General features: G+C 59.9%; 439 protein-coding genes, 2 tRNA genes and 6 pseudogenes (2 of these 447 only partly in view). 202 read left to right on the top strand and 245 right to left on the bottom strand.

Annotation, left to right across the window (positions count from 1 at the left end; genetic code table 11):
* Positions 1-656 carry the final stretch of a glycosyl hydrolase family 17 protein gene (locus GH769_RS05350; RefSeq protein ID WP_032902981.1) on the top strand. It extends 898 nt beyond the left edge of the window, so 656 of the gene's 1,554 nt are visible here — the last part of the coding sequence; its start codon lies beyond the left edge, outside the window; its stop codon occupies positions 654-656.
* 106 nt (positions 657-762) lie between these two features.
* On the opposite strand, the gene GH769_RS05345 is transcribed toward GH769_RS05350, so the two are convergent.
* Positions 763-1,131, bottom strand: a complete 369-nt coding sequence (locus tag GH769_RS05345) for a hypothetical protein (RefSeq protein WP_014717724.1) — start codon at positions 1,129-1,131, stop codon at positions 763-765.
* A gap of 233 nt (positions 1,132-1,364) precedes the next feature.
* Here GH769_RS05345 and GH769_RS05340 point away from each other — a divergent pair, with 233 nt between their 5' ends.
* The 3 genes from GH769_RS05340 (at position 1,365) to GH769_RS05330 (ending at position 4,190) form a co-directional block, all read left to right on the top strand.
* A complete protein-coding gene (locus GH769_RS05340; protein ID WP_003189995.1) occupies positions 1,365-2,663 on the top strand; it encodes a serine protein kinase PrkA in 1,299 nt (432 codons plus the stop codon).
* On the top strand, positions 2,656-3,444 hold the full coding sequence (locus tag GH769_RS05335) for a VacJ family lipoprotein (protein WP_014717723.1): 789 nt from the start codon (positions 2,656-2,658) through the stop codon (positions 3,442-3,444). Before GH769_RS05340 ends, GH769_RS05335 begins: the two co-directional genes overlap by 8 nt.
* A 209-nt stretch (positions 3,445-3,653) precedes the next feature.
* Complete coding sequence (locus tag GH769_RS05330; RefSeq protein ID WP_019820397.1) at positions 3,654-4,190, top strand: hypothetical protein; 537 nt, start codon at positions 3,654-3,656, stop codon at positions 4,188-4,190.
* Positions 4,191-4,260: 70 nt separating this feature from the next.
* Here the strand turns inward: GH769_RS05330 and GH769_RS05325 are convergent, their stop codons facing one another.
* A complete protein-coding gene (locus GH769_RS05325) occupies positions 4,261-5,181 on the bottom strand; it encodes a DUF808 domain-containing protein (protein WP_014717722.1) in 921 nt (306 codons plus the stop codon).
* A 134-nt stretch (positions 5,182-5,315) separates the two neighbouring features.
* Here GH769_RS05325 and GH769_RS05320 point away from each other — a divergent pair, with 134 nt between their 5' ends.
* Together GH769_RS05320 and GH769_RS05315 are read left to right on the top strand one after the other, a co-directional pair.
* The gene (locus GH769_RS05320; protein WP_014717721.1) at positions 5,316-5,921 is read left to right on the top strand and encodes a TetR/AcrR family transcriptional regulator; all 606 of its coding nucleotides are present in this window, start codon (positions 5,316-5,318) and stop codon (positions 5,919-5,921) included.
* A gap of 203 nt (positions 5,922-6,124) precedes the next feature.
* Positions 6,125-6,583, top strand: a complete 459-nt coding sequence (locus tag GH769_RS05315) for a transposase (RefSeq protein WP_019820395.1) — start codon at positions 6,125-6,127, stop codon at positions 6,581-6,583.
* A 131-nt stretch (positions 6,584-6,714) separates the two neighbouring features.
* Here GH769_RS05315 and GH769_RS05310 read toward each other — a convergent pair whose 3' ends face one another.
* Entirely contained in the window at positions 6,715-7,155 is a 441-nt protein-coding gene (locus tag GH769_RS05310; protein WP_020302584.1) for a heme-binding protein, read from the bottom strand.
* Between the two features lie 256 nt (positions 7,156-7,411).
* On the opposite strand from GH769_RS05310, the gene gcl reads away from it, so the two are divergent.
* From gcl to GH769_RS05265, 9 genes are all read left to right on the top strand, one after another.
* Complete coding sequence (gene gcl / locus GH769_RS05305; protein ID WP_003189987.1) at positions 7,412-9,187, top strand: glyoxylate carboligase; 1,776 nt, start codon at positions 7,412-7,414, stop codon at positions 9,185-9,187.
* A 10-nt stretch (positions 9,188-9,197) separates the two neighbouring features.
* On the top strand, positions 9,198-9,980 hold the full coding sequence (hyi, locus tag GH769_RS05300; RefSeq protein ID WP_014717718.1) for a hydroxypyruvate isomerase: 783 nt from the start codon (positions 9,198-9,200) through the stop codon (positions 9,978-9,980).
* Between the two features lie 128 nt (positions 9,981-10,108).
* Positions 10,109-10,999: a 2-hydroxy-3-oxopropionate reductase gene (locus GH769_RS05295; protein WP_019820390.1), complete on the top strand. Its 891-nt coding sequence runs from the start codon at positions 10,109-10,111 to the stop codon at positions 10,997-10,999.
* A gap of 160 nt (positions 11,000-11,159) precedes the next feature.
* Positions 11,160-12,440 (top strand): glycerate kinase, encoded by a 1,281-nt coding sequence (locus tag GH769_RS05290; RefSeq protein WP_032902980.1) that lies wholly within the window; start codon positions 11,160-11,162, stop codon positions 12,438-12,440.
* A complete protein-coding gene (gene pyk / locus GH769_RS05285) occupies positions 12,430-13,845 on the top strand; it encodes a pyruvate kinase (protein WP_014717715.1) in 1,416 nt (471 codons plus the stop codon). Before GH769_RS05290 ends, pyk begins: the two co-directional genes overlap by 11 nt.
* Positions 13,846-13,976: 131 nt before the next feature.
* Entirely contained in the window at positions 13,977-14,852 is an 876-nt protein-coding gene (locus tag GH769_RS05280; RefSeq protein WP_032902979.1) for an urea transporter, read from the top strand.
* Between the two features lie 31 nt (positions 14,853-14,883).
* Complete coding sequence (locus GH769_RS05275) at positions 14,884-15,708, top strand: ion transporter (RefSeq protein WP_014717713.1); 825 nt, start codon at positions 14,884-14,886, stop codon at positions 15,706-15,708.
* A gap of 93 nt (positions 15,709-15,801) precedes the next feature.
* A complete protein-coding gene (locus GH769_RS05270; RefSeq protein ID WP_032902978.1) occupies positions 15,802-16,803 on the top strand; it encodes a sulfate ABC transporter substrate-binding protein in 1,002 nt (333 codons plus the stop codon).
* 251 nt (positions 16,804-17,054) lie between these two features.
* Positions 17,055-18,260, top strand: coding sequence for an MFS transporter (locus tag GH769_RS05265; protein ID WP_014717711.1), 1,206 nt, complete (start codon positions 17,055-17,057; stop codon positions 18,258-18,260).
* Between the two features lie 118 nt (positions 18,261-18,378).
* Here GH769_RS05265 and GH769_RS05260 read toward each other — a convergent pair whose 3' ends face one another.
* The 4 genes from GH769_RS05260 to phnN all read right to left on the bottom strand — a co-directional run bounded on the left by GH769_RS05260 (position 18,379) and on the right by phnN (position 26,290).
* The gene (locus GH769_RS05260) at positions 18,379-20,091 is read right to left on the bottom strand and encodes a M10 family metallopeptidase C-terminal domain-containing protein (RefSeq protein WP_256670299.1); all 1,713 of its coding nucleotides are present in this window, start codon (positions 20,089-20,091) and stop codon (positions 18,379-18,381) included.
* Positions 20,092-20,472: 381 nt separating this feature from the next.
* Positions 20,473-22,182, bottom strand: a complete 1,710-nt coding sequence (locus GH769_RS05255) for a M10 family metallopeptidase C-terminal domain-containing protein (RefSeq protein WP_256670323.1) — start codon at positions 22,180-22,182, stop codon at positions 20,473-20,475.
* Between the two features lie 1,570 nt (positions 22,183-23,752).
* Positions 23,753-25,318, bottom strand: coding sequence for a M57 family metalloprotease (locus GH769_RS05250; RefSeq protein WP_014717709.1), 1,566 nt, complete (start codon positions 25,316-25,318; stop codon positions 23,753-23,755).
* Between the two features lie 405 nt (positions 25,319-25,723).
* Entirely contained in the window at positions 25,724-26,290 is a 567-nt protein-coding gene (gene phnN, locus GH769_RS05245) for a phosphonate metabolism protein/1,5-bisphosphokinase (PRPP-forming) PhnN (protein WP_014717708.1), read from the bottom strand.
* Positions 26,291-26,683: 393 nt separating this feature from the next.
* Between phnN and GH769_RS05240 the strand changes: the two genes are divergently transcribed.
* A complete protein-coding gene (locus tag GH769_RS05240; RefSeq protein ID WP_032902972.1) occupies positions 26,684-28,135 on the top strand; it encodes an MFS transporter in 1,452 nt (483 codons plus the stop codon).
* Between the two features lie 546 nt (positions 28,136-28,681).
* Here the strand turns inward: GH769_RS05240 and GH769_RS05235 are convergent.
* From GH769_RS05235 to ccmA, 10 genes are all read right to left on the bottom strand, one after another.
* A complete protein-coding gene (locus GH769_RS05235; RefSeq protein ID WP_005786516.1) occupies positions 28,682-29,077 on the bottom strand; it encodes a hypothetical protein in 396 nt (131 codons plus the stop codon).
* Positions 29,078-29,093: 16 nt separating this feature from the next.
* Positions 29,094-30,284: a c-type cytochrome biogenesis protein CcmI gene (gene ccmI, locus GH769_RS05230; protein ID WP_019820372.1), complete on the bottom strand. Its 1,191-nt coding sequence runs from the start codon at positions 30,282-30,284 to the stop codon at positions 29,094-29,096.
* Positions 30,277-30,750, bottom strand: coding sequence for a cytochrome c-type biogenesis protein (locus tag GH769_RS05225; RefSeq protein ID WP_014717706.1), 474 nt, complete (start codon positions 30,748-30,750; stop codon positions 30,277-30,279). Before GH769_RS05225 ends, ccmI begins: the two co-directional genes overlap by 8 nt.
* Positions 30,747-31,283 carry a DsbE family thiol:disulfide interchange protein gene (locus GH769_RS05220; protein ID WP_014717705.1) on the bottom strand — a complete coding sequence of 179 codons (537 nt, stop codon included), beginning with the start codon at positions 31,281-31,283 and terminating at the stop codon, positions 30,747-30,749. Before GH769_RS05220 ends, GH769_RS05225 begins: the two co-directional genes overlap by 4 nt.
* The gene (locus GH769_RS05215) at positions 31,280-33,268 is read right to left on the bottom strand and encodes a heme lyase CcmF/NrfE family subunit (RefSeq protein ID WP_014717704.1); all 1,989 of its coding nucleotides are present in this window, start codon (positions 33,266-33,268) and stop codon (positions 31,280-31,282) included. The genes GH769_RS05220 and GH769_RS05215 overlap by 4 nt, the downstream gene beginning before the upstream one ends.
* A 3-nt stretch (positions 33,269-33,271) precedes the next feature.
* Positions 33,272-33,730 (bottom strand): cytochrome c maturation protein CcmE, encoded by a 459-nt coding sequence (gene ccmE, locus GH769_RS05210; RefSeq protein WP_014717703.1) that lies wholly within the window; start codon positions 33,728-33,730, stop codon positions 33,272-33,274.
* Positions 33,727-33,903 (bottom strand): heme exporter protein CcmD, encoded by a 177-nt coding sequence (gene ccmD, locus GH769_RS05205; protein WP_003172771.1) that lies wholly within the window; start codon positions 33,901-33,903, stop codon positions 33,727-33,729. Before ccmD ends, ccmE begins: the two co-directional genes overlap by 4 nt.
* Complete coding sequence (locus tag GH769_RS05200) at positions 33,900-34,655, bottom strand: heme ABC transporter permease (RefSeq protein ID WP_014717702.1); 756 nt, start codon at positions 34,653-34,655, stop codon at positions 33,900-33,902. Before GH769_RS05200 ends, ccmD begins: the two co-directional genes overlap by 4 nt.
* Before the next feature lie 87 nt (positions 34,656-34,742).
* Positions 34,743-35,411, bottom strand: a complete 669-nt coding sequence (gene ccmB, locus GH769_RS05195) for a heme exporter protein CcmB (protein ID WP_014717701.1) — start codon at positions 35,409-35,411, stop codon at positions 34,743-34,745.
* On the bottom strand, positions 35,408-36,043 hold the full coding sequence (gene ccmA / locus GH769_RS05190) for a cytochrome c biogenesis heme-transporting ATPase CcmA (protein WP_014717700.1): 636 nt from the start codon (positions 36,041-36,043) through the stop codon (positions 35,408-35,410). Before ccmA ends, ccmB begins: the two co-directional genes overlap by 4 nt.
* A gap of 200 nt (positions 36,044-36,243) precedes the next feature.
* On the opposite strand from ccmA, the gene GH769_RS05185 reads away from it, so the two are divergent.
* Together GH769_RS05185 and GH769_RS05180 are read left to right on the top strand one after the other, a co-directional pair.
* Positions 36,244-37,821: a flagellar hook-length control protein FliK gene (locus tag GH769_RS05185; RefSeq protein ID WP_014717699.1), complete on the top strand. Its 1,578-nt coding sequence runs from the start codon at positions 36,244-36,246 to the stop codon at positions 37,819-37,821.
* Entirely contained in the window at positions 37,818-38,147 is a 330-nt protein-coding gene (locus tag GH769_RS05180; protein ID WP_014717698.1) for an EscU/YscU/HrcU family type III secretion system export apparatus switch protein, read from the top strand. Before GH769_RS05185 ends, GH769_RS05180 begins: the two co-directional genes overlap by 4 nt.
* A 70-nt stretch (positions 38,148-38,217) precedes the next feature.
* Here the strand turns inward: GH769_RS05180 and glp are convergent, their stop codons facing one another.
* Together glp and moaB are read right to left on the bottom strand one after the other, a co-directional pair.
* Positions 38,218-39,444, bottom strand: a complete 1,227-nt coding sequence (glp, locus tag GH769_RS05175; protein WP_032874106.1) for a gephyrin-like molybdotransferase Glp — start codon at positions 39,442-39,444, stop codon at positions 38,218-38,220.
* Complete coding sequence (gene moaB, locus GH769_RS05170) at positions 39,428-39,967, bottom strand: molybdenum cofactor biosynthesis protein B (RefSeq protein WP_014717696.1); 540 nt, start codon at positions 39,965-39,967, stop codon at positions 39,428-39,430. Before moaB ends, glp begins: the two co-directional genes overlap by 17 nt.
* A 76-nt stretch (positions 39,968-40,043) precedes the next feature.
* On the opposite strand from moaB, the gene mobA reads away from it, so the two are divergent.
* Both mobA and GH769_RS05160 read left to right on the top strand, forming a co-directional pair.
* Positions 40,044-40,646: a molybdenum cofactor guanylyltransferase MobA gene (gene mobA, locus GH769_RS05165; protein WP_019820360.1), complete on the top strand. Its 603-nt coding sequence runs from the start codon at positions 40,044-40,046 to the stop codon at positions 40,644-40,646.
* Between the two features lie 79 nt (positions 40,647-40,725).
* A complete protein-coding gene (locus tag GH769_RS05160; RefSeq protein WP_003189935.1) occupies positions 40,726-40,947 on the top strand; it encodes a YgdI/YgdR family lipoprotein in 222 nt (73 codons plus the stop codon).
* 55 nt (positions 40,948-41,002) lie between these two features.
* On the opposite strand, the gene GH769_RS05155 is transcribed toward GH769_RS05160, so the two are convergent.
* The 3 genes from GH769_RS05155 to GH769_RS05145 form a co-directional block, all read right to left on the bottom strand.
* On the bottom strand, positions 41,003-41,893 hold the full coding sequence (locus GH769_RS05155) for a pseudouridine synthase (protein ID WP_014717693.1): 891 nt from the start codon (positions 41,891-41,893) through the stop codon (positions 41,003-41,005).
* Between the two features lie 69 nt (positions 41,894-41,962).
* Positions 41,963-42,298: a hypothetical protein gene (locus tag GH769_RS05150; protein ID WP_003189932.1), complete on the bottom strand. Its 336-nt coding sequence runs from the start codon at positions 42,296-42,298 to the stop codon at positions 41,963-41,965.
* A gap of 74 nt (positions 42,299-42,372) precedes the next feature.
* Positions 42,373-42,609, bottom strand: a complete 237-nt coding sequence (locus GH769_RS05145; RefSeq protein ID WP_014717692.1) for a glutaredoxin family protein — start codon at positions 42,607-42,609, stop codon at positions 42,373-42,375.
* Positions 42,610-42,782: 173 nt separating this feature from the next.
* Here GH769_RS05145 and GH769_RS05140 point away from each other — a divergent pair, with 173 nt between their 5' ends.
* Positions 42,783-44,513 (top strand): monovalent cation:proton antiporter-2 (CPA2) family protein, encoded by a 1,731-nt coding sequence (locus tag GH769_RS05140; RefSeq protein ID WP_032903008.1) that lies wholly within the window; start codon positions 42,783-42,785, stop codon positions 44,511-44,513.
* Here GH769_RS05140 and GH769_RS05135 read toward each other — a convergent pair.
* Positions 44,500-45,708 (bottom strand): ammonium transporter, encoded by a 1,209-nt coding sequence (locus GH769_RS05135; RefSeq protein WP_020301392.1) that lies wholly within the window; start codon positions 45,706-45,708, stop codon positions 44,500-44,502. The two genes, GH769_RS05140 and GH769_RS05135, sit on opposite strands and share 14 nt — an antisense overlap.
* Positions 45,709-46,053: 345 nt before the next feature.
* On the opposite strand from GH769_RS05135, the gene GH769_RS05130 reads away from it, so the two are divergent.
* The 7 genes from GH769_RS05130 to GH769_RS05100 all read left to right on the top strand — a co-directional run bounded on the left by GH769_RS05130 (position 46,054) and on the right by GH769_RS05100 (position 53,700).
* Entirely contained in the window at positions 46,054-46,368 is a 315-nt protein-coding gene (locus tag GH769_RS05130) for a YqjD family protein (protein ID WP_019820355.1), read from the top strand.
* Positions 46,369-46,370: 2 nt separating this feature from the next.
* Positions 46,371-46,775, top strand: coding sequence for a phage holin family protein (locus GH769_RS05125; protein ID WP_005786473.1), 405 nt, complete (start codon positions 46,371-46,373; stop codon positions 46,773-46,775).
* A complete protein-coding gene (locus GH769_RS05120) occupies positions 46,772-47,113 on the top strand; it encodes a hypothetical protein (RefSeq protein ID WP_153649490.1) in 342 nt (113 codons plus the stop codon). The genes GH769_RS05125 and GH769_RS05120 overlap by 4 nt, the downstream gene beginning before the upstream one ends.
* 165 nt (positions 47,114-47,278) lie before the next feature.
* Entirely contained in the window at positions 47,279-48,610 is a 1,332-nt protein-coding gene (locus tag GH769_RS05115) for a deoxyguanosinetriphosphate triphosphohydrolase (RefSeq protein WP_014717688.1), read from the top strand.
* A gap of 168 nt (positions 48,611-48,778) precedes the next feature.
* Positions 48,779-49,180: a response regulator gene (locus tag GH769_RS05110; protein WP_014717687.1), complete on the top strand. Its 402-nt coding sequence runs from the start codon at positions 48,779-48,781 to the stop codon at positions 49,178-49,180.
* Between the two features lie 249 nt (positions 49,181-49,429).
* Complete coding sequence (locus GH769_RS05105; protein WP_014717686.1) at positions 49,430-50,056, top strand: response regulator transcription factor; 627 nt, start codon at positions 49,430-49,432, stop codon at positions 50,054-50,056.
* An 8-nt stretch (positions 50,057-50,064) separates the two neighbouring features.
* Positions 50,065-53,700, top strand: a complete 3,636-nt coding sequence (locus tag GH769_RS05100) for a transporter substrate-binding domain-containing protein (RefSeq protein WP_032902970.1) — start codon at positions 50,065-50,067, stop codon at positions 53,698-53,700.
* 70 nt (positions 53,701-53,770) lie between these two features.
* On the opposite strand, the gene GH769_RS05095 is transcribed toward GH769_RS05100, so the two are convergent.
* Positions 53,771-54,253 carry a GAF domain-containing protein gene (locus tag GH769_RS05095; RefSeq protein WP_014717684.1) on the bottom strand — a complete coding sequence of 161 codons (483 nt, stop codon included), beginning with the start codon at positions 54,251-54,253 and terminating at the stop codon, positions 53,771-53,773.
* Entirely contained in the window at positions 54,250-55,140 is an 891-nt protein-coding gene (locus GH769_RS05090) for an ATP-binding protein (protein WP_019820351.1), read from the bottom strand. The genes GH769_RS05095 and GH769_RS05090 overlap by 4 nt, the downstream gene beginning before the upstream one ends.
* Positions 55,141-55,304: 164 nt before the next feature.
* On the opposite strand from GH769_RS05090, the pseudogene GH769_RS05085 reads away from it, so the two are divergent.
* From GH769_RS05085 to GH769_RS29315, 3 genes and pseudogenes are all read left to right on the top strand, one after another.
* Positions 55,305-56,813 (top strand): annotated as a pseudogene (locus GH769_RS05085) (ATP-binding protein); the annotation flags it as partial.
* The gene (locus GH769_RS29320; RefSeq protein WP_371921769.1) at positions 56,744-56,968 is read left to right on the top strand and encodes a DUF2486 family protein; all 225 of its coding nucleotides are present in this window, start codon (positions 56,744-56,746) and stop codon (positions 56,966-56,968) included. The pseudogene GH769_RS05085 and the gene GH769_RS29320, both read left to right, overlap by 70 nt.
* Positions 56,868-57,614 (top strand): response regulator, encoded by a 747-nt coding sequence (locus GH769_RS29315; RefSeq protein ID WP_370712655.1) that lies wholly within the window; start codon positions 56,868-56,870, stop codon positions 57,612-57,614. Before GH769_RS29320 ends, GH769_RS29315 begins: the two co-directional genes overlap by 101 nt.
* Positions 57,615-57,635: 21 nt before the next feature.
* Here GH769_RS29315 and GH769_RS05080 read toward each other — a convergent pair whose 3' ends face one another.
* Both GH769_RS05080 and msrB read right to left on the bottom strand, forming a co-directional pair.
* Positions 57,636-58,121: a glutathione peroxidase gene (locus GH769_RS05080; protein WP_014717681.1), complete on the bottom strand. Its 486-nt coding sequence runs from the start codon at positions 58,119-58,121 to the stop codon at positions 57,636-57,638.
* A 147-nt stretch (positions 58,122-58,268) separates the two neighbouring features.
* The gene (gene msrB / locus GH769_RS05075) at positions 58,269-58,661 is read right to left on the bottom strand and encodes a peptide-methionine (R)-S-oxide reductase MsrB (RefSeq protein WP_014717680.1); all 393 of its coding nucleotides are present in this window, start codon (positions 58,659-58,661) and stop codon (positions 58,269-58,271) included.
* A gap of 202 nt (positions 58,662-58,863) precedes the next feature.
* Between msrB and GH769_RS05070 the strand changes: the two genes are divergently transcribed.
* Positions 58,864-60,075 (top strand): pyridoxal phosphate-dependent aminotransferase, encoded by a 1,212-nt coding sequence (locus GH769_RS05070; RefSeq protein WP_003209058.1) that lies wholly within the window; start codon positions 58,864-58,866, stop codon positions 60,073-60,075.
* Positions 60,076-60,379: 304 nt separating this feature from the next.
* On the top strand, positions 60,380-61,267 hold the full coding sequence (gene htpX / locus GH769_RS05065; protein WP_003189904.1) for a protease HtpX: 888 nt from the start codon (positions 60,380-60,382) through the stop codon (positions 61,265-61,267).
* A 90-nt stretch (positions 61,268-61,357) separates the two neighbouring features.
* Here the strand turns inward: htpX and GH769_RS05060 are convergent.
* A pseudogene (locus GH769_RS05060) lies at positions 61,358-62,012 on the bottom strand (thiopurine S-methyltransferase).
* 102 nt (positions 62,013-62,114) lie between these two features.
* Between GH769_RS05060 and GH769_RS05055 the strand changes: the two are divergent.
* Positions 62,115-62,882, top strand: a complete 768-nt coding sequence (locus GH769_RS05055; protein WP_032902968.1) for a class III extradiol ring-cleavage dioxygenase — start codon at positions 62,115-62,117, stop codon at positions 62,880-62,882.
* 192 nt (positions 62,883-63,074) lie between these two features.
* Here GH769_RS05055 and GH769_RS05050 read toward each other — a convergent pair whose 3' ends face one another.
* Positions 63,075-64,748, bottom strand: coding sequence for a DEAD/DEAH box helicase (locus GH769_RS05050; RefSeq protein ID WP_014717677.1), 1,674 nt, complete (start codon positions 64,746-64,748; stop codon positions 63,075-63,077).
* Positions 64,749-65,171: 423 nt separating this feature from the next.
* Between GH769_RS05050 and GH769_RS05045 the strand changes: the two genes are divergently transcribed.
* Positions 65,172-65,963 carry a crotonase/enoyl-CoA hydratase family protein gene (locus GH769_RS05045; RefSeq protein ID WP_014717676.1) on the top strand — a complete coding sequence of 264 codons (792 nt, stop codon included), beginning with the start codon at positions 65,172-65,174 and terminating at the stop codon, positions 65,961-65,963.
* A 133-nt stretch (positions 65,964-66,096) separates the two neighbouring features.
* Here GH769_RS05045 and GH769_RS05040 read toward each other — a convergent pair whose 3' ends face one another.
* Positions 66,097-66,852, bottom strand: a complete 756-nt coding sequence (locus GH769_RS05040) for a spermidine synthase (protein ID WP_014717675.1) — start codon at positions 66,850-66,852, stop codon at positions 66,097-66,099.
* A 124-nt stretch (positions 66,853-66,976) separates the two neighbouring features.
* On the opposite strand from GH769_RS05040, the gene GH769_RS05035 reads away from it, so the two are divergent.
* Complete coding sequence (locus GH769_RS05035; protein ID WP_019820346.1) at positions 66,977-68,323, top strand: class II 3-deoxy-7-phosphoheptulonate synthase; 1,347 nt, start codon at positions 66,977-66,979, stop codon at positions 68,321-68,323.
* 96 nt (positions 68,324-68,419) lie between these two features.
* Here GH769_RS05035 and GH769_RS05030 read toward each other — a convergent pair whose 3' ends face one another.
* The gene (locus tag GH769_RS05030; RefSeq protein WP_019820345.1) at positions 68,420-69,649 is read right to left on the bottom strand and encodes a winged helix-turn-helix domain-containing protein; all 1,230 of its coding nucleotides are present in this window, start codon (positions 69,647-69,649) and stop codon (positions 68,420-68,422) included.
* Positions 69,650-69,694: 45 nt separating this feature from the next.
* Positions 69,695-69,901 (bottom strand): DUF1127 domain-containing protein, encoded by a 207-nt coding sequence (locus GH769_RS05025; protein ID WP_014717673.1) that lies wholly within the window; start codon positions 69,899-69,901, stop codon positions 69,695-69,697.
* A 70-nt stretch (positions 69,902-69,971) separates the two neighbouring features.
* Between GH769_RS05025 and GH769_RS05020 the strand changes: the two genes are divergently transcribed.
* Positions 69,972-70,853, top strand: a complete 882-nt coding sequence (locus GH769_RS05020; protein ID WP_014717672.1) for a LysR family transcriptional regulator — start codon at positions 69,972-69,974, stop codon at positions 70,851-70,853.
* Here the strand turns inward: GH769_RS05020 and GH769_RS05015 are convergent.
* Complete coding sequence (locus tag GH769_RS05015; protein WP_032902966.1) at positions 70,843-71,592, bottom strand: sulfite exporter TauE/SafE family protein; 750 nt, start codon at positions 71,590-71,592, stop codon at positions 70,843-70,845. The genes GH769_RS05020 and GH769_RS05015 overlap by 11 nt on opposite strands.
* A 108-nt stretch (positions 71,593-71,700) precedes the next feature.
* Between GH769_RS05015 and GH769_RS05010 the strand changes: the two genes are divergently transcribed.
* The 3 genes from GH769_RS05010 (at position 71,701) to GH769_RS05000 (ending at position 73,860) form a co-directional block, all read left to right on the top strand.
* Positions 71,701-72,651: a LysR family transcriptional regulator gene (locus tag GH769_RS05010; RefSeq protein ID WP_032902964.1), complete on the top strand. Its 951-nt coding sequence runs from the start codon at positions 71,701-71,703 to the stop codon at positions 72,649-72,651.
* Between the two features lie 81 nt (positions 72,652-72,732).
* Entirely contained in the window at positions 72,733-73,185 is a 453-nt protein-coding gene (locus GH769_RS05005) for a MarR family winged helix-turn-helix transcriptional regulator (protein WP_032902963.1), read from the top strand.
* 255 nt (positions 73,186-73,440) lie between these two features.
* Positions 73,441-73,860, top strand: coding sequence for an organic hydroperoxide resistance protein (locus tag GH769_RS05000; protein WP_014717668.1), 420 nt, complete (start codon positions 73,441-73,443; stop codon positions 73,858-73,860).
* Between the two features lie 65 nt (positions 73,861-73,925).
* Here the strand turns inward: GH769_RS05000 and GH769_RS04995 are convergent, their stop codons facing one another.
* Together GH769_RS04995 and earP are read right to left on the bottom strand one after the other, a co-directional pair.
* Complete coding sequence (locus GH769_RS04995; RefSeq protein WP_003172723.1) at positions 73,926-74,498, bottom strand: elongation factor P; 573 nt, start codon at positions 74,496-74,498, stop codon at positions 73,926-73,928.
* 49 nt (positions 74,499-74,547) lie between these two features.
* Positions 74,548-75,681, bottom strand: coding sequence for an elongation factor P maturation arginine rhamnosyltransferase EarP (gene earP / locus GH769_RS04990; protein ID WP_032902962.1), 1,134 nt, complete (start codon positions 75,679-75,681; stop codon positions 74,548-74,550).
* Between the two features lie 132 nt (positions 75,682-75,813).
* On the opposite strand from earP, the gene GH769_RS04985 reads away from it, so the two are divergent.
* Both GH769_RS04985 and GH769_RS04980 read left to right on the top strand, forming a co-directional pair.
* Positions 75,814-76,182 carry a hypothetical protein gene (locus GH769_RS04985; RefSeq protein WP_032902961.1) on the top strand — a complete coding sequence of 123 codons (369 nt, stop codon included), beginning with the start codon at positions 75,814-75,816 and terminating at the stop codon, positions 76,180-76,182.
* Between the two features lie 14 nt (positions 76,183-76,196).
* Complete coding sequence (locus GH769_RS04980; RefSeq protein ID WP_014717665.1) at positions 76,197-76,679, top strand: GreA/GreB family elongation factor; 483 nt, start codon at positions 76,197-76,199, stop codon at positions 76,677-76,679.
* A 42-nt stretch (positions 76,680-76,721) separates the two neighbouring features.
* On the opposite strand, the gene cysB is transcribed toward GH769_RS04980, so the two are convergent.
* The 5 genes from cysB to GH769_RS04955 all read right to left on the bottom strand — a co-directional run bounded on the left by cysB (position 76,722) and on the right by GH769_RS04955 (position 80,627).
* Positions 76,722-77,696: an HTH-type transcriptional regulator CysB gene (gene cysB, locus GH769_RS04975; protein WP_003189876.1), complete on the bottom strand. Its 975-nt coding sequence runs from the start codon at positions 77,694-77,696 to the stop codon at positions 76,722-76,724.
* A gap of 103 nt (positions 77,697-77,799) precedes the next feature.
* Positions 77,800-78,300, bottom strand: a complete 501-nt coding sequence (locus GH769_RS04970; protein ID WP_014717664.1) for a universal stress protein — start codon at positions 78,298-78,300, stop codon at positions 77,800-77,802.
* 48 nt (positions 78,301-78,348) lie between these two features.
* Positions 78,349-79,266: a 5'-nucleotidase gene (locus tag GH769_RS04965; RefSeq protein ID WP_032902960.1), complete on the bottom strand. Its 918-nt coding sequence runs from the start codon at positions 79,264-79,266 to the stop codon at positions 78,349-78,351.
* 15 nt (positions 79,267-79,281) lie between these two features.
* Complete coding sequence (locus GH769_RS04960; RefSeq protein ID WP_014717662.1) at positions 79,282-80,244, bottom strand: putative 2-dehydropantoate 2-reductase; 963 nt, start codon at positions 80,242-80,244, stop codon at positions 79,282-79,284.
* Entirely contained in the window at positions 80,241-80,627 is a 387-nt protein-coding gene (locus tag GH769_RS04955; protein WP_014717661.1) for a hypothetical protein, read from the bottom strand. Before GH769_RS04955 ends, GH769_RS04960 begins: the two co-directional genes overlap by 4 nt.
* Between GH769_RS04955 and GH769_RS04950 the strand changes: the two genes are divergently transcribed.
* A complete protein-coding gene (locus GH769_RS04950; protein ID WP_014717660.1) occupies positions 80,626-81,060 on the top strand; it encodes a pilus assembly protein PilZ in 435 nt (144 codons plus the stop codon). The genes GH769_RS04955 and GH769_RS04950 overlap by 2 nt on opposite strands.
* Positions 81,061-81,190: 130 nt before the next feature.
* On the top strand, positions 81,191-82,267 hold the full coding sequence (locus GH769_RS04945) for a 3-deoxy-7-phosphoheptulonate synthase (protein WP_003189871.1): 1,077 nt from the start codon (positions 81,191-81,193) through the stop codon (positions 82,265-82,267).
* Positions 82,268-82,336: 69 nt separating this feature from the next.
* Here the strand turns inward: GH769_RS04945 and GH769_RS04940 are convergent, their stop codons facing one another.
* A complete protein-coding gene (locus GH769_RS04940; protein WP_003189869.1) occupies positions 82,337-82,618 on the bottom strand; it encodes a GNAT family N-acetyltransferase in 282 nt (93 codons plus the stop codon).
* Between the two features lie 612 nt (positions 82,619-83,230).
* Here GH769_RS04940 and oprI point away from each other — a divergent pair.
* Positions 83,231-83,482: an outer membrane lipoprotei OprI gene (gene oprI, locus GH769_RS04935; RefSeq protein WP_003172710.1), complete on the top strand. Its 252-nt coding sequence runs from the start codon at positions 83,231-83,233 to the stop codon at positions 83,480-83,482.
* A 178-nt stretch (positions 83,483-83,660) separates the two neighbouring features.
* Here the strand turns inward: oprI and GH769_RS04930 are convergent, their stop codons facing one another.
* The 3 genes from GH769_RS04930 to GH769_RS04920 all read right to left on the bottom strand — a co-directional run bounded on the left by GH769_RS04930 (position 83,661) and on the right by GH769_RS04920 (position 85,662).
* Positions 83,661-84,626: a L,D-transpeptidase family protein gene (locus tag GH769_RS04930; protein ID WP_014717659.1), complete on the bottom strand. Its 966-nt coding sequence runs from the start codon at positions 84,624-84,626 to the stop codon at positions 83,661-83,663.
* Between the two features lie 78 nt (positions 84,627-84,704).
* On the bottom strand, positions 84,705-84,998 hold the full coding sequence (locus tag GH769_RS04925; RefSeq protein WP_003189866.1) for a hypothetical protein: 294 nt from the start codon (positions 84,996-84,998) through the stop codon (positions 84,705-84,707).
* Between the two features lie 58 nt (positions 84,999-85,056).
* On the bottom strand, positions 85,057-85,662 hold the full coding sequence (locus GH769_RS04920) for an arylesterase (RefSeq protein ID WP_014717658.1): 606 nt from the start codon (positions 85,660-85,662) through the stop codon (positions 85,057-85,059).
* Between the two features lie 10 nt (positions 85,663-85,672).
* Here GH769_RS04920 and GH769_RS04915 point away from each other — a divergent pair, with 10 nt between their 5' ends.
* Together GH769_RS04915 and GH769_RS04910 are read left to right on the top strand one after the other, a co-directional pair.
* Positions 85,673-86,356 (top strand): ABC transporter ATP-binding protein, encoded by a 684-nt coding sequence (locus tag GH769_RS04915; RefSeq protein WP_003189864.1) that lies wholly within the window; start codon positions 85,673-85,675, stop codon positions 86,354-86,356.
* A complete protein-coding gene (locus GH769_RS04910; RefSeq protein WP_108538543.1) occupies positions 86,356-88,866 on the top strand; it encodes an ABC transporter permease in 2,511 nt (836 codons plus the stop codon). Before GH769_RS04915 ends, GH769_RS04910 begins: the two co-directional genes overlap by 1 nt.
* Before the next feature lie 38 nt (positions 88,867-88,904).
* Here the strand turns inward: GH769_RS04910 and greB are convergent, their stop codons facing one another.
* Positions 88,905-89,384 carry a transcription elongation factor GreB gene (gene greB / locus GH769_RS04905; RefSeq protein ID WP_014717656.1) on the bottom strand — a complete coding sequence of 160 codons (480 nt, stop codon included), beginning with the start codon at positions 89,382-89,384 and terminating at the stop codon, positions 88,905-88,907.
* 124 nt (positions 89,385-89,508) lie between these two features.
* Positions 89,509-90,567: a hypothetical protein gene (locus GH769_RS04900; protein ID WP_032874087.1), complete on the bottom strand. Its 1,059-nt coding sequence runs from the start codon at positions 90,565-90,567 to the stop codon at positions 89,509-89,511.
* Between the two features lie 240 nt (positions 90,568-90,807).
* Between GH769_RS04900 and GH769_RS04895 the strand changes: the two genes are divergently transcribed.
* The 3 genes from GH769_RS04895 to GH769_RS04885 are packed head-to-tail and all read left to right on the top strand — an operon-like array spanning position 90,808 to position 94,213.
* Positions 90,808-91,734 carry an ABC transporter ATP-binding protein gene (locus tag GH769_RS04895; RefSeq protein WP_032874084.1) on the top strand — a complete coding sequence of 309 codons (927 nt, stop codon included), beginning with the start codon at positions 90,808-90,810 and terminating at the stop codon, positions 91,732-91,734.
* Entirely contained in the window at positions 91,731-92,456 is a 726-nt protein-coding gene (locus tag GH769_RS04890; protein ID WP_014717653.1) for an ABC transporter permease, read from the top strand. Before GH769_RS04895 ends, GH769_RS04890 begins: the two co-directional genes overlap by 4 nt.
* 17 nt (positions 92,457-92,473) lie before the next feature.
* Entirely contained in the window at positions 92,474-94,213 is a 1,740-nt protein-coding gene (locus GH769_RS04885) for a Gldg family protein (protein ID WP_032903915.1), read from the top strand.
* Positions 94,214-94,217: 4 nt separating this feature from the next.
* Here GH769_RS04885 and GH769_RS04880 read toward each other — a convergent pair whose 3' ends face one another.
* The 3 genes from GH769_RS04880 to GH769_RS04870 form a co-directional block, all read right to left on the bottom strand.
* Positions 94,218-94,526 (bottom strand): hypothetical protein, encoded by a 309-nt coding sequence (locus GH769_RS04880; RefSeq protein ID WP_003189853.1) that lies wholly within the window; start codon positions 94,524-94,526, stop codon positions 94,218-94,220.
* 260 nt (positions 94,527-94,786) lie between these two features.
* Positions 94,787-95,221, bottom strand: coding sequence for a DoxX family protein (locus tag GH769_RS04875; protein WP_003189852.1), 435 nt, complete (start codon positions 95,219-95,221; stop codon positions 94,787-94,789).
* A 104-nt stretch (positions 95,222-95,325) separates the two neighbouring features.
* The gene (locus GH769_RS04870) at positions 95,326-96,747 is read right to left on the bottom strand and encodes a transglycosylase SLT domain-containing protein (RefSeq protein WP_014717651.1); all 1,422 of its coding nucleotides are present in this window, start codon (positions 96,745-96,747) and stop codon (positions 95,326-95,328) included.
* 236 nt (positions 96,748-96,983) lie between these two features.
* Here GH769_RS04870 and GH769_RS04865 point away from each other — a divergent pair, with 236 nt between their 5' ends.
* The 5 genes from GH769_RS04865 (at position 96,984) to GH769_RS04845 (ending at position 105,182) form a co-directional block, all read left to right on the top strand.
* Positions 96,984-97,790, top strand: a complete 807-nt coding sequence (locus tag GH769_RS04865; RefSeq protein WP_032903916.1) for a TatD family hydrolase — start codon at positions 96,984-96,986, stop codon at positions 97,788-97,790.
* Positions 97,791-97,886: 96 nt separating this feature from the next.
* Complete coding sequence (locus tag GH769_RS04860; RefSeq protein WP_032903917.1) at positions 97,887-99,356, top strand: methyl-accepting chemotaxis protein; 1,470 nt, start codon at positions 97,887-97,889, stop codon at positions 99,354-99,356.
* Positions 99,357-99,578: 222 nt separating this feature from the next.
* Positions 99,579-104,270: an RHS repeat-associated core domain-containing protein gene (locus tag GH769_RS04855; RefSeq protein ID WP_372242394.1), complete on the top strand. Its 4,692-nt coding sequence runs from the start codon at positions 99,579-99,581 to the stop codon at positions 104,268-104,270.
* Positions 104,267-104,692 (top strand): Imm50 family immunity protein, encoded by a 426-nt coding sequence (locus tag GH769_RS04850; RefSeq protein WP_020302489.1) that lies wholly within the window; start codon positions 104,267-104,269, stop codon positions 104,690-104,692. The genes GH769_RS04855 and GH769_RS04850 overlap by 4 nt, the downstream gene beginning before the upstream one ends.
* 127 nt (positions 104,693-104,819) lie before the next feature.
* On the top strand, positions 104,820-105,182 hold the full coding sequence (locus tag GH769_RS04845; RefSeq protein ID WP_003189844.1) for an Mpo1-like protein: 363 nt from the start codon (positions 104,820-104,822) through the stop codon (positions 105,180-105,182).
* Positions 105,183-105,191: 9 nt separating this feature from the next.
* On the opposite strand, the gene GH769_RS04840 is transcribed toward GH769_RS04845, so the two are convergent.
* From GH769_RS04840 to GH769_RS04830, 3 genes are all read right to left on the bottom strand, one after another.
* Positions 105,192-105,989 carry an acyl-CoA thioesterase II gene (locus GH769_RS04840; protein ID WP_020302490.1) on the bottom strand — a complete coding sequence of 266 codons (798 nt, stop codon included), beginning with the start codon at positions 105,987-105,989 and terminating at the stop codon, positions 105,192-105,194.
* An 89-nt stretch (positions 105,990-106,078) separates the two neighbouring features.
* Positions 106,079-106,840 (bottom strand): CHAD domain-containing protein, encoded by a 762-nt coding sequence (locus GH769_RS04835; protein WP_153649488.1) that lies wholly within the window; start codon positions 106,838-106,840, stop codon positions 106,079-106,081.
* A 42-nt stretch (positions 106,841-106,882) separates the two neighbouring features.
* Positions 106,883-107,161: a hypothetical protein gene (locus GH769_RS04830; RefSeq protein WP_003189839.1), complete on the bottom strand. Its 279-nt coding sequence runs from the start codon at positions 107,159-107,161 to the stop codon at positions 106,883-106,885.
* Positions 107,162-107,377: 216 nt separating this feature from the next.
* On the opposite strand from GH769_RS04830, the gene GH769_RS04825 reads away from it, so the two are divergent.
* Entirely contained in the window at positions 107,378-108,415 is a 1,038-nt protein-coding gene (locus tag GH769_RS04825) for a patatin-like phospholipase family protein (RefSeq protein WP_003189836.1), read from the top strand.
* Positions 108,416-108,530: 115 nt separating this feature from the next.
* On the opposite strand, the gene GH769_RS04820 is transcribed toward GH769_RS04825, so the two are convergent.
* From GH769_RS04820 to kdpF, 6 genes are all read right to left on the bottom strand, one after another.
* Positions 108,531-109,220 (bottom strand): response regulator, encoded by a 690-nt coding sequence (locus GH769_RS04820; protein WP_019821397.1) that lies wholly within the window; start codon positions 109,218-109,220, stop codon positions 108,531-108,533.
* Between the two features lie 131 nt (positions 109,221-109,351).
* Positions 109,352-112,003 (bottom strand): sensor histidine kinase KdpD, encoded by a 2,652-nt coding sequence (locus GH769_RS04815; RefSeq protein ID WP_032902642.1) that lies wholly within the window; start codon positions 112,001-112,003, stop codon positions 109,352-109,354.
* 127 nt (positions 112,004-112,130) lie between these two features.
* Positions 112,131-112,676, bottom strand: a complete 546-nt coding sequence (kdpC, locus tag GH769_RS04810; RefSeq protein WP_014717642.1) for a potassium-transporting ATPase subunit KdpC — start codon at positions 112,674-112,676, stop codon at positions 112,131-112,133.
* Positions 112,677-112,768: 92 nt separating this feature from the next.
* On the bottom strand, positions 112,769-114,826 hold the full coding sequence (kdpB, locus tag GH769_RS04805; RefSeq protein ID WP_020302492.1) for a potassium-transporting ATPase subunit KdpB: 2,058 nt from the start codon (positions 114,824-114,826) through the stop codon (positions 112,769-112,771).
* A gap of 15 nt (positions 114,827-114,841) precedes the next feature.
* Complete coding sequence (gene kdpA, locus GH769_RS04800) at positions 114,842-116,536, bottom strand: potassium-transporting ATPase subunit KdpA (protein ID WP_032902644.1); 1,695 nt, start codon at positions 116,534-116,536, stop codon at positions 114,842-114,844.
* Between the two features lie 8 nt (positions 116,537-116,544).
* On the bottom strand, positions 116,545-116,634 hold the full coding sequence (kdpF, locus tag GH769_RS04795) for a K(+)-transporting ATPase subunit F (RefSeq protein WP_003218754.1): 90 nt from the start codon (positions 116,632-116,634) through the stop codon (positions 116,545-116,547).
* A gap of 413 nt (positions 116,635-117,047) precedes the next feature.
* Here kdpF and eat point away from each other — a divergent pair, with 413 nt between their 5' ends.
* Both eat and GH769_RS04785 read left to right on the top strand, forming a co-directional pair.
* The gene (gene eat / locus GH769_RS04790) at positions 117,048-118,412 is read left to right on the top strand and encodes an ethanolamine permease (RefSeq protein ID WP_014717639.1); all 1,365 of its coding nucleotides are present in this window, start codon (positions 117,048-117,050) and stop codon (positions 118,410-118,412) included.
* Between the two features lie 111 nt (positions 118,413-118,523).
* The gene (locus GH769_RS04785; RefSeq protein ID WP_003172675.1) at positions 118,524-118,691 is read left to right on the top strand and encodes a DUF2897 family protein; all 168 of its coding nucleotides are present in this window, start codon (positions 118,524-118,526) and stop codon (positions 118,689-118,691) included.
* 8 nt (positions 118,692-118,699) lie between these two features.
* Here GH769_RS04785 and GH769_RS04780 read toward each other — a convergent pair whose 3' ends face one another.
* The 3 genes from GH769_RS04780 to GH769_RS04770 all read right to left on the bottom strand — a co-directional run bounded on the left by GH769_RS04780 (position 118,700) and on the right by GH769_RS04770 (position 120,679).
* Entirely contained in the window at positions 118,700-119,548 is an 849-nt protein-coding gene (locus GH769_RS04780) for a DUF1989 domain-containing protein (RefSeq protein ID WP_014717638.1), read from the bottom strand.
* 14 nt (positions 119,549-119,562) lie between these two features.
* Positions 119,563-120,207 carry a GntR family transcriptional regulator gene (locus tag GH769_RS04775; RefSeq protein WP_020302494.1) on the bottom strand — a complete coding sequence of 215 codons (645 nt, stop codon included), beginning with the start codon at positions 120,205-120,207 and terminating at the stop codon, positions 119,563-119,565.
* A gap of 139 nt (positions 120,208-120,346) precedes the next feature.
* Positions 120,347-120,679, bottom strand: coding sequence for a ComEA family DNA-binding protein (locus GH769_RS04770; protein WP_014717636.1), 333 nt, complete (start codon positions 120,677-120,679; stop codon positions 120,347-120,349).
* Positions 120,680-121,200: 521 nt separating this feature from the next.
* Between GH769_RS04770 and GH769_RS04765 the strand changes: the two genes are divergently transcribed.
* Complete coding sequence (locus tag GH769_RS04765) at positions 121,201-121,761, top strand: DapH/DapD/GlmU-related protein (protein WP_014717635.1); 561 nt, start codon at positions 121,201-121,203, stop codon at positions 121,759-121,761.
* 238 nt (positions 121,762-121,999) lie between these two features.
* On the opposite strand, the gene GH769_RS04760 is transcribed toward GH769_RS04765, so the two are convergent.
* The 23 genes from GH769_RS04760 to mtnA all read right to left on the bottom strand — a co-directional run bounded on the left by GH769_RS04760 (position 122,000) and on the right by mtnA (position 150,393).
* Positions 122,000-123,994, bottom strand: a complete 1,995-nt coding sequence (locus GH769_RS04760) for a nucleoside-diphosphate sugar epimerase/dehydratase (RefSeq protein ID WP_014717634.1) — start codon at positions 123,992-123,994, stop codon at positions 122,000-122,002.
* A gap of 127 nt (positions 123,995-124,121) precedes the next feature.
* Positions 124,122-125,300 carry a DegT/DnrJ/EryC1/StrS aminotransferase family protein gene (locus GH769_RS04755; protein WP_014717633.1) on the bottom strand — a complete coding sequence of 393 codons (1,179 nt, stop codon included), beginning with the start codon at positions 125,298-125,300 and terminating at the stop codon, positions 124,122-124,124.
* 106 nt (positions 125,301-125,406) lie between these two features.
* Positions 125,407-126,030, bottom strand: a complete 624-nt coding sequence (locus GH769_RS04750; RefSeq protein ID WP_014717632.1) for an acetyltransferase — start codon at positions 126,028-126,030, stop codon at positions 125,407-125,409.
* On the bottom strand, positions 126,027-126,623 hold the full coding sequence (locus GH769_RS04745; RefSeq protein ID WP_014717631.1) for a sugar transferase: 597 nt from the start codon (positions 126,621-126,623) through the stop codon (positions 126,027-126,029). Before GH769_RS04745 ends, GH769_RS04750 begins: the two co-directional genes overlap by 4 nt.
* Positions 126,624-126,707: 84 nt before the next feature.
* On the bottom strand, positions 126,708-127,859 hold the full coding sequence (locus GH769_RS04740; RefSeq protein WP_014717630.1) for a glycosyltransferase family 4 protein: 1,152 nt from the start codon (positions 127,857-127,859) through the stop codon (positions 126,708-126,710).
* A gap of 17 nt (positions 127,860-127,876) precedes the next feature.
* Positions 127,877-128,851 carry an NAD(P)-dependent oxidoreductase gene (locus tag GH769_RS04735; protein WP_014717629.1) on the bottom strand — a complete coding sequence of 325 codons (975 nt, stop codon included), beginning with the start codon at positions 128,849-128,851 and terminating at the stop codon, positions 127,877-127,879.
* Positions 128,852-128,901: 50 nt separating this feature from the next.
* Complete coding sequence (locus tag GH769_RS04730; protein WP_231125704.1) at positions 128,902-129,948, bottom strand: hypothetical protein; 1,047 nt, start codon at positions 129,946-129,948, stop codon at positions 128,902-128,904.
* A 58-nt stretch (positions 129,949-130,006) separates the two neighbouring features.
* Positions 130,007-131,266, bottom strand: a complete 1,260-nt coding sequence (locus GH769_RS04725) for a glycosyltransferase family 4 protein (RefSeq protein WP_020302495.1) — start codon at positions 131,264-131,266, stop codon at positions 130,007-130,009.
* A 21-nt stretch (positions 131,267-131,287) separates the two neighbouring features.
* On the bottom strand, positions 131,288-132,553 hold the full coding sequence (locus GH769_RS04720; RefSeq protein ID WP_108538534.1) for an O-antigen translocase: 1,266 nt from the start codon (positions 132,551-132,553) through the stop codon (positions 131,288-131,290).
* 45 nt (positions 132,554-132,598) lie between these two features.
* Positions 132,599-133,735 (bottom strand): dTDP-4-amino-4,6-dideoxygalactose transaminase, encoded by a 1,137-nt coding sequence (gene rffA, locus GH769_RS04715; RefSeq protein ID WP_014717625.1) that lies wholly within the window; start codon positions 133,733-133,735, stop codon positions 132,599-132,601.
* A gap of 193 nt (positions 133,736-133,928) precedes the next feature.
* Complete coding sequence (rfbA, locus tag GH769_RS04710) at positions 133,929-134,801, bottom strand: glucose-1-phosphate thymidylyltransferase RfbA (RefSeq protein WP_014717624.1); 873 nt, start codon at positions 134,799-134,801, stop codon at positions 133,929-133,931.
* A 410-nt stretch (positions 134,802-135,211) separates the two neighbouring features.
* A complete protein-coding gene (locus tag GH769_RS04705; RefSeq protein ID WP_014717623.1) occupies positions 135,212-136,516 on the bottom strand; it encodes a Wzz/FepE/Etk N-terminal domain-containing protein in 1,305 nt (434 codons plus the stop codon).
* A 325-nt stretch (positions 136,517-136,841) separates the two neighbouring features.
* A complete protein-coding gene (locus GH769_RS04700; RefSeq protein ID WP_014717622.1) occupies positions 136,842-137,072 on the bottom strand; it encodes a LapA family protein in 231 nt (76 codons plus the stop codon).
* A 24-nt stretch (positions 137,073-137,096) separates the two neighbouring features.
* A complete protein-coding gene (ihfB, locus tag GH769_RS04695; protein WP_003189779.1) occupies positions 137,097-137,393 on the bottom strand; it encodes an integration host factor subunit beta in 297 nt (98 codons plus the stop codon).
* A gap of 130 nt (positions 137,394-137,523) precedes the next feature.
* A complete protein-coding gene (locus GH769_RS04690) occupies positions 137,524-137,808 on the bottom strand; it encodes a hypothetical protein (protein WP_014717621.1) in 285 nt (94 codons plus the stop codon).
* 160 nt (positions 137,809-137,968) lie between these two features.
* Positions 137,969-139,654, bottom strand: a complete 1,686-nt coding sequence (gene rpsA / locus GH769_RS04685; RefSeq protein WP_003189774.1) for a 30S ribosomal protein S1 — start codon at positions 139,652-139,654, stop codon at positions 137,969-137,971.
* 120 nt (positions 139,655-139,774) lie between these two features.
* The gene (gene cmk / locus GH769_RS04680; protein WP_153649487.1) at positions 139,775-140,464 is read right to left on the bottom strand and encodes a (d)CMP kinase; all 690 of its coding nucleotides are present in this window, start codon (positions 140,462-140,464) and stop codon (positions 139,775-139,777) included.
* Positions 140,461-142,671: a bifunctional prephenate dehydrogenase/3-phosphoshikimate 1-carboxyvinyltransferase gene (locus tag GH769_RS04675; protein WP_032902672.1), complete on the bottom strand. Its 2,211-nt coding sequence runs from the start codon at positions 142,669-142,671 to the stop codon at positions 140,461-140,463. Before GH769_RS04675 ends, cmk begins: the two co-directional genes overlap by 4 nt.
* Before the next feature lie 28 nt (positions 142,672-142,699).
* On the bottom strand, positions 142,700-143,812 hold the full coding sequence (hisC, locus tag GH769_RS04670) for a histidinol-phosphate transaminase (RefSeq protein ID WP_032902670.1): 1,113 nt from the start codon (positions 143,810-143,812) through the stop codon (positions 142,700-142,702).
* Between the two features lie 9 nt (positions 143,813-143,821).
* Positions 143,822-144,916, bottom strand: coding sequence for a prephenate dehydratase (pheA, locus tag GH769_RS04665; RefSeq protein ID WP_032902668.1), 1,095 nt, complete (start codon positions 144,914-144,916; stop codon positions 143,822-143,824).
* Entirely contained in the window at positions 144,916-146,001 is a 1,086-nt protein-coding gene (serC, locus tag GH769_RS04660; protein ID WP_019820637.1) for a 3-phosphoserine/phosphohydroxythreonine transaminase, read from the bottom strand. Before serC ends, pheA begins: the two co-directional genes overlap by 1 nt.
* Positions 146,002-146,243: 242 nt before the next feature.
* Entirely contained in the window at positions 146,244-148,898 is a 2,655-nt protein-coding gene (gene gyrA, locus GH769_RS04655; protein WP_014717617.1) for a DNA gyrase subunit A, read from the bottom strand.
* A gap of 424 nt (positions 148,899-149,322) precedes the next feature.
* The gene (gene mtnA / locus GH769_RS04650; protein ID WP_032902667.1) at positions 149,323-150,393 is read right to left on the bottom strand and encodes an S-methyl-5-thioribose-1-phosphate isomerase; all 1,071 of its coding nucleotides are present in this window, start codon (positions 150,391-150,393) and stop codon (positions 149,323-149,325) included.
* Between the two features lie 109 nt (positions 150,394-150,502).
* Here mtnA and GH769_RS04645 point away from each other — a divergent pair, with 109 nt between their 5' ends.
* The 4 genes from GH769_RS04645 (at position 150,503) to GH769_RS04630 (ending at position 154,172) form a co-directional block, all read left to right on the top strand.
* The gene (locus tag GH769_RS04645; RefSeq protein ID WP_032902666.1) at positions 150,503-151,834 is read left to right on the top strand and encodes a TRZ/ATZ family hydrolase; all 1,332 of its coding nucleotides are present in this window, start codon (positions 150,503-150,505) and stop codon (positions 151,832-151,834) included.
* Between the two features lie 64 nt (positions 151,835-151,898).
* Entirely contained in the window at positions 151,899-152,597 is a 699-nt protein-coding gene (ubiG, locus tag GH769_RS04640; RefSeq protein WP_003189760.1) for a bifunctional 2-polyprenyl-6-hydroxyphenol methylase/3-demethylubiquinol 3-O-methyltransferase UbiG, read from the top strand.
* Between the two features lie 4 nt (positions 152,598-152,601).
* Positions 152,602-153,273, top strand: a complete 672-nt coding sequence (mupP, locus tag GH769_RS04635) for an N-acetylmuramic acid 6-phosphate phosphatase MupP (protein ID WP_003189759.1) — start codon at positions 152,602-152,604, stop codon at positions 153,271-153,273.
* Positions 153,274-153,431: 158 nt separating this feature from the next.
* The gene (locus GH769_RS04630) at positions 153,432-154,172 is read left to right on the top strand and encodes a YciK family oxidoreductase (protein ID WP_014717613.1); all 741 of its coding nucleotides are present in this window, start codon (positions 153,432-153,434) and stop codon (positions 154,170-154,172) included.
* A gap of 134 nt (positions 154,173-154,306) precedes the next feature.
* Here the strand turns inward: GH769_RS04630 and GH769_RS04625 are convergent, their stop codons facing one another.
* The 6 genes from GH769_RS04625 to GH769_RS04600 are packed head-to-tail and all read right to left on the bottom strand — an operon-like array spanning position 154,307 to position 160,467.
* Complete coding sequence (locus GH769_RS04625; RefSeq protein ID WP_014717612.1) at positions 154,307-155,821, bottom strand: ABC transporter substrate-binding protein; 1,515 nt, start codon at positions 155,819-155,821, stop codon at positions 154,307-154,309.
* 32 nt (positions 155,822-155,853) lie between these two features.
* The gene (locus GH769_RS04620; RefSeq protein WP_020302500.1) at positions 155,854-156,825 is read right to left on the bottom strand and encodes an ABC transporter ATP-binding protein; all 972 of its coding nucleotides are present in this window, start codon (positions 156,823-156,825) and stop codon (positions 155,854-155,856) included.
* Positions 156,822-157,778 (bottom strand): ABC transporter ATP-binding protein, encoded by a 957-nt coding sequence (locus GH769_RS04615; RefSeq protein WP_020302501.1) that lies wholly within the window; start codon positions 157,776-157,778, stop codon positions 156,822-156,824. The genes GH769_RS04620 and GH769_RS04615 overlap by 4 nt, the downstream gene beginning before the upstream one ends.
* Positions 157,775-158,632, bottom strand: a complete 858-nt coding sequence (locus tag GH769_RS04610) for an ABC transporter permease (protein WP_032902665.1) — start codon at positions 158,630-158,632, stop codon at positions 157,775-157,777. The genes GH769_RS04615 and GH769_RS04610 overlap by 4 nt, the downstream gene beginning before the upstream one ends.
* Positions 158,629-159,576, bottom strand: coding sequence for an ABC transporter permease (locus GH769_RS04605; protein ID WP_020302503.1), 948 nt, complete (start codon positions 159,574-159,576; stop codon positions 158,629-158,631). Before GH769_RS04605 ends, GH769_RS04610 begins: the two co-directional genes overlap by 4 nt.
* 3 nt (positions 159,577-159,579) lie before the next feature.
* The gene (locus GH769_RS04600) at positions 159,580-160,467 is read right to left on the bottom strand and encodes a proline iminopeptidase-family hydrolase (protein WP_032902663.1); all 888 of its coding nucleotides are present in this window, start codon (positions 160,465-160,467) and stop codon (positions 159,580-159,582) included.
* 183 nt (positions 160,468-160,650) lie between these two features.
* Between GH769_RS04600 and GH769_RS04595 the strand changes: the two genes are divergently transcribed.
* Positions 160,651-161,415: a LuxR family transcriptional regulator gene (locus tag GH769_RS04595; protein WP_019820650.1), complete on the top strand. Its 765-nt coding sequence runs from the start codon at positions 160,651-160,653 to the stop codon at positions 161,413-161,415.
* Positions 161,416-161,509: 94 nt separating this feature from the next.
* Positions 161,510-162,442 (top strand): proline iminopeptidase-family hydrolase, encoded by a 933-nt coding sequence (locus tag GH769_RS04590; protein WP_019820652.1) that lies wholly within the window; start codon positions 161,510-161,512, stop codon positions 162,440-162,442.
* A gap of 95 nt (positions 162,443-162,537) precedes the next feature.
* Here the strand turns inward: GH769_RS04590 and GH769_RS04585 are convergent, their stop codons facing one another.
* Positions 162,538-164,040, bottom strand: a complete 1,503-nt coding sequence (locus GH769_RS04585) for a nucleobase:cation symporter-2 family protein (protein WP_014717605.1) — start codon at positions 164,038-164,040, stop codon at positions 162,538-162,540.
* A 157-nt stretch (positions 164,041-164,197) separates the two neighbouring features.
* Between GH769_RS04585 and GH769_RS04580 the strand changes: the two genes are divergently transcribed.
* Positions 164,198-165,031, top strand: coding sequence for a hypothetical protein (locus GH769_RS04580; RefSeq protein ID WP_019820654.1), 834 nt, complete (start codon positions 164,198-164,200; stop codon positions 165,029-165,031).
* Between the two features lie 127 nt (positions 165,032-165,158).
* Here GH769_RS04580 and punC read toward each other — a convergent pair whose 3' ends face one another.
* Entirely contained in the window at positions 165,159-166,343 is a 1,185-nt protein-coding gene (punC, locus tag GH769_RS04575; protein ID WP_014717603.1) for a purine nucleoside transporter PunC, read from the bottom strand.
* Between the two features lie 122 nt (positions 166,344-166,465).
* Here punC and punR point away from each other — a divergent pair, with 122 nt between their 5' ends.
* On the top strand, positions 166,466-167,380 hold the full coding sequence (punR, locus tag GH769_RS04570) for a DNA-binding transcriptional activator PunR (RefSeq protein WP_014717602.1): 915 nt from the start codon (positions 166,466-166,468) through the stop codon (positions 167,378-167,380).
* A 131-nt stretch (positions 167,381-167,511) separates the two neighbouring features.
* Here punR and GH769_RS04565 read toward each other — a convergent pair whose 3' ends face one another.
* On the bottom strand, positions 167,512-168,681 hold the full coding sequence (locus GH769_RS04565; protein WP_032902661.1) for an aspartate aminotransferase family protein: 1,170 nt from the start codon (positions 168,679-168,681) through the stop codon (positions 167,512-167,514).
* A 102-nt stretch (positions 168,682-168,783) separates the two neighbouring features.
* On the opposite strand from GH769_RS04565, the gene GH769_RS04560 reads away from it, so the two are divergent.
* Complete coding sequence (locus GH769_RS04560) at positions 168,784-169,689, top strand: LysR family transcriptional regulator (RefSeq protein WP_014717600.1); 906 nt, start codon at positions 168,784-168,786, stop codon at positions 169,687-169,689.
* On the opposite strand, the gene GH769_RS04555 is transcribed toward GH769_RS04560, so the two are convergent.
* Positions 169,686-170,309: an HAD family phosphatase gene (locus GH769_RS04555; RefSeq protein WP_032902659.1), complete on the bottom strand. Its 624-nt coding sequence runs from the start codon at positions 170,307-170,309 to the stop codon at positions 169,686-169,688. The two genes, GH769_RS04560 and GH769_RS04555, sit on opposite strands and share 4 nt — an antisense overlap.
* A 292-nt stretch (positions 170,310-170,601) precedes the next feature.
* Complete coding sequence (gene fabV / locus GH769_RS04550; RefSeq protein WP_032902674.1) at positions 170,602-171,795, bottom strand: enoyl-ACP reductase FabV; 1,194 nt, start codon at positions 171,793-171,795, stop codon at positions 170,602-170,604.
* Positions 171,796-172,071: 276 nt separating this feature from the next.
* Here fabV and GH769_RS04545 point away from each other — a divergent pair, with 276 nt between their 5' ends.
* The 4 genes from GH769_RS04545 to GH769_RS04530 all read left to right on the top strand — a co-directional run bounded on the left by GH769_RS04545 (position 172,072) and on the right by GH769_RS04530 (position 175,240).
* Complete coding sequence (locus tag GH769_RS04545) at positions 172,072-172,896, top strand: aspartyl/asparaginyl beta-hydroxylase domain-containing protein (RefSeq protein ID WP_019820661.1); 825 nt, start codon at positions 172,072-172,074, stop codon at positions 172,894-172,896.
* A 148-nt stretch (positions 172,897-173,044) separates the two neighbouring features.
* Positions 173,045-174,418: a nucleotide 5'-monophosphate nucleosidase PpnN gene (gene ppnN, locus GH769_RS04540; protein WP_014717596.1), complete on the top strand. Its 1,374-nt coding sequence runs from the start codon at positions 173,045-173,047 to the stop codon at positions 174,416-174,418.
* Between the two features lie 172 nt (positions 174,419-174,590).
* Complete coding sequence (locus GH769_RS04535) at positions 174,591-174,848, top strand: AbrB/MazE/SpoVT family DNA-binding domain-containing protein (protein WP_014717595.1); 258 nt, start codon at positions 174,591-174,593, stop codon at positions 174,846-174,848.
* Positions 174,845-175,240 (top strand): PIN domain-containing protein, encoded by a 396-nt coding sequence (locus tag GH769_RS04530; RefSeq protein ID WP_014717594.1) that lies wholly within the window; start codon positions 174,845-174,847, stop codon positions 175,238-175,240. The genes GH769_RS04535 and GH769_RS04530 overlap by 4 nt, the downstream gene beginning before the upstream one ends.
* Before the next feature lie 57 nt (positions 175,241-175,297).
* Here GH769_RS04530 and GH769_RS04525 read toward each other — a convergent pair whose 3' ends face one another.
* Both GH769_RS04525 and GH769_RS04520 read right to left on the bottom strand, forming a co-directional pair.
* On the bottom strand, positions 175,298-175,627 hold the full coding sequence (locus GH769_RS04525) for a YXWGXW repeat-containing protein (protein ID WP_108538540.1): 330 nt from the start codon (positions 175,625-175,627) through the stop codon (positions 175,298-175,300).
* A gap of 170 nt (positions 175,628-175,797) precedes the next feature.
* Positions 175,798-176,694, bottom strand: coding sequence for a LysR family transcriptional regulator (locus GH769_RS04520; RefSeq protein WP_032902655.1), 897 nt, complete (start codon positions 176,692-176,694; stop codon positions 175,798-175,800).
* A gap of 99 nt (positions 176,695-176,793) precedes the next feature.
* Between GH769_RS04520 and GH769_RS04515 the strand changes: the two genes are divergently transcribed.
* Positions 176,794-177,465 (top strand): NADPH-dependent F420 reductase, encoded by a 672-nt coding sequence (locus GH769_RS04515; protein ID WP_032902654.1) that lies wholly within the window; start codon positions 176,794-176,796, stop codon positions 177,463-177,465.
* 64 nt (positions 177,466-177,529) lie between these two features.
* On the opposite strand, the gene mqo is transcribed toward GH769_RS04515, so the two are convergent.
* A complete protein-coding gene (gene mqo / locus GH769_RS04510) occupies positions 177,530-179,176 on the bottom strand; it encodes a malate dehydrogenase (quinone) (RefSeq protein WP_032902653.1) in 1,647 nt (548 codons plus the stop codon).
* Between the two features lie 481 nt (positions 179,177-179,657).
* On the opposite strand from mqo, the gene GH769_RS04505 reads away from it, so the two are divergent.
* On the top strand, positions 179,658-180,845 hold the full coding sequence (locus GH769_RS04505; protein ID WP_014717589.1) for an MFS transporter: 1,188 nt from the start codon (positions 179,658-179,660) through the stop codon (positions 180,843-180,845).
* A gap of 670 nt (positions 180,846-181,515) precedes the next feature.
* On the opposite strand, the gene GH769_RS04500 is transcribed toward GH769_RS04505, so the two are convergent.
* From GH769_RS04500 to GH769_RS28980, 4 genes and pseudogenes are all read right to left on the bottom strand, one after another.
* Positions 181,516-181,734, bottom strand: a complete 219-nt coding sequence (locus GH769_RS04500; protein ID WP_072434392.1) for a hypothetical protein — start codon at positions 181,732-181,734, stop codon at positions 181,516-181,518.
* Positions 181,735-181,880: 146 nt separating this feature from the next.
* The gene (locus GH769_RS04495) at positions 181,881-182,246 is read right to left on the bottom strand and encodes a DUF6124 family protein (protein WP_032902652.1); all 366 of its coding nucleotides are present in this window, start codon (positions 182,244-182,246) and stop codon (positions 181,881-181,883) included.
* A 25-nt stretch (positions 182,247-182,271) separates the two neighbouring features.
* Positions 182,272-182,523, bottom strand: coding sequence for a hypothetical protein (locus GH769_RS04490; RefSeq protein ID WP_032902651.1), 252 nt, complete (start codon positions 182,521-182,523; stop codon positions 182,272-182,274).
* A gap of 103 nt (positions 182,524-182,626) precedes the next feature.
* A pseudogene (locus tag GH769_RS28980) lies at positions 182,627-182,740 on the bottom strand (hypothetical protein); the annotation flags it as partial.
* 400 nt (positions 182,741-183,140) lie between these two features.
* Between GH769_RS28980 and GH769_RS04480 the strand changes: the two are divergent.
* The 4 genes and pseudogenes from GH769_RS04480 (at position 183,141) to tal (ending at position 186,198) form a co-directional block, all read left to right on the top strand.
* A complete protein-coding gene (locus GH769_RS04480) occupies positions 183,141-183,383 on the top strand; it encodes a CopG family ribbon-helix-helix protein (protein ID WP_032902648.1) in 243 nt (80 codons plus the stop codon).
* Positions 183,373-183,658: pseudogene (locus tag GH769_RS04475) on the top strand (type II toxin-antitoxin system RelE/ParE family toxin). Before GH769_RS04480 ends, GH769_RS04475 begins: the two are co-directional and overlap by 11 nt.
* Positions 183,659-183,741: 83 nt before the next feature.
* The gene (gene dusA / locus GH769_RS04470) at positions 183,742-184,728 is read left to right on the top strand and encodes a tRNA dihydrouridine(20/20a) synthase DusA (RefSeq protein WP_032902647.1); all 987 of its coding nucleotides are present in this window, start codon (positions 183,742-183,744) and stop codon (positions 184,726-184,728) included.
* Between the two features lie 543 nt (positions 184,729-185,271).
* A complete protein-coding gene (tal, locus tag GH769_RS04465; RefSeq protein ID WP_019818234.1) occupies positions 185,272-186,198 on the top strand; it encodes a transaldolase in 927 nt (308 codons plus the stop codon).
* Between the two features lie 196 nt (positions 186,199-186,394).
* On the opposite strand, the gene rssC is transcribed toward tal, so the two are convergent.
* Positions 186,395-186,877, bottom strand: a complete 483-nt coding sequence (rssC, locus tag GH769_RS04460) for an anti-sigma factor antagonist RssC (RefSeq protein WP_010212025.1) — start codon at positions 186,875-186,877, stop codon at positions 186,395-186,397.
* Entirely contained in the window at positions 186,877-188,058 is a 1,182-nt protein-coding gene (gene rssB / locus GH769_RS04455; RefSeq protein WP_153649486.1) for a two-component system response regulator RssB, read from the bottom strand. Before rssB ends, rssC begins: the two co-directional genes overlap by 1 nt.
* Positions 188,059-188,334: 276 nt before the next feature.
* Between rssB and GH769_RS04450 the strand changes: the two genes are divergently transcribed.
* Positions 188,335-188,631, top strand: a complete 297-nt coding sequence (locus tag GH769_RS04450) for a PilZ domain-containing protein (RefSeq protein WP_032903141.1) — start codon at positions 188,335-188,337, stop codon at positions 188,629-188,631.
* Between the two features lie 137 nt (positions 188,632-188,768).
* On the opposite strand, the gene GH769_RS04445 is transcribed toward GH769_RS04450, so the two are convergent.
* A complete protein-coding gene (locus tag GH769_RS04445; protein WP_003189688.1) occupies positions 188,769-189,458 on the bottom strand; it encodes a VacJ family lipoprotein in 690 nt (229 codons plus the stop codon).
* Positions 189,459-189,653: 195 nt separating this feature from the next.
* Here GH769_RS04445 and GH769_RS04440 point away from each other — a divergent pair, with 195 nt between their 5' ends.
* Both GH769_RS04440 and GH769_RS04435 read left to right on the top strand, forming a co-directional pair.
* Positions 189,654-190,262: a hypothetical protein gene (locus GH769_RS04440; protein ID WP_003189687.1), complete on the top strand. Its 609-nt coding sequence runs from the start codon at positions 189,654-189,656 to the stop codon at positions 190,260-190,262.
* A gap of 111 nt (positions 190,263-190,373) precedes the next feature.
* Positions 190,374-190,640, top strand: a complete 267-nt coding sequence (locus tag GH769_RS04435) for a DUF4404 family protein (protein WP_014717525.1) — start codon at positions 190,374-190,376, stop codon at positions 190,638-190,640.
* Between the two features lie 135 nt (positions 190,641-190,775).
* On the opposite strand, the gene queF is transcribed toward GH769_RS04435, so the two are convergent.
* Both queF and GH769_RS04425 read right to left on the bottom strand, forming a co-directional pair.
* Positions 190,776-191,606 (bottom strand): NADPH-dependent 7-cyano-7-deazaguanine reductase QueF, encoded by an 831-nt coding sequence (gene queF / locus GH769_RS04430; RefSeq protein WP_032903143.1) that lies wholly within the window; start codon positions 191,604-191,606, stop codon positions 190,776-190,778.
* A 66-nt stretch (positions 191,607-191,672) separates the two neighbouring features.
* A complete protein-coding gene (locus GH769_RS04425; RefSeq protein WP_003189683.1) occupies positions 191,673-192,194 on the bottom strand; it encodes a plastocyanin/azurin family copper-binding protein in 522 nt (173 codons plus the stop codon).
* 156 nt (positions 192,195-192,350) lie between these two features.
* Here GH769_RS04425 and GH769_RS04420 point away from each other — a divergent pair, with 156 nt between their 5' ends.
* Together GH769_RS04420 and GH769_RS04415 are read left to right on the top strand one after the other, a co-directional pair.
* Positions 192,351-193,031 carry a heavy metal response regulator transcription factor gene (locus GH769_RS04420; RefSeq protein WP_020302902.1) on the top strand — a complete coding sequence of 227 codons (681 nt, stop codon included), beginning with the start codon at positions 192,351-192,353 and terminating at the stop codon, positions 193,029-193,031.
* Complete coding sequence (locus GH769_RS04415) at positions 193,028-194,374, top strand: heavy metal sensor histidine kinase (protein ID WP_020302901.1); 1,347 nt, start codon at positions 193,028-193,030, stop codon at positions 194,372-194,374. Before GH769_RS04420 ends, GH769_RS04415 begins: the two co-directional genes overlap by 4 nt.
* Before the next feature lie 106 nt (positions 194,375-194,480).
* Here the strand turns inward: GH769_RS04415 and GH769_RS04410 are convergent, their stop codons facing one another.
* The 3 genes from GH769_RS04410 to GH769_RS04400 are packed head-to-tail and all read right to left on the bottom strand — an operon-like array spanning position 194,481 to position 197,727.
* Positions 194,481-195,725, bottom strand: a complete 1,245-nt coding sequence (locus tag GH769_RS04410) for a lipoprotein-releasing ABC transporter permease subunit (RefSeq protein ID WP_032903144.1) — start codon at positions 195,723-195,725, stop codon at positions 194,481-194,483.
* Between the two features lie 60 nt (positions 195,726-195,785).
* Entirely contained in the window at positions 195,786-196,469 is a 684-nt protein-coding gene (gene lolD / locus GH769_RS04405) for a lipoprotein-releasing ABC transporter ATP-binding protein LolD (protein WP_019818240.1), read from the bottom strand.
* Positions 196,470-196,476: 7 nt separating this feature from the next.
* Complete coding sequence (locus GH769_RS04400) at positions 196,477-197,727, bottom strand: lipoprotein-releasing ABC transporter permease subunit (RefSeq protein WP_014717520.1); 1,251 nt, start codon at positions 197,725-197,727, stop codon at positions 196,477-196,479.
* Positions 197,728-197,821: 94 nt separating this feature from the next.
* On the opposite strand from GH769_RS04400, the gene GH769_RS04395 reads away from it, so the two are divergent.
* Entirely contained in the window at positions 197,822-198,400 is a 579-nt protein-coding gene (locus GH769_RS04395) for a PilZ domain-containing protein (protein ID WP_014717519.1), read from the top strand.
* A gap of 44 nt (positions 198,401-198,444) precedes the next feature.
* Positions 198,445-199,167: a glycerophosphodiester phosphodiesterase family protein gene (locus GH769_RS04390; protein ID WP_014717518.1), complete on the top strand. Its 723-nt coding sequence runs from the start codon at positions 198,445-198,447 to the stop codon at positions 199,165-199,167.
* 42 nt (positions 199,168-199,209) lie between these two features.
* Here the strand turns inward: GH769_RS04390 and sthA are convergent, their stop codons facing one another.
* On the bottom strand, positions 199,210-200,604 hold the full coding sequence (gene sthA, locus GH769_RS04385; protein WP_003189670.1) for a Si-specific NAD(P)(+) transhydrogenase: 1,395 nt from the start codon (positions 200,602-200,604) through the stop codon (positions 199,210-199,212).
* 214 nt (positions 200,605-200,818) lie between these two features.
* Between sthA and GH769_RS04380 the strand changes: the two genes are divergently transcribed.
* Positions 200,819-201,352: a chalcone isomerase family protein gene (locus GH769_RS04380; protein WP_032903146.1), complete on the top strand. Its 534-nt coding sequence runs from the start codon at positions 200,819-200,821 to the stop codon at positions 201,350-201,352.
* Between the two features lie 171 nt (positions 201,353-201,523).
* On the opposite strand, the gene GH769_RS04375 is transcribed toward GH769_RS04380, so the two are convergent.
* A complete protein-coding gene (locus GH769_RS04375; RefSeq protein ID WP_032873405.1) occupies positions 201,524-202,987 on the bottom strand; it encodes a glyceraldehyde-3-phosphate dehydrogenase in 1,464 nt (487 codons plus the stop codon).
* 340 nt (positions 202,988-203,327) lie between these two features.
* Between GH769_RS04375 and mfd the strand changes: the two genes are divergently transcribed.
* Genes mfd through GH769_RS04360 form a run of 3 tightly spaced genes read left to right on the top strand, consistent with a single transcriptional unit; the run spans position 203,328 to position 210,054 of the window.
* Positions 203,328-206,777 carry a transcription-repair coupling factor gene (gene mfd, locus GH769_RS04370; RefSeq protein ID WP_032903148.1) on the top strand — a complete coding sequence of 1,150 codons (3,450 nt, stop codon included), beginning with the start codon at positions 203,328-203,330 and terminating at the stop codon, positions 206,775-206,777.
* A gap of 10 nt (positions 206,778-206,787) precedes the next feature.
* Positions 206,788-207,354: a CsiV family protein gene (locus GH769_RS04365; RefSeq protein WP_014717515.1), complete on the top strand. Its 567-nt coding sequence runs from the start codon at positions 206,788-206,790 to the stop codon at positions 207,352-207,354.
* Positions 207,355-207,363: 9 nt separating this feature from the next.
* Positions 207,364-210,054: a DEAD/DEAH box helicase gene (locus GH769_RS04360; protein ID WP_032903150.1), complete on the top strand. Its 2,691-nt coding sequence runs from the start codon at positions 207,364-207,366 to the stop codon at positions 210,052-210,054.
* A 101-nt stretch (positions 210,055-210,155) separates the two neighbouring features.
* On the opposite strand, the gene nagZ is transcribed toward GH769_RS04360, so the two are convergent.
* Together nagZ and GH769_RS04350 are read right to left on the bottom strand one after the other, a co-directional pair.
* Positions 210,156-211,166, bottom strand: a complete 1,011-nt coding sequence (gene nagZ, locus GH769_RS04355; RefSeq protein ID WP_019818244.1) for a beta-N-acetylhexosaminidase — start codon at positions 211,164-211,166, stop codon at positions 210,156-210,158.
* 135 nt (positions 211,167-211,301) lie between these two features.
* Entirely contained in the window at positions 211,302-212,009 is a 708-nt protein-coding gene (locus tag GH769_RS04350; protein WP_014717512.1) for a TetR/AcrR family transcriptional regulator, read from the bottom strand.
* A 263-nt stretch (positions 212,010-212,272) separates the two neighbouring features.
* On the opposite strand from GH769_RS04350, the gene lexA reads away from it, so the two are divergent.
* The gene (lexA, locus tag GH769_RS04340; RefSeq protein WP_003172575.1) at positions 212,273-212,881 is read left to right on the top strand and encodes a transcriptional repressor LexA; all 609 of its coding nucleotides are present in this window, start codon (positions 212,273-212,275) and stop codon (positions 212,879-212,881) included.
* Between the two features lie 10 nt (positions 212,882-212,891).
* The gene (gene sulA / locus GH769_RS04335; protein WP_005786162.1) at positions 212,892-213,365 is read left to right on the top strand and encodes an SOS-induced cell division inhibitor SulA; all 474 of its coding nucleotides are present in this window, start codon (positions 212,892-212,894) and stop codon (positions 213,363-213,365) included.
* 36 nt (positions 213,366-213,401) lie between these two features.
* On the opposite strand, the gene GH769_RS04330 is transcribed toward sulA, so the two are convergent.
* From GH769_RS04330 to GH769_RS04300, 7 genes are all read right to left on the bottom strand, one after another.
* Positions 213,402-213,635 (bottom strand): hypothetical protein, encoded by a 234-nt coding sequence (locus tag GH769_RS04330; protein WP_014717511.1) that lies wholly within the window; start codon positions 213,633-213,635, stop codon positions 213,402-213,404.
* Positions 213,636-214,164: 529 nt separating this feature from the next.
* Positions 214,165-214,686: a DUF6586 family protein gene (locus GH769_RS04325; protein WP_003189653.1), complete on the bottom strand. Its 522-nt coding sequence runs from the start codon at positions 214,684-214,686 to the stop codon at positions 214,165-214,167.
* A gap of 219 nt (positions 214,687-214,905) precedes the next feature.
* Positions 214,906-217,527 carry a type I DNA topoisomerase gene (topA, locus tag GH769_RS04320; RefSeq protein ID WP_153649484.1) on the bottom strand — a complete coding sequence of 874 codons (2,622 nt, stop codon included), beginning with the start codon at positions 217,525-217,527 and terminating at the stop codon, positions 214,906-214,908.
* A gap of 114 nt (positions 217,528-217,641) precedes the next feature.
* Positions 217,642-217,878, bottom strand: coding sequence for a DUF1653 domain-containing protein (locus GH769_RS04315; RefSeq protein WP_003189651.1), 237 nt, complete (start codon positions 217,876-217,878; stop codon positions 217,642-217,644).
* Between the two features lie 98 nt (positions 217,879-217,976).
* On the bottom strand, positions 217,977-219,152 hold the full coding sequence (fadA, locus tag GH769_RS04310) for an acetyl-CoA C-acyltransferase FadA (RefSeq protein ID WP_003189650.1): 1,176 nt from the start codon (positions 219,150-219,152) through the stop codon (positions 217,977-217,979).
* Positions 219,153-219,181: 29 nt separating this feature from the next.
* Positions 219,182-221,329 (bottom strand): fatty acid oxidation complex subunit alpha FadB, encoded by a 2,148-nt coding sequence (fadB, locus tag GH769_RS04305; protein WP_032903152.1) that lies wholly within the window; start codon positions 221,327-221,329, stop codon positions 219,182-219,184.
* Between the two features lie 486 nt (positions 221,330-221,815).
* The gene (locus GH769_RS04300; RefSeq protein ID WP_019818247.1) at positions 221,816-222,253 is read right to left on the bottom strand and encodes a hypothetical protein; all 438 of its coding nucleotides are present in this window, start codon (positions 222,251-222,253) and stop codon (positions 221,816-221,818) included.
* Positions 222,254-222,358: 105 nt separating this feature from the next.
* Here GH769_RS04300 and GH769_RS04295 point away from each other — a divergent pair, with 105 nt between their 5' ends.
* Positions 222,359-222,799 carry a universal stress protein gene (locus GH769_RS04295; protein ID WP_014717508.1) on the top strand — a complete coding sequence of 147 codons (441 nt, stop codon included), beginning with the start codon at positions 222,359-222,361 and terminating at the stop codon, positions 222,797-222,799.
* A gap of 182 nt (positions 222,800-222,981) precedes the next feature.
* On the opposite strand, the gene GH769_RS04290 is transcribed toward GH769_RS04295, so the two are convergent.
* Entirely contained in the window at positions 222,982-224,904 is a 1,923-nt protein-coding gene (locus GH769_RS04290; protein WP_020302894.1) for an ATP-binding cassette domain-containing protein, read from the bottom strand.
* A 213-nt stretch (positions 224,905-225,117) separates the two neighbouring features.
* Between GH769_RS04290 and GH769_RS04285 the strand changes: the two genes are divergently transcribed.
* The gene (locus GH769_RS04285) at positions 225,118-227,046 is read left to right on the top strand and encodes a transglycosylase SLT domain-containing protein (protein WP_014717506.1); all 1,929 of its coding nucleotides are present in this window, start codon (positions 225,118-225,120) and stop codon (positions 227,044-227,046) included.
* Between the two features lie 65 nt (positions 227,047-227,111).
* Here GH769_RS04285 and GH769_RS04280 read toward each other — a convergent pair whose 3' ends face one another.
* Positions 227,112-228,917 carry an ABC transporter ATP-binding protein/permease gene (locus tag GH769_RS04280; protein WP_162236636.1) on the bottom strand — a complete coding sequence of 602 codons (1,806 nt, stop codon included), beginning with the start codon at positions 228,915-228,917 and terminating at the stop codon, positions 227,112-227,114.
* A 237-nt stretch (positions 228,918-229,154) separates the two neighbouring features.
* On the opposite strand from GH769_RS04280, the gene GH769_RS28790 reads away from it, so the two are divergent.
* On the top strand, positions 229,155-229,328 hold the full coding sequence (locus GH769_RS28790; protein WP_014717504.1) for a PA1571 family protein: 174 nt from the start codon (positions 229,155-229,157) through the stop codon (positions 229,326-229,328).
* 102 nt (positions 229,329-229,430) lie between these two features.
* Here the strand turns inward: GH769_RS28790 and pdxB are convergent, their stop codons facing one another.
* Positions 229,431-230,573: a 4-phosphoerythronate dehydrogenase PdxB gene (gene pdxB, locus GH769_RS04275; RefSeq protein ID WP_014717503.1), complete on the bottom strand. Its 1,143-nt coding sequence runs from the start codon at positions 230,571-230,573 to the stop codon at positions 229,431-229,433.
* Between the two features lie 251 nt (positions 230,574-230,824).
* On the opposite strand from pdxB, the gene GH769_RS04270 reads away from it, so the two are divergent.
* The gene (locus GH769_RS04270) at positions 230,825-232,219 is read left to right on the top strand and encodes an MATE family efflux transporter (protein ID WP_014717502.1); all 1,395 of its coding nucleotides are present in this window, start codon (positions 230,825-230,827) and stop codon (positions 232,217-232,219) included.
* Here the strand turns inward: GH769_RS04270 and tusA are convergent.
* Both tusA and rlmM read right to left on the bottom strand, forming a co-directional pair.
* On the bottom strand, positions 232,216-232,461 hold the full coding sequence (gene tusA / locus GH769_RS04265) for a sulfurtransferase TusA (RefSeq protein ID WP_014717501.1): 246 nt from the start codon (positions 232,459-232,461) through the stop codon (positions 232,216-232,218). The genes GH769_RS04270 and tusA overlap by 4 nt on opposite strands.
* 129 nt (positions 232,462-232,590) lie before the next feature.
* Complete coding sequence (gene rlmM / locus GH769_RS04260) at positions 232,591-233,667, bottom strand: 23S rRNA (cytidine(2498)-2'-O)-methyltransferase RlmM (protein WP_014717500.1); 1,077 nt, start codon at positions 233,665-233,667, stop codon at positions 232,591-232,593.
* 196 nt (positions 233,668-233,863) lie between these two features.
* Between rlmM and acnA the strand changes: the two genes are divergently transcribed.
* Positions 233,864-236,605, top strand: a complete 2,742-nt coding sequence (gene acnA, locus GH769_RS04255) for an aconitate hydratase AcnA (RefSeq protein ID WP_032903155.1) — start codon at positions 233,864-233,866, stop codon at positions 236,603-236,605.
* 177 nt (positions 236,606-236,782) lie between these two features.
* Here acnA and GH769_RS04250 read toward each other — a convergent pair whose 3' ends face one another.
* Entirely contained in the window at positions 236,783-237,721 is a 939-nt protein-coding gene (locus GH769_RS04250; RefSeq protein WP_005786126.1) for an aspartyl/asparaginyl beta-hydroxylase domain-containing protein, read from the bottom strand.
* A gap of 243 nt (positions 237,722-237,964) precedes the next feature.
* Positions 237,965-238,939: a cysteine synthase A gene (gene cysK / locus GH769_RS04245; protein WP_014717498.1), complete on the bottom strand. Its 975-nt coding sequence runs from the start codon at positions 238,937-238,939 to the stop codon at positions 237,965-237,967.
* A 125-nt stretch (positions 238,940-239,064) separates the two neighbouring features.
* Between cysK and GH769_RS04240 the strand changes: the two genes are divergently transcribed.
* The 3 genes from GH769_RS04240 (at position 239,065) to GH769_RS04230 (ending at position 242,357) form a co-directional block, all read left to right on the top strand.
* A complete protein-coding gene (locus tag GH769_RS04240) occupies positions 239,065-240,141 on the top strand; it encodes a DUF748 domain-containing protein (protein ID WP_014717497.1) in 1,077 nt (358 codons plus the stop codon).
* 192 nt (positions 240,142-240,333) lie between these two features.
* The gene (locus GH769_RS04235; RefSeq protein WP_003189627.1) at positions 240,334-241,179 is read left to right on the top strand and encodes a MoxR family ATPase; all 846 of its coding nucleotides are present in this window, start codon (positions 240,334-240,336) and stop codon (positions 241,177-241,179) included.
* Positions 241,179-242,357, top strand: coding sequence for a VWA domain-containing protein (locus tag GH769_RS04230; RefSeq protein WP_003189625.1), 1,179 nt, complete (start codon positions 241,179-241,181; stop codon positions 242,355-242,357). The genes GH769_RS04235 and GH769_RS04230 overlap by 1 nt, the downstream gene beginning before the upstream one ends.
* Before the next feature lie 108 nt (positions 242,358-242,465).
* Here GH769_RS04230 and GH769_RS04225 read toward each other — a convergent pair whose 3' ends face one another.
* The 3 genes from GH769_RS04225 to GH769_RS04215 are packed head-to-tail and all read right to left on the bottom strand — an operon-like array spanning position 242,466 to position 244,818.
* Positions 242,466-243,380: a biotin-dependent carboxyltransferase family protein gene (locus GH769_RS04225; protein ID WP_032903156.1), complete on the bottom strand. Its 915-nt coding sequence runs from the start codon at positions 243,378-243,380 to the stop codon at positions 242,466-242,468.
* Entirely contained in the window at positions 243,377-244,081 is a 705-nt protein-coding gene (locus tag GH769_RS04220) for an allophanate hydrolase subunit 1 (protein WP_032903157.1), read from the bottom strand. Before GH769_RS04220 ends, GH769_RS04225 begins: the two co-directional genes overlap by 4 nt.
* Entirely contained in the window at positions 244,078-244,818 is a 741-nt protein-coding gene (locus GH769_RS04215; RefSeq protein ID WP_014717493.1) for a 5-oxoprolinase subunit PxpA, read from the bottom strand. Before GH769_RS04215 ends, GH769_RS04220 begins: the two co-directional genes overlap by 4 nt.
* A gap of 175 nt (positions 244,819-244,993) precedes the next feature.
* Between GH769_RS04215 and GH769_RS04210 the strand changes: the two genes are divergently transcribed.
* The gene (locus GH769_RS04210; protein ID WP_003189619.1) at positions 244,994-245,914 is read left to right on the top strand and encodes a LysR family transcriptional regulator; all 921 of its coding nucleotides are present in this window, start codon (positions 244,994-244,996) and stop codon (positions 245,912-245,914) included.
* Positions 245,915-246,028: 114 nt separating this feature from the next.
* Here GH769_RS04210 and GH769_RS04205 read toward each other — a convergent pair whose 3' ends face one another.
* Genes GH769_RS04205 through GH769_RS04195 form a run of 3 tightly spaced genes read right to left on the bottom strand, consistent with a single transcriptional unit; the run spans position 246,029 to position 247,916 of the window.
* The gene (locus GH769_RS04205; RefSeq protein ID WP_014717492.1) at positions 246,029-246,571 is read right to left on the bottom strand and encodes a DUF2937 family protein; all 543 of its coding nucleotides are present in this window, start codon (positions 246,569-246,571) and stop codon (positions 246,029-246,031) included.
* A 10-nt stretch (positions 246,572-246,581) separates the two neighbouring features.
* Complete coding sequence (locus tag GH769_RS04200; protein ID WP_014717491.1) at positions 246,582-247,358, bottom strand: class II glutamine amidotransferase; 777 nt, start codon at positions 247,356-247,358, stop codon at positions 246,582-246,584.
* Between the two features lie 30 nt (positions 247,359-247,388).
* Positions 247,389-247,916 carry a hypothetical protein gene (locus GH769_RS04195; RefSeq protein WP_019818257.1) on the bottom strand — a complete coding sequence of 176 codons (528 nt, stop codon included), beginning with the start codon at positions 247,914-247,916 and terminating at the stop codon, positions 247,389-247,391.
* Positions 247,917-247,940: 24 nt separating this feature from the next.
* Between GH769_RS04195 and GH769_RS04190 the strand changes: the two genes are divergently transcribed.
* Positions 247,941-249,983, top strand: a complete 2,043-nt coding sequence (locus GH769_RS04190; protein WP_032903158.1) for a S9 family peptidase — start codon at positions 247,941-247,943, stop codon at positions 249,981-249,983.
* Here GH769_RS04190 and GH769_RS04185 read toward each other — a convergent pair.
* Positions 249,980-250,261, bottom strand: coding sequence for a hypothetical protein (locus GH769_RS04185; protein WP_014717488.1), 282 nt, complete (start codon positions 250,259-250,261; stop codon positions 249,980-249,982). The two genes, GH769_RS04190 and GH769_RS04185, sit on opposite strands and share 4 nt — an antisense overlap.
* Positions 250,262-250,339: 78 nt before the next feature.
* Here GH769_RS04185 and GH769_RS04180 point away from each other — a divergent pair, with 78 nt between their 5' ends.
* The 4 genes from GH769_RS04180 (at position 250,340) to GH769_RS04165 (ending at position 252,536) form a co-directional block, all read left to right on the top strand.
* Positions 250,340-251,026, top strand: a complete 687-nt coding sequence (locus GH769_RS04180) for a spermidine synthase (RefSeq protein WP_003189610.1) — start codon at positions 250,340-250,342, stop codon at positions 251,024-251,026.
* 89 nt (positions 251,027-251,115) lie between these two features.
* The gene (locus GH769_RS04175; protein ID WP_014717487.1) at positions 251,116-251,490 is read left to right on the top strand and encodes a YajD family HNH nuclease; all 375 of its coding nucleotides are present in this window, start codon (positions 251,116-251,118) and stop codon (positions 251,488-251,490) included.
* Positions 251,491-251,650: 160 nt separating this feature from the next.
* Positions 251,651-252,118, top strand: a complete 468-nt coding sequence (locus GH769_RS04170) for an RNA methyltransferase (protein WP_014717486.1) — start codon at positions 251,651-251,653, stop codon at positions 252,116-252,118.
* A 67-nt stretch (positions 252,119-252,185) separates the two neighbouring features.
* Positions 252,186-252,536: a DUF2892 domain-containing protein gene (locus GH769_RS04165; RefSeq protein ID WP_019818260.1), complete on the top strand. Its 351-nt coding sequence runs from the start codon at positions 252,186-252,188 to the stop codon at positions 252,534-252,536.
* A gap of 65 nt (positions 252,537-252,601) precedes the next feature.
* Here the strand turns inward: GH769_RS04165 and GH769_RS04160 are convergent, their stop codons facing one another.
* Both GH769_RS04160 and GH769_RS04155 read right to left on the bottom strand, forming a co-directional pair.
* Positions 252,602-253,822: a hypothetical protein gene (locus tag GH769_RS04160; protein WP_020302885.1), complete on the bottom strand. Its 1,221-nt coding sequence runs from the start codon at positions 253,820-253,822 to the stop codon at positions 252,602-252,604.
* A gap of 13 nt (positions 253,823-253,835) precedes the next feature.
* Complete coding sequence (locus GH769_RS04155; protein ID WP_003172524.1) at positions 253,836-254,285, bottom strand: YcgN family cysteine cluster protein; 450 nt, start codon at positions 254,283-254,285, stop codon at positions 253,836-253,838.
* A gap of 153 nt (positions 254,286-254,438) precedes the next feature.
* Between GH769_RS04155 and GH769_RS04150 the strand changes: the two genes are divergently transcribed.
* Positions 254,439-255,032: a nitroreductase family protein gene (locus GH769_RS04150; RefSeq protein WP_003189601.1), complete on the top strand. Its 594-nt coding sequence runs from the start codon at positions 254,439-254,441 to the stop codon at positions 255,030-255,032.
* 124 nt (positions 255,033-255,156) lie between these two features.
* Here the strand turns inward: GH769_RS04150 and GH769_RS04145 are convergent, their stop codons facing one another.
* From GH769_RS04145 to GH769_RS04125, 5 genes are all read right to left on the bottom strand, one after another.
* Positions 255,157-256,089, bottom strand: a complete 933-nt coding sequence (locus GH769_RS04145) for a D-2-hydroxyacid dehydrogenase (RefSeq protein WP_019818262.1) — start codon at positions 256,087-256,089, stop codon at positions 255,157-255,159.
* A gap of 107 nt (positions 256,090-256,196) precedes the next feature.
* Positions 256,197-256,490, bottom strand: coding sequence for a YcgL domain-containing protein (locus GH769_RS04140; protein ID WP_014717482.1), 294 nt, complete (start codon positions 256,488-256,490; stop codon positions 256,197-256,199).
* Positions 256,487-257,620, bottom strand: coding sequence for a ribonuclease D (rnd, locus tag GH769_RS04135; protein ID WP_014717481.1), 1,134 nt, complete (start codon positions 257,618-257,620; stop codon positions 256,487-256,489). Before rnd ends, GH769_RS04140 begins: the two co-directional genes overlap by 4 nt.
* Positions 257,621-257,742: 122 nt before the next feature.
* Entirely contained in the window at positions 257,743-258,342 is a 600-nt protein-coding gene (locus GH769_RS04130; protein WP_014717480.1) for a class I SAM-dependent methyltransferase, read from the bottom strand.
* Positions 258,343-258,440: 98 nt separating this feature from the next.
* On the bottom strand, positions 258,441-259,811 hold the full coding sequence (locus tag GH769_RS04125; RefSeq protein WP_014717479.1) for a glutamine synthetase family protein: 1,371 nt from the start codon (positions 259,809-259,811) through the stop codon (positions 258,441-258,443).
* 364 nt (positions 259,812-260,175) lie between these two features.
* Between GH769_RS04125 and GH769_RS04120 the strand changes: the two genes are divergently transcribed.
* Complete coding sequence (locus GH769_RS04120) at positions 260,176-260,949, top strand: transporter substrate-binding domain-containing protein (protein WP_032903159.1); 774 nt, start codon at positions 260,176-260,178, stop codon at positions 260,947-260,949.
* 93 nt (positions 260,950-261,042) lie between these two features.
* Here the strand turns inward: GH769_RS04120 and cynR are convergent, their stop codons facing one another.
* Positions 261,043-261,894: a transcriptional regulator CynR gene (cynR, locus tag GH769_RS04115; RefSeq protein WP_019818264.1), complete on the bottom strand. Its 852-nt coding sequence runs from the start codon at positions 261,892-261,894 to the stop codon at positions 261,043-261,045.
* 113 nt (positions 261,895-262,007) lie between these two features.
* On the opposite strand from cynR, the gene GH769_RS04110 reads away from it, so the two are divergent.
* From GH769_RS04110 to GH769_RS04100, 3 genes are read left to right on the top strand one after another with little or no spacing between them, the layout of a single operon-like run.
* Complete coding sequence (locus tag GH769_RS04110) at positions 262,008-262,649, top strand: carbonic anhydrase (protein WP_019818265.1); 642 nt, start codon at positions 262,008-262,010, stop codon at positions 262,647-262,649.
* 28 nt (positions 262,650-262,677) lie between these two features.
* Positions 262,678-263,148 carry a cyanase gene (cynS, locus tag GH769_RS04105; RefSeq protein WP_014717475.1) on the top strand — a complete coding sequence of 157 codons (471 nt, stop codon included), beginning with the start codon at positions 262,678-262,680 and terminating at the stop codon, positions 263,146-263,148.
* A 55-nt stretch (positions 263,149-263,203) separates the two neighbouring features.
* On the top strand, positions 263,204-264,043 hold the full coding sequence (locus GH769_RS04100; RefSeq protein ID WP_014717474.1) for a cache domain-containing protein: 840 nt from the start codon (positions 263,204-263,206) through the stop codon (positions 264,041-264,043).
* Between the two features lie 56 nt (positions 264,044-264,099).
* Here GH769_RS04100 and GH769_RS04095 read toward each other — a convergent pair whose 3' ends face one another.
* Both GH769_RS04095 and pobA read right to left on the bottom strand, forming a co-directional pair.
* Positions 264,100-265,617, bottom strand: a complete 1,518-nt coding sequence (locus GH769_RS04095) for an MDR family MFS transporter (protein ID WP_032873421.1) — start codon at positions 265,615-265,617, stop codon at positions 264,100-264,102.
* Between the two features lie 66 nt (positions 265,618-265,683).
* Positions 265,684-266,868: a 4-hydroxybenzoate 3-monooxygenase gene (gene pobA, locus GH769_RS04090; RefSeq protein ID WP_172832688.1), complete on the bottom strand. Its 1,185-nt coding sequence runs from the start codon at positions 266,866-266,868 to the stop codon at positions 265,684-265,686.
* 189 nt (positions 266,869-267,057) lie between these two features.
* Here pobA and GH769_RS04085 point away from each other — a divergent pair, with 189 nt between their 5' ends.
* The gene (locus GH769_RS04085; RefSeq protein WP_014717471.1) at positions 267,058-267,933 is read left to right on the top strand and encodes a helix-turn-helix domain-containing protein; all 876 of its coding nucleotides are present in this window, start codon (positions 267,058-267,060) and stop codon (positions 267,931-267,933) included.
* Here GH769_RS04085 and GH769_RS04080 read toward each other — a convergent pair.
* Both GH769_RS04080 and GH769_RS04075 read right to left on the bottom strand, forming a co-directional pair.
* Positions 267,926-268,105 (bottom strand): hypothetical protein, encoded by a 180-nt coding sequence (locus tag GH769_RS04080; RefSeq protein ID WP_003189580.1) that lies wholly within the window; start codon positions 268,103-268,105, stop codon positions 267,926-267,928. The genes GH769_RS04085 and GH769_RS04080 overlap by 8 nt on opposite strands.
* A 100-nt stretch (positions 268,106-268,205) precedes the next feature.
* Positions 268,206-269,111, bottom strand: coding sequence for a LysR family transcriptional regulator (locus GH769_RS04075; protein ID WP_014717470.1), 906 nt, complete (start codon positions 269,109-269,111; stop codon positions 268,206-268,208).
* A 105-nt stretch (positions 269,112-269,216) separates the two neighbouring features.
* On the opposite strand from GH769_RS04075, the gene GH769_RS04070 reads away from it, so the two are divergent.
* Complete coding sequence (locus tag GH769_RS04070) at positions 269,217-270,083, top strand: MBL fold metallo-hydrolase (RefSeq protein ID WP_032903162.1); 867 nt, start codon at positions 269,217-269,219, stop codon at positions 270,081-270,083.
* A 34-nt stretch (positions 270,084-270,117) separates the two neighbouring features.
* Entirely contained in the window at positions 270,118-270,732 is a 615-nt protein-coding gene (locus GH769_RS04065; RefSeq protein ID WP_014717468.1) for an NAD(P)-dependent oxidoreductase, read from the top strand.
* Between the two features lie 595 nt (positions 270,733-271,327).
* On the opposite strand, the gene GH769_RS04060 is transcribed toward GH769_RS04065, so the two are convergent.
* Positions 271,328-272,200, bottom strand: coding sequence for a LysR substrate-binding domain-containing protein (locus GH769_RS04060; RefSeq protein WP_020301049.1), 873 nt, complete (start codon positions 272,198-272,200; stop codon positions 271,328-271,330).
* A gap of 111 nt (positions 272,201-272,311) precedes the next feature.
* On the opposite strand from GH769_RS04060, the gene GH769_RS04055 reads away from it, so the two are divergent.
* The 3 genes from GH769_RS04055 (at position 272,312) to GH769_RS04045 (ending at position 276,377) form a co-directional block, all read left to right on the top strand.
* Complete coding sequence (locus GH769_RS04055; RefSeq protein ID WP_032903163.1) at positions 272,312-273,934, top strand: 5-guanidino-2-oxopentanoate decarboxylase; 1,623 nt, start codon at positions 272,312-272,314, stop codon at positions 273,932-273,934.
* Between the two features lie 182 nt (positions 273,935-274,116).
* Positions 274,117-275,304, top strand: a complete 1,188-nt coding sequence (locus tag GH769_RS04050) for a cyanate transporter (RefSeq protein WP_032903165.1) — start codon at positions 274,117-274,119, stop codon at positions 275,302-275,304.
* Positions 275,305-275,441: 137 nt separating this feature from the next.
* Positions 275,442-276,377 carry a LysR family transcriptional regulator gene (locus tag GH769_RS04045; RefSeq protein ID WP_014717464.1) on the top strand — a complete coding sequence of 312 codons (936 nt, stop codon included), beginning with the start codon at positions 275,442-275,444 and terminating at the stop codon, positions 276,375-276,377.
* 20 nt (positions 276,378-276,397) lie between these two features.
* On the opposite strand, the gene GH769_RS04040 is transcribed toward GH769_RS04045, so the two are convergent.
* The 7 genes from GH769_RS04040 to GH769_RS28785 all read right to left on the bottom strand — a co-directional run bounded on the left by GH769_RS04040 (position 276,398) and on the right by GH769_RS28785 (position 282,292).
* Complete coding sequence (locus GH769_RS04040) at positions 276,398-276,760, bottom strand: 5-carboxymethyl-2-hydroxymuconate Delta-isomerase (protein ID WP_014717463.1); 363 nt, start codon at positions 276,758-276,760, stop codon at positions 276,398-276,400.
* 57 nt (positions 276,761-276,817) lie between these two features.
* Positions 276,818-277,741 (bottom strand): LysR substrate-binding domain-containing protein, encoded by a 924-nt coding sequence (locus GH769_RS04035; protein ID WP_014717462.1) that lies wholly within the window; start codon positions 277,739-277,741, stop codon positions 276,818-276,820.
* Positions 277,742-278,001: 260 nt separating this feature from the next.
* The gene (locus GH769_RS04030) at positions 278,002-279,348 is read right to left on the bottom strand and encodes an MFS transporter (protein ID WP_032903166.1); all 1,347 of its coding nucleotides are present in this window, start codon (positions 279,346-279,348) and stop codon (positions 278,002-278,004) included.
* Between the two features lie 79 nt (positions 279,349-279,427).
* Complete coding sequence (locus tag GH769_RS04025) at positions 279,428-280,360, bottom strand: 3-keto-5-aminohexanoate cleavage protein (protein WP_019818448.1); 933 nt, start codon at positions 280,358-280,360, stop codon at positions 279,428-279,430.
* A gap of 67 nt (positions 280,361-280,427) precedes the next feature.
* The gene (locus GH769_RS04020) at positions 280,428-281,216 is read right to left on the bottom strand and encodes an SDR family oxidoreductase (protein WP_014717459.1); all 789 of its coding nucleotides are present in this window, start codon (positions 281,214-281,216) and stop codon (positions 280,428-280,430) included.
* Positions 281,213-281,935: a GntR family transcriptional regulator gene (locus GH769_RS04015; protein WP_032903167.1), complete on the bottom strand. Its 723-nt coding sequence runs from the start codon at positions 281,933-281,935 to the stop codon at positions 281,213-281,215. Before GH769_RS04015 ends, GH769_RS04020 begins: the two co-directional genes overlap by 4 nt.
* Positions 281,936-282,145: 210 nt before the next feature.
* On the bottom strand, positions 282,146-282,292 hold the full coding sequence (locus GH769_RS28785) for a hypothetical protein (RefSeq protein WP_014717457.1): 147 nt from the start codon (positions 282,290-282,292) through the stop codon (positions 282,146-282,148).
* Positions 282,293-282,489: 197 nt separating this feature from the next.
* Between GH769_RS28785 and GH769_RS04010 the strand changes: the two genes are divergently transcribed.
* Positions 282,490-283,797 carry an MFS transporter gene (locus GH769_RS04010; protein WP_014717456.1) on the top strand — a complete coding sequence of 436 codons (1,308 nt, stop codon included), beginning with the start codon at positions 282,490-282,492 and terminating at the stop codon, positions 283,795-283,797.
* Positions 283,794-284,552, top strand: coding sequence for a substrate-binding domain-containing protein (locus GH769_RS04005; protein WP_032903168.1), 759 nt, complete (start codon positions 283,794-283,796; stop codon positions 284,550-284,552). The genes GH769_RS04010 and GH769_RS04005 overlap by 4 nt, the downstream gene beginning before the upstream one ends.
* On the opposite strand, the gene GH769_RS04000 is transcribed toward GH769_RS04005, so the two are convergent.
* Positions 284,544-285,446 (bottom strand): LysR family transcriptional regulator, encoded by a 903-nt coding sequence (locus GH769_RS04000; protein ID WP_020301045.1) that lies wholly within the window; start codon positions 285,444-285,446, stop codon positions 284,544-284,546. The two genes, GH769_RS04005 and GH769_RS04000, sit on opposite strands and share 9 nt — an antisense overlap.
* A 210-nt stretch (positions 285,447-285,656) precedes the next feature.
* Here GH769_RS04000 and GH769_RS03995 point away from each other — a divergent pair, with 210 nt between their 5' ends.
* Both GH769_RS03995 and GH769_RS03990 read left to right on the top strand, forming a co-directional pair.
* On the top strand, positions 285,657-286,061 hold the full coding sequence (locus GH769_RS03995; protein ID WP_014717453.1) for a type II toxin-antitoxin system ParD family antitoxin: 405 nt from the start codon (positions 285,657-285,659) through the stop codon (positions 286,059-286,061).
* A complete protein-coding gene (locus GH769_RS03990) occupies positions 286,058-286,411 on the top strand; it encodes a type II toxin-antitoxin system RelE/ParE family toxin (protein WP_032903169.1) in 354 nt (117 codons plus the stop codon). Before GH769_RS03995 ends, GH769_RS03990 begins: the two co-directional genes overlap by 4 nt.
* An 18-nt stretch (positions 286,412-286,429) precedes the next feature.
* Here GH769_RS03990 and GH769_RS03985 read toward each other — a convergent pair whose 3' ends face one another.
* The 3 genes from GH769_RS03985 to GH769_RS03975 all read right to left on the bottom strand — a co-directional run bounded on the left by GH769_RS03985 (position 286,430) and on the right by GH769_RS03975 (position 290,177).
* Positions 286,430-287,482 (bottom strand): histone deacetylase family protein, encoded by a 1,053-nt coding sequence (locus tag GH769_RS03985; RefSeq protein ID WP_019818455.1) that lies wholly within the window; start codon positions 287,480-287,482, stop codon positions 286,430-286,432.
* 134 nt (positions 287,483-287,616) lie between these two features.
* Positions 287,617-288,849 (bottom strand): Zn-dependent hydrolase, encoded by a 1,233-nt coding sequence (locus GH769_RS03980; protein WP_019818457.1) that lies wholly within the window; start codon positions 288,847-288,849, stop codon positions 287,617-287,619.
* Between the two features lie 11 nt (positions 288,850-288,860).
* Positions 288,861-290,177: an MFS transporter gene (locus tag GH769_RS03975; RefSeq protein WP_032903170.1), complete on the bottom strand. Its 1,317-nt coding sequence runs from the start codon at positions 290,175-290,177 to the stop codon at positions 288,861-288,863.
* Positions 290,178-290,334: 157 nt separating this feature from the next.
* On the opposite strand from GH769_RS03975, the gene GH769_RS03970 reads away from it, so the two are divergent.
* From GH769_RS03970 to GH769_RS03955, 4 genes are all read left to right on the top strand, one after another.
* On the top strand, positions 290,335-291,276 hold the full coding sequence (locus GH769_RS03970; protein ID WP_014717448.1) for a LysR family transcriptional regulator: 942 nt from the start codon (positions 290,335-290,337) through the stop codon (positions 291,274-291,276).
* A gap of 106 nt (positions 291,277-291,382) precedes the next feature.
* Positions 291,383-291,697: a type II toxin-antitoxin system RelE/ParE family toxin gene (locus GH769_RS03965; protein ID WP_032903171.1), complete on the top strand. Its 315-nt coding sequence runs from the start codon at positions 291,383-291,385 to the stop codon at positions 291,695-291,697.
* 2 nt (positions 291,698-291,699) lie between these two features.
* A complete protein-coding gene (gene nadS, locus GH769_RS03960) occupies positions 291,700-291,987 on the top strand; it encodes a NadS family protein (RefSeq protein WP_014717446.1) in 288 nt (95 codons plus the stop codon).
* Between the two features lie 245 nt (positions 291,988-292,232).
* A complete protein-coding gene (locus GH769_RS03955; RefSeq protein WP_014717445.1) occupies positions 292,233-293,459 on the top strand; it encodes an MFS transporter in 1,227 nt (408 codons plus the stop codon).
* 72 nt (positions 293,460-293,531) lie between these two features.
* Here GH769_RS03955 and GH769_RS03950 read toward each other — a convergent pair whose 3' ends face one another.
* A complete protein-coding gene (locus GH769_RS03950; protein WP_032903173.1) occupies positions 293,532-293,786 on the bottom strand; it encodes a DUF6124 family protein in 255 nt (84 codons plus the stop codon).
* 406 nt (positions 293,787-294,192) lie between these two features.
* On the opposite strand from GH769_RS03950, the gene GH769_RS03945 reads away from it, so the two are divergent.
* The gene (locus tag GH769_RS03945) at positions 294,193-294,432 is read left to right on the top strand and encodes a type II toxin-antitoxin system RelB/DinJ family antitoxin (RefSeq protein WP_014717442.1); all 240 of its coding nucleotides are present in this window, start codon (positions 294,193-294,195) and stop codon (positions 294,430-294,432) included.
* Positions 294,422-294,715 (top strand): annotated as a pseudogene (locus GH769_RS03940) (type II toxin-antitoxin system RelE/ParE family toxin). Before GH769_RS03945 ends, GH769_RS03940 begins: the two are co-directional and overlap by 11 nt.
* A gap of 95 nt (positions 294,716-294,810) precedes the next feature.
* Here the strand turns inward: GH769_RS03940 and GH769_RS03935 are convergent.
* From GH769_RS03935 to dapA, 5 genes are all read right to left on the bottom strand, one after another.
* Positions 294,811-294,900 (bottom strand) — tRNA-Ser (locus GH769_RS03935).
* Positions 294,901-294,983: 83 nt separating this feature from the next.
* Positions 294,984-295,697, bottom strand: a complete 714-nt coding sequence (gene purC, locus GH769_RS03930) for a phosphoribosylaminoimidazolesuccinocarboxamide synthase (RefSeq protein ID WP_005786030.1) — start codon at positions 295,695-295,697, stop codon at positions 294,984-294,986.
* A gap of 27 nt (positions 295,698-295,724) precedes the next feature.
* Entirely contained in the window at positions 295,725-296,483 is a 759-nt protein-coding gene (locus tag GH769_RS03925; protein WP_014717370.1) for an MBL fold metallo-hydrolase, read from the bottom strand.
* A 4-nt stretch (positions 296,484-296,487) separates the two neighbouring features.
* A complete protein-coding gene (gene bamC, locus GH769_RS03920; RefSeq protein ID WP_014717369.1) occupies positions 296,488-297,603 on the bottom strand; it encodes an outer membrane protein assembly factor BamC in 1,116 nt (371 codons plus the stop codon).
* 17 nt (positions 297,604-297,620) lie between these two features.
* Positions 297,621-298,499 (bottom strand): 4-hydroxy-tetrahydrodipicolinate synthase, encoded by an 879-nt coding sequence (gene dapA / locus GH769_RS03915; protein ID WP_014717368.1) that lies wholly within the window; start codon positions 298,497-298,499, stop codon positions 297,621-297,623.
* 262 nt (positions 298,500-298,761) lie between these two features.
* On the opposite strand from dapA, the gene GH769_RS03910 reads away from it, so the two are divergent.
* Together GH769_RS03910 and GH769_RS03905 are read left to right on the top strand one after the other, a co-directional pair.
* Positions 298,762-299,322, top strand: a complete 561-nt coding sequence (locus tag GH769_RS03910) for a glycine cleavage system protein R (protein ID WP_003189463.1) — start codon at positions 298,762-298,764, stop codon at positions 299,320-299,322.
* 14 nt (positions 299,323-299,336) lie between these two features.
* Positions 299,337-299,810 (top strand): peroxiredoxin, encoded by a 474-nt coding sequence (locus GH769_RS03905; RefSeq protein WP_014717367.1) that lies wholly within the window; start codon positions 299,337-299,339, stop codon positions 299,808-299,810.
* A gap of 19 nt (positions 299,811-299,829) precedes the next feature.
* Here GH769_RS03905 and GH769_RS03900 read toward each other — a convergent pair whose 3' ends face one another.
* The gene (locus tag GH769_RS03900) at positions 299,830-300,069 is read right to left on the bottom strand and encodes a sulfurtransferase TusA family protein (RefSeq protein WP_014717366.1); all 240 of its coding nucleotides are present in this window, start codon (positions 300,067-300,069) and stop codon (positions 299,830-299,832) included.
* Positions 300,070-300,164: 95 nt separating this feature from the next.
* Here GH769_RS03900 and GH769_RS03895 point away from each other — a divergent pair, with 95 nt between their 5' ends.
* Complete coding sequence (locus tag GH769_RS03895) at positions 300,165-301,598, top strand: M48 family metalloprotease (protein ID WP_003189458.1); 1,434 nt, start codon at positions 300,165-300,167, stop codon at positions 301,596-301,598.
* A gap of 68 nt (positions 301,599-301,666) precedes the next feature.
* Here GH769_RS03895 and GH769_RS03890 read toward each other — a convergent pair whose 3' ends face one another.
* The 4 genes from GH769_RS03890 to rpoE form a co-directional block, all read right to left on the bottom strand.
* Positions 301,667-303,103, bottom strand: a complete 1,437-nt coding sequence (locus GH769_RS03890; protein ID WP_014717365.1) for a DegQ family serine endoprotease — start codon at positions 303,101-303,103, stop codon at positions 301,667-301,669.
* A 233-nt stretch (positions 303,104-303,336) separates the two neighbouring features.
* Positions 303,337-304,296, bottom strand: coding sequence for a MucB/RseB C-terminal domain-containing protein (locus GH769_RS03885; protein WP_032903174.1), 960 nt, complete (start codon positions 304,294-304,296; stop codon positions 303,337-303,339).
* A 16-nt stretch (positions 304,297-304,312) separates the two neighbouring features.
* Entirely contained in the window at positions 304,313-304,900 is a 588-nt protein-coding gene (locus tag GH769_RS03880; RefSeq protein ID WP_003189451.1) for a sigma-E factor negative regulatory protein, read from the bottom strand.
* A gap of 32 nt (positions 304,901-304,932) precedes the next feature.
* Positions 304,933-305,514 (bottom strand): RNA polymerase sigma factor RpoE, encoded by a 582-nt coding sequence (gene rpoE / locus GH769_RS03875; protein WP_003172477.1) that lies wholly within the window; start codon positions 305,512-305,514, stop codon positions 304,933-304,935.
* 460 nt (positions 305,515-305,974) lie between these two features.
* Here rpoE and nadB point away from each other — a divergent pair, with 460 nt between their 5' ends.
* Positions 305,975-307,591, top strand: a complete 1,617-nt coding sequence (nadB, locus tag GH769_RS03870; protein WP_003189449.1) for an L-aspartate oxidase — start codon at positions 305,975-305,977, stop codon at positions 307,589-307,591.
* On the opposite strand, the gene GH769_RS03865 is transcribed toward nadB, so the two are convergent.
* Positions 307,560-308,006, bottom strand: coding sequence for a protein YgfX (locus GH769_RS03865; RefSeq protein ID WP_003189446.1), 447 nt, complete (start codon positions 308,004-308,006; stop codon positions 307,560-307,562). The two genes, nadB and GH769_RS03865, sit on opposite strands and share 32 nt — an antisense overlap.
* On the bottom strand, positions 307,990-308,244 hold the full coding sequence (locus GH769_RS03860; RefSeq protein WP_014717362.1) for a succinate dehydrogenase assembly factor 2: 255 nt from the start codon (positions 308,242-308,244) through the stop codon (positions 307,990-307,992). Before GH769_RS03860 ends, GH769_RS03865 begins: the two co-directional genes overlap by 17 nt.
* 139 nt (positions 308,245-308,383) lie before the next feature.
* Here GH769_RS03860 and GH769_RS03855 point away from each other — a divergent pair, with 139 nt between their 5' ends.
* Together GH769_RS03855 and GH769_RS03850 are read left to right on the top strand one after the other, a co-directional pair.
* Positions 308,384-309,325: a folate-binding protein YgfZ gene (locus tag GH769_RS03855; protein ID WP_014717361.1), complete on the top strand. Its 942-nt coding sequence runs from the start codon at positions 308,384-308,386 to the stop codon at positions 309,323-309,325.
* 36 nt (positions 309,326-309,361) lie between these two features.
* Positions 309,362-310,183: an HDOD domain-containing protein gene (locus tag GH769_RS03850; protein WP_014717360.1), complete on the top strand. Its 822-nt coding sequence runs from the start codon at positions 309,362-309,364 to the stop codon at positions 310,181-310,183.
* On the opposite strand, the gene GH769_RS03845 is transcribed toward GH769_RS03850, so the two are convergent.
* Together GH769_RS03845 and GH769_RS03840 are read right to left on the bottom strand one after the other, a co-directional pair.
* Positions 310,184-311,569, bottom strand: a complete 1,386-nt coding sequence (locus tag GH769_RS03845) for a sensor histidine kinase (protein WP_014717359.1) — start codon at positions 311,567-311,569, stop codon at positions 310,184-310,186. It lies immediately after the preceding gene.
* A complete protein-coding gene (locus tag GH769_RS03840; protein WP_014717358.1) occupies positions 311,562-312,233 on the bottom strand; it encodes a response regulator in 672 nt (223 codons plus the stop codon). Before GH769_RS03840 ends, GH769_RS03845 begins: the two co-directional genes overlap by 8 nt.
* Before the next feature lie 235 nt (positions 312,234-312,468).
* On the opposite strand from GH769_RS03840, the gene GH769_RS03835 reads away from it, so the two are divergent.
* From GH769_RS03835 to GH769_RS03815, 5 genes are all read left to right on the top strand, one after another.
* Positions 312,469-313,761 carry an OprD family porin gene (locus tag GH769_RS03835; protein WP_014717357.1) on the top strand — a complete coding sequence of 431 codons (1,293 nt, stop codon included), beginning with the start codon at positions 312,469-312,471 and terminating at the stop codon, positions 313,759-313,761.
* Between the two features lie 32 nt (positions 313,762-313,793).
* Complete coding sequence (locus tag GH769_RS03830) at positions 313,794-314,777, top strand: tripartite tricarboxylate transporter substrate binding protein (RefSeq protein WP_014717356.1); 984 nt, start codon at positions 313,794-313,796, stop codon at positions 314,775-314,777.
* Between the two features lie 147 nt (positions 314,778-314,924).
* Positions 314,925-315,383 carry a tripartite tricarboxylate transporter TctB family protein gene (locus tag GH769_RS03825; RefSeq protein WP_003189430.1) on the top strand — a complete coding sequence of 153 codons (459 nt, stop codon included), beginning with the start codon at positions 314,925-314,927 and terminating at the stop codon, positions 315,381-315,383.
* A gap of 1 nt (position 315,384) precedes the next feature.
* Positions 315,385-316,899 carry a tripartite tricarboxylate transporter permease gene (locus tag GH769_RS03820; RefSeq protein ID WP_153649483.1) on the top strand — a complete coding sequence of 505 codons (1,515 nt, stop codon included), beginning with the start codon at positions 315,385-315,387 and terminating at the stop codon, positions 316,897-316,899.
* A complete protein-coding gene (locus GH769_RS03815; protein ID WP_014717354.1) occupies positions 316,892-317,929 on the top strand; it encodes an AbrB family transcriptional regulator in 1,038 nt (345 codons plus the stop codon). Before GH769_RS03820 ends, GH769_RS03815 begins: the two co-directional genes overlap by 8 nt.
* A gap of 29 nt (positions 317,930-317,958) precedes the next feature.
* On the opposite strand, the gene ung is transcribed toward GH769_RS03815, so the two are convergent.
* Positions 317,959-318,651, bottom strand: a complete 693-nt coding sequence (gene ung / locus GH769_RS03810) for a uracil-DNA glycosylase (protein ID WP_032903198.1) — start codon at positions 318,649-318,651, stop codon at positions 317,959-317,961.
* Between the two features lie 136 nt (positions 318,652-318,787).
* Here ung and GH769_RS03805 point away from each other — a divergent pair, with 136 nt between their 5' ends.
* On the top strand, positions 318,788-319,900 hold the full coding sequence (locus GH769_RS03805; RefSeq protein WP_032903199.1) for an enoyl-CoA hydratase/isomerase family protein: 1,113 nt from the start codon (positions 318,788-318,790) through the stop codon (positions 319,898-319,900).
* Here GH769_RS03805 and GH769_RS03800 read toward each other — a convergent pair.
* Positions 319,886-320,341: a DUF3757 domain-containing protein gene (locus GH769_RS03800; protein WP_019818495.1), complete on the bottom strand. Its 456-nt coding sequence runs from the start codon at positions 320,339-320,341 to the stop codon at positions 319,886-319,888. The genes GH769_RS03805 and GH769_RS03800 overlap by 15 nt on opposite strands.
* Before the next feature lie 157 nt (positions 320,342-320,498).
* Positions 320,499-320,858, bottom strand: a complete 360-nt coding sequence (locus tag GH769_RS03795) for a hypothetical protein (RefSeq protein WP_019818497.1) — start codon at positions 320,856-320,858, stop codon at positions 320,499-320,501.
* A 244-nt stretch (positions 320,859-321,102) separates the two neighbouring features.
* Here GH769_RS03795 and GH769_RS03790 point away from each other — a divergent pair, with 244 nt between their 5' ends.
* The 6 genes from GH769_RS03790 (at position 321,103) to GH769_RS03765 (ending at position 324,628) form a co-directional block, all read left to right on the top strand.
* On the top strand, positions 321,103-321,315 hold the full coding sequence (locus GH769_RS03790) for a cysteine-rich CWC family protein (RefSeq protein ID WP_019818502.1): 213 nt from the start codon (positions 321,103-321,105) through the stop codon (positions 321,313-321,315).
* A complete protein-coding gene (locus GH769_RS03785; protein ID WP_014717350.1) occupies positions 321,305-321,997 on the top strand; it encodes a pseudouridine synthase in 693 nt (230 codons plus the stop codon). Before GH769_RS03790 ends, GH769_RS03785 begins: the two co-directional genes overlap by 11 nt.
* Positions 321,998-322,301: 304 nt before the next feature.
* A complete protein-coding gene (locus GH769_RS03780) occupies positions 322,302-323,186 on the top strand; it encodes an alpha/beta fold hydrolase (RefSeq protein WP_032903200.1) in 885 nt (294 codons plus the stop codon).
* Between the two features lie 113 nt (positions 323,187-323,299).
* A tRNA-Gly gene (locus GH769_RS03775) sits at positions 323,300-323,373 on the top strand.
* A 316-nt stretch (positions 323,374-323,689) separates the two neighbouring features.
* Complete coding sequence (locus GH769_RS03770) at positions 323,690-324,028, top strand: hypothetical protein (RefSeq protein ID WP_014717348.1); 339 nt, start codon at positions 323,690-323,692, stop codon at positions 324,026-324,028.
* 99 nt (positions 324,029-324,127) lie between these two features.
* Positions 324,128-324,628, top strand: a complete 501-nt coding sequence (locus GH769_RS03765) for a methylated-DNA--[protein]-cysteine S-methyltransferase (protein WP_032903201.1) — start codon at positions 324,128-324,130, stop codon at positions 324,626-324,628.
* Here GH769_RS03765 and GH769_RS03760 read toward each other — a convergent pair.
* The 5 genes from GH769_RS03760 to GH769_RS03740 all read right to left on the bottom strand — a co-directional run bounded on the left by GH769_RS03760 (position 324,584) and on the right by GH769_RS03740 (position 328,263).
* The gene (locus GH769_RS03760) at positions 324,584-325,411 is read right to left on the bottom strand and encodes a GNAT family N-acetyltransferase (RefSeq protein WP_050587241.1); all 828 of its coding nucleotides are present in this window, start codon (positions 325,409-325,411) and stop codon (positions 324,584-324,586) included. The two genes, GH769_RS03765 and GH769_RS03760, sit on opposite strands and share 45 nt — an antisense overlap.
* 157 nt (positions 325,412-325,568) lie before the next feature.
* Positions 325,569-326,096: a DUF4142 domain-containing protein gene (locus GH769_RS03755; protein WP_014717345.1), complete on the bottom strand. Its 528-nt coding sequence runs from the start codon at positions 326,094-326,096 to the stop codon at positions 325,569-325,571.
* A 119-nt stretch (positions 326,097-326,215) separates the two neighbouring features.
* Complete coding sequence (locus tag GH769_RS03750) at positions 326,216-326,857, bottom strand: LysE family translocator (protein ID WP_014717344.1); 642 nt, start codon at positions 326,855-326,857, stop codon at positions 326,216-326,218.
* Between the two features lie 47 nt (positions 326,858-326,904).
* Positions 326,905-327,321: a fosfomycin resistance glutathione transferase gene (gene fos, locus GH769_RS03745; RefSeq protein WP_019818507.1), complete on the bottom strand. Its 417-nt coding sequence runs from the start codon at positions 327,319-327,321 to the stop codon at positions 326,905-326,907.
* Positions 327,322-327,336: 15 nt separating this feature from the next.
* Positions 327,337-328,263 carry a LysR family transcriptional regulator gene (locus GH769_RS03740; RefSeq protein WP_014717342.1) on the bottom strand — a complete coding sequence of 309 codons (927 nt, stop codon included), beginning with the start codon at positions 328,261-328,263 and terminating at the stop codon, positions 327,337-327,339.
* Between the two features lie 68 nt (positions 328,264-328,331).
* On the opposite strand from GH769_RS03740, the gene GH769_RS03735 reads away from it, so the two are divergent.
* Positions 328,332-328,808 carry a DMT family transporter gene (locus GH769_RS03735; RefSeq protein ID WP_014717341.1) on the top strand — a complete coding sequence of 159 codons (477 nt, stop codon included), beginning with the start codon at positions 328,332-328,334 and terminating at the stop codon, positions 328,806-328,808.
* Here the strand turns inward: GH769_RS03735 and GH769_RS03730 are convergent.
* Positions 328,780-329,454: an NAD(P)H-binding protein gene (locus tag GH769_RS03730; protein ID WP_019818511.1), complete on the bottom strand. Its 675-nt coding sequence runs from the start codon at positions 329,452-329,454 to the stop codon at positions 328,780-328,782. The two genes, GH769_RS03735 and GH769_RS03730, sit on opposite strands and share 29 nt — an antisense overlap.
* A 327-nt stretch (positions 329,455-329,781) precedes the next feature.
* Here GH769_RS03730 and GH769_RS03725 point away from each other — a divergent pair.
* Positions 329,782-330,694 (top strand): annotated as a pseudogene (locus GH769_RS03725) (aminotransferase class I/II-fold pyridoxal phosphate-dependent enzyme).
* 105 nt (positions 330,695-330,799) lie between these two features.
* On the top strand, positions 330,800-331,984 hold the full coding sequence (locus GH769_RS03720; protein WP_153649482.1) for an MFS transporter: 1,185 nt from the start codon (positions 330,800-330,802) through the stop codon (positions 331,982-331,984).
* Here the strand turns inward: GH769_RS03720 and yiaY are convergent.
* Positions 331,951-333,099, bottom strand: a complete 1,149-nt coding sequence (gene yiaY, locus GH769_RS03715; RefSeq protein ID WP_032903202.1) for an L-threonine dehydrogenase — start codon at positions 333,097-333,099, stop codon at positions 331,951-331,953. The genes GH769_RS03720 and yiaY overlap by 34 nt on opposite strands.
* Positions 333,100-333,222: 123 nt before the next feature.
* On the opposite strand from yiaY, the gene GH769_RS03710 reads away from it, so the two are divergent.
* Complete coding sequence (locus tag GH769_RS03710) at positions 333,223-334,239, top strand: DUF4917 family protein (RefSeq protein ID WP_014717337.1); 1,017 nt, start codon at positions 333,223-333,225, stop codon at positions 334,237-334,239.
* Positions 334,240-334,361: 122 nt separating this feature from the next.
* On the opposite strand, the gene GH769_RS03705 is transcribed toward GH769_RS03710, so the two are convergent.
* Positions 334,362-334,889, bottom strand: a complete 528-nt coding sequence (locus GH769_RS03705) for a helix-turn-helix domain-containing protein (protein WP_014717336.1) — start codon at positions 334,887-334,889, stop codon at positions 334,362-334,364.
* Between the two features lie 160 nt (positions 334,890-335,049).
* Here GH769_RS03705 and GH769_RS03700 point away from each other — a divergent pair, with 160 nt between their 5' ends.
* Together GH769_RS03700 and GH769_RS03695 are read left to right on the top strand one after the other, a co-directional pair.
* Positions 335,050-335,832 carry an aldolase gene (locus tag GH769_RS03700; RefSeq protein WP_153649481.1) on the top strand — a complete coding sequence of 261 codons (783 nt, stop codon included), beginning with the start codon at positions 335,050-335,052 and terminating at the stop codon, positions 335,830-335,832.
* A 30-nt stretch (positions 335,833-335,862) separates the two neighbouring features.
* Positions 335,863-336,741 carry a dihydrodipicolinate synthase family protein gene (locus tag GH769_RS03695; protein ID WP_032903203.1) on the top strand — a complete coding sequence of 293 codons (879 nt, stop codon included), beginning with the start codon at positions 335,863-335,865 and terminating at the stop codon, positions 336,739-336,741.
* Positions 336,742-336,789: 48 nt separating this feature from the next.
* Here the strand turns inward: GH769_RS03695 and GH769_RS03690 are convergent, their stop codons facing one another.
* Positions 336,790-337,122 carry a YegP family protein gene (locus GH769_RS03690; protein WP_014717333.1) on the bottom strand — a complete coding sequence of 111 codons (333 nt, stop codon included), beginning with the start codon at positions 337,120-337,122 and terminating at the stop codon, positions 336,790-336,792.
* 168 nt (positions 337,123-337,290) lie between these two features.
* Here GH769_RS03690 and GH769_RS03685 point away from each other — a divergent pair, with 168 nt between their 5' ends.
* From GH769_RS03685 to GH769_RS03675, 3 genes are all read left to right on the top strand, one after another.
* Positions 337,291-337,830 carry an RNA polymerase sigma factor gene (locus tag GH769_RS03685; RefSeq protein WP_019817813.1) on the top strand — a complete coding sequence of 180 codons (540 nt, stop codon included), beginning with the start codon at positions 337,291-337,293 and terminating at the stop codon, positions 337,828-337,830.
* On the top strand, positions 337,827-338,795 hold the full coding sequence (locus GH769_RS03680) for a FecR domain-containing protein (RefSeq protein ID WP_032903204.1): 969 nt from the start codon (positions 337,827-337,829) through the stop codon (positions 338,793-338,795). The genes GH769_RS03685 and GH769_RS03680 overlap by 4 nt, the downstream gene beginning before the upstream one ends.
* Positions 338,796-338,921: 126 nt before the next feature.
* A complete protein-coding gene (locus GH769_RS03675) occupies positions 338,922-341,483 on the top strand; it encodes a TonB-dependent receptor (protein WP_032903205.1) in 2,562 nt (853 codons plus the stop codon).
* 621 nt (positions 341,484-342,104) lie between these two features.
* Here the strand turns inward: GH769_RS03675 and GH769_RS03670 are convergent.
* The 4 genes from GH769_RS03670 to GH769_RS03655 form a co-directional block, all read right to left on the bottom strand.
* Positions 342,105-343,322 (bottom strand): SAM-dependent methyltransferase, encoded by a 1,218-nt coding sequence (locus tag GH769_RS03670; protein WP_032903206.1) that lies wholly within the window; start codon positions 343,320-343,322, stop codon positions 342,105-342,107.
* Positions 343,323-343,529: 207 nt separating this feature from the next.
* Entirely contained in the window at positions 343,530-344,147 is a 618-nt protein-coding gene (locus GH769_RS03665) for a TPM domain-containing protein (protein WP_032903207.1), read from the bottom strand.
* 31 nt (positions 344,148-344,178) lie between these two features.
* Positions 344,179-344,907: a YgcG family protein gene (locus GH769_RS29270; RefSeq protein WP_032903209.1), complete on the bottom strand. Its 729-nt coding sequence runs from the start codon at positions 344,905-344,907 to the stop codon at positions 344,179-344,181.
* A gap of 18 nt (positions 344,908-344,925) precedes the next feature.
* Positions 344,926-345,537 (bottom strand): LemA family protein, encoded by a 612-nt coding sequence (locus GH769_RS03655; RefSeq protein ID WP_014717327.1) that lies wholly within the window; start codon positions 345,535-345,537, stop codon positions 344,926-344,928.
* A gap of 241 nt (positions 345,538-345,778) precedes the next feature.
* Here GH769_RS03655 and bglX point away from each other — a divergent pair, with 241 nt between their 5' ends.
* Positions 345,779-348,070, top strand: a complete 2,292-nt coding sequence (bglX, locus tag GH769_RS03650; RefSeq protein ID WP_032903211.1) for a beta-glucosidase BglX — start codon at positions 345,779-345,781, stop codon at positions 348,068-348,070.
* A gap of 145 nt (positions 348,071-348,215) precedes the next feature.
* Here bglX and GH769_RS03645 read toward each other — a convergent pair whose 3' ends face one another.
* From GH769_RS03645 to GH769_RS03610, 8 genes are all read right to left on the bottom strand, one after another.
* Complete coding sequence (locus GH769_RS03645; RefSeq protein ID WP_003189367.1) at positions 348,216-349,373, bottom strand: phosphatidylserine/phosphatidylglycerophosphate/cardiolipin synthase family protein; 1,158 nt, start codon at positions 349,371-349,373, stop codon at positions 348,216-348,218.
* 1 nt (position 349,374) lies between these two features.
* Complete coding sequence (locus GH769_RS03640) at positions 349,375-349,956, bottom strand: YceI family protein (RefSeq protein WP_003189365.1); 582 nt, start codon at positions 349,954-349,956, stop codon at positions 349,375-349,377.
* A gap of 210 nt (positions 349,957-350,166) precedes the next feature.
* Entirely contained in the window at positions 350,167-350,925 is a 759-nt protein-coding gene (locus GH769_RS03635) for a helix-turn-helix domain-containing protein (RefSeq protein ID WP_014717323.1), read from the bottom strand.
* Between the two features lie 64 nt (positions 350,926-350,989).
* The gene (locus tag GH769_RS03630) at positions 350,990-352,432 is read right to left on the bottom strand and encodes an amidase (RefSeq protein WP_032903213.1); all 1,443 of its coding nucleotides are present in this window, start codon (positions 352,430-352,432) and stop codon (positions 350,990-350,992) included.
* The gene (locus GH769_RS03625; protein ID WP_014717321.1) at positions 352,429-353,739 is read right to left on the bottom strand and encodes a citrate-proton symporter; all 1,311 of its coding nucleotides are present in this window, start codon (positions 353,737-353,739) and stop codon (positions 352,429-352,431) included. Before GH769_RS03625 ends, GH769_RS03630 begins: the two co-directional genes overlap by 4 nt.
* A gap of 58 nt (positions 353,740-353,797) precedes the next feature.
* Positions 353,798-354,973, bottom strand: coding sequence for a M20 aminoacylase family protein (locus GH769_RS03620; RefSeq protein WP_032903215.1), 1,176 nt, complete (start codon positions 354,971-354,973; stop codon positions 353,798-353,800).
* Between the two features lie 258 nt (positions 354,974-355,231).
* On the bottom strand, positions 355,232-355,546 hold the full coding sequence (locus GH769_RS03615) for a hypothetical protein (protein WP_032903216.1): 315 nt from the start codon (positions 355,544-355,546) through the stop codon (positions 355,232-355,234).
* Entirely contained in the window at positions 355,543-356,616 is a 1,074-nt protein-coding gene (locus tag GH769_RS03610; RefSeq protein ID WP_032903217.1) for a serine hydrolase, read from the bottom strand. Before GH769_RS03610 ends, GH769_RS03615 begins: the two co-directional genes overlap by 4 nt.
* A 184-nt stretch (positions 356,617-356,800) precedes the next feature.
* Here GH769_RS03610 and olsB point away from each other — a divergent pair, with 184 nt between their 5' ends.
* Together olsB and GH769_RS03600 are read left to right on the top strand one after the other, a co-directional pair.
* Entirely contained in the window at positions 356,801-357,556 is a 756-nt protein-coding gene (olsB, locus tag GH769_RS03605) for an L-ornithine N(alpha)-acyltransferase (RefSeq protein ID WP_003189352.1), read from the top strand.
* Positions 357,556-358,347 (top strand): 1-acyl-sn-glycerol-3-phosphate acyltransferase, encoded by a 792-nt coding sequence (locus tag GH769_RS03600; protein ID WP_014717317.1) that lies wholly within the window; start codon positions 357,556-357,558, stop codon positions 358,345-358,347. The genes olsB and GH769_RS03600 overlap by 1 nt, the downstream gene beginning before the upstream one ends.
* Positions 358,348-358,405: 58 nt before the next feature.
* On the opposite strand, the gene GH769_RS03595 is transcribed toward GH769_RS03600, so the two are convergent.
* The gene (locus tag GH769_RS03595) at positions 358,406-358,984 is read right to left on the bottom strand and encodes an ACP phosphodiesterase (protein ID WP_014717316.1); all 579 of its coding nucleotides are present in this window, start codon (positions 358,982-358,984) and stop codon (positions 358,406-358,408) included.
* Between the two features lie 155 nt (positions 358,985-359,139).
* Here GH769_RS03595 and GH769_RS03590 point away from each other — a divergent pair, with 155 nt between their 5' ends.
* The 3 genes from GH769_RS03590 to GH769_RS03580 are packed head-to-tail and all read left to right on the top strand — an operon-like array spanning position 359,140 to position 361,719.
* The gene (locus GH769_RS03590; protein ID WP_003189349.1) at positions 359,140-359,451 is read left to right on the top strand and encodes a helix-turn-helix transcriptional regulator; all 312 of its coding nucleotides are present in this window, start codon (positions 359,140-359,142) and stop codon (positions 359,449-359,451) included.
* 17 nt (positions 359,452-359,468) lie between these two features.
* Entirely contained in the window at positions 359,469-360,635 is a 1,167-nt protein-coding gene (locus GH769_RS03585; protein WP_014717315.1) for an MFS transporter, read from the top strand.
* A 28-nt stretch (positions 360,636-360,663) separates the two neighbouring features.
* A complete protein-coding gene (locus tag GH769_RS03580; RefSeq protein ID WP_014717314.1) occupies positions 360,664-361,719 on the top strand; it encodes an alkene reductase in 1,056 nt (351 codons plus the stop codon).
* Positions 361,720-361,824: 105 nt separating this feature from the next.
* Here GH769_RS03580 and GH769_RS03575 read toward each other — a convergent pair whose 3' ends face one another.
* The 10 genes from GH769_RS03575 to GH769_RS03530 all read right to left on the bottom strand — a co-directional run bounded on the left by GH769_RS03575 (position 361,825) and on the right by GH769_RS03530 (position 371,362).
* Positions 361,825-362,592, bottom strand: a complete 768-nt coding sequence (locus GH769_RS03575) for an autoinducer binding domain-containing protein (protein WP_019817822.1) — start codon at positions 362,590-362,592, stop codon at positions 361,825-361,827.
* 87 nt (positions 362,593-362,679) lie between these two features.
* A complete protein-coding gene (locus tag GH769_RS03570; protein WP_014717312.1) occupies positions 362,680-363,273 on the bottom strand; it encodes an aminodeoxychorismate/anthranilate synthase component II in 594 nt (197 codons plus the stop codon).
* A complete protein-coding gene (locus GH769_RS03565; protein WP_032903219.1) occupies positions 363,270-364,745 on the bottom strand; it encodes an anthranilate synthase component I family protein in 1,476 nt (491 codons plus the stop codon). Before GH769_RS03565 ends, GH769_RS03570 begins: the two co-directional genes overlap by 4 nt.
* 520 nt (positions 364,746-365,265) lie before the next feature.
* Positions 365,266-366,132: an alpha/beta fold hydrolase gene (locus tag GH769_RS03560; RefSeq protein WP_175570648.1), complete on the bottom strand. Its 867-nt coding sequence runs from the start codon at positions 366,130-366,132 to the stop codon at positions 365,266-365,268.
* A gap of 62 nt (positions 366,133-366,194) precedes the next feature.
* Entirely contained in the window at positions 366,195-367,079 is an 885-nt protein-coding gene (locus GH769_RS03555; protein ID WP_014717309.1) for a DMT family transporter, read from the bottom strand.
* A gap of 7 nt (positions 367,080-367,086) precedes the next feature.
* Entirely contained in the window at positions 367,087-367,698 is a 612-nt protein-coding gene (locus GH769_RS03550; RefSeq protein WP_014717308.1) for a flavodoxin family protein, read from the bottom strand.
* 4 nt (positions 367,699-367,702) lie between these two features.
* Positions 367,703-368,389 (bottom strand): iron-containing redox enzyme family protein, encoded by a 687-nt coding sequence (locus GH769_RS03545; protein ID WP_014717307.1) that lies wholly within the window; start codon positions 368,387-368,389, stop codon positions 367,703-367,705.
* Complete coding sequence (locus tag GH769_RS03540) at positions 368,382-368,936, bottom strand: hypothetical protein (protein WP_019817825.1); 555 nt, start codon at positions 368,934-368,936, stop codon at positions 368,382-368,384. Before GH769_RS03540 ends, GH769_RS03545 begins: the two co-directional genes overlap by 8 nt.
* Before the next feature lie 13 nt (positions 368,937-368,949).
* A complete protein-coding gene (locus GH769_RS03535) occupies positions 368,950-370,305 on the bottom strand; it encodes a phenylacetate--CoA ligase family protein (protein WP_014717305.1) in 1,356 nt (451 codons plus the stop codon).
* Positions 370,306-370,729: 424 nt separating this feature from the next.
* Entirely contained in the window at positions 370,730-371,362 is a 633-nt protein-coding gene (locus tag GH769_RS03530; protein ID WP_020300997.1) for a TetR family transcriptional regulator, read from the bottom strand.
* A gap of 265 nt (positions 371,363-371,627) precedes the next feature.
* Between GH769_RS03530 and GH769_RS03525 the strand changes: the two genes are divergently transcribed.
* The 5 genes from GH769_RS03525 (at position 371,628) to GH769_RS03505 (ending at position 379,808) form a co-directional block, all read left to right on the top strand.
* A complete protein-coding gene (locus GH769_RS03525) occupies positions 371,628-372,776 on the top strand; it encodes an efflux RND transporter periplasmic adaptor subunit (protein ID WP_014717303.1) in 1,149 nt (382 codons plus the stop codon).
* Between the two features lie 3 nt (positions 372,777-372,779).
* On the top strand, positions 372,780-375,941 hold the full coding sequence (locus GH769_RS03520) for an efflux RND transporter permease subunit (protein WP_014717302.1): 3,162 nt from the start codon (positions 372,780-372,782) through the stop codon (positions 375,939-375,941).
* Positions 375,938-377,395 (top strand): AdeC/AdeK/OprM family multidrug efflux complex outer membrane factor, encoded by a 1,458-nt coding sequence (adeC, locus tag GH769_RS03515; protein ID WP_003189337.1) that lies wholly within the window; start codon positions 375,938-375,940, stop codon positions 377,393-377,395. Before GH769_RS03520 ends, adeC begins: the two co-directional genes overlap by 4 nt.
* Positions 377,396-377,575: 180 nt before the next feature.
* Positions 377,576-378,826, top strand: coding sequence for an OprD family porin (locus GH769_RS03510; protein WP_019817827.1), 1,251 nt, complete (start codon positions 377,576-377,578; stop codon positions 378,824-378,826).
* An 82-nt stretch (positions 378,827-378,908) separates the two neighbouring features.
* Positions 378,909-379,808, top strand: a complete 900-nt coding sequence (locus GH769_RS03505) for a polysaccharide deacetylase family protein (protein ID WP_032903221.1) — start codon at positions 378,909-378,911, stop codon at positions 379,806-379,808.
* Positions 379,809-379,936: 128 nt separating this feature from the next.
* Here GH769_RS03505 and pcaC read toward each other — a convergent pair whose 3' ends face one another.
* From pcaC to pcaR, 11 genes are all read right to left on the bottom strand, one after another.
* Complete coding sequence (gene pcaC, locus GH769_RS03500; RefSeq protein ID WP_003189316.1) at positions 379,937-380,335, bottom strand: 4-carboxymuconolactone decarboxylase; 399 nt, start codon at positions 380,333-380,335, stop codon at positions 379,937-379,939.
* Positions 380,336-380,345: 10 nt separating this feature from the next.
* Positions 380,346-381,137: a 3-oxoadipate enol-lactonase gene (pcaD, locus tag GH769_RS03495; protein WP_032903222.1), complete on the bottom strand. Its 792-nt coding sequence runs from the start codon at positions 381,135-381,137 to the stop codon at positions 380,346-380,348.
* Positions 381,138-381,147: 10 nt separating this feature from the next.
* Positions 381,148-382,512, bottom strand: a complete 1,365-nt coding sequence (locus GH769_RS03490) for a 3-carboxy-cis,cis-muconate cycloisomerase (RefSeq protein WP_032903223.1) — start codon at positions 382,510-382,512, stop codon at positions 381,148-381,150.
* A gap of 10 nt (positions 382,513-382,522) precedes the next feature.
* Complete coding sequence (locus GH769_RS03485; RefSeq protein ID WP_014717296.1) at positions 382,523-383,818, bottom strand: MFS family transporter; 1,296 nt, start codon at positions 383,816-383,818, stop codon at positions 382,523-382,525.
* Between the two features lie 189 nt (positions 383,819-384,007).
* On the bottom strand, positions 384,008-384,574 hold the full coding sequence (pcaG, locus tag GH769_RS03480; RefSeq protein ID WP_014717295.1) for a protocatechuate 3,4-dioxygenase subunit alpha: 567 nt from the start codon (positions 384,572-384,574) through the stop codon (positions 384,008-384,010).
* A 1-nt stretch (position 384,575) separates the two neighbouring features.
* Positions 384,576-385,280: a protocatechuate 3,4-dioxygenase subunit beta gene (pcaH, locus tag GH769_RS03475; RefSeq protein WP_019817832.1), complete on the bottom strand. Its 705-nt coding sequence runs from the start codon at positions 385,278-385,280 to the stop codon at positions 384,576-384,578.
* Positions 385,281-385,301: 21 nt separating this feature from the next.
* Positions 385,302-386,504, bottom strand: a complete 1,203-nt coding sequence (pcaF, locus tag GH769_RS03470) for a 3-oxoadipyl-CoA thiolase (RefSeq protein WP_173877531.1) — start codon at positions 386,502-386,504, stop codon at positions 385,302-385,304.
* Positions 386,501-387,280, bottom strand: coding sequence for a CoA-transferase subunit beta (locus GH769_RS03465; RefSeq protein ID WP_032903226.1), 780 nt, complete (start codon positions 387,278-387,280; stop codon positions 386,501-386,503). Before GH769_RS03465 ends, pcaF begins: the two co-directional genes overlap by 4 nt.
* Positions 387,280-388,137 carry a CoA transferase subunit A gene (locus GH769_RS03460; protein WP_032903227.1) on the bottom strand — a complete coding sequence of 286 codons (858 nt, stop codon included), beginning with the start codon at positions 388,135-388,137 and terminating at the stop codon, positions 387,280-387,282. Before GH769_RS03460 ends, GH769_RS03465 begins: the two co-directional genes overlap by 1 nt.
* A 248-nt stretch (positions 388,138-388,385) precedes the next feature.
* Positions 388,386-389,726 (bottom strand): MFS transporter, encoded by a 1,341-nt coding sequence (locus GH769_RS03455; RefSeq protein WP_032903228.1) that lies wholly within the window; start codon positions 389,724-389,726, stop codon positions 388,386-388,388.
* Between the two features lie 145 nt (positions 389,727-389,871).
* Entirely contained in the window at positions 389,872-390,714 is an 843-nt protein-coding gene (pcaR, locus tag GH769_RS03450; RefSeq protein WP_014717290.1) for a pca regulon transcriptional regulator PcaR, read from the bottom strand.
* 541 nt (positions 390,715-391,255) lie between these two features.
* Here pcaR and GH769_RS03445 point away from each other — a divergent pair.
* Entirely contained in the window at positions 391,256-391,456 is a 201-nt protein-coding gene (locus tag GH769_RS03445) for a hypothetical protein (protein WP_003189295.1), read from the top strand.
* A 332-nt stretch (positions 391,457-391,788) separates the two neighbouring features.
* A complete protein-coding gene (locus GH769_RS03440; protein WP_003189291.1) occupies positions 391,789-393,264 on the top strand; it encodes an inorganic phosphate transporter in 1,476 nt (491 codons plus the stop codon).
* 251 nt (positions 393,265-393,515) lie between these two features.
* Here GH769_RS03440 and ccoM read toward each other — a convergent pair whose 3' ends face one another.
* Positions 393,516-393,632, bottom strand: a complete 117-nt coding sequence (ccoM, locus tag GH769_RS29265) for a cytochrome c oxidase subunit CcoM (RefSeq protein ID WP_019817835.1) — start codon at positions 393,630-393,632, stop codon at positions 393,516-393,518.
* A gap of 143 nt (positions 393,633-393,775) precedes the next feature.
* Positions 393,776-393,937, bottom strand: a complete 162-nt coding sequence (locus tag GH769_RS28780; protein ID WP_005785860.1) for a hypothetical protein — start codon at positions 393,935-393,937, stop codon at positions 393,776-393,778.
* 133 nt (positions 393,938-394,070) lie between these two features.
* Between GH769_RS28780 and GH769_RS03435 the strand changes: the two genes are divergently transcribed.
* The 3 genes from GH769_RS03435 to GH769_RS03425 all read left to right on the top strand — a co-directional run bounded on the left by GH769_RS03435 (position 394,071) and on the right by GH769_RS03425 (position 396,683).
* Entirely contained in the window at positions 394,071-394,943 is an 873-nt protein-coding gene (locus GH769_RS03435; RefSeq protein WP_032903229.1) for a LysR substrate-binding domain-containing protein, read from the top strand.
* 91 nt (positions 394,944-395,034) lie between these two features.
* Positions 395,035-395,505 carry a RidA family protein gene (locus tag GH769_RS03430; protein ID WP_020300989.1) on the top strand — a complete coding sequence of 157 codons (471 nt, stop codon included), beginning with the start codon at positions 395,035-395,037 and terminating at the stop codon, positions 395,503-395,505.
* Positions 395,502-396,683, top strand: a complete 1,182-nt coding sequence (locus GH769_RS03425; protein ID WP_020300988.1) for an aminotransferase class V-fold PLP-dependent enzyme — start codon at positions 395,502-395,504, stop codon at positions 396,681-396,683. Before GH769_RS03430 ends, GH769_RS03425 begins: the two co-directional genes overlap by 4 nt.
* Here GH769_RS03425 and GH769_RS03420 read toward each other — a convergent pair.
* Positions 396,680-397,009, bottom strand: coding sequence for an aspartate-semialdehyde dehydrogenase (locus tag GH769_RS03420; RefSeq protein ID WP_153649480.1), 330 nt, complete (start codon positions 397,007-397,009; stop codon positions 396,680-396,682). The two genes, GH769_RS03425 and GH769_RS03420, sit on opposite strands and share 4 nt — an antisense overlap.
* A 219-nt stretch (positions 397,010-397,228) precedes the next feature.
* Between GH769_RS03420 and rapA the strand changes: the two genes are divergently transcribed.
* A complete protein-coding gene (gene rapA / locus GH769_RS03415) occupies positions 397,229-400,075 on the top strand; it encodes an RNA polymerase-associated protein RapA (protein WP_020300987.1) in 2,847 nt (948 codons plus the stop codon).
* A 176-nt stretch (positions 400,076-400,251) separates the two neighbouring features.
* Here rapA and GH769_RS03410 read toward each other — a convergent pair whose 3' ends face one another.
* Positions 400,252-401,598, bottom strand: a complete 1,347-nt coding sequence (locus tag GH769_RS03410) for an MFS transporter (RefSeq protein WP_014717284.1) — start codon at positions 401,596-401,598, stop codon at positions 400,252-400,254.
* Positions 401,599-401,850: 252 nt separating this feature from the next.
* Here GH769_RS03410 and GH769_RS03405 point away from each other — a divergent pair, with 252 nt between their 5' ends.
* Positions 401,851-402,219: a YkgJ family cysteine cluster protein gene (locus GH769_RS03405; RefSeq protein WP_014717283.1), complete on the top strand. Its 369-nt coding sequence runs from the start codon at positions 401,851-401,853 to the stop codon at positions 402,217-402,219.
* Between the two features lie 139 nt (positions 402,220-402,358).
* Positions 402,359-404,620, top strand: coding sequence for a bifunctional diguanylate cyclase/phosphodiesterase (locus tag GH769_RS03400; RefSeq protein ID WP_014717282.1), 2,262 nt, complete (start codon positions 402,359-402,361; stop codon positions 404,618-404,620).
* Positions 404,621-404,848: 228 nt separating this feature from the next.
* On the opposite strand, the gene GH769_RS03395 is transcribed toward GH769_RS03400, so the two are convergent.
* On the bottom strand, positions 404,849-405,151 hold the full coding sequence (locus tag GH769_RS03395) for a DUF2288 domain-containing protein (RefSeq protein WP_014717281.1): 303 nt from the start codon (positions 405,149-405,151) through the stop codon (positions 404,849-404,851).
* 341 nt (positions 405,152-405,492) lie between these two features.
* On the opposite strand from GH769_RS03395, the gene GH769_RS03390 reads away from it, so the two are divergent.
* The 9 genes from GH769_RS03390 to GH769_RS03350 all read left to right on the top strand — a co-directional run bounded on the left by GH769_RS03390 (position 405,493) and on the right by GH769_RS03350 (position 413,199).
* On the top strand, positions 405,493-406,620 hold the full coding sequence (locus tag GH769_RS03390) for a branched-chain amino acid ABC transporter substrate-binding protein (RefSeq protein WP_032903230.1): 1,128 nt from the start codon (positions 405,493-405,495) through the stop codon (positions 406,618-406,620).
* 227 nt (positions 406,621-406,847) lie between these two features.
* Positions 406,848-407,771, top strand: a complete 924-nt coding sequence (livH, locus tag GH769_RS03385; RefSeq protein ID WP_003193535.1) for a high-affinity branched-chain amino acid ABC transporter permease LivH — start codon at positions 406,848-406,850, stop codon at positions 407,769-407,771.
* A complete protein-coding gene (locus GH769_RS03380) occupies positions 407,768-409,021 on the top strand; it encodes a high-affinity branched-chain amino acid ABC transporter permease LivM (protein WP_014717278.1) in 1,254 nt (417 codons plus the stop codon). The genes livH and GH769_RS03380 overlap by 4 nt, the downstream gene beginning before the upstream one ends.
* Positions 409,018-409,785 (top strand): high-affinity branched-chain amino acid ABC transporter ATP-binding protein LivG, encoded by a 768-nt coding sequence (gene livG, locus GH769_RS03375; RefSeq protein WP_003193538.1) that lies wholly within the window; start codon positions 409,018-409,020, stop codon positions 409,783-409,785. Before GH769_RS03380 ends, livG begins: the two co-directional genes overlap by 4 nt.
* 1 nt (position 409,786) lies before the next feature.
* Entirely contained in the window at positions 409,787-410,488 is a 702-nt protein-coding gene (locus GH769_RS03370) for an ABC transporter ATP-binding protein (RefSeq protein ID WP_003193540.1), read from the top strand.
* A 258-nt stretch (positions 410,489-410,746) separates the two neighbouring features.
* The gene (locus GH769_RS03365) at positions 410,747-411,043 is read left to right on the top strand and encodes a DUF2282 domain-containing protein (RefSeq protein ID WP_014717277.1); all 297 of its coding nucleotides are present in this window, start codon (positions 410,747-410,749) and stop codon (positions 411,041-411,043) included.
* Between the two features lie 22 nt (positions 411,044-411,065).
* Positions 411,066-411,944 carry a DUF692 domain-containing protein gene (locus tag GH769_RS03360; RefSeq protein ID WP_032903231.1) on the top strand — a complete coding sequence of 293 codons (879 nt, stop codon included), beginning with the start codon at positions 411,066-411,068 and terminating at the stop codon, positions 411,942-411,944.
* Positions 411,941-412,717 (top strand): DNA-binding domain-containing protein, encoded by a 777-nt coding sequence (locus GH769_RS03355; RefSeq protein ID WP_032903232.1) that lies wholly within the window; start codon positions 411,941-411,943, stop codon positions 412,715-412,717. The genes GH769_RS03360 and GH769_RS03355 overlap by 4 nt, the downstream gene beginning before the upstream one ends.
* Positions 412,714-413,199, top strand: a complete 486-nt coding sequence (locus GH769_RS03350; protein ID WP_032903233.1) for a DoxX family protein — start codon at positions 412,714-412,716, stop codon at positions 413,197-413,199. Before GH769_RS03355 ends, GH769_RS03350 begins: the two co-directional genes overlap by 4 nt.
* Here the strand turns inward: GH769_RS03350 and GH769_RS03345 are convergent.
* The gene (locus GH769_RS03345; protein ID WP_032903234.1) at positions 413,190-414,104 is read right to left on the bottom strand and encodes a LysR family transcriptional regulator; all 915 of its coding nucleotides are present in this window, start codon (positions 414,102-414,104) and stop codon (positions 413,190-413,192) included. The genes GH769_RS03350 and GH769_RS03345 overlap by 10 nt on opposite strands.
* Positions 414,105-414,249: 145 nt before the next feature.
* Here GH769_RS03345 and GH769_RS03340 point away from each other — a divergent pair, with 145 nt between their 5' ends.
* The 3 genes from GH769_RS03340 (at position 414,250) to GH769_RS03330 (ending at position 417,337) form a co-directional block, all read left to right on the top strand.
* Positions 414,250-414,849: a short chain dehydrogenase gene (locus GH769_RS03340; protein WP_014717272.1), complete on the top strand. Its 600-nt coding sequence runs from the start codon at positions 414,250-414,252 to the stop codon at positions 414,847-414,849.
* Between the two features lie 96 nt (positions 414,850-414,945).
* Positions 414,946-415,617, top strand: coding sequence for a COG3650 family protein (locus tag GH769_RS03335; RefSeq protein ID WP_014717271.1), 672 nt, complete (start codon positions 414,946-414,948; stop codon positions 415,615-415,617).
* Positions 415,618-415,723: 106 nt separating this feature from the next.
* Complete coding sequence (locus tag GH769_RS03330) at positions 415,724-417,337, top strand: NAD(P)/FAD-dependent oxidoreductase (RefSeq protein ID WP_014717270.1); 1,614 nt, start codon at positions 415,724-415,726, stop codon at positions 417,335-417,337.
* A 399-nt stretch (positions 417,338-417,736) separates the two neighbouring features.
* On the opposite strand, the gene GH769_RS03325 is transcribed toward GH769_RS03330, so the two are convergent.
* The gene (locus GH769_RS03325) at positions 417,737-418,831 is read right to left on the bottom strand and encodes a PLP-dependent cysteine synthase family protein (protein WP_032903235.1); all 1,095 of its coding nucleotides are present in this window, start codon (positions 418,829-418,831) and stop codon (positions 417,737-417,739) included.
* A gap of 216 nt (positions 418,832-419,047) precedes the next feature.
* Between GH769_RS03325 and nhaA the strand changes: the two genes are divergently transcribed.
* Positions 419,048-420,232, top strand: coding sequence for a Na+/H+ antiporter NhaA (gene nhaA / locus GH769_RS03320; protein ID WP_019817842.1), 1,185 nt, complete (start codon positions 419,048-419,050; stop codon positions 420,230-420,232).
* A 101-nt stretch (positions 420,233-420,333) separates the two neighbouring features.
* Here nhaA and GH769_RS03315 read toward each other — a convergent pair whose 3' ends face one another.
* The 6 genes from GH769_RS03315 to dinG form a co-directional block, all read right to left on the bottom strand.
* Positions 420,334-420,798 carry a glycine zipper 2TM domain-containing protein gene (locus GH769_RS03315; protein WP_003189251.1) on the bottom strand — a complete coding sequence of 155 codons (465 nt, stop codon included), beginning with the start codon at positions 420,796-420,798 and terminating at the stop codon, positions 420,334-420,336.
* 265 nt (positions 420,799-421,063) lie between these two features.
* The gene (gene pdxH, locus GH769_RS03310; protein WP_032903237.1) at positions 421,064-421,711 is read right to left on the bottom strand and encodes a pyridoxamine 5'-phosphate oxidase; all 648 of its coding nucleotides are present in this window, start codon (positions 421,709-421,711) and stop codon (positions 421,064-421,066) included.
* A gap of 27 nt (positions 421,712-421,738) precedes the next feature.
* A complete protein-coding gene (locus tag GH769_RS03305; protein ID WP_081036832.1) occupies positions 421,739-422,890 on the bottom strand; it encodes an OmpA family protein in 1,152 nt (383 codons plus the stop codon).
* 144 nt (positions 422,891-423,034) lie between these two features.
* Positions 423,035-424,180 carry a serine hydrolase domain-containing protein gene (locus tag GH769_RS03300; protein WP_020300980.1) on the bottom strand — a complete coding sequence of 382 codons (1,146 nt, stop codon included), beginning with the start codon at positions 424,178-424,180 and terminating at the stop codon, positions 423,035-423,037.
* An 82-nt stretch (positions 424,181-424,262) separates the two neighbouring features.
* Entirely contained in the window at positions 424,263-426,560 is a 2,298-nt protein-coding gene (locus GH769_RS03295; protein WP_032903238.1) for a beta-galactosidase, read from the bottom strand.
* Positions 426,561-426,648: 88 nt separating this feature from the next.
* Positions 426,649-428,793, bottom strand: a complete 2,145-nt coding sequence (dinG, locus tag GH769_RS03290) for an ATP-dependent DNA helicase DinG (protein WP_014717263.1) — start codon at positions 428,791-428,793, stop codon at positions 426,649-426,651.
* Between the two features lie 99 nt (positions 428,794-428,892).
* Here dinG and GH769_RS03285 point away from each other — a divergent pair, with 99 nt between their 5' ends.
* Positions 428,893-429,357: a CopD family protein gene (locus GH769_RS03285; RefSeq protein ID WP_019817847.1), complete on the top strand. Its 465-nt coding sequence runs from the start codon at positions 428,893-428,895 to the stop codon at positions 429,355-429,357.
* A gap of 103 nt (positions 429,358-429,460) precedes the next feature.
* On the opposite strand, the gene GH769_RS03280 is transcribed toward GH769_RS03285, so the two are convergent.
* On the bottom strand, positions 429,461-430,219 hold the full coding sequence (locus GH769_RS03280; protein WP_019817848.1) for a collagen-like protein: 759 nt from the start codon (positions 430,217-430,219) through the stop codon (positions 429,461-429,463).
* Positions 430,220-430,398: 179 nt separating this feature from the next.
* Between GH769_RS03280 and GH769_RS03275 the strand changes: the two genes are divergently transcribed.
* The 14 genes from GH769_RS03275 (at position 430,399) to pdeM (ending at position 445,837) form a co-directional block, all read left to right on the top strand.
* On the top strand, positions 430,399-430,896 hold the full coding sequence (locus tag GH769_RS03275; RefSeq protein WP_032903239.1) for a DUF6231 family protein: 498 nt from the start codon (positions 430,399-430,401) through the stop codon (positions 430,894-430,896).
* A gap of 4 nt (positions 430,897-430,900) precedes the next feature.
* Complete coding sequence (locus GH769_RS03270) at positions 430,901-431,371, top strand: YchJ family protein (protein WP_003189238.1); 471 nt, start codon at positions 430,901-430,903, stop codon at positions 431,369-431,371.
* A gap of 21 nt (positions 431,372-431,392) precedes the next feature.
* Positions 431,393-431,875, top strand: coding sequence for an LEA type 2 family protein (locus GH769_RS03265; protein WP_032873061.1), 483 nt, complete (start codon positions 431,393-431,395; stop codon positions 431,873-431,875).
* The gene (locus GH769_RS03260) at positions 431,872-432,072 is read left to right on the top strand and encodes an SEC-C metal-binding domain-containing protein (RefSeq protein WP_003189235.1); all 201 of its coding nucleotides are present in this window, start codon (positions 431,872-431,874) and stop codon (positions 432,070-432,072) included. Before GH769_RS03265 ends, GH769_RS03260 begins: the two co-directional genes overlap by 4 nt.
* Before the next feature lie 275 nt (positions 432,073-432,347).
* Positions 432,348-434,789: a penicillin acylase family protein gene (locus GH769_RS03255; protein WP_032903240.1), complete on the top strand. Its 2,442-nt coding sequence runs from the start codon at positions 432,348-432,350 to the stop codon at positions 434,787-434,789.
* A gap of 577 nt (positions 434,790-435,366) precedes the next feature.
* Complete coding sequence (locus GH769_RS03250; RefSeq protein WP_014717257.1) at positions 435,367-436,371, top strand: ligase-associated DNA damage response exonuclease; 1,005 nt, start codon at positions 435,367-435,369, stop codon at positions 436,369-436,371.
* Positions 436,368-438,002, top strand: coding sequence for an ATP-dependent DNA ligase (locus GH769_RS03245; RefSeq protein ID WP_032903242.1), 1,635 nt, complete (start codon positions 436,368-436,370; stop codon positions 438,000-438,002). The genes GH769_RS03250 and GH769_RS03245 overlap by 4 nt, the downstream gene beginning before the upstream one ends.
* A gap of 309 nt (positions 438,003-438,311) precedes the next feature.
* A complete protein-coding gene (locus tag GH769_RS03240) occupies positions 438,312-439,091 on the top strand; it encodes a transporter substrate-binding domain-containing protein (protein WP_014717255.1) in 780 nt (259 codons plus the stop codon).
* 57 nt (positions 439,092-439,148) lie between these two features.
* On the top strand, positions 439,149-439,877 hold the full coding sequence (locus GH769_RS03235; RefSeq protein WP_014717254.1) for an ABC transporter permease: 729 nt from the start codon (positions 439,149-439,151) through the stop codon (positions 439,875-439,877).
* A complete protein-coding gene (locus GH769_RS03230; protein ID WP_003189226.1) occupies positions 439,874-440,584 on the top strand; it encodes an ABC transporter permease in 711 nt (236 codons plus the stop codon). Before GH769_RS03235 ends, GH769_RS03230 begins: the two co-directional genes overlap by 4 nt.
* A 9-nt stretch (positions 440,585-440,593) precedes the next feature.
* Complete coding sequence (locus GH769_RS03225; protein ID WP_032903244.1) at positions 440,594-441,712, top strand: succinylglutamate desuccinylase/aspartoacylase family protein; 1,119 nt, start codon at positions 440,594-440,596, stop codon at positions 441,710-441,712.
* Positions 441,713-441,725: 13 nt separating this feature from the next.
* Positions 441,726-442,490, top strand: a complete 765-nt coding sequence (locus GH769_RS03220) for an ABC transporter ATP-binding protein (protein WP_014717251.1) — start codon at positions 441,726-441,728, stop codon at positions 442,488-442,490.
* A gap of 216 nt (positions 442,491-442,706) precedes the next feature.
* Positions 442,707-445,187 (top strand): ligase-associated DNA damage response DEXH box helicase, encoded by a 2,481-nt coding sequence (locus GH769_RS03215; protein ID WP_032903245.1) that lies wholly within the window; start codon positions 442,707-442,709, stop codon positions 445,185-445,187.
* Positions 445,187-445,837, top strand: a complete 651-nt coding sequence (gene pdeM / locus GH769_RS03210) for a ligase-associated DNA damage response endonuclease PdeM (protein WP_020300973.1) — start codon at positions 445,187-445,189, stop codon at positions 445,835-445,837. Before GH769_RS03215 ends, pdeM begins: the two co-directional genes overlap by 1 nt.
* A 21-nt stretch (positions 445,838-445,858) precedes the next feature.
* Here pdeM and GH769_RS03205 read toward each other — a convergent pair whose 3' ends face one another.
* Positions 445,859-446,056, bottom strand: a complete 198-nt coding sequence (locus GH769_RS03205; protein ID WP_005785769.1) for a hypothetical protein — start codon at positions 446,054-446,056, stop codon at positions 445,859-445,861.
* 108 nt (positions 446,057-446,164) lie between these two features.
* Complete coding sequence (gene dcd, locus GH769_RS03200; protein ID WP_003189215.1) at positions 446,165-446,731, bottom strand: dCTP deaminase; 567 nt, start codon at positions 446,729-446,731, stop codon at positions 446,165-446,167.
* A gap of 388 nt (positions 446,732-447,119) precedes the next feature.
* On the opposite strand from dcd, the gene GH769_RS03195 reads away from it, so the two are divergent.
* Complete coding sequence (locus GH769_RS03195; protein WP_002554837.1) at positions 447,120-447,329, top strand: cold-shock protein; 210 nt, start codon at positions 447,120-447,122, stop codon at positions 447,327-447,329.
* A gap of 156 nt (positions 447,330-447,485) precedes the next feature.
* Here GH769_RS03195 and rpoS read toward each other — a convergent pair whose 3' ends face one another.
* From rpoS to GH769_RS03155, 8 genes are all read right to left on the bottom strand, one after another.
* A complete protein-coding gene (gene rpoS / locus GH769_RS03190) occupies positions 447,486-448,493 on the bottom strand; it encodes an RNA polymerase sigma factor RpoS (protein WP_032903246.1) in 1,008 nt (335 codons plus the stop codon).
* 106 nt (positions 448,494-448,599) lie between these two features.
* Positions 448,600-449,436: a peptidoglycan DD-metalloendopeptidase family protein gene (locus tag GH769_RS03185; RefSeq protein WP_032893170.1), complete on the bottom strand. Its 837-nt coding sequence runs from the start codon at positions 449,434-449,436 to the stop codon at positions 448,600-448,602.
* A 209-nt stretch (positions 449,437-449,645) separates the two neighbouring features.
* Positions 449,646-450,281 carry a protein-L-isoaspartate(D-aspartate) O-methyltransferase gene (locus GH769_RS03180; protein WP_169850588.1) on the bottom strand — a complete coding sequence of 212 codons (636 nt, stop codon included), beginning with the start codon at positions 450,279-450,281 and terminating at the stop codon, positions 449,646-449,648.
* A gap of 41 nt (positions 450,282-450,322) precedes the next feature.
* Complete coding sequence (gene surE, locus GH769_RS03175; protein WP_014717247.1) at positions 450,323-451,072, bottom strand: 5'/3'-nucleotidase SurE; 750 nt, start codon at positions 451,070-451,072, stop codon at positions 450,323-450,325.
* Complete coding sequence (gene truD / locus GH769_RS03170; RefSeq protein WP_032903247.1) at positions 451,060-452,118, bottom strand: tRNA pseudouridine(13) synthase TruD; 1,059 nt, start codon at positions 452,116-452,118, stop codon at positions 451,060-451,062. Before truD ends, surE begins: the two co-directional genes overlap by 13 nt.
* Positions 452,115-452,588, bottom strand: a complete 474-nt coding sequence (ispF, locus tag GH769_RS03165; RefSeq protein ID WP_003189207.1) for a 2-C-methyl-D-erythritol 2,4-cyclodiphosphate synthase — start codon at positions 452,586-452,588, stop codon at positions 452,115-452,117. Before ispF ends, truD begins: the two co-directional genes overlap by 4 nt.
* Positions 452,589-452,642: 54 nt before the next feature.
* Positions 452,643-453,488: an S-formylglutathione hydrolase gene (gene fghA, locus GH769_RS03160; protein WP_020300971.1), complete on the bottom strand. Its 846-nt coding sequence runs from the start codon at positions 453,486-453,488 to the stop codon at positions 452,643-452,645.
* 8 nt (positions 453,489-453,496) lie between these two features.
* Positions 453,497-454,609 carry an S-(hydroxymethyl)glutathione dehydrogenase/class III alcohol dehydrogenase gene (locus tag GH769_RS03155; protein ID WP_014717243.1) on the bottom strand — a complete coding sequence of 371 codons (1,113 nt, stop codon included), beginning with the start codon at positions 454,607-454,609 and terminating at the stop codon, positions 453,497-453,499.
* Between the two features lie 109 nt (positions 454,610-454,718).
* Here GH769_RS03155 and GH769_RS03150 point away from each other — a divergent pair, with 109 nt between their 5' ends.
* Positions 454,719-455,615 carry a LysR substrate-binding domain-containing protein gene (locus GH769_RS03150; protein WP_019817856.1) on the top strand — a complete coding sequence of 299 codons (897 nt, stop codon included), beginning with the start codon at positions 454,719-454,721 and terminating at the stop codon, positions 455,613-455,615.
* A 129-nt stretch (positions 455,616-455,744) separates the two neighbouring features.
* Here the strand turns inward: GH769_RS03150 and ispD are convergent, their stop codons facing one another.
* On the bottom strand, positions 455,745-456,029 hold the 3' end of the coding sequence (ispD, locus tag GH769_RS03145; RefSeq protein WP_014717241.1) for a 2-C-methyl-D-erythritol 4-phosphate cytidylyltransferase. The gene runs 423 nt beyond the window's last position; 285 of the gene's 708 nt are visible here — the last part of the coding sequence; the start codon falls outside the window, past its right edge; the stop codon is at positions 455,745-455,747.

The following is a 456,029-nucleotide window of genomic DNA, read 5'->3' as shown; positions in this document are numbered from 1 at the left end:
TGTTCGATGCAGACCGTCAGGACAAAGGTATCCTCGCCGGCCCGGTGACCAATGTGCCCTACTGGCGGCTGTGGCTGGGCGTCGGCGGGCTCATCCTGCTTGGCACCCTGGTGCTCGGCGGCCGCGTTCGCAGCACTCGCTCTGCATTAATACTGCCGTTGCTAGGGGCCGTCGCAGCGTGCTCCATCGGCAGTTGGGCCGAACTGACCCGCGTTACCGCGCGCTTCAGCGATGAATGGGTATGGGCAGGCTTGCTGGTGATGTTGAACTTGCTGGTGCTGGCCCACGCCGCACTCGCCCTCAGCGGACGGGAAGGCTGGCGTGAGCGCGGGTTCAGCTGGCTGGAGCAACGCGCGGGCTGGCTGATGGCAATCGCCGGGTTTGCCGGTGCGGTGATGATGCTAGCGCTGGTGTTTGACCCGCGCTATCGCAGCTTCCCAAGCGCGGCGCTGGTGTTGCCGGCCCTGGTGTACCTGGTACGCCCGGTGACCGGACCACGTCGGGAGATTGCGTTGCTGGCCTTTATCATCGGTGCCGGCGTTGCGCCGCAGTTGTACCGTGAAGGGCTGTTGAACCAGCAGGCCTGGGGTTGGGCAGTGGTCAGCGTGCTGATGGTTGCGGCTTTGTGGCGTTGCTTGCGAGTGCGCAAGGCGTAACACCGCTATCGCAGGCAAGCCAGCTCCTACAGTTGATTGGGTTCACACATTTCTATCTGTGAGCACGGTCAAATGTGGGAGCTGGCTTGCCTGCGCTGAGGCCACATCAGGCGCCGCGCGGCTTCCTGACCAACCGCAACCCCGCAATCACCACCGCAAACACCGCAAACGTCGTGTTGTACAACGCCAGCGCCGGCAACCCGAACACCAAGCCCACCACCGCCAACGCCCATCCCGCACGCCCCGGTACAAAAAAGCCCAGCACCGAGGTGATCAACGCCGCCCACCCCAGCAGCTTGAAATGGATCATCAAACCCAGGTTCGAACGCACCTGGCATTCCCAGCGACTGGCCTCATCAGCACAGATGCCAACCCACTGCCCATCCTCCATGAAGCCGTAGCGTGCGGCATAACTGGCGGCCAGCCATAACGGCAAGGCAATAAGCAGCAGAATCAACGGCAAACGACGGGACATGGGGCACTCCGATAGGCAAAAACGGCGCCCAGCTTAATCCCACGGCGGCCGTTAGCAAGGTGTTCGCACAGATATCTGTTCAACAAAGCATGGCAAAGTGTATCGTCTCGCTACTATTACCCCGATTCCGACGTTTTTTCCGACTTTTCGTGCCGAGTGCTGGCACTTCGGTGACAAGGCGGTGGTCATAGCCTGCGAACTTCATTCAGCCCGTTCCTCTTAGGGATTAAGTCATGCTCCGTTCCTTGCGCTGTGCTGCCTTGCTGGGCAGCCTATTTTTGAGTGCGTCAGCACTGGCCGTCGATATCGACCAAGCCAGCTATGGCTACCCTTTGACCAACCCGTTCGAAGCAACCATCGCCACCACGCCTCCCGATCTGCGGCCAACCCTGCCGACAGATGACGAGATCAACCAGTCCGACTACACCCTGACGATGCGCCCCGAGCGCGAGTTCAGCCTGCCGGACAATTTCTGGGCGGTGAAGAAACTCACTTACCGCATTGCCAAGCAGGACCGTGCTGCGCCTTTGATCTTCCTGATCGCCGGCACCGGTGCACGCTTTGATAGCAGCATCAATGAATACCTGAAAAAGCTGTATTACCAGGCCGGCTACCATGTGGTGCAGCTCTCCTCGCCAACCAGCTTCGATTTCATCAGCGCCGCTTCGCGCTTCGCCACCCCGGGCATCACCCAGGAAGACGCCGAAGACATGTACCGCGTGATGCAAGCCGTACGCGCGCAGAACGCCTCGTTGCCAGTGACTGATTTCTACCTCACCGGTTACAGCCTGGGCGCCCTGGATGCGGCGTTTGTCAGCAAGCTGGATGAGACCCGCCGTAGCTTCAACTTCAAGAAAGTGCTGCTGCTCAACCCGCCGGTCAACCTCTACACCTCGATCACCAACCTCGACAAGCTGGTACAGACCGAGGTCAAGGGCATCAACAACAGCACCACCTTCTATGAGTTGGTGCTGAGCAAACTGACGCGTTACTTCCAGCAGAAAGGCTACATCGACCTCAACGATGCCTTGCTCTATGACTTCCAGCAGTCCAAGCAGCACCTGAGCAATGAACAGATGGCCATGCTGATCGGCACCTCGTTCCGCTTCTCGGCCGCTGACATTGCGTTCACTTCGGACTTGATCAACCGCCGTGGCCTGATCATTCCACCCAAATACCCGATCACCGAAGGCACCAGCCTCACGCCGTTCCTCAAGCGTGCCCTGCAGTGTGACTTCGACTGCTACCTCACCGAACAAGTGATCCCGATGTGGCGCGCTCGTTCCGATGGCGGCAGCCTGCTGCAACTGATCGATCAGGTCAGCCTCTACGCCCTCAAGGACTACCTGCGCGACAGCCCGAAAATTGCCGTGATGCATAACGCCGACGATGTAATCCTCGGCCCTGGCGACCTGGGCTTCCTGCGTAAAACCTTCGGCGATCGCTTGACCGTCTACCCGCTGGGCGGCCATTGCGGCAACCTCAATTACCGCGTCAACGCCGACGCCATGCTGGAGTTCTTCCGTGGCTAAATATCTTCTGCTGCTCGCCGCACTGATGTGCGCAGGCGTGGCCAATGCCGACAACAGCAAGGCCCAAGAACCCGTCAAGGTCGATGCCGACGGCTTCAAGGAGCCGCTGACCAAGCTCAAGTTCAACCCAGGCTTGGACCAGCGTGAGTTCGAACGCTCCACGCTCACCGCGCTTAACGTCTACGACCCACTGGAGTCGTGGAACCGCCGCGTGTACCACTTCAACTATCGCTTCGACCAGTGGGTATTCCTGCCGGTAGTAAACGGTTACCGCTACGTCACGCCGAGCTTCCTGCGCACCGGCGTGAGCAACTTCTTCAACAATCTGGGCGATGTGCCCAACCTGATGAACAGCTTGTTGCAGCTCAAGGGCCACCGCTCGCTGGAAACCACCGGGCGCCTGCTGGTCAATACCACCATTGGCATCGCCGGCCTGTGGGACCCGGCTACCGCCATGGGCCTGCCGCGCCAGAGCGAAGACTTCGGCCAGACTCTGGGCTTCTACGGCGTACCGGGCGGCGCCTATGTGGTGTTGCCGATCTTTGGCCCGTCGAACCTGCGTGACACCACCGGCTTGCTGGTGGACTACAGCGCCGAATCGCAGATCAACTTCCTCAACGTATCCGAAGTCAGCTCCAACCATCCGGAAGTCTGGGCCCTGCGCGCCGTGGACAAGCGCTACCAGACCAGCTTCCGCTACGGCCAGATGAACTCGCCGTTCGAGTATGAGAAGGTGCGGTATATCTATACGGAATCGCGCAAATTGCAGATTGCCGAGTAAACGTCATTGACCAAAGCCAAGGTCATCGCAATGGCCTTGGCCTCAATCCTGTAAACGCCATCTATCGTCACACTTTGAGCCATTGATCACCGCCAGACGGCGAAAACAGTGGAACCTCTTGAATGAAAGTTTACACACAGGTACTGACCCGGCGGCTCACCCAAGGCCGCCGAGGTATTCCTGATTAAACTTCTTCAAAAGGACACATCATGTTCATTCCGAACACCTTGAATTTGGCGGCTGGCTCGATAGACGCCATTGCACAACAGTTTGGTATGCCGAAGCTGCAAGCCCCAACCGAAAACACCGGCCGGGCAGCTGGCGATTATCGGACCGTAGACGAAATCACCAAAAACCCCTTGTTCGACAATCTGCTTACACCATTGCCCGCCGATAAAATGCCGACGTCCGCTCACCTGGATCCATTCACGAATCCCTATGCAGCGCGGCTTGAAGAACACAGGATCGACGATTTCTACGATAAGGTTGGAGGCAATTGGAACGATCCCAGCCTCAGCGACAGTGAGCGCGCTGATATCGCCGCGAATGCGGAGCGAGTGCTTGAATATATCGATAGCCTAGGAGGAAACAATTCGACAGTGGGCGACCAAATGATTAACGGGATGAGCAGCGCCTTGCCTCGCTTGTACTATAACAGGCTGACCACTGAGCATCTGACGACCGAGGGTTCCGAGGCAAGGCTTCTACTGAACTTTGCCGATCACGGTTACGATGTCTTTCATTAAGTGAAGCGCTGTTAGCTGAAAAACAAGCAGCGCCGCCTGGCACTGCTTGTTTTGAGAAAGCATGGGCACGTTATGGTTTGGATTTTAAAACAACCCAGAGCTTGGTCACTAAGGTGAGCAATACCAGAACCACCCCACCGGCAATAATCCCCGCCACCGCATTCAGCAACGTCGGCATCAGCCACGCCAGCGCCCCTGTGCTTTGGCTCACCGTCTCGATCCAGTGGTGCACCACGGGCACGCCATGGGTGAGAATGCCACCACCGACCATAAACATCGCCGCCGTGCCGATCACCGACAAGCTCTTCATCATGTACGGCGCCGCACTCAGAATCGCGCCGCCAATACTGCGTGCCACCTGGCCCGGCTTCTGCGTCAGCCACAGCCCCAGGTCGTCGAGCTTGACAATACCAGCCACCAATCCATATACGCCGATGGTCATGACAATGGCGATACCCGACAGCACAATCACCTGCTGTGTGAGCTGCGCGTCGGCGACAATGCCGAGGGTGATGGCAATGATTTCGGCGGACAGAATGAAGTCGGTGCGGATGGCACCCTTGATCTTGTCTTTCTCGAACGCCACCAGATCGGTTGCCGGATCGGCCACCGCTTCAGCCAACTGTGCGTGTTCGGCTTGATCTTCAGCCTTGCTGTGCAGGAATTTGTGCGCGAGTTTTTCGAAGCCCTCGAAACACAGATAGGCACCGCCAAGCATCAACAGTGGTATCACCGCCCACGGAGCAAAGGCGCTGATCAACAGGGCCGTCGGCACCAGGATCAACTTGTTGATAAACGAGCCCTTGGCCACCGCCCACACCACGGGAATTTCCCGCTCGGCCCGCACGCCGGAGACCTGCTGGGCGTTCAGTGCAAGGTCATCGCCCAGCACGCCCGATGTCTTCTTGGCGGCCATTTTCGTCATCAGCGCGACGTCATCGAGTACCGCCGCGATATCGTCGATCAACACCAACAAGCTGCTTCCTGCCATGAACCGAACTTCCGTTAGAGAGAGATGGCGCGAGCATAGCGCGGCGCAAGGCGTTGCGGGCAGATTGTTGAGGCTTGCGGATGGCCGGTGCTACCATGCGCAACCGCCTGTCATGGCAAGGAAACGTCTGGTTTATGAGCAGCATTCGCGAGCGCAACAAAGAAAAAATCCTGCGGGCGGCGAGCGAGGAGTTTGCCGACAAGGGCTTCGCCGCGACCAAAACCAGCGACATCGCCGCCAAGGCCGGGCTGCCCAAGCCCAACGTCTATTACTACTTCAAATCCAAGGACAACCTTTACCGCGAGGTGCTCGAAAGCATTATCGAGCCGATCCTGGCCGCCTCCACGCCGTTCAACCCCGAAGGCGAGCCCAAGGAAGTATTGAGCAACTACATCCGCTCCAAAATCCGCATCTCCCGCGACCTGCCGTTCGCCTCCAAGGTGTTCGCCAGCGAAATCATGCACGGCGCCCCACACCTGAGCACCGACCAGGTTGAACAGCTCAATGCCCAGGCCAAGCACAATATCGACTGCATCCAGAGCTGGGTTGACCGTGGCCTGATCGCAGCAATTGACCCCAACCACCTGATGTTCAGCATCTGGGCAGCCACCCAGACCTATGCCGATTTCGACTGGCAGATCTCGGCGGTAACCGGCAAGGCCAAGCTGGATGAGGCCGATTATGAGGCGGCGGCGCAGACGATCATTCGGTTGGTGCTCAAGGGGTGTGAGCCGGATTGATAGACCGCGCAGAGGCTATCGCAGGCAAGCCAGCTCCCACACGGATTTGCGCGGGACACAAAATGTAAATTGGTCACAATCCCCTGTGGGAGCGGGCTTGCCCGCGATAGCGCCCATCCAGACACATCCTGCTAAAAGCCTGCCGATCAGCCTTCGCCCCTCAGTCTAGCCTCTCAGAACACCATCTGAAGAGAGGCCACGGAATGCCTGATTTACCTGCTTCAAAACGCCTGCGCATCGGCCGCTATAACGAGTCCAACCGCATTTACCTGCTCACCACCAACACCCTTGAACGCGAGCCCATCTTCAGCGACTTCAGACTCGGCCGCCTGGTCGTACAACAATTCAGGATCGCCCAATATAAAGGGCTCGCAACATCATTGGCCTGGGTGGTAATGCCTGACCATTTCCATTGGCTTGTTTCTCTGGAGAAAGGTTCGCTTGCCGACTTGATGCGACAAGTGAAGTCCAAGAGCACCCGAATTGTGAATGCGGTGGCTGGCCGCCAAGGTCGCCTCTGGCAGCCGGGCTTTCATGATCATGCCGTGCGTCGAGAGGAAAGCCTTGAGGGGATTGCACGCTACATCGTAGCTAATCCACTCAGGGCTGGGCTGGTAAAGAAGTTTGGCGACTATCCGCTGTGGGATGCTATTTGGGTTTGACTGTAGACCGAGTCGACTGCATCGCAGGCAAGCCAGCTCCCACACTGATTGGATTCACACAGTTGGATTTGTGAACACCGCCAATGTGGGAGCTGGCTTGCCTGCGATAGCTTACTCACAGTCAGAACGATTCAAGCCGACACCCCCGCATCCGCCATCAACCCCACCCCCTCTATCGCCGTGATCGCACACTGCTCGTCAATATCGGACGTGTCCCCGCTGATCCCAATTGCGCCGAGCACCATGCCGCTCTGATCCCGAATCAACACCCCACCCGGTGCCGGCACGACGCTGCCCTGCCCCAGACTGTTCAACGCCGCGATAAACGCCGGGCGCTGTTGGGCGTCCAGTGCCAGCAAACGTGAACCCTTGCCCAGGGCAATGGCGCCCCAGGCTTTGCCGATGGCGATTTGCGGGCGTAGCAGGCTGGCGCCGTCTTCGCGTTGCAGGGTGACCAGATGGCCGCCGCTGTCGAGCACGGCGATGGTCAGTGGCGCAGCCGAAATGGTGCGGCCTGCAGTAAGGGCCTGGGTGGCCAGCTGGGTGGCGAGTTTCAAGGTTAAAGCGCTCATAGGTGCCGTCCTTATCTTGTTATGGGTAACGCGGTGAGGTCTGTTTGATCAGATGCTCGATGACACAAATAGAACACAATGATATCTGTTTTTGTATACAATATTTTTCAACAAAGGCTCCATACGTCGAAAAAAGCGCTTCCGACGAACGCAAAGGTCAGTTCACGAAAGGCATTGACCAACGTAGCTCGCCGTGAATACACTTTGGACAGACACCACTTGTATACAATTACAAAACGCAAGAGGCACCAAAACCATGAGCAAAATGAGAGCAATCGAAGCCGCTGTCCTGGTGATGCGCCGTGAAGGTGTGGATACCGCCTTCGGTATCCCAGGCGCCGCGATCAACCCGCTGTATTCGGCCTTGCAGAAGGTGGGTGGCATCGATCACGTCCTTGCTCGCCACGTTGAAGGCGCCTCGCACATGGCCGAGGGCTACACCCGCACCAAGGCCGGCAATATCGGCGTGTGCATCGGCACATCGGGCCCGGCGGGTACCGACATGGTCACCGGCCTGTATAGCGCCTCGGCCGACTCGATCCCGATCCTGTGCATTACCGGCCAAGCCCCCCGCGCCCGGATGCACAAGGAAGACTTCCAGGCCGTGGACATCACCAGCATCGTCAAGCCAGTGACCAAGTGGGCAACCACGGTGCTGGAACCCGGCCAAGTGCCTTACGCGTTCCAGAAAGCCTTCTATGAAATGCGCTCCGGCCGCCCTGGCCCGGTGTTGATCGACCTGCCGTTCGACGTACAGATGGCCGAGATCGAATTCGACATCGACGCCTACCAGCCGCTGCCCCTGGCCAAGCCGCTGGCGACCCGTGTGCAAGTGGAAAAAGCCCTGGCTCTGCTCGACGCAGCCGAACGCCCATTGCTGGTGAGCGGTGGTGGCGTGATCAACGCCGACGCCAGCGAGCTGCTGGTGGAGTTCGCTGAGCTGACCGGCATCCCGGTGATCCCGACCCTGATGGGCTGGGGCACGATCCCGGACGACCATCCGCTGATGGTGGGCATGGTCGGCCTGCAAACCTCGCACCGCTACGGCAACGCGACGATGCTCAAGTCGGACGTGGTGCTGGGCATCGGCAACCGCTGGGCCAACCGTCACACCGGTTCGGTCGAGGTGTACACCGAGGGCCGTAAATTCATTCACGTCGACATCGAACCGACCCAGATTGGCCGCGTGTTCACGCCGGACCTGGGCATCGTTTCTGACGCCGGCTCCGCGCTGACGATGTTCATTGAAGTGGCCCGCGAGTGGAAAGCCGCCGGCAAGCTCAAGGACCGCAGTGCCTGGTTGCATGACTGCCAACAGCGCAAGGCCACCCTGCACCGCAAGACTCACTTCGACAATGTGCCGGTCAAGCCGCAACGCGTGTACGAAGAGATGAACCAGGTGTTCGGAAAAGACACCTGCTACGTCAGCACCATCGGCCTGTCGCAGATTGCCGGCGCGCAATTCTTGCATGTGTACAAGCCACGCCACTGGATCAACTGCGGCCAGGCTGGCCCACTGGGCTGGACCATTCCCGCGGCGCTGGGCGTGGTCAAGGCCGACCCGAGCCGCAAAGTGGTGGCCTTGTCGGGCGACTATGACTTCCAGTTCATGATCGAAGAACTGGCGGTGGGCGCACAGTTCAAGCTGCCGTACATCCATGTGGTAGTGAACAACTCATACCTGGGCCTGATCCGCCAGGCCCAGCGTGGGTTCGAGATGGACTACTGCGTGCAGCTGTCCTTCGACAACCTCAACGCCCCCGAACTCAACGGCTATGGCGTCGACCATGTGGCGGTTGCCGAGGGCTTGGGCTGCAAGGCTCTGCGTGTGTTCGAGCCAGGCCAGATCCAACCGGCCTTGCGCCGCGCCCAAGAGATGATCGAAGAATTCAAGGTGCCCGTGATCGTTGAGATTATTCTGGAACGGGTGACCAATATTTCCATGGGCACCGAGATCAACGCTGTCAATGAATTCGAAGATCTGGCCCTGGTCGGCAACGATGCGCCGACTGCCATTTCCCTGCTCGATTAAGGAGAACCCTATGCCGCGCTTTGCTGCCAACCTGTCCATGTTGTTTACCGAACAGGATTTCCTTGCCCGCTTCAAAGCGGCTGCCGATGCCGGTTTCCAGGGCGTGGAGTACCTGTTCCCGTATGAATTCAGCTCTGCCGATATCAAGGCGCAGCTGGACGCCAACGGCCTGACCCAGGTGCTGTTCAACCTGCCAGCCGGTGACTGGGCCAAGGGCGAGCGCGGCCTGGCTTGCCACCCGGACCGGGTCGAGGAGTTCCGTGCCGGGGTCAAACTGGCAATCGCCTATGCCCAGGTCTTGGGCAACACCCAGGTCAACTGCCTGGCGGGTATCCGGCCACAAGGCGTTGATGACGAGACCGTAGAAAAGACCTTCGTCGCCAACCTCAAGTACGCCGCCGAGAAGCTGCAGGCGGCGGGTATCAAGCTGGTGATGGAGATGATCAACACCCGCGACATTCCGGGCTTCTACCTCAACAACACGGCGCAGGCCCTGTCGATTCGCGAGCAAGTGGGCAGCGCCAACCTGTTCCTGCAATACGACATCTACCACATGCAAATCATGGAAGGCGACCTGGCGCGGACCATGGCGGCGCACCTGGGCGAGATCAACCACATTCAACTGGCGGACAACCCAGGGCGCAACGAGCCAGGTACCGGTGAGATCAACTACCGCTTCCTGTTCGAGCATCTGGACCGCATTGGTTACGCGGGTTGGGTCGGCTGTGAGTACAAGCCGTTGACCACTACCGAGGCGGGTTTGGGCTGGCTCAAAACCCATAACGCCATCTGACAACTGACACAACACAAAACACTGTGGGAGCTGGCTTGCCAGCGATGCGGACACCTCGCTGTATCAGGCATACCCAGGTGATGCCATCGCAGGCAAGCCAGCTCCCACATTAAACGAGGATTTTGATCATGGCTAAAATCGGATTCATCGGCACCGGCATCATGGGCCAACCCATGGCCGCCAACCTGCAGAAAGCAGGCCATCAACTGTTTCTCTCCGAACATCACGGCAAGGCTCCGGCTGAACTGATCAGCGCCGGCGCCGTGGCGCTGGCCAACCCGCAACAAGTGGCCCAGGAAGCCGAGTTCATCATCGTCATGGTGCCCGACACCCCTCAAGTCGATGACGTGCTGTTTCGCGCCGACGGCGTGGCTGCGGGCCTGTCACCGAACAAGGTGGTGATCGACATGAGCTCGATCTCCCCTACTGCGACCAAAGCATTCGCCGCCAAGGTCAACCAGGCCGGCGCGCAGTACCTGGACGCACCGGTGTCCGGTGGTGAAGTCGGTGCCAAGGCCGGCACCTTGAGCATCATGGTCGGCGGCGAACCGCAGACGTTCGAACGCGCGTTGCCGCTGTTCCAGAGCATGGGCAAAAACATCACCCTGGTAGGCGGCAATGGCGATGGCCAGACCGCCAAGGTGGCCAACCAGATCATCGTCGCGCTGAACATCCAGGCGGTGGCCGAAGCGTTGTTGTTCGCCTCCAAAAACGGCGCCGACCCGGCCAAAGTGCGTGAAGCGCTGATGGGTGGCTTTGCATCGTCGAAGATCCTGGAAGTGCACGGCGAGCGCATGATCAAGGGCACCTTCGATCCGGGTTTCCGCATCAACCTGCACCAGAAGGACCTGAACCTGGCGCTGGCTGGTGCCAAGGAACTGGGGATCAACCTGCCGAACACCGCCGGCACCCAGCAAGTGTTCAGCACCTGCACGGCAATTGGCGGCGGCAACTGGGACCACTCGGCGCTGATCAAGGGCCTGGAGCATATGGCGAACTTCTCGATTCGCGAAAAATAACCCAGCTTGAAATGCACTCCAGTGTGGGAGCTGGCTTGCCTGCGATAGCGGTCTCTGAGTGACAGATCAGGTGCCTGCCCCACCGCTATCGCAGGCAAGCCAGCTCCCACCTTTGAATGTGCTGCACCTCTAATAACAAGAATCCCCCGGGAGCCCGCTTATGTCGGTCGATCCGCAACACCTGCTTCGCGAGCTGTTTGCCACAGCCATCGACGCCGCCCACCCCCGGCAAGTCCTTGAACCCTACCTGCCTGCCGACCGCAGTGGCCGTGTGATCGTGATCGGAGCCGGCAAAGCCGCGGCCGCCATGGCACTGGTCGTCGAAGACTGTTGGCAGGGCGAGGTCTCGGGCCTGGTGGTCACCCGCTACGGCCATGGCGCGCCATGCAAAAAAATCGAAGTGGTCGAAGCCGCCCATCCGGTGCCGGATGCGGCCGGCCTGGCCGTGGCCCAGCGCGTGCTGGAACTGATCAGCCATCTGGGTGAAGACGACCGCGTGATCTTCCTGCTCTCCGGCGGTGGCTCGGCACTACTCGCCCTGCCCGCCGAGGGCATCACCCTGGCGGACAAGCAAGCCATCAACAAAGCCCTGCTTAAATCCGGCGCCACCATTGGCGAGATGAATTGCGTGCGCAAGCACCTCTCGGCGATCAAGGGCGGTCGGTTGGCCAAGGCTGCGTGGCCGGCCACGGTGTACACCTACGCGATCTCCGATGTACCGGGCGACCAGGCCACGGTGATTGCCTCGGGCCCGACCGTCGGTGACCCGAGCACCTCACAACAGGCCCTGGCGATCCTCAAGCGTTACCACATCGACGCCCCCGCTTCGGTGCGCAGTTGGTTGCAGAACCCGGCCTCGGAAACCGTCAAGCCCGACGACCCGGTGCTTGCCCGCAGCCACTTCCAATTGATCGCCCGCCCGCAGCAATCCCTGGAAGCGGTAGCAGTAAAAGTGCGCCAGGCCGGTTTCAGCCCGCTGATCCTCGGTGATCTGGAAGGCGAAGCCCGCGATGTGGCCAAGGTACACGCCGGCATCGCCCGCCAGATCGTGCAGCACGGCCAGCCACTGGCGGCGCCGTGCGTGATCCTTTCGGGGGGCGAAACCACCGTCACCGTACGCGGCGACGGCCGTGGCGGGCGCAACGCGGAATTCCTCTTGAGCCTCACCGACAGCCTCAAGGGCCTGCCCGGCGTGTACGCCCTGGCCGGCGATACCGATGGCATCGACGGTTCTGAAGACAACGCCGGCGCGATCATGACCCCCTGCAGCTACCGCCGTGCCGAAGCCCTGGGCCTGTCGGCCAGTGATGAGCTGGACAACAACAACGGCTACGGCTATTTCGCCGCCCTGGGCGACTTGATCGTCACCGAGCCGACGCGCACCAACGTCAACGACTTGCGCGCCATCCTGATCCTTGAGACTGCCAACCATGACGCCTGACAAGAAGGTCAAAATCCTCGCCACCCTGGGCCCGGCCACCGACGGTATCGATGACATCCGCGAGCTGGTGGAGGCCGGGGTAAATATCTTCCGCCTCAACTTCAGCCACGGCGACCACGCCGACCATGCCCAGCGCTACCAGTGGATTCGCCAGGTCGAGCGCCAGCTCAACTACCCGCTCGGTATCCTCATGGACCTGCAAGGGCCGAAGCTGCGGGTGGGACGCTTTGCCGAAGGCAAGGTGCAGCTCGTTCGCGGCCAGGCCCTGCGCCTGGACCTGGATGAAACTTTGGGGGACCAACGCCGGGTCAACCTGCCCCACCCGGAAATCATCGCGGCCCTGGAGCCGGGCATGGACCTGCTGCTCGACGACGGCAAGCTGCGCCTGCGCGTGATCACCAAGCATGCCGACGCCATCGACACCACCGTGCTCAATGGCGGCGAACTGTCTGACCGTAAAGGTGTGAACGTCCCACAAGCGCTGTTGGAACTGAGCCCACTCACCGCCAAGGACCGCCGCGACCTGAGCTTCGGCCTGGAGCTGGGTGTGGACTGGGTGGCGCTGTCGTTTGTGCAGCGCCCGGAAGACATCCGCGAAGCCCGCGAGCTGATTGGTGATAAGGCGTTTTTGATGGCCAAGATCGAAAAGCCGTCAGCGGTGCAACGGCTGCGCGAAATCGCCGAACTGAGCGACGCGATCATGGTGGCCCGGGGTGATTTGGGCGTGGAAGTGCCGGCCGAGAGCGTGCCGCAGATCCAGAAAGACATCATCAGCACCTGCCGCCAACTGGGTAAGCCGGTGGTGGTGGCCACGCAGATGCTCGAATCCATGCGCTTCTCGCCAGCACCCACCCGCGCCGAAGTCACCGATGTCGCCAATGCGGTGGCTGAAGGTGCGGACGCGGTGATGCTGTCGGCGGAAACCGCCTCGGGCGAGTACCCGCTGGAAGCGGTGCAGATGATGAGCAAGATCATCCGCCAGGTGGAAAACGGCCCAGACTACCAGGCACAGTTGGATGTCAGCCGGCCCAAGGCAGATGCCACGGTGTCGGACGCCATCAGCTGCGCGATCCGCCGCATCAGCAGCATCCTGCCGGTAGCGGTACTGGTGAACTACAGCGAGTCCGGCAGTTCCAGCTTGCGGGCGGCGCGGGAACGGCCCGTGGCGCCGATTCTCAACCTCACGCCCAACCTGTCCACGGCGCGACGCCTGAGCGTGGCGTGGGGCGTGCACTCGGTAGTCAATGATCGGCTGCGCCAGGTGGACGAGGTGTGTTCCACCGCGCTGGAAATTGCCCAGGCCCAGGGCATGGCGCAGCGTGGCGATACCTTGGTGATTACCGCAGGGGTGCCGTTCGGGCAGCCGGGGTCCACCAATTCGCTGCGTATAGAGACGCTGATTTAGCGCCTGTCAGGGCCTCATCGCGGGCAAGCCCGGCTCCCACATTTGATCGAGTTTGCATGTCGAACATCAATCAAATGTGGGAGCTGGCTTGCCTGCGAGGAGGGCAACTCGGTCTTATTGACTCAACCCAAATGCACAACCCAACCTGCCCCGACTGGGCCGAAGCCCTGCTCAACGGCTTCAGCCAAATCTTCCTGCAGCGCCACCCGCTGTGCGGCCTGCTGTGCCTGCTGGCGATCCTGATCGGCGCCCCGGCGTTGCTCGGCGGTGCCTTGCTGGGAGGTGTCGCGGGGTTGCTCACGGCCCAGCGCCGGGGGTATCCCAAGGCCGAGCGCCAGGCCGGGCTGTATAGCTACAACGGCGTATTGCTGGGCCTGTTGATCAGCCAGCACTTTGCCTGGTCGGCGCTGGTGCCGCCGCTGATCCTGGCGTGCGGCGGCTTGAGTGCCATCCTCACCCGGCACTGGTTGAAATACGCGACCCAACCCCTGGATTTGCCAGCGTACACCGCGCCCTTTGTTGGGCTGGGCTGGTTGCTGCTCGGCCAGGTCCCGCAGAACACCCTTGCGCTGAGCGAGCCCGACACTGTCGCTATACTGGCCGCGCCCTTCACCGGCCTTGGGCAAATCATGCTGCTGGACCAGCCCCTGGCGGGTGTGCTGATCGCCTTGGGCTTGCTGCTGGCCGACCGTCGCGCCGTCGCGTGGGCCTTGGGCGGCGCCACTCTCGGCATGCTGGCCGGCCTGTGGTTGAACGACGCCACTGGCGCTCTGCTCGGCCTGCACAGCTATAACCCCGCGCTGGCCGCCCTGGCCCTGTGCTCGTCGCGTCGCCAGCCTTGGTTGCCACTGCTGGGTATCGGCCTGGCCATCCTGCTCACCCCAGGCTTTGGCGCCCTGCACCTGCCCGCGCTGACCGCGCCGTTTATCCTCGCGTGCTGGCTGGTGCGCGCCGGTCAGCGAATGCTGCACAAGCCTCACATGGACAGCCCGTACGAATCGCCCTAGGCTTGCTCGATATTCGTTTCAGGCAGGGTTTATGGACAGCAACAACGACTGGCGCCAGCGCCTCTACATCATGGTGTTCCAAAGCGACACCGTCGCCGGGCGGCGCTTTGACGGCATCCTGCTGCTGATCATCCTCGCCAGCCTGGTGATCGTGATGCTCGACAGCATCGACACAATTCACCAGAACTACGCCGACGTGCTGGCCTATATCGAGTGGGGTTTCACGCTGATCTTCGCCATCGAGTACGGCCTGCGCCTGTATTGCTCGCCCAAGCCGCTGCGCTATGCCTTCAGCTTTTATGGCTTGGTGGACCTGCTCGCCATCGTCCCCGGCATCCTCGCGCTGTACTACAGCGACGCCCAGTATCTGCTGATCATCCGCATCATCCGCATGCTGCGCATCTTCCGCGTGCTCAAGCTCAGCCCGTATCTCAAGCAGGCCAACTACCTGATGGCGGCGCTGCGCGGCAGCAAGCAGAAGATCGTGGTGTTCCTGGTCAGCGTGTGCACCCTGGTGACGGTGTTCGGCACCTTGATGTACGTGATCGAAGGCCCGGAACATGGCTTTACCAGTATCCCCAAGGGCATCTACTGGGCGATCGTCACCCTGACCACCGTGGGCTTCGGCGATATCGTGCCCAAGACGCCCCTGGGCCAGGTTATTTCATCGCTGGTGATGATCACCGGTTACTCGATCATCGCCGTGCCGACGGGTATTTTTACGGCTGAACTGGCCAGTGCCATGCGCGGCGAACAGCTGCATACCGACTGCCCAGTGTGCAAGAAGGACAGCCATGAACCCAACGCCGCGTTTTGTGCGCGCTGTGGCAGCAATCTGTTTCGCAAACTGGAATAAGCAAAGTTCTTTTTAATCTTTAAAGCTCTATGAAGGCCCGGCTATAGTCGCTGGCAAATTGCCTCCCTCTTCTCGAACAACAAGGAATGAGCAGTGAAAAAAATCCTCAGCGCCTCCCTACTGGCCGCCGGCCTGGCCCTGGCGGGCTCCGCCCAGGCAGCGACCACCCTGCTCAACGTCTCCTACGACGTGATGCGCGATTTCTACAAGGACTACAACGCCGCCTTCCAGAAGCATTGGGCAGCCGAGCACCCGGACGACAAGCTGACGTTGCAGATGGCCTTCGGCGGCTCCAGCAAACAGGCGCGCTCGGTGATCGACGGCCTGCCCGCCGATGTGATCACCATGAACATGGCCACCGACATCAATGCCCTGGTCGACAACGGCAAGCTGGTGCCGGACAACTGGGTGACACGCCTGCCGAATAACAGTGCGCCATTCACCTCAGCCACAGTCTTTATCGTGCGCAAAGGCAACCCCAAGGCGTTGAAAGACTGGCCCGACCTGCTCAAGGATGGCGTGCAAGTGATCGTGCCCAACCCGAAGACCTCGGGCAACGGCCGCTACACCTACCTGTCGGCCTGGGGCTACGTGTTGAAGAACGGCGGCGATGAAGACAAGGCCAAGACCTTCGTTGGAAAGTTGTTCAAGCAAGCGCCCGTGCTGGACACCGGTGGCCGCGCCGCCACCACCACCTTCATGACCAACCAGATTGGCGACGTGTTGGTGACCTTTGAAAACGAAGCGGAAATGATCGCCCGTGAGTTTGGCCGTGATCAGTTCGAAGTGGTCTACCCAAGCGTCTCCGCCGAAGCCGAACCGCCGGTGTCGGTGGTGGATAAAGTGGTCGAGAAAAAAGGCACTCGTGCGGTGGCTGAGGACTACCTCAAGTATCTGTGGTCGCCCGAAGGCCAGGAAATTGCGGCCAACAATTACCTGCGCCCACGGGACCCTAAGGTGCTGGCCAAGTACACCGACCGGTTCCCCAAGGTGGACTTCCTGTCGGTGGAGAAGACCTTCGGCGACTGGCGCACAGTGCAAAAGACCCATTTCAATGATGGCGGGGTGTTTGACCAGATCTACTCTGGCCAATAATCCATCTGACTGAATCAACTCGGTCAAACCTGTGGGAGCTGGCTTGCCTGCGAAAGCGATCTATCAGTCATATTTCTGGTGACTGGTGCACCGCCATCGCAGGCAAGCCAGCTCCCACTTTTTTGCGTAGGGCAGATGTGTCTGAATGTATCATCAGCCCGCATAAGTGATATCACCACAAGCAGCCTACTCACTTGCGAGCCTTGTCTTTACTCTCTCACGCCATCGTCCTTCGCCTTTATGAGTACACCATGAACGCAACCTCTCACGCTGCAGGCACCATGACCCGGGGCATGGTCATGCTGTTCGCGTTTTGCTGCGGCGCCATTGTCGCCAACATCTACTACGCGCAACCGATCATCGAGCTGATTGCCCCGGACATTGGCCTGACGCCGGCAATGGCCAGCCTGATCGTGTCCCTCACGCAAATCGGCTATGCCCTGGGCCTGTTTTTCCTGGTGCCTCTGGGCGACCTGCTGGAAAACCGCAAGCTGATGATCGCCACCACCGTCGTGGCGATCGCCAGCCTGCTGGGTGCGGCGTTTATCGAACAGCCGAACCTGTTCCTGCTGGTGTCGCTGCTGATCGGTTTCAGTTCCGTCTCGGTGCAGATCCTGATTCCGCTGGCCGCACACCTGGCGCCGGCCGAGTCCCGTGGGCGGGTGGTCGGCAGCATCATGGGCGGCCTGCTGCTGGGCATCCTGCTGGCACGGCCGGTGTCGAGCGTGGTGGCCGACCACTTCGGCTGGCGTGCGATGTTCATGGCGGCCGCCGCACTGATGGCGTTCATCAGCGTGGTGCTGATGCTGACAATCCCCAAGCGCCAGCCCGATCACAGTGCCAGCTACGGCCAGTTGCTGCGCTCCCTGGGCACCCTGTTGCGTGAACAACCGCTGTTGCGCCAGCGGGCGTTCTACCAGGGTTGCATGTTCGCCGCCTTCAGCCTGTTCTGGACTGCCGTACCACTGGAACTGGCGCGTAACCACGGCCTGAGCCAAAGCGAGATCGCACTGTTTGCCCTGGTCGGTGCACTTGGCGCCATCGCCGCGCCCATGGCCGGTCGCCTGGCCGACGCCGGCCATACCCACCGCGCCTCGTTGCTGGCGATGCTGTTTGGCGCGCTGAGTTTCCTGCCGGCGTTGGTACACCCGCTTTACAGCGTGATCGGCCTGGCAGTCACCGGTGTGGTTCTGGACTTCTGCGTGCAGATGAATATGGTCCTCGGCCAGCGCGCCATCTACGCCCTCGATGCCAACAGCCGCAGCCGCCTGAACGCGCTGTACATGACCAGCATTTTTATCGGCGGTGCGTTCGGTTCAGCGATTGCCAGCAGCGTGTATGAACATGGCGGCTGGTTGGCCGTCATGCTGGTGGGCAGTGCATTTGCGCTGGTTGCGTTGTTGCGTTTCATGAGCGTTGCACGTAAAGCCGCGTTGGCCACCGTCCAAGCGTCCTGACGAGCCCGTGCGCCACTTCAAAACGCACAAAAGGGCGGGACTTAATCAACACGTGAGTAAGTCCCGCCCCCGCCTTGCTTCCAGCAGTGGCGCCCGTCAAAGGCGCGCGATCAAGGCATTAGAGATAACTGCCCTCTTTGATGTTGAGCCCGATGACATCTTCTGGACTGATCATTCGGGTGCTTTTGATCAGGAAGTCGGTCTTGCCATCGCCATCCAGGTCGACCGCCAGCAAGTAACGTCCCGTTTGCGGATTAAACTTGATGATGGTGTCGCCTGCCGCCCCCGTATAGTTCTCGACGAAGTTCAACGCTACCTTGCCGTCGAGCACCATTTGCGACAGGTCGATCTTGTCCTGCCCCGTGTTGAAGTCCAACAACAAGTCGGCATTGGCACGGGTTGAATCGCTAAAGGCGTTGAACTTGAAGGTGTTCCAACCGCCGCCGCCCACCAACGTATCGGCCCCCGCGCCACCGGTGAGCACATTATCCGCACTGTTACCGATGATGCGATCGTTACCATGGCCCCCCACAGCATTTTCGATCACCGTCTTCTCGCCGATCCTGACGTTTTCCTTCATCCCCCCAACGCTGGAAAACGAACCACCGCGCAAGTTGATGATTTGATCCTGCTTGAAGCCAGAGAAATCAAAGGTATCGTTCCCACGCTCATCCCATACGTTGAAGTCTGGCTTATCGGCCGCGGACGTCAGGGTCGTTTCCGCCTTGCCAGTATTCGAGTTGAATCCATAGGTGGTGTCATCGGTTCTGGTGTCACGGGGTTGCTTGGGTTTATCAACGACTGGCAGGGTGTCGACGTTGAGCTTGGGCTTATCAACGACTGGCAGGGTGTCGACGTTGGGCTTGGGCTTATCAACGACTGACATGGTGTCGATGTTGGGCTTGGGCTTATCAACGACTGGAATGGTGTCGACGTTGGGCTTGGGCTTATCAACGACTGGCAGGGTGTCGACGTTGGGCTTGGGCTTATCAACGACTGGCATGGTGTCGACGTTGGGCTTGGGCTTATCAACGACTGACATGGTGTCGATGTTGGGCTTGGGCTTATCAACGACTGGCAGGGTGCCGACGTTGGGCTTGGCCTTATCAACGACTGGCAGGGTGCCGACGTTGGGCTTGGGCTTATCAACGACTGGCAGGGTGTCGACGTTGGGCTTGGACTTATCAACGACTGGCAGGGTGCCGACGTTGGGCTTGGGCTTATCAACGACTGGCAGGGTGTCGACGCTGGGTTTGGGCTTACCACCGACTGGCGTGGTGTCGATGTTGGGCTTGGGCCTATCACTTACTGGCGTGGTGTAGCCACTTGGCCGAGGCTGATCGGCTGCCGGCTTGGTACCGCCGTTTGGCCGGGGCTGATCGGCTGCCGGCTTGGTACCGCCGTTTGGCTGAGACTGATCTGTTGCCCCCTTGGTACCGCCGTTTGGCTGGGGCTGATCGGCTGCCGGCTTGGTACCGCCGTTTGGCCGGGGCTCAGGAGTGGGTTTGGTATTTTCCTCTGCCATCGGATAGCAACGGGCCGTCACCACGTTGCCGGAATGGATGTCTCCAAGTCGAAGCAGCCCCGAGTTTAGACTCAATCCATACATTCGCTGCTGATGAGTGCGTGCCCCTATCAGCGGAGCAGAAAGATTAAGCAATTGAGAGTTTGTTGAGGCTTGTTTGTCGGCTGCTAAGTTCGCGTCGCGATGAAGGAAACTGGCAGCCTCACTTTCAGCTGGATTGCCAGAACGTAGCACCTGAGACGGCTGAGGGGCCGCGTTCGGTGTGGGCACATAATAATTTGCAGCGGGTGTATTTGCATTGATCATAATCACGTTTCTCAGTTAGTTAAAAACAACAACACAACACTTCACACGTAAGTCACCGGTGAATTCCTAGACATCCAACTTCATTAATAGCCATTCAAATCTTTAAGTCGATCAACCTCCCCTTCCGAGCCGCTACGGCCAGTCCGTGCATAACCGCCCACCCATTCAACCATTCACAACCCAAGAAAATTAATTACCCGACAAACCAATCTTTATATAAGTATCACAGCACCCGCTTTACTGACGAACATCAAGCCATTGCTGATTGTTTGCACTTATACACTGCGTAATACATGATTTGATTTTGCAACAGACTCGATTTAAATCGAGCAATCAGCGCGACTTTTTTACTTATAAAAGCAGCACGCTACTTGAACGTATTCAGCGTGCGGCTGCCGGTGATTGGCGCCCGTTCCAAGACCGCGCTGAATACGCCGACTGATCGTTTCGACTGGCAGCTCTCGGCTCGCAAGGATCCGGTTGCGGATCACAGGGATCTGGACGAGGCGTCGGCTCGCGGGTCACCGGCCATGGCCGGGGCTCACGCGGGTTCGGGCGCGGCATGGGCTCACACGGGGCCGGACGTGGTGTCGGCTCGCGGGGCTCAGGCCGTGGCCTGGGGTCACGCGGGGACGGGCGCGGCATGGGCTCACACGGGTCTGGACGTGGTGTCGGCTCGCGGGTCTCCGGGCGTGGCCGGGGGTCACGCGGCTTCGGGCGTGGCGTTGGCTCACACGGGTCTGGACGTGGTGTCGGCTCGCGGGTCTCCGGGCGTGGCCGGGGGTCACGCGGCTTCGGGCGTGGCGTTGGCTCCCACGGGTCTGGACGTGGCGTCGGTTCGCGGGTCTCCGGGCGTGGCCAAGGGTCACGCGGGTGCGGGCGTGGCGTGGGCTTCCACGGGGCTGGACGTGGCGTCGGCTCGCGGGTCTCCGGGCGTGGCCGAGGGTCACGCGGCTTCGGGCGTGGCGTTGGCTCCCACGGGTCTGGACGTGGCGTCGGCTCGCGGGTCTCTGGCCGTGGCCTGGGTTCACGCGGGGACGGGCGCGGCTTTGGCTCACACAGGTCTGGACGTGGCGTCGGCTCACAAGGCTCTGGCCGTGGCTTCGGCTCACAGCGGTCCGGACTTGGCTTCGGCTCACAAGGGTCTGGCTGTGGCTTCGGCTCACAGCGGTCTGGACTTGGCTTCGGCTCACAAGGGTCTGGCTGTGGCTTCGGCTCACAGCGGTCTGGACTTGGCTTCGGCTCACAAGGGTCTGGCTGTGGCTTCGGCTCACAGCGGTCTGGACTTGGCCTGGGCTCCTCAGGCTTTGGCTCCTTCGGTTTGGGCTCAGGCTTGGTTTTGGGTTCGTCGAATTGAGGCCGCGGCGCAGGCTTGGGGTCTTTCGGTTCAGGGTTTGGCGTAGGGGTATCGCCGTGTGCCACGACATCACCCGCGTTTATCCGGCCGATGCTTTTTACGAACAGGTCAGCCTTGCCGTTGCCCGTCAGGTCCAGGGCCAGACTTCCCTCATTACTGCCCTCGCTGTAACTCATCACAGCCTGGCCGGGTTGACCCGTTAAGCGATCAACGAATTTAAGCGCACTGAGATTGGCCCTTTTCAAAGCCCCGGAGACGTCAATTTTGTCTGCACCACTTTCAAAATCCAGAATTACATCGGGGTTATCCGGCGTGGAATCATTGGCATGGTCATAGACAAAAGTGTCTGCCCCCCCTCCCCCTGACAACCGGTCTGCTCCACCGCCCCCTTTGAGACGATTGGCGACCTGGTTACCTATGAGAGCGTCATCTCCCTTGCCGCCCACCGCGTTTTCCAGTGTGACGCCCTTGGCTATGGAGACATTACCCTTCAACGCACCGACATCCGAAAAAGACTCGGCATTGAGATTGATTTTCTGAGGCTGTGAATACCCAGAGAAATCCAACGTGTCTTTCCCACCACCATCCCACACACAAAAAACAGGGTTGTCATTTGGCGACTTCAAACTAAGCGCTTCACGGTTCGTATTGGAATTAAACCCATAGGTTGTATCGGTATTGCGCGTATTGGTATTCGGCCCATACAGTTTCTGGACAGCCGAGATGTCATCCATCATCGGCGCAGAAGGGTTCAACAATTTGAAGTCGTGGCCTGGCTGGTTTTTTTCTGAATAGTAACTCATCACCGAACGCGCTCGAGTATCCCCTGCATAGACTGCGTCACGCCCATAGTTACCAAAACCATCATAACGCCCCGGGTGTTCCAGGCCGATTGAATGACCTATTTCATGGATAAGCACCCCGCGAAAATAATGACCCAGTGGAGGGTTCGCCCCCGCATTCGCCGTTCCAATATTTACGAAGGTTCGAGTCATGAACTTATCAGGCAGTGAGGCCACTCCCCCCGGTGTTCCGGGCATTTCACTGATATCAACATGACCGTCTGAATGTTGCGGTTTTTCAGTAAATGTAACGTTAGCGACATCCTGCCAGGATTGCAGTGCCTGCCTGACCTGCTCTGCCTGCTGCGGGGTAAAGCCCTTGGAGACGCGAACGGACAAGGTAATTTTGCCGTCACCATTATTATCATGAACCTTGAAACCGTTGCGGGTGATGTGTTTTCCCGCCTGTTCCGTAGTAAACACCGGCTTTTTACTATTGAGTGTATAGGCCCCGGCAGGGCTTTCTGGGCTGATACTGCTATTAAGAGCTGGTTCCTTGGGTATAACAATATTAGGTGTGGATGGTCCTGGCACTCTCATAAACCAACGTCCTCATAAAAATCAGACTCGAGGCTGTAACATCAGCACGTTCGAGATACCGATTCCCGCCCACCAAGAGCAGCAGTAGTTATCGGCACAGCGTTAAATTCGCACACTCCCTTGCCGTACACCAGCGGTGAAATAATTCAACTCGACACACTCTAAAATTTAAAAACACTTTAATCTTATACTTGAAAACTTCCGAAACCCCAGAACAGATAGCACTTTAACCGCAAACATGATAACTCTTTGTTTTGCATGAACATTAAACCTCACAAACACACTTTACATAATTTTTATTGCAAAGCGTTATTCACAATCAGACAACACCCCAATCGCCCAAAAACCTATACCCGACTGGCAACTTTTAACCCGTCCTACACAACAACCCAATGCACAGACGAATAGCAGAGTTCGTATTGAAAGAAAAAACCTGCAGTGCTCATACAACGGTTTTAGTCTGGCCGAGGACGGTCATTGAATGTACTGCAACAACCGATCCGGCTGACGCTCCAAAACTGAAACATGAAAAACGCACTGCAATACGGCCAGTGTGTGCCTCAACGGGAGTGTTCGACGGTTGAGCAGAGCCTTGCAGGCGCCCTATGAAGCGACGAAGCAGAACGATCACCGAGCGCTGATAGCCCGCTGCAAAGGACACGGCTGAAGGGAGAAAACGTACGGCAGGCAGGCTTGAACGCGGTGATGCGCGCGTCCAAGCCTGGACAGAGGTAACCGGGAGAGCGGCGCTACGGCACAAAGGTGCAAGCGCAATCGTTGGGTTGCAGGGGCTGGCATTCCCAGGCAATCACCGTCAGGAAAAGCTGCAAGCTCAAGGCGGTGAAAGGTACGCGTGTTGTTGGTCAGACGCTGCGATGGCATGCTCTGGGCTGATCAAGGGACTAGCCAATAGCCACCGGACTCACCGGAATATCGACCGCACCTTATTTACAAACCCCTTGAACGATGAAAAAACTTTCTGGATAAACCTTCTCCCCGGCCGGGGCGCCGGGCCGGGGCTTGGCCTCGGCTCTGGCTGTGGGTCAGGGTCAGGCTTGGGATCAGGCTTGGAGTCAGTCGGCTCCGAAATGGGACTGGGAACGGGACTCGGAACGGGTTCCGACACAGGGACAACAGTGGGCCCAGGCGTCGGTGTGACAGTCGGCGCCTCACCGTTCCAGATCACATCCGTCTGCTTGATCTGGCTTTGGCTGGCGATCATCAGATCCGCCGTGCCGTTCCCCGTTGTATCCACAGCCAACGTGGAACGGCCAGTCTTCGAGTCATGACCGAGCACGGCATCCCCCGCTTTTGTGCCGAATTTATCAACGAAATTCAACGACTTGATCCCTGCCTCCTGGAGAACGCCGGTGAGGTCGATCTTGTCGAGCCCGCTTTGGAAGTCCTGAATAACGTCTGGGTTCTGCGGTGTCGAATCGCCGATGCGGTGATACACAAACGTGTCTGCCCCTGCACCGCCGTGCAACTTATCGGCACCCTTGCCGCCCGTAAGGCGATTGTTGCCCTCGTTTCCCGTCAAGGTATCGTTGCCGGCACCGCCGATGGCATTTTCGACAATGACGCCCTTGGCAATCGATACGTTCCCGCGCAAGCCTCCCACGTCCGAAAACGCCTCAGCCTTGAGGTTGATGGTTTGGTTCTGGGTAAACCCGGAGAAATCGAGCGTATCGTTACCGCCGCCATCCCAGACGGTAAAAATCGGCTTGTCACTCCCCTGCTTGAGGCTGTAGACCTCGCGACCGGCATTGGAATTGAAGCCATAGGTAGTGTCGGTATTGCGGGTCTTCGTATTGGCGCCATAGAGCCGCTGTGCTGCCGCGACATCGTCCATCATCGGTGCCGCCGGGCTGCGGCCGGCAAACTTGTGCCCCGGTTGATGGGTCTCGGCCCAATAGCTCATGACACTGCGTGCCTTGGTGTCCTGTGCATATTCGGCACTGCGCTCGTAGTTGAAGCCTTGGCCATTGTATTCACCTGGATGACTGAGCCCCAGGGTATGCCCCAGTTCATGGATCAACAAACCCAGAAAGTGGCTGCCCATGGTCGGGTTCTGCCCACCCGAAGTGCCTATATTGGCCTGGACTTTTGCATGCTGACCGAACGGAAAGGTTGCCCAGCCTCCCGATCCGCCAGTCCCCTTGATAGTGATCTTGCCATCGGTGTTTGAGCCATTTTCAACAAATTCGATATTGGCGATATCCGCCCAGTATTGAAGGGCTTGCCTGGCTCGCTCTTTCTGCGCCGCATTGAACCCCCCGGAAAAGTTAAACCCCACCACAACTTTTCCATCTCTATTACTGTCCTTAAACTTCGCGTTACTGCGCGCAATATGTTTCGCCGCCTGGTCCGTGGTGAAAGATTTTTTATTATTGGCCCAACGAATAACTTGCTTTTCATCAGGTGAAAAATTGGAGTTCAATGTCTCAGGGGGATGCGACTGGAAAGATTGTCTAACTGGGATATGCATGGCACTTTACTACTCTGAACAGTGAAATGAATCGTCCATGTACAGGAGTTATCGATGCCGACTGTTCCGTAGTCAGCCCGATAAAGCTCCCATATTGAAAACGCCTTCACCATCGCTAATTCTTTGCAAGAAAACCCTATAAACACGACCGCAAAAAATCCGCACACAGTTTATTCAGCGCAGCACAGCCGCCCCTTATCAATCACGCTAAAACCCTGATACTACAGACGTAAAAACGCGCAAAGCGTTAATTTAATCGGGTCGACAGTTAAACTTCAAACATTCAGCAACCCACTCAAACACATCAGAAAAAAATAAGCTCAGTGCCAGGGTTTTATCTGAGACCTGGCCTCGTCAAGCACTACATGACGGGGTTGTCCTAACCTACCGGGACTTGGGTCAGGCTCATACGCAATGCCGGTGGTCCAGGCAGCACAGCAAGCGTTCAACGGTGTGCGCCAATGGGCCGGAATTATCCAACACGAACAAACCCGCGCCGTGACCTGCGATCAATTCGGCAGTGAACCGCGCATTGCGCGCCAGGCGTTGCTCGATATCCGCCAACGACTCCCGCCCACGCGCAATCAGACGTTGGCGCAACACCGCTTGGTCCACCGTCAGCAGCAATACCAGCAAGGTCGGATAACGCTCGCGGGTCTGCGCCAGGTGGGCACGGGAGCCGTTGACCAAAACATCGTCGCCGGCGGCCAGCCAATCGTCGATGTCCTTGGAGATGCCGTAGGACAAGCCATTAGCCTGCCAGCTCAAGGCAAATGCACCCTCGGCCTCCATCGCCGCAAACTGCTCGGGGCTCACGCCTTGCGCCGCTTCGCCCACCGCCTCCGCTGACCGTGTGATTACCCGCCGCACCAGGCGACACCCACGCTCGACCAGGCGTGGGCGCGCGGCGTCCAGCAGGCTGTCCTTGCCCGACCCCGATGGCCCGATGAGATAGATCAACCTGCCCGCCATCAAAACACCCTCTTCGCTTGTCTCCAGACCTGTACCGGCGCCCCGGTGTCAGCATTCGGCGCGTCAAGCCATCGTCAGGGCTGGAAAGTATTTCCAGCCAACCTGCCCTTGCAGGCCGGCGGCGGCCACATTACCCGAGTGTGACCTACCGCGCACCACGCTCGGCACGTGCACCAGGCTTTCCGGGCTTACTTGAGTGAGTATGTAAATTTGTAACAACGATACAACATGAAACAAATGCTCGATGGTCGCCCCTACTCACAATCTATAGAAAGCTCAGCACGCTCCTACATGGGAATGTTTTTCATCCTACAGCTGACAGTTTAAACAAGGATCTAGAACATAGCGTTCGACGTAATTGTAGTAGGCGCGTGCCGTTCAGGGAGTGTGCATGTGCCGAATGAATTGATGGCCCTGTGTCAGGCATTGCCCCATGCAGCCATTCTCGGCTTCGGCATGGCCTTGGCCCAATCTTCGGTAGACCTGGACATCGTGGCGGAGGTCATGCCGCCGCCCATGCTGGCAGGATTGCTCATTTCCATGGGTAGCCTGGGGGATCGCAAAGGCCATCGCAAACTCCTGCTGATCGGCTCACTGGGGTTTACCCTGGTGTCGGTGATGACCGCTTATTCCAGCACCGCCACGCAGTTGGTCGTGGGACGCGCATGCATGGGGGTTTTCGGGGCGATGTTGATGCCGTCAACGCTGGCGCTGATTCGCTCAGTGTTCGAGGACCGGGAAGAGCGTCGCCTGGCCGTGGCGATCTGGGCAACCACCTTGACCGTCGGTTCTGCGCTTGGGCCGTTGGTCGGCGGCATATTGCTGGAGTTCTTCAGTTGGGGGTCGATTTTTCTCCTGGCCGTACCGGTGCTGGTGCCTCTTTTGATCCTCGGCCTCTGGCTGCTGCCTGAGTCCGAGCCGGACGCGTCGGGGCCGATGGATGTCATCAGCATTGCGCTCTCGATGGTCGCCCTCAGTGCGCTGGTGTACAGCATCAAGCATGTCGCCAGTGAAGGGCCGGACGCCTGGGCACTGGCGGTATTGGCCGTTGCAATCGTGAGCGGCTGGCAATTCGTACGCCGTCAGTTGCGCCTCCCTACCCCCTTGATGGACCTGAGCCTGTTTCGCAACAAGACGTTCAGCGGCTCGGTGACCATTAACCTGATGAGCCTGGCCTTCATGATCGGCTTCGTGTTCTTTGCCACTCAGTTGCTGCAAATCGTCCTGGGCATGTCGCCCTTGAACGCCAGCCTGGCGTTGATACCGGGCCAGCTCATGGCGATTGTGGTGGGGATCCTGATCGTCCCGGTCGCCCAGCGCGTCTCGGTCAATGTCCTGATTCCCATCCTGCTGGCCTTCACTGCCGGCGCGTTTTTGCTGGTGGCCAGCCTCGGTAGCAGTTTGACGGTGATCGTGGTTGCGTTTGCCTTGCTGAACATTGGCGTCGGCGCCATTGCTACCGTCTCTAACGACGTGATCCTGTCGGCCGCCCCAGCCAACAAAGCCGGCGCCGCGTCAGCCATCAGCGAGACGGCCTATGAAGTCGGCGTAGTACTCGGCACCACCGTGCTCGGTGGCCTGGTGACGGCGTACTACCGTGGCACGCTGCACCTACCGGACTTCTTGAGCCCTATGCAAATGCAACTGGCAAGCGAAACCTTGGCAGGCGCGCACGCAATCTCGGCCACCCTGGCGCACGACCAGGCCAGTGAAGTCATGGGCAACGCTATACAGGCATTTGTAGGAGGGACTCAACTGATGGCCTGGGCCACCTTCAGCTTGGCGGTGCTGGCCATTGTCATCGCCAGGCGCACATTGAAAGGCCAGGAGACTGCGCCGGTGTGAAGTGGGTGCGGGCGGACGAACCAAGTACATCTTGAGTGCGGGGGTAACCCGACAGGACGCCGGGTTAGATCCAACATCCCGATCGACTGTCAGGCCGCCTTCGCGAGCAAGCCCGCCCCCACACTTGGATTGCGGGGCGTCAGGTAGATAGGTATCGGCTGGCAGGCCTTCATCGCAGGCAAGCCAGCTCCCACAATTGGTCAGGTGTCGGCTGTCAGGCAAGCTGCCGCCCAACTATAGGGCGATGCGAGGGAGCTTGCTCCCGTGACGGCTTGACAGCCGACGCTGGGCCAACTGAAGCGCTGCGATCCAAATGTGGGAGCTGGCTTGCCTGCGAAGGCGGCTTGGCAGCCGACCAATATGTTGGATCCAGACCGAGTACATATCCGTTATTGAGGTAACAGCCACTTAGGGTTCCGAGCAACGGCGGCTACAATCTACAAAGTTGTGTAGATACCTATGGTCATCGCAGGCAAGCCCGCTCCCACAGTGGAGAGCATTTCAAATCGGAAATAAAAAAGGCGACCTGAACACGGTCGCCTTTTGTCATTGCGCGTACTGCTTGCTCAGCCCCGGCGGCACGCCCTGCACGTTGGTTTCTTCCCATGGCCCGTTGGGGCTGATGGACCGGCTCCAGCCGTTGCTCCAGCGGTAGTAGGTGCGCTGGCGGTAGAAGGTGTCAGGCTGGTCATCCAGCACGTACACCTGCATCTTGCCGTCCCAGTGGCTGGCGGCGCCCGGCGGTGGGGCGAAGGTCGGCGATTTGCTTGGCAGAGGCTTGGGCGGCGGCGTCACCGGGCCAGATGGTTTGGTGCTCGGCTGGGTCGAGGGGCCAGACGGTGGAATAGTCGGGCCGGTCGGCGCCGCAGGTGGGCGGTGGACCGCACAGGCGCTCAGGCCCAGTACCAGGCTGAGCAGGGTGATGCGTGCAAATGCGGTCATGGGTGTGTCCTCAGAATTACTGGTCCGGAGTGTCGATGGTCAATTGCTGCAGCGCAGTGGTGCTGCTGGCCAACGGTTGGCTGCGGCCGATCCATTCGCCAGCGGTCGGTTGGCCGGCCCGGGATATGCGCGCAACCAGTTGGACTTCGGGGAAGTTGGACAGTTTCAACTGCGGCATCATCGCGTCGGCATCGCCCAGTTCGACGGTGACCGGCAATGCGTCGACGGTTACACGCTTGGCCGCCAAGGGCGCCGGGGGGCCGTTTACGGCGCGGGCGAAGATGAACACGCTGTCGCCTGGCAGGGCCTTGGCTTTCACCTCGGCAGATACGTCCACCCGCACGGTCAGCAGCGCCTTGGGCGCCTGAGCCAGGCTGCCACCGCTCTCCTTGAGCTTCTCTGCTGCGCGGTCAATTCCGCCTTGCAAGGCGACACGGGAATTGTCCTCTGGCGGCAGTTGCGCGAGCAGGCGGTTCCAGTAGTCGATGGCTTCCTGATAACGCTGGCCCTCAAAGGCAGCGATACCCAACAGGCCAAGGCTGGTGACTTCCTTGGGGTCGAGCTTCAAGGCTTCGTCGGTCAGCGCCTGAACCTGAGGCGACCATTGTTTGTTGTCGGCAAAGTACTGCGCCTGGGCCCATTGGCCGAGCAGTTCCGGTTGGCGCCCGGCCAACGCAACCGTACGTTCAAAGACTTTGGCGGCATCGGCGGCACGGTCCTGGGCCATATAGGCGCGCCCAAGGAAGTACAAACCTTCTGCCGAATCCGGTTGCGCGGCGGCGGCGCGTTCCAGGCGGCGGGTCATGTCGGCCATGGACACCGGCGGTTGGGAAAACTCACGGGTCAGTTCAACCTTGTCGCTCGCCCCATAATGCAGGTACAGCGCCACGCCCAGCACAGGCACCAGAAACGCCGCCAAAAACGGCAGCGGTTTGCCTAACCGCGATTCGCGGGGCTTTTCCACACCTTCGGTGTCGGCCAGCAACTCGCGGGCCGCTTCGGCGCGGCCGGTGTCGAGTTGCGCGGTATTCAACACACCTTCGTCCTGCTGCGCTTGCAGCTCGGCGACGCGTTCCTGGTACAGCGCCACGTTCAACGCGGTGCGATCCTCTTCACGCTGGGCACGACGGCCACGCAACACAGGGATCAACAGGAAACTCAGGGCAATCAGTAGCAGCAAACCGGCTGCGAGCCAGAAATCAATCATCAGTCTTGGTGTCCAGCAATTGGTCGAGGCGTTTACGCTCTTCAGGGGACAGCGCATCGGCGCCATCAATCGGTGCGACACGGCGCCGACGCACGATCACGGCCATCACCACCACGCCGGCCAGCAGCAGCCCGGCCGGGCCAAACCACAGCAGCGCGGTCTTGCCGGTGAGTGCCGGTTTGTAGCGTACGAAATCACCGTAGCGGTCGACCATGAAGTCGATGATCTGCTGGTCGTCCTTGCCCTCCCCCAGCATGCGGAAAATCTCTCTGCGCAGGTCGGTGGCGATCGGGGCGTTGGAGTCGGCGATGTCCTGGTTCTGGCATTTGGGGCAGCGCAGTTCCTTGGTCAGGTCGCGGAAACGCTCGCGCTCGGCGTCGTTGGCGAATTCGTAGGTGTCGATGGCGGCGTGGGCCACGCCGGCCAGGCCCAGGGTTAAAACGGCAGCGGTCAACCAACGCTTCATGGCTTGGCCTCATCGACCAGGGCCTGGTACTTGGCGGCCAGTTGCTCGCGCCACACCGTTTCGTCGATCACGCCGACGAACTTGTCACGAATCACACCCTTGGCATCGATGAAGAAGGTTTCCGGCGCGCCGTACACGCCCAGGTTCAACCCCAGGTTGCCGTCTTCGTCGCGGATATCCAGCTGGTACGGGTTATGAAATTCCGCCAACCACTTCACGGCCGCCGCATTGTCGTCCTTGTAGTTGATGCCGTAGATCACCACGCCCTTCTCGGCCAGCTTGTTCAGCACCGGGTGTTCGACGCGGCAAGAGATGCACCAGGTGGCCCACACGTTGACCAGCGCCGGCTTGCCCTGCAAATCTGCCTGGGTCAGGGTCTTGTCACCCTGCACCGTTGGCAGGTTGAAGGCGGGGAACGGCTTGCCGATCATCGCCGAAGGCAGCTCGGCCGGGTCCAGGTACAACCCGCGATACAGGAACACCGCCACCAGCAGGAACATCGCCAGCGGCACAACCATCAACCAACGCTTCATACCGCAGCTCCCGAAAGGCCAAGCGCTTCACGCACCCGGCTCTTGACCTTGACCCGATAGCGCCGGTCCAGCGCTGCGAGCAACCCGCCGAACCCGGTGAGCAACCCGCCGAACCAGATCCAGCGCACGAACGGTTTGACATGCACGCGCACGGCCCAGGCGCCATCGCCCAGAGGTTCACCGAGGGCCACATACAGGTCACGGGTGAAACCTGCGTCAATGCCAGCCTCGGTCATCATCGAACTTTGCACGGTGTACAGGCGTTTCTCCGGGTGCAGCACGGCGATTTCCTTGCCATTGCGCACCACGCGCACCGTGCCTTTGTCGGAGGTGAAGTTCGGCCCTTCAAAGTGCTTGGCACCTTCGAAGATGAAGTGGTAACCGGCCAGGTCCATGGACTCGCCCGGCGCCAGGCGCAGGTCGCGCTCGGCGCTGTTCTGGCTGGACAGCACCACCCCAAGGGCGCACACCGCAATACCAATGTGGGCGATCTGCATGCCCCAATAGCTGCGGGTCAGAGTGGGCAGGCCTTTGATCAGGCCTTTGTGGCGCGTCTTGTCGACGATGTCCCGCGCCCCCGCCAGCAACACCCAGGCCGCCAGCAGGAAGGTGGCGAGTACCGCCCAATTGAAGTCGCCGTAGGCAAACCCGGCGATCACCGCCAGGGCCACGCTGCCGAGCAGCACCGGCATCAGCATGCCCGCCAGCCATTTCACCGGGGTGTCTTTCCAGCGCACCAGCACGCCGACCGCCATCACCACCATCAACAGGCCCATCAACGGGATGAACAACGCATTGAAGTACGGCGGCCCCACGGACAGCTTGGCGCCGCTCAAGGCATCCAGTACCAGCGGGTAGAGGGTGCCGAGCAGGATCATCGATGCAGCCACCACCAGTACCAGGTTATTGCCCAGCAACAGGGTCTCCCGCGACCACAGGTTGAAACCGACGTGGCTCTTGACCACCGGAGCACGCAGGGCGAACAGGGTCAGGGAACCGCCGACCACAAACAGCAGGAAGATCAGGATGAACACGCCGCGCTCAGGGTCTGAGGCAAACGCATGCACCGAGGTCAGCACGCCCGAGCGCACCAGGAAAGTGCCGAGCAGGCTGAGGGAAAACGCCGCGATGGCGAGCAGTACCGTCCAGCTCTTGAACACGCCACGCTTTTCGGTGACGGCCAGGGAGTGAATCAGCGCGGTACCCACCAGCCACGGCATGAAGGAGGCGTTTTCCACCGGGTCCCAGAACCACCAGCCGCCCCAGCCAAGTTCGTAATAGGCCCACCACGAGCCCAGGGTGATACCGATACCGAGGAAGGCCCAGGCGACGATGGTCCATGGCCGTGACCAGCGCGCCCAGGCGGCGTCGAGACGCCCGCCCAGCAAGGCGGCGATGGCGAACGCGAAGGCCACAGAAAAGCCCACATAGCCCATGTAGAGCATCGGCGGGTGCACGATCAGGCCGATATCCTGCAGCAACGGGTTGAGGTCGTGACCGTCCACCGGGATCTGCGGCAGGATGCGGGTGAACGGGTTGGAGGTCATGATCAAAAACAGCAGGAAGCCGATGCTGATCATGCCCATCACCGCCAGCACCCGCGCCAGCATCACTTGCGGCAATTGGCGCGAGAACACCGATACAGCGAAGGTCCAGCCGCCGAGGATCAAGGCCCACAACAGCAATGAACCTTCGTGGGCGCCCCACACGGCGCTGAACTTGTAGTACCAGGGCAAAGCGCTGTTGGAATTGTTGGCGACGTAGGCGACGGAAAAATCGTCGGTCATGAAGGCGTAGGTCAGGCAACCAAAGGCGAACAGCAAGAAGGCAAACTGGCCCCAGGCGGCAGGCTGCGCCAGGCTCATCCACAGGCGGTCGCCGCGCCAGGCACCGAGCAAGGGCACCACGGCCTGGACCACGGCAAAGCACAGCGCGAGGATCATCGCCAACTGGCCCAGCTCCGGAATAAACAGTGCGGACGTCATGGCTCAGCCCTCCTTGACTGGGGTGGCGGGCGCGGTTTGGCCGCTGTCTTTCAAGGCTTTGGTGACCTCGGGCGGCATGTATTTTTCATCGTGCTTGGCCAGCACTTCGTCAGCCACCACCACGCCGTCGGCGTTGAGCTTGCCCAGGGCGACAATGCCCTGGCCTTCACGGAACAGGTCCGGGAGGATGCCCCGATAGGTGATGGTCACGGCCTTGTTGAAATCGGTGACCACGAAGGTCACGTCCAACGAATCGCCGGAACGCTTCAACGAGCCCTGCTCCACCATGCCGCCAGCGCGGATGCGCGTATCGACCGGTGCCTCGCCATTGGCGATCTGGGTGGGCGTGTAGAACAGGTTGATGTTCTGCTGCAGGGCGCTCAGGGCCAGGGTCACGGCAATGCCGACGCCGGCCAGGATGGCAAGGATGATCAACAGACGCTTTCTACGCAGCGGATTCACTTTTCGGTCTCCCGGCGCAGACGTCGCGCCTCTTGTTGCAGGTAACGCTTGCGGGCCAGGATCGGCGCGGCGACGTTGAGGGCCAGCACCGCCAGGCAGATGCCATAGGCCGTCCAGACATACAGGCCGTGGTGGCCCATGGCGAGAAAATCACTGAAAGAAGCAAAACTCATCCACGTGCTCCCAGGCAGCTTTGCACTTCGGCCTTTACCCAACTGGTACGGGCTTCACGCTTGAGCACTTCAAGGCGCATGCGCAGCAGCAGTACGGCGCCGAAGAAACAGTAGAAACCCAGCACCATCAGCAGCAACGGCGCCCACATTTCCACGGGCATCGCCGGTTTTTCGGTGAGGGTGAAGGTGGCGCCCTGGTGCAGGGTGTTCCACCACTCCACCGAGTACTTGATGATCGGGATGTTGATCACGCCGACAATCGCCAGCACCGCGCAGGCCTTGGCGGCGCTGTCACGGTTGCTGATGGCGTTGCCCAGGGCAATCAGGCCGAAATACAGGAACAGCAGGATCAGCATCGAGGTCAGGCGCGCATCCCACACCCACCATGAGCCCCAGGTCGGCTTGCCCCAGATCGCACCGGTCACCAGCGCCACGGCGGTCATCCACGCACCGATGGGCGCGGCGCATTGCAGGGCTACATCGGCCAGCTTCATCTTCCATACCAGGCCGACGATGCCGCACACCGCCAGCATCACGTAGCAGGACTGGGCCAGCATCGCGGCAGGCACGTGGATATAGATGATGCGAAAGCTGTTGCCTTGCTGATAGTCCGGCGGCGCAAAGGCCAGGCCCCAGACCAGGCCGATGCCGATCAGCAGGATGGCGGCGATACTCAACCACGGCAGCAGCTTGCCGCTGATGCCATAAAACCATTTGGGCGAGCCGAGCTTGTGAAACCAGGTCCAGTTCATTGCTGTTTCCATCACGGTGCTTTTCGTCGTGGCGAAAAGCTCAGGGTCTTTACTGACTCAGCGTTATTGACGCCGGGTCAGACCTCATTATTCACCGACGCTGATTTTCAGGCCGGCGGCTATAGCAAAGGGTGTCAGGGTTACCGCCAGGGCGGTCAGGCTACCCAGCCACAAAAGGTAACCGGTCGCCGGCATCCCCATAAGCGCGGCTTGCAAAGCGCCGCTGCCCAGGATCAACACCGGGATATACAAAGGCAGAATCAACAGGGCCAGCAACAGGCCGCCCCGTTTCAAGCCGACGGTCAACGCTGCGCCCACCGCCCCCAACAGGCTGAGCACCGGCGTGCCGAGTAACAAGGACAGGAGCAACACCGGTAGGCATTCAACGGGCAACCCGAGCATCATGGCAAGCAGTGGCGAGAGCAAGACTAGCGCCAAGCCGGAAAAAACCCAGTGTGCCAGCACCTTGGCCAGTACCAGAAGTGGCAAAGGGTGCGACGAAAGGACCCACTGTTCCAGGGAACCGTCTTCGAAATCACTGCGAAACAGCCCGTCCAGCGAGAGCAGAACCGATAAAAGTGCGGCGACCCACACCAGTCCTGGGGACAAGGTTTGCAACAGTTTAGTCTCCGGGCCAACCGCCAGCGGGAACAGCGCGATCACGATGGCAAAGAACACCAGCGGGTTGGCCAGTTCGGCGGGGCGACGGCACAACAGCCGGGCTTCGCGGGCGACCAACAGGGCGAACACACTCATAGCGACCACCGCCCAAGGTCCAGCTCACGGTAGCCAGCGGGCATACGCGCCAAGGTGTGGTGGGTGGTGAGCACCACCAGGCCACCTTGCTCGCAGTGCTGGGCCAGATGTGCTTCGAGTTGAGCCACGCCTTGTTTGTCGAGGGCCGTGAAAGGTTCGTCGAGAATCCACAACGGCGGGCCGGGCAAGTACAAGCGGGCCAGGGCCACGCGGCGCTGCTGGCCGGCGGACAGGGTGTGGCAGGGGACGTCCTCAAAGCCCTTGAGGCCCACCGCGGCCAGGGCCTGCCAGATGGCGTCACGGGAAGCAGGATGATGCAGGGCGCTGAGCCAACTGAGGTTTTCTTCAGCGGTGAGTACGTCCTTGATGCCAGCGGCGTGGCCGATCCAGACCAGGTTGCGCGCAAGCTCGCTACGCTGCTCGTGCAACGGTTTGCCGTTGAGCCGCACCACGCCGGCCGTCGGCTGCATCAGCCCGGCCAGCAGGCGCAGCAGGCTGGTCTTGCCGCTGCCATTGGGGCCACTGATTTGCACCATGTCGCCCCCCGAAAGCCGCAGGTCGAGTTGCTCGAACAGCAGGCGCAGGTCGCGTTCACAGGCAAGCGCTACGGCTTCAAGAAGAGGGCTGGTCAAGAGATCGCGGGCCTTTACGGTTCAAGTCGGCGGTGCAGCGGCCGTTATAGTGAGATGCACAATAACGACTTTGGCGACCGATTTTAGAGAGCTGGATCAAATAGTTGTGAGGTTTTTACCGCTCTCTTTGCAGACGGACGGCATTATACATGCGATGTCCTACTCTAAAGAGGGCAATTTCCCCAGAGACGATGCGCACGATGACCGGCGAGATCAACCTTCCTCCACTGCCGCCAACCTCCGCACCCGGGCCCACTCCGCTGCCTGGGGCCGGCGCGTTGCTCAAACTGCTGGAGCCGCAGGCCGGGTTGATCGACCCGGGGAAAACCGTGAACGCCGAGGTCATCGCGCTTAAACAAGGCGGCGAGGCCTTTCAGTTATTGCTCAAACTGACCCTCGCCGGCGGTCGCCAGACGCTGGTGCAAGCCAGCAGCGCCCAGCCCTTGCCCCTGGGCAGCAATGTGGCGGTGAGCCAGACGCCTGCGGGCAACCTGGCCATTACCTTGCAGCAAGCCATGAGTGCCAACGTGGCCGCCCTCACCCGCCTCGACACTAACCAAATACCGGTGGGTACGTTATTGCAGGCCAAGGTGCTGACCACGCAGATGCTGCCCCAGGGCACGGCGCAACCGGCGATCTATCGCTCGCTGGTGAGTGTGCTCAATAACGCCCTGGCCGGTGCCACCCTCACCCTGGAAAGCCCTCAACCGCTGAGGGTGGGCAGCTTGCTCAGCGCCGTGGTGCAGAACGCGCAGACCCTGAACTTCGTACCGCTAAGCGGCCTGAAGGACCAACTGGCCGTGACGCAGCAACTTGCCACTCAGCAAAGTCGCCAAGGCTCGCTGGATGCGGTGTTCACCGCCTTGCAAAACCTGCCCCGTGGCGACAGCACATCGGCCGAGCTGCGGGCCGCCGCCGAGCGCTTGCTGGCGGCGTTGCCCGATCTGGCACAGGTCAGCAATCCCAAGATACTGGCCCAGGTGGTGCAGAACAGCGGCGCCTTTCTGGAAGCCAAATTGCTTGCCGGGCAGAACCCGCAAATCCCACCGCTGGACATGAAAGGCGCGCTGTTACGCCTGGTCGCAGACCTTTTGCCCGCCTTGCCTGCCAGTACCAACCTGAATGCGATCCTCGCCGCCAATACCCTGGCCCAGGTGTTGCCGCACTTCGTGCGCAGCCCGTTGAACACCCTCGGCCAGGTCGGCGCCCGGCAGATACCCGCCGGCTTCCCGCTGCCCGAGCGGCTCATGGCAAAACTGGAAGGTGAAGGCGACTTGGAAAGCCTGCTACGCCTGGCCGCCGGGGCGATCTCGCGCTTGCAGAGCCATCAACTGTCGAGCCTGGAACAGACCGGCATCACCGCCGATGGCCGCCTGCAAACGACCTGGCAGTTGGAGATCCCCATGCGCACCCTGCAAGACATTGTGCCGTTGCAGGTCAAGTTCCAACGCGAGGAGCCCGCGCCAGACAAGGACCAGCCCGAGCGCAAGGATAAAAAAGACCCGAAACAGATGCTCTGGCGCGTAGAACTGGCCTTCGACATGGAGCCGCTGGGGCCACTGCAGGTTCAGGCGCAGTTGTCTCAAGGCAAACTGTCCAGCCAGCTGTGGGCCAGCCGCCCATTCACCGCCAGCCTGATCGAAAGCCATTTGGGCAGCCTGCGCGAGCGCCTGGTGTCATCCGGGCTTAACGTCGGCGACCTGGATTGCCATCTGGGCACCCCGCCCCGTGGGCCAAAAACCGGACTGGAGCAACGCTGGGTGGATGAAACCGCATGAAAAACGCCGCCCCACCCCGCCAGGCCATCGCCCTCAAGTACGACGGCCAACAGGCCCCCACCCTGACGGCCAAAGGCGACGACGCCCTGGCCGAAGCCATCCTCAAATTGGCACGGGAGAATGAAGTACCGATCTATGAAAACGCCGAGTTGGTGAAGCTGCTGGCGCGCATGGAACTGGGGGACAGCATTCCGGAAGAGTTGTACCGCACGATTGCCGAGATCATTGCGTTTGCCTGGACGTTGAAGGGCAAGTTCCCGGCCGGCTACGACCCGGAAGCAGGGCCAGTAGAGCGGGATGTCACTGAGCAGGGTGACGATTACTGATTGCTCATGAGCTCCCCACACATCCAACTGTGGGAGCTGGCTTGCCTGCTCCCACATTTTTGATCTGTGTTCAGTTCAGGACTTCGCTCAAAGGAATGAAGTTGACCCGGTCGCCGATGGCCAGCGTGGTGCCTTCCACTACCTCCACAAAGCCTTCAGCCCACGCCGCACTGCGCAGCACCCCGGAGCTTTGGTTGCGGTAGATGATCGCCTTGCCCTGTTCGATCCGCCCGCGCAGGTACTCGCGGCGGTTGCCGGGCTTGGGCCAGACGAACCCTGCCGACACTTCGAAGCGCAGCGGCTGCACCTGCAGCACACCTTGACGGCGCAGCAGATACGGGCGCGCCAGCAGCGCAAAAGTCACCAGGGTCGAGGCCGGGTTTCCCGGCAGGCCGATCACCGGCACGCCACGAAAATGCCCGAAGGTCAGCGGCTTGCCCGGTTTGATCGCCAGTTTCCACAGCGCCAGCTCACCCTCTTCCCGCAAGGCAATGCCAAGGAAGTCCGCTTCGCCCACCGACACACCGCCGGTCGAGAGGATCAGGTCAACGTTGCCCAGCCCCGCCAGACGCGCGCGGGTCTGTTCCAGATCATCCGGTAGAATCCCGGCATCAATCACTTCGCAGCCCATGCGCCCAAGCCAACTGCACAGCACGCGGCGGTTGCTGTTGTAGATCTGCCCAGGGCCGAGCGGCAACCCTGGCTCGATCAGTTCATCGCCGGTCGACAACACGGCCACGCGCACGCGCCGCACCACCTCGAGTCGATCACGTCCAAGAGACGCGGCCAAACCGAGTTCGATAGGGCCCAGGCGGGTACCGGCACTGAGTACGGTCTCGCCGACCGTGGTCTCTTGGCCCTGAGGCCGGATGTTGTCGCCCATCTGCAATGGCTCGGTGAAACTCACGCGCTGGTCGGCATGCACCACGGCGTTTTCCTGCATTTGCACGCAGTCAGCGCCTTGGGGCACCGGCGCGCCGGTAAAGATGCGTGCGCAGGTGCCGGCCGCCAAGGGTTCAGGGGCAGTGCCGGCGAAAATCCGCTGGCTCACCACCAAGGGTTCGCCGGTCCAGTCCGCCAGGCGCACGGCGTAGCCGTCCATGGCACTGTTGGGCCACGGTGGCAGGTCGAGTGTGGAGATCAGATCCTGGGCCAATACCCGGCCATCACACTCAGCCAGGGACAGTACTTCCTCCTCGCGGATCGGCGCGGCGGCGGCCATGTCGAGCAAACGTTGCAGGGCTGCCTCCACCGGCATCAGGGCGCCGGTCTTGCCGGGCTTATCCACGGGATTCACAAGGTTCTGCCTGCTTCAGATGCGGGACGAAATTGCACGGGCGGTGACGGTTATCCAACTGCTCGGCGAGGATGCCGTCCCAACCGGTGCGCACGGCATTGGTGGAGCCTGGCAGGCAGCACACCAGGGTGCCGTTGGCCAACCCCGCCAAGGCGCGCGATTGTACGGTGGAGGTGCCGATATCGGCCACGGATATCTGGCGGAACAGCTCGCCAAAACCATCGACCTGCTTGTCGAGCAGGCAGCTCACTGCTTCAGGGGTACTGTCGCGACCGGTGAAGCCGGTGCCGCCGGTAATCAGCACCACCTGCACCACGTCTTCAGCGATCCAGTGGGCCACCTGGGCGCGAATCTTGTAGAGGTCGTCCTTGAGCAGCACGCGCTCGGCCAGGCGGTGGCCGGCGGCGGTGAGGCGGTCGACGAAGACCTGGCCGGAGGTGTCAGTCTCCAGGGTGCGGGTGTCGCTGACGGTCAATACAGCAATATTCAGGGGTACAAAGGGCGCATCGGCCTTGGCTTTCATGGCACGGTCCGGTTGTCGAAGGAACAGCCCGGTGTTATATCACAGGCCCCTGTTTCCCTGCCGCAGCGCAACCACCATGACGTTTGAATTTTCCTCACTGCCGTGTTCGATCCTATTGCTCGCCGGTGGTCGCGGCCAACGCATGGGCGGCCAGGACAAAGGGCTGCTGGCATGGCAAGGCCAGCCCTTGATCGCCCACCTGCACCAGTTGGCCCGGCCGCTCACCGATGACCTGATCATCTCGTGCAACCGCAACCATGAACGCTACGCGCCCTATGCCGACCAGCAGGTGAGTGACGACAACCCAGACTTCCCCGGCCCGCTGGCCGGTATCCGTGCGGGACTCTTCGCCGCACGCCATGCGCATCTGCTGATATTGCCTTGCGATGTGCCGCAGGTCGATGCGCGACTGCTGGCCGACCTGCGTGCGACCGCACGACGCAACCCGCAGATACCGGTGATGGTGCGCCAGGGTGAATGCTGGGAACCCTTGCTGTGCATCATTCCCACAAGCCTGAAAAACCAGGTGGAAGAGGCATGGCAAGCGGGTGAGCGCAGCCCGCGCAAGCTCTGGCTGCAACTGGGCGCGGTGGCCGTGGAATGCCCGGCCGATGACCCACGCCTGGCCAATCTTAATACGCCCGAGCTGTTGCACCCCGGGGCTGGCATGTCAGAATGAACCCTGCACAAGGAACTTTGCCGGCGTCCCGTACGTCACAAGGTCAGCAATTTAAAAGTATTCTCTCGGAGACAAACTCATGACTCAACGGACCATCGCCGCTCTCATGCTTGCACTGGGCCTCGCCACCCTCGCCGGTTGCGCCTCGCCAACAGTGATCACCCTGAATGACGGTCGCGAAATCCAGGCCGTCGACACCCCGAAATACGATGAAGATTCGGGCTTCTACGAATTCGAACAACTGGACGGCAAGCACACCCGTATCAACAAAGATCAGGTTCGCACCGTTAAAGACCTGTAAGCTTCAGCGCTTGCACACAAGGCCCGCCTAGCGCGGGCCTTGTTGTTCCTGGGGTTTACCAGTCCAGGGTGATCTGGCTGCGGAAGCTGCGTTGTTCACCGCTCACCGGGTCGATAAAGCGCACGCCCTGGGCCAGCAGCTTAAGTGGCTTGGCGTAATCGTCCTCGGCATCCTTGATTACTTCGGGGTAAAACGGGTCATTACAGATGCTTGCCCCCAGTGCCGTCATATGCACGCGCAGCTGGTGCTTCTTACCGGTCACCGGGAACAGGCCGTAGCGCCATAGATCAGCGTTTTTCTCGCGCACCTCTACCGCCGTCTCGGTGTTGCTGGCCCCCGGCCCTTCCTGCATGCGAAAGAAAGGCTCGCCATCCACCAAACGGCTTTTGTGCACCAACGGGAAGCTGAGGTGCGGCAAGGCCGGTGCGATGGCTTCGTAGAATTTGTCGATACGCCGTGTGGGAAACAATTGCTGATAGGCCGAACGGCTGTGCGGGTTGGCGGAGAACAGCACCAACCCCGCCGTATGCCGGTCGATGCGGTGCAGAGGCACTAGGGCGGGATTGTCCAGGCGCCGGATCAAGCGTCGCAACAAGGTGTGCTCGACGTACTCGCCAGCGGGTGTCACTGGCAGGAAATGCGGTTTGTCCGCCACCACCAGGTGTTCATCGGCGTACAGGATGTTTTCCTGCACCGGAATCACTTTCTCGTTGAGCACTTCGCGAAAGTAATAGATGCACAGGCCTTCCTTGTAGCCCAGGCCCAGGCTGATCGGGTTGCCATTGACATCCAGCACCCGGCCGCGGGCAATGCGGTCCAGCCACTGTTCGCGGCCAATGGCCGGGAAGTGTGCGCACAGGCAATCGAGCACTGTCACCCAGGAGCCCGGCGGCAAGTACAGGGTGCTGGCTTGGTGCTGGGAGGGGGAAAAAACCAAAGTGGACATGCCGACGCTCAAAGCCTGGAAAACAGGCGGGCATTATCGCCCATGGCGCGCGATTGCCTAGGGCCTATCTCAGGCCTTGGCCAGTTGAGCCCGCAGCACCGGCGAGGCGCTCGCCGCCTCGGTGAATTCCTTGAGCCAGCGCAGCACGTCCACCGCTTCCCAACGGCCTGGGTCATACAGCGCGTAGAGCAAGCCCTGATAACCCACCACATCCAGCTGCTTGTGATAACCGGCGCGCTGGAACAGCGCCTCGATTTCCGCGAAGCAGGTGTTGAAATGCACTTTGTTAAACGGCGTCTTGCCTTCCGTGACCAAGCCATCGAGGCGCAGTTCGTTCACCGCGTCACGCACCACATCGGCGGACATGCGATTGACGCTGCTTTTAAGTTGTTCAACATTCACCACGGGCGTTCCCTCTATTCAATCGCTGTACGAATATACAGTAACTGAATATTTGAAAAGCCGCCATCGCATAAAGCTCAGCGCAGGAAGGCAACCACCTGCTCGGTGTCGAACGGCCAGTCCAGTTCCGCCCCGGTGTCCGTGCGGCGAAGCACCGGAATCCGCAGGCCGTAGACGTCTGTCAGGTCCTGCGGATCGGTGATATCCACCAACTCCACCAACAGCCCGTGTTCGACGAGCGGCATGACTTCGGCTTCGGCGATCTCACACAAATGGCAACCCAGGGTGCCGAACAGCTGGCATTCAGGAAGCATGATGAAAGGACTCGGTCACAAAACGAATCTCCATTCTAAGCCCAACAAGCCCCTTGTAGGAGCGAGCTTGCTCGCTCCTACGGTGCAAAAAGCCTGACCCAGATCACCATGGCCTATAACTGATTCAGCGATTCTCGCGGCTTTTTGCCGCTCACCCTGCAACGGAGATGCCTGTGTTCGCCAACCTGCTGATTATTCTGGCTTCATCCCTGGTGGTGATTGCGTTGTTTCGCCGGCTGCAGTTGCCTCCCGTGCTGGGCTACCTGTGCGTGGGCCTGGCAGTGGGGCCCACCGCGCTGGACTGGGTCAATGACAACGAAGACCTGCCGGACCTGGCCGAGATGGGCGTGGTGTTCCTGCTGTTTTCCCTGGGGCTTGAGTTTTCCTTGTCGAAAATGTTGGCGCTGCGCAGCGTGGTATTTGGCCTGGGCAGCCTGCAGGTGCTGGGGTGCGGGGCATTGCTGGGCGTTTTGTTGATGAGCTTAGGCCTCGCGCCTGGCATCGCGTTATTGCTGGGCGCAGGGCTGGCGTTATCGTCCACGGCCATTGTCAGCAAGGAATTGACCAGCCTCGGGGAAATCTTCAGCAGTCATGGCCAGAATGCGATAGGCGTGTTGCTGTTCCAGGATGTCGTGGCGGTGTTGCTGCTGACACTGGTGCCGGTGTTTGCCGGCAGCAGCGACCACGCCTGGTACTGGGCGCTGCCGTTGACGCTGGCTAAGACCGTGGTGCTGTTCGTGGGCCTGTTGTTCGCCAGCCGCTGGTTGCTGCCGCGCCTGTTCCGTGAAGTCGCCGCGTCTCATTCGGCGGAGCTGTTTGTGCTGCTGGCGCTGGTGATTGTCTTGCTCACCGCCTGGCTCACCCACCTGCTGGGCCTGTCCCCTGCCCTCGGCGCGTTCCTGGCCGGCATGCTGCTGGGCGAGAGCCATTACCGACACCAGATCGAAGCCGATATCCGCCCGTTTCGCGACATCCTGCTGGGGCTGTTTTTTGTCAGCATCGGCATGCTCATCGATCTGCAGTTGTTCGTCAGCCACAGCCTGTTGATCCTCGGCCTGACGCTCACGTTGATGCTGGTCAAAGGCATGGTCGTCGCGGCGCTGGTCAAGTGGCGTGACAGCGACACCGAAACGGCCTGGCGCAGCGGCCTGGCACTGGCCCAGGGCGGCGAATTCTGTTTTGCGCTGATGGCGCAAATGCAGCAGAGCCGGTTGATTCCCGATGAGTTCAACGGCCTGCTACTGGCTGCCACCTTCTGCTCAATGCTGCTGACACCACTGCTGTTACGTGCGGCACCGGCCATCGCCCTGCGCCTGCATCGCAAGCCCAACCAGCAAGTGCAACTGGAACACATCACCGCGCTCAACGCCCAACTGCATAGGCACGTGGTGATTTGCGGGTATGGCCGGGTAGGCCAGTCCATCGGGCGCTTTATGCGCCGCGAACAACAGGCGTTTATCGCCCTGGATGATGACCCCGAACGGGTGCAGGAAGCCGCCACCGAGGACAGCAGCGTGCATTACGGCGACTGCCGCCGTGGCGCTTTGCTCAGCGCCGTCGGCCTGGAACGGTCGCGGTTGGTGGTGATCGCGGTGGACAACAGCGATGTCGCGCTGGTGGTGCTCAAGGAGGCACGGCAGATCAACCCTGACGTGCCGATTTTGGTGCGCACCCGCGATGACAGCCAGTTGGCTGAGCTCAAGGCCGCGGGCGCCAGCGAAGTGGTGCCCGAGCTGTTGGAGTCGAGCCTGATGCTCGCCTCCCATGCCCTGATCCTGCTGGGTCTGCCGGACCAACAGGTGCAGGCGCGAGTGAACGAAGTACGGCGCAACCACTATCGCCTGCTGCACGGTTTCTACCCACCGGAACACACTGACGAAGACGCGCCGATCAGTCCTGACTGACCGCGCCGATTTTGTGAATCGACAGGTCTGCGCCGTAATACTCCTGCTCCTGGCTCAAGCGCAGCCCTTGCACACGCTTGATCACACCGTACACCAGCAAGCCGCCGCCAAACGCCACGGCCACGCCCAACCCGGTGCCGATCAACTGGCTGATCAGGCTCACGCCGCCCAGCCCACCGAGGGCGGCCTGCCCGAAAATACCGCAGGCAATGCCGCCCCACACACCGCACAAGCCATGCAATGGCCACACGCCCAGCACGTCATCGATCTTCCAGCGCGACTGGGCAGCGATAAAACACCATACGAACAAGCCACCAGCCACCACGCCCGTGACCAGCGCGCCCACCGGGTGCATCAGGTCGGAACCGGCGCAGATTGCCACCAACCCGGCCAAAGGACCGTTGTGCAGAAACCCAGGATCGTTACGGCCAATTACCAGAGCAGCCACGGTGCCACCGACCATGGCCATCAGCGAATTGACGGCCACCAGGCCACTGACGCCATTGAGGGTTTGGGCGCTCATCACGTTAAAGCCGAACCAGCCCACGATCAAAATCCACGAGCCCAGCGCCAGGAAAGGAATGCTCGACGGCGCAAACGCCACCAGACGCCCTTCACGATAACGCCCATTGCGCGGGCCCAGCAGCAACACCGCCGCCAGCGCCAGCCAGCCGCCCATGGCGTGAACCACCACGGAACCGGCAAAGTCGTGGAAGCTGGCGCCAAAGGTTGCGAGCAGCCAAGCTTGCAGGCCAAGGTTGCCGTTCCACACCAGACCTTCGAAGAACGGGTAGATAAACGCCACGATCAACGCGGTGGCACACAGCTGCGGCGCAAACTTGGCACGCTCGGCAATCCCACCGGAAATGATCGCCGGAATCGCCGCGGCAAACGTCAGCAGGAAGAAAAACTTCACCAGGCCGTAGCCATGATCGGCGCTGATCACGGCGGCCGGTTGCAGGAAGCTCACACCGTAGGAGATCCAATAGCCTATAAAGAAATAGGCCAGCGTTGAAATCGCAAAATCACTGAGGATTTTCGACAAGGCGTTAACCTGGTTCTTCTGGCGCACCGTGCCAACTTCAAGGAAGGCAAAGCCGGCGTGCATGGCCAGCACCATGACCGCGCCAATCAGAATGAACAAGGTGTTGGAACTGTGGACGAGGGTGTCCATCGCGCTTTGCAAGTTTTCCATGGAGGTTGGCAGGCCTGCATCAAGGCAAAAAGCACCAAAGCGGTTCAAGCCAGGGTTTCGCGCACTAAATTGGCACCGCCGGCCTCGCCCTTCTTCAGAGGGCGTGAACCGCTTTAGCGCAGCGATCAACACAACAGGCCGTTGCCGACAGGGTTTTTCCGCGAAGTTAAGTGATTTAGGGTAAGGTTTTTCAAGGTTTTCACCTCGACCGCCCGGATTCAGCGCAGGCTCCAGGGCCTGCGCACCAAGGCAAAGCAAAAGCTGTACCACACAATTGCAGTGAACCTTCAGCGAACGCCGCGACTCGAAACCACACGTACAGATCAGCTACCCACGGAGATAACCATGGCCGGTAAAACAGCAAAGACTGCTCAAGAGATACTGATGGAGGATTTTCAAACCCTGGTCAGCGATACCGAAAAGCTGCTGGACGACACTGCCGTGCTGGCCGGTGACCAGGCTGACGAGCTGCGCACCAAGATCCACGAGAGCCTGCTCAAGGCCCGCCAGACCCTGCAACTGACCGAAGACTCATTGCGCGAGCGCGGCCAGGCGGCGATCACTGCCACTGAAGACTACGTGCAAGCCAACCCATGGCAGTCAGTCGGCATTGCTGCCGGCGTAGGTTTTTTGATCGGTCTATTGGCTACAAGGCGCTAACCATGTCTATCGGCGAATCCAGCTCATCCACGAGCGCACATTCCTCAGCAAGCGGTTCAACTTCCCGACGCCTGGGCGCAGCTGTGCTGGGCTTGCTGCACAGTCATGTCGAGTTGTTCGGCATTGAATTACAAGAGCAAAAGGCCCGTACCGTCAGCCTGTTGCTGTTTGCCGGCCTGGCATTGGTGTTTGCCCTGCTGTTGCTGGTGGGCTTGTCGACGCTGGTGATGATCCTGGTGTGGGACACGGGCTATCGCCTGACCGGCATCATCTGCCTCTGCGTGTTCTATAGCCTGGCCGCTGCGTTCTGCGGCGTGCGCTTGAAGGCGGCGGTATTCGATGAGTCCACGCCCTTCCATGCCACGCTCGAAGAACTGGCCAATGACCGGGAGCGCCTGCTGCCATGAGCATGACTGAGATCCCGCAAAATACGTCACGCCGGAAAATGCGCAAAGCCTTGATCCGCCTGCGCATGGAAATGCACCGCCAGGAAATCCGGCATGAGTCCCAACAACTCATGGCCCCCCTGCACAAAATGCGCAATATGCGCCACAACTGGCAGGACAGCCTGGGCATCAAGCACGCGCCGTTGTGGGGCGTGGCGGCGGTCACGCTGATGGGCTTCTTTACCGGCAAGGGCGCCAAGGGCGGCAGTATCAGCAGCATCACGCGCCTGGTGCGGCTGGGTGCCGGGTTGATCCCACTGATCAAGTTGGCCATGCAAGGCGCTTCGCGCAAAAGCTGACCTTCGAAAGCCAATGACCGCAACGACCAGACAACTGCTGGTCATTGCGGTTTTTTGCGCTGCCTGTTAATTGATACTGACGCGGCCGACCGCTGGATTCGCTTGCCCCATAAAGGCCGAACCGGGAAGCTGGCGCTGTCATTCACCCTACGGAGAGCCTCTGCCTTGGATTGGCCCACCCTGTTGACCCGCGAACGTCTTGGAAAACCCCTGCACAGCCCTGAAGAACTGGGCCGCAGTCCCTTTCACAAAGATCACGACCGCATTATTTTCTCTGGCGCGTTCCGGCGCCTGGGGCGCAAGACCCAAGTACACCCGGTGACGAGCAACGACCATATCCACACACGCTTGACCCACTCGCTGGAAGTCAGCTGCGTGGGGCGCTCCCTGGGCATGCGCGTAGGCGAAACCCTGCGCGGCGCCCTGCCCGACTGGTGCGACCCGAGCGACCTGGGCATGGTGGTGCAATCGGCCTGCCTGGCCCATGACATCGGCAACCCACCGTTCGGGCACTCTGGCGAAGACGCCATTCGCCACTGGTTCCAACAGGCCGCCGGGCGCGGCTGGCTGGATGACATGAGCAGCGCCGAACGCAATGACTTCCTTAACTTCGAAGGCAATGCCCAGGGTTTTCGGGTGCTCACCCAACTTGAATACCATCAGTTCGACGGCGGTACGCGGCTGACCTACGCCACCTTGGGCACTTACCTTAAATACCCCTGGACCGCCCGCCACGCCGACTCGCTGGGCTACAAGAAACACAAGTTTGGCTGTTACCAGAGCGAGCTGCCGATTCTTGAGCAAATCGCCCACAAGCTGGGGTTGCCTCAGTTGGAGGAACAACGTTGGGCGCGTCACCCGCTCGTGTATCTGATGGAGGCCGCCGACGACATCTGCTATGCGTTGATCGACCTGGAAGACGGCCTGGAAATGGAGTTGCTGGAGTACGCCGAAGTCGAGTCATTGCTGCTGGACCTGGTCGGCGATGATCTGCCACAAACCTATCGCCAACTGGGGCCAATGGACTCGCGCCGCCGCAAGCTGGCGATCCTGCGCGGCAAAGCCATCGAGCACCTGACCAACGCAGCGGCGCAGGCGTTCGTCGAACAACAGGACGCCCTGTTGGCCGGCACGCTGCCGGGGGATCTGGTGGAGCACATGCACGGCCCGGCAAAGCGCTGCGTGCTGGATGCCAAGGACATGGCGCGCAAGAAAATCTTCCAGGACAAGCGCAAGACGTTGCATGAAATCGGGGCCTACACCACCCTGGAAATCCTGCTGAACGCCTTCTGCGGCGCGGCCCTTGAACAACATGGCGGGCGCACCCCGTCGTTCAAGAACCGGCGCATTCTCGACCTGCTAGGCAATAGCGCGCCAGACCCCGCCTGGTCACTGCACGCCTCGTTCCTGCGGATGATCGACTTCATCGCCGGTATGACCGACAGCTACGCCACCGAAATGGCACGAGAAATGACCGGGCGCTCCGGCCCCCAATAACGACTTCATCAGGCAACCTGTTCCCTGAAGCGAATTGCCCTACGACGGGAACAGAGCGGCCTGATCGAATTCGTACAGACACTCGAAGAATAATCACGCGCGCTCCCAACGGACCAGCCGAGTCATTCCTACTGCCCCCATCGACGCTTGCCTTACTGTGTGCTCTTTATGCCCAGCTATTCTCTCCGTATTCTTTTGGTGGAGGATCACCCCTTTCAACTCCTGGCCACCCAATGCCTGCTCAGAAGTTTCGGCTTCGACCAACTGACCGCGGTGGAAAATGCCGAGCAGGCCATACGCGCGATGAGCCAGTCCGAACACCCTTTCGACCTGATGTTATGCGACCAATGCCTGCCAGACCTGCCTGGGCTTGAACTGGTGGAAATCGCCAGCCGCCGACGCTTCATCAGCAGTGCCATCCTGTTGAGCGGCTTACCTACGCCAGAACTGGTCAACCTGACGACACAAGCCGCGCAACGAAATCTCCCCCTCCTTGGCTATTTGCCAAAACCTTTGAACAAAGATGATCTTGAAATATTAATCGGCTTAACTTTCGACCCCCTCATGTAGGATTTTAAACATTCCTTTCAACGAAAATAGATACGAGGCCCGCCGTAAATTCCCCAGCCTTGCGTCTTGTCATGATCGACCTCGAAACGCTCACATGCCTTGTCACGATTACCTAACAACTTGTAGGTCTATACCTTTTTAAATGTAGGAACTTTCCTGTTCTGCATCTACTCCTTGCGAGCTTCATACTGCGGACTCACCTTCTGAGCTAATGTGCCCGCTTTATCTGCACCTGCATGGAATGTGACTATGAACTCAGTTTTTATTATCGACGACCATCCCGTTATCCGGCTTGCCATTCGAATGTTGCTGGAACATGAAGGTTACAAAGTCGTCGGCGAAACAGATAACGGGTGCGATGCCATACAGATGGTGCGTGAATGCCTTCCAGACTTGGTGATTCTCGACATCAGCATCCCGAAACTTGATGGCCTTGAGGTGCTCTGCCGGTTCAACGCCATGAACACCTCGATGAAAACCCTGGTCCTCACGGCTCAATGTCCGACGTTGTTTGCCACGCGGTGCATGCGCTCGGGGGCAGAGGGCTATGTGTGCAAGGAGGGTGACCTGAGCGAGTTGCTGAGCGCCATCCGCGCGGTGCTATCCGGCTACAACTACTTCCCCAGCCAGGCCTTGAATGGCCCCGGAACGGAAGGCATGGATGCTCAGGAGCTGGAACTGTTCAAGACCGTCAACGACCGGGAGCTGATGGTGCTGCAACTGTTTGCACAAGGTCGCACTAACAAGGAAATCGCCAAAGGTATGTTCCTGAGTAACAAGACCGTCAGTACTTATAAGAAAAGATTAATGCAAAAACTCCAAGCCAAATCCTTGGTCGACCTCATCGAGTTGGCAAAACGAAACGCGCTAGTGTGAGAAAGCGGATGCCCAGGCGTATAAAGGACTATCTGATTATATTAAGTGCCGGTTTGTACTTCAGCACAACTGTGCTGGCAGAGCACCAAACCAGCCCGGAACGCTTCACCCTCTTGAGTCGTGCGGGAGCTGTACAACTGGACACTCATTTTGACAAGGCCCAGCGCCAGTGGCTGCATAACAAACGTGAACTAACGCTGGGTACATCCAGTCCTGACTACCCACCCTTTGACCTCACGTCCAGCGGACATGATTATGAAGGCCTTACCGCCGATTACGCGGGATTGCTGGCCAAGGCACTCTCCCTGCCCATCACTGTGATGCGCTACCCGTCCCGGGCGGCTGCCATTCGCGCCCTGGAAGCCGGGGAAATCGACTTGTTGGGCTCCTCCAACGGCTTTGAGGCTGCAACGCCGAATCTGATCCTCTCCGAACCCTATGCGGTAGACCAGCCAGTCCTGGTCACACGCGAGGGAGAAACCCGCAGCCTCAGTGAAGGCCTCGACGGGCTGCGCCTGAGCCTTGTCTATCACTACCTGCCGCTTAATGAGGTGGAAAAGCTGTACCCCAAGGCGATCATCCGCGCCTACCCCTCTTATCAGAATGCCTTGAATGCAGTGGCCTTCGACCAGGCGGATGTGTTTCTCGGTGACACCATTTCCACCCATTACATGATCAACAAGGGCTACCTCAAAAACATTCGCATGGCCAACTTCGGCAAGCATGAAGCTTATGGCTTCAGCTTTGCCACGCGTCAAGACAACCGGATGCTCTTGAGCATTGTCGATTCAGCGCTGGCTTCGGTGCCCATCAATGAACGGGAGAGCATCGCCAAGCGTTGGAGCGCCGGCAGCGATATCCTGCTGACCGACAAGAAACTGCAACTGACCCAGCGCGAAGAGCGTTGGCTCAAAGACCACCCGGTGGTGAGGGTCATCGTCAACGAAACCTTCGCGCCACTGACATTTTTCGATGCGGACGGCAACTTTCGCGGGATCACCGCGGACCTGCTGGAATTGATCCGCCTGCGCACCGGCCTGCGTTTTTCGGTACAACGTGGGCGCGACGTCAACGCGATGATCGACCAGGTCGCGACCCAGAAAGTCGATATGATCGGGGCCATCGTTCCCAGCAACGAGCGAGACCCACAACTTAATTTCAGCCGCCCTTACCTCGAAAACTCCTATGTGCTGTTGACGCGCAAAGAGCCAGGAGCGCCGTCGAACATGGAGCAAATGGCCGGAAAGCGCCTGGCGATAACCCAGGGTAACCCCCTGGCCGCAACCTTGACCAAGGACTTTCCTGAGATTCACCTGGTGGAAACCAGTGATACATTCAGAGCATCCGAGCTGCTCGCACAGGGACAAGTAGATGGGGCCGTGAACACCCTGGTGATCGCCAACTACTTCCTGTCTTCCCAGGTTTTCCAGGACCGCCTGCAAATCAGCGCCAGCATCGGCACCACCCCCGCAACATTCACCCTGGCCACCTCGCGCCAAGCCACGGAGTTGAGCTCGATCCTCGACAAGGCCCTGCTCAGCATTGCCCCGGATGAAATGGGCGTGATCAACAGCCGCTGGCGGGGCTACACCGCCGCGTCCGACAGTTACTGGCGAAACTATCATCAGTTGATCGCGCGCATCATCATCGGCACCGGCCTGTTGCTGTTGATTTCCTTGGCCTGGAACGCCTACATGCGGCGCCAGATCAAGCATCGAAAAATGGCCGAACGCGCCCTCAACGATCAGTTCGAGTTCATGCGCGCGCTGGTCAATGAGACGCCGCATCCGATCTACGTGCGCGACCGCAATGGCCTGCTGCAGACCTGCAACGACAGCTACCTGCAGGTGTTCGACGTCAAGCGTGAAGACGTGATCGGCAAAAGCGTGACCCAGATGAGCATGGCCCTGGAGTCGGAGGCGGCCCAGTACCATGCTGACTATCTGCGCGTGGTGGCCGAGGGCAACCCGCTGATCCTCGATCGCAGCCTGCATATCCACGACAGGAAACTGACCATCTACCACTGGATCCTGCCTTACCGCGACTCCACGGGTGAAGTCCAAGGCATCATCGGTGGCTGGATCGATATCAGTGACCGACGCCAGCTATTCGATGAACTGCGCGCCGCCAAGGAGCGTGCCGACGAGGCCAATCGCGCCAAGAGCACGTTCCTGGCCACCATGAGCCACGAGATTCGCACCCCGATGAACGCCGTGATCGGCATGCTCGAACTGACGCTCAAGCGCGCCGATCAAGGGCATCTTGACCGTCCGGCAATCGAAGTGGCGTACAACTCGGCCAGAGACCTGCTGGAACTGATCGGTGACATCCTCGACATCGCGCGTATCGAGTCGGGCCGCCTCAGCCTGGCGCCGGAGCGCGTGAACCTGCGGGAGGTCATTGAATCAGTGGTGCGCGTGTTCGACGGTCTTGCACGGCAAAAAACCCTCAGCCTGCTGCTGGAGTTCAAGCCCGACCTTAACGATATCGAGGTGCTGATAGACCCGCTGCGCTTCAAGCAGGTGCTCTCGAACCTTGTGAGCAACGCGATCAAGTTCACCGAACAGGGGCAGGTCAAGATCAAGGTTGAACTGCAGCCTACCCAGGCACCGGAGCAGATCGAGCTGAAACTGGTGGTGGAAGACACCGGCATCGGCATCAGTCGGGAGGACCAACTACGCCTGTTCGAACCCTTTGCGCAAGCAGACAATTCCGGGCAACTGGCCCGTAGTGGTGCGGGCCTGGGGCTGGTGATCTGCCGCAGCCTGTGCGCGATGATGGGCGGCCAACTGAGCCTGAGCAGCGTGCCCATGGTGGGCACCCAGGTGCACGTCAACCTGAGCATGCCCCGCTTGCAAGCGGTCCAGCCGGTAGGTGACCAAACGCCGCAAAAGCCGGCTACCGCACTGATGCTTAATGTACTGGTGGTCGACGATCACCCGGCGAACCGCCTGCTGATGTGCCAGCAGCTGGGCTACCTGGGCCATAAATTCACCGCTGCCGAGCACGGTGCAGCGGGGTTCCAGGCCTGGCGTAAAGAGCATTTCGACTTAGTGATTGCCGACTGCAATATGCCCATCATGAATGGCTATGAACTGAGTCGCTCAATCCGTGAGTATGAGCAGCGCGAGCAATTGGTGCCCTGCGTGGTACTGGGCTTTACCGCCAACGCCCAGCCAGAGGAAAGGCAACGGTGCGTGCAAGCCGGCATGGATGACTGCCTGTTCAAGCCCATCAGCCTTACCGTGCTGGAGCGCCAACTGACACACATTGTCCCTAAAGCCGTGCACCCACGGCTGGACCTCGAATGCCTGGAAGCGCTGACCGGCGGTGATCCCCACTTGAGTCGACGCTTGCTGGAGGAACTGCTGAGCAGCAGCCTTCACGACCGCCAGCTGCTTATCGAACTGCTGGATCGACACGCGCCCCTCTCAGACATCATTGAGCAAGCTCACAAGATCAAAGGCGCGGCCCGTATCGTGCAAGCCCACTCATTGGCGGGGCAATGCGAAGCCTTGGAGCAAACCTGCTCTCGCAATGAGGAGTGGGCGGTGATCGAAAGCGGCATCAAGGCACTGGAACAACTCATGCTGGAATTGGAAAAGATGTTGCAGGTTCAGCTGGATGAGCTGCCAGGCCAATAAGTGCAACAGCCGGTAGCCCAAGGAACGAGCAAACGCGCTCCTTGCGCTACCGGCATAAACACCCGCCGCTTCAGCAGTCGGTCAATCGCAGGAAAATCGCCGCCAAGCGCTCGATCCCCACCTGGTCCTGGGGGGTAAACCGGGCCAAGGACGGGCTGTCGAGGTCAAGGACGCCAATCAATTGACCGTCCTTGACCAAGGGCACCACCAATTCACTGTTCGAAGCGCTGTCGCAGGCAATATGGCCTGGGAATGCGTGCACATCTTCCACGCGCTGGGTTTGCCGCGTTGCCGCAGCCGCACCACACACGCCACGACCGAACGGAATGCGCACACAGGCGATTTGCCCCTGAAATGGCCCAAGCACCAGCTCTTCATTGCGATTAAGGTAAAAACCCGCCCAGTTCAAGTCATCCAGCTGGTTGAACAGGAACGCGGAAAACTGCGCACTGTTGGCAATAAAATCGCGTTCATCAGCCAACAGCGACTCCAGTTGCGCGCACAGCATGGCATAGCCATCAAGGCCGCTGCCGGCCTGTTGTAGATCGATCATGGTTGACGTTCCAGCAATTTGAGACCTACCCAGTAACGGGCGAATTGATAGGCACACCGACCATTGCGGTTGCCGCGCCCAGTGGCCCAGCGTACCGCGAGGACATCAAGCTGTTCATCGCGCTGCCACTGCAAGCCGGCCTTGCTGGCCAGCTCACCGATCCAGTGCTCCACCACATCCAGGAAATGCTCCTGGCTAAACGGGTAAAAAGACAACCACAAACCAAAACGATCCGACAAGGCAATCTTGTCTTCAACCGCCTCGCTCGGGTGCAACTCGCCATCCACGCGTTTCCAGTTGTCATTGTCGCTCTGGTTTTCCGGCACCAGATGGCGACGGTTGGACGTGGCATACAGCAGCACGTTTTCCGGCGCCTGCTCCAGGGAGCCATCCAGCACGCTCTTGAGCACCCGATAGTCACCTTCGCCGGCCTCGAACGACAGGTCATCGCAAAACAAAATAAAGCGTTGTGGTAGCTTGATCAGTTGCTCGACCACCCGCGGCAGGTCCGCCAGGTGGTCACGCTCGATCTCGATCAAGCGCAGGCCCGCGTTGGCGTGCTGGGCGAGCAAGGCACGGACCATGGAAGACTTGCCGGTGCCACGCGAACCCCACAACAGCGCATGGTTGGCGGGCAAACCGTCGAGGAACTGTTGGGTGTTGCGCGCCAGTTGTTCACGTTGCTTGTCGACACCTATCAGGTCCGACAAGCGCATGTCCAGGCTGACCTCCAGCGGCAACAGGAAGCCATTGCGGCCTTCGCGCTGCCAACGGGCGGCGAGGCATTGGTTCCAGTCGATCGCTTGGCGCGGTGCGGGTAACAACGGTTCCAGGCGAGCCAGCACCGCATCGGCACGCTCAAGAAAGGCATTCAATCGAGAATCCACAGCTATTCCTCTGGCAAGTTCTTGCAAAAGATGGCGTATTGGCAACCCTGCGGCACACTGCATGGGCTGCATCAAACAAACGATTCATGCCGGGCAAGCCAAAGCTTGTGGATGTTCAGCTATGCTTGCCGGGCGAAGGGAAACGCTAAGTGGTTCAACACTCGATGGATATCAAGTTCGCCCACCGCTTGTCTTATAAACAAGCCAGATTGACTGTGCTGGTCGGTTTCGTGTTGGGAACCTTGCTCAGCCTGATCCAAATCGGCATTGATTATGCCAGCGAAGACGCATCCATCAACCGTGAAATACGCTCACTGATTGAAATCAGCCATAACCCGGCGTCACGCATCGCCTACAACATCGATGCCGAACTCGCCCAGGAACTGACCCTGGGCCTGCTGCACTCCCCTGCCATCATCCGCGCGCAGTTGATCGACAACAATGGCGTGGTGCTGGCCGACGTCAACCGCCCGCGCAAAGAAAGCAACTATCGGCCCGTCAGCGATTTTCTGTTTGGGGCCAATCGCCAGTTTGAAGACCGGCTGTTTCTCAGCCATATGCCCAACGACTCCCTGGGTGTGCTACGCCTGGACGTCGATACCTATGCCTTTGGCAGCCGTTTCCTGCATCGCGCCGAGATCACCCTGCTCAACGGCTTCGCCCGCAGCCTGCTGCTCACCGGGATTTTGCTGGGCCTGTTCTATGTGATGCTCACCCAACCGCTGGTGCGCATTATTCGCGAACTGAGCACACGCAAACAGGCGCGACTGGATTGCCCCGCGGGGCATGAACACGATGAAATCGGCGTGCTGGTCAATGTCGCTAACCAGCAATTTGAAAACATGGAAACCGAGATCCAGCAACGGCGCCACGCCGAAGACCGCCTCACGGAGTACCTGGGGCAGCTGGAAAATATCGTTTCGGCGCGCACCCTTGAACTCAAGGCCAGCAACCTACGCTTGAGCCAGTCCAACGATGAGCTGGAAGCAGCGAAAATGACGGCGTTGGGCATGGCCCAGGCGCGGGCGGCATTCCTGGCCAATATGAGCCATGAAATCCGCACGCCACTCAATGGGCTGCTGGGCATGATTGCCCTGTCACTGGACAGCCCGCTGACTGCCGAACAGCGCCAGCAACTGTCCATTGCCCATGACTCAGGTAAAGTGCTGGTGGAGTTGCTCAACGATATCCTCGATCTGTCCAAATTCGACGCTGGGCAACTGGAGCTGGAGCATATTCCGTTCGACCTGGGCTCTCTGGTGGAGGACACCGCCAACCTGCTGTCGCAAAACGCGGCGCCGAGTGTTGAGTTGACCTGCCTGATCGACCCGCGATTTCCCGCCCAGGTGATCGGCGACCCAACCCGTGTGCGGCAAATCGTCAGCAACTTGCTCTCCAATGCCTTGAAGTTCACCCGCTTTGGCCGCGTCGACGTGCGCCTGCGCGCCTCGGCAGGCAGGGTCAGCATCGAAGTGTGCGATACCGGCATTGGTATCGCTCAGGAAGCCCAAGTGAAAATTTTCCAACCATTCACCCAGGCCGGCGCTGGCATCACCCGCCAGTTTGGTGGAACGGGATTGGGCCTGGCGTTGACCCATAACCTGTGCGAAGCCATGCAAGGTCGTTTGAGTATCAGCTCGGAGGTGGGCTTTGGCAGCCAGTTCTGCGCCGACCTCCCGCTGCCCGCGCATCTGCCTGCCACACGCTATGCACCGCTCACCGGCGAGGTGATCGCCATCACCAACGCCGGCGGCGGGCTGACGGAGCTGCTCACCACCCTGCTGCCCTCTTGGGGGCTGACGCCGCGCTGCTACTCCCAGGACGATGATCTGAGCGGGCTGGCGCCCGACCTGTTGATCACCGACTGCCCTGAATGCCTGTTCCGCTTGCGCCCGGGCATCAGCGCGCCGATTCTGCTGGTCACCGCCTACGGCAACTTTTTGCCCAGCGCTGAAGTCGCGGCCCTGGCGCCGCTGCAGCAACAAGCCCGCCCGTTGAGCCGCAACGCGCTGTACCAGATCCTGCAACGCAACCTGCGCAGCGACGCGCAACTGGTCCTCGATCCGGTGCAGATAGAAGCCGCACCGCTTGCGCACCGCGCGCGCATCCTGCTGGTGGAGGACAACGCGGTCAACCAACTGGTGGCCAAGGGCATGCTCAGCAAGCTCGGGTGCGAGGTGATCGTCGCGGCCCACGGTGGCGAAGCCCTCAAGCTGCTGGAGGATCAGCGCTTCGATATGGTGTTGATGGACTGCAACATGCCCGTGATGGATGGCTATGAGGCCAGCCGACAGATTCGTCGCAGCGGGCGGTGGCCGGACTTGCCCATCGTGGCCTTGACCGCCAACGCGATGGCCGAAGAACGCGAGCGTTGCCGGGCCGCGGGAATGAACGATTACCTGGCCAAGCCGTTTCGCCGGGAAGAACTCAACGCCTTGCTGGAGCTGTGGGTACCGAAGACCATCAGCCTCTGAGGGCTACCCGCAATGCTTAGGTCATTTGAGCAGGGCTTCGATCTCCTGGGTCAAGTCCTGGGGCTTGGTGGTTGGCGCAAAGCGCTTGACCTGCTGGCCATCACGGCCGATGAGGAACTTGGTGAAGTTCCACTTGATGTTCTTGGAACCCAGTAGTCCCGGGGCCTGTTTTTTCAACTGCACGAACAGCGGGTGGGCATCGCTGCCATTGACGTCGATTTTCTTGAACAGCGGAAAACTGACGCCGAAATTCAGCTCGCAGAACTCGGATATCGCGCCTTCGTTGCCCGGTTCCTGCTTGCCGAACTGGTTGCAGGGAAAGCCGAGCACCACCAGGCCTTGGTCCTTGTATTGCTGCCAAAGCTGCTCAAGGCCCTTGTACTGCGGGGTGAAGCCGCATTTGCTGGCGGTGTTGACCACCAAAATGGCCTTGCCGGCAAAATCGGCCAAGGTCTTTTGTTCACCCTTTATGGTGGTGCAAGGGATGCTCAGCAGGGAGTCGCTCATGGCAATGCCTCAGTCAGGAAAAAAGAGCCTTATTTTAGGAGCGAGCTTGCTCGCGAAAAACCATCAGGCGCCGCGTTCATTCAGGAAGCCCGCGTTATTGTTGACGTTTTTCGCGAGCACGCTCGCTCCTGCAGGGACCATGCAAGCCTAGCGCGGCACCAGCTCCAGGCATACCGAGTTGATGCAGTAGCGCAGGCCCGTCGGCGGCGGACCATCCGGGAACACATGCCCCAGGTGTGCGTCACACTTGGCGCAGGTGACTTCGGTACGAATCATGCCGTGGCTGACATCGCGGATCTCGACCATCGCGCTGTCGGCAATCGGCTCATAGAAGCTGGGCCAGCCACAGCCGGAATCAAACTTGGCCTTGGAATCGAACAGCGGCTCGTTGCAGCAGATGCAGTGGTAGACGCCGTCGGTCTTGGTGGCGTTGTACTTGCCGCTGAACGGTCGCTCGGTACCCTTGAGACGGCACACGTTGTACTGCTCCGGATCGAGCATCGCCTTCCATTCATCTACAGTTTTCTGCAACTTTTCCATCGGTACACCTCGGCAACTGAAAAACCCTGATCTGTGTCTTTTCCATGGATCAGACGGCACGTATGATTGCGCCTCTTCAAAACGCCAGTCTGGCACCCGCGCCATCGGCATTCAAACGTATTTATGGGTGCGGGCCGTGCAGGCTTCACCCTACGGTAGTGCCTACGCCGTCGGGATCGTTCATTTTCAGGATCACATCGCCATGCAGGTCAGCAAATCGAACAAGCTCGCCAACGTCTGCTATGACATTCGCGGCCCGGTGCTCAAGCACGCCAAACGCCTGGAAGAGGAAGGCCATCGCATCCTCAAGCTGAACATTGGCAACCCGGCGCCGTTTGGTTTCGAAGCGCCGGACGAAATCCTCCAGGATGTGATCCGCAACCTGCCGACCGCCCAGGGCTACAGCGACTCCAAAGGCCTGTTCAGCGCGCGCAAGGCGGTGATGCAGTACTACCAGCAGAAGCAGGTCGAAGGTGTCGGCATCGAGGACATCTACCTGGGCAACGGCGTGTCCGAGCTGATCGTGATGTCCATGCAGGCATTGCTCAACAACGGCGATGAAGTCCTGGTGCCAGCCCCGGATTACCCGCTGTGGACCGCCGCCGTGACCTTGGCGGGCGGGCACCCGGTGCATTACCTGTGTGATGAGGGCGCCGACTGGTTCCCGGACCTGGCCGACATCAAGGCCAAGATCACTCCCAACACCAAGGCTCTGGTGATCATCAACCCGAACAACCCCACCGGCGCCGTGTACTCCAGGGAAGTATTGCTGGGCATGCTGGAACTGGCGCGTCAGCACAACCTGGTGGTGTTCTCCGACGAGATCTACGACAAGATCCTCTATGATGACGCCGTGCATATCTGCACCGCCTCCCTGGCCCCGGACCTGCTGTGCCTGACCTTCAATGGCCTGTCCAAGTCCTACCGCGTGGCGGGTTTCCGCTCCGGCTGGATCGCCATCTCCGGGCCCAAGCACAATGCGCAAAGCTATATAGAAGGCATCGACATGCTGGCCAACATGCGCCTGTGCGCCAACGTACCGAGCCAGCACGCGATCCAGACCGCCCTCGGCGGCTACCAGAGCATCAATGACCTGGTCTTGCCTCAAGGCCGCCTGCTGGAGCAGCGTAACCGCACCTGGGAGTTGCTCAACGCTATCCCCGGCGTGAGCTGTGTGAAGCCCATGGGTGCGCTCTATGCGTTCCCGCGGATCGACCCGAAAGTCTGCCCGATCCTCAACGATGAGAAGTTCGTGCTCGACCTGCTGCTGTCGGAAAAACTGCTGGTCGTGCAAGGTACCGCCTTCAACTGGCCGTGGCCGGATCACTTCCGCGTAGTGACCTTGCCACGCGTGGATGATCTGGAAATGGCCATTGGTCGCATCGGCAACTTCCTGAAGTCCTATCGCCAGTAAGGCCATTGACGCTGTACGACTCACTTGGGGTCGTACAGCGATTATCTGGCAACACTTCTGCGTCACTTACTTGCGGTTGTACTTCATTTGGCCCCTGCCGAGGACGTACCCCTTATAATCACGGGGCGGCGAGGTAGTATCGGGTTGATAAGGGCTGACGATACAGGTCGGAAAATCCCTTCAAGGCCCTACGCCCGAGGCGTAGGACACAGTTTGAAATAGTCCCCCGGTTGAATCACCCCATGCCGCACCTTATATACCCCGCAGTGAGCGACATATTAAGCATGAGGAGAATTCTACAACCATGATGCGCATCCTGCTGTTCTTGGCCACTAACCTGGCGGTCGTACTGATTGCCAGCGTCACCCTGAGCCTTTTTGGCTTCAACGGGTTCATGGCGGCCAATGGGGTTGATCTGAACCTCAATCAGCTGCTGATTTTCTGTGCGGTCTTTGGTTTTGCCGGTTCGCTGTTTTCGCTGTTCATCTCCAAGTGGATGGCGAAGATGAGCACCAGCACCCAGATCATCACTCAACCCCGCACTCGCCATGAACAATGGCTGATGCAAACCGTGGAACAGTTGTCTCAAGAAGCCGGCATCAAAATGCCCGAAGTGGGGATCTTTCCGGCTTATGAGGCCAACGCCTTTGCGACCGGCTGGAACAAGAACGACGCGCTGGTGGCCGTGAGCCAGGGCCTGCTGGAGCGGTTTTCGCCCGATGAAGTCAAGGCGGTGCTGGCCCACGAGATCGGTCACGTGGCCAACGGCGACATGGTCACCCTGGCGCTGGTACAGGGCGTGGTGAACACCTTCGTGATGTTCTTCGCGCGGATCATCGGCAACTTCGTCGACAAGGTCATCTTCAAGAACGAAGAAGGCCGCGGCATTGCCTACTTCGTGGCGACCATTTTCGCCGAGTTGGTCCTGGGCTTCCTGGCCAGCGCCATCGTGATGTGGTTCTCGCGCAAACGCGAGTTCCGCGCCGACGAAGCCGGCGCACGCCTGGCGGGCACCAGCGCAATGATCGGCGCGCTGCAACGCTTGCGCTCTGAACAGGGCCTGCCGGTGCATATGCCCGACAGCCTGACCGCCTTCGGCATTAACGGCGGCATCAAGCAGGGCCTGGCTCGCCTGTTCATGAGCCACCCGCCGCTGGAAGAGCGGATTGACGCATTGCGTCGCCGCGGCTGATAGCCGGATGACTCGACAAGGGGCGATCTAATCGCCCCTTTTTTGTGCCTGCTGATTTCCCCGCTCGCGCCTACAAAAGGAAAAGGCCTTTTAGAGCCTGGTCAGCCGATAAGCACGCTCTTCAAGGCGAGTCACTCCGTCCTGCACGAACTTCCAGCTCTCCCCCAGGATGTCTCGCTCCTCCAGCCGCTCCAACGCCCAATGCGGTGCTAGCAGCACCTGCACTTCCTCGTCCGAGACAGCAAAGGGTGGGCCGGCTTTCTGCGCCTGGTCGTAATCGAGGGTAACCAGCAACCCCTGGCAGCCTGACGGCAGCAAGGCATTCAGGTGCTCGGCGTATTGCGCACGCATCAGCGGAGGCAATGCAATCAACGCGGCGCGATCATATACGCCGCGGCAACCGACCAGCGCCTGCGTATCCAGGCTGAAGAAATCGCCACACCACAGTTCGATCTGGCCCGCCTGGTAGACCTTGAAGACGCCCTTATGACTGACGTGCGGCACCAGCCCCTGCTCGCTGAAGAACGCCTCAACCGCCTGCTCCGACAGCTCCACGCCCATTACCGGGTACCCCTGGCTCTCGAGCCATACCAAGTCCAGGCTTTTGCCACACAACGGCACCAGCACCTTTGCCCCCTCGGGCAACCCCAACACGGGCCAGCCGTTGCAAGTAGGGATTGACCTCGCGCTGATGGAAACCGATCTGATTGCTCGCCCAGCGGTCCTGCCAAAATTCAGGCTGCATGAATCACTCCGAAAATTCGATCAAAAGGCGCTAAAACTTATATTAGATTTAGATCAATGATCTGATTGAAGATGGCGTTATCTTAACCCTCAGGACCCGCTCATGCTCCCCAGCCTGTTTATCTCCCACGGTTCGCCCATGCTGGCCTTGCAACCCGGCGCCAGTGGCCCCGCGCTACAGCGCCTGGCTGCCGAGCTACCACGCCCCAAAGCCATTGTGGTGGTGTCGGCGCATTGGGAAAGCCCGGAACTGCTGGTCAGCGGCGGTGCTGCACCGGAAACCTGGCACGACTTTGGCGGCTTTGCGCGCGAGTTGTTTGCGGTGCAATACCCCGCGCCGGGTGACCCACAGCTGGCCAGTGAGATCGTCGAGCTGCTGCACGCCGACGGTCTGGCTGCACGTATTGACGAGCAACGTCCCTTCGACCACGGCACCTGGGTCCCGCTGTCGCTGATGTATCCGGCAGCAGACCTTCCAGTGGTGCAAGTTTCCTTGCCCAGCCGCCTGGGCCCCGCCCTGCAAACCCGGGTCGGGCATGCGCTCGCCAGCCTGCGCGAACAGGGCGTGCTGTTGATCGGCTCCGGCAGCATCACCCATAACCTGGGCGAACTGGATTGGCGCGCCGGGCCGGAAACGATCACCCCGTGGGCGCGGGAGTTTCGCGACTGGGTGGTCGACAAACTGGCGACCAATGACGACGCCGCCTTGCATGACTATCGGCGCCAGGCGCCACATGCCGTGCGCAGCCATCCCAGCGATGAGCATTTGCTGCCGCTGTACTTTGCGCGGGGTGCCGGGGGTGATTTCAGTGTGGCGCATCAGGGCTTCACTCTGGGCGCCCTTGGCATGGATATCTATCGTTTTGGCTGACACCGCCACATCTGTGGGAGCTGGCTTGCCTGCGATAGCGGTGTATCAGTCACACACTGGCTTGCTGACTCACCGTTATCGCAGGCAAGCCAGCTCCCACAGTTGATCGCCTCGGAGACTAAAACATGAGGCAAAAAAATCCCCGAACCAGTCGGGGATTTTTTATGTGCGATCAATCAGCCCAAGGGCAGATCAATCTTCGCGGTAGCGACGCAGCTTGAGCTGCTTACCGGCAACGCGAGTGTCTTTGAGCTTGGCCAGCAGTTTTTCCAGGCCGTCTTCCGGCAGCTCCACCAGGGAGAAGCTGTCACGCACCTGGATGCGACCGATGGCTTCACGTGCCAGGCCACCCTCGTTGAGGATAGCGCCCAGCAGGTTCTTGGCCGCGATACCATCACGCGCACCCAGCGCGGTACGGCAACGAGCACGGCCTTCGGCCAATGGCACTGGAGCGCGACGCTCGCGATCACCACGGTCTGGACGGTCGCCGGAACGCTCTGGACGATCACCGCGTGGCGCGCTGTTCGGAACCAGTGGACGTTCTTTTTCGATGGCTGCCAGGGTCAGGGCCTGACCATTGGTAGCTTTGCGCAGCAGAGCTGCAGCCAGGGCACGCGGGGTGCAACCGATATCGGCAGTCAGGCGGTCCAGCAGGTCGCCGTGGGTCGATTCAGCGTCAGCCACCAGTGGCGCCAGGCTGTTGGTCAGTTTCTTGATGCGCGCATCGAGAACGGCCTGGGCATCCGGCAGGCGGACTTCGGCAACTTTCTGGCCGGTAACACGCTCGATCACTTGCAGCATGCGGCGCTCACGTGGAGTCACCAGCAGCAATGCACGGCCTTCGCGACCGGCACGGCCGGTACGGCCGATACGGTGAACGTAGGACTCTGGATCGTAAGGCATGTCAACGTTGAACACGTGGGTGATACGTGGAACGTCGAGGCCACGGGCGGCAACGTCGGTCGCCACAACGATGTCCAGACGGCCATCCTTGAGGGAGTCGATCACGCGCTCACGCTGGTTCTGGGCAATGTCACCGTTCAACGCAGCGGCTTTGTAGCCTTTGGCTTCCAGGGCGCTGGCCAGGTCCAGGGTCGCTTGCTTGGTGCGCACGAACATGATCAGCGCGTCGAAGTCTTCGACTTCCAGCAGGCTCAATACAGCCGAGGTCTTCTGGTCAGCGTGAACCAACAGGTGAGCCTGTTCGATCGCGGTAACGGTCTGGGTCTTGGTCTGGATCTTCACGTGCTCCGGATCGCGCAGGTGGCGTTCGGCAATGGCACGGATGGACTGCGGCAGGGTAGCCGAGAACAGTACGGTCTGACGGGTCGCTGGCAGCGCCTTGAAGATGACTTCCAGGTCATCCATGAAGCCCAGCTTCAACATTTCGTCAGCTTCGTCCAGAACCAGGTGGTTCACGGTCGACAGGACTTTTTCGTCACGACGCAGGTGGTCGCACAGACGGCCCGGAGTGGCGACAACGATCTGTGCGCCATTACGGATTGCCTTGAGTTGTGGGCCCATAGGCGCGCCGCCGTAAACGGCCACAACAGTTACACCCGGCATTTGCTTGGCGTAGGTTTCAAAGGCGGTTGCTACTTGCAGCGCCAACTCACGGGTTGGCGCCAGGATCAGGGCTTGCGGCTCGCGCTTGGCAGGATCGATGCAGTGCAGAATAGGCAGGGCGAACGCGGCAGTTTTGCCGGTACCGGTTTGCGCCTGGCCAATCATGTCCTTACCGGCCATGATGATCGGGATCGATTGCTGCTGAATCGCCGAAGGTTCTTCGTAGCCGGTCGCTGCGACGGCTGCAAGAATATTCGGGTTAAGATTAAAAGCGGCGAAGCCGCCGGTTTCCTGGGTCATGGGTCTGCCTCTAAGTGCATCCGCAAAGACCCATGCTCCAAAGCTGCGCATGCCGTGTTGAGACTCAAGAGTCGCCCTGGCTGCTTTGTCGGCGGGGATTTGCGAAAACGAATGAATGAAAAAGATTCGTCAAGGAAGAGTCCGCTGTGCGGACGTGCAGCCGAAGCTGACTTCGGGGAATTGCGCTACCTAAACGCGGCCCGGTTAAAGGCCGGCGCGCACTATACCGGAAATAGCTGAAAAAGGGAGCTTTTTTTATCGCCAGGCACCGATAAACCGCACTGCGTCACGCGCTTTGCAGATCCGTGCGCCAGGGTCTATTTTTCAAAGGCCCGGCCCTGTTGGTCATCGAGCTTAAACGGTTCACCCACCCGCTGAGACCCTTTGGTCTGAAACCTTACCCGCGCCCCGAGGGCACACCCCATGAATCAAGCCAGCAGTAGCCGTGTCAGCCGCGCACTTGAGGGTCATGTTCTATTGCTGGGCCTGGACCGTGTGGCCAAGCGCAACGCCTTCGACCTGGATTTGCTCAATGCGCTGAGCCTGGCCTATGGCGAATTTGATCGAAACGATGACGCACGGGTGGCCGTGGTGTTTGCCCATGGCGACCACTTCACGGCCGGGCTGGACCTGGCCAATGTCAGCAGCGTGATGGCGGGTGGCTGGCAACCGCCGCTGGGAGGGTGCGACCCGTGGGGGGTATTTGCAGGCCCGCGCGTGAGCAAGCCGGTGATCGTCGCCGCCCAGGGTTATTGCCTGACGATCGGTATCGAATTGATGCTGGCGGCGGATATCAACCTCTGCGCCAGCAATACCCGCTTTGCCCAGATGGAGGTGCAACGCGGGATCTTCCCGTTTGGCGGCGCGACATTGCGCTTTCATCAGATTGCCGGCTGGGGCAATGCAATGCGCTGGCTGCTCACCGGCGACGAGTTCGACGCCCATGAAGCCCTGCGCCTGGGGTTGGTGCAGGAAGTGATGGCCAGTGAAGACCTGTTGCCCCGCGCCATCGAGTTGGCCAACCGCATTGCGCGCCAGGCACCGCTGGGTGTACAGGCCACGTTGATGTCGGCACGGCTGGCGCGTATGGAGGGTGAGGCTGTGGCAGCCGCCGCGCTGCCGCCCATGGTGGATAAACTGCTCAACAGTGAAGATGCCAAGGAGGGTGTTCGGGCGATGGTCGAGAAGCGGCCGGGGGTGTTCAAGGGGATTTGAACGAACTGAATTAGCGGTCGGCAGTGAGGGCCTCTTCGCGGGCAAGCCCGCTCCCACAGTTGAATTGCATGCTCTGTTGAAATGCAATCCCCTGTGGAAGCGGGCCTGCCCGCGAAAGCGTCCGAACTGGCAACTAAGTTGCCGGCCGAATCGCCTTGATCAACGGCTGCAACGAGTACCCCAAGCGCGGCGCCAAAGCTTCGGCGCGGGCTGACAGCGCCTCCAGGTCCAGCACCTGATCCAGCTCCGAAGGCACCAACAGAATCACATTGCCCTCCTTCACCGGCAGCTCCCAGTAATGCCGGTGGTACAACCCACGCAACAACGCCGCCCCCAACGGCTTGCCATCATCGGTGGCCCATTGGTTGATCACCAGCCAGCCGCCGGGGTTGAGTTTCTTCTGACAGTTTTCCAGGAAGGTCCAGGCCAGATGCCCCACGCCCGGGCCGACATCGGTGTAGAGGTCGACGAAAATCAGATCGGCCGATTCGGCACTGTCGAGCAATTGCAACGCGTCGCCAATGCGGATGTACAAGCGCGGGTCGTCATCCAGCCCCAGATATTCGATGGCCAGCCGCGGCACATCAGGGCGCAGCTCAATGGCTTCGACATCTTCCAGCGCCAGGAACTTGAGGCACGCCTGGGTCAACGTGCCCGCGCCCAGGCCGAGAAACAATGCACTCTCCGGCTGTTCATGGCACAACGCGCCGATCAGCATGGCGCGGGTGTAGTCGTACTCCAGCCAGCTCGGGTCAGCAGTGAACACACAGCTTTGCTCGATGGCGTCGCCAAATTCGAGAAAGCGGTAATCAGCCACTTCAAGCACACGGATCATGCCGAATTCATCATGGACTTCGGCCAGCAGGTGCTCGACACGCTCCTCGCTCATCACTACTCCTAAAAGGGTCTGCTGCACGGCAAAGGCGCGATTGTCGGCCAAGCGGCAGCAACAGGTCACGCACTAATTGCTGCTAACATTGACGCCCGAACATCCACCCGCAAACGAGTTCATGATGAGCCAACCCTGGAGCCCCGATAGCTGGCGAGCCCTGCCGATCCAGCAGCAACCCCAATACCCGGACGCTGCACACTTGCTGCAAGTGGAGCAGAGCCTGGCGAGCTACCCGCCCCTGGTGTTTGCCGGGGAAGCCCGCGAATTGCGCCGTCAGTTTGCCGAAGTGACCCAAGGTCGTGCGTTCCTGCTGCAAGGCGGTGATTGCGCCGAGAGCTTTGCCGAGTTTTCCGCCGCGAAGATTCGCGACACCTTCAAGGTGCTGCTGCAGATGGCCATTGTCATGACCTTCGCTGCCGGTTGCCCGGTGGTGAAAGTCGGGCGCATGGCCGGCCAGTTCGCCAAGCCACGCTCGGCCAACGATGAAACCATCGACGGCATCACCCTCCCCGCCTACCGGGGCGATATCGTCAACGGCATCGGCTTCGACGAAAAAAGCCGCGTGCCAGATCCGGACCGCCTGTTGCAGTCCTACCACCAGTCCACCGCCACCCTCAACCTGCTGCGCGCCTTTGCCCAGGGCGGTTTCGCTGACCTGCACCAGGTGCACAAGTGGAACCTGGATTTCATCGCCAACTCCGCGCTCGCCGAGAAGTACAGCCAACTGGCCGACCGCATCGACGAAACCCTGGCCTTCATGCGCGCTTGTGGCATGGACAGCTCGCCGCAATTGCGCGAAACCAGCTTCTTCACCGCCCACGAAGCATTGCTGCTCAACTATGAACAGGCCTTCGTGCGCCGCGATAGCCTGACCAACGACTACTACGACTGCTCGGCGCATATGTTGTGGATCGGCGACCGCACCCGTCAGTTGGACGGCGCCCATGTCGAGTTCCTGCGCGGAGTGAACAACCCGATCGGCGTGAAAGTCGGACCTAGCATGAACCCGGACGACCTGACCCGCCTGATCGACATCCTCAACCCGGATAACGACCCTGGCCGCCTCAACCTCATCGCCCGTATGGGGGCAGGCAAGGTCGGCGACCATTTGCCCAACCTGATCCGCGCCGTGCAGCGCGAGGGCAAGCAAGTGCTGTGGAGCTGCGACCCGATGCACGGCAATACCATCAAGGCCAGCAGCGGCTACAAGACCCGCGACTTTGCGCAGATCCTTGGCGAAGTGAAGGATTTCTTCCAAGTGCACCAGGCAGAAGGCACCTATGCTGGCGGGATCCATATCGAGATGACCGGGCAGAACGTCACCGAATGCATCGGCGGCGCACGGCCGATCACCGAAGATGGCCTGTCGGACCGTTATCACACCCATTGCGACCCACGGATGAATGCCGATCAATCGCTGGAGTTGGCGTTTCTGATTGCAGAGACCTTGAAACAGGTAAAGCGCTGACGTTTTAGCGACGGGGATGACGCCATCGCGGGCAAGCCCGGCTCCCACATTTGAACGCGTTTCTCTGTGGGAGCCGGGCTTGCCCGCGATAGAGGTTTAAAGGTTGGTATCCCGGTTCGGCATCGCTGCCCTTAACCGAGCAGCACTGGGCCGCTGGCAATTGAGCTGGATCTGTTCCAGCCCTAGCCAGTCGGCCATCTTTCGCAGGTTCAAGGCCAGCGCCAACATACCTTCCTCATCCAGCCCAGGTTCTTCCTCGTGCACTGCATGCACGGCCAGGCGCCCATGGGCACGCTCGGCCCGCAGGTCGACGCGTGCGGCAATGCGTTCGTTGTGGAGAAACGGCAGGACGTAATAGCCGTACACGCGTCTTTCTTGCGGCGTGTAGATCTCCAGGCGATAGCGAAAGTCGAACAAGCGCTCGGTGCGGCTGCGCTCCCATATCAGCGAATCGAACGGCGACAACAATGCACTGGCCGGCACGTTGCGCGGCAGTTTGGGCGCCGCCAGGCAATACGCTGGTTGTTTCCAGCCCCGCACCTGGCACGCCAGCAGTTGCCCATCCTCAACCAGCTCGGCCAAGCGGTTGCGGCTGTCGGCGGGGTCGAGGCGGAAATAATCGCGCAGGTCTTTTTCGGTGGCGACACCCAATGCAGTCGCACTGTGCAACAGCAAGCCACGCTGCGCTTCACCTTCACTCATGGAGACCCTGAGCACCTCTGCGGGAATAACACGCTCGGGCAGATCATAAAGCCGCTCAAACCCTCGACGACCGGCAACCGTGACCAGGCCAGCGGCGAACAGCCATTCCAGCGCGTGCTTTTCATCACTCCAATCCCACCAGGGTCCGGCACGCTCCTCGCGGGTCGACAAGCTACCCGCCCCCAAGGCGCCCTGCTGTTCGACGGTGCGCAACACGCGTTGGATCGTCGCCTGCTGTTCACGGCCAAAACGTGCCATTTGCGCATAAATCCCCCGCCCTTGCCGGGCGCGCTCCATGCGCCAACCCATCATCGGATACAGCGCCATGGGCAGCAGCGATGCCTCATGCCCCCAGTATTCGAACAGTGAGCGTCGCCGCCCCTGGCTCCAGGCGGCCTGCTCAAGGATCGACGGGGAATAAGAACCAAGGCGGGAAAACACCGGCAGATAGTGAGAACGCACCAGCGCATTGACCGAGTCGATCTGTAAAACGCCCAGGCGTTCGATCAAGCGGTTGAGGTGCGCAGCCTTTATCTGTGCAGGCGCCTGGCGCCCGGAAAATCCCTGGGCAGCCAGCGCCATGCGTCGAGCTTGCTTGAGTGAAAAACACAGGTCGGCGGGCATGGCAATCTCCATAGAAGCTCGCCCCCTACCCTACTGCATCCGCGCTTATTTTCGCAGCGGGTCTTCCCAGAAATGCCGATGGCTTTCCTGCGCGACGTCGGCGCGATTGAGCCCGATGTCCTTGAGGGCGTCATCGCTCAGGGTCGCCAGCATCTGACGCTCCTGATGCAACAGCTGCCAACGCGCGAATGTGTGAAACAGCCCGGCAAACGGCCATTTATCCGTCGATATGAAACCTTTTTGACCTTTCATCTTCTCGCCCTCCAGTGGGGATGACGACAGTGTGTGCCCGGCATTATGATCAATCCAACGAATGTTTCTTATGCATTACATCTCGGAGATTGATCAATTGTCCGCCTATCCCAGCATCGACACTGATGTGCTGCGCACCTTCGTCGCCATTGCCGACCAGGGCGGTTTCACCCGCGCCGGCGAGCAGGTCAACCGCACTCAATCGGCGGTGAGCATGCAGATGAAGCGCCTGGAAGAAGACGTGTTGCAGCGCAAACTGTTCGAGCGCGATGGCCGCCAGGTACGGCTCACGCCCGAAGGCCAGGTGCTGTTGGGTTATGCGCGGCGCATCCTGAAATTGCACAGCGAAGTGTTCAATACCCTGCGCGAGCCGCATATGGTGGGGTTGGTGCGTATCGGCACGCCGGATGACTACGTGATGCGCTTTCTGCCAGGCATCCTCAAGCAATTTTCCAAAGCCTACCCACTGATCCAGATCGAAATGCACTGCGAAGCATCGACCGTATTGATGCAACGGCGGGACCTGGCGTTGACCGTAATCAGCCGCGAGCCCGGCAACGATCTGGGTGAGTTATTGCGTACCGAACGCATGGTGTGGGCAGCATCACCGTGCTTTTGTGTGGAGGAGCACGATGCCCTGCCCCTGGCGGTGTCCGGCGACGAGTGCCTATACACCCATTGGGCACGGGCCGCACTGGAGGCGGCCGGGCGAGATTATCGCCTGGCCTATCACAGCTCTAACGGAGCAGCGATCCTGGCAGTGGTCAGTGCAGGCCTGGCGGCGATGGTCAGCATGGAAAGCCTGGTCACCGACGACCTGCGAGTGCTCGGCAGCGACGAAGGCTTCCCGCCTTTACCGTCGATGAACCTGCGCTTGCTGCGTAACCCGCAGATGACCTCGCCGATCACCGAATGCCTGGCGGACTACATCGTCGAAGGCTTCAAACTTTAAAGGTCAGCATCAGCGCGCACACCACCAAGAAGCCACAGAAGAGGCCGCGCAACAGACGTTCTGGCAAGGCATGCGCCACTTTCACGCCCCAACTGATACTCAGCAGGCCCCCCACCGCCAGTGGCAGGCCGATCATCCAGTCCACCTCGTGGTGCCAGGCATAGGTGACCAGGGTCACACCGGTGCTGGGCAACGCCAAGGCCAACGACAAGCCTTGGGCGACCACTTGAGTAGTGCCGAAGACACTGGTGAGTACCGGCGTGGCGACCACCGCGCCGCCGACCCCGAACAGCCCGCCCATGGAACCGGATGCCGCGCCCAAGACGCCAAGCCAGGGCCAGGAATAACGCATTTGTGCGGTGGGCGGCGCATTGCGAGTGAACATGCGCAGCAGGTTGTAGGCAGACAACGCCACCAAGAACGCAATAAAACCGATGCGCATGGCGCCCGCATCCAGGCCCACCGCCCAGATCGATCCCAGCCAGGCAAAGCAAAAGCCGGTCACACCCAGGGGTAAAGCGTGACGCAACTCGATGCGGTTACGCTGATGATAGCGCCACAGCGCGAGCATCACATTCGGCACGACCATCACCAAGGCGGTACCTTGGGCAATCTGCTGATCCAGGCCGAACAACACGCCCAGCACCGGGATGGCAATCAGCCCACCACCAATGCCAAACAGCCCACCTACAGTGCCCAACGCCGCACCCAATGCCAGGTACATCACTAAATCCCACACCGCTCGGTACTCCGCAATTTCATGCTTGGCATGCTACGCAGTCGACCCTGGCGCGGAAACGCACAGCAACGCACAATGGCTGTGCCAATCTCGCATAAGCGTTGAGCTATGAACCCCAACACCCTGACCGACCAACTGAGCCTGTTTCTCGACGTAATGGAAGCCGGCAGTTTTTCCGCCGCCGCGCGCCTCCATCCGCTGACACCTTCAGCCGTGGCCCGGCGCATCGACAGCCTGGAAAGCTCCGTGGGTAGCCGCCTGTTCCAACGCAGCACCCATGCGGTGGTGCCCACCTCCGCAGGCCTGGCCTTTGCCGAGCGGGCGCGACGGATTGTCAACGAGTTGCAGCTGGCACGGGCAGAGGCGGTCTCGCTGAGCCATGCGCCGGAGGGGTTGATCCGGGTCGATGCGCCCGCAGCATTCGGCCGCCGGCACCTGGCGCCGGTCATTGCGGATTTTTTGAGCCTGTATCCAGGCCTGGACGTGCACCTGCACTTGATCGACAGCTTTGTCGATATGCACGGCGCGCATCTGGGCAAGGTCGACCTGGTTCTGCGCGCAGGGCATATTGTCGACACCCGACTGGTCGCTACGCCGCTGGCGAGTATCGTGCGTATCGCCTGTGCCAGCCCCGCGTACCTGAAAAGCCGTGGCACGCCGGCCCATCCTCGAGAGCTGAGCGAACATGACGGCCTGGACTGGGACGGGCTGGCGCCAATGTTCGCCTGGCGCTTCGAACTGGACGGGCGCCGCACCACCTATCGCCCGCGACGCATCCGCATGAGTGCCAACAACGCCGAAGCCCTGCTCTCGGGCGCACTGGCCGGGCTGGGCATCGCTCACTTGCCGACCTGGTTGGCCAGTGAATACCTGGTGCGCGGCGAATTGTTGCCGCTGTTTTGTGAAGACGGTTTGCCCAGTCCGGAAACCGCAGGCATTTATGCGCTGCGCCTGGAGCAACAGCCCAATGCACGCAGCCGATTGTTGCTTGAATACCTCAAATCCCGTTTCAGCCCGGTGCCGCCCTGGGATCTGGCATTGCAAAGTGGCTTGGTCTGACGCCTACGGCAAGAATTACCTGGCGCATTAAAGATTTGCCCGCTAGATTCCAGCCCAGACATGCTTTTTCGAGACGCCACCATGAGCAAAAACCCTGATCCTTGCGAATCGCTGTTGCTGGACAACCAGCTGTGCTTCGCCCTGCACTCCACCTCACTGCTAATGACCAAGGTCTATAAGCCCCTGCTCCAGGCCATCGGCCTGACCTACCCGCAGTACCTGGCCATGATGGTGCTGTGGGAAGAGGATGAGTTGACCGTCAGTGAAATCAGCAGCCGCCTGCTGACGGACCCAGGCTCCATGACGCCACTGCTCAAGCGCCTGGAAGCCGAGGGCCTGCTCAGCCGCACGCGCAGCCGCGAAGACGAGCGGGTGGTGGTGGTGAAACTGACCGACGCCGGGCGCGCCTTGCAGGAGAAGGCCAAGGATGTTCCGCAATGCATCCTGGGCGCCAGCGGGATGGCGCTGGAGCAATTGCGCAATCTGCAAGGCGACCTGATCGCGTTGCGCGCCAATCTGCAAACCAGCATCTGACACGCTAGGCCCCAGCACTAAACATACTCAAAAGTGGGAGCTGGCTTGCCTGCGATTGCGATTCATCAGTCAACCATGCAGTGACTGATACACCGTCATCGCAGGCAAGCCAGCTCCCACTTTTTGTTCTGCGACACCCTTAAATTCTTCAACGCTGAAAAATTAACTTGCGCACTAAACATTAGCGCTATACATTCACCTCACCAACTACTTAGCGCACAAATGTTTAGCGCTAACCACACAGAGGAACGCCCCATGCAAACGCTCTATACCGCAGTAGCCACCGCCACTGGCGGCCGTGATGGTCGCGCCGTTTCCAGCGACAATATCCTCGACGTCAAACTGTCGACTCCAAAGGAGTTGGGCGGCGCCGGTGGCCAGGCCACTAACCCAGAGCAATTGTTTGCTGCCGGCTACTCCGCTTGCTTTATCGGCGCACTGAAGTTCGTGGCCAGCCAGACCAAACGCAAAATCCCGGATGACGCCTCGATCACCGCCCACGTGGGCATCGGCCAGATCCCGGGCGGCTTCGGCCTGGATATCGACCTGCATATCAGCCTGCCGGGCCTGGCCCAAGATGAGGCGCAAAGCCTGGTCGACGCTGCGCACCAAGTGTGCCCGTACTCCAATGCCACCCGTGGCAACGTTGAGGTGCGCTTGCATGTAACGGTCTGAAAAACAGACGCCCATGAAAAAGCCCGACTCAAGGTCGGGCTTTTTTCGTATAGCCGGGGCCAGAATTACTTCTTGGCGCGGCCTTTGTACGAACCACCTTCACGGGTGTCGATCTCGATCAGGTCGTCGATTTCGATGAAATCGGCCACTTGCAGTTCGGTACCGTTGCTCAGTTTGGCAGGCTTCATCACCTTGCCGGAAGTGTCGCCGCGAGCGGAGCCTTCGGTGTAAGCAACCTTACGCACGATGGTCGTCGGCAGCTCTACGGAAACCAGGCGCTCTTCGAAGAAGATAGCTTCGCAGACGTCTTCCATGCCTTCTTCAATGAACGGCAGAACGGCTTCGATATCTTCAGCGTTCAGCTCGTACATGGTGTAGTCAGTGGTGTCCATGAACGTGTAGGTGTCGCCGCTGATGAAGGACAGGGTCGCTTCTTTGCGGTCGAGGATCACGTCGTCCAGTTTGTCATCGGCGCTGTAGACGATTTCGGTCTTGTAACCGGTCAGCAGGTTCTTCAGCTTGGTCTTCATGATTGCGCTGTTACGACCAGACTTGGTGAACTCAGCTTTCTGAACCAGCCAAGGGTCGTTTTCGAGACGGATCACTGTACCGGGTTTCAGTTCTTTACCAGTTTTCATTGCGTATATCCGAAATTTGGATGGGATTGACAAAAATCAAGGTGGCGTATCATATCCAACTTTCATAAAACTGTACCAGCGCCGTCGCAAGATCGGCCTGCAAGCCTTGTTCCAGACACCAGTTCTCAGCGTGCTGGCTGACCTCGGGCCAATGTTCCAGCAGCATTTTCCAGGACTGTGCCATATCGCCATCAGCGTTCCAGGCTTGCCAGAGCGTGACGACGGCAGCTTTGGCGGCCGGTGAAAGTGCGGCTGTGTACAGTTCCAGGAAGGCATCGAGCTTGTCCAGGTGGATGTCTTCGTCCTGGCGGTAGATGTGCCACAGCAATGGCCTCCCCGCCCACTGGGCACGCACGAACGAGTCTTCGCCACGTACGGCGTTAAATTCGCAGCACCATAGCAATCGGTCATATTGCTCCTGACGTACGAATGCAATGACCTGTACGGTCAGCGCACCACGTACTTGGATGTCTCCCGCCGACAAGCTGTTCACCCCCAGCCAGCGTTGCACGTCCCCCAGAATGCGCCCTTCCGGCACCAGCAAGTGCGTCCCCCGTCCATCGGCCGCCAATACGTCCAGCCAGCCGGCCAACCCGTCATTCTCATAGGCAAACAGCGACATCAAACGCGCGCCGGCCGTCGGAGCAACGCCCAGGCTTTGCAGGAACCGTTGTTGCGCGGCCGCGTCCTGCTGAAACGCCCGGCGTCGCTCCAACAAGCCGGCTTCGCGCAACAGGCCGCCAGTACCAGGGCGAAACCCGGGGAAGAAAAAGTACTTCTGCACGCCCTTGTACTTCACCGAAGGCAAGCGATGGCAGCCCACCACCCAGTCTTCAGCGCTGAGGTAATCCAGGTTCATCCACAACGGCGCACGTTCACACTCGGCCATGCGGTCCATGTACTCGGGCGGTAGCTGGCACGCGAACGCAGCAATCACCACATCCGCCGGGTGTGCGCCTGGCCATTCGGCCGGCCAGTGGCGCACTTGGACGCCCTCTTGCCATTGCTGGCCCACCTGCACATCAATGTCCGGGCACATGCGTTCGAAGGCGCGCAGGTCATCGACCCACAAGCGCACGTCACAGCCATGCTCCACCACCAACTGCCGGGCCAGGCGCCAGGTCACGCCGATGTCGCCGTAGTTGTCGACGACACTGCAAAAAATATCCCAGCGGGCTTTCATTCCGGGCTCCATCGATCAAAGGTTCGATTGTCCGCATAAATGCGTGGATGCAGAAGGCTTGATCGCGATTATTCTGCACGGAGGCTGTGCGACAATCACCGTCATGCCGTCAATGCCTGCCAGGAGGCCCTTATGTCTGACCGTCCGTTATCGCTGTTCAAGCTCTGCATCGCGATTGCCGCCGGCGTGTGGCTAGGGTTTATCGCCATTGCGCTGACCGCCTGGCTGGCGTCTCGCTACCTGTTCCCCCAGAGCCTGGCGCCGGTGGCACAGGCGGTTCAGCAATTGGGCAAACCGGCCATGGTTGAGCCGCAGCCACCGAACCGTCTGTTCGAACAGTACCAACAGAACCTGCAAAAACAGGAACAACGACAGGCCCTGGACCAGGCCCGAAGCAACGCGCGTAACCTGTCCAACCCCAAATGCCAGTTCTGGCTGCAACAAGACCAGAACGCCCCCAATGAAAAGACGCGGGCCAATGTCCTGCAATTCTGCGATTGATGCCAGATACCGCCATGAATAAACACGCCGTGCTCCAGCTGATCCTGGAAAAGCTCACCGTCGACATCGACGTCGTCCAACGCGCCGCGCAGACCGCCTACGAAACCGCAACCCACGAAGAAAACATTGCCGAAAACAAATACGACACCCTCGGCCTGGAGGCTTCGTACCTGGCCACCGGGCAGGCCCGACGAGTGGAGGAGATCAAGCAATCGCTGGTGCTGTGCCAGCAACTGCAGCTACGTGCGTACGATGATCAACGCGGGATAGAGATAGGCACGCTGGTGGGCCTGGAAGACGAGGACGGTCGCCAGCAATGGCTGTTCCTGGCGCCGGATGCGGCGGGTTTGAAAGTGGATGTGGTGGGGCAACCGGTGACGGTCATCACGCCACGCTCGCCCCTGGGCAAAGGCCTGCTGGGCAAGCGTATCGATGAAGAGGTAGAGATTCTGGTGGCCGGCGCTCGGCAGCACTTTACGGTGACCGAGGCCCGATAACCTACCCCCCTGTAGGAGCGAGCTTCTACAGGGTAATCGCGGTCAGTGGACGGGCAATTCAACGCCGTCAAACAACTCTTCCAGCTCTTGCTTGTTGTGGCACTGGATCGCCTTGGCCATCACTTCACGGGTCAGGTGCGGTGCGAACTTCTCGATGAAGTCGCACATGAAGCCGCGCAGGAAGGTACCGCGACGGAAACCGATCTTGGTCACGCTGGACTCGAACAATTCGCTGGCATCCAGCACCACCAGGTCTTTGTCGAGGTTGGTGTCGACCGCCATCTTGGCGACGATCCCGACGCCCAGGCCCAGGCGCACATAGGTCTTGATCACGTCGGCATCGGCAGCAGTGAACACCACCTTGGGCGTGAGGCCGCGATGGCTGAACGCTTCGTCGAGCTTGGAACGGCCGGTAAAGCCGAACACGTAGGTCACGATCGGGTATTCAGCCAAGGCTTCCAGGGTGAGCTTCGGCAGCTTGGCCAAAGGGTGCCCCTGAGGCACAACCACGCAGCGGTTCCAACGGTAGCAGGGCATCATTACCAGGTCGCCGAACAATTCCAGGGCCTCGGTGGCGATGGCAAAATCGACGGTGCCGTCAGCGGCCATCTCGGCAATCTGCATCGGCGAACCCTGGTGCATGTGCAGGGCTACGTCCGGGTATTGCTTGATGAAATCACGGATCACCGGCGGCAATGCATAGCGCGCCTGGGTGTGAGTGGTGGCGATCGACAAGGTGCCTTTCTTCTCGTTGGAGAATTCCTGGGCGATCTGCTTGATGCTTTCGACTTTACGCAGGATCTCGCCGGCGGTGGTGATGATGCGCTCGCCAGCTGGAGTGACGCGGGTCAGGTGTTTGCCACTGCGTGCGAAGACTTCGACGCCCAACTCGTCTTCGAGCAGGCGGATCTGCTTGCTGATACCAGGTTGCGAGGTATAGAGGCTTTGAGCGGTAGCGGAAACGTTGAGGTCGTGGTGCGCCACTTCCCAGATGTAGCGCAGTTGTTGAAGCTTCATATGAATCCCTCAAAGCAGATAGACGCCACGGGTATCAGCGACGGTATATAACTATATTAAAGGTTTGACGGATAAATCTAGAACTTTTTATCGTTTTTGCCGATCAACTATCGTCACTGCGCCGACGCTGCAGCGACGGCACCAGGTAAACCGGCACGGGGGACAACTGCAACACCCGTGCGGCGGTACGTCCAAGGGGGACGGCCACACCGGTTGCCTGGCTATGACTGCCGACGATCAGCAAGTCGACAGACAGTTTTCGCAACTGGTCGAGAATCACCTCGCAAGGATCCCCCTGGATCACCTTGACCGAGCGAATCCATTGCAGGTCCTGCTCCCCTTCCCCCCACTCCTCGCGGAAGCTGTCCAGCACGCGTTGTTCAATCGTCGCCATCACCGTGCTCAACCCCTTGCTTTGCCATTCGCTCAGGGCGGTTTCATCAAGGTAGCTCTGCAACACCGATTCGGCGAACAAGCCAATGGGCTCGACCACGTGGATCACATACAGGTCAGCCTTGAACGTTCGCGCCAGCGCCAGCGCATGTTGCATCACGTAGGGCGCATACAGACCGAGGTCCGTGGCAAACAGCATCGAACGAATCATAAAACCTCCTGGGCTGCCAGGATGGCGGGAATTGAATGAGCTTAGCAGCTAGCGCTCGGTCTGGATTCTCAACTCATTGCTGATGCCATGGGGCACGCGCCCGGTGGCCACTACCTCCCTGGCTTTCTCGCAATGGCCGGCCTGGTCATCGAAAAACACATCGGCGGCAAAGGCTTCCAGAAACGCGGATTTTTCCAGGCCACCGAGGAACAGCGATTCGTCCAGGCGGATATCCCACTCGCGCAACGTGCGGATCACGCGCTCATGGGACGGTGCCGAACGTGCGGTGACCAACGCGGTACGAATCGGGCAGGCCTCATCGGCAAACTCGCGTTGCAACAGGTTCAGTGCCGCCAGGAAGCCCTTGAACGGACCGCCGTGCAAAGGCTGGCGCGCCGACTCTCGCTCGCTGGCCTGGAAGGCTGCCAGCCCGCCGGCCTGGTAGACGCGCTCGGACTCATCGGAGAACAGCACGGCATCGCCGTCGAATGCGATGCGCAGCTCTTCGCTGGAAGCGCGGCGCGGGCCGCCCGACAGAATCGTCGCGGCCGCAAACCCGGCATCGAGGGCGCTGCGCACATCTTCGGCATGGGTGGAGAGAAACAGATGACAACCGAAGGCGGCCAAATAGGGATAGGGACTACGCCCGCCTACGAACGCGGCGCGGGAAATATCCAGGCCGTAATGCTGGATCGAGTTGAACACCCGCAGCCCGGTATCGGCACTGTTGCGCGACACCAACACCACCTCGACCCGCGCACGCCCCAGGCTGGCATTCAGGCTCAGCAGCTTCTTGACCAGCGGGAAGGCATCGCCAGGCTCGAGGGTTTCTTCCTCGTGCTCGATCTGGTATTTGCGGTAAGCCTCGACCCCTTCAGCCAGATAAACCTTGTGGCTGTCACTCAGGTCGAACAGCGCTCGTGAGGAAATCGCCAGCACCAGTTTGTCAGCCAATCCCTTCACCATGGTGGTCCCCCCCAATCAGCGGTTGTGCCGATCAATAAAACTCAAGGCCTGATAGAGCGCCTGCATGCGTGGCAGTTCGCAACCGGCCGCTTTGGCAGCAGCCAAGGGACGGGCATAGATGGCCGCCAGCTCCAGCGGCCGCTTGTGCAGGTGGTCGTGGTACATGCTGGGCAGGTAGTCGTCCATGGTTTCTGTCATGGCGAACATCTGCCCAGCGTAACTGGCAGGAATTTCATGCCCGCAGGCATGAGCGCCCTGCACCACCTCGGCCATCAGCGCCTGGATCAACTCGCGGCTGGACTCATCGGCCATCATGGCCGTGGTACCCGTGCCCAGCAACACAGAGAGGCCGTTGAACGGCACGTTCCAGACCAGCTTGTGCCAACGCGCCAGATGCACATTGGCCATGGCCTGGGACTCGATGCCAGCTTGATGAAACAGCCCGGCACCGGCTTCGACAATCGCCTGTTGCTGCACCTCATCGTTGGCCGCCGTGCCACTGTGATAGCCCAGGTTGACCCGGCCCAACGCCTGATGCTCGACCACGCCGGGGGCCGAGCGGTGCACACCGATGTAGCACAGGCCACCCAACAGATGCAGCGACGGCGGCAGGTGTTCACGCAGGCTGTCTTCGACATCGAGGCCGTTTTGCAGGAGCACCACTTTGGCATCCGGCGCCGCCACCTGGGCGATGGTTGGCGCCAGGTCCACATTACCGGTGGACTTGGTGCCCACCAATAGCCAGTCGCACGGCGGCATGTCGGCGGCGCTGGCATAGGCCTGCACCGGATGCAGGTGCAGTTGCCCATGCACCGTACTGTTGACGTGCAGGCCATGCCTGCTCACCGCGGCATATTCGCTGCGCAACAGGAAATGCACATCGAAGCCGGCACGCGCCAGCATCAGTCCGTAGTAACCGCCGATGGCACCGGTGCCAATAATGCCAATGCGTGGCGACGGGGCTGCAACTGCTGTCATGGCAAATCCTCTGGTGTTCGGTTGAGCGCCTGGTTTAGGCATTCGGCGAGGTCGGATGCTGTAAGACGTGTCTGTAATTGCCCAAAGAATTGACCCTCGCACACCAGGAACAACGCCGGCAAATGAAAGATCCGGTAGCGTTCCACCGCACCGCCGTTGTGCCCGGCATCCACCCAGCACACGCGGTCCACCGGCAAGTGCCAGCTGGGCAACTGCTGGCGTGCCCAGCGGCAACTGGCACAACCGACACTGGTGAACACTACCAGCGAAATACCTGGCAATCCCAGCAATTGCTGGTCAATATCCAGGTCGGTCAATTCCAGTTCCTTCACTATACTGCTGCCATTGCCGTCAACTGGACGGCGCTCGGAGTCCGTGTACATGGGTCGTTTTTTACCTCACCCTGATGATGTCGCTGTCGAGTTGATCCAACGTCCCTCTCCCGCCCTTCCCCGCCAACGCCTGCACACTATCGGCCGCGGCGGCGTCGCCTGCAATTGGCCACGTGCCTGGCGCGCCGGCACGGCGGTAGACCTGCATATCCCTTCCCTAGGGCCCAGCGCCCGTTATCCAGGCTATGTCGCCTGGTGCCGCAAAGTCGAACAGGGCTATCGCATTGGTATTTGCTTTACCGACGAACACGCCTTGTTCGGTGCACGGATGGGCGAGCAAGTGTGCCAGATCGAGCGTTACTGCCGCCTGCACGAAGACGCCGAGCCAACGCCTGCACAACTTGAAACCATGGCCCGTGAGTGGGTGTCGCGTCATGCCGGCGAGTTCTCCCATGAGGCGGTTGTGCAGCCAGCGCTGGATTAAACCGGGCTTTGCCCATTGTCGCGGGCCCGTGTTACGCGCTAAGGTTCCTCCCCCCTGCATTCAAATCATGCTGTGCCCGCCGCACGGGGATAGCTGGCGGCCGGCACCCGTGACCCTGGCGAGTAACACGATGGCTGATTTACCGATCAATGACCTTAACGTTGAATCCAACGAGACCCTGATCACCCCCGATCAGCTCAAGCGCGAAATCCCCCTGAGCGACGCTGCCCTGCAGACCGTCACCAAGGGCCGCGAAGTCATCCGTGACATTCTCGACGGCACCGACCACCGTCTCTTCGTGGTGATCGGGCCCTGCTCTATCCACGACCTCAAGGCCGCCCACGAATATGCCGAGCGCCTCAAAGTGCTGGCGGCTGAAGTGTCCGACACCTTGTACCTGGTCATGCGCGTGTATTTCGAGAAACCGCGTACCACCGTCGGCTGGAAAGGCTTGATCAACGACCCGTACCTGGACGACTCCTTCAAGATCCAGGATGGCTTGCACATCGGTCGCAAACTGCTGCTGGACCTGGCTGAAATGGGCCTGCCCACCGCCACCGAAGCCCTCGACCCGATCTCCCCGCAATACCTGCAGGACCTGATCAGCTGGTCGGCTATCGGCGCACGCACCACCGAATCCCAGACCCACCGCGAAATGGCGTCCGGCCTGTCGTCGGCCGTAGGCTTCAAGAACGGCACTGACGGCGGCCTGACCGTGGCGATCAATGCGCTGCAATCGGTCTCCAGCCCTCATCGCTTCCTGGGTATCAACCAGGAAGGCGGCGTGTCCATCGTGACGACCAAGGGCAACGCCTACGGTCACGTGGTGCTGCGTGGCGGCAATGGCAAGCCCAACTATGATTCGGTCAGCGTCGCGCTGTGCGAACAGGCGCTGAACAAGGCCAAGATCAAGCCAAACATCATGGTCGACTGCAGCCACGCCAACTCCAACAAAGACCCGGCCTTGCAGCCATTGGTGATGGAGAACGTTGCCAACCAGATTCTGGAAGGTAACCAGTCGATCATCGGCTTGATGGTCGAGAGCCATTTGAACTGGGGTTGCCAGGCGATTCCAAAAGACTTGGCCGACTTGCAGTACGGCGTGTCGATCACCGATGCCTGTATCGATTGGTCCGCCACCGAAACTACCCTGCGCAGCATGCACGCCAAGCTCAAGGACGTGTTGCCCCAGCGCAAGCGCACCTGAGTCCGTACCGGTTTCGCGCACACAAAAACGCCGGGCTAAGCCCGGCGTTTTTTATTGGCAACTGGTCAGTTACAGCTTCGCAGCATGGCGCTGGTGGCGCTCCATATAGCGTTCGACATAAGAGCACGACGGGATCACCGTGTAGCCAGCCTCTTCGGCAAACTTCAAGGCTTCCTCAGTCAACGCAGCCGCAATGCCTCGCCCCCGCAGTGCGTTGGGCACGAAGGTGCGATAGATATCCAGGGTCTGCTTCCCGAGGTCCATGTAGGTCAGGTAGGCACGATGACCGTCCACATTGGTCTCGAACTGATGACCAGCCTGGTCATGGTGGATGGACAACGCCTCGCTCATCACTACTCCTCGCGGGTCTGAATTAACGACCCTACCTTACCGATGTTTTTCCGGCGAAGGAACATCTACGCCACCCCGTGCCGGTTTCGACAGCGAGAAAACCGTGAGCGCTCACAACCAGCACATAGGGAATAGTAGGCACCAATCCTGAAATTGCTCAAGGCGCACTCGTCATTCCCCGCCGCTGGTGGATATAGAAAGGGCCTCGATCAACCGGTGACCGATAGCCTGAACATTGCCGGCAGTTGAACCTTGAGACGAACTGGCGCTCTTAAAGTCACCTCTAGATGCGCAAAAGATGCCCGCCGCAGTAAAGCCAAGCGTAACCAAAGTGCCCCGCTTCGTTATATAAAATTTCATCTATTTACAAGGCTTAACACATGCGGGCCGGCCCTTTCAGCCTGGATCCAATGTGCGTCCAGGTGCAAAAAATTGGACAGTTTTCATACAAACCGCCAAAAGATTAGCCAAAATAGATTCGGCACAAGAAATTTTTTTGCTTCTTGCGCAACGTCAGTTTACTTACTACAAGTAATGGGTAGTATGTACGCCGGCTATTAGCTCACTGTGAGAAAGTAGCCATTAAATTGAAAGTCCTTGAAGGGGAACACGATGAACAACGTTCTGAAATTCTCTGCTCTGGCTCTGGCCGCAGTTCTGGCTACCGGTTGCAGCAGCGTCTCCAAAGAAACCGAAGCTCGTCTGACTGCAACTGAAGACGCAGCAGCTCGCTCCCAGGCCCGTGCAGACGAAGCCTACCGTAAAGCTGATGAAGCTCTGGCTGCTGCTCAAAAAGCACAACAGACTGCTGACGAAGCTAACGAGCGCGCTCTGCGCATGCTTGAAAAAGCAAGCCGCAAGTAATAATCCTTCGGGGTTGTTATCAAGCCGATCCATTTATGGGTCGGCTTTTTTTTGCCTATGATTTGGCATGTGGGAGCGGGCTTGCTCGCGAAAGCGGTGGATCAGTCAACATCAATGTTTGCCGGGCCGACGTCTTCGCGAGCAAGCCCGCTCCCACAGGGATGTTCGCTCAGGCTTATTATTGAAGATCGAGCGGGGCGCTGGACGCCACAGGTGCGCCGCCTGGCACACCAATTTCGGTCGGCAAGCCATCCTCGGCGGCGACCACATCACGCACCTGGTCCCAGTTGACGCGTAGGTTATTGGACAGGTCTTCGCGCTTGAGCAACGCATTGATGACCGCGGTGTGCTTGTCGACCACCGATGGCGTACCGTCATCATTCAACGGCGTGTGGGCCTCAAGGTAGACCTTGCCACCACTGCTGCCGAACTTGTACGCGTCATTGATGATGCGCACTGACGTGCCTACCGGCACCATGCCTGCCATTTCCAACACGTTGTTATTGAACATGCGGAAGCACCCGTGGCTGGTACGCGTGCCGATACCAAACTTCATGTTGGAGCCGTGAATCAGGTAACCCGGCGTGCCCAGGGTGAACTTGAACGGCCCCAGTGGGTTGTCGGGGCCGGCAGGCACCACGTTGGGGAGCGGGTCACCGTTGGCGGCGTGCTCGGCCTTGATCGAGGCCGGTGGCGTCCAGGTCGGGTTCGGCGTCTTGGCGATGATACTGGTATGGGCGATCGGCGAACCCCAGCCTTCCCGGCCAATGCCCAGAGGGAAGGTATAGACGACGTTTTGGCCTTTTGGATAGTAGTAGAGCCGGTATTCCGCCAGATTGATCACAATGCCTTCCCGCGGCCCGGGCGGCAGGATAAAGCGTGTCGGCAGCACAATCTCAGTGCCCGCACCCGGCAACCAGGCATCGACACCCGGGTTGGCCGCGACCATTTCCGAATAGCCCAGGTCGTAGGTGGTGCCAAGGTCAGCAAAAGTGTCTTCGTACTTGGCCTTGATCACTTGGACCTGGCCAACAATGTCCTCACCGGGCGGTGGCAAGGGCAACTGCAAGGCCGCCGCCGAACCCGCCGCACAAAGCGCAGCAAGAGACAGGCAGCAGGTGACGACGGAAAGGCGCGACAACATCCGGAAAATCCTTCGCAAGACGACGGGTAGGGAAAAATTGATTGTATACGGCTTCGCAGCGCCAAGCTTCAAGCTGTTTTACAGCTCGAAGCGCAGCTCCGGCCAGATCGGCGGCGTGCCGCGCTTTTGCGATTCTAGAATCGCCCGGCATAACGGGCAGAGTCGCTGGTCTTGAAAAATCGAGCGGTTGACCGATGACCAGCGTGGCTGTGCGGGCAATAAAGTGCCGCAGAGCGTGCGGTCGATGGAGCCGCCCAGTTCCAATTGACGCGCCACCAAATGCACTCGCACTTCCTGGCAGGCGAACAGGTCCAGCTGCTCGTCCGGCTCGATCAGTTGGTAGTTAAACAGGGACCAGGCAGGGCGCGACATCGAGGGCTCCAAATCAGGGGGGCGCCACCTTAGCCGAAAGCCTGCCGGTAGAAAAGCGTCATAGCAGCGGTTTTAGCGCCGGCCAGACATTTTCCAGCAACTTGTCTTGCGCCGCGACCGCCGGGTGCAGCCCGTCAGCTTGCATCAACTCCGGATGGCCACCCACGCCCTCGAGGAAAAACGGCACAAACGGCACCTTTTCTTTCTGTGCCACATCACCGAATACCTTGGCAAAAGCTTCGACATAGCGCTTGCCGTAATTGGGCGGAATCTGCATACCCAACAGCAGCACCTTGGCGCCGCTGTCCCGGGACTGCTGAATCATCGAAGCAAGATTTTGTTGCAATTGCGCAGGCGGCTGGCCGCGCAAGCCATCGTTGCCACCCAACTCGATCACCACCACGTCCGGTTTGTGCGTTGCAAGCGCCGCGGGCAGCCGCGCGAGGCCTCCTGCACTGGTGTCGCCACTGATGGAAGCATTGACCACTTTGTCGTCAAAACCCTCCTGCTTGAGCCGTTGCTCCAGCAACGCGACCCACCCTTTGCGGGTATCCAGGCCGAAACCGGCACTGATACTATCGCCAACGATCAGGACTGTACCCGCCGCTGCGTTCTGGGCCATGCACATCAAGGCCAGGCCAGCACTCAAAAACCACACTCGCATCGGATTCTCCATGGGCGCAAGCATTCTCACCGCGCGAAACCTTAGCAAAGTGGTTCCCAGCGCGGAAGGTGAACTGACTATCCTGCACGAACTGAGCCTGGAACTGAACAAGGGCGATAGCCTGGCTATCGTCGGCAGCTCCGGTTCCGGTAAATCCACACTACTGGGCCTGCTGGCCGGCCTCGACCTGCCCAGCAGCGGCGAAGTGACCCTGGCCGGGCAAGCCCTGAGCACCCTCGACGAAGATCAGCGCGCGCGCATCCGTGCCGAGCATGTGGGTTTCGTATTCCAATCCTTCCAATTGCTCGACAGCTTGAATGCTCTGGAAAACGTGATGCTGCCGCTGGAGCTGGACGGTCGCCAGGACGCCCGCGAGCGAGCCAAACACCTGCTGGAGCGCGTAGGCCTGGGCCAGCGCCTGACCCACTCGCCCCGCCAACTGTCCGGTGGCGAACAACAACGCGTGGCGATTGCCCGCGCGTTTGCCGCCGAACCGGACGTGCTGTTTGCCGACGAGCCCACCGGCAACCTCGACAGTCATACTGGCGAGCGCATCAGCGACCTGTTGTTCGAGTTGAATAAAGAGAGCGGTACGACCCTGGTACTGGTCACCCACGACGAGCGCCTGGCCCACCGTTGCCGGCGCCTGATCCGCCTTGAAGCCGGCCTGATGGTCGCGCCCCTGGAGCCTTGATGGCACGTTTGCCGCTGTTGCGCCTGTTCAGTCTTGCCATGCGTCAGTTACTGCGCGATGCCCGCGCCGGCGAATTGCGCGTGCTGTTCTTTGCCCTGCTGGTGGCCGTGGCCGCCAGCACCGCTATCGGCTACTTTGGTGCGCGCCTCAACGGCGCCATGCTGCTGCGCGCCACCGAATTCCTCGGCGCCGACCTGGTGCTCGAAGGCAGCTCGCCGGCCCGTGCCGAGCAAATCAAATCTGGGACCGAATTGGGCCTGGATCACGCTCGCATCGTGGAGTTCTCCAGCGTTATCGCCACCGATAACGGCATCCAGCTCTCCAGCATCAAGGCGGTCAACGAGCAGTACCCCTTGCGCGGCGAGCTTAAAAGCAGCACCGAGCCCTTCGGTACGCAAATCCCGGGCGGTGGCCCCAAACCTGGTGAAGCCTGGGTAGAAGCACGGTTGCTGACGGCGCTGGACCTGAAAGTCGGCGACAGCATCGATGTCGGCATGAAGACCCTGCGCCTGGCGCGCATCCTGAACTATGAGCCCGACCGCGCCGGCAACTTTTACAGCCTCACGCCCAGGGTCATGATCAACCTGGCGGACCTGGACGCCACCGGTGTCGTCCAGCCAGGCAGCCGTGTCAGCTACCGCGAACTATGGCGTGCGCCACAAAGCAGCACAGCGCTGCAAACTTATCGCGACCTGGTCAAACCGGGCCTGGCTGCCAACCAGCGCCTGCAGGACTCCCGCGATGGCAACCAGCAAATCGGCGGCGCACTGGGCAAGGCCGAACGTTACCTGAACATGGCCAGCCTAGTGGCTGTGCTGCTGGCTGGCGTGGCCGTGGCGCTGTCAGCCAACCGCTTCGCCAGTCGACGTTTCGATGCCAGCGCGTTGTTGCGCTGCCTGGGCTTGTCGCGCCGTGAAGCCATGCTGCTGTTCAGCCTGCAACTGAGCGTACTGGGCTTGCTGGCGAGCCTGGCCGGCGCCCTGCTCGGCTGGCTGGCGCAATTTGGCCTGTTCTACTTCCTGCACGACCTGCTACCCGCCGACGTACCGCCAGGCGGGCTGCTACCGGCCGTCGCGGGGATTGGCACCGGGCTGGTCGCCCTCGCCGGCTTCGCCCTCCCGCCGCTGGCCGCACTGGGCCGGGTACCGCCGCTGCGGGTATTGCGCCGCGATTTGCTGCCTATTCCTTCAAGCACTTGGATGGTCTACGGCGCGGCACTGTTTGCCTTGGGCCTGATCATGTGGCGCCTGAGCCTGGACCTGGTATTGACCTTCGCGTTACTCGGCGGCGGTGTAGTCGCTGCGCTGCTCCTGGGTGGCTTGCTGCTGTTGTTGCTACAGAGCCTGCGGCGGTTACTGGCTCGTGCCTCCCTGCCGTGGCGCCTGGGCCTGGGCCAATTGTTGCGTCACCCGTTGGCGGCGGCAGGCCAATCCCTGGCCTTTGGCTTGATCCTGTTGTCCATGGGGTTGATCGCGCTGTTGCGAGGCGAATTGCTCGACACCTGGCAAAACCAGTTGCCCAAGGATGCGCCCAACTACTTCGCCCTGAATATCCTGCCGGCCGACAAGGACGCCTTTGGCGCCCGTCTGCTGGACGTCCAGGCACAAGCGGCGCCGCTCTACCCGGTGGTGCCGGGGCGCCTGATCAGCATCAATGACGAACCCGTGCAGGAGATTGTCAGCAAGGACTCCAGTGGCGACCGGGCCACTCAACGCGATCTGAGCCTGACCTGGGCAGCCGACTTACCAGCGGGTAACGTCCTGACGGCAGGTACGTGGTGGTCGGCGCAACCCACTGACGGGGTTCCTGGCGTGTCGGTGGAAGCCAAGGTGGCCGAGAGCTTGAAGCTCAAGCTCAACGACCATTTATTGTTCACCATCGGTGGGGAAAACCGTGAAGCACGGGTCACCAGCCTGCGCACCATCAACTGGGATAACTTCCAGCCCAACTTCTTCATGATTTTCCAACCGGGCACCTTGAAGGATCTGCCCGCGACCTACCTCACCAGCTTCTATCTGGCTCCCGGCCATGACCAACAGATCGTCGACCTGTCACGGGCCTTCCCGGCGGTCACTATCCTGCAGGTCGAGGCCCTGCTGGAGCAGTTGCGCAGCATCCTCGCCCAAGTGACGTTGGCGGTCGAATACGTGCTGTTGTTTGTACTCGCGGCGGGCATGGCAGTGTTGTTCTCTGGCCTGCAGGCCACCCTGGATGAACGAATCCGCCAAGGTGCATTGCTGCGAGCCTTGGGCGCCGAGCGCAAGTTGCTGGTCAAGGCCCGACGCATCGAATTCGGTCTGTTGGGGGCGGTCAGTGGCTTGCTGGCGGCACTGGGCACCGAACTGGTGACCTGGGTGCTGTACCGCTATGCCTTTGACCTGGCGTGGCATCCCCACCCGTGGTTGTTACTGCTGCCCGTGATCGGTGCCGTGCTGATTGGCGCTGCCGGGGTATTCGGCACACGCCGTGCACTGAATGCCAGCCCGCTGACCGTATTGCGCGAAGGCTGAGACCTGGATGGCACGCCCCCAGCCAAGGGTACGTGCCATCAGGCGGTCTTCACATATTCGATCTTGGTGATCCACCAGCACACCTCTCCGCCGGGGGTCTGTACGATTGCCTCGTCGTCCACCTCCTTGCGCAGCAGGGCCCGTGCCATGGGTGAGTCGATGGAGATGTAATCCATGCGATCGTAGATCTCGTCATAACCGACGATGCGAAAACGCTTGGTCTCGCCCTGTTCGTTTTCGATTTCGACCCATGCACCGAAAAATACCTTTCCTTCCTGCTCGGGCATGTACTCCACCACCCGCATGTCTTCCAGGCGTTTGCGCAGGTAACGCACCCGTCGGTCGATCTCCCGCAACAGCTTCTTGTTGTACTGGTAATCCGCATTTTCACTGCGATCTCCCAGGGAGGCGGCCCAGGTCACTTTGCGTGTGGTATCCGGGCGTTTCTCTCGCCACAGGTAATCCAGCTCTTTTTTCAGCGCTTCATGACCTTCTTTGGTAATCAGCTTGGTACTCAAACGCTTGCATCCCCAGGCAATGTCCAATGGTGCCGTTATGCCAGGGCATCATGCCCAGGCAGCGGCCGGCTGGGACTGATGATAAATGAACCCTGGAAAGTATCCAGGCCGGCGCCCCATTACCTCACCCATGCCCCTCCAGCACTTGGTCCAATTCAAGCAACGTGCCTTGCATACGCTGGCGCATACCCGACAACTGCAACATCATCATCGCCAGCTTTTCGGCCTTCTGGCTGACCTCCAGTCCCTGCTCCTGCAAATAGGTATGGCGCTGCTCAAGTTCACGGCCTTTTTCTTCCAACTGGCTCTGCTGCTGTTGCAATCGCGCCTGCCACTGTTCAAGCATTTGCTCCTTCTCTAGGACCGCGCATTTTTTTTGCGTCAGTTCCTGGGCGACTTTGGCCAGATTGCTCAGCGCGCTGTCCATTTCGAGCAAAGAGGTATGGTCCAACTGGGCAGGCGGGTCCAAGGGTTCGGGCTCAGGCTCAGGCTCAGGCTCGGGTGGCGCCAACCGTAGGTTGTCTGACTCAAAGTGACTGTCATCTTGTTCAACAGGAACAGACGACGCACTGGGCTCAACCTGCTCCTGCGGTATCGCGACCAGCGACCGCGCCGGTTCTTCAAGGGTGCCTTCATCCATAGGTTGCGGCGCAGTCGTGGCTGAGCGCGGATTTCGCGGCGGCGCAACCATTTGCGACGAGAAGCGAATGGACGGCACGATCACTGCGCTGCTTTCGATCGCAGGCAACGCCGGGGCCGACATGCCCAAGGTGATGACCTTCATGACCAAAGCTTTCTTGATGATCACCGAGTGATGATCCTCTGGCCTGGCAGGCGGCAACCGGCAGCCTTTCAAATCAACGAAATGAAAGGGCACCTGGGGTTCGGCAATCGGCGTTGTCTTCGAGCCGGCTGCCGCTGCCATCGTCAGGATCTGTTTGAAGACTTGCATGGCTAATTGCAGGTCCTCTTTGGAGTCAACGCCTCCCAGGAAATACCGGTCAATCTTTTTACGCAGTGCCGCGATATAGACCCTGGAGTGGCCGGGTTCTGCCTCCTCATCCAGGCTATACACCAGAAAGTTGGACGCCGTTTGCGTCACAGCAAACCCGCACAACAAGGCGCCGTTAACGGGCGTCCCTTCATCGTTGCGCTCAAGAACAAGAGTACGTAGAAGCATCATGGCAATCTGGCCTCGTTACAAAGGAGAAAACTTTATATAAACATCAGATAAACATCTGGACATTAATAAGTATTCAAAACAAAACAATTGTTTCAGCGGATTATCGGGCCGAACGTAGGATTCTTCTTATTAATCACACTTCGCGTTCCCAAGTCTTCATATTGAACGTACCCTTTTTAAAGCACTTCCCCATACAGCCGGCCTCTCTCACACGCCCTGCAAAACTTATTCGGTAAAACCATGATCGAGATAAGCAACCTCACAAAACACCTGGGCAAAACACGCGTAATCAGCAACTTGTCCTTCTGTGCCCAGCGCCAGGAGTGTGTGGGCTTGCTGGGAGAGAGTGGGGCGGGAAAAACAACACTGTTGAGCCTGATCGCCGGGACGATCAAGCCGACGGCCGGGCACATCAGTATTCAAGGCTTCAATACCCATACCCACTCAATTCAAGCCAAAAAGGTCATTGGCTATCAGCTCCAAAACGGCCTCGACCATCACACGATGCCCGTCAAAAACATGCTCAATTTCATTGCCGCCATTCGCGGCTTGAGCGGGATGGAAAAACGCAGCCAGGTGGCGCAGGTAGCCGCACGACTAGAACTGCTGCCCGTGCTCGACTGCCCCATCAACGTCCTTTCCCTTGGTTTGAAGCGCAGAGTGGCAATGGCCCAGGCGCTCCTGCATTCCCCAAGCCTGCTGCTGCTGGACGAACCCACAGAAGGGCTCTGCCCTGATCAACGCCTCAAGTTCCGGGCACTCATCCAGTCCCTGAGCGAGGAAATGACCATCATCATCGCCTCCCGCCATTACCAGGATCTGGCGGACATCTGCACCCGTGCCTTGGTTATCGCCGGTGGTCGCCTGGTGGGCGATGCCTCGCTGTCCGACTTACAGCGCAGCTCCCGGCACTTCCAGGCCGTCACCCTCGCGGCAGACGCCCCGCTGGATTTGCTCGCGTTGGCCGTATTGCCCGGCGTCGCAGGCATCGAAGAAGACCGGCATGCGCCCGGCAAGGTTACGGTACTGGCCATGCCCGGGCATTCCATCTTTCCCTCGATCAACGCGCTTATCACCCATCGCGGCTGGAACATCACCTCAATGAATCTGGAGCCGGGTCGCCTGAACGATGTCGTTCACCATCTGAGCCAAGAGGTAACACCTTGAGACTGCTACCTGTCATTTTCAAACGACAACTCGTCAGCTATGCCTGCGCCCCCAGCGCTTACCTGAGCGTGGCGGTTTTTCTCGCACTGTGCGCAGCGCTGGGACTGCATTCCAACCAATGGATGGAGCGAAACAGCAGTGATTTGCAGGCTTTTTTTGAACTGCACCCCTGGCTTTATCTCCTGCTGGTCCCCCTTTTATCGACGCAGTTGTGGTCGGATGAATCCAACGCCAGCTTTTACAACACCCTGAATGCCTTGCCTGTCACCTCGATGGAACGGGTGATCGGAAAATTCATCGCGGCATGGACTGTCTGTGGCATTGCGCTGATGCTTAACTTCCCGCTGGTGATTGCCGTGAATTATCTGGGCACACCTGACAATAGCGTTATCGCCTCACAATTCCTGGCCAGTTGGTTACTGGCGGGAAGTTATCTTTCGGTAGGTTGTTTCATCTGTGTACTTGCGAACCAACGCCTGCTGATTTTCTTTTTCACGCTCGGCTTGTTGCTGACCGCCAGTGGGCTTTCGTCAGTACTGGATGCACTTGAACAACAAGCACCGATATGGATTATCGACAGTTTGATGTCCCTGGATCCCGTTGCCCGCTTCAGCGCGATGGATAACGGCAAGCTCACACTGCAGGACAGCCTGTACTTTATCAGCATGATCGTTGCTTTTCTGTTTGCGACCACCCTCACACTCAATTATAAAAACAGCTGAGAAAAGGAAGACCACTGATGGGATCCGCTTTTCGTGCGGGTATGACACTTCTCGTCATATCACTGCTGTTTCTGGCATTCAATCTAGTCTGGGCACCCAAACTGCCCACTGTTCGCTGGGACTTTTCCGAAGAAAAAATCCACACCTTATCGCCCGCGGCGCAGCAACTGCTACTGTCACTTGAAAGCCCACTGGATCTGTATTACTTCAATACCCTCAATGCGCCGCAAAAAAGCCAGGCATTAGAACGTTATGGTCGGCGCGTGGAAGACGTGCTCAAGGCGTTCGAAAAAGCGGCAAACGGCCTGATCAACTTACATATCATTAACCCCGCTCCCTTTTCTGAAGATGCCTACAAAGCCCGCTTGTTTGGGCTTGATGACACACAAGGATTCCTTGGCCTTATCGGCACCCGTACTGGCCAGGGCGCCCAACGCATCGAAGCGTTCCGGCCTGAGCACGAGTCATTACTTGAATATGAGATCAGCCACCTGATCTATAAGTTGGGGCAGCCTGAGCGTGCCACTATCGGCCTGCTGTCGGGACTGGCGTTAGACAAATCGGCCAGCGAGTTGCTGGGGTTGATCCGCGAGCAATTCAACGTGGTGGAACTGGCTGCGAACATCGCCCAGGTTCCGTCATCCATCGCGACATTGATAGTCGTACAGCCGCACGCTTTACCTGAACGAGCCCTATATGCCATTGAGCAATCGGTATTGAAAGGCACCCAGTTGATGATGTTCCTCGACCCCGTGAGCGAGATGGGCGCTGACGCCGTGCCAGCGAACGCCAGAATGGAGGGGTTGCTGAACGCGTGGGGCATCCAAATGCCCGCGGATAAGCTGTTGGTGGATAATCTCTATGCCTCATCAGCCACGCCCGGCCCGGGAATGCCCCGGGTACTGCACCCGGCCAGGCTACACCTTCCATCACAGGCGATGACTCCAACGGATGTCAGCGCCTGGGGGCTGGACGCCGTGATGGTCTCAAGCAGCGGCGCGCTTTCCCTGGCCCCCAAGAGCCGTTCACTGTTGACCCCGATTCTGTTGAGCTCACGGCAATCGGCCCTGCTGGACGCGAAACGCTTTGGCTCGGCGACGACATTTGACTCACTGATCGATGAAACGGCGACTTCAGGGCAGCGCCATGTGATCGCTGCGCGCGTTGAGGGGCCCGCTTACTCAGCGTTTCCCGACGGCCTCAAGGGCCAGCCGCCCGGGCTGCAAAAAGCAGAACTGATCCAGATGGTGGTCGTGGCCGACACCGACTTGCTCGCGGACACAGTCAGCCATGCACGCAACGGCAACGCGCAGTTTGTATTGAACACATTGGATAACCTGGCGGCGCCCGAAGCGCTCCAGCGCATTCGATCCCGTGTCATGCGCCAACCGTTGCACAGGCTGGAACACATGCGCGACGAAGCCGCACAGGCTTATCGGAAAAATTCGCTTGAGCTACAGCGACGACTTGAGCAGACAGAGCAAGCATGGCGCGAGTTGAACCCAGCGCACACGCGGCTTATCACCCAGGCGGTGGATACCAATACGCAGTTGCAGGTACTCAACAAGGAGCGCCTGCAGTTGCCCATCGAGTTGCATACACTCAAGGCGCAGGCCTATGCCCCGGTGCAGCGTTTCGAGCGACAGCTCAAAGGGCTGATGGTCGTGCCTCTACCGCTACTGCTGTGCCTGATTGCCGGGTTACTGTTCCTGTACCAGCGCAAGCGTCGACTCCTCGCACTGGCAACCTTTCACTAGTCGCTCAGCGACGGGCAATCAGCCCTTGCCGGGCAATGCGCGTCAGTTGGTGGATCACCTCATGGGCGTTGCTGGCACTCGGTGCCTGAATCACTGCAAGGTCGAAACTGTCGCTGGCAAAACGGGCCAGGGAATCGCCGTCTTCCACAAACTGGATCAGGAACGCCGAAGGCCGACCGGAACGGCGTGGCCAGCCGTCCAGATAACGCAGCAGTGTCGGCTGGTGCTTACCGCCCAGGAGGATTTTCGGATTGCGTTGAGTCAGGTCCGCGGTGATCGGGGCCAGGCGTATGAGGGGGCGTAGTGCATTCATCGTGTCGTGTCTCTGCCTCAAAAGTCTGCGGGCAGGTGAGAGGCAACACCGAACCAGCGCTTTAGCGGTATTTCGAGGAACGCCCTGCGTGAGCAAGCGTACTTCTGTCGGGCTGCATTGAGACCCAGTGGCGCCCCGCAATTAGCTGTTTAAATCGGCGCATGAGCAGCATCCTAGAGAAGCCTGTGGGGCAGTGTCAAGAATCCCGGGCAACGAAAAGGCCCGCATCAGCGGGCCTTTTTGTGCAGCTTGCTAAACGATCAGTGAGTGATCGCGCGGTCGACAGACAATTTGCCCGCACCTTCCAGCAACACCGCCAACGCGCCGCCGAGCAACGCCAGTGCGAACTCATAACCGTTGTTGGCCATGAACAGCCCGTTGTGGATGTGTACAGAGAAAATCGCCACCAGTGTCAGGAAGGTCAGGCCCAATGCAGCAGGGCGAACCAGCAAACCGATGATCAGGGCCAGGCCGGCGAAGAACTCGGTACCGCCCGACAGCAGCGCCATCAGCGTGCCAGGCGCCAGGCCGATGCTTTCCATCCATTGTGCGGTGCCCGCCAGGCCACCACCGCCAAACCAGCCGAAGAGCTTTTGCGAACCGTGGGCAGCGAAGATGATGCCGACGAAGATACGCAGAATAGTCAGGCCATAACCGGCGCGAGTGGACAGTACACGGGTAATCATTGGGCTCATGGGGGTAAATCCTTTTCCAGGTAGGGGTTGGTTGGCCGCTATATTAATCAGTTTAAGCAATGATAAAAGCCGAAATATTGCCTAATTTACATCTAAAAAATCGATTATTCACGCGATGCAACTTTAGCCGCAGGCGGCTCCAGAGACTCGCGCTCCCGATCGAACGCCAAATAATACTTGTTGACGCTATTAACATAGCTGACGCCGCCCATCCCTACCTGCTCCATGGCAATGCGTTCAACCTGGAAGAACCACTGATTGGGGTTAAGCCCACGGCGCTTGGCCTCGGTGCGCATACCTTGCACCCGCTCCGGCCCCATGTTGTACGCCGCCAGCATAAAGGCCATGCGCTCGCGCTCATTGAGCTTGGGGCTGGAGAAAAACTTGCGCCGGATCATCGCCAGGTAACGCGCCCCCGCCTGCACATTACTGTCGAGCGACTCGATATTGTTGACCCCCACCCGCTGCGCCGCCGACGGCGTGATCTGCATCAGGCCGGTAGGGCCTCCACTATTGCGTGCGCCTGGGTCCAGGGAAGACTCCTTGAACGCCAACGCCGCCAGATTCAGCCAGTCCATACCTTGCTCACGCGCATGTTTTTGCAAAACCGGGCGCAGTTTTTCCAGGCGCTGGCGGTCAGCCCGCGCCAATGGGTTACGGACCTGGTAGAGGCGCCGATAGATGCGCTGGAAGGCCACATCCTGATCGGAAGGCGTGTGATAGGTCTTGAGAAACCGATCGATGCTGGCACGCAGCATCGACGCGTCCTGACGCACAAACCAGAACTCGTCGCCTGGCTCGCTGATGACGACCTGCTTGTCAAAGCGCAACTTGGGCAGGATTTTCGACCAGCGTTGGGCAATCGGTTTTTCCACGATCGTCAGGTGAAAAATCCCGGCCTGCACCATCTCCAGGACATCTTCCACCGCCAGGCTCGGGTCAACCCATTCCACTTTCACTGGTGGGCGCTTGTGCAGGGCCAGCTTTTGATTGACCTGACTGATAGCGTCCACCGCCGCACTACCGGTGGTCAGCGTCACCGTGCGACCCGACAGTTGCTCCAGTTTGGTATACCGTCGTTCACCCTTGACGCCCACCAGCCACAACGGCACATCGCTGACAATCGGGGCGCTGGCGCTGACCTTGTGCACGCCTTTCACGTCCAGCAACTCACCGGGCGCCACCAGGTCACCTTCACCACGGGCCAGCGCACCGAGTAACTGGTCCTTGGCCTTGGGGATGATCTTGAGGTTGATGGCCTGCCCATCACGGGCATGGCCGTTGAGGTATTGCTCGAAGGCGCGTAACCGATGGTATTCGACACCGATGGCCTGGCCCTGCACTTCACCGGAACTGTTGCGGCTCTGGTTGACCAAGACGCGCAGGGTGCGGCTGGAGCGAATTTGCGCCAGGTCGCGGACCTTGCCGGGCTTGGCCACTTGCAGCGGCCCATCCAGACGTGCGACCGCCGCCATGGGCAGCAATAACGCCAGGCACAACATAAGCAACGCCGAGGGTCGGATCATCCGCTCTCCGGAAAGAAAACTGGCCAGCGCCTGTGCGAATTACGCAGTGCTGGGGGTCAGAAACAGAGCGCTTTATGCGCTGGCAAGGCGTGCAACGGCGCCAAGGTGGCAGGCAATCGGCCCACCACAATGTCGCTTGCGACGTTCAAAGACAGCGTTAACGCATTGTAGTTCTTGGTTTTTCTTATCAATCTACAGCTCTGATATGCTTTCCGGCCGCAGGCGGAGATAGCACCATGCAACTCATTGATATTGGCGTCAACCTGACCAACCCCAGTTTCGACGAGAGGCACACGGCCGTTCTCGAACGCGCCTACGCCGCTGGCGTGCAGCAATTGGTACTCACCGGCACCAGCGTCGAGGGCAGCGAACAGGCCCTGCAACTGTGTGTAAAACTCGACGAAAGCAGCCAGCGCCTGTTCAGCACCGCCGGCATTCACCCCCACTCTGCCAGCGACTGGAACAGCGACAGCGTCCAACGTCTGCGTGGCTTGCTGGGCGACAGCCGAGTGCGCGCCGTGGGTGAATGCGGGCTGGATTTCAACCGGGACTTCTCCCCTCGCCCCCAGCAGGAAAAAGTCCTCGAAGAACACCTCGCCCTGGCCGTCGAACTGCAACTGCCGGTGTTTCTCCATGAGCGCGATGCCAACCAGCGTCTGCTGGAGATCCTCAAGGACTACCGCGACCACCTGCCAGCCGCCGTGGTGCACTGCTTCACTGGCGAACAGGCAGCGCTGTTCAGCTACCTGGACCTGGATTTACACATTGGCATCACGGGTTGGATCTGCGACGAACGCCGTGGCACCCACCTGCATTCACTGGTCAGGGACATTCCCCGAGGCCGTCTGATGCTGGAAAGCGATGCGCCCTACCTGCTACCACGCACCCTGCGCCCCAAGCCGAAAAATGGTCGCAATGAGCCGGCGTACCTGCCCGAAGTACTGCGCGAAGTGGCCTTGCACCGTAACGAAACGATGGAAGATCTGGCGTTGCACAGCACCGCCTGCGCCCGCCGCTTTTTCGGCTTGCCTGCCATCGATTAATACGGCGCATTGACCCATGTCAAAAGCGCTTTTCTGAATAGCGGCACAATAATGGCACCTTGCCAATACTGTTTCCGCTATCAGAGAAAACCTTCCATGGGTGCCTGGCTTAGCAATATCTCGCTCAAATACAAATTCTGGGCCGTCAACGCGGTCGCCTTCATCACCACCCTGCTGCTGGTGCTGTACGCGGTACAGCTTGAACAACAGGCGCGCAGCCAGGCGTCGCAAGCATCGGCCCAGGCCCAAGGACGCTTGCTCAGCGCCTGGCCAGCCGACAGAACCTTGCCCACGGGTGAGCACTGGCTCGCATTTTCCAAAGGCCAGCCCCCTGAGGATCTACCCACCCTGAGCACTGCCAACGGCTGGACTGAACTCAACCCCATGCCGTTGTTCGGTGAAAACCCGCTGATCGGCGCCGAGGTGATCAGCCGGGCCGACGGCCAGCAGGTCGCAGTCCTGGCCTACGCGCCGAGCCTGAGCCAAGTGTTCAGTGAACGCTTCACCCACTACGCCGTCGCCGTGGCAGTGCTGATGCTGGCCATGCTCGGTGCCTCGCAGTTGTTGATCCGCTTCCTGCTCAGCCAACTCAACACCCTCAAGGATGTGATGCTGCACGTCGAAAAGACCGGCGACCTGTCGGCGCGGGTGCCGTTGGCCTGCAAGGATGAAGTCGGCCAGATGGCCAGCGCCTTCAACGCCATGCAAGCCGGCTACCAGCGCGTGGTCAATACCGTGGCACGCACCGCCCGGCAACTGGACGACGGCGCCGCTCGCCTGGCCAGCAGCATGAACGAGGTGCAACACGGCATGCTGGGCCAGCAAAGCGAAACCGACCAGGCTGCCACCGCCATCAACGAAATGACCGCCACCGTCTACCACATCGCCCAGCACGCGGGCGCCACCCGTGACTTGTCTCAGGCCGCCGATACCCTCGCCGGCAGCGGCCAGGCAGTGGTCAGCCGGGTACAGCGCTCGATCGCCGGGCTGTCCAGCGGCGTACAGCAGACCGCCGAAATGATCCAGAAACTGGCCGAAGACAGCCAGAAAATCAACGGTGTGGTCAGTGTGATCCACAGCATCGCCGAACAGACCAACCTGCTCGCCCTCAACGCCGCCATCGAAGCCGCCCGCGCCGGGGAAATGGGCCGCGGTTTCGCGGTGGTCGCCGACGAAGTGCGCAACCTGGCCAAGCGCGTGCAAAGCTCCACCGACGAAATCACCCGCATGGTCTCGGCGCTGCAAGCCGGCACCCGCGACGCGGTGGACTTCATGCAGGAAAGCTCATTCAAGGCAGATGACTGCGTACAGCAGGCCCAGGAAGCCGGCATCGCGCTGGCTGAAATTACCGGCGCTGTGGCACAGATGCGCGAAAGCAACACCCAGATCGCCGTGGCCGCCGAGCAACAAAGCCATGTCGCCGAAGAAATGAACCGCGCCGTGGTGAGCATTCGCGATGTGACCGAAAACACCGTGCATCAGACCGTGGCGTCGGCCACTACCAGCAATGAACTGGCGACATTAGCCGGGGAGTTGAGCAAGGCGATTGGGCAGTTGAAGTTGTAAGACTTTTCCCGCTGTAATCCAACTCCTACGACCAAGCCTCGGTTTACCTGAAGTTAAGACGAAACTTCCTCGCCGTCCCCGCGAATAACGCCGACTTCTTTTACCTGACAACCGCTGCAAAGTCCCTCGCCTGATCAAACAGTGCGAGGGATTGCAGATGGTGGTGTTCGTTAGAGCCCTGATGAATGGGGCTGTCTCTTGATCTCGGTGCTGGCCAACCTGATGCTAGTGCCCATGGATCCCGAAGCGCCGAAGGTTGAGCGCGTATTCGCGGATTTGCGTACCTGCCTGAATACCTTTGATAAGTGGGCCGACAGCTTTTTAAGTGGTTCGGCACTTAGCGTGGAGCAGGTATTCAAGGTTGGGGAAGACGTCGCACTGGTCGCGCCGATCTCTTCCGACAAGCCCAGCCGCACGGTCGCTCAATGCAAAGCCCAGGGCGGGCTGACGCTGGTGCATCTGTTCGAAAGCACGCAGTTCGTGCCTATCGGCAACACGCCCGTGAGGCTGCAAGCCGTTGCACAGGACGGCAGCCCGCTAGGCGCGCCACTGCATCGGACCATTGGCCCCAGCGGCATTCTTGAAGTCAGCGACTGTAGCCGCGACCAACAGTACGAAATCACCTTTTACCCCACTGTTTCCAAGGCTCACGTCCAGGCGCTGTATGCGTCCTATGAGTCTGTGATCGCCGGGCTGGAAGCGGATTTGCGCACGGCATGGGCCGAGCATTTCAAGCCTCGATGGGCAGACTTTGCCAAAGCGCCAGCCTACAAGCGTAGCGGCATTCAGGGCATTGCCTTTGCGACCGGGCTGGGCAAGGCGCTTTACAACCTGTGGGACAACATCACCGAGCTGTACGACCTGCTCGCCAACCTCAAGTCCAACAGCGAAACGTTGCTGAAATACCTGTCCCAGGCCGAGCTGGATGCACTGCTCAAGCTGGGCAAAGACACGCTGGCCAAGGGGTTGCTGGTACTCAGTGATGAGCCGCTGTTGTTTATCTACCTGTCGGCGCTGGTGGCCTGGGTACGCATGCTGCCGCCACCCGACATGTACGAACTGCTGGGTGAAATCACCGGCGAAGTGTTGATCAATCTGCTGCTGATCTGGGCCACGCGGGGTATTGGGGTACAGCTGCGCCTGGGTGCTCAGGTGCTTAGTGGCGTCAAATCCGGGCGGGCGCGGGCGTTGTTGGAGTTGCTGGCCGAGCAGGTGACGGGGCCTCGGCTGGAAATCCATGTCGAGGCCGCCAAGCCGGTGTTGCTGAGCAGTGCGGCGACGCCGATTAAGACGGTGCCGGCTGTGCCGTTGAAGGCGGGCGATACGCTGGTTTCGAACCCGGTGCCGATGGTGCGCGGCAAGGCCCAGCGCACGACGTTGGTCCGTCAGGAGCCTGTCGATGATGTGCCAACTGTGGCGTCGAATCCGAAGGGCGATGCGGCGGCGCCTGCGGATAAAACAGTCACTCACGGCTGCCCGGTGTCGATGGTCACCGGCGAGGAATTGCTCACCCTCACCGACGGCGCGCTGGACGGGATTTTGCCGTTTGAGTGGACACGGCTGTATCGCACTAGCGCGGTGGAGGTCGATTGTGGGCTGGGGTTGGGTTGGAGCCATGCGCTGGCTCATCGGCTGGTGGTGTCGGGCGATTCGGTGGTGTGGACCGATCATGAGAACCGCCATACGCAGTTTCCATTGCCCAGCGACTCTCGACCCGCAATCACCAATAGCCTGGCGGAAGCGGCGATCTATTTGGGTTCGGCGCCTGACGAGTTGGTGCTGGCCCAGGCCTCGCGTTTTTATCACTTTCGCGACGGTGTGCTGGTCTCGATCAGCGACGCGTATGACAACCGCCTGCGCCTTTGCCGGGATCGTTCAGGGCGGATTGAGCGGCTGGATAACGGCGCCGGTCGTTCGTTGCTGCTGCGTTATGAGTTGGGTCGCATCGTCGCGGTGGACTATCAGGTGCATCGCGCCAAAGGGCGTGAGCCCTACGTGTGGGAGACCGAGCAGAACCTTGTTTCCTACGCCTATGACGAACACGGACGACTGGTCTGCGCGACCAATGCTGTCGGGGAAAGCGAGCGTTATCGGTACGACGATCAGCACGTCATTCTCGAGCGGCAGTTGGCCGGAGGCGCGAGTTTCTATTGGGAATGGGAACACGCTGGCAAGGCGGCGCGCTGCGTTCGGCATTGGGCGAGTTTTTCGCAGATGGACACGCGTTATGCCTGGGGCGATGACGGGCGCGTCACCGTGCATAACGCCGATGGTAGCCAGGAAGTGTATGTCCATGATCAGCGGGCGCGGCTGGTACAGAGGATTGATCCGGATGGTGCCACGCATTTCAAATCCTACGACGACCAGGGCCGGCTGACCGTCGAGCAAGACCCGATGGGCGCGGTGACGGCCTATCAATATGACGACGCCGGACGCTTGGTGGCGCTGTTTCCGGGGGATGATGAGCCGACTTCCTACGAACATGACAACGGTTTTGTTCGGGTTGTCAGGCGTGGGGAGGCGGTCTGGAAATATGAGCGCAATGTTCAGGGCGATGTCATCCGCAAGATTGACCCGGATGGCAATTCGACTGACTACAGCTATGACAAACATGGGCAATTAGTTGGGGTTTGGTATCCCGACAGCAGTTGCCATCGGCTGGTGTGGAACGAACGCGGGCAACTGCTTGAGGAGCAATTGCCCAATGGTGGGATCAAGCGTTATCGCTATGACGATCTGGGGCGGCAAGTTGCCCGTGAGGATGAACACGGCGCGCAGACAGTCTATGAATGGGACAGCGTCGGCAGGTTGATTCGTCTTGTATTGCCAGGAGGTAGTTGTAGGGAATTCAGCTACAACCCCTACGGCAAAATCATCGCAGAACGCGACGAACTCGGCCACGTCACCCGCTACGAATACGCCGACGGCCTGCACCTGATCAGCCGCCGCCTCAACGCCGACGGCACCCAAGTCAAGTACCGCTACGACAACGCCCGGCTGCTGCTCACCGAGATCGAAAACGAAGCCGGCGAAACCTACCAACTCGACTATCACCCCAACGGCCTGATCCGCCAGGAAACCGGCTTCGACGGCCAGCGCACCGCGTATGCCTACGACCTCAACGGCAACCTGCTGGAGAAGACCGAATACGGCGACGATGGCAGTCAGCTAATCACCCACTACCAGCGCGACCACGCCGGGCGCCTCGTACGAAAAACCCTGCCCGATGACAGCGTTGTCGACTATGCCTACGACCGCCAAGGCAACCTCCTCAGCGCCGAAGACGGCCACTGGGCGCTGGCCTACGAATACGACCGCCAAAACCGCCTCACCGCCGAACACCAAGGCTGGGGCACCCTGCGCTACGGCTACGACGCCTGCGGCCAGCTTAAAACCTTGTGCCTGCCGGACAACAACCGCGTCACCTTCAACCACGACAAAGGCGGCCACCTCGCCACCGTCGAACTCAACGGAGAAGTGCTCACCTCACATCTGTTCAACAGCGGCCGCGAACACCAGCGCCAGCAAGGCCAACTGCTCAGCCACTACCACTACGACGACCAACACCGCCTGCACGCCCACGCGGTGACCCAACAGCAAAACCACCTCTACCAACGCCAATACGACTACGACAAAAGCGGCAACCTCACCCGCCTACTCGACACCCGCAAAGGCGAACACCGCTACCACTACGACCCCCTCGCCCGCCTGACTCGCGCCGATCACTCGCAGGACGTACAGGAACGCTTCGCCCACAACCCGGCGGGCAACTTGCTGATGCAAGACCGCCCCGGCCCGGACATCGTTGCGGCCAACCGCCTGATGATCCAGGGCGACCGTCATTACGACTACGACGCCTTCGGCAACCTCATCCGCGAACGACGCGGTAAAGGCCAGCAACTTGTCACTGAGTACCGCTACGACTGCCAGCATCGGTTGGTCGGGGTTACAACGCCCAACGGCCAAACCGCCAGCTATCGCTATGACCCATTTGGACGCCGCATCAGCAAAACCGTGGACGACAAAGCCACCGAGTTTTTCTGGCAAGGCGACAAGCTGATAGCCGAACACCATGCAGAGCGTCATCGCAGCTACCTCTACGAACCCGACAGCTTCCGCCCCTTGGCCCTGTTGGACGGTTTCGGCCCAAAAGAAACCAAGCCCTACCACTACCAACTCGACCACCTCGGCACCCCGCAGGAACTGACCAGCCCCGAGGGCGAAATCGTCTGGTCCGCCCACTACCGCGCCTACGGCCAGATCGCTCGGTTAGATGTGGACAAAATCGACAACCCGCTGCGTTTCCAAGGGCAGTATTTCGACCAGGAAAGCGGGCTGCACTACAATCGCCATCGCTACTACAATCCGGATATTGGTCGTTACCTGACGCCAGATCCGGTGAAGTTGGCGGGGGGGATCAATGGGTACCGGTATGTGCCCAATCCTACGGGATGGGTGGATCCCCTTGGACTAAATGCTAACTGCACTGGCTCAGTAAAGAAAAACCCAACCTGCGCTATACCTGCTGAACCTGAAGTACCTGATATATCTCGTAAAGGAGCGTTCCGCGAGGCAAAAAGAGACGCCAATATACCGATGGCACAACAACCTGATGTAATTACCGCCCCGAGGTCTGGCACAAAAAAACAATACAGCATTGTGAAAATGTCAGATATAAACGGAAAAGCAATTTTAGATAGCTCGGGAAAACCTATTCACACAAGGGTTTATCAATATACGAGGGCTGATGGATCAAAAGTATTAATACAAGACCATTCAGCCGGGCATAAATTCGGCGCTCCAAACGGAGTTGGCAATCAAGGCGCTCACTTCAATCTGCGTCCATTTGATACACCGCGAACCGGCAGCGTTCCGGGGACAAAAGACCATTACGTATTCAAGGATAAAAAATGAAATACTGGAACGAACTTGACGGGACTATATTTTTTAACAAAGTCTTTAGCCAACCGATTGAAATCGGCAAAGCTTACATTCATTCACTGGGCATAGAAAATGACCAGCCCTCTTTTGGAATAGGTTTTGACATACCAGATTTCCCTGATGTGTTGCCTGAAAAATGGAAGAACAAAGGATATAACACGTGCAGAATTGCACTAAGCTGTTCTGAAATTAGCAACTTAAAAATAGTAAACCTCCCGCGCAGGGATATTTTCACAATAAATATAAAGCGAGAAAACGGGTACTTTTTTCTTACCGCAAACTCAAAAAACGCGTCTATTGAACTCAAAGCCAAGTGGCTTTCCATGGAAGGGCCGACAGTTTATATAAATAGCCCCGAACCAGGAGACTATAACTGGACAGACAATACTCTATAAAAATCAAAAACGTGATTTACTCGACCGTTCGTTCCTATGAATGCTATAGCGAACGTCAATTCGCCGACCCGCCCCACCCCACCTAAACTCTGTCCAAGTTGTTTCAACGGACAGAGGATTCACCACCATGGGCAAACGTCACCCCAATCTCCCCGCCTGGCAATGGCGTCAGTACCCACAGAACCATCAGCACCCAACCAACCTGGCGTTGCACCTGATTGCCGTGCCGCTGTTTATCGTCGGTTTCCTACTGATCGTGTCGGGCGTGTTCAGCCTCAGCCTGGCCAGCTTCGCGGTCGGTGTGATTGGCATTGTCGCGGGCCTGGCGTTGCAGCGTCACGGCCATAGCCTGGAAGCCCAGGCCAGTGAGCCGTTCAGTGATCGCAAAGATGCGGTGCAGCGCCTGGTGGTTGAGCAGTTCGTGACCTTCCCGCGCTTTGTGCTCAGCGGTGGCTGGTGGCGCGCCTGGCGGCAGCGGCACCACCACTGACCGGCGGGTTCAGGCGAACACCACCACGGTCTGGCGGCTGAGAGCGATCAACTTGCCGGTCGGGCTCCACAAGGCAGCGGCAGCGTGGCCATAGCCGTCGCGGGCGTGTTCGATGTTGACGTGGTACTGGCACCAGTCGAGGGTGGTCAGGTATTGCAGCGGCTGGATGAACTCGATGGTCCAGGTCAGGGTGCTGCCCGGCGCGGGCTTTTTCAGGTGTGGCAGCAACGCCGGCGGCCAGGCGTCGACCAGGGCGAGGATATGCGCCTCGGTCAGTGGCTCCTCTTTCACATCCCCCCGCAACCGTACCCAGCCGCCCATGTCGCGGGATTTATTGCCGGTAAACGGCAGGCCACCGACACTCCAGCGCATTGCCAAATGACGCATGAATTCGGGGGTAACGCCCTTGATATAGGGCAGTTCCTGGCACTCATCCCAATGTTTGAATACCGGTGGCGGCTCACTTGCCACGTCAATTTCGGAGGGGCGAGAGGCGCCAAAACTGGCCTGGACCAGGGTCGCCACTTCACCGTTCTGCACCACGCGCCCCAGCAACTGGCTGACCGCCTTGCCTTCGCGCAGCACTTCGACTTGATAGCTGGCAGGTACATCCGGCGCTACCGGGCCGACAAAGGTGATGGCCAGCGAGCGCAGCGGTCGGTCCGCCGGCACCTGGGCGCGCAGCGCCTCGTACTGCAAGGCAGCGACCAGCCCGCCAAAGGTGGCCCGGCCCTGGGCCCATTCGGCAGGGATGGTGACATCCAGCGGATTGCTACGGGCAGCGTCGAGCAAATCACTAAAGCGCATGGCGACCTCACATCAAGAAAATCCTGGAGGAATCTTAACCATCGAATTGCACAGGCACAGCGCCCATTCCGGCCAAAAACCGGACCGGTTTAAAAACACTCGGCGCTGAGCGTGTCCAGCACACGGTCGGCCTTGCCTTGCGCCTTGAGCATGGTGCGCTGCCACACTGCTACGCAGGGTTGCAGGTCTGGCTCATGGCCGGCCTGGGCCAGCCACTGCCAACAGTCATGCCAGTTACCCAGCGCACTCTGGGCCTTCTTCAAGTGCGACAGGGCGTTGGTGGGTAATTTGTCCAGCTCGGGATACGCCTCGGCGGCATAGCGCACACGCTTGATCAGCAACCGTAGCCGGTGGCGGTCATGATCGGGGTCCTTCAAGGCGCCATCGAGTGCCTGCCATTGCTTGGCCAGGCGTTTCTGGATACGCGGGCGCAAACCCTTGAGCAGTTTCTGGTGCTGGGATGCGCGGATAAACCGTGGGAACGCATCCAGGATCAGCAGCAAGTGCGCCAGCTCCGGGCTTTGCGTCACCTGGCGATAAGCCTCGGGCTGCAGACGCAGGCGTCGATCAGCCGCGTCGTGATAACCGTGCTGATGCAAATACGCCGCCAGCACCTCTCGGTCGCGTAGCGGCGTAGTCAGTTGGCCAACCGTGCTGGCGGCCAATTCAAGCTGTTCGACACCGGGCAGCCCGCGCAAAGGGCGCAACAGGCTGCGCAGGCGTCGCACAGTGGTGCGCAAATCATGCAAGGCTTCATCGTCAGTGACGGCGGCGAGGCGAGCCTGGCAGCTCAGTAACCCTACTTCCAGGCCAATGACCTGAGCGACTAACTGATTGACCAACGCTGACATCCTGCCCTCACTTTCCGATGAAAAATCCTGCCCGCTGCGGGGTCATCGCCCGGCGCGAGACTCACGAATGTAGAACCGCGCTTTCTCGGCCTTGTTGGAGCAGCCCTCGAACGCTTCAAACTGCTGCTGAGTCTTGGCGCCAGTCAACAGCGACAACGCCTTGGAGTAGCTGACAGTGCCGGCAAAACCTTCGGCCTTGGCCAGGTCCAGTTCTTTCCAGGCGGCGTCCAATTGCGAGCCACAGCTGTCGCGATACGCGGTTTTCCCGGCACAACCAGCCAAGGCCAGCACGATCACAGGCACACAGATCCAGGCTTTCATTGATGACACCTCAAATATACAAATTCAGTCGTAGCCTGTAGACGTTGCCTACAGGGAAAAGTGCCTTGTCCTTAGCCTGAAATCGGTAGTACCTATTGCCAGAGCATACCCGAGCCTGATCGCCAGCCTGGAAAAATCTTGCGCGCTGTCAGCAAGGATTGAAGCAGGCCCCTTGATGGGTGCATTGTGGGCCCCTGTTTTGCGAAGGATCTGGCCATGAAGAAACGTGTTGCCTTAGTGCTGGGCTCCGGTGGCGCCAGGGGCTACGCCCATATAGGGGTGATCGAGGAAATCGAACGACGCGGCTATGACATCGCCTGTATCGCCGGCTGTTCCATGGGCGCCGTGGTGGGTGGGATCTACGCTGCCGGCAAGCTCGACGAGTACCGCAACTGGATCGAAAGCCTGGACTACCTCGACGTCTTGCGCCTGGTGGACGTGAGCTTTCGCCTGGGAGCGATTCGCGGTGAGAAGGTGTTCGGGCAAATCCGCAAGATCGTCGGCGATATCAATATCGAGGAGCTGCGCATCCCCTACACCGCCGTCGCCACCGACCTCACCAACCAACAGGAGATCTGGTTCCAGGAAGGCTGCCTGCACCAGGCCATGCGCGCCTCGGCGGCCATCCCCAGCCTGTTCACCCCAGTGATGCAAGGCAACCGTATGCTGGTGGACGGCGGCCTGCTCAACCCGCTGCCCATCGTGCCGGTGGTGTCGAGCCACTGTGACTTGATCATTGCGGTCAACCTCAACGCCACCAACCAGAAGCACTATCAATTGCCGGTGATCCAGCGCCCGCCAGCGTTCAAGAGCCGCTTCAACAGCCTGGCCAAGTCACTGGGTTCGCACCTGCCGTTTCGCCGCAAACAGGCCGAGCAGTTGATGAAACTGGAACAAGAAGCCTTGCAGGCCCAGGCCGCCGAAATCAACCCGTGGCTGGAGTCTGCCGAACCCGAAGCCCAGCAACCTGCCGCGGCGCCGGAGAAAGCTGGCGCACCGAAGTCGGCGACCGGCTCGTTCATCATCGACAACGTCGGGCCTGCATCGCTGTTGGACCTGATCAACCAAAGTTTCGAGGTGATGCAAACCTCCTTGGCGCAATACAAGATCGCTGGGTATCCGCCCGATGTGCTGATCAACGTGCCGAAGCGGGTGTGCCGGTTTTTCGAGTTCTATAAAGCGCCGGAGTTGATCGCTTTGGGGCGGGAGATTGCCAGTGATACGTTGGATCGGTATGAAAGCGAACAGAGTTGAGCGTGTGGGTGTTGCGGATGGCCTCATCGCGGGCAAGCCCGGCTCCCACAGGGGCATGTATTTCAACTGTGGGAGCTGGCTTGCCTGCGATGGCGCCAGCGCAGGCACCACAGATTCAGGCACCTAGCAACCGATACCCCACCCCCGCCTCAGTCACGATAAACCGTGGCCGGGTCGGGTCATCCGCCAGCTTCTGGCGCAGGTGCCCCACCACGATCCGCAGGTAGTGGCTGTCCTCGGTATGGGTTGGCCCCCAGATGTCCTTGAGCAATTGCTGTTGGGTAATCACCCGCCCCGGGTGGCGTGCCAACTGCGCCAGCACTGCGTATTCCTTGCGGGTCAGCGCCACTTCAGCTCCGTCGAGCAGCACGCGACGATAGGCCAGGTCGACCGTCAACGGGCCAAAATTCAAGGCGGCTTCCTGGGCCTCTCCGGCCGGTGCCTGGCGCAACAGTGCACGCACACGGGCAAGAAACTCCTGGATGCCGAACGGTTTGGTCACGTAGTCATTGGCGCCACCGTCGAGGGCCTCGACCTTCTGACCTTCGCTGGCCCGCACCGACAGCACCAGCACCGGCACCGTGGACCATTCGCGAAACTCGCGCAGCACCTGTTGGCCGTCCATGTCGGGCAGGCCCAGGTCGAGCACCAGCAAATCCGGTTTGCTCAAGGCCGCCTGGGCCAGGCCTTCGTTGCCGGTGCCGGCTTCGATGACCTTATAGCCTTGGGAAGCCAGGCTGATGCGCAGGAATTTGCGGATCTGCGGTTCGTCATCAATGACAAGAATCGTCGCGGTCTGGCTCATGGTGTCTCATCAAAACCCATTAAAAAATCACCCCCCTGTAGGAGCGAGCTTGCTCGCGAAAAACCTCTAGGCACCGCGTGCATTCAGGACGTCATCATTATCGTTAACGACCTTCGCGAGCAAGCTCGCTCCTACAGGTTGTGTTCCAGGACAGGTGGTGTCGGCAACGGCAGAAACAAAGTGATGCAGGTGCCCCGCCCGTCAATGCCATCGGCCACGCTGATATGCCCGCCGTGCGCGCCGACCATGCCCTGGCAGATCGCCAAGCCGAGGCCGGTGCCCTGTCCGCCTCGATCACCACGGGCAGCGGTGTAGAACATGTCGAAAATCTTCGCCCGCTCCTCCTCGGGAATCCCCGGTCCTTCATCCGCCACGGCAAAAAACAACTGCTCATCCTTCACCCCAGCGCGCAACTGCAAGCGGCCCTGGGGGGGCGAAAACCGTGCGGCGTTTTCCAACACGTTGACCAAGGCCTGCTCAATCAACGCCGCATGCACATACAACAAAGGCAGCTCCGGCGGCACATCGGTGCTCACCTGCAACGGCGCCAGCACGGCGCGCAGTCGCCCAAGGGCACTGCCGATAATATCGCCGGGCGACACCCAATCGCGTGCCAGTTTCAGCGCACCATGACCCAGGCGTGTCATGTCCAGCAGGTTCTGGATATAGCGGTCCAGGCGCTCGGCTTCATCACGGGTGCCTTCGAGCAATTCGCGGCGATCCTCCAGCGGGATGGCTTCACCCAGGGCCAGCAGGCTGTCGATGCTGCCGCGCATGGACGTCAATGGCGTGCGCAAATCGTGAGACACCGACGCGAGCAAAGCGCTGCGCAGTTGTTCGGTTTCGCCGTGCAGGCGCGCCGATTCCAGCTCCTGCCCCAGTTGTGCCCGCGCCAGCGCCTGGGCCAGCGGTTGGCTCAACGCGGTGAGTAAACGTCGACGTTGCCCGCTCAATTCCAGGCCAGGCTTGGCACTGACACCCAGCAACCCCAAGGGCCCCTCTTCACCCGACAACGGCCACCACCACCAACGCCCAAACGGCAAGGTGCCGGTGCCCATGCCGGCCGGCTGATCATGCTGCCAGGCCCAGTCGGCGGCGGCGCGTTCTGCTTCGGTGAGGGTCAACGGGCCACCGGTCTCGACCTTCCAGCCGCCCTGCCCGTCGCGATTGATCAGGCACAGGTCGAGGTCGTTCCAACCTTGCAGATGGTGGGCGGCGGCACTGATGACAGCTTGGCGGTCGGTGGCAGCGGTGAGCTTGCGCGACAGGTCGAGCAGCTCGCTGGTTTCTTCCTGGGTATCGCGCAACGCCTGCAACTGGCGGCGCTGGCGTGCGGCGAGGTTGCCGGTCAACGCTGCCATCAACAGGAAGAACAACAGGGTCAGCACGTCTTCTTCGCGCTGGATGGCGAAGGAAAAATTCGGCGGAATAAACAGAAAATCGTAAGTCAAAAACGACAGTGCCGCACACACCAGGGACGGCCCCAGACTGCTGCGCACCGCCACCAGCAGCACGGCGGCGAGAAATACCAAAGAGATGTTCGGCAGCGCCAACGCACTGGACACGGCCCAGGCCACTGCGGCAGCGACAAAGGTGGCCACCACCGCCAGGGCGTAATCGAACCACACCAACCCGCGTACCTCCGGCAGACGTGGCGGTGCAGGCATGTCATCGCTGTCGAGGACGTTGATTTCCAAGCCGCGGGCATTGCGCAACAGGCGTGCCGCCAAGCCACCACCGAACAAGCGCCGCCGCCAGCGCATCCGTGACTGCCCCACCAGCACTAAACTGGCACGGCGTTCGACGGCGTGCTGGATCAGGGTCTTGGCCACTTCCCCGGCGCGCAGCAACACCACTTCCCCGCCCAGCCGCTCTGCCAGTTGCTGAGCGTTTTGCAGGCGCAGGCGCGATTGCTCATCCCGAGCACGGCCGTTGTCGATGTGCACCAGGCTCCAGGGCAAATGCCGACGCTGGGCCACGCGGCTGGCATGGCGCACCAGTCGTTCGGCTTGCGCATCGCCATCCACACCGACCAACAGGCGCCCACGCACTGCCGGCGCGGCCTGGCCGAGTTGGCGGTAGCCCTGGGCCAAGTCATCGTCGACGTGGGCGGCGGCGGTTTGCATGGCCAGTTCGCGCAGGGCCATGAGGTTGGTCTGGGTGAAAAACGCATCGATGGCCGCACGCGCCTGTTCGGGCACATACACCTTGCCGTCACGCAGGCGCTCGAGCAGCTCGCGAGACGGCAGGTCGATCAGCAACAGTTCGTCGGCCTCTTGCAGCACCCAGTCCGGCAGGGTTTCGCGCACTTGCACACCGGTGATGCCACGCACCTGGTCGTTGAGGCTTTCCAGGTGCTGGACGTTGACCGTGGTGAACACGTTGATGCCGGCGGCGAGCAGTTCCTGGATGTCTTGCCAGCGTTTTTCATGACGGCTGCCGGGGGCGTTGCTGTGGGCCAGTTCATCCACCAGCACCAGCTTTGGCTTGGCGGCGAGTAGGCCGTCGAGGTCCATTTCTTCGAGCATCACGCCACGGTATTCGCTGCGCAACAGCGGTTGTTGCGGCAGGCCGCTGAGCAAGGCTTCGGTCTCGGCGCGGCCGTGGGTTTCGACCACCCCAGCGAGCAGGCGCACGCCCTGGCGCAGTTGGGTATGGGCCGCCTGGAGCATGGCGTAGGTCTTACCCACACCGGGCGCGGCGCCGAGGAAGACTTTAAGCCGGCCACGGCCGTCCCGGGGCAGATCGGCTAACAGGGCATCGGCGCGGCCGGCGTCGCTCATGCTCGGGGGTTCCTTCAGGTATTGATGGAGAGTCTTCAAGGCCGCCATCGCGGGCAAGCCCGGCTCCCACAGTGGAATGCATTCCAAATGTGGGAGCCGGGCTTGCCCGCGATGGCGGTCGCAAGGCTTACAACGTTTCCAAAGCCATGTTCAGGGCCAGGACATTTACGACGGGCGGGCCAACCAACGGGCTTTCGATGTGCTCATCCAGCAACCGCTGCAAGGTCGACACCGGCACATTTCGCGCCGCCGCCACTCGCGCCAGTTGATAGGCAATCGCCTGCGGTGGCAAGTGTGGATCAAGGCCGCTGCCGGAGGTTGTCAGCGAGGCCAGTGGCACCGGGCCCTGGCCAGGCACTGACTGCTTGCTGGCGTCCTCGAATATGCGAGTCGCCAAGGCCGGATTGCTGGGGCCCAGGTTACTGGCACTGCTGGACACGGTGGCAAAAGCACCGGCTGACGGGCGTGGGTGAAACCAGCGGTCACCAGTGAAGTCCTGGGCGATCAGGCTGGAGCCACGCACCTTGCCGCTGGCGTCGCGCACCAGGCTGCCATTGGCTTGATCTGGGAAGGCCACTTGGGCCACGCCGGTGACTACCAGCGGGTAGGCCACGCCGGTGATCAGGGTCATGAGTACCAGCAAGCTCAGGGCCGGGCGGATGATGTTGGACATTTCAGACTCCTCAATTCAGTGGTGCGGTGGGACGCGGAGCGTCCGGGGCGGCGGCGTTCCCACGCGGAGCGTGGGAACGATCAGCGGCCAGGTCAAACCAGGTGCAGCGCGGTCAGTAGCATGTCGATGGCCTTGATGCCCACGAACGGTACCAACAGCCCGCCCAGCCCGTAGATCAGCAGATTGCGCCGCAACAACGCCGCCGCACTCGCCGCCTGCACGCGCACACCGCGCAGGGCCAATGGGATCAGCACCACGATAATCAGCGCGTTGAACACGATGGCCGAGAGGATCGCGCTCTGTGGGCTCTGCAAGTGCATGATGTTGAGCACGCCCAGTTGCGGGTAGATCGAGGCGAACAGCGCCGGCAGGATCGCGAAGTACTTGGCCACGTCGTTGGCGATGGAAAAGGTCGTCAGCGCGCCACGGGTCACCAGCAGTTCCTTGCCGATCTGCACCACGTCCAGCAGCTTGGTCGGGTCGCTGTCGAGGTCGACCATGTTGGCGGCTTCGCGCGCGGCCTGGGTGCCGTCGTTCATCGCCATGCCGACGTCAGCCTGGGCCAGCGCCGGGGCATCGTTGGCGCCATCGCCACACATGGCAACCAGGCGTCCATCGTTCTGCTCATGACGAATACGCGCGAGTTTCTTCTCTGGCGTGGCTTCGGCCAGCACATCGTCCACCCCCGCTTCAGCGGCAATCGCGGCGGCGGTCAGCGGGTTGTCGCCAGTGACCATCACGGTACGAATCCCCAGCTTGCGCAACTCGGCAAACCGTTCGCGGATACCGGGCTTGACCACGTCCTTGAGATGGATCGCTCCCAGCAACTTGCCATCGGCGCACACCAGCAAGGGCGTGCCGCCGCTCTGGGCGATCTTGTCGATTTCCCGCGACAGCGCAGGCAGCAGGTCGCTGCGTTGCTGGCCGATAAACGCCAGCAGCGAGTCCACCGCGCCTTTACGGAACACACGGCCCTGATAGTCGACACCGGACAAACGGGTCTCGGCGCTGAAGGGCACGGCGGTCAACGCCTCCAGGCTCGGCTCGGCCTGGGGGTGCAAGGCGCGCAGGTATTCAACGATGGACTTGCCTTCCGCCGTGTCATCCGCCAGGGACGCCAGCAGCGCGCCTTCGGCCAATTCCCGGCCACTGACGCCAGGCGCGGACACCACGGCCGAGCAACGGCGGTTACCAAAGGTGATGGTGCCGGTCTTATCCAGCAGCAACACATGCACATCCCCCGCCGCTTCTACCGCGCGGCCAGACTTGGCGATCACGTTGAGACGCACCAGGCGGTCCATGCCGGCAATCCCGATGGCCGACAACAAGCCGCCAATGGTGGTGGGAATCAGCGTCACCAGCAGTGCGACCAGGAACACCAGCGGCAAGCTGCCATTGGCAAAGTGGGCGAACGGCTGCAGGGTCACCACCACCAGCAGAAAGATCAGGGTCAGGCCGATCAGCAGAATATCCAGCGCGACTTCGTTGGGGGTTTTCTGGCGTTTGGCGCCTTCCACCAGCGCGATCATACGGTCCAGGGTGGACTCGCCCGGGTTAGCGGTGATGCGGATGAGCAGCCAGTCCGATACCAACCGCGTGTTGCCGGTAACCGCTGAGCGGTCGCCGCCAGACTCGCGGATCACCGGGGCGGATTCGCCGGTAATCGCCGCTTCGTTGACCGCCGCAATCCCTTCGACGACCTCGCCGTCACCGGGGATCATTTCCCCGGCGGCAACACGTACCACATCGCCCTTGCGCAGGCTGGTGGCCGGCACCACCTTGAAGCTGCCATCGGCTTCCTGGCGTCGGGCGCTCAAGCCTTCGCTGCCAGCCTTGAGGCTGTCGGCGCGGGCCTTGCCGCGGCCTTCGGCCAGGGCTTCGGCGAAGTTGGCGAACAGCACGGTGAACCACAGCCACACCGCGATTTGCACCGCAACAAAGGTGGGCACGGTAGTATCGGGCACGAAGCACAACACGGTGGTGAGGATGGCGGTCAGCTCCACCACCAGCATCACTGGCGAGCGTTGCAGTTGGCGTGGGTCGAGCTTGACGAACGCCTGGACCAGCGCCGGGCGCCAGAGAGCCGAGATGGCGGTTTTGGCAGGCTCCTGGGGTTTGACCGGGGCCGCGTTTTTTGCAGGCATATTCATTTTCATATCCCTTAACTAGAAGCCCATGCTCAAGTGTTCAGCGATGGGACCCAACGCCAGCGTCGGCAGGAAAGTCAGGCCGCCCACCAACAAAATGGTCACGGTCAACAGGGTCACGAACAGCGCACCATGGGTGGGGAAGCTGTTCTGGCCAATCGGCGCGGCTTTCTTCATCGCCAGACTGCCGGCCAGGGCCAGTACCGGGAGGATGTAGCCGAAGCGGCCGATCAACATGCCCAGGCCAAGCATCAGGTTATGGAACGGGGTGTTAGCGCCGAGGCCAGCAAACGCCGAACCGTTGTTGGCACTGGCCGAGGTGTAGGCGTAGAGCAATTGGCTGAAGCCGTGGGGGCCTGGGTTACTGATGGCGCCTGCCGGGCCGGGCAAGCTGGCGGCGATAGCACTCAACACCAATACGCCGACCGGCATCACCAGCAGGGTCACCACCAGCAATTGCACTTCCTTGGCCTGGAGTTTCTTGCCCAGGTATTCCGGGGTGCGGCCGATCATCAGGCCGGCGAGGAACACCGCGATCAACACGTTAAGCAACATGCCGTACATCCCGGCACCGACACCGCCGAAGATCACTTCGCCGACCATCATGTTGACCAGCGCCACCATCCCACTCAGAGGGCTGAGGCTGTCTTGCATACCATTGACCGAGCCGTTGGACGCCGCGGTAGTGGTCACCGACCACAGCACGGTACCGGTGGTGCCGAAGCGTGTTTCCTTGCCCTCAAGCGGGGCGGTTTGCTCTACGGCCGGGTTGTTCAGGGTTGGGTTGGGCTGGTATTCGGACCACAGCGACGTCGCGCCGCCGATCAAGAACAGCGCCAGCATGCACGCGAGGATCGCCCTGCTCTGACGCAGATCCTTGACGTAGTGGCCGAAGGTAAACACCAGTGCCACCGGAATCAGAATGATCGAGGCCACTTCAAACAGGTTGGCCCAGGCGGTCGGGTCTTCGAACGGATGCGCCGAGTTCACGCCGAAGAAGCCACCGCCGTTGGTGCCCAATTGCTTGATCGCAATCTGGCTGGCGGCCGGGCCCAAGGGAATCACTTGGTCCACGCCCTGCAGCGTGACGGCATCAACATAGTGGGCGAAGGTTTGCGGCACGCCCTGCCATACCAGAAACAGTGCGAGCACCAGGCACAACGGGAGCAGGCCGTAGAGGGTGGCGCGGGTCATGTCGACCCAGAAGTTACCCAGGGTCTGGGCAGATTTGCGCCCGATCCCACGGCAAAGTGCGACCAGCACGGCCAGGCCGGTCGCGGCGCTGACGAAGTTCTGCACCGTGAGGCCGGCCATCTGACTTAGATAACTTAGGGACGCCTCACCGCTGTAGTTCTGCCAGTTGGTATTGGTCATGAAACTGACGGCGGTATTAAACGCCAAGGTCCATTCCTGGCCCGGCAGGTTTTGCGGGTTCAGCGGGAGGGAGCCTTGAAATAACAGAATAGAGAACAGCAGCAGGAAGCCGGCGAGGTTGAATGCGAGCAAGGCCAGCATGTACTTCTGCCAGCTTTGTTCCTGCTGTGCGTCCACACCCGACAGGCGATAACAGGCGCTTTCCACCGGCCCCAGCACCGGGCTGAGCCAGGTGCGCTGGCCCTCCATCACCTTGTAGTAGAACCGCCCCAGGAACGGAGTCGGCACCAGTACCACGGCAAAGAAGGCGATGATCAGCCAATAGTCATAACTGTGCATAGCCGCTCCTAGTTCCGATCCGCGCGTAACAGCGCAACCAGCAGATAAATGAACAGCGCCACGGCCAATAGCAGTGACACCCCGTCCAGAACACTCATGGAAGTCTCCCCGTCTTGCGGCGATTGCCGCGTGTGGGGGCATTGTCCGCAGGAGGGGTGTAAAGGAACGAGAGCGAGGTGGTGGGTGGGGCGTAAAGATGGCGTAAAGAGTGGGTTTACGCGGGGTTTACAGCGGGATTTGCAGTGGCTGGGAGGGCCTCTTCGCGGGCAAGCCCGGCTCCCACATTCGACTGCGTTCTTTCAGTTAACACTCGGTCAAGTGTGGGAGCGGGCTTGCCCGCGAAAGCGCCCGCCAAGTCACCACCGCACTTATGTGGTGCAACTCATGCCACATTCAAACGCCAAACCGTCCCCCCGGCGACATAGGCACTGCTTTACGACATAGTTCTGAGGCTTGGCATAACCACTGCAACACCTTGAATCATTCCAAACGGTTCAGGGAGCACCCCACAATGAACACACAACTCAAACCCACCTTGGGCACCCTGCACCTATGGGGCATCGCCGTCGGGCTGGTGATCTCCGGCGAATATTTCGGCTGGAGCTATGGCTGGGGCGTCGCCGGGACCTTAGGGTTTCTGGTGACATCATTAATGGTCGCCGCGATGTACACCTGCTTTATCTTCAGCTTCACCGAACTGACCACTGCGATTCCCCACGCCGGAGGCCCCTTTGCCTACAGCCGTCGCGCCTTCGGTGAGAAAGGCGGCTTGATTGCCGGCCTGGCCACTTTGATCGAATTCGTCTTCGCCCCGCCCGCGATTGCCCTGGCCATTGGCGCGTACCTGAACGTGCAATTCCCGGCACTCGACCCCAAGCACGCCGCCGTCGGTGCATATATCGTGTTCATGGGCCTGAATATCCTCGGGGTGAAACTTGCCGCCACCTTTGAGTTGGTGGTCTGCGTGCTGGCCGTCGCCGAACTGCTGGTATTCATGGGCGTAGTCGCCCCGGCGTTCAGCTTCAGCAATTTTGCCCTCAATGGCTGGGCCGGTTCCGACACCTTCAGTGCCCCGGCGATTGCCGGTATGTTTGCCGCCATCCCCTTCGCGATCTGGTTCTTCCTCGCCATCGAAGGCGCGGCCATGGCCGCCGAAGAAGCCAAGGACCCCAAGCGCACCATTCCGAAGGCCTACATCAGCGGCATCCTCACCCTGGTGATCCTGGCCATGGGCGTGATGTTCTTCGCTGGCGGGGTGGGTGACTGGCGCACCCTCTCGAACATCAACGACCCACTGCCCCAGGCGATGAAAACCGTGGTGGGTGACAGCTCCGGCTGGTTGCACATGCTGGTATGGATTGGCCTGTTCGGCCTGGTAGCAAGCTTCCACGGCATCATCCTCGGCTACTCGCGCCAGTTCTTCGCCCTGGCCCGTGCCGGTTACCTGCCGTCTTTCCTGGCCAAACTCTCACGTTTCCAGACACCGCACCGGGCCATCCTCGCCGGCGGCGTGGTGGGCATCGCCGCCATCTACAGCGACGGCCTGATCAACCTGGGCGGCATGACCCTGACCGCCGCGATGATCACCATGGCGGTGTTCGGTGCCATCGTCATGTACATCATGAGCATGCTCAGCCTGTTCAAACTGCGTAAGACCGAGCCACTACTGGAACGCACCTTCCGCGCGCCGGGCTACCCCATCGTGCCGGGCATTGCGCTGGCGCTAGCGGTGGTATGCCTGGTGGCGATGGCCTGGTTCAATGCCTTGATCGGGCTGATCTTCCTGGGCTTTATGGCGGTGGGCTTTATCTACTTCCAGATGACCGCACAAGACCGCATCGATGCGCCGGCGGATGCAATGTTGACCGGACAGTAGCGCCTATGAGGCAGAACGGGCCTACACTGAACTACTCAGAAAGCCCGTCACTCAAAGCAGTGATTACCGTGGGAAAATTCTCCCACGAACCTCTGCCTCAAGGAGCGTCTTATGCCGTGGTATGCATGGTTGATTATGGTAGTAGCGATCGGGTCGATCGTCGGTGGCCTGATGATGCTGCGTGACAGCGCCAACAAGGTGGAACTCACCGACGAACAACGTAAACGCGTAGCCGAGCGCAATGCGCAGGCAGATGCCAAGGATGCGCAGGATCGCTGAATATTGCGTTACTCCCAATCCGCCTTGGCAATATGCAAGCCGTGCTGCCCCTTGTAGGCAGCACGTTCCGGTTGGCTCCAGCCATTGAGCAACTCATCCTCCAACCGGTAGATCTCCACCCCCAACGGACGGCACACCGTCAGCGGATCCTGCGCATCCGGCCCCCACATCGGTAGCGACAAATCCCCGCCAGGGCACGTCGACAACGCACAGAGCAGATCAATCTCGGCAAAAAACTCCAGGTAATCGCCCTTCTTCGCCGGACAGGCTTTCATGAAGTACATGTCATCCTGATTGAGCCCGGTGCACTGGAAAATATTCAACACGTCATGCACATCGAACTCCGTCAGCCCATGGGGCAATACCGCACGCGTCAGGTTCGAGTGGCAATGGTGATGAAAGTCCTCCCCGGTCAACATACGGTTCACATAGGGGTCGCATCGCGTGCCCAACAAATCGTGCAAACGCCCACCGTGCTCATCAATACCGTAGCTGGCCAGGCTGTCATCGGTGATCGTGACCAAGGGCCGTAGAAAAGGCAGGTTCGACCACAACCGATCATGGGTGCTGACATGGGCGCCTTGAAGCTGCCGGGTGCGCGCGGCCCACAAACGTTCGCGTGGGTCGTTAGCGTTCCAGACATTGAAATCCCCCACCTGCGGACCCACCGGCGTGGTCACACGAAACACATGCCCGGCCGGCACCTTCCACGCCCTCCCCGTGCGGATCGGCACCTCGAACTGTTCGATCAACGTGCGCTGGGTTTTCTGATCACGAATGCGCTCATAGAACGCCGTATCCACCTGCAACGCCGAACCTTTGCTGACCTGGTACGCGGCGGGATAGTCTTTGTACATGGGGCACTCCTCCATCAAGGTTGATCAAACAAAGCGAGAGAAAGGTGTTCCGAGTCATCCAGGTAAAGGCTGATCGCCTCGCTGGCTGCTGGTCTGTTGTGCCTGGCTAATAAGCCGTATATCTCTTGATCGCGCTCCAGCCAGGGCGACTGGAAACGTTGCTCGTCAGGTGCAGCGCAGAACACCAGGCGTAACTGGGCAATCACCTGGGCGAAAAACTCGTCGAACAGGGGGCTGGCCATCAACGCAACAATCTGTTGATGGAACACCAGACTGTGGGTGGCCACCGCTCGCCAATCTTCACGCTCACGAGCCAGGGTGGTGGCCTCAATAGCGCTTTGCATACGCCCTGATTGAGCGTCCGTCAGCGGGCCGCTTTGGGCTATGGCCTGCAATTCCAGGGTGCGGCGGACTACAAACAGATCGCGGACTTCCTCCCGCTCCAGGCGCCGAACCATTACGCCCTTAATACGTACATAGCGAGTAAGGCCCTCCTGGCCCAGACGATGCAGCGCTTCACGGATAGTGTTGCGCGAGGCGTTGTAGGCGGTGACGAGATCCTTCTCGATTAACGGCATACCTCGCAATAACCGCCCACCGATTATGTCGGCACGTAGTTCCAGGGCTATTTGATCGGCTAAAGACATGCTGAGCGTCATCACTACCTCAGGATTGTTGAACAATCATTGGAGAGATGTAATCACGTTTCATGCCAATATCGCTTGGAAGTCTAAAGGCGCGCGCCTCCGACAAAGAAAGGGCCGGTCATTGACCGGCCTTCTAAGCTATTTCACATCCTCAATTAATAACCAACCTGTCGCGATTCTTCTCCAGCAGTGCCTTGCCGATGCCCTTCACTTCCAGTAACTCATCCACCGCTGTGAACGGACCGTTGCTTTCCCGATAAGCCACGATTGCCTTCGCCTTGGAAGCACCAATACCGAACAGATCGCGGCGCAGGGTTTCGGCGTCGGCTGCGTTGAGGTTGACCTTGGTGGATTGCTCAGACTTGGTCATTTGGGTGGAGATTGGGGTTGGGGCTTCTGGCTTGACGGAAGGGGCAGCATTGGTGGCGACGGAGAGGCTGGTGAGGAAGGCGAATACTAGGGAGGATATGTAGAGGTTTTGCATTGATGACGCTCCATGACATCGGTGAGAGAAAAGCAGCTTTTCCGAAGCTGCTTTTCCACGTTAGGCGATGGGTCGAGGGTGTCAAAAATGGATGAGTAACAGGGTGTGAACATGTCACACTCGCTCTTGTACACCTTGACCAATATTCGGATAAGCTAGGTATTGTGTCCTCGAATATCAACGGACATAGAAACGCTCATGGTCTAGAATCGCAATGGGAATACGCCATAGACCTGTGCTCACAAGGCCCAAAACTAATGTGTGAACGCTTTTTTCAAACGGATAAAAATCGCCGATCGAATCGCACAGTACCTAGTAAAGCTCTGTGGCGCGCAAGGCATAGCATTCTTTGCGCCCACCATTGGAGCGTCACCGCAGATGATTTCATAATCTTGGACGCCGTTGCTCGTACAAGTCTTAAGAGTCCAATTACTGTACGAAGTGCATGCACCTCTATAAACCCATACACATACACATACATCTTATAAAAATTACCACAGCAAACTAAAAGAGTTATCAAAATGGCTTTTATTCCAGAAGAAAAGTTAAAAGAAATGGGCTTTAAAAGCCTTGGAAAAAATGTAAAGATAAGCGACAAGGCTTCAATATATAACTGTGATCGAATTTCAATCGGCGACAATACACGCATTGATGACTTTTGTGTTATCTCAGGAACCGTCACACTAGGGCGAAATGTCCATATAGCCATTTTCAATAATGTGGCGGGGGGCGAGCTTGGCATCACCATGGAGGATTTCTCAGGCCTGGCATATGGTTGTCATGTTTTTGCTCAATCCGATGATTACAGCGGAAAAACCCTGACTAATCCAACTGTACCCAGCCAGTACAAGAACGAAGCAAAGTTACCGGTACATATCGGTCGTCACGTTATCATCGGCACCTCCTCCATTGTTTTGCCAGGTGTAACGCTGGCAGAAGGTTGTTCAGTAGGGGCAATGTCAATGATTACAAAGTCGACAGACCCTTGGGGCATTTATTTCGGCGTACCGGCGAAAAGGCTTAAAAATCGAAGCCAAGAACTTTTGGAGTTCGAAAAACATTATTTAGAATCGGAAAAATAATTTTGCACCACCCTGATGCCAGAAATCTGGCATCAGATATTCCGAATAGAATACGCTCTCAGTTAGCCATACCACGAATAAATCACAGATGGGCTTGCCAAGGCTACCGGGGACCAGATCAGGTTACCGTTGATGCGCATGAGTCTTAAGGAGATGCTAACGGCCAGATTCTCCGCCAATGCTCATCAACGCAGGCCTCTAGGAGGCATTTCCGACGCACACGATAAAAGTCATGTCCTTAAGGCTCAAGACGACGCTGCTGGTAGATCCAATCAACTATTTCGCCATCTGGTGCATAGCCGCTGACAGTATCGCGCAGCAATTGCCGAACACGCGTGTAATCATCCTGGTCCAAAGCAGAAAGCAACTCCGTCAACTTGACCTTGAGCACATCCCAAGCGAGATTATCTTCATCAGCGCTCATGATCATCGGGTGCTGGGTAGCCACTACGTTGTCACCGATCAGCAACTCTTCATACAGTTTTTCGCCGGGACGCAAGCCGGAAAACTCGATGGCAATGTCGCCATGAGGATTCTTCTCAGAGCGCACACTCAGACCAGACAAGTGAATCATCTTCTCAGCCAGCTCGATGATTCTTACGGGCTCTCCCATATCCAGCACAAATACATCTCCCCCATGGCCCATGGAGCCGGCTTGGATTACCAACTGCGCCGCTTCGGGGATTGTCATGAAGTAACGGGTAATCTTCGGGTGAGTCACCGTCAAGGGTCCACCCGACTTGATCTGTCTATGGAACAGCGGGATCACAGAACCCGAAGAACCAAGTACGTTACCGAAACGAACCATGGTAAAGCGCGTTTTATTGACTCTGGGTAAACAGTCATTATCGCCGAACAATACGGGGGCGACTTCACGGCTCAGTGCCTGCAAGACCAACTCAGCCAACCGTTTCGTGCTACCCATGATATTGGTCGGACGTACGGCCTTGTCTGTTGAAATCAATACAAAGTTGGCAACGCCAGTCTGTAAAGCAGCCTGCGCCGTATTGAGCGTACCTATCACATTATTGAACACTCCCTCGGCTATATTATGTTCTACCATCGGAACATGCTTATAGGCAGCGGCGTGATACACAGTATCGACCCGCCAAGTGCTCATGACGTCGATTAGCTTGGACGGATTACGTATGGACCCCAGGATTGGCAACAGCTTAACCGGTAAGGACTCACGAATAATACGTTGCTCAAGCTCGGAAAGAATGCTGTAAAGGTTGAACTCACTATGTTCGAACAACAGCAGTGTCGTAGGGTGCAAAGCAAGTATTTGTCGACAAAGCTCAGAGCCGATTGAACCACCAGCGCCGGTCACTAAAACGCACTGCCCTTTGATGCAATGCTCCAATAGTTCGTCTTGAGCAGGCACGGCATCGCGGCCCAGAAGGTCAGCGATATCAACTTCCTGGATGTCGTCGACCTTCACCCTGCCGCTCGCCAAATCCATAAAGCCAGGGACACTGCGCACATGCAGGGGGAAACCTTCAAGAAACCCGAGGATTTCCCGGCGACGCCCACGATTAGACGAGGGTATAGCCAAAAGAATTTCCTGAGCGCCTGTGGCGTCGATCATCCGCTGAATATGTTTGGGCTTGTAAACCTGAAGACCGGAAATAATACGATCAGAGATACTGGCGTCGTCGTCGATGAATGCTACCGGGCGCATCACTCTACCCATACGCAGGGCTGCTACCAACTGATTACCCGCTGCGCCAGCACCGTAGATAGCAACACGGGGCAAGCCATCCTCACGATTGGTGAAAGGCACGTGTTGTGCAGCGGCGAACCAATCGCCCAGAAAATATTGACGCATCCCCAAGCGCAGACCGCCCACCATGATGAGGCTTAGCCACCAATAGTTGAATATGATAGAGCGCGGGACAACATTTTGGTGGTTGCTGTACCAATAGACAACAACACCAAGTATGAGTGACGAAAGGCTCACAGCCTTGATAATCGCAATCAGCGCATCATTACCGAAGTAACGCATCACCGCACGATACATACCAAAGCGGATAAACAAGGGAATGGCAACCACCGGGGCGCAGATAAACAGCCATAAGTGCATCGCGACAGGATTGATCATCTCATCTACGCCAAGACGTACTACAAAAGCCATCCATAACGCAAACCAGACCACTAACACGTCAGTTATCAGTTGCAGGACGCGTTTTTGTCGTCGGGGCAATCCCACCAGGTACGCACGTATCTTATCCATAACCCCTCTAAACACCCTTGCTAAAACTGAAACGATTCATATGTAACAATTGAACGTTTGAATACGGCTTGATTCTTCATCACATGCCGGACCTCAGGTTCTTTGATTAGATTAGAGCCTGCAGCACCTATATTACCGTTGCCTCGCGCATTACCTGCGCCAAGACCTCACAGGTCAGCTCAATTTCCTTATCCGTCAGCGTTGGATGAACCAGGAACATCAGGCTGGTCTCACCTAGCTCAACTGCATTAGGTAAGCGAATAGTGGGGCGCCATCCGGTATTGTCGAAAGCTTTTTCCAGATAAACCTCAGAGCAGGAACCGGAAAACGCCGGGACGCCTCGAGCAACGAGCATTTCGAGAATTCGGTCGCGATTCCACCCGTCCTTCAGAGACGATGGCTCTACAAAGACATAGCATTTATATGCCGCATGAGTGATATGTGCGGGTATTTGAGGGACGCGCAGGCCAGCAACCTGACCGGCTGCATCCCAGATACGCATCGCATTGGCACTACGGCGCGCTGCCCAATCAGCCATGCGTCGTAGTTGGATCCTGCCTATCACTGCCTGCACTTCGAGCATCCGCCAATTAGTGCCGAAACTTTCGTGTAGCCAACGGAAGCCGGGAGCATGCTGGCGCTCATAAACGGCCTCCCAACTCTTGCCATGATCCTTGTATGACCACATCGACGACCATAACTCGCGGTCATTGGTGGTAACCATGCCACCTTCTCCCCCAGTGGTCATAATCTTGTCCTGACAAAACGACCACGCGCCAATATGGCCGATCGAGCCGACGCGACGCCCTTTGTAGAACGCGCCGTGCGCCTGCGCGCAGTCTTCAATTACCTTGAGGCCGTTTTCTGCGGCAAGATCCATGATTGGATCCATATCACATGGCCAGCCGGCCAAGTGAACACAAACGATAGCCCTAGTACGGGGGGTCAATACGGCACGGATGGTTTCGACCGTAATATTCTGTGAATCTAAATCAATATCAGCGAATACAGGCACGGCACCTGTGTTGACAATACTCGAAACAGATGCCAGAAACGTACGGGACGTAACAATGACCTCATCACCGCTACCGATCCCAAGCGCCTTGAATGCCACATCCAGAGCTACAGTGCCGTTGGCCAGCGCAACCGCGTATTCCGTTTCCGACCAAGCCGCGAACTCCTTCTCAAAGGTTCGGGTTTCCTGCCCAGTCCAATAGTTGACTTTATTGGAAAGAATCACATCGCGGACAGCATCGGCCTCTTCGTGACTGAAAGATGGCCAAGGAGAAAAAGGTGTATTTAGCACTGTGAATACCCGTCGAGATGACAATTAAGTGAAGAATAAGAACTATCAGGGGCGCCGCAAGAATGACATTATCGTCCGGAGCAGCCAATTAGAACAGCACGAAGCCTCATGTCTTGAAAAGAACACGTGCAGGTACACCGACAACCGTCAAAGCGTCAGCGATATCAGTCACTACCGCCGCACCGGCGCCAATCACTACTTCTGTACCTATGCGTAGCGACTGTCGAACGCTGGACCCAATACCAACCCAACTCAGCTTGCCAACCTCAATCCCGCCAGCAAGCCGTGCGCCTGGGCAAATATGCACGCCATCGTGTATGACACAATCATGATCGACACTGCAGCCGGTGTTGAGTATTACACCACGACCAATCACAGCATCTACATTGACGACGACGCCAGCCAGAACCAGAGAACCGATACCGATCGAGGCGTATTGACTGATGACCGCATGGGGATGAATTAGCGAGACGATCTTTGCGCCGACTGATTTCAATTCGTTCAACTTGCCATAGCGTATCCTATTATTACCGATGGCGATGAACACCCCGTCATAATCGTCCAGGCGAGTTAACAGCTGGGCTGAACCGCCGATGACCTCCCAATGGCCATTTTGCTGCCGAGTGGGCCAGGCGTCATCAAAGAAATCTACTTGTTTCCAGCCGCAGGCTTGGGCTGTATCAGCCACCACCTTGCCATGCCCACTAGCCCCCAGTACAGCCAATTTCATAGGGGGTCACCTCCAGTGAATTTGGACATGGTAGCCTCGCCTTCAGCACTGATACCGTCCCTGACAATCACCTTCTTCACCGTCAGGTAAATGATCTTGAGGTCGAGCAAAAAGCTGGCGTTGTCCACATACCACACATCCAGCTTGAACTTTTCCTCCCAACTGATCGCATTGCGTCCATTTACTTGGGCCCAGCCGCTAAGGCCAGGACGGACCTCATGACGACGCAACTGCTCAGGCGAATACAAAGGCAGATACTCCATCAACAGTGGCCTTGGCCCCACCAGACTCATATCACCCTTGAGCACATTCCATAAGCCAGGTAGCTCGTCCAAGCTGGAGGAGCGCAAAAACGAGCCAAAAGGCGTCATACGCTCCGAATCAGGCAATGTATTGCCCTGTTCATCCGTTGCATCGCGCATGGTTCGAAACTTTATCATCTCGAAAGGGACGCCATTGAGGCCAGGTCTTACCTGTCTGAACAAGACTGGCGAACCGAGGTTTTTCTTGATTCGCCAGGCAACCAGCGCGAGGACAGGCCACAGAAAAAACAACGCGGCAAAAGAAGCGAAAAAATCAAAACACCGTTTCATCCATCTACCCACATTAAATCATGCCATTCAATTACTAGAGTTTCGAACCCCAGGCTAACTCAACAGAAGCCTTGCCATAGCCACTTAGCGAGCCTTGTTCAATAAGGATGTTATATAGCTATACATCTCTTGAACAATGAATGCTTGAGAAAAATCTTTATGAGCCCTGAGCTCCGCGGCCTTGGACATCCGCTTTCGCATTGCCTCATCGGAATAAAACTTCAAGATGGCAGCGCTCAATTCACCAACCGAGCCCGCGCGGTGAAAGATCCCCGTCACACCCTCTTTCACAGCGTCAGTCAGCCCATAAATCCGGGACGCAATGGCAGGCAGGCCGACACCGGCTGCCTGGATCGTCGCCAGGCTAAAGCCTTCACGATAACTGGGAATACAAAATACATCCGCAGCCGCCATGTAGCTTTCTGGCACTTGGGTGTAACCAATCCGGTGATAGCGGTTACCAAACGGTACCATCAACTCCTTCAGGCGACCATCAAGGCCATCCTCATCGGGACCCACTACCAACAGGTGGGCGTTTGGCAGATTAGCAGCTAGGGCCCTGAAAGCCTGCCCCAATTCCGGAACACCCTTCACATGGGTAAGGCGCGCCATGAATAGATAAACCACATCCGCCTCAGGTATGCCAAGCGATTCACGTATATCCCGACGCAATTGCGCGCTCGGCTTGAAACGCGCAACGTCAACACCACTGATGGACCCCTGACCCAGGACGCTGATTTTGCTCGGGCTGACGACTCTTTGCGAAACAAGAAACTCCCGTTGAGAAGGGCTGTCGGCTAGTAAGCTGGTAGCGCAGAACGATAACAGCCTATCCAGATTTTTGAGTCCAATGCGCGCAATTCCCTGCTTGGTAAACCAGACTTGGCCTGTGAAAATATGCACACGTACAGGCGTACGCGCAAAGAATCCTGCCAACATAGAAAGAAGGCCCGACTTGGGCATGATCGACAAAACGCAGTCGAACTTCTCTTTAGAAAAGATCCGGTACAGCGCGATCAATGACTTCAAGTCGCTGAGCAGTGACACTTGCCTTTCAATCGGAAGCGGTAAGAACCGGACGTTCTCACCCAACATTCCAACTACGTCGGCCTCCGTACCATTTGCCATAAGTGTAATGCTGTGGGTTTCTGCCAGCTTATTCACATGCTCAAGCATGAACGCTCGGAGGGCGACGGGCACTGTTGCGACGATACAGATTTTTTTAAGATGAGCCATGCGCTACCACCATAAATTCAGGAAACTTGCTCAGTTCGAGCTGTAATCAAGCCAGGAACAGCTTCAGGAATAGAGCTACCAAAATCGAAGCCCAAGGTGCTCTTGATACGCGCGGCGCTGTAGCCAACACGCTTAGTTAACGCATCCACACGCTCCGGGGTCAAAGGCAATCGCATGAAAGGAGAAAGTAGACGAATCAATATTCGTACTCCTCGTTCGGGCAACCTCAAGCGCGGGATCGACACCCCCTGACTCCTGGCCATTTGATCAATAACCTCCTTCAATAGGCAGTCATTTGACAGTATGAACGTCTCCCCGACAGCCCTACGATCAATTGAGCATATCAATAGCGCTCGGACGACATCGTCCACGTGAACATAGGTGGACAAAGCCCCTTCGACGCCTATATAGAAGAATAATCGCTTGCGTACGACACTCGCCATTTGAAAGAAAGACTGGTTAGACATGTCTTTCCCAATGACGATCGAGGGTCTGATGATCGTGTAGGTAAATAGGGGCTGTATGGAGGCTAGAGCCACAACCAATTCATCAGCAATTGTCTTGGTCACCTCATACTCCCCGACCGGGGCGGGAGTGAAGCTCTCGTCCACGGTTGTGGGAAGAGATGCACCTTTGGCTTGCGGCCCATATGCGCCAGTGCTGCTGAGCTGGACCCAATGAATGGCTCGGCCCGTACGCATGATTTCTTCGCTCACCGCTTGAAGCAAGTTTCTGGTACCCCCAACATGCAGAGCGTACATCAGCGCTGTATTTTTGACTTCTCCTGCACAATGGTAAACAACGTCGCAGCCCTGGACAAATTCGACCAGTGCTTTCCCCCCTGATACAAGGTCGCCCTTAATGCAACGCGCAGCCCCCCCCTGCATGTCATCACGACGAGAAAGCTGAGTAATACGGTCACCACGCGCAGATAACGCTGCTAACAGCAGCTTCCCGATAAAACCACTTCCCCCCGTTATTGAAACGTTCATGCATACAACTCCGCTGTAGTGAGGCCCAACTAAAACTCTACCCGCAACGTTCAGCTGGCAGTTTGCCCTTGTAGAAATAGTTTCTTGCGCTGATAAATAATCACACTACAGATGATAAAGCTGACATAAGCATACATACGCAGCCTCATAGCCGTACCAAGATTATCATTACCTAGCAACCATATAATCGAGTAAACAACCGAAAATACAAACATGAAGTTAACAAAAGAATTTGCGTATATCCGATTCCTAACAACATAAACAAACGCTATCGAAAAAGGGATACTTTCTAATAAAAACACAAACACTGCCATAATATTTGGGAAGTAGAGACCAAACAACTGGTAAAGCAGGTTTAGTGTAAAATCGGGGATAAACATTAACGCAGAGTCGAAACGAATCCCCAAACTTGCACCACCCTCCACACCATCGAACAGCCCTCTATAAGCCATTAGCGGCTCAAAAAAACCCAAAATATAAAAAACATTCAACGCAAGAAGCATAGGGATCACATGCAGAAAGAATGACAATTTCCGCACACGAAACATAAAAAAGCCAAAATAGGAAATCAAAAACGCGAAACCGAGGTACCCTCGAAACAGATAAAGTAAGTAACCGTGGCCAAATACAACAACCATATAGAACAGCTTTTTCAACGGAGACTCAGAGTGGATTGACCATTTCACAAACAGTAATCCCGACAAAAAAACGAACAACATGAACACGTCTCGATAGATATCGAGCGTATAGTAAAAAAGTGTTGGATACATACTGACAGCGATGGCAATGCCCAAGTAAATCTTTGTTTTGTAGGGGTAGCCTTTAACCAACGCAAGACGGCCACACAAAATCGGAATGACCAAGACACCCAGCACCATCAAAAAAATACTAACGCCCACCCGCGAATAGAGCCCTACCTCATTCAGCGCTCTCAACCAGTCAGGCCAGACGCTAGATGTCAGAGATTCCTCACCCAAGGCATAAGCGTCATAGAAGTCTGCATCGCTGCCGCCCGAAAACAGTGTCGTCGGACTGGAGATAAACATAAAGAAAAAGCCGACTTTTACAATGACGAGCGCTATAAAGATAAACAACATCACCATGCTCCGACACTCAAGCAAACGGAAGAAAAACAGAGCGCAGAGTCTTTAGTAATCACAGAACATGCTCATATTTTTTGCTATATCTTTCACCAGAAGTAATTTTCGCGCTGAGCTCACAGGCAACAAAACGAAACATGAAGGAGTAAAATATAAACGACGACTTTTTAATGGGTGGAGACGTCTCAAAAGCATCAACAAAATTATCCGCACAGGCATTCATATTGAACGCTTTGCTTCTCACAAGATGCCGCTGTGACAATGTCTCTCTATCTGCGGCATCAAGCACACTGTATTGCGCGATCAAGTCGTAGAACTTAAATTTTTCGAAATCCATGCCCTGCTCATGGTAATCATATCCAGGCAGTTCAGAAAAGTACCCATAGGATGTGGCGGCTTGTTCGTTTTCAATAGCTGTAATGCATGCCAGTCCATTTGCTGCTGCATGCAGCAAAGCTGTACCTGTACCAATAAACAGGTGGTGCGTTGAGAGTTCCTCATCAAGCCGCGAATATTCTAGATCGCCTTCGAGGATGACGCTATCCTGCAAATTCAACTCCGCAATCCTGGCGGCCATAATTTCGCTTAAAGGTCCGGAACCGAAGATACTATAAGTAAAGTCGATGCCATTGTCTTTTAGCTCTCGGGCAACATCCAACATATATAAATTGTAGGTCTTGAACTCTACAAGGCGCCCCACTGAAACAAGTCGAAGCTTATCGCCTGACACCTTCGATTCGCCACGAAGGCTCGGCATATCCACTCCGAGGGGGAACAGCTTAAACGGGTACGCAGGGAAATTATTAGCCTTCGCGGTTTTATCTACGGAGGACTGATTAAAAAATAAAATCATTGGCGGCGCGCCAAACAGCTTGTTTCGAAAGTAGCTCTCGTAAATTGGAAGTTTGTCTCCACCCCATGAAAGTTCGTTAGCATGATAAATCCCAAATACGCATTTAAGATTTTGAGATAAACAGGAAGCGAGCCGTTGAGCACACAGATAAGTCAATGCATTAGAGACGTGTATAGCCTCACAGTCGGAAAACAGCGCTTCGACCTTATTTGAGCTCAGCGGAAGCATCAGCTTTGCTTTCTCGCCCACCCCGTCGACAGAAAGGCTCAACAAATCTTGCCAATAATAGACATCGGAAAACTTTTGAAGCTCAATCAACAGCTTTGGATTAATGAGTTTTTTATAGAGAAACACAAACTGTGGGCGTACGCCTTTGGCGCTCAACTCTTTAACTAGGCGGACGAAAAAAGTCTCAATACCCCCTAACCCCAGTGACGACTGTACAAACAAGACCTTTTTCATACTATCTCCAATATCAATTTATTATTCAAGACGCCGAACTGATTTCCCTAGATAAATCCAGAAACCCACAACACAAACGATGAAATAAATTATATACGTAGCCATGTATCCGAGCATCACTCCCTGTACACCATTATACAAAAATGATGCAGCGAACACTGCTCCTAAAAATACAATGCTTTGAAAAAACTCAGCTACTACATAGAGCTTCGTGGCAGCTTTGGCCACAGCCACATAACCGATCACATATGCGGATATCCTAAAAAAATCACCGGCCAATTGATATATGATTAACTCTTCAAGCTCTTTGAAATCGGACGACAAAGCCAGCACCAGAAAAAAAGATCGCCCAACATACAAAACGGTACCGCCAAGGATAAACAGCAGCATCACAAAAGCCAGATATCTAAACACTAACCGTGCTATAACTTTCTTATCATGCTGCTCGGATATCATGGGCATGAAATAATACCCAAGAAACATACTAAAAAAACCAAGGTAGGCACTTGAGAGCTTTATCGCACCTTGCCATAGACCTGCTTGATGATACCCCTCACTCGTAATGAGATAATTCCTTACCACCATCTCGACTACCGGAAAAGCAACCGCACTGGTAAACAACATAAGCGAAAACGGTGCCAACAACTTTACTGGCAACTGACGCAGAGCCAATAATTTTACTTGCCCTTTAAAGCTCGACTTGAAAAAGACCATTATACCCGGGAGCAACGGAGAAACCACTATCACGCAGAGCGCGATAACTGCACCATTCCAACCAAACTTTGCAATGAGTGCCCAGGCAACGGGAATGGCCAAGAAACCACCAACGATTTGGATGATCGCAAAAACCCTTGTCTCCTTTAAACCGTTAACTACGCCAACTATCAAATTCGTTAATGCAAAGCCATATTGGGCAAAACCAACTAAGATAATTATCCAAAAATATTTCACATCCCCCATAATAACTTTGGCAAGGGGGCCTGAGAAAAATAGGCAGATAACCAACAAGGCGACAGAGAAATACGATGCATACGAAAATGCCCCAGATACAAAATGGAGCATCTTCGGTGGCAGGATTTTGTATTCAGCTACATATTTAATGACGCCATTGGTTATTCCTCCCCCCGCAATCAGAGACAAGATGGTAATTAAACTCATTAACTGGCCTAAGCTACCCAGCCCTTCAGCTCCCAAATACACCGCTACTAATTTTAGCACGATGAATCCAGCAAGTATTTTTGTTAAATGAGCGAACCCCGTCCACATGGCACTATATAAACCAGACACAAAACCCACCCGAGCGTTATAAGACTACAATTACACAGACCCGCCTCAGAGAGAGCCGTAAAAGCTTGTTACCGCAGCTATAACCGTCTGGACCTGCTGTTCGCTCAATCCATACCATACTGGCAGACGAATCAGCTTTTCGCTTTCAGCCGTAGTGAAACGATCTACACCTTCAAATCGACTGAACTTCTCGCCTGCAAGTGCCGAGTGAAGCGGAACATAGTGAAAAACGGCACCAACACCTGCCGATTTCAAGTGCGCCAGCAGCGCTGCTCGCGTACTGAGATCGCTGACTTTAATATAAAACATATGGCCATTGTGCTCACAATCGGTCGGAATGGTAGGCAATACCAACTTGCCTGCCTCCGCCAGACCCTGTAAGCCGACCTTGTACGAGTTCCAAATTTTCAATCTCGTTTCATTAATCAGAATACTATTATCGAGTTGCCCCCAAAGATAGGCAGCTTGAATATCTGATGGAAGGTAACTACTTCCTACATCGACCCAGCTGTATTTATCAACCATACCTCGGAAGTATTGATTGCGATTGGTACCCTTTTCACGAATGATTTCAGCACGCGAGGAAAACCGCTCATCGTTGATGATTAAGCCTCCGCCCTCACCCGCGCTTGTATAGTTCTTGGTTTCGTGAAAACTAAAGGCAGCCAAATGACCTATCGTGCCCAACGGACGCCCTTTATAAGTTGACATCATCGCTTGTGCCGCGTCTTCAATAACGAATAGATCGTGCCGCCGAGCAATATCCATGATCGTATCCATTTCGCACGCTACACCGGCGTAGTGAACAGGGACAATCGCCTTGGTCTTGTCCGTAATGGCCGCTTCAATAAGGGTCTCGTCAAGATTCATGGTATCGGGGCGCACGTCCACGAACACAATACGAGCGCCGCGTAACACGAAAGCGTTTGCGGTGCTGACAAACGTATAACTCGGCATGATGACTTCGTCACCGGGCTGGATATCGATCAGCAATGCCGCCATTTCCAAAGCCTGGGTACAGGAAGGCGTCAGCAGGAATTTGTCGCAGCCTAGCGTCTCCTCAAACCAATTTTTGCATAAGGCAGAATACTCGCCATCACCTGATATTTTTTCGCTTCTCATCGCAGCTAGAACATATTGATCTTCACTGCCAGTGTAGGGTGGTCTATTAAATGCAATCATCATTTTCTCTTAAAACTCAGTTCGAAGCCTCAAAAAGTCTAGCTTTTTTCCATATTCAGCAGACCAGTATACGACCAGCTCGCGCCTCGACTCAGCATTTTCAGGGTACGCTCTGAAAAATCCCAAGCGCTGAGTCAGCGCCTGGAAAATTATGCCACACAGCAAGCCTGATCTGAGTTGATCGGCGTATACCTTATTTTTTTTCTCGTGCGATGCTTAGCAAATACTGGCCGTAAGCGTTTTTACTGAGACTTTCTCCGATCTGACCCAACTGATTAGCCGTCAGCCAGCCGTTAGTAAAGGCAATTTCTTCAAGGCATGCGACCTTGTACCCTTGGCGCTTCTCCAGGGTCTCAACGAAATGGGCGGCCTCGAGCAGGCTTTCATGCGTCCCTGTATCGAGCCATGCAAAACCACGTCCGAGAAGCTCCACCCTAAGGTCTCCTCGATTCAGGTAGGCCTCATTGATGCTAGTGATTTCCAGCTCCCCACGAAGAGATGGTTTCACCTGCTTAGCTATTTCCACAACATCATTGTCGTAAAAATAAAGTCCGGTCACGGCAAAATTGGACTTGGGTTTGGACGGCTTTTCTTCGATCGAAATCGCACGCTTTTGCTCGTCAAACTCTACGACGCCGAAACGCTCCGGGTCTTTTACCTGATAACCGAATACGCTTGCGCCACTCGCCTGCCCAGCAGCCGAACGGAGCATCGGGCTGAAACCTTGACCATAAAAAATATTGTCGCCTAGCACCAGGCACACCGAATCATCGCCAATGAACTCTTGGCCGATAATGAAAGCTTGAGCAAGGCCATCAGGCTGCGGTTGAACTGCATAGCTGATATTCACGCCAAAATCACTTCCGTCGCCAAGCAAGCGCTTGAAGCCATCGATATCCACGGGTGTGCTGATCAGTAAGATATCGCGGATACCCGCCAGAAAAAGGACGGACAATGGATAATAAATCATTGGCTTGTCATATACAGGTAACAGCTGCTTGGAGACGCCTTTGGTTATCGGATAAAGCCGCGTACCGGAACCACCCGCCAAAACAATACCTTTCATTGGTTTTAAACTTCCTTTGTCAAGCCGATAAAATTATCGGGCAGCGGTGCTGCCCTTGAATATTGCTAACGAGTGTGCAGGGGGGGCAAATGCTGGCGACGTCAGACTTCGCGGTTGTACGAAGGCACACCTTCATCACCTCGGACCTGAGCCAGAGCGCGCTCGCGCCAATTGCAAGTGCAGCACAGCAAATACAAGCCTAGTAGAGTTATTGAAGCCGCGTTCGAAAAACCAGACAAGCCGATAAAAATCGAGCATGGCTGAGCCTGACAAATATAGGAACACTACCGCTCGCCATTTGACATATACACCCATGAATAAGTATCGAAGCTTTCAAGGATAATGTATCGCATTAAAAATTGAGTTCACCTGAAACCAAGCTGATAGTTTCAGGCAAACCGACACAAGCTTCAAACAACCGTATTACTTACCAACAAGACAGGTCTCGCAGCTCGCTGCTGGCTAAGGATAGAGCGGATGGCAACAATTGCAATACCGAGCACACCCCCTAATAACAAACCGAATATGATTATCAGCTTCCGATTGGGCTTGATTGGATTAATGGGCTCCAAAGCTTGCTTATCAATTGTCACCAACTTTAAGCGACTCATGTCAATAGCGAGCCCCTGCAACCGCACAGCTTCGGCGCGCAAAGACTGAACGCCCGCAAGAAAAATATCTTCATTCTGGCGGCTATTTAAAATTTCAATTTCGCGATTATTTTCGAGCAACTGCAATTCCTTGGCAATTTCTCCAACCCTCTTAGCAGTGAAGTCGTCTGATTTACGCTGCTGCAGAACACTACGCTCAGCCTCCAAAGCCTCTGTCCCCATGAAATAAAGCGGGATCTGCTGATTATTGACTTCGGTTCGCATAGTAGTGGACGAACCCGCACGATCCGCCTCACCTAATGAGGTAGGTGTAGTTGGCTTACGAATCCCCAAAGACTTGGCGATGCCGATAGCCTCGTTTAGATACGCGACTCGGTCGTAGCGTTCTGTCTTGAGTTGAGCACGAAGAGCCTTAAGTTCATCGCGTAGTTGAGCACGCCGTAAGTTATTGGACTCTTGCAATGAGGCAACTCTGGCTTCTTTGTCATTATTATAATTAGAACGCGCAGCATCAAGTTTACCATTCAATTCGTTCAGTCGATTTTTTACAATAACATTCAGGTCTGCCGCTATATGTTCTCTTTCCGTATTTATAGCGTAATTCACAAATCCATTTAAGATGGAAACGCCATCAACATCTTTAGGGTAATTCATCTCAATTCGAATGAAGGAACTGAGAATATCTGTTTTCTTTGGATCAGGGAGGGACAAACTGATCGAGTTGCGATTGAACTCCTCGAAGCTCTGCTCAAGTGTCCTACCTGGACGCTCGAACGCCCTGAAGAGCTTCTGATTTTCGCGAAAGAAACCAAGCCTAGTTTCATAGGACTCCAGCGCAGCGCCCACTCTTGTCAATGCCTCACCAGGAGGCAGGGAGTAAATCTCCGAGCGATTTAGGGCGTCCAGCTCATTAAGAGCAGCAGGTCTCAACACACTGCTGACCTGATACACAGGAGTGGCGATAAAAGCGTATGCCAAAGCAACCAAGCCTACCGCGGCAGTGACTAAAACGATGAATACCTTCTGCCTGAGGACAGCCTCAGAAACTGCCATAAAGCTGATTTCAAACTGAGGAACCGGGGGGGCGCGAAAACTACTACTCACAACAAAAACCTGCCTTCAAGAGAAACTGCGGGCTCGTTATGCAGACAAAATTGTGTATTTTTATACTAATTGGATAATCGTCAAAAAACAGCGTCTCTGCCGAATTTTAAGCGCACAAAATGCCCGTTATCGAGAACAGATTCCATTCTGCCATCTCTCCGACATATTACAAGTCTTGACATGTATGTAAGAAAATTCTGATTTTCAAGGGGAACCGTCTGAACCAGCCAGGCTAAGCATGCGGGCAGTCGGGGAAAAACTCAAACCGATCCATTACAAAGAATTTTCTGACAAACGGTCTATCAATCCTCTATTCCCAGGGCCTCTAGGCAATCGCCTTATTCGGACGCCTACGAACAAATGCCGCCAACACCGGCCCAATCACCATCCCCACGATCAAAGCCACAACCACAAACACCGCCACCGGCATCTGCGCAGTACTCCACCCCAGGAATGACAGCGCCACGCCCTGCTGGTTCTCCAGCACAAACGCCAGAACCACCAAAGCCGCAAGCACTGCAATCAACACCGCAACAACGCGCTTAACCCCACGCATACCCTTCTCCTTTCCCAAAAACACTCAGACGCCTTCTTCCTCTTCTTCGTTCACCCGATCGCGCAATTCCTTGCCCGGTTTGAAGTGGGGAACGAATTTGCCGTCGAGGCTGACGGACTGGCCGGTTTTTGGGTTGCGGCCTACGCGCGGTGCGCGGTAGTGCAGGGAGAAGCTGCCGAAGCCGCGGATTTCGATGCGATCTCCGGTGGCCAGGCATTGGGACATTTGCTCAAGCATGGTCTTGATAGCCAGCTCCACATCCTTGGATGAGAGCAGCCCTTGATGGGTGACAATTCGTTCGATCAACTCCGACTTCGTCATATTTTTCCCTTCTTTTTCAAGCAGCTAGGAAAAGCGCTCCGAAGGTTTTAGCATGAGTTGATGAATTTGAACAGCCCATGTGTCAACTTATCTGAGGCTGAATAAACACGTTCAGCAAGCAGCCAACCCCTTACTTACAGATCACCAACATGGTCCGCGTCACCGCACCAGCAGGGTTCCAGCCGAACAGGTAGTCGCCCTCTTCGTCCTCCGCATCACTGGAGCGGGTAATAACCTTGTAGCCCTGCATCTTGCACTCACGGGCGGCGCGCTTTTCGCACTTTTCCCACTTGTTGCCCAGGCCAGAGCAGTCGACCTCGATGCCGCTGACGCCGCGCTTCGCGTGGGTCTTGGCACTGGTGGAGGAGCAGCCTGCAAGCACGAGCAAGGCGAGTATTACGATAATTCTGTTCATTCAAACCCTTATTGAGTCAGCAACGCGAAATAGCCGTTTTCAAGACTATAGTCAGTTCTGACATTGGGCTGAATGCCTTGGTTCGGTGCAGTTGCTTCATCAAATTTCAGGCACAAAAAAGGGCGACCGAAGTCGCCCTTTTTCTACAGCTTTACAGAACTTAGTTCTGCTTAGCCATTGCCTGGCGCAGCAGTGCCGCCATGGTGGTGTCAGCAGCAGCTTCCGGAGCAGCTTCTTTCAGGCTCTGGATAGCTTCTTTCTCTTCCACTTCGTCCTTCGACTTGATGGAGAGCTGAATCACGCGGCTCTTGCGGTCAACGCTGATGATCTTGGCTTCTACTTCCTGGCCTTCTTTCAGTACGTTGCGCGCGTCTTCAACGCGGTCACGGCTGATTTCGGAGGCTTTCAGAGTCGCTTCGATATCGTCGGCCAGAACGATGATGGCGCCTTTGGCGTCAACTTCTTTCACAGTGCCTTTAACGATGGCGCCTTTGTCGTTCTCTTGAACGTACTCGGAGAACGGATCGCTTTCCAGTTGCTTGATACCCAGGGAGATGCGCTCGCGCTCTGGGTCAACCGACAGGATAACGGTGTCCAGCTCGTCGCCCTTCTTGAAACGACGAACAGCTTCTTCGCCAACTTCGTTCCAGGAGATGTCGGACAGGTGAACCAGGCCGTCGATGCCGCCGTCCAGACCAATGAAGATACCGAAATCGGTGATCGACTTGATGGTGCCGGAGATTTTATCGCCCTTGTTGAACTGGCCAGAGAAATCTTCCCATGGGTTAGATTTGCACTGCTTGATGCCCAGGGAGATACGACGACGCTCTTCGTCGATGTCCAGAACCATAACTTCCACTTCGTCGCCGACTTGTACGACTTTCGAAGGGTGGATGTTCTTGTTGGTCCAGTCCATTTCGGAAACGTGTACCAGGCCTTCCACGCCTTCTTCCAGCTCTGCGAAGCAGCCGTAGTCGGTCAGGTTGGTAACACGCGCGGTTACGCGGGTGCTTTCTGGGTAACGAGCTTTGATAGCAACCCATGGATCTTCGCCCAGCTGCTTCAAGCCCAGGGAAACGCGGTTACGCTCACGATCGTACTTCAGAACCTTGACATCGATCTCGTCGCCAACGTTGACGATTTCGGAAGGATGCTTGATACGCTTCCAAGCCATGTCGGTAATGTGCAGCAGGCCATCGACGCCACCCAGATCGACGAATGCGCCGTAATCGGTGAGGTTCTTGACGATACCTTTGACTTGTTGGCCTTCCTGCAGGGATTCCAGCAGAGCTTCACGCTCGGCGGAGTTCTCTGCTTCCAGCACGCTGCGACGGGAAACGACAACGTTGTTGCGCTTCTGGTCGAGCTTGATGACTTTGAATTCCAGTTCTTTGCCTTCCAGGTGCGTGGTGTCGCGCACTGGACGAACGTCGACCAAAGAACCTGGCAGGAACGCACGGATGCCGTTAACGTCGACAGTGAAGCCGCCTTTAACCTTACCGTTGATAACGCCCTTGACCACTTCTTCAGCTGCGAAGGCTGCTTCGAGAACAATCCAGCATTCAGCGCGCTTGGCTTTTTCACGGGACAGCTTGGTTTCACCGAAACCGTCTTCAACCGAGTCCAGAGCAACGTGAACTTCGTCACCGACATTGATAGTCAGGTCACCAGCATCGTTGTAGAACTGTTCCAGCGGGATCAGAGCTTCAGACTTCAGACCAGCGTGAACGGTTACCCAGCGAGCTTGGTAATCGATATCAACGATAACACCGGTGATGATGGAGCCTGCCTGAAGGTTCAGGGTTTTTAGGCTTTCTTCAAAGAGTTCCGCAAAGCTTTCGCTCATTTTAATTCCTGTTGATAAGGGCGAAGAATACGCCCATCTCCACACCCCAGACGGTGTGGGTCAGTTTCAGTTAAAAGAAGCCACCGCAGGACTATGACTGGTCCCCTGCGGCCTTCTTGATCACCCGGCGATATCGCGAATGGCGATTTCACTCATGATGCGTTCCAGCACCTGCTCGATGGATAGCTCCGTGGAATCCAGCTGTATGGCGTCAGCCGCCGGCTTGAGCGGGGCTACCGCACGCTGGGTATCACGCTCATCGCGTGCACGGATCTCATCTAGCAGACTCGACAGACTAACACCATCGACTTTGCCCTTCAACTGCAAGTATCGGCGGCGTGCCCGTTCCTCGGCGCTGGCGGTCAGGAAAATCTTCAGCGGCGCCTCGGGAAACACCACCGTGCCCATGTCGCGGCCATCGGCCACCAGGCCCGGCGCCTCCTGGAATGCGCGCTGGCGCTGCAGCAGCGCCTCGCGCACGACAGGCAGCGCGGCCACTTGGGAGGCGCCCGCGCCGATACTTTCGGTGCGAATCACATCGCTGACTTCATCACCTTCCAGAATGATGCGCTGCAACTGACCCTCGGTCGCCGCAATGAACTGCACATCCAGATGGGCGGCAAGTTTCGTCAGCAGCTCTTCGTTGGTCAGGTCCACACCATGGTTGTGCGCAGCGAACGCCAGCAGGCGATACAGCGCGCCAGAATCCAGCAGGCACCAACCCAGGCGCTTGGCCAGAATGCCAGCGATTGTGCCTTTGCCCGAGCCGCTAGGCCCGTCGATGGTAATCACCGGTGCTTTGATATTCACAATTGAGCCTCTTGGGCAACACGGATGCCGACTTGGGCACACAGTGTCAGAAAGTTCGGAAAAGACGTAGCAACATTGGCGCAGTCAAGGATACGAATAGGCGCCGTCGCCCGCAGGGAAGCCACACTGAACGCCATGGCAATCCGATGATCGCCATGGGCATGCACTTCACCGCCGCCCATCGGGCCACCGTCAATGATAAGCCCATCAGGCGTGGGTTCACACTTCACGCCCAGAGCCAACAGACCGTCGGCCATCACCTGGATGCGATCGGACTCCTTGAGGCGCAGCTCTTCGGCCCCGCGTAAAACAGTGCGCCCCTGAGCACAGGCTGCGGCAATAAACAGCACGGGAAACTCATCAATCGCCAACGGCACCAGGGCCTCTGGAATCTCGATGCCCTTGAGCGCAGCAGCACGCACACGTAAATCCGCAACCGGCTCGCCGCCCACCTCACGCTGATTTTCGAGGGTGATATCAGCCCCCATCAGCCGCAGGATGTCGATCACACCGGTGCGGGTCGGGTTGATACCGACATGCTCCAGCAACAGCTCGGAGCCTTCGGCAATCGAGGCCGCCACCAGGAAAAACGCCGAAGACGAGATATCCCCTGGCACTTCAATACGCGTAGCGGTCAACCCATGCCCCGACGCCAGCGACGCCGTCGCGCCCTGCACCGCCACCGGGTAGCCAAAGCCGCGCAGCATGCGCTCGGTGTGGTCGCGGGTCGGTGCGGGCTCGGTCACCGAGGTTTTACCCTCAGCGTATAACCCCGCCAACAACAGGCAGGATTTCACCTGGGCACTGGCCATAGGCAGTACATAGTTCAAGCCTTTGAGCGATTGCCCGCCACGAATGCTCAGTGGCGGACGCCCGTCCGGCCCGGTCTCGATGATCGCGCCCATTTCACGCAGCGGCTTGGCCACGCGGCTCATCGGGCGCTTGGACAGCGAGGCATCGCCGGTCAACACGCTGTCGAAGCGCTGCGCCGCCAATACACCGGCCAACAGGCGCATCGACGTGCCGGAATTGCCCACGTAGATCGGCCCCGGCGCTGCCTTCAGGCCCTGCAGGCCGACACCGTGAATGGTCACGCGCCCATGGTGCGGGCCCTCGATCACCACGCCCATGTCGCGAAAGGCCTGCAAGGTCGCCAGGGCGTCCTCACCCTCAAGGAAGCCTTCCACCTCGGTCACACCCTCGGCCAACGAGCCCAGCATGATCGAGCGATGGGAGATCGACTTGTCACCCGGCACGCGGATGCGCCCGCTCAAGCGGCCACCCGGGCTGGCGATGAAGGTCAGATCATCGGTGTTCACTGCGGTTTCCATATAGGCCCGGCGTGCGAGAATCTTGCTGAAATGTTCACGCGCCACCCGTGCCCGGGTGAACACGCCCAGCAGTTGATGGCCGTCTCCCGCATCCACCGCGTCGCGCAAGGCGTCGAGATCACTGCGGAAGGTGTCCAGGGTGCGCAACACCGCTTCGCGATTGGCGAGGAAGATGTCGTGCCACATCACCGGATCGCTGCCGGCAATCCGCGTAAAATCGCGGAAGCCGCCGGCGGCGTAACGGAAAATCTCGAGGTTCTCGTTGCGCTTGGCCAAAGAATCCACCAAGCCAAATGCCAGCAGATGCGGCAAGTGGCTGGTGGCTGCCAACACTTCGTCGTGACGCTCGACCTGCATATGCTCCACATCCGCGCCCAGCTCGCGCCAGAGACGATCCACCACCGCCAACGCCGTGGGATCGGTTTGCGCAAGCGGCGTCAGGATGACCTTATGCCGACGAAACAACTGCGCATTGGAGGCCTCCACCCCGCTCTGCTCGGAACCCGCGATGGGATGACCCGGCACAAAGCGCGGCGGCATGCCACCAAACGCCAATCGTGCCGCGCGCACCACGTTGCCTTTGGCGCTACCCACATCGGTAAGGATCGCTTGCCCGAGGTCCATGCCCGCCAGTACCGCCAGCAACTTCTCCATGGCCAGGATCGGCACGGCAAGCTGGATCACATCCGCGCCCTGGCACGCAACGGCCAGGTCCGCCTCACAGCGGTCCACCACCCCCAACTCCACCGCCAACGTGCGCGATTGCGGGTCGAGGTCCACCCCCACCACTTCGCCACATAGCCCGCTTTCACGCAGGCCTTTGGCGAAGGAACCACCGATCAACCCCAGTCCGACCACCACCAGGCGACCGATCATAGGCACAGCAGGTTGCAATGCAGTGACATCAACCACGGGCCAGAACCTTGGCCAGCGCCTCAAGGAAGCGGCTGTTCTCAGCCGGCAAACCGATGGTGATACGCAGGTGGTTCGGCATCCCGTAGTTGGCTACCGGGCGTACGATCACACCCTCGCGCAGCAAGCCCTGGAACACCGGCGCGGCCACTTGGCCGAGGTCGACGCAGATGAAGTTGCCCTTGGACGGAATCCAGCCCAGGCCCAGCTCACGAAAGCCTTCCTGCAATTGCAGCATGCCGCTTTCGTTGAGGCGACGGCCTTCTTCCAGGTATTCGGCATCCTTCACCGCCGCACAGGCGGCCGCCAGGGCCAGGCTGTTGACGTTGAACGGCTGGCGCACGCGGTTCAGCACATCGGCCACCACAGGCGTGGACAAGCCATAACCGACCCGCAACGACGCCAGACCATAAGCCTTGGAGAACGTACGCGACACCAGCAGGTTCGGGTAGGCCGCGAGGAAATCCAGGCCGTCGGGCAGGTCGCTGCCTTCGGCGTACTCGATGTAGGCTTCGTCCAGCACGACCAGCACATGCGCCGGCACGTCCTGCAGGAATTCGTTCAGTGCCTGCTCGCCAAACCAGGTGCCGGTCGGGTTGTTCGGGTTGGCGATAAACACCACGCGAGTCTGGGCATCGATGGCCGCCAGCATCGCCGGCAAGTCATGGCCCCAGTCCTTGGCAGGAATCACGCGAGCATCCGCCCCCACCGCCTGAGTCACAATCGGGTAGACCGCAAACGCGTGTTCGCTGAACACCGCATTCAAACCTGGCGCCAGGTAGGCACGGCCGACCAGTTCAAGGATGTCGTTGGAGCCGTTGCCCAAGGTCACTTGATTCAACTCGACCCGGCACTTGTCCGCCAGTAGCGACTTGAGGGCAAAACCGTTGCCATCGGGATAACGGGTCAGCTCGGCCAGCTCTTCACGAATCGCCGCCAACACTTTGGGGCTCGGGCCCAGCGGGTTTTCGTTACTCGCCAGTTTGACGATCTTGGACGGGTCCAGATTCAACTCACGGGCCAACTCGTCCACAGGCTTGCCTGGAACGTAAGGCGAGAGTTGTTGCACGCCCGGCTGCGCCAGGGCGAGGAAGTTGCCACTCATGTCAAAGCCTCACAAAACCGCTTTCGGGTAAGAGCCCAGCACCTTGAGTGCCACGGCTTCCTGACTGATTTTCTCCAGCACGCCCTTGACCAGAGGGTCGCGGTGATGGCCCATGAAGTCGATAAAGAATACGTAGGTCCACTTACCGCTGCGCGAAGGACGAGTCTCGATGCGCGTCAGGTCAATCCCGTTGTCGTGGAACGGCACCAGCAGCTCATGCAGCGCGCCGGGCTTGTTGCTCATGGAGACGATGATCGAGGTCTTGTCGTCGCCGGTCGGCGGCACTTCCTGGCTGCCGATCATCAAAAAGCGCGTGGAGTTATCCGGGCGATCTTCGATCTTTTCGGCCAGGCGCGTCAGGCCGTACAGGCCGGCAGCCATATCGCCGGCAATCGCCGCCGAGTTCCACTCACCCTTGACCCGCTTGGCCGCCTCGGCGTTGCTGGACACCGCCACGCGCTCGACATTCGGGTAATGGGCGTCCAACCACTTGCGGCACTGGGCCAGGGACTGGGCATGGGAGTAGATACGGCTGATGCTGTCGGTCTTGGTGTTTTCACCCACCAGCAGGTGGTGGTGGATACGCAGCTCCACCTCACCGCAGATCACCATGTCGTGCTCGAGGAAGCTGTCCAGCGTGTGGTTGACCGCGCCTTCGGTGGAGTTTTCCACTGGCACCACGCCAAAATTCACCGCACCGGCCGCGACTTCACGGAAGACTTCGTCGATGGCCGCCATCGGCTTGCTGATTACCGCATGGCCGAAGTGCTTCATGGCTGCCGCCTGGGTGAAGGTGCCTTCAGGGCCGAGGTAAGCCACTTTCAGTGGCTGCTCCAGCGCCAGGCACGAGGACATGATTTCACGGAACAACCGCGCCATCTCTTCGTTGCCCAACGGGCCCTTGTTGCGCTCCATCACACGCTTGAGCACCTGGGCTTCACGCTCGGGGCGGTAGAACACCGGCACTTCGCCTTCCGCCAGCGACGCCATTTTCACCCGGGCTACTTCCTGGGCGCAGCGCGCACGCTCACTGATCAGCTCCAGGACCTTCTCGTCCAGGCTGTCAATGCGTACGCGCAGGGCCTTGAGTTCTTGCTCAGACATTAGCCGTGTTCCTTCTCGAACTCTGCCATGTAGGCAACCAGCGCATTGATGGCGTGGATGTCGACGGCGTTATAAATGGAGGCGCGCATGCCACCCACCGAGCGGTGGCCCTTGAGGTTCAGCAGGCCGCGCTCGTCGGCGCCAGCCAGGAACGGCTTGTCCAGGCGGTCGTCCGCCAGGCGGAACGGCACGTTCATCCACGAGCGATCAGTGAGGTTGATCGGGTTGCTGTACAAGCCGCTGGCGTCGATGAAGTCGTACAGGGTGCGCTTCTTCTCTTCGTTCAACTTACCCATGGCCGCCACACCACCCTGCTCCTTGAGCCATTCGAACACCAGGCCCGACAGGTACCAGGCAAACGCCGGCGGGGTGTTGTACATCGAGCCGTTATCGGCCGCGACCTTGTAGTTGAGCATAGTGGGGCACAGGGAACGGGCGCGGCCCAGCAGGTCTTCGCGGATGATATTGACCAGGATGCCGCTTGGGCCGATGTTCTTTTGCGCGCCGGCGTAGATCATGCCGTATTTGGACACATCGATCGGACGCGAGAGGATGTCCGAGGACATGTCGCACACCAGCGGAACGTCACCTACTTGCGGCACCCAATCAAATTCCAGGCCACCGATGGTTTCGTTCGCGACGTAGTGAACGTAGGCCGCGTCTTTGGACAGCTTCCACTCGTTCTGACCGGGAATGGCGAAGTAGTCGTAGGGCTTGGCGGTGCCTGCCACGTTGACATGGCCGTAGCGCGAGGCTTCTTCGATAGCCTTCTGACCCCAGATACCGGTGTCGATATAGTCGGCAGTCCCGCCTTCTGGCAGCAGGTTCAGCGGTAACTGGGCGAACTGCTGGCTCGCACCACCTTGCAGGAACAGCACTTTGTAATGGGATGGGATGTCCAGCAAGTCGCGCAGGTCCTGCTCGGCCTTGTTGGCGATGGACACGAACTCATCGCTGCGATGGCTCATTTCCATCACGGAGAGGCCTTTTCCATGCCAGTCGAGGAGTTCACCCTGCGCACGCTGCAGGACTGCTTCAGGAAGCGCCGCGGGACCGGCACAGAAGTTATAGGCTCTCTTGCTCACATCCAATCTCACTCTGATCTGGTGGGGCTGCAATCATGTCAGCAACGCCCTCATTCTGGAGCGGACATCTGTGGGAGCTGGCTTTCCTGCGATAGCAGCGCCGCGGTATCACTGAATGACCGAGGCGCCTGCATCGCAGGCAAGCCAGCTCCCACATGGACCGCGTCCAGGCAAAGGGCGCTGTGTTTCATAGGGGACAAACAACAAGGGGGCGAATCTTCATCCGCCCCCTGTGTGTCCGCTTATTCCTGCGGTTCTTCTTCGTCTGCGGCAGCGTCGAGGGTTGGCTCGTCAACGTTGTCATCGCCAGCTGCGATCACCTCGCCTTCGAATTCCTCACCTTCAAGCTCTTCGCCTTCGACTTCCGAAGGCTCCTGCACACGCTCCAGGCCGACCAGTTTTTCGTCCTTGGCCAGCTTGATCAGGGTCACGCCCTGGGTGTTACGGCCCAGGCTCGACACTTCCGCCACACGGGTACGCACCAGGGTGCCCTGGTCGGAAATCAGCATGATCTCCTCGCCGTCGAGCACCTGCACCGCGCCGACGAGACGGCCGTTGCGGTCGTTGCTGACCATGGCGATCACGCCCTGGCCGCCACGCTTGTACTCCGGGAACTCACTGATGGCGGTGCGCTTGCCATAACCACGCTCGGAAGCGGTGAGGATCTGGCTGCCTTCTTCCGGGATCAGCATCGAAATCAGCTTCTGCCCTTCCGGCAGGCGCATGCCGCGTACACCGCGGGCGGTACGGCCCATGGCTCGTACGTCGGATTCCTTGAAGCGTGTGACCTTGCCGCCATCGGAGAACAGCATGACTTCGCGCTCGCCATCGGTGATGGCTGCGGAAATCAGCACGTCGCCTTCGTCCAGTTCCAAGGCGATCAGGCCCACGCTGCGTTGACGGCTGAAGGATTCCAGCGGGGTCTTCTTCACGGTGCCTTTGGCGGTGGCCATGAAGATGAAGTGACCTTCGGTGTATTCCTCGACCGGCAGCATGGTGGTGATGTATTCGTCACTGTCCAGCGGCAGCAGGTTGACCAACGGACGACCACGGGCAGCGCGGGAGGCCTCCGGGATTTCGTAGGTCTTGAGCCAGTACACCTTGCCTTTGCTGGAGAACAGCAGCAGCGTGGTGTGGCTGTTGGCGACCAGCAGGTGAGCGATGTAGTCCTCATCCTTCACGCCGGTAGCCGATTTACCTTTACCGCCACGACGCTGGGCCTGGTAGGCCGCCAACGGTTGGGTCTTGGCATAGCCACCGTGGGAGATGGTCACCACGCGCTCTTCTTCCGGGATCATGTCACCCAGGGTCAGGTCCAGGCGCGCATCGAGGATTTCGGTGCGGCGCACGTCGCCGTATTCGGCGCGGATCACTTCCAGTTCTTCGCGGATCACTTCCATCAGGCGCACAGCGCTGCTGAGGATGCGGATCAACTCGCCGATCTGGTTGAGGATCTCCTGGTACTCGGCCAGCAGCTTCTCGTGCTCAAGGCCAGTCAGGCGGTGCAGGCGCAGTTCCAGGATAGCCTGGGCCTGTTCTGGCGACAGGAAGTACTTGCCTTCACGCAGACCGTATTGCGGGTCCAGGGTCTCGGGGCGGCACGAGTCGGCGCCAGCGCGCTCAACCATCGCGACCACGGCACTGGATTCCCAAGGTGTGCTGATCAGCGCTTCCTTGGCTTCCGACGGGGTTGGCGAGGCCTTGATGAGGGCGATCACCGGGTCGATGTTCGACAACGCAACCGCCTGGCCTTCCAGGATATGGCCGCGCTCGCGGGCCTTGCGCAGTTCGAACACGGTACGGCGGGTGACCACTTCGCGACGGTGACGCACGAAGGCTTCCAGCAGGTCCTTGAGGTTCAGGATGCGCGGGCGGCCGTCGATCAGGGCAACCACGTTGATACCAAACACGCTTTGCAGCTGGGTCTGGGCGTAGAGGTTGTTGAGGATCACCTCCGGCACTTCGCCGCGGCGCAGCTCAATGACCACGCGCATGCCGTCTTTGTCGGACTCGTCGCGCAGCTCGGTGATGCCTTCCAGCTTCTTCTCTTTAACCAGCTCGGCGATCTTCTCGATCAGGCGTGCCTTGTTCAACTGGTAAGGGAGTTCGGTGATGACGATCTGCTGGCGGCCACCGACCTTGTCGATGTCTTCGATGATCGAGCGGGCGCGCATGTAAATGCGCCCACGGCCGGTGCGGTAGGCTTCGATGATGCCGGCGCGACCGTTGATGATCGCGGCGGTCGGGAAGTCCGGGCCGGGAATGTATTGCATCAGCTCATCGACGGTCAGCTCAGGGTTGTCGATAAGGGCCAGGCAACCGTCGATGACTTCACCGAGGTTGTGCGGCGGGATGTTGGTGGCCATGCCCACGGCGATACCGCTGGAACCGTTGACCAGCAGGTTGGGAATCCTGGTGGGCATGACAGCCGGGATCATTTCGGTGCCGTCGTAGTTCGGCACCCAGTCCACGGTTTCTTTATGCAGGTCGGCCAGTAGCTCGTGCGCCAGCTTGGTCATGCGCACTTCGGTGTATCGCATGGCCGCGGCGTTGTCGCCGTCCACCGAACCGAAGTTACCCTGGCCGTCTACCAGCAGGTAGCGCAGGGAAAACGGCTGCGCCATACGAACGATGGTGTCGTACACCGCAGTGTCGCCGTGAGGGTGATACTTACCGATCACGTCACCGACAACACGGGCAGATTTCTTGTACGGCTTGTTCCAGTCGTTACCCAGCTCGCTCATCGCGAACAGCACACGCCGGTGCACGGGCTTCAAGCCATCGCGCGCATCAGGCAGTGCCCGACCGACAATTACGCTCATCGCGTAGTCGAGGTAGGACTGTTTCAGCTCGTCTTCGATATTGACCGGGAGGATTTCTTTGGCCAGTTCGCCCATGAGAAGCCTGATTCCTTTTTCGGGTGAAACCTCGTCACATCCATTCGGGACGAACGAAGCTCGCCGCTGCCGGCACGGTGCCTGACAACGACTTACGACAAATCAACGAGTTATGACACGGATCTGCACGTTATAGGCCACCCCTCGGGGCAGCCCTGGAAACCGCCGGATGTTATCACAATCGCCGCCACGCACCTATCCCCCTGATGCGCATGGAGGCTAGTAATTTGACGGATGACAGGCTTGAAGGGGACGAGAGGGGCTCAGAGGCGCGATGGTGCTTTTTTGCGAGGGTGGAATGCAGACGTTTTATTGACTTCAAGGGCCAATCGCAGGCAAGCCAGCTCCCACCTTTGATGTGTGAACACGGTTGAAGGTGGGAGCTGGCTTGCCTGCGATAGAGCCCCCACAGCCACCGACACCCTCAATGCAGGCGCTTACGACACATCAACTTGGCCAGTTTGGCAGTGTCTGGCCGCTCGACAATGCCTTTTTCGGTGACGATCACGTCGATCAGGTCCGCAGGGGTCACATCAAACACAGGGTTAAACGCCGCGATATCCAACCGCTGCCCATCCACCTCAAGCAACTCACCCATATCGCGCTGCTCCAGCGCAACATCCTCCCCCGTAGCCACCATCAAATCGAGGGTCGAACTCGACGCCACCACCATAAAGCGCACGCCATGGTGCATGGCACACACGGCCAACTGATAAGTGCCGATCTTACTGATCACATCGCCATTGGCCGCAATACAGTCAGCCCCCACCACCACCCAGGTCACGCCTTTGGTCTTGAGGATATGCGCCCCGGCGGAGTCGGCATTCACCGCCACCGGGATGCCCTGGCCCGCCAACTCCCACGCTGTAAGACGGGAGCCTTGCAGCCAGGGGCGGGTTTCATTGACATAGACCTGCTCGACCAGCCCCTCCAGATACGCGGCATGAATCACCCCGAGGGCTGTGCCAACGCCGCCGGAGGCCAACGCCCCGGCGTTGCCATGGGTGAGGATCGCCTGGGCATTGCCCTGGTGCTTGCGAATCCGCTCCATGCCCAACTGGGCCATGACCACGTTGGCCTCCCGGTCGCTCTCATGGATCGCGACGGCTTCGGCTTCCAGCGCCACCAGCGGGTCGGCGTGCTGCTTGAGGCGGTCGAGGCGGTCGCGCATGCGCTGCAAGGCCCAGAACAGGTTCGATGCGGTCGGTCGGGTATGGGCCAGCAAGCCGTAGTCTTCTTCCCATGCAGCCTGCCAGTCACCACCCTCGGCGATACGCTCGCGGGCGGCCAGGACCAAGCCATAGGCGGCGCAGATGCCGATAGCCGGCGCGCCCCGCACCACCATGGTGCGAATGGCGTCGGCCACCGACTCAACGGTACTGCAGGCCACCCAGTGCGTCCGGGACGGCAAAACGCGCTGATCGAGCAGGTGCAGCGCGCCATCACGCCATTCGATGGCCTTCACTTTGTCTGCAGCCAACAGTCGGTCGCGCATCCCTTACCCCGCACTCATGAACAAAAGCCGCCGATTATAGCGATCCGCCAGCCAGGACGCTCGGGTATACTTCGCCCTTCTTTTATAGCTGCCTGGGAAGAAGCCTGCGATGACCTCCACTGCCGCCCCGCTCGACTTGTTGCTGCTGCCGACCTGGCTGGTACCCGTCGAGCCAGCTGGCGTGGTGCTCAAGGAGCACGGCCTGGGTATCCGCGATGGCTGCATTGCCTTTATCGGGCCACGGGACGCGGCGTTGAAGCTCGCGGCGCAAGAGGTGCGTGAACTGCCCGGCATGCTGCTCAGCCCCGGCCTGGTCAATGCCCACGGCCATGCCGCCATGACCCTGTTCCGCGGCTTGGCCGACGATTTGCCACTGATGACCTGGCTGGAAAAACACATCTGGCCCGCCGAAGCCAAGTGGGTCGATGAAGCGTTCGTGCGCGACGGCACCAACCTGGCCATTGCCGAGCAGATCAAGGGCGGCATCAGCTGCTTCTCGGACATGTATTTCTACCCCAAGGTCGCCAGTGACTGCGTGCACAACAGCGGTATGCGTGCGCAGATCGCGCTGCCGATCCTCGACTTCCCGATCCCCGGCGCCAGCAGTGCCGACGAGGCGATCCGCCAGGGTATCGAGTTGTTCGGCGACCTCAAGCACCACCCGCGCATCAAAATCACCTTCGGCCCCCACGCCCCGTACACCGTGTGCGATGCCAACCTGGAAAAAATCCGGGTGATCGCCGAAGAGCTGGACGCCGCGATCCATATGCACGTTCACGAAACCGCCTTTGAAGTGCAGCAAGCCGTCGAGCAGACCGGCGAGCGGCCATTGGCGCGCCTGGCTCGCCTTGGCTTGCTGGGCCCGCGCTTTCAGGCCGTGCACATGACCCAAATCAGCGAAGACGACCTGGCTTTACTGGTAGAAAGCAACACCAGCGTCATTCACTGCCCGGAATCGAACCTGAAACTGGCCAGCGGCTTTTGCCCGGTGGAGCGCTTGTGGCAGGCTGGCGTCAACGTGGCCATCGGCACCGACGGCGCCGCCAGCAACAATGACCTGGATCTGCTTGGCGAAACCCGCACGGCGGCGATGCTGGCCAAGGCCGTGGCCGGTTCGGCCACTGCGCTGGATGCCCACCGCGCCTTGCGCATGGCCACACTCAACGGCGCCAGGGCGATGGGCCTGGACAGCCAGATTGGCTCCCTGGAAGTCGGCAAGGCGGCAGACATCGTCGCTTTTGATCTTTCCGGGCTGGCGCAACAACCGATCTACGATCCGGTCTCACAGCTTATATATGCCACCGGGCGCGATTGCGTGAAACACCTTTGGGTTGCCGGCAAGCCATTGCTCGACGACCGGCAATTGACCCGCATGGATGAACAACAGTTGACCGCCACGGCCATTGCCTGGGGCCAACGCATCAGCGGGCACAGCGAATAACGACGCGGCTGAAGCCTTGGGTTCAGCCGCGACACACCGACTTATCAGATTCAGAGGATTCACCATGAGCAACGTCGACCACGCCGAAATCGCCAAGTTTGAAGCCCTTGCCCATCGCTGGTGGGACCGCGAGAGCGAATTCAAGCCCTTGCACGACATCAACCCACTGCGGGTCAATTGGATTGACGAGCGCGTCAACCTGGCCGGCAAGAAAGTGCTGGACGTCGGTTGCGGCGGCGGCATCCTCAGCGAAGCCATGGCCCAGCGCGGCGCCACCGTGATGGGCATCGACATGGGCGAAGCGCCGCTGGCCGTAGCCCAGTTGCACCAGCTCGAATCCGGCGTGAGCGTGGAATACCGCCAGATCACTGCCGAAGCCCTGGCCGAGGAAATGCCCGAGCAGTTCGACGTGGTCACCTGCCTGGAAATGCTCGAACACGTGCCAGACCCGTCCTCGGTGATCCGTGCGTGCTTCCGTATGGTCAAGCCCGGCGGCCAGGTGTTCTTCTCCACCATCAACCGCAACCCCAAGGCCTACCTGTTCGCGATCATCGGCGCTGAATACATCATGAAGCTGCTGCCGCGCGGCACCCATGATTTCAAGAAATTCATCCGCCCTTCCGAGCTGGGTGCGTGGAGCCGCCAAGCCGGGCTGACCGTCAAGGACATCATCGGCCTGACCTACAACCCGCTGACCAAGCACTACAAGCTGGCCAACGATGTTGACGTCAACTACATGATCCAGACCCTGCGCGAGGAGTAAGCCTGTGAAGTTGCGAGCGGTTCTCTTCGACATGGACGGTACCCTGCTGGACACCGCGCCGGACTTTATCGCCATCTGCCAGGCCATGCGCGCCGACCGTGGCCTGGCGCCGATCAACCCGCAGCACATCCGCGATGAAATTTCCGGTGGTGCGCGGGCGATGGTCGCGGTGACCTTCTCGATGGACCCGGAGTCGCCGGGTTTTGAGGAACTGCGCCAGGAATTCCTGGAGCGTTACCTCAAGGATTGCGCAGTCCACAGCAAGCTGTTCGACGGCATGGCCGAGCTGCTGGAAGACATCGAGAAAGCCAAGTTGATCTGGGGTGTAGTCACCAACAAGCCGGTGCGCTTTGCCGAACCGATCATGCAACGGCTGGGCCTGGCCGAGCGTTCGGCCGTGCTGATCTGCCCGGACCACGTGAAAAACAGCAAGCCGGACCCGGAGCCGATGATTCTGGCGTGCAAGATGCTCGACCTGGACCCGGCCAGCGTGCTGTTCGTGGGCGATGACCTGCGCGACATCGAATCCGGCCGCGATGCTGGTACGCGCACGGCGGCGGTCACTTATGGCTATATCCACCCGGACGACAACCCCCGCCACTGGGGCGCGGATGTGGTGGTGGATCACCCGCTGGAATTGCGCAAGGTGCTGGATAACGCCCTGTGCAGTTGCTGATGGTTCGAAGCAATGTGGGAGCTGGCTTGCCTGCGATAGCGGTCTGCCAGCCAGCACATTTGGCGACCGGTCGTCCGCCATCGCAGGCAAGCCAGCTCCCACAGGATATGGACTCCACTTCGAGAGCTGTATCACCTTGAAATTTGTCGAGGCTATTTATGTTTGATTACTCTGCCCCTCCAGAACTGCTCAAAGGCCGGATCATCCTGGTAACCGGCGCCGGTCGCGGGATTGGCGCGGCAGCGGCGAAGACCTATGCCGCCCATGGCGCCACCGTGCTGTTGCTGGGCAAGACCGAAGCCAACCTGGCCCAGGTGTATGACGAGATCGAAGCCGCCGGCCACCCACAGCCGGTGGTGATCCCGTTCAACCTGGAGACCGCCCTGCCCCATCAATACGATGAGCTGGCAGCGATGATCGAAAAGGCATTCGGCCACCTCGACGGTTTGTTGCACAACGCCTCGATCATCGGCCCGCGCACGCCCATCGAGCAGTTGTCCGGCGAGAACTTCATGCGGGTGATGCACGTGAACGTCAACGCGATGTTCATGCTGACCAGCACGTTGCTGCCGCTGCTCAAGCTGTCCCAGGATGCGTCGGTGGTGTTCACCTCCAGCAGCGTCGGGCGCAAGGGCCGTGCTTATTGGGGTGCCTATGGCGTGTCCAAGTTCGCCACCGAGGGGCTGATGCAAACCCTGGCCGATGAACTGGAAGATGTGGCCGCAGTGCGCGCCAACAGCATCAACCCGGGCGGCACCCGCACCAGCATGCGCGCCCAGGCGTACCCAGGGGAAAACCCGATGGAAAGGCCGGCGCCGGAAGAGATCATGCCGGTGTACCTGTACCTGATGGGGCCGGACAGTGCGGGCATCAACGGCCAGGCCTTCGATGCGCAATAAGCCCTGACACACCGCAAAACAAAGGTGGGAGCTGGCTTGCCTGCGATAGCATCACCGCGGTGTCACTGAGGCACCGAGGTGTCTGTATCGCAGGCAAGCCAGCTTCCACATTGCTTTGTGGTGTACTCAAATACTCAGTTTTTGACCACTTCCTCAAGGGTGAAGCGCCCCAACGGGTTCTGCAGGAAGTTGCTTACGTTCTTGCGTGAGATATTGATGTAGGGGCTGTAGTACAGGTCAATCCAGTTCACATCCTGTTTGGCCAGTTTCTGCAACTCCACATACATTTGCTCACGCTTGGCCGGGTCTGCCTCGATCCGCGCAGCCGCCACCAAGGCCTTGACCTGGTCGTTCTTGTAGCGGGTCATATAGTTCTGGTTGGTGTCGTGGCCCAGCACGAAGGTGGTTTTCTGGTCGGGGTCGAGGATGTCGTTGGTCCAGTACATCACCGAAATATCGTACTCACCATCCACCAGCATCTGCCAGCTTTGGGTGGGGTCGACTTTTTGCAGGTTGGCGGTCACACCGACCTTGGCCAGCTGGTCTTTGATGATCACCGCGATCTGCTCGTCGGCCTCATTGCCGGCATTGACCACGTAGTTGAGCTTCAAATCCTGGGCACCTGCAGCGGCCAGCAGCTTCTTGGCTTCGGCCGGGTCGTACGGGCGTTGCAGGTTGTTGGCGTAGTGGTACAGCGAGCCCTTTGGAATGTAGGAATAAGCCACGGTGCCTTGACCGTAAGTGACGGCTTTGACCAGCGATTGCTTGTCGATGGCCATGTCCAGGGCCTGGCGCACTTGCGGCTTGGCCAACAAGCCGTGCTCGTGGTTGATCAACAGGTGATCTTCACGGGTGGACGGGTCGGCGTGGATCACCACGTTCTGGTCTTTTTTCAGTTCTTCGACCCGGGAGAACGGCACGAAGATCGCCGTGTCGAGTTCGTTGTTCTGCACCATGCGCATGCGCGTGTTGTCATCGGTCACCGACACCCATTCCACGCCGTCCAGGCTCACGCTGCCGGCCTGCCAGAAATTCGGGTTTTTCTTCAGGATCACGCGGTCGCCCTTGCGCCACTCGTCCACGGTAAACGCGCCGGAGGTCACCGGGTTTTCCGAGTAGGCGTCTTCGCCCATCTTGGTCATGGCTTTTTCCGACAGGATCGACACCGTTGGCGACGCCAGTTGCGAGAGGAAGGCCACCGCCGGGGTTTTCAAGGTGACCACCAGGGTCTTGGCATCGCTGGCCGTGGCGGTGTTGATCAGGCTGAACGGGTCGCTCCACAAGGAGGCCTTGTTGTCGCGGATGCGCAGCAGGCTGAATGCGGCGTCGGCGGCAGTGATCGGCGAGCCGTCAGAGAACTTCGCCTCGCGCAGCTTGAAGGTGTAGGTCAGGCCATCCTTGGAAATGTCCCAGCTTTCGGCCAGGCCCGGTTCCATCTTGGTGCCCAGGTTATCCACGCGCACCAGGGTGTCGTAGACGTTGGCAAATACCCAGGTGTCGCGGTTTTGCGCGCTTTTGATCGGGTCGAAGGTGGTGCTGTCTTCACGGCAGCCGATGGTGAGCACACCGGCGGCCTGTGCCAGGCCGGCGGTCAGCGACCAGGCCGTGAGGGTAGCGGCGGCGAGCAATTTCAAGTGGCGCGAGTGCATATCACAACTCCTTGTTAATGAATGGCAGAAGGTCAAAGCAAAGGGTCTTCAAGCACGCAACTGTACCGATGCTCGTGCAGGAAATGGGTGGGAGGCAATACCGAGGAACACTTGGCTTGCGCATACCGGCAACGCGGGTGAAAGGCACAACCAGTCGGCAGATTCAGCGGGCTCGGCGGTTCGCCGGGCAATGGCTGCGCAGGCAATGGCCGGTGCGGATCGATCTCCGGGATGGCCTGGATCAGCGCCGCCGTATACGGGTGACGCGGCGCGGTGAACACCGCTTCCACCGGGCCTTCCTCGACGATCTTGCCCAGGTACATCACCGCCACGCGGTCGCACAGGCGTCGCACGATGGCCAGGTCATGGGCGATAAACAGGATCGCCAGGTTCATGCGCTGTTGCAGTTCCAGCAGCAGGTTGATGATCTGGCCCTGGATCGACACATCCAGCGCCGCCACACATTCATCGGCAATGATCAGGCGCGGCTCCACCGCCAGCGCCCGGGCGATACCCACGCGCTGGCACTGGCCGCCACTGAGGGAGCCGGGCTTGCGTGAAGCCAGCTCAGGACGCAAGCCGACCAGTTCGAGCAACTCATTCACACGCTCAGGAATCTGCTGCGCCGCCACCTTACGCTGCACACGCAGTACCTCGGCGAGGGTTTCGCCAATGCTGTGCCGTGGATTGAGTGCGGCGTAGGGGTCCTGGAAAATCATCGCGGTTTCATGCCGCAGCCGGGCAATGTCGATGGCGCTGCCATGGGCCATGTCGATACCGTCGAACAACACCTGCCCGGCGCTGATCGGGTTGAGGTGCAGAATTGCCCGGCCCAGGGTGCTCTTGCCACTGCCGGACTCGCCCACCAAACCCAGGGTTTCACCGGCAGCGAGGTTCAGCGACACCCCGTTCACCGCCCTCACCCACTGGCGGTTGAGGCCCAGCAGGCCGCTGCCGGACGCGGCAAAGCGCACTTCCAGATCCTTGACCTGTAACAAGCTCATGGGCGCGCTCCCAACGGGTAGTGACAGGCCACGCGTGCGCCCTGGGGCAGCAACTCGGTGCACAAGGCGTCTGCCTGCGGGCAGCGCGGGTGGAAGCGGCAGCCGTCGGGCAATGCATCGAGCAACGGCGGCTGGCCAGCAATGGTGCGCAACAACGCATGCCCGCTGCTGTGGGCCGGCTGGCAGTCGATCAGGCCTGCGGTATACGGATGTTGCGGTTGGGCCAGCAGTTCGTATTTGCTGCCGTGCTCGCACAGGCGCCCGGCGTACATCACGGCGATGGCATCGCAGGTTTGCGCCACCACGCCCAGGTCATGGGTGATCATGATGATCGACAGGCCACGCTGGTCGCGCAGGTCGAGCAACAGCCGCAGGATTTGCGCCTGCACCGTCACATCCAGGGCCGTGGTCGGTTCGTCGGCGATCAACACCTTCGGGTTGCAGCCCAGGGCCACGGCGATCATGGCGCGCTGGCGCATGCCACCGGAAAACTCATGGGGGTAGTTGTCGACCCGGGCCTGGGGGTCGGGAATCCCGACCTGACGCAATACCTCGATCGCCTGCAAGCGCGCGTCTTTTTTCGACGCACCTTGATGCAGGCGGATGCCCTCGGCGATCTGCTCACCGATACGCATCAGCGGGTCCAGGTGGCTGCTGGGGTTCTGGAAGACCATGCCCAACTGCCCGCCGCGCACGGCGCGCATACCGGCATCATCCAGTGCCAATAAGTCCTGGCCGGCCAACTGCACCGCGCCGCCCTGCACCCGCAGGTTGGGCGATGGCAACAGACGCATCAGGCCGCGACAGGCCATGGTCTTGCCCGAACCGCTCTCGCCCACCAGGCCGAGGATTTCACCCTCGGCCAGGTCGAAAGACACCCGGTCCACCAAGGTGACCTCACGCCCGGCGTTGTTGGCGATCACACTGAGGTCGCGCACCTTCAGCAGGCTCATGAGCGCTCCCCCAATACCTGCGCAACACCATCGGCCAACAGGCTGAAGCCCATGGCCAAGGTCACGATGGCCAGGCCCGGAAAGGTGCAGATCCACCAGGCGGTGGTGATAAAGGCTTGCCCCTCGGCCACCATCGTCCCCCATTCGGCGGTCGGTGGTTGCACCCCCAGGCCCAGGTAACTGACGGCGGCGCCGTTGAGCAGCACCAGCACCGCGTCGGACATGGAAAACACGATGGAGCCAAACAGCGCATTGGGCAGCAAATGCCGGAACAGAATGCGTCCATGGCCAAAGCCCAGGCTCTTGGCGGCCAGGGCGAACTCGCTTTCCTTGAGCACCAGGATCTGCGAGCGAATCAGGCGCGCATACGACACCCAGCCCACCAGCGCCATGGCGATGTAAAAACTCTGTAAGCCCGGCCCGAGGATGGCCATGATCGCCAGCATCAGCACCAGGAACGGGAACGCCAGCACCACGTCGATCACACGCATGCAGACACTGTCGAAACGCCCGCCGATATAACCCGAGACCGCACCGATAAAGGTGCCAATGATGAAAGGGAAGATCACCCCGATAACCGCCAACTGCAGGTCGATGCGCGCACCCCAGATCACCCTCGACAGGATGTCCCTGCCGTAATTGTCCGTACCCAACGGATGGGCAAGGCTGGGGGCCAGCAAACTCATGCCGGTGTCCTGCGCGATGGGGTCATAGGGCGCGACCCACGGCGCAAACAGCGCCAGGGCCAACCACGCGAACAGGATCAACAACCCCCATGCGGCGGTCAGTCGGCCATTGCGAAAACCAAAGCGCAGGCGCAAGCGCCATGGGGCGATCAGGGGGCGACTGCTCATTGCATCTTCACCCGTGGGTCAAGGGCCACTGTCACCAGGTCAGCCATGAAGTTGACCACCACCGTGGCACAGGCCAGCACCATCGCCACGCCCTGCACCACCATGTAGTCACGGGTGAAAATGCCGCGCACTAGCAACTGGCCGATGCCTGGAATCGCGAACAGGCTTTCGATGACCACCGTGCCGCTGATCAGCCAACCGATGTTGACCGCCAGCAGGTTGACCGCCGGCACCAGAGCGTTGGGCAGCACATGCCGGCGAAACACCGCGCCTTCCGACAGCCCGCGTGCGCGTGCGGCGGTGACGTGATCCGCCTGCAATTCCATCAACATGCTCGCCCGCAGGTTACGCACCAGCACCGCCGACAGCGCCAGGGCGATGGTCAGGCACGGCAAGAGCATGTGGTGCGCCTTGTCCAGCCAGGTGCGCCCGTAACCGGACACCGGGAACAAGCCCCATTTCACGCTGAGCAGCAGGATCAGCATCAACCCCAGCCAGAACGCCGGCATGCCCAGGCCGACCGTGGTGAACACGCGGATCAGCTTGTCTGCCCAACGGCCTTGCTGGCGCGCCGCAATCGTTGCCAGTGGCACCGCTATCAACAACGCGAGCACCACGCTGCCCAGCACCAGCACCAGGGTCGGCTCGATCCGGGTGACGATCAGTGTCAGGGCGTCGACCTTGTACAGCAGCGATTGGCCGAGGTCGCCCTTGAGCAGGTTTTTCAGGAAGTAAAAGTATTGCAACCACAAAGGCTGGTCGAGGCCGAACTGGGCGCGGATCTTCAGCAGCGCATCCGGCGTGCTGCGCGAACCCAGCAAGGCGCGCGCCGGGTCGCCAGGAATCGAGCGCACCAACACGAAGGTGATCAGGCTGATGCCCAGCAGCACCGGCAGCAATTGCAGGGGCCGGGACAACACAAAACGGTAGCGCGCCAGGTTCATGCGTCAGCCTCGGTGGCGAGCGAGGAAGTCCAGCAGCACCGGGAAGTACGCCTGCGGCTCCTCGTAAAACGGCATATGACTGCTGTTGGGGAACACATGCAACTCGGCGTGGGGTGCTGCTAGTTTCATGCGCATTGCGCAAGCGGGGGTAAGTTCGTCGTGCTGGCCGGTGGTGATCAGGATCGGCATCGTGAACTCGGCCATTTCCTTGAGGCGGTTCCAGTCCTTGAGGTTGCCGATATAGAGGAACTCGTTGGGGCCTTGCATGGTTTCGTACGGCCCCATGTTCCAGTCGCCCAGGGAGCGCTTGACCGGCTCCGGCCATTCGTCGAGCCGGCACACGTGGCGGTAGTTGAGCAAGGTGATGGCGGCCTGGTACTGCGGGTGGTCGAGGGTGCCCATGGCTTCGTGGCGTTGCATCATGGCCACGGTTTCGCTGCCCAGGGCGCCGCGCAGGCGCTCCAGTTCCTGGGACAGGTGGGGAATGTCGCCGACGGTGTTTTCCAGGATCAGGCTTTTGAGCGCACCGGGATAATGCACGGCATATTCGATCCCCAGCCAACCGCCCCAGGAGTGCCCGAGCAAATGCACGCGGCCCAGGCCCAGCGCCTGGCGCACGGTCTCGACTTCTTCGACATAACGGCGGATTTCCCACAGTGCGGCATCGGTCGGTCTGGCTGATGCGCCTGTGCCAAGCTGGTCGAATGCAACCACTCGCAGGTTACGCGCTTTGAGCCAGCCATGGGCGTCACGCAGATAGTCACACGGCAGGCCCGGCCCGCCGTTGAGACACAGCAGCACCTCATCGCCTTCGCCAAAGCTGTAGACCACGAGGTTATGGCCGTCGACTTGCACGTTGTACTGCTGGTCGGGGGCAATTTCACGCCACATGCATACATTCCTTGTGTTGTATCGGCCTGGCGGGTAGCGGCCGTTTATCAGGTCAACACTACCGAGGATGCCGTGCGTCCATAACCTAGTATTTCTTATAGGTTTGGCCTGGCAGTCCTTCGCCGGGGCGTGGCATTCTACTTGCAGCAAGTCGAGATTCAAATGAATTCGGGAGCAGAACGGATGCTGGCCAAGCTGACCGCCTTCAATAATCGCCTCATACCGGGCAGGAGCCTGGATGAACAGATGGACAATACGTTTATCCTGGCCCAACAACTGGGCTTCGATGCGCTGGTGTATGACTACAGCCCGGTGCCCATCGATCTCAACGGCGCACTGATCACGCCTTCGCTGTTGCAACTGCGCAACACACCGGCCGACTGGCACGCCTTATGGTGCAGCGAAGGGTTTTACCAGATCGACCCGGTGCAACACCTGGCATTGAGTTCGGTATCACCGTTTGTCTGGTCCTATGAGGCCAAGACTGAGACCGCCCTGCAAAAGATCATCGACCCGTGCCACGCTCCCGTTTCCTCCTACCTGCATGAACGCCAGCTGACCTGCGGCGTCAGTGTGCCGATTCATCTGCCCAAGGGCGGTTTTGCCTCGCTCACCGGCTTACGCACCGGCAAGGCGCGCACGGTATTGAAGGACGCCCAACATACGCTGGCCGATTTCAGTCTGATTACCCATGCCCTCCAGGAAGCGGCGTACCCGCTGTTCAGCAAGGAGGTGCGGGCTTATCCGCACATCCGCCTGACCAAGCGCGAGCGCGAATGCCTGAAATGGGCGGCAGAGGGCCTGACCGCCGCTGAAATCGCCACGCAATTGAGCCGCTCCCTGGCAGTGGTCACCCTGCACCTGGCCTCGGCCATGCACAAACTGGGGGCCAAAAACCGTGTTCAAGCGGTGGTTCGAGCCACCCATTACCGCTTGCTGGAAGATTGAGCTTTCGGCAAAAACCTATCTGTTTTGCTAGTTACCTAAACTTTTTGTTCAGACTATCGTAACCCTGATCCTTTTTTTCAGAGCAGGGTACGAAATGGAATTCATCGAAAAAGTTCGCGAAGGCTACGCGCCCTTTGGCGCCTATCAGACCTGGTATCGCGTCACGGGCGACCTGAGCACAGGCCGCACGCCCTTGGTGATCATCCATGGCGGCCCGGGCTGCACCCACGATTACGTCGACGCCTTCAAGGACGTCGCCGCCAGCGGCCACGCAGTCATCCATTACGACCAGTTGGGCAACGGCCGCTCCACGCATTTGCCGGAAAAAGATCCGTCGTTCTGGACCATCGGCCTGTTCCTCGACGAGTTGAACAACCTGCTGGACCACCTGCAAATCAGTGAAAACTACGCGATCCTCGGGCAATCCTGGGGCGGCATGCTCGGCAGCGAACACGCGATCTTGCAACCCAAAGGCCTGCGCGCGTTTATCCCTGCCAACTCGCCCACCTGCATGCGCACCTGGGTCAGCGAAGCCAATCGCCTGCGTAAGCTGTTGCCTGAAGGCGTGCACGAAACCCTGCTCAAGCACGAGCAGGCCGGCACCTACCAAGACCCGCAATACCTCGCGGCCTCTCGGATTTTCTATGACCAGCATGTGTGCCGGGTCAACCCATGGCCCGAAGAAGTGGCACGCACCTTCGCCCAGGTGGATGCCGACCCGACGGTGTACCACGCCATGAGCGGCCCGACCGAATTCCACGTGATCGGCAGCTTGAAGGACTGGAATGTGATCGGCCGCCTGTCAGCCATCAAGGTGCCAACCCTGGTGATTTCCGGTCGACATGACGAAGCCACACCGTTGGTGGTCAAGCCGTTCCTGGATGAGATAGCGGACGTGCGCTGGGCACTGTTTGAAGACTCCAGCCACATGCCCCATGTGGAAGAACGCCAGGCATGCATGGGGACGGTGGTGAAGTTTCTGGATGAGGCGTGTTCGTTGCCGCACAAAGCCCTCAAGGCCGGCTGAATCCCTGTGGGAGCTGGCTTGCCTGCGATAGCACCGGTGAATTCACCATCGCTATCGCAGGCAAGCCAGCTCCCACAGGGTACACGGGTCGCTCGTTAAACCTCGCTGGTCTCAGCCTTGGATGCTTTCCTCAAGGTATCCGCTACCAGGGGAATTTCCTTGCCCTCGGCATCAAACAACTTCCCACCCCGGTAGTAATCGCCATCGCGCAACGCGGCCACGTCGCGAAAGCACAAGCTGCGCTCAGTCCCCGCCACAAACACTGACTGCTGGTCCGAGTTGCCGGCGGTGAAGTGGTTGAATGCCAGGTTCAGCAATATCGCCATGATTGCCGACGAGCTGATGCCCGAGTGGAAGATGGTCGCGAACCAGCTTGGAAACTGATCGTAGAAGCTGGGCGCGGCGATGGGGATCATGCCGAAGCCGATGGACGTGGCGACGATGATCAGGTTCATGTTGTTGCGGTAATCCACCTTGGACAGCGTGCGAATCCCGCTGGCCGCCACTGTGCCGAACAATACAATCCCGGCGCCGCCCAACACGGAGGTGGGCACGGCCGCGATCACCCGGCCCATGAATGGCAGCAGGCCGAGCACCACTAGGAATACCCCGCCAGTGGCCACCACAAACCGACTCTTGACCCCGGTCACCGCCACCAGGCCGACGTTCTGGGCGAACGCGCTCTGGGTAAACGAACCGAAGATCGGCGCGAACATGCTCGACAGCATGTCGGCGCGCAGGCCGTTGCCCAGACGCTTGGAGTCCACTTTGGTGTCGATGATCTCGCCCACCGCCAGGATATCCGCTGACGTTTCCACCAGCGTCACCATCACCACGATGCACATGGAAATAATCGCCGCCACATGGAAGGTGGGCATGCCGAAGTGAAATGGCGTGGGGAAACCGAACATCGGCCCCTGCATGACACCAGAGAAGTCCGCCATGCCAAGCAGCACCGCGATCACCGTGCCGATCACCATGGCCAGCAGGATCGACAGGCGCGAGATGGTTGCGCTGCCGATCTTGCTCAGTAGCAGCACCAGCACCAGAGTCAGCGCGGCCAGGCCGATGTTAGACATGCTGCCAAAATCCGCCGCCCGGCTGTTGCCACCCATGGCCCAGCGCGCCGCTACGGGCATCAGGGTCAGGCCGATGGTGGTAATCACAATGCCCGTCACCAGCGGCGGAAAAAACTTGGTGATCCTTGAGAACACCGGGGTGATCAACAAACCGATAAAGGATGCGGCCATCACCGCCCCGAGTATCGCTGGCACACCACCGGCACCGTCGCTGCCGACAATCGCCACCATGGTCGCCACACCCGCGAACGACACGCCCTGCACCAGCGGCAACTGACAGCCGAAAAACGGCAGGCCCAGGGTTTGCAGCAGCGTGGCCAGGCCACCGGCAAACAGCGATGCAGCGATCAGCAAGCCGATATCCGCCGGCGACAACCCGGCTGCCTGGCCGACGATCAACGGCACGGCGACGATACCGCCATACATGGTGAGCACATGCTGCAGGCCGTAAGCCATGTTGGCGGCGACGCCCAGATTTTCATCTTCGGGCCGCTGCGGTGACGCCTTCGGGATAGTCATGGTGAGGGGTTCTCTGTTTTTGTTGTGCGCTCACTGTATGCAATGTTAAGACTGTATGTCCATAGAGTTGTATACAATCAATCGAACAAGATACCCTCCAACGGCGTTACAAAAACAATCCGGCCGTCACGAGCCAGAACGCTAAAGGACAAAAAGAATGAAAAAGGCACTACAGGGCGCCACCGTCGCATTGACCCTTCTCGGCGGCGGGGAGGCCGTTGCGGTGGAATGGATGAACAACAGCGTCGGGTTTCGCTACGGGCAGCACTTCACCAACCCGAACAACCCCGACGACTTCAGCAAGCGCATCTACAGTTTTACCCACGCCAGCGGCTACCGTTACGGCAGCAACTTCCTCAACCTCGACGTATTCCTGTCCGACAGCAGCGACCCGCGCAAAGGCACCGACCACGGGGGCAGCGAGGTGTACGCCGTGTACCGGCATCAGTTGTATGCCTCACGCGTGTTCGACTTGCCGCCGGGCACGGGGCTGATCAAGGATTACGCGTTGACCCTGGGCTTCGACGCCAACCGCAACAACAACTTCGCCTCCGCCAAGAAGCGCGCTCTGGTGATTGGCCCCACGTTGAAGTTCAACACTGTCGGCGTGCTGGACCTGAGCCTGATGTACTACAAGGAAAAGAACCACACCGGCATTCCCGGCGCGCAAGAGTCGAACCACACCTTCGACGCTACCTACATGCTCAACCTGGCCTGGATGCGACCGTTCGAGGTGGGCAACCATGCGGCGAAATTCCAGGGGTTCATTAACTACGTCGGGGAAAAAGGCGAGGACTACCATGGCCGCGATACCGCACCGGAAGCGCTGATGCGTACGGCGCTGATGGTGGCGGTGCGACCGGGTAAAAGCGTCAAGCCGAACTTGTACCTGGGGGTGGGGTATGAGTACTGGCATAACAAATTCGGCGTGGACGGTGGGCGTGGCAGCCGCACCTCAACGCCGACGCTGAACATGGAAGTGACGTTCTAACTGAAGAAACGCAAAACAATGTGGGACCTGGCTTGCCTGCGATAGCGGTCTGTCAGTTAGCCCATCTGGCACTGATACACCGCTATCGCAGGCAAGCCAGCTCCCACACTTTGATCGTATTGTCAGCTCAGGCGTTGGCCAGTTCGGAAGAATTGCCCTTCGGCCGTGCCAGCCAATACCCCAACACCGCCAGCGGCGCGGTCGCCAGCATCACAATCACCGTGATCAACAGTGGTTGCTCGATCATCGACGACACCAACAGGCTGGCCAGGAAGCACAGGCCCAACTGCAGGGTGTTTTGCAGGGCCGCCGCCTTGCCGGAATTTTCCGCAAAGGGCATCAGCGCATTCGCCACCACAATCGGGTAGCTGGCGCCGTTGCACAGCGCCATCAGGCAGAACGGGATCAATAAGGTAGTCAGGGTCGGCACACTCAAGGTGGCCACCAGGTACAACGCCACCATGCTCAAGCAATAGGCGACCAGCAACCACGGCAGCAGGGTTTTACCCGGCAGGCGCTGCAAGGCGCTGCGGCAACTGTAGCCGCCAACGAGAAACGCCAGGGTCGGCAGTACGTAGCTGAGGCCGATGTCATTCGGGCTGTAGCCCATGCCACCGAGGATGAACGGCGAGGCGGTCAGCCAAGCGAAGAAGCTGGCCGAACAGGCGGCGAAGATCATTACATTGCCGGTAAACACCCGCGAGGTGAGCAATTGCCCATAGCCCAGGCGCACCGGGCTGCCCTTGTGCTCCGAACGCTTGGGCACATTGCGCAGGAACAAGGTCGGCAACAACAGCAACAACGACACCACCAGCAACACGCCGAAGATCGCCTGCCAGCCAAAGTGATTCAGCACCATGGCGCCCAGCAGCGGAGCCAGGGCCGGAGACAGCGACATCAACGGCATGATGCTGGCGAAGACGCGGTGAGCCTTGTCGGCCGGGTAGCGATCAATCACCAAGGCCTGCCAACTGACGGCGGCGGCACACACGCCAATCGCCTGCATAAAGCGCAGGGCCAGCAGTTGCGGCGCGCTCTGAACCCAGAACATGCCCAGGCAACCGAGCACAAACAGGCTCAGGCCCGCGATCAGAATCGGCTTGCGCCCCAGGCGGTCCGAGAGCGGCCCCCACAGCAACTGCCCCAGCGCAAAGCCGGCAAGGAAAATACTCAAGCTGGCGCCCACCGCGCCAGCACCAATGTTCAACTGCTCGCCCATGGCGCCAAACGCCGGCAAGTACATGTCCATGGCCAGATAACCGAGCATGCTCAGCCCCGCCAGATACCAGGTAAAACCAAAAGAATTTTTCATCGAAGCCTTGTAGATACTGCCATCAAACTATTTGCTGACTGGCGCCCATTATGAAGCTGACAATATCTGTGTGAAGCGATAATAATTGGACACTCTCATCAATAATTTTGAAGGCAGCGCTCATGTGGTCGGAATATTCCCTGGATGTGGTCGACGCCGTTGCCCGTCACGGCAGCTTCAGCGCCGCCGCCCAGGAACTGCACCGCGTACCGTCGGCCATCAGCTACACCGTGCGCCAGCTTGAAGAATGGCTGGCCGTGCCGCTGTTTGTGCGGCGGCATCGCGACGTAGAACTGACCCCCGCCGGCCGTTTGTTTATCGACGAAGCCCGCGGCGTGATGAAAAAAATGCTCGGCACCCGGCGCCTGTGCCAACAGGTGGCCAATGGTTGGAGCGGCCAGTTGAAGGTGGCCGTGGACTCCATCGTCAAACCCCAGCGCTGCCGGCAGTTGGTGCTCGACTTCTATCGGCAGTTTCCCGAAGTGGAATTGCTGCTCGAATACGAGGTGTACAACGGCGTGTGGGATGCGCTGGCGGATGAACGCACCGACATCGTGATCGGCGCCACCAGCGCGGTGCCGGTGGCCAGCCACTTCAGCTTCCGCGACATGGGCCTGTTGAACTGGCTGTGCGTGGTCAGCGCCCGGCACCCCTTAGCTGCGGCGGAAGGTTTACTCAGTGATGACCAACTGCGCCCCTTTGCCTCGCTGTGCATGACCGACACCTCACGCAACCTGCCCAAGCGCGACACCTGGACCCTGGATAACCAGCGCCGCCTGGTGGTGCCCAACTGGGCGTCGGCTCTGGATTGCCTGCGCGATGGCCTGTGTGTAGGGATGGCACCGGCCCATCAGGTATTGCCATGGATCGAGCGCGGGGACTTGGTCGCGCTGCAGTTGAGCCGGCCATTTCCGGCCAGCCCGTCGTGTGTGGCGTGGGCGCAGAACAAGCTGTCGCCAGCCATGGCGTGGTTGCTGGAATACTTGGGCGATACGGAGACCATGAACCAGGAATGGCTGAATGGCCCCTCCCTCTGATCGTTCCCACGCTCCGCGTGGTAACGCTGCCCTGGACGCTCCGCGTCCGCTCTTAAGGCGTGACGCAGAGCGTCACAGGAGGCGTTACCACGCAGAGCGTGGGAACGAGCATCGCCCCCTTCCGCACTTTTTCAGTCCAGTAGGCGGGTGATGGCTCGCACGATCATTTCTACTTCCTTGCCTTGCAACGTCAGCGGCGGCAACAGCCGAATGATCTTGCCCCGCGTGACGTTGATCAACAGCCCATGCTCCTGCGCCGCCCGTTGGGCCAGGTCACGGTAAGGGCTTGCCAGTTCAATGCCGATCATCAAGCCCTTGCCACGAATCGCCCGCACCTGCGGATGGTCCTCCAACTCCATGCGTAAACGCGCCAGCAAGTGTTCGCCCTGGCGTGCGGCGTTTTCCAGCAAGCCTTGCTCCTGGATAATCTCCAGCACCGTACACCCGACGCGACACGCCAGCGGGTTGCCACCAAAGGTGCTGCCATGGCTGCCGGGGGTGAACAGCTCAGCGACGCCAGCGCGGGCCAGGCAGGCGCCGATGGGCACGCCATTTCCCAGGCCTTTGGCGAGGGTCATTACGTCCGGCACGATGCCTTCGTGCTGGAAGGCAAACCAGGTGCCGGTGCGCCCGATGCCGGTCTGGATTTCGTCGAGCATCATCAGCCAGCCGTGGCGCGTACAGTGCTCGCGCAGGGCTTTGAGGTAGCCCGACGGCGCCACCAACACACCACTTTCACCCTGGATCGGTTCAAGCAGCACCGCCGCGATGCGCGTGCCGAACTGTTCGGTGACCGCCTCCAGGGCCGCCATGTCGCCAAAGCCAACCTTGATGAAATCGCCGGGCAGACGCTGGAACCCCAGGCGCACCGACGGCCCGTCGCTGGCGGCCATGGTGCCTAGCGTGCGGCCGTGGAAGGCGTTCTCCATCACCACCACCAGCGGCTGTTCGATGCCTTTTTTCCAGCCATGCAAACGCGCCAGCTTCAGCGCCGTCTCGTTGGCCTCGGCGCCGGAATTGTTGAAGAACGCGCGGTCCAGCCCGGACAGTTGGGCCAGGCGCCGGGCCAATTGTTGTTGCCAGTCGATGCTGTAGAGGTTGGAGGTGTGCAGCAGCAAGCCGGCCTGTTCGCTGATGGCCGCCACTAACCTGGGGTGGGAATGACCAACATTGGTCACCGCCACGCCGGCCACGGCGTCCAGGTATTCGCGGCCCTGTTGGTCCCACAGGCGCGTGCCAAGGCCGCGAGTGAAGCTCAGGGCCAGGGGTTGATAAGTGCTCATCAGGCAGGCGGCGGTCATGGTGGCGGCTCCAGTGCATCGTTGCGGTGGATCAAGTATGGTTAACCACCCTCGCTGGATAAACGCAGAATTACTGCAATAACTTTAAACCAGGGCTTGATAATGGATCTGTTCCAGGCAATGTCGGTGTACGTGAAAGTCGTCGAGACCGGCAGCATGACCGCCGCCGCGCAGGAATGCGGGATTTCGACCACCATGGTGGGCAACCATCTGCGAGCGCTGGAACAACGGCTTGGCGTCAGCTTGCTCAAACGCACCACGCGCAAACAGAACCTCACCGAATTTGGCGGGCAGTATTATCAGCGCTGCCTGGAAGTGCTGGGGCTGGTGGCCGACTCGGAGCTACTGGCCGAGCAGGTCCACAGCGAAGCCCCCAAAGGCAGCCTGCGCATCACCGCCCCCCCGGTGTTCGGCACCGAACGCCTGGTGCCGGCCTTGAGTGAGTTTTCCCAGCGCTACCCCCTTATCGACCTGTACGTGGTGCTGAGCAATGAGCGCATGGATCTCGTCGACAGCGGTTTTGACGTGGCGATTCGTCTCGGCGAACTGGAAAGCTCCAGCCTGATCGCCCGGCCTCTGCAGGCCTATACCCTCACCCTTTGCGCCTCCCCTGCCTACCTGGCGCGACGCGGCACACCGCACACCCCGGATGACCTGCAGCAGCATGACTGCCTGGCATTCGCCTACCCCGCGAACGACAACTGGCGCGACACCGATAAACTCTGGCGCATGACCGGCGATGAAGGTGAGGTGCAGGTGCCGGTGTCTGGTTCATTGACCATCAACAGCTCCCAAGGCTTGCGTCAGGCCGCCATCAACGGCATGGGCATCATTATGCTGGCCGATGCCCTGGTGCAACCGGACCTGGAGAGCGGCAAGCTGGTGGCCTTGCTGACCACCTATAAACTGCCCAGCCGCCCCATGCACCTGATGTATCGCCAAGACCGCTACCGCCTGCCCAAGCTGCGGGCGTTCGTCGACTTTGTAATGGAGAAATGGGCGCGCTAGAACGCCACGCCCAACTCGCGCAAACGCGCGGCGGTGCGCTCGGCCGATACATGGTGAATGCCCTGCCAGCCCAATGCGATGGCGGCCTCGATATTGCCGGCGACGTCGTCGATGAACACCACTTCACTGGCTTGGATGTCTGGCAGGTGTTCACGCACCTGACTGAGGCTGGCGTGGTAGATCGCCGGGTCAGGCTTGATCAGCTTCACCTCGCCAGACACCAAGATGTCGCGAAAACGCTTCAGGAACGGGTAGTTGGCCCGGGCGTAAGGGAAGGTTTCAGCCGACCAGTTGGTAAGCCCGAACAGCGGCATCTCAACCTGGTGCAACGCTTCGAGAATCGCCACGCCCTCGGGTAATTCAGCACGCAGCATTTCGGGCCAGCGCTCGTAATAAGCCTGGATCAGGGTCTTGTGTTCGGGGTATTGGGCAACCAGGGTGCGGGTGGCTTCAGCCAGGGAGCGACCGGCATCTTGCTCGGTGTTCCAGGCCTGGGTGCAGATGGTGTCGAGGAACCACTGGCGCTCGACGTCGTTGGCAATCAGCTTGCGGTACAGATGCTGCGGGCTCCAGTCGAACAGGACACCGCCGAAATCAAAAACTACTGCACGAATCGTCATCAGATCCTCCGTTAGCGTGGCTTGATAGCTGCTGGAGTCTGACAGATCTAAAAGAGGGAGGCGTAAGAAGGGACTGAAAAGAAAGAGGGAGTAGGCACAGCCAAGTTGAGCGAACGCAATGCTCAAAGCAACGAAGATCACATGTGGGAGCTGGCTTGCCTGCGAAAGCGGTCGTGCAGTCACAGATGCCGCGACTGACGCACCGCCTTCGCGGGCAAGCCCGCTCCCACAGGGGATTTGCGTTAACTGACTGACATCAGAGCAAGCCAGCTCCCACCTTATTGACCGGGTTTTAAGCTTGAATCAGCCCGTTGATTTTGACGGTCGGGTTCACATCCGCGTCGTAATCCACGCCGTCGACCTCAAAGCCAAACAAGCGCAGGAACTCGGCCTTGTAACCGGCAAAATCGCTGATCTCGTTGACGTTGTCGTCGGTCACCTGGTTCCACAGCGCGGCCACGGCGTCCTGGACCTTCGGTTCCAGCTCGGCCAGGTCGGCACGCAGGCGGCCATCGGCGTCGAGTTTCGGCTCGCTGCCGTACAGGCTGTCCTTGAACAGGCCGTAGACCTGCTCGATGCAGCCTTCATGGGTGCCCTGCTCTTTCATCACCTTGAACAGCAGCGACAGGTACAGCGGCATGATCGGGATTGCCGAGCTGGCCTGGGTAACCACGGCCTTGAGCACCGACACACGGGCGTCGCCCTTGAGCGCAGCGAGGTTTTCGCGCAGGGTCAAAACTTTCTTGTCCAGGTCTTTCTTGGCTTCGCCGATGGAGCCGTTCCAGTAGATGTCCTGGGTCAGCTTCTCACCCAGGTAGGTGAACGCGGTGGTCTTGGCGCCTTCGGCCAATACATCGGCGTCACGCAGGGCGTCGATCCACAGCTGCCAGTCTTCGCCGCCCATGACCTTCACGGTACCGTCGATTTCTTCCTGGGTCGCAGGCTCAAGCGTGGTGTCGACCACCACGCCCTTGTCGGTGTTGATACCGCGCAGGGTCACGGCCTTGCCGATTGGCTTGAGGGTGGAGTTGTGCACCACGCCTTGCGGGTCGGTACGGCGTGGGGCGGCCAGGCTGTAGACCACCAGGTCGATCTTGCCCAGGTCTTTCTTGATGGTTTCGATGGTCAGGCGCTTGATTTCGTCGGAGAACGCGTCGCCGTTGATGCTCTTGGCGTACAGGCCTTTTTCCACAGCAAACTTCTCGAACGCCGCGCTGTTGTACCAGCCGGCGGAGCTCAGCTTGCCTTCTTCGCCTTCTTTCTCAAAAAACACGCCCAGGGTGTCGGCGCCGCAGCCAAACGCAGCACTGATGCGCGCGGCCAGGCCGTAGCCGGTGGAGGCACCGAGGACCAGTACCTTTTTAGGGCCGCCCTCGATGACGCCGTTTTTGGTTACGTAGTCGATCTGCTCTTTGACGTTCGCTTCACAGCCAACAGGGTGAGCGGTCACACAGATAAAGCCACGAACCCGCGGTTTGATGATCATAAAAATTTCTGCCTCTTCCAAGGTGCCGAAGGCCAATAGTGGCCATTCAACTTCAATCGTACCGGTCTATGACGCCTGAAAAACCGAAGCGTCACGATAGTCGCAAATCTTCTGTTCTCAAAATTCAATCCACAAAACGTCGGAGCCTGCACGGTAACGGTTACAAATTGTGCAGTGGCTTCACAATTTCGCCCTATTTAAAAACGCCTGCCGGTGTCAGAAAGCCCTATGATGACGATATTGTTTCAATATATTTCGGCTTTGGAGCCTCGTTTCATGAGCAAAAATGCTGTCGGCAAAAAGCTGGTGTCCCTGGCGTGGGCGCTCGGCGTTCTGCTGTTGATCTATTGTTTCCCGCGCAGTTGCCTGGTGTTTCTGCTGTTGGTGGTGTGCTGCGGCGTTTATGACTTCCTGCGTAACGGCCTGTACGACCGCGACACCATCAAGAAGTATTTTATCGGCAACGGTCGTAATACCTGGGTGCTGGCACCGTTCAACACCCTGCTCGACCTGCTGAGCAGCCGCAACCGGCATGTCTATACCCTGCAAGACCTGCCGCCGGCCTGGCGCGAAGACCTGCAACAGGTGATCGACGACGCCATGGCCCGCAAGGATGAAATCATCAGCTACCTGGACGAACGCATGGCCGAGAAGAAACGCGGCATGTTGTTCTTCCAGTGGTACGGCCGCCCGATCGAAACCACCCTGGATATCCCGCAGCTGCGCAAGAAACTGCCGTTCGTGAAAACCATCGGCGTCTCGGTGTTCAACGAGAACCGCTCGACGTCGTTCCACTTCGGCCCCCTGCGCATGATGTTCCGTGTGCTCTACAACATGGCGCCGGCACCGCACCATGAGGGCGTGTATATCCAGGTGGGTAAGCACAAGCACTACTGGCACGACGACCCGCTGTTTATCTTCGATGACACGCTGATGCACGCCTCCTTCAACAAAAACGACGCCAAACGCTACTGCCTGTTCATTGATATTGTGCGCCCGACCCTGCTGCCCTCGGTGCTCAACGCCGTGATCGCAGGGTTTGCCGGCCTGGTCTTTACCCTGCGTCGGGTTTTCTACAAAAACTGGAAGCTGATTCAGTAAGTTCTGCGGCATGATGGTGTTGGACGGCATTTGCGCTAGGCCTTGCGCCTGAGGTAAATAACCGTCTCGTGCGACCTTAATTGGCGCTCACCCTTCTCAAGCCATCGCCCCCAAACGGGCGCGGTGGCTGTGCTTTCAAGGAATCAGAATGCCCCAACGTCAAGTCATCAACGCCTCCGTCAGCCCCAAGGGCAGCCTCGAAACCCTGTCCCAACGTGAAGTGCAGCAACTGAGCGAAGCCGGTACCGGCAGCATCTACACTCTGTTCCGCCAATGCGCCCTGGCGATTCTCAACACCGGCGCGCACATCGACAACGCCAAGACCATCCTCGACGCCTATAAAGACTTTGAAGTGCGTATTCACCAGCAAGACCGCGGCGTACGCCTGGAACTGCTCAACGCCCCGGCCGATGCCTTTGTCGATGGCGAGATGATCGCCAGCACCCGCGAGATGCTGTTCAGCGCCCTGCGTGACATCGTCTACACCGAGAACGAGCTGGACAGCCAGCGTATCGACCTGAGCAACTCCCAAGGCATCACCGACTACGTGTTCCACCTGCTGCGCAACGCCCGTACGCTGCGCCCGGGTGTGGAGCCCAAGATCGTGGTGTGCTGGGGCGGCCATTCGATCAACACCGAAGAATACAAATACACCAAGAAAGTCGGGCACGAACTGGGCCTGCGCAGCCTCGACGTGTGCACCGGTTGCGGCCCAGGCGTGATGAAAGGCCCAATGAAGGGCGCGACCATTTCCCACGCCAAGCAACGCATCACCAATGGCCGTTACCTAGGCTTGACCGAGCCAGGCATCATCGCCGCCGAAGCGCCGAACCCCATCGTCAACGAGCTGGTGATTTTGCCGGACATCGAAAAACGCCTGGAAGCCTTCGTGCGTGTCGGCCACGGCATCATCATCTTCCCCGGCGGCGCCGGTACGGCCGAGGAGTTCCTGTACCTGCTGGGCATCCTCATGCACCCGGACAACCGCGACCTGCCGTTCCCGGTGGTGCTTACCGGGCCCAAACATGCCGCGCCTTACCTGGAACAATTACACGCGTTTGTCGGTGCCACCCTGGGCGAAGCGGCACAGAAGCATTACCAGATCATCATCGACGACCCGGCCGAAGTGGCCCGCCAGATGACCACCGGCCTCAAGGCGGTGAAGCAGTTCCGCCGCGAGCGTAACGACGCGTTCCACTTCAACTGGCTGCTGAAGATCGACGAAGGCTTCCAGCGCCCGTTCGACCCCACCCACGAAAACATGGCCAGCCTGCAACTGAGCCACGCACTGCCGCCCCATGAATTGGCGGCCAACCTGCGCCGGGCGTTCTCGGGGATCGTGGCGGGTAACGTCAAGGACAAGGGTATTCGCCTGATCGAGGAGAACGGCCCGTATGAGATCCACGGCGACCCGGCGATCATGAAACCGTTGGATGAATTATTGAAGGCGTTCGTGGCCCAGCACCGCATGAAACTGCCGGGCGGCGCGGCGTATGTGCCGTGCTATCGCGTGGTGCAGTAAGCCAGCGGCGGTCGGTCATAGTTTGTATTCGTTTGGGACATAGCAACGCGTGTGAGGAACAAGAGTTCGGACTAGGGTTTTACTATTCCAACTCATTCACCTCAGCGAGCGACCTATGGACCAACGGATATTGTCCTCCGTCATTCCTTACCCTAAGGTAAGGAATATCACGATGGAGATCTTCACTATGGCCACCGCCACACTCACTTCAAAAGGGCAAATCACCATCCCTGTTCAGGTCAGGACAGCCCTGGGCCTGGAAACAGGCGACCGGGTGGAATTCGTCGAAATGGAAGACGGCAAGTTTTCCATGATTGCCGCCAGCAAAACCGTCAAGGACCTCAAGGGTTTGATCCGCAAGCCCGCCCATGCCGTGTCTATCGAAGACATGAACCGCGCCATCGCGGCCCAGGGAGCAAGCGCTGGATGATCGGCCTGGATACCAATGTGCTGGTGCGTTATGTGACCCAGGATGACCCGGTTCAATCCGCCAAGGCGTCCCAACTGATCGAATCGCTCACCGCCGCCTCACCAGGTTTTGTCAGCCTGGTGACGCTTACGGAACTGGTGTGGGTGTTGCAGTCCTGCTACCAGTCGGCCAAAAGCGATGTGGTAACGGTACTGGAGACCTTGCTGCACACACGGGAACTGACCGTCGAGCACGCCGATATCATCTGGCAGGCCCTGCGCAAGTTCACCGCAAGCAAAGCGGACTTTGCCGACTGCCTGATCGAACGCTGTGGCCATGCGGCCGGTTGCGAGTACACCGCCACGTTTGATCTGCACGCAGCCAAGGCAGCAGGGATGAAACGGCTCGGTTAGAGCGGCTTTTTTGTAGGAGCGAGCAAGCTCGCGCCTACAGAGGGAGAGGAAGTTGGGCTAGCGAACCCAACCGCCGATCTGCCAGTGGTAGCCATCATTACGCTGCACCCAATGCGGGTGTACATAACGATACCCCTGGCGCACCGGTTCCCAATGGCCGTGCACTGCCACATAGCGCCCACCTTCCCAGCGCCAGTAACCGCGTGACCAGATATAACCTTCGCGCACCGCCGGCTCGACTTCAATCACCTGCACCGGCGGCGGTTGCGGCGCCACCACATCCACGTACTCGTGTTGCATCGGCCTGCGCTCATGCACAACACGCTCTTGCACACACCCGGAAGCCGCGACCACCATGGCGGCCAATGCTGCATAACGTAGCAACATACAAAACCCTCGGGCGCGAACGCCCAACACCTGCATCAGAAAGAAGTCCTTCCTTTGTTGCAGCCGGGCCCTGCTTGGGCCTGGGTTATTTTTAACAGGAGATGTCTGTCAGATGGCTGAACCTGTAGATCTTTAGCGTGCCTCCCGGCGACCGCCACGGTGGTGCTCCTTCATACCGGACCAAAACGTCCCAGCACAGTCTCGACAAAGCAGCGCAACTTGGCGGTACGCTGGCGGTTTGCGGTGTAGACCAAATGCATCGACCGGCTCGGAGCCTCAAACTCCGGCAACACCCGCACCAACTCGCCACTCGCCAACGCCGTTCGCAGAAAGTCTTGCGGGCCGAGCACAATGCCAAAACCATCCAATGCCGCCGACATCAATGCCCGACTTTCATTGATGAGCAAACGACTGGCCACTCGTACCTTGTAGGAAACCGTGCCCTGGAAGAACACCCACTCTCGATCCGCCGGACGCGCTGAAAAGGCGTACCCCAGGCACTCATGACGCTCAAGATCTGCCGGCTTCTGCGGTGTGCCTCGCGCCATCAGATAAGCCGGTGCAGCGCAGGCCACCAACCGATACGGTGCCAAAGGTCTCGCTGTGAGGCCGCTCGTGCCCAACGGACCAATGCGAAACGCGGCGTCGTAGCCCTCCTCCACCAAGTCGACGAAACGATCCGTCAGGTGCAAATCGACTTCTACCTGTGGGTTTTCACGTAAAAACCCGGTGATCAACGGCATCAGGCTGTAGGAGCCAAAGGTCACCGGGGCGGTGACTTTCAGCTTGCCACGCGGCGTGTCGTTCATGACCTGTGCCAGGGCGTCGGCGGCCTCGGCCTCCGTCAGGATATGTTTGCAGCGTTCGTAATACTCCCCTCCCAGTTCAGTCAGGCTTTGTCGACGGGTTGTGCGGTTGAGCAATCGCGCGCCCAGGCGTTGTTCCAACGCGGTGACATGCTTGGCCACCATCTGCGGCGACATGCCCAAGCGTTCGGCGGCCCTCGCATAGGAGCCTAATTCAGCGGCTATCACGAAGGCGTTCATGCTTGACAGGCGATCCATCATTCCCCACTCCCAGTAATAACACCCACATCAAAATGACGATTTATCACGTTATGGTTGCTAATCATCATAGCCACTTCATACTTCCACTGGAGCAAGCACATGAAGATTGGCGTGATTGGAGCAGGTTTTATCGGGCGTGCCGTGGCGCAACTGGCGCTTGCCGCCGGACATAACGTGATGCTGAGCAATTCCCGCGGCCCACACACCATGAGCAGCGTGGTGAGCGGCATACTCGGTGTGCAAGTGGGCAGCGCAGATGACGCCGCCAGGTTTGGTGACCTGGTACTGGTGGCGATCCCCCTGGAGCACTACCGCAGCGTCCCCGCCCAATGGCTGGAGGGCAAGACAGTGATGGACGCCAACAATTACTACCCCGATCGTGATGGGCATATCCCGACACTGGACCGTTTTGAAACCACCACCAGCCGATTGCTGGCTGACCATTTGCCGCAATCACATGTGGTAAAAGTATTTAATGCGATCTTCGCCCCAGACCTGACGCAGGATGCCCGCCCGCACGGCGCGCCTGAACGCCGCGCATTGCCAGTGGCAGCAGATGACGCGACGGCAAAGGCGCAAGTGATGACGTTACTCGACCAACTGGGTTTCGATGCCGTGGATGCTGGAGGGCTGGATGAAAGCTGGCGATTCGAGCGGGCTAAACCGGCGTATTGCGTACCCCTTAACCAAGCGGGCTTGAAGGCGGCGCTGGCAGCGGCCGAGCGTACGGTTGAGCTGCCTCCGGTGGAGCGACACCCGCCGCGCGCCTGATCGTTAGCGCACAAAAAAGCCCGCTGACCGTCACCGGTTCAGCGGGCTTTTTCGTGGGTGTTGCTTACAGCGCCAGATCAGACGCCGGCTTGCTTGGCTCAGCCGCAGGCTTGGCAGCCTCGGTTGCCTGTGGAGCAGCCAGCTGCGGGATCGCTGGCGGTGGTGTCAGTTGCAGCACACCGGCAGTGTAGGCCCATTCCTTGGCAACAGCTTCAGGGCTGTCGTTCAGCTTGGTGCCGTAGCTTGGCACGATCTGGTGCAGTTTTTCCTGCCAGGCCGGGCTGGCTACTTTGTCCTTGAACACCTTTTGCAGCACGGTCAGCATGATCGGAGCTGCGGTGGACGCGCCTGGCGATGCACCCAGCAGGCCGGCAATGGAGTTGTCGGCAGAGCTGACCACTTCGGTACCCAGCTTCAGCACGCCGCCTTGCTCTTCATCACGCTTGATGATCTGCACGCGCTGACCGGCTTGCCACAGGCGCCAGTCGGACTGCTTGGCGTTCGGGAAGTACTCTTGCAGCGCCTTGAAGCGGTCATCATCAGACAGCATCAGTTGGCCGGCGAGGTACTCGACCAGTGGGTATTCACGAATACCGACTTTGGTCATCGGCCAGATGTTGTGGGTGGTGGTGCTGGTCAGCAGGTCCAGGTACGAGCCTTCCTTCAGGAACTTAGTCGAGAAGGTCGCGAATGGGCCAAACAGAATCACGCGCTTGCCATCCAGCACACGGGTGTCCAGGTGCGGAACCGACATCGGTGGCGAACCTACCGAAGCCTTGCCGTAGGCCTTGGCCAGGTGCTGCTCGGCGATGGTCGGGTTCTCGGTCACCAGGAACGAACCACCCACCGGGAAGCCTGCGTATTCCTTGGCTTCAGGAATGCCCGACTTCTGCAGCAAGTGCAGGGCACCGCCGCCGGCGCCGATGAACACGAACTTGGCGTCGGTTTCAGTCTTGGTGCCATCTTTGAGGTTTTTGTAGCTCACACGCCACGAACCGTCGTCGTTGCGGGTGATGTCCTGCACTTCGCTCGACAGCTTCAAGTCAAACTTCGGCGTGGTTTGCAGGTGAGCGACGAACTGGCGGGTGATCTCGCCGAAGTTTACGTCGGTACCGATCGGGCTCCAGGTGGCCGCGATTTTCTGGTTGGGATCACGCCCTTCCATCATCAACGGAACCCACTTGGCGATTTGCGCCGGGTCTTCGGAGTACTGCATGCCAGCGAACAGCGGGCTGGCCTTCAGGGCTTCGTAGCGCTTTTTCAGGAACTTGATGTTGTCATCGCCCCACACAAAACTCATGTGCGGAGTGGAGTTGATGAACGAACGCGGGTTCTTCAACACACCCTGCTGAACCTGCCAGGACCAGAACTGACGGGAGATCTGGAACGCTTCGTTGATCTCGACCGCTTTCGGGATCTCAACGTTGCCGTTCTTGTCTTCCGGGGTGTAGTTCAGCTCAGCCAGGGCCGAGTGACCGGTACCGGCGTTGTTCCAGCCGTTGGAGCTTTCTTCGGCCACGCCATCGAGGCGCTCGACCATCTCCATCGACCAATCCGGTTCCAGCTCATTGAGCCAGACACCCAGGGTTGCACTCATGATGCCGCCGCCGATCAGCAGCACATCGACTTTCTTTGCCTCTTCCGCGTGAACGGACGTGATCCCCATCGACAAAGCCAGCCCCAGCAGGGCAGTGTTTACTTTTTTAAACATCAGTAGCACCTATGATAAAACGCCATCCGCCCTACCGCCCCCGATCATGAGTAACCCTCGTTCACGCTACGTCAGGCAACGTACCGCGGGGTCTGCACAGTCACATAAAGGCTGCAGGGTGGGCACACAAGGCCGATGGATCGACCTCACTGTTATGTCCCTTCTGCGCTGACTTCTTATCATTATTGGCTTCAGCTACCTGGGCGACAGCCAACCGCTGGGACGTATACGGGTGTACGCACCGGGGAAAGACTAGCCCAAGACGGCGCGCAGAATATCACGCTAAACAGCGTTTATGCGCCGTTTGGCCAATTGACAGGCCTAAATCGCGGGTTTTAATGCGCCCCTGTCAAGACTGGCAGCCGCGACCTGCGGTCACAGGCGTGGAACTCTGCCGAAAATGGCGGTTCTAGACACCTTCGTCGCGGCTTGCGTAGCATCGGCGACGTCCTTCGTGCACACCCTCCACGCAGAGTTACCCATGACAATCCAGCAAACACCCGGGCACGTACTGCCCGCGCGCAGCGCCGCCAAAATGGAAGCGGCCATGGCCGTGGGCGCCTTCGCGATCGGCACCGGCGAATTCGCCATCATGGGCCTGATGCCCGACATCGCCCAGAACCTGGGCCTGAGCGAACCCCAGGTGGGCCACGCCATCAGCGCCTACGCCCTGGGCGTCATGGTCGGCGCCCCACTGCTGGCTATCCTCGGCGCCAAGCTGCTGCGCAAGCACATGCTGCTGTTGCTGATGGGCCTGTACGCCCTGGGCAACTTCGCCACCGCCTTCACCCCCACCTTCGGCTCGCTGGTGGCCTTCCGCTTTATCAGCGGCCTGCCCCACGGCGCCTACTTCGGCATCGCCGCCGTGGTCGCCTCCAGCATGGTACCCACCGACAAACGCGCCGGCGCCGTAGCCCGCGTGATGATGGGCCTCACCCTGGCCATGCTGCTGGGCAACCCCATCGCCACCTTCCTCGGCCAACACCTGGGCTGGCGCTCGGCGTTCGCCCTGGTCAGCGTGATCGCCCTGCTCACCATCGCCCTGGTCTGGCAATTCGTGCCCCACCGCCACGACGAACAACGCAGCGACCCACGCAAAGAACTGCGCGCCTTCACCAAACCCCAGGTTTGGATGGCCCTGTCCATCGGCGCGATTGGCTTTGCCGGGATGTTCTGCGTATTCAGCTACCTGGCGCCGACCATGCTGGAAGTGACCAAAGTCTCCCCCCAATGGATCCCCTTCGGCCTCGCCGCCTTTGGCGTGGGCGGCATCATCGGCAACATTGCCGGTGGCAAGCTGTTTGATCGCATGCAGTTTCGGGCGGTGGGTTTGATATTGGTATGGTCGATGGCCGTGCTGCTGTTCTTCCCCTTCGCCGCGTCTTCGCTGTGGGGCGTGCTGCTGAGCATGGGGTTAGTGGGCACCATGGTCGCGTTGGCGGCACCGTTGCAGATTCGCTTGATGGACATCGCGCATGAAGCGCCGAGCCTGGCGGCAGCATCGAACCATGCGGCGTTCAACCTGGCGAATGCGCTGGGGCCGTGGTTTGGGGGGATGGCGATTACAGCTGGCCTCGGCTGGACCAGCACCGGCTACATCGGCGCAGCGACAGCGCTGGTGGGCCTGGGCCTCTACCTGATCGCCCGGCGTATGAAAGGCGGCCATTAACGGCGCGCCTAATACCGATCAGCTACGCGAACACAATATTCCACACAACGAAGATCCAATGTGTGGAGCTTGCCTACGAAAGCATTGGTTCAGTTATAGATCCAGTGACTGACACGCCGCCTTCGCGAGCAAGCCCGCTACCACGGGGATCCGGGCCGGGCGCCGATTTTGTGGGCAATACATGGCCAATGTGGGAGCTGGCTTGCCTGCGATAGCGGTATATCAGTGACAGATGAATTAACTGACCCACCGCCATCGCGAGCAAGCCCTCTCCCACAGGGATCCGAGCCGGGCGCTGATTCTGCGAGCGATACATGGCCAATGTGGGAGCTGGCTTGCCTGCGATAGCGGTATATCAGTAACAGATGAGTTAACTGACCCACCGCCATCGCAGCGTCAATATCTACACAACTTCGGCACGACGCTGCAACTGTGGCGAGGGAGCTTGCTCCTGTGAAGACCTGACAGCCGACGCTTATCTCCCTGACTCCCACACTCCAACTGTGGGAGCGGGCTTGCTCGCGAAGACGGCCCGACAGCCGACGAAAATGCGGGATCAGACCGCGCACCTATCCGTTACTCAGGCAACGGCTACTTAGCGTTCTCCCCCAACGGCTGCTCACTTTGCAAAGCAGCAAAGCTAGCGAAACACTCTCGCCCCACCACCCCATCAATCATCATGCAACAACCCCGAACCATACTCCCCATAACTACTCCCCAGCCCACTGCCACCGAAATTCATCTTCGCGGCCTTGTTGGGGCTATGGTCACCAAACGCCCGGCATCCACCTGAAAAGCACGGGTCACTGCTCACGCTCGATGAAGATGAACAAGCGCTCAACAGCAACGTGCCGGTGATCATCACAAGTTTGACGAGGTTCGAGATCATGGTTTCAGTTCCCTATGGGCTGGAGGCGCTGGGGTCCTCTCTCAGTAGGGGATCGTAGACCTCAACGGCGCAGGGAATTATGAAACTTTGCTGGGTGACAGCATGAGTTCAGGTTGCCGCCTTGGGTAAGGCGGCAGGGTTGGTTGTCAGGCTTTGACTGAGGCGGTTACAGGCGCAACCTGCTCCTGGGCTCGGTCAACGAGTAGCGAACTCAACTCGATTAACTGCTGGATGCCCAGGGCGATGGCACGCTGGGAGTCGTCGAGATCGAACGCCAAGGTGACCGCCATTTCGTTGGCGGCTGCGAGGTTTTCGGCGGCGTTGGCCAGGAGGGTTTCGGAGTCGATGGTTGGGTTTACGAGGAATAGGTTGTTGCTTGGGCGTTCGGCGGGCGCAGCGTCGTCCGATGGGGGCAAGTGATGATGGATTGCTCGCTGGGCTGCGGCTTGAAGCTTGGGGTCGACGGGCGATGCGGTTTGGTCAAGTGAAGAACTGCGTGTGTTGTTGCGCATGGCGAAGCTCCAATATTTTCGGGAGTTAAAACGCCTTAGCAATACGGACTTCCACCTCCGGCCGCTGGGTTTGCAGCGACCTCAGAAGGTTAGCGGCGGGTGGTCCGACGGGCAAGCTCTGAGAAACGTAGGAAAACTCCCAAGAAGTGTTGTGGTTTTGCGCCGCAATATCTTTACTTCCGTTGTACGGGCCAGTGAAAACTCCATTTCTTACGCCGCTCATTTGGGCTTTTTTAAAACCGGATGTCCAAGGCTCATAAGCTTCAGCACCCGGCATCCAACCTCCTTCGTGTAAACAAAAAAGGAACAGATTTATTTATGTTATCGCTGAAAAAAGCTAATCACGAGACAGCAATAAGCCAAATCGGTGGCTTATTGCCTTAGGCCTTCAGCTCATCTGGCGTGGGCGTCTTGAGCCAATCGGCCAAGCGGCATTCATTCGCGTTTTGCCAGCCTAGCCCGAAAGCCCAGAATCGCTCCAGCACGTCAGCGTCAAAACGAACTTTGAAGTGCTCTTTGGTTACTGCCGATTGCCCCGCTTGGGCTTGAGCATTTCCTTCGCCTGAGCTTTACCAAACAATCCCACAAGCACCTCGCTCGCTGGTTTGGCCTTAGAAAAGTCCTCAGCCGGCCATTCCGGGTTCACTGCATCAACCCTTTCAGAACGGGAGTTTCTGGTCATTATTTTTGCCCCCCCAGTTTGTTGGCTTCACGAAAGCCGATGACGTGAACCGCGTCACTCAAGGGCAGATATCGAAGCCAGACTACGGTACTTAATTTTGAGTAGGCAGCGAAAAGCAATTCACTTCCAGATACACCTCACGACGGACTGCTGAGTCAACCAAGCACATCAAGGTGTAAGATGCCCCACAACCGTCCACCATCGAGACCGCCATGACTGGGATATCCCTAAACCTGCCGGAAGACCTGTCCAACTCTCTCGCCGACTTGGCCAAAACCAACGGCCAGACAGCGAGCTACCTGGCGATGGACGTTCTTCGCGACTACATCGAGCACGAGAAAACGCTGACCGCCCAAATCGAGCTGGCAGTAAAGGAAGCCGACGAAGGCAAATTCGCCACCGATGACCAAGTGGCAGCCATGCGCGCTAGGCGCTGGAGCCGGAATGCGGGTTGAGTGGCTTGAAAAAGCACTCAAAAATCTGGAAGACGAAGCGAACTATATAGCTCTCGAAAATCCAAAAGCCGCCGACGACTTCTCGGATGCCACTTTCACCAGTGTCGACAGGCTGGCTCAGTTTCCTTCCATGGGACGCGAAGGTCGGGTGAAACATACTCGCGAAATGGGCAGTCCCCAACTGGTCCTATCTGATCCCGTATAGAGTGCGGGGTGATCGACTGCAGATCCTTGGCGTATTCCACACACGGCAACGCCCTCGTTCGAAGTGGTAATGCGCGCAAAACTTGCCTCACCGGCACCCAAGATCCGTTCCTGATAAACTGCGCCCCATTCGCCTTGCCAACTCAGATCCCCCATGTCCCTACAAACCGCCCCACTCTCCCGCCGCTTCTCCGTCGCCCCGATGATGGACTGGACTGACCGCCACTGCCGGTTCTTCCTACGCCTGCTCTCCAAACACGCCCTGCTCTACACCGAGATGGTCACCACCGGCGCTATCCTCCATGGCGACCACGACCGCTTCCTGCGCCACAACGAAGCCGAGCACCCGCTTGCGCTGCAATTAGGCGGCAGTGTTCCGGCTGATCTGGCCGCCTGCGCCCGTATGGCCGAGGCCGCCGGTTACGACGAGGTGAACCTGAACGTCGGTTGCCCCAGCGACCGGGTGCAGAACAACATGATCGGCGCGATCCTCATGGCGCACCCTGCCCTGGTGGCGGATTGTGTGAAGGCCATGCGCGATGCGGTGTCGATCCCGGTGACGGTGAAGCACCGTATCGGTATCAATGGCCGCGACAGTTATGCCGAGCTGTGTGATTTCGTCGGGACGGTAAAGGACGCCGGTTGCACCAGTTTTACCGTGCATGCGCGGATTGCGATTCTGGAGGGGTTGTCGCCCAAGGAGAACCGGGACATTCCGCCGTTGCGTTATGACGTGGCGGCGCAGTTGAAGCGGGATTTTCCGGAGTTGGAGATTAATCTCAACGGTGGGATCAAGACGTTGGAGCAGTGCCAGGAACATTTGCAGACGTTTGATGGGGTGATGTTGGGGCGGGAGGCTTATCACAATCCGTATTTGCTGGCGGAGGTGGATCAGCAGCTGTTTGGCAGCACCGCGCCTGTGATCACCCGCGCTGAGGCGTTGGCGCAGTTGCGTCCGTATATAGCCGAGCACTTGGCGACAGGTGGCTCGATGCATCACATTACGCGCCATGTTCTGGGGCTGGGGACCGGTTTCCCGGGGGCGCGTAAGTTTCGGCAGTTGTTGTCGGTGGATATTCATAAGGCGAGTGATCCGTTGGCGTTGCTGGATCAGGCGGGGGAATTGTTGGAGGGGCGGTGACGGGTTGGGTGTCAGTGGTGGTATTTGGGGCTGACAGGCTGCTTTCGCGAGCAAGCCCACTCCCACAGTTTTGAGCGATGTGTGTCAGGTGAATATCATTGGCTGGGCTGGCGTCATCGCAGGCAAGCCAGCTCCCACAGTTTGACTGATAGGGGTCAGGTGAATCTCAGTGGCTGGGCTGGCGTCATCGCAGGCAAGCCAGCTCCCACAGTTTGACTGATGGGGGTCAGGTGAATATCAGTGGCTGGACTGGCTTCATCGCAGGCAAGCCAGCTCCCACAGTTTGACTGATGGGGGTCAGGTGAATCTCAGTGGCTGGGCTGGCGTCATGCAGGCAAGTTGGCTCCCACAGTTTGATCGGAGGACATCGAGCAGTTGGGGGGAACCTGTCGGCGATTCTGGCCTCCTAGTTAGCACCACTGCCGATGATTCAAACGGCTGTTTCCAGGTTATTGCCCTCGCAAACGACCTAACGCATTTGCGCCCTTGAGCGCCTGCCAGCGCTCGGGTAATGTCATCAGACCCACAGGACAGAGCACGCCCATGACTTCCAAGCTGGAACAACTCAAGCAATTCACCACCGTCGTAGCCGATACCGGCGATTTCTCCACGCTCGCCAAGCTCAAGCCGCAAGACGCGACCACCAACCCTTCCCTGCTGCTCAAGGCTGCGTCGATTCCTGGCTATGCCAAGCTGCTGGATGAGTGTGTGCAGGACTGCAACGGCGATGTGGGCCTGGCCAGTGACCGCTTTGCGGTGGCGGTGGGTCAAGAGATTCTCAAAGTCGTGCCGGGCCGTATTTCCACTGAGGTGGATGCGCGTCTGTCGTTCGACGAGGCCGCGATTCTCAAGCGTGCGCACCGTCTGATCGACCTGTACGACAAGGCTGGGGTTGGCCGTGACCGCGTGCTGATCAAGATCGCCTCCACCTGGGAAGGCATCCGTGCCGCCGAGAAGCTGGAAAAAGAAGGCATCCAGACCAACCTGACGCTGCTGTTCTCGTTTGCCCAGGCCGTGGCTTGTGCTGAAGCGGGTGTGTTTTTGATTTCGCCGTTCGTGGGCCGTATCTACGACTGGTACAAGAAGGCCAACGGCAACGACTACACCGGTTCCGATGACCCGGGCGTGCAGTCGGTGACGCGCATCTACAACTACTACAAGGCTAACGGCTACAAGACCGTGGTGATGGGTGCGAGCTTCCGTAACCTCAGCCAGATCGAAGAGCTGGCCGGGTGTGATCGCCTGACCATCAGCCCGGACCTGCTGGAGAAGCTGGCGGCGGATGAAGGCAAGCTGGAGCGCAAGTTGGCGCCAGGGCATGCCGGTGAGGCCCGTGTGCATATGACTGAAGCGCAGTTCCGTTGGGAGTCCAACGAGGACGCGATGGCGACTGAGAAGCTGGCGGAGGGCATTCGCCAGTTTGCGCGGGACCAGGAGAAGCTGGAGGCGTTGTTGTCGGCCAAGCTGTAAAGGCAGATAGCAGCAAAAAGGGCGGTACCTGTGAGGGTGCCGCCCTTTTTTGTGCGTCGGTGTCACCGCCGCCCTATGTGGGAGCTGGCTTGCCTGCGATAGCGGTGGGCCAGTCAACACTTCATCGACTGACACTGCGCAATCGCAGGCAAGCCAGCTCCCACATTGGACTGTGTGTGTTTGAGCAGGGAAGCTGTTAGTGCCGCTCGAGTGCGTTGACGAGGTCGTGGAAGGCTTCGCGGTTGGACTCGTTGAGGCCCATCAGGATCTTGTGCGCTTCCAGCACCTTGACCCGTACGATCTCTTCGGACTGGTCCTGGGACGGCAGGTCGGTGAGGCATTCCGGGCACGGGATGGGGCGATCAACGATGTTGAACACCTGGTCAAAGCCCATGGACTGCAACAGACGAGTGATGTCTTCATGGGTGGTGACCACGGTCGGCAACAGGCCGACCTTCTGCCGCGACAGAATGGACAACTTGGCCAACAGGCCCAGGGTGGTGCTATCGATGCTGCGCGTTTCGGTCAGGTCGATCACGATCGCCGAGAAGTTCAGCGCGGTGAAGATCCGCTCGATCGTCGCATCCAGGGCCGAACACAAGGTCAGGCGCACTTCACCGACAAATTTCAGGACGAAGGTCCCGTCTTGCTCGGCGAATTGGATTCTTCCGGTACTCATCAAAGATTCCTGCTCAACACCAATAGGGCGATATCATCCGGCATCTCCCCTAGCGTGGCCAATCCAAAAACCTGCCGCAGGCCATCCAGGCTGCCGCCCGCCGACTTGACCTTTTGGGGCAAGGCGGCTTCTTTCTCTTTGAGTGTAGGCTCTGGCAAAAGGTCCAGGATGCCGTCGGACATCAGCGTCAGGCTGAAAGTCGGCGGCAGTTCCAGGATGTGGTCTTCGTAGGTGGCTTCGTTAAACAAGCCTACGGGCAGGCCACGCCCTTCCAGGTAGCGCACACTGTCAGGAGTGTACAAAACAGGCATCGGCAGGTGACCGCCAATGCTGTAGGTCAAAAGACCAGTTTCTTCGTCGATCACGCCGCCGACCATCGTCACGTGCTTGCCCAGCTTGCAGCTGATCAGGCCCCGGTTGATGTGGCCCAGCACCTCGGAGGGGGTGAACTCCGGCAAGGTGCCATTGCGCTTGGACTCGAACAACAGCCGTGTGGTCATGAACTTCAACAACACGGTGACAAAAGCCGAAGACGCGCCGTGGCCGGAAACGTCGGCCAGGTAGAACGCAACGCGGCGCTCATCGACGCGGAAATAGTCGACAAAATCACCCGACAGGTACAACGACGGGATGATCTGGTGGGCAAACTTGAATTCGTCAATCGTCCAGGGGCTCACCGGCAGCATGTTCATCTGCACCTGGCGACCGGCGTTCTGGTCTTCCTGCAGCAGGTTCAGGCTGGCTTCGAGCTCGCGGTTGGCGGTCTCGAGCTTTTCGCGGTAGCGCTGGTTTTCCAAAAGCAGGCGTGCACGGTCCAGGGCGCGGCGCACCGAGTGCTCCAGCACGGCCAGGTCTTCCAGGGGCTTGATCAGGTAATCGGCAGCGCCCAGGCGCAGGGCTTCGACGGCGTCGTTCATGACACCGGCACCGGACACGACAATCACCGGCGTTTGCGGGGCAAGGTCGGTCACCTGGCGAATCAGCTCCAGGCCGCCCATCTGGGGCATGCGCAGGTCGCAGATCACAAGGTCGGGCTTGTCGCGCTCGAATACCTGGAGACCCTGTTGGCCATTACCGGCCTGCAGGACGCTGAAGCCACTGTCTTCCAAGTAGGCCGCGAGGCTCGCGCGCACTACTTCGTCGTCATCGATTATCAGCAGCGTGGCACTGGTTTTTTGCATGTGGGCAAACGGCGCCAGAATTAGGTTGGCGTAGGCGGCTCGGCAATGGCCGGGCTCACGTACTGGATTCGCTTTCTAGCCTCTCTGTCCTACAAAGCATTGGGATTTGGCCCATGCACAACGGTAAAGCAGAGGTGCCCTTCTAAGGCGCAGACGGTACTCCCATCCGTGAGGGGTTTCAAGCTCATGCCGATGGTCGCCGGGCGTCTTTACACCGCAAATCACCGGGAGTTATAAGAACCCTCACAACCACAACGCAAAGTAAGGATGGATGCTGTGAGCGAACACGAGCGCGACTACGCCGAAAAACGCGATTTCATCCGCATGCGAATAGATGCCGATGTGTCTTTGATCCATGCCGGGCAGGAGATTGCCGGTACCTGCGTGGACCTCTCCAGTTCCGGCATGCAGGTGCAGGCACCTCGCCAGTTCACGGTGGGTGACCTGCTGACCGTGCGCATCGACTCAGAGCACGCCGCGCTCAGGGGTCTTGAAGCGGATACCGAGGTGGTGTGGACCAAGGCGGTAGGCGATGACCAGAATCTGGGCCTCAAGATTCTGAAAATGCGCTAACGCAACATCCCGCCCCTGCGCAAAGGTGACGCGGAGCGTCACGGGATGCGTTCCCACGCGGAGCGTGGGGAACGATCAGCGCGCACAAAAAAGGCGACCCTATAAAGGTCGCCTTTTTCATTTCAAAACGTCACGGCTTAAAAGTCGTCAACGACCTTGCCGTCCTTGACCTTGAACTCGCGGTTCTGCAGGTAAGCGTTACGAATGAAGGTGTACTTGTCGCCGCTGATCAGCTTTTCACTGTCGAGCAGGCTGGCGCGCACGTCGACGACGTTGAGGCCGAAGGTGCTGTTACGCCAGCCGATGTCGTTCATGTAGCGGTACGGCTGGGTGTAGCTGTCGACGTATTTGGACGGCGCATCACGCAAGGTGCTTGGGCCCAGCAACGGGATCATCACGTACGGGCCGCTGCCCACGCCCCAGTAGCCGAGGGTTTGGCCGAAGTCTTCATCGCTGCGCTGCAGCCCCATTTTGGTGCCGACGTCGATAAAGCCCAGTACGCCAAACGTGGTGTTGACCAACAAGCGGGCGGTGTCGACGCCTGCATTGTGCGGCTTGAGTTGCAGCACGTTGTTGGCCAGGTTGCCGACATCACCGATGTTGCGGAAGAAGTTGTGAACGCCGTCCTGCACAAATTGTGGGGTGACGAACTGATAGCCCTGGGCGATTGGCTTGAGGGCATAGGTGTCAACGGTGTCGTTGAAGGTGAAGATGGGGCGGTTGACGCTTTCCCACGGGTCATCTTCCGAGGCCGCTTGGGCAGCGAAAGGCGCCAACAGGATGGTGGCACACACCGATAGCTGAGCGAAGTACTGGCTCCAGCGCATAGCTTTTGCTCCTTGAATGGTCTGTCATGGGCGCTATGCCCTGAATAAGGCTGTCAGTATATGACGGAAGTGCCGATTTAGGCAGCTACCTAGAATCGTCTTAGGGAAAATGCACAAAATTCCTACAAATATCGACAGTGTCATCCCCTTGTCATGCCGCCCCGATAGCGTGGCAGCTATTTCAGGGACGTTCAGATGCCACACGCCGAGATTGCCGTCGCCGCCGCCCCCTCATTGACCGCCGTGTTATTTGGCCTGAGTGGCTGCCTGGTGGATTTTGGTTCCCTGGCGCGCACCGACTCACCTTGCGCCGACGCCGAGGCCACGCCAGGCGCGTTGAAAATCCTGCGCAGTCTCAAAGAACAAGGCGTGCCCTGCGCCTGGCTGGACGAACTGCCTCCCGCCGTGACCACGCCACTCTGCGCCGGCCTGCCTGGCTGGCTCAAGGCGGCCTCGCCCTCCTCCATTCGCTGGCCCGCGCCCCACGCTTGCTGGCAAGCCCTGATGGAGTTGAACATCGAACGCCTGGAAGGCTGCGTACTGGTCAGCGGCGAGCCGCGCCTGCTGCAATCGGGCCTGAACGCCGGTTTGTGGACCATCGGCCTGGCCTCCTGCGGTTCGCTCTGCGGCCTGTCGCCCCAGCAATGGCAGGCGCTGACCGAGCAGCAACGCGAACACAAGCGCGGCAAGGCCACGGTGGCGCTCTATGGCCTGGGTGTGCATTCGGTGATCGACCACCTCGGCGAACTCGGCACCTGCCTGGCCGACATCCGCCTGCGCCAGCTCAAGGGCGAGAAGCCCTGATCGAGATCATGCACAGTTGGCCGCAGTGGATTAATCTACAGGTCAGCCCGTAGACCTTTCACGGCGTGCCGCGGTCTATGCCAGTGCCTATCGATAAAAGGAAAGAACGTCATGCCTGATCGCGAGAAGTTACAACAGCAGGCCGATATTGTGCGTGAGCAACTGGAGAATCATCCCGAGTTGCCCGCCGAGAAACGTCAAGCATTGGAAGAGTTGATCGCCAAATTCGAAGTCCAGTTGGAAATGGAACCGGCCACCCAGACGCCCAGCATCGCTGACGATGTGAACCGGGCAGTGGAAGGTTTTGAACTGGACCATCCAGGCATTGCCGGGACGTTGCGCAATATCGTGCTGACCCTTGGCAATATCGGCATCTAACCCGAGCCCAAGCCAAACACAAAACCAAATGTGGGAGCTGGCTTGCCTGCGATAGCGGTGTATCAGTCACTTGATGAATGACTGAAAGATCGCAATCGCAGGCAAGCCAGCTCCCACAGTTTTTTGTATGAAGGCTTACTGACGCGCCAGGCGCACGTTCAGGAACTGGGTGTTCTCAGTGCTGCGATACGGGTTGATATCCAACCCACCCCGACGCACATAGCGTGCATACACGGTCAACTTCTCCGGCTTGAGCAAGCGCTGCAAGTCCAGGAAGATCCGCTCCACACACTGCTCATGAAAGTCCGAGTGCTGGCGAAAGCTGACGATATATTCCAGCAGGCTGGCGTGATTCAGCGCCGCACCACGGTATTCCACCACCACACTGCCCCAGTCAGGCTGGCTGGTCACCGGGCAGTTGGATTTGAGCAGGTGGCTGTGCACGCTCTCCTCCACCACGCGCGAATCATCGCAACGCAGCAGTTCAGGGCGTGGGTGTTCGTAGCTGCTGACGTTGATATCCAGGCCGTCAATGCACACGCCGGGCAACGCCATCACGCCTTCTGCCTCGATGTCGGCCAGGCTGCGAATACGCACGTTCACGGGCTTGCCGGCCGCAGCGCTGAGGTCGGTGCGCAGGGTGGCTTCAAGGCTGGACGTATCGGCAAACGCGGTCTGGTTCAGCGAGTTGAGGTACAGCTTGAACGACTTGGACTCGATGATGTTTGGCGAGTCGGCCGGAATGCTGAATTCACCGATGGCTACCACTGGCTTGCCCGAGGGCAACAGCCAGGACAGCTCGAAGCAGTTCCAGAAATCCACGCCCTTGTACGGCAGGGTCTCGGCGCTCAGGCCCAGCTCGGCCCACTTGGCGGCGCGTGGAATCGGGAACAACAACGAAGGCGTGTAAGTGCTGATGTATTCACTGGACTTGCCCAGCGGCGAATGTTCGGCTGCGGGATGCATGGCGGAAACCTGGCTAAATAAACCGCGCCAGTCTACCAGCCTTTGCTCCCGCCCTTAACAAACGCCTCACTCAACGGTCAGTTTGCCGACCATGCCCGCCTGGTAATGCCCAGGCAGGTTGCAGGCGAACTCAAGGCCTGTGGCCTGCTTGAACGTCCAGGTCAGTTCGGCCGTCTTGCCCGGCTCCACCAACACACTGTTGGGATCGTCGTGCTTCATGCCGCCCATGTCGCCGTGGCCCATGGCGCTGTGATCCATCTTGCCCATGCCGGTGGCGGTGAGCATGCCACTGGCTTGCATCTGCAACATCTCTTTCTGGTGGGCGGCATGCATGGCCGCGTCTCCCAGGTTGAACTCATGCAGCAACTGGCCTTTGTTGACCAGCACGAAGCGCACGGTTTCACCGGCCTTGACGTCCAGGGACTTGGGCTCAAAGGCAATGTCCCGCAGCGTGACTTCAACGGTGCGCGTGGCTTTATCCGCCGGGGCCGGCTGGCCGAACGCGTAGGTGTGAGTCGCATCCGCCAGTGCATTGAAACTCAACGCCAACAGGCAGCCCGCCAATAACTGGGGTGTACGCAACGCCATCTTTCACTCTCCAAAATAGGTATCCAGCTTGGGCAACACTTTAAGATGGCCTCGCTGCCAGCCAGCTGACTGCTAGATTACAACTTTGTCAGCTTGCGCCCATACCCCGGAGCCCAGGGTATAAAGGCCGGCGTCCACCTTGACCAAGAGCCCTACATGAAACTGCTGATCGTCGAAGACCAACCCAAAACCGGTCATTACCTGCGTCAGGGCCTGGCCGAAGCGGGCTTTACCACCGAACTGGTGGCCGACGGCACCAGTGGCCAGCACTTGGCGCTAACGGGCGACTATGACTTGTTGATCCTCGATGTGATGCTGCCCGGCCGCGATGGCTGGCAAATCCTGCAGGCGGTGCGCAGTGCCGGCCTGGACATCCCGGTGCTGTTCCTCACCGCTCGCGATGCGGTGGAAGACCGCGTACATGGCCTGGAGCTGGGCGCCGACGATTACCTGGTCAAACCCTTCGCGTTTTCCGAACTGCTGGCGCGGGTGCGCACCTTATTGCGCCGTGGCAGCAGCACGCCGCAGGAGACCACGCTGCAACTGGCCGACCTGAGCCTGGACTTGATCCGCCGCCGTGTCGAGCGCAGCGGCCAGCGCATCGACCTCACCGCCAAGGAGTTCGCCTTGCTGGAGCTGCTGCTACGCCGCCAGGGCGAAGTGCTGCCCAAGACGCTGATCGCCTCCCAGGTGTGGGACATGAATTTCGACAGCGACACCAACATCATCGAAGTTGCCATTCGCCGCCTGCGCCTGAAAGTCGATGACAATTTCCCCAATAAGCTGATCCACACCGTGCGCGGCATGGGTTACGTGCTGGAGGAACGGTTCACGTGATCAAGCGCCTGTCCCTGACCAGCCGCCTGGCGCTGCTGTTTGCCGCCTGCACGGCGGTGGTCTCGTTGATCGCCGGGGTGTTGTTCAACCGGGCCAGCGAGGCGCACTTCATGGAGCTGGACCAGCAACAGCTCGAAAGCAAACTGGTGGCCCTGCGCAGCACCTTGCAGGGTGTCGCCTCACCGGAAGACCTCGCCCGGCGAACCCCTCAACTGCGCGCCGAACTCGATCACCAGCCCGACCTCGCCTTGCGCATCACCGGAGCTGGGCAACGTTGGCTGGACGGCGCGCCACACCTTCCCTTGCCCCAAGCACCCGGCCTGCACAGCCTGCAATACGCAGGCACCGACTACCGCGTATTCATCGCGCCCTTGACGCCCAGCCAACTGGATTCGCCACAACTGACCCTGATCCTCGACATCACCCACCACCAGCACTTTCTGCAACGCATGCAACGCTTGATCTGGCTGACCGTCGGCCTCTCGGCCCTGGCCACTGCCCTGCTCGGCGCCTGGGCTGCGCGCAGTGGCTTGCGACCGCTGCGGCGCATGGGCGAAGTGGCCGCCAGTGTCTCCGCCCACTCCCTCACGCAACGCTTACCCCAAGAACAAATGCCGGTGGAGCTCGCGGAGCTGGCCCAAGCCGTCAACGCCATGCTGGCGCGCCTGGATGACGCGTTCCAGCGCCTGTCTGCCTTCAGCGCAGATATCGCCCACGAACTGCGCACACCGCTGTCCAACCTGCTGACCCAGACCCAAGTCATCCTCACCCAACCGCGCCCGCTGGAGGATTACCGCGAGGCGCTGCACAGCAATCTGGAAGAGCTGCAATGGATGGCGCAACTGGTCAACGACATGCTGTACCTGGCCAAAGCTGACCACGGCTTGCTGATGCCCAGCCGAGAAGCTCTGGATTTGGGCGATGAGGTCGACGCACTGTTGGAGTTCTTTACCCTGCTGGCGGAGGACGCACAGGTGACGCTGGTGCGCGAAGGCACCGCCCAGACGATGGGCGATCGCGGTATGTTGCGCCGGGCCTTGTCGAATCTGCTGGATAACGCGCTGCGGTTTACCCCACCGGGCGGTGAAGTGCGGGTGCGGATCGAGAGTGGCGTGACACTGACGGTTGAGAACAGCGGGGAAGGTATTCCTGCGCCGTTATTGCCGCGGCTGTTTGACCGGTTCTACCGAGCCGATCCGTCGAGGCGTGCAGGTAGCAGTGAACATGCGGGCCTGGGGCTGGCGATTACCCAGTCGATTGTGCGGGCGCATGGCGGGAGGATTTATTGTGAGTCGCAGGCGGGCTGGACAAGGTTTGTGATTGAGTTGCCCAAGGGGAATTGATGCAAGCTGGGCGGGCCCTATCGCAGGCAAGCCAGCTCCCACAATTTGAGCTGTGAATACAGTCACAATGTGGGAGCTGGCTTGCCTGCGATAGCGGTCCTAAAGGTTACGAATACCTGAGGGCGTGCGCCGGCTCAATCTTCGCCGCCCGATACGCCGGGTAAATCGTCGCCAAGAAGCTCAACACAAACCCCGCCGAGCAGATCAGCAACACATCCCCACCTTGCAGCTCCGAAGGCAGGTTACTGACAAAGTACACATCCGAGCTGAAGATATGCTGCCCGCTCACCCGCTCCAGCCAGCCCACCAGCTCACTCACGTTCAGCGCCGCAATCACCCCCAGCACGCCGCCGATCAAGGTGCCGACCACGCCAATCACGGTGCCCTGCACCATGAAGATCGCCATGATCTGCCGAGGTGTGGCGCCGATGGTACGCAGGATCGCGATATCCGCGCCCTTGTCGTTCACCACCATGATCAAGGTGGCGATGATGTTGAACGCGGCCACGGCGACGATCATCAGCAGCAGCAGGCCGATCATGGTCTTTTCCATTTTCATCGCGCTGAACAGGCTGCCCTGGGTGTGGGTCCAGTCATCCGGCGTGTAAGCCGCGCCCAGGCTGGCGGCGATATCTGCCGAGACTTTGGGCGCTGCGTACAAGTCCTTTACCGCCAGGCGCACGCTTTGCACCTGGTTGGGCTGCCAATGCTGGATTTCAGCGGCATCGGCCATGTGGATCAGGGCCATGGAGCCATCCAGTTCGGCGCCGACCTTGAAGATGCCCACCACATTCAGGCGCTGCATGCGCGGGGTGATACCGCCCGGGGCGCTGCTGAGCTCCGGCACGATCAGGGTCAGCTTGTCGCCCACGTTCAGGCGAAAACGCCGCGCAGTGATATCACCGACCACCACACCGAACTCGCCAGGTTTGAGGTCGTCGAGTTTGCCGCGCACGATGTGCTGGGCCACGATCGACACCTTGCCTTCCTGAGCCGGGTCGACGCCGCTGATCTCGATGGGCTGCATCGCGCCCTTATAGGAAAACATGCCATCCATCTGGGTGAAGGGCACAGCGGCGGTGACTTGCGGATTCTTCATCGCGGCCGCGGCCACCGGCTGCCAATCATCAATCGGCTTTACGCCGACGATGGTGGCGTGGGGCACCATGCCGAGGATGCGCGAGCTCATTTCACGCTGAAAGCCGTTCATCACCGAAAGCACCACGATCATCGCCAATACGCCCAGGGCGAGGCCGATCATCGAGGTCATCGAGATAAACGAGACAAAACGGTTGCGGCGCTTGGCGCGGGTATAGCGCGTGCCGATAAAAATCGATAACGGTCTGAACATTCGCGGGCACCGTTGGAAAAATGAAAAAGCCCGACCTCAAAAAACCGGGCTTGCAACAGGTCAGATAGCGACCAGATGACCTTCCTGCAAATGCAGTACGCGGTCCATCTGCCGGGCCATGCTCATGTCATGGGTCACCACCAGGAACGCGGTGCGCATCTGGGTGCTCAGTTCCAGCATCAAGTCCTTGATGCCCTGGGCGGTGTGGGAGTCGAGGTTGCCGGTCGGCTCGTCGAGCATCACCAGGCCCGGGTTGTTCACCAGGGCACGGGCAATCGCCACGCGCTGGCGCTCACCACCGGACAACTCCGCTGGCTTGTGCTCCAGGCGGTGGCCCAGGCCGACGCGTTCGAGCAAGGCCGTGGCACGCTGACGCGCTTCAGGAATCGCGGTCTTGCCGATCAACAGCGGCATGCACACGTTTTCCAGGGCGGTGAATTCCGGCAGCAAGTGGTGGAACTGGTACACAAAGCCCAACGAGCGATTGCGCAGTTGGCCGCGGGCCTTTTCATTCAACGCCGACAGTTCTTCACCGGCCAGCCATACGCTGCCCTGGGACGGCGTATCGAGGCCGCCCAGCAGGTTGAGCAAGGTACTCTTGCCGGAACCGGAACTGCCGACGATCGCCACACGCTCGCCAGGGTGCAGTTCAAGCTGCAGGTTGGACAGCACCACCACCGACTCCGGGCCTTCCTCGTAGGATTTGCCCAGGTTGCGGCAGCTCAGGATTGCTTTTTCACTCATGCCCGATTCACTCATAACGTAATGCCTGTGCTGGCTGGGTACGTGCCGCGCGCCAGGCTGGATACAGGGTGGCAAGGAAGCTCAGGACCAACGCAGCGCCGCCCACCATCAGCACGTCCTGGGTTTGCACCTGGGACGGCAAGTAATCGATGAAGTAGACGTCGGCGTTGAGAAACTTGTGGCCGATCACCTTTTCAAGCAGGGCGATGGCGGCGCTGACGTTCAGCGCGGCCAGAATGCCCACCGCCGTGCCGATCAAGGTGCCAACCACGCCGATCACGGTGCCCTGCACCATGAAGATCGCCATGATCTGCCCCGGCGTGGCGCCCAACGTACGCAGAATGGCGATGTCGCCCTTCTTGTCGTTCACCACCATCACCAGCGTGGAGATAATGTTGAAAGCCGCCACGGCGACGATCAGCAACAACAACAGGCCGATCATGGCTTTTTCCATGCGGATGGCCTGGTACAGGTTGCCGTGGGTGCGGGTCCAGTCGCGGGCGTAGTACTCGGTCTCCCCCAGGTGCTGGGCAATTTCCCAGGCACCGCGCGGCGCATCGAACAGGTCGTTGAATTTCAGGCGCAGGCCCTGCACCTGGTCAGGCTGCCAGCGATGCAGGCGGGCCAGGTCGGTGAGGTTGGTCAGGCCGATGTAACCGTCGATCTCGCCAGCACCGACGTGGAAGGTGCCCACCACGGTAAAGCGCTTCATGCGCGGGAACATGCCGGCCGGGGTCACGGTGACTTCCGGGGCGACGAAGGTCAGCTTGTCGCCAACCCCCACGCCCAGCTTGGCCGCGGCCTTGTCACCGATGACGATGCCAAAGCTGCCCGGCGCCAGCGCGTCGAGCTTACCTTGCAGCATGAACTTGTCGATGATCGAGACGTTGCGCTCCTGGGCCGGGTCGATGCCGTTGAGCAGGATCTTCTGCACTTTGCCGTCGTTGGTCAGCAACCCCTGCATCTGGGTAAACGGCGCGACCGCCACCACCTTGGGGTTCTGCTGGACCTTGGCGGCCAGGCTTTGCCAGTCGTTGATGGGCGCATCGCCCTCGATGGTCGCGTGGGGCACCATGCCCAGCACGCGGGTGCGCATCTCATGATCGAAGCCGTTCATCACCGACAGCACCACGATCATCACGACCACGCCCAGGGCGAGACCGATCATCGAGGTCAAGGAAATGAACGACACAAAATGATTGCGACGCTTTGCACGGGTATAACGCGTGCCGATAAATACGAAGAGAGGTCTGAACATGTCGGGGCTTGTTCGGAGGAAAAGAAGACGTCCCGGTGGCGGGGTCTGGTCAGCAGCTTTACACTCAGACCATTACCGTTACCTGGGGTTCGCCATGTCGACATTAGATGAAGAAGAGCGCCGCGAATACTACCGTATCGATGACATGATCGCACTTCAAATCAAACCCCTGTCTGGCCCCGACGCGGCGAGCAAGGAAGTGTTGCTGGATGATTCGCCGCTGTTCAATCTGCTCAGCGAACTGCATCTGAGCGAATTCGAAGCCCAGCACCTGCTGCGCCAGATCAGCGAGAAAGACCGCAGCCTGGCGGCCTTCCTCAAAGTGCAGAACAAACGCCTGGATCTGCTCAGCCAGGTCATGGCTCGCGGTTTGCTGAAGGAGGTGGGCGCGCCGCAACCGGTGATCCTCTCCGAAGGCGGCATCGACTTCCAGCACCCGACACCGCTGCCCGCCGACACTCACCTGGCGGTCAAGCTGGTGCTGATGCCCCAGGCGCTCGGCCTGTTGCTGCGCGCGCGGGTGACCCATTGCGACCCCAAGGGCGACGGCTTTGATGTGGGCACGGAGTTCGAGTCCATGACCGATGCCCAACGCCAATTGCTGGCGCGCTATATCCTGCAGAAACAGGCCCAGGAACGCCGCCTGGCGCGAGAACAAAGCGAAGACCTCTGAATGCGTATTCACGACGCCAGCCATCCTGGCGCAAAGGAGCAACTGTGACCCTGATTTACGGCCACCGCGGTGCCAAAGGCGAAGCACCGGAAAACACCCTGACCAGCTTTCAGGAATGCCTCAAGCACGGCGTACGCCGCTGCGAGCTGGACTTGCACCTGTCCATGGACGGCGAGTTGATGGTCATCCACGACCCGACCCTCAAGCGCACCACCGACCGACGCGGCAAGGTCGTCGAGTACTCGGCGGCTGACCTGGTGAAGATGGACGCACGCAAAGGCGGCCCAGGCTGGGTAAGCCCCTGCCCGATTCCACGTCTGGAGGAGCTGTTCGAACAGTGCGACTTCGATCACTGGCAACTGGAAGTCAAAAGCGCCTCGCGTACCCGTGCCGCCACCACTGTGCTGGCGATTCGCGAAATGGCTGTGCGCTTTGGCTTGATGGACAAGGTCACGGTGACGTCAAGCTCGCGGGAAGTGCTCAAGGCCGCCGTGGAACTCACCCCGGACCTGTCACGCGGCCTGGTCGCTGAATACGCCTGGCTCGACCCGCTGAAGGTCGCGCAGAACTACGGCTGTGAGTATTTGGCATTGAACTGGACGCTGTGCACCCCCGAGCGGCTGGAAAAAGCCCAGCGCCAGGGCTTGCATGTGTCCGTGTGGACAGTCAACGAACCTGCGCTGATGCGCAGGCTCGCCGACTTCGGCGTAGATAGCCTGATTACAGACTTTCCCGGTTTGGCCACTGCCACCCTCGAGAATTACTGAAATCGGTCTCCCCGGCCGGCTCAGGCCACCGGCCGGAGCCGCTCAAAAAAGCCGGTTGAGGCCGTCGTAGGCCGCTACCCGATAGGCTTCGGCCATGGTCGGGTAGTTGAAGGTGGTGTTGACGAAATACTTGAGGGTATTTTGCTCACCTGGCTGGTTCATGATCGCCTGGCCGATGTGCACGATCTCCGAGGCCTGGTAGCCGAAGCAATGCACGCCGAGTACTTCCAGGGTTTCGCGGTGGAACAGGATTTTCAGCATGCCTTGCGGCTCACCGGCAATCTGCGCACGCGCCATGCTCTTGAAGAACGCCTTGCCCACTTCGTAAGGCACCTTGGCCTTGGTCAGTTCGTGCTCATTCTTGCCGATCGAGCTGATCTCGGGAATCGTGTAGATCCCGGTCGGCACGTCGTTCACGTAGCGCCAGCTGCCGTTGTCGACAATGCTGCCAGCGGCCGAGCGGCCCTGGTCATGGGCGGCACTGGCCAGGCTTGGCCAGCCGATCACGTCACCGGCGCCGTAGATGTTCGGCACGCAGGTGCGGTAGTTCTCATCCACTTCGATCTGGCCACGGCTGTTGACCTTGACCCCGATGTTTTCCATGCCCAGCTTGTCGGTGTTGCCGGTACGGCCGTTGCACCACAGCAAGGCGTCGGCCTTGATCTTCTTGCCGGACTTGAGGTGCAGGATCACCCCGTTGTCCAGGCCTTCGACCCGCTCGTACTCTTCGTTATGGCGCACGGTGATGTTGTTGTTGCTGAAGTGGTAGCTCAACGCCTGGGAGATTTCCGAGTCGAGGAAGCTGAGCAACTGGTCGCGGTTGTCCACCAGCTCGACCAGTACACCCAGGCCACTGAAGATCGAGGCGTATTCACAGCCGATCACGCCGGCGCCGTAGATGATCAGTTTGCGCGGGGTATGACCCAGGCTCAGGATGGTGTCACTATCGTAGATACGCGGGTGGTGGAAATCGATGTCCGCCGGGCGATACGGGCGCGAACCGGTGGCGATGATGATGTGCTTGGCCACCAGCTTCTCGACCACGCCATTGGCGCAGACCACTTCGACGGTTTGCTCATCGGCAAAACTGCCGGTGCCGAAGAACAGGTCGACGCGGTTACGGGCGTAGTAGCCGGTACGCGAGGCGACTTGCTTGGAGATGACTTTTTCAGCGCTTTTCAGTACGTCCGGGAAGGAGAACCAGCGCGGCTCACCAATGGCCCGAAACATCGGATTGGTATTGAACTGCATGATCTGCCGTACCGAGTGACGCAATGCCTTGGACGGGATGGTACCCAGGTGGGTGCAGTTACCGCCGACCTGGCGACGGCTATCGACCATCGCCACCTTGCGCCCTGCTTTGGCAGCGTTCATCGCCGCACCTTCTCCAGCTGGGCCGGAACCCAGTACCACCACGTCGTAGTTGTAGACAGCCATGCGTACTCCTCAGAACAGGCCAGGCGTACGGTTGGACGCCGGGCTAAATCATGCCGCGGCCAGCGTGCATGAAGGACAATTTGGCTCAAGTGTGTGAACCGGGGCACAGTCTATAGAAGGCCGAGCGCCGCGAACATTAACCCTTGGTCGCGTCGTAGGCCAGTGTTGCCATACTACAGGACGCAAACCAGCGCCGAATTCAGGATGAGCCATTATGCGACAACTATTTTTCTGTTTGATGCTGATGGTGTCGCTCATGGCGCACGCCAACGATGCACAGCGGCTCAAGCAGGCAAGCTTCCCCGCAAAGGTTGCGGGGCTGGCCCTGAAAAACCAGGCGGTGTTCAACTATCTCTGGGCGGATGTGTATGCCGCGGCGCTGTATGCACCCGCTGACCTGCCGGCAAAGCAGGCTTGGGACCAGCAGAAGGCTGTGCGCCTGGCGCTGTATTACTTTCGCGACATTGATCGCAATGATGTGATCAAGGCGGCCACCGTCACCTTGGAGCGCCAGCAAGCCAATGCCGGGTTGAACCCAGAGATAGCCAGGCTGCACGCGCGCTTTCGGGATATTCGCAGCGGTGATCGCTATGCCCTGGATTTTCGTCCGGGGCGCGGGTTGAATCTGGAGATTAATGGCCAGGTGGTGTTCAACAGCCCGGACGCTGAATTAGCGAAGGCCTACCTGGGTATCTGGCTCGGGCCCAAAGGGCTGTCGGGCAGTTTGCGCAACACGCTACTCAAGTGATGGCGGCGTTGACGGTTCCATCGTCATCGCAGGCAAGCCAGCTCCCACAGGTAAATGCAGTTCAACTGTGGGAACTGGCTTGCCTGCGATAAGGCCCTCCCAGACACCACAAAACCCACAGGCATAAAAAAGCCCCGAACCAGTCGGGGCTTTTTCATTCAGCGCAAAGGCTTAGCGCGGAAACGCAGGCGGGTTGACCCCAGCCATGTCTTCCATCACGCGAACCACCTGGCAGCTGTAGCCGAACTCGTTGTCGTACCACACGTACAGCACAACACGGTTGTCCTGGGTGATGGTCGCTTCGGCGTCCACCACACCGGCGTGGCGCGAGCCAACGAAGTCGGTGGAGACCACTTCCTGAGAATTGACGAAGTCGATCTGCTTATGCAGGTCGGAGTGCAGCGCCATGTAGCGCAGGTACTCGTTCATCTCTTCACGGGTGGCGGCTTTCTCAAGGTTGAGGTTGAGAATGGCCATCGACACGTTCGGCGTCGGTACGCGGATCGCGTTACCGGTCAGCTTGCCGGCCAATTCAGGCAGGGCCTTGGCAGCAGCGGTGGCAGCACCGGTCTCGGTGATCACCATGTTCAACGCGGCGCTACGGCCACGGCGATCGCCCTTGTGGAAGTTGTCGATCAGGTTCTGGTCGTTGGTGTACGAGTGAACGGTTTCAACGTGGCCGTTAACGATGCCGAACTTGTCATTCACCGCCTTGAGCACCGGCACGATGGCGTTGGTGGTGCAGGACGCGGCGGACACGATCTTGTCGTCAGCGGTGATTTCAGCGTGGTTGATGCCGTGCACGATGTTCTTGAGCTTGCCTTTGCCAGGCGCGGTCAGCACAACGCGGTCAACACCCGGGCAAGCCAGGTGCTGGCCCAGGCCCTCGGCATCACGCCATACGCCGGTGTTGTCCACCAGCAGGGCGTTCTGGATGCCGTACTGGGTGTAATCCACCTCGGTCGGGTTCTTCGCGTAGATCACCTGGATCAGGTTACCGTTGGCGGTGATGGTGTTGTTTTCTTCGTCAATGGTGATGGTGCCGTTGAACGAGCCGTGTACCGAGTCGCGACGCAGCAGGCTGGCGCGCTTGGTCAGGTCGTTCTCGGCGCCTTTGCGCACCACGATGGCACGCAGGCGCAGGCCGTCGCCGCCACCGGTTTTCTCGATCAGGATGCGCGCCAGCAGGCGGCCGATACGGCCAAAGCCGTACAGCACCACGTCGGTGCCTTTACGGGCGGCAGCGTTTTGCTGGCCAACCACATCGGCCATTTCTTCACGCACGAACTGCTCGGCGGTGCGGCCAGCGCCTTCTTTGCGGAATTTGTAGGCCAACTTGCCCAGGTCTACCGAAGCCGCGCCGAGCTTGAGCTCGCTCATGGCTTTGAGCAGCGGGAATGTTTCGTGGACGGAGAGTTCGCTGTCGTCGGCGGAGCGATGGCGCGCAAAGCGGTGAGCTTTGAGAATCGCGATGACAGACTGGTTGATCAGGCTGCGGCCATAGATCGAGCTCACCACATTGTTATTGCGGTACAGCTGACCGATAAGCGGAATCATCGCTTCAGCGAGTGCTTCACGGTCGATCCATTCACCAAGACACTGGTCGGGCTTCTGAGTCACGGGAACCTTCCACATGTAGGGGCAGAAAAAAGGGGCTACATTATGTCGCCCGACTGAGCGTTGAGCAATGCGCGAAGGGCAACAAAAAGCCCTTGCAAAAAAATACCACCGCGCTACAGCCCAGGAAACACGCGGGTTCCAGAAGGCCACTAGTTTGGCGACCAGGCCGACTTGTCCGTAACCCTCCTAAACATTCGCGCATTTTGGCACTACATATTGAGTCAAAACCCGCCATTGTTTGTCTTAGCCACTACATTTCCTACAAACCGTAATAGGCACAGTCAGCAACTGACAGGCGGCACCTGGGGCCGTTACAATTACCGACTTTGTCGCAACGCTTGGAGCTCAACCTTCCGTGCCCGTTCTGCGTCTACCGCTACTCCCTGCCGCGGCAGGTAAACAGCACTGGGGCAACCTGCCCGGTGCCGCCCTGAGCCTGGCCATTGCCGAGGCTGCCAGCGCAGCCAAGCGCTTTACCCTGCTGCTCACCGCCGACAGCCAAAGTGCCGAACGGTTGGAGCAGGAGCTGAGCTTCTTCGCCCCGGATTTGCCGGTGCTGCATTTTCCCGACTGGGAAACCCTGCCCTACGACCTGTTCTCGCCGCACCAGGACATCATCTCCCAGCGCATCGCCAGCCTGTACCGCTTGCCGGAACTGGCCCACGGCGTGCTGGTGGTGCCGATCACCACCGCCCTGCACCGCCTGGCGCCGACCAAGTTCCTGCTCGGCAGCAGCCTGGTGCTGGACGTGGGCCAGAAGCTCGACGTCGAGCAGATGCGCACGCGCCTGGAAGCCAGCGGCTACCGCTGCGTCGACACGGTGTACGAGCACGGTGAGTTTGCGGTGCGCGGCGCCTTGATCGACCTGTTCCCGATGGGCAGCAAGTTGCCGTACCGCATCGACCTGTTCGATGACGAAATCGAGACGCTGCGCACCTTCGACCCGGAGAACCAGCGTTCTATCGACAAGGTCGACTCGATCAAGCTGCTGCCGGCGCGGGAGTTTCCGCTGCAAAAAGACGCGGTAACACGCTTCAAGGCGCGCTTTCGTGAGCGCTTCGATGTGGATTTCCGTCGCTGCCCGATCTTCCAGGACTTGAGCAGCGGGATTACACCTGCCGGTATCGAGTACTACCTGCCGTTGTTCTTCGACGAGACCTCTACCCTCTTCGACTACCTGCCCCAGGACACCCAGGTGTTCTCGCTGCCGGGTATCGAACAGGCGGCGGAAAACTTCTGGAACGATGTGCGCAACCGCTACGAAGAACGTCGCGTCGATCCATCCCGGCCTTTATTGCCGCCCGCTGAACTGTTCCTGCCAGTTGAAGACTGCTTCGCGCGCCTGAAAAACTGGCCGCGTGTAATAGCCAGCCAGCAGGACGTGGACGCCGGCAGTGGCCGGGAGCGTTTCCCGGCGAGCGCGTTGCCCGATTTGGCGATCCAGGCCAAAGCCACGCAACCGCTGGAGGCGCTGTCGAACTTCCTCGGCGACTTCCCGGGCCGCGTGCTGTTTACCGCCGAATCCGCCGGGCGTCGCGAAGTGCTGCTAGAGCTGTTGGAACGCCTGAAGTTGCGGCCGAAAACCGTCGACAGCTGGCCTGACTTTGTCGCCAGCAAAGAGCGCCTGGCGATCACCATCGCGCCGCTGGACGAAGGGCTGCGGTTGGATGACCCGGCGCTGGCCTTGATCGCCGAAAGCCCGCTGTTCGGCCAGCGCGTGATGCAACGCCGTCGCCGGGAAAAACGCGCCGATGCCAACAACGACGCGGTGATCAAGAACCTCACCGAGCTGCGCGAAGGCGCGCCGGTGGTGCATATCGACCATGGCGTGGGCCGCTACCTGGGCCTGCAGACCCTGGAGATCGACAACCAGGCCGCCGAATTCCTCACCCTGGAATACGCCGAGGGCGCCAAGCTCTACGTGCCGGTGGCCAACCTGCACCTGATCGCCCGCTACACCGGCAGCGACGACGCCTTGGCGCCGTTGCATCGATTGGGCTCCGAGACCTGGCAGAAAGCCAAGCGCAAGGCCGCCGAACAGGTGCGCGACGTGGCCGCCGAACTGCTCGACATCTATGCCCGCCGTGCTGCCCGCGAAGGTTATGCCTTCGCTGACCCCAAAGCCGATTACGCCACCTTCAGCGCTGGCTTCGCGTTCGAAGAAACCCCGGACCAGCAAACCACCATCGAAGCGGTGCGCGCCGACATGCTCGCGCCCAAGCCGATGGACCGCCTGGTGTGCGGCGACGTGGGCTTCGGCAAGACCGAAGTGGCCATGCGTGCAGCCTTTATTGCGGTACACGGCGGTCGCCAGGTGGCGATCCTGGTGCCGACCACCCTGCTCGCCCAGCAGCACTACAACAGTTTCCGCGACCGCTTTGCCGACTGGCCCGTGACCGTGGAGGTGATGAGCCGCTTCAAGTCCGCCAAGGAAGTGAACGCCGCCGTTGCCGACCTGGCCGAGGGCAAGATCGACATCGTCATCGGTACTCACAAGCTGCTGTCGGACGATGTGAAGATCAAGAACCTGGGCCTGGTGATCATCGACGAAGAACACCGCTTTGGCGTGCGCCAGAAAGAACAGCTCAAGGCCCTGCGCAGTGAAGTCGACATCCTCACCCTCACCGCCACGCCAATTCCGCGCACGCTGAACATGGCGGTGTCGGGCATGCGCGACCTGTCGATCATCGCCACGCCACCGGCGCGTCGTTTGTCGGTGCGCACCTTTGTGATGGAGCAGAACAAGAGCACGGTCAAGGAAGCCCTGCTGCGCGAACTGCTGCGCGGCGGCCAGGTGTATTACCTGCACAACGACGTAAAGACCATCGAGAAATGCGCCGCCGACCTCGCCGAACTGGTACCTGAGGCCCGTATCGCCATCGGCCACGGGCAGATGCGCGAGCGCGAACTCGAACAGGTGATGAGCGACTTCTACCACAAGCGCTTCAACGTGCTGATCGCCTCGACCATCATCGAGACCGGCATCGACGTGCCGAGCGCCAACACCATCATCATCGAGCGTGCCGACAAGTTCGGCCTGGCGCAGCTGCACCAATTGCGCGGTCGCGTCGGGCGCAGTCACCACCAGGCCTATGCCTACCTGCTCACACCGCCGCGCCAGCAGATCACTTCCGATGCGGAAAAACGCCTGGAAGCGATCGCCAATACCCAAGACCTCGGGGCCGGCTTTGTATTGGCCACCAATGACCTGGAAATCCGGGGTGCCGGTGAATTGCTCGGCGACGGCCAGAGCGGGCAGATCCAGGCGGTGGGTTTCACGCTGTATATGGAGATGCTCGAACGCGCGGTAAAAGCCATCCGCAAAGGCGAACAACCGAACCTCGACCAACCCTTGGGCGGCGGCCCGGAGATCAACCTGCGCTTGCCGGCGTTGATTCCCGAAGACTACCTGCCGGATGTGCATGCACGGTTGATCCTGTACAAGCGCATTGCCTCGGCGGCCGACGAAGAAGGCCTCAAGGACTTGCAGGTAGAGATGATCGACCGTTTCGGCCTGCTGCCTGAACCGACCAAGAACCTGGTGCGCCTGACCCTGCTCAAGTTGCAGGCCGAGCAGTTGGGCATCAAGAAAGTCGACGCCGGGCCGCAAGGCGGGCGTATCGAATTCGAAGCGCAGACGCCGGTTGACCCGTTGGTGCTGATCAAGCTGATCCAGGGCCAGCCCAACCGCTACAAGTTCGAAGGGGCTACGCTGTTCAAGTTCATGGTGCCGATGGAACGCGCCGAAGAACGCTTCAACACTTTGGAGGCGCTGTTTGAACGCCTCATTCCGAAATCCGTTTAAGGACGCCCCCATGCGCGTGTTCCGCATTTTGAGCCTGTTGTTGGTGGTACTCGCACCTTCGGCCTTTGCCGACAGCCTGTATCAGGTGGAAATGATCCTGGTGCGCCAGAATGCAGAACCAGTGATCAACAGCCGCGCCGCCCCGGAAAACTGGGATGCGGGCGCGCCGCGCCTGGGTGAGCGGATGAGCCCGCCGCGCCTGGGCAATATCGTCGACAAGCTGCGCGCCGACGCCAACTACACGGTGCTCGCCCACAAGGCCTGGGAGCAGAACCTGGGCGAGCAAGCGGTGAAGGTGGCGATCACCGACGGCCAGGAGCAATTCGGTCAGTTCCCTATCGAAGGGGTGTTGAGCCTGCAACTGGGGCGCTTTACCGATATCGACGCGGATTTCTGGATCAACCAGTTCGACGGCAACGGCAGCGTGATCGCCAGCGAACACTTGAGCCAGAAAGACGTGCGCACCAAGAACAACCAGCTCAACTACCTGGACGGCGGCCACCTGGCGCTGCTGATCAAGATCACCTCGCTGACCGCCAAGCCACCCAGCGCGCCACCGCCCGACCTTCAGGACTGATTGCGCGCCATGCCCCTGACGTCGTCGTTGACCAAACCCCTGGCCCCTTCGTGGGCCAATCGCTTCAAAGAGCAAAGCCTCGAGCGCGGGCGACGCTACGCCCTGGAGAACCGCGTGCGCATCGTCGAGTGCGGCGACAGCACCATCACCGCCAGTTGCGAAGGCTCGGGCGGTAATGTTTACCGCCAGACCATCTCACTGCGCGAATCGGCCAAGGGCCTGCTGATCTTGGTGGACAGCCGCTGCACGTGCCCGGTGCACACCAACTGCAAACACATCGCGGCGGTGCTGCTCAAGGTCCAGGAAACCCTGGCCTACCCGGCAGCGGCTCAGGATGCGCAGCTGCTGGAGAAGCTCCAGGCGGTGCTCGAAAACCGCGTGGTCCTGCCGCAAGTGGTGATGGACGACGTGCAACCGGTGCCACGCCTGTGGCTGGCCAGCGTGGAGTTCAGCGCGTTCGAACCGCGCAACGGCAAGATGCAGCGCTATATCCAGCACCGTGCGGCGTTGTCGTTCAACTACCTGGGCAACTATGTCAGCGGGCAAAAAAATGCTGACATCATTGTGCGCCAAGAGACGCAGAGCCTGCGGATCAAGCGCCATCCCGAGCAAGAACAGGCCTATCGCGAACACCTGCGCCTGCTTGGCTTCAAGATCGCCACGCGCCAGAGCAAGGCCCTGCCGGAAAGCGCCGGCGAGCTCTTCGAAATGGTCAATGACAGTGCCTGGCTGAACTTCACCCTCAATGTGTCGCCCACTTTGCGTGCCGAGGGCTGGGAGCTGCAGATCGATGAAGACTTCGGCTTTGATCTCAGCCCCGTCGATGACTGGTATGCCACGGTCGATGAAGGGCCGGAACGCGATTGGTTCGACCTGGAGCTGGGCATCATCGTCAACGGCGAACGTTTGAGCCTGCTGCCGATCCTGCTGAACCTGATGCGCTCCCACACCGAGATCCTCAACCCGGAGAAACTGGCGCGGCGCCGCGATGAAGAGCTGATCCTGGTGAACATCCCCGGCCTGCCCAACGGCCACGGCCCGCTGCAAGTGGCGCTGCCCTACGGCCGCTTGAAGCCGGTGCTGGCGACCCTCGGCGAGTTTTACCTGCAGGAAGCCGGCACCACCGCGCTGCGCCTGGCCAAGGCCGACGCCATACGCCTCAACCCGCTGGAAGACCTGCCACTGCAATGGGAAGGCGGCGAGAAGATCCGCAACTTCGCCCAGCGCCTGCGCGATATCAAGGATTTCACCTGCGTGGCGCCCGAAGGCCTGAATGCGACATTACGCCCCTACCAGCTGGAAGGTCTGAGCTGGATGCAGTCGCTGCGCCAACTGGAGGTGGGTGGGATACTTGCGGATGACATGGGCCTGGGCAAAACCTTGCAGACCCTGGCGCACATCCTCACCGAAAAAAACGCAGGGCGCCTTGATCGGCCGTGCATGGTCGTGATGCCTACCAGCCTGATCCCGAACTGGCTCGATGAAGCCGCGCACTTCACCCCGCAGTTGAGAGTGCAGGCACTTTATGGCGCGGGGCGTAAGAAACATTTCGCCAACCTGAATGACTACGACCTGCTGCTGACCACCTACGCCCTGCTGCCCAAGGACATTGAACAGCTCGCCGCCCTGCCCTTGCACGTCTTGATCCTGGATGAAGCGCAGTACATCAAGAACCCGTCCAGCAAGGCGGCCCAGGCCGCACGCGAGCTGAATGCACGCCAGCGCCTGTGCCTGAGCGGCACGCCTTTGGAAAACCACTTGGGCGAGCTGTGGTCGCTGTTCCACTTCCTGTTGCCGGGTTGGCTGGGCGACGTGAAGAGCTTCAACCGTGATTACCGCGTGCCGATTGAAAAGCGTGCCAGCGATGTGCGATTGCAGCACCTCAACGGTCGGATCAAACCCTTCCTGCTCCGCCGCACCAAGGAACAAGTGGCAACCGAACTGCCACCCAAAACCGAAATCATCCACTGGGTCGACCTCAACGAGGCCCAGCGCGACGTGTACGAAACCATGCGCCTGGCCATGGATAAAAAGGTCCGCGACGAGATCACCCGCAAGGGCGTGGCTCGCAGCCAGATCATCATCCTCGAAGCCCTGCTCAAACTGCGCCAGGTGTGCTGCGACTTGCGCCTTGTCAACGACGCCACCCTGCCCGCCCGTGGCAGCAGCTCGGGCAAGCTCGACAGCCTGATGGACATGCTCGACGAGCTGTTTGCTGAAGGCCGCCGGATCCTGCTGTTCTCACAGTTCACCTCGATGCTGAGCCTGATCGAGGCCGAACTGAAAAAGCGCGGCATTGCCTACGCCCTGCTGACCGGCCAGACCCGGGATCGACGTACACCGGTGAAGGATTTCCAGAGCGGTAAGTTGCAGATCTTTTTAATCAGTCTGAAGGCTGGCGGCGTGGGCTTGAACCTGACCGAAGCCGACACGGTTATCCACTACGACCCCTGGTGGAACCCAGCCACGGAAAACCAGGCCACCGACCGTGCATACCGCATCGGCCAGGAAAAGCCGGTGTTCGTGTACAAGATGATTGCCCGGGGCACGGTAGAGGAGAAAATCCAGCACTTGCAGAAGGAGAAGTCCGATCTGGCTGCGGGCGTGCTGGATGGGCGAACCACGGGGGATTGGCAGTTGGGCAATGAGGAGATTGAAGCGTTGTTTGCGCCGTTGCCCAATAAGCAAGAAAAGCGCTGACTGTTCGGCCGCCTTCGCGAGCAAGCCCGCTCCCACACCTGACTGTATTCACAAATCAAAATGTAGGAGCTGGCTTGCCTGTGATGGCCGCGCTTCGGTTTTCAGTCGATCAACTGGGCATCGCGCAACGCAGTAAGCGCTGTCAGCCAACGCGGGTCCTGCTTATAGTCCGTCGAGGCAACCGCCTGCCCACGCATACGCGCAATCCGCGCCGATGGCGTGACCTTCATCCGCTGTGCTGCACTCAGCGCCAGCTCGGCCGCCGCACGGTCATTGCACACCAAGCCCATGTCACAACCGGCGGTCAGCGCCGCTTCGATACGGCTGGCCGCATCGCCGACCACATGGGCGCCGGCCATGGACAAATCATCGCTGAAGATTACCCCGTCAAACTGCAACTCACCGCGCAGGATATCCTGCAACCAGCGACGCGAAAAACCTGCAGGCTGGGCATCGACCTGCGGGTAGATGACGTGCGCCGGCATCACGGCGGCCAATTGCTTGCTCAGGCGTGCGAAAGGCACCAGGTCATTGGCGCGAATCTGCTCCAGGCTGCGTTCATCATTGGGAATGGCGACGTGGGAATCGGCCTCGGCCCAACCATGGCCAGGGAAGTGCTTGCCGGTGGCGGCCATGCCGGCGCTGTTCATGCCACGGATAAAGGCACCCGCGAGCACGGCAGCGCGCTCTGGGTCGCCTTCGAAAGCACGGGTGCCGACCACGGCGCTGCGTTGGTAGTCGAGGTCCAGCACGGGGGCAAAACTCAGGTCCAGGCCCACCGCCAGCACCTCGGTGGCCATGATCCAGCCGCACTGTTCGGCCAGGTATTCAGCGTTGGGGTTATCCGCCAGCGCACGCATGGCCGGCAGGCGCACGAAGCCTTGGCGCAGACGCTGCACGCGACCGCCCTCCTGGTCCACGGCCAACAGCAAGTCCGGGCGCACTGCACGAATCGCGGCGCTCAACTCGCGAACCTGGCGCGGGTGCTCGATATTGCGCGCAAAAATAATCAGGCCGCCCACTTCCGGTTGGCGCAACAGATGACGATCCTCGGCCGTGAGCCAGGTACCGGCGACGTCGACCATCAAAGAACCTTGCAGGGCAGCAGTCATAAACCTTCCTTAAATAACGCACACAACCCGTCGTCCTTGCAAGGCACGGCAAGGACGACGGGTTGCGAATAAATAGCTGAAATCGGCATGGCGGCTAGCTTAGCGGATGCAAGCGGCCGCGCCCACCCGCAGCGATCAAACCTTGGCGGCGACCGGTACGGTTTTGCTGCGTGGGCGCAACTGGGCGGCGGCCATGGCCGGGTCGCTGACGCCGGTTTCGGCGCGCATGCCAGCGGCAAGGAACGGCACCATCAGGCGCATGACTTGCTCGATGGACGTGTTCACACCGAAATCGGTCTCGGCAATTGCCCGCAGCGCCTTGATACCCGACATGCTGAAAGCTGCGGCACCGAGCATGAAATGCACACGCCAGAACAGCTCGATAGGTGGAATACGCGGGGCCGCTTCGTTGACCAACAGCATATAGCGGCGGAACACCTTGCCGTACATGTCTTCCAGGTAGCGGCGCAAGTGGCCCTGGCTCTGGCTGAACGCCAGGCCCAGCAGGCGCATGAAGATCGACAGGTCGTTGCCGCTGCGAGGCTGCACGACCAACGCTTGCTCCACGAGGATTTCCAGCAGCTCTTCCAGGCTCGGCTTGTGATCGGCCTTGGCCTGGCGGCGTTCCAGCTCACGGTCGAGGCTTGTGCAGAACGGGCCCAGAAAGCGTGAGAACACCGCCTGGATCAGGGCCTTTTTCGAGCCGAAGTGGTAATTCACAGCGGCCAGGTTGACCCCAGCCTTGCTGGTGATCAGGCGCAATGAAGTTTCAGCAAATCCTTTTTCCGCGAACAATTGCTCGGCAGCATCGAGAATGCGTTCAACGGTTTCCGACTGGGCCATGGCTACTCCGCCTGACAAACACTTGTTTGAAACATACGTTTCAGAGTGTGTCTTGTCAAGCCTGCGGGTCCGCTTTGCGGCTGGTCAGTCATCTGATTCATCGCTATTTAATCACATCCTTGCAGCTGTGTAGGCTGCGCCGCTTCTGCTCTGTAGGACGGTTGACGGATGACCGTCCAGCGGGGCCACTAAAAAGGATGATTGCCAAGCGCAGTTCACTGTATATAATCCCAGTCACTGTATAAAAAGACAGAGCGATCAACATGCTAAAACTGACGCCACGCCAAGCTGAGATTCTGGCTTTTATCAAGCGCTGCCTTGATGACAATGGTTACCCGCCTACCCGTGCGGAGATTGCCCTGGAACTGGGGTTCAAGTCCCCGAACGCCGCCGAGGAACACCTCAAGGCCCTCGCTCGCAAAGGTGCGATCGAGATGACCCCGGGTGCTTCGCGAGGTATCCGCATCCCTGGCTTCGAAGCCAAGGCCGACGAGTCGACATTGCCGATCATCGGTCGCGTCGCCGCAGGTGCGCCGATCCTGGCGCAGCAGCACGTCGAGGAATCCTGCAACATCAACCCGACCTTCTTCCACCCTCGCGCCGACTACCTGTTGCGTGTGCACGGCATGAGCATGAAGGACGTGGGTATCTTCGACGGCGACCTGCTGGCCGTGCATACCACCCGCGAAGCCCGCAATGGCCAGATCGTCGTGGCCCGTATCGGCGACGAGGTCACGGTCAAACGCTTCAAGCGCGAAGGCAGCAAGGTCTGGCTCCTGGCCGAAAACCCTGAGTTTGCCCCGATCGAAGTCAACCTGAAAGACCAGGACCTGGTGATCGAAGGCTTGAGTGTCGGCGTCATTCGCCGCTAAAGGAGGCATCATGCAGCTCGTGCATACCCCACAACATACACAACTGTCGCTGTTCGAGGCCTTCATGGCCCAGCCCCTTGCGCCAATCCTCAAGGAAACGGTCGAAGCCCCCTGGGGCGGCGAACCTGAGGCGTTCAGTGAACTGTCGTTGCGCGGTGCGGCTGAGAGCTGCCTGAACCTGCTGGCACCTATCCTGCGCGAATTGAGCGAAGATCAGGACGCCCGCTGGCTGACACTGATCGCCCCGCCCGCCAGCCTCACCCAGGCCTGGCTGCGGGACGCTGGGCTCAACCGTGAGCGTATCCTGTTGCTGCAACCACGCGGCGCGCAAAGTGCCCAGCAGCTAACCTGCGAAGCCTTGCGCCTGGGCCGCAGCCATACGGTGGTGAGCTGGTTGAACCCGCTGAATGCCAGCGCCAAGCAGCAACTGATCAGTGCTGCGCGCACGGGTGATGCACAGAGTTTGAATATTCGATTGGGGTAATGATGGCGCGCCACAGAAGCAGCCGTCACAAAAGACTCAGTGAAGAACGCGCGGCCCTTCATCTTTCTCCGGCTCGCCTTCGGCAAGGCGACCTGCCATCTGCACGCCCACGCTCAACATGGCTTTAGCCACTTCGACATGCTGGCCTTGCAGGAAGACCTTGGCGTCTTCGGAGAAATCCAGAATAACCAGAGAACCTTCGTCCTCAGCCCGGCGCAGTTCGATTCGGCCGTCAGGCAGTTCAACAATTTCCAGAAAGGACGTTGGCATAAAAGTCTGTTCTCCACGAAAGGCCTGGGATTATATCAGTCATCCACCCAGCCTCGCAGGGGATATGGACAGGTTTGTTTACGGTGTGATGAATGGCGCCCTAGGGAACACGCGTCTCTATGTGGGAGCTGGCTTGCCTGCGATGGCGGAGTATCAGCGAATAACCAGCAAACTGACCCACCGCTATCGCAGCATAGGTACCTATACAACTTTGCAGGCTAAAGCAGCCAACGGTAACCACGATGCGAAGCGAGTAGCTTTTGATCTGCTTTTGATCTTGATCTCAGACTCCCCGTTAAACCACGCTGGCATTCCGGCTTTCCACAGTGACCCGCCGTCAGGCGGAGCCCTAAGTGGCCGTTGCCGCAGGAATGAATATGTACTCGGTATAACAGGGTCGCCTGTCAGGCCGCCATCGCAGGCAAGCCAGCTCCCACAGGTTGAACGCGGGGCATCAGATCGATAGGTGTCGGCTGGCAGGCCGTCATCGCAGGCAAGCCAGCTTCCACATTTGCTTAGTGCAACCCCTTCAGCACTCGTTGAGCCCTTCACGAAAACGCAGCGCCATCTTTTTCAGCTCCTGGCGCCAGCCTTCCAACTCCTCACGGCTCAAAGGCTTAGGCTCATCCTGCTCCAAGGCCACGGCGACGATCAGCGGCTGGGTGACATCACCTTTGGGCACATGGGGAATACGCGGCGGTTGAAACATATCCGCATGGGCTTTGAGCAGCCGTGCCACCCAACTGTCGGGGCTTTGGGCCATTTCCACCAGTTCGGCCAACTCGGGGATCGCCATTGAATCCAGCACTTCACGATTCATGATCATTTCTGCACGCGGCGCACCGGCCTGGGGTAGGCGGTAGAACCCGGCGATCTCATGGCACAGCCCCAGCAAGGCACCGTACAGGTGGAACAACGCCGCTTCGCGCCCCGCCTGTACCAGCGCGATGGCGTTCATCTCTTTCCCTTCCTCGGCACGGCCAAGGGCCTCCAGGGATAAACCCGCGAAGTAAATTTTCTGATTGGTACGGGTATAGAGTTCGTTGGCCATGACGGCAATCTCCACAACGAATAGGCGTGATGCTGGCTGTGTAGGAGCGAGCTTGCTGTGGCGAGGGAGCTTGCTCCCGCTCGACTGCGTAGCAGTCGCCAGCTATTGGGGGCGCTTCGCACCCCAGCGCAAGCAAGCTTGCTCGCCACAACAAGCTCGCTCCTACAGTAAGCAAAAGCCGTCTATACAGACGGCTTTTGGCGTTAACAGACTAGCGGATCAAGCGCCCTGGCGCTTGTCCTCGACCTTCCACTTGCCGCCGTCGTAGAACGCTTTCCAGCCAGTAGGCTTGCCGTCCACTTCGGTCTGCACGTACTGCTCCTTGGTCTTGCGGCTGTAACGGATCACGGCTGGGCGACCATCCGGGTCCTTTTTCGGCGCTTCACACAGGAAGTGGTACTTCGGATCGATCTCGTCCTTGTGCGGCACGATCTCCATCACCAGTGGTGCACGGGTCTCGCGGTTTTTCGGGAACTGGCTCGCAGCCAGGAACAGCCCCGAAGCGCCGTCACGCAGGATGTAGGTGTCGTTGACCTTCTCGCACTTGAGCTCGGGCATTTTCACCGGATCCATCTTCGGCGGCGCCGCATCACCGCTTTTCAGCAGTTTGCGGGTGTTCTTGCAGGTTGGGTTGGTGCACCCGAAGAACTTGCCGAAACGGCCAGTCTTAAGCTGCATCTCGCTGCCGCACTTGTCGCATTCCAGGCTCGGGCCTTCATAGCCCTTGATGCGATAGGTGCCCTCTTCGATCTCGTAGCCGTTGCAATCCGGGTTGTTACCACAGATGTGCAGCTTGTGCTTCTCGTCCAGCAGGTAGGCGTCCATCGCCGTGCTGCAGATCGGGCAGCGGTGCTTGCCACGCAGCACCAGCGACTCGGACTCACCCTCGTCGTCAGCCGCGATTTCATCGCCCGGCACCAGGTTGACGGTCGCCTTGCAGCGCTCTTTGGGCGGCAGGCTGTAGCCCGAGCAACCGAGGAACACGCCGGTGGAGGCGGTACGAATCTGCATCGGTCGACCGCAGGTAGTGCACGGAATATCCGTCATCACCGGCTGGTTGGCGCGCATCCCGTTCTCGGGGTTCTCGGCCACTTCAAGCTTTTTCTTGAAGTCGCCGTAGAACTCATCCAGCACGTTTTTCCAGTCGCGTTCGCCCTGGGCCACGTCATCGAGGTTCTCTTCCATGCCGGCAGTGAAGCCGTAATCCATCAAGTTGGAGAAACTCTCCGACAGACGCTCGGTGACGATGTCACCCATCTTTTCCGAATAGAAACGACGGTTATGCAGCGCAACGTAGCCACGGTCCTGGATGGTGGAGATGATTGCCGCGTAGGTCGACGGACGACCGATACCGCGCTTCTCCATCTCTTTCACCAGGCTGGCTTCGGAATAACGCGCCGGCGGCTTGGTGAAGTGCTGGGACGGGTCGAGCTTGATCAGCTTCAGCGTGTCGCCCTGGGCCATGTCCGGCAGCACATCATCATCGCCAGGCTTGGCGATCTGCGGCATCACACGGGTGTAGCCGTCGAACTTGAGGATACGGCCCTTGGCACGCAGCTCGAAATCGCCCGCGCCCACGCTGACGGTAGTAGACAGGTATTGCGCCGGCAGCATCTGGCAAGCCAGGAACTGGCGCCAGATCAGCTCGTAGAGGCGCTCAGCGTCGCGCTCCATGCCGCTCAGCTTGGCAGGCGTGGTGTTGGCGTCGGAAGGACGAATCGCTTCGTGTGCCTCTTGTGCGCCTTCCTTGCTGCTGTAGACGTTCGGCTTCTCCGGCAGGTAGGTCTTGCCGAATTCGCTTTCAATATAGGTACGCGCCATCGCCACCGCGTCTTGCGACAGGTTGGTGGAGTCCGTACGCATATACGTGATGTAGCCAGCCTCATACAGACGCTGGGCGATCATCATGGTCTTCTTCACCCCGAAGCCCAAACGGTTGCTCGCGGCCTGTTGCAGGGTGGAGGTGATGAACGGCGCCGACGGCTTGCTGCTGGTCGGTTTGTCTTCACGCTTGACGATGCTGTAGCTGGAGGCCTTGAGCTTCTCCAGCGCGGCCATGGCCTGGGCTTCGTTCAGCGGCTTGAAGGCTTCGCCTTTTTCACGGGCCACTTCAAAGCGCACATTGGCGCCCTTGGCAGTGCCGAGGTCGGCGTGGACTTCCCAGTATTCTTCAGGGATGAACGCACGGATCTCGCGCTCACGCTCAACCACCAGCTTGACCGCTACCGATTGCACACGGCCGGCGGACAGGCCACGGGCGATCTTCGCCCACAGCAGTGGCGAGACCATGTAGCCGACGACGCGGTCGAGGAAGCGACGGGCCTGCTGGGCGTTGACACGGTCGATGTCCAGCTCGCCCGGCTTGGAGAAGGCTTCCTGGATGGCTTTCTTGGTGATTTCGTTGAACACCACGCGCTTGTAGCGGCTGTCATCACCGCCGATGGCTTCGCGCAGGTGCCAGGCAATGGCTTCCCCTTCGCGGTCCAAGTCCGTCGCGAGATAGATGGTGTCAGCATCTTTGGCGAGCCGGCGCAGCTCTTCGATGACCTTTTCCTTGCCCGGAAGGATTTCGTACTTGGCCTTCCAGCCATGGTCCGGGTCCACACCCATGCGCGAAACCAGTTGCTTGCGCGCTTTTTCTTTAGGCGTGAGTACCGGACCTTCGCCCGCGGCGGCCTTGCCGCGCTTGGCGGCAGGCTCCTTGCTGGCGCTAGCCGAACCGCTGGTGGGCAGGTCTCGGATATGGCCGATACTCGACTTCACCACGTACTCGTTGCCCAAGTACTTGTTGATGGTCTTGGCCTTAGCCGGGGATTCCACAATGACCAGCGATTTGCCCATGGATCGGAAAATTCCTGAATTCGAGAAGTGAAAGGCAGTTGGCGCCTGACGCGGCAACGCTATATATAGTGGCAACCGGATGAGGTCAAGCGCAGCATTCTGCGCGACCTGCCGTTATTGCCCTGTAAAAAGACTGGGTTCGGCCGTGACCAAAGCAAAGCGTGGGACCTGCTCGCCGTCAACTTCGACGGTCTCCAGGAACATGCTCAAAGGGCGCACCCAAAAGCCGTATTCGCCATACAGTGCTTGGTAAAACACCACTTCTTCTTCGGTTTCAGAGTGGCGCGCCACGCTGAAAACACGGTACTGCGGCCCCTTGTAATGCTGATAGAGCCCTGGTTCGACTTTCATGCTCTGGCCCTCATGCAAAATTTGTTGAAAAAAAATATTTAAAAGTTCCAAAAAACAAAAACCGGGGCACTGGGCCCCGGCTTCCGTCAACCGAACGTTTAGACGCGTTCGAAGACGGTAGAGATGCCTTGGCCGAGACCAATGCACATGGTAGCAACCCCAAGGTTGCCGCCATTTTGCTTCATCACGTTAAGCAAAGTGCCGGAGATACGCGCACCGGAGCAACCGAATGGGTGGCCCAGGGCAATCGCACCGCCGTGCAGGTTAACCTTCTCGTTCATCTTGTCGAGTACTTTCAAATCTTTCAGCACTGGCAAGGCCTGTGCGGCGAAAGCTTCGTTGAGCTCGAAGAAGTCGATATCAGAGATGGAAAGGCCTGCGCGCTTCAAGGCTTTTTGTGTGGCCGGTACTGGACCATAGCCCATGATCGCCGGATCCACACCCGCCACTGCCATCGAACGAATCACGGCCAGCGGCTGGATACCCAGGTCCTGGGCACGCTGCGCCGACATCACGATCATGCACGAAGCACCGTCGGTGATCTGCGAGGAAGTACCGGCTGTCACGGTGCCGCCCTTTGGATTGAAGGCGGGCTTGAGGGCCGCCAGGCTTTCCAGGGTAGTGTCCGGACGAATGGTTTCGTCGTAGTCGAACAGTTTCAGGAAACCATTCTCGTCGTAGCCGTTCATCGGGATGATTTCATCCTTGAACTTGCCTTCCACCGTCGCCTTGTGGGCGAGCTGGTGGGAGCGCAGGCCGAAGGCGTCCTGGGCTTCACGGGTGATGCCGTGCATTTTGCCGAGCATTTCCGCGGTCAGGCCCATCATGCCCGAGGCTTTCGCCGCGTAGAGGGACATGTGCGGGTTAGGATCGACGCCGTGCATCATGCTGACGTGGCCCATGTGCTCCACGCCGCCGACCACGAACACATCGCCGTTGCCGGTCATGATCGCTTGCGCAGCGGTGTGCAGCGCGCTCATCGACGAGCCGCACAGGCGGCTGACGGTCTGGCCGGCCGCGGTGTGCGGGATCTGGGTCATCAACGACGCCATGCGCGCGATGTTCCAGCCCTGCTCCAGGGTCTGGTTGACGCAGCCCCAGATCACGTCCTCGACTTCGTTCGGGTCGACCTTGGTGTTGCGCTCCAGCACTTTGCTGATCAGGTGCGCCGACATGTCTTCGGCGCGGGTGTTGCGGTGCATGCCGCCCTTGGAGCGGCCCATCGGCGTACGACCGAAGTCGACAATCACGACGTCTCTTGGATTCAAGCTCATAAATATTCTCGCTCTAGTCGATTGGGCGCTTAACCGAAGAAGCTCTGGCCATTCTTGGCCATTTCACGCAGCTTCGCGGTCGGGTGGTACAGCGGGCCCAAATCAGCGTATTTGTCAGCCAGGGCAACGAACTCGGTCACACCGATCGAATCGATGTAACGCAACGCGCCACCACGGAATGGAGGGAAACCAATACCGTACACCAGGCCCATATCGGCTTCGGCGGCGGTTTCAACGATGCCGTCTTCCAGGCAACGCACGGTTTCCAGGCACAGGGCGATCATCATCCAGTTGATGATGTCTTCGTCGGACACCTCACGCTGTTCGTAGATGACCGGAGCGAGCACTTCGTGCACCGACGGGTCGGCCACTTTCTTCTGCTTGCCCTTCTTGTCGGCCTCGTAGGCGTAGAAGCCCTTGCCATTCTTCTGGCCCAGGCGCTTGGCCTCGTACAGCGCGTCGATCGCCGAGCGGCGGTCGTCTTTCATGCGGTCCGGGAAGCCTTCAGCCATGACGTCGCGACCGTGGTGGCCGGTGTCGATGCCGACCACGTCCATCAGATACGCCGGGCCCATGGGCCAGCCGAACTTCTCCATGACCTTGTCGATGCGCACGAAGTCCACACCGGCGCTGACCAGCTTGGCGAAACCGCCAAAGTACGGGAACAGCACGCGGTTGACCAAGAAGCCCGGGCAATCGTTGACGACGATCGGGTTCTTGCCCATTTTCTTGGCATAGGCAACGGTGGTAGCAACGGCCAGCTCGCTGGACTTCTCGCCACGGATCACTTCTACCAGCGGCATCATGTGCACCGGGTTGAAGAAGTGCATGCCGACGAAGTTTTCCGGACGCTTGAGGGCCTTGGCCAACAGCGAGATGGAAATGGTCGAGGTGTTGGAAGCCAGGATGGTGTCATCTTTGACCTGGGCTTCCACTTCAGCCAGTACCGCCTGCTTGACCTTCGGGTTTTCGACAACCGCTTCGACCACCAGGTCGACGTGGCCGAAATCACCGTAGGACAGCGTAGGACGAATGCCGTTGAGCACTTCAGCCATTTTTGCAGCGGTCATACGACCTTTATCAACGCGGCCCACCAGCAGCTTGGCGGCTTCGGCCAGGCCCTGTTCGATACCGTGCTCGTTGATGTCTTTCATCAGGATCGGCGTGCCTTTGGACGCCGACTGATAGGCGATACCGCCGCCCATGATACCGGCGCCGAGTACGGCGGCCTGTTTCACGTCCTTGGCGATTTCGTCGTAGGCCTTGGCCTTTTTCTTCAGTTCCTGATCGTTCAGGAACAGGCCGATCAGGCTCTGGGCCGCCGAGGTTTTCGCCAGTTTGACGAAGCCTGCCGCTTCCACTTCCAGGGCTTTGTCGCGACCAAAGTTCGCGGCCTTCTGGATGGTCTTGATCGCTTCAACCGGCGCCGGGTAGTTCGGGCCGGCCTGGCCTGCCACGAAACCTTTGGCGGTTTCGAACGACATCATCTGTTCGATGGCGTTGAGCTTGAGTTTTTCCAGCTTCGGCTGACGCTTGGCCTTGTAGTCAAATTCGCCGCTGATGGCGCCTTTGATCAGGTTCAGCGCGGCTTCGGCCAGTTTGTCCGGGGCCACCACAGCGTCGACGGCACCGACTTTCAGTGCGTCTTCAGCCTTGTTTTCCTTACCGGCGGCGATCCATTCGATCGCGTTGTCGGCACCGATCAGGCGCGGCAGGCGCACGGTACCGCCAAAGCCTGGGTAGATACCCAGCTTGACTTCCGGCAGGCCGATCTTGGCCGTCGCGGACATGACACGGAAGTCTGCCGCCAGGCACATTTCCAGGCCGCCGCCCAACGCGATGCCGTTGATGGCAGCAACAGTCGGCACGTTGAGGTCTTCGAAATCGCTGAAGATCTTGTTGGCTTCGAGGTTGCCAGCCACCAGCTCGGCATCGGGCAGCTTGAAGTTGTCGACGAATTCGGTGATGTCAGCGCCGACGATAAACACGTCCTTGCCGCTGGAGACGATCACGCCCTTGACCGAAGCATCTGCTTTGATGGTGTCTACGGCCTGACGCAGTTCGTTCAGGGTTAGACGGTTGAACTTGTTGACGGACTCACCCTTGAGGTCGAATTTGAGTTCGACGATGCCACTTTCAAGAGCCTTAACCGTGATGGCTTTACCTTCGTAAATCATCAACTGATCTCCACGATATGGAAGCTGAACAGTACACACTGGACGCTGGTCTCTGGTTTGACATTGACAGTTGAATCAATGCTCACGCCAATCCGCCAGGCACACCCGCCAGTGCGATAGTCGGGTTTTGTATGAGTCGTCTGACAGGCAAACGCTCAATTCATACGCCCGTTTGATTTGGGTACGCCACCTTCATCCAATTCCGAGCAATTGTCAATCGCTCCAAAGGCTAGGAAAAGCGCGACTTTCCAGTCATTTCAGAACCCGGCCCACAGGCTCGCCACCCGTCAATATTCAAATATTCACAGGATCAATAATGGAAAGGATGTGGGAAAAGGCTGTACAGAAAGCAATACACGACTAGGCTAGCGGCAATGTGCAGATTTACCGGCCTGCCTGGCCACCTCCAGCCCGATGATGATGTCGGGCTTTTTATTGCCTGGCTTTCCTGTAGGAGCGAGCTGGCTCGCTCCTACAGAGCTTGGGTCAGGCCAGGGCCTTGAGCAGCGTATCAATATCTTTCAGCACGCTTGCGTCGCCCTTTTCGCCCCAATACAGAGCAATCATCTGTTTGTCGGCCTCGACCTTGTAGACGTTCGCCGGCAGCGTTGCAAAATGCGGCAACAACTTCTCATCCACACAGGGTTCACGCCACTGATTGACCCATAGCCCCGGCTCCAGCTGCCAGTAGCTCCAGGTTGCGGGCGCGCTGCCGCGTCGTGGCCGGCAATACTGCGCACAGGGGCTCGGCGGCTCCTGCTTGAGCCAGTGCGGCCATTCCTGAGGCGCCAACTGCATGGCCAGGCCGATGCGGCGTGCCTCCATGCGCAGGGCCATACGCCCACTCTGCTGGCGCGAAGGTCGCAGCCATACCAGGGGGCTCAAAACCACCGCAAGGATTGACACCACTATCCAGACCGTCATATGTGTACTCCCGAATTTCTAGATGAGCGGATTTGATCTGCGGCAACCCCATCCGCTTGAAAGCAGCCATACTGAACTTATTGCAGTCCTCTGGAGGAACGCCTCATGCCCTACGAACATATTCTGGTCGCTGTCGACCTGACCGAAGAGTGCGATCCAGTGATCAAGCGCGCACAGGAATCCGCGATTGCCAATGGCGCCAAACTGTCGTTGGTACACATCGTCGAGCCCATGGCCATGGCCTTTGGTGGTGACGTGCCGATGGACCTTTCCCAGCTGCAGCAACAACAATTTGACCAGGCCAAGGAGCGCCTTGACCGTTTGATTCTCAAATACCCGCACCTGAAAAAGGAAGACTGCCACCTGACATACGGCCAACCGCGCCAGGAAATTCACCACCTGGCCAAGGAAAAGGCTTGCGACTTGATCGTGGTGGGTAGCCATGGTCGTCACGGTTTGGCGTTGTTGCTGGGCTCGACCGCCAATGATGTATTGCACGGCGCGCCGTGCGATGTATTGGCCGTCAAACTGATAAAGAGTCCGTAAGACCGATAAAGGTCTAATGTGGGAGCTGGCTTGCCTGCGATAGCGGTGTATCAGCCACCCGATGCATCAACTGGCAGACTGCTATCGCAGGCAAGCCAGCTCCCACAGTTGAATCGCATTTCATATTAAAAAGCCCGGCGCTCATAGAAGAGCGCCGGGCTTTTTTATTGCGGCTCGATCACTCAGGCATCCAGCTCGGCCCAACGCTCAACCAACGCTTCCAGCTCCTGGTTCAACGTCTCCAGGGAGGCGATAACCTTGGCGGTTTCTGCCGCAGGGCGCAGGTAGAAGCCGGCGTCAGCCATTTCCGCTTCGACCGCAGCGATCTGCTGTTCCTTGGCGTCGATATCGCCTGGCAAGGCTTCCAACTCGCGCTGCAACTTATAGCTCAGCTTCTTCTTGGCCGGCGCAGCGTCAGCAGCCGGTGCAGGCGCCTCGGCAGCGGCGGGAGCCACCACCGCCGTGTTCAGGTCCGCCTTGCCCGACTTGCTCTCGGTCACGCCCAGCAGGCGCGGCGAGCCGCCCTGACGCAGCCAGTCCTGATAACCGCCCACGTATTCGCGCACCTTGCCTTCGCCTTCGAAAACCAGGGTGCTGGTGACCACGTTGTCGAGGAATTCCCGGTCGTGGCTGACCATCAGCACGGTGCCGTTGAAGGTCAGCAAGACCTCTTCCAGCAGTTCCAGGGTTTCCACGTCGAGGTCGTTGGTCGGCTCGTCGAGCACCAGCAGGTTGGCCGGCTTGCTGAACAGCTTGGCCAGCAGCAGGCGCGCACGCTCCCCCCCCGACAGCGCCTTGACCGGCGTGCGCGCACGTTGCGGGCTGAACAGGAAGTCGCCCAGGTAGCTGAGTACGTGGCGGCTCTGGCCGTCGATGTCGATAAAGTCGCGACCTTCGGCGACGTTGTCGATCACGGTCTTTTCCAGGTCCAACTGGTGGCGCAACTGGTCAAAGTAGGCCACGTCGATGCGAGTGCCCTCTTCCACCTTGCCGCTGGTCGGTTGCAGACCGCTGAGCATCAGCTTGAGCAAGGTGGTCTTGCCGGTACCGTTGGCGCCCAACAGGCCAATACGGTCGCCGCGCTGCAGGACCATGGAGAAGTCCTTGATCAGGAACGGGCCGTCCGGGTGATGGAAGCTGACGTTCTCCAGCACCATCACTTGCTTGCCCGACTTGTCGGCAGTATCGAGCTGGATATTGGCCTTGCCGGTACGCTCGCGGCGCTCACTGCGCTCCACGCGCAAGGCTTTCAAGGCACGCACACGGCCTTCGTTACGGGTGCGACGGGCCTTGATGCCCTGGCGGATCCAGACTTCTTCCTGGGCCAGCTTCTTGTCGAACAGCGCGTTGGCGGTTTCTTCGGCCGCCAGGGCGGCTTCCTTATGCACCAGGAAGCTGGCGTAGTCGCCGTTCCAGTCGATCAGGCCGCCACGGTCCAGCTCGAGGATGCGCGTAGCCAGGCTCTGCAGGAAAGCACGGTCGTGCGTGATAAACAGCACGGCGCCCTGGAAGTCCTTGATGGCTTCTTCAAGCCAGGCGATGGCGCCGATGTCCAGGTGGTTGGTCGGTTCGTCGAGCAGCAGCAGGTCCGGCTCGGACACCAGGGCCTGGGCCAGCAGCACACGGCGACGCCAGCCGCCGGACAATTCGGCGAGGGTCTTGTCTGCCGGCAGTTGCAGGCGGCTCAGGGTGCTGTCCACCAGTTGCTGCAAGCGCCAGCCGTCACGGGCTTCGAGGTCTTGCTGGACGTGCATCAGTTTGTCCAGGTCTTCTTCGGTGACGCAGTTCTGTGCCAGGTGATGGTATTGCGCGAGCAACTCGCCAACACCGTCCAGGCCTTCGGCTACCACGTCGAACACTGTCCGTCCGTCGGCCACCGGCAATTCTTGCGGCAATTCGCCGATCTTGAGGCCCGGGGCACGCCAGACAGAGCCGTCATCGGGCTTCTGGTCGCCTTTTACCAGCTTCATCATGCTGGACTTGCCGGTGCCGTTGCGGCCGATGATGCACACCCGCTCACCACGGGCGATCTGCCAGGACACCTTGTCCAACAACGGCATGGCGCCGAAAGCAAGGGACACATCGCTGAATTTGAGCAGGGTCATACGCTTCTCCAAAAACTGGGCGCGCATTCTACCTGATGTGAGGGTGGGATGCGGTCGGCATTTTCTCTATTGACACGTTCTGTAGGACATTTCCGGCGAACTTGAACGAACCAGCCGGCAAAGCTTTCGCGGGCCGCTGGCAAAAGGCTAAGCTAGGGGCAATCAGTGTCGGCAGTGCCGGTGCTAGTCGTGATTTCTCTGCACGGACGTCTCATGCGCAGTCGCCTTTTCAACTTTTTATCTTGTCTGCTTCTTTCCGCCACTGCCGTTCAATCCGCCCAGGCGGTGGACCTCACCACTCAACGCCAGTATTACGATCAAGCCAAACGTGCCTTGGCCAAGGGCGACAGCGGCCCCTACATGCAATACAGCCAGGCCCTGGCCGATTACCCGCTCACGCCCTACCTGGCCTACGACGAACTGACCGCGCGCCTGAAAACCGCAAGTAACGAGGAAATCGAACAATTCCTCGCCAAACACGGCGACTTGCCCCAGGCCAACTGGATGAAACTGCGTTGGCTGCGCTGGCTGGCCGAACGCGGCGATTGGCAGACTTTTGAAAAGTACTACGACACCAAGCTCAATTTCGTCGAACTGGACTGTCTGCATGGCCAGTACCAGCTCAGCCACAACCTGAAGGCCGAAGGCTACAAGACTGCCGAAAAGCTGTGGATGACCGGCAAATCCCAGCCAGCCGCCTGTGACGCCACGTTTGGCCAATGGGCCGCTGCCGGCCAGCTCACCGAGCAGAAGATCTGGGAGCGCACCAAGCTCGCCGCCGAAGCGCGTAACTACGCGCTGGCCAACAGCCTGGTGAAAACCCTACCCACCCTCGGCGCCCAAGGCCGCTTGATGGTGGATGTTGCGCAAAAGCCCGACATGCTCAGCGACCCGTCACGCTTCCAGCCGGCCACCGAGGCCATGTCTGACGCCGTGGGCCTGGGCCTGCGTCGCCTGGCGCGGCAGGATCCGGACAAAGCCATGTCGCTGCTCGACGGTTACGCCAGCAGCATGCACTTCTCCCGTGACGAAAAAGTCTCGATTGCCCGCGAGATCGGCTTGACCCTGGCCAAGCGCTTCGACCCGCGCGCACTGGAGGTCATGACCAAGTACGACCCCGAGTTACGCGACAATACGGTTTCCGAGTGGCGTCTGCGCCTGCTGTTGCGCCTGGCGCGCTGGGAAGACGCCTACCAGTTGACCCGCAAACTCCCACAGGACCTGGCCACCACCAACCGTTGGCGCTACTGGCAGGCACGCAGCCTGGAGCTGGCCGAGCCGAAAAACCCGCAGGCTTTGGTGCTGTACAAAAACGTGGCCAAGGAGCGGGACTTCTACGGTTTCCTCGCTGCTGACCGCTCCAAAGCCCCTTACCAGTTGAACAACAAGCCGCTGGTGATGAGCCAGGCGCTGGTCAACAAGGTGCGCAATACCCCGGGGGTGCGGCGTGCCCTGGAATTCTACGCCCGTGGCCAGATCGTCGACGGTCGCCGCGAGTGGTACCACGTCAGCCGTCATTTCAACCGTGACGAGATGGTCGCCCAGGCCAAACTGGCCTACGACATGAAGTGGTACTTTCCGGCCATCCGCACCATCAGCCAGGCGCAGTACTGGGACGATCTGGACATCCGCTTCCCGATGGCCCACCGCGACACCCTGGTGCGCGAAGCCAAGGTACGTGGCCTGCACTCCAGCTGGATCTTTGCCATCACCCGTCAGGAAAGCGCGTTCATGGACGATGCCCGCTCCGGCGTCGGCGCCAGCGGCCTGATGCAACTGATGCCGGGCACCGCCAAGGAAACTGCACGCAAGTTCAGCATCCCCCTGGCCTCCCCGGCCCAGGTGCTGGACCCGGATAAAAACATCCAGCTCGGCGCTGCTTACCTGAGCCAGGTTCACAGCCAGTTCAACGGCAACCGCGTGCTCGCCTCCGCTGCCTACAACGCCGGCCCCGGCCGCGTGCGCCAATGGCTGCGCGGCGCAGACCACCTGAGTTTCGACGTGTGGGTGGAAAGCATCCCCTTCGACGAAACCCGCCAGTATGTGCAGAACGTGCTGTCTTATTCGGTGATCTACGGGCAGAAGCTCAACTCACCGCAGCCGTTGGTGGATTGGCATGAGCGGTACTTCGACGACCAATAAGGCTCTGAACCTGCTTCTAATGTGGGAGGGGGCTTGCCCCCGATTGCAGGCTGTCAGTCACACGTCTATTGCTGATCCGCCGCTATCGGGGGCAAGCCCCCTCCCACAGGGTCCGCACTGAACTGCAACGCCGCCAACCGCGCATACAGCGGATTGCTCGCAATCAACTGCTGATGCGTGCCCACCGCCACCAGCTTGCCCTGGTCCATCACCGCAATGCGGTCGGCATTCTTCACCGTGGCCAAACGGTGGGCGATCACCAGCGTGGTGCGCCCCTGCATCAGCTGCGGCAGCGCTTGCTGGATAAGGTGTTCACTCTGGGCGTCGAGGGCGCTGGTGGCTTCGTCCAGCAGCAGGATCGGCGCGTCGACCAGCAAGGCGCGAGCGATGGCCAGGCGTTGGCGCTGGCCGCCGGAGAGGCCCTGGCCACTTTCGCCGAGGTGGGTTTGGTAGCCGTCGGGCATTTGCAGGATGAAGTCGTGGGCGTGGGCAATACGCGCGGCGGCTTCCACCTGGGCGGTGGTGGCGGACGGGTTGCCGTAGCGGATGTTGTCCTCGACGCTGCCGAAGAACAACGCCGGGCTCTGGGACACCAGGGCGAAATGGCGCCGCAGGTCCAGGGGGTCTAGCTCGGTCAGCGGCTGGCCTTCGAGCAGGATTCGGCCTTGCTGGGGGTCGTAGAAGCGCAGCAGCAGATCGAAAATCGTCGACTTGCCCGCACCGGACGGCCCTACCAAGGCCAGGGTTTCGCCCGGGTTGATGGTCAGGTTCAAGCCGTCGATGGCATAGCTGTCCGGTCGCGAAGGATAGGAAAAGCGTAGGTCCTGCAGTTCCATGCGGCCACTGACCCGTTCCGGCAAACGTACGCCGCCAGTGGCCGGCGCCTGGATCTCGTTGCCTGACTGCAACAGCTCACCGATACGCTCGGCTGCCCCGGCGGCACGCTGCAACTCGCCAAGCACTTCGCTCAGGGTGCCGACGGCGCTGCCGACAATCAGGCTGTAGAACACGAACGCCGCCAGCTCACCGCCGGAAATGCGCCCGCTGATCACGTCCATGCCGCCCACCCACAGCATCACGCCTACCGCGCCGAGCACCAGCATGATCACCAAGGTGATCAGCCAGGAGCGCTGCAAGATGCGTTTACGTGCCGTGACAAAGGCGTCCTCGACGGTGGCGGCAAAGCGTTGTTCGTCCTGAACCTGATGGTTATAGGCCTGCACGGTCTTGATCTGGCCCAACGTCTCGGCGACATAGCTGCCGACGTCCGCGATACGGTCCTGGCTCAAACGCGACAGGCTGCGCACCCGGCGCCCGAAGATCAGAATCGGCGCCAGCACCAGAGGCAACGCCACCACCACGATGCTGGTGAGCTTGGGGTTAGTAATAAACAGCAACACGATGCCGCCGATCACCATCAGGGCGTTGCGCAGAAACAGCGACAGTGATGAGCCGATCACCGATTGCAGTAAGGTGGTGTCGGTGGTCAGCCGCGACTGGATTTCCGAGCTGCGGTTGTTCTCGTAGAAGCCGGGGTGCAGGTAGATCAGGTGGTTGAACACCTGCCGGCGAATATCGGCTACCACCCGCTCGCCAATCCACGACACCAGGTAAAACCGCGTGAAGGTGCCCACGGCCAGGCCGAGCACCAGCAGCATGAACAGGCCGATTGACTGGTTGAGCAGGTGTGGCGACTGGGTCATGAAGCCCTGGTCCACCAACAGGCGTATGCCCTGCCCCATGGACAAGGTGATGCCAGCGGTGACGATCAGCGCCAGCAGTGCGCCAAGCGCCTGCCAACGGTAGGGCGCAATAAAGCGGCTGGCCAGGCGAATCGCACGGCGTTGACGGATGGAGAACATGGAAGGCATCACCCAATGAGGAGTCTGTACCTCAACATTGGGGGAACTTGCGCAAATAACAATGAGTCAGGTTAATTATGCCCGCCGATGCAGGCCGCTAGAGGCTATCGGTCTAAGCCTGATCTGGAAATATGTACCGGTTTCTGGTGGACTGGGTGTTCAAACCGATGAGCGTGTAAGGAGTTGTAACAGCGCGTTCATGCGGGGGAATTAAAGTAGGTACACAACCTGATGAGGAGACAGGCCATGACCTTGCAAAATAGCAGCGACGCCAAGATTGAAGTGATCCGCCAGCCGCAGCAGCTGCCTTGCTCGTACATCGATGCCAAGGGCCGGGAAGTGCAGATTACCGAAGAAATGATCCAGCAAGCCTGCAGCGAGCTGGAACAGCGACTGGTCAAGCCTGCCCAGCAAGGCTGAAGCGCCCACGCTCTTTCAAACCCGGCCCAAGTGGCCGGGTTTTTTATGCCCGCTGTAGAAGCGAGCTTGCTCGCGAAGGCCTCAAGAGCACCGCGATAACCGTTACAGCTGTTCGGCACCCAGAGCAGTCACGATCTGTGACAGCACCGCCGACTCCCCGTTGATGCGCACCTTCAAGCCATCGATCTCGCGACGCTCCGGATAGTGCTTGCGCAGCAGGTCGAAAGCTTGGCGCTGTTCCTGCACAGTGCCCACCAGGCTGCGACGGAAATCCGCGTCGTCACGGCGTGGGTCGTACACACTGCGGCACAAGGTCGCCAGCGCCCAGGCCGGGTCAGTCTCAGGATGCAGGTGCATCTCGGCCAGCCAGGGGGCCGGCAGCAAATCACTTAAGTGAATACTCGGTTCCTGGCCCAGGTGCGCGCACAGCGCCTGGTAAATCTGCGCGGTGCCGCGCTGCTTGCCATCGAGGCTGTAGCCGGCAATATGCGGCGTGGCCAGCACGCACAGGTCAGCCAGGTCGACGTCCACCTCGGGCTCGCCTTCCCACACGTCCAGCACCGCTTGCAGGTCTTCGCGCGCCAGCAACACCTCGCGCAGCGCGGCGTTATCCACCACCGCACCCCGGCTGGCGTTGATCAGCCAGGTGCCCGGCTTGAGCTGTGCCAGGCGCTGGCGATCAAACAGGTGCCAGGTCGAACCGTTGCCGGACTTGATCAGCGGCGTATGCAAGCTGATCACGTCACATTGCTCGATGACCTGCTGCAGACTGACGTAATCACCGTCTTCGGTAATCTGGCGCGGCGGATCGCACACCAACACATTCCAGCCCAGGCCCTTGAGCACCTTGACCAAGCGCCCGCCGACTTCGCCGGCACCGACGATGCCATAGGTACGCTGTTTGAGGTCAGCGCCTTCGATTTCAGCCAGGGTCTGCAAGCTGCCAAGCACGTAGTCCACCACCCCACGCGCATTGCAGCCGGGCGCGCTGGACCACTGGATACCCGCTTGCTTGAAGTAGTCGAGGTCCAGGTGGTCGGTGCCGATGGTGCAGGTGCCAACAAAGCGCACGTTACTGCCCTCAAGCAGGGCACGGTTGACGTTGGTCACCGAGCGCACCAGTAGCACGTCGGCCTGCCCGACCGTAGCGCGGTCGATGGAACGGCCAGGCACGCGGCGAATCTCGCCAAACCCTTCGAAGAATGCATCGAGCAGCGGGATATTTTCGTCGGCAACAATCAGCATGGCAGGCTCCTTTGGCGGATTGGCAGTGTACAGAAGATCCTGTGTAGGAGCTGGCTTGCCTGCGATTGCATCGACCCGGTTTGCCTGATGTACCGAGGTGCCTGCATCGCAGGCAAGCCAGCTCCCACAGGGTTCAGCGCTGGCCTGGGCGCATTGCTTACAAATCCCTAACACAGGTTTTTTCCTGACCGCTGCGTCAACGCGTAGAATCCGCCGTCCTTGCGACTGCCTTTTTTATTGGACACCTGTACGTGAACACTGCCACCGCTACCCTCTCCCGCCCCGCCCGCATCAGCCGGGAAGTGCGCGGCCTGCTGACGCTGGCCTTGCCGATCATGATTGGCCAACTGGCAACCACCGCAATGAGCTTCGTCGATGCGGTGATGGCCGGGCGCGTGAGCCCGCAGGACCTGGCGGCGGTGGGCCTGGGTAATTCGATCTGGATCCCGGTGTACCTGTTGATGACCGGTACTCTGCTGGCCACCACGCCGAAAGTCGCCCAGCGCTACGGTGCGGGCCAGTTCAGCGAGATCGGGCCCTTGGTGCGTCAGTCATTGTGGCTGGCCGTGGTGGTTGGCATCGCAGGGGCGCTGTTGTTGCTATGCGCCGAGCCGATCCTGCATGCGATGAAGGTCGAACCCGACTTGATCGAGCCGTCCATGGGCTACCTGCACGGCATCGCCGCCGGTATGCCGGCGGTGGCGTTGTACTACGTGTTTCGCTGTTTCAGTGACGGCCTGGGCCGCACACGGCCGAGCATGGTCATGGGCTTGTGCGGGTTGGCGCTGAATATTCCGCTGAACTACATCTTCATCTACGGCCACCTGGGCGTACCGGCCATGGGCGGCGTGGGTTGTGGCTGGGCTACCGCGATTGCAATGTGGGTGATGATGATCGGCCTGGCCATCTGGACGCGCTGGGGCGCGGCCTATCAAAGCAGCGAATTGTTCAAGCGCTTCGACTGGCCGCAGTGGGCGGTGATCAAGCGCGTGTTGGGCATTGGCCTGCCGATAGGCGTGGCGATCTTTGCCGAATCGAGTATTTTTGCGGTGATCGCCTTGTTGATCGGCAGCCTGGGCGCCACGGTGGTCTCCGGCCACCAGATCGCGCTGAACGTCAGCTCCCTGGTGTTCATGATCCCTTATTCCTTGAGCATGGCCGTCACCGTGCGCGTCGGCCAGGCGCTGGGGCGCGGCGAACCTCGGGAAGCACGCTTCGCCGCCGGCGTCGGCATGGGCACCGCACTGGCGTATGCCTGCTTTTCCTGCAGCTTGATGCTGTTGTTTCGCGAGCAGATTGCAGCGATCTATACGCCCGACCCGGTGGTGATCCACCTGGCGTCGATGCTGATCGTGTTCTCGGCGCTGTTCCAGTTCTCTGACTCGATCCAGGTCACCGCCGCCGGCGCATTGCGCGGCTACCAGGACACCCGGGTGACCATGGTGCTGACCTTGTTCGCCTATTGGGGCGTGGGCCTGCCGGTGGGTTACGCCCTGGGCCTGACCAACTGGCTCGGCGAACCCAGCGGCCCGAGCGGTTTATGGCAAGGCCTGATCGTGGGCTTGAGCTGTGCGGCGGGGATGTTGGTGGTGCGCCTGGCGCGCAGTGCACGCCGACGCATTCGGGCCGAAAAGGCGCAGGCTTAATCGGCTTTCTTGCGGATCCAGTACAGGTAGGTGCCAGCATCTTCCTGCTGATCCACCAGTTCATGGTCGAGAAACACGCAGAACTTGGGGATATCGCGACGGGTCGACGGGTCGGTCGCGATCACCTTGAGCAGGCCGCCCGCCGGCAGGTCGCGGATGTGCTGGTGCAGCATCATCACGGGTTCCGGGCAGTTGAGGCCGGTGGCGTCGAGGGTGCCATCAACCGGCAGTTCAAGACTCATACTTCACTCCTAAAACTGGCACCGCTCAACAATGTGGGAGCGGGCTTGCCCGCGATGACGGGGGCACATTCAACATAAATTTCGACTGTTATACCGCTTTCGCAGGCAAGCCAGTTCCCACATTTAATATCAGCGGCCTTTGGATTTCTTTACGTCTACCAGGCGGCGCAGGTGACAGGTCACTTCTTCGCGATCGTGGTAGAGCTGCTTGCAGCCGATCTCCACACGAATGCCACGCGCCTTGAAGCCCTCTTCGATGCGCTCCAGCAAACGCTTCACTTCGGCGTAACGCTGTTTCATCGGCAACTTCAGGTTCACCACCGCCTCGCGGCAATGCCCTTCGCCAATCCACGTTTCCAGGAGTGCCGCGTTGCGAGCGGGCTTCTCAACGATGTCGCAGACCATCCAGTCTACCGGCTGCTTGGGCACGAAGGTGAAGCCGTCGGCCATCAGATGCTGCACCAGGCCGGTGTCCATCAGGCTTTCGGCCATGGGGCCGTTGTCGATGGCAGTCACCAGCATGCCACGGTTGACCAGTTGCCAGGTCCAGCCGCCCGGTGCGGCGCCGAGGTCGACGCCGGTCATGTCGCCGTGCAGGCGCTCGTCCCACTGGTCACGGGGGATAAAGTGGTGCCAGGCTTCCTCCAGCTTGAGGGTCGAACGGCTGGGCGCGTCACGCGGGAACTTGAGGCGCGGGATGCCCATGGGCCACATCGCCGAGTTATTCGACTCGGCCAGGCCCATGAACACTTCACGGCCACTCTTGAAGGTCAGCAGCAGGCGAGGCTTGCTCGGGTCGTCCACCAGCTTGCCGGCGTTAAGCAGAGCTTTGCGCAGGTGCACTTCGAACTTCTTGCAGAAGTTTGAGAGTTCCTTGCCGTCGTTGGTGTCGACCATCTCCAGCCACAGGCTGCCGCACACGGGGAATTCGCGCAGGTGGGCGAGGATCACGCTGATGCGGTCGGTTTCCGGCAGGTCGATAAACACCCCGCGCGCCCACTGCCGGGGGAAGATCAGCTCGGCAAAGCGTTGGCCGTGCATCAGGCGCTGGGCGCCGTCTTCTTCGGTGCAGACAAATTCGGCGCAGGCGCTGCCGGTCTTGGCCTTGGCGTAGCCGGACACGTTCAGGCGCGCGGCGTGCTCCGCGATCTCGGAACAGACTTCGCCTTCAAAACCCGGGCGGCAGTGCATAAAAAGGGTGTTCATTGAATCTCCTGGTGAATCAACTGGCCTTGCGCTATCGCAATACCTGTCATGAAAACGCGCGCATAATAGCCGAGTTCGGAACCTTGGACTCAGCGATAGAGTCCAGTTATTAGCCTGCTAATGAAAACAGCGCTAACGTGATAGCTCTGTTCGTCCCGTCAGGTCCGTAGCCGTGCGGACCATAAGGAGTCATGTAATGTCATCCCTTGATAGCCTGAGAACCCTTAAGACACTGCAAATAGACAGTAAAACCTACCACTACTTCAGCCTGCCCGAAGCCGCCAAGAGCCTGGGTGACCTGGACAAGCTGCCGATGTCCCTCAAGGTGCTGCTGGAAAACCTGCTGCGCTGGGAAGACGCCAAGACCGTCACCGGCACCGACCTCAAGGCCATCGCCGCCTGGCTCAAAGAGCGCCAGTCTGACCGCGAGATCCAGTACCGCCCCGCTCGCGTGCTGATGCAGGACTTTACCGGGGTACCCGCGGTGGTCGACCTGGCCGCCATGCGCGCCGCCGTGGCCAAGGCCGGGGGCGACCCGCAGCGCATCAACCCGCTGTCACCGGTGGACCTGGTGATTGACCACTCGGTGATGGTCGACAAGTTCGGCAGCACCAGCGCCTTTGAGCAGAACGTTGATATCGAAATGCAGCGCAACGGCGAACGCTACGCCTTCCTGCGCTGGGGCCAGAGCGCCTTTGACAACTTCAGCGTCGTGCCACCTGGCACCGGTATCTGCCACCAGGTCAACCTCGAATACCTGGGCCGCACCGTATGGACCAAAGAAGAAGACGGCCGCACCTACGCCTTCCCCGACACCCTGGTAGGCACCGACTCCCACACCACCATGATCAACGGCCTCGGCGTACTCGGCTGGGGCGTGGGCGGCATCGAAGCCGAAGCGGCGATGCTCGGCCAGCCGGTGTCGATGCTGATCCCGGAAGTCATCGGCTTCAAGCTCACCGGCAAGCTCAAGGAAGGCATCACCGCCACCGACCTGGTGCTGACCGTGACGCAAATGCTGCGCAAAAAAGGCGTGGTGGGCAAGTTCGTCGAGTTCTACGGCGACGGGCTGGCCGATTTGCCCCTGGCCGACCGCGCGACCATCGCCAACATGGCACCGGAATATGGCGCGACCTGTGGCTTTTTCCCGGTGGATGAGGTGACCCTGGACTACCTGCGCCTGTCCGGCCGCCCGGCTGAGACGGTCAAGCTGGTGGAAGCCTATACCAAGGCCCAGGGCCTGTGGCGCAACGCAGGCCAGGAGCCGGTCTTCACCGACACCCTGGCCCTGGACATGGGCACTGTCGAGGCCAGCCTTGCCGGGCCTAAACGCCCCCAGGACCGCGTCGCCCTGCCGAATGTAGGCCAAGCGTTCAGTGATTTTCTCGACCTGCAATTCAAGCCCACCAGCAAAGAAGAAGGCCGCCTCGAAAGCGAGGGCGGAGGCGGCGTTGCCGTGGGCAATGCCGATCTGGTCGGCGAGGCGGATTATGAATACGAAGGCAACACCTATCGCCTGAAAAACGGCGCGGTGGTGATCGCCGCGATTACCTCCTGCACCAACACCTCCAACCCCAGCGTGATGATGGCGGCCGGGCTGGTGGCGAAAAAAGCCGTGGAAAAAGGCCTGACCCGCAAGCCCTGGGTGAAAAGCTCCCTGGCGCCAGGCTCCAAAGTGGTCACCGACTACTACAAGGCTGCGGGCCTCACCCAGTACCTGGACAAGCTTGGCTTCGACCTGGTGGGCTACGGCTGCACCACCTGTATCGGCAACTCCGGGCCCCTGCCCGAGCCGATCGAAAAAGCCATTCAGAAGGCCGACCTCACCGTGGCCTCAGTGCTGTCCGGTAACCGTAACTTCGAAGGCCGCGTGCACCCGCTGGTGAAAACCAACTGGCTGGCTTCGCCGCCCCTGGTCGTCGCCTACGCGTTGGCCGGCACCGTGCGCATCGACATCAGCAGCGAACCGCTGGGCAATGACCAGCAGGGTAATCCGGTGTACCTCAAGGACATCTGGCCCAGCAGCCAGGAAATCGCCGAAGCGGTGGCCCAAGTCAGCACCAGCATGTTCCACAAGGAATATGCCGAAGTGTTTGCCGGCGACGAGCAATGGCAAGCCATTGAAGTACCGCAGGCAGCCACCTACGTGTGGCAGCAAGATTCCACTTACATCCAGCACCCGCCGTTCTTCGACGACATTGCCGGCCCGCTGCCGGTGATCGAGGACGTCAAGGGCGCCAACGTACTGGCCCTGCTGGGGGATTCGGTAACCACCGACCACATCTCCCCTGCCGGCAATATCAAGGCCGACAGCCCGGCCGGGCGCTACCTGCGCGAACAGGGCGTGGAGCCGCGTGACTTCAACTCCTACGGCTCACGCCGGGGCAACCATGAAGTGATGATGCGCGGCACCTTCGCCAATATCCGTATCCGCAATGAAATGCTCGGCGGCGAAGAAGGCGGTAACACGCTGTATATCCCCACGGGCGAGAAAATGGCGATCTACGATGCCGCCATGAAGTACCAGGCCTCGGGCACACCGCTGGTGGTGATCGCCGGCCAGGAATACGGTACCGGCTCCAGCCGCGATTGGGCGGCCAAGGGCACTAACCTGCTAGGGGTCAAGGCGGTGATCGCCGAGAGTTTCGAGCGTATCCACCGCTCCAACCTGGTAGGCATGGGCGTGTTGCCGTTGCAGTTCAAGCTGGATCAGAACCGCAAGACACTCAAGCTCACCGGCAAGGAGAAGATCGATATCCTCGGACTGACCGACGCCGAGATCGAGCCGCGGATGAACCTGACGTTGGTGATCACGCGGGAGGATGGCAGCAGCGAGAAGGTTGAGGTGCTGTGCCGGATTGATACCTTGAATGAAGTGGAGTATTTCAAGGCGGGCGGAATTCTGCACTACGTGCTGCGCCAGTTGATCGCCTCTTAAGAGCAACGCAGATCAAAGGTGGGAGCTGGCTTGCCTGCGAAAGCGGTGGGTCAGCCAACCTTTTTATAGCTGATACTCCGCCATCGCAGGCAAGCCAGCTCCCACAGTTTTGATCACATTCCAGGCATGAAAAAGGCGCTGTATCTTTCGATACAGCGCCTTTTTATGGTGTGCGGTTTAGCCGAACAGCCACTTCCAGAGCAGTACCAACACCACCACCGCCAGCACCGGCCGCGCAATGCGGTAGGCCTTGGGATGCTTGCGCTTCCACTGTTTGACCTGGCCACTGAACTTGTCGCTGAAGGTCTTGCTCCAGGCGTACGCCTGGTTGATGCCGCCCACGCGCTCGTCATCGAGGTTCTGCGGCGCGGTTGCGCGGCCCAGTTGCTTGCTGACCCAGCGGTTGATACGGGTCATCACGCGGTTGCTCAATGGCCGCTCAATGTCGCAGAACAGGATCACACGGGTCTGTTCGGTTTCGTTTTTCACCCAGTGCACGTAGGTTTCATCGAACATCACGTCTTCACCGTCGCGCCAGGCGTAGACCTGGCCGTCGACGAAGATACGGCAGTCGTCGGAGTTCGGCGTAGACAGCCCCAGGTGATAACGCAGGGAACCGGCAAACGGGTCGCGGTGCGGGTTGAGGTGACTGCCGCCCGGCAACAGCGCAAACATCGCGCCCTTGACGTTAGGGATGCTGCTCACCAGGGCCACAGTCTTGGGGCACAGTGCCTCGGCCGAAGGCAGCGGTTTGTCGTACCACTTGAGGTAGAAACGCTTCCAACCCTTCTTGAAGAACGAACCGAAGCCGGCGTCGTTGTTCTTTTCGGCGGCGCGGATGTAGCCCTCGTCGAACAGGTGCATGGCCTCTTCGCGGATCACTTCCCAGTTGTCCTTGAGCACATCCAGTTCCGGGAACTTGCTGCGGTCCAGGTAGGGCTTGGACGGCACCGCGGAAAACAGGTACATCAGGGCGTTATACGGGGCGAACAGCGCCGAATGGTTGACGAACTGACGCAACATCGGCAAACGGGCCTTGCCACGCAGGTGCACATACAGCGTGCTGCCAATGAACAGCAGCAACACCGACAGTTTGGCGGCCAAAGAAAAGGTCATGCAGCAACTCCTGGAAATAAGCGCCTGGCCAGCAAATTTCCGTCAATGGGAAACCAGACGTAACAGCCGGCCATGATAAACACTTGAGCCATTATGCAGAAGGCCCAGACCGACCGGGTGACATACATCAACCTTGTGGCGAGGGAGCTTGCTCCCGCTGGAGTGCGAAGCGCTCCCAGAATAATGGGACCGCTTCGCAGCCCAGCGGGAGCAAGCTCCCTCGCCACAGGGTTGCTCTTAAGATCAGGCCTGGTTTTCCTGCTCGGTAAACAAATCGCTGAACAACATGCTCGACAGGTAGCGCTCACCGGAGTCCGGCAAGATCACCACGATAGTCTTGCCCTGCATTTCCGGCTTCTCGGCCAGGCGCACGGCCACCGCCATGGCGGCGCCACAGGAGATCCCGCACAGAATGCCCTCTTCCAGCATCAAGCGCCGGGCCATGGCCTTGGACTCCTCGTCGGTCGCCAGCTCCACGCGGTCGACCATCGACAGGTCGAGGTTTTTCGGCACAAAACCGGCGCCGATCCCCTGGATCTTGTGCGGGCTGGGCTTGATCTCTTCACCCGCCAAGGCCTGGGTGATCACCGGCGAAACCATGGGTTCCACAGCCACCGACAGGATCGGCTTGCCCGCGGTGTTCTTGATATAGCGCGATACCCCGGTGATGGTGCCGCCGGTTCCCACGCCCGCCACCAGCACGTCCACGGCGCCATCGGTGTCGTTCCAGATTTCCGGGCCGGTGGTTTTCTCGTGGATCGCAGGGTTTGCCGGGTTATCGAACTGGGCCGGCATAAAGTAGGTGGCCGGGTCGCTGGCGACGATCTCGGCGGCCTTATCGATGGCGCCCTTCATGCCCTTGGCCGGCTCGGTCAGCACCAGTTCGGCGCCCAGAGCCTTGAGCACTTTACGGCGTTCAAGGCTCATCGACGACGGCATGGTCAGCAGCAACTTGTAGCCACGGGCAGCGGCGACAAATGCCAGGCCGATACCGGTGTTGCCCGAAGTCGGCTCGACTATGGTCATGCCCGGCTTGAGTTTGCCGCTGCTTTCCGCATCCCAGACCATGCTGGCGCCAATGCGGCACTTCACCGAATAGCCGGGGTTACGCCCTTCGATCTTGGCCAGGATCGTCACGCCCCGCGGTGCGATGCGGTTGATCTGAACCAGAGGCGTGTTGCCGATGGAGTGCGCGTTGTCTGCGAAGATGCGGCTCATGGCGATTCCTGTTGTCGAGACTTTGGAAGGCCCCAAGGGTATGCCTCGTGCTCCCAAGCGTCCAGAAGGAGGAACGTTGCGACGATCAGAACAGTCAATCTCCTACAAGCTAGGAGAACTGCCCAATGAAACGTCGCTACAGTTGGCCGTTAGGGACAATCGCCGCTCTGGTGCTGGTCCTGATTGCCGTGCACATCGCGCTGCCCTACCTGGTACGCAACTACCTGAACGACAAACTCGCCAACATGGGCGACTACCGTGGCGAGATTGCCGATGTGGACCTGGCGCTATGGCGCGGCGCCTACCGGATCAACGGCCTGCAAATCGTCAAGGTGGACGGCAAGGTCCCGGTACCATTCGTCAAGGCGCCGCTGATCGAGTTCGCCGTGAGCTGGCATTCACTCTGGTACGACCACGCCGTCGTGGCCGAGGGGCATTTTGTACGCCCCCAGATCAACTTCGTCGATGGCGGTGCCAACAAACAGGCGTCCCAGACCGGTAAAGGCACCGACTGGCAGGAACAACTGCGCAAGCTGCTGCCGATTACCCTCAATGAAGTACGCATCGAAGACGGCGAGATCGCCTTCCATAACTTCAGCTCCAAGCCTCAGGTGAATATCAACGCCACCGGGGTCAACGCCAGCTTCTATAACCTGACCAATGTGGTGGATGTCAAAGGCAAGCGTGATGCACGCTTTGAAGGCAAGGCACTGCTGCAAGGCCAGGCGCCCCTGGAAGCCAACGCCACCTTTGACCCGCTGAGCGATTTCGAAGAGTTCGAGTTCCGCTTCCGCGCCCGCGACCTGCAACTCAAACGCATGAACGACTTTGCATCGGCCTATGGCAAGTTCGACTTCAAGGCAGGCACGGGTGATGTGGTGATCGAAGCCCAGGCTGAAAATGGCCGGCTCACCGGCTACATCAAGCCACTGCTGCGTGATGTGGAGGTGTTCGACTGGCAACAAGACGTTGAAAACCAGGACAAGAATATCTTCCGCTCAATCTGGGAAGCCGTGGTGGGCGCCAGCGAAACCGTGCTGAAAAACCAGCGTAAAAACCAGTTCGCCACCCGTGTGGAGCTGAGCGGTAGCGTGCATCAGCAAAATGTCAGTGCGTTTTCTGCGGTGATCGCGATTCTGCGCAATGGGTTCATCCAGGCGTTCAATGCTCGTTACGAACAGCCCAAGCCCAGCGCTGATTAACCCTGTGGGAGCTGATCAGCCAACTCATCTGTCACTGATACACCGCCATCGCAGGCAAGCCAGCCCCCACACTTCCTGCATGGGCCAGGGCTGATGTGACCCGCCATTCAGAGACTGAATGCCCCGTCTGCGTTCACAGTCGCCGGGGCTGAGGGGTATAGTCGGGCCATTGATGAATCCGAGGAATGACCGATGAAGTTCGAAGGCACCCAGGCCTATGTGGCTACCGATGACCTGAAACTGGCCGTCAACGCCGCCATCACCCTGGAGCGGCCGCTGCTGGTCAAGGGCGAACCGGGCACCGGCAAGACCATGCTTGCCGAGCAACTGGCCGAATCCTTCGGTGCCAGGTTGATCACCTGGCACATCAAGTCCACCACCAAGGCGCACCAGGGCCTGTACGAGTACGACGCGGTCAGCCGCCTTCGCGACTCGCAACTGGGCGTGGACAAGGTGCACGACGTGCGCAACTACCTGAAGAAGGGCAAGCTGTGGGAAGCCTTCGAGTCCGAAGAGCGGGTGATCCTGCTGATCGATGAAATCGACAAGGCCGACATCGAGTTCCCCAACGACCTGCTGCAAGAACTCGACAAGATGGAGTTCTACGTCTACGAAATCGACGAGACCATCAAAGCCAAGAAGCGCCCGATCATCATCATTACCTCCAACAACGAAAAAGAGCTGCCGGACGCATTCCTGCGCCGCTGCTTCTTCCACTACATCGCCTTCCCCGACCGCACCACCCTGCAAAAAATCGTGGATGTGCACTACCCGGACATCAAGAAAGACCTGGTCAGCGAAGCGCTGGACGTGTTCTTCGATGTGCGCAAGGTGCCGGGCCTGAAGAAAAAACCTTCCACCTCCGAGCTGGTCGACTGGCTCAAGCTGCTGATGGCCGACAATATTGGCGAAGCAGTGCTACGCGAGCGCGACCCGACCAAGGCCATCCCTCCCCTGGCTGGCGCCCTGGTGAAGAACGAGCAAGACGTGCAGTTGCTGGAGCGTCTGGCGTTCATGAGCCGTCGCGGTAATCGCTGATGCTGCTCAACCTGTTCAATGAGATGCGTGCCGCCAAGGTGCCGGTGTCGGTGCGCGAGCTGCTCGACCTGATCAACGCGTTGAAACAGCGCGTGACCTTCGCCGACATGGACGAGTTTTATTATTTGGCCCGGGCGATCCTGGTCAAGGACGAGCGGCATTTCGACAAGTTCGACCGGGCCTTCGGCGCCTATTTCAACGGCCTGGAAAAGCTCGACGACCACCTGCAGGCGCTGATCCCCGAAGAATGGCTACGCAAGGAATTCGAACGTTCCTTGAGCGATGAGGAACGTGCGCAGATCCAGTCCCTCGGTGGCCTGGACAAACTGATCGAAGAGTTCAAGAAGCGCCTGGAAGAACAGAAAGAACGCCATGCCGGCGGCAACAAATGGATCGGCACCGGCGGCACCAGCCCCTTTGGTTCTGGCGGCTACAACCCCGAAGGCATTCGCGTCGGTGACGCGGGCAAGCGCCAGGGCAAGGCGGTGAAAGTCTGGGACCAGCGCGAGTACAAGAACCTCGACGACCAGGTGGAACTGGGCACGCGCAACATCAAGATCGCCCTGCGCCGCCTGCGCAAGTTTGCGCGCCAGGGTGCGGCCGAAGAGCTGGATATCGATGGCACCATCGACCACACCGCTCGCGATGCCGGCTTGCTGAATATTCAGATGCGCCCCGAACGGCGTAACACCATCAAGCTGTTGCTGCTGTTCGACATCGGCGGCTCGATGGATGCCCACGTGAAGATCTGCGAAGAGCTGTTCTCCGCGTGCAAGACCGAGTTCAAGCACCTGGAGTACTTCTATTTCCATAACTTTGTGTACGAGTCGGTGTGGAAGAACAACCAGCGTCGCACCTCGGAGCGCACGTCCACCCAGGATCTGCTGCACAAATACGGCGCCGACTACAAAGTGATCTTTATCGGCGATGCGGCCATGGCGCCCTATGAAATCACTCAGGCCGGCGGCAGCGTCGAGCATTGGAACGAGGAGCCGGGGTATGTGTGGATGCAGCGCTTCATGGCCAAGTACAAGAAGCTGATCTGGATTAACCCCTACCCAAAAGACACTTGGGGCTATACAGCGTCGACGGGGATTGTTCGCGAGTTGGTGGAGGATCAGATGTACCCGCTGACGCTGCGCGGGTTGGAAGAAGGTATGCGCTTTCTCTCGAAATAGGCGGTGTTTTGACCGGCCTCATCGCAGGCACGCCAGCTCCCACATGTTGACTGCATTTCAACGTTGGAATGCATTCCTCCGTGGGAGCTGGCTTGCCTGCGATGCTTTTTAGCGATCGGCAAACTGCTGCAAAAACTTGATGTGCTGCCGATGCGCAGCCTCCTGCACCACCGGTGCCAACCGCACCTTCTCCCCCGGCAGACACTGCGCCAGCCGCGCCAAGGATAAAGGTGTCAACGCGCCCAACCGCGGGTAACCGCCGATCGTCTGCCGGTCATTGAGCAACACAATCGGTTGCCCATCCGGCGGCACCTGAATCGCGCCCAATGGAATCCCTTCGGAAATCAACGACGGCCCCTGATACTGCAACGGCGTGCCGAGCAAGCGCATGCCCATGCGGTCTGCACGGCTGTCCAGAGCCCATTCGGTGTTGAAAGCATCGAACAGGCTCTGCCCGCTGAACTGGCCTATCTGCGCGCCGATGATCACGTCCAGTGATGCAGCGGATTGCACATCCGGGTTGGCCAGCACCTTCATTGCACCGCCCGTACCGGAATACGCCAAACGCCCGCCTTCGGCCAAGGCCTTGCCGAAACCGTCCACCCCGCCCAACGCTTCGCGCACGACCGTGGCACAACTGCCAAGTACCGCCTGAGCATCAAAGCCACCGGGCGCGGCCAGATAAGCGCGTGCCCCATTGAACGGCTGGGTGAAGCGCAGTCGCTGGCCCTTTTGCAGGATAAAACTGCGACCGGGGCTTATCGCTCGCTCATCGACATAGGCGCCCAGGTCCGCACCGGCCAAGGCCATCAGGCAATAATCCTCGGCCTGCACGGTAAAGCCCCCCAGGGTGATCTCCACCACCGGCGCATCCAGGGCATTGTCCAACAGCCAGTTGGCCCAGGACATCGACACCCAATCCAGCGCGCCACCCTGGGTCACGCCCAGGTGGCGTACGCCAAAACGACCGGCGTCCTGCAACAGGCACAGCGGCGTGCTGGCCTCGATGATCAAGCGGCTCATGCCTGCGCCTCCAGCGGCGTGTCGTCGCCACCCAAGTGGATGAATTCGGCGTGGCTGACCGAGGCGAAGCGCACCGTGTCGCCGGGTTGCATCAGGCTGTAGCCGTCGCGCTCCCGGTCGAACAGTTTGGCCGGGGTGCGGCCGATCAGGTTCCAGCCGCCCGGGGACACCACCGGGTACGCGGCGGTTTGCCGTTCGGCGATGCCGACGCTGCCGGCAGCCACGCGTTTGCGCGGCGTGTTGAGGCGCGGCGTGGCAAGTAGCTCGTCCACCAGCCCCATAAAGGCAAACCCTGGGGCAAAACCGAGGGCGAACACTTGGTACTCGTGGGCGCTGTGACGGCGGATCACCTCCTCCACGGCCAGCCCGCTGCGCTGGGACAGCAAGTTCAGTTCCGGGCCGACACTCAGGTCGTACCACACGGGCAGCACATGGCACTGGCCACTGCCCTGCGCCTGGGGTTGCAGATCGGTGAGGGCCTGGTCGATCAGCGCCCGGGCCTGGGCCGGGGTCAGCGCCGTGAGATCGTAATGCACCATCAAAGTGGTGTAGGACGGCACCAGGTCCACCAAGGCCGGGCCAAAACCATAGCGCAGGCGCTCGGTAGCCGCGAGCATCCACGGCATGTTGGCTTCGGCGATCACGTCAAACAGACGCACCATCAGGCAGTCGATCGCCACCACTTCGATGCGTGGGTTCATGCTGTTTTCAACGCTTCGCGGATACGCTGCACGGCAGCGACCGAACTGGCGTTGTCGCCATGCACACACAGGGTATTGGCTTGTAGCACCAATGGGCTGCCGTCGCTGGCAATCAGCGATTCGCCACGGAAAAGGGTCAGGGCCTGCTGCACGATGGTGTCGGCGTCGTGATGCACCGCGCCGGGCAGTTGGCGAGACACCAGATGGCCGTTACTGTCATAGGCACGGTCAGCGAAGGCTTCGAACCACAGGGTCACCCCGTATTCGTCGCCCAAGGCTTGGGCCGCGCGGTTGTCGCGGGTGGCCAGCAGCATCAGCGGCAGGTCGCCGTAAGCGGCCACGGCCTGGATCACCGCACGCAACTGCGCGGGGTTGGCCATCATGTCGTTGTACATCGCGCCGTGGGGTTTCACATAGCTGACGCGCCCGCCCTGGGCGCGGCAGATGCCGTCCAGCGCACCGATCTGGTAGTGCAACAGGTCCTGGATTTCCTGTGGCGTGTAGTTCATGGAGCGCCGGCCGAAGCCTTGCAGGTCCTGGTAGGCCGGATGAGCGCCCACTTGCACGCCGTGCTTGAACGCCAGGCTGACGGTCTTGCGCATGATGCTCGGGTCGCCGGCATGGAAACCGCAAGCCACGTTGGCGCAATCAATGAACGGCATGACTTCGGCGTCCAGACCCATGGTCCAGTTGCCAAAGCTTTCGCCGATGTCGCAGTTCAGTAGCAGGCGGCTCACGGGGGTCGCTCCTGTAGGCTTTGTTTTCTTGTAGTGTGGGATTTTTTACGCAGAACTCGCAACTTGTCCTGACACCCCAACGACGCTTATCGTGGAATAGCTCGATTTTTGGCGCTTGCCCGGTGCGACGTCCAACTAATAAAAACCGATCCATGCATAAGAAAAAGTTGATCCCATGAATTTGAAGTTCCTCGAAACCTTCGTCTGGGTGGCCAAGCTCAAGAGCTTCCGGCTCACGGCCGAGAAGCTGTTCACCACCCAGGCCTCGATCTCCAGCCGCATCGCAGTGCTGGAAAGCGAGCTGGGGGTGAAACTTTTCCTGCGTGATTCGCGTGGCGTGAGCCTGACCCCGGAAGGTTTGAAAGTGCTCGACTATGCCGAGCAGATGATGGTGACCATGCAGGGCTTGAAGCAGTCCCTGGAGACCACCAGCAGCAAGGTTGGGCGCATTCGGATCGGCGCAATGGACACGGTGATCCACACCTGGCTAAGCCCGCTGGTTGCTGAGCTGATGAAGCTGTACCCACTGGTGGAAATCGAGCTGGTCGCCGACACTGCGCTGAACCTCAGCGATCAACTGCAAAAAGGTTTCCTCGACCTGATCCTGCAAACCGACCTGCTGCGCCTGGAAACCGTGCGCAGCCTGGAACTGGCCAGCCACCCCATGGCCTGGATCGTGGCCAGCCAGTCGATTTACAACCGTGACTACGCCTCCCTCGCCGAGCTGGCCCAGGAGCGCATCATCACTTACTCGAAAAACTCCCACCCGCATCAGGACGTATTGAGTTTGATGCAGGCCAATGGCGTGGCCGCACCGCGCATGAACTGCGTGAACTCGGTGTCGGCGATTACCCGGTTGCTGCGCGATGGCTTCGGCATCGGCGCACTGCCGCCGGTGCTGGTGAGCGAAGAACTGGAGCGAGGGGAATTGGTCATGCTGCCCATGGCCCAGCGTCTGCCGAACTTGCAGGTGGTGGTGTCGTGGCGTGTGGGGGTGGAGTTGGTGGAGGAGATTGTGGGGTTGTGCCAGAAAGTCGTTGCCCGCTATGCCGAGCAAGTCGGTGCAGAACGCATGCAACTGAATAAACCCGACTGATCGTTCCCACGCTCTGCGTGGGAATGCAGCACAGGGCGCTCTGCGCCCTCACGCGCGACGCGGAGCGTCAGAAAAAGCATTCCCACGCGGAGCGTGGGAACGATCAGTGGGTCGTTAGAGGCCCTTGAGGTCCCGTTCTTCGATGGGCCGGCTCTGGCGCAGGCGCCGGCCACCCAGCACCACCCAATCAATCAAGCGGTACAGGCACTCGATGCCGAACGACAACAGCATCGCCCCGCCCAGGCCCCAGCCCATGGCTTCGGGCGTCAGCAAGATCTGGTAGCTGTAGCCATTCCAGGTCTCCGAACGGATATCCGGGTCGGCAGCCACCGCCACTTGCAGGGCGCGGATGTACCACGGACCCTGCATGGCCTGGAATTGCTTGTCCAGCTCGAGCTGGCGGTCGAGCATGGCGCCCAGGCTGCTGGCGTCGCTCTGGAACACCGGGTCATCGCTGGCGCGGTAATGCGCCACCAAGGCTTGCATATCACCGTTGAAGAACTGCTGCGCCGTGGACTCGAAACCGCGCAAGCCGGTCTGGGCCTCGATCAGGTGGGCTTCGACGCGCTTGGCGTAGTCATTGATAAACCCCGGCACCTGCACGCCGACCAACAAGCCAACGGCAAACAGCACCAACCGCAGATAGCTAAGCAACATGCTCGATTCCTTACTTGGTAACGCCCTGGCTGACACATTCACCGCGTCGCCACAGGCTCCATTGGCCCGGTTCGTAGCGGGTCCAGTTTTCGTTGTCGGTCAACGGCTCGGTGGCGATCACCGTTACCACATCATTGGGGGTGGTTTCGGCCTGAAAATCGACGATCACGTCGACATCTTTCAAGCGCGCCGGACCAAAAGGCGCCCGCCGGGTGATCTGTGCCAGCTTGGTCGAGCAATAGCAGAACAGCCAGTCGCCGTCGCTGAGCAGGCAGTTGAACACCCCCTTGCTGCGGTATTCGGCGCAGGCGGCGATCAGGTCGGGCAGCACCTGCTCGATGTCCACCGGCTCGGGGAAGGCTTCGCGCACACGGTTGAGCAAGTCGCAGAACGCCGCTTCGCTGTCGGTATCGCCCACCGGGCGGTAGAAGGTGGCGCGGGGATCGAAGTCTGCCAGTTGGCCGTTGTGGGCAAAACACCAGTTACGCCCCCACAGCTCGCGCACGAACGGATGGGTATTGGCCAGGCTGACCTTGCCCACATTCGCTTGGCGAATATGGCCGATCACCACTTCGCTCTTGATGGGGTAACGCTGCACCAGCAACGCGACTTCCGACTCGCTACTGGCAGCCGGGTCCTGGAACAGACGCAGGCCGCGGCCTTCATAGAAAGCAATGCCCCAACCGTCGCGATGCGGGCCAGTGCGCCCACCGCGCTGCATCAGCCCGGTAAAGCTGAACACGATATCGGTGGGGACGTTGGCACTCATGCCCAATAATTCACACATGCCAGGGCTCTCGCTGCAGGGCAAACAACGTTAAAGGCGCGGTTCGACCCGCATACCACCGGCAGGCGCCGGGCGACGGAACGGTTCGTCGTCTTCCGGTTCGGCGGCCAAGGCGGCATCCGCAGCCGCCTTGCGCTCACGGCGAGCGTTGGCGGCGCGTTCGATGGGCCAGCGGATCAGCACAAACACGATGTACAGGGCAAACACGATCATCGTGTACATGAACAGGTCGGAAATGGCGCGCCAGGCGTTGTTGCCGACCTTGAGCACCAAGTCCAGGGCAGTAATGGCCACGGCCGGCGCAAACTGGGTCTTGACCGGGTCGACAATGGTCGGGCTGAGCAGCAACACCGCCATCAGCAATTGCAGGGGCTCGCGCAGCCAGCGCCAGATCCAGCGGGTCATGCGCCACCACACCAACAGGCAGCCCAAAGCGGCGAAGGCGTAAAGGCCCCAAGCGGTCAGATAGTCGTTCTCGGTCATGGTGTCCATGGCAAGGTTGGCAAACAGGCGGCTATGATAACGGCTTTTGCGTGTCGCGGCTGCAATGCCTGCCACCGTCTGCCAGATAGGGAATTATCCATGCCTATTTCCACCGCACCGAATGCCCGCAAGGCCCCAGGCCCAGACCCGTACGCCTGGCTTCAAGAACGCGACAACCCTGAGGTACTCGACTACCTCAAGGCCGAAAACGCCTGGCAGGAAGCCCAACTCGCCGACCAGCAGGCGTTGCGCGAGACCCTGTTCGACGAGATCAAGGGCCGCATTCTGGAAACCGACCTGTCCCTGCCCTCCCCTTGGGGCCCGTATTTGTATTACACCCGCACCACCGCCGGTGACGAGTACGCCCGCCACTACCGCTGCCGCCGCCCGGCCGATGACAGCAACCAGGTGGACGCCAGCAGCGAAGAACTGTTGCTGGACCCGAACGTCTTGGCCAATGGCGGCTTTTTTTCCCTGGGCGCGTTCAGCATCAGCCCCGATCACCAACGCCTGGCCTATAGCCTCGATACCAGCGGCGAAGAGATTTACACCCTGTTCGTGAAGGAATTGGCGACCGACAAGGTCAGCGAACTGGCGTTCGAAAACTGCGATGGCAGCATGACCTGGGCCAATGACAGCCTGACCCTGTTTTTCGGTGAGCTGGACGACACCCATCGCCCGCACAAACTGTATCGCTATCGCCTGGACGGCACCGCAGCGCAGGAAGTGTTCCACGAGCCAGACGGCCGTTTCTTCCTGCATTGCTACCGCTCAAGCTCCGAACGCCAACTGTTGCTGGCCCTGGGCAGCAAGACCACCAGCGAAGTCTGGGCGCTGGACGCCGAGCAACCGCACCTGGCCTTCACCTGCCTGGCGCCACGGGTCGAAGACCACGAATACGACGTCGACCACGGCAAGCGCAATGGCCAGTGGACCTGGTTTATCCGCAGCAACCGCGACGGCATCAACCATGCGCTGTACGTGGCCGCCGACACCGGCACGCCGCCCACCGAAGCCGACTGGCAGAACCTGATCCCCCACAGCGACGAGGTCATGCTCGACGGCGTGAGCCTGAACGCCAACGCCATGACCTTGAGCCTGCGCATTGGTGGCCTGCCGGTTATCGAAGTACACCCCGAGAACGTGCCGGCCTATCGGGTGCAATTGCCTGACGCCGCCTACAGCCTCTACGTACAGAACAGCCTCGAGTTTCCCAGCGACAAGATCCGCCTGCGCTATGAGGCCTTGAACCGTCCCGCCCAAGTGCGCCAGCTCGACCTGGCGACAGGCGCGCAGGTCGTGCTCAAGGAAACCCCGGTGCTGGGCGTTTTCAACGCCGACGATTACATCAGCCAACGCCTGTGGGCCACTTCTGCCGATGGCACCCAGGTACCCATCAGCCTGGTGGTCAAGCGTGACCAGCTCGGCAAGCCGACGCCGCTGTACCTGTATGGCTACGGTGCCTACGGCTCAAGCCTGGACCCGTGGTTCTCCCATGCGCGCCTGAGCTTGCTGGACCGCGGGGTGGCGTTTGCCATCGCCCATGTGCGCGGCGGCGGTGAGCTGGGTGAGGCCTGGTATCGCAGCGGCAAGCAGGAACACAAGCAGAACACCTTCAGCGACTTTATCGCCTGCGCCGAACATTTGATCGCCGAGGGCCTGACCACCTCCCCACAACTGGCGATCAGCGGCGGCAGTGCCGGCGGCCTGCTGATCGGCGCGGTGCTCAACCAGCGTCCGAAATTGTTCCAGGCGGCGATTGCGGAAGTGCCGTTCGTCGATGTGCTCAATACCATGCTCGATCCGGAACTGCCGCTGACCATCACCGAGTACGACGAGTGGGGCAACCCCGAGGACCCCGAAGTGTATGCGCGCATCAAGGCCTACGCGCCCTACGAGAACGTCCGTGCCCAGGCTTACCCGGCCACGCTGGTGATCGCCGGCTATAACGACAGCCGCGTGCAGTACTGGGAAGCCGCCAAGTGGGTGGCCAAGCTGCGGGATACCAAGACAGACGACAACCTGCTGCTGCTCAAGACCGAGCTGGGTGCCGGCCATGGCGGCATGAGCGGGCGCTATCAGGGCTTACGTGACGTGGCCCTCGAATATGCCTTTGTGTTCAAGGCCCTCGGTCTGGTCTAACCGCCCGGCGTTTTCGGCTTGCTGTCGTTTTGCTGCAGGCCAGGGACCGTCTGGTCCTTGGGCGGCGCCGGCAGCACGATGGGCGCCAGCGGTGGCGAGCCATTATGGGTCTTGGGCGCAACGGGCGGCGTGACTTGCGGGTACAACGTGGGCGTTGGCGTGCCCGGCGCGCCTGGGGTTGGCGCGGGCGCGACCGGTACGGTTTGTAACTCCTGAGCCTGCGCGGTACCCAATGCGAGCGCGCTCAACACAATGACCGTTAGAATGCTGCACTTCATCGATGGCTCCATGGCCTGACCGGAATGCCCTAAGGATACTCCCAACCGCGCAAGAATGCCCTTCCCAATGAGATTTCCATGAAACGTTTCGTTCTGCTGGACACCACCCCAATCCCCGACAACGGCGGCGCCTTGTGCCTGTTCGAATACGGCGAGGACTTTGTCATCAAGATCCAGGGCGGTGACGGTGGCCAGTTGATGAACACGCGCATGCACGGCTCCGAAGATGCCCTGGCGGAGATTCCCTGCCGCAAAGTGGCCGGGCGCCCGGGTTCGCGGGTGCTGATCGGCGGCCTGGGCATGGGCTTTACCCTGGCCGCGGCGCTCAAGCATTTGGGCAAGAGCGCCGAAGTGGTGGTGGCCGAACTGGTGCCCGGCGTCGTGGAGTGGAACCGGGGGCCGCTGGGGGAGAAATCCGGACGCCCGCTGCTGGACCCGCGCACCGTGGTCCGCCAGGAAGACGTGGCCAAGGTACTGCAGGCCGAGCCCCAAGGCTTTGACGCGATCATGCTCGACGTCGACAACGGCCCTGAAGGGCTCACGCAAAAAGCTAACAGTTGGTTGTACTCGGCCAGTGGCCTGGCCGCGTGTGCCAAGGCCCTGCGCCCCAAGGGCGTGCTGGCCGTGTGGTCGGCCAGCGCCGACAAGCTGTTCAGTGACAAACTGCGCAAGGCCGGCTTCAAGGCCGAAGAAGTGCAAGTATTTGCCCATGGCAACAAGGGTACGCGGCATACCATCTGGATTGCAGAGAAGCTCAAGGGCTGATCGCGGTTGATTCAATCGCGCCAATCCCCTGTGGGAGCAGCTAGAATCAACCTTGTCCGTGAACCACCCAATAATAGCCAGGAGCCATGATGAGCTCGAACAACCCGCCCTCCCACACCGCCAAGCTGGACCGCATCCTTGCCGATGCCCAGCGCGACCGCGAAATGGGCTACCGCGATAAAGCCTTGAAGATGTACCCCCACGTGTGTGGCCGCTGCGCCCGTGAATTTGCCGGCAAGCGCTTGAGTGAACTGACCGTTCACCACCGCAACCACAACCATGATGACAACCCCCAGGACGGTTCCAACTGGGAGTTGCTGTGCCTGTACTGCCACGACAACGAACACTCGCGCTACACCGACCAGCAGTACTTCGGCGAAGGCTCCACCAGCAGCCCGAGCATTGCCAAGGCGACGCACAACCCGTTTGCGGCGTTGGCGGGGTTGATGAAGAAGGACGACTGAAGCTTTTCTTTACCTGTTCCGGCCTCATCGCAGGCAAGCCAGCTCCCACAGTAGGAATGCATTTCCCGGTGGGAGCCGGGCTTGCCCGCGATGACGATCGTCCAAGCACTGCATCCCCCCAGGCCGTATAATCGCCGTTTTTCTCAAGGCACCCTTCCCCGTGGGCAATAAACGCTACAGTTGCATCGGTCTGTACAACCCCAAATCCCCCGAAAACGTCGGCTCGGTGATGCGTGCCGCCGGCTGTTACGGCGTGGCCTCGGTGTTCTACACCGGCGTGCGTTACGAGCGCGCCAGGGATTTCATCACCGACACCAAGAAGGTGCACCACGATATCCCGCTGATCGGCATCGACGATCTGAAAAAGATCCTGCCCTTAGGCTGCATCCCGGTCGCCGTGGAATTGGTCGACGGCGCCCGCCCGTTGCCTGAATACACCCACCCCGACCGCGCGCTGTATATCTTCGGCCCCGAAGACGGCTCCCTGGACAAAGAGATCCGCGACTGGTGCGAGGACGTGGTGTATATCCCCACCACCGGCTGCATGAACCTGGCGGCCACGGTCAACGTGGTGCTCTATGACCGCCTGGCCAAGGGCAACAACACCCGTTCGGGCCCCAAGTACTGATATTACGGGAACATCCGGCACATGCGCGCAGTCAGCTAGTAACACTTGCCCTTGTTGGAGACTGATCATGAGCGACAGCAAAACCTTGCGACCTATCATCGAAGCCACACCGTTGAAGCCTCAACCCACCCAGAACGTGCATGGCTGGGAGCGCATCGGCTCGGTGGCCGGCGGGGTAATGATGGTGGGTAAAGGCTTGCGCCGTGGTGGGATTTTCGGCTTGATCCAGGTGGCGATTGGTGGCGTGGCACTGGCCCGTGGCTTTACCGGGCACAGTTCGCTCAAGGACAAACTGGAACAGGGCCGCCAGGAAATGAACAGCGTGCGCACGAAAATCGAGCGCGCCGGGGAAGAGTTGAAGAACCTGAAGACCAAGGCTGAAGTGGCGGCTGAAAAGGCGGTGAAACCTAAAGCCTGATCCCTGTCTTCAAGACTGTGAAGATCTAAAATGTGGGAGCTGGCTTGCTCCCACAGTTTTGTTGCTCAGCGCAGTAATTTGGAGTCCAGTACCACCGAAGACTCACCCATCACACTCTCGGCCAACTGCACGAACTCTTTGGTGTTGATGCTGTTCACCCGCATCACTGCCTGCGCCAGATCGTCCAGGGAGCGCTTGTTGTGGGTCTTCACGCGGATCTCACGGTCCAGTTCCTGCAATACCACCACCGAACGCGCCAGCGTCGCGCCGTTGACGTGCTCGCCTTTGAGGGTGCTGACGTCTTTGCCTTCTTTGGTCAGCCGTGCCTGGATCGCCGCATAGCGCTCATCGGTAATACCGCCGGCACGCCGCATCAACTCGATTGCGTAGTACTCGCCCAAGCCCTCGCTGATCCAGTCACTGCTGTCGTGGTCATTAAAGCGCCCGATGGCCTGCACCACTTCGCGCAGCAACGGGCTGCTGCCATTTTCGCCAACCAGCGGCGTGCGGCTGTTGAGGTAGATCGAATCGCGTAACGAATAAGCGCCCCGCCGCATCGGGTCACTGGCACCGACAATCAACAGTTTGCCAGGATGGCGCAGGAACGCGGCCTCCACCTGGGGCCAGACAAACGTCAGTAACGTCAGCACGTCCATGCGGCGCATCCCCTGGCCCTTGGGCGAGGCCACGGTGACGTCGGTATCACCCAGGCGCAGGCGGCGGCTGCCGAGGTTGCCCGCCAGCATCCAGCCGGTGGGGCGGTCGAACAGGCGGGACACGTTGTCGATGCGGAATTTGTTCTGGCCGATGCGCGGCCAGGCGGTTTCGACGCTCTTCCAACCCGTCGGCAGTTCAAACATCAGGCGTGAGACCAGTTCGACGCCGTCTTGCTGGTCGAGACGGGCGGCCGGCACCAGGTCTTCGCCGCGCAGTAACGCCCAGCCGGGCGTGATGCGTGTGTCATACACGCCGGGCTTGCGCGCATGGGCCAGGCGCACGCGGTAGGTCAGGCTGGCCTTGTCGGCACTGGGTTGCCACAGGCCACGGTTGCCCGTGATTTGCCACTGGCCATCGGCCTTGAAGTCGCTGTAGTCACCGTCGCGGCCCAGGTCGAAGTTCAGGCTGCGCACCGCCGCGCCTTGGGACAGGCTGACGCGCACCTCGGCCTGCTGGCTTTGGGGCAACAGCTTGACGTGGTAATCCAGGTCGACTTTCTTCGCGCACCAGCCCGGCCCGCTCAGCGCCAGCACGACCAGGCCCGCTGCCCACTTGGCGGCCACCTTCATACACACTCCTCGTTCAACCCGCGCGGAAAATCAGGTAATCCTCCCAGTCGTCCTCGGGCACGCTGCCTTCGCTGAGCATGCGCCCGGACTGGGAAATGCGTTCGTGGTGCACCGCGTCACGGTCGCCGCAGACCAGGTGATGCCACAGCGGCAAGTCCTTGCGCTCGCTGACCAGGCGGTAACCGCAGGTCGGCGGCAACCATTTGAACTGATCGGCCTGGCCCGGCGTGAGCTGGATGCAATCAGGCACCGAGGCACGGCGGTTGGGGTAATCGGTGCACTGGCAGGTTTTCAGGTCGAGCAGTTTGCAGGCGATACGCGTGTAATAGACGCTGTTGTCGTCCTCATCCTCGAGCTTTTGCAGGCAGCACAGGCCACAGCCGTCGCACAAGGACTCCCACTCCTCTTGGTCGAGGTGCTCAAGGGTTTTGCGTATCCAGAAAGGTTCGACTTTGGCGGCCATGGCTCTGCATCAGTATCGGAAGGTGAAAAGGCCGCCAGTCTAGTGCCCAAGCCCGTTGGGGCCAAGCGCTTACGACTGACGGTGTTGCAAGACTTGTCAGGCCTGGATGCGCGCAGTAGTTTTGAATCCCGGTTTTTTCATCAGGGTCTGTCCATGAGCAATAACCCCCGCGTTGCCGATTATCCGATCCACACCCAATTTACCGAGCGCTGGTCGCCCCGCGCCTTTACCGGCGAGAGCATCCCGCAGGAGACGCTGCTGAGTTTCTTCGAAGCGGCACGCTGGGCACCTTCGGCCTACAACTCGCAGCCGTGGCGGTTTCTGTATGCGCGCCGTGACACGCCGGATTGGGAGCGTTTCCTGGGCCTGCTAAATGAATTCAACCGCAATTGGGCGCAACATGCGTCGGCTCTGGTCATTATCGCGTCGAAAACCGACTTCATCGCCCCCGGCGCCACAGAAGAAACCCCGGCGCTGTGGCACACCTTCGACACCGGCTCGGCCTGGGGCCACCTGGCGCTGCAAGCCAGCCTCAGTGGCTGGCACACCCACGGCATGGCCGGCTTCGATCAGGAACTGACCCGCAAGGAGCTGAAGATTCCCCAGGGTTATGCGCTGCATGCGGCCGTGGCGGTGGGCAAGCTGGGCGACAAGTCGAGTTTGCCGGAGTACCTGCAAGGGCGCGAAATGCCGAGCCCGCGCAAGCCGTTGAGCGAGCTGGTGTCCGAGGGTGACTTCAGTCTCTAAGACTTGCATACACTCAATGTGGGAGCGGGCTTGCTCGCGAATGCGGTGTGGCAGCCACCCAATGTGTTGACTGATCCCCTGCATTCGCGAGCAAGCCCGCTCCCACATTTTTTTCCGCGTTTTGTCAGTAACCGCGCTCGAAATCCACTTCCCCGCGCAGCGCTTGCTTGGCCTGATACGCCCGCAGGTTCTGCACAAACAACGCCACCATCATCGGCGGCGAGGTCGGGGCCGAGCTGTGCCCGGTCAACAGCAAACCCCACGCCGTCCAGAACGGATGGCGTTGCGGCAAGGGCTCCTGGCGGCACACGTCGATCACCGCGCCGGCCAGGTGCCCTTCTTTGAGCGCCTCGACCAGGTCGGCGTCCACCACCGCCACGCCGCGTCCGACGTTGATAAACAAACCGGTGGGTTTGAATTGCTTGAACAGCGCCGCGTCGTACAGGTCATGGGTATCAGGCGTGTTGGGCAGCAGGTTGATCACGTAATCCACCTCCCCCACCAGCCGGCCCAACTGGTCGAGCCCCGCCACTTCGATAAACGGTGCCTGCTCGCGGGCCTGGCTGGCGATGCCATATAACTGCACGCCGAACGGCAGCAGAAACTCGGCCACGCTCTGGCCAATGTCACCGGTGCCGACGATCAGCGCCTTACGCCCCGCCAGGCTCTGACCCATGCGGTTATCCCATTTGCGCTCCACCTGGCTGACCAACCGCGCCAGCACTTCGCGCTCGTGGCCCAGCATGTAGGTGAGGACAAACTCGGCCATGACCTGGCCAAAAATGCCTACCGCGCGGGTCAGCCGATAGTCGCGTGGCAAGCCGTCGGCCAGCAGTGGCGTGATGCCCGCCCACGTCGATTGCAGCCATTGCGGATGATGGCCCTGGCGCAGCAGGGTCGCCAACAGATCGGGCTGGCCCAGCCACACCGGACAGTCGGCGGCCAGGCGCGAGAGTTCGGCCGAATCGCCGCTGGTCAGCACTTCGAGGTCTGGGGCGGCGTCCCTGAGCAATTGGGCGTAGAGCGGATGATCCTGTTCAGCAATCAGAACACGCATGGTTCAAACCTTTGAAAAAACAGTGCAGACGGCCGCCCGCATCCTTACGGCCACCGTCCTCTAATACGATTCCATTGAAACTGTGCCCTGAGCCGGGCACGGGTCGATCACATCGGGTCGTTGCGGCGCAGCAGCTCTTCGGGCAAGTGCTCGATGTACTCGTCCTCAGCTGGCGGCATTTGTAGGTGGTAGCCCTGCTTGTCGAGGTTTTCCAGCACCACGGTGATGTCTTCGCGCGACAGCTTGCGCTCAGGCGTCAGCACCATGTCAAAGGCGTGATGCGCCTTGCCGAAGGCTTCCATCAACGGCTCGGGTACGCGCTCCAGGGCATCGCTTTTGAGCACATAGAGGTACATGCCGTCTTTTTTCTTGCTGCGGTAGATGGAGCAAATACGTTTCAAGGCTGTTCTCCGGCATTGGCCAGGCTGTCGAGCAACGCCTGGCCCATCAACTCGCGGCGCCAGCCACGCAGCGAGTCTGGCAATTGGTAAGGCCCATCGGGGTAGCCACTTTTAACCAGGGCTTCGAGGGTTTTCTTGCGCAGCATCAGTTCCGGCGCCATGTCCAGGCGCTCGGCGAAGGTTTGGCCCAAAGCCCGCAGTTGCTTGATCAACGCGGCAGCGTCCACGGGTAACGGCTCAGCCACGGCAGGCGGCCATTGGTCCATGGGCACGCTACCGGTGCGTTTGATCAGGTCCAGCAAAAACTGGCCGTCCTGGCGCACGGTGCGCGGGTGCATGTCTTCGATCTTGCCCAGGGCGGCGAGGTTATCCGGCTGGGATTTGGCCAGGGGCCACAACGAGTGTTCGCGAATAATACGGTTGCGCGGCAAGTCGCGAGCACGGGCCTGCTGCTCGCGCCAGGCGCACAGTTCACGCAACACCGCGAGTTGGGCACGGGACAATTTCCACGCCAGCTTGGCGTCGCGGTACACCTCGTAGGGGTCGATCTCGCGGCGCAGGTTGGCCACCAATTCGGCGCCGTCTTCCAGTACCCAGGCGTATTTGTCATCCGACAGTTGCGGGCGCAGACGGGTGTAAACCTCGGCCAAGTGCACCGCGTCTTCGGCGGCGTAGCTGATCTGCGTCTCCGACAATGGCCGCTGCAGCCAGTCGGAGCGGGTTTCACCCTTGGGCAACTCGATATCCAACACCGCCTGCACCAGGCGCGAGTAGCCCATGGAAAAACCGAGGTTGAGGTAGGCCGCTGCCAATTGGGTGTCGAACAAGGGCACCGGCAAGCTGCCGGTCAGGCGCGACAGCACTTCCAGGTCTTCACTGCAGGCGTGCACCACCTTGATCACCGCTGGGTTCTCCAGCAAGGCGGCCAAGGGTTGCCAATTGTCGATGGTCAGGGGGTCGATCAGGTAAGCGCGCACGCCATCACCGATCTGGATCAGCCCGGCAATAGGGTAAAAGGTGTCGACCCGCATGAATTCGGTGTCGAGGGCGACGAATGGCAACTGCTGCCATTCGGCGCAATGCTGGCCGAGGCTATCGTTGTCGCAGATCCAGTGAATATCGATGGCCACACGGCTCTCCCTTGAAGAATGGCGCGCAGTATATATCGCGAAAGGGGCTTGCGAGCATCCGCAGTGCACACGCCATCATGAAAACTCCGACAGGAGATGAAGAATAGTCCGACAAAGGGGCGTTATCCTCTCTTACGCAAAACGTAGACGCACCATCGCCGCGAGCCCGGCAGGAACTCTTGGTAATTGAGGATTTTGAAGCCGGCTTGCCGAAACTCGCTCTCTACGGGCGTGCCCACGTTCACGGCAACAATCACCGTGTCGCGGCTGACGCGGTGAAACTCGTGCAATAACATGAGTCGCGCATCACTGTCGGGCACATGGCGAAACAAATCCAGGCAAAAAATGCAGTCCACCGCATTCGCTGAAAGGCCAATGGAAAACGCCGAGCCCTGGAATGTTTTGACACGCTTGAGCAACCCGCCCGGGTGATGAGTGCGCGCGTGATCGAGCATCGCCTGGGAGTTGTCCGAGGCCAGTATCACGCGGTTGACGTGTTCGGCCAGCACCGGCCAGAAGCGCCCGGAACCGCACGCCAGGTCGAGGATAAGCCCTGGCTCCCCCGCCACCTTCAGGGCTTGGCGTACCAACCGCGCATCGCGCCACGCCGACAGGCGCTGCAACAGCCTGGGCGGACGCGGGTCGCCACAGCCCCTGGCATGCTCACGGTCATAGCGCTCGGTGAATTCGGTCTCGATGGAGGATGGAGGTTGTGGCGACATCGCGGGCTCATGTGAATGAAACGGTAGTAAACGACCTTGATTCGCAGCTTAACCGCCGCAACGTGAAAAAAAGGTCGAAAGCCCCCCACTAAAACCGGTCACGCTTGATGCAAGTACCAGCGCCAATCCTGCTCCCCTACCTCGCCCATGAACTGGCGGTATTCGGCACGTTTGACCGCCAGGTAAACGCCGAGGAATTGGCGCCCGAACGCATCCGGTGCCCAGCGGGAGGTTTCCAGCGCGCGCAAGGTGGTCAGCCAGTCGGTGGGCAACAGTTCCTTGGCCTGGGCGTAGCCGTTGCCTTGCACCGGGGCGCCAGGGTCGAGCTGTTCGCGGATGCCTCGATGAATGCCGGCCAGGATCGCAGCGGCCGCCAGGTAGGGGTTGGCGTCGGCCCCGCAGATGCGGTGTTCGATATGCCGGGATTGAGCCGGGCCACCGGGCACTCGCAGGCTGACGGTGCGGTTGTCCACGCCCCAGGTGGCAGCGAGCGGCGCATAGCTGTTGGTTTGGAAGCGTCGATAAGAGTTGGCGTTGGGGCAGAACATCAACAGTGAATCGAGCAAGGTGCTGAGCATGCCGCCCACGGCCTGGCGCAGCAGTGGCGTGCCGTCGGCCGCTTCACTGGCAAACAGGTTATTGCCCTGGGCATCGGCCAGGCTAACGTGCATGTGCATGCCTGTACCGGCCAGGTCGTCAAACGGCTTGGCCATGAAACAGGCGGTCATTCCATGTTTGTGCGCCACGCCCTTGACCAAGCGTTTGTAGCGCACGGCTTCGTCCATCGCCTGCAGCGCGTCGGTGCGGTGTTCGAGGGTGATTTCCACTTGGCCTGGCGCGTACTCGGAGATGGCCGTGCGCGCCGGAATCCCTTGCAGTTTGCAGGCGCTGTAGAGGTCGGCAAGAAACGGCTCGATCTGCTCCAGCTCGCGCAGGCCGTACACCTGGGTCGAGCGCGGACGCTTGCCATCCACATCCCGCGCCGGTTGTGGGCGGCCGTTGCTGTCGGGCTTCTGGTCGAGCAGATAGAACTCCAGCTCCGCCGCCATCACCGGGTAATAACCGTCGGCCTTGAGCGCCTCGATAACATTGGCCAGCAGGTGCCTGGGGTCGGCCACGGTGGCGGGCAGGCCTTCGGTGGGGTGCATGCTGACTTGCACCGCCGCGGTGGGGATCAAGCGCCATGGCATGCGCTGCAAGCTGCCGCTGATCGGATAGGCGCGGCAGTCGATATCCCCCACCTCCCAAACCAGCCCGGAGTTTTCTACGTCATCGCCATTGATAGTCAGGCCGAGGATGGTGCTGGGCAGAGGCCGGCCACTTTCGTACACCGCCAGCAGTTCGTCGCGGTGCAGCAGCTTGCCGCGCGGTACGCCGTTGTTATCGAGGATAAACAGCTCGAACATCTCAATGTCGGGGTTCTGTTCAAGGAAGGTCTGGGCTTCATGCAGGCGGGCAAAAACACTCATGGGAATTCTCATACGTTTGCGTCAGGCAAGCGCGCAGGCGCCGCCGGGCAGATGCGCACAGGTGCGCGTCATCCATGGGGTAGATCAACGTAGGAGAGAGGTATCTGGCGGGCGCGCGTGTCGGCAATGGAACAGAGCCCAGAACGCAAGCGCAGACGGCAATGTCGCGGTGTGAATGTCGGGGCAAGCGTGCATGCGCGCTTCACAGTGATAGAAAGACTTGAGCGTCACACGCGGGGATACGCGGGTAAATTCAGGCTTGACGGAGTTTGGTTGCAGTTTGGCTAAACATTCACCGCGCCTTGCCACCCTGCCCTGTGCTGGAAATAATGAGCCCCCGACCGTGCCCCAAGGATTCGACCCCATGAAAGCGCCTCTGGCCCTCTGTGTACTGGCAAGCCTGGCCACTGTCGCCCAGGCCGACACCGCTGCATCTCGCCTTGACGACGTGATTGCGCGCGGCACCCTCACCGTGTGTACCACCGGCGACTACAAGCCTTACACCTCGCTGCGCAGCGACGGCGGCTATGAAGGCATCGACATTGCCATGGCCGAGTCTCTCGCCAAGAGCCTGAACGCCAAAATCACCTGGGTGCCTACCACCTGGAAAACCCTGATGCCGGACTTTCTGGCCCAACGCTGCGACATCGCGGTGGGCGGTATTTCCGTGTCGTTGGAACGTCAGAAAAAAGCCTTCTTCAGCCAATCACTCGGAGTCGACGGCAAGATCCCGCTGGTACGCTGCGCCGACGTGCAGCGTTACCAGACGGTGGAGCAGATCAACCAGCCCCAGGTGCGAGTGATCGAACCAGCGGGCGGCACCAACGAAGTGTTTGCCCGTGCGCACTTGGGCCAGACGCAGATTCGCCTGCATGACAACGTGACGATTTTTGATGAGCTGCTGGCGGGCAAAGCCGATGTGATGATTACCGACGCCAGCGAGGCGCGTTATCAGCAGAAGCTCAAGCCTGGGTTGTGCGCGGTCAACCCGGAGCAACCGATGCAGTACAGTGAAAAAGCGTTTTTGTTGCCGCGCGATGATGTGGCCTGGAAGAGTTACGTAGATCAGTGGTTGCATTTAAGTGTAGCGACGGGGGCGTATGCGGAGATTGTGGGGCAGTGGTTGGCTGCGCCTTGAATGCGGGGTGTCAGGTAGATCGGTGTTGATTGTCCGGCCGTCATCGCAGGCAAGCCAGCTCCCACATTTGGATCCTGGGGCGTCAGCCCGGCCCTACGCCTTGATCAACGCTACAAACGCCGCACACGCAGCGCTGCGATACGCGCCCTTGCGGCTCAGCAGTGCCGCGGTGCGCTGCGGCAACGGTGGGGCAATCGCCACGGCATGCAGGCCTGCCTGGGCCTCGGCCAGTGCGCGAGGCAGGATGGTTGCCAGGGGCGTGCTGCGCACGATTTCGATAATCGCGCTGATGGAATTGGCCTCCATGGCAATCTGCGGTTTAACCCCTTGCTGGTGGCAGTAGTCGTCGATGTAGCGGCGGGTGGCGAAGCCTGTGTTCAGTAGCACCAGAGGCTGTTCGAGCCAGGCCGGTTGTGTGCGTTCGGGGTGACTGGCACTGACGACCAGGCTCAGCTCTTCGACAAACAGCGCCTCACAGTCGATCTCCAGCCCATGCTCGCCGGTAAAGCCGATGCCGATATCCAGCAGGTCCTCGCCCAGCGCGGCTTCGATACGGTCTTGGGTCAGTTCCTCGATGCTCAGGGTGATGCCCGGATACAGCTGGTTGAAACGCGCCAGCAATGGCCCGATCAGGTAGGCGGTGAAAGTCGGCGTCATGGCCAGGCGCAAATGCCCTCGGCGCAGGTCCTGCACGTCATGTATGGCGCGGGTGCCGGCTTGTAGATCCTGCAAGGCCAGCCGCGCATAACGCACATAGGCCTGCCCCGCGTCGGTCAGGCTGACACTGCGCCCGGAGCGGTCCAGCAGTGGCGCGCCCAGGCTTTCTTCCAGTTGCTTGATCTGTTGCGACAAGGTCGGCTGCGACACGTGCAGCGCCTCTGCAGCCCGCGTGAAGTTGCGGTGCTCGGCAACGGCCAGCAAGTAACGGATATGACGCAACAGCATGGGCAGCGCTCCAACTATAGGCATGACTTATAGAAAGCATAATAAACCGGTCTTGGACCCTATAGCCAAAAACTCCCATCCTTGCCCCCATCAGCGACGCAAGGAGAACCACCATGCAGCATCTCATCGACGGCTTTCGCAAATTCCAACGTGAAGCCTTTACCCCTCGCAGTGACTTGTTCAAACACCTGGCGACCACGCAAAGCCCCGGCACCTTGTTCGTGTCCTGCTCTGACAGCCGCGTAGTCCCCGAGCTGTTGACCCAGCAGGAACCCGGCGACCTGTTCGTCATCCGTAACGCCGGCAACATAGTGCCGTCCTACGGCCCGGAGCCGGGAGGTGTGTCGGCCACAGTCGAATATGCCGTAGCGGTGCTGGGCGTCAGCGACATCGTGATTTGCGGGCACTCGGACTGCGGCGCGATGACTGCAATTTCTACCTGCAAATGCCTGGACCACCTGCCCGCCGTGGCCAACTGGTTGCGCCATGCCGAGTCGGCCAAGGTGATCAATGCCGCCCGTACGCATGCCTCGGACGCTGCACGCCTGGATTCATTGGTGCGCGAAAACGTGGTCGCCCAACTGGCCAACCTCAAGACTCACCCTTCGGTCGCCCTGGCGCTGGAACAAGGCCGGATGAACCTGCATGGCTGGGTGTACGACATCGAAACCGGCGGCATTGACGCTTTGGACGGGCACACCGGGCGCTTCGTCTCCCTGCTCGACCACCCCAGCACCCGCGCCCACGCCGCCTGAACCCTAATCAACCCAAGAGGACGTCACCATGTTGCAATCCCAATTCGCTCAAACCCCACGCCTGGCCCTGGCCGACACCGTTATCGACCTCAAGGCACGCAAAAACCTGTCGTGGCAGGACCTCACCGACGGCACCGGGCTGAGCCTGGCATTCGTCACCGCAGCCCTGCTCGGCCAGCACCCGCTGCCCAAGGAAGCGGCCGACATCGTGTGCGGCAAACTCGGCCTTGACGAGGACGCCAGCCGCCTGCTGCAAAGCGTCCCACTGCGCGGCAGCTTCCCGAGCGGTGTGCCGACCGACCCAACCATGTACCGTTTCTATGAAATGCTGCAAGTCTACGGCTCTACCTTGAAGGCCCTGGTGCATGAGCAATTCGGCGACGGCATCATCAGCGCCATCAACTTCAAACTGGACATCAAGAAAGTTGAAGACCCGGACGGCGGCTCCCGTGCGGTCATCACCCTGGACGGCAAATACCTGCCGACCAAACCCTTCTGATTCGCCGCCAACCGTCTACGCTCTTGGCACACCAACAAGAACGAGGGACGGGTAAATGAAGAGACTGCTCCGATTCACTTGGCTGCTGCTGTTGTGTTGCAGCCAGGTGCATGCCGCCACGGCACAGGAAGCGGATGCCCAAGCCGCCAAGGCCCTGCTGGAAAAGGCCTTGGCGTACTACCACAAGCAAGGTGACAAGGCGTTCGCCGCCTTCAGCCGTCAGGGCGAGTTCATCGACCAGGACCGTTATGTGTTTGTGGTCGATACAAAAGGCGTACTGCTGGCCAGTGGCGGGCCCTCCTCCGCGCTCATAGGTCGCGATGTGTCCGAGGTACTCGGACCGGATTTGCGCCAATCCTTCAAGGACGCGCTCAAGGTGCCCGAAAACCAGGGTATCCAGCAGGCTGACTACCGCTGGCAGAACTGGAATGACGGCAAGGTCGAACATAAACACGTGTTTTATCAGCGCGTGGGCGAACGCATCCTGGCGGTCGGTTATTACTTGCCGCGCGCCACACCGGAACAGGCACGGGCGCTGCGCAACAAGGCGGTGGAGGCGTTGGTCAAGGATGAAGCCGGCACGCTCAAGGCGATCAACTCCTTGCAAGGCGGCTTCCTGCAAGATGATCTCTACGTATTCGTGGTGGACCTGAACACGCGGCGCTACGTCGCCCATGGCACCAACCTGCGCCTGATCAACACCGATTTTGCCAAGATCAAGGACCCGGATGGCAAACCGGTGGGTGTGCCGATCCTCCAGATGATGGCTGAACAGGACCAGGGCGAATACAAATACCGCTGGAAAAACCCGGTGACCGGCAAGGTCGAGAACAAGCATGCCTATGTGCGCAAGAGCGGGCATTTCATGGTTGCGGTGGGGTATTACAGCCCCTGATCCTGATCATTCCCACGCTCTGCGTGGGAACGCCGCCTGGGACGCTCCGCGTCCGCTTATCTAACTTTGTCTTCACGGCCGCGCAGTACCCGATTCGGCATCGCTATCGCAGCGGCCAACCCCAGCAGCGACACCGCCGCACTCACCATCAGCAAATGCCGGAACGTCACCGCCAGCTCGCCGCGCAACGCATCTTGCGCCGGGCCGGGTGCGGCGTTGAGGCCGTCGAGCAGCACGTTGCCGGAACTGCCTTCGGCCACCAGTGCGCCGCTTGCCAGATGGGCGAAACTGGAATCGTGTAACAGCGCCAGCAGCAACGCCGACATGCAGGCCACCCCCACTGCCCCGCCCAGGGAGCGAAACAGGTTGGTGGTGCTGGTGGCCACACCGATATCCCGCTGCTCCACCGAGTTCTGCGTCCCCACCAACGAGGTCGGGAACTGCATGCCCGCGGCGATACCGCACAACAACATGAAGACGCTGGTGAGCGCCACCGCCTGGGGCGCGCTGTAGGCCATGCCGAGAATCGCCAGCGGGCTCAACACTGCGCCGCTGAGGATCATCGGTTTATAGCGGCCCGTCACCGAGGTCATGCGCCCGGCAAAATACGCGCCCATCGGCAAGCCCATCGCCAAGGGCAGCAAGTGCAGGGCCGCGCTGTCGGCACCGGCGCCGGTTACGGTCTGGTAGCGCAGGGGCATCAGCACCGTCAGGGAAATCGCCTGGAAGCTGGTGATGAAAATCGTGCACCAGCACAACACCGCACTGCGGTTGGCAAACAAGTGCATCGGCAACAGCGGTTCCCGTGCGCGGCGTTCGTGCCACACAAACACGCTTAACGCCAGCAGTGCGCATGCCAGCAACCCCAGCACTTGATCGTCACGCCACGAATGGCCCTGGCCGATTTCGGTGATGCCCAGCAACAAGGCGGTGAGGCCGACGATCATCAGCACCGTGCCGAGGTAATCGATGATCGGCTTGCGCTGCGGCACCGGCAGCCCCACCAGGGTGCGATGGGCCACGTACCAGGCGCCGACGCCCAGTGGCAGGTTGATCAAAAACACCCAGCGCCACGACAGGTACTCGGTCATATAACCGCCCAGCACCGGCCCGGCCACGCTGGCCACCGCGTACATGCTGCTGAAATACCCCTGATAACGTCCCCGTTCGCGGGGAGGAATAATGTCGCCAATGATCGCCTGGCTCACCGAGACCATCCCGCCAGCGCCGATACCCTGCAGAACCCGAGCCAGCACCAGTTGCTCCATGCTTTGCGCCAGGCCGCAAAACAACGACGCCAGGGTGAACAGGCCCATGCCAATGAGCATCATGGGCCGGCGCCCATACAGGTCACCGAGCTTGCCGTAGATCGGCACCGCCACGGTCATCGCCACCATGTAGCCGGAGATCACCCAGGCCAGCAGGTTGACGTCATGGAACTGTGCGGAAATGGCCGGCATGGACACGGCGACAATGGTCTGGTCCAGGGCACCCAGGAAGATCGCCATCATCAGCGCGACCAGGATACTGCGCACGGCGGGAACGGTTGGAGCGGGCTGATTGAGGTGAGTCACGGCAGAACCTTCGAGCAGGGCCCACAGGCAACGGTCACCGGTGGGAATGCTCGATACGATAGCAGGCTATTCGATAGGCTCGTAAGGAAGGCCGACGTAATTTTCTGCGATGGTTTTGCGCCCGGCCTGGGAGTGGATGAAATAGTCCAGCTCGCTCTCGGCAATGCGCTGGCTGAAGGCGTCCGCCTGGGGAAACTGATGCAGCATCGAGGTCATCCACCAGGAAAACCGCTCGGCTTTCCACACTCGGCGCAGACAGATTGCCGAGTATTTTTCCAGCAAGTCCAGGCGCCCTTCGTGGTACACCTTGAGCAAGATGCGAAACAAGGTGCTCACATCACTGGCCGCCAGGTTCAAGCCCTTGGCACCGGTGGGCGGCACAATGTGCGCGGCATCGCCGAGCAGGAACAGGCGCCCGTACTGCATGGGTTCCACCACAAAGCTGCGCAGCGGCGCGATGCTTTTCTCGATCGACGGGCCGGTCACCAATTGTTCGGCCAATGAGCCGGGCAGGCGGCTCTTGAGTTCATCCCAGAAACGTTCATCCGCCCAGTCTTCCAGCTTCTCTTCGACCGGCACTTGCAGGTAGTAACGGCTGCGGGTCGGCGACCGCATGCTGCACAGCGCAAAACCCCGCGCATGTTTGGCGTACACCAGTTCGGCATGTACCGGCGGCGTGTCGGCCAGCACGCCCAGCCAGCCGAAGGGGTAGACGCGTTCGAACACCTTCAGCGCTTGCGCCGGTATCGACTGGCGGGCCACACCATGGAAACCGTCGCAGCCGGCAATGTAGTCGCACTCCAGGCGGTAGGCTTGGCCTTCGTGCTCAAAGGTCAGCCAGGGCTGTTCACTTTTCAGGTCATGGGGTTGAACATCGGAGGCTTCGTACAGGGTGATGGCACCGGCGGCTGCGCGGGCGGCCATCAGGTCGCGGGTGACCTCGGTCTGGCCGTAGATCATCACCGACTGGCCGCCGGTCAAGGCCTTGAGGTCGATGGAAGTGAGTTGGCCATTGAGGGCAATATCAAACCCGTCGTGCACCAAACCTTCGGCGTCCATGCGTTGGCTGACGCCGGCTTCGCGCAGCAGGTCGACCATGCCCTGTTCCAACACACCGGCGCGGATACGGCCTTGTACGTAATCGGCGCTCTGACGCTCTAGAACGAGGGTCTGGATGCCAGCATTGTGCAGCAGTTGGCCGAGCAGCAATCCGGAAGGACCGGCACCGATAATGGCGACTTGGGTTTTCAGGGTTTTCATTATTTTTATGACCTTCAAGCTTCACGCGAACGTATGGAGTGAAAGAGTTGTCATTGCTCTTGTGGCTGACATTTTTCACTTGAGTGAGGCTCATAAGAAGGTGAAAACTGCGTCAAAACCTGTGCTTTTCGCCAATCGGGGCGATTACCGAACCACTATCCTGAGTATCGGATTGAAACCATGACCAAAACCGCGATTCCGGTCTTCAAGCTTTACGGGGAAAGCCAGCAGTGGCCGACTCCCGATTTGTTGCACTGCGAAACCATTTCCCGGCGCAGTCGGGAATACCAGTGGGAAATCCAGCCCCACCGGCACGCGGACCTGTGCCAGTTGCTGTATGTGCACAAAGGCCAGGCACAACTGGAAATCGAAGGCCAGCGCACCACGCTCAATGAGTCGAGCCTACAAGTGCTGCCACCGCTTTGCGTGCACGGCTTTCGTTTTTCCGAGGATGTGGAAGGGTTTGTGGTAACGCTGTCGGCACCGCTGGTCAGCCACTTGCAGGCGCAACTGGGCTCTACCGTCGATGGCCTGCACACACTCGGCAGCTACCCGGCGGGCAAGGACAGCGATTACTTGAACAGCCTGTTCGTACGTTTGCAGGACGAATACGCCGATGACCAACCGGCACGGGACATGATGCTGCACGCCCTGGTCAGCGTGTTATTGGTGTGGGTCAGCCGCCAGGCGATCCAGCGCCGCCACCCACGGGCGCCACGGGGTCGTGAGTACTTTCGGCGGTTTACGCAACTGGTCGAACAGCATTACCGCGAACACCCCAAGATTGAAGACCTGGCCCACAAGCTGGGTATCTCGGTCTCACACTTGAACGGGACGTGTCGGGAGTTGGGTGGGCAACCGGCGTTGCAGATCATGCATGACCGCCAGTTGCTGGAAGCCAAGCGCCTGCTGACCTACACCAGCATGACCATCAACGAGATGTCCGAGGTGCTGGGCTTTTCCGACCCGACCAATTTCTCACGGCTGTTTCGCCGCAGGGTCGGTTTTTCACCCAAGGCGTTTCGTGAACAACTGAAGGCAGAGCAGCCTACCTGAGCGCACTGAAACTGCCGGTGCGGGGAACGCATTGGTCCTGATGGCAGCTGATGGCGAATGCCGCCGGCTGCATGCGTGTTTGCTCGACGCGGTAGGCGGCAGTCCCATACAGCGCTGTCGCCAATGCGCAGAGGGTGAAAATCGTCAGGTACTTTCTGGTTTTGATGCTCATGGCACAGACCTCTGAACGGATCTACAGGGTGCTGTTTAAAGCATAGGTCAGTCAGGGCAACTTGCCATGATGCGCTGCCATTCAGCGCGCTTATTTCACCTCAGAGCCCTATGTCCCAAACCGGTTCTTCGGGAAACCGCAGCACCAGGAAATCCAGGAGGCTACGCAGCGCCGAAGGCATGTGTTTGCGTGAGGCGTACACCGCATAGATATTCATCTGTCGCGGCTCGGCGTGCGGCAGCAAGCGCACCAACTCCCCACTGCGAATCAGCTCACCGGCCTGATAACTGGGCAACATCGCCACCCCTGCCCCGGCCAGCGTCACGCGCATTAACGTGCTGGCTTCGTTGGCCGTGATATTGCCGTGGACCGGCACCGACACGTGCTCTCCGTTTTCTTCGAAATGCCACAGGCTCTTGCCGAAGTAAGAGTGGGTCAGGCAGTTGTGCCGGGCCAGGTCTTCGACTTTCTGCGGCGCCGGATGCTCGCGCAGATAAGCCGGTGTGGCGCATACCACCGAGCGACATACGGTCAGGCGCCGGGCGATCAGGTTGGGGTCCAGATCGTTGCTGGTGCGGATCGCCAGGTCGATGCGCTCGTCCACCAGGTTCACCGTGCGATCAAGCATCTGCAAATCCACCGTCACCAGGGGGTAAAGCTTGACGTATTCGGCAATCGCCGCGCCCAGCTGCGCCTGGCCGAACGAAGTGCTGACGCTCAGGCGCAACAGGCCTCGGGGCGCATCATCGGGCTCGCTGACGGCGGCCTGCATATCACCGCACAGTTCCAACAATTGCCGGCAACGCGGCAGCGTTTCTCCGCCGGCGGCGGTGAGGCTGAGCTTGCGCGTGGTGCGGTGCAGCAGGCGTGCGCCCACCCAGTCTTCCAGCTCGGCCAGGTAGCGCGAGACCACCGGGCGCGACAGGTCAAGGTGGTCGGCAGCGGCGGATTGGCTGCCCAGGTCCACCACGGTGACAAACACGCGCATTGCTTGAAGACGATCCATGATTTGCCCGATTTTAGAAACAAACTATGTCCCAGCATCGCATTTTTTGTCGTGTTTTATGCAACTAAGCTCTGTGCATCCCTTACCGATGGCAGGAGCTGCCCGATGTTCTCGACCTTCAAACGCTTGACCCTGGCCACCGCCGCCCTGGCCTTCGCTGCCCACGCAGCAGCGGCAGAGCTGAAACTCGACGTGTACAACCCAGGCGAAGCCGCGATCTTCCCGGTCAGCTCGGTGCTGGTGAGCGGCAAGAAAGACGCGATCCTGGTGGATGCGCAATTCGGCAAAGGCCAAGCCGAGCAACTGGTGCAGAAGATCCGCGCCAGCGGCAAGCACCTGACCACCATCTACATCAGCCATGGCGACCCGGACTACTACTTCGGCCTCGACACCCTGACCGCCGCCTTCCCCGACGCCAAAGTGCTGGCGCCACAGCCAGTGGTGGACCATATCAACGCCACCGTCGCCGACAAGCTGGCCTTCTGGGGCCCGAAAATGGGCGCCGACAAGCCGGCCAAGACCCTTGTGCCGCAAGTGCTTAAAGGCCACAGCCTGACCCTGGAAGGGCAACAGCTTGAAGTGGTTGGCCTTGACGGCCCGCAGCCAGATCGCAGCTTTGTGTGGATCCCGTCGATCAAGGCCGTGGTCGGTGGTGTGGTGGTCGCTGAAAACATCCACGTCTGGATGGCCGATACCCAGAGCGCGCAATCCCATAAAGACTGGCTGGCTACCCTCACGCGCATTGAAGACCTGAAGCCGAACACCGTGGTGCCGGGCCATTACCTGGGCACGCCATCGCTGGCCTCGGTCACCTTCACCGCCGATTACATCAAGGCCTTCGACCTCGAAACCGCCAAGGCCAAGGACTCCGCCGCCCTGATTGCGGCCATGAAAAAACGCTACCCCACCCTCGCCGACGAAAGCTCGCTGGAACTGAGCGCCAAAGTCGCCAAGGGCGAAATGAAGTGGTAACTGGCTTTAAACCTTAACCCTGTTGGAGAACATCATGAGCAAGATCGCAATCATTGGTGCCACTGGCCGCGCCGGTAGCCAACTGCTGGAAGAAGCGCTGCGCCGCGGGCATACCGTCATCGCCATCGCCCGCAATACCGACAAGCTGGCTGTGCGTCCTGGCGTTACGGTCAAACAGGTTGATGCCCTGGATGCCGAAGCCTTGCAACACGCCATCAGCGGCAGCGACGTGGTGATCAGCGCGGCGCACTTCGCCACGCTTCCCGCCAGCGCCGTGATCGGCCCGGTGAAAAAGGCTGGTGTGAAACGTTTGTTGGTGGTCGGCGGCGCAGGTTCGCTGTTGTTGCCCGGTGGCGGGCGCGTGATCGACAGCGAAGGGTTCCCGGCTGAATATAAAGCTGAAGCCAGTGCCGGGGCGCAATTCCTGGAAACGCTGCGCCAGGAAAAGGAACTGGACTGGACCTTCCTGTCGCCATCGGCCCTGTTCGACGGCACCGAGCGCACCGGCAAATTCCGCCTGGGCACGGATGATCTGCTGGTGGACAGTGACGGCAACAGCTCGATCAGTTTTGCCGACTTCGCCATCGCCATGCTGGATGAAGTGGAAACACCGAAGCACTCGCGCCAGCGCTTTACGGTCGGTTACTGACCCAACGCCGTCAACGCTAACCACGATGCGAAGCGAGCCGCTCTTGATCTGCTTTTGATCTGCTTTTGATCTTGATCTTAGGCGCCCCGTTAAACCACGCTGGCCGGAATTCGACAGTGATTTGGGGGGTAAACCGGCAGGGATGCCGGTTTAACCGCCCCGCGCCATGAATGGCGCGTGGCGGCGGCCCCCCAAATCACTGGCGGATTACGGGCACACCGAGCCTAGGCGAGGTGCCGAGTGGTGGGGCAAGAGCCCTTTGGTTACTTTGGGCTGGGCCGGCATTCCGGCTCTTTTCCAAAGTGACCCGCTGTCAGAGCGGAACCCTAAGCGGCCGTTACCGCAGCAATGGATATGTACACAATCCAACTGTGTTGACTGTCAGTCCGCCTTCGCGAGCAAGCCCGCTCCCACAGTTGGATCGTGGGGTGTCTGGTAGATAGGCGTTGGCTTTCAGGCCCTCATCGCAGGCAAGCCAGCTCCCACATCTGGATCGTCGGGGTGTCAGGTAGATAGGTGTCGGCTTTCAGGCCGTCATCGCAGGCAAGCCAGCCACAGTTGGATCGCGGCGAGTCAGGTAGATAGGCGTAGGCTGTCATCCCACACTGGCCTCACTCACCAACCAATCCATCAGCGCGACCAACCCAACCGACGGTTCCTTCCCCGGCGGATACACCAGGAAATACCCCATCCCCGTCGACACCCGCAGTTCAAACGGCATCGCCAACCGCCCCGCCCTCAGATCCTCGCCAATCAACGCACTGTCGCCCATCGCCACCCCGGAGCCCTGGGACGCTACGGTCATTGCCAAGTCCAAGGTTTCGAAGTGGTGCCGTTGGATGGGGTCGCTCAAGCAGGCATTGGCAGCCTTGAGCCACAACGTCCAATCGCGCTCGTCTCGGGTCGGGTGCAACAGTACCTGATGCTGCAAATCCTGCGGCGTACGCAAACTGCCCAGCAACCCAGGCACGCAGACCGGCGTGAGACGCTCGTCGAACAGATGCCGCGCCTCGGCCGACTGCTCGGCGATGGGCCCGTAGATCACCGCCGCGTCAAACGGCTCACGACGAAAGTCGACGTTATAGGCCACCGTCGTGGTGAGCTCCACCGGCACATCCGGGCGTTCTTTTTGCCATTGCAGCAAGCGCGGCAACAACCAGCGCATCACGCAGGTGGACGCTTTGAGCTGCAAGGTGCGGCGCCGGTCACCGATGTGCTCCACCGCGTCAGCGAGCAAGCCAAACACCTGTTGCGCGCATGCCAGCCATTCGCGCCCCTCCTCCGTCAGGCTCAAGCCACGCGCCTGGCGCTGAAACAAGGCATAGCCCAACTGGCTTTCCAACCCGGCCACCTGTCGACTCACCGCGCCCTGGGTAATGTGCAGGTGTTCGGCGGCACGGGTGAAGTTGCAGCACTGGGCTGTGACCCAGAAGGTGTGCAAAGCAGGTAACGGTGGGAGGCGTTTCATCGGGGCGCAGCCATGACGGGAGGACATGGCGAGTATGACTTTTTATCGATTGTTGCCGCCACCGGCCAACCGCTCCAATAGCGCTTCGACCCCATCACAAGAGCGACCTGTATGGCGACCTGCGGCGAAGTATTGGTGCACCTCCTGGAACGCTACGGCGTGGACCACGTATTCGGCATTCCCGGCGTACACACCGTGGAGCTGTACCGGGGCTTGGCGCGCTCCAGCATCCGACATGTCACCCCGCGCCACGAACAGGGCGCCGGCTTCATGGCCGACGGTTATGCGCGCACCCGTGGCAAGCCCGGCGTGTGCTTTATCATCACTGGCCCCGGCATGACCAATATCACCACGGCCATGGGCCAGGCCTATGCCGACTCGATCCCGATGCTGGTGATATCCAGCGTACAGTCACGCAGCCAACTGGGCGGCGGGCGCGGCAAGTTGCATGAGCTGCCGAACCAGAGCGCGCTGGTGGCCGGGGTGGCGGCGTTCTCCCACACCTTGATGTCGGCGGCTGAACTGCCCGCCGTGCTGGCGCGGGCGTTTGCGTTGTTCCAGGCCGGTCGGCCGCGCCCGGTGCATATCGAGATCCCCCTGGATGTGTTGGTGGAAAATGCCGACGCGTTGCTGGGTAGCACGCCTGTCAGCGTCACCCGCGCTGGCGCGGCACCGGCGGCCGTGCAGCAGATGAGCCAGAGGCTGGCTGCGGCCAAGCGCCCGCTGATCCTGGCCGGTGGCGGCGCCATTGACGCAGCCGCCGAACTGACCCGCCTCGCAGAAGCCCTCGGCGCGCCCGTGGCCCTGACCATCAACGCCAAGGGTATGTTGCCGGCCGCGCACCCGCTGCTGATCGGCTCCACGCAAACACTGCCCGCCACCCGTGCCCTGGTGGCTGAGGCTGACGTGGTATTGGCGATCGGCACCGAGTTGGCAGAGACCGACTACGACGTCACCTTCGCCGGTGGTTTCAACATTCCCGGTGCGCTGTTGCGCATCGATATTGACCCGGACCAGACCGTACGCAACTACCCGCCCCAAGTGGCACTAGTGGCCGACGCACGCATCGCCGCCCAGGCCCTGCTCACCGAAATCAACCGCCAGCCGCTGACGCCGCGCACTACCGACTGGGGCACAGCACGCGTCGCCCGTTTATGGGCCGAGCTGGAACCTACGTGGGACGCTGCGACGCGCGTGCAAACCCGGTTTCTCAACGCCGTTCTGGAGGAACTGCCGGGCGTAGTGTTCGTGGGCGACTCCACTCAACCGGTGTACAGCGGCAACCTGACCCTGAACCTCGACCACCCACGCTGCTGGTTCAACGCCTCTACCGGTTACGGCACCCTGGGTTATGCCCTGCCCGCCGCCATGGGGGCCTGGCTCGGGCGCGGCGATGGCCAACCGGTGGTGTGCCTGATCGGCGACGGCGGTTTGCAATTCACCCTGCCGGAACTGGCCAGCGCGGTGGAGGCCCGTACACCGGTGATCGTGCTGTTGTGGAATAACCAGGGTTATGAAGAGATCAAGAAGTACATGGTCAACCGTGACATCGAGCCGGTGGGTGTGGACATCTACACGCCGGACTTTATCGGTGTGGCCAAGGCTCTGGGCTGCGCGGCACAAAGCGTCCATGGCATTGAAGGGTTGCGCACGGCTTTACGTGCCGCCGCTGATCGCCAGGGGCCCACATTGCTTGAAATCGACCAGGCGCGGTGGGAGTTGCCGAGTCTGTAATCCCGCTAAGTTGGGCCTGTGGCGAGGGAGCTTGCTCCCGTGACGGCCTGACAGCCGACGCCCAATGCGCTTTTACCTCACCACTTCGCATCCGCATTTTTTCAATAGCCCCTGCGACTTTCTGATTTGCCCCGCTACACACTCCATGGCCTGATTCGCCCTTGTGCATTCAAGGCAGGCCCATGGAAAACGTTCAGGCAAAATCCACCTGCGCACTATGGCTGATGATCAGCGTGGTGCTCGTCGCCCTCAATTTGCGTCCGTCGATGGCGGCCGTGGGGCCGTTATTGGCGTCGATTCGTGCGGATGTGCCGCTAAGTTTCAGCAGCGCCGCCTTACTGACCATGTTGCCAGTCATGGCCATGGGCCTGGCGATGTTCTTTGGCATGGGCCTGGCCAAGCGCGTGGGCGAGCATCGCAGCATTGTGGTGTCGTTGCTGGTGATTGGGCTGGCGACTGTGTCGCGGTTGTTCCTGGATTCGGCACTGGAGCTGATCGCGAGTGCCATTGCGGCGGGTGTCGGCATTGCGCTGATCCAGGCGTTGATGCCGGCGCTGATCAAGTCGCGTTTCAGCGCCAATGTTTCGTTATTCATGGGCCTGTATGTCACCGCGATCATGGGCGGCGCGGCCCTGGCTGCTTCGTTCTCGCCGTTGGTGCAAACCCAGACCGGCAGCTGGCGTATCGGCCTGGCGATCTGGGCACTGCTGGCGTTGTTGGCCCTGGTGTTCTGGTATGCGCAGCGTTCGGCCCTGCCGCCCTTACCCCACGCCGGTTCGGGCCCCCAGGAGGCTTTTTTCAGCAATCGCCGCGCCTGGTTGCTGGCGATCTTTTTTGGCCTCGGCACCGCGTCCTACACCTGTGTGCTGGCATGGCTGGCGCCGTACTACGTCGAGCAGGGTTGGAGTGAACAAAATGCCGGTTTGCTGCTGGGTTTCTTGACTGCCATGGAAGTGATCTCCGGCCTGGTCACACCGGCCATCGCCAACCGCCGCCAGGATAAACGCGGCGTGGTGGCGGTGCTGCTGGTGCTGATCATCCTGGGTTTCTGCGGCCTAATCCTCAGCCCGCAACATTGGAGCCTGTTGTGGCCCTGCCTGCTAGGCCTGGGGATTGGCGGCCTGTTCCCGATGAGCCTGATCCTGTCCCTGGACCACCTCGACAACCCGCGCCGTGCCGGTGGCCTTACCGCGTTTGTGCAGGGCATCGGTTATCTGATCGCCGGCCTGTCGCCGCTGATCGCCGGCATGATCCGCGACCAGTTGGGCAGCTTCGAATGGGCCTGGTGGTCATTGATGGCTGTGAGCGGGCTGATGCTGCTGATCGTCATGCGTTTCAACCCGACGCATTACGCACGCCATATCCGCTGACGTCGTATTAAAAACATTTTTTGTCCCACCCAAAACATTGAAAGGTCCTACAGAGCTTTCTATTGGTACGAGCGTTCCGTTAACATTTTGCTCAGTCTTGTACTGAGTTCGGTACAAAGGGTTTACGGACGAAACCGATGCTAAACAGTAACTTGCTCAGAAAGCTCGATATGCAGGATTTGATGGTGTTTATCGCCGTCTACGACCAGAGCAGCGTTACCGAGGTGTCTGAAACGCTGTTCGTCAGCCAGTCCACCGTGAGCTATAGCCTGAAGAAGCTGCGCACCAGCTTTGAAGATGAGCTGTTTATCAACACCCGCGCAGGCATGCGTCCTACGTACAAGGCCACCACCATGTACGAGCATGTGCAGAAGATTCTGGAAAGCATCAACCTGTGCCATGCCGGTGGCCAGGCTTTTGATCCGACCCAACAGGCCGTGACCTTCAATGTGTGTGCGCCGGAATATTTCGAGCAGCTGATTCTGCCGCGCCTGTTGAAGCGTTTCGACCATGCAGACCTGCCGGTGATCGTCAACGTGCAGAAGCTGGAAACCGACATCCCCGCCGACGACCTGCGTGAGGGTCGCCTGGACCTGGTGATCTGTTTCGGCCCGCACTTTCACCGCGCTCACAAAGACTTCAAGACCCAGATGCTGTTGGAGGACGACTTGGTCTGCGTGTGCGACCAACGCTCAGCGCCGAGGGAACAGGCGTTCAGCCTGCAGTCCTTCGTTGAGCGGCGCCACGTATTCCCCACACCCTGGACCTCCGACACCAACATGATCGACGGCTGGCTTGCGCGCCAGGCGCGCAAGCGTCAGGTGATTGCACGGGCCAACAGCTACAGCGCGGCATTGAAGATGATTGCCGGCACCGACTTCATCGTCACCCTGCCCCGCCGCGTGCAAAAGTTACTGGCACCGGCGCCGGCATTCGGTGTTTGCGAAGCACCTAACGGTTTGCCGGGGTTCACCCTGGATATGCAGTGGAACGAAACCAGTGGGCAGGACAGCGCCAATACCTGGTTTCGGGAGCAAGTGGTGAAGGTGTGTGCGGATCAGGGCCTTTTGTAATTGGATGGCGATGGTGGAAGTCAGCCGATGGCGATTTTGCTGTAGGAATCGCGATCAATATCCAGCAGCTCGACACTCAGTTGTACCTGCACACCTTCGGGCCACGGGCCCAGGTCCTGAAGCACCGCCAGCAGGCTTTCTGATAGCTGCTTCTTGATCTGCGGTGAACGCCCGCTCAATAACGCCAGACGCACCGCGACAAAACCGCGCTCACCCAGGCCAGTGCCGACCCGAAATCGCTCGACCGCCACCGCACGGCTCTTGATGTCGAACTCGGCGCCGAACTGACCGGAGGCCACCAACGCATGGTTAAGGCGCAACAGGGCCTTGTCGATGTCCAGTTGCGTCAGGTTGGCGGTGTGTTCCAAGTGCAGGTGCGGCATGCTTTTCTCCGAGTTTTTTGTAGGAAGATGCCAAGCTATATACCACGGAAAAACACCTCAAGCCTTGGCCACCAGCCCTCTATCACTCATGAATGCCTCCAGCCGCGAGCGCATCCAGCGCTCCGCCGGGTCGGTGTCGACATGGCTGAGCCACACCATCGACAAATCCAGAGTCGGGGTTTCGAACGGGAACGGCTCGCAGAACAGGTTCCCGCTGGCAGCCATGGCCTGGGCGGTGTAATCGGGCAGGCTGGCGATCATGTCGGTGCCGGCAAGCAAGGCCGGCAACGAGCTGTATTGCGGCACCGAGAGCACTACATGGCGTTTGCGGCCCACCTCGGCCAGCCACTCATCGGCAAACCCGGCGACGTTGGCGGTGTGGGACACCAGCACATGGGGCCGTGCGCAATATTCGTCGAGGGTCAGCGGTGTGTCCGAGGCATCGGCGCGCAGCAGGCACGGGCGGATGTGCCGCAACAGCTTACGCTTGGCATTGGCCGGCAGCCCGCGGGTCTGGGTGATGCCGACGGTAATATCGCCGGAAGCCAACAGGTCCGGAATGCGCCAGTAATCCACATGCTGCACCACAAACACCACCTGCGGCGCCTCCTGGCGCAAGGCGCGCAGCAAGGGTGGCAGCAGGCCGAACTCCACGTCATCGGACAGGCCGATGCGGAAAGTCATGGTGCTGATGGACGGGTCGAAATCATGGGTCAGGCTCAGGGCCGAAGACAGCGAGTCCAGGGCTGGCGACAGGTGCTGGATGATCTCCTCGGCGCGCGCCGTAGGCTCCATGCGATGGCCGACACGAATAAACAGTGGGTCGTTGAACAGGGTACGCAGGCGGTTGAGGGCCGAGCTGATGGTCGGTTGGCCGAGAAACAGCTTCTCCGCCACCCGCGTCACATTGCGCTCGAGCATCAGTGCTTCGAAGACCACCATCAAGTTGATGTCGGCCTTGCGTAATTCATTGCGATTCATCGGCGCCTGCCCCTTTGCCCAAGACAAGCGGCAGTTTAGGAAGGCTGCGGGGCTGCGTCTATGTGCGCACTGTTCAATAAACGGGTTTGGGACTATAAATCAGGTCTTGAAGGTTGCAGGTACCCCCTTGTGCTGGTCATTTTCGCCTTAAGCGTCCTGCTCAGCGGGGCTTTGCTCTGGGCCATCAAATTCATTGTGCACCCCACAGCCAGGACACTGCTGCGCGCATTTGTCGGCTTGTGCCTGGCGGCGGTGCTGGTTTACCTGGTGCTGGCTTCCGGATTCCCCACTTCGTTGCTGGTGTGAGACGCTTCCTGGCCCTGGCGCAGGCGTAAAGCCGACAACGCAGCCACCACCAACACCACGGTAATGACTTTCAAGCCGTTCATGGCATTGCCCGTGCTCATCTCAATGGCGCCCATCACCGACGGCCCGACAAAGCCGCCCAACAACCCGCACGCATTCACAAACCCCAGCCCTCCCGCCAAGGCCACGCCTTTAAGGCGCGAGGCCGGGTAGAGAAACACGATCGACTGCACCACAAAAAACATCACTGCAGACAGGCAAAAACCCAACAGGCTGAACACCGGCCCCGTCACCGACGCAATGCCCAGCCCCAATGCCATGGTCAGCAACCCAGTGACCAGCAGCCGGCGGCAACGCCCGGGCGTGGTCGCAAAACGCGGGATCAATACCGCACCCAGTGCCGCCGCGATCCACGGCAACGAGGTCAGCAGGCCGACACTCATGGTGCTCAACTCGCCGTATTTGCTGATGATGCTCGGCAAGAAAAAGATCACGGTGTAGAGGGTGATCTGATGGCAAAAATACACAAAGATCGCCAGCAGGATTTGCGGCGTCAGCCAGTTTTTCAACGCATGGCCGCCCGCCCCCGCACCTTCCTCGGTTTCCTGGGCGATACGCTGTTCAATACCGCGTGCTTCTTCGGCCGACAGCCACGGCGCCTTGCTCGGACGGTCCGGCAACTTGCGCCACACCACCCAGGCAAACGCCACGGCGGGCAGGCCTTCGAGTAGGAACATCCACTGCCAGCCGTGCCAGCCGAGCATACCGTCCATACGCATCAAAGCCGCGCCCACAGGGCCATCGATGATGTTGGCAAAGCACACGCCCAGCAGGAAATACCCGGTGGCGCGCGCCCGCTGTTCGCGGTTGAACCAGTAGGTCAGGTACAGCATGACACCGGGAAATAAACCGGCTTCGGCAATACCCAGCAGCAGGCGCAATACGTAGAACGACGTTTCGCCCTGCACAAACGCCATCGCCGCAGAGATCAGGCCCCAGGTCACCATGATGCGGGCGATCCAGAACCGCGCTCCAACCTTGTGCATGATCAGGTTGCTGGGGATTTCTGACAGTGCATAGGTCAGGAAAAACAGTCCGGCGCCCAACCCGTAGGCGGCGGCAGAAATACCCAGGTCGACGTCCAGGTGATGCTTGGCCAGGGCGATGTTGGTGCGATCCAGAAAGCTCAGAATGTAGGCAATGATCAACAGTGGCATCAACTTGGCAAACATCAGTCTGTTGAGGGCCTGCGGTTCACGGGGTGAACCGGTCTTGACGTGCTTGGGCACTTCGATACGCATGGTGTGATCCCCTTATTGTTGTTGTGCGGGAATGTCGGCCACGTCATGACGCGGCCTTTTTGTCGATAAATAAACGGGATCAGAAATTGACCTGGTCACGCCCCTTGAGCCCGAGGATTTCCCGCGCTTCATCGGGCGTGGCGACGCGGTGGCCGAGAGCCTCGATCACCGTGCGAATGCGCCGTACCTGGTCGGCATTCGAAGCCGCCAGCTTGCCCGGCCCGTCCCACAACGAATCCTCCAGGCCCACCCGTGCGTTGCTGCCCATGGACAGGCCCATGGTCGCCAGCGGGATCTGCCCACGCCCGGCACCGAGGATCGACCACACGTAGTCATCGCCAAACAGGCGGTCAGCAGTGCGCCGCATGTGCGCCAGGTCTTCCGGGTGCCCACCGATGCCGCCACGCAGACCAAACACCGACTGGATAAACAGTGGTGGTTTGAGCAGGCCGCGTTCCAGGAAATGCGCGGCGGTGTAGAGGTGGCCGATGTCGTAGCACTCGATTTCAAAGCGGGTGCGGTTATCGGCACAGGCATTGAGGATGTGGGCAATGTCGCGGAAGGTGTTGCGAAAGATCCGGTCGTCGCTCTCTTCCAGATACGGGCGTTCCCAATCGTGCTGGAACTCGGTAAAGCGGTTGAGCATTTCGTACAGCCCGAAATTCATCGACCCCATGTTCAACGAGGCCAATTCCGGCTTGAACTGCATCACCGGTTGCAGGCGCTCCTCCACGCCCATAGTCGGCGCGCCGCCGGTGGTGATGTTGATCACCACGTCACTGGCCGCCTTGATCTGCGGCAAAAATTCGGCGAACAGCGCCGGGTCCTGGCTAGGGCGCCCATCAATCGGGTCACGGGCATGCAAGTGCACAATGGCCGCGCCAGCTTGGGCGGCGCCGATGGCTGCGTCGGCGATTTGCTGCGCGGTGATGGGCAAATGCGGTGACATCGACGGCGTATGAATGGCGCCGGTAACAGCACAGGTAATGATGACAGGGCGATTTTTGGGCATGACGATTCTCCGACTTTTATTCTTATGAAAAAAATCCTGGGTGCAGCGCGATATGTGCTTGCGTGGCTTACAGGTACTCGACGTTACCGTCGACACTGATCGCCTGGCCGGTCACGTTGCGTGCGGCGGGCGAACAGAGGAACAAGGCCATGGCAGCCACGTCTTCGGCGGTGACCATGCGCTTGAGGGAGATCTTGTTGAGGTATTCCTGGCGCATCTGAGCTTCGGGCACGCCGAGTTGCTCAGCGCGGGCGCGGATCACACCGTCCATGCGCGGGCCTTCGACAATGCCGGGCAGCAAGGCGTTGACGCGGATGTCGCTCTCGCCCAACTCCGAAGCCAAGGATTTCATCAGGCCGACAATGGCCCATTTGGTCGCCGCATAGGGCGTACGCCACGCGTAGCCTAGCCGCCCCGCCACCGAGGCGATATGCAGCAAATGGCCGTGGGACGATTCCTTGAGCAGCGGTACTGCGTGGTGGGCAAAGCGGTATTGGGCCGTGAGATTGATGTTGATGGTGGCTTGCCACTCGGCGTCGCTGATGGTGTCGATACCTCCCGTAGGCCCCGCAATTCCGGCATTGTTGACCAACACGTCCAAACCGCCGAACTGCTCGCGCTGCACCTTGAATACCGCCTCGACCTGCGCGGCATCGCTGACATCGGCGCGGGTCGCGACGCTGCCAGGGTATTTATCCCGAAACGCCGCCAGCGCCGGCTCGCTCACATCACACACATGCACTTGGGCGCCGGCTTCCATATAGGCCGCGGCCAACACTTCACCAATGCCGGCAGCCCCGCCGGAAATCAACACACGTAACCCAGGATAAGGCTGTAGCCGTTGTAGGACACTCATGCACGTTTACCTCCTGATACAGACGACCGCGCACGGTCGTTTTTGACGAGCAAGCGCGCCAGGGAATCGGCGGCCTGCATGATGTCGTCGGTCACCGCTGCCCGCGCGCCGGCGCCATCGCGGGCAGCCAGGGCTTCAACGATGCGCGTATGCGCTTCCATCGAACGTTGCAGGTGGGCTTTATCGGGGGCGACCAGGGCAAAACACGGCCCCATGTGCAGCCAGAAATTCTCCACCGCTGCCATGGTCAATTCGGCCTGGGCCACTGCATAAATGCGACGGTGAAAGGCGAAGTTGGTCCACAGGTAGCGGGATACGTCGACCTCATCGGCGGCCTGTTGCATCTGGTTGCACAGATCGGTGATTTCGTCGAGGTCGTGTTTTTGCAGGAGCAGCACGGCTTTTTCCGCCAGCAAGCCTTCAAGGGCTACCCGCGTGTCGCGAATTTCACGCAAGCGTTCGGCGGTCATCAAACGCACTCGCAGGCGGGAAGTTTCGGTGACTTCAAAGGCGTTTTCGGCGCTCAGGCGTTGCAACGCTTCACGTACCGGCATGGGGCTGGAGCCGAGCGCTTCGGCGAGGCCACGGATGGTGAGTTTCTGGCCAGGCTGGAAACGGCCACTCATCAGCGCTTCGCGGATCTGGCGGTAGACCTGGTCTTGCAGGGTATCGCGGGACACCTGACGCAAGGTGGGCAGGAGGAGCGGACCATCGGTCATGAGGCAAAACCTGTGTTGTGGTTGTTATGGCCTCAATATGTGATCACAAATCAAATATGTCAAATGATCTCCCGCCAATGAGCGTGAGCACATAGACATGTGGGAGCGGGCCTGGCCGCGATGCAGTGGGTCAGTCACACATTGGTTGACTGACACACCGCCATCGCGGGCAAGCCCGCTCCCACAATTTGACCGCGTTTGACCTGTTACTCAGGGTTTGAGCGGACGCTCCTGGTCACGCTCGGAAAGCTCGGTGCCGTCGTCCGGATGCTTCCAGGTTTGCGGCTTTTCTTCTTCAGGCTTCTGCCGATGCTCTTCACGCTCCGGCTCGTGGTGCTGCTTCTGTTCGTTCCCCATAAAGGTCTGCGCCCATAAGAATTGGATACAGCTTCAAGCATAGAACACAGCAGGCTGTTTTGAAGCCGGCCCAGATTGATAGCAAATACGCATCAATTCATCCAAATTAGTCACTTATCATTTCTAAATGTGTCAGCCACTATCCCAAGTCTTAAGCGAAACAAGCACTTTAAAAAGAACGCTGGAGACACAAAACCATGACGACCCCTTCCCGGCCTGCGGCTGCCCCCTCCAAAGTAGGCGCTGTATTGCGCGTTACTTCGGGCAACTTCCTCGAACAGTTCGACTTCTTTCTGTTCGGTTTCTATGCCACCTATATCGCTGCCGCGTTCTTCCCGGCCGCTAATGAGTTTGCGTCATTAATGATGACCTTCGCCGTGTTCGGCGCTGGCTTCCTTATGCGTCCATTGGGCGCGATCATTCTGGGTGCCTACATCGACGACGTGGGCCGTCGCAAAGGCTTGATCGTGACCTTGTCGATCATGGCCAGCGGTACGCTGCTGATCGTACTGGTGCCCAGTTATCAGACCATCGGCCTATGGGCACCGTTTCTGGTGCTGTTGGGGCGCCTCCTGCAAGGCTTCTCGGCCGGCGCGGAGCTGGGTGGCGTGTCGGTGTACCTGTCCGAAATGGCTACGCCGGGCCGTAAAGGCTTCTACACCAGCTGGCAGTCGGGCAGCCAACAGATCTCCATCGTCGTCGCCGCGGCCCTGGGTTATGGCCTGAACGTGTGGATGGAACCTGCGGTGGTGGCCGATTGGGGCTGGCGTATTCCGTTTGCCGTCGGTTGCGTGATCATTCCGTTTATCTTCGTGTTGCGTCGCAACCTGCAGGAAACCGAAGAGTTCGCCAACCGCAAGCATCGCCCGACCATGCGTGAAGTGATGGCGACCCTGGTGAAGAACTGGACCGTGGTCATCGGCGGCATGCTGATGGTGGCCATGACCACCACCGCGTTCTACCTGATCACTGTGTACGCACCGACCTTCGGCAAAACCGTGTTGCACCTGAGCACCTCGGACGCCCTGCTGGTGACCTTGCTGGTCGCGATTTCGAACTTCTTCTGGCTGCCAATCGGCGGCACGTTAAGCGACCGCTTCGGCCGCAAACCGGTGCTGATTGCCATGACAGTGCTGACTGTCCTTACGGCTTATCCGGCATTGTCCTACGTGGTCAACGCACCAAGCTTTGCGCACATGCTGGAAACCCTGCTGTGGTTCTCGTTCCTGTATGGCATGTATAACGGCGCGATGATCCCGGCGTTGACTGAAATCATGCCGGTGGAAGTGCGTGTGGCGGGTTTTTCCCTGGCCTACAGCCTGGCGACAGCAGTGTTCGGTGGCTTTACCCCGGCGATCTCCACCTGGTTCATTCACATCACTGAAGACAAGGCTTCACCTGCGTATTGGATGATCTTTGCCGCGCTGTGTGCATTGTGTTCGACCCTGGCGTTGTATCGCCGCGCCAATACCCGTGGCCAAGTCCTGCAGGAGGCCGCGCAATGAAGCCGCTGTTCAAGACCCTCACCGCTGTCGTCCTCGGCACCCTGGCGCTGGCCGCCCAGGCTGAGCAACTCAAAGTCATGACCTCGGGCGGCTTCACCGCCGCGTATAAGTTGCTCGGCCCGCAATACGCCAAGCAAAGTGGTGACACCCTCGAGACCATTCTTGGCCCGTCCATGGGCAAGGCGCCGGAAGCGATTCCCAACCGCCTGGCCCGTGGCGAGCACGCCGATGTGGTGATCATGGTCGGCTATGCCCTGGACGAATTGATCAAACAAGGCAAAGTCGACCCCGCCTCCCGCGTGGAATTGGCGGACTCGCGGATCGGCCTGGTGGTGAAGGAAGGTGCGGCCAAACCTTCGATCAATACCGACGCCGAGCTCAAGGCTGTGCTGAGCCAAGCCAAGTCGGTGGCCTATTCGGATAGCGCCAGCGGCGTGTATGTCGAGAAGCAATTGTTCAAGAAACTCGGCATGCCGGCCAAGGGCACCATGATCGAACGCGTGCCGGTGGGCGAGCAGGTGGCCAAGGGCGATTACGAGGTCGGCTTGCAACAAGTGGCGGAGCTGTTGCCAGTCAAGGGTGTAACGTTTGTGGGCAAGATCCCGGAAGACGTGCAGTCGGTGACGCGCTTTGCCGCGGGCATTCCGGTAAACGCCGAACACCCGGAGCAGGCCAAGGCGCTGTTGCAGTTCATGGCATCGCCCGAGGCCCAGCCAGAGGTGCAATCCACCGGCCTGGACTCGGTGTCACGCTGACCGGAACGGCATCTCCCGCACCAACCGCTCCAACTCCAGCGCCGCCGGTGGCAATGTCCGCCCGCGGCGCTTGATCAAGCCCACATTGCGCAGCACCTGGGGCTCCACCAGCGGCACACTGACCAGAATCGGGTGAGTGTGCGCCGGCATCGCAATCGACGGCACCATCGCTACGCCCAACCCTGCCTCCACCAGCCCGATCATCGTGGTCACGTGGTGCGTCTCGCAGATACTCGGCTTTTTCACCCGCACCCCTCGCAGGGCCTGGTCGAGCAGGAAGCGGTTGCCCGACGTCTTATCCACCTCGATGTAGTCATGCTCATAGGCCTCGGTCCAGCTCACGCTGTCACGCTCAGCCAACGGGTGGTCACGCCGACACGCCAACACATAGCGCTCCTGCAACAGCAACTCGAATTCCACCTCATCGGCCAGGCTGCCGCTGAAACTCACACCAAAGTCCGCCTCGCCGCTGGCCACCGCATTGCACACCTCGCCGGCACTGGCATCCAACACCCGCAGGCGAATCTTCGGGTACAGCTTATGGAATTCGGAGATCACGTGGGGCATGAAGTAGTACGCGGTAGACGGCACGCAGGCGATGGTGACGTTGCCCATGCGTGTGGACGCGACGTTGCTGATGCCCATCAAGGCGATGTCCAGATCATCGAGCATTCGCTCCACCTGGGGCAAAAACGCACGCCCGACCATGGTCAGGCTGACCCGCCGCGTGGTGCGTTCGAACAGCTTTACATCCAGCGCGGATTCGAGCTTTTCGATACGCCGGCTGAGGGCCGGTTGCGAGATACGGATGGCCTCGGCAGCGCCACGAAAACTGCCCTTGTCCACCACGGCGCGGAAGGCTTGGAGGTCGTTGAGGTCGAAGTTGATGATCACGGGAGGCTGGCCAAAGGTGGTCGAGGTGACAAGCATTATCGTATGGGAGCCGGTGGGACGCCATGTATGCCGAGACGGTTTGCCGAGATCATCCTGTTACACATATGAAGTCATACATATCAGCAAGTTATCGGCCGCCTGCGGCCACGCGATCGCCAAAACGGGTCAATACTTGGGGCCTGACCTACACAACTGGAGACGTAGCAACTCATGGAAACCTACCCCTTCTGGATGGACGACGAGTCGCCGGGCATCGGCATCGATCAGTTGCTTCTTGCATCGCGCCAATGGTCGAGTAGGATTGAATCCTACTCAACCCTGGCGGATAACCCCATGCGCTCAACCCAGCAAATGAGCATCACCTTGCCCCTTGAAATGGCTGCCATGGTCAAAGCCAAGGTGGCTGCTGGCGAATATGCCAGCGAAAGTGAAGTGATTCGCGATGGCCTGCGGGCGTTGCTGGCGCGTGATCGTGCCATGGAAGATTGGCTCAGAGACGAAGTCATCCCAGCAGCGACCGCCCTTGAGGCGAAGCCTGAGCTTGGGTTATCGCCAGAACAGGTCCGCGAACATATGGCCGCCAGACGACGGGGCAAAGGCACAGGGCAAGCGTGAGCTACTCGGTAGTTTTTTCGCCCGAGGTCTTGGCGCAGCTCTATGCCCTCGAAGACTACATCAGCGATGTGGGCTCCCCTCTTGTAGCGGTGCGTTTTATCGACAATCTTGTCAGCTACTGCGAAAGCCTTGCCCTGTTTCCCTTGCGCGGCATGCACCGTGACAACCTGCTGAAAGACTTGCGCATCACTCACTATCGTCGCAGCACCATTATTGCGTTCAGGGTGAAGCCTGACTTCAAAACGGTATCGATAGTGGGGGTGTTTTACGGCGGGCAAGACTACACGGCGTTGTTGCATGCAGATGAGAACGAACACCCGACAAGGGCTGAAAAGCCTGCTGAAAACTGATCAGCAGGCTTTTAGCGTTCAATCACCCTTTAGCGAAGGGCCTGATAGCGCGTTCCACGCCGTTGGTGCACCGAAAAACGCCTGGGCATTACTGTCCAACGTTTCCAAGTGATACCCGCCTTCCTGCACGATCACGCAGGGTAACCCCAGCGCGCGGATGCGGGCTCCCAACCGCGCAAAGCCTTCCCGCGTCACCGCGACTTTGCTTTGTGGGTCCAGCTCGTAGATATCGAAGCCCAGTGACAACACCAGCACATCCGCCGAAAAGTCCTTCACCGCTGCCAGGGCCTGCTCCAGCTTTTCGAAGAACACCGCTTCGCTGGCACCATGGGGCATCGGCAGGTTGAGGTTATACCCCTCGCCGGCGCCACCGCCTTTTTCCTCGGCAAAGCCTGCCACGCCAGGATAGAAGTTGGTCGGGTCGCCGTGGATCGACACATACAGCACGTCGTCGCGGTCGTAGAAAATTTCCTGGATGCCTTGGCCGTGATGCATATCGGCATCGAGCACGGCGACACGCTGGAAACCTTGGCGCAGTGCTTGCGCAGCCACGGCCGCATTGTTGATGTAACAGAAGCCACCGGCCGCGTCGAAGCGGGCGTGATGGCCCGGGGGCCGGCACAAGGCGTAGGCGGCAGGGGCGCCATCGAGGATGTCTCCCGCTGCGGCGATGGCGCTTTGGGCTGACCAATAAGCCGAGCGCCAGGTCAACTCACCGATGGGGCAACTGCCATCGGCCAGGTAGCGTGCCGCCTGGGCCAGGATGCCGCGCAAGGCATTGGGTTCACGCACGAAGATGTTGGACATGACTTCGTCGCCCCAGTCTTCGGGGATTTCTTTCCAGCGCTGGTGAGCTTCTTGAAGAAAAGCCAGGTAGTCGCCGCCGTGCACGGCGAGCAACGGATCCAGACCGTAGTCGGCCGGTTGCTGGATATCGAAGCCCAGGGTTTGCGCAGCCAGCAACAGGTTGCGCGCGCGCTCGGGAACCTCCTGGGGCGTGCGCATCTGGCCGCGGGAGTAGTAACTACGTGGGTGATGCAGGAGTTGTTCGGGGTGAAAAAACGTCTTCATGAGTTGCTCCTGGATAAACACAGAACCTGTGGGAGCTGGCTTGCCTGCGATAGCGGTGAATCAGGCAGTACATTGTTCTCTGACAGTCCGCTATCGCAGGCAAGCCAGCTCCCACAGGGGTGCGGCGTCGGCCTTTAGAAATGAACATGCCCGGCGCGTTTCAAGACGGCGTTAAGCAATACATCGGTGCCCTGGCGCACATCGTCGGGCAAGACATCTTCGGCTTCGTTGTGGCTGAGGCCGCCAACGCAGGGGATGAAGATCATGGCGGTGGGACAATAGCGCGCCAGGTGAATCGCATCGTGGCCGGCACCGCTGACGATGGTCTGCTGGCTGTAGCCCAAGCCGTCCACCGCAGCCTGCACGCAAGCCACGCATTCGGCGTCGAACGGCGTGGCCGGGCTGATCCAGTGAGGCGTGATGGTGACGCTCAGGCCACGGTGGTCAGCGATAGCCTGCAGGCGTGCACGCACTTGCTGCTCCATGGCGTCGATGTCGGCGTCGCGGTGATGGCGCAGGTCGACGGTAAAATTGAGCAAGCCAGGAATGGTGTTGCGCGACGACTTGGCGATGCTCAGTTCACCCACAGTGGTGAGACCCTGCGGGGCAAAATCGGCAGCGAGGTTTTCCAGGGCCTGGATCATTTTCGCCGCGCCGTACAGCGCATCTTTGCGCAACGGCATCGGCGTGGTGCCAGCGTGCGCGGCCATGCCTTCGACCCGCACATCGAGCCAGCGAATCGCTTGACCACCGGTGACTACGCCGATGCTGTTGGCGTTGTCTTCCAGGATCGGGCCTTGCTCGATATGCGCCTCGAAATACGCATCTACTGCGCCACCCAACGGGCGCTCACCGTTGTAGCCGATGGTGCGCAACGCCTCGTTCACGCTGATACCGTCTACATCGGCGGTTGCCAGTGCCTTGTCCAGGGCGAGCGTGCCGGTGAACACCGCCGAGCCCAGCATGGCCGGGGTGAAACGGGCGCCCTCCTCGTTGGTCCACACTGCAATTTCCAATGGCTTGCGTGTCTGGATGCCGTGGTCGTCAAGGCTGCGGATCACCTCCAGGCCAGCCAACACGCCGTACACCCCATCGAAGCGTCCACCTTCGGGCTGGGTATCCAGGTGGCTGCCCATCATCACAGGGGCTGCGTCCTTATCGGTGCCGCCGCGGCGGGCGAACAGGTTGCCAATAGCGTCCACGCTCAACGTCAGGCCAGCGGCTGTACACCAGTGGCTGAACAGCTCACGACCGGCCTTGTCTTCAGCGCTCAATGCCAGACGGCAGCTGCCACCGCGTGCCGTCGCGCCGATCTCGGCCATGTCCATCAGGCTATGCCACAGGCGCTCGCCATTAATCTTCAACATTACTGACTCCCTCAACTGTGTGCCATTTCCAGACGGTGAGCCGTGGCGTGGCGGCGGGACAAGGCCAGCACGCACACCAACGAGACCGCCGCGATCACGCTGTAAAACACTGCCATCGGCCACCATTGGCCAAGGTATTGATGAGCCAGCCAGGTGCCGATCAGCGGCGTCAAACCACCGGCCAACGCGCCGCATACCTGGTAGGCGAGGGAAATCGCGGTGTAGCGCACACGGGTTTCAAACAGGCCGCTGACAAAACCTGCGATGACGGCGTAGAACGACGCCATGCACACCACCGCCAAGGCAATGCCGAGGATGATCAAGGGCGCCTGGCCGCTGCTGACCAAGACGAACATCGGATACGGCGAAGCCATTGCCAGTACACACATGGCGCACAGGAACCGCGTAGCGCCGACCTTCTCCGCCACCCAGGCGGCCAATGGCTGAACGCAGAACTGGATAATGGCAACGAAGAACAGGCATTCCAGGATCAGCGATCGCGGTAGGTCCAATTGCTGAGTGCTGTAGGCAATCATGAAGGTGTTAGTGAAATACACGCCGGCAATCCCCAACGTATTGGCGCCAATGCACAGCAATAGCGGGCGCCAAGCGGTCTTCAGCACTTCGAGGACGGGGGCTTGGTCCTTTTTAATAGCACGGGCCTTTTCCGCCAGGGCCTTGTCTTCAAGGAACTCCGGCGACTCGTTCACACCCAGGCGAATCGCCAGGCCGACCACTAGCAGTAAGGCGCTGGCCAGGAACGGCAGGCGCCAGCCCCAACTGAGCAGGTCTTCTTCCGGCAGACGAGTGACGGCGCTGAACGCCAGCAAGGACAGAATCAAACCGGCCGGGCTGCCCAACTGCGCGAAAGATGCAAAGAAGTTACGTCGCCCCTTTGGCGCATGTTCCCCGGCCATCAACACCGCCCCACCCCACTCGCCGCCGACCGCAATGCCCTGCACCACTCGCAACAGTATCAGCAGCACTGGCGCGGCAGCGCCGATCTGCGCATAGGTCGGTAACAGGCCGATGCACACCGTCACCACGCCCATCATCACGAGGGTAATCACCAGGGACTTCTTGCGCCCGATGCGGTCGCCGATATGGCCAAACACGATGCCGCCCAACGGCCGTGCGAAAAAGCCCACGGCGAAGGTGCCGAAGGCGGCCATGGTGCTGAACAGTCTATCGTCGGAAGGGAAGAACAGCTGACCGAACACCAGCGCGGCGGCGGTGGCATAGATGTAAAAGTCGTACCACTCGATCATGGTGCCGATAAAGGCGGCGGCCGCGGCACGGCGAGGCTGCGGCGAAGCGGAAGGCTTCATGGGGCTGGCTCCTTTGGTTATTTTTTTGGCAGGAGAAGATCAAACCAGTGCGCTCTGGTGGCGCTCGTTAAGCCCGATTTTTCGGCCTGGGGCTATGATTAGTCAATTTTCTATTTATTATCTTAATTATAAAAACTGCTTATTATCGAGCGATGCCATGCCCGAATCCCGCCGCGATATTCACCCCCTGCTCAACGACCGCCTGGACTGGAACCTGCTGCGCACCTTCCGCGTGATCGGCCAGGAACTGAGCATCAGCCGCGCTGCTGCCCGCCTGCATCTGACGCAACCGGCGATCAGCCAGGCGCTCAAGCGCCTGGAAGAACAGCTGGATTGCCAGCTCATCCTGCGCCGTGGCCCGCGCTTCGTACTCACCGAGGCGGGTGAACAGATCTTCGCCATTGCCGGGGAGATGTACGGCCAGGTTTCGCAGATGAGCAACGCCCTGCAAAAGCCGGGTGATGAAGTGATCGGCAAAGTGCGCTTGCTGATGATCAGCCGGATTAATTCCGACACTTTCGATGACTTTCTCGCAGGCTTTCATCGCGAGCACCCACGGGTAGACCTGGAGGTCGAAGTGATGCGCAGCTCCGACATTGTTGCCGCGCTGCTGGAAAAAACCGCGACCCTGGGGCTCAGCCTCAACCGCCGGCCACAACCGCGCCTGGAACAGCATCTGTTTCTGCGTCAGCGTTATGCGTTTTTTTGTGGGAAACACCACCCATTGTTCGGACGCACAGGGTTGGTCGAAGGGGATCTGCAATCGGAAAATTTCGTGAGCTTTACCAGCGACCAGATTGGCGGGATGCTCTCGCCGCTGACTATTTTCCGTGATCAGCAAGGGTTCGGCGGGCGGATTGTGGCGTCGTCATCCAGCCTGGAAGAAGTGCGGCGCCTGGTGATTGCCGGGTATGGCCTGGGATGCCTGCCGGTGCATGTAGTGGCCGAAGATGTGCAGAACGGGCTGCTCTGGCGGCTGCCGCCGGATGAGGGCATTGCGGATGTGGATATTCACGTGCTTTGGAACCGGGAGCAGAAGATGAGTCGGGCGGAGGGGGTGTTTATTGAGTGCCTTTTGGAGCGGTTGGCCAGAACATAATTGGCCGCATCCGAGTGCGCCAAAAAGCAGTTACAACTCACCGGATGCGCACCGAAGCGCGCACGGCTAGGATTGCAGCGAACTAAGCCAATGGCGTACATTAGCGATGATTTTCATTGAGACATCGGTCTTCACACGTCGCGTTAAAGAATTGATCGACGAAGATGCCTACACGGCCTTTCAGAACGTGCTTGTAGTGAATCCCGCTGCAGGCGATGTGATTGAGGGTACGGGCGGTATCCGCAAAATACGAGTAGCAGCCAAGAGCCATGGTAAACGAGGCGGGGCACGTGTGATCTATTACCACTTCGCCTCGGCATCACAGATTGTTTTACTGATGATCTATCCCAAAAATGAACAGCAGGACTTGAGCGCCGACGAACGCAAGTCACTGAAGGCTGCGATTGAGCACTGGAGATAGCTATGAGCCGACTTTTTGATGAATTGATGGAAAGCGTTCAAGAGATGAACGAGATCCTGCGCGGAGAACGGGAGCCATCCCGTGAATTTCATGTCGACTCAATGCGAGTTAAAGAGATCCGTAAGGCAACAGGGCTGACCCAGGCTAAATTCGCAGCGCTGATTGACGTTCAGCTCGGTACGTTGCGCAACTGGGAGCAGGGTCGTCGCGAACCTACTGGGCCGGCAAAGGCGTTGTTGAAAGCTATCCATAACGACCCGGTACATGTACTGAACGCGCTGGCTAGCTAAAATAAAACTCCCCCCCCTGCACCTTAAACATCGTCATAACCGGAAAAGCTCGGAGCTGACTCAACTTCGGGCTTTTTCGTTTGTGATGCTGAGTGAGGACTCTTCAAAAACCTCACATCGATAGCACTGATGATTACTATCGAAACGAGCGCCTGCTCGATTGCCAACACTGATTCCTATAATCGCCCCCAGCTTCCCTCTCCTGCGTCTGACCTCAGGCGACTTTCACCTTGGAATCCCACACCATGCCAAGCGCGAGCCAGGCCTCTAACGGCCTTCCCGAACATAATCAACAAAGCGTCAAACAGCAGTGGCTGGCGATTCTTTCGGTCGCCGTGGGTGCCTTTGCCCTGGTGACCAGTGAATTCCTGCCGGTGGGCGTACTCAACGACGTCGCCAGCGACCTGGGTATCAGTGCCGGTCACGCCGGATTGATGGTCACATTACCCGGCATCATGGCCGCCCTCGCCGCGCCGTTTCTGTCGGTCAGCATTGGCGCCATGGACCGTCGCTACCTGCTGATTGGCCTGACACTGGTGATGATCATCGCCAACTCGGTGGTGGCCTTTGCCACCGATTTCAGCCTGCTGCTGTTCGGCCGCGTATTGCTCGGCATCAGCATCGGCGGCTTCTGGGCCACCGCCATTGCCCTCAGCGGGCGGCTGGCGCCCAAAGGCGTGGGGGTTGCGAAAGCCACCTCGATCATCATGATGGGCGTAACCCTGGCCACCGTGTTGGGCGTGCCGGTAGGTACATGGCTCAGCGGCCTGATGGGCTGGCGCATGACCTTCCTGGTCACGGCGTTGGTGGGCATTCCGGTACTGCTGGCGCAGATCTTCCTGCTGCCGCGACTCACCCCGGAGAAAGCCATTCAGATCCGTGACCTGCCGGCTTTGTTTATCAACCCACAAGCACGGGTCGGGTTGATCGCCGTGCTGCTGATCGGTCTCGCACACTTTGCCGCATACACCTATGTCGCACCGTTCTTTAAACACAGCTCCGGCTTCGACGGACCGACGATTGGCTCGCTGTTGTTGCTGTATGGCGTGGCTGGGGTGCTGGGCAATATCTTCGCCGGCTTTGCCGCCAACCGCAGCGTACGCAACACCCTGTTGCTGGTCGCACTGATGATCGGCACCAGCACCGCGCTGTTCCCCTACTTCGCCACCGGCATGACCGGCGCGGCGATGCTGATCGCCCTGTGGGGCTTCGCCTTCGGGGCTTTCCCGGCCTGCGCGAGCATCTGGATGTTCGTCGTGGCGCCCAAGGATGTAGAACGCGGCATGCCGCTGTTTGTGGCGCTGTTTCAGGTGATCATTGCCCTGGGCTCGTTCTTTGGCGGGCGGATCGTCGACCAGATGGGCAGCTCGGTGTTGTTGAGCCTGGCCACGGTGTTGGTGGGTTTCGGATTTGCGACCGTGCTGGTGTTGGGACGCAAGGTGAGTAATAGCCTGGTGGCGCAGCCAGCCTGACCGGGTTGTAGGCGCAAAAAGCCTGCTGAGCATTGAGCTCAGCAGGCTTTTTTCGTTTCAGGGAGCAGGTATTTATTTGGCCGCGGGGAAATCACGCTCGAGGACAGCATCCACCAAGGCTTGCGCGTTCTCGATCAATTGAGCCAGGGCCATGATCACGGGCGACTGCGTGCTGACTGGATCTTCGGCGCATTGGTAGGCGGATTGAAGGGCGGATGAGAGGGTTTCGGTGGCGTTTATAAGGGTTTCTTCGGTGCCGACATCATCGGCTACGCAAAAGATTTTGCGTGCATGCCCTTCGGTAGAATCAGCGGTGATCTTATTCATGATGTAACCCCAGCCAACGCAACCCTGCACGAAAACTGCCGAACCTGCACAACGTAAGCACCTGTTTCGGCAAAGCTTGGTAACCAGAATCTCCACCGGGAACCTTGTGTGCATAAGCCTGCGAGCTAGTCTCAAAAAGTCGCCGCCGTGGCGACATACTGTCAAGGGTGCTGATATGCCAACGAGATATCGCGATGCGGTCACAGGTGAATACGTAACCGAGCAAGAGGCGAAGAAAAGACCAAGGGAAACGGTGAAAGAAACCGATAAAAAGCGCCCGGCAAAGCCGACGGCCAAAAAGTAGGATCAACAGATGAGAGCGACTGCCGTATGTCCAGACAAACTTGCCAATGAAACCCGATTGCTCCAATGTAATGACCAACGTCATTACACAAGGAGCTATCCCTTGGCATCTATCAACATTCGTATCGATGACGACCTGAAAGCTCGCGCCTACCTGGAGCTGGAGAAACTTGGTGTCACCCCTTCCGAACTGATACGCCAGGCGTTGCAATATGTTGCCGAGCGCGGCCAGTTGCCATTTAAGCCTGTGCTGATGACTGAAGAGGATGAAGCCTTGATGGCGACCGTACGTGAGCGTCTTGCATCGCCTCAACGCGTAAGGGTTTCTTTGGATGACCTATAGCCTTGATTTTGATGCGCGTGCATTGAAAGAATGACAAAAGCTCGGTGACACCCTCCGTCAGCAACTCAAAAAGAAGCTGGTCGAAATCCTGAACAACCCACGTATTGAGGCTAATCGCCTACATCGCCTGCCTGACTGCTACAAGATCAAACTGCGTAGTAGCGGGTACAGGCTGGTGTATCAAGTGATCGATCAGGAAATTGCGGTGTTCGTGGTCGCCGTTGATAAACGTGAGCGTGATCAGGCTTATCGCAAAGCGTCTGAGCGCCTTGATCAGCGTTAGGCAGGACTGGAAAATATCCCTGAAGCAGTCGCTGATAAAGACTGGAAATGAAAAAGCCCCGCAGCTTATTCAGCTGCGGGGCTTTTTCTATGTAATGGCGGAGAGATAGGGATTCGAACCCTAGGTACCGGTGAAGGTACAACGGATTTCGAATCCGTCCCATTCGGCCACTCTGGCATCTCTCCAACGGCGCGCATCATAACAGTGTGTTTCGCGGAAGCAAACCCCAAAGGTGATTTTTTTCCGTGCTATCAGATGCTTGCGTCGATTACAGCGGTACGCCGAGACGATTGGCGACTTCTTCGTAGGCTTCGATCACGTCACCGAGGCCCTGGCGGAAGCGGTCTTTGTCCATCTTCTTCTTGGTGTCCTTGTCCCACAGGCGGCAGCCGTCCGGGCTGAATTCGTCGCCCAGGACGATGGAGCCGTCGTGGAATACGCCGAATTCGAGCTTGAAGTCCACCAGCAACAGGCCGGCGTCGTCGAACAGCTTGGTCAGCACGTCGTTGACCTTGAGGGACAACTCCTTCATGCGCGCCAGTTGCTCAGCGGTGCCCCAGCCGAACGCCACGACGTGGGATTCGTTGATGAACGGGTCGCCCTTGGCGTCGTCCTTCAAGAACAGTTCGAACGTGTAAGGGTTGAGCTTGAGGCCCTCTTCCACGCCCAAGCGCTTGACCAGGCTGCCGGCGGCGTAGTTGCGCACGACGCATTCCACCGGGATCATGTCGAGCTTCTTGACCAGGCACTCGTTGTCGCCCAGCAGTTTGTCGAATTGGGTCGGGATACCGGCCGCTTCGAGCTTCTGCATGATGAAGGCGTTGAACTTGTTGTTCACCATGCCTTTGCGATCCAGTTGTTCGATGCGCTTGCCGTCGAACGCCGAGGTGTCGTTGCGAAACAGCAGGATCAGGCGGTTGGCGTCGTCGGTCTTGTACACCGACTTGGCTTTACCGCGGTAGAGTTCTTCACGTTTTTCCATGATGGGCTCCGCTTTGAGTAAGGTGGGCTAGGCGATGTGTCGCCAGTCGAGCCCTGAATCTTGATCGGCCAGTTGCAGCCAGTCCGGGTCGCACCCTAGGGTGTCGACAAAACATTGCCGGGCAAGCGTCGGCAGGTTGTTCTTGCTGCTGAGGTGAGCCAGGACCAGATGTTGCAGGTCTTGCCAGCCCAACTCGTACACCAGGTATGCGGCCTGGTGGTTGTTCAAATGTCCCAGCTCGCCGCCCACCCGTTGCTTGAGAAAGTAAGGGTAATGACCGCGTGCCAGCAGGTCTCGGCAGTGGTTGGACTCGATCATCAAGGCATCGAGGTCCCGGTAACCCTCCAGCACCTTGGCGCAATAAGAACCCAGGTCGGTGAGCACACCGAAGCGCCGCTCACCGTCACTGAATACGTATTGCGTCGGCTCCTGGGCATCGTGGGCAACCGCGACGACATTGATGCTCAGGGCACCGATTTGCAGTTGCTCGCCACCAGCCAGAAAACCTGCCGGCTCGATGGGTTTGCGCATCCCGCGCAACGTGCCGCGGCTCATGTACACCGGCAGATTGTAGCGCCGAGACAGTAAACCCACGCCATGCACGTGGTCGGCATGTTCGTGGGTCACTAGAATCGCGCTCAACTGCGCCGGGTGAACACCGAGGCGCAGCAGGCGTCGCTCGGTTTCTCTTAACGAGAAACCACAATCGACCAGCACATACGTGTCATCGTGGGCGACCAGCGTACCGTTCCCTTGGCTACCGCTGCCGAGAACGGCAAAACGCATCGGATCAGCCCAGGTTGTCTTGAATCACCCCCAACACTTTGCGCGCTGTTTCAGCTGGCGCGACGGTGTTGATGTTCTTCTCGACGGTGACTTGCACGCTTTCGCCCACCTTGCTCAAACGAACCTGATAACGCTCGGCACGGGTTTCGATCTCTTCCTTGGTCGGCGCGCTGCCGAACAATTTGCCGAAGAAACCTGGCTCGTCGTCCTTCTTCTCAGCCTTTTCAGCCACGTTGATGTAGTACAGGCCCAGGCTGCGGTTGATGTCTTCAACGCGCCAAGGGCCCTGCTCCAACGCGCGGCCAACACTGGCCCAGGCACGGTCGAGGTCTTCACCCAGGTTCAGCACGACGTTGCCACTGCCGTCTTCGGTGAGGCTGACGCGGCTAGGGGTGTCGTAATCACGGGCGGCGAGCAAGGATACGGAACCGCCCTTCTCGGAAATACGGCTCATGCTGGCGAGCATTTCGTCGACCAGCGCGGCGTCAACACCCGTGTTGACCGAACGTGGAGTGAAATCGACGTTGGCTGTGCTGCCTGCAGGACGCTCGGCGCTGACCACATAGACTTCGCTGGTGTTGCGCTGCACGCCTGGCTCGATGCGCACACGCACACGAGCTTCGCTGTCGGCGGCAACACCGCCCGCCAGCAGGCGCTGGGCCATGTTGGCGGACAGCTCGCGACCTTGCTGCCACGCGGTGGTGAACTCACCGGTCTGCGGGCGTTGCTGGTCGATGCTAAAACCGTTGTCCTGGAAGAACTGCACCGCCACCGGCCAGACCTCGGCAGGCGGACGCTGAGCCACGATCCAACGATTGTCGCCGCTTTTTTGCAGGCTGTAGTCGCTGGCATCGGCCACGGACATAATCGGCTGTGGGCGTGGCACTACGTACTCACCCTTGACCGTGTCGTCGGCAACGTTGCGTGGAATCGGCAGCAGCGGGTCAAGGCGCTTGGCGACATTGACATCAGGCGGCAGTTGCATCGGTTTGGTTGCTTGCGCTTCCAGGTAATCGCTGCCGCGGTCACGGAAGTAGCCTTCCGGGCCCCATACCCAACCGCAGCCACTGGTGCTGGAGATAATCAAGGCAAGTGCGGAAAGTCCGGCCAATCGCTTCATGCGTAGTGCTTCCTCAATTAAACCAGGACGCCGGACTGGCGCAGGGCCTGTCGCAGCGGTTCGTGACAGGCTTCGCTGAGGCGGGTGAGCGGCAGACGGATACCGTCCGGCATCAGGCCCATCTCAAACAGCGCCCACTTCACGGGAATAGGATTGGATTCGATAAACAGTGTCTTGTTGAGCGGCATCAGCTTCTCGTGGATCGCACGCGCGGTGGCTGCATCGCCCGCGATGGCGGCGGCACACATATCGCTCATGGCGCGCGGGGCCACGTTGGCGGTCACGGAGATGTTGCCCTTGCCACCCAGCAGGATCAGCTCGACAGCGGTGGCGTCGTCACCGGAATACACCAGGAAGTCGCTGCTCACGCCGGCCAGGATGTCCTTGGCGCGCTGCAGGTCGCCGGTGGCTTCCTTGATGCCGATGATGTTCGGCACGGTGGACAGGCGGATCACGGTCTCGGCCTTCATGTCGCACGCGGTGCGACCCGGTACGTTGTAGAGGATCTGCGGGATCTGCACGGCTTCGGCGATGGCTTTGAAGTGCTGGTACAAGCCTTCCTGGGTCGGCTTGTTGTAGTACGGAGTCACCAGCAGGCAAGCGTCGGCGCCGGCCTTCTTGGCGTTCTTGGTCAGCTCGATCGCTTCACGCGTCGAGTTGGCGCCCGTACCGGCAATCACGGCAATGCGGCCCGCTACGCGCTTGACCACGAATTCGATCACCTGGATGTGTTCTTCCACATCAAGGGTGGCCGATTCACCTGTGGTGCCGACCGCCACAATGGCGTTGGTGCCCTCTTGCAGGTGGAAGTCCACCAGTTTGCCCAGGCTGTCCCAGTCGAGACGACCTTGTGCATCCATGGGTGTGACCAGTGCCACCATACTGCCCGCAATCATGCAACCGCTCCTGCCGGAAAAAGAGAGCCGTAATGGTACTGGCGCCAAGATGCTTGTACAAGCGAAGTACCGCGTGAGGATGCGTTCTGGCGCAACTAAACGACGGGCAATGCCATCATTAGGCCAAAGCACCGCCCGAAGCGGGCTGATCACGCAATGAAAACGCCACCTCCTAGCCCTTGGCGACGCTTTTCGCTACCCTTGATCCTTTGATCGATACCGCCCACACGGTATCGACCGCTCATCGCTTTAGGAAGGCTGCATGTCCACCCCCACAGTTCGCGAACAATTCCTTGTTATCAGTGCCCTCGGCGCCAACCCCATGGAGCTGACCAACGTCCTGTGCCGCGCCAGCCATGAGAACCGCTGCGCCGTCGTGACCTCCCGCCTGACCCGCCATGGCGAGTGCAGTGCGCTGGTCCTGCAGATTTCTGGCTCCTGGGATGCCTTGGCGCGTCTGGAAACCGGCCTGCCAGGCCTGGCCAAGAAGCATGATTTCACCGTCAACGTGGTACGCAGCGCTGCCCTGGAAAACCGTCCCCAGGCCCTGCCTTACGTAGCCTATGTCAGCTCGGCCTACCGTTCGGACATCGTCAACGAGTTGTGCCAGTTCTTTATCGACCACAACGTCGAGCTGGAAAACCTGACCTGTGACACCTACCAGGCGCCACAAACCGGCGGCACCATGCTCAATGCCACCTTTACCGTGACCTTGCCGGCCGGTGTACAGATCAGTTGGTTGCGCGACCAGTTCCTGGATTTCGCCGATGCCCTGAACCTCGACGCCTTGATTGAGCCATGGCGCCCACAGAACCCAATGTAAGGAAGTACTTCTCTATGCCGGTAGCCATCGACACACCCGTGGCCGATTTCGAGGCCCAGGCCACCAGCGGCCAGACCTTCAGCCTTGCAGCCTTCAAGGGCAAGCAAGTGGTGATCTACTTTTACCCGAAGGACAGCACCCCTGGCTGCACCACCGAAGGCCAGGGTTTTCGTGACCAGTACGCCGCGTTCAAGGCCGCCAACACCGAAGTGTTCGGCGTGTCGCGTGACAGCGTGAAGTCCCACGAGAACTTCAAGGGCAAACAGGAATTTCCGTTCGAGCTGATCAGCGATAAGGACGAAGCGGTCTGCCAGCTGTTTGATGTAATCAAGTTGAAGAAGCTGTATGGCAAGGAATACCTGGGCGTGGATCGCAGCACCTTCCTGATCGACAGCCAAGGCGTCCTGCGTCAGGAATGGCGCGGCGTGAAAGTGCCGGGCCATGTTGATGCGGTTCTGGCGGCAGCGCAGGCGCTGAACAAGGCTTGATCTTGCCTCGATAAGGCCTTCAGGCCTTGCGCAACCAATAACGGTACACACCCTCGGCGGCGTCTTCATGCTCCAGGGTGTGGCCGGCCAGCTTGGCAAAGGTGCGAAAATCACGCTGGGAGCCGGCGTCGGTGGCAGTCACCTTGAGCACGGCACCACTGGCCATTTTATTGAGCTCCAGCTTGGCCTTGAGCAATGGTAAAGGGCAGTTCAGACCGCTGGCGTCGAGTTCGGCGTCACAGGCTACAGCGTCGGTCATGGTGTTACTCCAGGCAAACATTCGGGCTGCTTAGAATATCTGGTCCCAAGCTCAGTGTCCGGCTACAGTAAGCTCTTTGTCGAAAGGCTTTGTGCATGACTTTTTTGCGCCCTACCCTGCTGACGCTGGCCTGCCTGCTGGCCTCCCCGGCCTTCGCTGACGACCTGCCGTCACTTGGTGATGCCAGTTCTGCCATTGTCTCGCCGCAACAGGAATACCAACTGGGCCGCGCCTGGCTGGCCTACCTGCGCGGCCAGGTTTCGCAACTCAACGACCCGCAACTCAAGGATTACGTTGAAACCAGCGTGTACAAGCTGGTGGAGACCAGCCAGGTCAATGACCGGCGCCTGGAATTCATCCTGATCAACAGCCCACAGCTCAACGCCTTTGCGGCTCCCGGTGGGATCGTCGGGGTCAACGGCGGCCTGTTTCTCAATGCACAGACCGAAGGTGAATACGCGTCGGTACTGGCCCACGAACTGGCACACTTGTCCCAGCGCCACTTCGCCCGAGGCGTGGAAGCGCAATCACGCATGCAACTGCCGATGATGGCCGCCCTGCTTGGGGGCATTATCGCCGCTGCTGCGGGTGCCGGTGATGCCGGTATCGCCGCGATTGCCGGCTCACAAGCCGCCGCGATCCAGGAACAGCGCCGCTTCTCCCGCCAGAACGAGCAAGAGGCCGACCGCATCGGTATTCTCAACCTGGAGAAAGCCGGCTACGACCCGCGCTCCATGCCCACCATGTTCGAACGGCTGATGCGCCAATACCGCTTCGACGCCAAGCCGCCGGAATTCCTGCTGACTCACCCGGTAACCGAATCGCGTATCGCCGACACCCGCAACCGCGCCGAACAAGCCAAACCTGGCGGCAAGGAAGACAGCCTGCGCTATCAATTGATTCGCGCACGGGTGCAGCTCAAATACGAAGACACGCCAGGTCTGGCCGCCAAGCGCTTCCAGGCACAGCTGGATGAAAACCCTAAAAATGATGTAGCGCGTTATGGCCTGGCCATCGCCCAGATCAAGGGTACTCAACTCAAGGAAGCGCGGGAAAGCCTGGCGCCGTTGCTGGCCAAGGCGCCTAACGACATCACCTACAACCTGGCCCAAATCGAACTGGACATCACCAGCAACCGCATGCCGGATGCGCAACAACGTACCGACCGCATGCTCACCCAGTACCCCAGCAACTATCCATTGAACCAGGTGCGGGTAGATCTGTTGCTTAAACAGAACCGTACCGCCGATGCAGAAAAGGCGCTGGACGGGCTACTCAAGTCGCGGCCGGACGATCCGGACGTGTGGTATCAGGTTGCTGAAACCCGCGGTTTGTCCGGCAACATTATTGGCCTGCATCAGGCTCGCGCTGAATATTTCGCATTGGTGGGGGATTTCCAGCAAGCCATCCAGCAGTTGGACTTTGCCAAGCGGCGTGCTGGCAATAACTTCCCGCTGTCCTCGCGCATCGACGCCCGTCAGCGTGAGCTGATCGAACAGGAGCGCCTGGTGAAAGGCATGATGAGCTGAACCCGCCGCCCACAAAAAAGCCCCGCTGCCGTTAACCGGCAGCGGGGCTTTTTTATAGGTCTAGCGGATTACTCAGCCAGCTTGAAGGTGATGAAGCTGGCACGGCCTTGACGCAGGACGCGCATCGACACCGAGCGATTCTTCGGCAACGCCTTGGCGATGTCGGCGAACTCCTTGGTGGTATCGATTGCCTGGTTGTTCAAGTGGGTGATCACGTCACCCGGTTGCAGGCCGATCAAGGCGGCTGGGCCGTCCTGAACTTCCTTGATCACGACACCGCTTTGCAGGTCGAAGGTTTTCTTCTGTTCGGCGGTCAGTTCAACCACGGCGATACCCAGGCGGTTGCTGCTGCGCTCGGCACCTGGCTTGGCGTTGCCCAGGGCGTCCAGGGTCGCGCCTTCTTCCGGAATTGCCCCAACGGTCAGTTCGACGTTCTGGCGCTTGCCGTCACGAATCACTTCCAGCTTGGCTTTGCCGCCGGCCTTGAGCGCGCCGACCAAATGAGGCAAGTCTGCCGACATGATGATCGGCTGGCCGTTCATGCTCAGGATTACATCGCCCACTTTCAGGCCGCCTTTGGCCGCAGGGCCATTGTCCTGAATCTGCGCAACCAGGGCACCGGCCGGCTTGTCGAGACCGAAGGACTCAGCCAGGTCCTTGTTCACTTCCTGGATTACCACGCCCAACCAGCCGCGGCTGACCTTGCCGCCGCTTTTGAGCTGATTGGAGACATCCATGGCCACATCGATCGGGATCGCGAAGGACACGCCCATGAAGCCACCGGAGCGGGTGTAGATCTGCGAGTTGATCCCCACCACTTCGCCGGCCAGGTTGAACAGCGGGCCACCGGAGTTACCCGGGTTGATCGGCACGTCGGTCTGGATGAACGGTACGTAGTTCTCGTTTGGCAGGCTGCGACCGATGGCACTGACGATGCCTTGGGTAACGGTGTGGTCAAAGCCGAACGGTGAACCGATCGCGACCACCCACTGACCGGCTTTCAGGTCCTGAGACTTGCCCAGCTTAAGCACCGGCAAATCCTTGCCATCGATTTTGAGCAAAGCCACGTCGGAACGTGGATCGGTGCCAATCAGCTTGGCCTTGAGTTCACTGCGGTCGGCCAGGCGCACGAGAATCTCGTCGGCATCGGCAATCACATGGTTGTTAGTGAGGATGTAGCCGTCAGGCGAAATGATGAAGCCGGAGCCCAGGGACTGGGCTTCGCGCTGACCACCGCCACCACGGGGAGAGCGAGGTTGGGGCATCCCGCGTTCGAAGAACTCGCGCAACATGGGCGGCAAGCCTTCCAGGTCGGGCATCTGCTGGTTCGAGACTTTGCGATCCGGCAGCTTCTGCGTGGTACTGATGTTCACCACGGCAGGCGAGGCCTGCTCCACCAGCTGGGTGAAATCAGGCAGCTCGACCGCTTGCGCAGGTAAGGCCTGACCCAGCACCAGCACTGTGGCGACTATGGATAAGTAAGACTTCAAACGTGGTATCGACATACAGCTCCCGTTACGACGAGCAGGGTTAAGCGACAGGGTTCAATAAACGCCGGATACTGCGAGTGGCATTTTTGCTCCGCGAACAAACAAGGCCAGAGCCATCAAACCCTGACCTATAAAAAACATGGGAAGTTTTTGCAAGTGAAAATGCTGTCCAGAGATTTCATACGCCCAGCACCCAACGAAATTCGGGCCCAGATTGATAGACCAGGATGAACATAAGATTAACAATCTCAGGGCTTGGCGGCGGCTTTTTCACCACGCACCGACAACGCGATACGTTCAGCTGTGCCGATGGGAATTTCGCCCACCACCGTAACCATCATTTCGCCATCCACCGTATTCAATCGCCGGGATACTGCCACGGTCGGCCCAAGCTGAGCGCGGGTTTCATTTACATCAGCGCCGTTGGCTGACTCAAGAAACACCGAAAAACGCGCGAGCCCATCGTCATACATCAGGCTGTCGACGGTAGATTTCGTTTGGGAATCTTTGCGCGTAGCGCTGCTGATCTGTTGGAAACCAGGCGGTAGCCAGTCCAGATGCCACTTTTGCGTGGCAGACATGTCAGGAGATTTAGCGGCGGACATTGTTACCGGCGAACAGTCGCTGCCGGGCTGCAAGCTCTGCTCAGAAGGAGTGGCCGAAGTATCCAGGCGGGTGAACTGAAAACGCTCCAGCAACTGCCCCTGGTCATTTAGCAGCAAGGACTTGAGCGGCAGCGCAGTTTCACGGTCCAAGTGTAATTCAAACCCATAACGGTAGGGGTCACGCGGGCTGATCGACACAATCACCGCATTACGACCGGCCACACGGGATTTGCCAATGACGGCCAGATCGTAGAATGAAGTGAGTTTTTTTGGATCAAGAATACGCGAGGGTGCCTCAGGCGAATGACCGAGACCGGCAACCAACGTGCCACTGACACATTGTGCCCGACCATCAACCCTGACCGCTTCTTGGGCGGAGCCGTCAAGTTGCAACAATCGTTCACGGACATGACCATCCTGGACGCGGTGCCAGATGTCATGGGTTGAAAAACTGCCGTTACGTTCGTAGACAAACGTACCTTCGAAGCTTTGCTGCTGCTCTGCACGCCCAAGTCGAGTCAGCCAGTCTTGGGCTTCATCGGCATGGGCGGATAGTGCAAACCAACTACTGAGCAAAAGCGCAAGGAGCGGTATGGCGCGCATAGGGCTCCTTAGCGAATCAGCGGTTTTCCTGGCTTGCTGCGCGAGCGTATGGCAGAGCGCTTTCAGTGCCTTTGGCGGCCGATTCCTGCGCATGTTGACGCAGGTAGCCTGGAAGGCGCTGATCTTGCCAGCCGGATTGCCCCTGAAGTACACCATTGGCCATAGGGCCGGTGGTATCGGTGCTTTCCTTGTAGCCAGCCAGCACGGCCGGGCCTTTGACTTGCGGACCGGCCATGACCGGCTGCTGAGTCTGCTGGGCCAGCTCGTTGCCTGCGATCTCGTCCTGGTTGTACAGGCGAACGCCTGCCAACACAGCAACGGTCACCGAGGCGGCCACTGCCAGACGACCCAGGCTACGCCATGGACCACGCGAGGCTTTTGCCGGAACGGCTTCATCCGCCAGTGCAGCAGAAACGGCCGCAGCAATATCCAGACGAGGGATTAGGAGATCCTTGTGCATCACCGCCCGAGCGACTTGGTAACGAGACCAGGTATCACGGGTTTCGGCGTCATCAAATGCGTTGAGCACTCGACGAAGTTCCAGTTCATCCGCTTCGTTATCCATCACTGCGGACAGCGATTCCTGCAGGGCATCACGACTCATGGCGGTTCCTCTCTTGGCTGTCGCCGCTGTCTTTAGTTTTCCTGCAACAACGGTTGCAAGGCTTTGTCGATGGCTTCTCGGGCCCGGAAAATCCGTGACCTCACAGTCCCCACCGGACATTGCATGACGCTCGCAATGTCTTCGTAACTCAGACCATCGAATTCACGTAAAGTTAACGCCGTACGCAAATCTTCTGGCAGTTGCTGAATAGTGCGATGAACGGTGCCTTCGATCTCGTCGCGCAGCAATGCACGCTCCGGCGACTCGAGATCTTTGAGGCCGTGATCACCATCGTAAAATTCTGCATCTTCTGAACTGACATCACTGTCTGGTGGGCGGCGACCGCGTGACACCAGATAGTTTTTCGCCGTGTTAATGGCGATGCGGTACAGCCACGTATAAAACGCACTGTCACCGCGGAAATTTCCAAGTGCACGGTAAGCCTTGATAAAGGCTTCCTGTGCAACGTCCTGCGCTTCATGGGTGTCGTGCACAAACCGCACGATCAACCCGAGAATTTTGTGCTGGTATTTCAGCACTAGCAGATCAAATGCTCGCTTATCACCGCGCTGTACGCGCTCGACCAGCTGCTGATCCTCTTCCTGGGTTAGCATGAACACTCCTCGTTGTACTTGAAGGAGGCTTGCATAACTAAACGATCAGGCTTGCAAACATAGACTCGGGCTTTTCGCAAAAGTTCTCCCCCTTCAAGCAAGTTTCCGGCATGCACTGATTTGGCACACACGAAAAACGCAGCACGGTCGGTGCCGGCTGCGCGAATAATCTTGTCGCCGGTTTCGTGACGCGTCCAATGCTCCCGACGGGCCAATAAACTCAACGTTTTCCCAGCTTTCGGGCAACCTGCTATTGAGTCGGGGCTTATGCAAAAAGTTCCCGTCCCGCCAACCGGCCGTTTCCCAACGCTGCGCAGCATAATCTCACAATGCCACGAAGGCGTGGCTATTGTGCCGCTCCACCCCTCTATATACTAGTGGCCCGTGTGACCCTTTGATTCGCCGATCCAGGCGTCCTGTTTGCGCCCCCCTTTGGATCGCTTTTTGCGGAATCCGTCAAATGAGCCAACAGTTTCAACACGATGTCCTCGTCATCGGCAGCGGCGCCGCCGGCTTGAGCCTGGCCCTGACCCTGCCCAGCCATTTGCGTATAGCGGTTTTGAGCAAAGGCGACCTGGCCAACGGCTCGACCTTCTGGGCCCAGGGCGGCGTGGCTGCGGTGCTGGACGACACAGACACCGTGCAATCCCACGTCGAAGACACCCTTAACGCCGGCGGTGGCCTGTGCAACGAAGACGCCGTGCGCTTCACCGTCGAGCACAGCCGGGAAGCCATCCAATGGTTGATCGACCAAGGTGTGCCCTTCACCCGCGATGAACATGCCGGCAGCGACGACGGTGGCTTTGAGTTCCACCTGACCCGCGAAGGCGGCCACAGCCATCGCCGAATCATTCACGCTGCCGATGCCACCGGGGCCGCGATTTTCAAGACCCTGCTCGATCAGGCCCGCCAACGCCCCAACATCCAATTGCTGGAGCAGCGCGTCGCCGTCGACCTGATCACCGAAAAACGCCTGGGCCTGCCGGGCGAACGCTGCCTGGGCGCCTACGTACTGAACCGCACCAGCGGTGAAGTCGATACCTATGGCGCACGCTTCACCATTCTCGCCTCGGGCGGCGCCGCCAAGGTCTACCTCTATACCAGCAACCCCGACGGTGCGTGCGGCGACGGCATTGCGATGGCCTGGCGCTCGGGCTGCCGGGTCGCCAACCTGGAGTTCAACCAATTCCACCCCACGTGCCTGTATCACCCGCAGGCCAAGAGCTTCCTGATAACCGAAGCCCTGCGCGGCGAAGGCGCACATTTGAAGCTGCCCAATGGCGAACGCTTCATGCAGCGCTTCGACCCACGCGCCGAGCTGGCACCACGCGATATCGTCGCCCGCGCCATCGACCACGAAATGAAGCGCCTGGGTATCGACTGCGTGTATCTGGACATCAGCCACAAGCCCGAAGCCTTCATCAAGACCCACTTCCCGACCGTCTACGAACGCTGCCTGACCTTCAATATCGACATCACCAAGGGCCCGATCCCCGTGGTGCCGGCCGCGCACTACACCTGCGGTGGCGTGATGGTCGATCAGCATGGCCGCACCGACGTGCCGGGCCTGTATGCCATCGGCGAAACCAGCTTCACTGGCCTGCACGGCGCCAACCGCATGGCCAGCAATTCATTGCTCGAATGCTTCGTGTATGCCCGCTCGGCGGCAGCGGACATTCTTGAGCAACTGCCGCGCATCCCGGTACCAGCCGCCCTGCCCCGCTGGGATGCGAGCCAGGTCACTGATTCGGACGAAGACGTGATCATCGCTCACAACTGGGACGAGCTGCGACGCTTCATGTGGGACTATGTGGGCATCGTGCGCACCAACAAGCGCCTGCAAAGGGCGCAACATCGGGTGCGCTTGCTGCTGGATGAGATCGACGAGTTCTACAGCAACTACAAGGTCAGCCGCGACCTGATCGAATTGCGCAACCTGGCCCAAGTGGCCGAGCTGATGATCCGGTCGGCCATGGAGCGCAAGGAAAGCCGCGGCTTGCATTACACCCTCGACTATCCACAGATGCTGCCCGAAGCCCGGGACACTATCCTGGTGCCAACCACCTACGCCGGCTGAACTTCAGGCGTACCCGCAGGCGCCGGTGCACATCGGCGGCCTGTGCATCCCTTGGCACGCAGATGGACCGCACTCGCCGTTCACCCTGCGCCCGGTAACGCAACACCACGATCAGCGGCAACGCCAGGCTGTCGGGCCGCAGTTGCACAGGGTGCCACCCGCGTGCGGCGCTCCATAATTGCCAGCCATCGTCGTCACGGCGCAGGCCACGAATCGACGAACGGTGAGTGAGCAGAATTTGCCGCGGTAACACCCAGGCACAATGAGCCAGGCATAACAGGATGCCCAGGCTTGAGTAAGGCAGGTTTAGAACCAGCAGGCTGCCCAGCGCGATCAGTTGGGCAAGCACATAGGCCGCCAGCAACAGCCGCGAGGCCTGCCAGCGGCATTCGAAACGATTACTTGGGCTGGACACGGTCCAGGATCATCCGAACCATGCGCTGCAGCTCCGGGTCTTCGGATTCGGCGCGCTCCATGAACCAGCCAAACATGTCCTGGTCTTCGCACGTAAGCAACCTGACGTAGAGGTCGCGGTCCACCTGATTGAGCGTCGCGTACACCTCTTTGGTGAAAGGCACCAGCAACACATCCAGCTCCAGCATGCCGCGACGGCTGTGCCAGTAGAGGCGATTGATTTCTACATCTTCGACCATGGAGCCCTCCTAAAATAGAGCGCAAGTATACAGCCCAGGCGACACCGGAACAGTCGGCTTTGGTCGACCGCGACGAAACTATGCATTTGCCGGACGCCCCTCTATGATGCACCCATGACTTTTTGACCTGCGATGACCCATGGCTGACTCCGCTTTTTTCTGCTCCCTGTCCCACGAAGGCGTTCTCGCCGTCCGCGGCTCTGATGCTGCCAAGTTCCTGCAGGGCCAACTGACCTGCAACCTCAATTACCTGAGTGAAACCCAGGCCAGCCTGGGCGCGCGCTGCACGCAAAAAGGCCGGATGCAGTCGAGCTTCCGCATCCTGCTGCAGGGTGATGGCGTACTCCTGGCCATGGCCACCGAGTTGCTTGAACCGCAGCTGGCAGATTTGAAAAAGTACGCGGTGTTCTCCAAATCCAAGCTCACCGACGAAAGCGCTGCCTGGGCGCGCTTCGGCCTGGCGAACGCAGACGCGGCCCTGAGCGCCCTGGGCCTCGCGCTGCCGGTCGAGACCGATAGCGTGGCGCGCAACGAAGCATTGATCGCCGTCCGCGTTTCCCCGGGCCGTGCCGAACTCTGGGTACCTGCCGAACACGCCGACGCCGTGCGCAGCCAATTGGCCGCGCAGTTGCAACAAGCTCAATTGAATGCCTGGCTGCTTGGTCAGATCCGTGCCGGTATCGGCCAGGTGATGCCCCAGACGCGCGAGTTGTTCATCCCGCAGATGCTCAACCTGCAGGCCGTGGGTGGCGTCAGCTTCAAGAAAGGCTGCTACACCGGCCAGGAAATCGTCGCGCGCATGCAGTACCTGGGCAAACTCAAGCGGCGCCTGTATCGCCTGAGCCTGGAGGCCGACGAACTTCCCGAGCCAGGCACGCCGCTGTTTTCCCCCAGCCATAACAGCGCAATCGGCGAAGTGGTCATCGCGGCAAAAGCTGACCAGTCGATTGAACTTCTCGCTGTGCTGCAAGCCGAAGCTGCCGACAGTGGCGACGTGCGCTTGGGCACCTTGGAGGGCCCGGGCTTGCACCTGCTTGACCTGCCCTACCAACTGGACCGTGATCGCGAGATCCAGCGTTAATCGCCGTACTTTTTTGCAGCACCCTAGAGAGCATGAATGAACAAGCTGGCGGAAAAAGTCCAACAAGCGTTGGTAACGGCCATCGACAACGATGACCTGGTTCTGCCGACATTGCCGGAGGTGGCCCTGAAAATTCGCCAGGCCGCCGAAGACCCGGACATCAGCATCAGCCACCTGAGCAAAGTGATCAGTCGTGACACGGCCCTGTCGGCGCGCCTGATCAAAGTGGTCAACAGCCCGTTGCTACGGGCCAGCCAGGAAGTCACCGACCTGCACACCGCCATCACCCGGCTTGGTACCAACTACAGCAGCAACCTGGCCATCGGCCTGGTGATGGAGCAGATCTTTCACGCCCGCTCCGAGGTGGTCGAACAGAAAATGCGCGACGTATGGCGCCGCAGCCTGGAGGTGGCGGGCGTGAGCTACGCCTTGTGCCGTCGCCACAGCCACCTCAAGCCAGACCAGGCGGCCCTGGGTGGCCTGGTGCATCAGATCGGCGTGCTGCCGATCCTCACCTATGCCGAGGATCACTATGAGCTGCTGGCCGACCCCGTCAGCCTCAACCACGTCATCGACAGCATCCACCCGGTGCTGGGCGACAAGCTGCTGCGGGTCTGGGACTTTCCCGAGATGCTGGTGAACGTTCCAGGCCAATACCTGGACCTGACACGCGACTCTGCAAGCCTGGACTACGTCGACCTGGTGCAGGTCGCCGCGCTGTACTGCCACCGCGGCACCGACCATCCCCTGGGGACTGCGCCGATTGCCACATTGCCGGCCATCACGAAGTTACGCATAGACCTGCACAGCGACGCCCTGCGCAGCGAACTGGACGAAGCGCGCTCGATGTTTTACTGATCAACCCGCGATAAAACTCACGCGCACCTTAAGCCCCGCCAGCTCGCCATCATGCAGGCTGATCTGCGCCAGGTGCGCACGGCAAATCTCCCCGACAATCGCCAGCCCCAAGCCCGACCCCATGCCCTGCTGGCTGCGTCGATAAAAGCGCTCGAATACCCGGTCCCGCTCATCCAGCGGGATGCCGGGGCCGTCATCCTCCACCTCCAGCACCGCCGGGGCCGTCACGCGCAGAATCACATTGCCGCCAGGCGGGGTATGGGCCAAGGCGTTATCCACCAGGTTACTCAGCAGCTCATTCAACAGCGTCGGTTCGCCGCGCAGCCATACCGGCTCGTCGGCCTCCAGCGCCAGGGCCACGCCCCGCGCGTGGGCCAGCGGCGCCATGGCCATACCGAGCTCACGGGCCAATTGGCTCAAATCGAGCAGTTGCGCACCGCCTTCGGCAATGGCCCGGGCACCGTTTTCGATGCGGGCCAGGGACAACAATTGATTGGCCAGGTGCGTCAGCCGGTCGGTGCCCTGGGCGGCCGTTTCCAGGGTGTTGCGCCAGGTGGCCGGTTCTTCGGCACGCAGGCCCAGTTCCAGCCGGGCCTTGAGCGCCGCTAGAGGCGTGCGCAGCTCGTGGGCAGCGTCGGCAATAAACTGCGCCTGGCGCTCGAACTGCCCGCGCAGACGTTCGGTGAAATGGTTGAGTGAGCGTACCAGTGGGCCGAACTCGTCCTGAACTTCCACCAAGGGCAGGGGCCGCAGATCATCAGGCTGGCGCTCTTCCACCGCTGTACGCAGGCGTTCCAGCGGGCGCAGCGCGGCGCTCACCGCGAACCACACCAGCAATAACGCACCGATGGCGAGCATGCCCAGGCGCAACAAGGTGTCGGCCATCAGGCTGCGGGCCATGGCCACCCGGGCTTCGTCGGTCTCCGCAACACGAATTTCGGCCATGCCGTTCATGTTCGGCTCCGAGACGGCCTTGAGCAGGCTCACCACGCGCACAGGCTGGCCCAGGTACATGGCGTTATAGAACCGCGCCAAGGCTGGATAATCGTCGGTGCGGGGCGTGCCGGGCGGCGGGCCGGGCAGGTTTTCGTAACCGGAAATCAGTTTCTGATCAATATCATTGACCTGGTAATAAATGCGCCCGGCACTGTCGTAGGCAAAGGTGTCCAGGGCCACATAGGGCACATTGGCGCTGAGGGTGCCGTCCACCTGGGTCAAACCGGCGGCAATGGTGCGTGCCGAGGCCAGCAGCGTGCGGTCATAAGCGGTGTCGGCGGCTTCGCGACCGTTCCAATAAGCGCTCATGCCGCTGGCGAGCATCAACAACACCAGCAATAACGCAAGGTTGCACAGCAAGCGCCAGCGCAGGCTGCTGGGCTTATGCATCACGGGCTTCCAGCAAATAGCCAAGGCCGCGGAAGGTGACGATGGCGATGGGTTGGCCATCGAGCTTTTTGCGCAGGCGATGCACGTAGATTTCGATGGCGTCGGGGCTGGCCTCCTCGTCCAGGCCGAATACCTGGGAAGCCAATTGTTCCTTGCTCATCACGCGCCCCGGCCGGGCGATCAAGGCTTCGAGCACCGCTTGTTCTCGGGAGGTCAAGGTCATCAGCTCGCCTGCGACCGTGAAGCGCCGAGTGTCGAGGTCGTACACCAGCACACCGCAGGTTTGCTGACGCTCGCCGCCCAACACGCTGCGCCGCAACAGTGCCTTGACCCGTGCTTCGAGTTCCGTAAGTTCAAACGGTTTAGCCAGGTAGTCATCGGCGCCCAGGTTCAGGCCGTGCACGCGGTCTTTTACATCACTGCGAGCAGTCAGCATCAGCACCGGCAGGTTTTTTCCACGTGCCCGCAAACGCGCGAGCACCTCGAAACCATCCAGGCGCGGCAGCCCTACGTCCAGGATCACCGCGGCGTATTCCTCGCTGCTCAAGGCCAGGTCCGCCGCCACGCCGTCATGCAACACATCAACGGTCAAACCCATGCTCTTGAGCGCTTGGGCGACACTTTCGGCGAGCTGCAGATGGTCTTCAACCAGGAGGACACGCATGGATTTCTACCTCGTTCAGGGGTGGTCGGCGCCACGCTTTGCCCGGCAGTTTACAGCCGCAACCTGGCCTGTGAAGCCCGAAAACATTGAAAGGCGATTGAAAGGTTAGTGAAAGCTTCGCCCTTTAGCATCCAACCACGGTGGTCTATGCCCGCCGAGTTGCCTGACCCGTAGCGCCCGAAAAACGCCTCGAAGCGTTTTCGCCAAAATAAGAACAATAACGGAGTACACCACGATGCTGTCGACCCAGCCACAGGCTTGCCCGCCTGTTCGCTCTTGCCGTCTGACCCACACCGCCCTCGCCAGTGCCGCTGCCCTTGCCGGCTTTGCGCCGCTCAGCCAGGCTGCCTTCTTCGAAGACAGTAGCGCGACCCTGGAAACCCGCAACATGTACTTCAATCGCGACTTTCGCGACGGTACCAGTGCGCAGCAATCCAAGCGCGACGAATGGGCCCAGGGCTTCATGCTCAACCTGCAATCAGGCTACACCGACGGCACCGTCGGCTTTGGCGTGGATGCGCTGGGCATGCTCGGCGTCAAGCTCGACTCCAGCCCCGACCGCACCGGCACCGGCCTGCTGCCGACCCACGATGACGGCCGCGCCGCCAACGAGTACGCCAAGCTGGGCCTGACCGGCAAAGTGAAAATCTCGGCGACTGAGCTGAAAATCGGCTCGCTGATCCCCGAACTGCCGATCCTCAAGCCCAACGACGGGCGCATCCTGCCGCAGACCTTCAACGGTGGCTTGATCACCTCCAAGGAATTCAAGAACCTGGTGTTCACCGGTGGCCGCCTGGACAAAGCCAAGGACCGCGACGACACCAACTACGAAGACATCGCGCTCAATAACAAGAACAGCCGCTTCCTCAGCGGTGCCACCGGCAAGCACTTCAACTTCGGTGGCGTCGACTACAAGTTCGCCGACAAGATCACCGGCAGCTACCACTTCGCCCAACTCGACGACGTGTATCGCCAACACTTCTTCGGCATGGTCGCCTCACGCCCGATGGGCCCTGGCACTTTCGCCGCCGACCTGCGGCTGGCCATCAGCGATGACACCGGCTCGGCCCGCGGCGGCAATATCGACAACAAGTCCCTCAACGGCCTGTTCAGCTATGCCCTCAATGGCCATAAGCTCAGCGCCGGCTACCAGCACATGTCCGGCGACAGCGCCTTCCCATATGTGGATGGCAGCGACCCGTACCTGGTCAACTTCGTGCAGATCAACGATTTTGCCGGCGCTGAAGAACGCTCCTGGCAGGCACGTTACGACTACGACTTCGCCAAGCTGGGCATTCCTGGCTTGAGTTTCATGAGCCGTTACCTCTCGGGTGACAACATCAAGCTCAAGAACGGCGAGACCGGCAAGGAGTGGGAACGCAACAGCGAGATCAAGTACGTGGTGCAAAGCGGCACGTTCAAAGATGTGGCCGTGCGCCTGCGTAACGCCACCTATCGTTCCAACTACTCGGCCCGTGATGCGGATGAAATGCGCTTGCTGGTCAGCTATAGCGTCGCACTTTGGTAGTACCCCTCATAACAACAACGATGGAGATCGCCATGACCCCTTCACTGCGTAAATTTGCCCTCGCCGCCGGCTGCATGCTGTTCGCCGGCCAACTGCTGGCCGCCGACGAACCCAAGCGTCCGGAATGCATCGCCCCGGCCTCCCCTGGCGGCGGTTTTGACCTGACCTGCAAACTGGCGCAAAGCGCGCTGGTGAACCAGAAGCTGCTGACCAAGCCGATGCGTGTGACCTACATGCCAGGCGGCGTGGGCGCGGTGGCCTACAACGCGGTCGTCGCCCAGCGCCCTGCAGATGCCGGCACGTTGGTCGCCTGGTCGAGCGGTTCGTTGCTGAACCTGGCCCAGGGCAAGTTCGGCCGTTTTGATGAAAGCGCCGTGCGCTGGTTGGCGGCAGTGGGCACCAGCTATGGCGCCATCGCGGTGAAAAGCGACTCGCCCTACAAGACCCTCGATGACCTGGTTAAAGCCCTGAAGAAAGACCCAGGCAGCGTGGTGATCGGCTCCGGCGGCACCGTCGGCAGCCAAGACTGGATGCAAACCGCGCTGATCGCCAAGGCCGCCGGAATCAACCCGCGCGAACTGCGTTACGTCGCCCTTGAGGGTGGCGGTGAAATCGCTACGGCTCTGCTGGGGGGGCACATCCAGGTGGGCAGTACCGACATCTCCGACTCCATGCCGCATATCCAGAGCGGCGATATGCGCCTGCTGGCGGTGTTCTCCGAGCAACGCCTGGATGAGCCGGAAATGAAGGACATCCCGACCGCCAAAGAGCAAGGCTACGACATCGTCTGGCCGGTGGTGCGTGGCTTCTACCTGGGGCCAAAGGTCAGCGATGCCGACTACGCCTGGTGGAAAGACGCCTTCGACAAACTGCTGGCTTCCGAGGAGTTCGCCAAGCTGCGTGACCAGCGCGAGCTGTTCCCGTTCGCCATGACGGGCCAGGAGCTGGACACCTACGTGAAGAAACAGGTGGCTGACTACAAAGTGCTGGCCAAAGAGTTCGGCCTGATCCAGTAATCGCTCCTTTTTTGTGTAATGCCCCTGTAGGAGCGAGCGTACTCGCGAAGAACCCAAGGACATCCACGTGCGTCCAGAGAGCACGCGTTATCGTTGAAGTTTTTCGCGAGCAAGCTCGCTCCTACAAGAGGGGCCTTGGAGTTTTCTATGCTCTTACAACGCATTTTCGCTGCCGTGCTATTGCTGGCCTGTATCGGCCTGGCGCTGATGGCCTGGCCGTATCAGGCGGCCTTTTCCTACGAGCCTGTTGGGCCCAGGGCCTTTCCCCTGCTGCTGCTCGGGCTGATGGGCCTGGCGCTCATCTACATGATGATTCGCCCGCAGGCGACCAAACACACCGACGATGAACCCGCGCTGGATCAACCCACGTTGATCAAGATCGGCATCTGTGTGGCCCTGCTGCTGGTGTTTGCCGGCACATTCGAATCCTTGGGTTTCATTCTCAGCAGCATGCTGATCGGTATTCCGATGGCACGGCTGTACGGCGGCCGCTGGTTGCCCAGCGTGGTGATCATCACCTTGATGAGCGTCGGTCTTTATCTGCTGTTCGATAAAACCATGGACGTACCGTTGCCCCTCGGCCTGCTCGACGTTCTGGAGAACTGACATGGATACTTTTGGCTATTTGGGCCAGGGTTTCGGCGTTGCGCTGAGCCCCTATAACCTGGTGACCGCGTTGTGCGGCACCCTGATCGGCACCGTGGTCGGCCTGTTGCCGGGCCTGGGTCCGATCAACGGCGTGGCACTGTTGATCCCCATCGCCTTTGCCCTGGGCTTGCCGCCCGAGTCGGCGCTGATCCTGCTGGCAGCCGTGTACCTGGGTTGTGAATACGGCGGCCGCATCAGCTCGATTCTGCTGAACATCCCGGGCGAAGCCTCCACCGTGATGACCACCCTCGACGGCTACCCGATGGCCCGCAAAGGCCTGGCCGGCGTGGCACTGTCGTTGTCGGCCTGGAGTTCGTTCATTGGGGCGTTTATCGCCACCTGCGGCATGGTGCTGTTCGCCCCGCTGCTGGCCAAGTGGGCAATTGCGTTCGGCCCGGCGGAATATTTTGTCTTAATGATGTTTGCGATTGTCTGCCTGGGCGGCATGGCCGGTGACAAACCACTGAAGACTTTTGTTGCGGCGCTGATCGGCTTGTTCCTTTCCTGCGTGGGCATCGACGCCAACAGCGGTGTGTACCGCTTTACCGGCGACAATATTCACCTGACCGATGGCATCCAGTTCGTGGTGTTGGTACTCGGCCTGTTCTCCATCAGCGAGATTCTCCTGCTGCTGGAAAAAACCCACCGTGGCCAGGAAGCAGTGAAAGCCACCGGGCGCATGATGTTCAACGTCAAGGAAGCCTTATCGGTACTGACCGTGAACCTTCGTTGCGGCGTATCGGGTTTTATCATCGGCGTATTGCCGGGTGCGGGTGCGACCATGGCCTCGGCCGTTGCCTACATGACCGAGAAACGCATCGCAGGCGCCAGCGGCAAGTTCGGCCAAGGCGACATGCGCGGCCTGGCCGCCCCTGAAACCGCCATTGGCGCATCGGTCTGCGGCGCCATGGTGCCGATGCTGACCCTCGGCGTTCCTGGCTCCGGCACCACAGCGGTGATGATCGGCGCCCTGTCGCTGTACAACATCACTCCCGGCCCACTGCTGTTCCAACAGCAACCGGACATTGTCTGGGGCCTGATCGCCTCGTTGTTCATCGCCAACATCATGCTGGTCGTGCTCAACATCCCGATGATCCGCATCTTCACCCGTATCCTCGCCGTGCCGAACTGGGCGCTGGTGCCGGTGATCGCCATCATCACCGCGATTGGCGTGTACGCCGTGCATGCCACCACCTTCGATCTGTTCCTGATGATCGCCATCGGCATCTTCGGCTACATCCTGCGCAAGCTGGACTTCCCGCTGTCGCCGCTGCTGCTGGGCTTTATCCTCGGCGGTTTGATGGAGCAGAACCTGCGCCGTGCGCTGTCGATCTCCAACGGTGCGCTGGAAATCCTGTGGTCGAGCCCGATCACCTTTGGCGTCTGGGTGCTGACCGCAATCATGCTGCTTGTACCGCTGCTGCGTATCTGGCGTAAACGCGTGCAACAGCGTCGTGCCCTGGCCGATGTCTGAGGTCACCTTTAAACATTGGTGGGGAACACCGCTGGTCGGCCTGGCCGGCGGTTACCTGGCCAGCCTGGTGGGCTGGCCGTTGCCGTACATGGTCGGCTCGTTGCTGGCGATTATCCTGGTGCGTTGCCTCACGCCCTGGCAGTTGGCGGAGATTCCCGGCGGGCGCAAATGCGGCCAATGGGTGGTGGGCATCGGCATTGGCCTGCACTTCACCCCACTGGTGATCGAGCAGGTGATGAGCCACTTCGGCCTGATCTTCTTCGGTGCACTGGTCACCAGCTTGTCGAGTGTGGTCGGCGTGTGGTTGATGCGCCGCAGCGGGGAAGACCGCGCCACGGCGTTTTTCTCCAGCATGCCGGGCGGTTCCGGGGAGATGGTCAACCTGGGCGCTCGCAACGGCGCGGTGCTCAGCCGGGTTGCGGCCGGGCAGAGTTTGCGTGTGCTGGTGGTGGTGTTGTGTGTACCGGCGATCTTCAAGTATTTGCTCGGAGGCGGCGCACCGCAGTTTCACCCGGCGCCGGTGGACTGGGCGTGGCTGGCCCTGCTGTTTCCGGTGGGTGCGCTGGTTGCCTGGGGCTGGCAACGCTTGCGCCAACCCAACCCTTGGCTGTTCGGGCCATTGTTGGTGAGTGCGATTGCCAGTGTGACCTGGGATTTACACATTGGCCTGCCCGACGGCGGCAGCCAGATCGGCCAATGGTTGATCGGCAGCGGGTTGGGCTGCCACTTCAATCGGCAGTTCTTCCGTCGCGCGCCCTCATTCATGGGCCGCACTTTGATTGGCACGGCATTGACCATGCTGCTGGCGACGTTAGCGGCGGTGGGCTTGAGCGCCCTCACTCACCTCGACCTGCGATCACTGACCCTGGGCATGATGCCAGGCGGTATCGCTGAGATGAGCCTGACAGCTGAAACCCTGCAGCTGTCGGTGCCCTTGGTGACGGCGATGCAGGTGATGCGCTTGTTGTTCGTGCTGTTCTTGGCCGAGCCTTTGTTTCGGCACTGGAACCGTCAGCCCGCCCCCCTCTAAAACCTCCCACATGTTGAATGTGCCAGGCCTCAGACGGGTGGCAAACGCCACTCGATGGGGGCCTCGCCATTCTGCTCGAGAAACTTGTTGGCCCGGCTGAAATGCCCGCAGCCCAGAAACCCGCGATACGCCGACAACGGCGAAGGATGCACCGAGGTCAGCACCAGATGCTTGGTGGCGTCGATGAGCTTCTGCTTGCTTTGAGCATGGGCGCCCCACAGCAGGAACACCAGGTGCGGCTGATGCTCGCTGACTACCTCGATAATCCGATCGGTAAAGAACTGCCAACCCTTGCCCGCATGGGCGTTGGCGTTGGCGCGCTCCACGGTCATGGTGGTGTTGAGCATCAGCACGCCCTGGTCGGCCCAGCTTTGCAGGTAGCCGTGGTTGGGGATGTCGATGTTCAGGTCGCGCTTGAGCTCTTTATAGATATTGACCAGCGACGGCGGCGCCGGCACGCCCGGTTGCACCGAGAAACACAGGCCATGGGCCTGGCCAGGGCCGTGGTAGGGGTCCTGGCCGAGGATCACGACCTTGACCTTGTCCAGCGGTGTTGAATTGAGTGCGTTGAAAATCAATGGGCCGGGCGGGTAGATCTCTTTGCCAGCGGCATGCTCCTGGCGCAGAAACTCGCGCAATTGCGCCATGTAAGGCTTCTCGAACTCGTCACGCAGAGCGTGTTTCCAGCTGGGTTCGAGTTTGATACGGTCGCCATCGGTCATAGTTGAATTGTCTTGTAAAAAAGAATGAGGCGAACCCTAGGAAAGCCGACCCCGCTTGTCAATTGATCTGACACAGCACCGGCACTTTCTCACGAAGGGATCATACTCATCCTTCACCTTCTCGATTGAGGTCACGATGAACCTGCATTTCGAAGAACTGACCGGCAGTGGCGGCGCTCGCATCGGTATCGCCAGCCTGGACGCGCCAAAGTCCCTTAACGCCCTCTCCCTGCCAATGATTCTGGCCCTGGATGAGCGCATGGAGGCCTGGGCCAAAGATCCGCAGATCGTCTGTGTGCTGCTACGCGGTAACGGCCCCAAAGCCTTTTGCGCCGGTGGCGAAGTGCGCAGCCTGGCTCAGGCTTGCCGTGAGCAGCCCGGCGAAGTTCCGGCTCTGGCCGCCCAGTTTTTTGCCGCTGAATATCGTCTTGACTACCGCCTGCACACCTTCCCAAAGCCGTTGATCTGCTGGGGCCACGGTTATGTCTTGGGCGGTGGCATGGGCCTGTTGCAAAGCGCCGCCGTGCGTATCGTTACGCCAAGCAGTCGTCTGGCCATGCCCGAGATCAGCATTGGCTTGTACCCGGATGTGGGGGCCAGTTGGTTCTTGTCCCGCTTGCCGGGTAAGCTCGGCCTGTTCCTGGGCCTCACCGGCGCCCATATCAACGGTCGCGACGCGCTGGACTTGGGCCTGGCAGACCGTTTTCTGCGTGATGACCAGCAAGACGAATTGCTCGATGGCCTGCTGCAGCTGAACTGGCAGGAACAGAGCGCGATGCAACTCAACAGCTTGCTCAAGGCCCTGGCGCAGGAGGCGATCAGCGATCAACCCGACGCGCAATGGCTACCACGCCGCCCACAGATCGACGAATGGCTGGATGTAGGAGATGTACGCTGTGCCTGGCGCGCCTTGAACCTGCTGCGCGACCACAGCGACCCGCTATTGAGCCGGGCCGGCAAAACCCTGAGTGAGGGCTGCCCACTGACGGCGCATCTGGTGTGGGAACAGCTCCAGCGCGCCCGCCACCTATCCCTGGCCCAGGTGTTCCAGATGGAATACACCCTGAGCCTCAACTGCTGCCGTCATCCGGAATTTGCCGAAGGGGTGCGGGCGCGCCTGATCGACAAAGACCAGGCGCCTCATTGGCACTGGCCGGATATCAACACACTCCCGGAAGCGGTGGTGCAGGCGCACTTTGACAAGGCCTGGGAAGGTAGAAATCCTCTGGCAGATTTATCTGACTACTGACAGGTCTGTACGTTTGTCGTTGACCTTGAACTTGCAATTGTCCGGTTGGCTGTCCACGCACGTATACACCGGCAACTCGAACGCATCGGGCTGCAGCTTCCAATACAAGGAGCTGGTCAACGACATGTTGATAATCTCATTGCCCCTGCTTGGCCTCAACGCTACTACTACCCCGCTCCAGTTGGTGCGGTAGATGCACTTGTCCATGTAGCCGTTTCCTCTCTCCTCGCCGTCGCCCGGCATGAAGACTGCGCCAATGAACCCGTCGACAACACCACGCGACGCGACCTTCGGACTTTGCCAGCGCAGGCCGTTGTCTTGGGCGCGATAATGGCCATCGGCGTACACGATCTGCGACGGATAAGGACAGCCTTGCTCCGCACTTGCCGAGGCAATGAAGCAGCTCATCAGCAGGAGCACGCAAATCAATTGTTTGAACATAGGGATTCCATCTGCTCAGTCTCACCACGCAAAAGCACAAGGCTTCTCGTTAGTGAAGTACAGCTAGCGCCTCAAAGATAGCTGTTAAATCTGACAGTACGGACATACGGTACCTATAAAAAACGGCGCATGATGCGCCGCTTGTTTTTCAAGATATTTAACGGTGACCGCCGCGACCACCTCCGTGGTCGGAACCGCGTCCACGCCCGCCATTACCCCAGCGGTCGCCCCACCCCTGGTTGGGGTAGGGTCGGTAGCCGGCGCGAGGGTAATAGCGCGGGGCTGGTTGGTAGTAGCGCGGCGCCGAATAGTAGCGAGGCTGTGGCGCATAGTAGCGAGGCGCTGGCGCGTAATAGCTGCGCCCAGAAGGGTAATAACGCGGGCCGCCGTAGTAATAGGCTGGCGCCGGCGCGGTGTAGACCTCGGAGCGATAGTAGGTGGCGCCTCCATCGTAATAGGGCACGCAGGCTGAAAGGGTCAGGCCGAGCAAAGCGATGAGCAGCAGTCGTCGATACATGGCGGCCTCCTGGACCGCGGAAGAGCTCCTCCAGCGACGCTGGCGAGCGGCATTCAGCTTTCACTGAATGACGAAACATCTGACATCAAAAACCGAATCTGGTGCGTTCGCGACACAAGTGGAAACATCTGTTTCAGACGAAGTGAAGGTCTGTCAAAAACCCATGATGATGGAATGCCGCCCAGCCGCGCTGTATCGTGCAACAACTACCGCTGTCCTACCCGATGCCTGCCTGAACCGACCCATGACCACACCGACCCTATGCCCCGCCTGCGGTGCCCGCAACGACTGCTCCCTGGCCGATCCGCGCACGGCCGATCAAGCCTGCTGGTGCTACAGCGTCATCATCGACCCGGCGGTGCTTGAAGCCCTGCCGGATGAGGTGCGCAATAAAGCCTGCCTGTGCCCACGCTGCGCCCAAGTGGACGAACAGTTGCGTAACCGCCATGCGCGTTGATCGCTTCCTAAGCAACCTGCCACAGTTCAATCGTAAACAAGTGCGCTTGTTGCTGGTGGAGCGCCGGGTGACCGTCGAGGGTGTTGCAGTCAGCGATCCGCACCATGACGTACGTGAGTTCAGCCAGGTTTGCGTTGACGGTGAAATTCTGCAAGCGGGCAAGCCGGCACGCTATTTCATGCTGCACAAACCCCAGGGCTGCGTCAGCGCCACGTCGGACCCGCAACACTCCACGGTCCTGGACCTGCTGCACGAACCGGACAAAGCCGACCTGCATATCGCCGGGCGCCTGGATTTCAACACCACCGGCCTGATGCTGATCACCAACGATGGCCAATGGTCACGGCGCCTCACGCAACCACAGACCAAGTTGCCCAAGGTGTACCACGTGCAAACCGAACAGGACATCGGCCCGCAGTATGCGATGACGTTCGCGGCAGGGGTGTATTTCGCCTTTGAAGATCTCACTACCCAACCTGCCAAACTTGAACGGCTGGGCCCAAGAACGGCCCGGTTGAGCATCGTCGAAGGCCGCTATCACCAGGTGAAGCGCATGTTCGGGCATTTTGATAACAAGGTAATCGGCCTGCACCGCGAGCGAATGGGCCCCTTGGTGCTGGATACCTCGCTTGCGCCGGGTCAGTATCGGCCACTGACTGACGACGAGATCCGACTAATCTGACGACCGTTCAGCCGGTGATGGCAAAAAACCAACCGCTTACCTTGCGACCTGCCTTCGGTGCTGCTTGAATCAAGGCTTCAGCCAGATGATGACTGATGAGTCGCCCTATAACCTCCAAGAAACACCTGCCGCGCCCGTGCTTGATCGTCGGGCCCTCCCGGCAAACCGCCCGCCATAACAACACCCGCCGGCCAGCCGTCATCGGACCGACGTGAGCCTTCATTTTCCAGGCGTATGCCTACCTGTCATAAAGCACGTGCAAAGTGATTTGCGCGCACTACCCGCTTGCCAGGAGTCTTACGACATGAGGCCAGAAATCGCTGTGCTGGATATACAGGGTCAGTATCGGGTTTACACGGAGTTCTATCGCGCGGACGCGGCGGCAAAGACCATCGTCCTGGTCAACGGCTCCATGGCGACCACGGCGTCCTTCGCTCAAACCGTCAAAAGCCTGTACCCGCAATTCAATGTGGTGTTGTACGACCAGCCCTACGCTGGCCGTTCCAAAATCCATAACCGTCATGAGCAGATGCTCACCAAGGAAGTCGAAGGCCAGATCCTCCTGGAACTGCTCGACCACTTCGCAGCTGAATATGTGCTGTCCTTCTCCTGGGGCGGCGCCGCCACGTTGGTCGCCCTTGCACACCGGCCCCGTAGGATAGAAAAAGCCGTGATCAGCTCCTTCTCGCCGGTAATCAATGCGCCGATGCGCGACTACCTCGAACGAGGCGTCGACTACCTGGGCAACCTCGACCGCGACCGTGTCGGCCACTTGGTCAACAGCACCATTGGCAAGCACCTGCCTTCGCTGTTCAAACGCTTCAATTACCGCCATGTCAGCAGCCTGGCCGCACACGAATACGGGCAAATGCACTTCCACATCAGCCACGTGCTCAACAGCGACCGGCAGTGCTACCTCAAGGCGGCCAGGCAAATCGACATTCCGGTGCTGTTCTTGAACGGCGAGTGGGACGAATACACCAGCGCAGACGACGCCAAGCTGTTTGGCCAGCATGTGGCCAAGAGCTGCTTCAGCACCATCCAGGCAACGGGGCATTTCCTGGACATGGAACATAAAGCCGCGTGCCGCGATAGCCGTGAGGCCGTGGTGGGCTTCTTGAAAGGGCAGCGGCCCGCCAGCCCGTTGCGGTATAGCCAGGGCCAGGCGCAACATGCGTGGGCGCTTTGAGATCAAGCCTGACACTGTGGCGAGCATGCTCCCTCGCCACACGCAACTCTCACATTTTTCAAAGAAAAACTTCAAATCCAGCCGAACATCTGGTACAAAGTCAGCCGCTCTGAGCGGGTATAGTTTAATGGTAGAACAGTAGCTTCCCAAGCTTCCGACGAGGGTTCGATTCCCTCTACCCGCTCCACTCAGATTTGCGCTGGCGTCAGGAAGGTTCTGACGCAGGATGCACAAAAAACCGGTCCTTGGTGACCGGTTTTTTTATGTCTGAAATTTATTCTCCAGCGCTCATCTGCTGCTCGGCAGTCGAGCCTGAGGGTGTGAAGCACCTTGTGTTGAATCATCCACAGGAAAAAAAGCTGCTCGGGATTTCTTTTCTGGCATCCGCAGCGCTCCAGGTATTACAGCAGCAGCGGTAGGTACGCCTAAGCAAAGTCTTACGGCAAGGCCGGCAACACCGCGCGATAATGTAGGCTCATCGGCCCAGAGTTCGGAATATGGCAATGCTGGACACCCAAAAAACCACACCCAACATCATCCTGCGCCAAGTAGTCGGCTGGGTGTTGGTTTTGCCGCTGCTGATCTCGTTTGTACGGCTGCCCTTCCCCTTCCCCCTTAGATTTTTGCTGGAGTTAGGAGTGATTGCCGCGTCAGCGTATGGCGTGAGGTTTGCCTGGCGTCACGCAACCCCACGCGTGGCTGTGTTCGCTTTGTTTGTCACCCTGCTCAACGTCATTTCTATGTTCATGTTAGGTACCGCGTCAGTACTCAAGGCCCTTTACATTATCGCCTGGCTCTACGGGTACCCCTATTATTCCAACTGGGTTTACTGGAATTTCTAATGGGGCGAAGAATTTGACCGCAAGAAACGTAGTTCCCTAACCCCTTGGTGGAACTACAGTGGCGTCGTCCCCCCTCAACGCCCTTCAAGGAAACAGCTCATGACCTACCAGTACAAGCTCATGCCTTCCCCTGTCGGTGAACTCACCCTGGTGGCGCGCGATGGCAAACTCAGCGCCATCCTCTGGGAAGTAGAACGCGCCAATCGCGTACGCCTGGGTGAATTGATTGAGGCCAACGACAGCCCGGTGCTGCGAGAAACCGAACGCCAATTGAAGGAATACTTTGCCGGAACGCGTAACCAGTTCGAACTGGAGCTGGATTTCGCCGGCACTGACTTCCAGAAGCAGGTCTGGCAGGCACTGCTGACCATTCCCTTCGGCGAAACCCGCAGCTACAGCCAGATCGCCGAGCAGATCGGCAACCCCAAAGCCGTGCGCGCAGTCGGGGCCGCGAATGGGCGCAACCCGATCTCGATCATTGCGCCATGCCACCGAGTGGTGGGGGCTTCGGGCGGGCTGACCGGGTTTGCCGGAGGGCTTGAGGCCAAGCAGTATCTACTGACGCTTGAGGATCGCACCCAGGCAAAAATGGCTTTTTGATAACCGGTCAGCAAGCGCTCCGCGAGTGAAAGCCTGATACTCGAACAAACGTGCAAAGCCCAACTGTTGATACAGCGAGATGGCCTCCGTCGAGGCCTCGAGAAAACATCGGTGAGCCCCCAGGCTCGAGGCGTGAAGCAGGGCAGCTTGAATCAGGCAAGTGGCATAGCCTCTTCCACGAAAGCCCTTGAGCGTGCCGACATCATTCAGACGGGCCTCGCCTTCACACAGTGACAACGTCAACGAACAGCTCACACGCCCCTCGGCGGACAGGGTGAAGTGGTAAAGGGCCTCACCCGCATCAAGCGCCCTCTGGTGCCGTGCCTGATAGTTCACAACGACCTCGGGAAGCATCGAATATGCGCTGCCAACTGGACCCGCCCATTCGTTCAAATCCCGCGTCAGGCAGACCTGTAGAGTCCCCTCGCTCATCCTTGGAATAAAACGCGACAGCTCGAGAACCATCGCGGTTGTCTGTTCAGCAGGCTGGAAACCGATTGCGCAGAGCGCCTCGCGTAGCTCAGCCACCTTTTCCTCATGAACCACAATGCGTATTGCAAGGACGGAACCATGGATCAAGCCCAACGGGGCAGCAAAAGCTTCGCCCAATGGAGCGCTGCCCACGCGAATAAATAACAAGTCATACAGGCCAGAACATACGTCAACGAAATAAGCGTTGATAGCCGCGCTATAACGGCGATGCAGGCCGCAGGTGGCAGAAAAATAGTGATCTTCGGTCAGGTGATAAAGTGTGCGCAGGTCGCAGGTGGCATATGCGGTCATAGGGGTTATCCAGGTAAAAACCCAGTCTTGCGCTCGCCGCCTTGAGATACCGTAGGCTCGCTCCTAAAAGCACGGCAGAAAAACCCACAGTCCTGTTGATATGAAAACGGCGGTTGGATCCTCTCCAACCGCCGTTTTTTCATTTCCAGTAGTCGCCTCAACCGTCGCCTTGATGGCCCTTACCGTAGGTCGAGGCCAGGGCCCTGGCTTTTTGCAGGCGCTCTTCAAGCTTGGGTAGCGTCTCATCCACCAGTGCCTTTATCTCTGGCACATCCGACGCAGCGCCTTCTTTCTTGAACAGGGCGATGGCGTCTTCGTTCTCCTTGACCTGCTGCGCGGTATAGGCAGCGTCAAACGAATCGCCGTCCTTGAGTTCAGGCATCAGGGTTTCGGCCTTATCAACGATCTTCTCCCGTGGGGCCACTGGCAAATCAAGCTTCTTGGCGATCGCCGCCAAGTGCTGGTTGGCCAGCGTGCGCTCGTTGATAACCTCAATGGTGTAGTCCTTGATTTCCTGGGACGAGGTCTTGGCGTGGGCCATGCGGCTGGTTTCGATATCGGCCATGCCTTTGGCCGAAGCCTGCTCGATGAATTCTGCAGGCGACTGGGCGAAAGCACTGCTGGCGCCGAGGCCCAGCAGCATCGCGAAACTGGCGGTGCGTAACCGGGTAGCCATGCGGCTCATGATGGGTTCCTCCAGGGCAAAAATAGGCGCGGGAGCATACAACCCGCCCTGAATTCGAATTTTCACGGCGGTAAAGGTTTAGAAAAAACTTACCTGTGCGACGAACGGTCGTCGTCGCCTCAGGCCGCTTTGCTGCCGAACAGGCCCGGCAATGCGTGCGCCAGGGCATTGAGGGCGAAGCCGATAAACATCACGCCGCAGAGCTTGGTGATCAGGATTTCATGGCGTTGATACAGCGTGCGCACCCGTTGGGCACCCACCACGCCGATCAGGATCGCGTAGGCCAGCAAGCCACCGATAAAGCTCAGCAGAATCAACGTCGGCAACATCGACCAAGTCAACAACTCGGCTCGGCTGGACAGTAACGCGGTGAACGTCGCCACGGCGACCGGGTAGGCCTTGGGGTTGGTCAAGCCAAACAGAATACCGTGCCAGAACGGATGGCGCGCCGCGCCCTGAGGGGCATCGCTATTGCGCCGCTGGGTGCGGATCGCACGCCAGCCGAGCCAGAACAAATACATTCCACTGAGTACACCGAGTACGTCAAAGGCACTGCTGCCGACTTCCCGCGCACCGACGATGGCAATCAGCGCCGTGCTGCACCACACCACATCGCCGAGCAAATGACCGCACAAGAATCCTGCCCCGGCACGCCGGCCACGAGCCGCACCGATGCCGAATACGGCCAGGACACCGGGGCCTGGGGTAATGCCGTAGATAAAACCCGAAGCCAGCACGGCGAGCAGCAAGGATGGGGTCATGGATAGACGCTCCGACAGACGCTAAAAGGTGATTGATTCTGCATGTTTCAGCGCGGTGGGTAAAACTTCATTCCAGCATAGGGCTGGGCGCGACAGGCTTGCAGCCGCGAGGCCAGATCGCCGACATGAACCTCCAGCTTATGGCCGTCGGGATCGAGAAAATAAAACGATGCGCCTTCGCTGCGGTTGTCTCGCCATTCCTGTACCCCGGCAGCACGCAGGTGTTCGACCAAGGGAGTGAAATCAGCAGCATCGACAGTGAAGGCATAGTGGGTGTAATCCACCGCCGGAGCAGTCGAGCGCAACGGGTCCAGCGACAGGCACAGCCAAAGCCCAGGCAGTGAGAGGTAGGCACCGTTGTCCCAGGTTGCGTCGAGCTGCAGGCGCAGCAGATCGTGATAGAAACTGACGCTGCGCGGCACATCGGTGACGGCCAGGGTCAGGTGGTTGAAACCGCTGAGCATCTAGGTGTTCTCGCGTTATCGTGGGTCTGCGGACAATACACCCACCACCCTGCCAATCAACCACTGCAACCCCACATCCCCACCCCGTCGCGTATGCCAGGCCAGCTCAAAGGCAAACGACGGAATATGAAACGGCGGTGGCACGGCCAGCAATTGCCGAGCGTCAATATTTATCAAACCCCGGGACGACACCGTCAGAATCAGGTCCGTACCCTGGATCAACTGCGGCGCCACACCCCAGTGCGGCAGGCTTATGGCTACATGGCGGCGTTCACGAATGGCCGTCAGCGCCCGTTCGATTTCCGGCGTGCCGCTGCCGCGCATCTCCAACAGTACATGGGGGCGCGACAGATAGGCCGGCAGGTCCAGCACCCCGGCGGGCGCCAGGCTATCGCGGTCGACCAGGCAGGTGTAATGCTCCTCGAACAGCGGCGTAGTCCGCATTTCGGCGGGCATGTCGGGGAATACGCCCGCAGCCAGGTCGAGATCGCCATTGAGCACACCCTCAACCATGCCTTCGCGGCTAGCCTGGATGACCTGCAAGTCGATACCGGGCGCTTCATGGCGTAGGAGGCGAACCAGGCCGGGCAGGAATATCGCCGCGCTGTAGTCCGACATCGCCACACGAAAGCGGCGCTTGGCAGAAGTGGGGTCAAAACGATTCGGCGCCAGTAAGGCCTGCACCTGGGCCAGGGCTTCGGTCAATGGCGCCGCCAATTCCATGGCTCGGGCGGTTGGCACCAATGTGCCGCCCTGACGCATCAGCAGCGGGTCGCCCAGCATATCGCGCAGCCGCGCCAACGCATGGCTGACCGCCGGCTGGCTCAGGTGCAGGCGCTCGGCGGCGCGGGTGACGTGTTGCTCGCTGAGCAAAGCGTCGAGGATCACCAGCAGGTTCAGGTCGATGCGACGCAGATCATTCATCAGCTGCATGCTCGGCATAATAATTCGGAATTTAAATTTGCGCGACGAATACCCTAGAGTCCAGCAAAACCTTTGGGAGCGTCGAGATGACTGTGTTGCATTGGGTAGGTTTGTTAGCGCTGGCGGTGTTCGCCGGCGCGGTGGTGCCGTTTCAGAGTGCGATCAACGCCAACCTCGGGCGCGGCCTCGGCCATCCCTTGTGGGCCACCCTGGCTTCGTTACTGGTGAGCATCATCGTGCTGCTGCCGGTGATTGTGGCGCTGCGTTTACCCCTGCCGAGCCTGGCCTTTATCAGCAAGGCACCGTTGTGGATGTGGGCCGGCGGTGCCTTTGGCGTGTGTTTTATTTCATTGGCGTTGATGCTGCTGCCCAAGCTCGGCGCATCGGGCTTCATTGCGCTGGCCATGGCCGGGCAGGTTCTCGCGTCATTGCTGCTGGACCATTTCGGCCTGTTCGGCCTGGTGGAACGTCAGTTGACAACCTCCCGGGTGTTGGGCGCGCTACTGCTGATCAGCGGCGTTGCGCTGATTCAGTTCAGCGGCGCTCAGCCGCAAGGCGATTGATCTGCGCCTGCTCCACCACGGGCTGCGGCGCGCCCTGGCTGGCCGCCTGCAACATCGCACGGCCGACGGTCTCGGTGCTCACCACCCAATCCGGTTTCAGTCGCCGCACAAACGAAAGCACCGGCCCGAGCACGCTATAGAAGGATTGGTACAACGGCGTCTTCGAACGCACACCGTGCAACGGCTGGATGATCCCCGGGCGGAACAGATACACCGCCTTGAACGGCAAGCGCAGCAAGGCATTTTCGGTCTTGCCCTTGACCCGCGCCCACATCGACTTGCCGGCTTCGGAACTGTCCGTGCCGGCGCCGGACACATAGATAAAGGTCATCTGCGGATTGAGCCGCGCCAGGGTGCTGGCCGCCACCAGGGTCAGGTCATAGGTGAGGTGGGTGTAGCGCGCCTCCTTCATGCCCGCCGACGAAACGCCGAGGCAAAAGAAACAGGCATCAAAACCCTGCAGCAGGTTTTCCAGGGGTTGGAAATCCAGCATGTCGTTGTGCAATACCTGATGCAGCTTGCCGTGCTCCTGAGTCAGGGGCGTGCGGCCGACGGCTACCACTTCCTGCACATCGGCCGCCAGCAGGCACTCGCGCAGCACACCCTGGCCCACCATGCCGGTGGCGCCGAATAACAGAACTCTCATCAAATATTCCTTCATCCCACTGACTTGGCGAGTCGATAGACGAGCCTCTTGAAGGCTACCGGCACATCCGCCCTGCACGCCGGCACCTTACCCAATTTACTGACGCACACGCCCATTAAATCGCATGATATCACCCCCCTTCAGGTCCCTTGGCACACCAGGACATTGTAGGCAGCTATTCGAATGACATTACTGTGCCATCCTAAAAGCAGGAATGTACCTACACGAAATACTCCATCCGGGCTATCGCACATGGGAATCGTCTGACTTATCGAATCAAAATTTTCCCGGTAGTGTTTTCCAGCCCCCCCAAAGGACGCTAGAGAAATGGAAAACTCATCGCACACACACAAATTCTCAAATTACAAAAAACTCATAGCATTGGCCGAAACGGACTGGCACTCGGCAAAGAGCGGGCGAATATGCGAGCTCAATGTCACCGTCAAAAGCAATAATTACCTGACAGATCAATATGGGCGCGACTTCCATCACTTCTGCACAACCTCATATCTTGGGCTCGATCACCACCCGGCCATAATAGAAGGTGCGATGCAGGGAATAAGGGAGGCCAAAACCCTGCGGCGTTGCGGACGTTGACGGTTTACTTTACTTAAAAGCTCGTTATGGGCTATTTCTCTATATGGACGACTCGCATGCGCTGTCGGTATTCGGAGAGGGAGGACGTGGTTACATCCGGCCATTTATGCATGCGCAAGACGATCAGACATTAATAGTCGCGTCCTTAGGAAAGTCTTTCGGTGCTAGCGGCGGGTTGATCATGTTTGGCAGCGAACGACAAAAAAGTCTGATGTACCGTTATGGTGGCCCGAGCAACTGGTCGCAAAGTCTGAACTCAGCGGCTATTGGCGCTGGGCTGGCGTCGCTAAAAATACACCAGACTGAAGAGCTATACGAGCTTCAAGAAAAACTTCAATTTAACATTCAACTATTTGACAAATTAATATATACAGAGCAGCACGGCACCCAGACTGCCATACGCTTAATTAACTGTGGAGAAGCTGAAAAAGCGAATGAGCTCGCCACCCGACTTTCGGACATTGGCTTTTTTACATCTGCTGTATTTTTTCCGGTAGTTCCAAAAGGAAAATCAGCCGTACGCATAACGCTCCGAGCAGATATGTCCCCTACAACGATAGAGTCGTTTTGCGCACAGCTAACCCAACTAACCACGGCCTCAAAAACCAGCACCAGCTTGCACTCCCAGTCAGAAGCTACCTAATGGGGACGTTCATTAATGGCCACGATTACTGAAACGGATTAAAAACTGTGTAAACGATGCCGAACTAGCAGTTTCTTCCTTACTTAGGATATAGGACGATTTTTATTGAAAAGCAATATCGCTCTCCTCCTCGCCTGTAGTGCTGCCTTCCTCGCTCAAGCTGGTATCAGCAGCTATCTGCCCGCAGTCCCAGCAATCGCGCAAGCTTTAGCCGTCGAAAAGCATGTTGCTCTGGCTCTAGCGGTGTATCTGGTGGGCATGGCCTTGCCAATGCTGCTGTGGGGTAGTCTGGCTGAGCGACTTGGCAGAAAACCGGTGTTACTTGCAGCCTTGGCGGTGTATGCCCTGGCGAGTGCGACGATCCCATCAGCGTTCAATGTTGAGTCATTTCTAGCCTTACGCCTGCTTCAAGGCTTGGGGGCTGGTGGGATGTCCGTCATGGCACGGGTATTAGTGCGCGACAACTTCAGCAGTGCACAGTTGGCCAAAGGACTATCGTGGCTGGGGATGACCTTCGTGGTCGCCTTGGGTATTGGCCAATTCGTGGGTTCGTTATTGCAAATGGCGTTTGGCTGGAAGGCAATTTTCTATACGTTGGCAATCGGGGCTGTCGCTTTGATAGGGGTGTTGCAGCGGGTGGTATTTGCGACGCAAGCAAAAGCTGGCTCCCCGGTCCGCGCTTGGCGTGTTTACAACGCGATTGCGCGACATCCTCCCTTTCTGCACGCCGCACTGGCCGGCGGTTTGGGCTATGGGGTGATCATTGCATTCAATACCTGCGCACCGTTGATTTTTCAGGGAGGTTTTCAGTGGAGCGCAATGGAATACGGCTGGCTGGGTTGGCCGATCAGTGGGGCTTACCTGGCAGGTGCGTTAATGGTCAATCGCTTCGTTGCACGCACAGGTCGCTTGAGAATGATGCGTGCAGGCGTTGCATTGGTACTGCTCGGTACGGCGACCATGTTGCTAGGCAGCGTGCTTGCCAGTGGGCTCGCGGTGCTGCTGTGGTTGCCCTATTGCGTGGCGGTGCTGGGGCAGTCGATCAGTTACCCTATCAGTTTATCTCTCGCCAATGATGAGGCCCCCATCAGCGGCCCCTACGCCATGGCCCTCGGCGGTTTTGTGCATCAGTTGATGGCAGCCATGATCGGCGGTGCGGCAAGCCTACTGGTGAGCCAGCAGGCGTGGCCGCTGGCGGTGTTGTGTGTGGCGTTGGCGGGCGGCACATGCGTATGCCTTGCCCGCTGCAGCTCGGATCAAAACGCGCTACGAAAGATCTCCTCAATCTGACGCTGGTCCGCCCGCCGTGGGTTGGTCAGCCCGCAGGCATCTTTCAACGCATTGCTGGCCAGCAATGGAATGTCCTGCAACTTAGCGCCAAGCTCACGCAAGCCCGCAGGGATTTCCACGTCCTGGGACAACCGACGAATCGCCGCGATGGCAGCCTGGGCGCCCTCCTCGGCGGTGATGCCCTTGATATCCGCACCAAGGGCGCGGCCCACGTCTCTCAGGCGTTTGGCGCAGACGCTGGCGTTGAAGCTTTGTACATGGGGCAATAGCACGGCGTTGCACACGCCGTGGGGCAGGTCGTACAAGCCGCCCAATTGGTGAGCCATGGCATGCACGAAACCCAAGGACGCATTGTTGAAGGCCATGCCGGCGAGGAATTGCGCGTAGGCCATGTTTTCCCGTGCGGCCTTGTCAGTGCCGTCGCGGACCGCCAGGCGCAGGTTGGCGCTGATCAACTCGATGGCCTTGATCGCGCAGGCGTCGGTGATCGGTGTCGCGGCGGTGGACACGTAGGCTTCGATGGCGTGGGTCAGCGCATCCATGCCCGTGGCGGCGGTGAGGCCCTTGGGCATGCCGACCATCAGCGCCGGGTCGTTGACCGACAGCAACGGCGTGACATTGCGATCAACGATGGCCATTTTTACGTGGCGGCTTTCGTCGGTGATGATGCAAAAACGCGTCATCTCGCTGGCCGTGCCAGCGGTGGTATTGATGGCCACCAGCGGCAGTTGCGGCTTGCTCGATCGGTCGACGCCTTCATAGTCGCCGATGCGCCCGCCGTTGGTGGCGCACAGGGCAATGCCCTTGGCGCAGTCATGGGGCGAACCGCCACCCAGGGACACGACGAAATCGCAGGCGCTCTGTTGCAGCAACGCCAGGCCTTTTTCGACGTTTTCCACGCTGGGGTTGGGCTTGGCGCCGTCGTAGATCACCGAGTCGATATCCTGCATCGCCAGCTTCTCGGCGATCATGCCGGCCACACCGGCTTTGGCCAGGCCCACGTCGGTCACAATCAACGCCTTGTCAAAGCCGTAGTTGCGGATGGCGGTCATCGCTTCGTCGAGGCAATCGATACCCATGATGTTGACGGCGGGGATGAAGAACGTGCTGCTCATGATCAATCCTCAAAGGCTTTATGCCGACAGAATCAACCTGTACCGCGTGGCGCATCTTGATCAGGATCAATGCCGGCTCGTGATAAAGTCACCCCCCAGCCGATTTCGAGTAGACCCGCCGCAATGAAGGATTTCCAGGATATTGACGCCCACCTTGAAGACTGGAGTGCCCTGCGCGCTGCCGTCGACTTCAGCGGGATACTGATCGGTAACGGCGCCAGCCGTACGATTTGGGAAGACTTTGCCTACGACTCGCTGTTCGAAAACGCCCGTACCGTCGAAGAAAAACCCCTGAGCGCCTCCGAACTCAGCGTGTTCGACGCCTTGCAGACCCGCAGTTTCGAGCAAGCGCTGGGCGCCTTGAAAACCACCAGCCGGGTCAACAAGGCCCTGGCGGTCAGCTCGGCGGCGCCGCGTAACCGTTACTACGCGATCAAGGAAGCGCTGATCAACACCATTCATACCGTGCACATTCCCTGGCGCCTGGTGCAGCCGTCGACGCTGACGACGATCAACGCGGAGCTGACCACCTACGCCACCGTCTTCACCAGTAACTACGACTTGCTCAACTATTGGGCGACCCTGCACGCACCGGGCATTGACGACCTGTTTCGCAGCGCCGACTCAAGCTTCGACCTGCGCAATACGCACACCGACGCCACCCGCATCCTGTACCTGCACGGCGGCCTGCACCTGGTGCGCAACCTCGACGGCACGGCGCGCAAATTGCCGTCCACCGACAGCACCCTGCTCAGCAGTTTTGCCATCAACAACACGATCAAGACCCTCGACGATGTGCCGCTGTTTGTCAGTGAAGGCAAGGTGGAGGAGAAACTCAAAAGTATCCGCAGTTCGGATTATCTGTCGTTCTGTTATGAACAGCTGTTGAGCCATGAAGGCGCGCTGTGCATCTTCGGCCATGACTTGGGGCCGCAGGATAAACACCTGGTGGATGCTATCGGCCAGGCCAGCATCAACACCCTGGCGATCTCGGTGTCGGGGCGCAGCGATGGGTTTATTCGCCAGCAGAAGCGGCGGTATCTGGAGTTGTTCGAGGGCTCTGCTGTGGAACTGAGGTTCTTTACAGCGCGTACGCACCCACTGGGTAATCCGGCATTGTCCGTCCCTGTGGAACGCTGAGCAAAATGTGGGAGCTGGCTTGCCTGCGATGGCGGTGGGTCAGCGACAGATCGGGCACCGATAAACCGCTATCGCAGGCAAGCCAGCTCCCACATTGACTGCATTTCAAGTCGGGATCAGCCTCATTCCTCAGCGCTGTGCACCACCACTAGCAACTGCGCCTGCACCTCTCCCACCGAGCGAATCCGGTGGGGTTTCTGCGCGTTGAAATGCAGCGCATCGCCGCGCGCCAACAGCACGCGCTCACTCATGAAATCCACCTCAACCTGGCCTTCATGCACGAATAAAAACTCCTCTCCCAAGTGCTCCTTGAAGGTCTTGTCGGTGAACTCCGCCGGCGGATAAATGATGAACGGCAGCAGGCTGCGCTCGCTGACTTGGTGGGCAAGCACCGCATAACCCGGCGAGGTGTCGGGCCGCTCATGGCTGCGCACCAGGCTGTAGCTGTCGAGGCTGACGTTGTCTTCGCTGAACAGCTCTTCGACCTTCACGTTCAGAGCCTTGGCCAGTTTCAATGCCGCGGCGATGGAGGGCGTATTGAGCCCGCGCTCGACTTTCGACAGGTAACTCTTGGTCATCCCGGATTTTTCGGCCAGGGCCTCCAGGGTTACGCCAAGTTTTTTTCTTAATATTTTCAAGCGGATAGACATTTGCTGCGGTTAATCCATGCAGAAAGCGATGAGACAGGCTTGCCAATGACACAAAGTGTCATATAGCATCTTTAGTGTCATTTGCACTCACCCAACGACCTTGCGAGCAGCGGGCGACCAGCAAATCCGACGTCCATTGAACCATCCAAAGGACACCGATATGGCCAAGACATTAGCACTCCCAAAAGACCAACTGGTCAAGCAAGCACTGAGCCAGATGCAAAACAGCCTGGCAGATAATACGTGGACCGACCGGCAAAAGCTGGCGCTGACCTGCCGAATCCTGTTCGAGTACGGCCACGACTCCGGCCTGGCCGGGCAGATCACCGCACGTGGGCCGACGCCCGGCACCTACTACACCCAGCAACTGGGCCTGGGTTTTGATGAAATTACCGCCAGCAACCTGCTGCTGGTCAACGAAGACCTCGAAGTACTGGAAGGCCATGGCATTCCCAACCCCGCCAACCGTTTTCACACCTGGGTGTACCGCGGCCGCCCGGATGTAAACTGCATCATCCACACGCACCCTACGCACATTGCCGCGCTGTCGATGCTGGAAGTGCCGTTGCAGGTGTCGCACATGGACCTTTGCCCGCTGTACGAAGATTGCGCGTTCCTGGAGGCCTGGCCCGGCGTGCCGGTGGGCAACGAAGAAGGGGAAATCATCACCACGGCCCTGGGCGACAAGCGCGCCATCCTGCTCTCGCACCACGGGCAGTTGTCCACCGGGGCCAACATCGAAGAAGCCTGCGTGATTGCGCAACTGATCGAACGGGCTGCCAAGTTGCAGTTGCTGGCGATGTCTGCGGGCAGCGTCAAACCGATCCTGCCGGAGCTGGGGCGCGAGGCCCATGACTGGATCTCCAAGCCCAAACGCCACGGCGCCGCGTTCAACTACTGCCCCCGGCAAAACCTGCGCAAGCACGCCGACTGCCTGAACTGATTGTCCCCCTTTTCGACCGGAGTTTTTCCCATGTCCAACCCAACCATTCACGGCATCATCGGCTACACCATCACCCCCTTCAGTGCCGACGGCCAACGCGTTGACCTCGACGCCCTCGGGCACTCCATCGACCGCTTGATCAACAGCGGCGTCCACGCCATTGCGCCCTTGGGCAGCACGGGCGAAGGCGCTTACCTGAGCGATGCCGAGTGGGATGAAGTCAGCGCCTACAGCATCAAGAAAGTCGCCAAGCGCGTGCCGACCATTGTCAGCGTGTCCGACCTGACCACCGCCAAGGCCGTACGCCGCGCCCGCTACGCCGAAGAGCACGGCGCCGATGTGGTCATGGTGCTGCCGGCCTCGTACTGGAAACTCAGTGACGCGGAAATCCTCGCTCACTACGCCGCCATCGGCGACAGCATCGGCGTGCCGATCATGCTCTACAACAACCCGGCCACCAGCGGCACCGACATGTCGGTGGAGCTGATCCTGCGCATCCTCAAGCAGGTCGAGAACGTGACGATGGTCAAGGAGAGCACTGGCGACATCCAGCGCATGCACCAGTTGCAACTGCAAAGTGACGTGCCGTTCTACAACGGCTGCAACCCGCTGGCGCTGGAAGCCTTCGCGGCTGGCGCCAAAGGCTGGTGCACCGCGGCGCCGAACCTGATCCCGCAACTGAACCTGAGCTTGTATCAGGCCGTACTGGCCGATGATTTGAACAAGGCGCGGGAGCTGTTCTACCGACAGTTGCCCTTGCTGCAATTCATCCTCAAAGGCGGGCTGCCGGCGACGATCAAGGCCGGGTTGCGCTTGACCGGGTTGGAGGTGGGTCATCCGCGCTTGCCGGTGTTCCCGTTGGGTGAGGCAGGGATCGGACAGCTCAAAGCGTTGCTGTCATCGGTATAAAAAACGCCCGGCTCTCGCGAGCCGGGCGTAGGCCTTCTTGCACAACCGTCAGGTCTTGTCCTTGATAGTGACACTGGAACCATTGGTCTTGACGCTGGCAATGCCATTGTCTCGTGCGGCTGTAGAGGTGTACTGCTCACTGCTGCCGATCACTTGATGATTGGCAGCCTTGAGGTTGAAGAACGGCTGGCCGTTGCTGGCCACTTTTTTCTCATAACGTTCATCATGTGGGCTGTTTGCCTGCACTGAAGCAATGCCGGCTTCAGTAGCACCGCGGGTGGTGTAAAGCTCGCTGGTCAATATGGTTTCTGCGTTCGCCGCCTTAAGCACGAAACGAAACTGCCCGTTACTGCTTTTACTCAACTCATACCATCCAGCCATGACTTTCTCCTTTGAGTGGGATATCGCTCCCAAACTTGTAGGATTAAAGGCCATGCCCCAATTTTTTCCAGCCAAACACGGGAGATCTATTTAGCTGGAGACAAATGACAATAATTCTCGATATCATTCGCGACTTTTCCACATCGTGCTTCGTCAAGAAGGGTATCCATGTCTCGTCCCCAGCCCGACCCGTCGTCGGCCGATGCCTGTCGCGGGTTTTATGCAGACATTCTGTATTTCCTGCGCAAACGCACGGACAACGCCAGCGATGCGGCAGACATGGCCCAGGATGTGTTTACCCAATGGCTGGGCTACCGCGACCGGGCCAAGGTCGAGCAGCCACGGGCGTTTCTGTTCCAGATGGCACGCAACCTGCTGCGCGACCACTGGCGTAAACAGAAAGTACGGCAAATCGTCCACCCTGATCACGCCGAAATGGATGCCGAGCCGGTCACCGACGAGCACAACGACCCTATGGCCGCCGCCCTTCGCCTGCAACGCCTGGAACAGTTGAAAGAAGTCCTCGCCGAACTCTCGCCCCGCCGGCGAGAAGCCCTTATGCTGCACCGCTTCGAAGGCTTGAGCCAGGCGCAGATCGCAACGCGCATGGGCATCTCCACCAGCATGGTGGAAAAGCACATCGCCTTTGCCCTGCTGCACTGCAAGCGACGCCTTCAACCCGACACCGGCACGGAGCAGCCAGAATGAACCGCCCGAGCGACACAAACGCGCTGGACAGCCAAGCGAGCGATTCCATCGATGCCCAGGCCGCCAGTTGGTTTGCACGCAACCGCAACGAAGTAAGCCGCGCCGACCGTAAAGCCTTTGCTGCCTGGCAGGCGGTGCCCGACCATGCGCGCGCCTATGCCGAATTCGAACAGTTATGGGCCGACCTCGCCCAGTTGCAACAACTGAACAAACCGCTGGCACTGCCCAAGCGCAAGCCCGCCTTGTGGCGCCCTGCCCTGGCGGTGGCCGCTGCCTTGGTGTGCGCCGTGTTGGCGACCTCTATCGGCGCACCGCGCGAGCTGTATCACAGCCAGGTTGCCACCCAGGCCAAGGGCATGCGCACGTTGAATCTGCCGGATGGCAGTACCTTGTATGTGAATGCCAACACCCATATCCGCGTGGACTTCAGCGCCCATCTACGGGTGCTGCACCTGGACAAAGGTCAGCTGTACCTTGAAGTGGCCGCCGACAAGGAACGCCCCCTCTACGTGCAAGCCGGCGAGTCGAGCGTACGGGTGGTGGGCACTGCTTTCGATGTGCGCCGAGGGCAGCAGCAATTGGTGGTCAGCGTTGCCCATGGCCAGGTCGCTTTCGCGCCCAATGGCAAAAGCCCCGTCACCCTGCTCGGCGCCCAGCAACGGGCCTCATACAACTACGCCAAAGGCACCGTGCAACCGCAAAGCCTCAGCGCCGAAGAGGTCGCCGATTGGCGCAGCGGGCACTTGTCGTTTCGCAATCGCGAGCTGGCCAGCCTGATCGACGAACTGAGCCTGTACCGTCCACAGGCGTCGTTGCAGGTGAGCAAGGCCGTGGCGCAACTCAAGGTTTCGGGCAACCTGGATGTGAATGACCCGGACGCCCTGCTCAATGCCTTGCCCGCGCTGTTGCCGGTGAAAACCGTACTCTCGGCGGACGGCATCATGAGAATCGAGCCAAGCAAATAGGCGGCAACACCACACATGAGAATATTTTGCATTCGCATGTGTGGTTTTTTTTGCCTGCCCCGTCTTCCTCCTGTCCGTGTTTGATACGCACACCTTTTTGGCTATTTAGCCGCTCCGGGGGATTTCATGTTTCGCGCGCCTTGTCACGCTTCGCACCTGTTTCTTCGACCGACACTCCTGGCTACGTGCCTGGCCTTGAGCCTCAGCGCCGAAGCCGAGTCGTTCAAGCTGCACCTGCCTGCCCAGTCGCTGGCCACGTCCCTGAGCCAGGTGGCCCAGCAGGCGAAAATCCAGCTGCTGTTCGATGAAACCCTGCTCAAGAATGTGCAGGCCCCGGCGCTTAACGGTGACTACACCCCGGAAGTGGCCATCCGCTCCCTGCTCAAAAACGGTGAACTCATCCTGCTCAAGGTCGGCAGTACCTACGTGGTGCGCCCCGATGAGGGTAAAACCACCACCACCGGTGGGGCAATCCAGTTGGACACCTTGAGCGTGATCGGCACCGGCAACGAGGTGAACGCCAGCACCGTCAACCGCTCCACCCTGACCCAGGCCGACATCGACCGTTACCAGTCCAATAACATTCCCAGCCTGTTGCAGACCTTGCCCGGTGTCAGCCAGGGCGGCTCGCTGAAACCCGGCGGCCAGACCATCAACATCCGCGGTTTCGGCGATGCCGAAGACGTGCCGCTGACCGTTGACGGTGCCACCAAGACGGGCTTTGAGCGTTACCAGCAAGGTACAGTGTTTATCGAGCCCGAGCTGATCAAGCGCATCGAAGTGGAAAAAGGTCCCAACTCGCCGTTCACCGGTAATGGCGGCTTCGGCGGCACGGTCAACATGGTCACCAAGGACGCCCCGGACCTGCTCAAGGACGGCCGCAACAGCGGTGCGATGCTCAAATATGGCTACTCCAGCAACGACCATGAGCAGGTCTACAGCAGTGCCGTGTATGGCCGTACCGACGACGGCCGTTTCGATGCGCTGGCCTACCTGACCCAACGCGACGGCGGCGATATGAAAGTGGCCGCCAAGTTGCCCAACGACAACAATGAGTACCCGATCAACCCTCAGCGCCTGCCCAACAGCGCCCAGGATGTGGACGGCAAGCTGTTCAAGGTCAACGCGCATTTTACCGATGAGCACAGTGTCGGGCTGTCATACTCGCGCTCCCACAGCAACCGCTGGACCCCGTTTTCCGCCGCCAGTTACCCCACGCCGCCAACCCAGTTCAACATCGACCGCTACGGCTACGAAGGCGCGTTGAAGCGTTTCCTCGCCCACCGTGACACGGTCGACACCACCTGGTCGGGCAAGTATGAATACCAGCCGCTGGACAACCCGCTGGTGGACTTGACCGTCAAGTACTCACAGTCCAACACCGAGCAGACCGATGAGCGTGACGCCACGGCGTTTTTCCAGTTGGCCACCGGCGGGCGCAAGATGGACACCGCCTACACCGACAAGCTCCTGGACATCCGCAACGTCAGCCTGTTTGACACCGGCCCCTTGCAGCATGCCGTGACGGTTGGCGGGCAAATCCGCAAGCACACCCGCGAAACCGAAATGTGGATGCCCGGCGCCACCTACAACACGCCGCGCTACAACTACGGGCACTTCCAGCCAGGCTTCATGCCCCACGGCAAAGTTGATACCAACAGCTTCTTTATCCAGGACGCGGTGACGTTGGGCGACGTGACGATCACGCCGTCGCTGCGCTATGACCATGTGCGCAACCGCGGCGAAGGCAACGATGCGCCCTACTACAACAACCCCAGCCCGGCAGTGGGTCACGACTACAGCGACCGCACCTACACAGGTTGGTCGCCACGCCTGGCGCTGTTCTGGACCGTGACGCCGAACGTGGGGCTGTTCGCCAACTGGAGCCAGACCTGGCGCGCCCCGGTGATCGACGAACAATACGAAGTGCAGGGCGTGGGCAGTCGCACCGCCACCAGCGTCGACCTGGACCCGGAGCGCATCACCTCGATCACCCTGGGCAACATCACCAGCTTCGACAACCTGATCGCCCAGGACGATAACCTGCAACTGCGCACCACCCTGTTTCACAACAAGGTCGAAGACGAGATCTTCAAGGCCACCGGCGTGGGCTGCCAGAACCAGGCAGTCAATGGCGGCAGCATCGCTTCAGCTTGCCCGCCTGGGCCGATGTCCAACTACCGCAATATCGGCAGCCTGACCATCAAGGGCGTTGAGCTCGAATCGATTTACAACTCCACCTACCTGTTTGGCTCGGTGTCGTTCGCCTATGCCAAGGGCCAGCACCAAGGCGCCTACACCAACCCTTGGGGCCCGGACGTGGCAGCGCGGGACATCCCGCCGACCAAATGGGTGCTGGTACTGGGTACCCACATCCCGGCCTGGGATGCCCAGGTGGGCTGGATGGGCCAGTTCATCGGCGCCACCGACCGCCTGCCCAGCGACAAATACTCGGGCGGCCCGGGCTCCAGCGTCGGCGATCTGTTCTACGACCAGTACGGCAACAAGCGCTACAACACCCAGGGCCTGTTCGCCAAATGGACACCGCAGCAGGCGTACCTCAAAGGCACCGAGGTGAACTTCACGGTAGACAACCTGTTCAACAAAAACTTCCGCCCGGCCTTGAGCGGCGACCGGGCGTACACGAAAGGGCGTGATGCGAAGATCAGCGTGACGCGTTTCTTCTAAGCACGCACGTATTCCAACTGTGGGAGCTGGCTTGCCTGCGATAGCCAAAAGTATCTACACAACGCTGTAACGGTCGACGATAACCACGATGCGAAGCGAGCCGCTCTTGATCTTGATCTGCTTTTGATCTCAAGCGCCCCGTCAAACCACGCTGGCCGGAATTCGACAGGGATTTGGGGGGTAAACCGGCAGGGATGCCGGTTTAGCCGCCCCGCGCCATGGATGGCGCGTGGCGGCGGCCCCCCAAATCACTGGCGGATTACGGGCACACCGAGCCTAAGCGAGGTGCCGAGTGGTGGGGCAAGAGCGTTTTGCTTACTTTTGTCTGGGCCGGCATTCCGCCTTTTCAAAAGTGAGCCGCTGTCAGAGCGGAACCCTAGGTGGCCGTTACCGCAGGAATGGATATACACACAATCCAACGGTGTTGACTGCCAGGCCGCCTTCGCGAGCAAGCCCGCTCCCACAGTTGGATTGTGGGGTGTCAGGCAGATAGGCGTCGGCTGTCAGGCCGCTATCGCAGGCAAGCCAGCTCCCACATTTGGATCGTGGGGCGTCAGGTAGATATGCGCTGGTCGCCGGGGCCGTCACGGGAGCAAGCTCCCACAGGGAACCGCGCCCATTTCAAGCCAGGTAGCCATCCCCGCGCAGCAGGGTTTCCAGGCAGTGCTCGGTGATGTGATAGAACGCCTTGAGCTCCTGGATTTTTGCCAATAGCTGCGCGTTGTCCACAGGCTCGGCACGTTTGACCGCCAGGATCATCTTGTTCTTGTTGGTGTGTTCCAACGAGATGAACTCGAACACCTTGGTCTCATAGCCACAGGCTTCAAGCAACAATGCACGCAGGCTGTCGGTGACCATTTCTGCCTGCTGGCCCAGATGCAGGCCGTATTGCAGCATCGGTTTGAGCAGCGCCGGGCTCTGGATCTGCAGGCGGATCTGTTTGTGGCAGCACGGCGAACACATGATGATCGACGCACCGGAACGGATGCCGGTGTGGATCGCGTAGTCGGTGGCGATGTCGCAGGCATGCAAGGCAATCATCACGTCCAGCTCACTGGGCGCCACGCTGCGCACATCGCCGCATTTGAACACCAGCCCCGGGTGTTCCAGGCGTGCGGCGGCGCTGTTGCACAGGGTGACCATGTCTTCACGCAACTCGACACCGGTGACCTCGCCCTCGGCCTTGAGGGTATTGCGCAGGTAATCGTGAATGGCGAAGGTCAGGTAGCCCTTGCCCGAGCCGAAATCGGCGACACGCACCGGGCGGTCGAGCTGCAACGGCGACGACGTCAGCGCATGGCTGAACACTTCGATGAACTTGTTGATCTGCTTCCACTTGCGCGACATCGAGGGGATCAGCGCCTGCTTGGCGTCGGTCACGCCCAGGTCGGCGAGGAACGGCCGGCTCAGGTCGAGGAAGCGATTTTTTTCGCGGTTATGCTCAGCCGAAGGCGCCTCGCGCAGTTGCTGCGGTTTACTTTTGAACAGCGAGCTTTTGTTCTTCTTGCTGTATTCCAACTGGGCTTCGTCGGTCAGCGCCAGCAAGTGCGCGTTCTTGAACGAGCTGGGCAACAGCTCGCCGATCGCCGCAACGCCGTCGTCCAAGGGGAAGTTCTTGGTGATATCGCGGGTCTTGTAGCGATAGACGAACGACAGGCATGGCCGGTCCTTGACGACTACCGGCTTGATGATCAGCCGCTGCAACTCGGCTTCCTCACCGACGTACTTGGCCAGCACCAGCTTGATAAAAGCGTTCTGGGCCAAGCTTGCGCTCAACAGTTCGATGAACTGGGCATGATGATCCGGCGCAGGGCGGGCAGGTTGAGCGGTGACGGACATGAACAAAAACGCCTCGGGTAAAGAATGCCGGGCATTTTAGGCGGGATGGGGGTTCAGGGCACGGGGTTATTTGATCAACGGTCAATCAACCCGAATAAGGATGCTGCCTTGTGTGGGAGCTGGCTTGCCTGCGATGCAGGCCACTCGGTTAATCAGGCAAACCGAGGCGATGCCATCGCGGGCAAGCCCGGCTCCCACAGAAAGCAGTTATTCGAGTACGACCAGGCGATTGGGCAGTTCGTTGCGGGTGTGAGTAACGGGCACATGCACCTTGAGCAACTCGCCACAGGCTTCAACGCAGGCGATGAACCCGGCCAGCGTCTGCCCCTGTTTCACCTGCTGGGTAAACGCCTGGACAATAGCGTCCCAATTGCTGTCATCCAGGCGCTTGGAAATCCCCTCATCCACCAGGATCTCCACATAACGCTCAGCCTCGCTGACAAAAATCAGCACCCCGGTGCTGCCCAGCGTGTGGTGCAAGTTCTGCTCCAGAAACTGCCGCCGCGCCAGGTTGGACGCACGCCAGTGGCGTACCGAACGCGGGATCAGCCGAGTAGTGACCTTGGGCAAGCGGAACACCAGGCACAGCACAATGAACGTCGCCCACTGCGCCACCAGCAAGGTGTACATGGTCAGGTAACCCGACAGGTAATGCACCACGCCCGGCACCACCAACGCGATCAAGCTCGCCCACAGCAACGGAATGTAGGCGTAGTCGTCGGCGCGCGCCGCCAGCACGGTGACCAACTCCGCGTCGGTGGTTTTCTCGACCCGGGCGATCGCTTCGGCGACTTGGCGCTGCTCGTGTTCAGTCAGTAATGCCATGGTTGTAAATGCTCTATTCTCGTTATTGTCATTACCAGCTGCCCGAAGCCCCGCCACCGCCAAAACCACCGCCGCCGCCGCGGAAACCACCGCCACCGCCGCCCCCACCACCGCCGCGCCCGCTGCTGTTGAGAATCGCCAGCAGGATGGCGCCCACCGGCAAGCCCATGCGATTGCACAGCCACAGCACGCCGATCAGCAGAATAAACAGGCCGATGGAAAACCCGGGATTATCCATGGCGAAGTTCGCATCCGCCACATGAGCCGGCACCGCCAAGGGCTCACCGCCCACCACCTGGATCATCGCGGCCACGCCGTCGCTGATGCCCTGGCTGAAATTGCCGGCCTTGAACTTGGGCAGGATCACCTGGTTGATGATCACCCAGGATTGCGCATCCGTCAGCACGCCTTCCAGGCCATAGCCGACTTCGATGCGCAATTGGCGGTCATCACGGGAGACGATCAACAGCGCGCCGTTGTCCTTGCCCTTCTGGCCAATGCCCCACTGGCGGCCCAGTTGATAACCGTAATCCTCAATAGGCACGCCTTGCAGGTCGGGCACGGTGACCACCACCAGCTGGTCGCCCGAGGTCCGCTCCAGCGCCTGCAATTGCTGGGTCAGTTGCTCGCGCACCGCCGGGTCGATCATCTGCGCGCTGTCCACCACCCGCCCGGTCAGCGCCGGGAAGCTCAGTGCCGCCTGGGCCACGCCCACGCAGGCCAACAGCCACAGCGCCAGGCCTATCCGTAATAAACGCATCGACACCTCAGTGCAGCCTTATTTGAACTTCACTTGCGGCGCTTTATCGGCATCGGCGCTGGTGGCTTCAAACGTGGCGCGGATCGGCAAATCGCTGTACATCACGCTGTGCCACAGGCGGCCCGGGAAAGTACGGATCTCGGTGTTGTAAGCCTGTACGGCCTGGATAAAGTCACGGCGAGACACAGCGATACGGTTCTCGGTGCCTTCAAGTTGCGATTGCAAGGCCAGGAAGTTCTGGTTGGCCTTCAGGTCCGGGTAACGCTCGGACACCACCATCAAACGGCTGAGTGCGCCGCTCAGGCCATCCTGGGCTTGCTGGAACTGCTTGAGCTTCTCGGGGTTGTCCAGGGTGCTCGCATCCACCTGGATCGAGGTGGCCTTGGCCCGCGCTTCAATCACCGCGGTGAGGGTTTCCTGTTCGTGGGCGGCATACGCCTTCACCGTTTCCACCAGGTTGGGGATCAGGTCGGCACGGCGCTGGTACTGGTTCTGCACCTGGCCCCAGGCGGCCTTGGCCTGTTCGTCCAGGGTCGGGATGTTGTTGATGCCGCAACCGCTCAGCACGCTGCTGATCAGTAACAGCGCCGCAGCCTTGAAGCCCCAGCGATAAGTGTGTGCTGCTTGCATAGTGTTTCTCCTGCCCGATCTGATGGAATTTGACGACTAACCCTATAAACCACGCGCTTGGGGCATAATCCGCCACCACTGGAATGCTTCGAGCCAATCAGCTACAAAGATGCCCAGCGCGAAAAAGAGTTCAGAGTGTGCTGCATTTATCTGAACAACACCCGAACAACAATAGACGTTCCCCACATTTTGGCCGACAGCATCTCTCTGAATGCTGCGCAGTCGCCGAAAAAGGATATTCATGAAAAAGCTGTGTTTGCTCGGCCTTGTTGCCACTCTGGCCAGCCACCCCGTATGGGCAGAAACAAAGCCTGCTGCGCTTAACGACAAGGACGCCTTCGTCAGCGACCTGCTCAAGCAAATGACCCTGGATGAGAAGATCGGCCAATTGCGCCTGATCAGTATCGGCCCGGAAATGCCCCGCGAGCTGATCCGCAAGGAAATCGCCGCCGGCCGCATCGGTGGCACGTTCAACTCCATCACCCGCCCGGAAAACCGTCCAATGCAGGACGCGGCCATGCGCAGCCGCTTGAAGATCCCGATGTTCTTCGCCTATGACGTGATCCACGGCCACCGCACCATTTTCCCGATCAGCCTGGCCCTGGCTTCCAGCTGGGACATGGACGCCATTGGCCGCTCCGGGCGCATCGCCGCCCAGGAAGCCGCCGCCGACAGCCTCGACATCACGTTTGCGCCGATGGTCGATATCTCCCGCGACCCGCGCTGGGGCCGCACTTCAGAAGGTTTCGGTGAAGACACCTACCTGGTGTCACGTATTGCCGAAGTCATGGTCAAGGCGTTCCAGGGCACCAGCCCCGCGAATGCCGACAGCCTCATGGCCAGCGTCAAGCACTTTGCCCTCTATGGCGCGGTGGAAGGCGGGCGCGACTACAACGTGGTCGACATGAGCCCGGTCAAGATGTACCAGGACTACCTGCCGCCCTACCACGCGGCGATCAAAGCCGGCTCCGGCGGCGTGATGGTGGCGCTCAACTCGATCAACGGCGTGCCCGCCACGGCCAACACCTGGCTGATGAACGACCTGCTGCGCAAGGACTGGGGCTTCAAGGGCCTGACCGTCAGCGACCACGGCGCGATCTTCGAGCTGATCAAGCACGGCGTGGCTAAAGACGGGCGTGAAGCCGCCAAGCTGGCGATCAAGGCCGGCATCGACATGAGCATGAACGACTCGCTGTACGGCAAGGAATTGCCGGGGCTGCTCAAGTCCGGCGAGATCCTGCAGAGCGACATCGACAACGCCGTGCGCGAAGTGCTCGGTGCCAAGTACGACATGGGCCTGTTCAAGGACCCATACCTGCGCATCGGCAAGGCCGAGGATGACCCGGTCGACACCTACGCCGACAGCCGCCTGCACCGCGCCGAGGCCCGCGACATTGCGCGCCGCAGCCTGGTGTTGCTCAAGAACCACAACGACACCCTGCCGCTGAAAAAATCCGCGACCATTGCCCTGGTCGGCCCGCTGGCCAAGGCACCCATCGACATGATGGGCAGTTGGGCTGCTGCCGGCCGGCCTGCGCAGTCGGTGACCCTGCTCGACGGCATGAACGCCGTGATCGGCGAAAAAGGCAAAGTGATCTATGCCCGTGGCGCCAACATCACCAGCGACAAAGCGGTGCTCGACTACCTCAACTTCCTCAACTTCGATGCCCCGGAAGTGGTGGATGACCCGCGCCCTGCCCAGGTGCTGATTGATGAAGCGGTGAAGGCGGCGAACGACGCCGACGTCATCGTTGCGGCGGTGGGCGAGTCCCGTGGCATGTCCCACGAATCGTCGAGCCGTACCGACCTGAACATCCCGCAAAGCCAGCGCGACTTGATCAAGGCCCTCAAAGCCACCGGCAAACCGCTGGTGCTGGTGTTGATGAACGGCCGTCCGCTGTCGATTCTTGAAGAGAACCAACAGGCCGATGCGATCCTGGAAACCTGGTTCGCAGGTACCGAAGGCGGCAACGCCATTGCCGACGTGCTGTTCGGCGACTACAACCCGTCGGGCAAACTGCCGATCACCTTCCCTCGCTCCGTTGGGCAGATTCCGACCTACTACAACCACCTGACCATCGGCCGGCCATTCACCCCAGGCAAGCCGGGCAACTACACCTCGCAGTACTTCGATGACACCACCGGCCCCCTGTTTCCGTTTGGCTATGGCCTGAGCTACACCACGTTCAGCCTGTCGGACATGGCACTGTCGTCCACCACCCTGAACAAGACCGGCAAGCTCGACGCCAGCGTCACCGTGAAGAACACAGGCAAGGTAGACGGCGAAACCGTTGTGCAGTTGTATATCCAGGACGTGGCCGGCTCGATGATCCGCCCGATCAAGGAGCTGAAGAACTTCCAGAAGGTCATGCTCAAGGCCGGCGAAGCACGCACGCTGCACTTCACCCTCACCGAGGACGACCTGAAGTTCTACAACAGCCAGCTCAAGTACGCGGCCGAACCGGGTGAGTTCAATGTGCAGATCGGGTTGGACTCCCAGGACGTGCAGCAACAAACCTTCGAACTGCTCTGATCTGAAGCTGTCAACACGGTCGCTGTGGGAGCTGGCTTTTGTGGGAGCTGGCTTGCCTGCGATACAGGCACCTCGGTTTGTCAGGTGTACCGAGGTGATGCTATCGCAGGCAAGCCAGCTCCCACAGTTGATTGAGTTGGCCCGACTAGCCGCGCCGATCCAGCAGGTTGACCACCAACCGATCAATCCAGCCCCACACCCGCTGCTTTACCCGCCGCCACAATGGCCGCGCCTTCCATGCCTCCAGACTCACCGCCTGGCTCTGGGCAAAGTCCGCTTCGAAACTGCCCACCACCGCCGCCGTCAATCCCGGGTCCAGCGCTTCAAGATTGGCTTCCAGGTTAAAACGCAAATTCCAGTGGTCGAAATTGCACGAGCCAATGCTCACCCAATCGTCCACCAGCACCATCTTCAGGTGCAGGAAGCACGGCTGGTATTCAAAGATCTGCACGCCTGAACGCAGCAGGCGCGGGTAATAACGGTGCCCGGCGTAACGCACCGACGGGTGATCAGTGCGCGGCCCGGTGAGCAACAGTCGCACGTCCACGCCGCGCCCAGCCGCCCGGCGCAAGGCACGGCGCACGCTCCAGGTAGGCAGGAAGTACGGGGTCGCCAGCCAGATACGCGATTTGCTGCTGTTCAAGGCGCGAATCAACGATTGCAGAATGTCACGGTGCTGACGCGCATCGGCATACGCCACGCGACCCAGCCCCGGCCCGGTGGCGGGCACCTTGGGTAAGCGGGGCAAACCAAAATGGGTCGCCGGTTTCCATTCACGGCGCGCGGCGTTAGCGTGCCATTGCCGATCGAACAGGGCCTGCCAGTCCAGCACCAGCGGGCCGCTGATCTGCACCATCACTTCATGCCAGTCGGCGGTGTCTTGCCCCGGCGTCCAGAACTCGTCGGTGACACCGGTGCCGCCGACCACCGCAATGCGCTGGTCGATCAGCAGCAGCTTGCGATGGTCGCGATACAGGTTGCGCATCCAGCGCCGCCAATTCAGGCGGTTGTAAAAGCGCAGCGTCACGCCTGCGTCGGTCAAGCGCTTGCGCAGCCCCAGGGTAAACGCCAGGCTGCCGTAATCGTCAAACAGGCAACGCACCTGCACGCCGCGTTCGGCAGCCAGCACCAGTGCCTGCACCATGGCCTCGGCGCAGGCACCGGCTTCGACCAGGTACAACTCAAGGTCAACCTGCTGCTCAGCCCGGGCGATGCCCACCAGCATCTGCGGGAAGAAATTCGGCCCGTCGATCAGCAATTCGAACTGATTGGCGCTGCGCCACGGGAACACCGCGCCGCTCATGTCAGCGCGCCGTGAAGATCAGCACCGCACCCACCGGCACCGACAAACTGATCGACTTGAGCCCCGCCGCCTTGCGCAAGGTAGCCACACCGGGCGCCAGGTCGAAATCTTCGGCATGCAGCACCACGGGCTCCAGGGTTACCACCTGGAAACGCCGCTCATCCAGGCGCGTGGCCAGCAGTTCGGCGCTGTAGGTCTGGGTCTTGCCGTGCAGCGTGACGCTCAAGGGCAGGCGCAATTCCAACTGCGCGCCGGATGCCAGGTCATTGATGGGCTGCAGATTGATTTGCGCGCTGATCTGCGCTTCGGGGAAGGTCTTGATCTCGAACAGCTCTTTACGCATGCGCTCGTCGCGCAGCGGGATGCCGCTGTTGATCGAGTCCAGCTCCACTTCCAGCCGAGCCGCACCTTTGGCGTCGACCTTGCCATGCAATACCAGGAAGCGCTGGACTTCAGCCACTTCGGTGTTTTTAGTGGTGACGAAGGACAGGCGTGAGGATTCGTTATCCAGGTACCAGTCGGCGTGGGCGGGCACGGCAGCACAGGTCAGCAGCGCGAAGACCAGAGGTTTGACATTGAACATAAAGACTCATGGGGCAAAAAACCTGGGCGAACCTTAAGCGCAATCTCACAACCGGCGCAAATTCAAATGTGGGAGCTGGCTTGCTGTGGCGAGGGAGCTTGCTCCCGTTCGACAGCGCAGCTGGAGCCGGCTCTTTGGGGGCGCTACGCACCCCAGCGGGAGCAAGCTCCCTCGCCACAAAGCCAGCTCCCACAGGGTTTTGCGGTGTTTTTAATCCAGCGTTCGCTGCACTTCGCACACCGCCTGTTCAAGGCTGCCCATATGCAAATTCAACACCCGCTCCACCGGCGCCTGATGCATTGGCCAATGCAGCGCCATGCTCCCCACCAGGCGGCCATTGGCGCGCACCGGCAGCGCGACCGCCCGGATCAGGAACGGCAAACGCACAGGATATTCCCAATAGCCCTCGGTACGCTGGCCAAAGCCCTGGTGCTGGGTTTGCTCGCATGCGCGATAGTGCTCGTCTGCCGCCACATGATTACGGCCTGCCAGGCGATGTACTTCTTCGGCCGGCAATTGCGTCAAGCAGGCTTTGCCCATCGCGGAATGGAACAGGCTGGCATACTGCCCGACGATCTGGCAGTTGTTCGGGTACAGCTTGCGCAACACACTGGGAATCGCACTCTCCATGACCTCCAGGCGCTCACCATCGAAGCACGACAAATCCACCACCAGCCCGGTGCGCTCGCTGAGCTCCAATAACCAGGGGGCGGCGCTCTCCACCACCTGGCGCTTGAAGCGTTGCTGGGTATCGCCGAACAAGCGCCGGGCACGCAGGCGGTAACGTCGATCACTCAGGCCCCGATAGACCCAACCCTGTTCCTGCAAGGTCAGCAACATGCGCGACACCGTGGCCTTGGGCAGGCGCGTGAGGTAGTGCAACTCTTCCAGCCCCAGGGCCTGGTGCTCGCCCAGCAACTCGACAATTGCCAGTGCGCGTTCAACCGAGCGTACGGTGCCTGTCTCCATGTTCGATCTCCCTGTTGCCGGTGGACGATCTTTTTTCACAGCAAGATACAGGCCCGGTCAGCGCTCAACGGGTCGTTGCAAGGCACGCCGGTGGCCGGCATTGTACCCATTGGGTCAGTTGTTCATGGGCGTAGGCCAATTGCAGCACGGCCCTGTCGGCCTGGGCCGGGCCAATGATTTGCAGGCCCATGGACAAGCCCTGGGGGTTGAAGCCCACCGGAATGCTCATGCTCGGCAAACCGGCGAGGGTCGGGCCGATCACCACCTCCATCCAACGGTGATAAGTGTCCATTTCACGCCCGCCGACGAGGCGTGGCCAAGGCTGTTGTGCATCGAAAGGGAACACCTGGGCGGTGGGCAACAGCAGGAAATCGTAACGTTCGAACAGCTTGCCCAAGGCGCGGTACCACTCACTGCGGTCCACCGACGCCTGGTAAACCTGCTGAGCACTCAAGCCCTGGCCGCCCTCCACTTCCCATTGCGCTTCGGGTTTGAGCAGTGCGCGTTTTTGCGGGTTGGCATAGGCCGCGCCGAGGTTGCCGTGCACCAGCCAGTGGCGGTGTACCAACCAGCAGCGCCACAGGCGCGCCATGGAAAAGTCCGGTTGGCAGCTGTGCACTTCACAGCCCAACCTGGCGAAATCATCCAACGCCGCCTCGCACAGGCTCATCACGCCATCGTCCATCGGCAGATAACCGTTGTAGTCCCCCAGCCAACCGAGGCGTGCGCCGTTGAAGTCGCGTTGCAACGGCTGGCCCAGCACCGCCGGATCGGCCTGGGATGACAGCGGCGTGCGGGGGTCGTAACCGGCCTGGATGCTCAGCAACCGAGCCACATCCGTCACGCTGCGCCCCATCGGGCCTTCGGTGCCCAGTTGCTGCACGAACAACTCCGGCATCGGCCCGTGGGGCACCCGTCCTTGGGAGGGGCGCAAGCCGAAAACGTTGTTGAACGCCGCCGGGTTGCGCAGCGAGCCCATCATGTCGCTGCCGTCGGCCACCGGCAGCATGCGTAGCGCCAGGGCCACCGCCGCTCCGCCACTGCTGCCGCCGGCCGCCAGGCGCGGGTCATAGGCGTTGCCGGTGGTACCGAACAGCGTGTTGTAGGTGTGGGAACCCAGGCCGAACTCCGGCACGTTGGTCTTGCCGATGATGATCGCGCCACTGGCCCGCACCCGCGCCACGCTGATGGCGTCCTCGCCCGGCACATGCTCGGCGAACAGCGGTGAGCCCAGGGTGGTGCGCAAGCCCCGGGTGGCCGCCAGGTCCTTGATGGCCTGGGGCATGCCATGCATCCAGCCACGGGAGTGGCCCTGGTCCAACTCACGATCGCAGGCCCTCGCCTCGGCCAGCACGGCCTCGCTGTCGCGCAACGACACCAGCGCATTCACGCCAGGGTTAAAGCGCTGAATCTGTGCCAGGTACGCCTGCATCACCTCTTCGCACGACACCTGCCGCCCATGAATGGCCCGCGACAGTTCAGTGGCATCCCAATCAACAATACTCAAGGCTTCACCTCTCTAGAAAACGGCAGCGGTTTGCTCGCCCGGGGTGCCTCGCGCATGCAGTAAGTGCCCAGCAGCGTCAGCACGCACGCAAACAATACATAAAACGAGGGCGCCACCGGCGTGCCCAGTACCTTGCTCAGCCAGGTCACGATCAACGGCGCGAAACCACCGAACACCATCACCGCCACGTTATAGGCCACCGACACACCGGTCGAGCGCACCTCGATAGGGAACTGCTCGGCCAATGCCGTCGGCGCTGGCCCGAAGAACCCGCCAATCGCCGTGCACAACATCACCTGCATCACCAGCAGGCGCTCGATAGACGGCGCGGCGGCCACCCACACATACAACGGGTAGACCATCACGAAGAACGCCAAGGTGAAGGCCATCAACACCGGCCGCCGTCCCCATCGATCCGAGAGCAGGCCGGACAACGGAATCACCACAGTCATCAGCGCTACCGCAAACATCTGCACCATCAGCACCTGGTCCAGCGGCAGGCCAAGGTTCTTGTGAGCGAAGGTCGGCATGTTCACCAGCACCACATAAAACGACACCGTCGCGCCGCAGGCCAGCCCCATCGACACCAGAATACTGCGCCGATGCTCACGCAGCACTTGCATGAGGCTCGGCGCAGGGCCAGTGGCTTGCTTGCGCGCTTCGATGAACTCTTCCGGGTCTTCCATGTGCCGACGAATCCACAACCCCACCGGGCCGATCAGCAAGCCCAGCACAAACGGCAGGCGCCAGCCCCACAAGTCGAGGGTTTCGGGCGAAAAGAAATGCGTGACCAGCGCCACCATCGCTGCCCCACCGAACACCGCCAGGCATTGCCCCACCAGTTGCCAGGAGCCATACAATCCCTTGCGATGGGCCGGTGCACTTTCCACCAGAAATGCCGTGGCACTCGCGTACTCACCGCCGGTAGCAAACCCCTGCAGCATCCGCGCCACCACAATCAGCAACGGCGCGCCCATGCCGATGGCAGCATAGTTCGGCGCGAAGGCGATCAGCGCGATGGACACGGTCATCAACCGGATAATCAACTGCATCGCCGCCTTGCGGCCTTTGCGGTCGGCGTAGATGCCCAAGAGGATGCCGCCCACCGGGCGCATGAAAAAGCCCACGCCGAAGGTGGCCAGGGCCATCAGCAGCGAGGCGTATTCGTCCTCCGAGGGGAAGAACTGCCGGGCGATGATACTGGCGAGAAAGCCGTAGACGATGAAGTCATACCATTCCAACGCGTTGCCAATCACCGCCGCCACCACTTGGCGGGTGCGCGAAACACCAGGTTTTGCAGTCTGCATGAGGAACACTCCGTTCAACCGGTCAGGGAAAGGGTCCAGCGGCAGAAAAAAGAGGTCATCAGGCCGGCTTGAGCCAGCTCTCGGCCAGCGCGCCCCAGTAGGCTGCGCCGGTCAGCAGGATGTCGTCGTTGAAGTCATAGGCGGGGTTGTGCACCATCGGCCGCGACACGCCGTTGCCGATAAACAGATAACTGCCTGGGCAGCGTTGCAGCATCCAGGCGAAGTCTTCGCTGCCCATCAGCGTGCGGGTGTTGCCATCCACAGCGTCGGCACCGAGCAAGGCCACACCGACCTGGCGGGCGAATTCGGTTTCTTCGGCGTGGTTGACCAGCACCGGGTAGGCCGGGCGGTGTTCGACCTGCACGGTGCAGCCGAAGCTGGCGGCCTGGGTCTGGATGATCGCGTTGACCCGTTCCAGCATTTGTTCACGCACCTTGGGGTTGAGTGCGCGCAGGCTCAGGCGCAATAACGCTTGCTGGGGAATCACGTTGGCCGCCTGGCCGGCCTGCAAGGCGCCGACGGTGACCACGGCGGCTTCCTGGGTATCGATATTGCGCGCCACCACCGTTTGCAGAGCCATGACCATGCTGGCTGCCGCCACCAGTGGATCGATAGTGAGGTGTGGCATGGAGCCGTGGCCACCGACACCTTCGAGGATCACGGTAAGCAAATCCTGGGACGCCATCATCGGGCCAACTCTCAAGCCCAGATGCCCCGCCGGCAAACCCGGCATATTGTGCATGCCGAACAACCCGTCGCAAGGAAAGCGCTCCAGCAAACCGTCCGCCAACATCGCCTCGGCACCGCCCTGGCCTTCTTCGGCGGGTTGGAAAATCAGGTTCAAAGTGCCGTCCAATTGCCGCGTCGCCGCCAAGTAACGCGCGGCACCGAGCAACATGGTGGTGTGGCCGTCATGGCCGCAGGCGTGCATGCAGCCAGCATGCTGGCTGGTATAGACCGCGCCGGTATTTTCGATGATGGGCAAGGCGTCCATGTCGGCGCGAATCCCCAACGTGCGCGAGCTGTTGCCGTTACGCAGCACGCCGACCACACCGGTCTTGCCGATGCCGGTATGCACCTCATACCCCCACTCCCGCAATGACTGCGCGACCAGTGCAGAGGTACGGTTCTCTTCAAAGCCAAGCTCAGGATGAGCGTGGATATCGTGACGCACAGCGTGCAAGTCGCTGGCAACGTCACTGAGCCAATCCAGGATGTGCTGGTGCGGGCGCATGGTGATTCTCCTCACAGGCGGGTGGTCCCGTTCTTGTTGGCGACACATCGACAGCTAAGCGCGATGTGCGCGTGAGGACAATCAAAGGTGGTTCCACTCTGTGGAACCTCAGGGCCGGTTCTTTTTCTGAGAACCCACGCAGATAATCTAAATGTGGGAGCTGGCTTGCCTGCGATGACGGCGGCACAGGCACCCGTGATGTTGACTGACCTGGCGCTATCGCAGGCAAGCCAGCTCCCACAGGGGAATTTGGGTGTGTCAGGGGTTGAGGCGGCAGCCTTGACGGTCGCCCAACCACCGCGCCGTCTGCGTACGCCCTAAACCGCTTGCCGTGACTTCACTGCGTTCCGGCGAGTCAGTGAACGCACTGGTTGGCACGTACTGCTTCACATACCCCAGGCAATACTGCGCAGGGTTGTTGGCCACATACCGGCACGAGCAATACTCCTTGGCGGTGTACGCCGCGATGATGTCGGGGAAGGCTTGCAGGTTGACGCGCTCGTGCCAAACCCAGCCCAAGAGTGAGATAAACAACACCAGTAAAACGCTGATGAACGGATGACGACGCATCATGAGCGCACCGCCGCCAGCACTCGTTTGAGCAGTTCGTTATGCCGGTAACTACCATCCCGATCATCGCCGTAACGCACGATCACCAGGTGTTCATCGGGCAGCACAAACAGCGCCTGGCCCCAGTGCCCCAGCGCGGCAAAGGTGGCGGCCGGTGCGTCGGGCCAGGGTTGGGGGGCGCCGGTGTTGAGCCACCACTGGCCGCCCGGCACGGCTTCATCCTGGCCGGCTTTGTAGCGATCGAAGGGCCGGCGGTTGAAGGCGACCCAGTCCTTGGGCAGCAGTTGTCGCTCGCCCCAGCGCCCATCCCGCGCCATCAGTAGCCCTACTCGTGCCAGATCGCGGGCTGTGAGATAGGCATAGGACGACGCGACAAACGTTTCATCCGCATCGGTTTCCCAGGTTGCGTCGCGAATGCCCAGGGGCTGGAACAGCGCGTCCCACGGGTAGGTCATGTAGGCCTTGTGGCCGAGCATGCCCTTGAGCGCGGCGGACAGGATATTGCTGTCGCCACTGGAATAACGGAAAGCCTGGCCAGGGGCGGCGACCGCATCGGTATCCGCTGCGAATTGCGCCATGTCGGTGTGGCCACGGGTGTAGAGCATCGCCACCACCGAAGATTTCAACGGGGCGTATTCGTAGTCTTCCTGCCAATCCAACCCCGAGGCCCAGTGCAGTAGGTCGGCCATGCTCACTTTGGGATGCTGCTTCATCGGCGGGTAGAAACGTGCAGCGGGGTCGCTGAGTTTGAAGCGGCCTTGCCCATAGGCCACGCCCAGCACGGTAGCCATCAGGCTTTTGCTGACGGACCAGGTGAGGTGCGGCGTGCTGGCAGTGGTGGGCGCGGCGTAGCGTTCATAAATGATTTGGCCGTCACGAATGACCAGCAACGCATCGGTGCGAATACCGGTGCGGGTGACATCGTCGCGGGGTGGGAAAGCGTAGGCGTCCAGGGCATCGACAGCGGGACCGGCGAGGGCTGTGCCCAGGGCCCACTCGTTATCAGGCCAGATTTCAGCGCGGGCATTAAGGGTGACAAACAGCAGGGCAACGCACAACAGGCCTCGGACCATGGACGCAAACTCAAGGGGGCATTCAAGCCCGCGAGCCTAGCTCACGCCAGTGACAGATTTGCGACAAGGGGGCTGTCATCCAACCGTCACCGTAACTTCATGGAGCTGACACCGAGGCTACATAGCCTGACTTTGGACAACAAAGTCGACTGGCCGCAACCTGGCCGGCACCCGGAGACTCGCTATGACTCAGATCGCCCGCATCAGCGACAAAGGCAATGAACGCCGTCTGCAAGCCGAACGCCTGGTAGGCGCACAGGCATTGCAGGAAGCCCAGGCCCTGCGGTTCAACGTGTTCAGCGGCGAGTTCAACGCCAAGCTGAAAGGCGCGGAACTGGGTCTGGACATGGATGACTATGATGTTCACTGCAGCCATATCGGCGTGCGGGATTTGAACAGCGGTCGACTCGTCGCTACTACCCGTCTGCTCGACCACCAGGCCGCCAGCACCCTGGGCCGGTTCTACAGCGAAGAAGAATTCAGCCTGCATGGCCTGCTGCACTTGCAGGGCCCGATTCTGGAGATTGGCCGCACCTGCGTCGACCCGGCCTATCGCAATGGCGGCACCATCGCGGTGTTGTGGGGCGAGTTGGCCGAGGTACTCAACCAGGGTGGCTACAGCTACCTGATGGGCTGCGCAAGCATCCCGATGCACGATGGCGGCATCCAGGCCCACGCGATCATGCAGCGCTTGCGCGAGCGCTACCTGTGCAACGAACACCTGCGCGCCGAACCGAAAAAACCGCTGCCGGCCCTGGACTTGCCGTCCAACGTCATCGCCGAAATGCCGCCGCTGCTCAAGGCCTACATGCGCCTGGGCGCGAAGATCTGCGGCGAGCCGTGCTGGGATGAAGACTTCCAGGTAGCCGACGTGTTTATCCTGCTCAAGCGCGACGAGTTGTGCCCGCGTTACGCGCGCCACTTCAAGGCGGCCATGTGATGAACCGCCTGCGCATTTACGGGCGCATCGCCCGCGTGCTGTTGGTGGTGGGGCTGGGGTTGAGCATGGCCAGTGTGTTCGGCCTGTTCGAGCGCCTGGGGGTGGCTAACTCGATGGTGCGGCGCCAGCGTTGGTCGCGCTTCTTCATGGCACGGCTGACCAACGCCCTGCCCTTTCGCGTGACGGTGCATGGCGAGTTGCCGCAAACGCCGATGCTGTGGGTGAGCAATCATGTGTCCTGGACGGATATCCCGTTGCTGGGCATGGTGGCGCCGATGTCGTTTTTGTCCAAGGCCGAAGTACGTACCTGGCCGGTGGCGGGCTGGCTGGCGGCCAAGGCTGGCAGCCTGTTTATTCGTCGCGGTTCAGGTGACAGCCAACTGATTCGCAAGCAGATGACCCGTCATCTGGAACAACAGCACCCCTTGCTGATGTTCCCCGAAGGCACCACCACCGACGGTCGCGGCCTGCGCACGTTCCACGGGCGCTTGCTGGCCAGCGCGATCGATGCGGATGTGTCGCTGCAGCCGGTGGCGATTCGGTATCTGCGCGACGGCCAGGTCGACCCGCTGGCGCCCTTTATTGGCGATGATGATTTGCTCTCGCACCTGATGCGCTTGTTTTCCAATGACCAGGGCGATGTAGAGATTCATGTGCTCAAGCCGATTGCCTGCACTGGGCAGGAACGTGCGGCGTTGGCGTATCAGGCGCAGCAAGCGGTGCAGAAGGCGTTGTTTGGGCCAGTGCCGGAAGCAGAGCAAGTGGCTGCTCGACCTGCATTCGCAGCCTGAAGCAATGTGAACACAATCCAAATGTGGGAGCCGGCAAGCCAGCTCCCACATTCAGCTCTCATGTAGTCAGTTGAGATTGCGCAAATTTCTGCAACTCTGGGTAGAACAGTCGAAAGTCCTCACTCAGGGGCTCATATAAAACCCGCAACTCCTGCATCGCATATCCTAACTCCTCAGGCTGCGTCAGCCGCCGCGAAATCCCGCGCAGCACCTGGTCCATCACCGCAAACTCGCGGTACGAGCCCAACCAATCATCCGCGGCCATATACGGCGCAATCTGCGCCAGCCGCCCCGGTAACGCGGGTTCAGCCGCCAACACCTGATACACCTGGGACGTGAAACGCTCCAGAGGCTGGTCGGCATACAGCGCCCAATCCCGCGCCAGGCAATGGTCAAAAAACACATCGAGGACGATCCCGGCATAGCGCCGGCGGGTCAGACTGAAGCGCGACAAGGCCTCGCCCACCAGCGGATGGCTATCGGTAAAGCGGTCGATGGAGCGATGCAACTGGATCGCCGCTTCGATTTGCGGGCTGAACTGGCCCTGCAGGCGGCCTTTGACGAAGTCGCCATAAAGGCTACCCAGCAATTGCGCAGGAAGTTGGCCGCCCAGGTGCAGATGTGCGAGATAATTCATGCCGCGCAGTCTACCACTGCCACCAACATATCGTTATAACCCGATATACCGATTCGACCTGGCCTCAGATCAAAATCATATTGGTATATCGGGATATTACGATCTAAAGTTCGCCTTATCGCGATATAACGCTTTACGACACCGAGCACCCTGCCATGTCCATCGACCTCGACGAAATAATAAAAGCCCTGGCGCACCCAGTACGACGAGACATCCTCACCTGGCTCAAAGACCCGAAAGTGCAGTTCCCCGAGCAATTGCACAACCACGAATACGGCATCTGCGCCGGGCAGATCGACCAGCGCTGCGGCTTGTCCCAGTCGACGGTGTCGGCCCACCTGGCCACCTTGCAACGTGCGGGTCTGATCAGCAGCCAGAAGGCTGGACAGTGGCACTTTTTCAAGCGCAATGAGGAAGTGATCCAAGCCTTTCTGACTGCGCTCATTACCGAACTCAGCGCACCGTAATCACCAAGGACACGTACATGCCCCTCTCGCTACTCATACTGGCCCTGAGCGCCTTCGCCATCGGCACCACCGAGTTCGTCATCATGGGCTTGCTGCCCGATGTGGCGGCAGACCTGGGTGTGTCAATTCCCGGCGCCGGCTGGCTGGTCACCGGTTACGCCTTGGGCGTGGCCATCGGCGCACCGTTCATGGCACTGGCCACCGCCAGGCTGCCACGCAAGGCGGCGCTGGTAGCGTTGATGGGTATTTTCATTATCGGCAACCTGCTCTGCGCCCTGGCAAGCGACTACAACGTGCTGATGTTTGCCCGTGTGGTCACGGCGTTGTGCCACGGAGCCTTCTTCGGAATTGGTTCGGTGGTGGCGGCAAACCTGGTGCCGGCCAACAAACGTGCGTCGGCGGTGGCGCTGATGTTCACCGGGTTGACCCTGGCCAACGTGCTGGGCGTGCCCCTGGGTACGGCGCTGGGCCAGGAAGCCGGCTGGCGCTCGACCTTCTGGGCCGTGACCGTGATTGGCGTGATCGCCTTGATCGGCCTTATTCGCTTCCTGCCCGCCAAGCGTGACGAAGAAAAACTCGACATGCGTGCCGAACTGGCCGCCCTCAAGGGCGCCGGTATCTGGTTGTCACTGAGCATGACTGCGCTGTTTGCCGCGTCCATGTTTACCCTCTTTACCTACGTCGCGCCGCTGCTGGGCGATGTCACTGGCGTGTCGCCCAAAGGCGTGACCTGGACCCTGCTGCTGATCGGCCTGGGCCTCACCGTGGGCAACATCATCGGCGGCAAACTGGCGGACAAGCGCCTGGCGGCCACCTTGATCGGCGTGTTCATCAGCATGGCGGTGGTTTGCACGGTGCTGAGCTGGACCAGCGTTGCGGTGATACCGACTGAAATCACCCTGTTCCTGTGGGCCACCGCTTCGTTCGCCGCCGTGCCGGCGCTGCAAATCAACGTGGTGACCTTCGGCAAGGCCGCGCCGAACCTGGTGTCCACCCTGAACATCGGGGCCTTCAACATTGGCAACGCCCTCGGCGCCTGGGTCGGTGGCAGCGTGATTGCCCACGGTTTCGGCCTGACCCGCGTGCCACTGGCCGCCGCGGCGCTGGCCATCCTCGCGCTGCTGGTGACCCTGATCACTTTCCGTCAGGGCGCCAATGCCGACCTGGCCCCCGCGACCCACTGATCAACTTGAAAGAGAAGGTGTTTTTCCCATGACGACTATTTTCGATCCGATCACACTGGGCGACCTGCAACTGTCGAACCGCATCATCATGGCGCCGCTGACCCGCTGCCGCGCGGATGCCGGCCGCGTGCCCAATGCGCTGATGGCCGAGTACTACGTGCAACGCGCCTCCGCCGGGCTGATCCTCAGCGAAGCCACTTCCGTGACACCGATGGGCGTGGGCTACCCGGACACCCCCGGCATCTGGTCCAACGACCAGGTGCGCGGCTGGGCCAACATCACCAAGGCCGTGCATGGCGCGGGCGGCAAGATCTTCCTGCAGTTGTGGCATGTGGGCCGCATCTCCCACGCGTCCTACCTGAACGGCGAAACCCCGGTGGCTCCGAGTGCGGTTCAGGCTAAAGGCCACGTCAGCCTGGTTCGCCCATTGGCCGACTACCCGACCCCGCGCGCCCTGGAAACCGCTGAAATCGCCGACATCGTCGACGCTTACCGCACCGGCGCCGAGAACGCCAAGGCCGCAGGCTTCGACGGCGTGGAAATCCACGGCGCCAACGGCTACCTGCTCGACCAGTTCCTGCAAAGCAGCACCAACCAGCGCACCGACCAGTACGGCGGCTCTTTGGAAAACCGTGCGCGCCTGTTGCTGGAAGTCACCGACGCCGCCATCGAAGTCTGGGGCGCCGGCCGCGTGGGCGTGCACCTGGCACCGCGTGCTGACGCGCATGACATGGGCGACGACAACCTCGCCGAGACCTTCACCTACGTCGCCAGCGAACTGGGCAAGCGCGGTATCGCCTTTATCTGCTCCCGTGAAAAAGAAGGCGCAGACAGCCTTGGCCCGCAGCTGAAAAAAGCCTTCGGCGGCGCGTACATCGCCAACGAACGTTTCACCAAAGACAGCGCCAATGCCTGGCTGGCGGCGGGCAAGGCGGATGCAGTGGCCTTCGGTATTCCTTTCATCGCCAACCCGGACCTGCCGGCGCGACTGAAGGCTGATGCGCCGTTGAACGAGCCGCATCCGGAGACCTTCTACGGTAAAGGCCCGGTGGGTTATATCGACTACCCGACGCTGGCACTCTGATCGACTGGAACAAAAAACCCCGGCTTGCGACAGCCGGGGCTTTTTATGGACGGCGAGAAACGCTTGGCATGATTTGAAATGACCGGCCTCTTCTTGAATCATTTTCTATAGAGAGATCAGTCCCTGCGCCAACGCCACGCCGACGGCTTGCCGCCGGCTGAAAGAGCCCAACTTTCGACTCGCATTTGCAATGTGAAAATTGATGGTTCTCTCTGAACATCCCAAGATGCAGCTCATTTCCCAAGTCGTTTTGCCCACACCAGACCATTTCAGCACTTCTGACTCCCTTAATGTCAGATTGCAGAGTTGCTCACCCACTGCGTTCAAATGTTTTTGGGAGCCCTCCAGAAGGAAGGGAATCAGCATGAATAGCTTGCCTAACGGACCATTCAGGTCATCGCCAAGATCGTCGGTAAAGCTCACGCATTGAGCGACGTTGAGCGATCCGGCCATTTCGTTAAAACGCAGGGGAATACTGACACCCTGCAAAAGCCCATACCCCTCGCGCTCCGTCCAGAACTGATGGGACCGACCTCGTGCTTGTCTGCGTGCCAGCCCCCAGAAAAGAGGCGCGAAGTGATGGCGGCAATGCCTGATTATCGGGTCCACCTGAATGAAGTTCTCCTCCTTGTATCGCCTGAGCCAGTCAGAAGGATAAGTCGTCATGATCCTGTTAAAGGGGTCACTGGTGGTTGAAGGGCCCAAGCTCAGCAAATAGCTTTGATAGCCAATACGACGCAGCACCTTGCGCAGATGGCGTTCCCAATCTCGTCGGTGCAAGTCGGTGGCCAGCACGGAAAAGTCATCCAATACTTCTTTGAAATTAACCCTCAGGAGTACGTCTTCTTTTTTATACCTAAATAAGTCATCCACGATGAATCCCTGCCACTCATAGAAGCTTTTTTGATACAACTTGGTTAAAAAAACGGGCCGCTGAACAAGCGACCCGTTGCGCGCCGCTTACAATCCTGCTTGGAGACAGTGTTGGTCTATAAAGCTCTTGAATATTCCAAGGCCGTCCTCCGTCAATATACTTTCGGGGTGAAACTGGACTCCCTCTATCGGATAGTCAGCGTGCCGCACGCCCATGATGTATCCATCATCGGTCGAGGTGGACGTTACTGCCAGTTCACCGGGTAGCCCCTCGTTATCAATAATCAGCGAGTGGTAACGAGTCGCCTTGATCGAACGCCCCCCTGTATGGGCGTAGACACCTAGCCCATCGTTATCGATGGCGCTGATCTTGCCATGCATGACATGCGAGGCTCGGATGACCGCCCCGCCAAACGCCAGACCGATGGCTTGATGCCCCAAACAGACGCCCAATATCGGCAGGCGCCCTTTAAAGTTTTGGATGACTTCAATGTACCCCGCGTCCTGCGGGTGCCCAGGCCCTGGGCCCAAGACACAAAAGTCTGGCGCATACGCTTCGATACGTTCGATCAAATTTGGAACATCATTGCGCTCCACATGGGTTTCCAGTCCAAGCTGTTCAAGATACTGGCTGATAATGAAAACAAAACTGTCATAGGCATCAATCAAGAAAACTTTCATTGCAGCATCTCCTTGCCGGTAACCGCACGATAGACAGAACCCATTTTGTAGAAGGTTTCGGTCCACTCTTTATCCGGAACCGAGTCGGCCACCACGCCTGCCGACGCACGCAGGTAATAAGTACCTTCTTTATGAACCGCTGAGCGAATGCATAAAGCCGTATTGATGCTGCCGTCGAATCCGATCAAACCGACTGCTCCGGCATATATTCCACGACGGTTATTTTCCATGCTTTCGATAATCTGCATCGCACGTATTTTTGGCGCACCGGTCATGGTTCCCGCGGGGAAAGAAGCCTTGATCACGTCGAAGGCATCGAAGCCTTTTCGCAACAAGCCACGCACGTTGGAGACCATGTGATAGAGGTGCGAGTACTCTTCGACCAACATCAATTCATCGACTTCAAGTGAACCTGGCTGGCAGACACGACCGATGTCATTCCTGCACAAATCCACCAGCATCAAATGTTCAGCCCGTTCTTTTTCAGAGCGTGTCATGCTTAAAATCAGCTCGCTCGACGGTATGCCAGGGGTTTTGCCCACGGTGCCGGCGATGGGCCTCATCTCAATCAGATCGTCCTTGATGCGAACAAATAGCTCGGGGCTTGCGCCAATCAGGTCAACGCCCCCCAGGTTGGCCAAATACATGTAAGGAGACGGGTTGTTCTTGCGCAACGCACGGTACACATCAAAAGGTTTGACCGGCGTATCCACCTGCACCTCATGACCCAATTGGATCTGATAAATATCACCTTGGCGAATGTGCTCCAGCGCCTTGTCGACCCAGCCAAGGAATTGCTCTTTTTGCACCGTATCGCGCGCGACCGTGACCGACGGGTAAATAATCGGAGAGTCATCAGCCGGGATACCCTTGGCATCTGCCAGTAGCGCAACGTAGTCATCGGTACTACGGGATTTCCAGAGGGAACTGTTGTTGACCATGAGGTCCACTGTTCCATTGGAATGGAAGTAAACCAGCGTCTGAAATACGGTCAAGGCAATAATCGGATAATCATTGGTTTGCTCGGTCAAGTGGGGAATTTCCTCGACAAACCGAACGCAGTCATAAGAGAGGTAGCCAAAAAAAGCGAGGCTGGGGTGAGTCTGACGCTGAACCTCAAAGGGTGTTTGTAACGCACGCAGCAAATTCCATACCGCATCGTTCGAACGAATGTTTATACGGCCATGGTCATCCAGAACTATTTCCTGAGCAGACAATGCACTTCTTAAATAACTGAACAGTTGCTCATTGGCTTCGAGTTTTGCATACCCCTCATAAATTTTTACCGCCAATAGAGGTTCTAGTCCGATAATTGTTGCCTTGCGATCCCGGCTGGGGCCGGACAGCGATTCGAGAATGAAGACTTTGTCGGCACCGAGTACTTTTGCCGCCGCTTCATAGACAACAAGCGGGTCGCACTTCAAACTTTCGGTATGTAGTTTAACGCTCACGGGTGTGGTTATCCCACGCATGACATAACTCCTTTTTATTGATAACAGGCTCACACAGCAGAATCGAACGCACAGAGCGATTACTTAAACTGCCTGGCAGTTCAACCAGTTAATTATTGATGTGAAGGACTCATCAGCCACACGCGCACTCGGGCCCGCAAAAGCACCTACTCAAAAAAGAGACAGAACTTCAGCGCACCATTCGCCTATTACGATTTTCCCGGGACCAGCCACGAAAAATCGAATAATAGCGCTCGGCTATTAATGAGTTACCAATTAGGGGTGTTTGACTGAAACAGGCAGCAAGACACCGGCGGTTGCTGGATTAGCGACGCCAGATATTGCTTTTGAAAACCGAAAGATGGGCAGTGTTGGACCCGGAGGACGATCCGAGGGAGCTCTTCAGCACTGATAGTCGGTAGTACATTTAAGACTTCCTGTGTCTTGAGGGCATTGCAGGAGTGATTCCTGAATACCCGTTGGATACTACTCATAGGTTCAATAGGGGTCAACCTCAATTACCCACGGTTTACAGGTGCTCTCACACTGAGTCAGGCAACGCTTGAGTCCCTGCGAGAAACCACTGAATAGCCTGCAGGGTTTGCTCGGCACACTCCAGGTAGGGTACATGCCCCGCATCTTCGATAACGCAAATACTGGCCTGTGGCAAAAGCCGGTGGACCTCATGCAGGCACGAAACATCAAAGACCCGATCATTGCGCCCCCACACCACCAACGTCTTGGCTTGAACGTCCGCCAATCGCGATTGAAGCGGGTACAGTCCGGCGTCCTTGAAGTCCCTTAGTATTTTTCCGATTTTCTCATAGCGCTGCGCCCCCTTGTTGGCCAGCGCCCTCGCCAGAAAGGCTGGTACCCTCGGCGGCCGGGTGAATATCATCTCCCACAGGGCCTGCATTTCGTCAACGCAGCGATAGCCAAAAGGGTGTCTGCCCGACTCCAGAAACTGATTCATCGCCGCACTGAGCCGTGTCGAAGATAACCCCGCAGGTGCCAGCGCGATTACACCGCAAACTTCTGCCGGATAAGTGGCAGCATAAAGACAGGCAATGCAGCCGCCCATAGAGCTGCCTATCAACACCAGCTCCGGGAAGGCATGCGCCTCGAAAAACGCCCTTAATCGGACCACCTGAGCCGTAGGGTCATAGCTTTGCAAGCCGTCGAAAGACGACTCGCCTTCTCCAGGAAGATCAAGGAAAACGCAGTTACAGGTCTCAACCAACGAGTAAAGCTTAGGGCCCCACTGGTCCTTGCTGGCTCCCAGGCCATGAAGGAACACCAAGGTAGGGCCGGTCTTGACCCTGCTCGATTGCAAGTAGGCGACTTCATAACCTTGCCCCTTCCACCGCCGGACCTTAAGCCTGTAGCGGAACCGGTTTTGCTTACGCATGGCGAGCAATACCCACTGACCTGGCCAATTCATCGAACATTACCTCTCAACGGGTTCGCCAATCATTCGACAGGAGCATCTCCGGCGCGGACTTGCCGTGCCGGTAGCCGGACCTGGCACAGTGCAACGCCTGCCAAAACCGCAACACCACCGACGACCAAGCTCAGCGAAACACCTTCCTGCAGAAGTACCTGGCTGACCGCCACTGCAAATACTGGCACCAATAGAAGGAACGGCGTAAGGCGCTGAACCGGGTGCCGCCCCAAAAGCCAATACCACAGGCCAAACCCAATCAGCCCGCCACTGACAGCGGTATACAGGACGGCAGCCCATGCTTTCGGGCTGGCAGTCAGCACCGAACCCCATGCATCCCCCTCCACCGCGGCGGAGACCATCAGTAACTCCGGTGCGGCAATCAATGCTGTCCACGCGCTGATCGCCACAGGATTGAAAGGTCCCCAGCGCTTGGTAAGGACAGTGCCCACCGCAAAAACAAACGCCGCAACAATCACCAGCAACACCCCCGACAACGCACCGCCGCGGCCAACCCCCCCTACCACCGTCAGCACTCCAATCAATGCGATGACAATCCCGACTACCACCTGCAAACCAATTCGCTCCTTCAAGACGGCGAAAGCCAACAGCAACGTGAAAGGTGTGGCCAGTTGGTACGCAACAGCAGAAGTGGAGGCATCCACCCGCGAGATGCCACAGTATAAAAGCCCGAAATGCAGAGCTCCCACCAGCGAGGCGATCCAGAACACAGGAAGGAGCTCACGGCGTTTAGGAATCCCGCAAAACGGCACCAATACAATCGCCATCAAGGCAAAGCGCATGGCAACCATGAGAATTGGCGGAAGTTCCTGCCCCCCAACTTTAACTGCTGTCACTTGGGCGCCCCATAAAAAAGCGACCAGGACAGCTATCAACGAATCGCGAATAGGCATTAATTCATCATCCCGTTTGAAATTGGACTTGCTTGAGCAGACGCAGGCGCTCCGCGCCTTGGCGTGGGTGTGCATTCAATTTTTGAAAGTGTTCAAGGAGGCGATCCAGCGTCTCCCGCAGAGCCTGTTCCGCCTCAGTGTCCTGAACCAGTTGCGTGTTGAATGTGGCTGGAAAGCCGGAGCCAACGAGCACCATCTTGTTCAACAGAACGTTCAGCACCACCTGACTGAACACGGCCGTATGTCCGTACCGGCGCCCCACCACTGCCACCGCGGCAAGCTTGTCCCGCAACGGCCGCTCCCTGGGGCGCAAAAAGCCGTAACCCACCCGTTCCAGGAACGCCTGGAACCGGCTGTTGGTACCATAGGCATGCATGACGGGTAGATACAGGATGGCGTCGGCCCTGGCCATTTCATCGACAATCGCGCCGACATCGTCCTGCAGTAAACAATCGCGATGTGAGCACGCGTTATCAGCGTCGCAATAGTCGATACGATAATCGCGCAGCCAAAGGTCTTGGACAGAGGCGCGTCCCTCCAAGTGGCGTCGAATCAACGACACCACCTGGCTGCTGACCCCGTGCAAGCGGTTTGACCCGACAATGACGATCAGCTTCATCAGTTCAGGACGCCTTGGCCAGCGGCGCGTCGGCGATACGCTCGTATTCGAGCAACGACTCTTCCAGCAACTGACCGGTGAGGTACAGGGTCACCCGGGCGACTTCCTTGATAAGCGTCCGCTCTTCATCCGTCCTCACCGAGCGTTGCATCGCAAGACGAACTTCTTCGGAGTGTTTTTCGTCAATGCTCGAATGGGCGACGAAGAATGTCATCTGCTCGTCCTTGAGCCCCAGGTCGGTGCGAAACTTGTTTAGGATCGGCTGGATATGCTCATACACCTCCTCCGCCCAATAGCTGTAACCCAGTCGCGCGACCGGCCCAAGACGAATGGCGACGTCATTCAAATAAGCGATCAGCGCCTGAGTAGGCGGGAGCGGCGCGGGCAGTGATACAGGCAAGGCGCCGATGGATTCCAAGTCGCGAATCACCATTTTTTCGTGCCCCAATTCTTCAAGCGCATGCTTGTAGACAAAGCGAAGTAACGTAGTCTGACTGGGGTCCGCGCTGAACGCACAGGCCGCCTGATTAATCGAGTTGAAACGGGTGTAGTGATAAACTTGGAGCATCACCTGCTGATAAAGCTCGACCGTCATCGTCTGCTCAAGGCTGTGATTCCAATAACGTCCTTTCTTGATTTTGGCCCAGCCGCTATCAACAATCGCGTCCAGTTCTTTGAAAAAATTATCCATGAGCTATTTTTCCTTTGATGGTGTTAAAGACGGTTTCCAGTTCCAGGTAAACCAAACTGTAATCCCGTGATGACTGGCGGTTCGTCCAGGTAATATCGTCAGCCAGAACATGGCCGCCGATATCGACATACAGGGCAGCCAAACGCCCACGGCATAAAGCCGAGATGTACTGAAAGTGCGTATTAGCCTTCAACCAGATGGCGGTTTGCAGAAGAAATGACCTCAAGTGCAATCCCCCTCTGTATTTTTCATCCAACACCAACCGATTGGCATCAAATGAGTCCAGGGGGTGAGCAAAGTAGTGGCCTACGTCAACTACACGTTCGACAAAGCTCATGCCATGCCCCAATGGCGTTATCCGGATAGCGCCGACTATCTCGTCGCCGTCGAAATAAGCCATGTGGTACGAACAGGTATCGCGCACCACCTCGGCATCGAAAAAACTTTCCTCGTTGGCCGGGTTATCACCTATATAGCGAGACCTTAATGCGCAGACTTTCTGGAACAGTTCACTTTTCGCAGAAACGATTTTCACGGACATGCTCATGCGCAGACCCAGCCTAGCGATTGCGCTGATCGACGATTCGCGCTTCTTTCCAACTAAACCAACTGCCCAGGTTGACGTGATCATCCAGGTCATCGACGACCATGATCGTGGCCTCGACGCCCAGGCGTTCGCGTACACGCTCACGAATCAGTAATGTCAATTGGCTGCGGTCGCCTTCATAGAACCTGGACATTTCCATCTTGGCGATCACCGTATCCCTGCCGTTCACGGAGTTAATGACGATCTGATAACCCAGACATTGCTCCACACCTTCAAGCAGCGCCTGCTCGATATGACCAGCGGTGAAAGCCTTACCGTTGAGCGTCATCGCATCCTTGACCCGCCCGACCACTTTCATGACGTGCGCATGGGCGATAGGGTTCTTCGGATTTTTTTGTATGCAAACCAGGTCGCCCGTACGGTAGCGAATCAGCGGCTTCACTCCATCGATCAACATTGTGACGCACAGCTCCCCTTCGCCACTGTCACCCAGGCTTTCACCCGTTTGCGGATTCAGCACTTCAATGATGTAGTTGAGTCGGTGAGGCATCAGTTGATCGCTGGCGTTGGCCGCGGCAATGATCATTGTTTCCTGGGAGCCATACAGGCTGTTGTAGGCTTCACAGCCCCAGAGGCTATACAAGTTGTTCTTCAGCGCTGGCGTGCACAATTCGCCGCTCATCATGAACGCCCGCAAGTGAAAGTCCTGACTAGGATTGAAGCCAAGTCGCTCGGCTTCCTTGGCCAATGCCAGCAATAGTCCAGGTGCGGACGCAACAACACCAATACGCAAATCCTTCATCAACTGGAGCGTCTTGGGGTACCCGATGACGGGGGAATGTGGCCAGATTTTGGCGTTACAGACCCCCAGTTGTTGGCAGACATCGCCCAAGGTATCGCCGAAGGAATGCACCTCGGTCGGTCCCATGACGCCTACAACTGTTTTCTCTGTGGGGAAATGCTTCTCCAATACCGCTTGATATGACATGGCCAGTTGTTTGTTGCTGGCATAACTTTCCTTCTTATCCCTCGGACAAGGTGTCGCTGGGCCGGTGGTACCGGTGGTTTCGTAGTAATAGATACTGTCTTCCAATGTGCCTGACAGGATGTCCAGCATGGACTCGCGCAAATCGTCCTTGGTGGTAAAAGGCAGTGACGAAAGATTCGCCAGCGTGACACCGTCGACATTGATGTCCTTCAAATGCCCGGCATAGAAAGCGGACTTGTTTTTAACGTGGCGCAAGACTGTTCTAAGCTGGGCTTCATGCCATTGCTTCAAATCGTCTTCACTCAACGTATTAGTCCAATACGCCCGGTGCACAGCGTCATACTTTACGGTGAACTCATCAAACACCTTTACCGCACCCATAACCTGCTTCCTCATCGACATAGGTTTTTCGCCACTGCGGCTGCCCGCTCTGGATGCAGACACTAACGAGCCACAAAAAACCACACACCTGTCTACTCAGGCAGTTGTTATCGGATAACCTTTATGCTAGGCGGCCGCGCACTTGACCGCCTTCACTCGCCCAGCGCTGTCAAGTCCTAACCACCCTCCCTGGCATTCAATTGAAATAAAAAAGCCCCGGCTTTCGAGAGCCAGGGCTTTTTATGGGCCGCAGGTAACATTCCTTCACAGCCTTGCAACAATATCGCTACAAAATACTTAGCCGGCTACCTATCAACCGCCCGCCAGGCCGTATATAAAGTCACCCCACAAATCAGGCAGAAGGACGATTAACTGTCTTTAGGCTTTACTGTTGACACAACGGGTTGCAATTACGCATTTTGTTTCAATTGCGCAGGCTGGGGCTCAGGCGCAGCATGTCCAGCCCTATATCCGCCCAGCGCTCGGCGTCCTGATGCAATTGAAAACTGTCAGGCACCAGCAGCCACTGGCCGATCAACCCGTGGATAAACGCATGAATACACACGGCCCCACGGGTGGTATCCAGCGTGGCTGGAAGTTGCCCGCGATGGACCGCGTTACGCAACGTCAAGCCGATGCGCAGGTTGCACTCAAGGGTGTGGGTCTGGCGTTGGCGGCGCATGTCGCACATTTCATCGGTGAACTCGCACTTATGAAACAGAATCTCGTTGATGCGCCGGGTTTTCGGGTCCAGGGCCACTTCATGGTAGAGATGAATCAGCAGCTTGCGCATACAGCCGAGCGGGTCGGCTTCATCCTCGCTTTCACTCGCCCGGGCCAGTTCGTCCAGCGGTTCGTGCAGCGTGTCGAGCAGGGCCTGGAGCAAATCGGACTTATTGCTGAAATGCCAATAGATAGCCCCGCGCGTCACCCCTGCCAGCGCGGCGATGTCCGCCAGGGTGGTGCGCGCCACGCCACGCTCATAAAAGGCTTGCTCGGCGGCTTGGAGAATCTGGCTGCGCGTTTCCTGAGCTTCCTCTTTGGTGCGACGAACCATGGCAGTAAAACCTCAATCAGGACACTGTGGATGGTACTTGACCATCATCTGAATAATTGTGGGACGACGCCGTCATGGGCGCCGAACGTACTAGAATCGAGGCTTGCAGCGGTGCTTTGTCAGCATTGCGCGAAGCCTGTCAAGAGTTTACAAACAACCATGAACGTAAGTATATTGCGTAGCAAGCTACTTATCCACTCACGGCTTGTTTTTTACCCTTCCACACTTCTTGTGCGCACTCTGCGCGCCTGACCCGAGGATCTTCATGCAACTTAAGCCAGCTGTTACCGCTCTGGTCACTGCCGTCGCCCTGGCATCGCTGCTCAGCGGATGTAAAAAGGAAGAAGCGGCACCGCCCGCTCAAACCCCTCAGGTCGGCGTGGTCACCATTCAACCGCAAGCCTATACCCTGACCACCGAGCTGCCAGGCCGCACCACGGCCTTCCGCATTGCGGAAGTTCGGCCGCAGGTCAACGGCATCATTCTCAAGCGCCTGTTCAAGGAAGGCGCCGACGTGAAGGAAGGGCAACAGCTCTACCAGATCGACCCGTCGGTGTATGAAGCCACGCTCAAAAGCGCACAGGCGAGCCTGACCCAGACCAAATCCATCACCGATCGCTACAAGCAATTGGTCGAGGAGCAGGCCGTCAGCCGTCAGGAATACGACACCGCCGTTGCCAACCGCATGACTGCCGAGGCAAACGTTCAAACCGCCCAGATCAACGTGCGCTACACCAAGGTGTACGCGCCGATCTCCGGGCGTATTGGCCGTTCTTCGGTCACCGAAGGCGCACTGGTCAGCAATGGCCAGGCCGACGCCATGGCGGTGATCCAGCAACTGGACCCGATCTACGTCGACGTCACGCAATCTTCAGCTGAAATGCTCAAGCTGCGTCGCGACCTGGCCAGTGGCCAACTGGAAAAAGCCGGCGACAACGCTGCCAAGGTCAAGCTGACCCTGGAAGACGGCACGGCCTACGCCCAGGACGGCAAGCTCGAGTTCTCCGAAGTGTCGGTCGACCAGACCACCGGTTCCGTGACCCTGCGCGCCGTGTTCCCCAACCCTGACCACGTGCTGCTGCCGGGCATGTTCGTCCACGCCCAGTTGCTGGCCGGTGTGAACAGCAAGGCCATCCTGGCTCCGCAACAAGGCGTGACCCGTGACCTGCGCGGCATTCCGACGGCGCTGATCGTGAACAAGGACAACAAGGTCGAGCAACGTGAACTGGTTGCCAACCGTACCGCCGGTGCCTACTGGCTGGTGGAAAAAGGCCTCAATGCCGGTGATCGCGTCATCACCGAAGGCTTGCAGTACGTCAAGCCAGGCGCCGAGGTGAAGGTCACGGAAGCCTCCAACGCTAAACCCGCCGGTACTGCCGCAGCGCCTGCTGCCGCTGCTGGTCAAGGGGAGTAATCCATGTCGAAATTTTTTATCGACCGTCCCATTTTCGCCTGGGTAATTGCCCTGGTGATCATGCTGGTCGGGGCACTCTCGATCCTGAAGTTGCCCATCAACCAATACCCGGCCATTGCGCCAACGGCCATTGATATCCAAGTGACCTACCCAGGCGCGTCCGCACAAACCGTGCAGGACACCGTGGTGCAGGTCATCGAGCAACAGCTCAACGGTATCGACAACCTGCGTTATGTCTCCTCGGACAGTAACTCCGACGGCAGCATGACCATCACCGTGACGTTCAACCAGGGTACCAACCCGGATATCGCCCAGGTCCAGGTACAGAACAAGCTGAACCTGGCCACCCCACTGCTGCCGCAAGAAGTGCAGCAACAGGGTATCCGTGTGACCAAGTCGGTGAAGAACTTCCTGATGGTGATCGGTCTGGTGTCGGAAGACGGCAGCATGACCAAGGACGACCTCTCCAACTACATCGTGTCCAACATCCAGGACCCGATCTCCCGTACCGCGGGGGTGGGTGACTTCCAGGTGTTCGGTTCGCAGTACGCCATGCGTATCTGGCTCGACCCGGCCAAGCTCAACAACTACCAGCTCACGCCAGTGGACGTCAGCAATGCCATCAAGGCCCAGAACGTGCAGGTGGCCACCGGCCAACTGGGCGGCCTGCCTGCCCTGCCCGGCACCCAGCTGAACGCCACGATCATCGGCAAGACGCGCCTGCAAAGCACCGAGGAATTCGCCAAGATCCTGATGAAGGTGAACACCGACGGCTCCCAGGTTCGCCTGGGTGACGTCGCGCGCATCGAACTGGGCGGCCAGAACTACAGCATCAGTGCACAGTTCAACGGCAAGCCGGCTTCGGGTATGGCGATCAAGCTGGCGGCCGGTGCCAACGCACTGGACACTGGCAAGGCCATCCGCGAAACAGTCAAGTCCCTGGAGCCGTTCTTCCCGCCAGGCATGAAGGCGGTGGTGCCGTATGACACCACGCCGGTCGTGACCGAATCGATCTCCGGTGTGGTTCACACCCTGGTCGAAGCGATCGTGTTGGTGTTCCTGGTGATGTTCCTGTTCCTGCAGAACTTCCGTGCCACCATCATCACCACCATGACCGTACCGGTGGTATTGCTGGGCACCTTCGGGATCCTGGCGGCGTGCGGCTTCACCATCAACACCTTGACCATGTTCGGCATGATCCTGGCCATCGGCTTGCTGGTGGACGATGCCATCGTGGTAGTGGAAAACGTCGAACGGGTAATGGCTGAGGAGCACCTGTCGCCCAAGGAAGCAACGATCAAGTCCATGGGCCAGATCCAGGGCGCCCTGGTGGGTATTGCCCTGGTACTGTCGGCGGTACTGCTGCCGATGGCGTTCTTCGGTGGTTCTACCGGTGTGATCTACCGGCAGTTCTCCATCACCATCGTTTCGGCGATGGCGTTGTCGGTGCTGGTTGCCCTGATCTTCACCCCGGCGTTGTGCGCCACCATGCTCAAGCCGATTGATCCGGAAAAACACGGCCAGCCCAAGCGCGGCTTCTTCGGCTGGTTCAACCGCACCTTCGACCGTGGCGTACTCAAGTACGAGCGCGGCGTGGGCGGCATGATCAAGCACAAGATCCCGGCATTCCTGGTGTACGCGCTGATCCTGGCCGGCATGATCTGGATGTTCACCCGTATTCCAAGCGCGTTCCTGCCTGAGGAAGACCAGGGTGTGATCTTCGCCCAGGTGCAGACACCGGTCGGTGCTTCGGCTGAGCGCACGCAAAAAGTCGTCGACGACATGCGCGCCTTCCTGCTGAACGACAAGGAAGGCGAGCCAGGCGAAGGCAAGGCAGTGAAATCGGTGTTTACCGTGAACGGCTTCAACTTTGCTGGCCGTGGCCAGAGCTCGGGTCTTGCGTTCGTGATGCTCAAGCCGTGGGACGAGCGGGATTCGAGCCAGTCGGTGTTCGAAGTGGCTAAGCGTGCCCAGGGTTACTTCTTCGGGGCCTTCAAGGACGCCATGGTATTTGCCATCGTGCCGCCTTCGGTGCTGGAGCTGGGTAACGCCACCGGTTTTGACGTGTTCCTGCAAGACCAGGGTGGCGTCGGCCACGACAAGCTGATGGCTGCACGTAACCAGTTCCTGGGCGCTGCGGCACAAAGCAAGGTGCTGGCCGGCGTACGCCCTAACGGCGTGAACGATGAGCCGCAGTACGAGCTGACCGTTGACGACGAGAAGGCCAGTGCCCAAGGCATCAGCCTCGCCGATATCCAGCAGACCCTGGCCATTGCCTTGGGTGGTAGCTACATCAACGACTTCATCGACCGTGGTCGCGTGAAGAAGGTGTATGTACAAGGTGACGCCGCCAGCCGTATGTCGCCCGAAGATCTGGACAAATGGTACGTGCGCAGCAACGACGGGAAAATGGTGCCGCTGTCGGCTATCTCGTCGGGCCAGTGGATCTATGGTTCGCCCAAGCTTTCGCGATACAACGGTGTAGCGGCGATGGAAATCCTCGGTACCCCGGCACCGGGCTACAGTACCGGTGATGCGATGGCCGAAGTCGAACGCATTGCCAAAGAACTGCCGGCCGGTGTCGGTTATGCCTGGACAGGCCTGTCGTACGAAGAACGCCTTTCCGGTTCCCAGGCGCCAGCCCTGTACGCACTGTCGCTTTTGGTCGTGTTCCTGTGCCTGGCAGCACTGTACGAAAGCTGGTCGATTCCGATCGCGGTGATTCTGGTTGTGCCACTGGGTGTGATCGGTGCACTGATCGCCACCAGCATGCGCGGCTTGTCCAACGACGTGTTCTTCCAGGTGGGCCTGTTGGTGACGGTGGGCCTGGCGGCGAAAAACGCCATCCTCATCGTGGAATTCGCCAAGGAACTGCACGAGCAAGGCAAAGGCATCGTCGAGGCGGCTATCGAAGCGTCCCGTATGCGTCTGCGCCCGATCATCATGACCTCGTTGGCGTTCATGCTCGGCGTACTACCGCTGGCAATCTCCACCGGCGCCGGCTCAGGCAGCCAGCACGCAATCGGTACCGGCGTTATCGGCGGTATGATCACGGCCACTGTGCTGGCGATCTTCTGGGTGCCGCTGTTCTACGCAACCGTGTCCGCCGCTGGCGAACGCAAAAAGAAAGACACTACTGAAACTCCTAAAGAGGCTGGCCAATGAGCAAGTCGCTACTTTCCCTAGCCGTCACCGCATTCGTGCTCAGTGGCTGCTCGCTGATACCTGACTATCAGCGCCCCGAAGCGCCGGTGGCCGCGCAGTTCCCGCAGGGGCCGGCGTATTCGTCGGCCCAGGCGCCGAGCCAGGCCGCTGCCGAGCAAGGCTGGAAGCAGTTTTTCCATGACCCTGCCCTGCAACAGCTGATCCAGACCGCGTTGGTGAACAACCGTGACCTGCGTGTCGCGGCGCTGAACATCGACGCCTATGCGGCGCAATATCAGATCCAACGTGCCGACCTATTCCCGGCCGTGTCGGCCACCGGTAACGGCAGCCGTTCGCGCACCCCGGCCAAGCTGTCGCAGACCGGCGAATCGACCATCGCCAGCCAGTACTCGGCGGGCCTTGGGATCAGCTCTTATGAGCTGGACCTGTTCGGTCGCGTGCGCAGCCTCAGTGAAGAAGCGCTGCAGAAGTACTTCGCCACTGAAGAAGCACGTCGCAGCACCCAAATCAGCCTGGTGGCCAGCGTGGCGAATGCCTACCTGACCTGGCAGGCCGACAAGGAGCTGCTCAAGCTGACCCAGGACACCCTGGCCGCGTTCGAGCAAAGCTACAAGCTCACCTCGCGCAGCAATGAAGTCGGCGTGGCCTCGGCCCTCGACCTCAGCCAGGCACGCACCTCGGTGGAAAACGCCCGTGTGCAACTGGCGCGTTACACCCGCCAGGTGGCCCAGGACGAAAACAGCCTGACCCTGCTGCTGGGCACCGGCCTGCCGGCGAATATCGCCAGCAAGCCGCTGTCCGATGACCTGCTCAGCGAAGTGCCGGCCGGGTTGCCATCGGACCTGCTGCAACGTCGTCCCGATATTGTGCAAGCCGAGTACAACCTCAAGGCCGCCAACGCCAACATCGGCGCGGCCCGTGCGGCGTTCTTCCCGAGCATCAGCCTGACCGCCAGCGCCGGTACTGCCAGCCCTACCCTGGGTGGCCTGTTCAAAGGCGGTTCGGGAACCTGGGCGTTTGCCCCGCAGATCAACATCCCGATCTTCAACGCTGGTAGCCTGCGCGCAAGCCTGGACTACTCGAAGATCCAAAAAGAGATCAACGTGGCCAACTACGAGAAGGCCATCCAGACCGGCTTCCAGGAAGTCTCCGACGGCCTGGCCGCGCGTGCGACCTACAAGCAGCAACTGGATGCCCAGCGCGGCTTCGTCGAGGCTAACCAGGATTACTACCGCCTGGCCGAGCGTCGCTACCGCATTGGTGTCGACAGCAACCTGACCTTCCTCGACGCCCAGCGCCAACTGTTCAGTGCCCAGCAATCGCTGATCACCGACCGCCTGGCGCAGCTCACCAGCGAGGTCAACCTGTACAAGGCCCTCGGCGGTGGCTGGAACGAGCAGACTGCGAAGAACGAGCCGTTGAAAGAACAAGCACCGCCGTTGAAGTTGTTCTGATAGCGCGGGTGTGAAAACCGCTTCCCTCACCGGAAGCGGTTTTTTTATGCCTGCATTGTTGCCCTTACAACTTGCGTTCGATCATCGCCCACAACCCACCTTCCCCTACTTTCATAGCCCCCGCACCGCCGCGCACCATGGCCGCCACCTGCATAAACCCAATAACAACAGGTTCACACCATGAGCACTTTCCAACCGCGCCAGCTGTTGCTGGCGGCTGCTGTCGCCAGTTCTGCCCTGCCCGTTCTCGCCCAGGATCACGGCTTTCTCGAAGACGCCAGCGCCAACCTCAACCTGCGTAATTTCTTCTTCAACCGCAACTACACCAACCCGACCAAGGCTCAGGGTGGCGCGCAAGAGTGGACGCAAAGTTTCATTCTCGACGCCAAGTCCGGGTTCACCCAAGGCACAGTCGGTTTTGGTGTGGATGTGCTGGGCTTGTACTCGCTCAAGCTCGATGGCGGGCGTGGCACAGGCGGCACGCAGTTGCTGCCGCTGGACCATGACGGCCGGCCAGCCGATGAGTTTGGCCGGCTGGGCGTGGCATTCAAGGCGCGCTTTTCCAAGACCGAGCTGAAGGTGGGCGAATGGATGCCGGTGCTGCCGATCCTGCGTTCCGACGATGGCCGCTCCCTGCCACAGACCCTGCGTGGCGGGCAGATCACCTCGAAGGAAATCGACGGCCTGACCCTCTATGGCGGCCAATTCCGCGCCAATAGCCCGCGGGACGACGGCAGCATGAGCGACATGTCGATGTTCGGCAAAACCGCCTTCACCTCCGACCGTTTCAACTTCCAGGGCGCCGAATACGCGTTCAACGACAAACGCACCCAAGTCGGCGTGTGGAATGCCCAGCTCAAGGACATCTACAGCCAGCAGTTCGTCAATCTGATCCACAGCCAGCCTGTGGGCGACTGGACCCTGGGCGCCAACCTGGGCTTCTTTTACGGTAAGGACGACGGCAGCGCCCGCGCCGGCGACCTGGACAACAAAACCTGGTCCGGTTTGTTCTCGGCCAGGTACGGTGGCAACACCTTCTACGTCGGCCTGCAAAAACTCACCGGCGACAGTGCCTGGATGCGCGTCAACGGCACCAGCGGCGGCACCCTGGCCAACGACAGCTACAACTCCAGCTATGACAACGCACAGGAAAAATCCTGGCAGGTTCGCCACGACTACAACTTCGCCGCCCTCGGTGTACCAGGCCTGACCCTGATGAACCGCTATATCAGCGGCAGCAACGTGCACACCGGCACCATCACCGACGGCAAGGAGTGGGGCCGCGAGACCGAAGTAGGCTATACGGTGCAAAGCGGCACGCTGAAAAACCTCAACGTGCGCTGGCGCAATTCGAGCATGCGCAGGGACTACAGCAACAACGAGTTCGATGAGAACCGGTTGATCGTCAGCTATCCGATCAGTCTGCTGTAAACCGGCATAGCACTTACTGTATGGTGCGCGCCTGCCGCTGCTGATCCCCCCAGCAGCGGCCTTTACTCGGGCCCTGCACGGCATGAAATCCTTCGCTACAGCAATCGCTTTGTTTGCCCTGGTCTTGAGCCTGGGGGGCTGTATCAGCGCACCCATCGCCCTGACACCACAGACCGAACAACGCCTGCTGGCCCAGGCGCCGATCCGCTTTTTGCTGACCTTCGACGATGGCCCAAGCGCCTCGGGCTACAACAATCCGAGCCGTTCGGTAGTGGCGGACCTGGCCAACAACCCGGTGCTGCCGGGGATCAAGGCGGTGTTCTTCCTGCAGACCGAAGCCGCTCGCGCAGGCGGCAGTTCCCGAGGCCGCAAGACCATGGAACGAGAATTCGCCGCTGGCCATATCCTGGCCTTCCACACGGCCACCGCGTTTCACACCAATCATCGCTGGCTGAACGACGCCACCCTGGAACACACCCTTACCGAAGGCGCCGCAGACATTGCCGCCATCACGGGCGCGCCCCCCGTGCTGGTACGCCCCCCCTTCTGGAACTACGACAAGCGCACCTTCGCCGCCTACCAACGCCACGGCATGCAGGTACTGTTGACGGATTTGAGTGCCAATGACGGCAAGATCTGGGGCTTCAACGCCAGCCCGCGTCGGCGGGCCAACCTGTATCGGCAACTGTCGGTGGTACGCGAACGCATCGCCTTGGGTGAACTACCGACAGTGGAGGGTGTGATCCCGGTAGTGGTGACCTTCCATGACATCAACCGCTACACCGCGCGGCATATGCAGGAGTACTTGCAGATTCTGATGGACAGCGCACGGGTCAACGGTTTGAAGACCGCGGCCGAGCCGTTCTATACCGACCACGCCGCGCTGGAACGCGCAGCGCTGGCCCGTACGGTCAAGGCTGTGAACGAGCCGGTGCATCTGCCTGGGGTGTGGAATTGGCTGTGGGATGCTGATTCCCACTAATACCTTAAACCTGTGACGATCCCCTGTGGGAGCTGGCTTGCCTGCGATGCAGACAACACGGTCCCCAGTCAGACCTCGTCGCTGCAATCGCAGGCAAGCCAGCTCCCACAGGTGATCGCCTTTCACATTCAGTCTTGTTGGCGAGACTCCACACCCAACTCATCCCACACTGACTCAGCCAAATGAAACGTCGCATTCGCTGCCGGAATCCCGCAGTAGATCGCACTCTGCATCAGCACTTCCTTGATCTCGGCGCGGGTTACGCCGTTGCTGGCGGCGGCACGCAGGTGCAGCTTCAGTTCTTCACTGCGGTTCATGCCGATCAGCATCGCGATGGTGATCAGGCTGCGGGTATGCCGAGGCAGGCCGGGACGGGTCCAGATGTCACCCCAGGCGTGGCGGGTGATCATTTCCTGGAACTCGCTGTTGAACTCGGTCAGGGCATTGAGGCTGCGGTCGACATGGGCATCGCCCAGTACTTCGCGGCGCACCTGCAGGCCCTCGGCGTAACGTTGTTTCTCGTCCACAAATAGCTCCTCAGCGGGCCAGCAGAAATTCGATCACCCGGTCGCTGAACGCAGCACCGGCCTGAACGTTGGACAGGTGCGCTGCATAGAACTCGGCGTACTCGGCGCCCTGCACATGGTTCTGGATAAAGTGGCCGCCAGCTGGCGGCGTCACCGCGTCTTCGGTGCCGGCAATCACCAGGGTCGGCACCTTGATCGAGGACAATTGCTCACGAAAATCCGCATCGCGCACGGCGCCGCAGTTGGCGGCATACCCCTCGGGCGAAGTGGCCGCGAGCATATCGGTGATCTGCTTGGCCTGGTGCGGGTTGGCAGCGGCGAAATCTGCGGTGAACCAGCGCGCAATGGACGCATCGCGCAGCGCCACCATCGCGGCGGCGCCATCACGCAGGACCATTTCGATACGCGGGTTCCACACCTCGGGCGTGCCGATCTTGGCCGCGGTATTACACACCACCAGGCGTTGCAGGCGCTCGCCGGCATGAATGCCCAGCCATTGGCCGATCAAGCCGCCCATAGACAATCCGCAAAAATGCGCCTTCTGGATATCCAGCGCATCCAGCAGTGCGAGCACGTCTGCCCCCAGTTGCTCGATGCTGTAAGGCCCCTCGGTCACCAGGGATTGGCCGTGGCCACGGGTGTCGAAACGCAGCACACGAAAATGCTCGGTAAAGGCCGGAATCTGGATATCCCACATATGCAGGTCGGTACCCAGGGAATTGGACAGCACCAGTACCGGTGCGTCGGCGGGCCCCTCGAGTTGGTAATGCAGTTCGCCCTCGGCGAGTTGTACAAAAGCCACAGCGGTCTCCTCAGGCAGTCAAAGCAAAATGTTCGGTCACCGCACGCGTGACCCAGGTAGACGCCTGGCCCAGGTAATGGGCCGGGTCGAGCAGGCGGTCCAATTCAGCCGCCGACAGCTCGGCGGTGACGTGCGGCTCATCCGCCAGTACCGCGCGCAAATGGCGCTGCTCGGCGACCGCACGTTTGCAGCACTGCTCCAGCAGATGGTGCGCAGTGTCGCGGCCCAAGCGTTGGGCGAGCACGATACTCACCGCTTCGGCCAGTACCAGGCCCTGAGTCAGGTCGAGGTTGTGTGCCATACGTTCGGCATTCACCTCCAGCCCTTCACTGACCAGAATTGCCTGGTGCAAGGCACCGGACACCAAGCGGCAAATCTCTGGCAAGGTTTCCCATTCGGCGTGCCACAAGCCCAGGCTGCGTTCGTGCTCTTGAGGCATGGCGCTGAACATCGTTGCCACCAGGCCCGGTACGCGGGTGGCCGCGCTGATCAGCACTGCGGCGCCCACCGGGTTACGCTTGTGCGGCATGGTGGACGAACCGCCCTTGCCCGGCGCCGAAGGCTCGAACACCTCGGCCGCTTCGGTCTGCATCAACAGGCTGATATCGCGGCCCAACTTGCCGAGGCTACCGGCGATCAGGCCAAGCAGGCTGGCAAACTCCACCAGGCGGTCACGCTGGGTGTGCCAGGGTTGTTCCGGTAAGCCCAGTTGCAACTCGGCGGCCACGGCTTCGGCCACGGGCATGGCGTGTTCGCCCAGCGCTGCCAAGGTGCCCGAGGCGCCGCCAAATTGCAGGACCAGCAGGCGCGGTTTCAATTCAGCCAGGCGCTGGCGACTGCGCGTCACCGCGCCCAGCCAACCGGCGATTTTCATTCCCAGGGTGACCGGCGTCGCGTGCTGCAACCAGGTGCGCCCGGCCAACGGTACGGTGGCGTAACGCTGGGCCTGGGCCGCCAACACCTCCCCCAGGCGAGCCAGGTCGGCCTCGATCAGTTCCACGCCACGGCGCAGTTGCAGCACCAGGCCAGTGTCCATCACGTCCTGACTGGTGGCGCCCAGGTGCACATAACGCTCGGCGTCGGCGTCCTCACTGGCGATCAACTTGCCCAACGCCTTCACCAATGGAATCGCAGAGTTGCCCGCCGTGGCAATCGCGCTGCCAAGGGCATCCACGTCATACAGCGACGCCAGGCACGCCTGGGCAATCGGTGCGACAGCGGCCTGGGGAATCAACCCGACCCGGGCCTGCGCCCGGGCCAGTGCGGCCTCGAAATCCAGCATGCCCTGCAAACGCCCCTGGTCACAGAACACTTCGGCCATGCTGTCAGCGGTGAAATAAGCGTCGAACAGTTGATTGCTCGTGCGCAGCGTCATAACTCATCCCTTACAGATCGTGATGCAGGTACGCCGCCTGTTTCGGCAGGCGCAAGCTGAACAGGAAGGCCACCGCCATCATCGCGGTGACGTACCAATAAAAGGTGTTTTCCATGCCGATGGATTTGAGGCTCAGCGCAACCACTTCTGCCGAACCGCCAAACACCGCGTTAGCCACCGCATACGCCAGGCCCACACCCAATGCACGCACCTGGGGCGGGAACATCTCCGCTTTGACCAGGCCGCTGATGGAGGTGTAGAAGCTGACAATCGCCAAGGCCAGGGTGATCAGCACAAACGCCAAAAACGGGCTGGTCACGGTTTTCAAGGTCAGCAGGATCGGCACGGTAAACAGCGTGCCAAGGCCGGCAAACCAGAGCATGGAATTACGCCGGCCAATCTTGTCGGCCAACATGCCGAACAACGGCTGCATGCACATGTACAGAAACAGCGCGCCGGTCATGATGTAGCTCGACGTCTTGGCGTGCATGCCCACGGTATTCACCAGGTACTTCTGCATGTAGGTGGTGAAGGTATAGAAAATCAGCGAGCCGCCGGCGGTGTAGCCCAACACCGTAATGAAGGCTTTGCCGTGGTCGCGAAACAGCGCGACGATACTGCCGGCGTCCTTGTCTTCACGCATTTCCTTGCTGGTGGTTTCTTTCAGGGTGCGACGCAGCAGCAGGGAGATCACGGCGGCTATAGCGCCGATCACAAACGGGATGCGCCAGCCCCAGGCGCGCAGTTCTTCTTCGGTGAGGATCTGTTGCAGGATCACCACCACCAGCACCGCCAGCAACTGGCCGCCGATCAGGGTCACGTACTGGAACGAAGCAAAGAAGCCACGCTGGCCCTTGAGCGCGACTTCACTCATGTAAGTGGCCGTGGTGCCGTATTCGCCGCCCACCGACAAGCCCTGGAACAGCCGCGCCACCAACAGCAACGCTGGCGCCCAGGCACCGATGGCGTTGTAGGTCGGCAGAAAGGCGATGACCAGGGAGCCGCCGCACATCATCAGCACCGAGATCATCATCGAGTTCTTGCGCCCGTGCTTGTCGGCCACCCGGCCAAACAACCAGCCACCGATCGGTCGCATCAGGAACCCGGCGGCAAACACCCCGGCGGTGTTGAGCAACTGCACCGTGGGGTCGTCCGAGGGGAAAAACGCCGGAGCAAAATAAATCGCGCAGAAGGCATAGACGTAGAAGTCGAACCATTCGACCAGGTTGCCGGAGGACGCACCGACAATCGCAAAGATCCTTTTGCTGCGTTCTTCTCCGGTGTAGTGGCTGGTTTTTGTTGTCATGTTTTTTTACTCAGTGGGAACGGTTATAGCCTAGACATACTTTGCAACAACCCTGTTCCGCAAGCAGACTTTTGGATAGTTGGAGCCTGAGAGGGCCTCATCGCGGGCAAGCCCGGCTCCCACATTTTGTGTTATGAACACATTCAAAGGTGGGAGCTGGCTTGCCTGCGATGGGGCCCTACAGCCAACTCAATAGTCGAAGAACACCGTTTCCTTATCTGTGCCCTGCAAAATCACATTCCACTGATAAACCCCTGCCGCATCCGCCTGGGCAATCAAGGTGCCACGACGTTCTGCCGGCACACACGCCAGCAACGGGTCATCGCCGTTCAAGGCCTCACCGTCAAAATAAATCCGCGTCAGCAAGTGCTTCACCAACCCACGGGCAAACACCAGCACCACCAAATGCGGCGCCTGGGTGGTGCCCTTCAGCCCCGGCACACTGCCCGGCTTGACGGTGGTAAAGCGGAAACGCCCTTCGGCATCCACCGGCACGCGGCCAAAGCCTTCGAAGTTCGGGTCGAGCGCTTTGTCCTGCTCGTCTTCGGGGTGAGCATATTTGCCGGCGGCATTGGCCTGCCAGACTTCCAGCATGGCATCGTTGACGACATCACCGTTGCCGTCCACCACTTGGCCGCTGATTGCCACACGTTCACCGAGGGTGGCAGTGACGGTCAGGTCTTCACGGTTCAGCCAGGTCAGGCCAATGTGGTAATACGGCCCGACGGTGTGGGACGTGGTCGCGTTGAGTGTCATCTCATTTCTCCATCGGCGTGGCGTCGCGGCCGCGCAGGACGATGTCCCAGCGGTAGCCGAGGGCATAGGAAGGAATGGTTTTTTCCAGGTCGAAACTGGCGATCAAGCGTTGCTTGGCGCTGGTGTCCGGCACGCAGTTGTAGATCGGGTCGTATTCCAGCAACGGGTCGCCCGGGAAATACATTTGCGTCACCAGGCGCGTCAGCACGCTGGGGCCGAACAGCGAAAAGTGGATATGCGCCGGGCGCCAGGCGTTGTGGTGGTTGCCCCACGGGTAGGCGCCGGGCTTGATGGTTTGGAACTGGTACCAGCCGTCGGCGTCGGTGACGGTGCGCCCGGTGCCGGTGAAATTCGGGTCCAGGGGTGCATCGTGCAGGTCGCGCTTGTGGTTGTAGCGGCCGGCGGCATTGGCCTGCCAGATCTCCACAAGGATGCCCGGCACTGGCAGGCCGTTTTCGTCCAGCACACGGCCATGAATGATGATGCGCTCGCCTTGCGGCTCGCCCTCATGCTGGGCTGTCAGGTCGTTGTCCTTCTCATTGATACGTTCGGCGCCGATGGTCGGGCCAGTGATTTCCGACAAGGAATGGGGCAGGAACACCAAAGGCTGTGAAGGCGAACGCAGGTTCGTCGACTGGTAGGCCGGGTGCAGGTAATCAGGTTGAGTGCCCGCTTGCGGGCGCCGGTAACCGGGCTTGTCACTCATGGAGCAATCCTCTTTTAGTTATCAGACGCGTTCAATCGCCAGGGCCAGGCCTTGGCCGACGCCCACGCACATGGTCGCCAGGCCTTTGCGGCCGCCGGTTTTTTCCAATTGGTGCAGGGCCGTCATCACCAACCGCGCACCACTCATCCCCAAGGGGTGACCGAGGGCAATGGCGCCGCCGTTGGGGTTGACCTGGGGCGCATCGTCAGCGATACCCAGCTCGCGCAGCACCGCCAGGCCTTGGCTGGCGAAGGCTTCGTTGAGTTCGATCACATCAAAGTCGGTGACCGCCAACCCCAGGCGCTCCACCAGTTTGCGCACCGCCGGCACCGGGCCGATGCCCATCACCCGCGGGGCGACTCCGGCACTGGCCATGCCCAGCACACGGGCGCGGGCGGTGAGGCCGTGTTGCTTGACGGCCTCGGCGCTGGCGAGGATCAGCGCGGCGGCGCCGTCGTTGACGCCCGAGGCATTGCCGGCAGTGACGGTCTTGTCCGCGCCGTTGACCGGCTTGAGCTTGGCCAGGGCTTCCAACGTGGTGTCCCGTGGGTGTTCATCGTGTTCCACCAGGGTTTCGCCTTTTTTATGGGCGACCCGCACCGGAACGATTTCCTCGGCAAAGAACCCGGCGGCCTGGGCAGCGGCGGTGCGTTGCTGGCTGCGCAGGGCGAAAGCGTCCTGGTCGGCGCGGGAAACCTGATAGTCATCGGCCACGTTATCGGCGGTCTGCGGCATGGCATCCACACCGTACTGGGCCTTCATCAGCGGGTTGATAAAGCGCCAGCCAATGGTGGTGTCTTCCAACTTCATGTTGCGCGAGAACGCCGCGTCGGCCTTGCCCATCACAAACGGAGCGCGGGACATCGATTCGACGCCACCGGCAATCGCCAACTCCATTTCACCACTGGCAATCGCACGAAAAGCGGTGCCGATGGCATCCATGCCCGAGGCGCACAGGCGGTTGAGGGTCACTCCAGGAATACTTTCCGGCAGCCCCGCCAGCAGCAACGCCATGCGTGCCACGTTGCGGTTATCTTCACCGGCCTGGTTGGCGCAGCCGAGGAAGACTTCGTCTACGGCGCTCCAGTCCACCGACGGGTTACGCTCGATCAGCGCCTTGATCGGCAGTGCCGCCAAGTCATCGGCGCGCACCGTAGACAGGCCACCGCCGAAACGGCCAATCGGCGTGCGAATGGCATCGCAGATAAATACCTCGCGCATCAGGCTTCTCCCGGTGCTTGGCCATGGGCGGCGGCGGTGCGTGCTTCGAGGTCACGCAGGGCGGTCAGTTCGGTCTCGGTGGGTTCAGCGGTGGTGCTCACCTTGTCGGCAAAGCGAATCGCCCAGCCGGTGGCGGCGATCACTTGCTCGCGGGTCACGCCCGGATGCAGCGCAGTGACCACGAACTCATGGCTGCCCTCCTCCGGCTCCATGATGCACAGGTCGGTAATGATGCCCACCGGGCCGGCGCCGGGCAGGCCCAGACGCTTGCGTGAGTCGCCACCTTCGCCGTGACCGACGGAGGTGATGAAGTCCAGTTTGTCCACAAACGAACGGGACGATTGCTTAAGGATGATCAACACGCTCTTGGCCGAACCGGCGATTTCCGGCGCGCCACCGGCACCCGGCAAACGCACTTTGGGCTGGTGATAATCACCGACCACGGTGGTGTTGATATTGCCGAAACGGTCGACCTGGGCCGCGCCGAGAAAACCGACATCAATGCGCCCGCCCTGCAGCCAGTAGCGAAAGATCTCACCGGTGGGCACCACGGTGTCGGCGGTCTCCGCCAGCTCGCCATCGCCGATGGACAGCGGCAACACGCTGGGCTTGGCCCCAATCGGGCCGGACTCGTAGATCAGCACCACATCCGGCGAGGACGTCAGGCGCGCCAGGTTGGCCGCCTTGGATGGCAGGCCGATGCCGACGAAGCACACCGAGCCGTTCTTGAGGCGGCGTGCGGCGGCGACGGTCATCATCTCATTGGTGGAATAAGCCATTACTTAGCCTCCTGCGCGGCGGCCAGCTTGGCCTGGAATTCACTGAAGTCGGCAGTGCCGTGGATGTATTCGTCGATCCAGGCGGTAAAGGTCCCGCGGTCGCGGGCAATCGGGTCCCACGCCTGGTAGAAGCGGTTATCCCGCTCGTTGTAGCCGTGCGCGTAGGAAGGATGGGCACCACCGGGTACGTGACACACCGCCGTCAGCGCCCAGGTCGGCAGCACGCAGCTGTTCATCGGCGCATTCAGGTCGTCGACGATTTCCTCGACGGTGACGATGCAGCGCTTGGCCGCCAGCGCCGCTTCCTTTTGCACCCCCAGAATGCCCCAGAGCAGCACGTTGCCTTTGCGATCGGCTTTCTGCGCGTGAATCACGGTGATGTCCGGACGCACCGATGGCACCGCCGCCAGCACTTCGCCGGTGAAGGGGCAGGTGACGGTCTTGATCAGCGGGTTGACCTTGGGCAAGTCGGAACCGGCATAGGCCCGCAACACCGCGAACGGCAGGCCGGAGGCACCGGCGACGTAGGCATTGGCCAGGTCGGCGTGGCTGTGCTCTTCGATCTCCAGCGCTTGCGGCCATTGTTTCTCTACCGCGTCGCGCAGCCGATGCAGGGAACCCACGCCCGGGTTGCCGCCCCAGGAGAAAATCAACTTGCGCGCACAGCCGGCACCGATCAACTGGTCGTAGATCAGGTCAGGCGTCATGCGCACCAGCGTCAGGTCTCTCTTGCCCTGACGAATGATTTCATGGCCTGCGGCCGTAGGGATCAGGTGGGTGAAGCCTTCGAGGGCGACGGTATCGCCGTCGTTCACGAAGCGCTTGACCGCATCACGCAGGGTGAGGATTTCAGCCATGGGGTTGGGCTCCCGGTGTTGATCGAAAAAGGCGCTGAGGTGGCGCCGAAGTGCTAGAAGATTAAGCCGGGGAAATAGGCCAAACAATCCGATAATCGACTGAGCGTTCGATTATCGAACCGATTGTTGCTTAACTAACCATCGCAAGGAACAGGGTCAATGTGGGAGCTGGCTTGCCTGCGATGGCGCGAGTGGATTCAGCACCGCTATCGCAGGCAAGCCAGCTCCCACAGGGGTAGTGATCGGTTTCAGGTCGCATCGGCATGGCTGACCATGCCCTTAATCATTACCGCTGCCGTGGCCAAGGCCGCCGGTATCACCAATGCGGTGAGCACCTGCTCGAAGTTCCAGCCCAGGCCCAGCAAGGTTGCGCCCATCCACGCTCCCAGGATCGCGCCGAAGCGGCCGATGCCGAGCATCCACGACACACCGGTGGCACGGCCTTGGGTGGGGTAGAAACGCGCCGCCAGCGAAGGCATCGCCGATTGCGCACCGTTGACGCACATCCCGGCGACCAGCACCAGGGTGGCCAACAACGTGATGTTGCCCAGGCTCTGCCCCACCGCGTAGGCAAACACCCCGGCCAGCAGATAGAACGTGCCGATCACTTTGTGCGGGTTGAACCGGTCCATCGCCCAGCCCACGCCCACCGCGCTCAATACCCCACCAAACTGGAACAGCGCGCCGATGAACGCGGCTTGCTCCATGCTCGCGCCACTGTCGCGCATCAAGGTGGGGAGCCAACTGGTCAGCAGGTAAACGATCACCAGGCCCATGAAGTACGTGAGCCACAACAGCAAGGTGCCAGCGCTGTAGGTGCCCGAGAAGATCACCGCGAACACATTGCGGGCCTTGACGGTTTTTTGCTCCGGTACGCTGAAGTGAGAGGCCTGGGCAACGATGTTTGGCTCGATAGGGGCCAGGGTCTTGCGCACCTTGTCGGTGCCGCGATTGCGCACCACCAGGTAACGCGCCGATTCCGGTAGCCATACCAGCAGCACCCCAGCCAGGATCAACGGCAGGATGCCGCCGATCAGCAACAGGCTGTGCCAGCCGAAGGCCGGGATCAGCTTGGCCGAAATAAACCCACCACCGGCCATGCCGAGGTTGAAGCCACAGAACATGCTGGTCACCAACAAGGATTTATGCCGCTCGGGGGTGTATTCAGACAACAAGGTGGTGGCATTCGGCATGCCGGCGCCCAGGCCCAGGCCGGTGAGAAAGCGCAGCACCAGCAACTGGTCGACAGTGGTGCTGTAGGCCGACGCCAGGCTGAACGCACCAAACACCAACACCGCGCCGACCAGCACGACTTTGCGGCCAAAGCGGTCGGCCAGGGGGCCGGAACCGAGTGCGCCAAACACCATGCCGATCAACGCGGCGCTCATCACCGGGCCGAGGCTGGCGCGGTCGATGCCCCAGTCCTGGGACAGCGCGGGCGCGATAAAGCCCATCGCGGCGGTGTCGAGGCCGTCGAGAAAGACAATCAGGAAACACAGGATCACCACGCGCCACTGATACCGCGAGAGTGGCTGGGTGTTGATAAAGGACTGTACGTCCAGGGTGGTACCGACAGAAGGCTGATTCATTATTTTTATTCCACACCGATGGCGGGCTGACGACCTGGGGTCATCATTCTTATTGGGCAGCTCCTCAGAGCGCTGCCGCACATTAATAAGCCAAGGGAAACACCGTCAATCGAGCCAGCCGGGATCTGTGCGGTCACCGAACAGCTTAGGCAAACAGCTGCGCACTCAGCTCACGGCTGGCGCTGAGCATGCTCGGCAAAAAGCGCTGCTCCAACTCGCTGCGGCTGACCCGCCCGGCATGGGTGCTGACATTAAGCGCGGCCAACACCTGGCCGGACGCGTCATACACCGGCACCGCGATGGAACGCAGGCCCTGCTCCAGTTCCTGGTCGACAATGCACCAGCCCTGCTGACGCACCTGTTGCAGGCATTCCAATAACGCTTGCGGCGTGGTCAGGGTGCGGCTGGTCTTGGTTTGCAGGTCGGCATGGTCGAGATAATCCTGCAGCGAAGCGTCGTCGAGGGCGGCCAGCAGAATGCGGCCCATGGACGTGCAATATGCAGGCAAGCGCCCACCCACCGACAGGTCAACCGAGATCAGACGCTGGGTGGTGGCGGAACGGGCGATATAAAGAATGTCATCGCCTTCCAGGGTGGCCATGTTGCAGGCTTCATGCAGTTGCTCGCTCATGCGGTCCAGGTAAGGCTGGGCCGAAACAGCCAGCGGTGTGGACGACAGATAGGCATGACCGAGGGTCAGTACCTTGGGCAACAGCGAGTAGGTGCGCCCATCCGTGGTGGCGTAGCCGAGCTTGATCAAGGTGTGCAGGCAACGGCGCACGGCGGCGCGGGGAATTTCCGTGCGATGGCTGATCTGAGCGATGGTCAGGTGACGCTTACGCTCCTGGAATGCCTGCACCACGGCCAGGCCACGGGCCAGGGACGTCATGAAATCCGGATCACCGGTGAATGCCTGGATGCGCTTGGCCGGTGAAGCCACGATCGGCGGCGCCACTGATGCAAAGGAGTTGCGCAATTGATCGTTCATTTCAAGGGGCCTTCTCTTGTTATCACCACGGGAGGGTTGGCGGCTATTACAAGCCGTGCCGGTCGCCCTGCACAAGTCAGCGTCGGCAACATTGGGCGATTATCGAACGACCATGCGATTATCGCAATTTGGCCGGCACTGGCGCACACCTCGCGGCCATGGTTTCAGATTTGCCTGATGCATCTATAAAGCAGGGGCATTTACCCTGCCAGGATGATGACGGTGTTCACAAATACCCACGCCAGCATGTAACAAACCTCTGACACATCGTTGACGCTTTTTAACTTCATGATGATAGTGTTATTCAAATGCGCCGCTATAATGCAACCTGTGCAGAGGTCAGCCCGGTATGTATCGGGAGTGGAGCTCACCGGGCGTTGCGGGTTGTATGCAGGGCCGGACACAAGTACTCGCTTAAAAGAACTGCCCTCAGGCCTATTTACCCATTTGAACGTTTTATTGTTCTATTTGGAATCGCCCGAGCACGACTTTCAGGCATGACGCTGCGCAATCAATAAACTCAACTCAATTAGGTAATACTGTGACGAAAGATGAACTGCGCGCGGAACTTGAGCGCCAGGAGCAACGTTACAAGGATGTCTACGGCGGGGAAGTCACCACCTACGCCGCGCAACCCGAACCGGAACGCAAGCCATGGCGTAAACGCGCCAGCCTGCTAGACCAGGCATTTGCCCAGGAAATCCAAAAGATCGAGCAGGAGCTCAAGACCGAGGAGCCATAAGCGCTTCGGTTCGAGCCTTAAGGGTCGTGCTGTCTCTGCCGGTGAAGTACTGGCAGAGGGCACCCGCTTTAGCGTCCACTGGTCAGTAACCTACAGCCACCTACGAAATTTCATACAAATGTTTCAGGTATGGCATTTTCATGACTAAAGCCCGCCTTCTGCGGCCTGCGCTTTATAAATCAAAGACTTGCCAAAGCCCCGAAAACCCTGGGATGCGTGCGTCCTGCCGCGTTTTTTTCCAGGAAGATTGTTACCGATGAGCAGCTAATGCATCGATTACTGATGTTTTCTGGCATAATCGCGCCCCCTTACGACCGGGTCAGAAAACCTTCATGATCGATTTATTCAGCGGACTGGATGCTTGGGTTCTAGTGAGCCTGTTGCTCGCCCTGGCCTTTGTCCTCGCCTTCGAGTTCATCAATGGCTTTCATGACACCGCTAACGCGGTGGCCACAGTCATCTATACCAAAGCCATGCCGCCACACCTGGCCGTGTTCTTCTCCGGGGTGTTCAATTTCCTCGGCGTATTGCTCGGTGGTGTCGGTGTCGCCTACGCCATCGTGCACTTGCTGCCGGTGGAGTTGCTGATCAATGTGAACACCGGCCATGGCTTGGCAATGGTCTTCTCATTGTTGGCAGCAGCGATCACCTGGAACCTGGGCACCTGGTACTTCGGTATCCCCGCCTCCAGCTCCCACACCCTGATCGGCTCGATCCTTGGTGTCGGCCTGGCCAACGCGTTGATCAACGACATCCCCCTGGCTGACGGTGTGAACTGGCAGAAGGCCGTGGATATCGGCGCGTCCCTGGTATTCTCGCCGATGGCGGGCTTTCTGGTCGCCGCTCTGGTACTGATCGGTCTGAAGTGGTGGCGTCCGCTGTCGAAGATGCACAAGACCCCGGACCAGCGCCGCAAGCTTGACGACAAAAAGCACCCGCCATTCTGGAACCGCCTCGTCCTGGTGATTTCGGCCATGGCGGTGAGCTTCGTGCACGGCTCCAACGATGGCCAGAAGGGCATCGGCCTGATCATGCTGGTGCTCATCGGTATCGTGCCGGCGCAGTTCGTATTGGACCTGGGCAGCACCACTTACCAGATCGAACGTACCCGCGACGCCACCCTGCACCTGAACCAGTTCTACCAGCGCAACCACGAGACCCTCGGTGAATTCCTGGCCCTGGGCAAAAGCGTGAAGGATGACCTGCCGGGCAAGTTCCGCTGCAACCCGCAGCAGACCGAACCGACGATCAACGCGCTGCTGGGCACCCTCAAGGGCGTCTCGGACTACCACTCGCTGACGGCCGACCACCGCATCGAGGTACGTCGCTACCTGCTTTGCCTGGATGACACCGCGAAAAAGGTCGGCAAGCTGCCAGGCCTGGACTCCCGTGAGAAGTCCGACCTCGACAAGCTGCGCAAAGACCTGACCGCCACCACCGAGTACGCCCCGTTCTGGGTGATCCTCGCGGTCGCACTGGCCCTGGGCCTGGGCACCATGGTGGGCTGGAAGCGCGTGGTGCTGACCATCGGTGAAAAGATCGGCAAGCAAGGCATGACCTATGCCCAGGGCATGTCGGCGCAAATCACCACGGCCACCATGATCGGCTTCGCCAACATCTTCGCCCTGCCAGTGTCCACCACCCACGTCCTGTCTTCTGGCGTGGCAGGCACCATGGTTGCGAACAAAAGCGGCCTGCAAGGTGGCACCGTCAAGACCATCCTGATGGCCTGGGTATTGACCTTGCCAGCGACCGTAGGCCTCTCGGCCGGGTTGTTCTGGCTGGCGTCCAAGGCTTTGGGCAACTGATAGCCAGCCGGCAATAAAAAAGGTGCGATCCGCGAGGGTCGCACCTTTTTTTATGATCGTTCCCACGCTCTGCGTGGGAATGCCGCCACGGACGCTCCGCGTCCCACTGGCGCACGGGTGACGCGGAGCGTCACGGGATGCGTTCCCACGCGGAGCGTGGGAACGATCAAAAACTGCGGTGCGTTTTGCCAAAAAAAAGGGCGACCGAAGTCGCCCAAAATGCCTTGCGTGCTCATATAACCCGGAAAGACTTAAGGTTTTTTACGCTTGTTCGCGTCTTTCCAGATAAAAAATCCAAACCCTACAAAAAACAGCACCATGAGGCTAACAGTCAGCACTCCGGCAAAAACCACATTATCGAAAAACATGACCGGCCTCCTGCACTTGCCCTGTTGCGATAGGGCTAAGTTAATAGAGAAGGCACAGTGGGAAATTGACCAGGATCAATGTCGCCCACAACGGGGCGTAAAGAAGGGGAATAACTGACCTGCATCAATAGAGGCAGGACGTTTCAACGTTTTTTCGGCTTGTTCTTCGACTTCTTCTTGGGCTTGCCCAAGGGCATGGCTTGCTCAAAGGCTTGGCGCACTTCATTCAGGCGCTTGTCATTAAGGTCGTGAACGCGCTTGGCACGTTCGGCGTTCAGGTCGATCAGCTTGTCGTCATCACTCATGGCTTGGCTTACGTCGTGGCGAGAATGCCTCAATAATGCGGCCTGCCCCGCCCGACGGCAATTAAGCGGGCGACAAAATGCAGGCCATCAACCAAAATCGGCACTTTCTACCCTGCCCAGGAGGTGCATCCAGGTGGCCTTGCACAACGACCTTCCACCGCTGCTGGCCCTGCGCGCCTTCGAGGCCGTGGCACGGCACTTGAGTTTTATCAAGGCGGCTGACGAGTTGTCGGTGACCCAAAGTGCGCTGAGCCACCAGGTACATAAGCTCGAGCACCACTTGGGCAAGCCGCTGTTTATCCGGCGAACCCGTGCGATCGACCTGACGTTGGCCGGGCAAGATTACTACGCGCAAATACGCCCTGCCCTGGACGCCATCGCCGCTGCAACACGCAGCCAGCGGGGAGCGCCGTGCGCCAGTGTATTGCGTATCGGCTTGCTGGCGTCCTTTGCCACGCTGTGGCTGGCGCCGCGCCTGGCCGAGTTTCTACAGCGCCACCCGCATATCCAGGTGGAATTGCTGCCCGCGATTCAATTGGCCAACGTCGCCACGGCCGAAGTTGACTTGGCCATCCGCTACGGCAAGGGCGACTGGCCCGACGTGCTCGCCACACGCCTGATGACCGAAACCCTGTCACCGGTATGCAGCCCGGCGTTCAAGGCCAGGCAGGTCGCCACAGGCCCGTTGTTGATGGCGACCTCGCACCGCCCTTTCGAGTGGACCGATTGGTCCGCCCATTACCAGATCAACCTCGATCATCACCCCCGCGTGATGTTGCATGACTACAACATCGTGGTCGAAGCGAGCGTGGCCGGCCAGGGTATCGCCATGGGCCGCCATCGCCTGATTGAACGCAGGCTCCACGACGGCAGCCTGGTGAAGGCCTTTGACAGGCCGCCCTATCACAGCGACATCGGCTATTGGCTGATCGCCCCTCAGGGTCCGCTCAGTGAGGCGGCTGAATGCTTCAGTCAGTGGTTGAAGCAAGCGTGTGCCGACGCGTGAGTTTTTTAGATACGTCGGTTGAGATCTATCCGTTTGTCGCCCCTCGCCACCACCAACATGCTGGAACCTTCTGACACCAGAGGATTTCACCATGACTGACTCCATCCGCCAGCGCGTACACGCCCTCGGCCTGACACTGCCTACGCACAGCCAACCCGCAGCCAACTACATCAATCATGTGATCAGCCAACACCAGCTGTTCATCTCGGGACAAATTCCCATGATCGATGGCAAACCCGCCTACATTGGCCGGCTGGGCGATTCTCTCAGCGATGAAGATGGCGCCCAAGCGGCGGAATTGGCAGCGCTGGGCCTGCTGGGGCAATTAAGCGATGCGCTGGGCGATGACCTGTCGCGGGTGGTGCGCATCCTTCGCCTGGGCGTGTTCATTGCCAGCAGCGCCGACTTCCAGCGCCAAAGCCTGGTCGCCAATGGCGCTTCGAACCTGCTGGTCAACGCCCTCGGCGACAAGGGCCGGCACGTGCGCACCGCCGTAGGGGTTTGCAGTCTGCCGGCTGGTGTCGCCGTGGAAGTGGACGCCACTTTCGAGCTGCAGCCATGAGCCCGCTGCAAATCCAGCACTTGCGAGAAGCCACGCCCGGTTGCCAGTCCGGCCTCGTGCACTTCAATCATGCTGGAGCCTCCTTGCCCAGCCAGGCGACGCTCGACGCCATCATCGAACAGCTGCAACGCGAAGCCCGCGACGGCCCGATGGAGGCCGGAGAACAGGGTGCCATCTTAGTGGAGAAGGCCCGCCGCGCCGCTGGGCAGTTGCTCAATGCGCCCGCCTCAGCGATTGCCTTCGCCAGCAGTGGCTCGACGGCCTGGAGCCTGGCCTTCCAGGCGCTGGGGCCCTGGCAGCCGGGTGATCGAATTCTGGTGGGGCGCCACGAATGGGGCGGTAATCTGGCGAGCATGGAACTGGCCATTCAAGCCGGGGCGCGGGTGGAGGTCATCCCGTGCGATGCCAGCGGCGCGGCCTGCCCGGTGGCGTTGGAGGCGATGCTGGATGCCAAGGTGAAGCTGATCGACCTCACCTGGCTGCCGGCCAACGGTGGCTTGATCAACCCGGCCCAGGCCATCGGCGATGTGGCCAGGCGGCATGCCATCCCCTACTTCATCGACGCGGGCCAAGCCGTCGGCCAACTGCCGGTGGATGTGCAAGCGTTGCAGTGCGATGTGCTCAAGTCTGCCGGCCGCAAACACCTGCGCGGGCCTCGCGGTACCGCGCTGCTGTATATCAGGCCGGATTTTCTGCCGCATCTGAACCCGGCCCAACGCGACGTGTTTTCAGCGCCCTGGACCGCCGAAGGCTTCGACCTGCGCAACGACGCCCGGCGCTTTGAAACCAGCGAAGTCTCTTTCGCCCTGCTGGCCGGCCTGGGCAATGCGTTGCACGAGATCAATCAACTGGGGATTGAGCGGGTATGGCAAAGAGTCTTGCAGACCAGCGCGCGAATCCGCGAAGCACTGCGTCAGATACCGGGAATTACCTTGCATGACTTAGGCAGAACGCATTCAGGCTTGATCGCGTTCAACCTGGCCGGCTGGGATAGTTTTGAACTCAAACAACGCCTGGGGTTAAAGCGCATCAACATCGGCGCCAATGGCGTGGCCTACACCCCGCTGGACATGCAAGCACGTGGGTTGAGCAGCGTTGCGCGCATCTCCGTCAGCCCGCTCAACACCGATGACGATATTGAGCTGCTGGTGAAGGCCCTGCGCGAACTGAACGGTTAGACCTCGATATCCACCCACAGGCCCTGGCGCGGCGCGTCTTCGATCAGCGGCGCCACGGGCACGGTGTTGTCAGCGTTGAGCAAGTCGCCGGGAATCGGCAAATGCTGCTCCGCGTCGTCGTCGGCTTCGCGCCGGCGTTTCTGCTGCTCCTGCTGGCGACGCTGCTCTTCGCGCAGCAGAAAGGTCGATTGCTCGGCATCGCCTTTTTTCAGGTCGATCGTGCTCTCGTTGGAGCCCGGTTGAACGGGCACCACCGGCGGAATATCCGGCTTCTGGCGTGCCGGGTCGAGTTGCGACGTGACCGGCACAACACTGACGGGCAGCATGATAATTATTCTCCTGATCAACAGGCTGTCGGCGGGTGGCAGGGCGACTTGAGCACCCGCGTGCCAAGCTGTGACTCAGTCGACACTCTCAAGTGCCCGCCATCCGTCGATTCAATTTCCGCCGGCCCGTACAAACAGCGTAGTTTTTGTCAGAGTTCTTGGGCGCCGGGCCGTGTTCCGTTAACATAGTCGGCTTTTTCACGGCGGGAGTCAGGCAGCATGGCGCAGCAGTATCAACCGGGGCAACGCTGGATTAGTGACAGCGAAGCAGAGCTGGGGTTAGGCACCGTTCTGGCACAGGACGGCCGCTTGTTGACCGTGCTCTATCCGGCCACTGGCGACACTCGCCAGTATGCGCTACGGAATGCGCCCCTCACTCGCGTGAGGTTTTCGCCGGGTGACACCATCACCCATTTCGAAGGCTGGAAAATGACCGTACAGGAAGTCGACGACGTCGATGGCCTGCTGGTCTACCACGGCCTCAATGGGCAGAACGAGCAGGTCACCCTGCCGGAAACCCAACTGTCCAACTTTATCCAGTTCCGCCTGGCCAGTGACCGTCTGTTCGCCGGGCAGATTGACCCGCTGGCGTGGTTCTCGCTGCGCTACCACACCCTGGAACACACCAGCCGCCAGTTGCAGTCCTCGCTGTGGGGCCTGGGTGGCGTACGCGCCCAACCGATTGCCCACCAACTGCACATCGCCCGCGAAGTCGCGGACCGTATCGCGCCACGCGTGTTGCTGGCGGACGAAGTGGGCCTGGGCAAGACCATCGAAGCGGGCCTGGTGATCCATCGCCAACTGCTTTCGGGCCGTGCCAGCCGCGTACTGATCCTGGTTCCGGAAAACCTGCAGCACCAATGGCTGGTGGAAATGCGCCGCCGCTTCAACCTGCAGGTTGCGCTGTTCGATGAAGAGCGCTTTATCGAAAGCGATGCCACCAACCCGTTCGAAGACACCCAGCTTGCACTCGTTGCGCTGGAATGGCTGGTGGACGACGAGAAGGCCCAGGACGCGCTGTTCGCCGCTGGCTGGGACTTGCTGGTGGTCGACGAAGCCCACCACCTGGTATGGCACGAAGACAAGGCCAGCGCCGAATACTCGCTGGTCGAACAACTGGCCGAAGTAATTCCAGGCGTGCTGCTGCTGACCGCCACCCCGGAACAACTGGGCCAGGACAGCCATTTTGCGCGCCTGCGCCTGCTGGACCCGAACCGCTTCCACGATCTGCAAGCCTTCCGCGCCGAGAGCGAAAACTATCGCCCGGTGGCCGAAGCCGTGCAGGAGCTGCTGGACAAGGGCCGCCTGTCACCGGCCGCGCACAAGACCATCCAAGGCTTCCTTGGTGACGAAGGTGAAGCACTGCTCACCGCCGTCAACGATGGCGACAGCGAAGCCAGTGCCCGCCTGGTGCGTGAACTGCTCGACCGCCACGGTACCGGCCGCGTACTGTTCCGCAACACCCGCGCCGCCGTGCAAGGCTTCCCCGAGCGCAAGCTGCACGCCTACCCGCTGCCCAACCCGGACGAATACCTCGAACTGCCCCTGGGCGAACACGCCGAGCTGTACCCGGAAGTCAGCTTCCAGGCGCAACCGGACATCGAGGAAGAGAACCGCTGGTGGCGTTTCGACCCACGGGTCGAGTGGCTGATCGACCAGTTGAAAATGCTCAAGCGCACCAAGGTCCTGGTGATCTGCGCCCACGCCGAAACCGCCATGGACCTGGAAGACGCCCTGCGCGTGCGCTCCGGCATCCCGGCCACGGTGTTCCACGAGGGCATGAACATCCTCGAGCGTGACCGCGCCGCTGCCTATTTTGCCGATGAAGAGTTCGGTGCCCAGGTGCTGATCTGCTCGGAAATCGGCAGTGAAGGCCGCAACTTCCAGTTTTCCCATCACCTGGTCCTGTTCGACCTGCCGTCCCACCCCGACCTGCTGGAACAGCGCATCGGGCGCCTGGACCGGATCGGCCAGAAACACGTGATCGAACTGCACGTGCCTTACCTGGAAACCAGCCCGCAAGAACGCCTGTTCCAGTGGTACCACGAAGCGCTCAATGCCTTCCTCAACACCTGCCCGACCGGCAACGCCTTGCAGCATCAGTTCGGCCCGCGCCTGCTGCCCTTGCTGGAAGCCGCCGATGACGGCGAGTGGCAAGCCCTGATCGACGAAGCCCGTGCCGAGCGCGAGCGCCTGGAGCAGGAGCTGCACACCGGTCGTGACCGTTTGCTCGAACTCAATTCCGGCGGCGCCGGCGAAGGCGATGCCCTGGTCGAGGACATCCTCGAACAAGACGACCAGTTCGCCCTGCCGATCTACATGGAAACCCTGTTCGACGCGTTCGGCATCGACAGCGAAGACCATTCGGAAAACGCGCTGATCCTCAAGCCCAGCGAAAAAATGCTCGACGCCAGCTTCCCCCTGGGCGACGACGAAGGTGTGACCATTACCTACGACCGTAACCAGGCGCTGTCGCGCGAAGACATGCAGTTCATCACCTGGGAACACCCGATGGTGCAGGGCGGCATGGACCTGGTGCTGTCCGGTTCCATGGGCAACACCGCCGTGGCGCTGATCAAGAACAAGGCGCTCAAGCCAGGCACCGTATTGCTTGAACTGCTGTATGTCAGCGAAGTGGTCGCCCCGCGCTCCCTGCAACTGGGCCGCTACCTGCCACCGGCCGCCTTGCGCTGCCTGCTGGATGCCAACGGCAATGATTTGTCGGGCCGCGTGTCGTTCGTGACCTTGAATGACCAGCTGGAAAGCGTGCCACGGGCCAGCGCAAACAAATTCGTGCAGGCGCAGCGCGACCAACTCACCCCGCGCATCAACGCCGGTGAAGAGAAGATCGCCCCGCGTCACGCCGAGCGTGTCGCCGAAGCCAAGCGTCGCCTCGCGGCAGACACTGACGAAGAGCTGGCGCGCCTGACCGCGTTGCAAGCGGTCAACCCGACCGTGCGTGACAGCGAGCTGGTCGCCTTGCGCAACCAGCGCGAGCAAGGCCTGGCCATGCTCGATAAAGCGGCACTGCGACTGGAAGCGATTCGGGTGCTGGTGGCAGGTTGATAAACCGCTGAACGTAAAAGGCCCGCTTAGTGCGGGCCTTTTTATTAGCCTTTAGAGATCGTTCCCACGCTCTGCGTGGGAATGCATCATGTGACGCTCTGCGTCACGACTTTAAAACGGACGCAGAGCGTCCAGAGCGGCGTTCCCACGCAGAGCATGGGAACGATCACTCGGTCTCACGCCGTTACCGCAGTTGCCGGCACCTCAACCGCACTCAACCCTTCCTTCATCCGCTTGGCATCACGCACAAAACTGCGCGAGGCCTGGAACAGAAAAAGCATGGTCAAGAACAGCGCCACCGGAATCAGGTACATGGCGTCATGCAAGCCCACCGCTTTATAAGCCTCGGTCATCTGCTGCGCCCCGGCCGCATACATCGCCGAATGGGCAAAGTGATCGGACAGCGCCCCAACCACCACCGGCCCCATGCCACCGCCGAGCAAATACAGCCCAGCAAAGAACAGCGCCATCGCCGTCGCGCGCAAACGCGGTTCGACCACGTCCTGGATCGCGGTATACACGCAGGTATAGAAGTTGTAGGCAAACAACCAGCCCACACTGAACAGCGCGACAAATACTCCGATTTCGACGCGCCCGGCATGCAATGCCCAGGCGGTGGTGCCCGTGGAGATGATCAAGCTGAAGGCGGCAAACAACAATCGACCATTGGCGACCCGCTGATGAATCTTGTCGGCAATCCAGCCGCCCAGCGTCAGGCCCACCAAGCCGGTCAGGCCGACAATGACGCCCGTCGCGACGGCCGCGTCCTGCAACGGCATGAGGAAATAGCGTTGCAGCATCGGCACCAGGAATGAGTTGCACGCATAGGTGGCAAAGTTAAAGCAAAGCCCGGCCAGCACCAGCCACAGGAAGGTCGGCACGGCCAGCACGCGGCGGATCGGGCGGTCGACGCGCTCCTGGGAGACCTGCACGGTTTCCGCCGCGCCGCGCTTGGGTTCTTTTATGTAGAACATAAACACCGCCAGGATCAGCCCCGGCACCGCTGCGATAAAGAAGGGCGCGCGCCAGCTGTCGAACGCCTTGACCATCGCACCGATGGTAAAGAACGCCAGCAACAGGCCCAACGGCAGGCCAAGCATGAAAATCCCCATGGCTCGGGCACGGCGGTGGGCGGGAAAGAGGTCGCCAATCAGCGAATTGGCCGCGGGTGCATAGCTGGCTTCGCCGATGCCAATGCCCATGCGCACCAGCAGGAAGGTCCAGAAACTGCCGACCATGCCGTTAACCGCCGTCAGCCCGCTCCAGGCGAACAAGCCCCAGCCCATCAACTTGCTGCGTGAGCCGGTGTCGGCCAGGCGCCCGAGCGGTAGCCCGGCAATGGCGTAGACGATGGTAAAGGCGGTGCCGATGATACCGAGCTGAAAGTCGCTCAAGTGCCATTCCATGCGGATCGGCTCGATGATAATCGCGGGGATGGTGCGATCGAAGAAGTTGAACAGGTTGGCCAGGAACAGCAGGAACAGAATGCGCCAGGCATTCGCCGCTTGGGTCGAGTTCTGCATGGGTCCGTCTCTTTTATTGTTATGAGAGCTGTGATGCCCGATGCATCCTGCCCGGTACCTGCAACATAGTCAGGTAAGGCGGGGTTGTCTGTAATGATTCGTAAAGCTGATAGGGCATGATTTCACCCGACAACACGGGGATTTGTCCCACGAAAATATAAGTGCGTGCCCCCCTTCCCAACGGCCATGGCACGGATAGAATGGCGAGCCTTCCTGTAACACCCCCAACCTACTTTCTTATTGATGACGCCCATGTCCGAAGCCAGTCCGTGTCTGAATTGCGGTGCCTGCTGTTCACACTTTCGCGTGTCCTTCTTTTGGGGTGAGTGCGCCTCGTCCGGGGGCACGGTGCCCGATGACCTGGTGGTGCAGATCAACCCCAGCCGCGTGGCGATGATCGGCACCGACCGCAAACCGGCACGGTGTTGCAGCCTTGAAGGTGAAGTCGGACAGGCCACCAGCTGCTCAATTTATGAGCAGCGCTCCAGCGTGTGTCGCGAGTTCGAGGCGTCCTGGAGCCAGGGCGTGCAAAATGTCGATTGCGACGCCGCCCGTGCCGCATTCGGCCTGGCCCCGTTGGAGGCCCCGCACTTCGAACTCGACCTGCCTATCAGCGCTTAGCACCAAACGCTATGGACGGCATATCAAAATAATTTGAGATCAAAACGCCATTACTCATGGCAAATCTCGAGAGACTTCTATACTCGACCTCATAGGTCATCGCCGCTGGCAGTGACATGGCTCTGTGACGGGATAAGCTATGGAATGGCTGGGGCAGCATTTTTTTACCGACCTTCCAGACAGCGGGCATTTATTGCTCAACTGCAGTCATAACCCGTTTCTGGTGCTGCTGGCGTACCTGGTCGCCTGCGCGGCGGGTTTCGGTACCCTGGACATGGCCGAACGTGTGGGCCATGTCGAAGACCCCACCGCCCGCCGCCATTGGCGCTGGCTGGGTGCCGGTTGCCTGGCAGGCGGCATCTGGTCGACCCACTTCATCAGCATGCTGGCCTTCCAGGCCCCCATCGCCATTCACTACGAACTGATCATGACGTTCGCCTCGCTGCTGATCGCCCTGATCGCCTCGTTGCTTGCCATGCAGACCCTCAGTCATACCCACCTGCGCTTTCATCAGTACCTGGTGGCTTCGGTGTGGATGGGGCTGGGTATCGCGTTGATGCACTACGTGGGCATGTCAGCCATGCGCTCCCAGGCCCAGGTGTACTTCGAAACACGGCTGTTTTTGGCCTCGGTGGCGATTGCCATGGGCGCCAGCCTGGCCGCATTGTTGCTGTCCAGTTACCTGCGCAACGGTGCCGGCGTGTTTCACCAACTGCTCAAATACGCCGCCAGCCTGGTGCTGGGCGCCGGGATTCTGAGCATGCACTTCACCGGCATGGCGGCTATGCAAATGCTGGTGCCCAGTGGCGCGGATCTTTCGTTACCGGCGGATAACAACCCGATTCAACTGGGCCTGTCGGTCGCCATGATCACCTTGCTGGTAATCGGCAGCAGCATCAGCGCAGCCCTGGCCGACAAGAAGTTGCAACACAAGGAGCGTGACCTGCGTCGGGTCAACGCGCTGCTCAGCGAACTCGACCAGGCCCGCGCTTCGCTGCAACAAGTGGCCCACTTCGACGCACTGACCAGCCTGCTTAACCGCCGTGGTTTCAATCAGATCTTTGCGGAAAAAGTCGCGGAAAAAACCCGCAGCCAAGGCATGCTGGCGGTGATCTTCCTTGATATCGACCATTTCAAGCGTATCAACGACAGCCTGGGCCATGACGCGGGCGACCAGTTGCTCACAGTGCTCGCCGGGCATATCAAGGGCTCGATACGCAGCCATGAAGATGTAGTGGCACGCTTTGGCGGCGATGAGTTCTGCATCCTGGTCAATATTCATCACCGCGACGAAGCCCGGCACATGGCCCAGCGCATCATGCAGAAGATGAAAGAGCCCATCGAACTGGCCGGCCGACGCATGGTGATGACCACCAGTATCGGTATCAGCCTGTTCCCCGAGGACGGCCACACCTGCGAAGAGCTGCTGAAAACCGCCGACCTGGCGCTGTACCAATCCAAGGATGCGGGGCGCAATTGTTTGAACTTCTTCAGTTCCAACCTTAAAACCCGTGCCTTTCTTGAGCTGCAACTGGAAGAAGAACTGCGCGCCGCCTTGCGTACGCGCAGCCAGCTGGTGCTGTTTTATCAACCGATCTTTGACATGAAACTGGGCAAGGTCACACGCCTGGAAGCCCTGGTGCGCTGGCAGCACCCCCAACACGGGCTACTGGCCCCGGACCGCTTTATCGGCATCGCCGAGAACAACGGACTGATCGCCGAGCTGGACCACTGGGTATTGCGTCAGGCCTGTCACGACCTTAGCCTGTTGTCTGACCGGGGCTACACCGAGCTGATCATGGCCGTGAATTGCTCGGCGCTGAACCTGGCGCGTGACGAACTGGCCGATGAAATCGAAGACGCCCTGCGCTTCGCCGGCATAGGCACCAACCGCCTGGAACTGGAAGTCACTGAAAACGCGTTGATGGGCAACATCAGCAGTACCTTGGCGCTGTTGCGGCAGATCCGCGCCCTGGGTGTGTCGCTGGCCATCGATGACTTCGGCACCGGCTATTCGTCGCTGGCTTACCTCAAGCGCTTGCCGCTCAACACTTTGAAGATCGACCGCTCGTTTATCCAGGACATCCCCAAGTCCACCGCAGACAGTGAAATTGTCCAGGCGATTATTGGCATGGCCCACACCCTGCACTTGCAGGTGGTCACCGAGGGCGTGGAAACCCAGGCGCAGTTCGAGCTGCTGCTCAAGCATGGCTGCGACTACATCCAGGGCTACCTGCTCAGCCCGGCGGTGCCTTTCGATGACATCATCGGCGTGATGCAGGGCATTGCCATGCGCAATCCGTTATATCTGCCAAGCGTGGAAGGCAACGACGCTGCGCAGCCAAAAGACCCGGCGCCAGGGCGCATCGGCTCGCCTTCTATTGTCAGGCCGATTCGTTGAGACCCGGGCACGGGGAGTGGTGGTGTGATCGTTGCTTCTCTTCACGCCGCGTCATACCCGGAAACAATTGCGCCACTCATTCCTTCTGCCCTCAACTGTTCCCGTGACGCTTACGTCACCCTCGGCTGTGACCTTTCTCTACGGCAAGGTGCCATCACGCGTTGAGCGGTTACTCGGCTACACACTTCACTGCGTGAAAAATACGCACCTTTTTCGTGCGCGCCATTATTACCGCGCCCTTTCCTGGATCAGGATCCACGGCGAGACCACTACCGCCCATAAGCTTGGATCCCGTTCCACCAGGTCCAATGCCCGCGTCGCAGACACCTCGCCAAGGGTGCCTGCAGCCAGCCAGGCGGCGACTTTGTCACGGTTGTCTTCGGCCATTCCTTCGGCGGCCTCGATCAAATCCAGGCCGGCATCGACCCACAATAGGGCACCCTTGGCAAAGAACGGTTCAAGCTCCTTCCAGGAAATTTCGGCGGTTTCACCGAGCAGCTTGGCATAGAGGGTGCTTGGTTCTTGCGTCATGGGAATTCACCTGAGTAAAAAATCGGCGCAATCATAGCCCCGTCGCTCAGGCAGAAAAACCCAGTAGCAAATGAAGTAGCGATTGAAACTGCCAGGAAAGCCACGGAATGCCTTGAAAGCTATCAGCAACCCGGCGCAATTCTGTCTTTTTCTTTCACTTAAGCGACACACCCAGGTTTTGCCCCCAGCTGCCAGCTTTTCAAGCGATCAACCGGCGCTCTACACTGTACCGGTACAGTTGCCAGGGCAATGCCGGGGGGATATCCGCGATATCTGATCCGGTTCTGCAGCTCACAAGGCCGCTAGAACTATAAAAAATACAACAGTAAGAGTGGAGCACTATGAATAAGGCTACTAAGCAGATTTCCAAACTGTTTGCCGCTATGGTCCTGGCTGGGGTTGCCGGCCATTCGTTCGCAGCCGACACCATCAAGATCGGCATCGCCGGCCCCAAGACCGGTCCGGTGACGCAATACGGCGACATGCAATTCATGGGTGCCAAGCAAGCCATCGCAGACATCAACGCCAAGGGCGGCGTAGACGGCAAGATGCTTGAGGCCAAGGAATACGACGACGCTTGCGATCCAAAGCAAGCCGTGGCCGTTGCCAACAAAGTGGTCAATGATGGCGTCAAGTTCGTCGTCGGCCACCTCTGCTCCAGCTCCACTCAACCCGCCTCCGACATCTATGAAGACGAAGGCGTGATCATGATTACCCCGGCTGCCACCAGCCCGGAAATCACCGCCCGTGGCTACAAGCTGATCTTCCGCACCATCGGCCTGGACAGCGCCCAAGGCCCGGCAGCCGGCAACTACATCGCTGACCACGTGAAACCGAAGATCGTTGCCGTACTGCACGACAAGCAGCAGTACGGTGAAGGCATCGCCACCGCCGTTAAACAGACCCTCGAGAAGAAAGGCACCAAGGTTGCCGTCTTCGAAGGCCTGAACGCTGGCGATAAAGACTTCTCCTCGATCATCCAGAAACTCAAGCAAGCCAACGTCGACTTCGTCTACTACGGCGGTTACCACCCTGAGCTGGGCCTGATCCTGCGCCAAGCCAAGGAAAAAGGCCTGAACGCCAAGTTCATGGGCCCAGAGGGCGTGGGTAACGACTCTATCTCGCAAATCGCCCAGGGCGCTTCCGAAGGCCTGCTGGTGACCCTGCCGAAATCCTTCGACACCGACCCTGCCAACAAAGCCATCGTTGAAGAGTTCGCCAAGAACAAGCAGGACCCAACCGGTCCGTTCGTGTTCCCGGCCTACTCGGCGGTTGAGGTCATTGCCGGCGGTATCAAGGCCGCCAAGAGCGAAGACACCGCCAAAGTGGCCGAGGCCATCCATGCCGGTACCTTCAAGACCCCTACGGGCGACCTGAGCTTCGACGCCAAGGGCGACCTGAAGGACTTCAAGTTCGTGGTCTACGAATGGCACTTCGGTAAACCAAAAACCGAAGTTTCCCCTCAGTAAGCCAGGCGTTACTGGTCAACAAGCCCACTGTGCAAGCAGTGGGCTTTGTTTTACGAGGTTTATGGGCCATGTCACCCGCGATCCGGGCGCTGGCTCACCTGAAAATCTTAAAACCGTCACCAGCGGTTCGCTGGCAAACGCTTTGTGCAACCTGGTCACAGAACAGGGCACCGAGCCGGAAATGACTCCACCAGTGAAATGCGTATCGGGTTTTTAGGAGCGCTGTAATGCCTGAGATCTATCATTTTTTCCAACAGCTGGTTAATGGCCTGACCATTGGCAGCACCTATGCCTTGATAGCCATTGGCTACACAATGGTTTACGGCATCATTGGAATGATCAACTTCGCCCATGGCGAGGTGTACATGATTGGTTCCTACGTGGCCTTTATCGCCCTTGCCGGGCTGGCCATGATGGGGATCCATTCCCTGCCGCTGTTGATGACCGCTGCGTTCCTGGCGTCGATCATCGTGACCAGTGCCTATGGCTACAGCATCGAGCGGGTTGCCTACCGTCCCTTGCGTGGCAGCAACCGTTTGATCCCGCTGATTTCTGCCATCGGCATGTCGATTTTCCTGCAGAACACCGTATTGCTGTCCCAGGACTCCAAGGACAAGTCCATTCCCAACCTGATTCCGGGGAGCATCTCCTTCGGCCCGGGTGGCGCACAAGAAGTGCTGATTTCGTACATGCAGATTCTGGTTTTCGTGGTCACCCTGGTGGCCATGCTGGGCCTGACGCTGTTCATCTCTCGCTCCCGTCTGGGCCGCGCCTGCCGGGCCTGCGCCGAAGACATCAAGATGGCCAACCTGCTGGGCATCAACACCAACAACATCATCGCCCTGACCTTCGTCATTGGTGCTGCGCTGGCGGCCGTGGCGGCCGTGTTGCTGAGCATGCAATACGGCGTGATCAACCCCAACGCCGGCTTCCTGGTGGGCCTCAAGGCCTTTACCGCAGCGGTATTGGGCGGCATCGGCAGCATTCCGGGCGCCATGCTCGGCGGGCTGGTGCTGGGTGTGGCCGAAGCCTTTGGCGCCGATATCTTCGGTGACCAGTACAAGGACGTCGTCGCGTTCGGCCTTTTGGTTCTGGTGTTGTTGTTCCGTCCGACCGGCATCCTGGGCCGTCCGGAGGTTGAGAAAGTATGAGCAGATATCTTAAATCGGCGTTTTTCAGCGCCTTGCTGGTATGGGCCGTGGCCTTTCCGGTACTCGGCCTCAAGCTGAGCATTGTCGGCATCAACCTGGAGGTGCACGGCACCGGGCCAGTGACCCTGACCATCATCGCCCTGTGTTCGGTGCTGATGTTCCTGCGTGTACTGTTCACGCAGCAGGTCGGTGCCTTGTTCAAGGGCAACCGTGGCCCGTTGGTGTCGCCCAAGGTCAGCCAATTTCTGACCCTGCCGCGCACCCAGCGCTACATCATCATCGGGTTGATCATCGCGGCGCTGATCTGGCCGTTCTTCGGCTCGCGCGGCGCGGTCGACATTGCCACGCTGATCCTGATCTATGTGTTGCTGGGCCTGGGCCTGAACATCGTAGTGGGCCTGGCCGGCCTGCTCGACCTGGGTTATGTGGGCTTCTACGCCGTGGGTGCCTACACCTACGCGCTGCTCTCGCACTACCTGGGCTGGAGCTTCTGGATCTGCCTGCCACTGGCCGGTATGGCAGCGGCTACGTTCGGCTTCCTGCTGGGCTTCCCGGTGCTGCGCCTGCGCGGTGACTACCTGGCCATCGTGACCCTGGGCTTCGGGGAAATCATTCGCCTGTTCTTGCGTAACCTCACCGATATCACCGGTGGCCCCAACGGTATCAGCAGCATTCCCAAGCCGACGTTCTTCGGGCTGTCGTTCGACCGCACCGCCGCCGAAGGCATGCAGACCTTCCACGAGTACTTCGGGATTGCCTACAACCCGGTGAGCAAAGTGGTGTTCCTGTACCTGGTCGCGCTGTTGCTGGCATTGGCGGCTCTGTTCGTGATCAACCGCCTGCTGCGCATGCCCATCGGGCGCGCCTGGGAAGCGTTGCGCGAAGATGAAATCGCCTGCCGCGCCCTGGGCCTGAACCCGACCATCATCAAGCTATCCGCGTTCACCCTGGGCGCTGCGTTCGCAGGCTTTGCCGGCAGCTTCTTTGCCGCTCGCCAAGGCCTGGTGACGCCGGAATCGTTCACCTTTATCGAGTCGGCGATCATTCTCGCCATCGTGGTATTGGGTGGCATGGGCTCGCAACTGGGCGTGATCCTGGCGGCCATCGTGATGATCCTGCTGCCGGAAATGATGCGTGAGTTCAGCGAATACCGCATGTTGATGTTCGGCGCCATGATGGTGCTGATGATGATCTGGCGCCCTCAAGGCCTGCTGCCCATGCAACGTCCACACATGGAGCTGCGCAAATGAGCCGCGAGATCCTGAAAGTCGAAAACCTGAGCATGCGCTTCGGCGGTTTGCTAGCGGTCAATGGCGTGGCCCTGACCGTCAAAGAGAAACAAGTGGTAGCACTGATCGGCCCCAACGGCGCCGGCAAGACCACGGTGTTCAACTGCCTCACCGGCTTCTACAAGCCGAGCGGCGGCAGCATCCTGCTGGACGGCCAGCCGATCCAGGGCCTGGCCGGTCACGAGATCGCTCGCAAGGGCGTGGTGCGTACCTTCCAGAACGTGCGGTTGTTCAAGGACATGACGGCGGTCGAGAACCTGCTGATCGCCCAACACCGTCATTTGAACACCAACTTCTTTGCGGGCCTGTTCAAGACCCCGGCGTTCCGCAAGAGCGAGCGCGAGGCCATGGAATACGCGGCGTACTGGCTGGACAAGGTCAACCTGACCGAGTTCGCCAATCGCCCGGCAGGCACCCTCGCCTACGGCCAGCAGCGTCGTCTGGAAATCGCCCGTTGCATGATGACCCGCCCGCGCATCCTGATGCTCGACGAACCTGCCGCGGGCCTGAACCCCAAGGAAACCGAAGACCTCAAGGCGCTGATCAGTGTGCTGCGTGAGGAAAACAATGCCACGGTGCTGTTGATCGAACACGACATGAAACTGGTCATGAGCATCTCCGACCACATCGTGGTGATCAACCAGGGCACGCCGCTGGCCAATGGGACGCCGGAGCAGATCCGCGACAATCCCGAAGTGATCAAAGCCTACTTGGGGGAAGCGTAAAATGCTGCAATTCGAAAACGTTTCCACTTTCTACGGCAAAATCCAGGCCCTGCACAGCGTCAACGTCGAAGTACGCCAGGGTGAGATCGTGACCCTGATCGGCGCCAACGGGGCTGGCAAATCGACCTTGCTGATGACCTTGTGCGGTTCGCCGCAAGCCTACAGTGGCAGCATCCGCTACATGGGTGAAGAACTGGTGGGCAAGCACTCCGCCGAGATCATGCGCAAGAGCATTGCGGTGGTGCCGGAGGGCCGTCGGGTGTTTTCGCGCCTGACCGTGGAAGAGAACCTGGCCATGGGTGGGTTCTTTACCGACAAGGGCGATTACCAGGAACAAATGGACAAGGTGCTGCACCTGTTCCCCCGCCTCAAGGAACGCTTCAGCCAGCGCGGCGGCACCATGTCCGGCGGCGAGCAGCAAATGCTCGCCATCGGCCGGGCGCTGATGAGCAAGCCCAAGCTGTTGTTGCTGGACGAGCCTTCCCTGGGCCTGGCACCGATCATCATCCAGCAGATCTTCGACATCATCGAACAACTGCGCAAGGACGGTGTGACGGTGTTTTTGGTGGAGCAGAACGCCAACCAGGCGCTGAAAATCGCTGACCGTGCCTATGTGCTGGAGAATGGCCGGGTGGTGATGCAGGGCACTGGCGAGCAATTGCTGACGGATCCTAAGGTGCGGGAGGCGTACCTCGGCGGCTAAGAAAGAGCAAGTTCTAAATGGGAGCTGGCTTGTGTGGGAGCTGGCTTGCCTGCGATAGCATCACCCCGGTGTATCTGAAGAACCGAGGCGTTTGCATCGCGGGCAAGCCCGACTCCCACATTTTCTTTGTATAAGCCATTAAATAGGTGTTGTTTTGCAGTTTTTTTCGATGGCTTTGTAACGAATTCCCTCCCCCTTTCTCTAGTGGTGCATGCAGGCAATCAAGCCTGCGCATTCAACCACTGCTGGAGACACACCATGACCACCAAACTGTCCGCTGCCACCCTCGTTCTGGCCCTTGGTTCTGCCCTGAGCCTGTCCGCCCTGACCACCACCGCCCACGCGGCCGACGACATGCAGAAATGCTTCGGCGTGGCTGAAGCCGGCAAGAATGACTGCGCCGCGGGCGCCGGCACTTCCTGCGCTGGCACCTCCAAAACCAAAGACCAGGCCAATGCCTGGAAGCTGGTCCCCGCCGGTACGTGCACCCAGACCCCAAGCACCACCTCGCCGACCGGTTTTGGCCAGGAAGCGGCCTTCACCGCCAAATCCTGAACCCCGCGCAGCCTGAGTACTGATGATGACGCCTACAGCCCAACACGCGGTCTCACCGGCTCAGGTGCCCGGCCTTCCCTATCGGGCCGGGCTGGGGCTCAAGACCGAGCACTTCACCGAGGTGCTCGAGACCCGCCCCGACATCGGTTTTTTCGAAGTACACGCCGAAAACTACATGGTGGCCGGCGGCCCGTTTCATCACTACCTGGGGTTGATTCGTGCGCAGTACCCCCTGTCACTGCACGGCGTCGGCCTGTCTATTGGCGGCGAAGGTCCTCTGGACCGCGAGCACCTGGCACGCCTGGCCACGCTGATCGAACGCTACCAACCCCAGTCTTTTTCCGAACACCTGGCCTGGTCCAGCCACGGCCCGGTGTTTCTCAACGACCTGCTGCCCCTGGCCTACGACGCCAGCACTCTGGAGCGGGTATGCGAACACGTGGACCAAGTACAGAGCACGCTCAAGCGCCCGATGCTGCTGGAAAACCCGTCTACTTATCTGCAGTTCCAGCGCTCTACTTTGGACGAAACCGACTTTATCAGCGAGATCGTCCGCCGGACCGGTTGCGGCCTGCTGCTCGACGTCAACAACGTCTACGTGTCGTGCATCAATCATCAGCGCGACCCGCTGGCCTACATCGATGCCCTGCCATTGCACGCGGTGGGTGAGATTCATCTGGCCGGTTTTGCCGAAGACACCGACAGCCTGGGCGACCGCCTACTAATCGACGACCACGGCGCGCCGATCGATAACGCCGTGTGGCAGCTGTACGCACAGGTACTGGCGCGAACCGGAGCGGTGGCGACGCTGATCGAGCGGGATAACCAGGTGCCCGCGTTCAGCGTGCTGCAAACAGAGGCCCGGCAGGCCGAATGGTATTTGTTGCAGGTGGACAGATGAGTATTCAGCAAACATTCGCCGAGGCTTTACTGGCCCCGCAAGCAACCTGCCCCGAGGGCGTGTTCAGCAGCAACGGTGCTGAGCCGACGAGCCGCTTTGCGGTGTATCGAAACAATGTCCATAGCGCGTTGATCCATGCTTTGGCGGCCGCCTACCCGGTGGCGCGGCAACTGGTCGGCGATGAATTTTTCCACGCCATGGCCGGCCTGTATGCCCAGGCTCATCCGCCCCCCAGCCCGTTGATCAGTGAGTACGGCAGCACGTTCTCTGACTTTATCCAAGGCTTCGAACCGGCCTCGAGCGTGCCCTACCTGGCCGATGTCGCCCGGCTGGAACGCTTGAGGGTTCGCGCTTATCACGCGGCGGATTGCCAGGTTCTGGATCAGCACAGCGTACTTCGGCAACTGCAAGGCTGCGCGCAACTGGGGCAACTGCGTGTACGACTGCATCCGTCACTTGCCACGCTGGAATCTTCCTACGCGGTGGTATCGGTCTGGGCGGCTCATCAGGTCGACGGAGCTATCGCCACTTTGCACCCTTGGTATGCCCAAGGCGCGCTGGTCTTGCGCCAAGGCTTAGCGGTCAAGGTGTTCGCCATCGACCGCGGGTCTGTGACCTTTATCAACCGCCTCAACCAAGGCGCCGGGCTGGAAATGGCCATCGCTGATGCCCTGGAAGCCTCCACCGAATTCGATTTGCACCAATGTCTCACGCTGTTGATCAGCCACGACGCCATCACTCATTTGCATCTGCAACCCGAGGTATTGCCATGAACATTCCCGCTCCTTGCCTGGTAAAGCGAACCGTCGCACTGTTTGAAAAAATCCCCTACAGCCTGATCGCCTTTATCGCGCGCTTCTCCATTGCGGCGGTGTTCTGGAAGTCTGGCCAGACCAAGGTCGAAGGCTTTGCCATTGACCTGATCAGCGGCACCTTCCAATGGGGTGAGCCCAAACTTGCCGCCTCGACCCTGTTTTTATTTCGCAGCGAATACCAATTGCCTCTGCTGTCGCCCGAGGTGGCCGCGCACTTGGCAACCTTTGCCGAGCACTTTTTTCCGGTATTGATCCTGCTGGGGTTCGCCACGCGCTTTTCGGCCCTGGCCTTGATCGGCATAACCCTGACCATCCAACTGTTCGTCTACCCCGACGCCTATCCCACTCATGGCACCTGGCTTGCGCTGTTATTGCTGTTGCTTGCCAAAGGCCCAGGTTGGCTGTCCATCGACCACCTGATTGCCCGTCGTTATCGCTGAAGTCGATCCAGTGCCTCGCCGCTGCGCTTGAACCAGTCCACCAGGTAGTCGGCCAACACTTGGGTACGCCGTGGCAGGCCGCCTTGGTAGGGATGCACCAGGTACATCGGCATGCTGCGCGTCTGATAGTCGCGCAGCAGCCAGCGCAATCGGCCATCAGCCAGCTCCGTGGGTAAAACGTAGGACGGCAGGCGAGCAATACCGGCGCCGACCAAGGCGGCTTTTTTCAGCAGGTTGTAGTGGTTGGAGGCGAAGGTACCGCTCACCTTTACCCGCAGCAATTCGTGTTGCTGGTGGTACAACCATTCCTCGCGACCACTGTAATGACTGTTGAGCAAACAGCTGTGCGCCGCCAGGTCTGCCGGGGTCTGCGGCTCGCCATGCTGTTCCAGATAGGCCGGGCTGGCGCAGGTCATCTCATGCCAGGCCAGTAAAGGCCTGGCTACCAGGCGTTCATTTTCGAGGGCGCCCGAGCGAACGCCCACGTCAAAGCCATCGCGCGCCAGGTCCCGGTAGCTGTTGTTAAGCTCCAGCTCGATCTGCACCTGCGGGTATTGCTTGGAAAATTCCAGCAACAAGCCATCGAAAAAGGTTTCACCCAACGACACCGGGACAGTCATACGTACAGGGCCGGCCAAATCATCTTTGAGCCGCGCCAAGGCCTGGCGCGCGCGTTCCACCTGCACCACCAATGCTTGTGCCTGGGGCAGCAACGCCGCGCCGGCAGCAGTAAGGCTCAGCTTGCGCGTGGTGCGGTGCAGCAAAACCACGGCAAACTGCGCTTCCAACTGGCTGATGCGCTTGGACAACTGCCCTTTGCTGCAGCCCAATTGTGAGGCCGCCACAGTGAAACTGCCGGCTTCGATCAGCACGGCGAACGCCGCCAAGTCATCCATTTCGCTCATGGACTGTTTCCATTTGAAAACCAAAGGTTGCCTATTAGCGCGTTTATCCAGCTAAAAAGCCACACTAGACTGAATGCAAATCCCAACCCCTGCAGGAGCGAGCAAGCTCGCTCCTGCAGGGAATCAGCCCCAGAGGAACAGCACGATGAAAATCCTATTGATTGGTGCCAGCGGCACCATCGGTTCAGCCGTCAAGGCAGAGTTGGCCCAGCGCCACGAAGTGATCAGCATCGGCCGCACCAGCGGTGACTTCCAGGTGGATATCAGCGATAGCAACTCGATCCGTAAGCTGTTCGAGCAGACCGGCAAGTTCGACGCGCTGATCTGCGCGGCAGGCAGCGTCAACTTCGTGCCCCTGGCAGACATGAACGACAGCGATTTCGAACTGGGCCTGCGTGACAAACTGATGGGCCAGGTCAACCTGCTGTTGATCGGCCGTGAATACGCCAACGACGGTGCTTCGTTCACGTTCACCAGCGGTATTCTGAACCGTGACCCGATCCGCACCGGCGCTTCGGCGGCCTTGGTCAACGGTGCATTGGACGCCTTCGTCAAAGCGGCGGCCATTGAGTTGCCACGCGGCCTGCGCATCAACTCGGTCAGCCCGACGGTGTTGCTGGAAGCCATGGGCAGCTATGCTCCCTATTTCCGTGGCTACAAACCTGCCCCGGCCGCCGATGTGGCACTGGCTTACGCCAAAAGCGTCGAGGGCCTGCAAACCGGTCAGACCTTTATCGTAGGTTGAGGGTGAGATCCGTAAGAAACGCCTGAAGCTGGCAAGCGGGCTTGTGATGCACGGCCAGCCTGCGTAACGTGGCGGCACTTGCCTGGAGACCCGATAATGCGCGCCGCCCGTACCCTCGCCCTGTTTGCCTTGCTTCCTGTGTTCGCCGCCTGCCAATTGTTCGAAAGCGAGCCGGCCAAGCCATCGACTGTCGGGCTGACCCGTATGCAGGGTGAGTTGACGGCGGTGGACGGCAAACTGCTGTTCCAGCCCTGTGGCGACCAGCGTAGCTACGTGGTCAACGATACCGGCGGCACCAGCGTCCTGCAGGAAGCCGCCTCGCTGGCTGGCCAGCAGGGCATACTGTTTGCCGACCTGCGTGGCAAGTTTTCCGGGGTCGCCAGCGGCACCCAGGGTTCAGTGGACCTGCAACAGCTGTATCGCGTCGAACGCTCGACCTCAGCGTGCTCTGACCCGGATTTCAAGCGCATGATCCTGCGGGCCAACGGCCATAAACCCGCCTGGGCGATGAACGTCACGGCCAAGGGCATGGTGCTGGAGCGCGAAGGCCAGCCACCTTTGGCAGTGCCGTACGTCGAGGAACAACTGGGCGACGGCCGCTTCAACCTGATGACCGAAGCCAATAACCAGCACATCGAACTATGGGTGGCGCCCCAGCGCTGCGTCGACAGTGTGAGCGGCAGCCTGCAGCACATGAGCGCCGAGCTGCGCGTGAACGGCCAGGTGCAGCGTGGTTGCGCGGCGTTCGGCGGCTCGCGGGACGACTGATTAGCCCCTGTGCTGTTTTAACCTGACGGAAACTTGCCATTGGGGCTTATAATCGCCGGTTTGCAAAACAGCCGGCCTTCTTGCCCGCCGCCTACCGGATCCTGTCATGTTACGAATCACCGAACTCAAGCTGCCCATCGACCATCCCGAAGAAGACCTGCGCACGGCCATCGTGCAGCGCCTGGGCATCGCCAGTGATGACCTGCTCGATTTCACCCTGTTCAAGCGCAGCTACGATGCGCGTAAAAAGACCTCCGAGCTGTGCTTCATCTACACCGTCGACCTGAACGTGACGGGTGAAGCCGCGCTGCTGCTCAAGTTTGCCGACGACCGCAACGTCAACCCGGCACCGGATGTCAGCTACAAGGTGGTGGGTCAGGCGCCGGAAGGCCTGGCTGAGCGGCCGATCGTGGTAGGTTTTGGTCCCTGCGGGATTTTCGCCGGCCTGCTGCTGGCACAGATGGGTTTCAAGCCGATCATCCTCGAGCGCGGCAAGGAAGTGCGCCAACGCACCAAGGACACCTGGGGCCTGTGGCGCAAAAGCGTGCTCAACCCAGAGTCCAACGTGCAATTTGGTGAAGGCGGCGCCGGTACCTTCTCTGACGGCAAGCTGTACAGCCAGATCAAGGACCCGAAATTCCACGGTCGCAAAGTACTGCACGAGTTCGTCAAGGCCGGTGCGCCGGAAGAAATCCTCTACGTCAGCAAGCCGCACATCGGCACCTTCCGCCTGACCGGCGTGGTAGAAAACATGCGCGAGCAGATCATCGCCCTGGGCGGTGAAGTGCGCTTCGAACAACGGGTCACCGACGTGTTGATCGAAGACGGCCAGTTGAACGGCGTGGTCATCGACGGCGGCGAGCAGATCCTCTCCAAGCATGTGATTCTTGCCCTGGGCCACAGCGCCCGTGACACCTTCCGCATGCTCCACGACCGTGGCGTGTACATGGAGGCCAAGCCATTCTCGGTGGGTTTCCGTATCGAGCACCCGCAGTCGCTGATCGACGCCGCACGCTTGGGCAAATACGCTGGCCACCCCAAGCTGGGCGCAGCGGACTACAAACTGGTGCACCACGCCAAGAATGGACGTTCGGTCTACAGCTTCTGCATGTGCCCGGGCGGCACCGTCGTGGCTGCGACCTCGGAACCCCATCGCGTCGTGACCAACGGCATGAGCCAATACTCGCGTAACGAGCGCAATGCCAACTCCGGCATCGTGGTAGGCATTACCCCCGAGGTGGATTACCCAGGCGGCCCGCTGGCCGGTATCGAGTTGCAGGAACGCCTGGAGTCCCACGCCTACATCCTCGGCGGTAGTAACTACGAGGCCCCCGCGCAACTGGTGGGCGACTTCATCGCTGGCAAACCCTCCACGGCGCTGGGCAGCGTGGAGCCGTCCTACAAACCCGGCGTGTCGTTGGGTGACCTGGCGCTGGCCTTGCCGGACTTCGCCATCGAAGCCATCCGCGAAGCCTTGCCAGCGTTCGAGAAACAGATCAAAGGCTACTCGCTGCACGATGCGGTGCTGACCGGCATCGAGACCCGCACCTCGTCCCCACTGCGCATTACCCGCAACGAGTCGATGCAGAGCCTGAACGTCAAAGGCTTGTTCCCGGCCGGAGAGGGCGCGGGGTATGCCGGCGGGATTCTGTCGGCGGGTGTCGACGGGATTCGGATCGCCGAGGCGTTGGCGCGGGATATGCTCGGCATCGAGGCCTGAAGCACGCTGACGGCCAGCATAAATCCCGTGTGGGAGCTGGCTTGCCTGCGAAAACGGTGGTTCAGTTAAAGATGCAGCGACTGACACGCTGCCTTCGCGAGCAAGCCCGCTCCCACAGGGGATCTGTGCCGGGCGTTGATCCTGGGGGCAATACACGACCACTGTGGGAGCTGGCTTGCCTGCGATAGCGGTGGTGCAGTTAAAAATTCAGTGACTGACACTCCGCTTTCGCGGGCAAGCCCGCTCCCACAGGGGATCTGTGCCGGGCGTTGATCCTGGGGGCAATACACGACCAGTGTGGGAGCTGGCTTGCCTGCGATAGCGGTGGTGCAGTTAAAAATTCAGTGACTGACACTCCGCTTTCGCGGGCAAGCCCGCACACAGTTGGATAGTGGGGTGTCAAATATTAGCGCGCAGGATGTTAGCGGGTAGCGCCTCACCGCGTTCGACACTCGCCACAACCGCCGCGATCAACCCTTCCAGCTCATAGCCCTGCCCCGCCAGCCACGCTTGATCGTAATAGGTCGTGGCATAGCGCTCACCGCCATCGCACAAGATCGCAACGATCGACCCCGACTCCCCCGCCGCTTTCATCTGTTGCGCCGCCATCAGCGCACCGATCAGGTTGGTCCCGCTGGACCCGCCAACCCGTCGCCCCAAACGCTCAGCCAGGTAATGCATGGCCGCCAGGGACACTGCATCCGGCACTTTGACCATGGCGTCAATCACCGCCGGCAGAAACGATGCCTCCACCCGCGGGCGACCAATCCCTTCAATCCGCGAGCCACAGTCCAGGCGCAGGCTGGCGTCACCACTCTGGTAGAAATCGAAAAACACCGAGCGTTCGGCATCGGCACACAGCACCCGGGTGCAATGCTGGCGATAACGCACATAACGGCCCAGGGTCGCGGTGGTGCCGCCGGTGCCAGGGCTGGAAATCAACCAACTCGGCTCCGGGTGCTGTTCAAAGCGCATCTGCTGGAAGATCGATTCGGCGATGTTGTTGTTCGCCCGCCAGTCGGTGGCACGCTCGGCGTAGGTGAACTGGTCCATGAAGTGCCCCCCGCTTTCCTGGGCCAGGCGTTCGGATTCGGCGTAGATCTGCGTCGGGTCCTGGACCAGATGGCTCTTGCCACCGTAGAAGGCAATCTGGGCGATCTTCTCTTGGGACGTGGTCGCGGGCATGACGGCAATAAACGGCAAGCCGAGCAAGCGCGCGAAGTAGGCTTCCGAGATCGCCGTAGAGCCGCTGGACGCTTCAATAACGGGGGCGCCCGGCTTGAGCCAGCCATTGCACAGCGCATACAGGAACAGCGAGCGCGCCAGCCGGTGTTTCAGGCTGCCGGTGGGGTGGCTGGACTCATCCTTGAAGTACAACTCGATGCCTGGCAAACCCGGTAATGGCAGCGGGATCAGGTGGGTATCGGCGCTCCGCTGGAAGTCCGCTTCAATGATACGAATGGCTTCGCGGGCCCAGGTACGGTGGTCGCTCATGGTGGGTTCTCTAAAGGTTTTCAGGGGTGATCTTAGGATGTTTCCCACGCTTCACACAGATACAGTGACGACGCAATTGGACACACAATTGCTAGTCTTTAGCCCACCGATGCCCCGGCCCATCCCTTATAACAAATAAGAATATAACTTTTGTTTTAACAACTAACGGTACGGGTTAGGGTACCCACCTATTGAACCTGGATTGGAGAGCATCCCTTGCCTCTGCGTAGCACTTTCACCCGTTTCTTCCAGCTGGAAGCCGCCAGTGGTCTGTTGTTGATCGCCGCTGCCGCTTTGGCGCTGATTATCAACAACTCACCGTTGTCGCACCTGTACAACGCCTTTCTCGACACGCCGGTGGTGGCTCAGGTTGGCGCGTTGAAAATCGCCAAGCCGGCGCTGCTTTGGATCAACGATGGCCTGATGGCCCTGTTCTTCCTGTTGATCGGCCTGGAGGTCAAGCGTGAGCTGCTCGATGGGCACCTGTCCAAGCCTTCGCAAGTGGTGTTGCCTGGCGCAGCGGCCATCGGCGGCATGGTGGTGCCGGCGCTGATCTACTGGGCGCTGAACAAGGACAACCCGGCCGCCCTCGCTGGCTGGGCGATCCCCATGGCCACCGACATTGCCTTCGCTCTGGGCGTGCTGGCCCTGCTGGGCAAGCGCGTACCGGTGTCACTGAAACTGTTCCTGATGACCCTGGCGATCATTGATGACCTTGGCGCCATCATCGTCATTGCCTTGTTCTATTCCGCTGACTTGTCCACGGCATCCCTAGCGGGCGCGGGGGCGTGCTTGATTGCGCTGATTGCGATGAACCGCCTGGGCGTGATCAAACTGGGGCCGTATATGATCATCGGCCTGATCCTGTGGGTGTGCGTGCTCAAGAGCGGTGTGCATGCGACCTTGGCGGGTGTAACCCTGGCGTTCTGCATTCCACTGCGCACCAAAAATGCCGAAACCTCACCGCTGCTGAGCCTGGAACACGCCCTGCACCCGTGGGTGGCCTACGCCATCCTGCCGCTGTTCGCGTTTGCCAATGCCGGGGTCTCTCTGACAGGTGTCAGCCTGGAGAGCTTCACCCACTCCGTGCCCATGGGCATCGCCGCCGGTCTCTTGATCGGCAAGACCGTCGGTGTGTTCGGCCTCACCTGGCTGGCGATCAAAACCGGCATCGCCTCACTGCCCAGCGGCGCCAACTGGGGTCAGGTAATGGGCGTGGCGATTCTGTGCGGGATCGGCTTCACCATGAGCCTGTTTGTCGGCTCCCTGGCGTTTGTGCCAGGCGCCAGTGAGTTTGCCGGTGAAGATCGCATGGGGATTCTGACCGGGTCGATCCTGGCGGCCTTTATCGGGTATGCGGTGACGGCGATGGCAAGTCGCAAGAAAGCCGTCGTTGCATGATTGAAGTCAGTCAGTTGTAGGAGCGAGCTTGCTCGCTCCTACAAACAAAACCCCCAACCGGTCACCCGGTTGGGGGTTTTTCTTCGCCTGAAGCTTAAGGCTTAGCGAGTAACGCGGCTGGTACCGTCGACGGTCATGATGCGTACGCGGTCGCCAATGCGGAAGATTTCATTTTCCTGCACGGCTTGTACGTAAGCACGCATGCTGCCGTCGTCTTCGCGCACGGTGATTTCCACGCCCTGGGTACGGGTCAGGCCTTCTTCAGTGGCCGAGCCCAGCAGGCCGCCCGCAACTGCGCCGATCACAGCAGTAACGATGCTGCCACGGCCGCCACCAATGGCACTGCCGCCAACGCCGCCGATGACTGCACCCGCGGCGCCGCCGATTGGGGTTTTGGTGCCTTCGATTTTCACCGGACGCAGGGATTCGATGGTGCCCATGCGAACGGTCTGTACACGACGCGCCTCATCACGAGAGTACGAGTCGCCGGTCAGACTCGAGGCGCAGCCACCCAGCAGCAACGACAGGGTGGTAAAGCAGGCAACTAGTAAAACGGACTTACGCATAGCATCAACTCCAAAGGACAGGTATTCATTAAACGCTGTGGCTTGGCGCGTGTCACGGCGCACCAGGCAGAAACTTGCTTTCATTCAGCCTGAGTACAGACTGCCAGCACCAGAGAACTCGACGAACGGTAACCAAGCCAGGGTACGGAACGATGCCATAACCGGCTCGATCAGTGTAGCCGCACAGCCGAAAGCGTCCGAAGTCTCTTGAACAGAGACTTCGACGCCACGGTGTTGATTCAGGTGGGATGACGAAAGGTGACGCTCAGGGCGCCAGGCGCTCGCGGCACCATTGGCCGTCTTGCAAACGGTAGTTGAGGCGATCATGCAGGCGGCTGGCCCGGCCTTGCCAGAACTCGATGCGCTCGGGCAGTAAACGGTACCCTCCCCAATGCTCGGGGCAATCGGGCTGGGTATCGCTGAAACGCTCTTCAGTGGCCTTGAGCAGCGCCTGCAGCTCTTCGCGATCACGAATGACCTTGCTCTGCGGAGAGGCCCAGGCGCCCAGGCGGCTGCCCAATGGGCGCACCTGATAATAAGCATCCGACTCTTCAGGCGTGACCTTGGCCACGCGCCCTTCAATGCGTACCTGGCGCTCCAGGGTTGGCCAGAAGAAGGTCATGGCCGCAAACGGCCGCGCCGCGAGTTGCTCACCCTTGGCGCTCTGATAGTTGGTGAAGAAGGTAAAGCCCTGTGCATCCAGGCCCTTGAGCAGCAGGATGCGGCAGTGCGGGCGACCGTCCTGATCCACCGTCGCCAGCGTCATGGCATTGGCCTCCACTGGCGGCTGTTCGGTTTTCACCGCATCACCAAACCATTGGTGGAACAACGCAAACGGCTCGTCCGGGGCCTGGGCCTCGCTCAAACCGTCCCGTGTGTAGTCACGGCGCATATCGGCCAGTGCCTGGGTCATGCGGCTTTATCCTTGTGGTTCAACAGCTCAGTTTTTCGCCTGGTCGTTCGAAGCGGGTGCCGCCTTGGCTTTTGCAGTAGCCGGCTTCTTGGCAGCCGGCTTGGCCGCAGCCTTTTTAGCCGCTGGCTTGGCCGCCGCTTTCTTGGCCGTGGCCTTTTTGGCAGGCGCTTTTGCCGCCGGTGCTGGTGCAGGCACATTCTGCACCGCGACCATTTCGGCTACGGGCGGGGTCTTGCCGGAGTTGTACTTGCTCAACAGTGCCAACATCGTTGTACGCTGAGTGAACATGATTTCCATGCGACGGTTCAGCGCACGCCCCTGATTGCTGTCGTTGGCGGCACGCGGCATAAGGTCGCCCATGCCACGCAACATCAAGCGATCCTGTTTCAGACCACTCAGGCTGAAAATCGAGGCGATGGACTGCGCACGCTCCTTGCTCAACGCCTGGCTGGCGGGAGCACTGCCAGTGGCATCAACGTGGCCCAGCACCAGTACGGCGGTCTTCGGGTCAGCTTCAACAGCCTTGGCCACCCGCGTGAACGGGCCCAGGGTCACCGGCAGTAACATGGCCGGGCGCTTCGGGTTGTAGGAACCGTCTACCGGAGCAATCACTACCAGGGTGTTGTCACGGCGCTCCAGTTGCAGGTTGCTGTCCTTGATGGCCGCACGCAGGCGTGGTTCGTATTCGTCCAGCCAGGCTTGGGTGATCTTCGGGTCAGGCATTTGTACATTGGTCACATCGACCTTGGCCAATGGCTTTGGCTTGCTTTCGAACGGCCACCACCAGCGCGGCTCGCTGTCGGTCTTGGCGACGACAGGTGCGGCGTCCGAGGCTGGGGTTGCCGCCTTGAGGTCGGCTTTCAGGTCGGCCTTGGCGTCGGCGGCTTTGTCTTCGGCACTCTTGGTGGAAAACGGCCACCAGCTGTAACCGGTGTCGGCTTTGGCAGCCGGGGCAGCGGCAGCAGCGCTGACAGGCTCAACAGGCTTGGCACCGGCGGCCGGCTTGGCGTCGGGTTTGGCATCCGGCTTGGTGTCGGTCTGGGCCACTGGATCCTTGGTTGCAGCTTTGTCAGATCCAAATGACCACCAATGCCCACCTTCGGCATCATTTTGTGGAGTTTGTGCACAACCCGTAATAGTGAGGCACAGCGCCAGTGCCAAAGACTTGTTCGATAACATGAGATATCCACAAAATGAGAAAAAACCAGGGGGGTCGCGGGACCCGTTAAACAGACGCTAAAAGAACATTCAAGTTACAACATGTCGTTCAGCATCTTTTTTATACTTGCCTTTGTAACAAAAAATTGTGAAACAGCAAGGGGTTTATAGACAACCGGCCAATATTCCGACCAACTTCTGGGACCGCGGGTCCATAAGTACGTAAGGCCCCAGGGTATTAGTCACGAAACCGAAGGCTACATCATGTTCAGGGTCGGCAAACCCGACCGATCCCCCTGCCCCGGGATGCCCGAATGCACGTGGCCCAAGGCCGAACGTGGCATTGGGCAACTGCGGTTGATCCAACATGCAGCCCAGGCCGAAACGGGTTTGGGTCAATAAGGTTTTATCCAGCCCGATACTGTGCTCGCGGGTCAATTGTTCGAGCATGTCGCTTTCCAGCAAACTACCGTCCAACAAACCACTATAAAACCCGGCCAGGCTGCGCGCATTACCGTGGCCATTCGCCGCAGGCTGCTGCATGCGTCGCCATTCGGGCTTATTAGTGCTGGTCAGAATAGACGGTGGGTTGGCAAATGCACGGGTAGTCATCGCCGCAGGCTCGCGCATCATTACTTGAAGTAACCGTTGCGCGGCTTCATCACCGATAGTGCCTTTGCTGCGTGCGATATGGGCGACGCGATAAAACTCTTCATCCGCCAGGCCCACATGGAAGTCCAGCCCCAAGGGGCGTGCCACCCGCGCCACGATCGACTCCCCCGGCCCGCGCCCATCGGCGCGGCGCAACAGTTCGCCAACCAGCCAGCCATAGGTGATCGCTTCATAGCCATGGCCTTGGCCCGGTGTCCACCACGGGGCCTCCGCCGCCAGGGTATCGACCATCAATTGCCAATCGTACAGGGCCTCGGTGGGCAGCATTTCGCGGATGGCGGGCAGCCCGGCCTGGTGGCAGAGCAACTGGCGCAGCGTGATCGCGTCCTTGCCAGCAGCGGCAAACTCCGGCCAGTACTCGGCCACCGGCGCATCAAGCTTGAGCTTGCCTTCGGCCACCAGTTGCAGGGCAGTCACTGCCGTGAAGGTCTTGGTGCAGGAGAACAGGTTGACGATGGTATCGCTGTGCCAGGCCTCGGCACCGTCCTTGTCGGCAGTACCGGCCCACAGGTCGACGACGGTTTGCCCGCCAATCTGGATGCACAGCCCGGCACCACGCTCCTGAGGATCATCGAACAGGGCGGCGAAGGCTTCGCGCACCGCTTCGAACTGCAGCTCGTAATGACCCTGAATCTGCACCTAATTCCCCTCGGAAAACACCATGAAAAGTGGTCGCCATTCTTTCAGCCATTGTGGGTTTTGTGAACCCGTCAACGATGAATCAATGCCCATTCCCAGCATGCCCGCCAGGGTGCCCGGCGCCCTGCCCCGCGCCTTTGCCGTCACGCCCAGGTTTGGCGGCGTCACTCTCACGCGTCGCTTGGGTGGCCTTGGCTTTTTGCGCCTCACGGCCCAGTTGGTCGAGCGCGGCCAGGTTGCTCTTGCGCACCGTCTCGACAAAACCCTGGAACGGTACATCGGTGATGCCGACCAGGCCGAAATGGCCGTTTTCACCATCCAGCAGACGCCCGGTGACCGGCTGGTCCAGGTACTGGAACCAGTGCACCCCGACAATCGACGGCTCGGCCACCGCCTGTTTGAGGAAGGTGGAGTACGCCGCGCCGCGGTCTTCTTCGCGGGCCAGTTGCGTCACGCCGCCCCAGAACGGGCCACGGTCGGCAGAGCCAAAGTTGAATTCGGTGATCAGTACCGGTTTGTCCAGCGCACGCAGGGCGGCGAAGTCATACCCGTCCTGGGGTTTCAAGGTGTACATGTTGAAGCTCAGCACATCGCAATACTGCGCGCACGAAGCGACCGCTTCCGGCGTGCTCACCGCAAAACGGCCGCCCAGCAACAGCTGGTTGGGCGCGTGCCACTTCAACGAGTCGGAAATGGTCTTGAAGTAAGCATCGGCGAAGGTCTTCTGGAAATACTTGAAGTCGGCTTCGATCTCCGGGTGTTCAGGGCTGGGCATCGGCGGCTCAAAGCCGGGATCTTCCATCAGCTCCCAACCGGCCAGTTGAATGCCCCAGGCTTTGGAAAGGCCCTCTTCATTGCGGTATTTATCGCGCAGTTGCTTGAGGAAGGCGCGCTTGGCCGGCACGTCGGTGGTCATGCGCAGGGTGCCGTAGGCCAGGGCGTAACGGGATTTTGCATCCTCGCCGGGGCCGGCCCAGGCCAATTCGTTGTCGGCAAAAAAACCGATCAACCACGGGTCGTCACGATGATCGCGGGCCGCGATGGCCACGGCGCGTTCGGTGGCCATGGCAAAACGCGGGTCGAACGGGTCGGGCATACCGCCCCACCAGTCGGTGCCGGTACTGATGCTGGCATAGTCACCGACAATCGACAGCGGCAAGGTGTACGGCACGCGGTCGGCAGTGGCCAGGTCCGGATCGCTCCAGTTGCCGACGGTGTTAAAGCCCCAGGCTTGCAGGCGATCGAGGGTATGGGTCACCCAGCGTGGCTGGTCCAACGCGTCACCGCCGTAAGTGCGTTGCAGGTTGGCGCCGTAGAAATCGTACCAACGCCCCGAGCCAAAGCCGCGACCTTCGCCGGCGCCGTTGCCGGTGCGGCTGTCGTCGCTGCCGTAGTACTTGTCAAAGGGTTCGCCGGCCTTGGGCAGCGCCGCGAACATCCACTCGCGCCCCGCCACGTAGGTCTGGCTGTTGTCCGGCGCCACGGTGTTCACACCCAGGGAGTAGAACGGATGCCCGTCCGGCGTCACCAGGTACCAGCGGCCGTCGCGCTTCTGGGTGCGGAAAAAGCCGCTGGCGTCGAAGGCCGGGCCCTTCTTCCAGCCACCGTATTGATCCAGGGAGGACTTGTCCCGCTCGGCCAGCCAGGTCTTGAGCTGCTGTTGTTCTTTGGCGGCCGATGCCTTGAGTTGCTCGTCGTTGCTGACCTTCTCCGGCCAGCGCGCGCGGTTGGATTGGCCATAGGCATCCACTAGTTCAGTGTAGGCAGCCTTCAATACTGGCTCGCTGTCCTGCACGCCAAAGCGCTCCAGCAGGATACTTTGGGCGGCATTGGGCTTGAGCATCGACAGGGTCACCGAGACCACCTGGCTGCGGTCGATTTCGCCGGCGCTGGCGGCCAGCAATACCCGTTGGCCATCCACCGTCATCGGCATCGGCGGGCCGGCCTTCATGCCCTGGCTCAGGGGAGCGTTGGCTTGCAGCGGGACGAGCAACGTCTGGGCCGGGCCGGCCGGCAGGTCGATGCGGCTGACGAGCGTCTTGCCGTCGGCGCTCTGCACCTTGACGTAAAGGGTCAGCGCCCAGTTCATTGCGCTCTGGATACGCAGGCTCATGGCGCTCGATTGCGACCAATCCCACGTCCCCGTCTGCGGGCTGAGCACCAGGCTCGGCTCGGCCGCTGGGTTGAAGGTGATGCGGCGCAGCACCTCGCCTTCGGGGGTTTGTTCGGCGTTGTATTGCGGCAGGCTGGCGTCCTGGGTCGCCACCTTGACCACATCGGCAGGCCGGACGAAGTTGAACAGCGTTTGTTGCCCCTCGGGCGCCGCCATCAAAGGCGCAGCGAACAGCAGGGCAAAAAGAGCGGGCAGCGTGCGGATCATACGAACAAGGTTCTCCCAAACGGCCGATGACTGGCCTGATGATAGTGATGAGATAGACCACAGAGTGGGCGAATCCGCCCACGGTGGCTTAAGAAATTTCGCGCCTGAACGGCGGCAAGGCATTGAGGATCGCCTTGCCATAGCGCTGGGTAACCAGGCGACGGTCGAGCAAGGTGATGGTGCCGCGGTCTTCTTCGGTACGCAGCAGACGCCCGCAGGCCTGCACCAGCTTCAGTGAAGCATCCGGCACCGAAATTTCCATGAACGGGTTGCCGCCCCGGGCTTCGATCCATTCGGCCAGTGCGGCCTCGACCGGGTCATCCGGCACCGAGAATGGGATCTTGGCTATCACCACGTGTTCGCAGTAGGCACCGGGCAAGTCCACGCCTTCGGCAAAGCTGGCCAGGCCAAACAACACGCTGGAATCCCCACCGTCGACCCGCGCCTTGTGCTTGTTCAGGGTTTCCTGCTTGGACAGGTTGCCCTGGATAAACACCTGCTTGCGCCAGTCGCGGTCGAGGCCGTCGAACACGTCCTGCATCTGTTTGCGCGACGAGAACAGCACCAGGGTGCCGCGGGAGCCTTCCACCAGAGACGGCAAATCGCGAATGATCGCCGCCGTGTGCGCCGCCGCGTCCCGTGGGTCGGCCTTGAGGTCTGGCACCCGCAGCACGCCGGCGTCAGCGTGATGAAACGGGCTGGGCACCACGGCGGTGACGGCTTTTTTCGGCAGGCCGGCGCGCATGCGGAAGCGGTCAAAGGTGCCCAGGGCCGTCAGCGTGGCCGAGGTTACCAGGCAGCCGTAGGCGACGTTCCACAGGTTGCGGCGCAGCATTTCAGCGGCGAGGATCGGGCTGGCGTTGACCTCGATATCGAACAACGCACCGCTTTCCGACAACGTCAGCCAGCGGGCCATGGGCGGGTTGTCTTCCGGGTCTTCGACGGTAAAGGCGGTCCACAGCTCCCAATTGCCTTGGGAACGAGACAGCAAACTGCCGAACAAGGGATACCACTCTTCGGCCTGGTTGCTGGCGATGCCGATATTGACCTCGCCATCCATGCCTTCCTTGAGCAAATCCGTCAGGCGGGTGAACAGGTCGGTCAGGCGTGAAAAGCCTTTCTTCAGCTCGATGCCCATTTCGCGCATGTGCTCGGGAATCATCCCGCCGACAAAACGGTGGCGCGGGCGCTCTCGGCCTTCGACGTCTTCACCGGGCTTGAAGTCCGCCACCTGCTCGCAGGCGCTGAACATGAATTGCTGCTGGGTCTTGATCTCGCGCGCCAGCTCCGGCACTTGCTCGATCAACTTGCCCAGGTCGCCGGGTAACGGGTGCTGGGCCAGCAACTTGGTGAGATTCTTGGCAGTGGTTTCCAGCCAGTCGGCCGTGGAACGCAAACGGGTGTAGTGGGCGAAATGGCCAATGGCCTTGTCTGGCAGGTGGTGGCCTTCGTCGAACACATAGAGGGTGTCGCGGGGGTCGGGCAGTACCGCACCGCCGCCCAGGGCGAGGTCAGCCAATACCATGTCGTGGTTGGTGACGATGACGTCCACTTTGCCCATGCCTTCGCGCGCCTTGTAGAACGCGCACTGGCCGAAGTTGGGGCAATGGCGGTTGGTGCATTGGCTATGGTCGGTGGTCAGGCGCGCCCAGTCGGAGTCTTCTAGGGCAGTGGGCCAGCTGTCGCGGTCGCCGTCCCATTTGTTGCCGGCCAGCTTCTCGATCATGCTGGTAAACAGCTTCTGGCTGGCCTCATCCACCTCGATCTTGAAGCCTTCTTCTTCGAACAAGGAGGCGGTGGCGGTTTGGGCGTGGCCTTCCTGCAGCAATACGTCGAGCTTGGACAGGCACATGTAGCGGCCACGGCCCTTGGCCAGGGCGAAGGTAAAGCTCAAGCCGCTGTTGCGCATCAGGTCGGGCAAGTCTTTGTAGACGATCTGCTCTTGCAGCGCGACGGTAGCGGTGGCGATCACCAGGCGCTTGCCAGCAGCCTTGGCCGTAGGGATCGCAGCCAGGCTGTAGGCCACGGTCTTGCCGGTACCGGTACCGGCCTCGACGGCCACTACCGCAGGCTCACCCTCGCGGCGGCCTTCGTCGTCGGTGTCGATATCCCCGAGGACTTTTGCCACTTCGGCGATCATCAGGCGTTGGCCGTAGCGCGGTTTCAAGCTCTTGGCTTCGAGAAAACGCGAATAGGCGCCCTGGATCGTGGTTTTGAGTTCAGTGCTGATCATGGATAGTCGGGCGCAAAAAACGCTGGATAAATTTTCAGTGGTTCGGATCGGCCGCTATCATACCCCGCTAATTAATCCCGCGCAGAACGGAGTACCACAATGACCGCGTTTAGCCTCGCTTATACCCTGCATGTACTGGCCGCATTGATCTGGGTCGGCGGCATGTTTTTCGCCTGGATGATCCTGCGCCCCGCCGCCATGGCGGCGCTTGAGGGCCCTGCCCGGCTCAAGCTATGGGCAAATGTGTTTCAACGTTTTTTTGTATGGGTATGGGTGGCGGTGGTGCTTTTGCCGATCAGCGGCATTGGTTTGCTGCAACTGCGTTTCAGTGGTTTTGAGACCGCGCCGCGTTATGTACAGGTGATGATGGGGTTGTATCTGGTGATGACGGCGTTGTTTATCCGCATCCAGGCGTTGAAGTTCCCGGAGCTGAAGGCCGCGGTGGCGGCTGAGGATTGGCCGGCGGGCGCGGCTGCGCTGGGGCAGATTCGCAGGTTGGTGGGGATTAATTTGATCGTGGGGTTGGTGGTGGTGGCGGTGGCTTCGGCTCGGCCGATGTTCTGAGGCGAGCCTTACACCGCTATCGCGGGCAAGCCCGGCTCCCACACTGGAATGCATTCCAAATGTGGGAGCCGGGCTTGCCCGCAATAGCGTCAGGCCAGGCGACTCAGAGCCGCTGGATAGTCACAGACCCCGCAGGCCCAGCCGGCCCCGGTTGCCCTTCCAACCCTGGCCGGCCCTTTTCGCCGCCGTCCGCGCGGTACACCAGGCAGCCCTTGGATTGCCCGCCCTTGCCGGGTTTACCCGCCACCCCAGCCAGGCCGCCCGGCCCGCCATCGACCCAGACCTTGATCTGTTCAGCCGGGAACGCCTGCGGCAACTCCAGGCGTACCTGGGCGCCCGCCGCCCCTGGCCGGCCATCGCCGCCGTTATCGCCATTAAAGCCGCGCCCGGCTGAGCCCCAGGTGCAACCCGGGTCCACGCCGTTGGCACCGTCCAGGCCCGCATATCCTTGGGCGCCAGCGCCGCCACGGGCATCCACCGACAGCGCTTGGGCAGTCAGCGAGTTAATGCGCAAGGTCAGGTCACGCCCAGCTTTGGCGGGTTTTTCGTGGGTGCCGGGGGCGCCCCGTGAGGTGATCTGGCTACCGTGCTCCAACTGCGCCTCGCGCACTTGCATTTGCAAGGCGGTATTGCCGGGCACAATGGTGATGCGTGCGTCGCGCCCCAAGTGCAGCTCATCCACCGTGACCTGGCTGATAGTGGCCGGAATCAGCAAGGTGCCGTAGTCCGCTACGTCCAGGCGTTCAAGCTGCAACACGCTGGTGCTGCTGGGCAGGCGCATCAAGGAATTGGTTTCGACACTGACGCTCTGGGCCAGGGCAACGGGGCTGACCAACAGGGCCAGCAGAAAAACCTTACGCATCATGGGGCTCCTGAGTGTTTTCAAATTTTTCTTTGAGCGCACAGTAACGACTTCTACCGGCGATTTGCCAGTGAAGGATCAAAAAACTTCAGTTCTGCCTCGGTGGGTATCGACCGTCGCGCTCTAGGCCCACGCGCCTAGCCGCGCTAGTCTCTACGGTCTTGATGCGAGGATCTGCAATGACCGCTGGAATTTCTGCCCGTACGCCCCAACACGCCTTGGCGGCCCTGCTGGACCTTCACAGGCCAAAACGCCTGTTGTTAGTGGGCGCCAGCCAATTTCCGGCGCTGGATGCCTTCAAAGCTGCGCACCCGGACACCGAGGTGTTGTATGCCGCGCCAGGGCCGTTGTCGGAAGACCTCGCGGTGCAGCGTTTTGACCTCGCGCTGGTGGTCGACTGCCTGGAGCACCTGCCCAAACCCCAAGGCCTGACCTTGCTCGGTGGCATTCGTAACCTCAACGCCAGCCGCATTGCGGTGCTGGTCGACCTGAGTGCCTGCGACTGGAAGGACACCGACTTTTTCTCCCTGGCCCTGCAAGCCGGTGAACGCTTCCAACGCGATGATCAGGTACTCACGCTGTTTACCTATGATCTGCTTGACTATAAACAGGTGCCGGACTGGCTCAACGCCCGCTTCTGGGCCAACCCGGAAAACTTCGGAAAGTATTGGTGGTAACCCGATGAGTACATCCATTTGCCCGTGTGGCAGCGGCAATCTGCTGGATGCCTGCTGCGGCCATTATCACGCCGGTCACCCGGCCCCCTGTGCCAGCGCGTTGATGCGTTCGCGCTACAGCGCCTATGTGCTGGGCCTGGTCGATTACCTGGTCGCCACTACGCTGCCTGCGCAACAGGCCGGCCTGGACCGCGACGCCATTGCCGCCTGGAGTGCCCAGAGCACCTGGCTGGGGCTGGAGGTTGAAAGCTCCGAGGTGTTCGGCGGCCAGCCGGAACACGCCTTTGTCACCTTTACCGCGCGCTGGCATGACGCTACCGGTGAACATAGTCACCGCGAGCAGTCTTCTTTCGTACAGAATGAAGGGCGCTGGTACTTCATCGACCCTACGGTAGAAGTGAAGGCCGGACGTAACGATGCCTGTTTGTGTGGCAGTGGGCAGAAATTCAAGAAGTGCTGTTCCAGCTACTTCTAATGACTCGACGGGGATAACGCCATGCTTCGGATGTATAGCTTGATACTGGCGTTGACCCTGGGCCTGACCGGCTGCGCGTCCTGGTTCGAAGACGACGCGCCGCCACCCCACGTTTCCCTGGTCAAGGTCGAAGTGGTACGGGCCAAGCTGCTGGAACAGAAATTCAAGCTGTACTTTCGCGTGGACAACCGCGACGACGCCGACCTGACCGTGCGCGGCCTGGTCTACAAGGTCAGCCTGGGCAACCTGGTATTGACCGAAGGCGAGTCCAACGAGTGGCTGACCGTACCGCCACGCAGTCATAAATTCTTCAAGGTCTCGGTGCGCACCAACCTCTGGCCGCAGGTGCGCGAGGTGGTGCAGATGTTGAAAAATCCCGACGAGCCCGTGCCTTATCGCCTGGAAGGCGAACTGAAAACCGGATTATTCATCGGTAATGACGTGCAGGTGGCACACAATGGCGAGATAATCCCCGGCGATTTTATTCCGGAGCAACATCGATGACACAGCAACCTCATGTCCATGGTCCTGACTGCAACCACGATCACGACCACCATGATCACGACCACGGCCATGTCCACGGCCCGAACTGCGGCCACGCTCATCAAGAGCCGGTGCGCAATGCGTTGAAGGACGTCGGTCGCAACGATCCTTGCCCGTGCGGCAGCGAGAAAAAATTCAAGAAGTGCCACGGCGCTTAAACCGTACTGAAGATCAAAATGCCGGCGGCCCCCCGCCCCAGCCTTGATCCAAGGTTGCAGGCGATCAAATGTGGCAGCGGGCTTGCTCGCGGACGCGTTCCGTCAGTTGATACAGACACTGACTGATACACTGTTTTTGCGAGCAAGCCCGCTCCCACACAGGTCTGCGCCTGACTCAAGTTCTAATGCTAAACCCAAAACTCCCGCTTGCGTCGTTTCGCCGCGCTCACTAACGTAGCGCCTTTACTGACGCTACCCCCCGCAGGAGCTTTGCCATGGCCTCGCCAGCCCTCTTACATTTTCTTCCCCGGTTCGGCGTTGCCGCGGCAGTGGTCAGTGCCTTGGGCCTGGCCGGTTGCCAGCTCCAGAACACCCAGGACACCCTGCCGCCCGTTGCTGGCGTGCAGCCAATCAAGGGCCTGGCAAAGAATGTGTCGGTGCGCCGCAATGCCCAAGGCATGCCGCTGATCGAAAGCAACACCTTCCACGACGCACTGTTCAGCCTCGGTTACGTGCACGCCAGCGACCGCATCACCCAGATGGTCACCCTGCGCCTGCTGGCCCAGGGCCGTCTGGCGGAAATGTCGGGCCCGCAAGTGCTGGATGTCGACCGCTTCATGCGGGCGGTCAACCTCAAGAAAAGCGCTGGCGAGTTGTACAACGCCTCGTCGCCGCGCCTCAAACGCTTCTTTGAAGTGTATGCCCGAGGCGTCAACGCCTACCTGTTCCGTTATCGCGACAAGTTGCCGACGGACCTGGCCCAGAGCGGCTACAAGCCCGAGTACTGGAAGCCGGAAGATTCGGCGCTGCTGTTCTGCCTGCTCAATTTCAGCCAGTCGAGCAACTTGCAGGAGGAGCTTTCGGCCCTGGTGCTGGCGCAAAAGGTCGGCGTCGACAAACTCGCCTGGCTCACCCCAAGCGCACCGGACGAACCCGTCCCGCTGGCCGAAGCCGACAAACTCAAAGGCGTCAACCTGAGCCAGATCACCGGCCTCGCCGGGCTAGAGACGGTGGGCCAGCAATTGCGCAGCCTTAATGCCCTGGGCGTCACCACCTCAAGCAACTGGGCCATTGGCCCGCAACGCAGCCGCAGCGGCAAGAGCCTGCTGGCCAACGACATCGCCGCGCAGCCACAAGCACCGTCGCCGTGGAACTACGTGCAGATTCGTGCGCCCAAATACCAGGCTGTCGGTGCTTCGATTGCCGGCCTGCCGACCCTGCTGTCGGGTTTCAACGGCAAGGTCGCGTGGAGCATGAGCGCGGTCAAGGGCGACACCCAGGACCTGTTCCTCGAGAAGGTCAAACGCCAGGGCAACGCGCTTTACTACGAGAACAACGGCAAATGGCTGCCGGCCGGCGTGCGCAACGAAACCTTCTTCATCAAGGGCCAGCGCTCGATTCGCGAAGTGGTGTACGAAACCCGCCACGGCGCCCTGCTCAACAGCAGCCAGGCGCTCACCAGCGGTCTAGGCCTGGCTTTGCAAACCGCCGACTTCAAGGACGACAAGAGCCTGGATGCGTTCTTCGACCTGTCCCGCGCACAAAACGCCGGCAAGGCCTCGGATGCTACCCGCGAGATTCGCGCCATCGCCCTGAACATGATCTTCGCCGACGCCAGCAACATCGGCTGGCAGGTTACCGGCCGCTTCCCCAACCGCCGCGAAGGCGAAGGCCTGCTGCCATCGCCGGGCTGGGACACGCGCTTTGACTGGGACGGCTACGCCGACGCGATGCTGCACCCGTACGACCAGGACCCGGCCCAAGGCTGGATCGGCACCGCCAACCAGCGCACCGCGCCGCGTGGCTACGGTATGCAACTGTCCAACGCCTGGGATGCACCGGAGCGCAACGAGCGCCTGGCGCAACTGGCCAACGCCGGCAAGCATGACAGCCGCAGCCTGATTGCCATGCAATACGACCAGACCACCCTCTTCGCCGCCAAGCTCAAGGGCATGTTCCAGGCACCCGGCATGGCCCAGCCCCTCAAGCAGGCCATCGAGGCCCTGCCGGCAGCGGAGCGTGCCAAGGCCCGCGAAGCACTGGAGCGTCTGATGGCCTTCGATGGGCGGCTGGCGACCACCTCGGCTGACGCGGCGATCTATGAATTGTTCCTGCAGGAAAGCGCCCGGCAGATCTTCCTCGACAAACTCGGCCCGGAAAACAGCGCCAGTTGGAAAGCCTTCGTCAGCAACGCCAGCCTGTCCTACTCGGCCATCGCCGACCATCTGCTGGGCCGTGAAGACAGCCCGTTCTGGGATGACACGCGTACACCGCAAAAAGAAGACAAACCCGCGATCCTGGCCCGCACCCTGGCCGCCGCCATCACTACTGGCGACAGCCAACTGGGCGCCGATCACAAGGCCTGGCAGTGGGGCAAGCTGCACAGCACCACATGGAAAAACACCAGCGGCCAGGTCCTCCGCGGCCCCTTTGCCAGCGGTGGCGACCACAACACCTTGAACCCGGCGCCCTATAGCTGGGGCCAGGACTTCAACGCGACCCAGGTGTCGGCGCTGCGCATGATCATCGACTTCGGCCAGGCGGAACCAATGATGGGCCAGGGCGGCATCGGCCAATCCGGCAACCCGGCCAGCCCGAACTATGTCAGCGGCATCGACCCGTCGTTGAAGGCGCAATACCTGAGCTTTCCGATGCAGCCGCAGAACTTTGAAAAGGTGTATGGCAAGACAAGGTTGACCCTGACGCCCGGTAAGTAACCGGGCTTCCTTGACGAAACCGGATAACGCTGTGTGGCTTGCTGCGATAGCAGCCGACGGTAACCACGATGCGAAGCGAGTCGCTCTTGATCTGCTTTTGATTTTGATCTTAAGCGCCCCGTCAAACCACGCTGGCCGGAATTCGACAGGGATTTTGGGGGTAAACCGGCAGGGATGCCGGTTTAGCCGCCCCGCGCCATGGATGGCGCGTGGCGGCGGCCCCCCAAATCACTGGCGGATTACGGGCACACCGAGCCCAAGCGAGGTGCCGAGTGGTGGGGCAAGAGCCCTTTTGGTTACTTTTGGAGCTCTTTTCCAAAAGTGACCCGCTGTAAAAGCGGAACCGTAAGTGGCCGTTACCGCAGAAATGGATATGTACACGGATAACAGCTTCGGCTGTCAGGCCGTCATCGCAGGCAAGCCAGCTCCCACAGTTGGATCGTCAGGTGTCAGGTAGATAGGTGTCGGCTTCTAGGCCAACATCGAAGGCAAGCCCACCTTTGCAACCTGCATTCAGATAGAACTTCTGCACCCAGCCCCGCCTCATAACTAACAAGCCCACCGCCCCGGCACCCCCATGGACCTTGTCATCGCCCGCCCCGAAGGCCTCTACTGCCCTGCCGGTGATTTTTACATCGACCCCTGGCGCCCAGTAGAACGTGCAGTCATCACCCACGCCCACGGCGATCACGCCCGCACCGGCAATCAACACTACCTGGCCGCCGCCCCCGGCGAAGGTATCCTGCGCTGGCGCCTGGGCCAGGACATCAACCTGCAAACCCTGGCCTATGGCGAACGGTTGGTGCATCACGGCGTGACCTTGAGTTTTCATCCAGCCGGGCATGTTCTGGGCTCGGCCCAGGTGCGCCTGGAATACCAGGGCGAGGTCTGGGTGGCGTCCGGCGACTATAAGGTCGAGCCCGATGGCACCTGCGCACCCTTCGAACCGGTGCGTTGCCACACCTTTATCACCGAATCCACATTCGGGCTGCCGATTTACCGCTGGCAGCCTCAGGCGCAGATTTTTGCCGGGATCAATGACTGGTGGAAGGCCAATATCGCCAGCGGCAAAGCCAGCGTGTTGTTCTGTTATTCCTTCGGCAAGGCCCAACGCATTCTCCATGGGCTGGACGCCAGCATCGGCCCGATCCTCAGCCACGGCGCGGTCGAGCCGTTGAACCGGGTGTACCGCGAAGCGGGCATCTACATCCCCGAGACCCTGTATGCCGGCGACTTCAAAAAGACCGACCCACTGCTGCGCCAAGCCTTGATCATCGCCCCGCCCTCCGCCGGAGGCAGTACCTGGATGCGCCGCTTTGGCGACTACAGCGACGCCTTCGCCAGCGGCTGGATGCGCTTGCGTGGTACCAGACGGCGACGCGGTGTGGACCGTGGCTTCGTGCTCTCGGACCACGCCGATTGGCCCGGCTTGTTGTGGGCCATCGAACAAACCGGCGCACAACGGGTAATGGTCACCCATGGTTCGGTCGGTGTGTTGGTGCGTCACCTGCGGGAAAAGGGCTTGGATGCCCAAGGCTTCAGCACCGAATACGGCGATGACGAAGAAGAGGCTACTGCATGAAAGCCTTCGCCGAGCTGTACGCCAACCTCGACGCCACCACTTCCAGCAATGCCAAGCTTGCGGCTCTGCAAGCCTACTTCCTGCAGGCGCCGCCAGCCGATGCGGCCTGGGCGGTGTACTTTCTCAGCGGCGGGAGGCCACGGCAACTGGTGCCGACGCGCCTGCTACGGGACATGGCCACCGAAGCGGCCGGCATCGAACCCTGGCTGTTCGAAGAGAGCTACCAGTCCGTAGGTGACCTGGCCGAGACGATCTCACTGCTCCTGCCAGAATCCACCTACACATCCGAAGACGGCCTGGCCGTGTGGCTGGAAGAAAAACTGCTGCCCCTGCGCGGTCTGCCACCCTTGGACCTTGCAGACAGGCTGCCGGCGCTGTGGGCGCAACTGGACCAACCGAGCCTGATGGTGTGCATCAAGTTGATCACCGGCAGCTTTCGGGTGGGCGTATCCAAACTGCTGGTGACCCGCGCCCTCGCTGCCATGGCCGACCTCGACAGCAAGCGCGTGGCGCAGCGGTTGGTGGGCTACACCGATTTGTCGAACCGTCCCACAGCCGAAGGCTACCTCAAGCTGATTGCCGCCGAATCATCCGACGAGCACGCGCAACGTGGCGGGCAACCCTATCCGTTTTTTCTGGCTCACGGGCTGGCGCAACCGGTGGAGCAATTCGACACCCTGCTCGGTTCACCCGCCGATTGGCAGGTGGAATGGAAGTTTGATGGCATTCGCGCACAACTGGTCAAGCGCGAGGGCCGCCTGTGGGTCTGGTCTCGCGGGGAAGAGTTGCTGACTGAACGTTTCCCTGAACTCCACAGCCTGGTCAGTGGCCTGCCCGATGGTACGGTGATTGATGGCGAAATCGTGGTGTGGAAAGACTCGGTGCAACCCTTCGCGCTGCTGCAACAGCGCATTGGCCGTAAAACCTTGAGTAAAAAAGTCCTTGAGGATGCGCCAGTGGCGGTGCTCGCGTACGACCTGCTGGAGTATCAGGGCGACGACTGGCGCAACCACACCCAAGCCGAACGCCGTACCCAATTGGAACAGGTCATCGCTGCGTGCAACCAACCGGTGTTATTGCCCTCGCCCTTGCTGGAAGGCAAGACCTGGGCAGCCTTGGCCGAGCAGCGCGAAGCCTCTCGCAGCCTGGGCGTGGAAGGCATGATGCTCAAGGATCGCAACGGCCTCTACGGCGTGGGCCGCACCAAGGACATGGGCCTGTGGTGGAAGTGGAAGGTCGACCCCTTCAGCGTCGACGCCGTGTTGATCTACGCCCAGCGCGGCCATGGCCGGCGCGCCAGCCTCTACAGCGACTACACCTTCGCGGTATGGGACGGCCCGCCAGGCAGCGAGCGCACTCTGGTGCCGTTCGCCAAGGCGTATTCCGGGCTGACCGACGAGGAAATGCGCAAGGTCGACGCCATTGTGCGCAAAACCACAGTGGAGAAGTTCGGCCCGGTCAGCAGCGTGACGCCGAGCATGGTGTTTGAGCTGGGTTTTGAAGGGATTGCTCTGTCCAAGCGGCACAAGAGCGGAATTGCGGTGCGGTTTCCGCGGATGCTGCGCTGGCGCCAGGACAAGGCGGTGGAGGAAGCGGACAACCTGGCCACGCTACAAGACTTGCTAGCCTGATGTAGCCCCTTGTGGGAGCTGGCTTGCCTGCGATAGCGGTGAGTCAGCACCCATGTAACAACTGACCCACCGCTATCGCAGGCAAGCCAGCTCCCACCTTCTTGATAAGTGACAGCTCCAGAATGGTGCACTGGAAATTCCATGCCCATTTTTGGGCACCGCCTACACTTGGAACTGCCTTACCCCACCGTTTAAAAAGCCCATCCGGAACTATGGTGCAGAAATTGCTACTTGTGGTGGGTCTGACACCGTTCAGTAACAGTCCTAATCGCGCCACAAGCGCTTATCTTGGTTTCCAGGGATTACCTAATGAAAAAAGCATTGCTGACCCTTTCTGCACTGGCTCTGTGCATGGCTGCTGGTGTTGCTACAGCCAAGGAATACAAGGAATTGCGTTTTGGTGTCGACCCTTCCTACGCACCGTTCGAATCCAAGGCCGCCGACGGTAGCCTGGTGGGCTTCGATATCGACCTGGGCAATGCGATCTGCGCGGAGCTGAAGGTCAAGTGCAAGTGGGTCGAAAGTGACTTCGACGGCATGATCCCGGGCCTGAAAGCCAATAAGTTCGATGGCGTGATTTCGTCGATGACCGTGACTCCAGTGCGCGAGAAGGCCATCGACTTCTCTTCCGAGCTGTTCTCCGGCCCGACTTCGCTGGTGTTCAAGAAAGGCGCTGGGTATTCGACGCCAGAATCCCTCAAAGGCAAATCCGTAGGCTACGAGCAAGGCACCATCCAGGAAGCCTACGCCAAGGCCGTACTGGATAAAGCCGGGGTGACCACCAAGGCTTACGCCAACCAGGACCAGGTGTACGCCGACCTGACCTCCGGGCGCCTCGACGCTTCCGTGCAGGACATGCTGCAAGCCGAACTGGGCTTTCTCAAGTCGCCCGCCGGTGCTGGCTATGAAGTGAGCGCCGCTATCGACGACCCGCTGCTGCCGTCAAAAACCGCCATCGGTATCAAAAAAGGTAACACTGAACTCAAGGCGCTTTTGGATAAAGGTATCAAAGCGTTACACGATGATGGCACCTACGCCACTATCCAGAAGAAACACTTTGGCGATCTGAACCTGTACAGCGGCAAATAATGCCTGGGGCGCCCTGCTTCGGGTGGGGCGCTTTTTTATCGCCATAGGTCCTGATTTATGTTCGAAGATCTGTTGCAAACCCTCGGGCTGAGCGCATTCAGCCTGAAGGGTTTCGGCCCGCTGTTGCTGCAAGGCACCTGGATGACCATCAAGTTGTCGGTGCTGTCCCTGGCCGTCAGCGTAGTGCTGGGCCTGCTCGGCGCCAGCGCCAAATTGTCCAGCCTGGCCATTGTGCGTATCCCCGCCCAGCTCTACACCACCCTGATTCGCGGGGTACCGGACCTGGTGCTGATGCTGTTGATTTTCTACAGCCTGCAAACCTGGCTCAGTGGCTTTACCGACTTTATGGAATGGGAATACATCGAGATCGACCCGTTCAGCGCCGGGGTGATCACCCTGGGCTTTATCTACGGTGCGTATTTCACCGAAACCTTTCGCGGTGCGATCCTCGCCGTGCCCCGTGGCCAACTCGAAGCCGCCACCGCTTACGGGCTCAAGCGCGGACAGCGGTTTCGCTATGTGACCTTCCCGCAGATGATGCGCTTTGCGCTGCCGGGCATCGGCAATAACTGGATGGTGATGCTCAAGGCCACCGCACTGGTGTCGATCATCGGCCTGGCAGACTTGGTAAAAGCCGCCCAGGACGCTGGCAAGAGCACCTATCAATTGTTTTATTTCCTGGTGCTGGCGGCGCTGATCTACCTGTTGATCACCAGCGCGTCCAACTTTGTCTTGCGCCGACTTGAACGTCGCTACTCCGCAGGCGCCCGGGAGGCCGTGCGATGATCGAGCTATTGCAGGAATACTGGCGCCCCTTTCTTTATAGCGACGGCCAGCACATCACCGGTCTGGCCATGACCTTGTGGCTGCTCAGCGCCTCACTGGTCATCGGCTTTCTGGTGTCGATCCCGCTGTCCATCGCCCGCGTTTCGCGCAAGCGCCTGGTGCGTTGGCCCGTGCAGTTCTACACCTACCTGTTTCGTGGCACGCCGCTCTATATCCAACTGCTGATCTGCTACACCGGCATCTACAGCCTTGCCGCTGTACGAGCACAACCGGTGCTGGATGCGTTCTTTCGCGATGCGATGAACTGCACCCTCCTCGCCTTCGCCCTCAACACTTGCGCCTACACCACGGAGATTTTCGCCGGGGCGATCCGCAGCATGGCCCACGGCGAAGTCGAGGCGGCCAAGGCTTATGGCCTAAGCGGCTGGAAGCTGTACGCCTACGTGATCATGCCTTCTGCGTTGCGACGCTCGTTGCCCTACTACAGCAACGAGGTGATCCTGATGCTGCACTCGACCACCGTGGCCTTTACCGCGACGATCCCGGATATCCTCAAAGTGGCCCGGGATGCCAACTCCGCCACCTTCATGACCTTCCAGTCATTTGGCATTGCCGCACTGATCTATCTGACGGTGACCTTTGCCCTGGTCGGCCTGTTCCGCCTGGCGGAACGCCGTTGGCTGGCCTTTCTCGGGCCGAGCCACTAAGGAGTTTGCATGCACCATCAGCTACATGACTTGATCGCGCCGGTGCCCGGCACGGCGCGGCAGATCCACAGTTTTCACTTCGGCCCGCAGCAGCCCGAAGGCAAGGTGTACATCCAGTCCTCCCTGCATGCCGATGAATTGCCGGGCATGCTGGTGGCCTGGCATCTGAAGGCGCGCCTGGCAGAACTTGAAACGGCCGGGCGCTTGCGTAGCGAAATCGTGCTGGTGCCCGTCGCCAACCCGGTGGGCCTGGAACAGGTATTGATGGATATCCCCTTGGGCCGCTACGAACTGGAAAGCGGGCAGAACTTCAATCGCCTGTTCGTCGATCTCAGCGAAGACGTCGGTAACCAGGTCGAAGACCTGCTGGGCGATGATCCCCAGCGCAATGCCCAATTGATCCGCAGCGCACTGTCCCACGCCCTGGCCGCGCACACCGCCCAGACCCAGTTGCACTCCCAACGCCTGGTGCTGCAACGCCTGGCCTGTGATGCCGACGTGGTGCTGGACCTGCATTGCGACTTCGAAGCCGTGGCCCACCTGTACACCACGCCCGAAGCCTGGCCACAGGTAGAACCGTTGGCGCGCTACCTGGGTTCGCAGGCCAACCTGTTGGCCACCGATTCCGGCGGGCAGTCTTTTGATGAGTGTCTCACCCTGGTGTGGTGGCAGTTGCAGCAACGCTTCGGCGAACGCTACCCGATCCCCATGGGCAGCTTGTCGGTGACCGTCGAGCTGCGTGGCCAGGGCGATGTCAACCACGGCCTCGCCGCGCTGGACTGCCAGGCCATCATTGATTATTTGATCCACTTCGGCGCCATTCGCGGCAATGCAGCCCCCTTGCCTGCCCTGGCCTACCCGGCTACGCCGTTGGCGGCGGTGGAGCCGGTGACCACGGCGGTGGGTGGCTTGCTGGTATTCAACGCCCTGCCAGGCCAATACCTGGAGGCCGGGCAATGGGTCGCCGACATCATCGACCCCATTACAGACCGCGTAACGCCTGTGCACTGCCAGCACGCCGGGCTGCTTTACGCCCGTTCGCTACGCCGCATGGCCACGGCCGGCATGGTGATCTGCCATGTCGCCGGCACACAGGCCTACCGCAGCGGTTATCTACTTTCGCCTTGAGGATGCATGCCCCATGTACAAACTGACCGTTGAAGGCCTGCACAAAAGCTATGGCGACAATCAAGTGCTCAAAGGTGTGTCGCTCAAGGCCAAGACCGGTGATGTGATCAGCCTGATCGGCGCCAGTGGCTCAGGCAAGAGTACCTTCCTGCGCTGTATCAACTTTTTGGAAACCCCCAACGATGGCGCCATGACCCTGGACGGCCAAGCGATCCGCATGGTTAGCGATCGCCAGGGCATGAGGGTGGCTGACGACGCCGAGCTGCAACGCTTGCGCACACGGCTGGCGATGGTGTTCCAGCACTTCAACTTGTGGAGCCACATGAGCGTGCTGGAAAACATCACCATGGCCCCCCGCCGCGTGCTGGGTTGCAGCAAGAAGGACGCCGAAGACCGTGCCCGCCGCTACCTGGACAAAGTCGGGCTGCCGGCGCGGGTGGCTGATCAATACCCGGCATTCCTCTCCGGCGGCCAGCAGCAGCGTGTCGCCATCGCCCGCGCCCTGGCCATGGAGCCGGAGGTGATGCTGTTCGATGAACCCACGTCGGCGCTGGACCCGGAGTTGGTGGGCGAAGTGTTAAAGGTGATCCAGGGCCTGGCCGAGGAAGGCCGCACCATGATCATGGTGACCCACGAGATGAGCTTTGCGCGCAAGGTTTCAAGCCAGGTGCTGTTCCTGCACCAGGGTCTGGTGGAGGAGCAGGGCTTGCCGGAGGATGTGCTGGGCAATCCGAAAAGCGAACGCCTGCAGCAGTTTCTGAGTGGCAATTTGAAGTAGGCGCGAGCTTGCTGTGGCGAGGGAGCTTGCTCCCGCTAGGGCGCGAAGCGGCCCCGCTCTTTGTTCAAAAAGACGGAGACTGCTACGCAGTCCAGCGGGAGCAAGCTCCCTCGCCACAGGGCAGCGCTTCTGCTTGACTGAATGGCATTAGGCAGTTGAACGTCGGCGCTGCCTCAGGGGTCTTTGAACTAACCCCTCCAGAGCGTCCGCTGCCGCATGGCAAAAACCCACGACTTCGCCAAGCAATGGTTTGCCACCCAAGGCTGGAAGCCATTCGCCTTTCAGAAAGAGGTATGGGCCGCGGTCAAGGCCGGCCAGTCGGGGTTACTGCATGCCAGCACGGGGGCGGGTAAAACCTATGCCTTGTGGTTTGCCGCACTCAACCGTTTCGCCATTACCCGCCCGCCCGCTACAAGCAAGCGCAAACCGCCTGCCCAGCCGCTGACCGTCCTGTGGATCACGCCGATGCGCGCCCTGGCCGCCGACTCCGCACGCGCCCTGCAAGCACCGCTGGAGGCCCTGCACATTCCCTGGAGCGTGGGCCTGCGCACCGGCGATACCAGCAGCAGCGAACGCGCACGCCAGACCCGCCGCCAGCCCACCGCCCTGGTCACCACCCCGGAAAGCCTGACCCTGATGCTGGCCCGTGCCGACAGTGAAACCAGCCTGGCGCACCTGCGCATGGTCATCGTGGATGAATGGCACGAACTGATCGGCAATAAGCGTGGCGTGCAGTTGCAACTGGCACTGGCACGCTTGCGGCGCTGGCATCCTGAGTTGATGGTGTGGGGTATTTCCGCGACGCTGGGTAATCAGGCCCACGCCTTGGAAGTACTGGTCCCACAGGGCGGCGGCATCAATGTACAGGGGCAAACGGCCAAGGCACTGAAGGTCGACACCTTGCTGCCGCCCGTCACCGAGCGCTTTCCCTGGGCCGGGCATATCGGCTTGAAGATGTTGCCGCAAGTGGTCGCCGAGGTAGAGGCCAGCAGCAGTTGCCTGGTATTTACCAACACCCGCGCGCAATCCGAGATCTGGTACCAGGCGATTCTGGGCGCTCGTCCGGACTGGGCCGGCTTGATTGCCCTGCACCACGGTTCGTTATCGCGAGAGACCCGGGACTGGGTGGAGCGAGCGTTGAAAGATGGACAGCTCAAGGCAGTGGTGTGCACTTCCAGCCTCGACCTGGGCGTTGACTTCCTGCCGGTGGAACGGGTGCTGCAAATCGGCTCCGCCAAGGGCGTAGCGCGGCTGATGCAACGCGCCGGGCGCTCCGGCCACGCGCCAGGGCGGCCCTCACGGGTAACGCTGGTGCCCACCCACAGCCTGGAGCTGGTGGAAGCCGCAGCCGCCCAGGATGCGATCGCCCAACGGCGCATCGAAGCGCGGGAATCACCGTACAAGCCGCTGGATGTGCTGGTCCAACACTTGGTCAGCATGGCCTTGGGTGGCGGGTTTACTCCGGCGGCACTGTTGGACGAAGTGCGCGGCGCCTGGGCCTATCGCGACCTCACCGAAGCGGACTGGGCCTGGGCCCTGGGGTTTGTGCGCCATGGTGGCCTGTCACTCACCGCTTATCCGGATTACCGCCGGGTGGAGCCCGATGAGCACGGCATCTGGCGCGTTCCGGATGCCCGCCTGGCACGCCGCCACCGCATGAGCGTGGGCACCATCGTCAGTGACGCCAGCATCCAGCTCAAGTTCTGGAGCAAAGGCGGCGGCGGCAAGAACCTGGGCAGTGTCGAGGAAGGCTTTATTGCAAGGCTCAAGCCGGGGGATGGGTTTTTGTTCGCGGGGCGGTTGCTGGAATTGGTGCGCGTGGAAAACATGACCGCTTACGTACGCCGCAGCAACGCGAAAAAAGCCGCCGTGCCACGCTGGAATGGCGGGCGCATGCCCCTTTCCAACGAACTGGCCCAGGCGGTGGTCGAGCGTTTTGATGCCGCCGCGCATGGGCACTTCGACGGCCCAGAGATGAAGGCGGTGCAACCGTTGCTGCATACCCAACTGCGCTGGTCCGGGCTGCCGACCCGCGAGCATTTGCTGGCTGAAACCCTGCGGTCGCGAGAGGGCTGGCACCTGTTTCTGTACCCATTCGCTGGCCGCCAGGTACACCTGGGCCTAGCCAGTTTGCTGGCATGGCGGGTCAGCCAGCAGCAGCCGCTGACCTTTTCGATTGCGGTGAATGATTATGGCCTGGAGCTCTTGAGCGCCACCGAGGTGCAGTGGCCCCAGTTGTTGAATACAAGGTTGCTGAGCCCCCAAGGCCTGCTGGCGGATGTGGTCGCCAGCCTCAATGCCGGCGAACTGGCCCTGCGCCGCTTTCGCGAGATTGCGCGAATCGCCGGGCTGGTATTTGCCGGGTATCCCGGCGCGCCAAAAAGCACGCGACAAGTGCAGGCTTCCAGTGGTTTGTTCTTTGAAGTGTTCAAGCAATATGACCCACAAAATCTGCTGCTGGCCCAGGCAGGAGAAGAAGTTCTGCGGGACGAGCTGGATATTCGCCGGCTGGAACAGACGCTGAATCATCTGTCGACGCTGAAGCTGGACCTGCACAGGATCCAGCGGCCCACGCCCCTGGCCTTTCCGCTGCTGGTAGAACGGATGCGCGAAAGCATGAGCTCGGAAAAACTCTCGGAGCGCATCGCGCGGATGGTCAAGGACCTGGAAAAAGTCGCCGACAAAGGGCAAGGCTGATGCATTACCCACTGACACTGGAAGGTGAAGAGCTATGGCTATTGCCGCAGAAAGCTGTGTACTGGCCCGCGCGTAAATGTTTGCTGATCGCCGACGCGCATTTTGGCAAGGCGTCGGCCTATCGCAGCCTGGGGCAGCCGGTGCCACAGGGCACTACTACGGCCAACCTGGAAGGCCTGGACAGGCTGTTATCGGCCCTACCCTGCGAACAGTTGATCTTTCTCGGCGATTTCCTGCACGGCCCCGGCTCTCACGCCAGCGGCACCCTGAACGCAATCCGGGCCTGGCGTGAGCGCAATCGCACACTGGCCTTGATCTTGATTCGCGGCAATCACGACAAACGTGCCGGCGACCCACCACTGGACTTGCGCATCGACGTGGTCGCGGAGCCTCTGCTGATGGGCCCTTTCGCCTTGCAACATGAGCCCGACGCCCATGCCAGCCATCATGTACTGGCGGGGCATGTGCATCCTGTGTACCACCTGCGCGGTAAAGGGCGCCAACGGCTACGCCTGCCGTGCTTCCAGGTCGGCGGGCGGGTAAGCCTGCTGCCAGCCTTTGGCGCGTTTACAGGGGGCTATGCCGTGGAGCAGGCCCCAGACCGCCGAATCTATGTGATCGGCGATCACCAGGTCTGGCCGATTCAATGATCGATAAGGCCTGCTCAGGGATCAGGCAACGGGCGCGGGTGGCGGCTCGTCCGGTAAGGTCGGCTCACCCGGTTCGGTAGGCTGTGGGTAATCAGGTTCGGGTTGACCAGGGATGCCCCCCGCGTGCGCGGGGTTGGCCATCAAGGACCAGGCCAGAACACCAATCTGGTTGGGTTCAAGCCGGGCGAGTTCTGCGCTGATTCGCGGGTCGATCTTCATAAGGTACTCCTCAAGTATGGCCCGGCGCGTTTCACACGCGCCGAAGCAGTACACCTAGATAGAGTCACTTTCTGCAGACAAATTCCCTTTACCCGAAGGCGCTTTCGATCAAGCGCGTGGGAGAGTGACGCCGCGTTGGCCCTGATACTTGCCCGCACGGTCCTTGTAAGACACTTCACAAGCCTCATCGGACTGCAGGAACAGCATCTGTGCCACGCCTTCGTTGGCGTAGATTTTCGCCGGCAAGGTGGTAGTGTTGGAGAATTCCAGGGTCACGTGGCCTTCCCACTCCGGCTCGAGCGGTGTGACGTTGACGATAATGCCGCAGCGGGCATAGGTGCTTTTACCCAGGCAGATGGTCAACACGTCGCGCGGAATACGGAAGAATTCCACGGTGCGCGCCAGGGCGAAAGAGTTGGGCGGGATGATGCACACGTCGCTCTTGACGTCGACGAAGCTCTTTTCGTCGAAGTTCTTTGGATCGACGATCGCCGAATTGATGTTGGTGAACACCTTGAATTCATCGGCGCAACGCACGTCGTAGCCATAGCTGGAAACACCGTACGAAATCACGCGCTCGTCGCCTTCGCCACGAATCTGACGTTCGACGAACGGCTCGATCATGCCGTGTTCCTGCGCCATGCGGCGAATCCACTTGTCCGATTTGATGCTCATGGCGGTGTCCTGAATAGCGAGGCGAAAAAAATCTGTGGGCCATCTTACCGGGGCCGGCGTTGGGGTTCAAAGGCCGTACGGGTTTTCTTGATCAATGCACGGCCAGTTATAAGCCATAGCGAGCGTGGCCGGGACCCGGACGGCAGGCGCCAATGACTGTAAATACCACCGCCAGTCACGAAAATAGAGAAACCTTCGGAAATACCATTGGCACGTTCCGGAAAAAGGGTTAAGGTGGCGCCACTGTGCTGCTTGTGTCACTGAGAATCTCTACACGATATGTTGAATTTCGATCCAACCATCTCCAAGAATTTTTCCTGCTCTTTGCACTCAGTCTCGGCCAGGGCTTTTCCTGAGTCGCAGTTAACTTTGTCCAAGGAGATACACCATGTCTAATCGCCAAACTGGTACCGTTAAGTGGTTCAACGATGAAAAAGGCTTCGGCTTCATCACTCCACAATCCGGTGACGACCTGTTCGTTCACTTCAAAGCTATCCAATCCGACGGCTTCAAAAGCCTGAAAGAAGGCCAACAGGTTTCTTTCATCGCTACCCGCGGTCAGAAAGGCATGCAAGCTGAAGAAGTTCAAGTTATCTAACTTGTACTGACTTAGTCGAAAAAACCCCGCCCTTAAAAGCGGGGTTTTTTTATGCCTGATCGTTCCCGCGCTCTGCGTGGGAACGATCAGGGCACAGCAAAACGCCCGATGCATTCACATGCATCGGGCGTTTTGTCATCGCTGCCCTACCAATCGTTATTGGAACAACGACTCACTCGACAAGCCATTCTTCTCCAGGATCTCGCGCAAGCGCTTGAGGCCCTCTACCTGGATCTGCCGCACCCGCTCACGGGTCAGACCAATCTCCAGACCTACATCCTCCAGGGTGCTGCTCTCATGACCGCGCAGGCCGAAGCGGCGAATCACCACTTCACGCTGCTTGTCCGTGAGCTCTGAGAGCCACTGGTCAATACTTTGGGAAAGATCATCGTCCTGCAACAGCTCGCAAGGGTCCGTCGGACGATCATCGGTCAGGGTGTCCAGCAGGGTCTTATCCGAGTCCGGCCCCAGCGAGACATCGACCGAAGAGACACGCTCGTTAAGGCCGAGCATGCGCTTGACCTCCCCTACCGGTTTTTCCAGCAGGTTGGCGATCTCTTCAGGCGAAGGTTCATGATCGAGTTTTTGCGTCAGCTCACGCGCCGCCCGCAGGTAGACGTTGAGCTCCTTGACCACATGGATCGGCAACCGGATCGTGCGGGTCTGATTCATGATCGCCCGTTCGATGGTCTGGCGAATCCACCAGGTGGCATAGGTGGAGAAACGGAAGCCCCGCTCAGGGTCGAATTTCTCCACAGCCCGGATCAAGCCCAGGTTGCCCTCCTCGATCAGGTCCAACAGGGACAGCCCACGATTGACGTAGCGTCGGGCGATTTTCACCACCAGGCGCAGGTTGCTTTCAATCATGCGCTTACGCCCAGCCGCATCGCCCTTTTGCGACAGACGCGCAAAATGGACTTCTTCTTCGGGGGTCAACAGAGGGGAAAAGCCGATTTCATTGAGGTACAGCTGGGTCGCGTCGAGCGCCCGCGTATAGTCAACGTACTTGTGCTGCTTCAACGCGGCAGCATTCTTGGATTTGGTGCGAACTGAAGGTGGTGATACCCCTTCATTATCTGACATCGTTTCCAAATCGATACCGGCCTCCATAAGGAGAACCTCATCGTCGATGTCAAACTCCGGCACTTCTTTACTGAGAGCCATTGTTATAGTCCTTTGGTGAGTTCGACCTCAAGCTCAAGCGACGCCTCTATCCTTGGCAACGCTGGAGCCTGTTCCTTCTACGTGAGGGAACAGGCTGTGCAACACATCAACGACGGGGCAGGAATTGCAGCGGATCTACAGGCTTCCCTTGGCGGCGAATCTCAAAGTGCAGTTTCACCCGGTCTGTGCCCGTTGACCCCATTTCGGCAATCGTCTGTCCGACCTTGACCTGCTGCCCCTCCCGAACCAACAACCTGCGGTTATGACCGTAGGCACTGACGTAGGTATCGCTGTGTTTGATGATGACCAGCTCGCCGTAGCCCCGCAAACCACTCCCGGCGTACACCACTGTCCCATCAGACGCAGCTAAAACAGGCTGTCCCAAATCCCCGGCGATATCAATGCCTTTATTCAAACTACCGTTTGAAGAGAATTTTCCAATCAACACTCCGTTTGAAGGCCATCCCCAACCGGTCGGCGCAGGCCCGGCGGGTGGCAACGGCGCGGGTGCCGGCTTGCTCGCAACCGTAGGCGCGGCGCTGCCTGCAGGCCGGGTAATGATGGTGGTCTTGCTCGAGGACGATGGCGAAGATCCCGACTTTGTCACAACTGCCGTAGGTGCAGAACCTGAGCGACCATCGAAACGAATGGTCTGCCCCGGATGGATCGTATACGGCACAGGAATGTTGTTACGGGCGGCCAGCGCCTTGTAGTCCCAGCCATAACGAAAGGCAATCGAGAACAGGGTGTCGCCTTTGCGCACCACGTATTGGCCAGTGGTGACCGTAGGTCTCTGGGGGGTTGCGTTGGTACGGTCAACGACCCGCGCACCGCCGGATGGCGTGCTCGAGCAGGCTGCCAATAAGGAACTCAAGACAAGGCCAAGCACCAGTCGCTGAAAGCTTGTTTTACTCATTCGCTGCGCAGGACCTGTGAGACTCACCCGCCGCTCCCTTTGTGGTGGCTGAACGTTAACGCCTGTATCAGGCTTGAAATATGACGCAAGTATAACTGGGCATTGGCTTTTTACTGGCACCTGACTGAAAGGAAAAATTCACCATGTTTAATCGTGGCTGCCAGGCATGTTGATTCAATAGACCCCGCCGTAAGACACATCCCCGCTTACAGAATTCACTGCCCGCGAATAAATGATCAGGCCAGCGGGCCGTTGAGCAAGGGGACGAAACGCACGGCACCGAGTACATGCCGGGAAAAACCTTCGTCCTCACGGATAATAAGCATCAACTGTTGCACTTCGCCGGAGCCCACCGGGATGACCAGCCGCCCGCCAGGTGCCAATTGATCCAGCAAGGCTTGCGGCACATCGGTGGCCACGGCGGTGACGATGATACCGTTGTAGGGCGCCAGCGCCGGCCAGCCCTCCCAGCCATCGCCCCAGCGGAATACCACGTTGCGCAGGTTCAGCTCCACCAGACGCTCTTTGGCCCGGTCCTGTAGCACCTTGATGCGCTCGACCGAAAACACCCGCTCTACCAATTGCGACAGCACGGCCGTCTGATAGCCAGAGCCGGTACCAATCTCCAGCACCTTGTCCAACGGCCCCGCCGCCAGCAATAGCTCGCTCATACGCGCAACCATATAGGGCTGAGAGATGGTCTGGTTGTGGCCGATGGGCAACGCTGTGTCTTCATAGGCGCGATGCGCCAGTGCCTCATCAACAAACAGATGCCGCGGCGTGCGTCGGATTACTTCCAGCACCTGTGCGTTGGACAAGCCTTCTTCATACAGACGCTGGATCAACCGCTCCCGGGTGCGCTGGGAGGTCATCCCGATGCCGCGGCGCAACAAGTCGTCTTGTTCACGAGCCATCAACGCAGTCCCTCCAGCCAGCCATCAAGGCCACTGAAGGCATCACTGAAGGTGCGATCAAACAGCAACGGGGTAACGGAGACATAGCCTTGCATCACCGCATGAAAGTCCGTGCCCTCGCCGCCATCTTCGGCGTCACCGGCCGCGGCGATCCAGTATCCTTCCTTGCCGCGTGGGTCGACCACCTTCAAGGGCGCCGCAGCACGGGCGCGATGGCCCAGGCGCGTGAGTTGGATACCGCGAATATGGTCGAGGGGCAAGTTGGGGATATTGACGTTGAGCACCGTACGCGGCGGCAGGTCCAGGGAGCCATGGGCCTCCACCAGCTTGCGCGCGTAATACGCCGCCGTCGCCAGATTATCCAATTGCCGCGAGGCAAAGGAAAAGGCAAAGCCGGTGCGGCCCAGGAAGCGCCCTTCAAGGGCGGCCGCCACGGTACCGGAATACAGCACGTCATCACCCAGGTTGGCGCCCAGGTTGATCCCCGAGACCACCAGGTCTGGCTGGTGCTCCAGCAGACTGTTGATCGCCAGGTGCACGCAGTCGGTGGGGGTGCCGTTAACGCTGATAAAGCCATTGGCCAGGACCCGCGGGTGCAGCGGACGGTCGAGCGTCAGCGAACTGCTGGCGCCGCTCTTGTCCTGGTCGGGGGCAACCACCACGCACTCGGCGTAATCCTGCAGCGCAGCATGGAGCGCGGCAAGACCGGGTGCGGTGGCACCGTCATCGTTTGATATCAGAATACGCATGGGCTGTCCGTCTGCCCCACCGGCACCAGATCAACAAGCTCGCGCACCAAGACAGTGGCGAAGCATCCGGCCGGCAGGACGAATTCCAATTGCAGAATGTCAGGCCCGGGATAATGCCACGTCAACCCGCCAATGGGCAGTCGCAGAATGCGACGTTCCTGGCTCATTCCCGCCTTCACCAGCCAATCACGTAGGTCAGCTTCGCCAGCGGCGACAGATTGTTCCAGCTCGTATGTAAGACCTTTCGCCGGCGAATCGCCCTCGCCCCACTGTGGGCCGGTGGGATGCAGGTCCAGGATCGCCAGGCGCGGGTCACTGCACTCAGCTTCCCCGGCCGGAAAAAAACTGCGACTGTCGGTAAACGCCAGCAGATCGCCAACTTGGGCTCGCTGCCATGAACCGTCGGCGACACGAGCCGCCAACACTTGGTTGAACAGGTAACTGCGAGCGGTGGACAGCAAGCGCGAGCGCACGTTGCGCTGCTCGGGCAGGGCCTTGCGGGCGGCCCACTCGCGAGCATCCACCACGTTGCCGCCGTTGTGGCCAAAACGCTGGGAGCCGAAATAATTGGGGATGCCGTGCCGGGCAATCAACTGCAGACGTGCGTCGATGGCAGCGGTGTCGCCGACCAGTTGGGTCAGGCGCAAGGTGAAGCCGTTGGCCGAATGAGCCCCACGCTGCAACTTGCGTTTGTGACGGGCGGTTTTCAGGATCTTGAGGGTGTCGTTTTCTGCGCCGCTCATGTCCGGGTCGGCCTTGCCGGGCAATTGCACGCTGAACCACTGGCGGGTCAGGGCCTGACGGTCCTTGAGCCCGGCATAGCTGACGGTGCGCAATGGCACCCCAGCAGCCTTGGCGATACGCCGTGCCGCTTCCTCAGTGTTCAAGCCGCGCTTTTCCACCCACAGCCACAGGTGCTCGCCGTCGCCGGTCAGCGGGATGTCCAGCACCTCATCAACCTGGAAGTCTTCGGCTGTGGCCTTGAGTACCGCGCTGCCCAGGGCCTCGCCATAGGCCCTCGGGCCCAGCAGTTGCAGGTCGTTCATGCGCGCAGCAACAAGGCGACGGAGTGCACCGCGATGCCCTCTTCACGACCGGTAAACCCGAGCTTTTCGGTGGTGGTGGCTTTCACGTTGACTTGATCCAATTCAATTTGCAGGTCTGCGGCGATCGCAGTGCGCATCGCTTCGATATGGGGGGCCATTTTCGGCGCCTGGGCGACGATGGTGTTATCGACGTTGCCAACCTTCCAGCCCTTGGCATGGATCAGGCCGACCACATGGCGCAGCAACACACGGCTGTCCGCGCCCTTGAAGGTGGGATCGGTGTCCGGGAAGTGCTTGCCGATATCGCCCAATGCAGCCGCGCCGAGCAAGGCATCGCTCAAGGCGTGCAAGACCACGTCGCCGTCAGAATGAGCCAGCAACCCATGGTGGTGTGCAATACGCACGCCGCCCAGGGTGATGAAATCGCCTTCAGCGAAACGGTGCACATCGTAGCCGTGGCCAATACGCATAAAAAAACGCCCCGATTTAATTCAGGGCGTGATTCTACCTACTTTTGCCTCAGATTAACCGAGCAAAGCACGACCATGATGCCGCAAATGGTCTTCGATGAAGCTGGCGATGAAGAAGTAGCTGTGGTCGTAGCCAGGCTGCAGGCGCAGTTCCAGCGGATGGTTGGCTGCCTTGGCTGCTTGCAGCAGGGCTTCGGGCTTGAGCTGAACGGCGAGGAAATCGTCGCGATCGCCCTGGTCCACTAACAGCGGCAACTTTTCCGAGGCTTCGCTGATCAGCACGCAGGCATCCCATTCACGCCACTTCGAGCGCTCTTCCCCCAAATAACGGGAAAAGGCCTTCTGGCCCCACGGACAGTCCATCGGATTGTTGATCGGCGAAAATGCCGACACCGACAGGTAACGTCTAGGGTTGCGCAGCGCACAGACCAGCGCACCGTGACCGCCCATGGAGTGGCCGCTGATGCCGCGTTTATCCGACGCAGGGAAATGCACCTCCACCAGTGCCGGCAATTCCTGCACCACGTAGTCATGCATCCGATAGTGCTTGGCCCAGGGTTCCTGGGTGGCATTGAGGTAGAAGCCGGCGCCGAGGCCGAAGTCCCAGGCATTGTCCGGGTCGCCCGGCACGCCGGGGCCACGGGGGCTGGTGTCCGGCGCGACGATAATCAAGCCCAACTCGGCGGCCATGCGCTGGGCGCCGGCCTTCTGCATGAAGTTTTCGTCAGTACAGGTCAAACCGGACAGCCAATACAACACCGGCAGCTTGCCGCCCTGCTCCGCTTGCGGTGGCAGGTAGACGGCAAAGGTCATGTCGCAACCGAGCACATCGGAATGATGCTTGTAGCGTTTATGCCAGCCGCCGAAGCTCTTCTGGCATGACAGGTTTTCCAGACTCATGGCCGACCTCAGAAGTGAATGACGGTACGAATGCTCTTGCCTTCATGCATCAGGTCAAACGCTTTGTTGATATCTTCCAGGCCCATGGTGTGGGTGATGAAGGTATCCAGCGGAATTTCACCGGACTGAGCCATTTCCACGTAGCTTGGCAATTCGGTACGACCGCGCACGCCACCAAACGCCGAACCACGCCAGACGCGACCGGTGACCAGCTGGAATGGGCGAGTGGCAATTTCCTGGCCAGCACCGGCCACGCCGATGATCACTGACTCGCCCCAGCCTTTGTGGCAGCACTCAAGGGCCGCACGCATCAGTTGCACATTGCCGATGCACTCGAAAGAGAAGTCCACGCCGCCGTCAGTCAGGTCGACAATCACGTCCTGGATTGGGCGGTCGTAGTCTTTCGGGTTGATGCAATCGGTGGCACCCAGTTGCTTGGCGATTTCGAACTTGGCCGGGTTGATATCAATAGCAATGATGCGACCGGCCTTGGCCTTGACTGCACCGATAATCGCCGACAGGCCAATACCGCCCAGGCCGAAGACGGCCACGGTGTCGCCCGGCTTGACCTTGGCGGTGTTGATCACCGCACCGATGCCGGTGGTGACACCACAACCGAGCAGGCAGACTTTTTCCAACGGCGCTTCTTTAGGAATCTTGGCCACGGAGATTTCCGGCAGCACGGTGTACTCGGAGAACGTCGAGGTGCCCATGTAGTGGAAAATCGGCTGGCCCTTGTAGGAGAAACGCGTGGTGCCATCCGGCATCAAGCCCTTGCCCTGCGTGGCGCGAATGGCCTGGCACAGGTTGGTCTTGCCACTCAGACAGAACTTGCACTTGCCGCATTCCGGGGTATACAGCGGGATCACGTGATCGCCCACAGCCACCGAAGTTACGCCCTCGCCGATGGCTTCCACCACTGCGCCGCCTTCATGGCCGAGGATCGACGGGAAGATGCCTTCCGGGTCAGCCCCCGACAAGGTGTAGGCATCGGTGTGGCACACGCCGGACGCGACCACCCGCAGCAGCACCTCGCCAGCCTTGGGCATGGCGACATCCACTTCAACAATCTCAAGGGGCTTCTTGGCCTCGAAGGCTACGGCGGCACGGGACTTGATCATCCGGGTTTCTCCATCGGGTTAAAAACTGAGACGGTGAGTGTAAATCATCACTTATTGATGAATAATTCGGGCTAAAGCAAAACATTATTGCTGTACAGGGACAATCACCATGCTGGAGAACCGCTGGGAAGGCATTGACGAGTTTGTCGCGGTGGCCGAATGCAGCCAGTTCACGGCGGCGGCCGAACGGTTGGGGGTGTCTTCATCCCATGTCAGCCGGCAAGTGGCGCGCCTTGAAGAACGCCTGCAAACCCGATTGCTGTACCGCAGTACGCGCAAGGTGACTTTGACCGAAGCCGGTCAGACCTTCCTGCAGCACTGCCAACGCCTGCAGGACGGTCGCGAGGAAGCGTTGCGGGCGGTGGGCGACCTGACCAGCGAACCCAAGGGCATGTTGCGCATGACCTGCGCCGTGGCCTATGGCGAACGCTTTATCGTGCCGCTGGTGACACGATTCATGGCGCACTATCCGCAACTGCGCGTGGACATCGAGTTGACCAACCGCTCGCTGGACCTGGTGCATGAAGGCCTCGACCTGGCCATCCGCCTGGGACGCCTGCAAGACTCGCGCATGGTTGCCAGCCGCCTGGCACCTCGACGCATGTACCTGTGCGCGTCGCCCTCCTACCTCGAACGGTACGGTCGGCCACACAGTTTGTCGGAGTTGAGCCGGCATAACTGCCTGATTGGCAGCTCGGATATCTGGCAAATGGCCCAGGATGGGCGGGAATTTTCCCAGCGCGTGCAAGGCAATTGGCGCTGCAACAGCGGGCAAGCGGTGCTGGATGCGGCGTTACAAGGCATGGGCTTGTGCCAGTTGCCGGATTACTACGTGCTGGAGCATCTGCACAGCGGGGCGTTGGTGTCGTTGCTGGAGGCTCATCAACCGCCAAATACTGCGGTGTGGGCGTTGTATCCGCAGCAGCGGCATTTGTCGCCGAAGGTGAGGAAGCTGGTGGACTTTTTGAAGGTGGGGTTGGCGCAGAGGCCGGAGTACAAGCATTGAATTGAGGTGGTCTGCACCGGCCTCATCGCGGGCAAGCCCGGCTCCCACAGTTGGACGTGTTGTTTGATGTGGCAGCGATCAAATGTGGGAGCTGGCTTGCCTGCGATGAAGCAGACCCGGCCTGACAGGTTACCGCCGGTTAGCCCAGCGCAACTTCAACCACTCCAGGTCTTCCGGCCGAGTCACCTTGATATTGTCCGAACGCCCTTCGATCAGGCGCGGCGCCTGCCCGGACCATTCCATGGCCGACGCTTCATCGGTGATCACCGCATCGGCCACCAGGCTGTCGGCCAAGGCGCGATGCAAGGCGCCCAGGCGGAACATCTGCGGCGTGTAAGCCTGCCAGATCAGGCTGCGATCAACGGTATCCACCACACGGCCATGCTTGTCGACACGCTTGAGGGTGTCGCGCGC

Source organism: Pseudomonas sp. CFSAN084952 (genome assembly GCF_009648855.1).
Taxonomy (GTDB): domain Bacteria; phylum Pseudomonadota; class Gammaproteobacteria; order Pseudomonadales; family Pseudomonadaceae; genus Aquipseudomonas; species Aquipseudomonas paracarnis.
Note: the sequence above shows the minus strand (reverse complement) of the source record. Positions and strands in the feature narration are given on the sequence as shown.

Coding starts and splice junctions, on each gene's coding strand:
- GH769_RS05345 (WP_014717724.1), bottom strand. CDS start 1,131: ATGTCCCGTCGTTTGCCGTTGATTCTGCTGCTTATTGCCTTGCCGTTA.
- GH769_RS05340 (WP_003189995.1), top strand. CDS start 1,365: ATGCTCCGTTCCTTGCGCTGTGCTGCCTTGCTGGGCAGCCTATTTTTG.
- GH769_RS05330 (WP_019820397.1), top strand. CDS start 3,654: ATGTTCATTCCGAACACCTTGAATTTGGCGGCTGGCTCGATAGACGCC.
- GH769_RS05325 (WP_014717722.1), bottom strand. CDS start 5,181: ATGGCAGGAAGCAGCTTGTTGGTGTTGATCGACGATATCGCGGCGGTA.
- GH769_RS05320 (WP_014717721.1), top strand. CDS start 5,316: ATGAGCAGCATTCGCGAGCGCAACAAAGAAAAAATCCTGCGGGCGGCG.
- GH769_RS05315 (WP_019820395.1), top strand. CDS start 6,125: ATGCCTGATTTACCTGCTTCAAAACGCCTGCGCATCGGCCGCTATAAC.
- GH769_RS05310 (WP_020302584.1), bottom strand. CDS start 7,155: ATGAGCGCTTTAACCTTGAAACTCGCCACCCAGCTGGCCACCCAGGCC.
- gcl (WP_003189987.1), top strand. CDS start 7,412: ATGAGCAAAATGAGAGCAATCGAAGCCGCTGTCCTGGTGATGCGCCGT.
- hyi (WP_014717718.1), top strand. CDS start 9,198: ATGCCGCGCTTTGCTGCCAACCTGTCCATGTTGTTTACCGAACAGGAT.
- GH769_RS05295 (WP_019820390.1), top strand. CDS start 10,109: ATGGCTAAAATCGGATTCATCGGCACCGGCATCATGGGCCAACCCATG.
- GH769_RS05290 (WP_032902980.1), top strand. CDS start 11,160: ATGTCGGTCGATCCGCAACACCTGCTTCGCGAGCTGTTTGCCACAGCC.
- pyk (WP_014717715.1), top strand. CDS start 12,430: ATGACGCCTGACAAGAAGGTCAAAATCCTCGCCACCCTGGGCCCGGCC.
- GH769_RS05280 (WP_032902979.1), top strand. CDS start 13,977: ATGCACAACCCAACCTGCCCCGACTGGGCCGAAGCCCTGCTCAACGGC.
- GH769_RS05275 (WP_014717713.1), top strand. CDS start 14,884: ATGGACAGCAACAACGACTGGCGCCAGCGCCTCTACATCATGGTGTTC.
- GH769_RS05265 (WP_014717711.1), top strand. CDS start 17,055: ATGAACGCAACCTCTCACGCTGCAGGCACCATGACCCGGGGCATGGTC.
- GH769_RS05260 (WP_256670299.1), bottom strand. CDS start 20,091: ATGATCAATGCAAATACACCCGCTGCAAATTATTATGTGCCCACACCG.
- GH769_RS05255 (WP_256670323.1), bottom strand. CDS start 22,182: ATGGATGACATCTCGGCTGTCCAGAAACTGTATGGGCCGAATACCAAT.
- GH769_RS05250 (WP_014717709.1), bottom strand. CDS start 25,318: ATGCATATCCCAGTTAGACAATCTTTCCAGTCGCATCCCCCTGAGACA.
- phnN (WP_014717708.1), bottom strand. CDS start 26,290: ATGGCGGGCAGGTTGATCTATCTCATCGGGCCATCGGGGTCGGGCAAG.
- GH769_RS05235 (WP_005786516.1), bottom strand. CDS start 29,077: ATGACCGCATTTGCACGCATCACCCTGCTCAGCCTGGTACTGGGCCTG.
- ccmI (WP_019820372.1), bottom strand. CDS start 30,284: ATGATTGATTTCTGGCTCGCAGCCGGTTTGCTGCTACTGATTGCCCTG.
- GH769_RS05225 (WP_014717706.1), bottom strand. CDS start 30,750: ATGAAGCGTTGGTTGACCGCTGCCGTTTTAACCCTGGGCCTGGCCGGC.
- GH769_RS05220 (WP_014717705.1), bottom strand. CDS start 31,283: ATGAAGCGTTGGTTGATGGTTGTGCCGCTGGCGATGTTCCTGCTGGTG.
- GH769_RS05215 (WP_014717704.1), bottom strand. CDS start 33,268: ATGACGTCCGCACTGTTTATTCCGGAGCTGGGCCAGTTGGCGATGATC.
- ccmD (WP_003172771.1), bottom strand. CDS start 33,903: ATGAGTTTTGCTTCTTTCAGTGATTTTCTCGCCATGGGCCACCACGGC.
- GH769_RS05200 (WP_014717702.1), bottom strand. CDS start 34,655: ATGAACTGGACCTGGTTTCACAAGCTCGGCTCGCCCAAATGGTTTTAT.
- ccmB (WP_014717701.1), bottom strand. CDS start 35,411: ATGAGTGTGTTCGCCCTGTTGGTCGCCCGCGAAGCCCGGCTGTTGTGC.
- GH769_RS05185 (WP_014717699.1), top strand. CDS start 36,244: ATGACCGGCGAGATCAACCTTCCTCCACTGCCGCCAACCTCCGCACCC.
- GH769_RS05180 (WP_014717698.1), top strand. CDS start 37,818: ATGAAAAACGCCGCCCCACCCCGCCAGGCCATCGCCCTCAAGTACGAC.
- moaB (WP_014717696.1), bottom strand. CDS start 39,967: ATGAAAGCCAAGGCCGATGCGCCCTTTGTACCCCTGAATATTGCTGTA.
- mobA (WP_019820360.1), top strand. CDS start 40,044: ATGACGTTTGAATTTTCCTCACTGCCGTGTTCGATCCTATTGCTCGCC.
- GH769_RS05160 (WP_003189935.1), top strand. CDS start 40,726: ATGACTCAACGGACCATCGCCGCTCTCATGCTTGCACTGGGCCTCGCC.
- GH769_RS05155 (WP_014717693.1), bottom strand. CDS start 41,893: ATGTCCACTTTGGTTTTTTCCCCCTCCCAGCACCAAGCCAGCACCCTG.
- GH769_RS05145 (WP_014717692.1), bottom strand. CDS start 42,609: ATGCTTCCTGAATGCCAGCTGTTCGGCACCCTGGGTTGCCATTTGTGT.
- GH769_RS05135 (WP_020301392.1), bottom strand. CDS start 45,708: ATGGAAAACTTGCAAAGCGCGATGGACACCCTCGTCCACAGTTCCAAC.
- GH769_RS05130 (WP_019820355.1), top strand. CDS start 46,054: ATGGCCGGTAAAACAGCAAAGACTGCTCAAGAGATACTGATGGAGGAT.
- GH769_RS05125 (WP_005786473.1), top strand. CDS start 46,371: ATGTCTATCGGCGAATCCAGCTCATCCACGAGCGCACATTCCTCAGCA.
- GH769_RS05120 (WP_153649490.1), top strand. CDS start 46,772: ATGAGCATGACTGAGATCCCGCAAAATACGTCACGCCGGAAAATGCGC.
- GH769_RS05110 (WP_014717687.1), top strand. CDS start 48,779: ATGCCCAGCTATTCTCTCCGTATTCTTTTGGTGGAGGATCACCCCTTT.
- GH769_RS05105 (WP_014717686.1), top strand. CDS start 49,430: ATGAACTCAGTTTTTATTATCGACGACCATCCCGTTATCCGGCTTGCC.
- GH769_RS05100 (WP_032902970.1), top strand. CDS start 50,065: ATGCCCAGGCGTATAAAGGACTATCTGATTATATTAAGTGCCGGTTTG.
- GH769_RS05095 (WP_014717684.1), bottom strand. CDS start 54,253: ATGATCGATCTACAACAGGCCGGCAGCGGCCTTGATGGCTATGCCATG.
- GH769_RS05080 (WP_014717681.1), bottom strand. CDS start 58,121: ATGAGCGACTCCCTGCTGAGCATCCCTTGCACCACCATAAAGGGTGAA.
- msrB (WP_014717680.1), bottom strand. CDS start 58,661: ATGGAAAAGTTGCAGAAAACTGTAGATGAATGGAAGGCGATGCTCGAT.
- GH769_RS05070 (WP_003209058.1), top strand. CDS start 58,864: ATGCAGGTCAGCAAATCGAACAAGCTCGCCAACGTCTGCTATGACATT.
- htpX (WP_003189904.1), top strand. CDS start 60,380: ATGATGCGCATCCTGCTGTTCTTGGCCACTAACCTGGCGGTCGTACTG.
- GH769_RS05055 (WP_032902968.1), top strand. CDS start 62,115: ATGCTCCCCAGCCTGTTTATCTCCCACGGTTCGCCCATGCTGGCCTTG.
- GH769_RS05050 (WP_014717677.1), bottom strand. CDS start 64,748: ATGACCCAGGAAACCGGCGGCTTCGCCGCTTTTAATCTTAACCCGAAT.
- GH769_RS05045 (WP_014717676.1), top strand. CDS start 65,172: ATGAATCAAGCCAGCAGTAGCCGTGTCAGCCGCGCACTTGAGGGTCAT.
- GH769_RS05040 (WP_014717675.1), bottom strand. CDS start 66,852: ATGAGCGAGGAGCGTGTCGAGCACCTGCTGGCCGAAGTCCATGATGAA.
- GH769_RS05035 (WP_019820346.1), top strand. CDS start 66,977: ATGAGCCAACCCTGGAGCCCCGATAGCTGGCGAGCCCTGCCGATCCAG.
- GH769_RS05030 (WP_019820345.1), bottom strand. CDS start 69,649: ATGCCCGCCGACCTGTGTTTTTCACTCAAGCAAGCTCGACGCATGGCG.
- GH769_RS05025 (WP_014717673.1), bottom strand. CDS start 69,901: ATGAAAGGTCAAAAAGGTTTCATATCGACGGATAAATGGCCGTTTGCC.
- GH769_RS05020 (WP_014717672.1), top strand. CDS start 69,972: ATGCATTACATCTCGGAGATTGATCAATTGTCCGCCTATCCCAGCATC.
- GH769_RS05010 (WP_032902964.1), top strand. CDS start 71,701: ATGAACCCCAACACCCTGACCGACCAACTGAGCCTGTTTCTCGACGTA.
- GH769_RS05005 (WP_032902963.1), top strand. CDS start 72,733: ATGAGCAAAAACCCTGATCCTTGCGAATCGCTGTTGCTGGACAACCAG.
- GH769_RS05000 (WP_014717668.1), top strand. CDS start 73,441: ATGCAAACGCTCTATACCGCAGTAGCCACCGCCACTGGCGGCCGTGAT.
- GH769_RS04995 (WP_003172723.1), bottom strand. CDS start 74,498: ATGAAAACTGGTAAAGAACTGAAACCCGGTACAGTGATCCGTCTCGAA.
- earP (WP_032902962.1), bottom strand. CDS start 75,681: ATGAAAGCCCGCTGGGATATTTTTTGCAGTGTCGTCGACAACTACGGC.
- GH769_RS04985 (WP_032902961.1), top strand. CDS start 75,814: ATGTCTGACCGTCCGTTATCGCTGTTCAAGCTCTGCATCGCGATTGCC.
- GH769_RS04980 (WP_014717665.1), top strand. CDS start 76,197: ATGAATAAACACGCCGTGCTCCAGCTGATCCTGGAAAAGCTCACCGTC.
- cysB (WP_003189876.1), bottom strand. CDS start 77,696: ATGAAGCTTCAACAACTGCGCTACATCTGGGAAGTGGCGCACCACGAC.
- GH769_RS04970 (WP_014717664.1), bottom strand. CDS start 78,300: ATGATTCGTTCGATGCTGTTTGCCACGGACCTCGGTCTGTATGCGCCC.
- GH769_RS04965 (WP_032902960.1), bottom strand. CDS start 79,266: ATGGTGAAGGGATTGGCTGACAAACTGGTGCTGGCGATTTCCTCACGA.
- GH769_RS04960 (WP_014717662.1), bottom strand. CDS start 80,244: ATGACAGCAGTTGCAGCCCCGTCGCCACGCATTGGCATTATTGGCACC.
- GH769_RS04950 (WP_014717660.1), top strand. CDS start 80,626: ATGGGTCGTTTTTTACCTCACCCTGATGATGTCGCTGTCGAGTTGATC.
- GH769_RS04955 (WP_014717661.1), bottom strand. CDS start 80,627: ATGTACACGGACTCCGAGCGCCGTCCAGTTGACGGCAATGGCAGCAGT.
- GH769_RS04945 (WP_003189871.1), top strand. CDS start 81,191: ATGGCTGATTTACCGATCAATGACCTTAACGTTGAATCCAACGAGACC.
- GH769_RS04940 (WP_003189869.1), bottom strand. CDS start 82,618: ATGAGCGAGGCGTTGTCCATCCACCATGACCAGGCTGGTCATCAGTTC.
- oprI (WP_003172710.1), top strand. CDS start 83,231: ATGAACAACGTTCTGAAATTCTCTGCTCTGGCTCTGGCCGCAGTTCTG.
- GH769_RS04930 (WP_014717659.1), bottom strand. CDS start 84,626: ATGTTGTCGCGCCTTTCCGTCGTCACCTGCTGCCTGTCTCTTGCTGCG.
- GH769_RS04925 (WP_003189866.1), bottom strand. CDS start 84,998: ATGTCGCGCCCTGCCTGGTCCCTGTTTAACTACCAACTGATCGAGCCG.
- GH769_RS04920 (WP_014717658.1), bottom strand. CDS start 85,662: ATGCGAGTGTGGTTTTTGAGTGCTGGCCTGGCCTTGATGTGCATGGCC.
- GH769_RS04915 (WP_003189864.1), top strand. CDS start 85,673: ATGGGCGCAAGCATTCTCACCGCGCGAAACCTTAGCAAAGTGGTTCCC.
- GH769_RS04910 (WP_108538543.1), top strand. CDS start 86,356: ATGGCACGTTTGCCGCTGTTGCGCCTGTTCAGTCTTGCCATGCGTCAG.
- GH769_RS04900 (WP_032874087.1), bottom strand. CDS start 90,567: ATGATGCTTCTACGTACTCTTGTTCTTGAGCGCAACGATGAAGGGACG.
- GH769_RS04895 (WP_032874084.1), top strand. CDS start 90,808: ATGATCGAGATAAGCAACCTCACAAAACACCTGGGCAAAACACGCGTA.
- GH769_RS04885 (WP_032903915.1), top strand. CDS start 92,474: ATGGGATCCGCTTTTCGTGCGGGTATGACACTTCTCGTCATATCACTG.
- GH769_RS04880 (WP_003189853.1), bottom strand. CDS start 94,526: ATGAATGCACTACGCCCCCTCATACGCCTGGCCCCGATCACCGCGGAC.
- GH769_RS04875 (WP_003189852.1), bottom strand. CDS start 95,221: ATGAGCCCAATGATTACCCGTGTACTGTCCACTCGCGCCGGTTATGGC.
- GH769_RS04870 (WP_014717651.1), bottom strand. CDS start 96,747: ATGATCCGACCCTCGGCGTTGCTTATGTTGTGCCTGGCGTTATTGCTG.
- GH769_RS04865 (WP_032903916.1), top strand. CDS start 96,984: ATGCAACTCATTGATATTGGCGTCAACCTGACCAACCCCAGTTTCGAC.
- GH769_RS04860 (WP_032903917.1), top strand. CDS start 97,887: ATGGGTGCCTGGCTTAGCAATATCTCGCTCAAATACAAATTCTGGGCC.
- GH769_RS04855 (WP_372242394.1), top strand. CDS start 99,579: ATGCTAGTGCCCATGGATCCCGAAGCGCCGAAGGTTGAGCGCGTATTC.
- GH769_RS04850 (WP_020302489.1), top strand. CDS start 104,267: ATGAAATACTGGAACGAACTTGACGGGACTATATTTTTTAACAAAGTC.
- GH769_RS04845 (WP_003189844.1), top strand. CDS start 104,820: ATGGGCAAACGTCACCCCAATCTCCCCGCCTGGCAATGGCGTCAGTAC.
- GH769_RS04840 (WP_020302490.1), bottom strand. CDS start 105,989: ATGCGCTTTAGTGATTTGCTCGACGCTGCCCGTAGCAATCCGCTGGAT.
- GH769_RS04835 (WP_153649488.1), bottom strand. CDS start 106,840: ATGTCAGCGTTGGTCAATCAGTTAGTCGCTCAGGTCATTGGCCTGGAA.
- GH769_RS04830 (WP_003189839.1), bottom strand. CDS start 107,161: ATGAAAGCCTGGATCTGTGTGCCTGTGATCGTGCTGGCCTTGGCTGGT.
- GH769_RS04825 (WP_003189836.1), top strand. CDS start 107,378: ATGAAGAAACGTGTTGCCTTAGTGCTGGGCTCCGGTGGCGCCAGGGGC.
- GH769_RS04820 (WP_019821397.1), bottom strand. CDS start 109,220: ATGAGCCAGACCGCGACGATTCTTGTCATTGATGACGAACCGCAGATC.
- GH769_RS04815 (WP_032902642.1), bottom strand. CDS start 112,003: ATGAGCGACGCCGGCCGCGCCGATGCCCTGTTAGCCGATCTGCCCCGG.
- kdpC (WP_014717642.1), bottom strand. CDS start 112,676: ATGTCCAACATCATCCGCCCGGCCCTGAGCTTGCTGGTACTCATGACC.
- kdpB (WP_020302492.1), bottom strand. CDS start 114,826: ATGAATATGCCTGCAAAAAACGCGGCCCCGGTCAAACCCCAGGAGCCT.
- kdpA (WP_032902644.1), bottom strand. CDS start 116,536: ATGCACAGTTATGACTATTGGCTGATCATCGCCTTCTTTGCCGTGGTA.
- kdpF (WP_003218754.1), bottom strand. CDS start 116,634: ATGAGTGTTCTGGACGGGGTGTCACTGCTATTGGCCGTGGCGCTGTTC.
- eat (WP_014717639.1), top strand. CDS start 117,048: ATGAACACACAACTCAAACCCACCTTGGGCACCCTGCACCTATGGGGC.
- GH769_RS04785 (WP_003172675.1), top strand. CDS start 118,524: ATGCCGTGGTATGCATGGTTGATTATGGTAGTAGCGATCGGGTCGATC.
- GH769_RS04780 (WP_014717638.1), bottom strand. CDS start 119,548: ATGTACAAAGACTATCCCGCCGCGTACCAGGTCAGCAAAGGTTCGGCG.
- GH769_RS04775 (WP_020302494.1), bottom strand. CDS start 120,207: ATGACGCTCAGCATGTCTTTAGCCGATCAAATAGCCCTGGAACTACGT.
- GH769_RS04770 (WP_014717636.1), bottom strand. CDS start 120,679: ATGCAAAACCTCTACATATCCTCCCTAGTATTCGCCTTCCTCACCAGC.
- GH769_RS04765 (WP_014717635.1), top strand. CDS start 121,201: ATGGCTTTTATTCCAGAAGAAAAGTTAAAAGAAATGGGCTTTAAAAGC.
- GH769_RS04760 (WP_014717634.1), bottom strand. CDS start 123,994: ATGGATAAGATACGTGCGTACCTGGTGGGATTGCCCCGACGACAAAAA.
- GH769_RS04750 (WP_014717632.1), bottom strand. CDS start 126,030: ATGAAATTGGCTGTACTGGGGGCTAGTGGGCATGGCAAGGTGGTGGCT.
- GH769_RS04745 (WP_014717631.1), bottom strand. CDS start 126,623: ATGAAACGGTGTTTTGATTTTTTCGCTTCTTTTGCCGCGTTGTTTTTT.
- GH769_RS04740 (WP_014717630.1), bottom strand. CDS start 127,859: ATGGCTCATCTTAAAAAAATCTGTATCGTCGCAACAGTGCCCGTCGCC.
- GH769_RS04735 (WP_014717629.1), bottom strand. CDS start 128,851: ATGAACGTTTCAATAACGGGGGGAAGTGGTTTTATCGGGAAGCTGCTG.
- GH769_RS04730 (WP_231125704.1), bottom strand. CDS start 129,948: ATGTTGTTTATCTTTATAGCGCTCGTCATTGTAAAAGTCGGCTTTTTC.
- GH769_RS04725 (WP_020302495.1), bottom strand. CDS start 131,266: ATGAAAAAGGTCTTGTTTGTACAGTCGTCACTGGGGTTAGGGGGTATT.
- rffA (WP_014717625.1), bottom strand. CDS start 133,735: ATGATTGCATTTAATAGACCACCCTACACTGGCAGTGAAGATCAATAT.
- rfbA (WP_014717624.1), bottom strand. CDS start 134,801: ATGAAAGGTATTGTTTTGGCGGGTGGTTCCGGTACGCGGCTTTATCCG.
- GH769_RS04700 (WP_014717622.1), bottom strand. CDS start 137,072: ATGCGTGGGGTTAAGCGCGTTGTTGCGGTGTTGATTGCAGTGCTTGCG.
- ihfB (WP_003189779.1), bottom strand. CDS start 137,393: ATGACGAAGTCGGAGTTGATCGAACGAATTGTCACCCATCAAGGGCTG.
- GH769_RS04690 (WP_014717621.1), bottom strand. CDS start 137,808: ATGAACAGAATTATCGTAATACTCGCCTTGCTCGTGCTTGCAGGCTGC.
- rpsA (WP_003189774.1), bottom strand. CDS start 139,654: ATGAGCGAAAGCTTTGCGGAACTCTTTGAAGAAAGCCTAAAAACCCTG.
- GH769_RS04675 (WP_032902672.1), bottom strand. CDS start 142,671: ATGATCGGTCGCCTGGTGGTGGTCGGACTGGGGTTGATCGGTGGTTCC.
- hisC (WP_032902670.1), bottom strand. CDS start 143,812: ATGAGTGGCAACTTCCTCGCCCTGGCGCAGCCGGGCGTGCAACAACTC.
- pheA (WP_032902668.1), bottom strand. CDS start 144,916: ATGTCTGAGCAAGAACTCAAGGCCCTGCGCGTACGCATTGACAGCCTG.
- gyrA (WP_014717617.1), bottom strand. CDS start 148,898: ATGGGCGAACTGGCCAAAGAAATCCTCCCGGTCAATATCGAAGACGAG.
- mtnA (WP_032902667.1), bottom strand. CDS start 150,393: ATGCGCGACCGACTGTTGGCTGCAGACAAAGTGAAGGCCATCGAATGG.
- GH769_RS04645 (WP_032902666.1), top strand. CDS start 150,503: ATGACCTCCACTGCCGCCCCGCTCGACTTGTTGCTGCTGCCGACCTGG.
- ubiG (WP_003189760.1), top strand. CDS start 151,899: ATGAGCAACGTCGACCACGCCGAAATCGCCAAGTTTGAAGCCCTTGCC.
- GH769_RS04630 (WP_014717613.1), top strand. CDS start 153,432: ATGTTTGATTACTCTGCCCCTCCAGAACTGCTCAAAGGCCGGATCATC.
- GH769_RS04625 (WP_014717612.1), bottom strand. CDS start 155,821: ATGCACTCGCGCCACTTGAAATTGCTCGCCGCCGCTACCCTCACGGCC.
- GH769_RS04620 (WP_020302500.1), bottom strand. CDS start 156,825: ATGAGCTTGTTACAGGTCAAGGATCTGGAAGTGCGCTTTGCCGCGTCC.
- GH769_RS04615 (WP_020302501.1), bottom strand. CDS start 157,778: ATGAGCCTGCTGAAGGTGCGCGACCTCAGTGTGATCGCCAACAACGCC.
- GH769_RS04610 (WP_032902665.1), bottom strand. CDS start 158,632: ATGAGCAGTCGCCCCCTGATCGCCCCATGGCGCTTGCGCCTGCGCTTT.
- GH769_RS04605 (WP_020302503.1), bottom strand. CDS start 159,576: ATGAACCTGGCGCGCTACCGTTTTGTGTTGTCCCGGCCCCTGCAATTG.
- GH769_RS04600 (WP_032902663.1), bottom strand. CDS start 160,467: ATGTGGCGTGAAATTGCCCCCGACCAGCAGTACAACGTGCAAGTCGAC.
- GH769_RS04595 (WP_019820650.1), top strand. CDS start 160,651: ATGCTGGCCAAGCTGACCGCCTTCAATAATCGCCTCATACCGGGCAGG.
- GH769_RS04590 (WP_019820652.1), top strand. CDS start 161,510: ATGGAATTCATCGAAAAAGTTCGCGAAGGCTACGCGCCCTTTGGCGCC.
- GH769_RS04585 (WP_014717605.1), bottom strand. CDS start 164,040: ATGACTATCCCGAAGGCGTCACCGCAGCGGCCCGAAGATGAAAATCTG.
- GH769_RS04580 (WP_019820654.1), top strand. CDS start 164,198: ATGAAAAAGGCACTACAGGGCGCCACCGTCGCATTGACCCTTCTCGGC.
- punC (WP_014717603.1), bottom strand. CDS start 166,343: ATGAAAAATTCTTTTGGTTTTACCTGGTATCTGGCGGGGCTGAGCATG.
- punR (WP_014717602.1), top strand. CDS start 166,466: ATGTGGTCGGAATATTCCCTGGATGTGGTCGACGCCGTTGCCCGTCAC.
- GH769_RS04565 (WP_032902661.1), bottom strand. CDS start 168,681: ATGACCGCCGCCTGCCTGATGAGCACTTATCAACCCCTGGCCCTGAGC.
- GH769_RS04560 (WP_014717600.1), top strand. CDS start 168,784: ATGGATCTGTTCCAGGCAATGTCGGTGTACGTGAAAGTCGTCGAGACC.
- GH769_RS04555 (WP_032902659.1), bottom strand. CDS start 170,309: ATGACGATTCGTGCAGTAGTTTTTGATTTCGGCGGTGTCCTGTTCGAC.
- fabV (WP_032902674.1), bottom strand. CDS start 171,795: ATGATCATCAAACCGCGGGTTCGTGGCTTTATCTGTGTGACCGCTCAC.
- GH769_RS04545 (WP_019820661.1), top strand. CDS start 172,072: ATGAGCAAAAATGCTGTCGGCAAAAAGCTGGTGTCCCTGGCGTGGGCG.
- ppnN (WP_014717596.1), top strand. CDS start 173,045: ATGCCCCAACGTCAAGTCATCAACGCCTCCGTCAGCCCCAAGGGCAGC.
- GH769_RS04535 (WP_014717595.1), top strand. CDS start 174,591: ATGGAGATCTTCACTATGGCCACCGCCACACTCACTTCAAAAGGGCAA.
- GH769_RS04530 (WP_014717594.1), top strand. CDS start 174,845: ATGATCGGCCTGGATACCAATGTGCTGGTGCGTTATGTGACCCAGGAT.
- GH769_RS04525 (WP_108538540.1), bottom strand. CDS start 175,627: ATGTTGCTACGTTATGCAGCATTGGCCGCCATGGTGGTCGCGGCTTCC.
- GH769_RS04520 (WP_032902655.1), bottom strand. CDS start 176,694: ATGATGGATCGCCTGTCAAGCATGAACGCCTTCGTGATAGCCGCTGAA.
- GH769_RS04515 (WP_032902654.1), top strand. CDS start 176,794: ATGAAGATTGGCGTGATTGGAGCAGGTTTTATCGGGCGTGCCGTGGCG.
- mqo (WP_032902653.1), bottom strand. CDS start 179,176: ATGTTTAAAAAAGTAAACACTGCCCTGCTGGGGCTGGCTTTGTCGATG.
- GH769_RS04505 (WP_014717589.1), top strand. CDS start 179,658: ATGACAATCCAGCAAACACCCGGGCACGTACTGCCCGCGCGCAGCGCC.
- GH769_RS04500 (WP_072434392.1), bottom strand. CDS start 181,734: ATGATCTCGAACCTCGTCAAACTTGTGATGATCACCGGCACGTTGCTG.
- GH769_RS04495 (WP_032902652.1), bottom strand. CDS start 182,246: ATGCGCAACAACACACGCAGTTCTTCACTTGACCAAACCGCATCGCCC.
- GH769_RS04490 (WP_032902651.1), bottom strand. CDS start 182,523: ATGCCGGGTGCTGAAGCTTATGAGCCTTGGACATCCGGTTTTAAAAAA.
- GH769_RS04480 (WP_032902648.1), top strand. CDS start 183,141: ATGACTGGGATATCCCTAAACCTGCCGGAAGACCTGTCCAACTCTCTC.
- dusA (WP_032902647.1), top strand. CDS start 183,742: ATGTCCCTACAAACCGCCCCACTCTCCCGCCGCTTCTCCGTCGCCCCG.
- tal (WP_019818234.1), top strand. CDS start 185,272: ATGACTTCCAAGCTGGAACAACTCAAGCAATTCACCACCGTCGTAGCC.
- rssC (WP_010212025.1), bottom strand. CDS start 186,877: ATGAGTACCGGAAGAATCCAATTCGCCGAGCAAGACGGGACCTTCGTC.
- rssB (WP_153649486.1), bottom strand. CDS start 188,058: ATGCAAAAAACCAGTGCCACGCTGCTGATAATCGATGACGACGAAGTA.
- GH769_RS04445 (WP_003189688.1), bottom strand. CDS start 189,458: ATGCGCTGGAGCCAGTACTTCGCTCAGCTATCGGTGTGTGCCACCATC.
- GH769_RS04440 (WP_003189687.1), top strand. CDS start 189,654: ATGCCACACGCCGAGATTGCCGTCGCCGCCGCCCCCTCATTGACCGCC.
- GH769_RS04435 (WP_014717525.1), top strand. CDS start 190,374: ATGCCTGATCGCGAGAAGTTACAACAGCAGGCCGATATTGTGCGTGAG.
- queF (WP_032903143.1), bottom strand. CDS start 191,606: ATGCATCCCGCAGCCGAACATTCGCCGCTGGGCAAGTCCAGTGAATAC.
- GH769_RS04425 (WP_003189683.1), bottom strand. CDS start 192,194: ATGGCGTTGCGTACACCCCAGTTATTGGCGGGCTGCCTGTTGGCGTTG.
- GH769_RS04420 (WP_020302902.1), top strand. CDS start 192,351: ATGAAACTGCTGATCGTCGAAGACCAACCCAAAACCGGTCATTACCTG.
- GH769_RS04410 (WP_032903144.1), bottom strand. CDS start 195,725: ATGTTCAGACCGTTATCGATTTTTATCGGCACGCGCTATACCCGCGCC.
- lolD (WP_019818240.1), bottom strand. CDS start 196,469: ATGAGTGAAAAAGCAATCCTGAGCTGCCGCAACCTGGGCAAATCCTAC.
- GH769_RS04400 (WP_014717520.1), bottom strand. CDS start 197,727: ATGTTCAGACCTCTCTTCGTATTTATCGGCACGCGTTATACCCGTGCA.
- GH769_RS04395 (WP_014717519.1), top strand. CDS start 197,822: ATGTCGACATTAGATGAAGAAGAGCGCCGCGAATACTACCGTATCGAT.
- sthA (WP_003189670.1), bottom strand. CDS start 200,604: ATGGCTGTCTACAACTACGACGTGGTGGTACTGGGTTCCGGCCCAGCT.
- GH769_RS04380 (WP_032903146.1), top strand. CDS start 200,819: ATGCGACAACTATTTTTCTGTTTGATGCTGATGGTGTCGCTCATGGCG.
- GH769_RS04375 (WP_032873405.1), bottom strand. CDS start 202,987: ATGTGGAAGGTTCCCGTGACTCAGAAGCCCGACCAGTGTCTTGGTGAA.
- GH769_RS04365 (WP_014717515.1), top strand. CDS start 206,788: ATGCGCGTGTTCCGCATTTTGAGCCTGTTGTTGGTGGTACTCGCACCT.
- GH769_RS04360 (WP_032903150.1), top strand. CDS start 207,364: ATGCCCCTGACGTCGTCGTTGACCAAACCCCTGGCCCCTTCGTGGGCC.
- nagZ (WP_019818244.1), bottom strand. CDS start 211,166: ATGACTGCTGCCCTGCAAGGTTCTTTGATGGTCGACGTCGCCGGTACC.
- GH769_RS04350 (WP_014717512.1), bottom strand. CDS start 212,009: ATGGCCCAGTCGGAAACCGTTGAACGCATTCTCGATGCTGCCGAGCAA.
- lexA (WP_003172575.1), top strand. CDS start 212,273: ATGCTAAAACTGACGCCACGCCAAGCTGAGATTCTGGCTTTTATCAAG.
- sulA (WP_005786162.1), top strand. CDS start 212,892: ATGCAGCTCGTGCATACCCCACAACATACACAACTGTCGCTGTTCGAG.
- GH769_RS04330 (WP_014717511.1), bottom strand. CDS start 213,635: ATGCCAACGTCCTTTCTGGAAATTGTTGAACTGCCTGACGGCCGAATC.
- GH769_RS04325 (WP_003189653.1), bottom strand. CDS start 214,686: ATGGCCAACGAACTCTATACCCGTACCAATCAGAAAATTTACTTCGCG.
- topA (WP_153649484.1), bottom strand. CDS start 217,527: ATGGGCAAATCGCTGGTCATTGTGGAATCCCCGGCTAAGGCCAAGACC.
- GH769_RS04315 (WP_003189651.1), bottom strand. CDS start 217,878: ATGAAAGTCGAACCAGGGCTCTATCAGCATTACAAGGGGCCGCAGTAC.
- fadA (WP_003189650.1), bottom strand. CDS start 219,152: ATGAGCTTGAATCCAAGAGACGTCGTGATTGTCGACTTCGGTCGTACG.
- fadB (WP_032903152.1), bottom strand. CDS start 221,329: ATGATTTACGAAGGTAAAGCCATCACGGTTAAGGCTCTTGAAAGTGGC.
- GH769_RS04300 (WP_019818247.1), bottom strand. CDS start 222,253: ATGACGGTCTGGATAGTGGTGTCAATCCTTGCGGTGGTTTTGAGCCCC.
- GH769_RS04295 (WP_014717508.1), top strand. CDS start 222,359: ATGCCCTACGAACATATTCTGGTCGCTGTCGACCTGACCGAAGAGTGC.
- GH769_RS04290 (WP_020302894.1), bottom strand. CDS start 224,904: ATGACCCTGCTCAAATTCAGCGATGTGTCCCTTGCTTTCGGCGCCATG.
- GH769_RS04285 (WP_014717506.1), top strand. CDS start 225,118: ATGCGCAGTCGCCTTTTCAACTTTTTATCTTGTCTGCTTCTTTCCGCC.
- GH769_RS04280 (WP_162236636.1), bottom strand. CDS start 228,917: ATGCCTTCCATGTTCTCCATCCGTCAACGCCGTGCGATTCGCCTGGCC.
- GH769_RS28790 (WP_014717504.1), top strand. CDS start 229,155: ATGACCTTGCAAAATAGCAGCGACGCCAAGATTGAAGTGATCCGCCAG.
- pdxB (WP_014717503.1), bottom strand. CDS start 230,573: ATGCTGATTGTTGCCGACGAAAATATCCCGCTGCTCGATGCATTCTTC.
- tusA (WP_014717501.1), bottom strand. CDS start 232,461: ATGAGTCTTGAACTGCCGGTTGATGGCACCCTCGACGCCACCGGCCTC.
- rlmM (WP_014717500.1), bottom strand. CDS start 233,667: ATGAACACCCTTTTTATGCACTGCCGCCCGGGTTTTGAAGGCGAAGTC.
- acnA (WP_032903155.1), top strand. CDS start 233,864: ATGTCATCCCTTGATAGCCTGAGAACCCTTAAGACACTGCAAATAGAC.
- GH769_RS04250 (WP_005786126.1), bottom strand. CDS start 237,721: ATGACCTTTTCTTTGGCCGCCAAACTGTCGGTGTTGCTGCTGTTCATT.
- cysK (WP_014717498.1), bottom strand. CDS start 238,939: ATGAGCCGCATCTTCGCAGACAACGCGCACTCCATCGGCAACACGCCT.
- GH769_RS04240 (WP_014717497.1), top strand. CDS start 239,065: ATGAAACGTCGCTACAGTTGGCCGTTAGGGACAATCGCCGCTCTGGTG.
- GH769_RS04235 (WP_003189627.1), top strand. CDS start 240,334: ATGAAGTTCGAAGGCACCCAGGCCTATGTGGCTACCGATGACCTGAAA.
- GH769_RS04230 (WP_003189625.1), top strand. CDS start 241,179: ATGCTGCTCAACCTGTTCAATGAGATGCGTGCCGCCAAGGTGCCGGTG.
- GH769_RS04225 (WP_032903156.1), bottom strand. CDS start 243,380: ATGAGCCGCTTGATCATCGAGGCCAGCACGCCGCTGTGCCTGTTGCAG.
- GH769_RS04220 (WP_032903157.1), bottom strand. CDS start 244,081: ATGAACCCACGCATCGAAGTGGTGGCGATCGACTGCCTGATGGTGCGT.
- GH769_RS04210 (WP_003189619.1), top strand. CDS start 244,994: ATGAATTTGAAGTTCCTCGAAACCTTCGTCTGGGTGGCCAAGCTCAAG.
- GH769_RS04205 (WP_014717492.1), bottom strand. CDS start 246,571: ATGTTGCTTAGCTATCTGCGGTTGGTGCTGTTTGCCGTTGGCTTGTTG.
- GH769_RS04200 (WP_014717491.1), bottom strand. CDS start 247,358: ATGTGTGAATTATTGGGCATGAGTGCCAACGTCCCCACCGATATCGTG.
- GH769_RS04190 (WP_032903158.1), top strand. CDS start 247,941: ATGCCTATTTCCACCGCACCGAATGCCCGCAAGGCCCCAGGCCCAGAC.
- GH769_RS04185 (WP_014717488.1), bottom strand. CDS start 250,261: ATGAAGTGCAGCATTCTAACGGTCATTGTGTTGAGCGCGCTCGCATTG.
- GH769_RS04180 (WP_003189610.1), top strand. CDS start 250,340: ATGAAACGTTTCGTTCTGCTGGACACCACCCCAATCCCCGACAACGGC.
- GH769_RS04175 (WP_014717487.1), top strand. CDS start 251,116: ATGAGCTCGAACAACCCGCCCTCCCACACCGCCAAGCTGGACCGCATC.
- GH769_RS04165 (WP_019818260.1), top strand. CDS start 252,186: ATGAGCGACAGCAAAACCTTGCGACCTATCATCGAAGCCACACCGTTG.
- GH769_RS04160 (WP_020302885.1), bottom strand. CDS start 253,822: ATGAAGGTGGCCGCCAAGTGGGCAGCGGGCCTGGTCGTGCTGGCGCTG.
- GH769_RS04155 (WP_003172524.1), bottom strand. CDS start 254,285: ATGGCCGCCAAAGTCGAACCTTTCTGGATACGCAAAACCCTTGAGCAC.
- GH769_RS04150 (WP_003189601.1), top strand. CDS start 254,439: ATGAGCAATAACCCCCGCGTTGCCGATTATCCGATCCACACCCAATTT.
- GH769_RS04145 (WP_019818262.1), bottom strand. CDS start 256,089: ATGCGTGTTCTGATTGCTGAACAGGATCATCCGCTCTACGCCCAATTG.
- GH769_RS04130 (WP_014717480.1), bottom strand. CDS start 258,342: ATGTCGCCACAACCTCCATCCTCCATCGAGACCGAATTCACCGAGCGC.
- GH769_RS04125 (WP_014717479.1), bottom strand. CDS start 259,811: ATGAGTGTTTTTGCCCGCCTGCATGAAGCCCAGACCTTCCTTGAACAG.
- GH769_RS04120 (WP_032903159.1), top strand. CDS start 260,176: ATGAAAGCGCCTCTGGCCCTCTGTGTACTGGCAAGCCTGGCCACTGTC.
- cynR (WP_019818264.1), bottom strand. CDS start 261,894: ATGCTGTTGCGTCATATCCGTTACTTGCTGGCCGTTGCCGAGCACCGC.
- GH769_RS04110 (WP_019818265.1), top strand. CDS start 262,008: ATGCAGCATCTCATCGACGGCTTTCGCAAATTCCAACGTGAAGCCTTT.
- cynS (WP_014717475.1), top strand. CDS start 262,678: ATGTTGCAATCCCAATTCGCTCAAACCCCACGCCTGGCCCTGGCCGAC.
- GH769_RS04100 (WP_014717474.1), top strand. CDS start 263,204: ATGAAGAGACTGCTCCGATTCACTTGGCTGCTGCTGTTGTGTTGCAGC.
- GH769_RS04085 (WP_014717471.1), top strand. CDS start 267,058: ATGACCAAAACCGCGATTCCGGTCTTCAAGCTTTACGGGGAAAGCCAG.
- GH769_RS04080 (WP_003189580.1), bottom strand. CDS start 268,105: ATGAGCATCAAAACCAGAAAGTACCTGACGATTTTCACCCTCTGCGCA.
- GH769_RS04075 (WP_014717470.1), bottom strand. CDS start 269,111: ATGGATCGTCTTCAAGCAATGCGCGTGTTTGTCACCGTGGTGGACCTG.
- GH769_RS04070 (WP_032903162.1), top strand. CDS start 269,217: ATGTTCTCGACCTTCAAACGCTTGACCCTGGCCACCGCCGCCCTGGCC.
- GH769_RS04065 (WP_014717468.1), top strand. CDS start 270,118: ATGAGCAAGATCGCAATCATTGGTGCCACTGGCCGCGCCGGTAGCCAA.
- GH769_RS04060 (WP_020301049.1), bottom strand. CDS start 272,200: ATGAAACGCCTCCCACCGTTACCTGCTTTGCACACCTTCTGGGTCACA.
- GH769_RS04055 (WP_032903163.1), top strand. CDS start 272,312: ATGGCGACCTGCGGCGAAGTATTGGTGCACCTCCTGGAACGCTACGGC.
- GH769_RS04050 (WP_032903165.1), top strand. CDS start 274,117: ATGGAAAACGTTCAGGCAAAATCCACCTGCGCACTATGGCTGATGATC.
- GH769_RS04045 (WP_014717464.1), top strand. CDS start 275,442: ATGCTAAACAGTAACTTGCTCAGAAAGCTCGATATGCAGGATTTGATG.
- GH769_RS04040 (WP_014717463.1), bottom strand. CDS start 276,760: ATGCCGCACCTGCACTTGGAACACACCGCCAACCTGACGCAACTGGAC.
- GH769_RS04035 (WP_014717462.1), bottom strand. CDS start 277,741: ATGAATCGCAATGAATTACGCAAGGCCGACATCAACTTGATGGTGGTC.
- GH769_RS04030 (WP_032903166.1), bottom strand. CDS start 279,348: ATGCGTATCGAAGTGCCCAAGCACGTCAAGACCGGTTCACCCCGTGAA.
- GH769_RS04025 (WP_019818448.1), bottom strand. CDS start 280,360: ATGCCCAAAAATCGCCCTGTCATCATTACCTGTGCTGTTACCGGCGCC.
- GH769_RS04020 (WP_014717459.1), bottom strand. CDS start 281,216: ATGAGTGTCCTACAACGGCTACAGCCTTATCCTGGGTTACGTGTGTTG.
- GH769_RS04015 (WP_032903167.1), bottom strand. CDS start 281,935: ATGACCGATGGTCCGCTCCTCCTGCCCACCTTGCGTCAGGTGTCCCGC.
- GH769_RS28785 (WP_014717457.1), bottom strand. CDS start 282,292: ATGGGGAACGAACAGAAGCAGCACCACGAGCCGGAGCGTGAAGAGCAT.
- GH769_RS04010 (WP_014717456.1), top strand. CDS start 282,490: ATGACGACCCCTTCCCGGCCTGCGGCTGCCCCCTCCAAAGTAGGCGCT.
- GH769_RS04005 (WP_032903168.1), top strand. CDS start 283,794: ATGAAGCCGCTGTTCAAGACCCTCACCGCTGTCGTCCTCGGCACCCTG.
- GH769_RS03995 (WP_014717453.1), top strand. CDS start 285,657: ATGGAAACCTACCCCTTCTGGATGGACGACGAGTCGCCGGGCATCGGC.
- GH769_RS03985 (WP_019818455.1), bottom strand. CDS start 287,482: ATGAAGACGTTTTTTCACCCCGAACAACTCCTGCATCACCCACGTAGT.
- GH769_RS03980 (WP_019818457.1), bottom strand. CDS start 288,849: ATGTTGAAGATTAATGGCGAGCGCCTGTGGCATAGCCTGATGGACATG.
- GH769_RS03975 (WP_032903170.1), bottom strand. CDS start 290,177: ATGAAGCCTTCCGCTTCGCCGCAGCCTCGCCGTGCCGCGGCCGCCGCC.
- GH769_RS03970 (WP_014717448.1), top strand. CDS start 290,335: ATGCCCGAATCCCGCCGCGATATTCACCCCCTGCTCAACGACCGCCTG.
- GH769_RS03965 (WP_032903171.1), top strand. CDS start 291,383: ATGATTTTCATTGAGACATCGGTCTTCACACGTCGCGTTAAAGAATTG.
- nadS (WP_014717446.1), top strand. CDS start 291,700: ATGAGCCGACTTTTTGATGAATTGATGGAAAGCGTTCAAGAGATGAAC.
- GH769_RS03955 (WP_014717445.1), top strand. CDS start 292,233: ATGCCAAGCGCGAGCCAGGCCTCTAACGGCCTTCCCGAACATAATCAA.
- GH769_RS03950 (WP_032903173.1), bottom strand. CDS start 293,786: ATGAATAAGATCACCGCTGATTCTACCGAAGGGCATGCACGCAAAATC.
- purC (WP_005786030.1), bottom strand. CDS start 295,697: ATGGAAAAACGTGAAGAACTCTACCGCGGTAAAGCCAAGTCGGTGTAC.
- GH769_RS03925 (WP_014717370.1), bottom strand. CDS start 296,483: ATGCGTTTTGCCGTTCTCGGCAGCGGTAGCCAAGGGAACGGTACGCTG.
- bamC (WP_014717369.1), bottom strand. CDS start 297,603: ATGAAGCGATTGGCCGGACTTTCCGCACTTGCCTTGATTATCTCCAGC.
- dapA (WP_014717368.1), bottom strand. CDS start 298,499: ATGATTGCGGGCAGTATGGTGGCACTGGTCACACCCATGGATGCACAA.
- GH769_RS03910 (WP_003189463.1), top strand. CDS start 298,762: ATGTCCACCCCCACAGTTCGCGAACAATTCCTTGTTATCAGTGCCCTC.
- GH769_RS03905 (WP_014717367.1), top strand. CDS start 299,337: ATGCCGGTAGCCATCGACACACCCGTGGCCGATTTCGAGGCCCAGGCC.
- GH769_RS03900 (WP_014717366.1), bottom strand. CDS start 300,069: ATGACCGACGCTGTAGCCTGTGACGCCGAACTCGACGCCAGCGGTCTG.
- GH769_RS03895 (WP_003189458.1), top strand. CDS start 300,165: ATGACTTTTTTGCGCCCTACCCTGCTGACGCTGGCCTGCCTGCTGGCC.
- GH769_RS03890 (WP_014717365.1), bottom strand. CDS start 303,103: ATGTCGATACCACGTTTGAAGTCTTACTTATCCATAGTCGCCACAGTG.
- GH769_RS03885 (WP_032903174.1), bottom strand. CDS start 304,296: ATGCGCGCCATACCGCTCCTTGCGCTTTTGCTCAGTAGTTGGTTTGCA.
- GH769_RS03880 (WP_003189451.1), bottom strand. CDS start 304,900: ATGAGTCGTGATGCCCTGCAGGAATCGCTGTCCGCAGTGATGGATAAC.
- rpoE (WP_003172477.1), bottom strand. CDS start 305,514: ATGCTAACCCAGGAAGAGGATCAGCAGCTGGTCGAGCGCGTACAGCGC.
- nadB (WP_003189449.1), top strand. CDS start 305,975: ATGAGCCAACAGTTTCAACACGATGTCCTCGTCATCGGCAGCGGCGCC.
- GH769_RS03860 (WP_014717362.1), bottom strand. CDS start 308,244: ATGGTCGAAGATGTAGAAATCAATCGCCTCTACTGGCACAGCCGTCGC.
- GH769_RS03855 (WP_014717361.1), top strand. CDS start 308,384: ATGGCTGACTCCGCTTTTTTCTGCTCCCTGTCCCACGAAGGCGTTCTC.
- GH769_RS03850 (WP_014717360.1), top strand. CDS start 309,362: ATGAACAAGCTGGCGGAAAAAGTCCAACAAGCGTTGGTAACGGCCATC.
- GH769_RS03845 (WP_014717359.1), bottom strand. CDS start 311,569: ATGCATAAGCCCAGCAGCCTGCGCTGGCGCTTGCTGTGCAACCTTGCG.
- GH769_RS03840 (WP_014717358.1), bottom strand. CDS start 312,233: ATGCGTGTCCTCCTGGTTGAAGACCATCTGCAGCTCGCCGAAAGTGTC.
- GH769_RS03835 (WP_014717357.1), top strand. CDS start 312,469: ATGCTGTCGACCCAGCCACAGGCTTGCCCGCCTGTTCGCTCTTGCCGT.
- GH769_RS03830 (WP_014717356.1), top strand. CDS start 313,794: ATGACCCCTTCACTGCGTAAATTTGCCCTCGCCGCCGGCTGCATGCTG.
- GH769_RS03825 (WP_003189430.1), top strand. CDS start 314,925: ATGCTCTTACAACGCATTTTCGCTGCCGTGCTATTGCTGGCCTGTATC.
- GH769_RS03820 (WP_153649483.1), top strand. CDS start 315,385: ATGGATACTTTTGGCTATTTGGGCCAGGGTTTCGGCGTTGCGCTGAGC.
- GH769_RS03815 (WP_014717354.1), top strand. CDS start 316,892: ATGTCTGAGGTCACCTTTAAACATTGGTGGGGAACACCGCTGGTCGGC.
- ung (WP_032903198.1), bottom strand. CDS start 318,651: ATGACCGATGGCGACCGTATCAAACTCGAACCCAGCTGGAAACACGCT.
- GH769_RS03805 (WP_032903199.1), top strand. CDS start 318,788: ATGAACCTGCATTTCGAAGAACTGACCGGCAGTGGCGGCGCTCGCATC.
- GH769_RS03800 (WP_019818495.1), bottom strand. CDS start 320,341: ATGTTCAAACAATTGATTTGCGTGCTCCTGCTGATGAGCTGCTTCATT.
- GH769_RS03795 (WP_019818497.1), bottom strand. CDS start 320,858: ATGTATCGACGACTGCTGCTCATCGCTTTGCTCGGCCTGACCCTTTCA.
- GH769_RS03790 (WP_019818502.1), top strand. CDS start 321,103: ATGACCACACCGACCCTATGCCCCGCCTGCGGTGCCCGCAACGACTGC.
- GH769_RS03785 (WP_014717350.1), top strand. CDS start 321,305: ATGCGCGTTGATCGCTTCCTAAGCAACCTGCCACAGTTCAATCGTAAA.
- GH769_RS03780 (WP_032903200.1), top strand. CDS start 322,302: ATGAGGCCAGAAATCGCTGTGCTGGATATACAGGGTCAGTATCGGGTT.
- GH769_RS03770 (WP_014717348.1), top strand. CDS start 323,690: ATGCTGGACACCCAAAAAACCACACCCAACATCATCCTGCGCCAAGTA.
- GH769_RS03765 (WP_032903201.1), top strand. CDS start 324,128: ATGACCTACCAGTACAAGCTCATGCCTTCCCCTGTCGGTGAACTCACC.
- GH769_RS03760 (WP_050587241.1), bottom strand. CDS start 325,411: ATGACCGCATATGCCACCTGCGACCTGCGCACACTTTATCACCTGACC.
- GH769_RS03755 (WP_014717345.1), bottom strand. CDS start 326,096: ATGAGCCGCATGGCTACCCGGTTACGCACCGCCAGTTTCGCGATGCTG.
- GH769_RS03750 (WP_014717344.1), bottom strand. CDS start 326,857: ATGACCCCATCCTTGCTGCTCGCCGTGCTGGCTTCGGGTTTTATCTAC.
- fos (WP_019818507.1), bottom strand. CDS start 327,321: ATGCTCAGCGGTTTCAACCACCTGACCCTGGCCGTCACCGATGTGCCG.
- GH769_RS03740 (WP_014717342.1), bottom strand. CDS start 328,263: ATGCCGAGCATGCAGCTGATGAATGATCTGCGTCGCATCGACCTGAAC.
- GH769_RS03735 (WP_014717341.1), top strand. CDS start 328,332: ATGACTGTGTTGCATTGGGTAGGTTTGTTAGCGCTGGCGGTGTTCGCC.
- GH769_RS03730 (WP_019818511.1), bottom strand. CDS start 329,454: ATGAGAGTTCTGTTATTCGGCGCCACCGGCATGGTGGGCCAGGGTGTG.
- yiaY (WP_032903202.1), bottom strand. CDS start 333,099: ATGAGCAGCACGTTCTTCATCCCCGCCGTCAACATCATGGGTATCGAT.
- GH769_RS03710 (WP_014717337.1), top strand. CDS start 333,223: ATGAAGGATTTCCAGGATATTGACGCCCACCTTGAAGACTGGAGTGCC.
- GH769_RS03705 (WP_014717336.1), bottom strand. CDS start 334,889: ATGTCTATCCGCTTGAAAATATTAAGAAAAAAACTTGGCGTAACCCTG.
- GH769_RS03700 (WP_153649481.1), top strand. CDS start 335,050: ATGGCCAAGACATTAGCACTCCCAAAAGACCAACTGGTCAAGCAAGCA.
- GH769_RS03695 (WP_032903203.1), top strand. CDS start 335,863: ATGTCCAACCCAACCATTCACGGCATCATCGGCTACACCATCACCCCC.
- GH769_RS03690 (WP_014717333.1), bottom strand. CDS start 337,122: ATGGCTGGATGGTATGAGTTGAGTAAAAGCAGTAACGGGCAGTTTCGT.
- GH769_RS03685 (WP_019817813.1), top strand. CDS start 337,291: ATGTCTCGTCCCCAGCCCGACCCGTCGTCGGCCGATGCCTGTCGCGGG.
- GH769_RS03680 (WP_032903204.1), top strand. CDS start 337,827: ATGAACCGCCCGAGCGACACAAACGCGCTGGACAGCCAAGCGAGCGAT.
- GH769_RS03675 (WP_032903205.1), top strand. CDS start 338,922: ATGTTTCGCGCGCCTTGTCACGCTTCGCACCTGTTTCTTCGACCGACA.
- GH769_RS03670 (WP_032903206.1), bottom strand. CDS start 343,322: ATGTCCGTCACCGCTCAACCTGCCCGCCCTGCGCCGGATCATCATGCC.
- GH769_RS03665 (WP_032903207.1), bottom strand. CDS start 344,147: ATGGCATTACTGACTGAACACGAGCAGCGCCAAGTCGCCGAAGCGATC.
- GH769_RS29270 (WP_032903209.1), bottom strand. CDS start 344,907: ATGCGTTTATTACGGATAGGCCTGGCGCTGTGGCTGTTGGCCTGCGTG.
- GH769_RS03655 (WP_014717327.1), bottom strand. CDS start 345,537: ATGCAAGCAGCACACACTTATCGCTGGGGCTTCAAGGCTGCGGCGCTG.
- bglX (WP_032903211.1), top strand. CDS start 345,779: ATGAAAAAGCTGTGTTTGCTCGGCCTTGTTGCCACTCTGGCCAGCCAC.
- GH769_RS03645 (WP_003189367.1), bottom strand. CDS start 349,373: ATGAGCGGCGCGGTGTTCCCGTGGCGCAGCGCCAATCAGTTCGAATTG.
- GH769_RS03640 (WP_003189365.1), bottom strand. CDS start 349,956: ATGTTCAATGTCAAACCTCTGGTCTTCGCGCTGCTGACCTGTGCTGCC.
- GH769_RS03635 (WP_014717323.1), bottom strand. CDS start 350,925: ATGGAGACAGGCACCGTACGCTCGGTTGAACGCGCACTGGCAATTGTC.
- GH769_RS03625 (WP_014717321.1), bottom strand. CDS start 353,739: ATGCAGACTGCAAAACCTGGTGTTTCGCGCACCCGCCAAGTGGTGGCG.
- GH769_RS03620 (WP_032903215.1), bottom strand. CDS start 354,973: ATGCGCCCGCACCAGCACATCCTGGATTGGCTCAGTGACGTTGCCAGC.
- GH769_RS03615 (WP_032903216.1), bottom strand. CDS start 355,546: ATGATGCGTCGTCATCCGTTCATCAGCGTTTTACTGGTGTTGTTTATC.
- GH769_RS03610 (WP_032903217.1), bottom strand. CDS start 356,616: ATGGTCCGAGGCCTGTTGTGCGTTGCCCTGCTGTTTGTCACCCTTAAT.
- olsB (WP_003189352.1), top strand. CDS start 356,801: ATGACTCAGATCGCCCGCATCAGCGACAAAGGCAATGAACGCCGTCTG.
- GH769_RS03600 (WP_014717317.1), top strand. CDS start 357,556: ATGAACCGCCTGCGCATTTACGGGCGCATCGCCCGCGTGCTGTTGGTG.
- GH769_RS03595 (WP_014717316.1), bottom strand. CDS start 358,984: ATGAATTATCTCGCACATCTGCACCTGGGCGGCCAACTTCCTGCGCAA.
- GH769_RS03590 (WP_003189349.1), top strand. CDS start 359,140: ATGTCCATCGACCTCGACGAAATAATAAAAGCCCTGGCGCACCCAGTA.
- GH769_RS03585 (WP_014717315.1), top strand. CDS start 359,469: ATGCCCCTCTCGCTACTCATACTGGCCCTGAGCGCCTTCGCCATCGGC.
- GH769_RS03580 (WP_014717314.1), top strand. CDS start 360,664: ATGACGACTATTTTCGATCCGATCACACTGGGCGACCTGCAACTGTCG.
- GH769_RS03570 (WP_014717312.1), bottom strand. CDS start 363,273: ATGAAAGTTTTCTTGATTGATGCCTATGACAGTTTTGTTTTCATTATC.
- GH769_RS03565 (WP_032903219.1), bottom strand. CDS start 364,745: ATGCGTGGGATAACCACACCCGTGAGCGTTAAACTACATACCGAAAGT.
- GH769_RS03560 (WP_175570648.1), bottom strand. CDS start 366,132: ATGCGTAAGCAAAACCGGTTCCGCTACAGGCTTAAGGTCCGGCGGTGG.
- GH769_RS03555 (WP_014717309.1), bottom strand. CDS start 367,079: ATGCCTATTCGCGATTCGTTGATAGCTGTCCTGGTCGCTTTTTTATGG.
- GH769_RS03550 (WP_014717308.1), bottom strand. CDS start 367,698: ATGAAGCTGATCGTCATTGTCGGGTCAAACCGCTTGCACGGGGTCAGC.
- GH769_RS03545 (WP_014717307.1), bottom strand. CDS start 368,389: ATGGATAATTTTTTCAAAGAACTGGACGCGATTGTTGATAGCGGCTGG.
- GH769_RS03540 (WP_019817825.1), bottom strand. CDS start 368,936: ATGAGCATGTCCGTGAAAATCGTTTCTGCGAAAAGTGAACTGTTCCAG.
- GH769_RS03535 (WP_014717305.1), bottom strand. CDS start 370,305: ATGGGTGCGGTAAAGGTGTTTGATGAGTTCACCGTAAAGTATGACGCT.
- GH769_RS03530 (WP_020300997.1), bottom strand. CDS start 371,362: ATGGTTCGTCGCACCAAAGAGGAAGCTCAGGAAACGCGCAGCCAGATT.
- GH769_RS03525 (WP_014717303.1), top strand. CDS start 371,628: ATGCAACTTAAGCCAGCTGTTACCGCTCTGGTCACTGCCGTCGCCCTG.
- GH769_RS03520 (WP_014717302.1), top strand. CDS start 372,780: ATGTCGAAATTTTTTATCGACCGTCCCATTTTCGCCTGGGTAATTGCC.
- adeC (WP_003189337.1), top strand. CDS start 375,938: ATGAGCAAGTCGCTACTTTCCCTAGCCGTCACCGCATTCGTGCTCAGT.
- GH769_RS03510 (WP_019817827.1), top strand. CDS start 377,576: ATGAGCACTTTCCAACCGCGCCAGCTGTTGCTGGCGGCTGCTGTCGCC.
- GH769_RS03505 (WP_032903221.1), top strand. CDS start 378,909: ATGAAATCCTTCGCTACAGCAATCGCTTTGTTTGCCCTGGTCTTGAGC.
- GH769_RS03490 (WP_032903223.1), bottom strand. CDS start 382,512: ATGACGCTGCGCACGAGCAATCAACTGTTCGACGCTTATTTCACCGCT.
- GH769_RS03485 (WP_014717296.1), bottom strand. CDS start 383,818: ATGACAACAAAAACCAGCCACTACACCGGAGAAGAACGCAGCAAAAGG.
- pcaG (WP_014717295.1), bottom strand. CDS start 384,574: ATGACACTCAACGCGACCACGTCCCACACCGTCGGGCCGTATTACCAC.
- pcaH (WP_019817832.1), bottom strand. CDS start 385,280: ATGAGTGACAAGCCCGGTTACCGGCGCCCGCAAGCGGGCACTCAACCT.
- GH769_RS03465 (WP_032903226.1), bottom strand. CDS start 387,280: ATGGCTTATTCCACCAATGAGATGATGACCGTCGCCGCCGCACGCCGC.
- GH769_RS03460 (WP_032903227.1), bottom strand. CDS start 388,137: ATGGCTGAAATCCTCACCCTGCGTGATGCGGTCAAGCGCTTCGTGAAC.
- GH769_RS03455 (WP_032903228.1), bottom strand. CDS start 389,726: ATGAATCAGCCTTCTGTCGGTACCACCCTGGACGTACAGTCCTTTATC.
- pcaR (WP_014717290.1), bottom strand. CDS start 390,714: ATGAACGATCAATTGCGCAACTCCTTTGCATCAGTGGCGCCGCCGATC.
- GH769_RS03440 (WP_003189291.1), top strand. CDS start 391,789: ATGATCGATTTATTCAGCGGACTGGATGCTTGGGTTCTAGTGAGCCTG.
- ccoM (WP_019817835.1), bottom strand. CDS start 393,632: ATGTTTTTCGATAATGTGGTTTTTGCCGGAGTGCTGACTGTTAGCCTC.
- GH769_RS28780 (WP_005785860.1), bottom strand. CDS start 393,937: ATGAGTGATGACGACAAGCTGATCGACCTGAACGCCGAACGTGCCAAG.
- GH769_RS03430 (WP_020300989.1), top strand. CDS start 395,035: ATGACTGACTCCATCCGCCAGCGCGTACACGCCCTCGGCCTGACACTG.
- GH769_RS03425 (WP_020300988.1), top strand. CDS start 395,502: ATGAGCCCGCTGCAAATCCAGCACTTGCGAGAAGCCACGCCCGGTTGC.
- GH769_RS03420 (WP_153649480.1), bottom strand. CDS start 397,009: ATGCTGCCCGTCAGTGTTGTGCCGGTCACGTCGCAACTCGACCCGGCA.
- rapA (WP_020300987.1), top strand. CDS start 397,229: ATGGCGCAGCAGTATCAACCGGGGCAACGCTGGATTAGTGACAGCGAA.
- GH769_RS03410 (WP_014717284.1), bottom strand. CDS start 401,598: ATGCAGAACTCGACCCAAGCGGCGAATGCCTGGCGCATTCTGTTCCTG.
- GH769_RS03405 (WP_014717283.1), top strand. CDS start 401,851: ATGTCCGAAGCCAGTCCGTGTCTGAATTGCGGTGCCTGCTGTTCACAC.
- GH769_RS03400 (WP_014717282.1), top strand. CDS start 402,359: ATGGAATGGCTGGGGCAGCATTTTTTTACCGACCTTCCAGACAGCGGG.
- GH769_RS03395 (WP_014717281.1), bottom strand. CDS start 405,151: ATGACGCAAGAACCAAGCACCCTCTATGCCAAGCTGCTCGGTGAAACC.
- GH769_RS03390 (WP_032903230.1), top strand. CDS start 405,493: ATGAATAAGGCTACTAAGCAGATTTCCAAACTGTTTGCCGCTATGGTC.
- livH (WP_003193535.1), top strand. CDS start 406,848: ATGCCTGAGATCTATCATTTTTTCCAACAGCTGGTTAATGGCCTGACC.
- GH769_RS03380 (WP_014717278.1), top strand. CDS start 407,768: ATGAGCAGATATCTTAAATCGGCGTTTTTCAGCGCCTTGCTGGTATGG.
- livG (WP_003193538.1), top strand. CDS start 409,018: ATGAGCCGCGAGATCCTGAAAGTCGAAAACCTGAGCATGCGCTTCGGC.
- GH769_RS03370 (WP_003193540.1), top strand. CDS start 409,787: ATGCTGCAATTCGAAAACGTTTCCACTTTCTACGGCAAAATCCAGGCC.
- GH769_RS03365 (WP_014717277.1), top strand. CDS start 410,747: ATGACCACCAAACTGTCCGCTGCCACCCTCGTTCTGGCCCTTGGTTCT.
- GH769_RS03360 (WP_032903231.1), top strand. CDS start 411,066: ATGATGACGCCTACAGCCCAACACGCGGTCTCACCGGCTCAGGTGCCC.
- GH769_RS03355 (WP_032903232.1), top strand. CDS start 411,941: ATGAGTATTCAGCAAACATTCGCCGAGGCTTTACTGGCCCCGCAAGCA.
- GH769_RS03350 (WP_032903233.1), top strand. CDS start 412,714: ATGAACATTCCCGCTCCTTGCCTGGTAAAGCGAACCGTCGCACTGTTT.
- GH769_RS03345 (WP_032903234.1), bottom strand. CDS start 414,104: ATGAGCGAAATGGATGACTTGGCGGCGTTCGCCGTGCTGATCGAAGCC.
- GH769_RS03340 (WP_014717272.1), top strand. CDS start 414,250: ATGAAAATCCTATTGATTGGTGCCAGCGGCACCATCGGTTCAGCCGTC.
- GH769_RS03335 (WP_014717271.1), top strand. CDS start 414,946: ATGCGCGCCGCCCGTACCCTCGCCCTGTTTGCCTTGCTTCCTGTGTTC.
- GH769_RS03330 (WP_014717270.1), top strand. CDS start 415,724: ATGTTACGAATCACCGAACTCAAGCTGCCCATCGACCATCCCGAAGAA.
- GH769_RS03325 (WP_032903235.1), bottom strand. CDS start 418,831: ATGAGCGACCACCGTACCTGGGCCCGCGAAGCCATTCGTATCATTGAA.
- GH769_RS03315 (WP_003189251.1), bottom strand. CDS start 420,798: ATGCGTAAGTCCGTTTTACTAGTTGCCTGCTTTACCACCCTGTCGTTG.
- pdxH (WP_032903237.1), bottom strand. CDS start 421,711: ATGACCCAGGCACTGGCCGATATGCGCCGTGACTACACACGGGACGGT.
- GH769_RS03305 (WP_081036832.1), bottom strand. CDS start 422,890: ATGTTATCGAACAAGTCTTTGGCACTGGCGCTGTGCCTCACTATTACG.
- GH769_RS03295 (WP_032903238.1), bottom strand. CDS start 426,560: ATGATCCGCACGCTGCCCGCTCTTTTTGCCCTGCTGTTCGCTGCGCCT.
- dinG (WP_014717263.1), bottom strand. CDS start 428,793: ATGATCAGCACTGAACTCAAAACCACGATCCAGGGCGCCTATTCGCGT.
- GH769_RS03285 (WP_019817847.1), top strand. CDS start 428,893: ATGACCGCGTTTAGCCTCGCTTATACCCTGCATGTACTGGCCGCATTG.
- GH769_RS03280 (WP_019817848.1), bottom strand. CDS start 430,219: ATGCGTAAGGTTTTTCTGCTGGCCCTGTTGGTCAGCCCCGTTGCCCTG.
- GH769_RS03275 (WP_032903239.1), top strand. CDS start 430,399: ATGACCGCTGGAATTTCTGCCCGTACGCCCCAACACGCCTTGGCGGCC.
- GH769_RS03270 (WP_003189238.1), top strand. CDS start 430,901: ATGAGTACATCCATTTGCCCGTGTGGCAGCGGCAATCTGCTGGATGCC.
- GH769_RS03265 (WP_032873061.1), top strand. CDS start 431,393: ATGCTTCGGATGTATAGCTTGATACTGGCGTTGACCCTGGGCCTGACC.
- GH769_RS03260 (WP_003189235.1), top strand. CDS start 431,872: ATGACACAGCAACCTCATGTCCATGGTCCTGACTGCAACCACGATCAC.
- GH769_RS03255 (WP_032903240.1), top strand. CDS start 432,348: ATGGCCTCGCCAGCCCTCTTACATTTTCTTCCCCGGTTCGGCGTTGCC.
- GH769_RS03250 (WP_014717257.1), top strand. CDS start 435,367: ATGGACCTTGTCATCGCCCGCCCCGAAGGCCTCTACTGCCCTGCCGGT.
- GH769_RS03245 (WP_032903242.1), top strand. CDS start 436,368: ATGAAAGCCTTCGCCGAGCTGTACGCCAACCTCGACGCCACCACTTCC.
- GH769_RS03240 (WP_014717255.1), top strand. CDS start 438,312: ATGAAAAAAGCATTGCTGACCCTTTCTGCACTGGCTCTGTGCATGGCT.
- GH769_RS03235 (WP_014717254.1), top strand. CDS start 439,149: ATGTTCGAAGATCTGTTGCAAACCCTCGGGCTGAGCGCATTCAGCCTG.
- GH769_RS03230 (WP_003189226.1), top strand. CDS start 439,874: ATGATCGAGCTATTGCAGGAATACTGGCGCCCCTTTCTTTATAGCGAC.
- GH769_RS03225 (WP_032903244.1), top strand. CDS start 440,594: ATGCACCATCAGCTACATGACTTGATCGCGCCGGTGCCCGGCACGGCG.
- GH769_RS03220 (WP_014717251.1), top strand. CDS start 441,726: ATGTACAAACTGACCGTTGAAGGCCTGCACAAAAGCTATGGCGACAAT.
- GH769_RS03215 (WP_032903245.1), top strand. CDS start 442,707: ATGGCAAAAACCCACGACTTCGCCAAGCAATGGTTTGCCACCCAAGGC.
- pdeM (WP_020300973.1), top strand. CDS start 445,187: ATGCATTACCCACTGACACTGGAAGGTGAAGAGCTATGGCTATTGCCG.
- GH769_RS03205 (WP_005785769.1), bottom strand. CDS start 446,056: ATGAAGATCGACCCGCGAATCAGCGCAGAACTCGCCCGGCTTGAACCC.
- dcd (WP_003189215.1), bottom strand. CDS start 446,731: ATGAGCATCAAATCGGACAAGTGGATTCGCCGCATGGCGCAGGAACAC.
- GH769_RS03195 (WP_002554837.1), top strand. CDS start 447,120: ATGTCTAATCGCCAAACTGGTACCGTTAAGTGGTTCAACGATGAAAAA.
- rpoS (WP_032903246.1), bottom strand. CDS start 448,493: ATGGCTCTCAGTAAAGAAGTGCCGGAGTTTGACATCGACGATGAGGTT.
- GH769_RS03180 (WP_169850588.1), bottom strand. CDS start 450,281: ATGACCTCCCAGCGCACCCGGGAGCGGTTGATCCAGCGTCTGTATGAA.
- surE (WP_014717247.1), bottom strand. CDS start 451,072: ATGCGTATTCTGATATCAAACGATGACGGTGCCACCGCACCCGGTCTT.
- truD (WP_032903247.1), bottom strand. CDS start 452,118: ATGAACGACCTGCAACTGCTGGGCCCGAGGGCCTATGGCGAGGCCCTG.
- ispF (WP_003189207.1), bottom strand. CDS start 452,588: ATGCGTATTGGCCACGGCTACGATGTGCACCGTTTCGCTGAAGGCGAT.
- fghA (WP_020300971.1), bottom strand. CDS start 453,488: ATGAGTCTGGAAAACCTGTCATGCCAGAAGAGCTTCGGCGGCTGGCAT.
- GH769_RS03155 (WP_014717243.1), bottom strand. CDS start 454,609: ATGATCAAGTCCCGTGCCGCCGTAGCCTTCGAGGCCAAGAAGCCCCTT.
- GH769_RS03150 (WP_019817856.1), top strand. CDS start 454,719: ATGCTGGAGAACCGCTGGGAAGGCATTGACGAGTTTGTCGCGGTGGCC.